Annotated in this window: 401 protein-coding genes, 1 pseudogene and 1 riboswitch (2 of these 403 running past the window's edge); of the genes and pseudogenes, 166 read left to right on the top strand and 236 right to left on the bottom strand. The window is 44.9% G+C overall.

Annotated elements, in window-relative coordinates:
• The 4 genes in view from QMY49_RS22750 to betI are tightly spaced (at most 42 nt apart) and all read right to left on the bottom strand, a layout consistent with a single transcriptional unit that may run on beyond the window.
• A protein-coding gene (locus QMY49_RS22750; protein WP_047513754.1) for a choline ABC transporter substrate-binding protein crosses the window boundary here: on the bottom strand, positions 1-302 show its beginning. Its footprint begins 637 nt before the window's first position; 302 of the gene's 939 nt are visible here — the first part of the coding sequence; its start codon is at positions 300-302; its stop codon lies beyond the left edge, outside the window.
• Between the two features lie 42 nt (positions 303-344).
• Positions 345-2054 (bottom strand): choline dehydrogenase, encoded by a 1710-nt coding sequence (gene betA / locus QMY49_RS22745; RefSeq protein ID WP_283314515.1) that lies wholly within the window; start codon positions 2052-2054, stop codon positions 345-347.
• 19 nt (positions 2055-2073) lie between these two features.
• Positions 2074-3534 (bottom strand): betaine-aldehyde dehydrogenase, encoded by a 1461-nt coding sequence (gene betB, locus QMY49_RS22740; RefSeq protein WP_283314514.1) that lies wholly within the window; start codon positions 3532-3534, stop codon positions 2074-2076.
• 16 nt (positions 3535-3550) lie between these two features.
• Positions 3551-4150, bottom strand: coding sequence for a transcriptional regulator BetI (gene betI / locus QMY49_RS22735; RefSeq protein ID WP_005530538.1), 600 nt, complete (start codon positions 4148-4150; stop codon positions 3551-3553).
• A 706-nt stretch (positions 4151-4856) separates the two neighbouring features.
• On the opposite strand from betI, the gene QMY49_RS22730 reads away from it, so the two are divergent.
• Positions 4857-6083, top strand: a complete 1227-nt coding sequence (locus tag QMY49_RS22730; protein WP_283314508.1) for an aldose 1-epimerase family protein — start codon at positions 4857-4859, stop codon at positions 6081-6083.
• 68 nt (positions 6084-6151) lie between these two features.
• On the opposite strand, the gene QMY49_RS22725 is transcribed toward QMY49_RS22730, so the two are convergent.
• Positions 6152-7225: a sensor domain-containing diguanylate cyclase gene (locus QMY49_RS22725; RefSeq protein WP_283314507.1), complete on the bottom strand. Its 1074-nt coding sequence runs from the start codon at positions 7223-7225 to the stop codon at positions 6152-6154.
• A 206-nt stretch (positions 7226-7431) separates the two neighbouring features.
• Here QMY49_RS22725 and QMY49_RS22720 point away from each other — a divergent pair, with 206 nt between their 5' ends.
• Both QMY49_RS22720 and QMY49_RS22715 read left to right on the top strand, forming a co-directional pair.
• Entirely contained in the window at positions 7432-7752 is a 321-nt protein-coding gene (locus QMY49_RS22720) for a hypothetical protein (protein ID WP_005452298.1), read from the top strand.
• A 236-nt stretch (positions 7753-7988) separates the two neighbouring features.
• A complete protein-coding gene (locus QMY49_RS22715) occupies positions 7989-8150 on the top strand; it encodes a hypothetical protein (protein ID WP_170922471.1) in 162 nt (53 codons plus the stop codon).
• Between the two features lie 517 nt (positions 8151-8667).
• Here the strand turns inward: QMY49_RS22715 and QMY49_RS22710 are convergent.
• The 22 genes from QMY49_RS22710 to QMY49_RS22605 all read right to left on the bottom strand — a co-directional run bounded on the left by QMY49_RS22710 (position 8668) and on the right by QMY49_RS22605 (position 29104).
• A complete protein-coding gene (locus QMY49_RS22710; RefSeq protein ID WP_005452300.1) occupies positions 8668-9930 on the bottom strand; it encodes a metal-dependent hydrolase family protein in 1263 nt (420 codons plus the stop codon).
• Positions 9931-10148: 218 nt separating this feature from the next.
• Positions 10149-10616 carry a GAF domain-containing protein gene (locus QMY49_RS22705; protein ID WP_005452302.1) on the bottom strand — a complete coding sequence of 156 codons (468 nt, stop codon included), beginning with the start codon at positions 10614-10616 and terminating at the stop codon, positions 10149-10151.
• A gap of 24 nt (positions 10617-10640) precedes the next feature.
• Entirely contained in the window at positions 10641-12404 is a 1764-nt protein-coding gene (locus QMY49_RS22700; RefSeq protein WP_050907111.1) for a bifunctional lysophospholipid acyltransferase family protein/GNAT family N-acetyltransferase, read from the bottom strand.
• A gap of 1 nt (position 12405) precedes the next feature.
• A complete protein-coding gene (locus QMY49_RS22695; protein ID WP_283314503.1) occupies positions 12406-12858 on the bottom strand; it encodes a hypothetical protein in 453 nt (150 codons plus the stop codon).
• A gap of 29 nt (positions 12859-12887) precedes the next feature.
• Complete coding sequence (locus tag QMY49_RS22690; RefSeq protein WP_005452306.1) at positions 12888-13328, bottom strand: YHS domain-containing (seleno)protein; 441 nt, start codon at positions 13326-13328, stop codon at positions 12888-12890.
• A 263-nt stretch (positions 13329-13591) separates the two neighbouring features.
• On the bottom strand, positions 13592-14722 hold the full coding sequence (locus QMY49_RS22685) for an ATP-grasp domain-containing protein (RefSeq protein ID WP_050924362.1): 1131 nt from the start codon (positions 14720-14722) through the stop codon (positions 13592-13594).
• Complete coding sequence (locus QMY49_RS22680; protein ID WP_050923349.1) at positions 14700-15305, bottom strand: DedA family protein; 606 nt, start codon at positions 15303-15305, stop codon at positions 14700-14702. The genes QMY49_RS22685 and QMY49_RS22680 overlap by 23 nt, the downstream gene beginning before the upstream one ends.
• A gap of 539 nt (positions 15306-15844) precedes the next feature.
• Positions 15845-17239 (bottom strand): hypothetical protein, encoded by a 1395-nt coding sequence (locus tag QMY49_RS22675; RefSeq protein ID WP_202987171.1) that lies wholly within the window; start codon positions 17237-17239, stop codon positions 15845-15847.
• Positions 17240-17357: 118 nt separating this feature from the next.
• Positions 17358-18038: an OmpA family protein gene (locus tag QMY49_RS22670; RefSeq protein WP_005452313.1), complete on the bottom strand. Its 681-nt coding sequence runs from the start codon at positions 18036-18038 to the stop codon at positions 17358-17360.
• 8 nt (positions 18039-18046) lie between these two features.
• Positions 18047-19594, bottom strand: coding sequence for a TadE/TadG family type IV pilus assembly protein (locus QMY49_RS22665; protein WP_020480879.1), 1548 nt, complete (start codon positions 19592-19594; stop codon positions 18047-18049).
• Positions 19595-19598: 4 nt separating this feature from the next.
• The gene (gene tadF / locus QMY49_RS22660; protein WP_009700149.1) at positions 19599-20159 is read right to left on the bottom strand and encodes a tight adherence pilus pseudopilin TadF; all 561 of its coding nucleotides are present in this window, start codon (positions 20157-20159) and stop codon (positions 19599-19601) included.
• A complete protein-coding gene (locus QMY49_RS22655) occupies positions 20146-20628 on the bottom strand; it encodes a TadE/TadG family type IV pilus assembly protein (protein WP_009697305.1) in 483 nt (160 codons plus the stop codon). The genes tadF and QMY49_RS22655 overlap by 14 nt, the downstream gene beginning before the upstream one ends.
• Before the next feature lie 2 nt (positions 20629-20630).
• On the bottom strand, positions 20631-21353 hold the full coding sequence (locus QMY49_RS22650; protein WP_283314498.1) for a tetratricopeptide repeat protein: 723 nt from the start codon (positions 21351-21353) through the stop codon (positions 20631-20633).
• A gap of 11 nt (positions 21354-21364) precedes the next feature.
• On the bottom strand, positions 21365-22207 hold the full coding sequence (locus QMY49_RS22645) for a type II secretion system F family protein (protein ID WP_005452324.1): 843 nt from the start codon (positions 22205-22207) through the stop codon (positions 21365-21367).
• Entirely contained in the window at positions 22204-23106 is a 903-nt protein-coding gene (locus QMY49_RS22640; RefSeq protein ID WP_005452326.1) for a type II secretion system F family protein, read from the bottom strand. The genes QMY49_RS22645 and QMY49_RS22640 overlap by 4 nt, the downstream gene beginning before the upstream one ends.
• A gap of 1 nt (position 23107) precedes the next feature.
• Positions 23108-24379 (bottom strand): TadA family conjugal transfer-associated ATPase, encoded by a 1272-nt coding sequence (locus QMY49_RS22635; protein WP_005452328.1) that lies wholly within the window; start codon positions 24377-24379, stop codon positions 23108-23110.
• Positions 24376-25617 carry a CpaE/TadZ family protein gene (locus QMY49_RS22630; RefSeq protein WP_009697303.1) on the bottom strand — a complete coding sequence of 414 codons (1242 nt, stop codon included), beginning with the start codon at positions 25615-25617 and terminating at the stop codon, positions 24376-24378. Before QMY49_RS22630 ends, QMY49_RS22635 begins: the two co-directional genes overlap by 4 nt.
• A gap of 2 nt (positions 25618-25619) precedes the next feature.
• Positions 25620-26096 carry a hypothetical protein gene (locus QMY49_RS22625; protein ID WP_005452331.1) on the bottom strand — a complete coding sequence of 159 codons (477 nt, stop codon included), beginning with the start codon at positions 26094-26096 and terminating at the stop codon, positions 25620-25622.
• The gene (locus QMY49_RS22620) at positions 26093-27463 is read right to left on the bottom strand and encodes a type II and III secretion system protein family protein (RefSeq protein ID WP_005452333.1); all 1371 of its coding nucleotides are present in this window, start codon (positions 27461-27463) and stop codon (positions 26093-26095) included. The genes QMY49_RS22625 and QMY49_RS22620 overlap by 4 nt, the downstream gene beginning before the upstream one ends.
• Positions 27463-28287, bottom strand: a complete 825-nt coding sequence (gene cpaB, locus QMY49_RS22615; RefSeq protein WP_009697301.1) for a Flp pilus assembly protein CpaB — start codon at positions 28285-28287, stop codon at positions 27463-27465. Before cpaB ends, QMY49_RS22620 begins: the two co-directional genes overlap by 1 nt.
• 21 nt (positions 28288-28308) lie before the next feature.
• Positions 28309-28746, bottom strand: a complete 438-nt coding sequence (locus QMY49_RS22610) for an A24 family peptidase (RefSeq protein WP_005452337.1) — start codon at positions 28744-28746, stop codon at positions 28309-28311.
• A 151-nt stretch (positions 28747-28897) separates the two neighbouring features.
• Positions 28898-29104 (bottom strand): Flp family type IVb pilin, encoded by a 207-nt coding sequence (locus QMY49_RS22605; RefSeq protein ID WP_005452340.1) that lies wholly within the window; start codon positions 29102-29104, stop codon positions 28898-28900.
• Positions 29105-29582: 478 nt separating this feature from the next.
• Here QMY49_RS22605 and QMY49_RS22600 point away from each other — a divergent pair, with 478 nt between their 5' ends.
• Complete coding sequence (locus tag QMY49_RS22600) at positions 29583-30473, top strand: LysR family transcriptional regulator (RefSeq protein WP_005452341.1); 891 nt, start codon at positions 29583-29585, stop codon at positions 30471-30473.
• A 196-nt stretch (positions 30474-30669) separates the two neighbouring features.
• On the opposite strand, the gene QMY49_RS22595 is transcribed toward QMY49_RS22600, so the two are convergent.
• The 11 genes from QMY49_RS22595 to QMY49_RS22545 all read right to left on the bottom strand — a co-directional run bounded on the left by QMY49_RS22595 (position 30670) and on the right by QMY49_RS22545 (position 50053).
• Entirely contained in the window at positions 30670-31719 is a 1050-nt protein-coding gene (locus tag QMY49_RS22595) for an alpha/beta hydrolase (protein WP_005452346.1), read from the bottom strand.
• Between the two features lie 853 nt (positions 31720-32572).
• On the bottom strand, positions 32573-33112 hold the full coding sequence (locus QMY49_RS22590; protein ID WP_283314491.1) for a HEPN domain-containing protein: 540 nt from the start codon (positions 33110-33112) through the stop codon (positions 32573-32575).
• Between the two features lie 157 nt (positions 33113-33269).
• Complete coding sequence (locus QMY49_RS22585; protein WP_283314488.1) at positions 33270-34817, bottom strand: VWA domain-containing protein; 1548 nt, start codon at positions 34815-34817, stop codon at positions 33270-33272.
• Entirely contained in the window at positions 34810-36321 is a 1512-nt protein-coding gene (locus QMY49_RS22580) for an AAA family ATPase (RefSeq protein ID WP_283314487.1), read from the bottom strand. The genes QMY49_RS22585 and QMY49_RS22580 overlap by 8 nt, the downstream gene beginning before the upstream one ends.
• Before the next feature lie 47 nt (positions 36322-36368).
• Positions 36369-39647, bottom strand: coding sequence for a DEAD/DEAH box helicase (locus tag QMY49_RS22575; RefSeq protein ID WP_283314484.1), 3279 nt, complete (start codon positions 39645-39647; stop codon positions 36369-36371).
• 200 nt (positions 39648-39847) lie between these two features.
• A complete protein-coding gene (locus tag QMY49_RS22570; RefSeq protein WP_269992090.1) occupies positions 39848-40738 on the bottom strand; it encodes a hypothetical protein in 891 nt (296 codons plus the stop codon).
• Positions 40738-42204 carry a DUF3696 domain-containing protein gene (locus QMY49_RS22565; RefSeq protein WP_269992092.1) on the bottom strand — a complete coding sequence of 489 codons (1467 nt, stop codon included), beginning with the start codon at positions 42202-42204 and terminating at the stop codon, positions 40738-40740. Before QMY49_RS22565 ends, QMY49_RS22570 begins: the two co-directional genes overlap by 1 nt.
• Positions 42205-42255: 51 nt before the next feature.
• On the bottom strand, positions 42256-43350 hold the full coding sequence (locus QMY49_RS22560) for a restriction endonuclease subunit S (protein WP_269992094.1): 1095 nt from the start codon (positions 43348-43350) through the stop codon (positions 42256-42258).
• Positions 43347-44924: a type I restriction-modification system subunit M gene (locus QMY49_RS22555; protein WP_269992095.1), complete on the bottom strand. Its 1578-nt coding sequence runs from the start codon at positions 44922-44924 to the stop codon at positions 43347-43349. The genes QMY49_RS22560 and QMY49_RS22555 overlap by 4 nt, the downstream gene beginning before the upstream one ends.
• A 132-nt stretch (positions 44925-45056) precedes the next feature.
• Positions 45057-48506, bottom strand: coding sequence for a DEAD/DEAH box helicase family protein (locus QMY49_RS22550; protein WP_283314477.1), 3450 nt, complete (start codon positions 48504-48506; stop codon positions 45057-45059).
• A 62-nt stretch (positions 48507-48568) separates the two neighbouring features.
• Positions 48569-50053 carry a sigma-54 interaction domain-containing protein gene (locus tag QMY49_RS22545; RefSeq protein ID WP_269992099.1) on the bottom strand — a complete coding sequence of 495 codons (1485 nt, stop codon included), beginning with the start codon at positions 50051-50053 and terminating at the stop codon, positions 48569-48571.
• Positions 50054-50242: 189 nt separating this feature from the next.
• On the opposite strand from QMY49_RS22545, the gene QMY49_RS22540 reads away from it, so the two are divergent.
• Positions 50243-50428, top strand: a complete 186-nt coding sequence (locus QMY49_RS22540) for a TniQ family protein (protein WP_241670043.1) — start codon at positions 50243-50245, stop codon at positions 50426-50428.
• A 39-nt stretch (positions 50429-50467) separates the two neighbouring features.
• Positions 50468-51130, top strand: a complete 663-nt coding sequence (locus tag QMY49_RS22535) for a TniQ family protein (RefSeq protein WP_269992121.1) — start codon at positions 50468-50470, stop codon at positions 51128-51130.
• A gap of 118 nt (positions 51131-51248) precedes the next feature.
• Here the strand turns inward: QMY49_RS22535 and QMY49_RS22530 are convergent, their stop codons facing one another.
• The 5 genes from QMY49_RS22530 to QMY49_RS22510 all read right to left on the bottom strand — a co-directional run bounded on the left by QMY49_RS22530 (position 51249) and on the right by QMY49_RS22510 (position 57096).
• A complete protein-coding gene (locus tag QMY49_RS22530; protein ID WP_222324595.1) occupies positions 51249-52292 on the bottom strand; it encodes a GMP reductase in 1044 nt (347 codons plus the stop codon).
• Between the two features lie 463 nt (positions 52293-52755).
• Positions 52756-54291 carry an NAD(P)H-hydrate dehydratase gene (locus tag QMY49_RS22525; RefSeq protein ID WP_222324593.1) on the bottom strand — a complete coding sequence of 512 codons (1536 nt, stop codon included), beginning with the start codon at positions 54289-54291 and terminating at the stop codon, positions 52756-52758.
• Between the two features lie 90 nt (positions 54292-54381).
• Positions 54382-54822 carry a PAS domain-containing protein gene (locus QMY49_RS22520; protein ID WP_005452351.1) on the bottom strand — a complete coding sequence of 147 codons (441 nt, stop codon included), beginning with the start codon at positions 54820-54822 and terminating at the stop codon, positions 54382-54384.
• A complete protein-coding gene (locus QMY49_RS22515; RefSeq protein ID WP_009697299.1) occupies positions 54822-55826 on the bottom strand; it encodes a response regulator in 1005 nt (334 codons plus the stop codon). Before QMY49_RS22515 ends, QMY49_RS22520 begins: the two co-directional genes overlap by 1 nt.
• 361 nt (positions 55827-56187) lie before the next feature.
• The gene (locus QMY49_RS22510; RefSeq protein ID WP_005452353.1) at positions 56188-57096 is read right to left on the bottom strand and encodes an aldo/keto reductase; all 909 of its coding nucleotides are present in this window, start codon (positions 57094-57096) and stop codon (positions 56188-56190) included.
• A 96-nt stretch (positions 57097-57192) separates the two neighbouring features.
• Here QMY49_RS22510 and QMY49_RS22505 point away from each other — a divergent pair, with 96 nt between their 5' ends.
• Positions 57193-57612 (top strand): helix-turn-helix domain-containing protein, encoded by a 420-nt coding sequence (locus tag QMY49_RS22505; RefSeq protein ID WP_005452354.1) that lies wholly within the window; start codon positions 57193-57195, stop codon positions 57610-57612.
• A gap of 11 nt (positions 57613-57623) precedes the next feature.
• On the opposite strand, the gene QMY49_RS22500 is transcribed toward QMY49_RS22505, so the two are convergent.
• Complete coding sequence (locus tag QMY49_RS22500) at positions 57624-58184, bottom strand: hypothetical protein (protein ID WP_009697297.1); 561 nt, start codon at positions 58182-58184, stop codon at positions 57624-57626.
• A gap of 657 nt (positions 58185-58841) precedes the next feature.
• Between QMY49_RS22500 and clcA the strand changes: the two genes are divergently transcribed.
• Positions 58842-60248, top strand: a complete 1407-nt coding sequence (gene clcA / locus QMY49_RS22495; RefSeq protein WP_009697296.1) for a H(+)/Cl(-) exchange transporter ClcA — start codon at positions 58842-58844, stop codon at positions 60246-60248.
• A 242-nt stretch (positions 60249-60490) separates the two neighbouring features.
• A complete protein-coding gene (locus QMY49_RS22490; RefSeq protein WP_086028182.1) occupies positions 60491-61456 on the top strand; it encodes a TDT family transporter in 966 nt (321 codons plus the stop codon).
• A gap of 49 nt (positions 61457-61505) precedes the next feature.
• Here QMY49_RS22490 and QMY49_RS22485 read toward each other — a convergent pair whose 3' ends face one another.
• A complete protein-coding gene (locus QMY49_RS22485; RefSeq protein WP_283314464.1) occupies positions 61506-62747 on the bottom strand; it encodes an NRAMP family divalent metal transporter in 1242 nt (413 codons plus the stop codon).
• Positions 62748-63022: 275 nt separating this feature from the next.
• The gene (gene folE, locus QMY49_RS22480) at positions 63023-63676 is read right to left on the bottom strand and encodes a GTP cyclohydrolase I FolE (RefSeq protein ID WP_005452362.1); all 654 of its coding nucleotides are present in this window, start codon (positions 63674-63676) and stop codon (positions 63023-63025) included.
• Between the two features lie 480 nt (positions 63677-64156).
• On the opposite strand from folE, the gene moeA reads away from it, so the two are divergent.
• From moeA to QMY49_RS22445, 7 genes are all read left to right on the top strand, one after another.
• A complete protein-coding gene (moeA, locus tag QMY49_RS22475) occupies positions 64157-65392 on the top strand; it encodes a molybdopterin molybdotransferase MoeA (protein ID WP_005452364.1) in 1236 nt (411 codons plus the stop codon).
• Between the two features lie 9 nt (positions 65393-65401).
• Positions 65402-66151: a molybdopterin-synthase adenylyltransferase MoeB gene (gene moeB, locus QMY49_RS22470; protein ID WP_283314460.1), complete on the top strand. Its 750-nt coding sequence runs from the start codon at positions 65402-65404 to the stop codon at positions 66149-66151.
• 173 nt (positions 66152-66324) lie between these two features.
• Complete coding sequence (locus QMY49_RS22465) at positions 66325-68430, top strand: LruC domain-containing protein (protein ID WP_283314458.1); 2106 nt, start codon at positions 66325-66327, stop codon at positions 68428-68430.
• A 12-nt stretch (positions 68431-68442) separates the two neighbouring features.
• Entirely contained in the window at positions 68443-68889 is a 447-nt protein-coding gene (locus QMY49_RS22460; RefSeq protein ID WP_283314457.1) for a hypothetical protein, read from the top strand.
• Between the two features lie 123 nt (positions 68890-69012).
• Complete coding sequence (locus tag QMY49_RS22455) at positions 69013-69312, top strand: hypothetical protein (RefSeq protein ID WP_017818646.1); 300 nt, start codon at positions 69013-69015, stop codon at positions 69310-69312.
• A gap of 54 nt (positions 69313-69366) precedes the next feature.
• The gene (locus tag QMY49_RS22450) at positions 69367-70197 is read left to right on the top strand and encodes a sulfurtransferase (RefSeq protein WP_005452368.1); all 831 of its coding nucleotides are present in this window, start codon (positions 69367-69369) and stop codon (positions 70195-70197) included.
• Between the two features lie 21 nt (positions 70198-70218).
• Positions 70219-72510, top strand: a complete 2292-nt coding sequence (locus QMY49_RS22445; RefSeq protein ID WP_005452370.1) for a bifunctional diguanylate cyclase/phosphodiesterase — start codon at positions 70219-70221, stop codon at positions 72508-72510.
• A 41-nt stretch (positions 72511-72551) separates the two neighbouring features.
• Here the strand turns inward: QMY49_RS22445 and QMY49_RS22440 are convergent, their stop codons facing one another.
• Positions 72552-73847 (bottom strand): glycoside hydrolase family 18 protein, encoded by a 1296-nt coding sequence (locus tag QMY49_RS22440; protein ID WP_283314452.1) that lies wholly within the window; start codon positions 73845-73847, stop codon positions 72552-72554.
• Positions 73848-73973: 126 nt separating this feature from the next.
• Positions 73974-74975 carry a sugar-binding transcriptional regulator gene (locus tag QMY49_RS22435; protein WP_005452372.1) on the bottom strand — a complete coding sequence of 334 codons (1002 nt, stop codon included), beginning with the start codon at positions 74973-74975 and terminating at the stop codon, positions 73974-73976.
• 465 nt (positions 74976-75440) lie between these two features.
• Here QMY49_RS22435 and tal (QMY49_RS22430) point away from each other — a divergent pair, with 465 nt between their 5' ends.
• Positions 75441-76391 (top strand): transaldolase, encoded by a 951-nt coding sequence (gene tal / locus QMY49_RS22430; protein WP_005425862.1) that lies wholly within the window; start codon positions 75441-75443, stop codon positions 76389-76391.
• Positions 76392-76516: 125 nt separating this feature from the next.
• Positions 76517-78523: a transketolase gene (gene tkt, locus QMY49_RS22425; RefSeq protein WP_069217659.1), complete on the top strand. Its 2007-nt coding sequence runs from the start codon at positions 76517-76519 to the stop codon at positions 78521-78523.
• Positions 78524-78639: 116 nt separating this feature from the next.
• On the opposite strand, the gene QMY49_RS22420 is transcribed toward tkt (QMY49_RS22425), so the two are convergent.
• The 3 genes from QMY49_RS22420 to aroG all read right to left on the bottom strand — a co-directional run bounded on the left by QMY49_RS22420 (position 78640) and on the right by aroG (position 82817).
• Positions 78640-80202 carry a methyl-accepting chemotaxis protein gene (locus QMY49_RS22420; protein WP_009696364.1) on the bottom strand — a complete coding sequence of 521 codons (1563 nt, stop codon included), beginning with the start codon at positions 80200-80202 and terminating at the stop codon, positions 78640-78642.
• A gap of 221 nt (positions 80203-80423) precedes the next feature.
• On the bottom strand, positions 80424-81596 hold the full coding sequence (locus QMY49_RS22415) for an MFS transporter (protein ID WP_283314446.1): 1173 nt from the start codon (positions 81594-81596) through the stop codon (positions 80424-80426).
• Between the two features lie 168 nt (positions 81597-81764).
• Positions 81765-82817 (bottom strand): 3-deoxy-7-phosphoheptulonate synthase AroG, encoded by a 1053-nt coding sequence (gene aroG / locus QMY49_RS22410; RefSeq protein WP_283314443.1) that lies wholly within the window; start codon positions 82815-82817, stop codon positions 81765-81767.
• A gap of 476 nt (positions 82818-83293) precedes the next feature.
• On the opposite strand from aroG, the gene QMY49_RS22405 reads away from it, so the two are divergent.
• The gene (locus tag QMY49_RS22405; protein ID WP_005452383.1) at positions 83294-84277 is read left to right on the top strand and encodes an OmpA family protein; all 984 of its coding nucleotides are present in this window, start codon (positions 83294-83296) and stop codon (positions 84275-84277) included.
• A 522-nt stretch (positions 84278-84799) separates the two neighbouring features.
• On the opposite strand, the gene cyoE is transcribed toward QMY49_RS22405, so the two are convergent.
• Genes cyoE through QMY49_RS22385 form a run of 4 tightly spaced genes read right to left on the bottom strand, consistent with a single transcriptional unit; the run spans position 84800 to position 88039 of the window.
• Entirely contained in the window at positions 84800-85708 is a 909-nt protein-coding gene (cyoE, locus tag QMY49_RS22400; protein ID WP_069217661.1) for a heme o synthase, read from the bottom strand.
• On the bottom strand, positions 85701-86720 hold the full coding sequence (locus QMY49_RS22395) for a COX15/CtaA family protein (RefSeq protein WP_283314436.1): 1020 nt from the start codon (positions 86718-86720) through the stop codon (positions 85701-85703). Before QMY49_RS22395 ends, cyoE begins: the two co-directional genes overlap by 8 nt.
• Positions 86721-86732: 12 nt before the next feature.
• Positions 86733-87275, bottom strand: coding sequence for a hypothetical protein (locus QMY49_RS22390; protein ID WP_029788565.1), 543 nt, complete (start codon positions 87273-87275; stop codon positions 86733-86735).
• Complete coding sequence (locus QMY49_RS22385; RefSeq protein ID WP_045486720.1) at positions 87272-88039, bottom strand: SURF1 family protein; 768 nt, start codon at positions 88037-88039, stop codon at positions 87272-87274. Before QMY49_RS22385 ends, QMY49_RS22390 begins: the two co-directional genes overlap by 4 nt.
• On the opposite strand from QMY49_RS22385, the gene QMY49_RS22380 reads away from it, so the two are divergent.
• Positions 88038-88274 carry a DUF2909 family protein gene (locus QMY49_RS22380; RefSeq protein ID WP_283314434.1) on the top strand — a complete coding sequence of 79 codons (237 nt, stop codon included), beginning with the start codon at positions 88038-88040 and terminating at the stop codon, positions 88272-88274. The two genes, QMY49_RS22385 and QMY49_RS22380, sit on opposite strands and share 2 nt — an antisense overlap.
• A 2-nt stretch (positions 88275-88276) precedes the next feature.
• On the opposite strand, the gene QMY49_RS22375 is transcribed toward QMY49_RS22380, so the two are convergent.
• Genes QMY49_RS22375 through coxB form a run of 4 tightly spaced genes read right to left on the bottom strand, consistent with a single transcriptional unit; the run spans position 88277 to position 92600 of the window.
• Positions 88277-89161 (bottom strand): cytochrome c oxidase subunit 3, encoded by an 885-nt coding sequence (locus QMY49_RS22375; protein ID WP_005452393.1) that lies wholly within the window; start codon positions 89159-89161, stop codon positions 88277-88279.
• An 11-nt stretch (positions 89162-89172) separates the two neighbouring features.
• Positions 89173-89778: a cytochrome c oxidase assembly protein gene (locus tag QMY49_RS22370; protein ID WP_017190764.1), complete on the bottom strand. Its 606-nt coding sequence runs from the start codon at positions 89776-89778 to the stop codon at positions 89173-89175.
• Between the two features lie 21 nt (positions 89779-89799).
• Complete coding sequence (gene ctaD / locus QMY49_RS22365) at positions 89800-91440, bottom strand: cytochrome c oxidase subunit I (RefSeq protein WP_005452395.1); 1641 nt, start codon at positions 91438-91440, stop codon at positions 89800-89802.
• Positions 91437-92600, bottom strand: a complete 1164-nt coding sequence (coxB, locus tag QMY49_RS22360) for a cytochrome c oxidase subunit II (RefSeq protein WP_017818637.1) — start codon at positions 92598-92600, stop codon at positions 91437-91439. The genes ctaD and coxB overlap by 4 nt, the downstream gene beginning before the upstream one ends.
• Positions 92601-92930: 330 nt before the next feature.
• Here coxB and QMY49_RS22355 point away from each other — a divergent pair, with 330 nt between their 5' ends.
• Positions 92931-94625 carry a phospho-sugar mutase gene (locus QMY49_RS22355; RefSeq protein WP_283314431.1) on the top strand — a complete coding sequence of 565 codons (1695 nt, stop codon included), beginning with the start codon at positions 92931-92933 and terminating at the stop codon, positions 94623-94625.
• Positions 94626-94712: 87 nt separating this feature from the next.
• On the opposite strand, the gene QMY49_RS22350 is transcribed toward QMY49_RS22355, so the two are convergent.
• Both QMY49_RS22350 and QMY49_RS22345 read right to left on the bottom strand, forming a co-directional pair.
• Positions 94713-95132, bottom strand: coding sequence for a GNAT family N-acetyltransferase (locus tag QMY49_RS22350; RefSeq protein ID WP_005452398.1), 420 nt, complete (start codon positions 95130-95132; stop codon positions 94713-94715).
• A gap of 89 nt (positions 95133-95221) precedes the next feature.
• Positions 95222-95854, bottom strand: a complete 633-nt coding sequence (locus QMY49_RS22345; RefSeq protein WP_005452399.1) for a LysE family translocator — start codon at positions 95852-95854, stop codon at positions 95222-95224.
• Positions 95855-96104: 250 nt separating this feature from the next.
• Here QMY49_RS22345 and QMY49_RS22340 point away from each other — a divergent pair, with 250 nt between their 5' ends.
• From QMY49_RS22340 to QMY49_RS22330, 3 genes are all read left to right on the top strand, one after another.
• The gene (locus QMY49_RS22340; RefSeq protein WP_283314426.1) at positions 96105-96932 is read left to right on the top strand and encodes an AraC family transcriptional regulator; all 828 of its coding nucleotides are present in this window, start codon (positions 96105-96107) and stop codon (positions 96930-96932) included.
• A gap of 71 nt (positions 96933-97003) precedes the next feature.
• Positions 97004-97747, top strand: coding sequence for an AzlC family ABC transporter permease (locus QMY49_RS22335; protein WP_283314424.1), 744 nt, complete (start codon positions 97004-97006; stop codon positions 97745-97747).
• Positions 97744-98055, top strand: a complete 312-nt coding sequence (locus QMY49_RS22330) for an AzlD domain-containing protein (RefSeq protein ID WP_009696378.1) — start codon at positions 97744-97746, stop codon at positions 98053-98055. Before QMY49_RS22335 ends, QMY49_RS22330 begins: the two co-directional genes overlap by 4 nt.
• 8 nt (positions 98056-98063) lie before the next feature.
• Here QMY49_RS22330 and QMY49_RS22325 read toward each other — a convergent pair whose 3' ends face one another.
• The gene (locus QMY49_RS22325) at positions 98064-98678 is read right to left on the bottom strand and encodes a fumarylacetoacetate hydrolase family protein (RefSeq protein WP_005452403.1); all 615 of its coding nucleotides are present in this window, start codon (positions 98676-98678) and stop codon (positions 98064-98066) included.
• Between the two features lie 204 nt (positions 98679-98882).
• On the bottom strand, positions 98883-99974 hold the full coding sequence (locus QMY49_RS22320) for a porin (protein WP_283314418.1): 1092 nt from the start codon (positions 99972-99974) through the stop codon (positions 98883-98885).
• A gap of 562 nt (positions 99975-100536) precedes the next feature.
• On the opposite strand from QMY49_RS22320, the gene QMY49_RS22315 reads away from it, so the two are divergent.
• The 3 genes from QMY49_RS22315 to QMY49_RS22305 all read left to right on the top strand — a co-directional run bounded on the left by QMY49_RS22315 (position 100537) and on the right by QMY49_RS22305 (position 103457).
• Positions 100537-101505 carry a porin gene (locus QMY49_RS22315; RefSeq protein ID WP_283314415.1) on the top strand — a complete coding sequence of 323 codons (969 nt, stop codon included), beginning with the start codon at positions 100537-100539 and terminating at the stop codon, positions 101503-101505.
• Positions 101506-101940: 435 nt separating this feature from the next.
• The gene (locus tag QMY49_RS22310; RefSeq protein WP_005452406.1) at positions 101941-102780 is read left to right on the top strand and encodes a DMT family transporter; all 840 of its coding nucleotides are present in this window, start codon (positions 101941-101943) and stop codon (positions 102778-102780) included.
• 62 nt (positions 102781-102842) lie between these two features.
• Positions 102843-103457 carry a glutaredoxin domain-containing protein gene (locus tag QMY49_RS22305; protein WP_005452412.1) on the top strand — a complete coding sequence of 205 codons (615 nt, stop codon included), beginning with the start codon at positions 102843-102845 and terminating at the stop codon, positions 103455-103457.
• A 67-nt stretch (positions 103458-103524) separates the two neighbouring features.
• On the opposite strand, the gene QMY49_RS22300 is transcribed toward QMY49_RS22305, so the two are convergent.
• The 3 genes from QMY49_RS22300 to QMY49_RS22290 form a co-directional block, all read right to left on the bottom strand.
• Positions 103525-103659: a hypothetical protein gene (locus QMY49_RS22300; RefSeq protein WP_005452414.1), complete on the bottom strand. Its 135-nt coding sequence runs from the start codon at positions 103657-103659 to the stop codon at positions 103525-103527.
• A gap of 134 nt (positions 103660-103793) precedes the next feature.
• Complete coding sequence (locus tag QMY49_RS22295; RefSeq protein WP_005452418.1) at positions 103794-104141, bottom strand: hypothetical protein; 348 nt, start codon at positions 104139-104141, stop codon at positions 103794-103796.
• Positions 104142-104261: 120 nt separating this feature from the next.
• Entirely contained in the window at positions 104262-105452 is a 1191-nt protein-coding gene (locus tag QMY49_RS22290) for a multidrug effflux MFS transporter (RefSeq protein ID WP_283314410.1), read from the bottom strand.
• A gap of 111 nt (positions 105453-105563) precedes the next feature.
• Between QMY49_RS22290 and QMY49_RS22285 the strand changes: the two genes are divergently transcribed.
• Both QMY49_RS22285 and QMY49_RS22280 read left to right on the top strand, forming a co-directional pair.
• Positions 105564-106451 carry a LysR family transcriptional regulator gene (locus tag QMY49_RS22285; protein WP_017190772.1) on the top strand — a complete coding sequence of 296 codons (888 nt, stop codon included), beginning with the start codon at positions 105564-105566 and terminating at the stop codon, positions 106449-106451.
• Positions 106452-106708: 257 nt separating this feature from the next.
• Positions 106709-108529 (top strand): putative bifunctional diguanylate cyclase/phosphodiesterase, encoded by a 1821-nt coding sequence (locus tag QMY49_RS22280; protein WP_005452427.1) that lies wholly within the window; start codon positions 106709-106711, stop codon positions 108527-108529.
• Positions 108530-108564: 35 nt separating this feature from the next.
• Here the strand turns inward: QMY49_RS22280 and shyA are convergent, their stop codons facing one another.
• Both shyA and QMY49_RS22270 read right to left on the bottom strand, forming a co-directional pair.
• Positions 108565-109851 (bottom strand): peptidoglycan DD-endopeptidase ShyA, encoded by a 1287-nt coding sequence (shyA, locus tag QMY49_RS22275; RefSeq protein WP_005452428.1) that lies wholly within the window; start codon positions 109849-109851, stop codon positions 108565-108567.
• Between the two features lie 123 nt (positions 109852-109974).
• The gene (locus QMY49_RS22270) at positions 109975-110604 is read right to left on the bottom strand and encodes a hypothetical protein (protein ID WP_005452429.1); all 630 of its coding nucleotides are present in this window, start codon (positions 110602-110604) and stop codon (positions 109975-109977) included.
• A gap of 149 nt (positions 110605-110753) precedes the next feature.
• Between QMY49_RS22270 and QMY49_RS22265 the strand changes: the two genes are divergently transcribed.
• The 4 genes from QMY49_RS22265 to QMY49_RS22250 all read left to right on the top strand — a co-directional run bounded on the left by QMY49_RS22265 (position 110754) and on the right by QMY49_RS22250 (position 116098).
• Entirely contained in the window at positions 110754-111155 is a 402-nt protein-coding gene (locus QMY49_RS22265) for a GFA family protein (RefSeq protein WP_005452431.1), read from the top strand.
• A gap of 157 nt (positions 111156-111312) precedes the next feature.
• Positions 111313-111984 carry a YoaK family protein gene (locus tag QMY49_RS22260; RefSeq protein WP_283314404.1) on the top strand — a complete coding sequence of 224 codons (672 nt, stop codon included), beginning with the start codon at positions 111313-111315 and terminating at the stop codon, positions 111982-111984.
• Between the two features lie 409 nt (positions 111985-112393).
• Positions 112394-113758, top strand: coding sequence for a YjiH family protein (locus QMY49_RS22255; RefSeq protein ID WP_005452434.1), 1365 nt, complete (start codon positions 112394-112396; stop codon positions 113756-113758).
• A 468-nt stretch (positions 113759-114226) separates the two neighbouring features.
• Positions 114227-116098, top strand: a complete 1872-nt coding sequence (locus QMY49_RS22250) for a methyl-accepting chemotaxis protein (protein ID WP_009696385.1) — start codon at positions 114227-114229, stop codon at positions 116096-116098.
• Positions 116099-116157: 59 nt separating this feature from the next.
• On the opposite strand, the gene QMY49_RS22245 is transcribed toward QMY49_RS22250, so the two are convergent.
• The 3 genes from QMY49_RS22245 to QMY49_RS22235 all read right to left on the bottom strand — a co-directional run bounded on the left by QMY49_RS22245 (position 116158) and on the right by QMY49_RS22235 (position 118923).
• Positions 116158-116460, bottom strand: a complete 303-nt coding sequence (locus QMY49_RS22245; protein WP_283314400.1) for a VPA0510 family protein — start codon at positions 116458-116460, stop codon at positions 116158-116160.
• A gap of 243 nt (positions 116461-116703) precedes the next feature.
• Entirely contained in the window at positions 116704-117861 is a 1158-nt protein-coding gene (locus QMY49_RS22240; RefSeq protein WP_283314397.1) for an amino acid permease, read from the bottom strand.
• 750 nt (positions 117862-118611) lie between these two features.
• Positions 118612-118923: a hypothetical protein gene (locus tag QMY49_RS22235; RefSeq protein WP_005452442.1), complete on the bottom strand. Its 312-nt coding sequence runs from the start codon at positions 118921-118923 to the stop codon at positions 118612-118614.
• A gap of 140 nt (positions 118924-119063) precedes the next feature.
• On the opposite strand from QMY49_RS22235, the gene QMY49_RS22230 reads away from it, so the two are divergent.
• A complete protein-coding gene (locus QMY49_RS22230) occupies positions 119064-119399 on the top strand; it encodes a helix-turn-helix domain-containing protein (protein ID WP_017818627.1) in 336 nt (111 codons plus the stop codon).
• An 88-nt stretch (positions 119400-119487) separates the two neighbouring features.
• Positions 119488-120219: a hypothetical protein gene (locus QMY49_RS22225; RefSeq protein ID WP_283314394.1), complete on the top strand. Its 732-nt coding sequence runs from the start codon at positions 119488-119490 to the stop codon at positions 120217-120219.
• An 86-nt stretch (positions 120220-120305) separates the two neighbouring features.
• Here QMY49_RS22225 and QMY49_RS22220 read toward each other — a convergent pair whose 3' ends face one another.
• From QMY49_RS22220 to QMY49_RS22190, 7 genes are all read right to left on the bottom strand, one after another.
• Positions 120306-121052, bottom strand: a complete 747-nt coding sequence (locus tag QMY49_RS22220) for a phosphatase (protein WP_029788583.1) — start codon at positions 121050-121052, stop codon at positions 120306-120308.
• 26 nt (positions 121053-121078) lie between these two features.
• A complete protein-coding gene (locus QMY49_RS22215; RefSeq protein ID WP_005452446.1) occupies positions 121079-121813 on the bottom strand; it encodes a nucleoside/nucleotide kinase family protein in 735 nt (244 codons plus the stop codon).
• A gap of 9 nt (positions 121814-121822) precedes the next feature.
• Complete coding sequence (locus QMY49_RS22210; protein ID WP_029788584.1) at positions 121823-122341, bottom strand: MltR family transcriptional regulator; 519 nt, start codon at positions 122339-122341, stop codon at positions 121823-121825.
• 59 nt (positions 122342-122400) lie between these two features.
• A complete protein-coding gene (locus tag QMY49_RS22205; RefSeq protein WP_025627829.1) occupies positions 122401-123672 on the bottom strand; it encodes a zinc-binding dehydrogenase in 1272 nt (423 codons plus the stop codon).
• A 47-nt stretch (positions 123673-123719) separates the two neighbouring features.
• Positions 123720-125132, bottom strand: coding sequence for a PTS mannitol transporter subunit IIBC (locus QMY49_RS22200; RefSeq protein WP_005452449.1), 1413 nt, complete (start codon positions 125130-125132; stop codon positions 123720-123722).
• A 13-nt stretch (positions 125133-125145) separates the two neighbouring features.
• Complete coding sequence (locus tag QMY49_RS22195; protein WP_005425097.1) at positions 125146-125589, bottom strand: PTS sugar transporter subunit IIA; 444 nt, start codon at positions 125587-125589, stop codon at positions 125146-125148.
• Between the two features lie 478 nt (positions 125590-126067).
• Positions 126068-126787, bottom strand: coding sequence for a GntR family transcriptional regulator (locus QMY49_RS22190; protein WP_283314388.1), 720 nt, complete (start codon positions 126785-126787; stop codon positions 126068-126070).
• A gap of 313 nt (positions 126788-127100) precedes the next feature.
• Between QMY49_RS22190 and mngA the strand changes: the two genes are divergently transcribed.
• From mngA to manA (QMY49_RS22175), 3 genes are all read left to right on the top strand, one after another.
• The gene (mngA, locus tag QMY49_RS22185) at positions 127101-129035 is read left to right on the top strand and encodes a PTS 2-O-a-mannosyl-D-glycerate transporter subunit IIABC (RefSeq protein WP_009696394.1); all 1935 of its coding nucleotides are present in this window, start codon (positions 127101-127103) and stop codon (positions 129033-129035) included.
• A 421-nt stretch (positions 129036-129456) separates the two neighbouring features.
• Positions 129457-132096 (top strand): mannosylglycerate hydrolase, encoded by a 2640-nt coding sequence (gene mngB, locus QMY49_RS22180; protein WP_283314386.1) that lies wholly within the window; start codon positions 129457-129459, stop codon positions 132094-132096.
• A 115-nt stretch (positions 132097-132211) separates the two neighbouring features.
• Complete coding sequence (gene manA, locus QMY49_RS22175; RefSeq protein WP_283314385.1) at positions 132212-133405, top strand: mannose-6-phosphate isomerase, class I; 1194 nt, start codon at positions 132212-132214, stop codon at positions 133403-133405.
• 246 nt (positions 133406-133651) lie between these two features.
• Here the strand turns inward: manA (QMY49_RS22175) and QMY49_RS22170 are convergent, their stop codons facing one another.
• A complete protein-coding gene (locus QMY49_RS22170; protein ID WP_283314383.1) occupies positions 133652-135424 on the bottom strand; it encodes an SgrR family transcriptional regulator in 1773 nt (590 codons plus the stop codon).
• A gap of 227 nt (positions 135425-135651) precedes the next feature.
• Here QMY49_RS22170 and QMY49_RS22165 point away from each other — a divergent pair, with 227 nt between their 5' ends.
• Together QMY49_RS22165 and QMY49_RS22160 are read left to right on the top strand one after the other, a co-directional pair.
• On the top strand, positions 135652-135792 hold the full coding sequence (locus QMY49_RS22165) for a hypothetical protein (protein ID WP_009696400.1): 141 nt from the start codon (positions 135652-135654) through the stop codon (positions 135790-135792).
• 237 nt (positions 135793-136029) lie between these two features.
• Positions 136030-136569: a redoxin domain-containing protein gene (locus tag QMY49_RS22160; RefSeq protein ID WP_009701413.1), complete on the top strand. Its 540-nt coding sequence runs from the start codon at positions 136030-136032 to the stop codon at positions 136567-136569.
• 105 nt (positions 136570-136674) lie between these two features.
• Here the strand turns inward: QMY49_RS22160 and QMY49_RS22155 are convergent, their stop codons facing one another.
• Both QMY49_RS22155 and QMY49_RS22150 read right to left on the bottom strand, forming a co-directional pair.
• Positions 136675-137043 (bottom strand): winged helix-turn-helix transcriptional regulator, encoded by a 369-nt coding sequence (locus QMY49_RS22155; RefSeq protein WP_017190783.1) that lies wholly within the window; start codon positions 137041-137043, stop codon positions 136675-136677.
• A 154-nt stretch (positions 137044-137197) separates the two neighbouring features.
• A complete protein-coding gene (locus QMY49_RS22150; RefSeq protein ID WP_045486677.1) occupies positions 137198-137782 on the bottom strand; it encodes an NAD(P)H-dependent oxidoreductase in 585 nt (194 codons plus the stop codon).
• Positions 137783-138051: 269 nt separating this feature from the next.
• Between QMY49_RS22150 and QMY49_RS22145 the strand changes: the two genes are divergently transcribed.
• From QMY49_RS22145 to QMY49_RS22135, 3 genes are all read left to right on the top strand, one after another.
• Positions 138052-138393, top strand: coding sequence for an ArsR/SmtB family transcription factor (locus QMY49_RS22145; RefSeq protein WP_283314375.1), 342 nt, complete (start codon positions 138052-138054; stop codon positions 138391-138393).
• Between the two features lie 85 nt (positions 138394-138478).
• The gene (gene arsB / locus QMY49_RS22140) at positions 138479-139534 is read left to right on the top strand and encodes an ACR3 family arsenite efflux transporter (protein ID WP_005425129.1); all 1056 of its coding nucleotides are present in this window, start codon (positions 138479-138481) and stop codon (positions 139532-139534) included.
• Positions 139535-139685: 151 nt separating this feature from the next.
• Positions 139686-139898, top strand: a complete 213-nt coding sequence (locus QMY49_RS22135; protein ID WP_005452486.1) for a hypothetical protein — start codon at positions 139686-139688, stop codon at positions 139896-139898.
• A gap of 20 nt (positions 139899-139918) precedes the next feature.
• On the opposite strand, the gene QMY49_RS22130 is transcribed toward QMY49_RS22135, so the two are convergent.
• On the bottom strand, positions 139919-140701 hold the full coding sequence (locus tag QMY49_RS22130; protein WP_005452488.1) for a helix-turn-helix transcriptional regulator: 783 nt from the start codon (positions 140699-140701) through the stop codon (positions 139919-139921).
• Between the two features lie 31 nt (positions 140702-140732).
• Positions 140733-141266, bottom strand: coding sequence for a YbhB/YbcL family Raf kinase inhibitor-like protein (locus QMY49_RS22125; RefSeq protein WP_005452491.1), 534 nt, complete (start codon positions 141264-141266; stop codon positions 140733-140735).
• A gap of 192 nt (positions 141267-141458) precedes the next feature.
• Here QMY49_RS22125 and QMY49_RS22120 point away from each other — a divergent pair, with 192 nt between their 5' ends.
• From QMY49_RS22120 to QMY49_RS22110, 3 genes are all read left to right on the top strand, one after another.
• Positions 141459-142250, top strand: coding sequence for a PhzF family phenazine biosynthesis protein (locus QMY49_RS22120; RefSeq protein WP_283314371.1), 792 nt, complete (start codon positions 141459-141461; stop codon positions 142248-142250).
• Between the two features lie 197 nt (positions 142251-142447).
• Entirely contained in the window at positions 142448-143065 is a 618-nt protein-coding gene (locus QMY49_RS22115; RefSeq protein WP_005452493.1) for an NAD(P)H-dependent oxidoreductase, read from the top strand.
• Positions 143062-145020, top strand: coding sequence for a monovalent cation:proton antiporter-2 (CPA2) family protein (locus QMY49_RS22110; protein WP_005452494.1), 1959 nt, complete (start codon positions 143062-143064; stop codon positions 145018-145020). Before QMY49_RS22115 ends, QMY49_RS22110 begins: the two co-directional genes overlap by 4 nt.
• Positions 145021-145071: 51 nt before the next feature.
• On the opposite strand, the gene QMY49_RS22105 is transcribed toward QMY49_RS22110, so the two are convergent.
• The gene (locus tag QMY49_RS22105; protein ID WP_005452495.1) at positions 145072-145365 is read right to left on the bottom strand and encodes a hypothetical protein; all 294 of its coding nucleotides are present in this window, start codon (positions 145363-145365) and stop codon (positions 145072-145074) included.
• A gap of 152 nt (positions 145366-145517) precedes the next feature.
• Positions 145518-146384, bottom strand: a complete 867-nt coding sequence (locus QMY49_RS22100) for a LysR family transcriptional regulator (RefSeq protein ID WP_283314366.1) — start codon at positions 146382-146384, stop codon at positions 145518-145520.
• 117 nt (positions 146385-146501) lie between these two features.
• On the opposite strand from QMY49_RS22100, the gene QMY49_RS22095 reads away from it, so the two are divergent.
• A complete protein-coding gene (locus QMY49_RS22095) occupies positions 146502-146873 on the top strand; it encodes a YybH family protein (RefSeq protein WP_009696409.1) in 372 nt (123 codons plus the stop codon).
• A 149-nt stretch (positions 146874-147022) separates the two neighbouring features.
• On the top strand, positions 147023-147259 hold the full coding sequence (locus tag QMY49_RS22090) for a hypothetical protein (RefSeq protein ID WP_005452502.1): 237 nt from the start codon (positions 147023-147025) through the stop codon (positions 147257-147259).
• A 184-nt stretch (positions 147260-147443) separates the two neighbouring features.
• Here the strand turns inward: QMY49_RS22090 and QMY49_RS22085 are convergent, their stop codons facing one another.
• Complete coding sequence (locus QMY49_RS22085) at positions 147444-148538, bottom strand: permease (RefSeq protein ID WP_005452504.1); 1095 nt, start codon at positions 148536-148538, stop codon at positions 147444-147446.
• Between the two features lie 251 nt (positions 148539-148789).
• Between QMY49_RS22085 and QMY49_RS22080 the strand changes: the two genes are divergently transcribed.
• Together QMY49_RS22080 and sigZ are read left to right on the top strand one after the other, a co-directional pair.
• Entirely contained in the window at positions 148790-149083 is a 294-nt protein-coding gene (locus QMY49_RS22080) for an ArsR/SmtB family transcription factor (protein ID WP_005433559.1), read from the top strand.
• Positions 149070-149630 (top strand): RNA polymerase sigma factor SigZ, encoded by a 561-nt coding sequence (gene sigZ / locus QMY49_RS22075; RefSeq protein ID WP_009703482.1) that lies wholly within the window; start codon positions 149070-149072, stop codon positions 149628-149630. Before QMY49_RS22080 ends, sigZ begins: the two co-directional genes overlap by 14 nt.
• A 7-nt stretch (positions 149631-149637) precedes the next feature.
• Here the strand turns inward: sigZ and QMY49_RS22070 are convergent, their stop codons facing one another.
• A complete protein-coding gene (locus tag QMY49_RS22070; protein ID WP_283314352.1) occupies positions 149638-150531 on the bottom strand; it encodes a LysR family transcriptional regulator in 894 nt (297 codons plus the stop codon).
• A gap of 85 nt (positions 150532-150616) precedes the next feature.
• On the opposite strand from QMY49_RS22070, the gene QMY49_RS22065 reads away from it, so the two are divergent.
• Entirely contained in the window at positions 150617-151732 is a 1116-nt protein-coding gene (locus tag QMY49_RS22065; protein WP_283314350.1) for a linear amide C-N hydrolase, read from the top strand.
• 104 nt (positions 151733-151836) lie between these two features.
• Here the strand turns inward: QMY49_RS22065 and QMY49_RS22060 are convergent, their stop codons facing one another.
• Together QMY49_RS22060 and QMY49_RS22055 are read right to left on the bottom strand one after the other, a co-directional pair.
• On the bottom strand, positions 151837-152016 hold the full coding sequence (locus QMY49_RS22060; protein WP_005452512.1) for a hypothetical protein: 180 nt from the start codon (positions 152014-152016) through the stop codon (positions 151837-151839).
• 9 nt (positions 152017-152025) lie between these two features.
• A complete protein-coding gene (locus QMY49_RS22055; protein ID WP_283314347.1) occupies positions 152026-152805 on the bottom strand; it encodes an SDR family NAD(P)-dependent oxidoreductase in 780 nt (259 codons plus the stop codon).
• 325 nt (positions 152806-153130) lie between these two features.
• Between QMY49_RS22055 and QMY49_RS22050 the strand changes: the two genes are divergently transcribed.
• Positions 153131-154120 carry a zinc-binding dehydrogenase gene (locus QMY49_RS22050; protein WP_283314345.1) on the top strand — a complete coding sequence of 330 codons (990 nt, stop codon included), beginning with the start codon at positions 153131-153133 and terminating at the stop codon, positions 154118-154120.
• 70 nt (positions 154121-154190) lie between these two features.
• Here QMY49_RS22050 and QMY49_RS22045 read toward each other — a convergent pair whose 3' ends face one another.
• The gene (locus QMY49_RS22045; RefSeq protein ID WP_038899171.1) at positions 154191-155540 is read right to left on the bottom strand and encodes an alpha-amylase family protein; all 1350 of its coding nucleotides are present in this window, start codon (positions 155538-155540) and stop codon (positions 154191-154193) included.
• Between the two features lie 591 nt (positions 155541-156131).
• Between QMY49_RS22045 and QMY49_RS22040 the strand changes: the two genes are divergently transcribed.
• Entirely contained in the window at positions 156132-157178 is a 1047-nt protein-coding gene (locus QMY49_RS22040) for a hypothetical protein (RefSeq protein WP_283314343.1), read from the top strand.
• Between the two features lie 82 nt (positions 157179-157260).
• Here the strand turns inward: QMY49_RS22040 and QMY49_RS22035 are convergent, their stop codons facing one another.
• Both QMY49_RS22035 and ppiC read right to left on the bottom strand, forming a co-directional pair.
• Positions 157261-158175 carry a BRCT domain-containing protein gene (locus tag QMY49_RS22035; protein WP_017818602.1) on the bottom strand — a complete coding sequence of 305 codons (915 nt, stop codon included), beginning with the start codon at positions 158173-158175 and terminating at the stop codon, positions 157261-157263.
• 158 nt (positions 158176-158333) lie between these two features.
• Positions 158334-158627 (bottom strand): peptidylprolyl isomerase PpiC, encoded by a 294-nt coding sequence (ppiC, locus tag QMY49_RS22030; protein ID WP_079722410.1) that lies wholly within the window; start codon positions 158625-158627, stop codon positions 158334-158336.
• 253 nt (positions 158628-158880) lie between these two features.
• On the opposite strand from ppiC, the gene QMY49_RS22025 reads away from it, so the two are divergent.
• Positions 158881-159795: a chemotaxis protein gene (locus tag QMY49_RS22025; protein WP_005452523.1), complete on the top strand. Its 915-nt coding sequence runs from the start codon at positions 158881-158883 to the stop codon at positions 159793-159795.
• 18 nt (positions 159796-159813) lie between these two features.
• Here QMY49_RS22025 and QMY49_RS22020 read toward each other — a convergent pair whose 3' ends face one another.
• The 4 genes from QMY49_RS22020 to hutW all read right to left on the bottom strand — a co-directional run bounded on the left by QMY49_RS22020 (position 159814) and on the right by hutW (position 163010).
• Positions 159814-160350: an ATP:cob(I)alamin adenosyltransferase gene (locus QMY49_RS22020; RefSeq protein ID WP_283314337.1), complete on the bottom strand. Its 537-nt coding sequence runs from the start codon at positions 160348-160350 to the stop codon at positions 159814-159816.
• A 103-nt stretch (positions 160351-160453) separates the two neighbouring features.
• Positions 160454-160984, bottom strand: coding sequence for a heme utilization protein HutZ (hutZ, locus tag QMY49_RS22015; RefSeq protein ID WP_283314335.1), 531 nt, complete (start codon positions 160982-160984; stop codon positions 160454-160456).
• Between the two features lie 134 nt (positions 160985-161118).
• Positions 161119-161622: a heme utilization cystosolic carrier protein HutX gene (hutX, locus tag QMY49_RS22010; protein ID WP_283314333.1), complete on the bottom strand. Its 504-nt coding sequence runs from the start codon at positions 161620-161622 to the stop codon at positions 161119-161121.
• Between the two features lie 17 nt (positions 161623-161639).
• The gene (gene hutW / locus QMY49_RS22005; RefSeq protein WP_053053297.1) at positions 161640-163010 is read right to left on the bottom strand and encodes a heme anaerobic degradation radical SAM methyltransferase ChuW/HutW; all 1371 of its coding nucleotides are present in this window, start codon (positions 163008-163010) and stop codon (positions 161640-161642) included.
• 166 nt (positions 163011-163176) lie between these two features.
• Between hutW and QMY49_RS22000 the strand changes: the two genes are divergently transcribed.
• The 10 genes from QMY49_RS22000 (at position 163177) to QMY49_RS21955 (ending at position 173411) form a co-directional block, all read left to right on the top strand.
• Complete coding sequence (locus QMY49_RS22000; RefSeq protein ID WP_005452531.1) at positions 163177-163929, top strand: energy transducer TonB; 753 nt, start codon at positions 163177-163179, stop codon at positions 163927-163929.
• Positions 163929-164627: a MotA/TolQ/ExbB proton channel family protein gene (locus QMY49_RS21995; protein WP_005452532.1), complete on the top strand. Its 699-nt coding sequence runs from the start codon at positions 163929-163931 to the stop codon at positions 164625-164627. The genes QMY49_RS22000 and QMY49_RS21995 overlap by 1 nt, the downstream gene beginning before the upstream one ends.
• Positions 164624-165037, top strand: coding sequence for an ExbD/TolR family protein (locus tag QMY49_RS21990; protein WP_017190797.1), 414 nt, complete (start codon positions 164624-164626; stop codon positions 165035-165037). The genes QMY49_RS21995 and QMY49_RS21990 overlap by 4 nt, the downstream gene beginning before the upstream one ends.
• 26 nt (positions 165038-165063) lie before the next feature.
• Positions 165064-165933: a heme/hemin ABC transporter substrate-binding protein gene (locus QMY49_RS21985; protein WP_017818598.1), complete on the top strand. Its 870-nt coding sequence runs from the start codon at positions 165064-165066 to the stop codon at positions 165931-165933.
• Between the two features lie 9 nt (positions 165934-165942).
• A complete protein-coding gene (locus tag QMY49_RS21980; RefSeq protein WP_009696421.1) occupies positions 165943-166980 on the top strand; it encodes a FecCD family ABC transporter permease in 1038 nt (345 codons plus the stop codon).
• Complete coding sequence (locus tag QMY49_RS21975; protein ID WP_047513911.1) at positions 166980-167762, top strand: heme ABC transporter ATP-binding protein; 783 nt, start codon at positions 166980-166982, stop codon at positions 167760-167762. Before QMY49_RS21980 ends, QMY49_RS21975 begins: the two co-directional genes overlap by 1 nt.
• Positions 167763-168168: 406 nt before the next feature.
• Positions 168169-169800 carry a methyl-accepting chemotaxis protein gene (locus tag QMY49_RS21970; RefSeq protein WP_005452538.1) on the top strand — a complete coding sequence of 544 codons (1632 nt, stop codon included), beginning with the start codon at positions 168169-168171 and terminating at the stop codon, positions 169798-169800.
• Between the two features lie 633 nt (positions 169801-170433).
• Entirely contained in the window at positions 170434-171384 is a 951-nt protein-coding gene (locus tag QMY49_RS21965; protein ID WP_009697273.1) for an HlyD family secretion protein, read from the top strand.
• 3 nt (positions 171385-171387) lie between these two features.
• Entirely contained in the window at positions 171388-172314 is a 927-nt protein-coding gene (locus QMY49_RS21960; RefSeq protein WP_283314322.1) for an ABC transporter ATP-binding protein, read from the top strand.
• Positions 172314-173411: an ABC transporter permease gene (locus tag QMY49_RS21955; protein ID WP_033001387.1), complete on the top strand. Its 1098-nt coding sequence runs from the start codon at positions 172314-172316 to the stop codon at positions 173409-173411. The genes QMY49_RS21960 and QMY49_RS21955 overlap by 1 nt, the downstream gene beginning before the upstream one ends.
• Before the next feature lie 371 nt (positions 173412-173782).
• Here QMY49_RS21955 and QMY49_RS21950 read toward each other — a convergent pair whose 3' ends face one another.
• The 8 genes from QMY49_RS21950 to QMY49_RS21915 form a co-directional block, all read right to left on the bottom strand.
• Entirely contained in the window at positions 173783-174145 is a 363-nt protein-coding gene (locus QMY49_RS21950) for a RidA family protein (protein ID WP_005452545.1), read from the bottom strand.
• A gap of 14 nt (positions 174146-174159) precedes the next feature.
• Complete coding sequence (locus tag QMY49_RS21945) at positions 174160-175206, bottom strand: lactonase family protein (RefSeq protein WP_283314319.1); 1047 nt, start codon at positions 175204-175206, stop codon at positions 174160-174162.
• Between the two features lie 80 nt (positions 175207-175286).
• On the bottom strand, positions 175287-177740 hold the full coding sequence (locus QMY49_RS21940; RefSeq protein ID WP_283314316.1) for a beta-N-acetylhexosaminidase: 2454 nt from the start codon (positions 177738-177740) through the stop codon (positions 175287-175289).
• Positions 177741-178096: 356 nt separating this feature from the next.
• A complete protein-coding gene (locus tag QMY49_RS21935; protein WP_086370626.1) occupies positions 178097-178726 on the bottom strand; it encodes a bifunctional 4-hydroxy-2-oxoglutarate aldolase/2-dehydro-3-deoxy-phosphogluconate aldolase in 630 nt (209 codons plus the stop codon).
• Positions 178727-178742: 16 nt separating this feature from the next.
• Positions 178743-179687: a sugar kinase gene (locus tag QMY49_RS21930; RefSeq protein ID WP_283314313.1), complete on the bottom strand. Its 945-nt coding sequence runs from the start codon at positions 179685-179687 to the stop codon at positions 178743-178745.
• Between the two features lie 103 nt (positions 179688-179790).
• A complete protein-coding gene (locus QMY49_RS21925; protein WP_283314310.1) occupies positions 179791-181314 on the bottom strand; it encodes a sodium:solute symporter family protein in 1524 nt (507 codons plus the stop codon).
• Positions 181315-181537: 223 nt separating this feature from the next.
• The gene (locus QMY49_RS21920) at positions 181538-181930 is read right to left on the bottom strand and encodes a RidA family protein (protein ID WP_005425100.1); all 393 of its coding nucleotides are present in this window, start codon (positions 181928-181930) and stop codon (positions 181538-181540) included.
• A 51-nt stretch (positions 181931-181981) separates the two neighbouring features.
• A complete protein-coding gene (locus QMY49_RS21915; RefSeq protein ID WP_283314302.1) occupies positions 181982-183427 on the bottom strand; it encodes an N-acyl-D-amino-acid deacylase family protein in 1446 nt (481 codons plus the stop codon).
• 179 nt (positions 183428-183606) lie between these two features.
• On the opposite strand from QMY49_RS21915, the gene QMY49_RS21910 reads away from it, so the two are divergent.
• Both QMY49_RS21910 and QMY49_RS21905 read left to right on the top strand, forming a co-directional pair.
• Positions 183607-184878 carry an amino acid deaminase gene (locus tag QMY49_RS21910; RefSeq protein WP_283314300.1) on the top strand — a complete coding sequence of 424 codons (1272 nt, stop codon included), beginning with the start codon at positions 183607-183609 and terminating at the stop codon, positions 184876-184878.
• Between the two features lie 89 nt (positions 184879-184967).
• Positions 184968-185831 carry a MurR/RpiR family transcriptional regulator gene (locus tag QMY49_RS21905; RefSeq protein WP_005425077.1) on the top strand — a complete coding sequence of 288 codons (864 nt, stop codon included), beginning with the start codon at positions 184968-184970 and terminating at the stop codon, positions 185829-185831.
• A gap of 155 nt (positions 185832-185986) precedes the next feature.
• Here the strand turns inward: QMY49_RS21905 and QMY49_RS21900 are convergent, their stop codons facing one another.
• The 3 genes from QMY49_RS21900 to fdhF all read right to left on the bottom strand — a co-directional run bounded on the left by QMY49_RS21900 (position 185987) and on the right by fdhF (position 191866).
• Complete coding sequence (locus tag QMY49_RS21900) at positions 185987-186358, bottom strand: hypothetical protein (RefSeq protein ID WP_005452561.1); 372 nt, start codon at positions 186356-186358, stop codon at positions 185987-185989.
• 250 nt (positions 186359-186608) lie between these two features.
• Positions 186609-187535: an endonuclease/exonuclease/phosphatase family protein gene (locus QMY49_RS21895; protein ID WP_283314297.1), complete on the bottom strand. Its 927-nt coding sequence runs from the start codon at positions 187533-187535 to the stop codon at positions 186609-186611.
• Positions 187536-187627: 92 nt separating this feature from the next.
• The gene (gene fdhF / locus QMY49_RS21890) at positions 187628-191866 is read right to left on the bottom strand and encodes a formate dehydrogenase subunit alpha (RefSeq protein ID WP_283314295.1); all 4239 of its coding nucleotides are present in this window, start codon (positions 191864-191866) and stop codon (positions 187628-187630) included.
• 314 nt (positions 191867-192180) lie between these two features.
• Here fdhF and QMY49_RS21885 point away from each other — a divergent pair, with 314 nt between their 5' ends.
• From QMY49_RS21885 to copI, 5 genes are all read left to right on the top strand, one after another.
• Positions 192181-192594 carry a hypothetical protein gene (locus tag QMY49_RS21885; RefSeq protein WP_283314294.1) on the top strand — a complete coding sequence of 138 codons (414 nt, stop codon included), beginning with the start codon at positions 192181-192183 and terminating at the stop codon, positions 192592-192594.
• Between the two features lie 137 nt (positions 192595-192731).
• Positions 192732-194144: a TolC family protein gene (locus QMY49_RS21880; RefSeq protein WP_017189501.1), complete on the top strand. Its 1413-nt coding sequence runs from the start codon at positions 192732-192734 to the stop codon at positions 194142-194144.
• 101 nt (positions 194145-194245) lie between these two features.
• Positions 194246-195970, top strand: a complete 1725-nt coding sequence (locus QMY49_RS21875) for an efflux RND transporter periplasmic adaptor subunit (protein WP_283314290.1) — start codon at positions 194246-194248, stop codon at positions 195968-195970.
• Complete coding sequence (locus QMY49_RS21870) at positions 195967-199176, top strand: efflux RND transporter permease subunit (protein WP_283314287.1); 3210 nt, start codon at positions 195967-195969, stop codon at positions 199174-199176. The genes QMY49_RS21875 and QMY49_RS21870 overlap by 4 nt, the downstream gene beginning before the upstream one ends.
• Before the next feature lie 76 nt (positions 199177-199252).
• The gene (gene copI, locus QMY49_RS21865; RefSeq protein ID WP_050940038.1) at positions 199253-199789 is read left to right on the top strand and encodes a copper-resistant cuproprotein CopI; all 537 of its coding nucleotides are present in this window, start codon (positions 199253-199255) and stop codon (positions 199787-199789) included.
• A gap of 62 nt (positions 199790-199851) precedes the next feature.
• Here copI and QMY49_RS21860 read toward each other — a convergent pair whose 3' ends face one another.
• Complete coding sequence (locus QMY49_RS21860) at positions 199852-201183, bottom strand: ferredoxin reductase family protein (protein ID WP_283314282.1); 1332 nt, start codon at positions 201181-201183, stop codon at positions 199852-199854.
• 212 nt (positions 201184-201395) lie between these two features.
• On the opposite strand from QMY49_RS21860, the gene blaCARB reads away from it, so the two are divergent.
• Positions 201396-202247 (top strand): CARB/PSE/RTG family carbenicillin-hydrolyzing class A beta-lactamase, encoded by an 852-nt coding sequence (gene blaCARB, locus QMY49_RS21855; RefSeq protein WP_005452579.1) that lies wholly within the window; start codon positions 201396-201398, stop codon positions 202245-202247.
• A gap of 58 nt (positions 202248-202305) precedes the next feature.
• Here the strand turns inward: blaCARB and QMY49_RS21850 are convergent, their stop codons facing one another.
• Both QMY49_RS21850 and QMY49_RS21845 read right to left on the bottom strand, forming a co-directional pair.
• Positions 202306-202878, bottom strand: coding sequence for a GNAT family N-acetyltransferase (locus QMY49_RS21850; RefSeq protein ID WP_283314278.1), 573 nt, complete (start codon positions 202876-202878; stop codon positions 202306-202308).
• Positions 202879-202885: 7 nt separating this feature from the next.
• Positions 202886-204049: a MerR family transcriptional regulator gene (locus QMY49_RS21845; protein ID WP_283314276.1), complete on the bottom strand. Its 1164-nt coding sequence runs from the start codon at positions 204047-204049 to the stop codon at positions 202886-202888.
• A 194-nt stretch (positions 204050-204243) separates the two neighbouring features.
• On the opposite strand from QMY49_RS21845, the gene QMY49_RS21840 reads away from it, so the two are divergent.
• Complete coding sequence (locus tag QMY49_RS21840; protein WP_050934743.1) at positions 204244-204897, top strand: DsbA family oxidoreductase; 654 nt, start codon at positions 204244-204246, stop codon at positions 204895-204897.
• Positions 204898-205369: 472 nt separating this feature from the next.
• Here the strand turns inward: QMY49_RS21840 and QMY49_RS21835 are convergent, their stop codons facing one another.
• The 4 genes from QMY49_RS21835 to QMY49_RS21820 all read right to left on the bottom strand — a co-directional run bounded on the left by QMY49_RS21835 (position 205370) and on the right by QMY49_RS21820 (position 208670).
• The gene (locus QMY49_RS21835) at positions 205370-205768 is read right to left on the bottom strand and encodes an NUDIX hydrolase (RefSeq protein WP_026000263.1); all 399 of its coding nucleotides are present in this window, start codon (positions 205766-205768) and stop codon (positions 205370-205372) included.
• A 28-nt stretch (positions 205769-205796) separates the two neighbouring features.
• Positions 205797-206312 carry a GNAT family N-acetyltransferase gene (locus tag QMY49_RS21830; protein ID WP_005452596.1) on the bottom strand — a complete coding sequence of 172 codons (516 nt, stop codon included), beginning with the start codon at positions 206310-206312 and terminating at the stop codon, positions 205797-205799.
• A 188-nt stretch (positions 206313-206500) separates the two neighbouring features.
• Positions 206501-207907 carry a cytochrome-c peroxidase gene (locus tag QMY49_RS21825; protein ID WP_283314271.1) on the bottom strand — a complete coding sequence of 469 codons (1407 nt, stop codon included), beginning with the start codon at positions 207905-207907 and terminating at the stop codon, positions 206501-206503.
• 610 nt (positions 207908-208517) lie between these two features.
• On the bottom strand, positions 208518-208670 hold the full coding sequence (locus QMY49_RS21820; protein ID WP_005452601.1) for a hypothetical protein: 153 nt from the start codon (positions 208668-208670) through the stop codon (positions 208518-208520).
• Positions 208671-208941: 271 nt separating this feature from the next.
• Here QMY49_RS21820 and speG point away from each other — a divergent pair, with 271 nt between their 5' ends.
• The gene (gene speG / locus QMY49_RS21815; RefSeq protein WP_005452602.1) at positions 208942-209472 is read left to right on the top strand and encodes a spermidine N1-acetyltransferase; all 531 of its coding nucleotides are present in this window, start codon (positions 208942-208944) and stop codon (positions 209470-209472) included.
• Positions 209473-209522: 50 nt separating this feature from the next.
• Here speG and QMY49_RS21810 read toward each other — a convergent pair whose 3' ends face one another.
• The 5 genes from QMY49_RS21810 to QMY49_RS21790 all read right to left on the bottom strand — a co-directional run bounded on the left by QMY49_RS21810 (position 209523) and on the right by QMY49_RS21790 (position 216495).
• Entirely contained in the window at positions 209523-210641 is a 1119-nt protein-coding gene (locus QMY49_RS21810; protein ID WP_005452605.1) for an OmpP1/FadL family transporter, read from the bottom strand.
• A gap of 326 nt (positions 210642-210967) precedes the next feature.
• The gene (locus QMY49_RS21805) at positions 210968-213124 is read right to left on the bottom strand and encodes a prolyl oligopeptidase family serine peptidase (protein WP_283314268.1); all 2157 of its coding nucleotides are present in this window, start codon (positions 213122-213124) and stop codon (positions 210968-210970) included.
• 162 nt (positions 213125-213286) lie between these two features.
• The gene (locus tag QMY49_RS21800; RefSeq protein WP_283314265.1) at positions 213287-214858 is read right to left on the bottom strand and encodes an ABC-F family ATP-binding cassette domain-containing protein; all 1572 of its coding nucleotides are present in this window, start codon (positions 214856-214858) and stop codon (positions 213287-213289) included.
• Positions 214859-215194: 336 nt separating this feature from the next.
• A complete protein-coding gene (gene tsaA / locus QMY49_RS21795) occupies positions 215195-215596 on the bottom strand; it encodes a tRNA (N6-threonylcarbamoyladenosine(37)-N6)-methyltransferase TrmO (protein ID WP_009697079.1) in 402 nt (133 codons plus the stop codon).
• Between the two features lie 8 nt (positions 215597-215604).
• Entirely contained in the window at positions 215605-216495 is an 891-nt protein-coding gene (locus QMY49_RS21790; protein ID WP_283314262.1) for a DMT family transporter, read from the bottom strand.
• Positions 216496-216609: 114 nt separating this feature from the next.
• Here QMY49_RS21790 and QMY49_RS21785 point away from each other — a divergent pair, with 114 nt between their 5' ends.
• Complete coding sequence (locus tag QMY49_RS21785; protein WP_005452622.1) at positions 216610-217203, top strand: TetR/AcrR family transcriptional regulator; 594 nt, start codon at positions 216610-216612, stop codon at positions 217201-217203.
• A 59-nt stretch (positions 217204-217262) separates the two neighbouring features.
• On the top strand, positions 217263-217514 hold the full coding sequence (locus QMY49_RS21780; RefSeq protein ID WP_005452623.1) for a DUF6482 family protein: 252 nt from the start codon (positions 217263-217265) through the stop codon (positions 217512-217514).
• A 16-nt stretch (positions 217515-217530) separates the two neighbouring features.
• On the opposite strand, the gene QMY49_RS21775 is transcribed toward QMY49_RS21780, so the two are convergent.
• The 3 genes from QMY49_RS21775 to QMY49_RS21765 are packed head-to-tail and all read right to left on the bottom strand — an operon-like array spanning position 217531 to position 220316.
• Positions 217531-218727 (bottom strand): multidrug effflux MFS transporter, encoded by a 1197-nt coding sequence (locus QMY49_RS21775; RefSeq protein WP_009697076.1) that lies wholly within the window; start codon positions 218725-218727, stop codon positions 217531-217533.
• A 4-nt stretch (positions 218728-218731) separates the two neighbouring features.
• The gene (locus tag QMY49_RS21770) at positions 218732-219439 is read right to left on the bottom strand and encodes a glutathione S-transferase N-terminal domain-containing protein (protein ID WP_188014580.1); all 708 of its coding nucleotides are present in this window, start codon (positions 219437-219439) and stop codon (positions 218732-218734) included.
• 13 nt (positions 219440-219452) lie between these two features.
• Positions 219453-220316 (bottom strand): MBL fold metallo-hydrolase, encoded by an 864-nt coding sequence (locus QMY49_RS21765; RefSeq protein WP_005452630.1) that lies wholly within the window; start codon positions 220314-220316, stop codon positions 219453-219455.
• 106 nt (positions 220317-220422) lie between these two features.
• Here QMY49_RS21765 and QMY49_RS21760 point away from each other — a divergent pair, with 106 nt between their 5' ends.
• Together QMY49_RS21760 and QMY49_RS21755 are read left to right on the top strand one after the other, a co-directional pair.
• Positions 220423-221325 (top strand): LysR family transcriptional regulator, encoded by a 903-nt coding sequence (locus QMY49_RS21760; protein ID WP_081098020.1) that lies wholly within the window; start codon positions 220423-220425, stop codon positions 221323-221325.
• Positions 221326-221423: 98 nt separating this feature from the next.
• The gene (locus tag QMY49_RS21755) at positions 221424-221849 is read left to right on the top strand and encodes a universal stress protein (protein ID WP_005439056.1); all 426 of its coding nucleotides are present in this window, start codon (positions 221424-221426) and stop codon (positions 221847-221849) included.
• A gap of 65 nt (positions 221850-221914) precedes the next feature.
• Here QMY49_RS21755 and QMY49_RS21750 read toward each other — a convergent pair whose 3' ends face one another.
• From QMY49_RS21750 to QMY49_RS21740, 3 genes are all read right to left on the bottom strand, one after another.
• Complete coding sequence (locus tag QMY49_RS21750) at positions 221915-222133, bottom strand: hypothetical protein (RefSeq protein ID WP_009703435.1); 219 nt, start codon at positions 222131-222133, stop codon at positions 221915-221917.
• Between the two features lie 119 nt (positions 222134-222252).
• The gene (locus QMY49_RS21745) at positions 222253-223005 is read right to left on the bottom strand and encodes a DeoR/GlpR family DNA-binding transcription regulator (RefSeq protein ID WP_005452636.1); all 753 of its coding nucleotides are present in this window, start codon (positions 223003-223005) and stop codon (positions 222253-222255) included.
• Positions 222998-223750 (bottom strand): glycerophosphoryl diester phosphodiesterase, encoded by a 753-nt coding sequence (locus QMY49_RS21740; protein ID WP_009697071.1) that lies wholly within the window; start codon positions 223748-223750, stop codon positions 222998-223000. Before QMY49_RS21740 ends, QMY49_RS21745 begins: the two co-directional genes overlap by 8 nt.
• Positions 223751-223980: 230 nt before the next feature.
• Here QMY49_RS21740 and ugpB point away from each other — a divergent pair, with 230 nt between their 5' ends.
• The 8 genes from ugpB (at position 223981) to QMY49_RS21700 (ending at position 230261) form a co-directional block, all read left to right on the top strand.
• On the top strand, positions 223981-225288 hold the full coding sequence (ugpB, locus tag QMY49_RS21735; protein ID WP_085319561.1) for a sn-glycerol-3-phosphate ABC transporter substrate-binding protein UgpB: 1308 nt from the start codon (positions 223981-223983) through the stop codon (positions 225286-225288).
• Between the two features lie 127 nt (positions 225289-225415).
• The gene (gene ugpA, locus QMY49_RS21730) at positions 225416-226297 is read left to right on the top strand and encodes a sn-glycerol-3-phosphate ABC transporter permease UgpA (RefSeq protein ID WP_009697069.1); all 882 of its coding nucleotides are present in this window, start codon (positions 225416-225418) and stop codon (positions 226295-226297) included.
• Positions 226297-227145 (top strand): sn-glycerol-3-phosphate ABC transporter permease UgpE, encoded by an 849-nt coding sequence (gene ugpE, locus QMY49_RS21725; protein ID WP_009697068.1) that lies wholly within the window; start codon positions 226297-226299, stop codon positions 227143-227145. Before ugpA ends, ugpE begins: the two co-directional genes overlap by 1 nt.
• Positions 227146-228303 carry a sn-glycerol-3-phosphate import ATP-binding protein UgpC gene (locus QMY49_RS21720; RefSeq protein ID WP_283314246.1) on the top strand — a complete coding sequence of 386 codons (1158 nt, stop codon included), beginning with the start codon at positions 227146-227148 and terminating at the stop codon, positions 228301-228303. It abuts the gene before it with no gap.
• Entirely contained in the window at positions 228296-229105 is an 810-nt protein-coding gene (locus QMY49_RS21715) for an HAD-IIB family hydrolase (protein ID WP_283314244.1), read from the top strand. Before QMY49_RS21720 ends, QMY49_RS21715 begins: the two co-directional genes overlap by 8 nt.
• Positions 229106-229580: 475 nt before the next feature.
• A complete protein-coding gene (locus tag QMY49_RS21710; RefSeq protein WP_283314241.1) occupies positions 229581-229916 on the top strand; it encodes a hypothetical protein in 336 nt (111 codons plus the stop codon).
• 88 nt (positions 229917-230004) lie between these two features.
• Complete coding sequence (locus QMY49_RS21705) at positions 230005-230133, top strand: hypothetical protein (RefSeq protein WP_005426337.1); 129 nt, start codon at positions 230005-230007, stop codon at positions 230131-230133.
• Positions 230133-230261, top strand: a complete 129-nt coding sequence (locus QMY49_RS21700; RefSeq protein ID WP_005452653.1) for a hypothetical protein — start codon at positions 230133-230135, stop codon at positions 230259-230261. Before QMY49_RS21705 ends, QMY49_RS21700 begins: the two co-directional genes overlap by 1 nt.
• Positions 230262-230337: 76 nt before the next feature.
• On the opposite strand, the gene QMY49_RS21695 is transcribed toward QMY49_RS21700, so the two are convergent.
• From QMY49_RS21695 to QMY49_RS21665, 7 genes are all read right to left on the bottom strand, one after another.
• Positions 230338-230754, bottom strand: coding sequence for a MarR family winged helix-turn-helix transcriptional regulator (locus QMY49_RS21695; RefSeq protein WP_009697065.1), 417 nt, complete (start codon positions 230752-230754; stop codon positions 230338-230340).
• Complete coding sequence (dmeF, locus tag QMY49_RS21690; protein WP_005452657.1) at positions 230754-231668, bottom strand: CDF family Co(II)/Ni(II) efflux transporter DmeF; 915 nt, start codon at positions 231666-231668, stop codon at positions 230754-230756. Before dmeF ends, QMY49_RS21695 begins: the two co-directional genes overlap by 1 nt.
• A gap of 224 nt (positions 231669-231892) precedes the next feature.
• A complete protein-coding gene (locus QMY49_RS21685) occupies positions 231893-232456 on the bottom strand; it encodes an HD domain-containing protein (protein WP_283314236.1) in 564 nt (187 codons plus the stop codon).
• Between the two features lie 146 nt (positions 232457-232602).
• Positions 232603-233604 carry a CobW family GTP-binding protein gene (locus QMY49_RS21680; protein ID WP_283314234.1) on the bottom strand — a complete coding sequence of 334 codons (1002 nt, stop codon included), beginning with the start codon at positions 233602-233604 and terminating at the stop codon, positions 232603-232605.
• Entirely contained in the window at positions 233594-234154 is a 561-nt protein-coding gene (locus QMY49_RS21675) for an LbetaH domain-containing protein (protein ID WP_283314232.1), read from the bottom strand. The genes QMY49_RS21680 and QMY49_RS21675 overlap by 11 nt, the downstream gene beginning before the upstream one ends.
• 148 nt (positions 234155-234302) lie before the next feature.
• Positions 234303-235637 carry a dihydroorotase gene (locus tag QMY49_RS21670; protein ID WP_283314230.1) on the bottom strand — a complete coding sequence of 445 codons (1335 nt, stop codon included), beginning with the start codon at positions 235635-235637 and terminating at the stop codon, positions 234303-234305.
• Positions 235638-235738: 101 nt separating this feature from the next.
• The gene (locus QMY49_RS21665; protein WP_005452672.1) at positions 235739-236197 is read right to left on the bottom strand and encodes a Fur family transcriptional regulator; all 459 of its coding nucleotides are present in this window, start codon (positions 236195-236197) and stop codon (positions 235739-235741) included.
• A 178-nt stretch (positions 236198-236375) separates the two neighbouring features.
• Here QMY49_RS21665 and QMY49_RS21660 point away from each other — a divergent pair, with 178 nt between their 5' ends.
• On the top strand, positions 236376-237224 hold the full coding sequence (locus QMY49_RS21660) for a patatin-like phospholipase family protein (RefSeq protein WP_283314226.1): 849 nt from the start codon (positions 236376-236378) through the stop codon (positions 237222-237224).
• Positions 237225-237435: 211 nt separating this feature from the next.
• Here the strand turns inward: QMY49_RS21660 and QMY49_RS21655 are convergent, their stop codons facing one another.
• Entirely contained in the window at positions 237436-238284 is an 849-nt protein-coding gene (locus tag QMY49_RS21655; protein WP_005452677.1) for a pirin family protein, read from the bottom strand.
• Between the two features lie 323 nt (positions 238285-238607).
• Between QMY49_RS21655 and cspE the strand changes: the two genes are divergently transcribed.
• The 4 genes from cspE to QMY49_RS21635 all read left to right on the top strand — a co-directional run bounded on the left by cspE (position 238608) and on the right by QMY49_RS21635 (position 241125).
• On the top strand, positions 238608-238820 hold the full coding sequence (gene cspE, locus QMY49_RS21650) for a transcription antiterminator/RNA stability regulator CspE (protein ID WP_005452678.1): 213 nt from the start codon (positions 238608-238610) through the stop codon (positions 238818-238820).
• A 344-nt stretch (positions 238821-239164) separates the two neighbouring features.
• The gene (locus QMY49_RS21645) at positions 239165-239374 is read left to right on the top strand and encodes a hypothetical protein (RefSeq protein WP_005452681.1); all 210 of its coding nucleotides are present in this window, start codon (positions 239165-239167) and stop codon (positions 239372-239374) included.
• A 62-nt stretch (positions 239375-239436) separates the two neighbouring features.
• Entirely contained in the window at positions 239437-239577 is a 141-nt protein-coding gene (locus QMY49_RS21640) for a hypothetical protein (RefSeq protein WP_005452683.1), read from the top strand.
• A 343-nt stretch (positions 239578-239920) separates the two neighbouring features.
• Positions 239921-240020, top strand: a riboswitch (purine riboswitch).
• A gap of 100 nt (positions 240021-240120) precedes the next feature.
• Complete coding sequence (locus tag QMY49_RS21635; RefSeq protein WP_009697057.1) at positions 240121-241125, top strand: adenosine deaminase; 1005 nt, start codon at positions 240121-240123, stop codon at positions 241123-241125.
• Positions 241126-241206: 81 nt separating this feature from the next.
• Here QMY49_RS21635 and QMY49_RS21630 read toward each other — a convergent pair whose 3' ends face one another.
• Together QMY49_RS21630 and QMY49_RS21625 are read right to left on the bottom strand one after the other, a co-directional pair.
• A complete protein-coding gene (locus QMY49_RS21630; protein ID WP_283316775.1) occupies positions 241207-242844 on the bottom strand; it encodes a sensor domain-containing diguanylate cyclase in 1638 nt (545 codons plus the stop codon).
• 154 nt (positions 242845-242998) lie between these two features.
• A complete protein-coding gene (locus tag QMY49_RS21625; protein ID WP_053050489.1) occupies positions 242999-243922 on the bottom strand; it encodes a LysR family transcriptional regulator in 924 nt (307 codons plus the stop codon).
• A 168-nt stretch (positions 243923-244090) separates the two neighbouring features.
• Here QMY49_RS21625 and QMY49_RS21620 point away from each other — a divergent pair, with 168 nt between their 5' ends.
• The 3 genes from QMY49_RS21620 (at position 244091) to QMY49_RS21610 (ending at position 246188) form a co-directional block, all read left to right on the top strand.
• Positions 244091-244585 (top strand): hypothetical protein, encoded by a 495-nt coding sequence (locus QMY49_RS21620; RefSeq protein WP_017189544.1) that lies wholly within the window; start codon positions 244091-244093, stop codon positions 244583-244585.
• 3 nt (positions 244586-244588) lie between these two features.
• Positions 244589-245578: an efflux RND transporter periplasmic adaptor subunit gene (locus tag QMY49_RS21615; RefSeq protein ID WP_283314216.1), complete on the top strand. Its 990-nt coding sequence runs from the start codon at positions 244589-244591 to the stop codon at positions 245576-245578.
• 136 nt (positions 245579-245714) lie between these two features.
• Positions 245715-246188 carry a peroxiredoxin gene (locus tag QMY49_RS21610; protein WP_005531886.1) on the top strand — a complete coding sequence of 158 codons (474 nt, stop codon included), beginning with the start codon at positions 245715-245717 and terminating at the stop codon, positions 246186-246188.
• Between the two features lie 70 nt (positions 246189-246258).
• Here the strand turns inward: QMY49_RS21610 and QMY49_RS21605 are convergent, their stop codons facing one another.
• The 4 genes from QMY49_RS21605 to QMY49_RS21590 form a co-directional block, all read right to left on the bottom strand.
• Positions 246259-246963 carry a class I SAM-dependent DNA methyltransferase gene (locus QMY49_RS21605; protein WP_005452694.1) on the bottom strand — a complete coding sequence of 235 codons (705 nt, stop codon included), beginning with the start codon at positions 246961-246963 and terminating at the stop codon, positions 246259-246261.
• 198 nt (positions 246964-247161) lie between these two features.
• A complete protein-coding gene (locus tag QMY49_RS21600; protein WP_005452696.1) occupies positions 247162-247569 on the bottom strand; it encodes an SPOR domain-containing protein in 408 nt (135 codons plus the stop codon).
• A 154-nt stretch (positions 247570-247723) separates the two neighbouring features.
• On the bottom strand, positions 247724-249661 hold the full coding sequence (locus QMY49_RS21595) for a tetratricopeptide repeat-containing diguanylate cyclase (protein WP_038897827.1): 1938 nt from the start codon (positions 249659-249661) through the stop codon (positions 247724-247726).
• A 287-nt stretch (positions 249662-249948) separates the two neighbouring features.
• Entirely contained in the window at positions 249949-251118 is a 1170-nt protein-coding gene (locus QMY49_RS21590) for a D-alanyl-D-alanine carboxypeptidase family protein (RefSeq protein ID WP_017818550.1), read from the bottom strand.
• Positions 251119-251575: 457 nt separating this feature from the next.
• Here QMY49_RS21590 and QMY49_RS21585 point away from each other — a divergent pair, with 457 nt between their 5' ends.
• Positions 251576-253183, top strand: a complete 1608-nt coding sequence (locus QMY49_RS21585; protein ID WP_005452704.1) for a BCCT family transporter — start codon at positions 251576-251578, stop codon at positions 253181-253183.
• 129 nt (positions 253184-253312) lie between these two features.
• Here QMY49_RS21585 and QMY49_RS21580 read toward each other — a convergent pair whose 3' ends face one another.
• Positions 253313-254275 (bottom strand): NAD(P)H-dependent oxidoreductase, encoded by a 963-nt coding sequence (locus QMY49_RS21580; protein ID WP_283314205.1) that lies wholly within the window; start codon positions 254273-254275, stop codon positions 253313-253315.
• 131 nt (positions 254276-254406) lie between these two features.
• Here QMY49_RS21580 and QMY49_RS21575 point away from each other — a divergent pair, with 131 nt between their 5' ends.
• Positions 254407-255306 (top strand): LysR family transcriptional regulator, encoded by a 900-nt coding sequence (locus QMY49_RS21575; protein ID WP_005452707.1) that lies wholly within the window; start codon positions 254407-254409, stop codon positions 255304-255306.
• Between the two features lie 55 nt (positions 255307-255361).
• Here QMY49_RS21575 and yghU read toward each other — a convergent pair whose 3' ends face one another.
• Together yghU and QMY49_RS21565 are read right to left on the bottom strand one after the other, a co-directional pair.
• The gene (gene yghU / locus QMY49_RS21570; RefSeq protein ID WP_009697048.1) at positions 255362-256222 is read right to left on the bottom strand and encodes a glutathione-dependent disulfide-bond oxidoreductase; all 861 of its coding nucleotides are present in this window, start codon (positions 256220-256222) and stop codon (positions 255362-255364) included.
• A 215-nt stretch (positions 256223-256437) separates the two neighbouring features.
• Complete coding sequence (locus QMY49_RS21565) at positions 256438-257004, bottom strand: TetR/AcrR family transcriptional regulator (protein WP_005452711.1); 567 nt, start codon at positions 257002-257004, stop codon at positions 256438-256440.
• Between the two features lie 99 nt (positions 257005-257103).
• On the opposite strand from QMY49_RS21565, the gene QMY49_RS21560 reads away from it, so the two are divergent.
• On the top strand, positions 257104-257637 hold the full coding sequence (locus QMY49_RS21560; RefSeq protein ID WP_283314197.1) for a dihydrofolate reductase family protein: 534 nt from the start codon (positions 257104-257106) through the stop codon (positions 257635-257637).
• Positions 257638-257793: 156 nt separating this feature from the next.
• On the opposite strand, the gene QMY49_RS21555 is transcribed toward QMY49_RS21560, so the two are convergent.
• Positions 257794-260013 carry a PDDEXK family nuclease gene (locus tag QMY49_RS21555; RefSeq protein ID WP_283314194.1) on the bottom strand — a complete coding sequence of 740 codons (2220 nt, stop codon included), beginning with the start codon at positions 260011-260013 and terminating at the stop codon, positions 257794-257796.
• 381 nt (positions 260014-260394) lie between these two features.
• Here QMY49_RS21555 and QMY49_RS21550 point away from each other — a divergent pair, with 381 nt between their 5' ends.
• A complete protein-coding gene (locus QMY49_RS21550; protein ID WP_283316738.1) occupies positions 260395-260943 on the top strand; it encodes a sugar O-acetyltransferase in 549 nt (182 codons plus the stop codon).
• A gap of 156 nt (positions 260944-261099) precedes the next feature.
• Here QMY49_RS21550 and QMY49_RS21545 read toward each other — a convergent pair whose 3' ends face one another.
• Complete coding sequence (locus QMY49_RS21545) at positions 261100-261537, bottom strand: OST-HTH/LOTUS domain-containing protein (protein ID WP_283316736.1); 438 nt, start codon at positions 261535-261537, stop codon at positions 261100-261102.
• Positions 261538-261558: 21 nt separating this feature from the next.
• Positions 261559-262149, bottom strand: a complete 591-nt coding sequence (locus QMY49_RS21540) for a chromosome partitioning protein ParA (RefSeq protein ID WP_283316734.1) — start codon at positions 262147-262149, stop codon at positions 261559-261561.
• Between the two features lie 545 nt (positions 262150-262694).
• On the opposite strand from QMY49_RS21540, the gene QMY49_RS21535 reads away from it, so the two are divergent.
• Positions 262695-263249 carry a carboxypeptidase-like regulatory domain-containing protein gene (locus QMY49_RS21535; RefSeq protein WP_283316732.1) on the top strand — a complete coding sequence of 185 codons (555 nt, stop codon included), beginning with the start codon at positions 262695-262697 and terminating at the stop codon, positions 263247-263249.
• Between the two features lie 485 nt (positions 263250-263734).
• Entirely contained in the window at positions 263735-264289 is a 555-nt protein-coding gene (locus tag QMY49_RS21530; protein WP_017189556.1) for a DUF6795 domain-containing protein, read from the top strand.
• A 339-nt stretch (positions 264290-264628) separates the two neighbouring features.
• On the opposite strand, the gene QMY49_RS21525 is transcribed toward QMY49_RS21530, so the two are convergent.
• On the bottom strand, positions 264629-265348 hold the full coding sequence (locus QMY49_RS21525; RefSeq protein ID WP_009697041.1) for a beta-ketoacyl-ACP reductase: 720 nt from the start codon (positions 265346-265348) through the stop codon (positions 264629-264631).
• A gap of 430 nt (positions 265349-265778) precedes the next feature.
• Between QMY49_RS21525 and QMY49_RS21520 the strand changes: the two genes are divergently transcribed.
• Positions 265779-267263 (top strand): DUF1800 family protein, encoded by a 1485-nt coding sequence (locus tag QMY49_RS21520; protein WP_050907469.1) that lies wholly within the window; start codon positions 265779-265781, stop codon positions 267261-267263.
• 5 nt (positions 267264-267268) lie between these two features.
• Positions 267269-268615: a DUF1501 domain-containing protein gene (locus QMY49_RS21515; protein WP_283316727.1), complete on the top strand. Its 1347-nt coding sequence runs from the start codon at positions 267269-267271 to the stop codon at positions 268613-268615.
• A gap of 111 nt (positions 268616-268726) precedes the next feature.
• Here QMY49_RS21515 and QMY49_RS21510 read toward each other — a convergent pair whose 3' ends face one another.
• The 3 genes from QMY49_RS21510 to QMY49_RS21500 are packed head-to-tail and all read right to left on the bottom strand — an operon-like array spanning position 268727 to position 271601.
• Positions 268727-269533: a metal ABC transporter permease gene (locus tag QMY49_RS21510; protein ID WP_283316724.1), complete on the bottom strand. Its 807-nt coding sequence runs from the start codon at positions 269531-269533 to the stop codon at positions 268727-268729.
• Between the two features lie 3 nt (positions 269534-269536).
• A complete protein-coding gene (locus QMY49_RS21505) occupies positions 269537-270463 on the bottom strand; it encodes a metal ABC transporter solute-binding protein, Zn/Mn family (RefSeq protein WP_283316720.1) in 927 nt (308 codons plus the stop codon).
• Positions 270453-271601 carry a hypothetical protein gene (locus tag QMY49_RS21500; protein WP_283316718.1) on the bottom strand — a complete coding sequence of 383 codons (1149 nt, stop codon included), beginning with the start codon at positions 271599-271601 and terminating at the stop codon, positions 270453-270455. The genes QMY49_RS21505 and QMY49_RS21500 overlap by 11 nt, the downstream gene beginning before the upstream one ends.
• A gap of 303 nt (positions 271602-271904) precedes the next feature.
• Here QMY49_RS21500 and QMY49_RS21495 point away from each other — a divergent pair, with 303 nt between their 5' ends.
• A complete protein-coding gene (locus QMY49_RS21495; RefSeq protein ID WP_005452759.1) occupies positions 271905-272558 on the top strand; it encodes a cupin domain-containing protein in 654 nt (217 codons plus the stop codon).
• A gap of 81 nt (positions 272559-272639) precedes the next feature.
• On the opposite strand, the gene QMY49_RS21490 is transcribed toward QMY49_RS21495, so the two are convergent.
• Positions 272640-272879: an HP1242/YdcH family protein gene (locus tag QMY49_RS21490; protein ID WP_005452761.1), complete on the bottom strand. Its 240-nt coding sequence runs from the start codon at positions 272877-272879 to the stop codon at positions 272640-272642.
• 233 nt (positions 272880-273112) lie between these two features.
• On the opposite strand from QMY49_RS21490, the gene QMY49_RS21485 reads away from it, so the two are divergent.
• Positions 273113-273916 carry an SDR family NAD(P)-dependent oxidoreductase gene (locus QMY49_RS21485; RefSeq protein WP_017818536.1) on the top strand — a complete coding sequence of 268 codons (804 nt, stop codon included), beginning with the start codon at positions 273113-273115 and terminating at the stop codon, positions 273914-273916.
• Positions 273917-274179: 263 nt separating this feature from the next.
• Positions 274180-275052: a B12-binding domain-containing radical SAM protein gene (locus tag QMY49_RS21480; RefSeq protein WP_283316713.1), complete on the top strand. Its 873-nt coding sequence runs from the start codon at positions 274180-274182 to the stop codon at positions 275050-275052.
• Between the two features lie 113 nt (positions 275053-275165).
• On the opposite strand, the gene QMY49_RS21475 is transcribed toward QMY49_RS21480, so the two are convergent.
• From QMY49_RS21475 to QMY49_RS21465, 3 genes are all read right to left on the bottom strand, one after another.
• The gene (locus QMY49_RS21475; protein WP_283316711.1) at positions 275166-276470 is read right to left on the bottom strand and encodes a dicarboxylate/amino acid:cation symporter; all 1305 of its coding nucleotides are present in this window, start codon (positions 276468-276470) and stop codon (positions 275166-275168) included.
• Between the two features lie 83 nt (positions 276471-276553).
• A complete protein-coding gene (locus QMY49_RS21470; RefSeq protein WP_017818533.1) occupies positions 276554-277804 on the bottom strand; it encodes an NAD(P)/FAD-dependent oxidoreductase in 1251 nt (416 codons plus the stop codon).
• A 231-nt stretch (positions 277805-278035) separates the two neighbouring features.
• A complete protein-coding gene (locus QMY49_RS21465) occupies positions 278036-281659 on the bottom strand; it encodes an Ig-like domain-containing protein (RefSeq protein WP_283316709.1) in 3624 nt (1207 codons plus the stop codon).
• Between the two features lie 611 nt (positions 281660-282270).
• Between QMY49_RS21465 and azu the strand changes: the two genes are divergently transcribed.
• On the top strand, positions 282271-282723 hold the full coding sequence (azu, locus tag QMY49_RS21460; RefSeq protein ID WP_005452777.1) for an azurin: 453 nt from the start codon (positions 282271-282273) through the stop codon (positions 282721-282723).
• 111 nt (positions 282724-282834) lie between these two features.
• Here the strand turns inward: azu and QMY49_RS21455 are convergent, their stop codons facing one another.
• From QMY49_RS21455 to pstS, 12 genes are all read right to left on the bottom strand, one after another.
• Positions 282835-284901 carry an EAL domain-containing protein gene (locus QMY49_RS21455; protein ID WP_061066661.1) on the bottom strand — a complete coding sequence of 689 codons (2067 nt, stop codon included), beginning with the start codon at positions 284899-284901 and terminating at the stop codon, positions 282835-282837.
• 338 nt (positions 284902-285239) lie between these two features.
• A complete protein-coding gene (locus QMY49_RS21450; protein ID WP_017189567.1) occupies positions 285240-287330 on the bottom strand; it encodes an EAL domain-containing protein in 2091 nt (696 codons plus the stop codon).
• A gap of 324 nt (positions 287331-287654) precedes the next feature.
• Positions 287655-288503 carry a mechanosensitive ion channel family protein gene (locus tag QMY49_RS21445; protein WP_283316704.1) on the bottom strand — a complete coding sequence of 283 codons (849 nt, stop codon included), beginning with the start codon at positions 288501-288503 and terminating at the stop codon, positions 287655-287657.
• 102 nt (positions 288504-288605) lie between these two features.
• Complete coding sequence (locus tag QMY49_RS21440) at positions 288606-289511, bottom strand: OmpA family protein (RefSeq protein ID WP_283316701.1); 906 nt, start codon at positions 289509-289511, stop codon at positions 288606-288608.
• A 9-nt stretch (positions 289512-289520) separates the two neighbouring features.
• Complete coding sequence (locus QMY49_RS21435) at positions 289521-293036, bottom strand: porin family protein (protein ID WP_283316699.1); 3516 nt, start codon at positions 293034-293036, stop codon at positions 289521-289523.
• A gap of 68 nt (positions 293037-293104) precedes the next feature.
• Positions 293105-304186, bottom strand: a complete 11082-nt coding sequence (locus QMY49_RS21430) for a hypothetical protein (RefSeq protein WP_283316697.1) — start codon at positions 304184-304186, stop codon at positions 293105-293107.
• A gap of 371 nt (positions 304187-304557) precedes the next feature.
• Entirely contained in the window at positions 304558-305049 is a 492-nt protein-coding gene (locus QMY49_RS21425) for a DM13 domain-containing protein (RefSeq protein ID WP_005452792.1), read from the bottom strand.
• Positions 305050-305474: 425 nt separating this feature from the next.
• Positions 305475-306200: an SDR family NAD(P)-dependent oxidoreductase gene (locus QMY49_RS21420; protein WP_017189572.1), complete on the bottom strand. Its 726-nt coding sequence runs from the start codon at positions 306198-306200 to the stop codon at positions 305475-305477.
• 139 nt (positions 306201-306339) lie between these two features.
• Positions 306340-307197, bottom strand: a complete 858-nt coding sequence (pstB, locus tag QMY49_RS21415; protein WP_026000267.1) for a phosphate ABC transporter ATP-binding protein PstB — start codon at positions 307195-307197, stop codon at positions 306340-306342.
• Positions 307194-308030 (bottom strand): phosphate ABC transporter permease PstA, encoded by an 837-nt coding sequence (pstA, locus tag QMY49_RS21410; protein WP_283316692.1) that lies wholly within the window; start codon positions 308028-308030, stop codon positions 307194-307196. Before pstA (QMY49_RS21410) ends, pstB (QMY49_RS21415) begins: the two co-directional genes overlap by 4 nt.
• Complete coding sequence (pstC, locus tag QMY49_RS21405; RefSeq protein ID WP_009697019.1) at positions 308027-308956, bottom strand: phosphate ABC transporter permease subunit PstC; 930 nt, start codon at positions 308954-308956, stop codon at positions 308027-308029. The genes pstA (QMY49_RS21410) and pstC (QMY49_RS21405) overlap by 4 nt, the downstream gene beginning before the upstream one ends.
• A 54-nt stretch (positions 308957-309010) precedes the next feature.
• Positions 309011-310045 (bottom strand): phosphate ABC transporter substrate-binding protein PstS, encoded by a 1035-nt coding sequence (gene pstS / locus QMY49_RS21400; RefSeq protein ID WP_283316772.1) that lies wholly within the window; start codon positions 310043-310045, stop codon positions 309011-309013.
• A gap of 378 nt (positions 310046-310423) precedes the next feature.
• Here pstS and QMY49_RS21395 point away from each other — a divergent pair, with 378 nt between their 5' ends.
• Both QMY49_RS21395 and QMY49_RS21390 read left to right on the top strand, forming a co-directional pair.
• Positions 310424-311818, top strand: coding sequence for a sensor histidine kinase (locus QMY49_RS21395; RefSeq protein WP_047514082.1), 1395 nt, complete (start codon positions 310424-310426; stop codon positions 311816-311818).
• Complete coding sequence (locus tag QMY49_RS21390; RefSeq protein WP_005452815.1) at positions 311815-312444, top strand: response regulator; 630 nt, start codon at positions 311815-311817, stop codon at positions 312442-312444. Before QMY49_RS21395 ends, QMY49_RS21390 begins: the two co-directional genes overlap by 4 nt.
• A 117-nt stretch (positions 312445-312561) precedes the next feature.
• Here the strand turns inward: QMY49_RS21390 and QMY49_RS21385 are convergent, their stop codons facing one another.
• The 8 genes from QMY49_RS21385 to QMY49_RS21350 form a co-directional block, all read right to left on the bottom strand.
• Positions 312562-313119: a sugar O-acetyltransferase gene (locus QMY49_RS21385; RefSeq protein WP_005452817.1), complete on the bottom strand. Its 558-nt coding sequence runs from the start codon at positions 313117-313119 to the stop codon at positions 312562-312564.
• A gap of 121 nt (positions 313120-313240) precedes the next feature.
• Positions 313241-314581: an HlyD family type I secretion periplasmic adaptor subunit gene (locus QMY49_RS21380; protein ID WP_283316685.1), complete on the bottom strand. Its 1341-nt coding sequence runs from the start codon at positions 314579-314581 to the stop codon at positions 313241-313243.
• Entirely contained in the window at positions 314556-316274 is a 1719-nt protein-coding gene (locus QMY49_RS21375) for a type I secretion system permease/ATPase (protein ID WP_005452821.1), read from the bottom strand. The genes QMY49_RS21380 and QMY49_RS21375 overlap by 26 nt, the downstream gene beginning before the upstream one ends.
• Positions 316275-316333: 59 nt before the next feature.
• Positions 316334-316915 (bottom strand): calcium-binding protein, encoded by a 582-nt coding sequence (locus QMY49_RS21370; RefSeq protein ID WP_005452823.1) that lies wholly within the window; start codon positions 316913-316915, stop codon positions 316334-316336.
• A 206-nt stretch (positions 316916-317121) separates the two neighbouring features.
• On the bottom strand, positions 317122-317778 hold the full coding sequence (locus QMY49_RS21365; RefSeq protein WP_017189577.1) for a LuxR C-terminal-related transcriptional regulator: 657 nt from the start codon (positions 317776-317778) through the stop codon (positions 317122-317124).
• Between the two features lie 230 nt (positions 317779-318008).
• Complete coding sequence (locus QMY49_RS21360; protein ID WP_283316678.1) at positions 318009-318677, bottom strand: LuxR C-terminal-related transcriptional regulator; 669 nt, start codon at positions 318675-318677, stop codon at positions 318009-318011.
• 177 nt (positions 318678-318854) lie between these two features.
• Positions 318855-319055: a restriction endonuclease subunit S domain-containing protein gene (locus tag QMY49_RS21355; RefSeq protein WP_005452830.1), complete on the bottom strand. Its 201-nt coding sequence runs from the start codon at positions 319053-319055 to the stop codon at positions 318855-318857.
• Positions 319056-319113: 58 nt separating this feature from the next.
• Positions 319114-321030, bottom strand: a complete 1917-nt coding sequence (locus tag QMY49_RS21350; protein ID WP_005452832.1) for a methyl-accepting chemotaxis protein — start codon at positions 321028-321030, stop codon at positions 319114-319116.
• 317 nt (positions 321031-321347) lie between these two features.
• Between QMY49_RS21350 and QMY49_RS21345 the strand changes: the two genes are divergently transcribed.
• From QMY49_RS21345 to QMY49_RS21320, 6 genes are read left to right on the top strand one after another with little or no spacing between them, the layout of a single operon-like run.
• Positions 321348-322304: an AAA family ATPase gene (locus tag QMY49_RS21345; RefSeq protein ID WP_005452840.1), complete on the top strand. Its 957-nt coding sequence runs from the start codon at positions 321348-321350 to the stop codon at positions 322302-322304.
• A 14-nt stretch (positions 322305-322318) separates the two neighbouring features.
• Positions 322319-323245: a DUF58 domain-containing protein gene (locus QMY49_RS21340; RefSeq protein WP_005452842.1), complete on the top strand. Its 927-nt coding sequence runs from the start codon at positions 322319-322321 to the stop codon at positions 323243-323245.
• Positions 323246-323285: 40 nt separating this feature from the next.
• On the top strand, positions 323286-323762 hold the full coding sequence (locus tag QMY49_RS21335; RefSeq protein WP_005452844.1) for a DUF4381 domain-containing protein: 477 nt from the start codon (positions 323286-323288) through the stop codon (positions 323760-323762).
• Complete coding sequence (locus QMY49_RS21330; protein ID WP_017818514.1) at positions 323755-324759, top strand: vWA domain-containing protein; 1005 nt, start codon at positions 323755-323757, stop codon at positions 324757-324759. The genes QMY49_RS21335 and QMY49_RS21330 overlap by 8 nt, the downstream gene beginning before the upstream one ends.
• Positions 324752-326668: a vWA domain-containing protein gene (locus QMY49_RS21325; protein WP_283316672.1), complete on the top strand. Its 1917-nt coding sequence runs from the start codon at positions 324752-324754 to the stop codon at positions 326666-326668. Before QMY49_RS21330 ends, QMY49_RS21325 begins: the two co-directional genes overlap by 8 nt.
• 4 nt (positions 326669-326672) lie before the next feature.
• Positions 326673-328319: a BatD family protein gene (locus QMY49_RS21320; protein ID WP_283316669.1), complete on the top strand. Its 1647-nt coding sequence runs from the start codon at positions 326673-326675 to the stop codon at positions 328317-328319.
• A gap of 67 nt (positions 328320-328386) precedes the next feature.
• Here QMY49_RS21320 and QMY49_RS21315 read toward each other — a convergent pair whose 3' ends face one another.
• From QMY49_RS21315 to QMY49_RS21295, 5 genes are all read right to left on the bottom strand, one after another.
• Complete coding sequence (locus QMY49_RS21315) at positions 328387-330453, bottom strand: sensor domain-containing diguanylate cyclase (protein WP_017189583.1); 2067 nt, start codon at positions 330451-330453, stop codon at positions 328387-328389.
• A gap of 373 nt (positions 330454-330826) precedes the next feature.
• A complete protein-coding gene (pstB, locus tag QMY49_RS21310; RefSeq protein WP_005452851.1) occupies positions 330827-331576 on the bottom strand; it encodes a phosphate ABC transporter ATP-binding protein PstB in 750 nt (249 codons plus the stop codon).
• A gap of 60 nt (positions 331577-331636) precedes the next feature.
• Positions 331637-332500: a phosphate ABC transporter permease PstA gene (pstA, locus tag QMY49_RS21305; protein ID WP_009697868.1), complete on the bottom strand. Its 864-nt coding sequence runs from the start codon at positions 332498-332500 to the stop codon at positions 331637-331639.
• A 22-nt stretch (positions 332501-332522) separates the two neighbouring features.
• Positions 332523-333455 carry a phosphate ABC transporter permease subunit PstC gene (pstC, locus tag QMY49_RS21300; RefSeq protein ID WP_005452855.1) on the bottom strand — a complete coding sequence of 311 codons (933 nt, stop codon included), beginning with the start codon at positions 333453-333455 and terminating at the stop codon, positions 332523-332525.
• Positions 333456-333553: 98 nt separating this feature from the next.
• Complete coding sequence (locus tag QMY49_RS21295) at positions 333554-334375, bottom strand: phosphate ABC transporter substrate-binding protein (RefSeq protein ID WP_005452857.1); 822 nt, start codon at positions 334373-334375, stop codon at positions 333554-333556.
• 333 nt (positions 334376-334708) lie between these two features.
• Between QMY49_RS21295 and QMY49_RS21290 the strand changes: the two genes are divergently transcribed.
• Complete coding sequence (locus QMY49_RS21290; RefSeq protein ID WP_009697869.1) at positions 334709-336352, top strand: methyl-accepting chemotaxis protein; 1644 nt, start codon at positions 334709-334711, stop codon at positions 336350-336352.
• A 106-nt stretch (positions 336353-336458) separates the two neighbouring features.
• On the opposite strand, the gene QMY49_RS21285 is transcribed toward QMY49_RS21290, so the two are convergent.
• The 7 genes from QMY49_RS21285 to QMY49_RS21255 all read right to left on the bottom strand — a co-directional run bounded on the left by QMY49_RS21285 (position 336459) and on the right by QMY49_RS21255 (position 347341).
• A complete protein-coding gene (locus QMY49_RS21285; protein ID WP_005452860.1) occupies positions 336459-337034 on the bottom strand; it encodes an Lcl C-terminal domain-containing protein in 576 nt (191 codons plus the stop codon).
• Position 337035: 1 nt separating this feature from the next.
• Positions 337036-338487 (bottom strand): Lcl domain-containing protein, encoded by a 1452-nt coding sequence (locus QMY49_RS21280; RefSeq protein ID WP_045486422.1) that lies wholly within the window; start codon positions 338485-338487, stop codon positions 337036-337038.
• Positions 338488-338521: 34 nt separating this feature from the next.
• Positions 338522-340774, bottom strand: coding sequence for a proprotein convertase P-domain-containing protein (locus QMY49_RS21275; protein ID WP_222326643.1), 2253 nt, complete (start codon positions 340772-340774; stop codon positions 338522-338524).
• A 9-nt stretch (positions 340775-340783) separates the two neighbouring features.
• Complete coding sequence (locus tag QMY49_RS21270) at positions 340784-342925, bottom strand: TonB-dependent hemoglobin/transferrin/lactoferrin family receptor (RefSeq protein ID WP_283316662.1); 2142 nt, start codon at positions 342923-342925, stop codon at positions 340784-340786.
• Entirely contained in the window at positions 342926-344938 is a 2013-nt protein-coding gene (locus QMY49_RS21265) for a prolyl oligopeptidase family serine peptidase (RefSeq protein ID WP_283316661.1), read from the bottom strand.
• A gap of 375 nt (positions 344939-345313) precedes the next feature.
• Entirely contained in the window at positions 345314-345505 is a 192-nt protein-coding gene (locus tag QMY49_RS21260) for a hypothetical protein (protein WP_005452866.1), read from the bottom strand.
• Between the two features lie 492 nt (positions 345506-345997).
• Entirely contained in the window at positions 345998-347341 is a 1344-nt protein-coding gene (locus QMY49_RS21255; protein ID WP_283316658.1) for a DEAD/DEAH box helicase, read from the bottom strand.
• Between the two features lie 423 nt (positions 347342-347764).
• Here QMY49_RS21255 and QMY49_RS21250 point away from each other — a divergent pair, with 423 nt between their 5' ends.
• Positions 347765-348013, top strand: a complete 249-nt coding sequence (locus QMY49_RS21250) for an Lpp/OprI family alanine-zipper lipoprotein (RefSeq protein ID WP_005441096.1) — start codon at positions 347765-347767, stop codon at positions 348011-348013.
• 26 nt (positions 348014-348039) lie between these two features.
• Here QMY49_RS21250 and QMY49_RS21245 read toward each other — a convergent pair whose 3' ends face one another.
• From QMY49_RS21245 to QMY49_RS21230, 4 genes are read right to left on the bottom strand one after another with little or no spacing between them, the layout of a single operon-like run.
• Positions 348040-348966: a L,D-transpeptidase family protein gene (locus QMY49_RS21245; protein WP_009697873.1), complete on the bottom strand. Its 927-nt coding sequence runs from the start codon at positions 348964-348966 to the stop codon at positions 348040-348042.
• Between the two features lie 6 nt (positions 348967-348972).
• On the bottom strand, positions 348973-350388 hold the full coding sequence (gene phrB, locus QMY49_RS21240; RefSeq protein ID WP_050938341.1) for a deoxyribodipyrimidine photo-lyase: 1416 nt from the start codon (positions 350386-350388) through the stop codon (positions 348973-348975).
• Positions 350389-350411: 23 nt separating this feature from the next.
• Positions 350412-351215 (bottom strand): MerR family transcriptional regulator, encoded by an 804-nt coding sequence (locus tag QMY49_RS21235; protein WP_283316654.1) that lies wholly within the window; start codon positions 351213-351215, stop codon positions 350412-350414.
• Positions 351205-352155 carry a YbgA family protein gene (locus QMY49_RS21230; protein WP_283316652.1) on the bottom strand — a complete coding sequence of 317 codons (951 nt, stop codon included), beginning with the start codon at positions 352153-352155 and terminating at the stop codon, positions 351205-351207. Before QMY49_RS21230 ends, QMY49_RS21235 begins: the two co-directional genes overlap by 11 nt.
• A gap of 397 nt (positions 352156-352552) precedes the next feature.
• Here QMY49_RS21230 and deoD point away from each other — a divergent pair, with 397 nt between their 5' ends.
• The 4 genes from deoD (at position 352553) to QMY49_RS21210 (ending at position 358022) form a co-directional block, all read left to right on the top strand.
• Entirely contained in the window at positions 352553-353263 is a 711-nt protein-coding gene (gene deoD / locus QMY49_RS21225; RefSeq protein ID WP_005375140.1) for a purine-nucleoside phosphorylase, read from the top strand.
• Positions 353264-353331: 68 nt separating this feature from the next.
• A complete protein-coding gene (locus QMY49_RS21220) occupies positions 353332-354801 on the top strand; it encodes a hypothetical protein (RefSeq protein ID WP_005452883.1) in 1470 nt (489 codons plus the stop codon).
• Between the two features lie 169 nt (positions 354802-354970).
• Positions 354971-356455, top strand: coding sequence for a hypothetical protein (locus tag QMY49_RS21215; RefSeq protein ID WP_114092098.1), 1485 nt, complete (start codon positions 354971-354973; stop codon positions 356453-356455).
• Positions 356439-358022: a GGDEF domain-containing protein gene (locus tag QMY49_RS21210; protein WP_033008588.1), complete on the top strand. Its 1584-nt coding sequence runs from the start codon at positions 356439-356441 to the stop codon at positions 358020-358022. The genes QMY49_RS21215 and QMY49_RS21210 overlap by 17 nt, the downstream gene beginning before the upstream one ends.
• A 49-nt stretch (positions 358023-358071) precedes the next feature.
• Here QMY49_RS21210 and QMY49_RS21205 read toward each other — a convergent pair whose 3' ends face one another.
• Positions 358072-358962, bottom strand: a complete 891-nt coding sequence (locus tag QMY49_RS21205) for a DMT family transporter (RefSeq protein WP_009697878.1) — start codon at positions 358960-358962, stop codon at positions 358072-358074.
• Between the two features lie 146 nt (positions 358963-359108).
• On the opposite strand from QMY49_RS21205, the gene QMY49_RS21200 reads away from it, so the two are divergent.
• From QMY49_RS21200 to QMY49_RS21180, 5 genes are all read left to right on the top strand, one after another.
• Positions 359109-359495, top strand: a complete 387-nt coding sequence (locus QMY49_RS21200; RefSeq protein WP_005452887.1) for a DUF3302 domain-containing protein — start codon at positions 359109-359111, stop codon at positions 359493-359495.
• Positions 359495-360625: an HlyD family secretion protein gene (locus tag QMY49_RS21195; RefSeq protein WP_005452888.1), complete on the top strand. Its 1131-nt coding sequence runs from the start codon at positions 359495-359497 to the stop codon at positions 360623-360625. Before QMY49_RS21200 ends, QMY49_RS21195 begins: the two co-directional genes overlap by 1 nt.
• Before the next feature lie 309 nt (positions 360626-360934).
• Positions 360935-361483, top strand: coding sequence for an ECF-type riboflavin transporter substrate-binding protein (locus QMY49_RS21190; RefSeq protein WP_005452889.1), 549 nt, complete (start codon positions 360935-360937; stop codon positions 361481-361483).
• Between the two features lie 6 nt (positions 361484-361489).
• Positions 361490-363247 carry an ABC transporter ATP-binding protein gene (locus tag QMY49_RS21185; RefSeq protein ID WP_017189592.1) on the top strand — a complete coding sequence of 586 codons (1758 nt, stop codon included), beginning with the start codon at positions 361490-361492 and terminating at the stop codon, positions 363245-363247.
• Positions 363244-364083 carry an energy-coupling factor transporter transmembrane component T family protein gene (locus QMY49_RS21180; protein WP_005452891.1) on the top strand — a complete coding sequence of 280 codons (840 nt, stop codon included), beginning with the start codon at positions 363244-363246 and terminating at the stop codon, positions 364081-364083. The genes QMY49_RS21185 and QMY49_RS21180 overlap by 4 nt, the downstream gene beginning before the upstream one ends.
• A gap of 87 nt (positions 364084-364170) precedes the next feature.
• On the opposite strand, the gene QMY49_RS21175 is transcribed toward QMY49_RS21180, so the two are convergent.
• Positions 364171-365352 carry an MFS transporter gene (locus tag QMY49_RS21175; RefSeq protein WP_009697882.1) on the bottom strand — a complete coding sequence of 394 codons (1182 nt, stop codon included), beginning with the start codon at positions 365350-365352 and terminating at the stop codon, positions 364171-364173.
• Between the two features lie 347 nt (positions 365353-365699).
• Here QMY49_RS21175 and QMY49_RS21170 point away from each other — a divergent pair, with 347 nt between their 5' ends.
• Positions 365700-366443: a metalloregulator ArsR/SmtB family transcription factor gene (locus QMY49_RS21170; protein WP_009697883.1), complete on the top strand. Its 744-nt coding sequence runs from the start codon at positions 365700-365702 to the stop codon at positions 366441-366443.
• A 51-nt stretch (positions 366444-366494) separates the two neighbouring features.
• On the opposite strand, the gene napH is transcribed toward QMY49_RS21170, so the two are convergent.
• Positions 366495-367349: a quinol dehydrogenase ferredoxin subunit NapH gene (gene napH / locus QMY49_RS21165; RefSeq protein ID WP_017818501.1), complete on the bottom strand. Its 855-nt coding sequence runs from the start codon at positions 367347-367349 to the stop codon at positions 366495-366497.
• A complete protein-coding gene (gene napG, locus QMY49_RS21160; protein WP_005452896.1) occupies positions 367349-368119 on the bottom strand; it encodes a ferredoxin-type protein NapG in 771 nt (256 codons plus the stop codon). The genes napH and napG overlap by 1 nt, the downstream gene beginning before the upstream one ends.
• 682 nt (positions 368120-368801) lie before the next feature.
• Here napG and QMY49_RS21155 point away from each other — a divergent pair.
• The gene (locus tag QMY49_RS21155; RefSeq protein WP_188014551.1) at positions 368802-369302 is read left to right on the top strand and encodes a GNAT family N-acetyltransferase; all 501 of its coding nucleotides are present in this window, start codon (positions 368802-368804) and stop codon (positions 369300-369302) included.
• Between the two features lie 91 nt (positions 369303-369393).
• Here QMY49_RS21155 and QMY49_RS21150 read toward each other — a convergent pair whose 3' ends face one another.
• Positions 369394-370383 (bottom strand): phosphotransferase, encoded by a 990-nt coding sequence (locus QMY49_RS21150; RefSeq protein WP_009697885.1) that lies wholly within the window; start codon positions 370381-370383, stop codon positions 369394-369396.
• Entirely contained in the window at positions 370383-370658 is a 276-nt protein-coding gene (locus QMY49_RS21145) for a GNAT family N-acetyltransferase (protein ID WP_101959848.1), read from the bottom strand. Before QMY49_RS21145 ends, QMY49_RS21150 begins: the two co-directional genes overlap by 1 nt.
• Positions 370659-370800: 142 nt before the next feature.
• Here QMY49_RS21145 and QMY49_RS21140 point away from each other — a divergent pair, with 142 nt between their 5' ends.
• Complete coding sequence (locus QMY49_RS21140) at positions 370801-371547, top strand: flagellar brake protein (RefSeq protein ID WP_017189597.1); 747 nt, start codon at positions 370801-370803, stop codon at positions 371545-371547.
• A gap of 63 nt (positions 371548-371610) precedes the next feature.
• Here QMY49_RS21140 and QMY49_RS21135 read toward each other — a convergent pair whose 3' ends face one another.
• The 3 genes from QMY49_RS21135 to QMY49_RS21125 form a co-directional block, all read right to left on the bottom strand.
• The gene (locus QMY49_RS21135) at positions 371611-373239 is read right to left on the bottom strand and encodes a methyl-accepting chemotaxis protein (protein ID WP_252045373.1); all 1629 of its coding nucleotides are present in this window, start codon (positions 373237-373239) and stop codon (positions 371611-371613) included.
• Between the two features lie 207 nt (positions 373240-373446).
• Positions 373447-375075 (bottom strand): methyl-accepting chemotaxis protein, encoded by a 1629-nt coding sequence (locus tag QMY49_RS21130; RefSeq protein ID WP_005452908.1) that lies wholly within the window; start codon positions 375073-375075, stop codon positions 373447-373449.
• Between the two features lie 227 nt (positions 375076-375302).
• Positions 375303-377663: a Lon protease family protein gene (locus tag QMY49_RS21125; protein ID WP_017189598.1), complete on the bottom strand. Its 2361-nt coding sequence runs from the start codon at positions 377661-377663 to the stop codon at positions 375303-375305.
• 197 nt (positions 377664-377860) lie between these two features.
• Here QMY49_RS21125 and QMY49_RS21120 point away from each other — a divergent pair, with 197 nt between their 5' ends.
• Both QMY49_RS21120 and QMY49_RS21115 read left to right on the top strand, forming a co-directional pair.
• Positions 377861-378358: a hypothetical protein gene (locus tag QMY49_RS21120; RefSeq protein WP_005452911.1), complete on the top strand. Its 498-nt coding sequence runs from the start codon at positions 377861-377863 to the stop codon at positions 378356-378358.
• A gap of 101 nt (positions 378359-378459) precedes the next feature.
• A complete protein-coding gene (locus tag QMY49_RS21115) occupies positions 378460-380091 on the top strand; it encodes an ABC transporter ATP-binding protein (RefSeq protein ID WP_005452912.1) in 1632 nt (543 codons plus the stop codon).
• A gap of 281 nt (positions 380092-380372) precedes the next feature.
• Here the strand turns inward: QMY49_RS21115 and QMY49_RS21110 are convergent, their stop codons facing one another.
• Complete coding sequence (locus tag QMY49_RS21110) at positions 380373-382412, bottom strand: prolyl oligopeptidase family serine peptidase (protein ID WP_053049500.1); 2040 nt, start codon at positions 382410-382412, stop codon at positions 380373-380375.
• Between the two features lie 137 nt (positions 382413-382549).
• Positions 382550-383449 carry a LysR family transcriptional regulator gene (locus QMY49_RS21105; protein WP_283316630.1) on the bottom strand — a complete coding sequence of 300 codons (900 nt, stop codon included), beginning with the start codon at positions 383447-383449 and terminating at the stop codon, positions 382550-382552.
• A gap of 156 nt (positions 383450-383605) precedes the next feature.
• Here QMY49_RS21105 and QMY49_RS21100 point away from each other — a divergent pair, with 156 nt between their 5' ends.
• Both QMY49_RS21100 and lldD read left to right on the top strand, forming a co-directional pair.
• On the top strand, positions 383606-385297 hold the full coding sequence (locus QMY49_RS21100) for an L-lactate permease (protein ID WP_005452915.1): 1692 nt from the start codon (positions 383606-383608) through the stop codon (positions 385295-385297).
• 291 nt (positions 385298-385588) lie between these two features.
• Entirely contained in the window at positions 385589-386728 is a 1140-nt protein-coding gene (gene lldD / locus QMY49_RS21095) for an FMN-dependent L-lactate dehydrogenase LldD (protein ID WP_005452916.1), read from the top strand.
• 66 nt (positions 386729-386794) lie between these two features.
• On the opposite strand, the gene QMY49_RS21090 is transcribed toward lldD, so the two are convergent.
• Positions 386795-387142, bottom strand: coding sequence for a helix-turn-helix domain-containing protein (locus QMY49_RS21090; RefSeq protein WP_005452917.1), 348 nt, complete (start codon positions 387140-387142; stop codon positions 386795-386797).
• A 349-nt stretch (positions 387143-387491) separates the two neighbouring features.
• Here QMY49_RS21090 and QMY49_RS21085 point away from each other — a divergent pair, with 349 nt between their 5' ends.
• From QMY49_RS21085 to fusA, 5 genes are all read left to right on the top strand, one after another.
• Positions 387492-388595, top strand: coding sequence for a mechanosensitive ion channel family protein (locus QMY49_RS21085; protein WP_029788240.1), 1104 nt, complete (start codon positions 387492-387494; stop codon positions 388593-388595).
• A 170-nt stretch (positions 388596-388765) separates the two neighbouring features.
• Positions 388766-389650 carry a LysR family transcriptional regulator gene (locus QMY49_RS21080; RefSeq protein WP_050933742.1) on the top strand — a complete coding sequence of 295 codons (885 nt, stop codon included), beginning with the start codon at positions 388766-388768 and terminating at the stop codon, positions 389648-389650.
• A 179-nt stretch (positions 389651-389829) separates the two neighbouring features.
• Entirely contained in the window at positions 389830-390834 is a 1005-nt protein-coding gene (gene dgcN / locus QMY49_RS21075; RefSeq protein WP_283316622.1) for an N-acetyltransferase DgcN, read from the top strand.
• A 14-nt stretch (positions 390835-390848) separates the two neighbouring features.
• Positions 390849-391835 carry an N-acetyl-D-Glu racemase DgcA gene (dgcA, locus tag QMY49_RS21070; protein ID WP_283316619.1) on the top strand — a complete coding sequence of 329 codons (987 nt, stop codon included), beginning with the start codon at positions 390849-390851 and terminating at the stop codon, positions 391833-391835.
• 309 nt (positions 391836-392144) lie between these two features.
• A complete protein-coding gene (gene fusA, locus QMY49_RS21065) occupies positions 392145-394169 on the top strand; it encodes an elongation factor G (protein WP_009703549.1) in 2025 nt (674 codons plus the stop codon).
• A gap of 71 nt (positions 394170-394240) precedes the next feature.
• On the opposite strand, the gene QMY49_RS21060 is transcribed toward fusA, so the two are convergent.
• The 4 genes from QMY49_RS21060 to QMY49_RS21045 form a co-directional block, all read right to left on the bottom strand.
• Complete coding sequence (locus tag QMY49_RS21060) at positions 394241-394435, bottom strand: hypothetical protein (protein ID WP_005452934.1); 195 nt, start codon at positions 394433-394435, stop codon at positions 394241-394243.
• A gap of 101 nt (positions 394436-394536) precedes the next feature.
• A complete protein-coding gene (gene nqrM / locus QMY49_RS21055; RefSeq protein WP_005452936.1) occupies positions 394537-394743 on the bottom strand; it encodes a (Na+)-NQR maturation NqrM in 207 nt (68 codons plus the stop codon).
• Entirely contained in the window at positions 394743-395240 is a 498-nt protein-coding gene (locus tag QMY49_RS21050; RefSeq protein ID WP_069217782.1) for a NifB/NifX family molybdenum-iron cluster-binding protein, read from the bottom strand. The genes nqrM and QMY49_RS21050 overlap by 1 nt, the downstream gene beginning before the upstream one ends.
• Positions 395237-395527: a DUF134 domain-containing protein gene (locus QMY49_RS21045; RefSeq protein WP_005452940.1), complete on the bottom strand. Its 291-nt coding sequence runs from the start codon at positions 395525-395527 to the stop codon at positions 395237-395239. Before QMY49_RS21045 ends, QMY49_RS21050 begins: the two co-directional genes overlap by 4 nt.
• 341 nt (positions 395528-395868) lie before the next feature.
• Here QMY49_RS21045 and QMY49_RS21040 point away from each other — a divergent pair, with 341 nt between their 5' ends.
• The 3 genes from QMY49_RS21040 (at position 395869) to QMY49_RS21030 (ending at position 399083) form a co-directional block, all read left to right on the top strand.
• A complete protein-coding gene (locus QMY49_RS21040; RefSeq protein WP_005452943.1) occupies positions 395869-396861 on the top strand; it encodes an ABC transporter substrate-binding protein in 993 nt (330 codons plus the stop codon).
• 88 nt (positions 396862-396949) lie between these two features.
• Positions 396950-397849, top strand: a complete 900-nt coding sequence (locus QMY49_RS21035) for an ABC transporter permease (protein WP_005429511.1) — start codon at positions 396950-396952, stop codon at positions 397847-397849.
• The gene (locus QMY49_RS21030; RefSeq protein WP_009699542.1) at positions 397842-399083 is read left to right on the top strand and encodes a quaternary amine ABC transporter ATP-binding protein; all 1242 of its coding nucleotides are present in this window, start codon (positions 397842-397844) and stop codon (positions 399081-399083) included. The genes QMY49_RS21035 and QMY49_RS21030 overlap by 8 nt, the downstream gene beginning before the upstream one ends.
• A gap of 69 nt (positions 399084-399152) precedes the next feature.
• Here QMY49_RS21030 and QMY49_RS21025 read toward each other — a convergent pair whose 3' ends face one another.
• Positions 399153-399368: a hypothetical protein gene (locus tag QMY49_RS21025; protein WP_005452947.1), complete on the bottom strand. Its 216-nt coding sequence runs from the start codon at positions 399366-399368 to the stop codon at positions 399153-399155.
• 198 nt (positions 399369-399566) lie between these two features.
• Here QMY49_RS21025 and QMY49_RS21020 point away from each other — a divergent pair, with 198 nt between their 5' ends.
• On the top strand, positions 399567-400076 hold the full coding sequence (locus QMY49_RS21020) for a copper resistance protein NlpE (protein ID WP_005452949.1): 510 nt from the start codon (positions 399567-399569) through the stop codon (positions 400074-400076).
• A 193-nt stretch (positions 400077-400269) separates the two neighbouring features.
• Positions 400270-401082, top strand: coding sequence for a 5'-methylthioadenosine/S-adenosylhomocysteine nucleosidase (locus QMY49_RS21015; RefSeq protein WP_061065939.1), 813 nt, complete (start codon positions 400270-400272; stop codon positions 401080-401082).
• A gap of 68 nt (positions 401083-401150) precedes the next feature.
• Here QMY49_RS21015 and QMY49_RS21010 read toward each other — a convergent pair whose 3' ends face one another.
• Together QMY49_RS21010 and QMY49_RS21005 are read right to left on the bottom strand one after the other, a co-directional pair.
• Positions 401151-401537, bottom strand: coding sequence for a universal stress protein (locus QMY49_RS21010; RefSeq protein WP_050904137.1), 387 nt, complete (start codon positions 401535-401537; stop codon positions 401151-401153).
• A gap of 76 nt (positions 401538-401613) precedes the next feature.
• The gene (locus tag QMY49_RS21005) at positions 401614-402498 is read right to left on the bottom strand and encodes a LysR substrate-binding domain-containing protein (RefSeq protein ID WP_005452955.1); all 885 of its coding nucleotides are present in this window, start codon (positions 402496-402498) and stop codon (positions 401614-401616) included.
• Between the two features lie 94 nt (positions 402499-402592).
• On the opposite strand from QMY49_RS21005, the gene QMY49_RS21000 reads away from it, so the two are divergent.
• The gene (locus QMY49_RS21000; RefSeq protein ID WP_009697902.1) at positions 402593-403498 is read left to right on the top strand and encodes a DMT family transporter; all 906 of its coding nucleotides are present in this window, start codon (positions 402593-402595) and stop codon (positions 403496-403498) included.
• Positions 403499-403619: 121 nt separating this feature from the next.
• Here the strand turns inward: QMY49_RS21000 and QMY49_RS20995 are convergent, their stop codons facing one another.
• Positions 403620-404279: an alpha/beta hydrolase gene (locus QMY49_RS20995; protein ID WP_009697903.1), complete on the bottom strand. Its 660-nt coding sequence runs from the start codon at positions 404277-404279 to the stop codon at positions 403620-403622.
• A 295-nt stretch (positions 404280-404574) separates the two neighbouring features.
• Between QMY49_RS20995 and QMY49_RS20990 the strand changes: the two genes are divergently transcribed.
• The gene (locus QMY49_RS20990; RefSeq protein WP_033007722.1) at positions 404575-405666 is read left to right on the top strand and encodes a transporter substrate-binding domain-containing protein; all 1092 of its coding nucleotides are present in this window, start codon (positions 404575-404577) and stop codon (positions 405664-405666) included.
• Positions 405667-405747: 81 nt separating this feature from the next.
• Here QMY49_RS20990 and QMY49_RS20985 read toward each other — a convergent pair whose 3' ends face one another.
• The 3 genes from QMY49_RS20985 to QMY49_RS20975 all read right to left on the bottom strand — a co-directional run bounded on the left by QMY49_RS20985 (position 405748) and on the right by QMY49_RS20975 (position 407212).
• Complete coding sequence (locus QMY49_RS20985) at positions 405748-406266, bottom strand: glycine zipper 2TM domain-containing protein (protein ID WP_283316602.1); 519 nt, start codon at positions 406264-406266, stop codon at positions 405748-405750.
• A 220-nt stretch (positions 406267-406486) separates the two neighbouring features.
• Positions 406487-406834 (bottom strand): GlpM family protein, encoded by a 348-nt coding sequence (locus QMY49_RS20980; RefSeq protein WP_017818484.1) that lies wholly within the window; start codon positions 406832-406834, stop codon positions 406487-406489.
• Positions 406835-406852: 18 nt separating this feature from the next.
• Positions 406853-407212 (bottom strand): hypothetical protein, encoded by a 360-nt coding sequence (locus QMY49_RS20975; RefSeq protein WP_005452972.1) that lies wholly within the window; start codon positions 407210-407212, stop codon positions 406853-406855.
• Between the two features lie 227 nt (positions 407213-407439).
• Between QMY49_RS20975 and QMY49_RS27290 the strand changes: the two genes are divergently transcribed.
• Positions 407440-407622, top strand: a complete 183-nt coding sequence (locus tag QMY49_RS27290) for a hypothetical protein (RefSeq protein WP_005452974.1) — start codon at positions 407440-407442, stop codon at positions 407620-407622.
• Positions 407623-407687: 65 nt separating this feature from the next.
• Here the strand turns inward: QMY49_RS27290 and pncB are convergent, their stop codons facing one another.
• Positions 407688-408998: a nicotinate phosphoribosyltransferase gene (gene pncB / locus QMY49_RS20970; RefSeq protein ID WP_005452976.1), complete on the bottom strand. Its 1311-nt coding sequence runs from the start codon at positions 408996-408998 to the stop codon at positions 407688-407690.
• Positions 408999-409388: 390 nt separating this feature from the next.
• Between pncB and QMY49_RS20965 the strand changes: the two genes are divergently transcribed.
• On the top strand, positions 409389-410114 hold the full coding sequence (locus QMY49_RS20965) for an NUDIX domain-containing protein (protein WP_283316596.1): 726 nt from the start codon (positions 409389-409391) through the stop codon (positions 410112-410114).
• Positions 410115-410145: 31 nt separating this feature from the next.
• The gene (locus QMY49_RS20960) at positions 410146-410799 is read left to right on the top strand and encodes a nicotinamidase (RefSeq protein ID WP_283316595.1); all 654 of its coding nucleotides are present in this window, start codon (positions 410146-410148) and stop codon (positions 410797-410799) included.
• A gap of 96 nt (positions 410800-410895) precedes the next feature.
• On the opposite strand, the gene sodC is transcribed toward QMY49_RS20960, so the two are convergent.
• The 3 genes from sodC to katE1 all read right to left on the bottom strand — a co-directional run bounded on the left by sodC (position 410896) and on the right by katE1 (position 413515).
• A complete protein-coding gene (gene sodC, locus QMY49_RS20955) occupies positions 410896-411408 on the bottom strand; it encodes a superoxide dismutase [Cu-Zn] SodC (RefSeq protein ID WP_283316593.1) in 513 nt (170 codons plus the stop codon).
• A gap of 27 nt (positions 411409-411435) precedes the next feature.
• The gene (locus tag QMY49_RS20950) at positions 411436-411900 is read right to left on the bottom strand and encodes an ankyrin repeat domain-containing protein (RefSeq protein WP_005436364.1); all 465 of its coding nucleotides are present in this window, start codon (positions 411898-411900) and stop codon (positions 411436-411438) included.
• Between the two features lie 100 nt (positions 411901-412000).
• Positions 412001-413515, bottom strand: coding sequence for a catalase KatE1 (gene katE1 / locus QMY49_RS20945; protein WP_283316591.1), 1515 nt, complete (start codon positions 413513-413515; stop codon positions 412001-412003).
• 259 nt (positions 413516-413774) lie between these two features.
• Between katE1 and QMY49_RS20940 the strand changes: the two genes are divergently transcribed.
• From QMY49_RS20940 to QMY49_RS20930, 3 genes are all read left to right on the top strand, one after another.
• Positions 413775-414131: a VOC family protein gene (locus QMY49_RS20940; protein WP_172581126.1), complete on the top strand. Its 357-nt coding sequence runs from the start codon at positions 413775-413777 to the stop codon at positions 414129-414131.
• 188 nt (positions 414132-414319) lie between these two features.
• The gene (locus QMY49_RS20935) at positions 414320-415123 is read left to right on the top strand and encodes an alpha/beta hydrolase (protein ID WP_283316590.1); all 804 of its coding nucleotides are present in this window, start codon (positions 414320-414322) and stop codon (positions 415121-415123) included.
• Between the two features lie 134 nt (positions 415124-415257).
• Positions 415258-416151 (top strand): DMT family transporter, encoded by an 894-nt coding sequence (locus tag QMY49_RS20930; protein WP_050902581.1) that lies wholly within the window; start codon positions 415258-415260, stop codon positions 416149-416151.
• Between the two features lie 101 nt (positions 416152-416252).
• Here the strand turns inward: QMY49_RS20930 and manA (QMY49_RS20925) are convergent, their stop codons facing one another.
• From manA (QMY49_RS20925) to malX, 3 genes are all read right to left on the bottom strand, one after another.
• Positions 416253-417440, bottom strand: coding sequence for a mannose-6-phosphate isomerase, class I (gene manA, locus QMY49_RS20925; protein WP_283316587.1), 1188 nt, complete (start codon positions 417438-417440; stop codon positions 416253-416255).
• A gap of 21 nt (positions 417441-417461) precedes the next feature.
• Positions 417462-418640 (bottom strand): MalY/PatB family protein, encoded by a 1179-nt coding sequence (locus tag QMY49_RS20920; protein ID WP_283316586.1) that lies wholly within the window; start codon positions 418638-418640, stop codon positions 417462-417464.
• Between the two features lie 92 nt (positions 418641-418732).
• A complete protein-coding gene (gene malX / locus QMY49_RS20915; RefSeq protein WP_005436347.1) occupies positions 418733-420304 on the bottom strand; it encodes a maltose/glucose-specific PTS transporter subunit IIBC in 1572 nt (523 codons plus the stop codon).
• A 237-nt stretch (positions 420305-420541) separates the two neighbouring features.
• Between malX and malI the strand changes: the two genes are divergently transcribed.
• Positions 420542-421564: a Mal regulon transcriptional regulator MalI gene (gene malI, locus QMY49_RS20910; RefSeq protein ID WP_017818475.1), complete on the top strand. Its 1023-nt coding sequence runs from the start codon at positions 420542-420544 to the stop codon at positions 421562-421564.
• On the opposite strand, the gene QMY49_RS20905 is transcribed toward malI, so the two are convergent.
• On the bottom strand, positions 421561-422301 hold the full coding sequence (locus tag QMY49_RS20905; RefSeq protein WP_017189618.1) for a DeoR/GlpR family DNA-binding transcription regulator: 741 nt from the start codon (positions 422299-422301) through the stop codon (positions 421561-421563). The genes malI and QMY49_RS20905 overlap by 4 nt on opposite strands.
• A 91-nt stretch (positions 422302-422392) precedes the next feature.
• Positions 422393-422782: a VOC family protein gene (locus tag QMY49_RS20900; protein ID WP_017189619.1), complete on the bottom strand. Its 390-nt coding sequence runs from the start codon at positions 422780-422782 to the stop codon at positions 422393-422395.
• A 157-nt stretch (positions 422783-422939) separates the two neighbouring features.
• On the opposite strand from QMY49_RS20900, the gene QMY49_RS20895 reads away from it, so the two are divergent.
• Positions 422940-423416, top strand: a complete 477-nt coding sequence (locus tag QMY49_RS20895; RefSeq protein ID WP_038899326.1) for a peptide-methionine (S)-S-oxide reductase — start codon at positions 422940-422942, stop codon at positions 423414-423416.
• Positions 423417-423568: 152 nt separating this feature from the next.
• Here the strand turns inward: QMY49_RS20895 and QMY49_RS20890 are convergent, their stop codons facing one another.
• From QMY49_RS20890 to QMY49_RS20845, 10 genes and pseudogenes are all read right to left on the bottom strand, one after another.
• Entirely contained in the window at positions 423569-424981 is a 1413-nt protein-coding gene (locus QMY49_RS20890; RefSeq protein WP_005453010.1) for an alginate export family protein, read from the bottom strand.
• Between the two features lie 101 nt (positions 424982-425082).
• On the bottom strand, positions 425083-426669 hold the full coding sequence (locus QMY49_RS20885) for a PTS transporter subunit EIIC (RefSeq protein WP_005453012.1): 1587 nt from the start codon (positions 426667-426669) through the stop codon (positions 425083-425085).
• Between the two features lie 3 nt (positions 426670-426672).
• Positions 426673-428079 carry a Sapep family Mn(2+)-dependent dipeptidase gene (locus QMY49_RS20880; RefSeq protein ID WP_283316579.1) on the bottom strand — a complete coding sequence of 469 codons (1407 nt, stop codon included), beginning with the start codon at positions 428077-428079 and terminating at the stop codon, positions 426673-426675.
• 59 nt (positions 428080-428138) lie between these two features.
• The gene (gene rpiA, locus QMY49_RS20875; RefSeq protein WP_009697920.1) at positions 428139-428834 is read right to left on the bottom strand and encodes a ribose-5-phosphate isomerase RpiA; all 696 of its coding nucleotides are present in this window, start codon (positions 428832-428834) and stop codon (positions 428139-428141) included.
• Positions 428834-430831 carry a transketolase gene (gene tkt / locus QMY49_RS20870; protein WP_283316576.1) on the bottom strand — a complete coding sequence of 666 codons (1998 nt, stop codon included), beginning with the start codon at positions 430829-430831 and terminating at the stop codon, positions 428834-428836. The genes rpiA and tkt (QMY49_RS20870) overlap by 1 nt, the downstream gene beginning before the upstream one ends.
• 12 nt (positions 430832-430843) lie before the next feature.
• On the bottom strand, positions 430844-431797 hold the full coding sequence (gene tal, locus QMY49_RS20865) for a transaldolase (protein ID WP_049534852.1): 954 nt from the start codon (positions 431795-431797) through the stop codon (positions 430844-430846).
• A gap of 4 nt (positions 431798-431801) precedes the next feature.
• Positions 431802-432536 carry an HAD family hydrolase gene (locus tag QMY49_RS20860; RefSeq protein WP_017189624.1) on the bottom strand — a complete coding sequence of 245 codons (735 nt, stop codon included), beginning with the start codon at positions 432534-432536 and terminating at the stop codon, positions 431802-431804.
• Positions 432537-432559: 23 nt separating this feature from the next.
• A complete protein-coding gene (locus tag QMY49_RS20855; protein ID WP_283316571.1) occupies positions 432560-433717 on the bottom strand; it encodes an iron-containing alcohol dehydrogenase in 1158 nt (385 codons plus the stop codon).
• A 71-nt stretch (positions 433718-433788) separates the two neighbouring features.
• Positions 433789-434499 (bottom strand): ribulose-phosphate 3-epimerase, encoded by a 711-nt coding sequence (locus QMY49_RS20850; protein WP_005453033.1) that lies wholly within the window; start codon positions 434497-434499, stop codon positions 433789-433791.
• A 9-nt stretch (positions 434500-434508) separates the two neighbouring features.
• Positions 434509-435353 (bottom strand): annotated as a pseudogene (locus tag QMY49_RS20845) (Cof-type HAD-IIB family hydrolase).
• A 211-nt stretch (positions 435354-435564) separates the two neighbouring features.
• Between QMY49_RS20845 and ulaR the strand changes: the two are divergent.
• The 8 genes from ulaR to QMY49_RS20805 all read left to right on the top strand — a co-directional run bounded on the left by ulaR (position 435565) and on the right by QMY49_RS20805 (position 451831).
• Complete coding sequence (gene ulaR / locus QMY49_RS20840; RefSeq protein ID WP_005453036.1) at positions 435565-436341, top strand: HTH-type transcriptional regulator UlaR; 777 nt, start codon at positions 435565-435567, stop codon at positions 436339-436341.
• 291 nt (positions 436342-436632) lie between these two features.
• The gene (locus tag QMY49_RS20835; protein ID WP_005436338.1) at positions 436633-437073 is read left to right on the top strand and encodes a PTS sugar transporter subunit IIA; all 441 of its coding nucleotides are present in this window, start codon (positions 436633-436635) and stop codon (positions 437071-437073) included.
• A gap of 11 nt (positions 437074-437084) precedes the next feature.
• Positions 437085-438485, top strand: coding sequence for a PTS fructose transporter subunit IIBC (locus QMY49_RS20830; protein ID WP_005453038.1), 1401 nt, complete (start codon positions 437085-437087; stop codon positions 438483-438485).
• Positions 438486-438606: 121 nt separating this feature from the next.
• On the top strand, positions 438607-441438 hold the full coding sequence (locus tag QMY49_RS20825; RefSeq protein WP_283316561.1) for a GH92 family glycosyl hydrolase: 2832 nt from the start codon (positions 438607-438609) through the stop codon (positions 441436-441438).
• Positions 441439-441558: 120 nt separating this feature from the next.
• Positions 441559-443979 carry a GH92 family glycosyl hydrolase gene (locus QMY49_RS20820; RefSeq protein WP_025534386.1) on the top strand — a complete coding sequence of 807 codons (2421 nt, stop codon included), beginning with the start codon at positions 441559-441561 and terminating at the stop codon, positions 443977-443979.
• Positions 443980-444026: 47 nt separating this feature from the next.
• The gene (locus tag QMY49_RS20815; RefSeq protein ID WP_283316557.1) at positions 444027-446732 is read left to right on the top strand and encodes a GH92 family glycosyl hydrolase; all 2706 of its coding nucleotides are present in this window, start codon (positions 444027-444029) and stop codon (positions 446730-446732) included.
• A 72-nt stretch (positions 446733-446804) separates the two neighbouring features.
• Positions 446805-449261, top strand: a complete 2457-nt coding sequence (locus tag QMY49_RS20810; RefSeq protein WP_283316554.1) for a GH92 family glycosyl hydrolase — start codon at positions 446805-446807, stop codon at positions 449259-449261.
• An 89-nt stretch (positions 449262-449350) separates the two neighbouring features.
• Positions 449351-451831, top strand: a complete 2481-nt coding sequence (locus QMY49_RS20805; RefSeq protein ID WP_283316553.1) for a GH92 family glycosyl hydrolase — start codon at positions 449351-449353, stop codon at positions 451829-451831.
• A gap of 64 nt (positions 451832-451895) precedes the next feature.
• Here QMY49_RS20805 and QMY49_RS20800 read toward each other — a convergent pair whose 3' ends face one another.
• Both QMY49_RS20800 and QMY49_RS20795 read right to left on the bottom strand, forming a co-directional pair.
• Complete coding sequence (locus QMY49_RS20800) at positions 451896-452261, bottom strand: VOC family protein (RefSeq protein WP_253649930.1); 366 nt, start codon at positions 452259-452261, stop codon at positions 451896-451898.
• An 81-nt stretch (positions 452262-452342) separates the two neighbouring features.
• The gene (locus QMY49_RS20795; protein WP_283316551.1) at positions 452343-453209 is read right to left on the bottom strand and encodes a LysR family transcriptional regulator; all 867 of its coding nucleotides are present in this window, start codon (positions 453207-453209) and stop codon (positions 452343-452345) included.
• Between the two features lie 103 nt (positions 453210-453312).
• On the opposite strand from QMY49_RS20795, the gene QMY49_RS20790 reads away from it, so the two are divergent.
• Complete coding sequence (locus tag QMY49_RS20790; protein ID WP_283316547.1) at positions 453313-453924, top strand: LysE family translocator; 612 nt, start codon at positions 453313-453315, stop codon at positions 453922-453924.
• 108 nt (positions 453925-454032) lie between these two features.
• Positions 454033-454383, top strand: coding sequence for a rhodanese-like domain-containing protein (locus QMY49_RS20785; protein WP_283316546.1), 351 nt, complete (start codon positions 454033-454035; stop codon positions 454381-454383).
• A 79-nt stretch (positions 454384-454462) separates the two neighbouring features.
• Here QMY49_RS20785 and QMY49_RS20780 read toward each other — a convergent pair whose 3' ends face one another.
• Positions 454463-455545 (bottom strand): AarF/UbiB family protein, encoded by a 1083-nt coding sequence (locus QMY49_RS20780; RefSeq protein ID WP_283316544.1) that lies wholly within the window; start codon positions 455543-455545, stop codon positions 454463-454465.
• A 128-nt stretch (positions 455546-455673) separates the two neighbouring features.
• The gene (locus QMY49_RS20775; protein ID WP_069217764.1) at positions 455674-456543 is read right to left on the bottom strand and encodes an SDR family oxidoreductase; all 870 of its coding nucleotides are present in this window, start codon (positions 456541-456543) and stop codon (positions 455674-455676) included.
• A 187-nt stretch (positions 456544-456730) separates the two neighbouring features.
• Here QMY49_RS20775 and QMY49_RS20770 point away from each other — a divergent pair, with 187 nt between their 5' ends.
• Complete coding sequence (locus tag QMY49_RS20770) at positions 456731-457276, top strand: TetR/AcrR family transcriptional regulator (protein ID WP_017818455.1); 546 nt, start codon at positions 456731-456733, stop codon at positions 457274-457276.
• Positions 457277-457368: 92 nt separating this feature from the next.
• On the opposite strand, the gene QMY49_RS20765 is transcribed toward QMY49_RS20770, so the two are convergent.
• Positions 457369-458319, bottom strand: coding sequence for a LysR family transcriptional regulator (locus tag QMY49_RS20765; RefSeq protein WP_017189639.1), 951 nt, complete (start codon positions 458317-458319; stop codon positions 457369-457371).
• A gap of 188 nt (positions 458320-458507) precedes the next feature.
• On the opposite strand from QMY49_RS20765, the gene QMY49_RS20760 reads away from it, so the two are divergent.
• The 3 genes from QMY49_RS20760 to QMY49_RS20750 form a co-directional block, all read left to right on the top strand.
• Positions 458508-459323, top strand: coding sequence for an enoyl-CoA hydratase/isomerase family protein (locus QMY49_RS20760; protein ID WP_283316540.1), 816 nt, complete (start codon positions 458508-458510; stop codon positions 459321-459323).
• Between the two features lie 216 nt (positions 459324-459539).
• The gene (locus QMY49_RS20755; RefSeq protein ID WP_283316539.1) at positions 459540-459971 is read left to right on the top strand and encodes a DUF2000 domain-containing protein; all 432 of its coding nucleotides are present in this window, start codon (positions 459540-459542) and stop codon (positions 459969-459971) included.
• 336 nt (positions 459972-460307) lie between these two features.
• Positions 460308-461373, top strand: the 5' portion of a protein-coding gene (locus QMY49_RS20750) for an ABC-F family ATP-binding cassette domain-containing protein (protein WP_283316538.1). 671 nt of this gene lie beyond the right edge of the window; only the first 1066 of its 1737 coding nucleotides appear in the window; it begins with the start codon at positions 460308-460310; the stop codon falls past the right edge of the window.

The following is a 461373-nucleotide window of genomic DNA, read 5'->3' as shown; positions in this document are numbered from 1 at the left end:
GTTTCCACTGTGCCAGCTTCACGATATTTGGCGATATCACCTTCCATGGTTGGCATCCAGTTACCTAGGAATACGTCAATGTCGCCGTTTGCCATTGAAGAGTACGTCACAGGTACAGACAGAAGGTCGGTCTTGGTTTTGTAGCCCAAGCCTTTAAGCAGTTCAGAGGTAACAGCTGTGGTTGCAGTGATGTCTGTCCAGCCTACATCGGCAAATCGAACAGTTTCACATTGGTTAGCGTAAGCACCTGTCGCTACTGCACTCAGCGCGATAGATGAAAAGATTTTTGTCATCGTAGACATGTTTAAATTCCTTGTAATGATTACTGACTTTTCTTTGAGTTATTAAGTGATAGAAGAGATCGAGCTTAAGTCTCTTTTCGGCGGACGCATTCTTTGCGTCTCTTGCCAGTTCGGAGCAATCCAAACCGGAGTGTTATTCGATTGTTCGAGTACGTTCCCCAAGATCATGTCCGCAGCACGCTCTGCGACCATGATGGTTGGTGCGTTTAAGTTGCCATTCGGAATGGTTGGGAAGATGGATGAATCCACCACACGCAAGCCTTCAATGCCGCGCACTTGGCAGGCTTCATTCAGAACTGCCATTGGGTCATCGTCTGCGCCCATTTTGCAGCTACACGATGGGTGGTAAGCACTTTCCACATTTTGCTTGACCCATTCATCAATCGCTTCATCGCTGGTGATGTTAAGACCGGGCTGGATCTCTTCCCCACGGAACGCATCCATTGCAGGTTGATTGAGGATTTCACGCGTTAGACGAATACAGTCTCGCCAATCCTGCTTATCTTGTTCCGTCGAGATGTAGTTGAACTCGATTTTTGGCTTGTCATTTGGGTTAGCAGAAACCACTTCGACACTGCCGCGACTCTCAGGCTTGTTTGGACCAACATGCACTTGGAAGCCGTGACCATCAAATGCCGCGCGTCCGTCATAACGCATTGCTGCTGGTAGGAAGTGATATTGAATGTTTGGCGATTTCAATCCTTCACGAGAGCGGATGAACGCACACGATTCAAAGTGGTTGGTTGCGCCCAGACCTTTGCGCGTCAGAATCCACTCCGTACCAATCAAACCTTTGCTGATCAAACCTAACTTGCTGTTGAGAGTAATCGGCTGTTTACAGTGATACTGGAAGTACACTTCAAGGTGGTCTTGCAAGTTCTTACCCACGCCTTCTAGAGCGTGTTTCACTTCAATACCCGCTTTTTCAAGCACAGTCTTAGGACCAATACCCGAAAGTTGCAGCAGTTGTACCGAGCCGATGGAACCTGCGCTCGACACAACCTCTTTGTTGGCAAGGCACTGTTTGATTTTGCCAGATTGCTCGAACTCAATGCCGACCGCTTTCTTACCTTCAAGCAAAATGCGATGAGCGGTCACGCCTTTCATCAAGGTGAAATTACTGCGCTTTTTTGCACGGCTTAAGTAAGCGTTAGAGGTAGAAGCGCGCACACCTTTGTCTACCGTCATGTGCATCGGACCGAAGCCCTCTTGCTGATAGCCGTTGTAGTCTTGCGTTTCTGGGTAGCCTGCATCTTTACCCGCTTCGATAAACGCTTGGTAAAGTGGATTCAGCTTCATATCGTTGCCGTTGCATGTCCCTACCGGACCGCTATCGCCACGGTATTCGTCTGCGCCACCTGTCCATGTTTCCGCTTTACGGAAGTACGGCAGACAAGCTTGGTAGTTCCAGCCTTTCGCGCCTTCTGCTTCCCATTCGTCAAAGTCACAAGCATGACCACGAACATAAACCATGCCGTTGATCGAAGAGCTACCGCCCAAAACTTTGCCGCGTGGACAATGCAGTTGGCGTCCGTCTAGTCCATCTTCCGCAACAGTTTCGAACTGCCATGCGTACTTTTCGGTGTTCATTGGGTAAGACAGCGCCGTTGGCATTTGAATGAAGATGCTCTTGTCTGAGCCACCCGCTTCCAGCAGTAAGACTTGGTGCTGACCGCTTTCACTCAAGCGATCCGCCAAAACACAACCTGCCGAGCCAGCACCAACGATGATGTAATCGTAGCGTTGTTGCATTACAAATCCTCCTGACTGATTAGGCGTAAGGGCTGTCGAAATCACCCAAATGCACTAACACGCTCTTGGTTTGGGTGTAATGCTTAAGGGTTTCCACGCCGTTTTCACGTCCAATGCCAGACAGTTTGTAACCGCCAACGGGCATTTCAGCGGGAGAGTCGCCCCAGGTGTTAATCCAACAAATACCGGCTTGGATTTGGTGAATGACGCGGTGTGCACGAGAGAGGTTTTGTGTGAACACGCCAGCTGCAAGTCCGTAATCGGTGTTGTTGGCACGAGCAATCACTTCGTCTTCATCACTGAACTTAAGCACTGACATTACGGGACCAAAGATCTCTTGCTGCACGTGCGGCATGTCGTCTTCGCAATCAGTGAAAACCGTTGGCACAACAAAATTGCCACTCGCCAAGCCGTTTTCTGTGACTTTGTAGCCGCCGGTTAATAGCGTTGCTTTGCTTGCTTTCGCTTGTTCAATTGCGGAAAGGACTTTTGATTCGTGCTCTTTGGAAATTAGCGCGCCAATTTGGGTTTGCTCATCAAGCGGATCGCCAACCACCAGCAGTTCAGTACGCTTCTTAAGTTGAGCGACAAACTCATCATAAATACCTTCATGAACGAACACGCGAGTACCGTGCGTACACACCTCACCTTGGGTGTAGAAGTTCGCGACCATTGCAGCAGAAACCGCGTCGTCTAGCTTGGCATCATCAAAAATGATCATTGGTGATTTACCGCCAAGCTCCATTGTGACTTGCTTCAGCGTCGCGGCGCTGTCACCCATCACGACTTTGCCCGTACCCGATTCACCCGTGAAAGAGACTTTAGCGATGTCTGGATGTGCGGTGAGCATTTGCCCTACTCGGTAATCACCTTGAATAACGTTGAACACGCCATCTGGCAACCCTGCTTCGCTGTAGATTTCTGCCAGTTTGAGTGCGGTTAACGGAGTTTCTTCTGATGGCTTAAAGATCATCGCATTACCCGCAGCGAGCGCAGGGGCAGACTTCCACATCGCGATTTGAATTGGGTAGTTCCATGCACCAATACCCGCACAAACGCCAAGAGGCTCGCGGCGAGTGTAGAAAAACTGTGATTCATTCAGCGGTTGCTGTTCACCATGCATGCTAGGCGCAAGACCTGCGTAGTACTCGATCACATCTGCGCCCGTTGCAATGTCTACGCAATTCGCTTCTTGAATCGGTTTGCCCGTATCCGCGACTTCTAATGCCGCCAGTTCGTCGTTTCTTTCACGAAGTAGCGCCACCGCTTTAAGCAAAATGCGGCTTCGTTCTGTCGCCGTCATGGCAGACCAAATCGCAAAACCACGTTTGGCAGATTCAATTGCTGCTTGCATGTCTTGCTGGTTAGCCTGCTTCACATTTGCAAGCGGTTCACCATTGGCTGGATTGTATGTGGTGAAGTGTTCTTCTGAGCATCCTAGGTGCATGGCACCATCGATGTAGTGTGCTTTCATATCCATTTGAAGGTTTGACTCTTTATTTTAGTTTTGAGTAGAACGTGAGCTGTTTATCGAGATAGTCGTTGATGATGACGCGCGCTTTCTCGGCATCGATGCCTTGCGGGTTGAGCGTTCCGCGCAGCCAAATGCCATCAATCAGTGACGCAATACCATGCGCTACTAGCTCTGCTTGGTCGTTATCCAGCAAAGCTTTTAATTCTTTTTTTAGGTGAGAAAGGAGACGTCGTTCATTCACTCGTTGCAGACGTTTGAGCTGTGCGTCATGCATAGAGTACGACCAGAATGCCAACCAAGTTTTTGCCACTTGGTTCTCGGCTTGGAAACCCACAAAGTTGCCGTCGATGATGGCATTAATACGTTGATGATGCGCATCAGCTGGCAGCTGGCTTAAGTTCTCTTTGATGGTGGCAGAAAGCTGGCGCAGGATCTCACGCATGGTCTCTTCTAACAGACCGTGCTTTCCACCGAAATAGTGATTAATGATCCCCGTTGATACCCCTGCTTCTTTGCTGATCAACGAGATACTCGCGGCGTGTAAACCAACTCTGTCGATAACCGACATCGTCGCTTTGACCAGCTGCGGTTTTCTGATTTCAGGCATCCCAACCTTGGGCATTTTGCATCCTTGTTATTTTTAATTGAACGGTTAGTTAAATATAAAATGCCTCAAATTTAGTTCGAACTCAAACTAATTATCTAGAAAAAACGACAGGGGCACCTGAATTATTTCGACAACAATCATTATTAAAACTTGAGAAAAGATAGAGTTTATGAAGATTTAACACGTAAAAACAGAAACACAAAAACCACTAAAATCAATAGTTAGAGCATTTATAGCGCAAGTTATAGATGCAAAGACTCATGAAAACCCCGTTCTTATCAAAAGTACAAACAAAGACAAATACAATGAGCTCAAATATTTTATACACATTTTATTTTTAAGTTTATTAATTGACCAAGGAATGGCATACCACTTCACCACCGCGAATCTACAGCAACAAAATGTAAACGTTTCGTGTCAATTAAAATCGCCCAGTACAGCAAGGAAAACAACGAACCGGAATAGCTAGGTGTCTCCGAGTCGTTTGACGCCCCTATTTAGTTAACTAAGAGCGAGCTTCAGCAAAACGACTTTCATTTTCGCGCCCGATATTTCTGCTGAATTTGATTCAGCAATCAAAAAGATCATTAAAAAACCCTCTAATGAGCATATTGATCACAACTCATATCAGCCTACTTTGCTCAAAAATAGCGCAATTTATATAATAATGCTGAATCGATTCAGCAATACTTAGATTTGAAAAATAAATAAGGAATAAAGGATGAAAAATTCGTACATCGCTTGTACCGCTATGCTACTCGGACTCACTACCCTACCTGTTTCTTCAGCAGAATTTGTTCTAACTAATTCTGCTTTAAATCAAGACGTTGGAGATTGGAAAATGACTAGTCGCTCCCTCGGCTTTAATCCAGACTTGCCCTTCAGCATTGAAAAAAAACGTTTGCACGGTGGAAAACAATTTGGTGTTGATGTTCTCGTCATAGACAACGGCATTTTGGAAGTTACCCTTATCCCAACTCGTGGGATGGGCATCTTTGATGTCAAAATGGATGGAGAGCGAATTCTTGGCTGGGACTCACCTGTCAAAGAGATCGTAAACCCAGCATTCATCGAGCTGGAAAGTCGCAATGGTCTTGGCTGGCTCGATGGGTTCAATGAAATGCTTGTACGTTGTGGGTATGAATGGACAGGTCACCCGGGCGTTGATGATAACGGTCAGCTTCTAAGCCTGCATGGTCGAGTCCAAAATACACCCGCTTCTACAGTAAAAGTGATCATTGATGATAATCCCCCACACAGAATTAGGGTGCAAGGTACCGTTTCAGAACGCACTTTCAAAAAAGCAGAACTGGTGACTCATACAGAGTTATCAATACTGCCAAGTAGCAACTCATTCTCTCTACACGATAAGTTAACCAACATGTCTGACTACGATGACGAGTACCAGATTATTTACCACTCTAACTTTGGTAGACCTATTCTTGAAAAAGGGGCGAAGTTTTCCGCAGCAGTCAAGGAAGTCTCTCCATTCAACAACTACGCAAAGGCGGGCTTAGATAGTTGGCAAACCTATCAAGGACCAACAAAAGGCTATGATGAAATGGTATTTAACTTGAAGCCAATAGGTGACGATTCCGGACAAAGTTTAGCGGTGCTTCACAACAAAAAAAGCGATAAAGGTGTGGCGCTCAGTTATAACGTAGAGCAACTGCCTGTACTGACACTATGGAAAAATACCGATACATACAAACAGGGTTATGTGACTGGCATTGAGCCCGGAACCAGTTACGCCTACAACACGAAGTACCAACGCCCATTAGGCTTAGTTCCAACCATACGAGCAGGTGAAAGCAAATACTTTGATCTAACCTACTCAGTACTTAGAAACCAAAATGAAGTCAAACAAGCACTCACCGAAGTCGCTAAAATCCAACAGGGTCAAAAAGTGGAACTGATCAGCAAGCCACTCGTAAACCTAGATAATTAACAATGCTTCAGCAATAAAAGGAGCCGCGATGTGCGGCTCTTAATCTAATGTATGCTTTAGGAAGTCGACTATCGAGAACTAGTAGCAATCAGCGCTTCCATCTCAGAAACGTGCTTGCTTAGCGGTTCACCTTTCGCGCCACAAACACGATTTCGTCCTAAAGTTTTGGCTTGGTACAAAGCCTTGTCTGCTCGACGATAGGTTTGCTCAACCGAACGATTGATTACCGTAATGCCACCACTGACCGTGATGCCCAATACACTTTTCGACTGAATGATTTCTTTCAGACGGTAAATCGCTTCAAACGCGTTTCGAGTATTGGTCTCAGGCATAATGATGGCAAACTCTTCTCCCCCAACACGTGCAACAATATCAGTTTCACGACACTCCGACTTCATCAATCTAGCGAGGTCTTTGAGTACGGCATCGCCCACATCATGACCGTGCTGGTCGTTGATTTGTTTGAAATGGTCAATATCTATGATGGCTAAGGTGGCATTAGAAAACCCATATCGACCGGCGATGTTTGCGTAGCGAGCTAATTCTTCGTCAAAACGACGACGGTTCCAGCACGCCGTTAAAGGATCTTTTTCTGCTAAGCTCTTTAATTTGCTCTCTAGTCGAGCACGATGACTAACATCTCGAAAACTCACGACATAACGATCTCGCGTACCTACCCCCACTTTATAATGTGTGATGTGCACATCTAACGTTAAGTGGTCTCCAAAACGATTGGTCACTTTGATCTCGTCTTTCCAATTCGCTTTAGCGCCCAACTTAGTAAGTGCTTCATTTAATGAACGAAAGCCAAACTGCTTTAGATTTTCACCATTTAATTGTTCACTTGTGTACCCCGTCAGCCTCAAGAAACTTTTGTTGACGTAGTCTACTCGCAAATATTGATCAAGAATCACCACACCAATGACTGAGTGAGCAGCAATACTGGCAATCTTTTCATCAATTCGTTCGCTCTCAAGATAATAATTACGAATAACCATCAATAACCCGATGGCAAAAAGCATCAGTGCCTGCCAACTGTAATCATACGTAAGTGTGTAAATACCCCAGCCGGTTATCGTCAACAGATAAACAATGGGCAGCAACTTCCGTTTATTGTCGTTAGTAAATTGTCTCGCATTCATGACGTATGCTCCGAATAATTCAATGAGCAGAGGTTATTCAATTCGGAGAATAGAAATTTACCAATTCGCGCCACTGGTTTATCGCTAACCTCGCTCTGACAAAACAGACAAAGTGATTGATTGTTCGCAAATGTCGCTTAATGGCAATTTTTGTTATCCATTTCTCCCTACCTTATTCGTCAACTTATTTGAATTAGGAAACAGAAATGAAAGCACGCAATGCCCTTTTAATCTTATTGACGAGCACAATTGGCTTTAACGCTTACGCGATTACAGACGCCAGCAAGATCGGTGCGAATGCAGGAGCAATGAGTTATTGCTACGACCACGTCGCCTCTGGCAAAGACAAATCGAAATACCGTTTGTTGAAGCTGAAAACACTGGAAGAGTATCAAGACCTAGACAGCGGTGACCGAGCAAGAGCCTTAGTAATGAAGAAAGCCGCCGAAGATGGCGAATACCTTGGTGACCCGTTAGATAAATCTCGCTGTAACAGCTTAAGAAAAATGTTGTTCGTAAAATATTAGTCGATCAAGTGTCCGACAAAGCCATCACTGTTTAGTGGTGGCTTTTTTGTATCTGTAATCCACTCATCATAAATTCACCTTGGTTATTTATAACCATTCCAAGCAATACTCATTTTCTATCTTTACGTGCGAGGTGGCGCCAAATGGTAAGTCCCTAATCTCACTTATTCCTACTATGTCGCTACAGGGTATGCATTGAGCGACAGGAGTCCCCCACTTAAAAATGAGAGACCAACATGACTTACGCAGAGTTCAAACAAACTGATTTACACACGTGCCTTACTGTTGCTGGCGAATTGATGGTAACGATTGGTAAAGTTACTTTTAAAGCCGTAAAAATTTTTAGCAAAGCCTTTGGCTGGTTGGTAATCAAAACCTATCGTTATGTGATGAAGTAAGCCCTACAAGCCCTTTCACCAAAACCTTTTTAGTCCGAACCGCGCCTTATTTAAGGCGCGGTTTTTTGTTTGCCTTGTTTGTATTTCATCAGCCCTTTTATGCTTTACCCAAGTAGCCTTGAGACGCTTGGGACATCTCCTTCTCTTTCCCCTATCTTTTTTCTTTACGCACGCCATCTAATAACCAGCCAGTAACGATTTCACTCTAAGAGATGAAATCTCTGCCTTTGTCTTCTCCTATACCCGCTTAATTTAAGGTGTTCTCCCTTCGACAATCCCGTGGTAGAACATAACTAAACTCAATGCTAGAAGAACATTAAGTTGCTCTCGATAGCCAATACGGATGAGTTTAAAATGGGCACGATGGTTTAACACGAGTAGATGTTGGCAGTAAGAACCAAATGGATGAAGCCAACAATAGATTAGCCGAGAAGGTTTTTGAAAAGTGACATACACTCTAATCCCAAGACGCAAAAAAGGCGCTCGATGAGCGCCTTTGATTAACAGGATAATGTTTTTACAATGTGTTCTTATAAACCACGCCATCTTTCATGATGACTTTCTTAGTTTCGTCTTTCATTACACAATCAACTCCCTCAAGTGGATTTCCGTCGACGATAAGTAAATCTGCATACGCACCTTCCACAATTTGACCTAATTTGCCTTCTTGATAAGGGTGTTTGTAAGTCGACAATTCAAACAAACGGCCACAGTTTGAAGTTGCCATGCGCAGTGCAGTGATGGTGTCGAACGTTTTTTCAATCGCACCAAGCTCTTGCATCTGACTTTCATGAACGTTTGCTTTACCGACACAGTCAGTACCAAACGCTAGGTTTTGAATATCGTATTTCTTGATAAGCTCAGCAGACTTAAACATTGCCTTACCAACGCGTTCTGTCTTGCGGTAAGTCTCTTCGTTTGGCAGCGGGATCTTACGCTCCGCAATCAGTGATGACGTGAAGTATGACGGAACAAGCCAAATGCCTTTCTCTTTTACAATTTGAGCGATTTCATCGTCCATAATAGTAGCGTGCTCAAAGGACATTACCCCTGCTTCTGCTGCACGTTTCATCGCTGGTGCTGTGTGAATATGAGCCGCGACATAGGTACCATAGTCGCTTGCCGCTTCCACCGCTGCTTTCATTTCATCTAACGTGTATTGCAACGTATCCAGCGGGTCGAAGGTAGAGGATGCACCGCCACCTGCCATCACCTTGATTTGGGAAGCACCCATGAACAGTTGCTCACGAACAGCTTTTAATACTTCAGCACGACCATCCGCGACTTTAAACGCGCCCGTCTTCATCAGTGGCGAGTCTTCATGGCCGCTCGCTAGACGTTCTTGCGCTTGGTTTTGGCGGTAGTCTGAGTGACCACAAGTTTGCGAAATCGCCGCCATACAAGGCAAAATTCGAGGACCTTTGGCGTAACCTTTATCGATGCTGTTTTTCAAGCCCAGTGTGTTGCCAGCAACATCGCGAATGGTCGTAAAGCCACGCATCAACATCTCTTCAGAAATTCTCGCAGAACGAATCGCAATCTCTTCTCTCGTCATACCATCTAACTCATTAAAGCCTGCTGAAAGCGTGATGTGTACGTGCGCATCAATCAAGCCTGGCATCACCGTTTTGCCTTCTGCATCGATGATTTGCTCAGCATTCGAGTCATCCACTTTCCCGATTTGTGTGATTAAGTTGTTTTCAATCAGAAGGTCCACGTTCTTCAGAAGTTGCTCATCCACACCGTTAAACACGTTTGCATTTTTAATTACGATACTCATGGTTTCTATCTCCGAGTCAGTTGTCTCAATACAGGTGCATCATATCGAGCGGTTGAGAAATAGAATTGCCATTTCACGACAAGTGCACATTCTTGGTCTAAGCAGTGAATCAACAACAACCAGAAAAAATGCTGGAGTAGAAGTGTTAGATGCTAAGGAAGGAGACAAACAAAGAAACTCTGACCAAGAATTGTCAGAGTTTCTTTAGTTCACAGTAATCAGTGAGTGGCTTGGAGATGCTGCTCTACGTTGAGTTGAAGTTGATGGATTTGATCAATCGCACTAGGCGTACCTTTCGCGAAATCGAAAGGCTCATTATTCAGTGCGCACACCGTCCCAATAACTTCACCTTTAAAGGTGATTGGCACACCGTAATACACACCGAGACCAAATTTCACTAAGTCTTCATTGCCCTTCCACTCTTCATCCATACTTGCATCCGCCACCAGCAACGGCTGTGCAGTATCAACGACGCGTTCGCAGTACAGCTCATGACAGCCTTGTTGATTACTTTTAGGACCAGCATCACCAACGTGGTAAATAGGTTGCTCATTCGCCGCAAACACCACCATTTGATCCGGCTTAGATTCCATAATCAATAAGGAATGCAGTTGAAACTGATGGGCGATATTTTCGAGTTGAGCTGTCAGCTCATCACGATAATTGGCTAATTTGATAAAAGGCATCGTATTTCTTACTCCTATAGATAGCTATTCACTTAAATCCATTTTCTTATGGGCTAACTGATACTTCACGGCATTGTCGTAACCCATGTATTTACCAAGCTTTTTCTCCGGCACCGAAGTCAGATCCACGACAATCAAGCCATCTAGCGTAAAGTTAAACGCTGGGTCGACATTAAAGCAGACTAACTTGCCATTCATGCTCAGGTACTGTTTGAGAAGCACCGGAATTCCCATACCACGTTCAAGACGACTGAGCACTTTGGATAACAAAGGCAACTGAGAGAGTGAGCTCAACATATCCGGTCGCCAAAATTCTTGATCGTTTCTCTCTAAAGGCGTTGTTGGCGAAACCAATTTGGCTTTGTCATTATCGTAATAATGAACCGACATAACGGAGGCGATGAGCTGCCTTGCCACTGGGCTATAATCGTTGCTGATGCTTACGGGACCAAAGAGATGGGTGTACTTTGGGTTGCGCTGAACAAAAGACGCAATGCCCTTCCACAATAAAAGTAATGAATGCATGTTGCGTTGGTATTGCTTCGCAACCACCGAGCGCCCCAGCTCAATCGAGCAACCTAGAGTTTTGATAAACGCCTCATCATATTTGAACAAACTGGTTGAATAGAGGGCATGAATTCCGCCTTGTTCAATCAGCTCATCAACCAGACCTAAACGATAAGCACCCACAAGTTCTCGGTTGGTTTTATGCCAAACAAAGAGCTGATGGTAGTTGGGATCAAAGAGGTCGACATCACAGCTCAAGCCGCTGCCTTCTCCAACATCTCTAAAGCTTTCTTCTCGTACGCGCCCAATCTCACGCATCATTTGCGGCATTTTTGGTGTAGGCGCACAGTACACTTCAAAATCAGCCTGCTCTAATAATTTAAACTCAGACAGATCCAGAAGTTCATTTTCTAAAGTCTCTGTAAGAATAGGCGCAATTATTGGTTCTGCATGAAGAGTTTGTTGAGTGAGCTCCTTGCGACTGTCCATACTTCCCATTAAATAGGTGTTCAAACGGAAGTACTGGGTAATATCTTCATCATTTTCAAACCCTTGTATCTCGCGATAAGGGATTGGATTGCCGATTGAAACAGAAATGATCTCACCCGACTTATTGAGAAGTTCTCGTCCCAGCAGTGCCGTTCTAAGAAGCGGATGAATTCTCCCAGCTTGATAAAATAATTTGCTGTTCATACCACTAATAAACAAAGGCACTGTCGTCGCTTGAGCATGCTTAACAAATTTTGCTACTGAGTGGCTCCATGTTTTATCAGTGATTTTATTTTCACTGGCTTGCCAAGAAGAGACTTCTCCAGCAGGGAAGATAATCAACACCCCACCTTCTTTGAGATGTTGGTTCGCCGCTTTAATTGCTCGTCGATTGGTTTGCTTTGCCTTTTCACCACCAAACACATCAACACCAATAAACAATTCATCCAGCTCAGGAATTCGCTTTAACAGTTCGTTAGCAAGCACTTTGACATCCTTGCGCACTTGGGAAATCAAGGAAGCTAAAATGATCCCTTCAATTCCACCAAACGGATGGTTAGCAACAACCAAAACCGAGCCATCACTGGGAATATTCTCTAAGCTGCCATGTTGAACTCGATATTGAGTACCAATTCGAGCAAGCGCTTCATGCATAAATGAATGACTATCTTCAGGCAACGGTTCTTGCTTGTACAAGGAATCTAACTTGGAAAGCCCAGTAGCCCACTCGACAACAGACTCACCTATTCCAAATGGCGTTTTTCTTGATAACCGGAAAGGACTTTCAACCATATTAGGCTCCTTTCATTAGCAAGGTGTTTGTAAAAGAGCCCTGAGCTCTAATATCGCGAATGGTTAAGAAAATAGCGGATAGCCAAACAAGGCAAGCCATACCAAATAGCAATCCACCATCATTACCTATCACTTCGCCCGTAGCGCTAAATTCAGGCATGACAACACCTAGCGGCGTAAACAAGTGGAATAAAATGGCTCCTGTCATAATCCCAACGGCCATTGTTGAACCAACACCATGGAAACGAGTAAACAGTAAAATGGCTGCAATTAACTCAGCAATCCCAATTAAATACCCGCCATAAACACCAAACCAATGAATCCCTGACCATTCTCCTAACGTGCCAAAAATATGATCGGTATCATATGAACCAGTAAACTTAAAAAATAATGATTGAATAAAAACGAAAGCAATAAAAATCGAAGGTATATGTTTCTTTGGAATAAATGTCATGAGATGAACCTTATTATTTCTGAGTCTTATTACTGCTGAATCAATGTTGGCCAGTTTTTATCGGCTGCAGCAATATGTCCTGCGCGGTCATCATCCCACCACTGCTTCACTTCTGCGTCGTAATTTAGATACAGCTTGCCATCAACAATTGCCCATTGTTTAGGATCTGCAGGGGCAAAATCATTTTTAGCGGATACCGCCCATGCACAATAGCCACCATACTGTGGCGCATAAGCTTCTGGATTTTCTATAAATTTATTTAAATTATCTTGAGAAGAAAAATACCAGTCTGCCCCTTTGTATTCAGTTTTCCAGTTACTGTTTCCTTTCACAGGCTGACCTTCTGTAAAATAGGAGACCGTGTCATAACCGCTTAATGCCTTATTACTAAAAAATCCGGTATAAATTTCATCTTCCGCAAAAGAAGAGAAGCTGATTAATACCATCAGTAATGCGAATAATTTTCTCATCATTAAATTCCTTATTCGGAAATACGTTCTATCGAGGTATTGCCCTCACTAAGAAGGCATATTCACTGCGTGATTTATTTGGTACTAATAAAAAGACAGGACAAATGAGATAAAAATTACAAAGAATTAAAAATTAAATAAGAAAAGTACTGAATAACTGTTTTACGGCGTGAAGTTGAATAACAGATGTCCCCATTCATCACCCGTTGTTGGGGTATCCATACCCAAATAACCTCAAGATACTTGGGTATAGATCAATGCTTTTAGTCTGTCATCGGGTACAGCTGCGTCAGGACTTTCTCTTCTCGCCATGCTTGAATGAGAGCACCCAGTGTCGGCGTTTGATGCCCTCGCAGCTTCTGCTTTGATCCGATTTGATACAGTAATCGGTACTGCTTTAGCAATGTGGCGAAGATATGAGTTAGTGGTGTATCGCTATCCCAGATATGTGCCGCTTCACTGCTCGCACCATTAATCTCTAAGATATCAAAATGTTCACCATTCATTAGAGCATGAATATCTTTAAACTTGATATCCAATCGCCCGTAGTGGAATCCATTAAAATCCCCTAGCACTTGATCGAGCTTCTTTTCCAGCTCTTGCGTAATGAATCGGTTACCATCGCGAAAAATGGCACCACGTGAATGGCTTCCTGCAAAGGCTAGTTGAAATTCTTCACCTTTCGCGACGATCACTTCTAATTGCTCACTGTGCCTTGGTAAATAAAGGTGCTGTAATTTACCAGCCCTTGGACACTTCTCGATAAGCTGCTTAAGCGTAGACTGCCCATCACCAATCACTCGAGGGGAATATTTTAATGTCAGTGAGATGATTTTCCCTCGGGTTTCGCCTGGCTGCCTGACGTAAAATACCCCAGCTTCAGCGCTGTACTCTGATTTCTTCTGTAACAGGAAACGTCCATCAACGGGAAACGTTTTAATGTAGCTTCTTAGCTGTTCATCCGAACGCAATAACTTCACGCCAGCACCACGGCAACCAAGATCAGGTTTCGCCACCAATGGATACTCTAAACTCGATCGTTTTAGCTGCTGTGTTGCGTCTTCTAAAGCAGTTTCAAGCTGTTCATGCGTCTTAGTTAATGTGATAAAAGGCAATATCCACTGCTTAGTTTTGTCTCCTGAAGAAGCGAAAATGTCATGCTTGGACTCCCCCACCATACCGCTTAACTTGATTGAAGGGTTTGCAATCAAAGGTAATGCCCAATCTCGGTGGATAGCGCTGAGGACCGCGCTTTGAATCACCACGGGTGTATAAAAAAACCAAGCTGGTAAAAACTCAAACGGAGAGACTACTCGCTTTGGTTCTTGAAGAATGGGCATACCGGCATTAACCATTCCGTTTGGGATCATTTCAACGTGGGCGAGTTGCACCATATGTGTTCCTTAACAATGTTTTTGAAATCAGTTTGTTGAGCAGCAACATCACGACCAATCCAATCGGAATCAACAAAGTGTTTATTTGATGTTGTTGAAGCCATTGCATGCTGCCTAGTTGGAAGAAAGAGCCAAAAATCAACGCAGTCCATAAACTCGTCGCGCTTAACACGGCGATGAGAAACTTCATTTTGGGCACATCTAAAAATCCGCTAAGCGTAAATCCTACGGTTCTTAATCCGGGAATAAACCGAACAATGAATAACGTAATGAAAGCTTTATGATGAAGTGTGCGTCGCACGCGCCTAGCACGTTGATATCGAAGCAAGCGATAGCGGAAAAAACGTACCTTTTGTGCCAATTTCCCCAGCCAATAAAGCCCTATGTCTCCTGTGGCGATACCTGTAAAAATCGCCAATAACGCAAGAGGTGTTGGCATCACTTGCTCTACCGCTAAAGTAGCGGCAGTAACGATAGCCAAATCTTCAAGTAAGTATGACAACAATACGACTCCGAGAAATAGCATCGACAAAGGCACATTGCCTTGATACAGCCAAGCTTCTAACGTTGCCACTTCACTCATATTCTCTGTCCCATTGCTATTCACTCGTCATTCAAGGCCTCTACGAGATGATTTTTCGATCCATATTGATGAACAGAAATAACTAGAGGCTATGGTTAAAGACAGGATCATCAGTAACAAAATTTCACTGCAATACAGAGAAAGTCGATAACGCCCAACGTTGTTGCGTCAGTCGAATTCAGGAAGTTTCCAGTAATAGGAACAAAAAGAGCCGCGAAATGCGGCTCTTAAATGTGCTTGTTTATACCCAAGTAACCTCGAGATGCTAGGTTCAGCGAGACTGACTTGGTTTGTAGGCGCGGCGGCGATTTAAAGGTTTAGTGGGTCTAAATCAAGAATCGACAACAAAGTATACAAGCCAAGGCAGCTCGCCCTTTGGGAGCGTGTCATTGACCCGATTGCTGCGTCAAACAACTTGGAAAGAGCTAGCTATTACACCGCGTTGTTTTCCTTGCTCTCGAATCAATGACAACGCTCTGAATCCTGCATCTTGAAGTCACTTGGGTATACTAATAAGATTTAAAGGGGGGAACGATGTCTTAGTTCATGTTCACCATACAAATGAACTTATTTGTATCAAATGCTTGATCCAATTCTTCATGCTTCTCCGATGAATACACTTTGCCATCTTTCGTCCAGTAATCTCCCGGAGATAGATAGGTATAGAGGCGCAAGTATTCATAAGCGGCTTTGTTTGGCAAACGAGACGATAGACGCTCACAATATTTCTGTGCGTCAGCCTGACTTAAGAAGATGTCATGAGACTTTTTGTTACCTCTGAATCTTGGCAATAGATAAGTAAAGGCTTCATCTTTGTACAGTACCTTATTGGTGTAACGCTGAAGATCGGGCTCTTCTGCAGACTCCAGCTCAGCGACGACTTTAGGTGGTAACAAACTCTCAGAGAATCTTACTGTATCTTTAGGTTGAGCCTTTTCACTGTTCGCATCAGTCTTGTCTTCTACCGCTAAACGTGTAGGAACCGCCTTCGGAGCACTGGCTTTGCTCGCAAACGGGAAGAAGTAGTCGCCACCATTTTTAAGATTTAGCTTAAGCGACTGAGTTTTATGATTGTTCACGGCTCGCACACTATAGATACCCACATAGTTGCCCGTTACATCCACTCGCTCGCCAGAGCCGACTTCCTGGTCATTGATGTAAAAAACCGTTTGTGGTGAGTTTGAACGGAACACAAAGCGCACGTTATCGAGATCAAGTGCTTGTCTCAGTTCAACCTCTGTATTCGCACTGTAATTGTGCTTGTAACTTGCGTCCGCAGTGAAAGAAAGGTCGCCGTTTAATTTTTGGTTTGCATCCACGACTTTAAAGCTCGTGAGTTTGATTCGAGATAAACCACCTTTGCTTAATACAAAAGCGTTCTTGATAGAAGGGAGATTTCGGTTTACGCACGTTGATAAACTTTCCGCAACGTTACACTGCAATTGACCAGAATAAGTATCGTTTATCACACGTTTTGATTCATTCAAATGACGCGCTTTTATCTTTTCGTACAGAGCAAGGAGTGCGTCATTCTTCACCCGCTCAATTTGACTTGCCTCTTGTTGGTCTTGTGACAATTGCTGCTTAGTTTCGACCAACAACTTCCCTGCGGTTTCAATTTCCTTTTTCATTGAATTCACTTTGGCAGACATATTGCGCAAAGTCAGAATTAAGGATTCGTCATATACACCATCAACCAACTTGTCTTTCAAGCGATTAGAGTCAGATTTGATCATCTCGACATTGGTCGCCAATTTGATCTTGGTGGACTCTATTTCAGCATTCAATTTATTGTAGTGCGAGATGTTTTCATCAATTCTCAGCGCACTGTACTGCTGGTCGTAAGCAGTATTAATGCTGTTTAATGTATCTTGCTCGTTAAAGTTAATGAGCTCTGAGGCAGCGGTCATACCACTCCACGCTACCCCCACCATAATGGCTATTATTGTTTTAGATTTACCCACTGCCACTCCAAATTGACCCACCACGACACCATTGTTGTTAATGCTTCACCTTGCGTTTTAGGCAAGGTGAACGCTCTACGATTAAAACCTATTCCGTTGGCTTTACTTCGTCTGGTTTTATTTGATCTGGTTTTGCCTGATCATTCTTAGAAGCCCATATTTCTGAGCGTCTGTTTTGTGCTCGCCCCTCAGCGGTTGAATTCGACGCAATCGGCTGAGTTTCACCAAATGAACGAACGACAATACGGCTTTTATCCACGCCTTGCGCAATCAAACCGTTAGACGTTGTCAACGCACGTTGCAAGCCTAACGATTGGTTATAGCCTTCAGAGCCCTTGCTGTCGGTATGACCATCTACCGCAATAGCACTATCGCTATTTTTAAGCGAACCTGCGAGTTGATTCAGAGCTTTGCTGCCCATTGGTGTTAAGTTGGATTTATCAAAACCAAAATGCAGACGCGCAACCAAGCCATCACCTTGATGATTGTTATTTTGATTGCTAATCCATGTCGTACAGCCTGTTTGATCCAACCCTAACTTTGATTTACCTGCCAATGCCTGTTTGAGCTCACCATTGTTAGACTTCTGCTCTATTTGTAAAAAGCCCTGTCGATGTTGAGCAATTCCGACAACGTCATCCACTTTGATACTATGTTGGTACTCGCTGAAGGTATTGTCGCAATAAACGCTAATCCCCTCTTCTGCCTTAACTATCAGGCTAAACGGCAACGTCGAGATAGCGAATGCACCAATGACTAACTTTTTCATATTTTCCTCTAGTACAACTTAGTTATTCCGCTTGTTTTTGAGCCTTTGCGGATGAGTTCTTCTATCTTTTCAATCAATTCATCTAAGTTAGATACATCAATGATGTCTTCACTTGGATTAACAACACAGTCTTGAAAACCACTTTGTTGAGATGCACGGAAATCGATACCAATAACACCGATGTATAAGCCCGGAATCTCTGCTCTGGCTTTGTCACACATACCGTTGTCTACTAGCCCCTTCAGAATGCCGTTGTTAGGGCTTTCCTGCCCGTCACTCAAAATCAGCAACATCTTGATTTTCTTGTTGTAAGCTTGCTGCTCTTCTTCATCGGTACTGTTTGGGTCTCCATCATGAAGAACCTGAGACCCTCTTAATATGCCTTGAAACGCTGCGGTACCACCGTCTGCCCACATCGACTTAATCGAGTCCAAATCTGAAAGTTTGTTCGATAATTGAATGTTATAAAACTGCGATGAATTTGAAGAACCATGAGCATTAAACAGTCGGGTGCCGCTCACACCATAGAAATTAGGCTTTAATCCTGATTTATCAGTAAACATGGTCGATACCGAAGTCGGTAAATCAACATAGTTGTAGACATCAGCTACGGCGTAGCGATCTGCTTCGAGAACATCACGAATACGTTTGGCATAATTCTGATTCTCTGACCGAGGACTTTGGCAGTACGACTGCCGATAAGCACAATTGTACACTTCGCTTGCCGAATACGTGCGCCAGTAGTCCCAATCGATATCGTTGTAACTATAAGGTGACAAATAAGCCTTGTACCCGTTCTTGTAACTTAGTTGGCTTGTCGCATTGGCTCTATTGCCTGCCACAATTTCTCTGGTGCGAACGTTAAACGGCACAAAACCAACTCGGTTAAGCAGTTTGTCCCCGGTGGTGTCTTCTCCAGGCTCATCACAAACGTCTTTCCACTCTCCGTCGACGAAGTCTTGACGGATTTTTTTACAAAGAATCTTGTTTGATATCTGATCGATCGCGGTTTTCAAATCGTCAATTTTTTTGCTCCGACTTGAGCCCCACTTATCATTCATCGAGCCAGAAAAGTCCGAGACGAAAACGATATCAATGTTGTTATCCCCAAGATAAGCAGGGTACTTTCTTGCCAGCGATCGTCCAGCTAATTCCTGCTGCTTATCAAACGATGGGATAAAGCTGCTTGCAAACCAAGAGTCATGCGTTGTTCTGGCGTTCACTGTGTATTGGATATACTCAAGAGCACCAGTATCCTTGTCTTCCGCTTGATAAAAACGTTGAGCAGAAAGGTTGGTTGACTTGATGTCTCTCACATAGTTTTCGACATACTTCGTTGCCAGCGCACGGGCTGCACCCGGTTGGTCTTCAATCGTTACGGCCATTGCCGCAGCTTCCGCAGAATCCCTTAATCGGCTCGACTCCTGTACATAACGGGTGCCCTCAACAGCCCAAAAAGTGACGCCCATAATAGGCACGAGCAACAAGCCCATCCATACAGCAGCGACGCCCTTTTGTTGTTGGAGACTTCGATGCTGATATTGCTGCATTCTCATTTCACTATCTCCCTGGCATTATTGAAGAAGAGCCAACTTTCACGGTTGTGCCGGTACCGCCATTAAAGAACGGCTTGAACCAAGAGCTTTGCTCCTCACAAAGGCTGACGCGGTACAATGGATACACCACGCCCTTTTCCACCGGAGCCAAATCTGCGTGTGCGAGTATTGAATCCGTTTTGCAATTTAGTCTGTTGTATTTACTGCTGGTAAATACCGCCACATTCACTTTATTGGTCAATGACTCGATTTTGATAGCCACATCGTTTGGGGGCGTGCCGAGCATTCGACTCGCGACTTTGGATAAGTCTTCTAAATCGGCATTGGTTACCGCTAGATTTTTTCCACCTAACACGTCGCCCTCAAAGTAACGCGAACGCTCTTTGATTACGTTCACCAACGCAAAGCTAGAACGATCAAGCTTGGCTCGCAAAAGCAACTGATAGCTCAAATCCGCGGCAAAAAGGTAAACACCCCATAACGCAGTAAGAATAAACACAAGCTCAACCATAAATGAGCCTTTTTGGCGTTTTGGAGAACATACACCTTGTTTACGGAGCGTCATCTTTCCACCCCTCATGCTCTAAGTTCAGTACCATTGTGCTTGAGATATCTCGATCTGCTGCACCGGCAAGTTTTATGATCGGAGAGTAACGATAAGTGACCGTTATCTCCGCTAAGTTGTAGTTGAAGTTCAAGCCCTCATCCGAATATCCTCTATTCGCAATGAAGTCATCATAGGTTTTGTAGTAACGACCTTTGATAGAAAATCGCGAGCTATCGATTAAGAAATGCCACAAGTTACCATCAGCTTCGATCAGAGATTTAAACTTGTCCTCGTACTGCTGATTTATGCCTTTGCCCTCGTAAATCTTGGTGTTTCGTATAGTTTCTCGAAGAGAATATTCCGTCATGTTCACAACATAGATTTGGTAACTCGACTCAAAGATGGCAAAAGTGGCAAAGAACAAAACGAGCGCGCCCATTACGAACTCGATCGCCGTTACCCCTTTTTGTTTAGAAAGCAATTTCATCATTAACTCCTATATTGAGTTAATTCGACGGCGATACTGTGGAGCTCTTGATCCGAAAAATCACCTTTGAGTAGTTTCTTCGCCGCATCCATCTGCTGCGCTTTCATAAGGGCAATCGCTAGGTTCGCCTTCACTACTTTATTTTCCGGGTTATCTTTTAGTACTGGCATCAGTGTTTCGATGGCTTGCTCGTATTCACCATTTGCCATATGAATCATCGCGATGTTGTTCTTGATCGCGACATCATCATAACCACGCAAACGTGCATTGTTCAGCTCTTGGTAGGCATCTTCGTATTTACCTAACTTGGCGTACGACACACCCAGTAATACATGGATTTGTCCCGATTCATTACCCGTTTTAATGGAAGATAAATACGCTTCTACCGCGCTATCAGTGTCATTTTTTGCATCAAACACTTGCCCTTCTAACTGGTACAAGTCAGGGCTCTCTACCCCCTCTTTTTGCAAATGCTGAACATAAAAGTTTGCCGACTCGATATCCCCTTTATGGAAATACGCCCATGCCAGCTTTTCTTTCACTTCTGGATCTTGCGAACCCTGCTCTAACTGAGATTTGTAGTAAGAGATTAAGCCATCGTAGTTTTTCACTTTTTCCATGCTCGCGACGTCATCTTGTAGCTGACTCTGTTGCGAAGGTGTCGATTGACAACCTGCCAACACGCCCAGCGCTAACAAAGCGAGAGAAATGCGTTTTCCAATCACTGGTTACTCTCCTAAATATTTAATGTCATTTGCATGATTCCCGGTGCGAGAATCAGAATAACGATCGGGAACATGATGAAGAGGATCAGCGGGACACTCATCTTAGCGGAGAGTTTGCCTACCTTTTCCTCAACGGTCAGGATTTGCACTTTTCGCATGTCTTCAGCGAGATCGCTCAACACCTGAGCCACTGATGTACCGTATTGCAAGTTTTGAATGATAGTCAGCACGAAGCTTCGTATTGGCGGCGTTGGAATACGATCACTGAGGTCATTTAGCGCTTTTTCTAGCCCGTGGATTTTTGCCGAATCTGAGGTGCGTTTAATTTGATAACAAAGGTCAGAGTCAAACTCAGCCAACTCTTTGCCCAGATAAACCAATGCCGCCTCAATCGTCATACCGGTTTGCACGCAAACTGACATCATGTCCAGCAAGTACGGTAACTGAGATGATGTCTTAAAGATCAACATTTTGCGTCGCATTTGAAGCAAAGTATCCGGCAAGACAATCACAGCAATAAGCGTAAAAATAATGATGATTAGCTGATTATTTGCTGTCATATCCGACAACAACACCAATCCTGTAACAACCACGAGCACCGCTAATTTGGCAGGGAAGTAGAACTTCGCCCACTCTGTGTTGTAATAGCCGGCCTCGATGAGTTTTTGTTCCAGCTCATGTCGATGCTCTTTACCGAAACGAACAAAAAAGCGGTTAACACGGGAAGGCGCACGTACAGCATCACCGCCAATATAAAGGGCGACTTTTTTGCGTCGTTGTTCTGTACGAAGCGAATCGAAAATCAAGAAAAGCAACGAAACAAACAGTACTATAAGGGCAATCAATAGCATCATGCGCGTACTCCTCTGACTAACAACCAAACAATGAACAAGCCAAATAACTCACTGCCAAGTACATAAAACAACACGATACGACCAGAAGGGTCATACAAGACGAAATTGACGTTGTCAGGGTTTACATAGTTAAGAATGATCATGAAAATCAACGGAATTGCCGCAACAATCTTGGCAGAAATTCGCGCTTCAGACGTCATGGCCATCTTCTTTTTCTCTAGGGTTCTTGCGTCCACCAAAACTCGAATAAGTCTTGCTAGTACGCCTTTCAGCTGACCACCTCGCGCAATATTTGCTCTAAGGGTTACAGTGAAAAACAGAAACTCTGGGTAAGGGTAGTTTTTACACGAACGTTGAAGTACCACTTCCGGTGACTCACCCAACTTAAGTCGGTCCCCCATCAGTTTAAACTCGCGCCCAATCGAGTTATCCATCACCTCGCCAACATAACTGATGGCTTGCATTAAGCTGTCACCCGCGGTTACCGCACTCATCAGAATGTTTAGCGCATCAGGGAAAGTGTTTTCAAAATCACGTCGCCTTCTTGTCACTAGGTAGCGGTAACCCATAATGGTAAACACCAAAGACAAGCCTACGATCAACCCGGTATTCGTCATCAACAACAGCTTAACCACGACGTACCAAGAGGCGATGAGACTCGCCGTGATATACAAAGCGATATACAGCGATGAACGTGGTCCAAGTACTTTTAGTGTTGGAGAAATAGACTCTTTGAACTTTTGCCAACTTTGTTTTCGTACCAGTGATTTTACGTTGATAGCATTGAAGTTTTCCGCTTCAGCTTCTTCAATGTTGAAAAACTGATCGACCTTTTTGACCTTTGAGTCTCTGACCAAAAGCAGTACGAACGCAAAGAGGATAAGTGAGAGCCAAAGCATGTTATATCCCCTTAAACGATGCCATCAGCTCGTCATACAGCCCGAAGAATTGGGCTTTCTTTACAAGCTCAGATCGTTGCATGATGCCGCTGGTTACGAAGTCACCTTTAACGGTTTCTCCAAAATGTGCATCGTCATAACGGAAACGGTAGATCTCTTCCATCACCACACTATCGCCTTCCAAACCGACGATTTCAGAGATACTGGTGATCTTACGAGACCCATCGCGCAGTCGGTTAACTTGGACAATCATTTGCACAGCGCTGACGATGGTTCTTCGAATTGCATCAAGCGGCTGGTTTAAGTTCGCCATCATGACCATCGATTCTACACGCGCAATCGCATCTCTCGGTGTGTTGGCGTGCAGTGTAGACATAGAACCATCGTGTCCCGTGTTCATGGCCTGCAACATTTCAAACGCTTCAGAGCCACGACACTCACCAAGAATGATTCGGTCTGGACGCATACGAAGTGCGTTAATCACCAAATCACGCTGCGTCACCGCCCCAGTCTGCTCAACGCTCGAAGTTCGCGTTTCCAATCGAACCAAGTTAGGTTGTTGCAAGCGTAATTCCGCCGCATCCTCTATGGTGACAATACGCTCATCTTCAGCGATGTATTGAGACAATGCGTTAAGCAGCGTCGTCTTACCTGAGCCCGTACCGCCAGAAATCAGCACATTCATTCGACAACGAGACGCAATCATCAGCACTCTCGCCATGTCAGGAGACATAGAACCAAAACCAATCAAATCTTCAAAGCCGATGTTCTGCTCTCTGAATTTACGTATTGAAATCGAGGTCCCATCCAACGCAATGGGTGGGATAACGATATTCACACGGCTGCCATCTTCAAGTCTGGCATCAACCGTTGGAGACAGTTCATCAACACGTCGTCCAACACGCGAAGCAATGCGTTTAGCAATTGCTAACAACTGCTCTTCGTTGACAAAAGACACCTCTGACTTTTGGACTTTACCGTGTCTTTCAAAAAAGATGTTGTTAGGTCCATTTACCATGATGTCGGAGATAGACTGATCTTCAACCAAAGGCTGCAATGGACCTAAGCCAAACAGTTCATCAATTAAGCTTTTCACCAAGCCTGACTTCATCATCGAAGTGATCGGACGTTGGTAGCTGTTTGCAAGAAGATCAACAGCGGCTTGGATTTGAGCCTCTAAGTCTCGGCGGCTCATTTTCTGAACCGCTTCAGCATCTAGTGCTTCAAATATTTGCCCGCGAAACGCGAGGTATAAGTCTTTATTCGAACTCATTTAGCACGCACCCTCTTCAACCAAGATCCCATGCCTTTTTGATCAACAGGTTGACCATTAATCAGCTTGACCAGTAGTTCCATAGAACGGTTAATATGACGATCGTGCTTATGACCTCGTTTGCCATCAATAATGATGTGCGACAACGACTTGCAGTACCCCACTTCGAGATCAACATCCGCACCTAAGTATTTGGTAAGGTCAGGACGTTGTAATACATACGCGTTTTCCGGACGGTGATAATTCACCAATGTAATCACACGAGTTCGGGACGATAATGTGAGCTGTAAATTGGAAATTTTCTCAAACAGTCGTTTGGCACTTCTTACAGAAGATACCGACGCATCCAAAACCAGCACAACTACATCAAAGTTTTCTACCAAGAGTTGAGGTTCAACTTTGAAGTCCACACCGCCCGAGAAGTCTTCAATAATGAAGTTCGTGTTTCGAGCTAAAAGATCACAGAGCGTCTGGTTATAGTTGAGAATATCGCTTTGACTCATGTCGCCATCGATAGCCAACAGACGCAGATTTTTTCGTGCGTTAAACAGGTAGCTAAGTGCTCCCTCTTCATCCATTTCATGCAAGGGAGCAGTAAACTCATCGATACCGCGCGGTTTAAAATCTTTCAATCCCAATAAAACATCGATGTTGGTATCTGCGTATTGGTGATCAACCAAAATGGTATCGGAACCTTGAGTGGATAGTAACGAACTCAATTCAGTAGTAATGAATGATGCACCAACACCACCTTTTGAACCCACCACTGCTACACGCTTCGCCTTACGCTTCTGGCTAACACCAGAAAACGTCTTCAAGTTCTTACTAACATGGTTTAAGAAGTCTGCGAACTCTTGTTTGTTCACCGGCCAAAAGACGTAGTAAAAGCCCATGTCTTTGAGGGAACGAAGCGTCGAAATTGCATCTTCTTTACCAATGACCACGACACCTTTGTGTGTTGGCAGTTTGCTAGCGAAAGACTTAGCATCTTCAACGACGTTGTTCGATTCGTTCAGTTCAAGGATAACAATATGACTGCTATGTTGTTCCGTCAGCTTGGTTAAGCCTGCGTTAGCTCTTACACATTCTGGGTCATTCCAACCTTCGAATCGAAACACTTCTTGAACAAGGTTTAAACACTCTTGTGATTGATAAAACAACGTACATCCAGCAACACCTGTCGTCGAAGACTGTGCCGGTTTTGCTTTCGTTGTTAATGCTTTAGTTAAATCAAACATTATTATTCTCCTACTAATCTAGACTTGTAGGACACTTGTTTAAGACGCATCGATTCAACAAAACAGTCTGGTTCACCTAACTGAACTTGAATCTGTGCAGGCGAGCATTGCTGGGTTTGCAAACGCGTTAACGTCACTTGGATATTCAGATCACTTGGTAAAGCTGGCGTATAACGATATTCCACTCTTTGCGGGGCAATAATGTGTGACGGATACTGCTCAAATGTCTTCTTTAACATCGTTTTACTGCGCGCGGATTTGTAATCGATCACGTAAGTGGCTTCTTTATCCATCGATTCGATTTTTTGAATCAGTTGCTTAATCTGCTTTTCTGTTTCTGCACGATTCTTTACTGCAAACTCAAAGCTATGATGCTCTTTATACACCACGGCTTCAGCGCCATTTCCGCCAAAATATCGCTCTGTTGCGCAACCAAAGAGTGACAATGTCAATAAAGCAATAAGTATTAGCTTCTTCATTGAATAAACCCTCCTTCAGATAGCAGACGAATCGTCGCATCCGATGACGTGTTAGAATTACCGTCAGAATCAATATTCAACCAACGCGCTAACGTTGAGGTTTTCTTGATGTGTGGCAGCTGAATATCTTTCGGTTTGATTGGTTCCACGAGGTTTACTGTTGCCACGATGATCAACTCAGTTCGCTTTCTTTCTGTCGTTGCTTTACGAAATGCAGCACCAAGTACAGGAATGTCTCCAATGAAAGGAATCTTTTGCATTTTCTCTAAATCAGCACTGCTCATTAACCCGCCAAGGATGAAGCTGTCTCCGTCTGCCAGTTCAACGGTTGTCATTGCACGTCGTGACGACAACTGTGGCACTTTAATGCCTGCAGCTTCGACGTAGCTTTCTACTTCGCTCACTTCTGGCGCTAGCTGCATTCGGATTTTGTCTTGACTAAGTACTTTCGCTGTAAGGTCGAGCTTAATACCAAACTCTTTAAACGAAATATTCACGTTGTTGTTGTTCGACACAATAACGGGCACTTCGCCACCGACAAGGAAGCTCGCCGATTCACCGGAAAGTACCGTCAGGTTTGGCTCCGCCAAGACTTCTGCAACCTGATCGTCACCCAATGCAGTGATCAAGGTACTTAGGTTTGCCGCATCAAATTGGTCAAATACGAACTCACCCGCTTTAGAACCAATAGAACTCCAGTCGACCCCAACTGTTTTACTAAAAGATTCATTAACTTGAGCGACTGAGATTTTGACGTTTACCTGTTGTGTCGTTGCAACCTTAATGCGTTCAATGATTCCTTTCCAAGTCATATTGCGAGCGAAAACCATGCTCTCTGGCTCTTCATAATCTGAATAGTCAGATTTGAACTCCAGCTTTTCGACTTTCTCCCACTTCTCGGTTTTTTCTCGTCCGAGTAAGGTTGCCACCATGCGATAAATGTCATCACGAGTTTCTTCAGAATCAACAACACCACTCACTGCGACTTGCTCGCCCACCGATTGAACCTTGACTTTGGCATCAGGAAAATGGAACTTGAGTTGACGTCTAACCTCGCTTAGATCCAAATCAACGATGATGCGGTCAGAAAGCAACACATCATCGTCTGTTCCATAGACAATCAAGCGAGACTGACCAATGCCATTGGCAAAAACCACTAGCGTATTGTCATTAATGATTTTGTAGTCGGCGATATCAGGGTTACTGATAAACACCTTTCCAATCGGCATCTTTAATTGAATGTGCTGACCGTCATTAAGTGTGATAGATCGGTCAGCAGCAAAAGTGTTTGTTATAGAAAGCAAGCCAATCAAAAGAGAGGTAAAGGAGACGCACAGTACTTGCTTAATTCGATGGTGTATCATCATTACAAAGCCTCTCTAGGATCATTAACGTTACCGCGTAACTCTTCAATTCCGGTATAATTGTCGATAACATTGCGTACTTCCGCGTATTCCGGCTGCGTATAGGTTTGGCTTCGATAAATTTCGATATGCATAGTTCGTTGAGCCAACGCTAGCTTTGCCAACTCATCTGGCTTCACTTCGATAACCACCGTCGTCATACCGTCTTCTTTATTTGGTGTTCGAGCGGTAATGTTGCTGTTTTCACCCTCGCCATCACCAATATTGAGTACTTTGACATGTTTTAGGAACATGGACGCTTTTACACCTCGAAAGCGCTTCGGCTTATCCATATTTTCAGCAAGATTAGCGTTTGGAGAGCTCACGGTAAGAATGTCGATATATGAGCCAGGACGAATGTAATCTTTGATTAAGTTCTGATCACTCACTTTCAGTGGATACAAGGTCATGCCTTCCGTTACCAGTAGATCGATATACCCTGGTTGACCGGGAGAAACTTGGTACTCTGGTAACACAACATCGCCTGGATTTAGGCTTCGGTTTAATAAAACGGATGGTGAAAAACTGATTTGTGCGTCTTCTCTGACGCCAAGCGTTAGTGCTTCACTAAGTGGGAGCTGTTGTTTGATAACTCCTTGTGCACTAATCGCATGTCCTTTTTCATAAGCTTCGGTGGTCATCCATACAGCAACATGCTGTTCATCTTTGTTATCGACCACTTCAGCGACAGCTTCGGGTTGAGGTTGACTCTTGAACAAGTCGACAACGCCAAGCGCGCCTACGATCAAGGCAACAATAGCAACAAGTAAAACCAGTCGAGATCTCATAATGTGCCCATTCTTGGAGGTTTAAATATGTGGCGTATTTTGAGTTAAAATTATTAAATAAAATCCAACACTAATTGCTATCCCATACGGAATGCCTTCTTGGCTACTCGACGTGTTGCTTATTAATTTTCTAGTAATTAAATAAATAATCGCTAAAAAACCACCAGCAAACGCCGTCATAATATAGGCCCATGGTAGGTCATTGAGAGGGATTGTCAGTGACAACACTGCGGCATATTTAATATCACCAGCTCCAATCCAAATCAGAGCATAAAGTATTAACCCTATCCCTAGCACCAGCAAAAAGGTTGTAATCTGAAGATCTAATGGTGAAAGAAAACTCTGCAACAAGAGGAGTAAAAGCAAAGCGTTATTTTGTATTTTACGATGAAGAAAATCGGTAATAGATACATACAAACACGCGATTGCCAATACTAATAAATACAATTCATGACTCAAAATTAAGACTCTTGCCTGAATTTATCGAGATTAGCTTCAAATAACATTTATTAGATATTCTAAATTAACTGAGCCAGACCAATGAAAACAGAGGTCTGGCACAAATATCTAGCGATATTATCTACATAAACCAGTAAGGTAATTACTTGGCTTATTTGCTCGCAGTATCGATAGCAGTCGCAACTTGAGCGAATGCACCTTCTAGCTTGCCGATGAAACCGTCTGAGCCTACTGCTGTAGTTACTAATACAGCCATTGCAACAGCAATTAGACCGTATTCGATTGCAGTTACACCGCGCTCGTCGTTTTTAAATTGTGACAAAAACAGGCTTGTTTTTACGTACAGTTTAGTAATCATGTTTAGTTCCTATGAAGTTGATTTACAAAAGCTTTGCCATTCTATTGAATACCAAAAGGTATGGAAAAATAGCCCCTATCGATAGAATCGATAGATTTGGCAAAGACCGGCACATCAAGTTATGCTGAAAAAATCATAAAGAACCAACAAGCACTTAAATTACAATAGCTTACAGACATATATCGAGTATTCTTTACAATACTCGCTATAAGGTAATTAATTCACACGGTGAGACATAGATCATCAATAGAGTCATTACTTTATTATTTTCAAAAATTATTTTTATCAAAAAGATAGATAAATGTGATGATTGTTTATGCAATGTAGGAATATACTTACGTTGAATTTAGCACCAATAATTAATTTTGCTTTATAAAACGAGTTGAAATACGAGTTTCATCACGCTATTGTGTTGCAAATATACAAATTACAAATCAAAAACCTATAATTTGCTTGCTTTTAAAAGGTTGGTCGAATCATGAAACTACAATTCGAAAATATTGTTTCGTTCGTAGCTGTAGTTGAGGAAGGTTCATTTAGCTCCGCTGCTCGTAAGCTTGGAAAATCCCAATCTACTGTTAGCACTGCTGTTCAGAATCTTGAGTCAGACTTAGGCTTCAATTTATTTAATAGGCAAAATTCAAAAGTCTGGTTGACTGAGAAAGGGAAGCGTCTATTTCATTTATCCGCACCCGTTGTATCAAGGTACCGAGAATTGATTACAACAGCGATACAAATGAATATTTCAGAACAAATTGTTTACCGTGTCGGGATCGATCCATTGGTATTCAATAAAGATGTAAAAAAAACACTGTTGGATTTCTCGGAAGCCTTTCCAAATGTCGATTTGGTAGTAGTCACCAAGCCAAGTTTTATTTTGGGAAATTACATCAACGAGGGAAAAATAGATCTTGCCTTGGGGAACCCATACCACAAAACAAACAACGACTTTAACATTGACGAATTGTTTCACGTTAACTGTTGGTGGGTTGCACATGAAGATTTAGCCTCAGTGACCAGTAACCCTTCTCAGCGTGTTCTTCTTATGGATGGATGCGAAGAGTTGCTCAACTTATCGAACATTGCCTCATATAACTTGTGGAGATTGGACGATTTAGGCACGATTCTCGATTTATGCAAAGCTCAAAGAGGCATGGCATTTTTGCCAGAATTTCTTATTGAGAAGAACATGAAAGAGAATAAGCTAAAGATCATTACCGACCACCCCGACTTTTTTGGCAAGAGAGTTGTCGCTTCCCTTTTCTGGCCGGTGCATTCTGACTTTGGTTTGTTTAACCAATGGATCAAAGGTGAACTGCAGACTTGCGTAAGCAAAAAACAGACTTTTATTGCTGACTTAGCGCAGTAGTAAAAGCGACCGTATTGTACAAACTGCTGTTCTAAAAACAGGATAAAAAAGAGCCGCTCATCGCGGCTCTTAATCTTTTTAATCTCTTAAAAACAAAGAGTTAATTTTTGCTAAAGACTATCTTCTCTTACTCTTATTCGTTGATGATCATCTACAAAGGTGATGTCCCCTCGCCTCTATAAAAGCATCAAGTAAGTTATAGCAACGTTGTTGAGAAGAACTTATCAAGCTTAATGACAGCTTGATCAACATACTTGGTTTGATCATATAAGTCGAAATGTTGCGCACCTTCAATCTTAAACAATTCAGCGTCAATACCAGCATCTTTGCCACGTTTTACTGCAACTTCGCTGAAGTATGCTGATAGCGCCTCTGTACCAACAATGGCTAAGAAAGGTGTATCTCCCAGTAATGCCATGTTTTCTGATGGATTATAGGCATAGCGCGTATCTAGTGACATTGCAGCGCGCATAGGTGAGTAGTTTTCCGCGCCACCGCCACGTGCAGGGTTACGATAGTAATCTGCAGCACGCACCCAAAACTCATTCATCGATTTGGCTTTTTCTGCCGATGGGATTCCATCAACAAGCACAACCTCGCCGGTTTCGTAATACTTCTGGCGCGCATCACTAGCCATTTGAATTTGTTGGCGATATTGTTCAACAGGATCACCGGTAAGTTGGTCCATATATTGTGTTGCACCACCCATGCCGTAGTCAGTAAAGTCAACAAAACCGCTAACTGTCGCGACTGAATCTAAGCGGGTATCCTGCATCGCAACTTGCAAGCTGTAACCAGCACCTGAACAGATCCCCAGTTCACCGATACGCTGAGAGTCAACACCTGGGAAATGACTCAAAAATGTAATGGCATTTTTGATATCTTCAACTTTCATTGGCGCATTTTCCATACCACGTGGATAGCCGCCACTTTCACCATAAGTACGATGGTCAAAAGCTAAGGTAATGTAACCTTTCTTTGCCATTTTTTCGGCATAAATACCTGCCGTTTGCTCTTTCACACCGCTAGCTGGCGTAATGACCACTAATGCTGGATAGTTTTTGCTCTTATCATAATTTGGCGGTAGAAACACATTGCCAGCAATACGAACATTTTCACTAAGGAAAGCAACTTTATTCTTACCATCATGATAGTCAGCCCCTAAGAAGGTTTCTGCTGCTACAGATGTTGTACCTAAAACAGCACTAGCAACTAATGAAAGGGCAATTAACTTTGTAGTTTTCATATCTTACTCCATTGATTTCTGAGGTTTACAACGTTCCCCGTTGCAACAGAGGTATGTTATGAAAAAGCACTGATGTTGATATATAGCAATTAAATCAAATCACTGTTGCTACTCAACAACAATATAAAGATATATACAGAAGTAGTCACCATAAGCCCCTAAGTAAGGTGTGACTTGATAAGTTAGAGAGATAACTTAAAGCATGGCGAGAAAGTTTGGTTAGGTGCTAACCGCCGCCCTCACCCCTCATCTTAATGAAGTCAATAAATGCGTCGAGGTGCAACAGCGAGCAAACTATAAGTTTCACCACTAACCAAATTTTGATGAAAAGAACTCAATTAAAATAGTCAGTTAACTCGGAAGAGAATACGATGCCATCGAGCTGGTTTTGTTCGCATAAAGACTTGAGATGATCGGTACAGTATAAATTTGCCACACCTTCCACTCTCGTGGGGTTACCAGCTTTGACCACTTCCCCCCGAAAACGTGTCGTTATGCTCTTCTCTAGTTTCTTTATCAACATCAACTTGGACAGCATGATCTTCAAACCACCAGTTCTGTTACTTCTTTGTTTAACAACACAATTTACGCAAAAAAAAGAGCCGCTATTAGCTAGCAGCTCTTAACTATTAGAAATTTCTGTTGAAACAACCATTAAATGAAAATAATGAATCATTTAAAATCATACACTTAAATAAAAACAACCATATCTTGATATCGCGTAAAACAACCATAAATTGATATTTTTGTGAAACGAGTATTTCAGCGAAACTACAACAGTAAGAAAGTTACTTCCAGCTAGCTAGTAAGACTCATCAAAAGAACCACCTTAAGATTAGAAAAGATCTAATCATTACAGTTCCGATAACCTTGCATCAGTCACGTTCACCAACTCTCTAAAGAATCGGATACACTTGTTCAGTTCTTCACGCTTAACGATGTGAGCTTCAGTTATATCAGTTTGAGCGCGGTGAACTGCCTCTCCTCGTTTTTTTAACCATTTATTGAGTTGTACTCTAGCTTCGTCAGCGGTTTGAAAATTGTTCCAAACCCAAGCTTCAGTAACATCAATACCGAAAAATTCTTCAAATAATACTTTCGTTTTTCTAGAGCCAGGATTATGAAAAGACTTAAGTTGCTCCTCTAAACGATTCTCTATAATTTGCCCTAGTTGAGAGCCCATAACTACCCCATATTTGGCATCAACAAGTTCTTTTGCTATGTCTTCTACATAGGTTTCCCATGCCGTGAGAGTCATTATCAGAGTTGCTCTCTTAAGTACCTCTGGAGGTTGGGACTTGGAGTTACATCCGTTTAACTGATCGTAACACTCTAATAATTGCTCTGCGTCTGAGATCGCGTACTCAAAATTGGCTTTCGCTTCTGACATCATTTTTCCTAGTTATCATGATGATATGAATAAGGTTGAATTTACCATATTTAGACTTAAATCATGATAACTAGGCTCAATAAAGTTGAGTTACTTCAATAAGCTAATGACTCTTGATTACTAATCACACTGAGTGCATGTTCACACCTCCAACAAGCGGCTAACGTTTTAAATCAATCCACTCTGAGGTGTAGTGCATTGGGTCACAAATTTTGCTCATTGATGTGTAGTGAGAATTACCGATTTGTATACCGTGTACCTGTAGGCCCTGCTTCTCTCTTCGGTTGCTAATTTTCCGACTTAACCCCGAAGTCACTGGGAACTCACCATCACTCACTAACAAAACATCGGCTTTATGCCAATCTTCTGAATCACACTTTTCCAGCGCTTTGTTGAGAGGTCCCTCAGCATCAGTGCCGCCACCAAAAGACATCGTAAGGAAGTTAAGCAAGTCATTAAACCCTGAAGCATCTAACGTTAGATCAAGTTCACTGACTTCTTTCTGACTTCCAAACAGATAAACGTAGCAACGCCGTTTTTCTTTATAGGCTACTTTCAAACATTCCAAAACGGTTGCTTTGGCAATGTTTTCTGGTAATCCCTTCATTGAGCCTGATGTATCCAAGCAAATCACCATCGGACCTCGTTTTTTATTGCGTCTATTGCCCTGTTTTTCTCTAATGGACTCTTGCTCAATTACCTCTTCTGTTTCCAAAACCTCAGTTCCTTCTACTGAGTAAGAAAGTAAAGCATGCTCCGCTCGCTTGGCGTGCCATAGTTTTTTAAGCACAGGGTTAGTTAACAGTGAGGCTTCTTGGGGCAACATTCTAGAGATCGAATCTGAGCGAGCAATGCCTTTAGTTTCCATAGGAACAAGAGGTGTCGTTACATACTTCTCATGCCTAGAAGCGACACTCATTTTGATTACGATGTCTTCGAGTACTGAGCCTTCTACTTGCTCATCGCGTCCTAAGTCTCGAATCAAATTTTGTAACTTTGGGAGCTTTTTAACTAACTTATTTAATCGCGTCATATCTAGCCAACCATGGCTTTGAAAAACGCCTTTTGATAAGTCAAAGCCTAAACCAGTAATCAACCCAAGTTCAGTAAATACCTCTTCTAATTGAGCCCATACAGTTAGCCTCTCTTGCCATATAACAGGCAAGATGCCACCAACATCCCGTTCAGAGATCAGTTGCTGCCAGATCTCCTCCGAGGCTGTTTCGGCAATTCTTGTTTGCTGCGCATTAGTGAGAGAAATAGGTTTAGTTTGTTTGCGCTTGTTCTTTCTCTTCTCTAAAGCTTGCTTGATTTGATTTAACGCTTCATCTTCTAGCTGCTTAATCAGGTCACTTATCATAGGCAATGCCTTAGATTGAAGCTGGTCTATTGCCGTGAGAATGTCAGATAGCAAGGCATCAGTGACCTCTTCATTCTGTGTGCAATATTGGCTTAATCCAGACTCTTCTACCTCTTTGCAAATCGCATTGGTGAGTGGCTGTGGTGTTAAGGGAAATAGACTTGCTGGACTTTCTCCTTGTAGAAGTTCATTTCTGGAGTTAACTAATGATTCGCACCGCGCTACTAACTCACCATTAGTATTTGTAATAACAGCCGGAAGATATTTCTCCGGCACATTATCGAGGCACGTTAATGGGCTATCCAAGTTCAATAACGGAGAGGTAATTTGATACTTTTCTCTAATCACACAGCTCTCCTTCCACTGGATCATCAGAAGACACTAGCTCTGCAATCTCTATGGTTGGGTCTTTCTCCAACGGCAGACGACTAAACCCATCAATAAGTTTATTCGCTCTATTTGATAGCTTTTCAGCTTGTTTTAGTGACTCATTGAGTGAGTCGACGATTTCTGGTAACAAATTGCAATCTAACCAAAGGTGGTTATTGAAGTATTGTTCAACAATATGCAATTCTTGCTTCACAGTACCAATATATTGATCGATGTTACTTACTATTTCTCGAACGCTTGATATTCGGCTCTCGATATGAGCCTTGGAAAACCTCACACTACCAATTAATGGATCGTTCTCTACTTTTTCCATCCATGGTTCACTCCTGTAATTTCTATTCGTCGTCTTATCTCCGTTATAGTCCTTATAAAGTAAATTGCCATTTCTATCCTTCGCTTGACGTTCACTAGACTTCTTAATTGTTTCATTACCATCACAATCGATATAGAGTAGTTTTCCTTGAGCGTCTTTTTTATGCGGGCTGTTTTCTTCTGCTAACCGACTCTCCCATACACTCATAAGTTGTAATAGGCGTGATGGTGGTGTTTTCCCATCAACAGTCACCAATCGTTTATAAAGCTCTTGCAGGCCTTCAAATTGCTCTGGTTGTTCCCATAAACAATGTGGAAGAATCCAAGTGTCGTAAATACTGGTTTCATTAAAGCCTGAAGTGAAAGCTGACACTTTCATTAATTTCACCAGCTTACGCCAACGGCGATCAGATACGTAAATCTCTTGTGACATTAAGTAATTACGAAATTCTTTACACGCTTCTATCGTTGCTAAAGTCAACTCAACTTTCTCAGCTAGGCGCTGTACCTCATTTAGATCTTCTACCTTCAAACGTACATTGAGTTCTGGGTCGAACCCCTCTAATGCCCCACAAAGTAATGCGTCAAACGACTCCGTAGACACAGGCGACACATAAGAACGCAGAATGAATCTATCGTATAAAGCGCTGAGCTCTTCGCCTTCCGGTAACTCGTTACTTGCTGCTACAACAGAGATTAAAGGAACATTGACTCTTCGATTGCCGTTATCAAACTGGCGTTCGTTCAGCAAAGTTAGAAGACTGTTTAAGATTGCACTGTTTGCTTTAAAGATTTCATCGATAAACGCCACAGATGCTTCAGGCAGGTACCCACTAGTAAGCCGGTTATAACGATCCTCTTCCAACGCTTTGATCGAAAGCGGCCCAAACAGCTCTTCTGGAACAGAAAAACGTGTCACTAATCGTTCAAAGTAATTAGCCTCAACAAAGACACTTTTCAGTCGCTTTGCCAATTCACTTTTAGCCGTTCCTGGAGGTCCAACGAGTAAGACATGCTCACCGGAAAGTGCGGCTAGCATCATTAGTCGAACTTGATGCTCCCTTTCTAATAATCCATCACTCATCTGAGCCATTAGCGTTTGTAGTTTGTCTTTTCTGTTCATCGTTGTTGTACATACTGTCGTTGTCACAATAAATTCCTTCTATTTAAATCTTTCGCGTAGACTTGGGAGCGGATTTACTCCGAGCACCACACGCGTAAGTCAGCTAATGTTGTTTTCTTTATGAAAAGTTCTGTTGTTCCAAGTAATTTGAGCATTTCTTCTGTAATTTGCTCTTTACTCACACCCGGTTGCACCACTGCGACCTGAAACTCGATAGGAGTGGTACGCGAGCGATTCTTTATGCTCTCCAACTGAGCCATATTGCCTTTCAAAAAACGGCTTTGACCTCGCCCTTTCCAAGCTCCCTCACGCTTTTGAATATGTTTGTATAAATAAGGAAGACCAACATGCTTCCAACGCACAGAACGTTGAGCTTGCCCGCAGACTTCATAAAGATCACTTAGTCGTCTTCCTGGTTCACTACCATGAGAGTATTTGCAGTGGTATAGGCTTAGAATTATCTTGTCTGGTAGAGATTTAATCGCCACTAAATCAGCAGCTTCTCCATGGTCATCATCATTGATGATGATGTCGTACTCTGAGTCGATAAGCTGCCAAGTTTGGTGCTGTACTGTATCAATATTTAAGTTCGTACCCATTGACTCTTTCGTTATGTCTACAGTCCATTCGACGGAATGCAAAGAGTCAGGAGAATAACTACCTATATTGTCCTTCACCTCAACCCAGTAACAGTTATAAGAAAATGAACCATCAGCGTAATAGACGAATATCGGATCGTGGTACATCTCCTCTATGAGCGTTCTAGGTTCAGAGTTTCCTACTTGAATGGAGATCGGCTCACCTTCTAACAATTGATAGTCATAGCCTTTAGTCAGTTCTTGGTCGATCAGCAATTTGTATTTTGATGTAGTTTGAAAGGACTCAAAAACCAGAATGGGCTCTTTGGTTTGTTCATCCCTTGTCACTTTTAAATCGACTTCATACAAGTAGAATGAAGATGGACCAAAGTAGATTTTGACGCCTTCTTCATTACGGACTTGAAGTTGCTCACCCCATTGAATTGATATCGGCATATAAGGATGAGGGTTGTCTATTTTCTGAGGTCTCAAGAAGTCACGTGTAATGTTTGTATCATCATTACCACCCTCTACTACTTTATCCCACGCTGCTTTTGCCCAGAGTAACCAATCGGCGATTGAACCCGCTTTGGGAGACCAAACTTTACCTTTACGCTCAGAACAGCCCCACAATACTTTGTTGCCATCCTCGTACCCCATGGCCGCAATATTGCTAAGAGTTGACGCAGATTTTTCAACTGCGCTTAGCCCCTCGGTAACGTTTGGTCCAAAAAATTGCGTAAAGCTGATCGCTCCATTTTGAGCAGAACCAAGATTATTCACCAGTGGATATTCGATGTTATTGAGAACATTAAAAATCTGTTTTCCTGACATAACATAAGTCGACTCACCACATAATTTTTCAGCCAAGATTTCTACTTTAAACCCCTTATAATCATTTGAATAAATGAGTAAAGCGTTACGTTCATTATCCCAATGAGCTATCAGTATTTTGTAGTTGATGTCTTTAACATCTTTAAAGTGACCCCATTTCACAGACGTGCTGGCTACAGCCAACAACACCAAAATATTTTCCTCGGCTGAAATTGAATGCCACATTTCATCATGACTGAATTTTATATCCGTGAACTTCTCAGGGGTCCATTTATCACAATCTGTGTTGAATAACATAGCTGAACAAGATGGTCGCAAGTTCCAGAGCGAAAGTTGTTCGTGTAAGTCCCCATGCCCTTTGAGAGAGTCAACAACCTCTTGCAATCGCACTTCCCGTTCAATTTGGTTCTCAGACAAGCGTCTTAATACTTCATCCCAATCGGCACCAAGTGCGTATAACTTCTGCAATGCACCTTCAACACCAGGGTCAGCTATATTCACAACAACGCTTGCAGAACCGAGTGTTTCTTTGTGAGATACACGAGTAAACCGCCCGATGAACTGTAACGTTATCGCCAAACTTTTATGATGGTCATGAATAGCGGCAATTTTTAAGTTTGGTAAATCGTATCCTTCACCTAGCATATCGACGCATACTACCACTTTAGCTTCTCGTGCTCGCAGATAGGCAAGGCGCTTATTTTGTTCCGTTTTAGAAAGGTCAGAATGAACCAATACTGGTTTAAGCTCTGGCGCTAATTTCTGATATAGATTAAAGACCTCTTTCGCTCTTTCTTTAGTTTTCACCCTAGCCATCATTAAGTGATCAAGCCCTGAATCCATATCATGCTGTAGCAACTTGATTGCTTTATCTGCGATAGCGAGATCCATGGAGTCTTGAAAGTATTCTTCTACTGGTTCGAGCTGTACGTTAGTAAAATAGCCTGCATTTTGAGCTTCACCCATGGTGTAGTTGTAGATGATTTTGGCACCCAAACTTTGAGTATCATTACGGAAAGGCGTAGCGGTAAACTGAACAACTCTTTTTCCAACAAATTGCTCTTTTATTCCATTCCACGTATTAGCTGAAATATGATGAGCTTCGTCGACAAACAGATGGCTACAAGCGTTGCAGATTGTTTCGAGTACACCTGAATTGGAAAAACGTGATTTCAGTATCTGAGGTGTTGCAACGAGCACATTAGCACTGTCGAGCAGCTTCTGCGCCTCTTCTACAGTCTTAATGCCCTTTTTGATCTTCACTACAGCAGGGTGAAGAATTTGTTCGGGGACAACACCAAGCTCAGCTAAGCAACCAAGAGTTTTAAACTTGTCGCCGACTTGATCGCGTAACGAATTTGAAGGGACCAACACCAGAACTTTGTCGCAGCGGTGGTAGATCGTTGTCGCCAACATAGTCTCTGTTTTGCCGGTTCCAGTCGGCAGGACAACTGTACTAGGCTCAATATTCGCTGACCTTGAAAATTCAGCAGAGATTGCGTGAAGAGCGCCGATCTGTGGTGTTCGCAATCCTAAGGCCCCCGACTCTGCGTCCTCAGCCTTAAACATGAACTGATTCTGCCAAGATTTAGCAATTTGCGAAGGTTTCAAATCGTTCAATGTCGTCAACGGATTCTTTAGCCACCGAAGTTCAGATTCAACGACCAGCGCCTTAAAACTCGAAGGTTTTAGTGTGTATAAAACGGGGTAACCTTCAAGGTGTGAAGTACAAACGCGCTTACTTTTTACAATATAAAACTGAGAAAAATCACCTCTAATTTGCGACGTACAGACAACGATATCAGCGTTATCTGTAGTAGCTATTGATGCAGAGAGTCTAAACGAGTGACGTCCGAACCTCTCGACTCTATTTCCAGATACTTGGATATCCGGAAAAGAAAATGATGGAATTGTTAAAGTAGTAGAATTAGCGTCTGTCATATTCGATGGCACCTCGATTCGTAAATGTTGATACAACAATGCAATCAACAAGCATGCCAAACGCTAACATCATGATTTAATTGAATCTTTGCAAACTATCACAATTTTATATGGTAATAATATTTACCATATGTAAACAAATTAACAGCCAAATAATCCTGCCACGTGTATCGTATCAAGTTGCAAACTCCAATTGCTAATCAAGGATGAGAAGACCACACACCTCTAACAAGTTCAAAATCTTCATATTGAAGAGAGGCGTTATAAGAGCTAGCTTTTGCTTGTAGCAAATCAATTGGCATCGGTGTAATCTCAGTCAACTCTTGAGTCTGATCTACATCGCCCGGCTCTGAGAATCCTCTGTCGTAAATCAGCCCCCCTTTCGCTGTAAATAAACCTCGAGAGTGCAAAAATCCCGAATCTTTATCATCGGCGCAATACCAATACAGCTTAATGTTTTCAGGCATAGCTTCCTTAAACTCAACGAGAGCTTGTTCTGTTAGCTCCCAAGCAGGTTTTCTATCTTCTTCCGAAAAGACGTGAAACTCTACATCATCTTTCTCACATAGCTTCATCAATTCCAATAGTGTCTTGCGGCTACCAGCTTTAGTTGCGCAAATATATGGATCGTAGATTGTTACCTTTTCTGCACCAAAGAGAAGACCGGCGGCTGCACTTGCTAAAGACTTGGCTTCACGCGTGTAAAGAGATATATACGCAAAGTCTGCTTCCTCCAAATCTAAAAGTGATGGAACAAATACAGGCCGATCATTGAAGGAGTCTTCAACCAACCGATGGAATAACTTAGCATCGTGGCTATTTCTAGCAGCTTCAACCCAACCTTCTCCGTCAAACGACCTTCCAAATGAAACTAGCTTGCTTGATTGTAAAGCTCTGAGCTTTTCAGTTGCTCTGTCTAGTCTGGTTCCATCAAGTTCAGCATTAAGCTGCTGAGAGACCTCTCTAAACCAGGCTTTGGGAAAACGCGATAACACCGCTCCTTTCTCGTAGCCCATTCTTGCTTCCAGTATCACAAGATCCATTAAAGAATTAATTTGACTAGGCGCTACCGCAAACTCCAAATGCAACATCAGAACAGCTCCTCCCTTCTTTCTTCAAAGAAGCCATTTGGCCACGGTGCATCAAACTCACCCTCGTCAGTTGTTTTGATTGGAATTAAACGAGTTTTACCCTCGGATTGCTCGCAGAAAACTATCTGTACATCACTTTTCTTACAACCAAACGGTTCGTATTCGATCTCTTCATCTGCGGTTTGGCGGCGACGCTTTAACAACCTCAATAGCAAATGTTCGCTGTGAGTTTCAACCAAGAACATACGGTCAGAATTTTTCTTAGTTGCCTCTAGCATCATGTCTCCTAAAGCTAACTGCCATTTCGGGTGAATATGCAGTTCGGGTTGCTCGCACGATACGATAAGATCTTGTTCAAGTGAGGTAGCAACTACGAATGGGAAGACTTGCGATACGCCAACACCAACGCTTGACGGCACTAAAGGGATGTCAGTATGAGAGTCTTTAAGGATGACTGACTTTTCACTCAAACTAGCTTCACCGTAAGCTGGAGACTCAAAGCAGTAATTAGTGCCAAAGAACTGGCTACTAATAAACTTTTCATTAGTTTTGTTTTTTACCCTTTCACTCGAAAAGGCGAAAGTCTCCCAGCCAGCTGTGCCGTCATACCAACGCTGAGTATTCGTATTCTTGTTCAAGACGGTTGCTCGCGCTGGCACAATACGTAGCGGCCCAATGTGAAGCAAGTCTTCAAGTTTTTTCACTAATAGTTTTAGTGGTGCAAACGCTGCTTGAGAGAGTGAAGCTTCAGCAAACAACTGGGCAGCTAACGGATGACTTTCGAAAACATCAGACCACTCGAACGGAGGTTCTGATAGGTCAAGCCTCTTGTAGATGTTAGGCAACGCATCTTGGCTATTGATGGAAACATCTTCCCACTGACCAGAATCGAAGAGATTTTCGACTTCAAATGATTCATCTACTTCCCAATGTGGCAATGGTTGATAGTGATTAATTTGGCAATCTGGTCGACCTGATTGAGCTGTTGTTTTGAAATACTCAATGCCGTGGCTTTTACATAAATACCGGCTAATGAACGCACGGTTTTTTGTATGATCCCATCTAATATCTAACTCGAAAGATAAAACGTCAGTATCTGATTCTGGCGTAAAGAATAATGTACTCTCTAGTAACCAACGCTCGGACTCCGATAAATAATCATCCCAAATATCCGCAGCACCATCTCTAAAGTCTAGTGTTGCACCTAGGGTGATAACGCCATTTAAATCCTTACCATGTACGATATTGTGAAAACCGCCAAAGTAGAGTGACTCCCCAGCGATTGAACTGTATTGCGCATCGAAATTACGTTTGGTCACTACTTCATACAGATACAACAATGCATGTAATACTGTGCTTTTGCCTGTGCTGTTCGCGCCAAAGAACAACGTGATGGGCGCTAATGGAATCGTGGCTTTGTTTTTAATGCCTTTGAACCCACCAACTGTAAGTGATGTTATTTTCATTTTACCTAACCTTTGATTAAAAAAAGAGGCATCCGAAGATACCTCTGAAATTTATAGTTGGCCTGAGAAGGCTTTTTGGGAAAGTGACATAAACTGATCGTAGAAATATTCATTACTCATCGTTGCTTGAGTAGTGGATAAAAAATTGCAGATATTCACGAACTTGTTTTGTAACTCTATCGGTGGGACAAGAGTAAACTCCTCCAAAAATAGATTTCTGTTCAATGTTGGAACCCCTGCACCTTGTGAGTATCTATCCAATCTAAAAAACCTTAGAAACCATTCTATATACTTCGGACTATTATCGAAAAAATCGGTCACATACAAAGCTGTATTTAAAGGCCAAAAGTCATCTTCTGTATACACTACTTTACCTATAGTACCGCTGCGACCAGTTATAACCCCTGGCCCTTTTACTTTTGATACATTATGGAAACCATTAACACCGTTTGCTGCGTAAATGGGTATATTACCGCTATTACGGCTGTTGGTTGGTAGGTCATATCCTCTTTTTAAAGGACTGACCATCTTAATTTGCTTTCGTTGCCAACCTCTAGTATCTGTTTCGACATTCCAATGTGTGGGATCACCAAACATATCCAAAAACACGCTGCGTAAAAACTCGTCAGCAAGTTCAATGGCTTGCTTGCGTTTCTGGCGAATTGTATCGGCCTTATCCAAAATGGCAGCAATGCGTTTTTGTTCGTCTAGTGGTGGAAGTGGGATTTCTAAAGCCTCAAAGTTTGACTTGTTCACAATCGCAACAGTTGTCGCAGGAGCCATTGACTCCAATATAGGTTTCAATCGCTGTAAAGCATAATAGCCGTATTTGAAGTGCACTTTGGATGAATCAAAACTTACACTGTTTATCTGCTGATTCGTTGCTAATTCCTGAGTAGCTATCGCCAACTTTCCTAGAGACCCAATACAGCAAACCAAAACTGAATTTTCTGGTACCAATTTAGTTTTGGTTGCTCCCTCTTCAGTTAACGTTTGGTTTGCTGTTTTAACAAATTGATTTTCACCAAGTTCAGCAGGCGTAATAAACGGAATATCACCGCCAAAGTAAGACTCAACCTTTTTCGAAGGAGTTTTTCCTGTTGTTACTTTAGCAACACTTTTTATTGCCACCATCGGCCAACTCATAGCATCGACTCCAACTCATTTAAGTCAGCCAAAATCTCATTCTCTAACGCTTTGAGTTTGCCTAGAATCACTTTTGGTTCTTCATAGCTTTCTTTCTCATACACCACTTCTTTATAGCGGTTGATTGATAGATCATATTTGTTCGACTTGATGTCATCTTTCGCTACCAAGAAGGCTTTTTGTGTTTTGTCTGACCACTGCGCAGTTGACTGACCTTCAGCTACCGCCGCTTGATAGGCTTTGTACTGCTTAACCAAATCTGGCAGATCGTTGTCTTTGATTGGCGTACGCTTATCATCGAGCGATTTACCATCAGCTTGCACATCATAGAACCAAACGTTATTTGTACTGCCACCTTTGGTGAAAATCAAGATAGCTGTTGAAACGCCCGCGTATGGCTTAAATACACCACTTGGTAGTGAGATCACCGCTTCCAACTGGTTATCTTCCACTAGGTGTTTACGTAGAGTTTGGTGCGCTTTAGAGCTACCAAATAACACCCCATCAGGGACGATGGTGGCAGTGCGGCCACCGACTTTCAGCATACGTTGGATCAGTGCCACAAACAGCAGTTCAGTCTTTTTGGTTTTAACCACTTTTAGAATCGCTGGGTCGACATCTTCTTCATCTAAGCTGCCTTTAAACGGCGGGTTCGCTAGAATGATATCAAAACCGTTTTTCGCCTCATCAGGATAACGCTCTATGAAGCTTTGGCTTAGGGTGTCTTGGTAATGAATGTCGGGCTGTTTAACACCATGCATCACCAAGTTCATTGCTGCTACGCGAAGCATGGTAGAGTCAAAATCAAAGCCGTGGAACATGTCGTAATCAATATGAGCACGGTTTTCTAGCAAATCTCCTGCGTATAAGTGATTAAACACAGGGTTGCCATACACATCTAAAACTGGCTTACCTTCAGTGTTAAAGGCTTGCTCTTTCTCTACACCTTCAGGTGACGAATACTTCTCTAGCAGGTATTCGTAGGTCGAAGACAAGAAGCCACCGGTACCACAGGCTGGGTCACAAACTCGGTGCGTCTCTTCTACATCAAGCATTTCTATCATCGCGCGAATAATATGACGCGGCGTGCGGAATTGGCCGTTGATCCCTGCGGTGGTCAGTTTAGACAGCAAGTATTCGTACAAGTCACCTTTTACATCTTTGTTTTCTAGTGGCAGTTCACTCACCAATTCGACCGCTTTCACCAATAGCGATTGTTTTTGGATCATTAGCTGCGCATCTTTCATAAAGTCTGCAAACAGCGTGTCATCAGACGTGAGTTCTTTGAAATACGGAAAGAGTTCGTCTTTAACGAGTGGGTATAACTTTTCTGCGCCAAGATGACGGAAGTTTTCCCAACGTATATGCTGTTTATCGTCTGCAAAACGGCGATTAAATGGCCTGCCCGTTCGTGCGCTGCGTTTTTCGTCGTTACGCTCGTTCATGTCTAGCATGCGGGCGTACATTAAATAGGTAATTTGCTCAACTACGGTTAGCGGGTTGGTGATCCCACCCGTCCAAAACTCTTCCCATAGTTTGTCAATTTGGCTCTTTAATGCGCCTGATGTAATCATTATCTGTTCTCTATATTTTTTTATGGTAATTGTCGCTGCAGCTTTATTGATTAGCCCCTCATCTAGTGATGAATGAACAGCGTCAATCGTAATTAGTTGTAGTGTACTTAGCCAGTTGCCATCGCTAAAGGGTTAATTCGCCACTTTCTCGACACTTGCTTGTTTCTCACCCAAATGTACACTAAAGCGGCGAACAAACTGTTCCACCACATCCGCTTGAGCAGGGATTGGGAATACGCCATCTAGGCCAGCATCATCAATTTGATTGAATGGTGCATCGTACAACTGCTCAATATCAACGCTACCGTAGCGGCAAAGGTGATTTTTGAGCATGCCGATAAAGCGTTGCTGTCTAGAATTAAGGTGTGTATGTACTTGCTGCACAAAGGCCGTAAACTCTCCTTCAATTGCTTTCGCATCCATCCCAACAATGGTACGCAGAATCTGGTCGAGCCCTGCGGTTGATTCCGGAAAGAACTCTTTCAAAATCGAAAGATCGACACTTGGGTTTTGTGTATGCACAAGCGCATTGAGCGTCTCTAAATCCGCTTCTGTTACTGATTGTCCAGCACGTATTTTCTGCAACACTTCATTTGATTCAAACAATGGTGACAGTGTTCTTTCGACCTCTTGTTTATAGATCTGGTAGTCCACCGTCACAATATCGGTTTTCACCTCATCAGTGCGATATTCAGCCGCATCCTCTTTCACGTCCAATACAGGTGTTGGCTTAGGTGGAGGAGTCGCGCCTTTATCACGCAGATGAATTACCGTTCGCAGCTCGCTTCGACAAGCTTCTAATTCATGGTGATCAGCATCATTCCAGAAGTTCGGCTGCTGCACTTGCTTAATAGTACTAGCCTTACTGCGCACTTCGTTAAGGTGCATAGAAAGTGTGGTGACCTTGTCCATAATCGGCATCGCAACAATATCGACCTTGGAAGGTTGTTTGAGTTTGATAAGCTCAAGCTCTAAGAACTGGAGATCGAGGCGCAAAGCTTCGCTCTCGCCAGTAATCGGTTTCCACTGCATTAGCGGAGCCATCGTAGAGCGCAGTAGCTCCTTGGTATCCGGAGCCATTTGGTGCAAGGTTTTCTCATCACTTAGTTGCGCTTTAATTTGCCAGTTTTCACGCACTTCGATGGTTTTATCGTTAAGCGATTCGATATCGGCTTTAATCTGTGGGATCACCGAATCGAAGATATCCATTTCTGCACGTTTAATTGCCTCATCAGCCAAGTTTAGCCGCGCTTCAAATACCTTTTGCGCAAGAGACTTACCTTTTGCACCATCATCTTCTTCTGGGTTCATTTTGAAATATTCAAAGTTGTTCCAGTGATCGAAGATCAAGAAATGTTTTTTATGTTCGCCTTGGCCAAACAAGTTCTCACACAAACGGGTACCACGACCTACCATTTGCCAAAACTTCACTTTCGATTTAATCGGTTTAGCAAACACAAGGTTGATACATTCCGGCACATCAATACCGGTATCGAGCATATCGACAGACACCGCAATGGTGATCTCTTCTTTGTTGCCTTCAGCACTTTTGAAGTTGTCGATCAGTTCATCTGCGCGTTCGTATTTCGAGTGAATCACTCGGCAGAAGTTACCACCCAAATCGGGGTACATTTCCGCAAACAGATCGGCGATAAGTTCGGCGTGTTTGATGCTACGAGCAAAGATAATCGATTTACCAGGCAATTGATTGTCAGCATCTTTAAGACCACGTTCCATTAAATTACGGATGATCTGGCGGTTGGTGTCTTTGTTAAAGATCGCTTTATCGATTAGCTTTGAATCAAAATCGAGCTCATTCGGGTCGATTCCTTGATCTTCAAGCTCAGCTATCTGCTCATCAGTGAGCTCATTACCTTTAATGCCATCACGCAAGAACTTGGTGGTATGAGAAACGACTTTAAAAGGCACGAGGTTTTCTTCTTCAATCGCTTGCTCTAATGGGTAGTTGGCCGTTGGCATTTTGTAGTCACAACCAAACAGCTGGCTGGTCGAGCGGGAAATCATCTCAACTGGCGTTGCCGTCAAGCCCACTTGCAGCGCATCAAAATACTTAAACAGCTCACCATACTTGTTGTAGATAGAACGATGCGATTCGTCGGCAATAATAAGGTCGAAGTGACCAACATCGAATTCTTCGAAGGTTTGCATCATGCCTGGGTAAGTTGCGATCACGATACGCGCTTTACTCGCAAGTTCTTTTTTGCTTTTGCCCTTTACGAATAACGGCTCTTGAGTGAACTCATTAAATGCGTTTGCCGCTTGCTTACGTAGCTCTTTACGGTCACATAAGAACAACACTCGCTTTGCCCAACCTGCATCAAGTAGACGCTTCGCTAGCGCAATGGAAACACGCGTTTTTCCCGTACCTGTGGCTTGCACGATCAGCGCTTTACGGTGCTTATCGCTAAATCGTTCACAGACACGAGTGATCGACTCCATTTGATAGAGTCGACCTGCGACTTCGGTATCAATCGGAGTGCTGTTAAGATCTCTTTTCAGCGCACGCTGCTGGATAAGGTATTGCAGACTGTCTTTAGAGTAGTAACCAAAAAGTTTGCGAGGTACGTAGCCCTGAGCGTCATCCCACAACCAGATATCATAACCATTGGTATAGAAAATAACTGGACGTTGACCCGTTTGTTTTTCTAACGCATCAGCATAGATTTTGGCTTGCTCTTGTCCTGCTCGCGCATCCACTCGGGTTTTCTTCGCTTCAATAACCGCTAGCGGCTTGCCATTATCATCCCAAAGCACGTAGTCACAACGGCCTTTGCCTGATTGAGTCGGTTGACCTTTTACTTCGTACTCTTTTGATACTTGTTCTGTGCTCACCTCTGCCAGTGCAACATCCCACCCTTCACTTCTCAGCTCCGAATCGATTAGACGTTTACGAGTTTCCGCTTCGTTAAAGTCAAAGCTGTTCTTCAACTTGAGAGTGTTGCGCTTTAGCTTCTCAGCTTTGGTTTGATCAACTTCCAACTTGAGCTTACTAGCAGCCTGCTGGGCCAACAACTGGGCTTCTTTCGCCTCTTCAAGCTCTTTTAACGCCTGTGTAAGCTGCTCACTGTTCTGGGCGAGCTTTTGTTGTAGCTGTTTGTTTTTTCGCTTGAAATCTGCTTTAGACTCACCCTCTAGCGGAGCATTGTCAGGTTGAGAATATCGTGGACATTCTTCTTGGGAACCATCCCCATAGGCAATGAAAAGCCAACAACCAATCAGGTAGGATTCTTTGAGTAACCAGAGTGCGTCATGCTGATTGACATATCCGTCATGGGCAGCTTTGTTTCCGCCTTTGCGCACAGCATGAAATTTATCGAGAATATCTTTATGGATGATGGCAGTAAACGAAGCACTCGTCAGCTTGTCGTGAACAGACGCATTTGGCAATACTGGCAAGCGTAGCTCTCGGTATAGGTAGCCCACGATTTTTTCGACATAGCAACGAAGCTTAACCATCGAGCTTTGAGGATCTGTCACTGCATAAGCTTCGGCAAATGCACCCAATTCAGCCAATTCTGGCCAGTCTTTTCTTAGATGTTCAAAGTTCACTGACGTTTTCACTTTTATTGTACTCCTGACCTCAATGAGCAATGGGTATGCCAACCCTGTTTTAGCCAACTTGCTTATTCTTCGATACCTAATTTTGTCATCCAACCGCTTAACGTTTGATGGCTCTTTAGACCTAGAGCTTCAGCTGCTTTGGATTTATTATTGCGACTATACTCTAAAGCTGATTCAACCGCATCTTTCTTAATAGTATCAATGTATTGCTGTATATCCCCTGGTACGGAAAATTCACCCTGAGAAGATTGGTTTTTGCCTGCACTTAATACTGACGATTGAAGATCTTCAGTAGAAATGGTGGCCGATTCTGACCATAACACAGCGCGATTCAGTGTATTCCAAAGCTCCCTGATATTTCCGGGCCATCGATAGGATTTTGCAAAATTTATTGCATCGTCGGAAATTTTCTTACTTTCGAAGAGTGGGTGTTTTTCTGCCTGTTGATTGATATCGTTCATGAGTGTTGAGATGAGTTCTGGAATATCTTCCGATCTCGCTCTAAGGGGTGGCATTTCAATAACCCCTACTGCGAGTCGGTAGAATAAGTCTTCCCGAAAGGCTCCTTGCGATGTCATCTGAAACAGATCTTGGTGCGTAGCTGCAATAATGCGAACATCAACAACCTTAGATTTAACGTCACCGACTCTCGTAATTTCTTTTTGTTGCAACACTCTAAGTAATTTAACTTGGACATTGAGTGGCAGCTCGCCCACTTCATCTAGGAATAAGGTGCCACCATTAGCCTGTTCAAATAGCCCTGAATGGTCTTTATCTGCTCCTGTAAACGCCCCTTTTACGTGACCAAAGAGAATTGAGTCCACCAAGTTCTCTGGTAATGCACCGCAGTTAACGGCTCTAAATGGCATTTCAGCGCGAGAGCTTGCATTGTGAATGGCTGTTGCCATGACTTCTTTGCCTGATCCACTTTCACCCAGTACGAGTGCAGGTAAATCAGATAATGCAAGTCTGTGAGCTTTTTTCACTAAAAGCTGCATGATTTTCGACTTTGCAGTTATAGCTTCAAAGGCCGAGCTTAATTGAGGGAGATCGGATGTCAGTGACTGTATAGCATTAGTGGAGGTTCTGGCATACTCCGTCGCGAAATCAACGGGGATATCCACTTCAATTAACTCGCCCTTGGGCGATGTTTGAAGTAACTGGCATTTCCCAATGCTCTTGCCGAGTAAGACAGAAACTACTGTCATTGCCGGCGTTCCAGATGTGAGGTTCAAATAAATGTGTTCCGAGCCAGCAGAAATCTTACTCAGCTGTTTTTGCATCACTTTGGTTATAGCGGAATAATCTATCGGCGACGCCAATCGAACACGTTGGATAGTCACTAAGGTCTTAGAACGACCAACACAAGCAAGCTTTCTCTCCAACCATTCTTTATAGTCGTGCCATTCATCATCCCATGTACTGGCAAGGATAATAATGCTGTCTAGAGTTTTACCTTTCAAAGCAATCGTTGCAATTGAAGCTGGGTTATCTAGCTTCATTTGATCAAGATCTGTTCTACCAAGCCAACTGAGTAAGGTTGCCATTTTGACTTCCGTAACTATTTTTACTTATGGGAATAGAGTTTACCGCATTAAGCGTTGAGTTGATATTCAATTACACTCAACGCTATATCAATAGAAGCAAAATCAGAAAGTTGTGGCTGGCCTCTCAATCCCAAGTAAAACCCTGTTAACCGGACTTTTAGCTCCTAGACTAGATTCAGGAGGAGCTCTATGTTTTTGCAAAGAACCAAACCTTACGGTGATGAAAGCTTGGAAAGCTTCTTTATCCGAGTTGCAAACAAAAATGGATATAGTGATGTCCATCGCTTCCTAGAAGCCACAAAGCGCTTCCTACAAGACATTGACCATAACGGCTATCAAACCTTTCCAACCGATATCGCAAAGGTTAACCCCTGAACGGCCAAAGATAGCTCTGGTGCCCGAACTGCCTCACTCCTGAAACTCGCTCAATTAACGTTTAACGAACCTACCGAGTTACTTGGATTAGCAATTAACAGAACAAACTTAAAACATTCTCCATCCACCAGTGCTGTGATACGAAGTTCTGAAGTTTTTCCGCGTAGTTTACTTCGAACTAAATCCATCCCCTGCTGCCCATTGTGTTTACAACAAAATGGCTACGCCTCCTACCTTTGGCATTTTGAGGGTTACGACCACTGCCATATCCATGATGTACCTTTGCTCAACAGTTGTCGCTGTGGCGCTGAGTACGACTATCAAGTGTCTGGTTTAAGTGGAATGTGCGGGGACTGCAAAAAAACTATCAGTACGAAAAGTTCAGAGAATAGCCATAAAGCAATATCCACTGTTTCAAGTTGGCTCGCCGGCAATGAGTCTAAAGATCTACCTGACGTCCCCAAAAGCTATCGTTGGGGTTTGATTCATTGGTGGGTCCACATCAGCAAAAATGAATTCGATCACGTTTCGTTCAGCCAATTTTTCTCAAACTGGCCTAGCTCGTTTCATTCTATGATCGATAATGAAATCGAATTCAACCTAGAGCACGCAATTGTTGGAAAGAAGGAATTACGGGTTAAGGACCTTTTGGGGCGCATCTTTTTTAGTTCTATATATAGCCTCTTCACGATTTTGTCGTAAGCTTTCACAAGTTTAGATCATGAAGAGGCAATATCAAATTATGGCTGTACCAAAAATCAATATATGGTTGTAAATATCAATTTATGGATGTTTCAACAATTTCCGATATTCAGTCGACTTACTCTTTACCGAATACGTTGTTTTCTTGCTCTTGCACGCGGATGAACGTAGTTCGCTTGGTTAGCTCTTTAAGCTTTGCTGCACCTACGTAAGTACATGTTGAGCGAACACCACCAAGGATGTCTTGGATAGTGCCGTGAACACTGCCACGGTATGGCAATAATACGGTTTTACCTTCAGCTGCGCGGTAGCCAGCAACACCACCAGAGTGCTTGTCCATCGCGCTCTTCGACGACATACCGTAGAACTTCATGTACTTCTCGCCGTCTTTCTCAATGACTTCGCCGCCTGACTCTTCGTGGCCAGCAAGCATACCACCTAGCATGACGAAATCAGCACCGCCACCGAATGCCTTCGCTACATCACCCGCACATGAACAGCCACCATCACCGATGATCATACCGCCAAGACCGTGAGCTGCGTCGCCACATTCGATGATTGCAGAAAGTTGTGGGTAACCAACACCGGTTTTGACGCGAGTTGTACATACAGAACCAGGACCGATACCTACTTTCACGATGTCTGCACCAGCAAGAATCAACTCTTCACACATGTCACCAGTTACGACGTTACCAGCAGAAATAACCTTGTCTGGGAATTCAGCACGAACACGTTGTACGTACTCCACCAAATGCTCTGAGTAGCCGTTCGCGATGTCGATACAGATGAAGATGAACTCATCAGAAATCGCCATGATGTCTTTAGTTTTTTGGAAGTCTGCATCAGACGTGCCCGTTGACACCATCACGTTGTTTAGCGTTGTTTTGTCTGCTGTTTTCGCAAACTCTGCCCAGTCTTCAACTGTGTAGTGTTTGTGAACAGCGGTCATTACACCATGCTCTGCTAGCGCTTTAGCCATTGCAAAGCTACCAACCGAATCCATGTTAGCCGCAATTACTGGTACGCCAGACCATTGACGACCACTATGCTTGAATGTAAAATCGCGGGTTAAATTTACTTGAGAACGGCTCTTAAGGGTAGAACGTTTCGGGCGAAACAGTACATCTTTAAAACCTAACTTAAGTTCTTGTTCGATACGCATTGTGTAATTCCTTGATTCATAAGTATATGTGTCATCTCAGAGTGCGTAGTGAAATCGTTGGCAGACGAGTTCACTGTTCTTCGGACACAAAAAAACCGGAGCGTTGGCAGACGCTCCGGTTTTCAGCATTATAGGCTGTGATTTATTTCCTACAAGTCTGATATTTGATTTTTTTTTGTGATACCATCTTGGAAATCGCATATCAAAAACACCTCCCCTCTTCCCAAAATCGCAACTTAATTAACAATATCAAACAGTTAAAACGCTCGATTATTTTATCCTTTGCGCAAACCTTTGCGTCATTTTCATCGTAGGTTACCGTTTAACTTCTCATAAACGCTCAAAATAACGCCAAACGAACCCAGTTAGTGCGATTCTTCAAAAAAATATTTCTTCAAATTTTTCATGCCCAACATCACTTTTTTGTCTCTTCTTGAAAGCGAATGAGCTAAAAAAGCTCTGTTCAGTTCTTTGGTGTGTTGATGGCACATCGAAGAGATTCGATAACGTCACTCGCCAACAAGCCAACTTCACCACTTTGCTGGACATTAATATCGGCTGCATGACTATGAAGTATCACGCCTAAACGAGCCGCCACAGCAATAGGAAGTCCTTTTGCAAGTAACGCAGCAATCACACCAGACAAGACGTCTCCCATTCCCCCACTCGCCATCCCAGGGTTACCCGCGAGACAAACATACATTCTGACACCGTCATAGATAAGAGTTCCCGCGCCTTTGAGTACAACAACTCCACCGTAGCGTTCATGAAGCTGCCTCGCCGCTGCAAAACGGTCCTGCTCTACCTCTTTTGTTGAAACAAGGAGCAAGCGTGCAGCTTCTCCGGGGTGCGGTGTCATAACGCGTTGCTCGTCTCGTAAAAACACGACATCATTTCTCTGATTGAGCATAGCAAGGATGTTTAGTCCGTCAGCGTCCACCACTTTGAGTTTGTTTTTCTGAGATAAGAATTGATATGCCTGATGTGCCCATTCATCTTGCCCAAAACCAGGACCAAAGACGAGAACATCAGCCCAACGACTACGCTTAACCAGCTCGTTATCGGTGTCTTTGAGCTCATCAAGTGTAATGCCTCGACTCATTATTTCTGGAGCTCCCACTTGTAACGGTAGTAGCGAGCTTGGATAGGTAATCGCTGCAGTTAAACCCGCCCCTGTTCTCGCTGCGGCAGAAGCACATAATCGAATCGCGCCTGCCATACCTTGATTACCTCCTACACAGAGGAGTTTCCCGTTATCGCCTTTATGGGCAGTGGCTTTCCTTTCCGGTAGCAGTCTACCGATAATCTGATGATCAATACCTAACGCGCTTTCTTCTTCAATCGACTCGAACTCGACGTTCACACCTAAGCCGGAAAAATGTAGGTCTCCAACGTAATCTCTTGCTTGCCCCGTGCACAAACCTTGCTTTACACCAATAAATGTCACGGTATGGTCTGCACGAATAGCCTCTCCCAAAACGGCGCCAGTATCAGCACTTAGACCCGATGGCACATCAATAGCGATTACAGGACAATGGACTTGATTGATTTGCTCTATATAGCGACGAGAGTCGGCTCTGACTTCTCCCATTAAACCTATCCCTAACATGCCATCGATAATCACATCAGCTTCTAACAATGCACTATGCCAATCATCCCAAGCACTGTTCTCTCCATCGCTAGCTTGCCAATCTTCGAACGCTCTCAGAGCATCACCTTTCAAGGTTAAAGGGTCACCCAACTGAAACACGCGTACATTCAGCTGTGCCTGCTTTGCTAGAGTGGCAAACACATAACCATCACCACCATTATTGCCTTTACCGCACACCACCAACACATTTCGTGCTCTGGGATAAAGATGAAGAAAACGCTCATACACAGCCATTCCAGCGCGTTGCATAAGGCTATACATTGATACCCCCGCCAATTGAGCTGCCATTACTTCTCCATTTCTGACTTGTTCAGCGGTGTAGAGCTTGAGAGCGAGATTAAAGTCCATATGATTATTCTGCGCATTTGAAGACACGATTTAAGTATACAAAAAAGCCGAGGCGAACCTCGGCTTTTAATATCGTTATTTAATCAACCTTTAGTTGTGTTGCTGAGACATCAACGCTTCAGCCGTCGCATCTTGAATAGACAAGAACAAGGAATTGATTTTTCCTGTAGGTGTACGCATTGGGTTCAGCGTTACGTTCTGGTACATAAACTCTGCTTGTTGTGTCACAGGACGCACGTTACGACAGCGGAACAAATACGGACGCTGACGCCAAGTAATAAAGCTTCGGCAGCCCAAATCATAAACTGGCTTGGTTTTTAGCTTGAACCACTCTTGTGGGATCTCTGGGAAAATATCAAAAATGGAGCGACCAATTGCCTCGTGAGATTGCAAGCCACTGTGATGGGTCATAAACCCATTCCATACTTGTACGTTGTAATCTTTATCGATCACAACCAAACCCATGTCGACATTCTGAACCATGTCGACCATCCAATGGAATTGTTCAAATTCTGCAGGTAGATTCAGCATTAGAAGTCCTCCATTAGGTATGACAATTTGTTGTCTAGCAAAGGCAGCGACTCGTCAACGAACATAAACAGAAGATCACAACGAATTGATGTACCTTCAATGTTGTAGCTCACTTCAAATGTCATGGTTCGACTAAATGCCCCCGTGGTTGATTCAATAATTGAATCGATGGAGATGTGCTGCCCGAGCAATACAGGAGAACTCTGGAAGAATCGCACCTCAGATTGCTCACCTAAACCATTCAAGAATGCGCCTACCAAGATATTAGAGATATCCATCAGCAGTTCGAGCTCTTCTAACTCTTCGCTGTCTGCTGGCACCTTCATTAGCTTCTTCAAGTCAGAGACACTTGAGTCACTTAGGATAACCAGTGCTTCGCCCGCAATGCCTTCTCCACAAAACCCCTGACAAACACCTGAGACGTTGTCATGAGATGCTAAATCTCTCAATGCCATATGAAGCTCACTGACTTCGAAGATATTTACGTTTGGAAGTGGAAGTTGAACAAAAACATCAAAGTGACGCGCCAACGCATCTGCCGCTCGACCAATCGACACGTTAGCCACTTCCATGTAAATATCACGACGACGCAGAATAGGCAGCTCAATCGTTGTAGGAGTGATGACCTGTGGACGATCATTAGGCTCAATCAGCTCTTTTAACGTCGCTTTAAGCTCGTCTTTACCAATTGGCTTTTGAATAAACGCTTTCGCACCGAGTGCAAATACACGCTCTTTTGCTTTGGGTTGAATATCACCAGACACAACCACAACTGGGGTTTGAATGCCTAAGCGTTTCATGTTTTCCAATGTTTCAAAACCATCCATCTCTGGCATGGTCAAATCAAGAAACATCAGTTTAAATTCTTTCTGCGCTAGTTCTTCTAGCGCGTTTTTACCATGAATGGCAAATGTCACGTCTGCATTTAATGTTGCCGGCAGTGATCTTGCCATCTGTTTGCGTGCTAACGCAGAGTCATCACAGATGAGTACAGGAAAAGACATTCTACCACCTTTATATATTCAACAATCTGCGCAGGAGTCTAACAGATTGTTGCAGCACAAAGTACGAGAAAACTGACGAGGAGTTTTTATTATTTCTTGTTTACCGAACTAGCATACGCAATATGAATAGATGAGTGAACCAGTGAACCAATAAAAAACGCAATTCCCTATACATTTAGTGATGTTGCGCAAGTGTGATTAAAACTTCGACAAAGCCTGATACGCAAAGGGTTGCTCTTAGCAATTAGAATGAAAAAGATAATCTAGAAGGCAAAAAGGCACCCAATATATCCTATAACCTCGAAATGCGTGGTTACTTGGATATCAAGAGTGCCTAAGAAGATAAAACTTTTCGGTCTTTCTATGGCACACCGTGACCTTTTGAAGCGACCCAAACTCGGTACCACTGCTCACGCGTCAATTCAATATTCAGTGCATTAACCGCCGAGTGAACTCGCTCAATTTTACCCGAACCAATAATAGGCATTGGCTTCGATGGTAAACGACGAACCCAAGCGTAAATCACTTCATCAATACTGTTCGCACCGACTTCTTCACGAATCATTTCTAACTCGTTGCGAACACGAACCGCTTGCTCCGTATCACCCGTAAAGATTGAACCACCACCTAGACACGACCATGCCATCGGGCGTACTCGTAAAGTTTGCATCTGGTCTAACGTACCATCGTGTGCAACTTCAAAGTTAAGGGGGTTGATTTCCACTTGGTTAGTCACAAGTGGCTTGCTTAAGCGCGATTGCAAAAGTTCAAATTGACGAGGTGTGAAGTTAGAAACACCAAAGTGCTTCACCTTACCGACTTTATGAAGCTCCGAAAACGCTTCTGCCACTTCATCTGCATCCATCAAAACGTCAGGACGATGAATCAAGAGCACGTCAATCTCATCAACATTTAAACGCTCAAGTGAGTTGTTGACGGATTGGTAGATATGCGCCGCGCTAGTATCATAATGATTGATCTTACGCTCAGGTGTTTTATCACCACACAAGTTAATGTCGCATTTGGTCACGATCTGGATTTGCTCACGAACACTTTTATCCAACGCCAATGCTTCACCAAACAGCGCTTCACATTCGTAGTTACCGTAGATGTCAGCATGGTCGACAGTCGTAATACCTAACTCAATATGTTGCTTTAGGAATGACAAACGTTCTTGCGCTGTCATGCCCCAATCTACTGCACGCCAATATCCTTGAACCAGCTCAGAAAACTCTGGACCGTTTGGTGCAGTCACTACTTTTGCAACCATGGGTTTCTCTCCTTTTCTTAATCTGCTTTCATCCTAGTCTTGTTTTACCGTTCGCTCAACGGGTAAACTTTCGCAATTCGAACTGGAGTACGAAATATGTCTTTTGCCCAACGACTCGCCACCCTTATAGGCGAAGAAAGCGTCAGCGGCTTCGCTCGACGCGTCGATGTATCTGAAGCTTTGATCAGGAAATATCTCAAAGGAAGTGAGCCAAGTTTAACCAAAGCGAACCAAATAGCGATGCGAGCAAACTGCTCACTAGAATGGCTAGCGACGGGTTGTGGTTACTTATATCGCCAAGCCGAAGTAGTGGATATGGAGGCTTACAAACTCGCCTATCAACATGTCATGAATGGTGTAATTTCTGGGGAAGAAGAAGCGCAGCACCGCAAATTGGTTGCGGGTTATCAGTATCTACGCGCGCATAAAAAGTCGGATGGATTTTTGGATGAATCTGCGATGGCGACATTTTTGGCTCTCCATCACGAAAATAAAACTGAGGCTTCAGACGTCTAAAGCATAACACTTTAGAAACGGATCACCTTTAGTTCAATCATCTCGCCATCGCTGTTTAACATGACGTTTAATCTTGGCGTTGGCGTGCCAAACTCTTGTGCTAACACCCAATCAATACTTCGTGGCGCTTGCTGTGGATAGCGATTAATAAAGACAATCAGATCTTTATCTACCTCTTCAGGCGTGGCGTGCCTCATCGCTTCAGAAATATCATATTGTTGCCCATCAATCTCCACCTTCTGCATCACCAGCCCATCTTTCCTCAAATTTAAAATCAGTTCGCTCAAACTCTGGGGTTGGTACTCGGTAAGAAAAGACAAATAGACCTCACGATCTTCTATTGTTGACTCTCCGTAGAGATGCTGATGGTAGTAGTGAAAATCATCCAAACAAAACGCTTCGGTACTATCTTGTGTCTCACATCGATACCAAGCTCCACCTGTCGTTATCGCTTGTTGGATTTGTTCAACAGGAGCACTCGATAATATCGCCTGCCACCATAGATCTTGAGCCGATGTAGTTTGAGAAAATAACCCGGAGAAAATGAGCAAACAAAGAGAAAAGCGCGACATGGTATTACTTGACGATTGAATTTGATGTTATCGAAAACGCTATCTTTGCCCCTATACCTAAGATAAGCAAGTACTCAGCTCGAATTTCAGACACAAAAAAGCGGACCTTCTAGCCCGCATCAATCTTTGTATAAAGCCTAAACCGCGTAATCCATCACGCCGAGAACCATTACGAGAAAACAGAATGCCATACCAAGCTGGAATTATCAACACTTCGTACGGTTATTTAAAATAAGTAAAGGGGAAGATTATAGGCATTAAAAAGGCGCACCTATGCGTGCGCCTCTGCCTCGTGACTCAATCGTGAGTATGCGAATCGGGAAGTCTATTGATGCATCCCGAACAAATAACGAGGAATTTCTGTAGGGTTTGAATCCATCCAAATTGTGTGTAAAACCTCACATCCCTCCTTCTGAAGCAGTCATGTTGCTTTACACTTAAAGCATGGTTCATTTTGCTCAGAAAACAAGTTTTACCGATAAAAAAATAGTGCCATATATGGGATCAATAGCACAAAGTTTATCAATATTTAGACAATCGACACTTGAACCGCTCAATAGTGGAAAGCTAAATTGCATCTTTATTGATTAGGTCTAGACTCTCCTGAGCGTATAATTTCTTCCGTCCCTTCCAATCTGTAGTCAGGAGAATCTGTTAATGACCAAACGCGAGAGAATTGTGAAATCTGTGTTAGCGCACGTACCTAAAGATGCGATTAACCAGTTTGTCTCTCGAGGGTCAACGCCAACTTCATTTTCCGTCCTCTTTATGGCGGCCATCGTTGGTACGCTAGCAGGTCTTGTCGGCACTTACTTTGAGATTGCTGTTCACTTTGTTTCTGAAACCCGTACTGAGTGGTTAAAAAGCGAAATCGGTAGCGTGCTGCCTTTGTGGCTGGCCGCAATCTTAATCAGTGGTGCATTAGCATTCATCGGTTACTACCTTGTGCACCGTTTCGCACCAGAAGCCTCTGGCTCCGGCATTCCTGAGATAGAAGGTGCAATGGACAATATTCGCCCGGTACGTTGGTGGCGTGTCATCCCGGTGAAGTTCTTTGGCGGCATGGGCGCACTTGGCTCAGGTATGGTTTTAGGTCGTGAAGGTCCAACTGTACAAATGGGTGGCGCGGTTGGTCGCATGGTTACCGATATCTTTCGTATTAAAGACGATGATACTCGCCACTCTCTATTAGCATCCGGTGCTGCCGGTGGTTTAGCCGCGGCGTTTAATGCACCGTTAGCAGGCATCATGTTTGTTGTTGAGGAAATGCGTCCTCAATTTCGCTACTCTTTAATTTCTATTCGAGCAGTGATCATTTCGGCGATCATGGCAAACATTGTGTTTCGCGCGATTAACGGTCAAGAAGCGGTAATCACCATGCCGCAATACCAATCACCGGAATTACAATCATTATGGTTGTTCTTGCTACTCGGTTCTTTGTTTGGCGTATTTGGTGTGATTTTCAATAAGCTGATCACCATCGCGCAAGACAGCTTTGTTGCCCTACATAAAAACGACCGTAAACGTTACTTGATCACAGGTACTATTTTGGGCGGTGTGTTTGGCTTGCTACTGCTTTATGTTCCTCAGCTAACCGGCGGCGGTATTGGCTTGATTCCAGACATTACCAACGGCAACTACTCAATTTCTATTTTAGTTATGCTGTTCGTTGGTCGTGTGATCACTACCCTACTTTGTTTTGGTTCTGGTGCACCTGGTGGTATCTTCGCTCCAATGCTGGCTTTGGGCACATTGTTTGGCTATGCATTTGGAGCAAGTGCAGACATGCTGTTACCTTCATTGACTATCGAACCAGGTGTCTTCGCAATTGCAGGCATGGGGGCTCTATTTGCCGCAACAGTACGTGCGCCAATCACAGGTATCTTACTGGTTATCGAGATGACCAATAACTACTACCTGATCCTACCACTTATTATTACCAGCTTAGGCGCAGTAATAGTGGCGCAATTACTTGGTGGACAACCAATTTACAGCCAGTTGTTACATCGTACGCTTAAGAATGACAAGCTACGTCAACAAGACCTGCCTGAAAACCAAGCTTAACCTAATATACCCAAGGGACTTCAACGTACTTGGGTATACCGGCTCCAAATTATCTTTCGCCATTAAGATTCTTTTGGAGCCAGTAATTCTACTTTTTTGCAAGTCTCTACATAAATCTCCTACCAAACTCACAAAATTCCCATTCTCTGGAATTTACCTATCATAATGAAAGGTAAGAAGACGTTAAACTTGTTAGTATTTGCGCCTCAAATTAGAGCAATTAACCCATTTCTGGAGTCGTTTTGAACTGGAAAAGACTTGTGCAGTTTTATAGTGTTCCACCGTCACAAGCGGCGTTAGCACTAGGCATGATAGGGCTTGGACAAGCTTGGGCTTTGTACATTCCACAGATTGGAGAACCAATAAGACCATTCCTTGCTGCACTCGGAGCTCTTCTTCTTACCCCGGTTCTACTTAAATACGCCACCAGCCCTCGACTGTTTATGGCGGACATCAAGCACCCACTGAGCGGTAGTTTAATGGCGCCAATGAGCATGGCGTTACTCATGCTGTGTGACTATCTTGCCGTGGTAACGCCAATCATTGCCTACCCGCTGTGGTTTATGGCGGTGTTACTGCACTTCACGATGATGGTGCTGTTCTTTGCTTTTCAGATCATTAACTTCAAGATGTCGAACATAGTGCCAAGCTGGTTTCTTTACCCTGTGGGCTTGATCAGCTCTTCTCTTGCTGGCTCTCAGTTTGGACACAATGTGTTTTCTGAAACTTTGGCGATGATGTGTATCGGCATTTACTTCTTCATGTTGCCTTTGGTGTTGTATCGCTTGGTATTCTTTGGCTCTCTGCCGCGTCGAGCACGACCAACACTCGCGATCATGGCTGCGCCTGTGAATCTTTCTCTGGCTGCGTACCTAGTCAACTTTGCGCAACCAGATCCGATCCTGACGGGCGCACTGGCAGGCATCGCCATTACGATGACCTTGTTAATTTATCTGTGTTATTTCCGTTTGATGCGTTTGAAATTTCAACCATCTATCGCAGCGGTCACCTTTCCTTCCGTGATCAGTGCGATTGCAATGCATCGTCTCACCACATTCTTCGCGGAATCTCACCCGCATTGGCATTGGTTACACGATTTTGGATTTCTAGAACTAAGCATCGCAACCGTGCTCGTGGTTTGGGTGTCTGCTGGTTATGTCAAAATGTACTGGCCAGAGCTTGTTAGGACACCATCGAAACAAACATAAAAAACGGCCTCATTGTGAGGCCGTTTTCTTTTGTCTTCAACGAGCAACGTTACCCGATGAACTTCGACACAAAATTGCTGATGTTGGTCATACTTGATGCCGCCATTACCACCACAATCGCAATACCCGTAAAGGTTAAATAGACCGGATGCTTGTAGTCACCCACAATATCTTTTCTGCGTGTCGCTACCAACATCATGCCTAGTACAATTGGCAAAATAATGCTGTTAACCAAACCTGCAAGCATAAGAAGTAGAATCGGCATGTTCATGGTCACTGTGCCAAGTGATGTGATAATGATAAAGCCAACGCACCACACTTTTTCGTTACGAGCCACGATTGGGAATAGAGTTTTGATCAGGGAGATGGCCATGTACGAGTTCCCCACAACCGAGGTAATCGACGCGACAAATAATACCAAGCCAAAAATGAAGTAACCCACTTCGCCAGCACCTTGACGGAAGGCATCAGCAGCCGGGTTTGCAGAATCCAACGTTGCGCCTGTCGCAATCACACCAAACACGGCTAAGAACAGCAGAATACGAATCACCACTGCAATAGAAATGCCCGCCCAAGCCGCGGTTTTAATCGCCGGAACCTTGTCTTTGCCTTGTAAGCCGATATCAACCAAGCGTTGTGCGCCCGTATAGTAACCACCGACGGCACCACCCACAATGGTCAGTGTTGGGAGCAGTAAGCTACCAATATCTGTCGGCATCACCGCTGCGTTCATGGTTTCACCCATTGGTGGCAAACTGGTCATTGCAACGTAAGCAATCAGAATGATCATAAACAGACCAAGATAGCGCGCCATCTGATCCATACGTTTAGATGCATTGTGCACCACAAACAGCAGGCATCCCACAATCCCGGTAAACAAAGCCCCCCAGGTAGTATCAACCCCTGTTAGCACATTGATGCCAAGTGCAGCTCCACTCACGTTGCCAAAGTTGAACGCTACCGCACCAAGAGCAAGGAGAATACCCACCACGTAGCCCATGCCCGGAGCTACTTTATTGGCAATGTCTTGAATACGCATGCCAGATACACCCACAATGCGCCATAAGTTCATCACGATACCGAAAGTAATGAACATGGATGCAAAGACTGGAAACGCCATGTCGATTTTGTAGATATTGGTGAAGACTGCTGTCTGAGTTAAAAAGCCAGGACCAACAGAGGTAGTCGCCATTAGGAATGCGACACTAAGAATAGCTTTCTTTTGCCAGCTATTTTCCGAGGCTTGTGCAGAAGTCGGAATAGAAGAGTGAACGGTAGTTTGTGTGGTCATGCCAAGTCTCAATATTGTTGCCTTTCTATTATTAGAAAAAAGAAAGACAACTGACCGAGATCAGCTGAACTTGAAGAATCAGATAAGCAAATCAAATAAGAGAGAAAACCCTCGCAACCGTTTGCTGGGCGCGGATATTAAGGGCAACTCAAATAACTGTCAACACGAAGTTCGATAAATGATTTTTGTCGTCTCAAATCCATCTTATCTATGACTTTCAGATAGATAAAAAAAAGGATGGCATTTACCATCCTCTTAGAAACTTGCTTGATTACTTAGCGTAAACCGTGGAGAAACTCGGCACGTGTCGCTGGGTTGCTTTTGAAAATACCACCCAATGCTGTTGTCGTCGTTTCGCTGGTTGCATCCATAACACCACGAGATTTCACGCAGTAGTGCGTTGCATCAATAGTCACCGCCACATCATCTGAACCTAGCAACGTTTGAAGTGCTACAAGAATTTGCTGTGTCATACGCTCTTGAACTTGAGGGCGCTGTGCAAAGAAGCGGACAATACGGTTGATCTTAGACAGACCAATGATTTTGCCACGTGGGATGTAAGCAACGGCAGCTTTGCCATCGATCGTAACAAGGTGGTGCTCACAAGTACTGGTCACTGTGATGTCTTTCACGCGAACCATCTCACTTACATTCATCTTGTTTTCAATCACAGTGATTTTCGGGAAATTGGCGTAATCCAGACCGGAGAAGATTTCGTCCACGTACATCTTAGCGATACGATGCGGCGTTTCCTCTAGACTATCGTCAGTTAGGTCAAGTTGAAGCAAACTTAAGATCTCACGCATGTGGTGTTCGATCTTCTCTTTCTTCTCTTCACGGCTTACGTTGTTTGGGCACATTGGCGTTTCCAAACCACGTTGCTCTAGCGCTTCTTTTACTAACTTCGCTGACTCGCTAAGACCTGACATTCCACTTCCTCTTTTGTTACTTCAGCCGATTGTACAAATCCAACCAAAATTGCATTCATACTTTTCGCTTTGAGTTGCTCAGTTCGTGTCTTTACACCAAGTCACATCAAATGAAGGTACTGAGCTGATTTTCTTGAGCTCCGCAGGTTTTTTACCCCTTTCGGATGGCTGACAAGGATACTCGGATTTTTGAATAATTACACCCATATTTTATAGGTGGACATTCTTAGGGTCTGTTGATCTTTCGAGCTGATTTTTGCAGCGAATTGTTGGGCATTTATACTAGGCAGAGACTTTGATGTGTAGTTAGTCTTCATGAGAAGTCGATAACGAAGTAGAAATGACCAACAAACGCTGCCCAAAGGGTTCGTCTAGGCGCCCCATCCGAACAAAATTTAACCATGAAAGATTAACAGACCCTACTCAGTCCCCTTTTTATGGTAAAGTTGCCACAAAACAAAAGAACACAGGATTTTCTCAATGGGCTGCTGCGACGCACCTGGCTTGATGCCAATTGAAGAAGCGATGGATAAAATGCTATCGCGAATCAAACCTATCCAAACCACTCTTTCTCTTCCACTTGCTGATGCTCTTGGCTTTGTACTGGCAGAAGACATCTTGTCTCCTATCCATGTGCCACCATTCGATAACTCAGCAATGGACGGTTACGCAATTCGCATTCAAGATCTTGAGTCGTCTTCGGTACTGCCTTTGGCGGGCAAATCATTCGCAGGGCAACCTTTTGAAGGTGAATGGCCTCAAGGTACCTGTGTTCGCATTATGACTGGCGCAAAAATCCCTGAGGGTTGTGACGCCGTTATCATGCAAGAGAACACCGAAGTAACGGATGCAGGTGTTCAGTTCAACCAAACGGACGTGAAGCCACAAAACAACATCCGCCCAACAGGTGACGACATCAAGCAAGGCGACATTGTACTTGCGCAAGGTGCTCGTTTAACGCCGCGTGATATTCCAATGATTGCGTCTCTTGGCGTCAGCCATGTGACCGTCGTTCGTAAACCAAAAGTGGCGTTTTTCTCTACTGGTGATGAGCTAAAACCACTGGGTGAATCACTAGAAGAAGGTCAAATCTACGACAGCAACCGTTACGGCATCAAACCGTTGATTGAAAACTTTGGTTGTGAAGCCGTCGATTTAGGCATCATCCCCGACTGCCCAGAAACACTCAAAGCGACCTTTGAAAAAGCACAAACGTTGGCTGATGTCGTTGTTACCTCTGGTGGCGTCAGCGTTGGCGAAGCGGATTACACAAAAGACATTCTTGAAGAACTTGGTGAGATCGGTTTCTGGAAGCTGGCAATCAAGCCAGGTAAGCCTTTCGCCTTTGGTAAGCTAAGTACTGCTTGGTTCTGTGGTCTGCCGGGCAACCCTGTTTCTGCGGTGCTAACCATGTACGTGCTTGTTCAACCGATGTTGGCAAAACTCGCAGGACATACAGAGTGGAAGGCTCCGGAGTCTATTCCAGCGACAACCAAAACAGCATTTAAGAAAGCACCGGGGCGTACCGATTACCAACGTGGCATCTATACCTTAGAAGATGGCAAGTTTGTGGTTGAAACAACAGGTAACCAAAGCTCTGGTGCATTCCGATCAATGAGCCTAGCGAACTGTTTTGTTGTATTGGAGCGTGAGCGCGGCCGCGTCGAAGTAGGCGAAACGGTTCAGATTCAACTATTCAACTCAACCCTTTACTAGGAAGTCGTTGTGGATATTCTTTCCGATCAGGAAATGTTGCGTTACAACCGCCAAATCATTCTTCGTCAATTTGACTTTGATGGGCAAGAAGCACTTAAGCAAGCATCGGTATTGATGCTTGGTGCTGGCGGTTTAGGCTGCGCCTCAAGCCAATACTTAGCGACTGCCGGTGTAGGTAAAATCACATTGATTGATGATGATATCGTTGAGCTATCTAACCTACAGCGTCAAGTGCTGCACCACGATGCAGATATTGGTCGTAAGAAGGTCGCGTCAGCGGCTGAGGCACTAAGGGAGCTAAACCCACATATTGCCGTGGACACCATTGCAAAACGCCTTGGTGATACTGAGCTCAAAGAACTCATCGAACAACACACTATCGTTGTAGATGCATCAGATAACGTAGATACACGCAACCAACTCAACCGCTTGTGTTTTGAAACAAAAACACCATTGGTTTCGGGTGCCGCAATTCGCATGGAAGGGCAAGTAAGCGTGTTCACTTACGATGATCCTACTCAACCATGTTACCAGTGCTTAAGCGCCCTCTTCGGCAGTGGCACGTTAAGCTGTGTTGAAGCCGGTGTAATGGCACCTGTCGTCGGTATTGTCGGTGCAGTCCAAGCAATGGAAGCCATCAAGGTGATTGCTAACTACGGGCAGCCAAAGAAAGGAAAAATTCTTATTTTGGATGCGCTAAACATGTCTTGGCGAGAAATGAATCTGATGAAAATGCCAACCTGTCCGGTTTGTAGTTAGCTCTCTACTCAATCATTCCCAAAAAGCCCAACTCAATGTTGGGCTTTTTTTCATTTTGACAATCAGAATTAAAACCTGCCTATCTAATAATCATAATTCATTAAAAATCATAACCTTAAAATATGGCACATTCCTTTCATTGCATATATCACGAACCAATGAGAGGGCGAATTATGAAAAGGACATCACTGTTACTTGGGACTTTAATGGCAAGTGCGTATGCTCAAGCCACGCCGTTCGACACCTGCCCAAGCAAAGCATACCTATTTCAATCAACCCCAGTTCAAATCTATGGCGTCAATTTGGTTACAGGTTCTACTACTCTTTTAGAGGACGACACGGGTTTAGCTTCGGGTATTAACGGCGTGGGCTTTGACTTCACTGACCGTTACATTTATGGCTACGACACTACGAACAAAAAGATAGTTCGATTAGGGAAAGACTTTCAAGCAGAAACACTGAACGTTTCCGGTCTACCTACCGATCACACCTTCTTTGTGGGTGACGTCTACAATCACGTTTACTATTTGTACCGTAAAGGGAAAGGTCTATTCTCCATTGACCTCTCCCCACTAGACTCGGATCCAAACGCAACATTAAACATCGTAAAGATTAGCTCGACGGCGACTGTCAACCTTACCGACTTTGCGTTCCATCCCGGTGACGGTTCTCTTTATGGTATCGACAACAACTCTGGTGTCCTATACCAGTTCAATCCATCAAATGGCAATGCAACTGCAATCGGTGATACTGGCGAGACAGGCACATTCGGCGCTGGTTATTTCGATGTAAACGGCAACTATTATGTATCACGTAACCAAGACGGTAAGATCTATCGTATCAACTTGTCTTCAGAAAACGCCGCTAACATTTCAGCAGGGATTGTTCCGGCAGTTGAGTTTGTCTCAAACGGACCAAGCTCAAGTCAGAATGATGGTGCACGTTGTGCAAATGCACCTGTTATTGATGAAGACGATCCTATCGATTTTGGTGATGCACCCGATAGTTACAGTACAACTCTAGCTTCTAACGGACCTCGTCACGAAGTCGACGACGTCACTTGGCTCGGTTCTGTCGCCCCAGATGGTGACGCTGACGGTCAAGCAAATGATAACTCCGTGGGCACAGCAGATGAGGATGGTGTTGGTTTTGTATCCGCGCTTGATCCTGGCTTAAGCTCCATTGTGAATGTCACCGCCTCCACTTCTGGTTATCTGTCTGCGTGGTTTGACTGGAACCGCGATGGTGACTTTGATGATGAAGGCGAACAGGTCTTTACCGATGAACTGCTTTCAGCCGGAAATAATCCACTGCCATTCGTTGTTTCTACTGCGGCAACAGAAGGTTCGAGTTGGAGTCGATTCCGCTTCAGCCAACAAACTGGGTTGAATTACGACGGTGGTTCGACATCTGGTGAGGTCGAAGATTACCCTATTGCGATCACGGGAAACGGGTATTCTGTTGAATACTTCCCAAGTGCAGAAAGCTTCGCCACCGTTGCTTATGAAGATAACTGGCCTTACACTGCAGACTACGACATGAATGACGTTGTCGTGACCTTCCAAATCACGGAAACCAGCTTAGATGGTCATGTAGAGAACATCCAAATCACTGGTGACTTGGCTGCGTACGGTGCAGACTACAAAAATGGGTTCGCCATCCGCTTACCGGGCATCTCGAGAAGCGCGATTGAAAATGGTCTCACAACACTCTCTTTTAATGGCATTGAGCAGGCGTCCAACGGGCTAGAAAGCATTTCTGACGAAGCAATATTCATCATTAATGAAGACTTGAGCCAACATGCCTCGAGCGGTTGTAACTTCTTTAGAACAGAAGCTGGGTGCGACGACAGCGTGTCTCTCACCTTTACTCTAAACGTCTACTTTACTGAAGGCTCTGACCGTTCATCCATACAAGCGATGCCTTACGACCCGTTCATCTTCGCGACTCCAGGAACTTACCATGGTGACGGCATTACTTTCCAACCAGGACGTAAGTGGGAAGTTCACTTAGCCGACCAAGCGCCAACAGAGCAATTTGATGACCAAAACCTCTTCGGTGTTGGTGTGGACGCAAGTAACCCTTCACAAGGTGTGTACTTTAAAACTGCGAACAACCTACCTTGGGCACTATTAATCGTTGAGGATTGGGATTGGCCACTCGAACGTATCGATATGGTTGAGGCTTATCCTCAGTTCAAAACATGGGCTGAATCTGCTGGCGAGTTAGGTACAGATTGGCATACCGCTCCAACACCAAACAAGTGCTACATTCCATAGGGAGAGAACATTATGAGAACTTTAATTACAATCATCATGGGATTAGCTTTAACAGCATGTGGCGGCGGCGGTAGTGGTGAAGGCGGTACGAGTGCGCCCCCTCCACCGACACAGACTGCAGTGCCAGATGAAGATCCTACAATGCAAGATCTTGAAGTGCCCGATGGCTTTAACTACAACCCTGTAGTACAAGGCTCATTAAATGTGGATATCAGCGGTTTCTCTTCACAGCGTGCACACCTAAGCGTTTACAAAGATTTCAAAGAGAGTGGTTCTGGGAAATATGACGCAAAATACCCGAGCAAAGTGGTCTCTGTACCTCTGAATAACGGAACCGCAAACTTTGACTTCAACGTGTCAGACAGCCAAGGGAATCTTCTAGTAGAAATCTGGTTTTATGATGGCTCGGACCCAATACAGAAAGTGATTTCTTCAGGTGATAGCAGTTGGATTCTTTAGCCAAAACAAACCGAAAACGTGAAGACAGAAAACAACTCACACTTAAAAATCGCATCGTTCTTTTGAACATGCGATTTTTTTGTTGTAAAACAGTAAGATTATTAATGCGGCGGGAAAAATACGTTGGACAACCCCAAAACCTACATCTTGGCTTTTGTTAGTGCCATTGCTCTGTTGTGTTTGGCTCTATGGCTAACGTCCTCAGAAGAAAAACAGTTAATTACAGCGGAAGTAATATCGAACACCTTAACGCAATCACTGGACGGTCAAAGACGTTACTTAACAGTAGAATCAGACGTTTTGGGGCTCAAACGAGTCGCAGTACCCACAAATGTTCAGTGTTCAGAAGGTGCCATCGTCACATTTAGCCAAGCGACTGATTCTCTCTTCGAGCAACCGCTCACGTTTATAAACTGCGAATGAGCTTAAGCTGTTCACGCCAAAACATTCCATACTACTGTGAGGAAACTAAAGACGATGCAAGCACTGATCACAACAGATGAACTCAAAGAGCTCATCAGCCAACCCAATGTCAAACTCCTAGACGCCAGCATTGCTTTTCAAATCCCATCAGAAGGCAAAAAGATCAAAGATAAATGGATACCTAACACTTTGCGCTTTGATTACGACAATGACTTTTGCCTACCTAACTCCAACCTGCCTCACATGATGCCAACAGAGCAAGGCTTTAATAGCAGCGCTCAACGACTTGGGTTAAATAACGAAGATGTGATTGTGGTGTATGACAATTCCGGCACTCTTGCCGCACCAAGAGCTTGGTGGATGTTCAGAGCGATGGGTCATCACAACGTATGCATTCTAAATGGGGGGCTTCCGGCTTGGGTTGAAGCAGGATTACCTATTGTCGATACCTTGTCTCAACCAACAGAGATTGGCAACTTCACAGGTAAACTAAACCCAGATGCATTCTTAAGCGCGCATACCGTGTTAACCCATTCTAATAACTGTAGTGCAAATATTGTCGATGCTAGAGCTAAAGCCCGCTTCCTAGGTGAAGTTCCTGAGCCAAGAGAAGGGTTACGCAGTGGACACATTCCTAATTCAGTTTGCTTGCCGTTTCAAGAACTCTTAACGGACGGTCACATTAAGCCAAATTCCGAGTTGCAACAGATATTTAGCCGATTAACATTAGACAGTGATAGTTCAATCATTTTTAGCTGTGGTTCCGGTGTGACCGCGTGCATTTTGTTGCTCGCTGCCTATCAAATTGGTCTGCAGAATTTATCAGTCTATGACGGCTCTTGGACTGAGTGGGGTGCCGATGAAACCCTACCAATCGAGCATTAATATCAGGAGCAGTAATACGATATGATCGGCTTAAAGAAGAACATTTGGACGCTATATCTGACACTTTTTACCATCAGTGTCGGTTTGTTCTCTCTGTTTGGTCATTATCATTATCAATCCATACTCGATAAATACAAAGACAAGCAGCTCTTGCAATTAGAGCTGTTTGCTTCATCTGTACAGTCACTATTTAAAGGACAAGAAACCTTACTGGAAGTTGTCGGTCACCAATTGATTGAACAGAACGACTTTACTCGAACCGCCTCATTGCAAATGCGACCTCTTCTGGATGAGCTGATGGATATCCACCCAGCGATCGCCGCATTTGGTCTTACAAACCCACAAGGCGATTATTTAGCGATAAGCTCGAATCTGGACCTACAAAAACTGCGTAACTTGAAGCAAGATCCTCAAACAAGAGGAACGTTTGAAGCCGCACTACAGTCTGATCACATGGTGGTTGGTAGAACTTACTTTATGCCTGCGCTCGACTCTCTTGTTATCCCCATTCGAAAAGCTATTCGAGATAAAAATGGTAAGGTTCTCGCGGTGATGACGGCGGGTTTCAACATGAACTCCTCTTTGGTTTTTCGAAGCGACGTTCACGCAAATGAACACAATCGAGTGTCATTAAATCGTGAAGATGGTTATCTAACCTTTACTTCGGCTGAACAAGCAAACCTCAACAGTTACAGCCATCCTGCTGACGGGCATACCAAGGCTATCGTTTTCGAACAGATCGAAAACAAGTATGGATGGAGCCGAGATACAGTCAGAACACTTGCAAGCGCAGTAAACATTGTTGCTGATGACCCAAGAATTAATCAACTGGTCACATTGAAATACCTACCAGATTATAAACTTTGGGCATCGTCTTCGACGGATCTTCGGTATATCCAGAGCGGTTTTTTCGATCAGTTCGCACTATACTCGCTCGTGTTCCTATTTATTCAAGGTGGGTTCTATGCGCTGGTTCGTTCCATTGCGAATAATGAATTAGGTACCCGACGAAAGCTCTTATATCAAGCACATCATGACCACCTCACGCTACTCCCAAATCGAGAATATCTGCGTGCACATATTGGACACTGGGTGAATGGCTCAGCCACGCCATTTAGCCTGATGTTTATCGACATCGATAACTTTAAATCCGTGAATGACACCCATGGTCACGAATTTGGGGATGAGGTATTAAAGCTGATCGCACAACGCTTAAAGACCTTTGGTTGTGATGGTCGTCTGATCGTTCGAGAAGCAAGTGACGAGTTTATACTGCTTGTTAACCAAACCGACGAAGGTACGGTGAGAGCGTTGGCAAAAGAGCTGATCAATTACCTATCCGAACCCTACTTAGTTCAAGAAAACCAATTTCTGTTGAGTTGCAGCGTCGGTATTGCTCTTTACCCTTCTCACGGTCAAAACTTAGATGCCTTGCTTCGTTCTGCAGATATCGCTATGTATCAAGCAAAAAAAGAGCGCAATGCATACAGTATTTTTGACCAACAAATGCAGGCAAAACACCTTCACAAGATGAAGATGGAACAACGTTTAAGGCTAGCGATAGAACGACAAAATCTATTCTTAGTTTATCAACCGCAATTGAACGTTAATGGCAAAATTTATGGTGTTGAAGCCTTGGTGCGTTGGCAAGATGAAGAGCTTGGGTTCGTCCCACCCAATGAGTTTATCCCAGTAGCGGAAAGTTCAGGTCTGATGGTGAGATTGGGGGAGTTGATTATCGAGAAAAGCTTGATCGACATGGCTCGCCTTACGGAAATGGCAGCGCAGCCAATTCAGATGTCGATTAATATCTCGGTAAAACAGTTTATTCAAATAAACTTCATTGACGACTTAGTGGCGTTAATAGACAAATACAAAGTCGATCAACACCGCATCACGCTTGAAATCACTGAGAACTTATTCATTGAAGACCTCGATAAGTTCGCACCTATTTGTGAGCGCTTGCATGCGCTCGGTTTTAAAATCTCTCTCGACGATTTCGGTACCGGGTACTCTTCCCTCTCGATGCTAAGAGCACTTCCGATTGATGAAGTCAAAATTGACAAGAGCTTTATTGATAATATCGAAGATGATGAAAAAGCACTTAACATGGTGCAAAACATCATTGCGATTGGTAAGAACTTTGGCATGAAAGTTCTCGCGGAAGGCGTAGAGACTCGTCAGCAACGTGATCAGTTAGCCGCGTGTGGCTGTGACTTGATTCAAGGATATTTCTACTCTAAGCCATTACCTTTCAAACAATTAATCGAATTCTCTGAGCAAAACCAAAATGAAAAAGCCGTCGCAGAATAACGACGGCTTTAAGAACAAACAATAATGTGACGTTTTACAGATTAATTCTGCATTTCCTTATACATCACTTCAACAAGCTCGCCTTTCGGATCACCTGATAGCTCCCACGTAAAGATGCCACCAAGATTCGTTTGCTTTGCCCAATCCGCTTTGGCTTTGATAGAGCGTTGGTCTTCGAATGAAATGAACACTTTTTTCTCAGGGTTCCATAAATAAGGGGCTTGAGATTGTTCATCGTACTTATATTCGTAACCTTGTTTTGCGCTGTAGTTCTTCATAAGGTCCCAAAACATGAAGTAGCCATTCTCACCAGTACCAAACTGCGCGCCTTTCTCTGACAATAAATCTTGAGTTGGTAAACCACCGGAGAAATCTTTGGTTCCTTGCCAACCGCGACCATAAAACGCGGCACCAATCACCAACTTCTCACTAGGAATACCCAGCTCAATCATTTGATTAATGAACACGTCAGCGCCCATGCCCCACCAACTGCGGTCAGTGGCATGCAAGTTTGTTGTGTGCCCTGTTTGTTGTCCCCAACCACCAAGGAAGTCATACGTCATGGCAAACATATTGGTTAAGTAGGGCTGCGCCGCTTTCCAATCAATGCCCGCGGCTTTTGGACCAACACCCACTGCTGTTGAAAGCTCGTACTCGCGCTTGGTCTTTTTCGCTAACGCGTCTAAATCACCACGCATAGTCTTAACTAGGTAAGTGAAGGCGTCACGCTCTTGTGCTTTTTGCTCATCCGTCAGCTTGGTATCTGGGTTCCAAGGAGACGTAGTCAAGCCGCCACCTCCTGGATACTCCCAATCCAAGTCAACACCATCAAAGAAATCGTATTGAGCAACCAGCTCGACTGCTGTTTTAGAGAACTGATCCATCGCTTGCTGGTTTTTTGCCATCGCGTGGAAAGGTTCAGACATGGTCCAACCGCCAAAAGAAGGGAGAATTTTCAGATCAGGGTAATGCTTCTTAAGTTCGGCTAATTGAGCGAAGTGCCCTTTATATGGAACGCCGACAGAGACCGGACCAAAGTCTTTTTCAAGTGCCGCCTCGGTATCAACCAGAATCGCGGTATACGGCTCTTTACCTTCACACTGTTTTGCGACCAGTTTTTGTACGGTTTCTGAGGCACCAGTGTGAGGGCCACACATGCTCAAAAACGCGTAGATAATATGAGTCAGGTTATCAGCCGGAATATCTTTAACCGTATAAGGGTTGTCTGCGTTTGCATACTGCCAGTCAGCAAAATAGCCTGCGACGACTTTTTGCTCGGCGTGCGCTATGCCCGTTAACCCCGTAAACAAAGCAGCTGCGAGAAGTGTCTTTTTCATCGTTTCCTCCAGAGTAATTAACTACAAATTACTCCTGAGGATTATTTTTAACTTGGAAACGAAATCAGGTTGCGAGTCATTTATAAATCCTCATCACCTGATTACATAGTTTGCATATTATTTGTGCTAAACCTCTGATGCACTGTTGCCGTGCATCTGCTCATCCAAGTTAAGAACCGTCAGTGCGTTACTTACGCTGGTTGCAATCACATCAATGGCTCCGGTTCTTAACGCTCCAAGTAGCGCCAATGGCTTACTGTTTTCAGCTGCAATCGCAATCACTTCTGCAATAGGTCTAAATTCTTCAATACCCAAGCCTATGACGCGGTCACTCATCACCGTATTTGCTACGTTGCCGTGAATGTCAAAGAAGTCATAACCGGCAAAGTCCCCTACGACACCTTGCATCAAGCGAGATTGAACCACTTCATCTGGTGTGAACCAACCAAGGTCAACCATGTAGCTGTTTTCACTCATGTCACCGATACCAACAAGAGCTACATCCGCTTTGCGCGCCAAGTCCAAAGTTTGCTTAACCGTGGCATTTTGCATAAAGGCGACCTTCTGCTCGCGGTTTTCAGCATAGGCAGGCGCGTATAGGGTTTCCGATGTGCCGCCGTATTTCTTGGCAAATTGTCGGCATATATGGTCGGCGTTGAACATACCGCCACGAGGGTGAATCCCGCCGATACCGCACACAAACTTACAATCGCGCGGCGTAATAACACCAATGTGGTGAGCCACAGAAGATACGTTACGCCCTTGCCCTACCGTCACCACCATGCCGTTCTTAAGAGTACTCGTCAGGTAATTAGAGACTAAACCAGAAACTTGCAGGCGTTGTGCTTCTTCATTAGGTTGGTCCAAAGCAACCAGCGCTCGCTTCACACCAAAGCGCTCGATGAGGCGCTGCTCTATCTTGGCACTGAACACAGGGTGATATTTTACGGTAATCTCAACAATGCCTTCGTCACGAGCCTGTTTCAGCATTCGCCCAACTTTGGCACGTGATATGGAAAATTTTTTCGATATCTCTTCTTGTGTCGCACCATCTTGATAATAAGCAACGGAGATCTCCGTCAACAAGTCTGTACTTTCAATAGAAATATCTTGGTTAGAACTGCTCATGATTTTTCTCGCCCTTTTAGAGGATCGACATTGTATGCATTAGTGAGCATCTGCTCATTGACTTAGCATATATTACCTACCAATTTTACTGCGACATTTGCTCACTGCAATGACATTTTCTCACTATGTCATTTTATTAATCTTACTGCTGCTCAAGCCTTGAACAATAAGGGCAAACGTTTATTTGGGTCACGCTCTGAACACACAGCAAAAAAACGTTGATGAACTTCACTTAAAGTCGGTTTCGACGATTGACTTTCAGCATGGATAGGATAAATATGGATTCATCATTTACTCAGCTACCGATCAAATGTTCAAAGCAAATGTTCGGTACCGAAATTTTCCGTAGTTGGCTGAGCAGATGTCTCGTTAATTATGATGAGACGATTAGCCGACACGCTTGCAAATGCACAAGCTGTGGTACTCAAAACCACACTTAAGCCCATTTATATAGGATGATCGATTATGAGCAACAAGTTAGAGCAACTTCGTAAACTAACAACTGTAGTAGCGGACACTGGTGAAATTGACGCAATCAAAAAGTACCAGCCTGAAGATGCAACAACGAACCCATCTCTTATCCTAAAAGCGGCTCAAATCGAAGAGTACGCACCTCTAATCGACGCTTCTATCGAATACGCAAAAGCACAAAGCAACGACAAAGCACAACAAGTACAAGACACTTGTGACATGCTTGCAGTAAACATCGGTAAAGAGATCCTAAAAACTATTCCTGGTCGTATCTCTACAGAAGTAGATGCTCGTCTTTCTTACGACACAGAAGGCAGTGTTGCTAAAGCGCGTCAACTTGTAAAAATGTACAACGACGCAGGCATCACTAACGACCGTATCCTAATCAAACTGGCTTCTACTTGGGAAGGTATTCGCGCTGCAGAGATCCTTGAAAAAGAAGGCATCAACTGTAACCTAACGCTTCTATTCTCTTTCGCACAAGCTCGTGCATGTGCTGAAGCAGGTGTATTCCTAATCTCGCCATTCGTTGGTCGCATCATGGACTGGTACAAAGCGAAAGAAGGTCGTGACTTCGAAGCTTCAGAAGATCCAGGTGTAATCTCAGTAACAGACATCTACAACTACTACAAAGACTACGGTTACAACACAGTTGTTATGGGCGCAAGCTTCCGTAACATCGGCGAGATCCTAGAACTTGCTGGCTGTGACCGTCTAACTATCGCTCCTGCTCTTCTTGCTGAGCTAGAAGCTGCTGAAGGCGAAGTTGTAGAGAAACTGGTTGATTCTAAAGGTTCTAAAGAGCGTCCAGCTCCAATGTCTCACGCTGAGTTCCTATGGGAGCACAACCTAGACGCAATGGCTGTTGAGAAAGTAGCTGAAGGTATCCGTAACTTCGCGGTTGACCAAGGCAAACTAGAAGACATGATCGCAGCTAAGCTTTAATTGCTTACCAAAAGCGAGTAGCCAGCCTACTCGCTTTTAGCATCAGCGCTTTATTCAAAAAATTCTATTTGAACTTGTTCCGACGAGTTCCCTCTATTTAAATCAAATATCGAGAAGTAACTACTATGGATCGCTCTCTTCTAACACGAAAGTATCTAGCTAATGCAATCCGTGCACTAAGCATGGACGGTGTTCAACAAGCTAACTCTGGCCACCCAGGCGCACCTATGGGTATGGCTGACATCGCTGAAGTTCTTTGGCGCTCTCACCTAAACCACAACCCATCAAACCCAGAGTGGGCTGACCGTGACCGTTTCGTACTGTCTAACGGTCACGGCTCTATGCTTATCTATTCTCTACTGCACCTTGCAGGCTACGAGCTATCTATCGACGATCTTAAGAACTTCCGTCAGCTTCACTCTAAGACTCCTGGTCACCCAGAGTACGGCTACGCACCTGGTATCGAGACTACAACGGGTCCTCTAGGTCAAGGCATCACTAACGCTGTTGGTATGGCAATGGCTGAGAAAGCACTAGCGGCTCAGTTCAACAAAGAAGGCCACGACATCGTTGACCACTTCACTTACGTGTTTATGGGCGACGGCTGTCTGATGGAAGGTATCTCGCACGAGGCTTGTTCTCTTGCTGGTACGCTAGGTCTTGGCAAACTGATCGCATTCTGGGATGACAACGGCATCTCTATCGACGGTCACGTTGAAGGTTGGTTCTCTGACGACACGCCTAAGCGTTTTGAATCTTACGGCTGGCACGTAATCCCTGCTGTAGATGGTCACGACTCTGAAGCGATCAACGCAGCAATCGAAGCGGCAAAAGCAGATCCACGCCCTACACTTATCTGTACTAAAACTATCATCGGTTTTGGTTCACCAAACAAATCTGGTTCACACGACTGTCACGGTGCACCACTAGGTGCTGAAGAAATTGCAGCGACACGTAAAGAACTAGGTTGGGAGCACGGTCCTTTTGAAATTCCGCAGGAAGTCTACGCAGAATGGTCAGCGAAAGAAGCAGGCGCAGCTAAGGAAGCAGCGTGGGACGAGAAATTTGCAGCTTATGAAGCAGCGTACCCTGAGCTGGCAGCTGAATTCAAACGCCGCGTAAACGGTGATCTACCGGCTGAATGGGAAGCAAAAGCAAACCAAATCATTGCAGACCTTCAAGCAAACCCTGCGAACATCGCATCACGTAAAGCATCTCAAAACGCACTAGAAGCGTTTGGTCAAATGCTTCCAGAATTCATGGGCGGCTCTGCTGACCTAGCACCTTCTAACCTAACTATGTGGTCTGGTTCTAAGTCTCTAGAAGCGAACGACTTCTCTGGTAACTACATCCACTACGGTGTACGTGAATTCGGTATGACAGCGATCATGAACGGTATCGCACTACACGGCGGTTTTGTTCCTTACGGTGCAACATTCCTAATGTTCATGGAATACGCTCGTAACGCTATGCGTATGGCTGCTCTGATGAAAGTTCAGAACATCCAAGTTTACACGCACGACTCTATCGGTCTTGGCGAAGATGGTCCAACTCACCAACCAGTTGAGCAAATCGCGTCTCTACGTCTGACTCCAAACATGAGCACATGGCGTCCATGTGACCAAGTTGAGTCTGCAGTAGCATGGAAACTGGCGATTGAACGTAAAGATGCACCATCTGCACTTATCTTCTCTCGTCAAAACCTAGCACAACAAGAGCGTACGGCTGAGCAAGTAGCGGACATCGCGAAAGGTGCTTACATCCTGAAAGACAGTGATGGCAAGCCTGAGCTAATCCTAATTGCAACTGGTTCTGAAGTTGAACTAGCAGTGAAAGCGGCTGAGCAACTAACCGCTGAAGGTAAGAAAGTGCGCGTTGTTTCAATGCCATCAACAGATGCATTCGACAAGCAAGACGCAGCTTACCGTGAATCAGTACTGCCATCAGACGTAACTGCACGTATCGCTGTAGAAGCTGGCATTGCAGACTTCTGGTACAAGTACGTTGGTTTCGACGGTCGTATCATCGGTATGACAACATTCGGTGAATCTGCACCGGCTGACCAACTGTTCGAAATGTTTGGTTTCACTGTAGAAAACGTAGTGAACACAGCAAAAGAACTGCTAGCTTAATCGCTTAGTATTATCAGTTTTCTCTATTGCGAATTTGAAAACTGAAAAGCCCCGCTTCGGCGGGGCTTTATTTTATCTAATCATTTTTCAACAACGATTCAGCTAACTGGTTGGAATCACTTCTCTTCAAACTGAATAGCTAGTCGATAGAAATCTTGGACTTGCTCTTTCAACTGCTTACTGTTTTGCTCTACAGAATGTGTTGCCGCTAAGTTCTGCTCTGCTGTCGAAGCAATAGAATGAATGTGCTGATTTACGTCGCTAGAAAGCTGCAACTGCTTATTAGCAGAGTCCGCGACATTCACCATCAAACCACTCATGGTTTGCATCATCTGCTCGACTTCAGATAATCGCAATGCACTTTGCTCTGCGACATTTGAACAAGTGTCCGTTTGTTCTTTGTTGGCAATAATGTCTTTCTGCCAACCTTGAATCGTTGTAAGCATGGTTTCAATGGATGCTTTAATTTGCTCAGTCGCATTCGAAGTACGCCCTGAGAGCGCTCTTACTTCATCAGCAACAACAGCAAAACCACGACCTTGTTCACCCGCTCGCGCAGCTTCAATTGCAGCATTAAGTGCTAGCAGATTAGTTTGGTCGGCAATCCCGCCAATCTCTTCCATTAATTGGCTTACCTTTTGCGCTTGATCGCTCAATTGATAAGTCGTTTCTGTCGCTTTCTCAGCTTGTAAGCTAAGTTGCGCTAAGTTGGTATGAGTTTGGTCGATGGTCTCTTTCGCCATCAGACATGACTGCAACGTATCGTCTATCAGTAGATGCGCGTCGTTAGTGCTGGATGAAACTGAATTTGCAGACGCTTCCATCGACTCTGTCGCATCGCGAACTTGCCGAATGTCTATATTCTGCTGAGTTAGCGCTGATGAAACTTCTGCCGTCGTGCTGCTAAGCTCTTCCGCGCAACTTTGTAAAGGCAGAGCTGAGTCCGTCATACGTCCTAACACGGTGCGAATACGGGCAGAGAGCATCTTGATATGGAAATCTGCAATCGAGAATGGTTTATTTCCGGAATACACCAGACGACTTACACTGTCGTACTGCGCTTGTAACCTTTTAAATTGCAGAGGCGTATCAACAAGTTCCTGGCGGAAGAGAACAGCTAAAACACCTGCCGGTAACAATGTCGTTAACCAAGCAAGAGGACCTTCAAGTGACAGAGCCAAGCTCGTTACTGGTGCTACTAACGCACCAAGAAGAATTGCATAGCGTAAGGTGTCATTTAACTTCAACGCCCACGCTCGACCGGATTTCTCTGCTTTTAGAAGCCCTTGGTACGCTTTAGAAGCGATATCCACCCACTCTCGCTTGGGCTTAACACGAACCGATTGATAACCCACAACTTGATGGCCTTCATAAATTGGGGTTACGTAAGCATCGACCCAATAGTAACCACCCGACTTCGTACTGTTTTTTACAATTCCGCGCCACGCTTTACCTTGTTTTAGGCGAGCCCACATATCACCAAAAGCGGCTTTGGGCATATCTCCGTGGCGAACGATATTGTGGTTTTGTCCGAGCAGTTCATCGTGACTGTATTCAGCAATTCTGCAAAACGCATCATTGCAATAAGTGATAACACCTTTGAGATCGGTGGTGGAGACCAGTTCGTCAGAATCTCCTACGAGGTTTTCTTGAGCTTTATTGGAAGTTGAGGCTGACATAGATGAGACTTCTATAGTTTTTATTAAATTGCGACAGGATATATACACGATTGTTATATTTATTACAAAATGCTAGAGAAAAAATCTTACCAATGCGACATTTAAAGCCCAAAAAACTCACTTAGATAACAATAATTAATCAATAATGTTACGGGTTGTGAGCTGATAGACAAAAAAGACCCAGCCTTAATAGCTGGGTCTTATAAAATTTTGAACTCAGTTTATGCAATTTGAGATTCAGAATTATTATTCGTTTTAACAATAAAGATTGCCATCACCAATAAGACAAAAGGTAAGACGTACAAATTCAAATTTTGCCACCCTACTGTCGACTCCAACCAACCAGACAAAAGTGCAGTAATGGTGACGCAACTAAATACGAAGAACTCGTTGAACGCCTGCGCTTTGCTTTTATTTTTCACTTCATAGCTCTGACTAAACAAACTGGTTGCGGCAATGAACATAAAATTCCATCCAACACCAAGTAAGATCAACGCCGTACTGAAGTGCCAAATAGATAACCCATGCATGTTAATTGCTATGCACGCGATGAACAGCACACCACCAGCTAAAATCATTTTCTTTGCACCGAATAGTTCAATTAACCGACCAGTAAAAAAAGCAGGCACAAACATGCCCAATACATGCCATTCAATAACCCCAGCAGCTCTTGTGAAATCAAACCCACAGCCAATCATGGCTAACGGTGTCGCTGTCATTAGTATATTCATCACGGCATAGGCAACCATCGCTGCTAACACCGCAATCATAAAGTTAGGACGATAAATAATGTCCTTGAGAGAGTCTGGTTTTGCATAGCAATTTTGCGTATTCGCCGCTGGAAATCGTATCGTCTGTAGTAAAACTAATGACGTTATATATAAAACAATGAGTACAGCAAAAGCACTAATATAAAGTCCATCTGTCGACCACTTTTGCGAATAGATAGCGAGGTTTGGTCCCAAAACGGCAGCTAGCACCCCACCCGCCATAGAAATAGAGATCGCTCGATGCCTTGCTGATTCATCACACACTTCTATCGCAGCAAATCGATATAAAGTACCAAAACCAATCCCTACCCCTAGCAAAAAGGTGGAAGCACAAAACAAAGTAAAGTTTTGCAGAGATAGCGCATAGGTTGCCAACGACGCTCCAGCTATACCTATGATGTTACCTAAGCTAAAACCCAGACGGCGTCCCAGCTTTCCCATAATTAAGGACGCCGGGATCGTCGCAGACATTAATCCGAGAAACTGCAACGCTACTGGCAAAGTGATCATGCTTGAAGAAGGCGCAATTTGTTTACCGATAAGCGCAATGACAGAAATCAGAAGTATGTTCCCCGTCATCAATAAGGCTTGGCAAAGTGATAATAGCCAGACGTTTCTATTCATCTCATTCCTTGAGTGTTTTTTAATCTACCCAGACACCTTAACGGATTTAGGGCTAAAACACATGGGTTATGTGCGACAGGTTAAGCCATGAAATAGCTAACTACTCTCTACTTAAACTAAAAAAGCCAGCGAGAAGCTGGCTTTTTGTGAGTGTTATTCTCTCAGTTTTTATTTGGCACGACGCGCTTTTACTGCGTCGGATAGCTGACGTAGAACTGTTTCTGTATCTTCCCAGCCGATACATGCATCAGTAATCGATTGACCGTAAGTTGAAACTTTACCATCAACCAAGTCTTGACGACCTTCAACAAGATGCGACTCAATCATCACACCGAAAATAGCATCTTCACCGCCAGAAATTTGCTCTGACACATCATCAGAAACTAACATTTGGCGTTTAAATTGCTTAGAGCTGTTCGCGTGGCTGAAGTCGATCATCACTTTCTTAGGTAGACCGGCAGCATCCAGCTCATCCTTAATTTGGTCTACATGATATGCGCTATAGTTTGGCTCCTTACCACCACGCAGAATAATGTGGCAATCAGGGTTACCTGCCGTTTCAACGATAGCTGAATGACCGTACTTAGTGACTGACAAGAAATGGTGAGATGCGCTTGCCGAACGGATTGCATCACTTGCGATCTTGATGTTGCCATCTGTACCGTTTTTAAAGCCAACAGGGCAAGACAGACCAGACGCAAGCTCACGGTGAACCTGAGACTCTGTTGTACGAGCACCAATCGCCCCCCAACTGATCAGGTCGGCAACGTATTGCGGCGTGATCATATCTAGAAACTCGCTTGCCGTTGGAAGCCCCATATCAGTTAGATCAAGCAGAAGCTTACGTCCAATGCGAAGGCCGTCGTTAAGTTTGTAAGTATCGTTTAGGTATGGGTCATTAATCAGACCTTTCCAACCTACCGTAGTACGTGGTTTTTCAAAGTAAACGCGCATCACAACTTCTAGTTGCTCACCGAGTTCATCACGAAGTACTTTCAGTTTTTTACCGTACTCTACCGCCGCCTCTGGGTCATGAATAGAACATGGACCAACAATCACTAGTAGGCGATCGTCTTTACCTTCAAGAATATTGTGGATGGCGTTACGACATTCAAAAGTAGTTGTGGAAGCAGTTTCGGTCGCCGGAAATTTTTCAAGCACTGCAACAGGTGGCAATAGCTCTTTTACTTTATTAATTCTTACATCATCAGTTTGAAACATTACTTCTACTTCCTAATTACTATCCAAGTCCCACTATTTTGCTCAAACTTTACTCACTGCAACATTGTTCACAAAGCAAGCAATAGTAAGGGCTGTGGGCTCATTTAATCGTGTCAATGCAAGTAACTTATCGACTTCGCCGACCGCTTGCAATCACTTTTTCTAAAAAAATGCAAATTAACTACTAATGTTCAAAACAAAACACAGCGTAAATTTTTATGTACACGGAAAGTTCAAAATTATCATATATTTTCCTGTAACTTTGAAAATCTTGTCTACAATGTAAGAAATATCAGAAGTTTGTGAGGTATTTGGCGACGAAAAGTGTAGCAAGATCTAAGATATTGTTGCTTGATGTTAATTTAAATGAATATTAAACTTATTTCCTATTAAACTAATTTCTTATAACTACCTAGTTTTACTCAAGTTGTAAAAACAAAGTAGAAACTAATATGCAATCAATACAAGGAAACATTATGAACAAAGTAGCAATTGCAGTAGCAGCAGTGGTAGCTGGTGGTTTAATTAACTCTGCTCAAGCTGAAATGTATATCGGGGGCAAAGTGGGCATGACTACGCTAGATGATGCTTGCTATTTAAACAGCCCTTGTGATGATGATGCTTTCGGTGCCGGAATGCACATCGGTTACGACTTTACCGATATCATTGGCCTTGAGTACGGTGTTGATTACTTAGGTGACTACGAAGCTAATTTCAAGTCAGGGGCTAATACAGTAAATACGATCGACGGTGATCTTTGGGCATTAACGCTTGCGCCTAAATTCAACTGGCATCTAAACGATACGTGGAATCTATTCGCGAAAATCGGTGGTGCTTACATGATTTCGGGTGACGAAAAAGATTTCGTTCCTACAGGCTCGCTTGGTGCTGAATACACTATCGATAGAAACTGGAGTGTTCGTGCTGAATACCAACGTTACCAAGATATCTCTGATGATGTCCTAGATGATATGGATGCAAACTTCTTTGGTATCGGTGTTAACTACAAGTTCGCAGCAGCACCTGTTGTTGCAGCAGTAGTAACAGAAGAAGTGGTTGCAGAGCCAGAACCAGTAATGATGACGAAGACGCACAAAGAAGAGTACGGTACAGGTACGTTTGAATTCGACAGTGCGAAGCTAACTGATTCAGTATCTGAGCGTCTAGACAACTTCGTAAACTTCTTGAACGAGTACCCACAAGCTCAAGTTGAAATCACTGGTTACACAGATAGCTCTGGTCCAGCAGCTTACAACCAAAAACTGTCTGAGCGTCGTGCTCAATCTGTTGCGGATTACCTAATCGCAGCAGGCATCGATGCAGACCGCTTCACAGTTACTGGTATGGGTGAAGAAAACCCAGTTGCAGACAACAGCACTCACGAAGGTCGCGAGAAGAACCGTCGTGTTGAAGTTGTTGTACCTGAGTTCCAATACGAAGAATTGGTACAACCAGAATAAGAGTTCCCGCTCTAATCTAGTCTAAGGGGTGCTTCGGCATCCCTTTTTGTTTGCTTCAGCTTTACCCTTCACTCTTTATCAAACTCATTCAGTTTCTCTGTTCGCCCTTCTCCATCCTATCTGGTTCCGACTCTTATACTAAAGGCGACCTGATGGTACGCTCGATTAGATATTTGATTTCAAGTTTGGTGAAAAGTAGCAGTTTTCTCAAAGACTCATAGTTCATCGCTCTTGGTTCCAAAACCAATATACCCAAGTGATTCCACGACGCCGAATTCAGAGCGTTGTCATCGCTCCCTTGATTACCGAAAGTAAGTAAGGAAAACAAGGTCGTGTCATAGCCAGTTCTTTCCATGTTGTTTGACACAGTAATCGGGTCAATCAAACGCTCCCGAAGGACGAGTTGACTGGGGTGTAAACATTATTGGGAACGACAGCAGCAGACCCTAGTATTGCGCCGTACAAACAAAAACTGCACCGGAGTTCGGTGCAGTTGTGAGCTTGCCCTTGTGTGGCTCTAGATCATAAAAACACACCAATATAGTGATCCACCAATAACGCAACAAACAGCGCCAATAAGTGATAGATGGAGAATTTAAACGTTTCCATTGCGCTATTTGATTCCGGTGAAAACTTTAACTTCCACGCGTGATACATAAAGCCAGCATTGAGGAGCAATGAAGAGAATAAATATACAGAGCCGACCATCCCCACCAGCACAGGCAAAATACAGACAAGCGTGAGTAGAATCGTATACAAAAGAATTGATGTCTTGGTGTACTCAATGCCATGAGTGACTGGAAGCATTGGGATATCCACTTTGCGATAGTCTTCGACACGGTGAATTGCGAGCGCCCAGAAATGTGGCGGCGTCCAAATAAAAATAATCATTACCAATAGCCAAGCATGCGCGTGTAACTCTCCAGTTACCGCCGTCCAACCGAGTAGTGGCGGCATTGCGCCTGCAATCCCTGCAATCACAATATTCTGCGGGGTTGCTCGCTTAAGATACATGGTATAAACCACCGCATAACCTAACAAGCTTAAGAAGGTCATCCATGCCGTCAGTGGGTTGACCAATGCATGAAGCAACACAAACCCAATTCCCCCCAGAGCAGTAGCAAAAATCGCAACAGACAAAGGGTTAGTATCACCTGAAGGCAAAGGTCGCTTGTGCGTGCGAGCCATTCGCGCATCAATACGACGATCAATCAGATGATTAAACGCTGCAGCAGAGCCTGCCATTAGGCCGATACCAGTAAGACCAATGGCAGCTTGTAACCAAGGAAAGTCAGCAACCGGAGCTAAGCTCATCCCAACAATAGCCGTAATTAACATAAGAGCGACGACTTTTGGCTTTGTTAGTTTTAAATAGGTTGACCCAATCTTTCTCTTACCACTTTCTAGAGGTAGCGCGATCTCTTTACTCATAGCGAACTCCTTTCGCTTGATGACCCCAACGAGCTTTACCCTGCCATAGGTAGAACTGACTAACGCAAATAAGTGTAAGCATAATGGCAGCGCCGAGGTTGTGTGCCACCGCAACATAAATAGGGAGCTGGAACACAACGTTACTCACGCCCAATAAGATCTGACACACCAAGGTGAATCCAATCCAGATACCGAGGCGTTGGGAATGATGTGAATCTTGTTTTAATAGTAAGATGCAGTAAATCAACACCACGCATGCGGTAATAATGGCACCAATACGGTGGCTAACATGAATAGTCATTCTGGCAGGGTAATCTAGGACACCGAACTCATAGTTATCAAAACCTGTCTGCCAAAACGAAAATGCCTCTTTCCAAGACAAATAGCTTGTCCAGTTACCTTCACATATTGGCAAAGTGGTACACATTAATGCGGCATAATTTGATGATGTCCATCCGCCAAGCAACACTTGCAACAACACCACACCAAAAGCCATCAAAGAGAACGTTCTCACGCTCTTGGAAGAAGGAGAAAAGTAGAGGCTGTTTTTAGATTGTAATTGGCAGTAGAACAGCGCTTGAAGTGCAAGCAGCGTAAAGCCGCCAAGTAGATGAAGCATAACTATCACTGGCATCAGCTTTAACGTTACCGTCCACATTCCTAATGCCGCTTGGCACAAAACAAGAACGCAAAGCAAAACCGGAATTGTCGGATCAACTCGCTCTGCTCTCACCGCCATGATTGCCATCATCAGAATGACTAAGCCTAAAGTTCCAGCGAAGTAACGATGAATCATCTCTAACCACGCTTTTCCTTGCTCCACTGCTCGCTCCGGAAACAGAGCATTTGCCTTAGTAACTTCAGCTTCAGTTTGGGGTACAAATAACTGACCATAGCAACCAGGCCAATCTGGACATCCCAACCCCGCATCAGCCAAGCGTGTATATGCTCCCAACATAATGACTACAAGAGTAAGACACAGGCTGAACTTAACCAAACGACTTAACGTCATATTGCACTCTCCCTAGCCTACGCGTGATAACTTCAATAGCTTTCGTAAGTCCGCCAATACATCTTTACTTAACCGCACCAAATCCTCGTTGGCTTCTGGCGTATAGGACATAACTAGCTGCCCGAGAGGGTCGACGATCAACATCTGCCCTGCTTTCACTCTCGATGACAACGAATCATTCATTTGCATCACCACAATGCTCTTGCTCTGGGCAACATTATTGGTCTCTTCCGAAGTCCAGATAACTGGCACCACACGCTCCTGATATTTACCTAATGCAATGTGGCTTTGTTGCATCAAATGTATTTGTTGTTGGCACTGTTCTTTACACTCCGGAGGCAACACATACGCTAATTGCCAACCTTTTTCGTCTAATGGTGATGGCTGACCTAATTGTTCGAGCGTGATATATGGCTCAACCAATTCACCTCGATTGGTTACCCCCGTTTCGTACCAACCTTGACTCAATACAACCTTGGCAATAATCGCGGGGAGCGCAAATAGACAAATCAGAGACACCAATACAATTCGTCCTTTCGTGACTGCATTTGTCATTTCTCACCTCCTTGTGAGCGTGGTTGTCGAATCCAACGAATAAAAATCAGGATTGTGATAAACAAAAATACGCCAGACATAGCAAACCATTGAAAAGAATAACCAAAGTGCTTTGCACTGGTTAACGGTAAGGGATTCCAAGGAAATGGGTACGACCATTGCGTTAGATTGTCAGGTTGAATGACCGTAGGCATTAACTCAATATTAAGCAGTTGGCTAAGTTGATTAATGTTGAGGTTTTGCACTCTTATCGTATCGCCCATTTCAGCCATTAGGTCTGAACTTAGTGGATTAGTAGATTTACGATACAAACGCCCTGTGATGTCATATGGCGTTGTCAGATATTCAACCTTCGGAAGTACGGCTCTGGATCTTTTCCCCTTCACAAATCCAAGTTCAAGCAGCGTCAGAGTCGCAGGATCATGAGACATCGATACGATTTGAAACGCTAGGTAACCCACTTCCCCCTGATAGGTCTGGTTATCTAATAAAATAATTGGGAGTGGTTCAGGCGTCACATTTGCTTTTACTTTAATCCCTATAACACTTTCTTCTCGCCAATCGTTCTTTTCCAGTACTTCAGATATGTCCTGATAAGAGGTATTTTCCCTTGCTAAAATCGCTTGTTCCAAAAGCTGCTTTTCATTACCACGTTCCAATTGCCAAAAGCCCAGTTTGACCAATAGAGAAAACACAGCCACAGTTAAAAATACAGCAACCCAAACCCATTTCGATAATATCGACGACGAAACCGGAGGTGCCATGTCCACCGTATTTCTGTTTAAGTTAACGCTTGTCCTTTTGCTGCTTTTCATCATCTTTAACCTCGCAAAAGCGCTTATCGAAATGGTTCGCGAAGACCCAGAGGATTCATCGAAGAAAGACAAACCAATGAGCCACTATCTCGGTCGTCGTGTCATGTTTTCTGCGTTAGTCGTGATTCTCCTTCTCGTAGCGTTAGGGGCAGGATGGATAGCCCCAAATCCTCGTCCTTACTAGCTTTACAGCACATAAACGAAAACAAATAAGCATAGCCAAACCACGTCAACGAAGTGCCAATACCAACTGCCAGCTTGGAATGCGAAATGGTCTTTCGGAGAAAAGTGGTCCTTGGCGATGCGGAATAACAGCACAATGAGGAAAATGGTACCGAGACAAACGTGCAAACCGTGAAAGCCCGTGAGCATAAAGAAGGTATTACCGTAAATACCGGACTGCAACGTCAGCCCAATATCTTGATAAGCGTGTGCATATTCAACGGCTTGGTAATAGAGGAAGAAGCCCGCCAAGACGATGGTGATTTCCAACCAGACAATCAGTGCAGTTCGTTTATCTTGCTCTAAACTGATGTGTGCCATATGTAATGTAATCGATGACAATAGCAGTAAGATGGTGTTGGTTAATGGGATACCCTGCCAAGGCATTGCTTGAGTCGTATCACCACCCGGCGTGGTGGTGAGTGGCCAGATTGCTTCGAAACTCGGCCACAATACCTCATGTGTCATTAAGTTATTATCTGCACCACCTAACCAAGGCACGGAAATCATTCTTGCGTAGAAAAGAGCACCAAAAAAAGCACCAAAGAACATCACTTCCGAAAAGATGAACCAGCTCATCCCTTGTCGAAATGAACGCGTGATTTGCGCACTGTACTTTCCAGTAAGAGATTCTGTGATGACGTTGCTGAACCACCCTGCCAGCATATAGAGCAAAAACAACATACCAATGGCGAGAATGATGCCGCCTAACGTACCAACCGCGCCATCACTTTGAGTACCTTGAACGGTCATTCCGGCACCGACAGCAACGAGGAACAGCGCAAAAGCTCCTACGATTGGCCAACTGCTTTGTGCGGGAACATAATAGGTCTCAGGCTTGTTACTCATAAGTTCTCTCCTTACAGACGCGCTTTGGTTTGCGGCGTTAAGGTCTGTTTCTCGCTCCCTGAGAGGCTAGCTGTTGAAGACTCGCCCGATTGAGGAGGAAATTTGTAGAGTGTGTAAGACAAGGTCAACGTATGAATTGAATCCGGCACATCCGGCTCAATGTAGAAAATCAAAGGCATACTCGCTTGCTGCTTACCTTCCAATGGCTGTTGATTAAAGCAAAAACACTCGATTTTATTGAAGTAAGCTGCACCAGTACCCGGCGATACGGATGGCACAGCTTGCCCTACCAAATCTTCACCGCTCTGATTAAAAGCAAGATATTCGGTTTGAATCACTTCACCAGGGTGAACATCCATAAAAACGACTTTTGGTTTGAACTCCCAAGGCATGTCCGGGCTAACGTGCGCCATAAATTCCACACGAATCGTTCTGGTAATATCCGCTTGCATACCCGTCGGTTGAATTGCGGCCACATCACTGGTTTTACCATTAATGCCCAATGCATCGCACATGATGTCGTAGAGTGGCACAAGAGCAAAACCGAAGCCGAACATCAGCGCTGTCGCTAGCAGCAACTTGATAGTGAGTCTCTTATTGGATGAATTACTTGGCATCTCACTCACCTCACTCTTCGGTTAATCGACTTTTGGCGGAGTTGTGAATGTATGATGTGGGGCTGGGCTAGGTACCGTCCACTCTAAACCCTCTGCACGTTCCCAAGGTTTTGCCGTTGCTTTTTCACCACCACGAATACATTTGATAACTAGCCACAGAAAGATCAATTGAGACAGACCGAAGGCAAAGCCACCTATCGATACGATTTGGTTAACGTCGGCAAACTGGATAGCGTAATCAGGAATGCGTCTTGGCATCCCTGCTAAGCCCAAGAAATGCATTGGGAAGAACAACACATTGACCGAAATGATTGAACACCAGAAGTGCCATAGACTCAGCTTGTGGTCATACATATTGCCTGTCCACTTCGGTAGCCAGTAATACGCCGCGGCCATAATCGAGAACACCGCACCGGATACCAAGACATAATGGAAATGCGCAACAACAAAGTAAGTGTCATGGTATTGGAAATCCGCAGGTACAATCGCCAACATCAAGCCTGAGAAGCCACCTATTGTAAATAAGACAATAAAAGCAATGGCAAACAACATCGGTGTCTCAAACGTCATTGCGCCCCGCCACATAGTCGCCACCCAGTTAAACACTTTCACGCCAGTTGGCACTGCAATCAACATGGTGCAGTACATAAAGAAGAGTTCGGCGAATACTGGCATCCCCGTCGTAAACATATGGTGTGCCCACACTAGGAATGACAGTAATGCAATACTGCAGGTTGCGTAAACCATCGAATGATAGCCGAACAGTTTCTTGCCACTGAAAGCCGGAATGATTGCCGAGATAATCCCGAACGAAGGCAGGATCATGATGTATACCTCAGGGTGACCAAAGAACCAGAAGATGTGTTGGAACATCACAGGGTCACCGCCACCAGCGGCATCAAAGAAACTTGTACCAAAGTATTTGTCGGTCAGAACCATGGTGACCGCACCGGCTAATACGGGCATAACCGCGATCAACAAGAACGCCGTGATTAACCAAGTCCAAACAAACATTGGTAGCTTGAACCAAGTCATGCCTGGTGCACGCATGTTTACGATAGTCACGATAACGTTGATGGCACCCATAATGGAACTGATACCCATGATATGGACTGAGAAAACAAACAACGCCGTACTATCAGGACCATAAGTTGTGGAAAGCGGCGCATAAAAAGTCCAACCGAAATCAGGGCCACCACCCGGTAAGAACAAAGAGCCGATCAAAATGAGGAACGCAAAAGGTAAGATCCAAAAGCTCAAGTTGTTCATCCGTGGTAAAGCCATATCTGGAGCGCCAATCATCATTGGAATCATCCAGTTGGCTAAACCAGTAAACGCTGGCATGACGGCACCAAACACCATCACTAGTCCATGTACGGTCGTCATTTGGTTAAAGAACTGAGGGTCCACCAATTGCAGACCCGGTTGGAATAGCTCAGCACGGATGATCATCGCCATCGCACCGCCAGTGAGGAACATAGCAAAGCTAAACCATAAATAAAGCGTACCGATGTCTTTATGGCTGGTGGAATAAAGCCAACGCGCTAGCCCTTTTGGTGCGTGATGATGATCGTGGTCGTCTTCAATCGCAATGGTCGTGTTTGCAGTAGTTTGTGCTTCAGCAGGAGCAGACTTCACCGCTTTTTCAATTGGCTTACTCATATTTCCTCCTTGGCACTGTCTTGTGCCTTAAAGGCGTTAACATCGGATGCTTGAACGGTATCGCCGGTATCATTTCCCCAAGCATTACGTTGATAGGTAATTACAGCGGCAATTTCTTGATCGCTTAGTTGGTTAGCAAAAGCTTGCATGGCGGTGCCAGCTCGACCGTTCACCAATACATCGATGTGAGCAACAACCGGACCTTTGGCTATCTCGCTGCCTTTGATTGCCGGGAACGCGCCCGGAATGCCTTCGCCGTTCGCTTGATGACACACAGCACAGCGCGCGGTGTAAACCGACTCGCCTTGTCCCATCAAATCTTCCATTGAAAGGTCTTGCGTCAATGCTTCTTGGGCAGCCGCCTTTTGTAAGGCAATTTCTTGTTTCTTGTCTGCCATCCACTGGTCGAAATCATCTTCCGCCATCGCATGAACAACAACTGGCATGAAACCATGCGCTCGACCACAAAGCTCCGCGCACTGACCACGATACACACCCGGTTCATCAATCTTGGTCCAAGCCTCATTAATGAAACCAGGGATCGTATCTTTCTTAACAGCGAAATCAGGTACCCACCAAGAGTGAATGACGTCATCAGAAGTCATTAAGAAGCGAACTTTACGGTTGATAGGCAAAACCAGCGGGTTATCCACTTCAAGCAAATAGTGCGCCCCTTTCGCTTCGATGCCATCAATTTCTTTCTGGCTGGTAGCAAGTAGGCTGAAAAATTCGACATCCTCGCCGAAATAACTGTAGTGCCACTTCCATTGAGAGCCGGTGATCTTCACAGTAAGGTCAGATTGGCTGGTGTCTTCCATCGCCACCAGCGTTTTGGTCGCAGGAATCGCCATAGCGATAAGAATAATGACCGGAATAACGGTCCAGATGATCTCCACTTTAGTGCTTTCGTGGAAATTAGCGGCAACTGCCCCTTTTGACTTGCGATGTTTGAAGATGGAATAGAACATCACACCGAATACAACAAAAGCGATAGCGCAACAAATGTAGAAGATCAGCATATGTAATTCATACACTTGCTCACTAATCCCCGTAACACCTCGCGTCATGTTGTAATCACTCTGCTCTGACCAACTGGACGAAGAAAACGTGATAAAAATCACATTCGTTAATAAGGCTAGAGTAGTTGCTAATCTTTTCAAAAGATCTCTCCTCTGCTCAGCCGCTGCGCTTGCGCGAGCTTCCTTGCTTCCCGATGCAAATATCGAACAAATTTACGAAAAATCACAAAAACTACGATTTCAGCACTCTTTGTTATATTTATGTTAAAAGGCTAGTTATAGTTCAATAGTTCTTCAAGAAATTAACTGTGAATAAATTCCGTACAGACTGAAAAATAAATTCGGTTTATCGATTGCTCTCTTTGAAATGTAATTGAGAACCATTTACATTAATTAAAAGAAAACATTGGGACGCTTTTAAGCAAAGAAGTGTCTAAACAAGTAGGCTCCCCCTACTAAGGAAAGACGAATATGACAGCACAAATTACTCAATGGCTAGCACGAGACCCAGATCCAAAAACTCGTGAAGAGCTTCAACACCTAGTCGATACAAATAACGAACAAGAACTGACAGATCGACTTGGTTCACGCTTAGCATTTGGTACCGCAGGTCTGCGCGGTAAAGTCGGTGCGGGTCCAAATCGCATGAACCGTTTAGTGATTCAAGAGACAGCAACAGGTCTCGGTCACTATCTGATTGAACAAGTGAAAGACGCATCGTCTCGTGGTGTTGTTATTGGCTACGATGGTCGCCCAGATTCTAAACAGTTCGCACACGATACAGCTTCTGTACTTACTGCTTTGGGCATCAAGGTTTACCTAACCTATAAAGTAGCAGCAACGCCAATTGTTGCTTTTGGTGTTCGTGAATTAAATGCAGCCGCTGCTGTGGTTGTTACCGCAAGCCACAACCCACCAGAATACAATGGCTTTAAAGTGTACTGGGAAAATGGCGCACAGATTATTCCACCGCACGATTCTGGTATTGCTGCGAAAATCGATGAAGCAACAACAAAACCGCTTCCTCTGATGTCACTGGACGATGCAAAACAAAAAGGTTTGTTAGTTTGGCTTGAAGACGAGTACTACCAAACTTATCGCAAAACAATGAACGACAATGCCCTGCTAACACCGGACAGCAACACAGATATCTCGATTGTTTACACGGCAATGCACGGTGTCGGTGCGGACATGGCAGAAACGTTGCTCGCAGACGCTGGCTTTAAAAAAGTCGCAAGCGTTCCAGAACAGCGTGAACCGGACGGTACGTTCCCTACCGTAAACTTCCCGAATCCTGAAGAAGCAGGCGCAATGGACATGGTGATGGCACTGGGTAAATCTGTCGATGCGGACATTGCTTGCGCGAACGATCCTGATGCAGACCGTTTTGCTGTGGCTGTAAAACGCCCAGATGGCGAATATCAGATGCTAACAGGTGACCAAGTGGGTTCATTGTTTGGTGACTACTTACTGCAAGGTCAACCAAATGCGCTTGTTGGGAATACCATTGTGTCTTCTCGTCTATTGAGCAGTATTGCGAAAGCACACGGCGCAGAATACTACCAAACGTTAACTGGCTTTAAATGGCTAACTAACGTAGCAATGACACAAGAAACTGAAGCGAACCCATTCCTATTCGCTTACGAAGAAGCACTAGGCTACACAGTAGGTAATAAGGTATGGGATAAAGATGGTTTGTCAGCACTGGTCGCTTTCTCTCAATTGACAGGTAAATTGAAAGCACAAGGCAAAACGCTGTGGGATAAGTTAGAAGAACTATACCGCCAACACGGTTTCTACTTCAACGCGCAGCGCAGCATTGCACTTGACCCTAAATCACCACCAATCGGTGACAAACTTCGCGCAAACCCACCGAAAGAGATTGCGGGTAAACGTATCGAAGTGATTGAAGATCTGAAGTCATCACTTCGCTTTGTGACCGATGGTCCAACAGAAGCGATTAACTTGCCAGCAAGTGACGTACTGGTTTACCACTTAGAAGACAAATCACGTGTGATTGTTCGCCCTTCTGGTACTGAGCCGAAGTTGAAGTGTTACTACGAAGTGATCAGCGAGTTCCCGGCAGAGATGGATTACGCGCAAGCTAACCAAGCAGCGGAAGCGAAAATGAACGCACTTATCGAAGCGCATCAACAAAGCTTGTAATTCGAGTTTGAAACATCGATTCTTTGACAGCTACAAATAGCAAAAGAGGCGCATCGAGCGCCTCTTTTTTATGCAATTCAAACCAACTCAAGCAATCTGTTTTTGCAGGAAATGTTTATCAATGCCTGCTGCTGGGTAGCCTGAATATTGCCCGACTTTTTCAAAACCCAATTTCAAGTAAAAATCGAGCGCTTGAAAGCTATAGGTATCGAGATACAAATGCGTGACTCCACGCGGTTTCACTTGCTCTTCCAGTAGAGCGATCAGCTTGCTTCCTAATCCCGAAGTGCGTGCCTCTGCATCAACCCATAGGTATTCAACAAACACGGTGTTATTAAACATTTCTCCCGTGAGTCCGCCAACAACCTTACCCTCGTCATTACGAGCAAAACAGCCAATGGCGTCTACGTCCCCATCCGGTAGATGCATGTTGTTATAAGCTCGGATGCCATCACGGATAAAATCGAGATCGTTTTGTTCTGGATTGAGTTTAAATTCAAGTTTCATACTGCCACTCCTTGGAAAATCAGTGTGATACTAAAACAAAAAGCCAGCGAGTGCTGGCTTTTGTTCAAAAATCTGATTGTTCCTATACATTACATCGCGAAGCTACTGAGCATCCACACCGCAAGGATAACGAACACCAAGCCCATTAGCTTACCTTGGTACATGCGGAATTTATCGTTTTCCAGCAACCCTTTGCCTAATGTCCCCGCCAATGCAACTAACAAAATATTGAATAGCAAGCCTAATACGTTTAGCAGCAAACCAAGCGCGAGCATTTGCTCACCCGACGATGCGGTAATGTTGCTAGAGACAAACTGAGGCAAAAACATCACGAAAAACACCAAGGCTTTCGGGTTCAGCAGGTTACTCATCAAAGCGCGTTGATAGTAAGTCGATGCCATCTTGTTTTTCTGGTCAAGCTCTGGTGCAGCAGAAACGTCCGCTCGTAAACAGTCCCACCCCATTTTGAGCAAGTACGCGCCCCCCAGTAGATGAAGCACTTTTAACGCGATTGGGCTCATGGCAATCAAGGTCGACACACCCATAGCTGCCAATAAGGTTAAGATCACGCCGGATGTCGCGTTGCCTAAGCTTGCAAACAGACCAACTTTTTTGCCATAACTCATGCTAGAGCTGGCAATCAACAACATGTCAGGTCCAGGCAACAAAAGAAGTGCAATAACAGCGGTGAGATAAACAGGGAGTACAGATAAATCGATCATGGTGGAACCGGCTTTCTAAAACAGGCGGCGGATCTTATACCAATGAATAGATAACAACCAGACCAAATATCTTTCTACGAAGCAATATTCAGAAAATACAAAAGGTTTAATGCTCAATTTAAAAACAATTAACCTTTTTGATGTTTATTTTTAATACCAATAGCAATTTTGTACAAAAATAAGCAGGATGGATCCGGTAGACTCCAAATGATGTGGTGCTACTGTTTACGCTTGAGCTATTTGGACCGAGATGAAAGAAAAGAATAAGGAAATCGCGACTTTTAAGATTGCTCAAGAATTGGGCGGGTTAGAGCTGCTCGATGCAAAATACGAAAAACAAAACTTCTCTCGCCATAGCCATGAAGGCTACACCATTGGGGTGATTGAAAAAGGCGCACAGCAATTCTTTCGTACCGGTGGCAACCACATTGCACCGCAAGACAGTATCATTCTTGTAAACGCTGATGAGGTGCATAATGGTCACTCAGCGTCAGAAGGTGGCTGGGAATACAAAGCCATGTATCCCGTACCTGAGCAGTTTCAAACGCTTGGGGAAGAACTTGGCGCACCCAATGTCGCTCAGCCCTACTTCCCGCAGCCCGTCGTTTACGATCCAGAGCTCGCGAATCAACTGCGATTAGTGTTCGATACTCTCGAGAAATCCGATAACCGCTTATTAAGAGAGACACTTGTCTACGGCACACTGATCAAACTTGCAAGCAAGCACAGTACACATCGAGCTCCCCTTAAAGATACGACAAAAGCGCAAAGGCAAGTGCACCTGGTCAAAGAATTTCTTGAAGACTTTCCTCAAACCGATGTCTCTTTAGAAGAACTTGCGAAGTTAGCAGGGTTGAGCCCCTTCCACCTGTTGCGTGAGTTTCAAAAGCAGTTTAGCTTTCCGCCGCACGCGTTTCAGATTCAACAAAGGCTAAGAATGGCGAAAAAGCTGCTCAAGCTAGGACAAAAGATTTCCGATGTTGCTCAAGAATGTGGTTTTCACGACCAAAGCCACTTGCATCGTCATTTTAAAAAAGCCATGGGGGTAACGCCCGGGCAGTACATCAAGCACTGTTAGCAATTTTGTACAAGGCAGCATGCTTAGGTCAGCCTACCTTAACAGCATGTTTTTCTATTCAAGTTGAAGTTATGGATACTACTTTGCCAACTCATCAAGACTCAAAATTCTCACTCTTTTTACAAGGTACCATCGCAATGATGCCATTAAGCATCGCCGTACTGCCTTGGGGATTACTTGCGGGCTCATTTGCCATCGATACTGGCTTACACCCGCTGGAAGGTCAGGCGCTTTCCGCCATTCTGTTTGCTGGCTCCGCACAACTTGTTGCCATGGGCATGATTAAAGCTGGTGCAGGCTTAACCACCATGTTGCTGACGACCTTTTTCATTACCTCTCGCCATTTTCTTTATAGTGTTTCGATGCGCAGTAAAATTTCGCCATTGCCCTTAAAGTGGCGTCTTTCACTTGGCTTCTTACTCACTGATGAACTGTTTGCCATCGTCGGGCACCAATCCGATAAGCAATTTGATCGATGGTACGCCCTTGGCGCTGGATTAAGCTTCTACTTATTTTGGAACTTCGCAACACTTGCTGGCATTGTCGCTGGCAGTTTGATACCTGAATTGAATGAGCTCGGATTGGAGTTTGCCGTTGCTGCCACCTTTATCGCGATTGTGGTGCCAACGATAAAAAGCATTCCCGTGCTATGCAGTGTATTGGTAGCATTAGTTAGCTCAGTGACGCTGAATTATTACCAAGTGGAAGGAAGCTTGATGTTCGCGAGTATTCTCGCCATGTTAACGGGCTATTTGGTTGAACAGTTTGCGACGAAAGCCCCAAACATTGAGAATACACCGGAGGAACGCCAATGATCTTTTTGTCTATCTTAGCCATGACAGCCTTGGTATTCACTAGCCGTTATCTATTTCTCGAACCAAAATTGCCGCTTAAATTGGGGGTAAGAACTCAAAAGATATTAAGCTACGCAAGCCCTGCAGTGCTCACCGCGATCTGGGCTCCTATCGTGTTTATGCCAGAAGGTGAACTGAGCGTCACATGGCAAAACCCATTTCTATTGGCTGCCCTATTAGCTGCTGCGATTGCATACCTCACAAAGAATGTATTGCTCACCACCATCGTAAGTATGGTCGCGTTTTTACTGCTTCGAATTTGGCTATAAGCTCGCGACTAAACAGCCAACCATTCAATCTCTAATAAGGTGATGTCTCCACACTTCAAACGTCCAAGGAAGACATCGCCTTGATGCACTTCACCCACGCCCTTTGGTGTCCCTGTCATCACGACATCGCCATCTTCTAGCGTTGTGTAGCTCTTCAACTCATCGAGAATGTTCATCGGTGGGTAAAGCATTTGCTTAACATGCCCTTTTTGAACATGAACACAGTTAATCAAAAGCTCTAAGTTGAGATCGTCAATATCGACACCTTGAAGAGAACGGAAACGGCTGAATACCGCTGAGCCATCAAACGCTTTGGCACGTTCCCAAGGTAATCCTTTTTCTTTGAGGTTAGATTGTAAACCGCGTTTGGTCAGATCTAAGCCGAGCCCAACCGCGCAGTATTGACCGTTTTTGATCACAAAGCAGATTTCGGCTTCGTAATGCAAAGGCTCTTGATGGAATGAGGTGAGTTTGGTTGAAACGGAAGTCGCCGGTTTATTGAACACTACCATTTGCTCTGGTACGGCATTATCTAGCTCTTGAATATGCTCAACGTAATTACGCCCGACGCACAGAACTTTGCCGACTTTGATTTTCTTCTCTTCAACCTGAACGACGCTCATTGCTCTTCCCTGCAAAACAAAAAACGCATAATAATCCAACACGTTACGTTGTTGACACTAGTTCTCGTTTCGAGGTGTTAAAAACAAGACATTCAGCCCGTTTTGAGTGAATCATCACTAAATTGAACTTCGACAAGGTAAGAACCACAGACAAAAAAAAGCCAGCACGAAGCTGGCTTCCATAGTAACTAGGACAGGTTACTATTATAGGTAGTAACGACCACCGATAGCCCATTTGTCGTCGGTTTTACGATCGTTCGCATCGTTTAGGTCGAACTGGTAACCAGCGTAGCCAACAAACTTAGGAGTGAAGTTGTATTCAGCTTGTACCGCCATCTCTTCACGAGCTGTTTCAGTTGAGCTAGCTTTAGTTGCTTTACCTTCAACCATTTCGTAGTTGATGCTTAGGTTTAGGCTGCTTGGAAGTGCGTAAGCTAGTAGCGCTTCGTACGCATCGCTCTCAACTAGACGTTGTGAACCGTTAAAGTTCATGTATTCATTTGAACCGTATACTGCAGCAACGTATAGACCTTGACCGTAAGAACCGTAAGATGCAGATACTAGGTGTGATTCAGCCGTTTCTTTCTTTGGTGCAGCGGCAGATGCAGTGATGTCACCAGTGTTGTAGGTGTAGCCTACTTTTGCCCCTAGCACTGAGTAAGTAAGAGCAAGTTGTACGCGGTCACCGTAGTTGTTACCAGCGTACTGAGTTTCGTAAATTGGGTTGCCACTACCGTCATCAACAATTACTTCATCTACGCTTGATTGATCGTTGCTACCTTGCCAACCTAGACCAAAACCAATAGAGCCCGCTTCACCTAGTTCGATAGCGTTACGGTAAGAAAGCATCTTGTCCGCACGACCTGTACCTAGGTTACCGTGATCGTCGTAGATAAAGTCGTTCGCAAACGCGATTGGCATATCAGCAACGCCAGCTACATCGTAGTATGGTGCCCACTGAGTACCACCAACTGCGCGACCATAAACATCGTGAGTAATACCGATGTAACCAAGACGAGTAGAAAACGTATTTTCACCACCATCTAGGTAGTTAAGAGCCCATTCACCGCGAGCGTCAGCAGTAAAGCCGTTGCCTAGATCCTGAGTTGCTGTGAAGTTGATACGTGGAGAGTTAGTACCTACATCAGTGTCACCTTGCTCTGAACCGTTCACGTTAATAGATACGTGACCGCCAACAGAGAACGTTGTGCCATCGTTGTTGTAAAGCTCCACTGCTACTGCTTGTGTACCGAATGTTGCTGCTGCGATCGCTGCTGCTAGGAATTTTTTGTTCATTATAAAATCCATGTATTTATTCATTAGTTTATAAGTCAGTTTTATACAAAAGTAGATTGGGGCATCTTCTCCACCAATGTGCGTCACTTTTGATTAACAACTGCCAATCAATGTATTTCAGAAGTTCCCCAGAGCAGAGTGAAAAGATGTAATAAAAAAGAAAAATCGCAAACGTTTACCTTTTTCTTTATACAAATTCTGAAAAATACACCCAAATTGGAAACAAATGCTTACATGTAACAACAAAAAATCCAGCTAAATCATTGTTAAAACAAACAATGAAAATTCAAACATGAAATCTTGAATTACAATTCGAGAAGAAAAAAATGATTAGGATCTTTTTTAAAAATATGTCGTTCGGTAGTCATTAGAAAAACATAAAAAAACATAAAACCCCTTTTTCTCTTATTTTCATAAATAAGAAGGCATTCATACATTTGAAATAAATATGCAAACAAATCATAACTTAATAGAAATCTATCTTTAATTTTCTCGGTTTACCTTAGCGTCATCAATACATCGAGCAAGAAAGCTCATCGATTACAACTAGGGTAATAAGAAAATGAAAAAGGCAGCACTAACTACTGCAGTGTTAACAGCATTGGTATCAGCACCATCTTTTGCGGCGACAGTGTACAAAGATGGCGGCACTGAATTGAAGGTTGGCGGTCGCGTCGAGTTTCGTGGTGACTTTATTGGTTCAGGCGGTGCTGAAGTAGACGGTTCTATGGAAGATAAGTCACGTGCGCGTCTAAACCTAAAAGGTAAGGCTGACATCGGTAACGGTCTGTCTGCATTTGGTGTTTACGAAGCGGAACAAAAAACCGGTAAGAGCGAATTTAAAAACCGCTACATGTACGCTGGAGTAAGTGCAGATGCAGGTAGCTTCTCTGTAGGTCGTCAAGACATGGCTGCCGTTATCATCTCAGACATGACGGATATCACCGAGTTTTCTGGCGTTCAGCAAGTCATTGACTCATCTTCGGATAAGCAAGATAGCGTTTTCGCTTACCGTGGTGAATTCGATGCTCTACAAGTTCAAGCCACTTACCAAGCTAACTCCGAGGATAGCCAAGATAAATACGGCATTTCTGGTCTTTACTCTCTACCAATCGGTCTTGACCTAGGTCTTGCATACTCAGGCGGTGATGTAGACAAAGACAATTCAGAAGACCAAATCCTTGGTGGTATCGCTTACTCACTGGATAACCTCTACCTTGCAGGTACGTACTCACAAGGTGCACTGACAGATTCTGAAGACTTTACCGCTTATGAGCTAGTTGCAAGCTACAATATTGCAAGTAAGTTTACCGTCGCTGGTCTTTACACTTTCCAAGAAAACGATCCAAATGGCGCTGTAAAGTACGATGCAGTTGAAGGTTTTGAGCTTGTGGGATACTACAAACTGAATAGCAACTTCCGCACTTACCTTTCTTACTACATGAACCAACTTGATGAAGCGAAAGACGCGGAAGGTAAAGTAACCGAAGGCGAAGATACACTTCGTCTTGGCGTACGCTACGACTTCTAACTGCGGCTTCTGCCCAAGCCAGCATCGCAACAAGTTTTTGACCGGCACTCCGTGTCGGTCATTTTCTATTTATTGAGATAAGACCGACAGCTTTTCTACTTAAACCTAACTGCCCTCTTTTAATGCATTTACTCCCGAAGTTAGTGCAATTCCTCTAGTAGCCGTTAGACGCGCCCTTCTCACCCTTTAAAAATCAACACGTTAAAAGTTGGCACACTAGCTGCAATATTAAAAACGAGCAAATGCATGGCAGCGTTTGTGCTTCTCGTTCTTTGTACCTACTTCGGTAGGCACGTCCTTTGAATTGGTAATGTCGCCTCCCTCTGGGAGGCATTTTTTTATTGGCTACCCCAACATTAGAACGTATGATCCTATCTATTGTTTAAAACCGGAAATATCCAATTGAATCATCATCCTGTCCAAGGAGCATCTTGGATGCTTACCGCAGGCTTGGCTTTTGCCATCGTTAATAGCTTTGCTCAAATCGCAAGTATTCACTTTGGTGTGTCATCCACGACATTTGCACTCTTCCAATACGCTATCGCCTTTTTCGCTATCTTGCCGTATCTGCGAACATTAGGAATTCGTCAGTCTCTACGTACTAACCACTTTGGGTGGCATGCATTGCGCATCTTCTTGGCGGTTATCGGTATCCAGCTTTGGTTATGGGCTCTCGCTTATCCGGTTCCTATCTGGCAAGGCATCGCTTTGCTTATGACTTCACCGTTGTTTGCAACGGTAGGTTCAGGTTTAATTCTGAAGGAAAAAGTAGGTGTTGCTCGTTGGATCGCAACGCTTACTGGCTTTATTGGCGCAATGATCATTCTTGAGCCTTGGTCAGACTCTTTTACCTGGGCAACGTTACTGCCTGTCGGCGCGGCTTTTTTCTGGGCATCTTATTCTTTAATGGTGAAAAAGCTGTCGGTGAACGATCCACCATCAACCATGGTGGTTTACTTACTGCTCTTGATCACGCCCTTTAATATTTTGCTGGCGGCACCTACATTTGCAATGCCTGAAGGCTGGAACATTTGGGGAATCTTAATCGCCGCAGGCATACTTACGGCACTAGCCCAGTGGGCAGTAGTCAAAGCTTACGCTGTCGCTGATGCATCGTTTGTACAACCATTCGACCACGCGAAACTGCCCTTAAATGTCTTTGCAGGCTGGTTAGTATTCAACTGGGTGCCACCAGGTCGACTATGGCTTGGTGCTGCAATCATTATCGGCTCCATTGCTTTCATTACTCATTGGGAAGCGAAAAAAAGAAAGTAATTTGAAAGAAATTTCTCGGTTTTGAGTTCTATATTTTCAGGAAAGGAAATGAGGAGCATCTTATGACACAGCCAATCAAAATTACATTGTATCGTTGGGCCGGCAGTTGGGGACCATTCAAAGTCAATATCCCATGCGGGGAATGTACATTAACCAAAGATATTCTTGCTGACACATTTGAAAATGAATTAGCAGATGTGCCAGTCGAGCTAGAAGTGAAAGATTGGTTGTCTCATTGGTGGGAGCCATTAAAACTTGGAGCATGGCATGCCCCTATCCTAGTCGTTGAAGGCAAAGTCGTCAGCCAAGGGGAAGCGCTAAACCGAGGCGTGCTTGTTCAATCTGTCATTGCTGAATGGACCAAGCGAGATCAGCTTAAAGGCAACATCGTTTACGGTAAGGCGACATGCCCTTACTGTGTTAAAGCGAAAAAGTTGCTTGATGAAGCTGGCGTTGACTACAAATATCACGATGTAGTGAAAGACAGCGCAGCCCTATATCGTATGATCCCTGAAGTGAAAGCCATCATTGGTGAAAAAACACCAGTGACCGTGCCACAAATATGGTTAGACGGTAAGTACATTGGAGGCGCGGATAATCTGGAAAAGTGGTTGGCTGAGAAAGGATTAGATAGCGTGCCAGATAACGTTGTCGAGATCCCAAGTCAAACGGCTTAAATATATCGATTGAGATACCCAGAGCCAGAATGCAAAAAGCCCCAATATGACATCGGGGCTTTTCTTATTAATTCGCTAGTTTTTTCATTACGCGAGCAAACATAGAAGGCTTTTTCTTCTTCGCTTTACCGTAAAGCGCTTTGTGCATCGCGTCTTTAGCCATCATTTGACCAAAGTAAACACCACCAAGTTCGTAACCCATGACCTTCTCCTAAGAAGCAATTAACTGGTTTATGTTGTAATTTTACACCACAAAAACCATAAAACAAGATATGGGTCACATTTATTTTGTAATTTAATTACAAAAATTTTTATCCTAGCGAATAAGAAACGTAATTAACGTTTAGGTTGCTGGTATGTTTTACCTGCTGCTTTGTAGGTGTCTTTCGGTTTAATTTCAAAGAAAGTCTCGAAGAACCAAGCCGCAAACTTGATCAGGTGGTCACCTTCATTCATTACATGCTCAACGAACTCTTTCTCTTCACCAGACTCATCTGCTTGAACCGTAATGTGGTAAATGCGTTTTTCACCTTCTACTTCAGCAAGACCGAATTGACCTGTTAGCGATTCAGCAGCCTGAGCGACTTCTTCTTCCTCAGATGCTTTTAATAGCTCTAGCGCTTGAGGTAGGTTTTCTTGTTGACCGATTTCTTTCAGTAGAGCTTCAAATTCGTTTTGTTGCATGATTTCACCTAACAATGAACGGGTGTTGTCGATATGCCACTATTAACCAAGTGTAGATAACGACACAATAATTGGTTGCGCATTTTAGAGAGGACAACATGCGCTTGCAACCACATTCAACTAAGAACGCTCTGGTTGGACTAAACCACCAGAAGGGGTACGGAACTGTCCAACCACCAGCACCAAGCAAGAAATCACTGCAATCGAAATATAAAAGACGCCGAGTTGATGTTGAGTTGTTACCCAAGTTTCTACCAAATAGCCGCCAAATAACCCAGCTAAACACATCTGAATAGAACCCGACAATGCAGATACCGCACCTGCCTGTTGTTTATGAGGCGATAGCAGTAAACTGATCGAAACAGGGAAAGACATGCCTTGCGCGAAGCTCAAACACGTAAAGGCAATGAGCAAAGATGTCGCTGTAAACGGCAATATAAGAAGCATCACTCCTGAAAAGGCAACAATGACAAAACTCATCAAAAGGATCTGTTGCTCTTTGTATCGAGCATTGATGATGTTGAGAACTAAACTCCCCATCAATAAACCTGCCGAAGGCACAATCATCAAGGTACCGTAATCGGCAGCAGTGAGACCAAGCTCTTGTTGCATTAAGAACGGATAGAGAGACAGTGTCACCAAAGCTGATAAGTAACTCAACCAGTTGTAGCTTGCGCTGCCTATTACTTGTTTGTTGGTCAACAACTCAAAGTAATTGCGCATCACACGTTTTGGCTCAAAGCGGCGTTTGGGGTATGGCAGCGTTTCATGCAACACAATAAAGCCAAGGGTAAAGATCGCCGTAAGATAAATAAGAACGAAGACAAAAACCGCATGCCAACTAATGTGATAAGCAATCCATCCACCAAACAAAGGCGCAACAATCGGCATCACAGAAGCAGTCACCGAGATGTATGACAACGCCTTGGTGAGCTGCGCTCCATCATAGCTATCTCGCAACACAGAGCGCCCAAGAACAGAGGCACTCCCAGCCCCAAGACCTTGTAGTAGACGTCCGGTCTCAAGTGCAAAAATGTGGTCCGCAAAGGCAATACAGATGATGGTTCCGACGAGATACACACTTTGTCCCAAGATAAATACAGGACGGCGACCAATTGCGTCGGATAAAGGGCCATAAATTAGCTGTGAGACACCAAATCCGACAAGAAACAGCGTAACCAAGTTTTGAATCGTATGCTGAGGAAGATTCAAATCGTGACCAATCAAAGGCAAAGAGGGAAGATAGATACTGACGCCTACTTGACCAGTCGCGATGACCATCATCGCCAACAATAATGGTGTTTTACGCAATATACCCTCCTTACATCATGACAGTTTCACGACAGACAGTGTATATTTGATACTCAAAGATGATAATAAACCAAAATGGAAAGGGATTATTTCCCCTGAGGATGGAATAAGATGGATTGGATTCAGAGCGTTAATAGCTATATTCGCGTAGTCGAGGAAGGTAGCTTTAACGCAGCAGCGAGAAAACTCAACACCACCAGCTCCGCCATCAGTAAACGTATCCAATGGTTAGAGGACAAGATTGGTGTTCAATTATTAAAGCGAACCACTCGCTCGATCAGCCAAACTGAAGCAGGCGCTTTGTTTTATGAACGAGCCAAAGTCCAACTCGACTCTTGGCAATCCGTTTTAGATGAAACCCGCTCTGTTAACCAATCACCAGCAGGACTACTTAAAATTGGTGCGACTTTGGCGGTAGGCTCTAAATTTTTAGTACATTATCTTGATGATTTTCTTGAAAAATACCCTGATATTAAACTTCAGTTGATCACCACGCTACCAGGTCAGATACCAGAACTTAGCCTAGATTTGTTTATCAGCCGTGAGTTGGAGCAACTCAATTCCCTCAGCTTTAAAGCCAGCCCATTGTTCGAGCACAAAGCTCAGTTTTATGCTGCGCCGAGTTATCTAGAGAAACACGGTACACCAAAAACAATCGAAGAATTGTCGCAGCATAACGTTTTAATCTGGGGTGAGAAACCAGTACGAGAAATCAAGACCAATCGTGGAAAACGTGTCAGCCTATCGGGAAATTTCGCCACGACGAACCCAGAAGCCCTCTTCCATGGTGCTAAACGAGGCATGGGAATCTTGCTGTCTAATAACGTGATGATCAAAGAAGACCTAAAATCCGGCGCTTTAGTACCCATTCTTCCGGAAGTGACCGCTGATGAAGCGACTGTATATGCCTACTACCCAAAGCTGGACTATCAACACACCCGAACTCAACTGTTTCTCGACTATCTAAAAACGCGCTTAGAAGAAGAGAAACGTGCCTAAACTTTTGACTCTCTGGTGCTTCAAGTACTAGAGAGTAACTAGCCTTCTCCAAAGCGACTACCACTTTGATGAGAGTTAGCTCCCCTAGCACCTCACCCTATGGTTGAAAATCACCAATAAAACGTATCTTGAGTTTGAAAAATCACCTGAAGTAAACAATAGTTAACGTGATGCATATCGATTAAATGAGAAAAGATCGTGTAATAAAGCCAACACAAACACGATATGGGTAAACACAACGTCGGGTGAAATGTTCAATGGATCATGAACAAAAAAGTATCCAGTTACTTGATGAAATTCTAAAGCTCAATGGTAGCGCACTACTCGACAGAGTAACGCTTGAGCTCCATCAGCAATTTCAAAGCTACTGTACTTGCGTAGTTGAGATAGCACACCTACAACATTGTGCGGTGACACTTTCCAACTCTAGTGGCGGAACCATCGCAGACAGCATGTGTTACGGATTAGAAGGCACTCCTTGTGAGCAAGTCGCACAAGACATTGGCGAACTCATCTTCTATCAAGATGAAGTTTACAAGCTATTTCCTGAAGACCAAATGTTTCAGGACGCTGGCATTCAAGCGTATATCGGACTTCCTTTAAAAACACATACAGGTGAAGTGTTAGGCATCTTAGTGTCAACATTTACTCACTCCATCAGTGAAGCTGAAGCCGAAGAAATCATCTTCCATCACCGTTTTTATGCAAACATCATCATCCATAGTTTGCGAGAAAAGTGGATCAGTGAACGCTCAGACAAACTTCTCAACCAACTCAGTTACGAAGTCTCTCATGACAATCTAACAGGGCTGCTCAATCGCAGTTGTTTAGCTGATACGTTGGAGACCTTAACTCAGCAGGCAACTCGCCCTTTTAGTCTTGCGTATCTAGATATCGACAACTTTAAATCCATCAATGACATCAACGGTAACTACATCGGTGACCAAATCATTAAGTTCACTGCAAATGCGATTCAACAAAGCTTAACCTCGCCCAACAATGCGTTTCGAGTCGCAGGTGACGAGTTTGCTTTTATTACCTATGACGAAGATCCTGTTAGCGTCTGCCAAGAAATCCTCGATAAAATCGAAGCAGGCTATTCAGACAAATCCAATCGTATTTCTTTCACTGTCAGTATCGGGATCGCGAGAGCGCCTGTGCATATGCTGAATAGTGATGACTTAATACTGAATGCGAGCCTTGCGCTAAAAGACTGTAAAAAACGCCGAGATACCCGTATTCAACATTACGACACCCACTTAAGTGCACTTTACCATCGCCAGACACAACTGATTGAAGCACTGCGTGAGCAGCTTCGTTTAAGCATTGATGAAAATGAAGAGCTTTATGTCGTAGTCCAGCCAATTGTTGACATCACCAGTGACCGTTGGGACTACTTTGAAATCCTCGCGCGTTGGAACAGCAGCGTTTATGGCAACGTCTCGCCAGTGGAATTTATTGAAGCCGCCGAACAATCAGGGTTAATCATTGAGCTAGGCGAGCGCATCGTGGAACTCGCCTGCCGCGCAAAACAAAACTTAGAACGACAACTGGGTTACACCGTCAAGCTTTCAATTAACTGTTCAGCTCATGAACTTATTGATTCTAATCGCTACATGAACTTCCTTACTCGGATTCTAGAAAAATACCATCACCAAGCTACAGACTTTGTTATCGAGCTTACAGAGACAGTCTTGCTGTCACAAAGTGGTCGAGAACAGATGGTATTGAATTCGTTACGCTATCTAGGCTTTAAGGTCGCATTAGATGATTTCGGCACAGGCTACTCAAGCTTAAACTACATTCACAACTACCCTATCGATAGCATCAAAATCGACGCGACATTTGTACGCAACATGCTCTCAAATACGACATCAGAACAAGTCGTTTTGTTGATCGCTCAACTGGCTCAGTTGCTTGAGGTTGATCTTATTGCTGAGGGGGTTGAGGATGACAGAGCCTTGCAAAAGCTCATTGAAATGGGTTGCCACCATATTCAAGGTTATTTTTATTCGAGACCACACAATGTTGACGAGCTAATTGGCATCATCAACGAAAAGCAGATGAAAAGCGCTTAAAAAAAGACCAAACAATGTTTGGTCTTTTTTGTGATTTATAAAACGGCTTGTTCTTTGTCTTTAAGCAGTTTGTCCATCTCGTCTCGAGTAGCAATAAAGCTCGCCATTTCCTTTTTAGGCACAGAGCTTGCCATCGGGATCTTCGCTCGCATTGCATTAACAGGACGACCGTATTCGATCAATTCGTAGTGAAGGTGCGGACCTGTTACACGTCCCGTTTTACCCGATAAGCCAATACGTTGACCACGAGAAACTTTCTGACCTTTCTTCACTAGGATCTTACTTAGGTGCAGATAGCGCGTCTTGTACTTACTGCCGTGCTCGATCACTACGTAGTTACCCGCATATGGGTGTTTACGTGTCATGATAACCGTGCCATCCCCCGTTGCTTCTACTGGTGTACCGATAGGCACAGCCCAGTCAGTACCGTTATGAGGTGCAACTCGACCCGTTACAGGATGAAGACGTTTCGGGTTAAAGCCTGAGCTGATACGCCAGCCTCGACTAACAGGGTAACGTTGGAAGGCACGCTGTAGGCTCTCACCTTTCGCATTATAGAATTGACCGTCGGTATGAAGATAAGCAGTCACTTCACGACCACGGTTGTAGATCTTAATTGCTTCGATTTCGTTCTTGCCAGTCGGCACGCCATCAATACTTTGAGAACGACGAACCACTTCGAATCGGTCACCTGCGCGTAAGTCTTTACCGAAGTTAACCTGCTCTTTTAGTAGGTTCACCACTTGGCTGATTTCCGCTGAGCTCAAGCCCAAACGATTTGCTGATGACGAGAAACTACCATGAATCACGCCAACTAAAGGTTCTTGATGCCAAACACCTGGGATTGAGATGTCCGAGAAATCGTAGCTGCCATCAGCATTACGACGATAAACGACTTTGTCGGCGATAGAAAATTGAAGCTCCATCTTTTCCAATTCACCCGTCGACTCATCACGCCAAAAACGCAATGTGTTGCCGGGTTTTAAAGTATCAAGAGCAAGGAAGTTCAAATCCGTCTCCATCACTTTCATCAACGAACTGTAGCCGAAGCCCAGTTGGCTAAAAATGGAGCTCAGGTTGTCACCTGCTTGGATTTGGTATTCAAAATTTGGGGGAGAGACAACTTCTGCTGTTGTCGCCTCAAGAATATTTTCTACAACTCGCGATTCAGGCAAGTTAAGGGCGATGGTTTTAGTAAGGGAAGACTCTTTGAGAGAGTTGGAAACACCAATCGCAACTAATACTGGCAAGGAGTACAACAGTAGCGCTTTACGACTTGTCAGATTCGGCAACCGTCTTGTTGTAATTTCATTTGTAGACACGGGAATTACTATCTCCTTTATAACAAGGCTCATAGCTTATGCATTCCCGCATAAGAAATCACTATGAAATTACGAGATCTAGCGCAGAAAACACTTATTTTTTACAGAAGACAAAAAAATTCATTACTGTTGCATATGTAAGTTATTACCTACACGTTTAAGAGTGGTTGTAATCAATTGATTTGGTTGTTCTGCCATCGCTTGATCTTCTCCATGTTGAAGATATGAAAGCGAAATTTGTGTATCGCTGTTCCATTTCAATGAAGACATCTTGATTCGATCACCAATGAAAACGCTGTTAAGCAATACAACACGGCTTGGTACAGCATCAAACTTAAATAAACCGATGTAGTAAAACGCCCCAGAACCTTGTGTTGTCACGATCACAGGAGCCACAATCCAAGGGGTCTCACTTACGTTACGCTGCGCAATAAACTCGGTAGGTACCAGTACCTCGCCTTTTGTTGCACCAGCATCATACTGACCTTTTAAAAAACCATGCTCTTTATCCCACTCATCAAGAAAAGTCACCGCACCCTGCTCTGGAACTTGAACAGTCCACGGATTTCGTGACTGAATACCCAGCACTTCCGCTACGATTGAATTAGATTGTGCCTGCGCTTGAGGAAACTTTGCCATGATCTCATCATCAGAAAGGCTAAACCGGTAAATGCCCGCAATAATAACCACAGCTAACAGTACGATTGGGATCAGGAGAATGAGGGGAATAGGTAGGATTCTCTTACGAGTCATGAAGACTTCCTTGTGTTCTTGTTCTCTGAATTATGTTCGGAGTATATACCATTTATAGAGCGAAGACCGCTCTGCCTATCCGTTCATTTTGACTCAAGTGTTTCAAAATTAAACTAAACTGTTTGGTGGGCAACCAATAGGTAATAACGATGACAAAAATCACCCACACATGCGAGTGTGCCTGTGGCTTAGTCCAACTGCGTTGCACGGCGGAGCCCATTCGCACTTCTATTTGCCACTGTTTCGAATGTCAAAAGCGCACGGGGAGTGTGTTTGGTGTTCAAGCTCGGTTTCACAAAGACCAAGTAATATTAGATGGCGATACCACCAGTTATACTCGTATCGCCGATTCAGGAAATCAAGTGCATTACGAATTTTGCCCGGCATGCGGTACAACAATGCGCTTACTGCTTTCAGACGTCCCAGACTACGTGGTGATCCCAATGGGATTGTTTAACAATAAAGAGTTTCCACAACCCACTATTTCCATTTATGAGCAAAGAAAACAGGGATGGGTCAGCTTTGATTGCACCATGGAACACGTTAGATAAATATTTGTTATGCAGAATTTGAACTCTCTCAACATTTGAGTTTGCTCAACAATAGTTGAGACTTTATTGAGAATGATCAACCAAGTAATCGCGTAAGTACTTTCGTTCCGCGCCACGAGCGCTATAATCTGCTCCTAACATTTGGTGAGGCTTTATTGTGATTTCCAGACTTCCTCGTTGGGTGGAATATGGCGCTTTTCTGCTTGCTCTTCTCGCAGGCTGCGTCAATGCCGTGGGTCTTCTCGGCTTTCAACATCAAGCGATAACGCATCTTTCCGGAACCGTAACTCAGCTAGGGAACAGCTTACTAACAGGTGTAGATACAACCATTCACCTGCTCCTTATTGTATTTAGCTTTTTGATTGGCTCTGCATTTAGTGGATTCTTTATCGAAAGCAGCGCGCTCAAGCTTGGTCGTCGCTATGGTGTAGCTCTTTGCATAGAGGGTAGCCTGCTGTTGCTCAGCTTGGGCTTTCTGGTACAAGGTAATGTTTATGGTCAATACCTTGCCTCTGCCGCTTGTGGCTTACAAAATGCGATGATCACAACATTCAGCGGAGCTGTCGTCCGAACCACTCACATGACCGGTATTATTACTGACCTCGGTATTATGATTGGAGAGAGCTTGCGAGGACGTCAGTTTGACCGACGTAAAGCCAAGCTGTTTATCTTTATCTTCCTTGGCTTCTTATTAGGCGGTACATCTGGTGCAGGTTTATTTAACGTTTACGAGCTGTACGCATTAGCCTTCCCGGCTCTGTTAGCTTTTATAATTGCCATTGCATATTGGAGTTACCTCTACTTGCAGAGCCGCAACCAAACCGTCTAGTTTTTAATGACGGTTTAAGCATTCGACTTAAACCGTCTTATCTCTCTTGTCACTCGGTTAGCCTATAAACCCTATCTACTGGCAGAAAACGCTGTCATTGGCTTGAGATCCCAATCACATTTGCTAGGCTTTTTATTGCTCTAGTCACACTGTACCCCTTAACACTCTGCACTGAGCAGCTTACGTGCTACAATTTTCTAACACGCGCAACAAATTCATATACAAGATTCTAGGTTTAGTACTTTTAGCCGAAAAAACGGCTGAATAACTAGATGTATTTAATGAATAGTATTGCAATGGATGCAGTTTGCGGGTAATCTCCGCACACTGTGATTAAATACGGATGTTTAGTGAATATTTATGTCATGGAATATGGCGAGTATTGACTAGTAGTAACACGAGACAAATAATGCATAACAACACTAATGCTGCTGAAGCGCCTAAGGGCAACTTTTGGATGTTCTTCATCCCATCCCTAATCGGTCTTCTACTTTTCATGGCACCAATCTCTTACGATGGTGGTCTGACAATCCCTGTCGCGGTAATGGCAAAAGTCATTCCTGCAGTTCTTGGCGATACTTTAATTGCTATCGTAACCGCTATTGTTGCTTTCATGGCGCTAGCTTCTGTTCTTTGCAAAATTTTCAAGCCAGCAGCAATCCTACGTAACGGTTTCTTGAACGGTCTATTTAATCCGTCTCCACTTTGGTTGTTGGTTCGCCTAATTGGTGGTGCAGCGGTGCTGATGACGTTCTTCCAAGTGGGTCCAAAAGCAATTTGGGAAGAAAACACAGGCGGTCTTGTTCTTACTGGTCTGCTGCCAACGCTATTCGCGGTATTTATTTTTGCAGGTCTATTGCTACCTTTATTACTTAACTTTGGTCTATTAGAACTGTTCGGTGCCCTACTAAGTAAAGTAATGCGCCCAGTCTTCAACTTGCCAGGTCGTAGCGCGATCGACTGTATGGCTTCTTGGTTGGGTGATGGTAGTGTGGGTATCCTACTAACCAGTAAACAATACGAAAACAACTTCTACACTCAACGTGAAGCTGCGGTTGTAGGTACGACTTTCTCAGCAGTATCGATTACCTTTAGTTTGGTTGTCCTTGCTCAGGTTCAACTAGAGCACCTATTCCTGCCTTTCTACGGCGCAATCTGTCTAGCTGGCGTTATTGCAGCAATTATCATCCCTCGCCTACCACCATTGAGCCTAAAGAAAGACCGTTACATGGATGGCAGCGAACCGAAAAAAGATGCGGACGCAGTACCTGCTGGTCACACGACTTTTTCTTGGGGTATGGATCTTGCGCTAAAACGCGCTGGTCAAGTGACTTCTGTACAGTCGGTATTTAAAGAAGGCGTACATAACGCAATCGACATGGTGTTTGGCGTACTTCCTGTGGTTATGGGTCTTGGTACCGTGGCATTAATCATTGCAGAATACACGTCTGTATTTGAGATCCTAGGTCAACCATTTATCCCTTACCTAGAGTTGCTACAAATCCCTGAGGCAGCAGCAGCGTCTCAAACTATCGTTGTTGGTTTTGCAGATATGTTTATCCCAGCAATCCTAGCGGCATCTATCGATAACGAAATGACTCGCTTTGTAATTGCAGCAATGTCAGTAACTCAGCTTATCTACATGTCTGAAGTGGGCGCTCTGCTTCTAGGTAGTAAGATTCCAGTGAACATCGTAGAACTGTTCGTAATCTTCATTCTACGCACGCTGATTACGCTACCTGTCATTGCAGGTGTAGCTCATCTTATTTTCTAAATTTGATGCAATTGATAAAGGCTCCGCTCTGTCGGGGCCTTTTTTGTATTTGTAACATCAGTTTGTTTTCTTAGCTCAGATTCACCATATTCTTTGGTTCTACCCTCGCTTTCTTTACGTCTCATTTTTGATACATAACTTATAAATATCATTTCAAATTCATCTATTTAAATTAGTTAGACACACAAGATAAGACTTGTTTCTATAAGGCTCAGTGATACCATTCTTATGTTTTTAACAGTTTAATGACGAAGTCCAACAATTCAGATCAAAGTCACAACTTTTAAATTCATCTAGGCTTTTTATCCCGTTTCGACAATAAAAGCCGTAAATAGCCTTCAGGTTTCTGATAAATCTGTCGATAAACAAAATAACAAACACAATTCTGTGTTCACATCTGCCGAAATCACCCAGGGAAGAAGAGGTGAAAGCAGAGTAAACCAGCCGGGAGACTCGAGAGGGAAAAGTATGAAATTCAGACATAAGGTTGTAACTGCCTCTTCTATTTTACTGCTTGTTACTGTGGCATTGCTGTCGACACAACAGGTTATGACTATCCGTTCACAGATCGAAGAAAACATTGATACGAGTGTGAACGAAATTCTCTCCAGTGTGGGGAACACTGTAGAGTCCGAAATGAACGCGAAAAAAGATCTTGCTCAATCGATGACCGAGATCTTGGAAATTAATCCAAGCGATCACGATTACGTAAAAGATGTACTAGAAAAGCCAATGCCAAAATCAAGCTTCTTGGCAATCGGGTACGCATACGACCACGATGGTTCCTTAATCGAAAACGATGACGGCTGGGAAGCTGGTGCCGACTATGATCCTCGTGTTCGCCCTTGGTTTGTCTCTGCAAAAGCACAGGGCAAACTTATCGTCACTGACCCTTATGTTGATGTCTCTTCTAAGAAGGTCATTATTTCTATCGGTACGCCAGTTCGCGAAGCTGGTCGATTCCTAGCAGCGATGTTCTACGATATGGAGCTGACCACCCTTTCTGACTTGGTAAACCAAGTCAATCTATTTGATGCCGGCTACCTCTTCCTCGTTACTGCAGACGGCACGACGATTGCTCACCCAGAAGCGAAATACAATGGTGAGAAGCTATCGAGCTACTTGCCACAAGTCGAGATCAAACCTGGCGCTCAACACATTGAGATTAACGGCAACAAATACATGGCGAGCCTGTCGCACATTGCGGGTGAGAATTGGTATGTAGGCGCGCTTGTCGACGAAAGCATTGCATATTCTGCAGTGGGTAAGCTGCGTAATAGTGCAATCATCTACTCATTGATTGCCGTGATTGCCTCTATCATCGCACTGACTATCCTCATCCGTACCTTGATGCGCCCTCTTGATGAGCTAAACACAGCAATCCAAGCCGTCGCATCAGGCAAAGGCGATTTAACGCAGCGTTTGGACACCAATACCGATCAAGAATTCTCTGAACTAGCAAAAGGTTTCAATACCTTTATGGAGAACTTGCAGCACCAGATCATCGAATCGAAGAGTATCTCTGATCAGATCCTCAGCGGAACGCAAATTACTGCTGAAGGTGCACGTGACTCTGCGTCTGCGATTCAGACTCAACTTCAAGAGCTAGAGCAACTTGCAACAGCTATGCACGAAATGTCAGTAACGGCAACCGAAGTAGCTAACAACGCGCAAGGCGCAGCAAGTGCAGCGAAAGAAGCGGATGAAGCGACCATGCAAGGCTCCTCTATCGTAAATGAGTCGACAGAAACGATTAACCTACTTTCTGACAGCATCGATCAAGCGGTTGAAGAAGTTCAAGGTTTAGAGTCTGCGACAGCTAACATTGAGACTATTCTTAAAGTTATCAACGATATTGCAGACCAAACGAACCTACTTGCACTGAATGCGGCAATCGAAGCGGCGCGTGCAGGTGAATCTGGTCGTGGCTTCGCAGTGGTAGCCGATGAAGTACGTACTCTTGCACAACGTACTCAAGAGTCTACGACCGAAATTCGCAGCATGATTGAGCAATTGCAATCAGGCGCATCTTCTGTTGCTAGCGCAATGCACCAAAGCAAAGGCAGCGCAGTAGAAGCGGTAGAAAAAGCAGGACACGCAAATGACGCTCTACAACGCATCCGCGATGCGATTCAACGTATCTCGGACATGAACTTGCAGATTGCTTCGGCAGCTGAAGAGCAAAGCTTGGTAGCAGAAGAGATCAACAACAACACGGTCAACATCAAAGATCTATCGACTCAAGTTGCTGACTCTGCAAACCGCACCAACGATGCAATGCAAGCGCAGAATGAAGACGTTCGTAAACAAGACGAAATCCTTAACCGCTTTACGGTGTAACACTTCTCTTACTTACAAATGCAAAACAGCGAGCACAGTGCTCGCTGTTTTTTTATCGATTACAACACCACATGAACATAACGATCTTTTGAACGCTTGTAATAGTGCTCATCCACCTTCAGGTAGGTAAAGTTCCCGATCTGGATATACGTACTGCGCGGTGGAATACGCTTGTAGTGATAATAATAATGTTTTGGTCGTTTGTGCTTCACCACGACGACCTTTTTATGCTTGTGTTTATGTTTATGGTTATGATGACCGTGTTTATTATGATGATGCTTTGGATGCGCGGAAACATCAGCGCTGAACACTCCTAACGAAAGCATCATTCCAATCATGGTAAGAGAAAGTCGCTTCGACACTCAATTCCCCTTTTCTTAATAACTTGGGCGTTATGATAAAAAGAGAGGCAATCGCTCTTGTCAGGCGCTAGCGAGACAATTTCATCCCATGGTCAAATATCATCACGATTTATCAAGCCAAGGCCAATCCGATAAGAGCTACAGATGTATCACTCGCCAAAAGGCATAAAAAAGCCGTTTACCCCACGAGGCAAACGGCTTTTTAAAATTTGAGTCGCTTAAGCGTCAATCAATCAGTGGATACTACACCGCTTGTGCAAACAACAGGAAACAACCAAATAGGAAGATCACGCTCATGCCCATCACACCGCCACCTGCTTCGTACACATTGTCATCATCCACAGGCACACGACGTACTTTCATCGTCATTGATAGTGGGACAAAAACTGCTAAGAACACGAGGATAATACCTGCGTAGCTTAGGATTGCGAGAAAGTGTTCTGGAGCAAACACGGCACCAAGCAGCGGTAGGATGAACGTTGTTACAAATACCACAGGCTTGCTAGCTTTAAGAAGGTCCGCATTTTGGTCATACAACGCCATTGCTACACCCAAGAAAGACGTTAGAAGCGCCAGACCAGTGAACATCGATAGAATGAATTCTAGACCCGAGTATTGTTGACCAAGCACAGAGATCAACTCAGATACGTTAGAGAATTGAATAAGCTCGTGTGGAGGTAGGTTACCCACGACTGCAAACAACCAAAGTAGGTAGCACACAAGAGGAATCGTAGAGCCAACAATGATCATGTTGCGCAGTTGATTCTTACTTGCTTCTTTGTTGTAGGTCACTAAAGAAGGAATCACCACCATAAAGCCGAAGCTGGTGAATAGAACTGAGCTCTGTTTGATCAATGCCATTTTGTCTGCATTTACCACTTCACTTAGACCTTCAAACGACACATTTGGCGCAAGAGAGAATAGCGTTAGAATGAGCGCGACAATCATACCGATGAACAAGCCACGGTTTAGCTTATCCACCACACCAGTACCCGCTGATACGATAAGACCAACCAGCACAGTAAAGCCAACTTGGCTAGAAATCGTAGAAAGTGGCAGTCCCATTGACGTGGTGACTTTTTGTACCAAGTCACCCGCACCAATAATGTAAGCCATTAGCAGACAAACAAGTAGTGCATACAAAAGACCATTAGTAACAAGCTGACCACCTTTACCAAGGGTTTCGCGAGCGATTGCATTCATGCTGACACCACCACCTACTTTGCAGCTTGCTTCTAATAGAAGAAGTGCAGCGTAAGTTGTACCTGCCCAAATGAACAGCATAAGGAGAGTGCCCCAAAGAAGGCCAAATTGAGCAAGCACCATTGGTATGGCAAGCATACCAGCGCCAAGAGCAGTACCTGCTACGATCAGGGAACTGCCGACAAGTTTTAGGTTCACGGTTAATACCTCTAAATTTAATCCGTTTTATTGTGACTTATCGTACTTTGGTTCGAAGTACGATCTACGGAAACGCCCTACCTTACAGCCCCATAACTCAGCGCGAAGCCGGAATTCAGGATGCAAAAAGCCTAGACTCAAGACGGATCTATCCTGTCTGAGCATATAAAGGGTGTAGGGAATCATTTCCGGGCAGAGTTCGATTAACGGAACGTCTCACTTTGGGTTCGAAGCAAAATCAGCGCATCCTTTTTCGTCAATCCCATTCTCTGCTGAATGGATTTGGTTCGAAAGGATTGTAAGGCATAAATAGGACGATTGAAAAGCAAAAGCTCCATCTTATAGCCATATATTTTAACAACTATCATTTGATGCAACAGATATGTTGTAAAACCGCCGTTTATTTAGCCTTTTGTCGTTATAAAGAATCGAAAGTGAGCGATGGCACTCAATTTTTGAGGTGTACATGAAAATGTACACTTTGTTGGAAGGTGTTAGAAACCCGGAACATAGCCTAGATTCAGCAATATCGTTATTATTCGCTCCGTACCGACATGTTTCGGTTCACATACCTCTAAACACTGATTTACGGTTCGAAAATATAGGTAAATGAGTGTTCCGAATGCTGGGTTTGGTTCCCCAGCATTTGTATCCTTTCGTTAATTATTCCAAGTGCTTTTATTTCACACAAACGCCGTTGTGGGATTTCGCTCGTCCGTATTTTGTTAAACGAACCAAACCTTCAACGCATTACATCTCCTTGTCTAGCGCATCAATAATGTATGTCAGCACAGCAATCCCCAAATCAGCAACCGAACGTTCCATCAAACTCAAGTGTTCATATGATTGAACTAACTCCTGTTGTTCAATATCACTGCGATGTAAAAACAACTCTTTATAGTTCATCAATCGCTTTTGGGATTCTCGCGTTAGCCAAGTAACATCTAATCTTGTATCCCGGCTACGATTGCGAATTTCATCAAGAAGTTGATCTAAAATGCGTTGCATTTTGCGAATATTAACTTCGCCAGAAATTGATTTATAAAACTGATATTTTTCCATTTTCTGAAACTGACTGAATTCACGTTATTTTTTTGTGGAACGTCATTCTTATCACTATATCCATTCGGGTAAATATGGGGTGGTTAAACTGGTCCGGTTATTGCGTGCTTCAGGACAAAACTGTCCACTAAGGAGGAGCGATGCAAGTAGACCCGTTGATTGAAGTTCTGATTAGGCGACGCAAAATGAAAGGCGTGTCACGCGAACAAATGGCAAAAATTGCCGGAATGAGTGAAAAGACGTATCAGCGAATAGAGCGAGGCGAATCTGATTTAAAACTCTCACAATACCGTTCAATTTTGCGTGCATTAAACCTGACCGATTTAGACATCGCATTGGATGCAAGAGGTGTTGATAACATTTCTGCAGAAGACGTTGCGTCTGCGGCAAGATTACTTCCCCCGGAAGCACAATCTATGCTGACCAAGCTTATCTTCTTAGTGCTAGAGCAAAAAACTAAGACATCCCAAAAGTAGTGCTCTAGACGCATGAATCAAACACAGTTATGGTGAGCTAAACTTAAAGATTAGCGCTTCGATACTCCAAATTATGGGGGAATGTACTATGAGAAGCATCTGGGTAATCGCCACCACCATACTCTGCTTGGTTGGGTCAACAAACCTTTCTGCACAGTCACAGGTGAAACCAGCAGTAAAACCGATAACTCAACCGGGTAACAAACACGATTTACGCCCAGTAAACCGCCCTTACCGTCCCATTAAGCCACCGCACCATTACCGTCCGCCTTACTACCGACCACCCTACTATCATCGACCTCATTATGTCGTAAGACCACCTCGTTATCATTCGTCGTTTATCTATGTAAGACCGGGATATTGGTATCCACCTTATCGTGGACGTTACTATTATTATCACAGTGATTTAGTAGACATTGCGACCTTTGCTGTCTTCGCTGGTATTACTTATGCCATTGTTCAAGATTCCTATTACCGTCGTGATGGTGTCCGCTATGTGTACGTTCGTTATCCACCAAGTGGTAACTACACCATATTGCGCGATGACCGTGTGATAACGTCATCGACGACCAATGATGCTCCGTCTTCAAGGCAGATCGTTTCGCCATCATTAAGCTCAAACACAGCAAGAGTGAGTCCAATACCACCAGCGCCAAAGCCTGAGCCAAGCCCCTATAAACTTGGTGAAATCGTAGACTCGCTGCCTCACACTAAAGAAACTGTCGTCGTTAACGGGCAAAGTTATTTCAAATATAAAAATACTTGGTTTGCACCACTCAGAGCCGAGCGCAAATTTGTTGTGGTAGAGCCACCGTTGTAGTGCTTTTTGTTTCATCCTAAACAAACAAAACCCGCACGCTGCGGGTTTATATCTCTTAGCCGATAACCATTTGGATCAATCGCTTCTCAATACAGCGCTTCGAACTCTGGAATTTTCGCCTTGCCCCTCAGCAGTAAGAAGTTCAAGAACCGGCTCGTTGATGTAGTGAGTATTTTCTCTTCTTCAACACCATGTTTTTCCAACAAAGCAATGGCCAACTCTAACTTGGAAATCTCTTCACTGAAGTGAGCATCCGATCCTGTGGTGAAGTAAACGCCAATTTCTTTACCTAGCTCCACAATACGGTCACAGCGACTATCACTGCCCTTACGGCTTTTACCTGTCAAAGACGTATTGTTTACTTCTACCGCGACATTGTGTTCTTTTGCACAACGCAGAACCTGCTCCATATCGAATGGGTAATTCGGGTTACCTAAGTGACCGAGAACATCCACTCTGCCACTTTTGATTGCATTAATCAGAGCGGCGGTATGCTCAACTTCCGTTGTGGGCTTAAACACGGGTTCATGAAAGCTCGCTATCACCCAATCAAGATGTTGATCAGAAGAAGGCGGTAAATCGATCTCCCCCTTCACATTCAGCGTGTTGGCTTCGACGCCACGAAGAATACCAACCTCATGTAAAAAGCGGGGCAAAATTCTTTGATTATTGAAATGCCAGTAGTGGGGGGCACCTGGCATCTCAGGAGCATGATCGGTGGTACAAAGAAGTTTTAGCCCCTTATTCTTGGCAGCCAACGCATTCTCTAAAATTGTGCTATAAGCGTGTCCACTGGCAATAGTATGGGTGTGGCTATCAATCACGATATCCATGGTAACCTCCTGAGATTGTGGACGAACTATCGAATTTCGAACGAGCCGTTTTGATTAAGGAACAAAGATAAGTCAGCAGGAACCGAATGATTCAGAACTTTATCAACGTTGACCGCATCAGAACGTAAATAAAACTCCAATGCCGCTTCTGGGTCTGTACCACCGCGGATTTTACGATTGACCAAACGATCTTGTAGAAACTCCGCTTGGGTATCAATAAACACCGTAAAATCTGCCAAACGATGCAGTTCTTTCCATACTGGTTCATCAAGCAGCAGCCAGTTACCTTCAACAACGACAATATTGCGATTAACTTGAATGGCATCATCAACTGGGTCATGTAAGTTGCGGTCGTAGTAAGGCCACTTACTGTCTTTCACTTTCAGTTGTTTCAGCTTGTCGATAAGCTCCGTGAGATTGAACGTCTCGTAAGAGCCTTTAATGCTGCGCAGTGGAACACGTTCACCATTACGCTCAATGGTGTTGCTGTCGAGGATTTCATTCGGGTAGTGAAAACCATCAAAAGGCAGAACCTGAAGTGGCTCTTGGTTTTCATCTTGTTCTGATAAATATTCCCAAAAGGCGGCTAGCGTAGACTTTCCACTACCCGGAGGGGCGCACAAGAACACAACAATACGCTCCTGCTTCTCGTGATAAAGGCGGGTAAACTTTTCGATAAGAGGTTGATGGATTCGCTTTACGTCGGCTTCAGGAAAGGTAGCTTCGGTCTCAAAACCACTGACGTTTAAATTCACTTTCATGGTGAACCCTTATTGATTTATCTCCCCTTCGATTCTTTCTATCAACATTTCACACGACAGCTTTAATACTGTTTTGATGAGGGCTTCGTATCTCATTTGTGAAAAGGACTCAAACGAAGAGAACTTAAGCTGATTGATCGACTCAAGATAAAAGCTGTCTTGCTGGGAAGAGAGTACTGATTGGTTTTTAATGAAGTCGTAAATCACGTCATCGGCAAACTCGACCTTTTCCGACTGAGTGACCGCGAACTCCAACACCTGATCGTACAACCCAATGTCAGCGTAAGTTTCCAGTGAGATCTTGCCCATTGCAAACATCAACTTAGACACCACATCGGTTGTTGCTAACGGACCATCTTCTTTCAATAAAGGATCCACAGCATACTCCTTCACGAGGTCGTCTTGAACGAACACTTTCGGAAGCAGTGCTTTTAACTTGAGGTTAATTATTTTGTTAGAAACCTGAAGAAACGCAGTGGCATTTTCGCACTCGTCCAGCTTCTCCAGTAATTCATCTTCACGTGACAACGTCTTATGACCTCTCCATTATGTGGCAGCACAGAGGCTACCACACAAATTCGTTGCAACTAAACCGTTAAGCTCACGTCATAAAACTCAAGTAACGCTTTTTCTGCATGAGCATTCCACACATAGTTGTTTGCGTTCAAAATTGCGTCTAATTCGACGAAGAACGGGTCTTGGTCTGCCAACGATAAAAAGTCATCAATCGCGGTCAACGGCAGGTCAATATGCGGGTAAATCAACTTTTTACCACCCGGAATATCCAACTGATTCAAAATCGTATGTGGCGCAGCTTGCAGACCACCAACGTGTGTGATCATGAACGATGGATTGATCTTACCTTGTGAAGACAAGTCGATAGACTCCACCATGTCGCCAGTTGAGCCACCAGACGTGCCCACAATATGCGTTGACTCGTAATGCACATTGTAGAAGTTAAACGGTACTTTAAATTTCTTATCGGTAGGTCCTGCGAAGAAGTTCAAGCAGCCGTCGTTACCCAACAGCTCGTCGGCTTGCTCTAATACTTGCGATACTGCTGCGTATACCATCACGTCATCGTAGCCTTTGCCGTCGTTAAGCGCTTTCAAATAAGTGACAGGATCATCAACTTGGGCTGTATTCACGTAATGCAGCTCAACGCCTTGCTCTTTTGCTTTCTCAACCGGAATTAAGCACTCTGCTCGGTCTAAACGTGCGGCGTCGATGTCCGTCACCACGATCAATTTTGGCTTCACTGGCCCGTTAATCGCGTAATCAATAGCGCCAATGCCCATTGGACCAGCACAAGCTAACAGCGCTAACGCCCCCCCCTCTTTGATGCCCATATCGTGCTCGTACACGTATTGTTTAGTGTGGTAACTAGCATGGTAAGCACCGATGATGCATGACATTGGCTCAGCCAAAGACGCATCTGCAAAGTAGTCACCGTGGTAAGGCAAAACGCAACCTAAGTCGATAGCGATTTTAGGAATGATGGAATACGTTGCGTTGCCGCCAAAAGTCTCATAGCTGTAGCCTGCCGAGTAACCAGTAGGCAAACCCATTGCAGGTTGCAGAACAAAGTAATCGCCTGCTCTGTATTCGTCTTTTAGGTTCTCACCGACTTCAACAATCACACCGGCGTACTCATGGCCCGTCATCACCGGCACTTCATCAATGTTCTCAGGTACGCGTTTGTGTTTGCTGCCTAGCAATGCCGCTTTGTAAGTGGAAAGGCAGATGCTGTTTGAAATGTTTTTAACCAGAAGTTCATCGGCTGAAATGTTTGGCAAATCAAAAGTTCTTAGTTGAACGTCTTTCTCGCCACAGATAACTGCTGCCGTTGTTTGTACCATGATTTCTCTCCTACATGGGGCGGAATGTTCCACCCCATACTGCATTGTTAGGCTGGTTGCTCAGTCGCGACCGTTTGTTGCTTAATCTTATCCATCAGCTCGTCAAGCGCTGGGTCATTAAGGAAGTTCTTAATTGTCACGACAGGCAAGCCTGTTGCGTTTACTGCGCGGCTTTCTAAACTTTCGTGTGTCACGACAATGTCGGCCTCACTTGGCACTTTTTCGATGGCAAAGTTCTTCACTTCAATATCAATCCCGGCTTGTACTAACTTGCGCTTGAAGGTTGAAGCCCCCATCGCGCTTGAGCCCATACCAGCGTCACAAGCAAATGCGACAAATGAAATTGGTTTGTTTACTTGTTGCGTTGCAGGTTTAATTGCACCTTCCGCTTTCATGTCTTTCATCTCAGAGACAGACTGTTCAAACTCGTCTTCTTTGTTTTCTGCTTTGCTCATCTTCAGAATCGCACTTGCGACAAGGAAGGAAACTATTGTTGCTGTTGTGACACCTGCGATGGTCGCTAGGAAACTGCCTTTTGGAGTAAGAGCTAAGTAAGAGAAGATTGAGCCTGGACTTGGACCTGCTACCAAACCTGCATCCAGTAGGTTGAAGGTTGCGATACCAGTCGCCGCACCTGCAATCATTGCCACAATCATAATTGGCTTCATTAGCACGTACGGGAAGTACAGCTCGTGAATACCACCGAAGAAGTGAATAATGATGGCACTTGGCGCAGAACGTTTAGACAGACCTTGACCAAACTTCGCGTAAGCCAACAGCATACCAAGACCCGGACCTGGGTTAGATGCCACCATAAAGAAGATAGATTTACCTGTTTCAGCTGCCGCCTGCAGACCTAGTGGGTAGTAAATACCTTGGTCGATGGCATTGTTAAGGAACAGCACTTTCGCTGGTTCATTGATGATCGCAAGCAAAGGAAGGAATCCCGTTGCAACCAAGGCTTCAATGCCCGATTTCACGAATAAGTTAGCCGCCGTTACTGCAGGACCAACAATCTCATAGGCGAATAGACATAAAATCATGCCCACAATACCCAATGAGAAATTGTTCACCACCATCTCAAAGCCCGAAGGGATGCGGTGTTGGATTCGTTTATCCATTTGCACCACAACCCAAGCACTCAGCGGACCCATAATCATTGCGCCGACGAACATTGGAATGTCAGCACCAACAATAACGCCCATGGTACCGATGGCACCGGCCACCGCTCCGCGTTTGTCACCAACAATCTGACCGCCCGTATATCCAATTAACAGCGGCAATAAGTAAGTGATCATTGGACCAACAAGTTCACCAAATGCTTCGTTTGGCATCCAACCCGTTGGAATAAAGAGTGCAGTAATAAAGCCCCAAGCGATAAAGGCTCCGATATTTGGCAGCACCATGGCGGTCAAATGACCCCCAAAGGCTTGCACATTGGCTCGCATGTTTGGTTTCACGTTATATTCCTTTTTAGTATGCTTTTATTATGTCTAGCACTTGCTCCTTAGATGAGGCTTGTGCCAGCTTTGCAATGTTCTCTTCGTCCACAAACATCTCGCTTAACGCTTGAATCACCTCAATGTGGGTATCAGAGTCTTTTGCAGCTAGGGTAATAAGAATGTTGGCAGGACCAAGGTCCGAACCAAAATCAACTGGTGAAGGGAAGATATGAATGCCCAAGCCCGTTTTTAGCACACCGGTTTCTGGACGAGCATGTGGCATTGCCAGTCCTGGGCACAACACATAGTAAGGACCATTTTCTTCGGTCGATTGGATGATGGCATCCGCGTATTGCTGAGAAACGTAACCTTTGTCTTCTAGGTATTGCGTTGTCTTTTTAACTGCGTCTTGCCATTGGTAAGCGCGGTCATTAATAACATCTACTAGTTCGTGGTCGATTAATTCATACAGCATTTTTAAACCCTATCAACAGTTCGGTTTCGATGGGTTAATTATCAATAAGAGTAGCTAAACCACGCAACCACGCTCCTTTTGTGCAACAAATCACAATTAAATAGCTGTCAATTTGTTTTAATCAACGTAGTTCAAAAATAGACAAAGAAAGTTAGCAACAAATTTTCTTTCAGCAACATGTCAATAGGCATAGTTTGAACCCACACACCAATCCAAACATTTCTAAAATTTCCTAATAATATACCTTGATCACATTACAACTCTTGACTCACTATTTATCGTGATTAAATTCAAACTTCATTTTCCACTGATTCGGTGCTAACACGTTTCGAACAGGGACAATCATCACACTTGTTTGCGAAAAGAAATCGAAACGTTGCTTAGTTTCAGCAAATAACGAATAGCAAGTAGATAGTGAATAGCAGATACAGAAAACCCGCCGAGTGGCGGGTTTGAGAAGAAATGAGTTGTATCGCACTTACGACTTATGACGTTTCGCCACCAGCGTAAACTTATAGTCGGTCGATTTAAAATAGTTGCGGCTGTATTCAAACACCACATCACCTTGTAAGAAACCACGTGTGCGCTTCTCGATGATCGGTTGTGCTGGGTCGATGTCTAACAAGTCTGCAATGTCTTGCGGCGGCAATACCGGGATGATTTCTTGTTCGCTGCGATCAATCACCATGCCCTTCTCTTTCTCGATAAAGTGATACTTAGAGCCTTGCATCACTTGGTAGGTGAGATCAGGGAACATCTCTGTTGGTAGCCAGGTTTCTTCTACTGTAATTGGGTTGTCATCAAGATAACGAACACGCTTCACGTAAAAGACTTTGTCGTCCTCATTAATGTTTAGAGCTTCAGCCATAGTTAATGATGCTTTGGTGATCTCGAACGCAACCACGTCACTGTGCGTCACCGCATTTAAATGCGCCCACTTCTCTGCAAAGCTGGTCTGCTGGTAAATATCGTAGTTAATCTTGTTCTCTTTCACATAGGTACCACTACCCTGCACGCTTTCCAGTTCACCATTTTCAATCAGCAATTTTAACGCTTGGCGAACCGTGACTCGGCTACAAGAGAATTCCTCGCGTAACTGGGCTTCGGTAGGAAGAGCGGTTCCTACTTCGTATTCGCCATCGCTGATCTTTTCACGAATCGCATCCGCAATCTGGCGATACATTGGCAGTCTTGCCATGTTTACCTCTATAAAAACAATACAAATGATCGTTCAAGTGAGCTTGTTTGAGACAACTCAAGAGCCGAACACACCAGAGTGAACTATCATTGCAAGAAAGACTTGGTTTATAGACTCTATAATACGAATTCAGGTCAACATGACAAGCACTTGTTCGCATATCGACATACAAAAACAAGCCAAAACAATACAACGATAATACATATTTTAATTCAACTGCGATCCTGATCACGGATCATTTGTATTTAAAAGGTATTATTCACATCATTGTTGAATGCACAACAATGTCGAATGTGACAATGGGACAAAAGTTATGAAATTAACCTCTCTTACAAACCCATCGCTGATAAACCTACAAACGACGTTTGAAAGTCGTGACGCAGCGATTCGTGCACTTGCCGACCAGCTAAACCAGGAAGGCAAACTGCATAACAAGGAAGAATACCTACAAGCAGTGTTTGCTCGCGAAGAGCAAGGTCCGACGGCGCTAGGCGAAGGCTTAGCAGTACCGCACGGTAAGACAGATGCAGTAAAAGAGGCGGCATTTGCCGTAGCCACACTAAAGCAAGACTTAAAGTGGCAAGGTCTGGATGAAGACGAAGACGTAAACCTGATCTTCTTAATCGCAATTCCAAATGCGGAAGCAGGTTCAACACACATGCACCTGTTGACCGAACTGACCACAACCCTAGTGGATGACGATGTTCGTGAGGCAGTGCTAAATGCTACAAATGTAGAACAAATTTTCGCTTTGCTTGATGGCCAAGCAGAGCAAGAAGAAAAACAAGACCAATTAGATACAAATGCACCTACCATCGTTTGTGTGACGGCTTGCCCTGCGGGTATTGCCCACACCTACATGGCAGCAGAATACCTAGAGAAGACAGGTAAGAAGCTGGGTTACAACGTGCATGTTGAAAAGCAAGGTGCGAACGGTATTGAAGATCGTCTGACTGCCGAACAGCTAAACAGTGCAACGGCAGTCGTTTTCGCGGCAGAAGTGGCGATCAAAGAACTTGAACGTTTTGAAGGCATTCCTCGTGTAGAAGTGCCAGTTGCCGAGCCAATCAAACACTCTGAGCGCATTCTTAACGAAGCGATTGAAGCAGGTAAGGCAGGTCGAAGCGCAGGCGCTGCGGTTGCAACCAATGACAAACCGAAGAAGCTACCGCTTAAGACTGAACTGAAACAAGCACTGCTATCAGGTATCTCTTACGCCGTTCCTCTTATCGTCGCTGGCGGTACCGTACTTGCTGTTGCCGTGCTATTGGCACAAATGTTCAACCTACAAGATTTGTATGCAGAAGAAGGCTCTTGGCTGTGGATGTACCGCAAGCTAGGTGGTGGTCTACTGGGTACATTGATGGTTCCTGTACTGGCGGCATACACCGCTTACTCATTGGCAGATAAACCAGCACTTGGTCCAGGTTTTGCCGCAGGTATCGCTGCGAACCTTATCGGCTCTGGCTTCCTTGGTGGTGTTGTCGGTGGCTTGATTGCCGGTTACGTCATGCGTTGGGTAAAAGAAAACGTACGTCTAAACCCTGCGTTCAACGGCTTCCTAACCTTCTACCTATACCCGGTTATCGGTACTTTGGTTGCTGGCTCATTGATGCTGTTCGTTATCGGTAAACCTGTTGCTTGGCTAAACCAAGGTTTGACAGACTGGCTAAACGGCATGTCTGGCACCAACGCCCTACTTCTAGGCGCAGTAATTGGTTTATTCGTATCGTTTGACCTTGGTGGTCCAGTTAACAAAGCCGCTTACGCATTCTGTCTGGGTGCAATGGCGAACGGTGTTTACGGCCCATACGCTATCTTCGGTTCGGTGAAAATGGTCTCTGCGTTCACAGTAACGGCTTCAACCATGCTTGCACCTCGCCTGTTCAAAGATTTCGAAATCGAGACGGGTAAATCAACTTGGTTGCTTGGTCTAGCGGGCATCACTGAAGGTGCGATTCCAATGGCTATCGAAGACCCAATCCGCGTTATTGGCTCATTCCTACTTGGCTCTGTAGTAACAGGCGCAATGGTGGGTGCTGCTGGCGTAGGTCTATCGACTCCGGGTGCAGGTATCTTCTCAATCTTCCTACTACACGATGCAGGTCTGGGCGCATTCACTGCTGCGGCAATCTGGTTTGGCGCTGCGCTGATTGGTGCAACTATCTCGACCATCACTCTCATCATGTGGCGAGCACACGCAGTAAAAAAGGGCAAATTTGTCACTGAGGCTGCTGCTCAACATTAACCCGAATTATTTATACCCAAGTAACTTCAAGCTGCTTGGTTCAGCGAAAATGACTTGGTTTGTAGACGCGGCGGCGATTTGAAGGTCTAGTGGGTCTAAATCAAAAATCGGCAACAAAGTATACATGCCAAGGCAACTCGCCCTTTGGGAGCGTGTCATTGACTCGATTTCTGCTTCAAACAATTTGGAAATAGAGAGCTATTACACTGCATTGTTTTCCTTGAACTCGAATCAATGACAACGCTCTGAATCCTGCAGTTTGAAATCACTTGGGTATATAGATTCGCTCAACACAAACTTTGGGCGTGGGATTTCTGCGCCCTAAATATTCGTCGGCAAGCATAAACGCCGCAAAAACGAATAGAAAACAATCAAATTTAAAACAAATTAACGGCAATTATTGCCTAAGACGGTAAAAGTTATGACTACATCTCGCGTTCATATTACTCCTCACATGCACTGGGATCGTGAATGGTACTTCACTACAGAAGAGTCTCGCATTCTGCTAGTGAACAACATGGAAGAAATCATGACTCGTCTGGAAAACGATCCAGACTACAAATACTACGTTCTAGACGGTCAAACCGCAGTTCTGGAAGATTACTTCGCAATCAAGCCAGAAAATAAAGAGCGCGTACGTGAGCTGGTACAAGCTGGCAAACTGATTGTTGGTCCTTGGTACTCTCAAACGGATACGATGCAAGTATCTGGCGAATCTATCGTACGTAACATGCTTTACGGATTGCGTGACTGTCTAGCGCTAGGTGAGCCAATGAAGATTGGTTACCTGCCAGATTCATTCTCTATGAGCGCTCAGCTACCAGCTATCTACAACGGTTTCGGTATCAATCGCGCGATGTTCTGGCGTGGTTGTTCAGAGCGTCACGGTACAGATAAAACCGAATTCTTGTGGCAATCAAACGATGGCAGCGAAGTCTCTGCGCAAGTACTGCCACTGGGCTACGCGATTGGTAAATACCTACCGCAAGACGAAGAAGGTCTGCGCGCACGTCTAGATAAGTACTTCCCAGTGCTAGAAAAACCGTCGGTAACCAAAGACATCTTACTACCAAACGGTCACGACCAAATGCCTATCCAAAAAGACATCTTCGAGGTGATGGATAAGCTACGTGAAATCTACCCAGACAAAGAATTCAAAATGAGCCGCTTTGAAGAAGTGTTCGAGCGTATTGAAGCCGAGCGCGATCAGCTTGATACCATCAAAGGCGAGTTCAACGACGGTAAATACATGCGTGTTCACCGTACTATTTCTTCAACGCGTATGGACATCAAACTGATCCACGCAGAAGTAGAAAACAAGATCGTCAATATCCTTGAGCCATTAGCGTCTATCGCATGGACACTAGGTTTTGAATACCACCACGGTCTAATCGAGAAGATGTGGAAAGAGAGCATGAAGAACCACGCTCACGACTCGATTGGCTGCTGCTGTTCAGACAAAGTACACGCAGAGATCTTGAACCGTTACATCCTTGCGGACGACATGGCGACCAACCTGATCAACTTCTACAAACGTAAGATTGTTGACCACATGCCTGCACGCGAAGGTTGCGACAAGCTAGCACTATTCAACCTATCGCCATACGCTCGTGAAGAAGTGGTAAACACCACCATCACTATCCGTGCAGAACAATTCAACCTGTTTGATGAAAACGGCACGCCAGTGGAGTACTTCATCCAAGATCAACGCGTAATCGACCCGGGTAAGATTGACCGTCAAATCGTTCACTACGGTAACTACGACCCGTTCATCGAATACGACATTCAAATCAAGCACACTGTGCCAGCAATGGGCTTCACTACCCTACACATTCAAGCGAATGAGAAAGGCACGCAAAAAGTGGCGGAGCAGAAGGAGTTCCTTCTTGAGAACGAATTCTACCGCATCAATGTAAACGCAAACGGCACTCTGAACATTTTCGACAAAGAGACAGAGCACCTTTTCGAACAAGCGCTGCGCATTGAAGACGGCTCTGACGATGGTGACGAATACGACTACTCACCTTCTCGTAAAGAGTGGCTGCTGTACTCAGACGAATTCGACGCTGAAGTGAATGTGAAGCACGAAGGCTTCCAATCTGTCGCAACCATCAAACTGCGTATGAACTTGCCAGAGAACCTACAACAACGTGAAGAGCGTACAGGTCAAAACGGTTACCTAGACGTGAACTGCCAAGTGGTTCTAAAACAAGGTACACGCCGTATTGAAGTTCGCATGGAGCTAGACAACCAAGCAGACGACCACCGCGTTCGCGTATTAGTACCAACACCGTTTGTGTCTGAAACCGTAGTAGCAGACAACCAGTTCGGTTTGATCACTCGTCCAACGAACGATCCAGAAATGGCGAACTGGGAAGCAGACGGCTGGAAAGAAGCACCAGTGCCGGTTTACCAGCTAATGAACTTTGCTGCGGTTGAGAACGCACAAGGTGGTATGGCGCTAATGAGCAACGGTCTGCGTGAGTTTGAAGTGATTTCAAGCCAAGGCAATGAAGAGCGTGACACATTCGCCCTAACCCTTCTGCGTGGTATTGGCGTATTGGGTAAAGAAGAGTTGTTGCTTCGTCCGGGTCGTCCATCTGGTATCAAGATCCCGACGCCAGATTCACAAGTACGCGGCAAGATCGTTTGTGAGTTCGCATTGTTTGGTTTCGCGGGCAACCACATCGAAGCAAACGTAATGGCAGCGGCGCGTGACAACGTGACCCCGATCCAGTGCTACAACAAGATCCCTTACAACGCGATGAAGCTGAACGTAGGCGAACAAAACCTACCACTAACACACAGCTTGCTAAACAAATCGCTAGAAGGCGCAGTACTGAGCGTACTGAAGAAGGCGGAAGACGATGATGCACTCATCCTGCGCGTCTACAACCCATCAGAGAGCGAAGTGATTAACGACACAGTGACGTTTGCTTCAGAAGTAACGTCATGGAAAGAAACACAGCTAGACGAGAAAGTGCTACCAAATGAGGTAGACGCAGCATCGTTCGGCACGCTGAAACCGTGTCAGGTTAAGTCTTTCCAAGTGAAGTTCTAATCCGGTTATCAGGATAAGGTCATCAACTAGATAACCCGTCCAAATCGACTCAGGCTTGCTCTAATTGTGGAGCAAGCCTCTCCTCTTCTTTCGTTCCAATCAAGAGAATATCGCCATGCAACATGCTCTATTCAAACTGGACAATGTGATTCAAAACTACGCTTGGGGTAGCCACACGTCGATTCATGATTTATTCGGCATCGACAATCCAGCGAACGAGCCACAAGCAGAAATCTGGATGGGTGCTCATCCAAACGGTTGTTCAAAGCTTGCTGACACCAAACAACTGCTGTCAGAAGTCATCAACCAAAACAAAACGCAATCGCTGGGTGATTACACCGCAGCACGTTTTGGTGAACTGCCGTTCCTATTCAAAGTACTGGCAGCTGAAACGCCGCTGTCTATCCAAGTACACCCTAGTAAGTACAAAGCGGAAATTGGCTTTGCTCGTGAAAACGAACAAGGCATTCCACTTAATGCTGCAAGCCGTAACTACAAAGATCCAAACCATAAACCGGAGTTGGTTTATGCGCTGACATTTTACAAAGCGATGAACGGATTCCGCCCAATTGAGCAGATCTTATCTCTGTTTGAACAAGCGAACATCACTGCTCTAGAGACTGAAATCAACGCACTGAAAGCGACACCAAACAGTGAAGGTCTTAAAGTGTTCTTCTCTGCAATTATGTCGTTAGAAGGCGAACGCAAACAACAAGCTTTGAATGAGCTTTACGCAAGCCTGGAGCGCCCTGCGAAAACCGCCATGGCACGAGAAGCTTACGGTTATATTCAAGACTTCCGCCAGCATTACGCGGACGATATTGGTCTGTTTTCGCCATTGATGTTAAACACGATTGAGCTGGCTCCGGGCGAAGCAATGTTCCTGCATGCAGAAACGCCACACGCCTACGTTCAAGGGACAGGTTTGGAGATCATGGCTAACTCAGACAACGTCCTGCGTGCTGGCTTAACTCCGAAGTACATCGACGTTCCTGAGCTTATCGACAACACCATCTTCAACGCGATTGACCCAGAACAAATCAAGCTCGCGCCCGTACATAAACAAGGCAAGCTTAGTTACCCAATTCCGGTGGATGATTTCGGTTTTGAAGTGATGGCAGTTGAAGGCACTGCAACGACTCAATTCGTGCGTAGCGCAGAGATTTTGTTTTGTATTGAAGGGGAAATCTCGGTTTCTAGCCAAGACGATCACATCACTTTGAAAGCGGGTGAATCGGTATTCGTCTGCAGCAACTCAGTGAAATACGTTTGCCAAGGTCAGGGTACCTTAGCTCGCGCCTTTAACTGATTGGCAAAATAAACTGACAGCTTATTGGATAGCAGCTTTCTGTTATCCAGTAAGCACGCTCCTAACCTAGGTTTGCGCTGATTTTGTCAGTGGTCAGCAATAACCACCTTGTCACGCTCCACTTCGATGACGCTTTTCGAAGACGAGCAGACCGTTACCGTTAATATTCATGGTCCACTCCATCACCAAGACTTTTGACCATACCCACCAGTGTCGAGCGAAGCACATTGGTGGGATTTTTTTACTTTAATCTGCCGACCACACCGAGCGAATATCCGGCCAGCCCCAGTTGGTTAGGGCAACGTCTTCTAGAACACCTTGAAAGCGTAAAGTTTGCGTATGATGGAACATAGGCGCTATCCAATACTCACTGACCAATGTTGAGGCGATCGGCTCTAACGCTTTGAGATAATCCTCTAACGCCGTATAGCCACGTACATTCTCTAGTTGCTCATTCAACCATTCGGCATTCTCTTCTCCCAAGGTGTGATGTAATACGACGTTGCTGAAAAAGTTAGTAAACGCCGAAGCGTGGCGATTGTCATCCAAGTTGATATTGGTGATCACTAACGTCTCATCAAGGGTACCATTTCGAGCTTTTTCACTTAACTCTCGGTAGGTGTACATGACGATATCAACCTTACTTCCCGTTCCCTCTAAACGACTCGCGATTGCACGCGCGCATCGACGCAATGCCGTATAGTTATAGCCGGCAATGGTGATGTTTTTTGGTAGTTTGCTCTCTTCACCAAACGGACGTAATACAGGCTTCCAGTTTGGTAGTAAGTTGTAAGCAGGCACGCTTCCAAACACAATATTTTCTTTGCGCATGACCTCCGTAAGTCGCTCCGGTTGGATTAACTCTGCAATATAGCGACGTTGACTCTGAGAAAGCGGATGCCTAGCATGCTGATTAAACAGAGCGAACAAACATCCATCCTCTGTACGACTATGTTGGCTTGCAGGTGCAGACTCTGCATCTTGGGTCGACATATAATGCCCACACATGCTCTCAGAAAGCTCATCTCTGACTTTTTCCACCTGCTTTTGAGGGGGATTTGCGGCTAAGGATGGGTTTTCCATCTTCTCGTCATTGACGATCCAGATCGTCACCATGTCGGTCAGTACTCGACATGCGTAATAACCATCGAACGCCTGCAGCTTTAACCGATGAGCACTGTGCTCAATCACAGAGAACGGACCACTACCAACGACCAAGTTGTTGTTGGCAACGTTGACTTGGCTAACGGGTTGAATGCCATATTTCACACCAGAGATTAGCCCTGCAAACCCCAAGTCTGGTTTACTAAGGGTAAAGACCACTTTTAGAGGATTTGGCGCAGTAATGTTTGCCACATGGGCAAGTTCTTTTTCATACAGTTCGAGTGAACTGAGTTTGGCAAAAAGACTAACGACTGTATCGGCATTTATCGGTGTGCCATTGTGGAATGTTAGCCCCGGACGGAGATAAAACGTCCACTCATAGCTTTTCTCATCATATCGCCAATGGTGTGCCAGCTCAGGCTTCACCATACCGTAGTAGTCACTCGATACCAAGCAGCAATAAATTTGGCGCAAGAAAAAGCGTTCACTGCTGCGGTGCAATTGGTGCGGGACAATACGTTCAAACATGCGTTTATAAGTGAGCTGAATATTGAGTCGACCTTCTTGAACGGATGCACCTGATGTGGTCTTGAGTAGTCGACCAAATGCCGCCTCGTCTTCATCAAGGATCGCTAGCGCTTTTTCATATTTCCCTCGTTTGATCCGCTCCAGTGCGAGGCTTTCCTTTAGTGCACTCAGCTCAATATTTAACAGAAGCGTCGAACGTTGATTTCGCCCTGCTTTTGGTTGCCAACTCAACCATTCTTGCTCCTGCATTTGAGACAGCAAGCTGCGTGCATGGCGAGGAGAAGTAAACAGCAAGTCAGCAACTTCCTGCAATGTGGTTTTGACTTCACCACCAATGCCAAGTGGAGTAAGCCGTTGGTAATAACGAAACAAGTTGAGATCAGACACCGAGCGCCCTCAATAAGTGGGTATAAGTTTATTTTACTCAACTTCATCCGTAGAAAATAAGAAAACTTCCTATCACTTTGTTCCTCTTTTTGCTCCCCTGATAATAAAAATTGGTGATTTAGCGCACTTCCCGCACCTAATTAGGAATAAACACCAGAAATCTACTCTCTTTTTCAGCTCCTCTTTTCTTTGCATACTGAATTCATCAGCAACAAGGAGGAAATGTCATGCGATGTAGAAGCACAACTCAATCGACTGAAACGTTGCCTACCATGGCAGCTTATTTCCAAAAGCGCGTAGCGCAATCAGAAAACAAACTTGAAGTTTTAGCTCTGACTTACATGATCGAATTGTTTAATTGGTCATAACGGAAAGAACAACACCAAGCAGAACTTAGCTCCTGATACCACACCCCCACTTCGTTGTATCTTTAAGTTCTGCTTTTTCTTTTCCCATCTTTTATTCTTGCCATTTCCGACTAGGTTACTAAAAGTTAACTAGTTGAAATGCTTCGAAACAGGGTCTACATTGAAGCTTAAATCTCCAACCCAATAGCTGCTATTGAGAAAGGAGGTTCATGGATAATGACCGATTCAGGAGTCAATATGGCAACTTCAGTAAAACTTAAAGCGGGCGACAATTTCCCTTCTCTTCAAGCAACTTTGCTAGATGGTTCAAGCGTAACATTAGGTCAGCCGCAAGGTGATGCGACTTGGCAAGCTGTATTCGTTTATCGTGGTAAGCACTGTCCTCTGTGTACCAAATACCTCAACGAGTTAGAGGGATACAAACAAGCTTTCGCGGAAGCGGGCGTTGATATTCTTGCAGTTTCAGGCGATTCAAAAGAGCAGCTAGAAGGACACCTAGAGAAACTCGAAATCAGCTTCCCTATTGCTTACGGGCTCACCGAAGAGCAAATGAAAACGTTGGGTCTGTACATTTCCATACCGCGTTCAGAACAAGAGACCGACCACAATTTCGCAGAACCCGGTTTGTTTGTGGTGAATGAACACGGCAACTTGCATGTCGTCGATATCTCAAACAACCCGTTTGTTCGACCAGAACTTGGGGCGTTATCACGTGGTTTAGCTTGGATCCGTAATCCAGATAATAACTACCCTATCCGAGGTACGTTAGATTACTAAACGCCTCTCGCTAGACAACAATCAGACATAAAAAATGCCAGCAATACGCTGGCATTTTTATTGGCTTAAACGGTGAATTCGTAGTGCTAAACCACTATTCGGCTATTACTTTCGTAACTCAATTTGGTGTGTTTCAGACCAAATTCGCAAATCATCAAGGATCTTAAGTGCCGTACGCCCAAATTCGGTCAGCTCGTAACTGACTGCTATTGGGCGGTCACTGATAACTTGGCGTACTACCATGCCTTCGGCTTCCAACTCTTTTAAACGTTGGTCAATCATCTTCTTACTGGCGCCGCCAAGCATTCGTGCTAAATCATTGAAACGAACTGGACCATCTTTCAAGTGATAAATCAGAGAACCTTTCCATTTGCCACCAATTAAGCGCATCCCTTTTTCAATAGCACACGGCTCTGAGCACACATTCGCCACAGACTTGCGACCTTTGTTATCCACACTGATTCTACTTTCCACGATTCACCTCAAGATACGCACCTAATCTAGGTAACGAAAAGTACGTTAGTTACATTTCGTGCTTTAGAGTAATAAAAACATTCCCTCGCCGCAAACAAATAAAAATGGACCGCATACAGCAGTCCACCTTAATTCATCGATTACTCTAGGATAATTAGAAGTTTTCGTTTATATGCGCTTCGAAACGAGCAAAATCATTTTCAATGTCGCCATTCTTCATTACGTCATAGCAAGCAAAAGTCGGTAGTGCACCCATACCAAAGAAGCGGAAGTTAGCGTGCATATGAAGCATTAAATCGTCCACACTTTTACCTTGGAATAAGTATTCATTCTCATCATCAAACGACTCTTTTGGTGCATTGAATGTCAGTGACAGCATGTATTTGCTGTTTGTTTGAGTACCACCCGTACCGTAGTTTTTCTTTGGGTCCTCTGCACTACGTCCATCGAAAGCACATAGCGCGCCCCCCATGCCAGCAGTAAACACGTCATCCATGTATTTTTTGAATGACCAAGGCACAGACATCCAGTTTATTGGGCTTTGGATGATCACTTGATCAGCCCATTCAAAGTGCGCGAGTTGCTCCTCTACGTTGATTTCATCTTGCATTGTCACAACGCGAACCTCATGGTCTTTTGCTTGTAGAAGCGTCTGTGCTTTGTCGACAAGAGAAGCGTTTAGACGACCTTCAGAGTATGGAGATGGCTCGTGTGCATTGATGATCAGTACATTGCTCATGGGATTACCTTTAAATAAGTTCACAAGATGACGCGATAACCGTGGTGCGCCTCATGTGGTTTATTATGGTAACCTAGAGCCACAATGCAATTAGTTAACTTTTAGTAACCTACTAAAATTTTTCATATAACTCTGTTTTTGAAGGAAATATTTCTTAAACTTTTTCTTTATCGTGATTTCCCGATTAAATTTCCATTGAATTGTTGCATCTTACATAGAGCAGGCGTACACTTTATCGCAATTCGACGATTAACTATTAAGGCTTGTCAATGAGTGATAAATGCAACACAACTTGCGGCGTAGCTTTTGAGACCACACAGCATCAACTTGAGAAGGAACAAGCGTTAGCGGCTCAAGCTAAGGCGCTGTCACATCCCGCTCGTTTGCGCATCCTTCATATTCTGCATACGCTTGATACCATGGGCGGTTGCCTAAACAGTGATTTGGTCTCTGAGCTTGGTCTTGCACAATCTACCGTTTCAGAGCATTTACGTATTCTTAAGCAGGCTGGCTTTATCAGTGCAGAGCCAAATCCTCCTAAGGTTTGCTACCGCATTCAGCGCGACGCGTTTGATCAATTCAATCTAGATTTTTCCAAACTATTTAACTAATTGTCTTTGTGTGCTGGTACGGCGCACAAAGATAAACTATACCTTTAACTATCGCCTTTCGACGATAAACGAATAAGAGAACACTATGACTACTCAAGTTTTAAATAGTGCCAGCGACAAAATGAGCTTCTTGGACCGTTACCTAACGGTTTGGATTTTTGTCGCAATGGCAATCGGTGTAGGTATTGGCGCTGCATTCCCTCAAGTTGCAGAATGGAACGAGTCAATGTCTGTTGGCAGTACAAACGTACCGTTAGCGATTGGTTTGATTTTGATGATGTACCCACCACTCGCAAAAGTGAACTACAACCTACTAGGCACGGTGACTAAAGACAAAAAAGCCATAACGCTGTCCTTGGTCATGAACTGGATTGTCGGCCCTATTTTGATGTTCATCCTTGCATTGACTTTCCTAGGTGATCATCCGGGGTACATGGTCGGCATTATTCTTATCGGTCTTGCTCGCTGTATCGCGATGGTATTGGTGTGGAACGACATTGGCGGTGGTAACAAAGAATACGGTGCAGCTTTGGTTGCGTTGAACAGTGCATTCCAAATCGTGACTTACAGTGTGATGGCATGGCTATTCATTACTGTCTTGCCACCTGTCTTTGGTTACGAAGGTTTCGTGGTTGATATCTCAATGATGGACATCGCTGAAAGCGTGCTAATTTACCTTGGTATTCCATTTTTAGCAGGCTTCCTAAGCCGTAAATGGCTGGTCGCAGCAAAAGGTGAACAATGGTACAACGAGGTATTTATTCCGCGCATTTCACCAATTACTTTGATTGCCCTTCTGGCGACGATCGTGCTGATGTTCAGCTTGAAAGGCGAAATGATTCTAGAACTGCCAATGGACGTATTCCGAGTGGCCATTCCGCTCGCAATCTACTTCGTATTGATGTTCTTCGTGAGTTTCTTCGTTGGTAAGAAAATGGGTATCGATTACGACAAGAACGCATCAATTGCCTTCACCGCAACGGGTAACAACTTCGAACTTGCTATTGCAGTTTCCATTGCAGTATTCGGTCTGAACTCAGATCAAGCGTTTGCAGGTGTAATTGGTCCGCTTATCGAGGTACCCGTATTGATTGCTCTGGTGAACGTTGCGCTTAAAATGAAGCAGAAATACTATAAATAACAACTCGTAATCATCGCTCAAAAACGCCTTTCATAAATGTGAAAGGCGTTTTTTGTTTGTGTTAATAGGCATAACGCGCTCAACAAATTCTAATATGCTAACTTGAGGGTTAAACAATGTTCTAAATTGAAGATTCAAAAGGAGTTTGGGTATGAATTTAGAATATAAAAAACTGAAGTGGCATGCTGTTCTCAAGCTTTCCCAAGAAACGATTAAATACTTGAATGAAGAAAACAGCAGCAAGCTGAATGACACCGATAAAGTCAGGGCGAACGTTCACGCAGCACAGTTACTTCAGCAACTCTTAACAGAACTCGCTACAACCGATTTAACCCCGCTCCCACCGCAACAAGGGTTCAAGTGACCTGAATGTTGTCGTCGGATTTAGTTCACAACAACCGTTTTGATGTAATCGCTTGGAGTAAGTCCAAACTTCCCTTTGAAGCGTTGGCTAAAGCGTCCTTCGGATTGGTAACCACACAATTGTGCCAACATGGCAACGTTGTAGTGACCGTTTTGCATTAAATACAGAGCATGATTTAAGCGTACTTCCGCGAGAACTTCTCGGTATTGCGTTCCCTCTTGCTTGAGCTTTCTGATCATGGTTGCTCGGCTCATTGCAAAACGCTCAGCGACCCCTTCTAGTGAGTGCTCTTCACCAGGTGAATGTGATAAGTAACGGCTTAATTTTTGACTGAACGTAGTATTGGCGCTGGCAAACAAGTGGTGCAAAACACCTCGTTCCGCGAGTTGTTGATACAACCCCATCACCCAGAAGGTCTGGGTTTCTTGACTCATCGACTGCTGGTCAAATGAAAACAGGGCGTTTAACGTATCTTCCAATGCTTTATCCGCCAACAGTGTCGGTTGTTCGCCTTCTCCACCAATGCTCATACTAAGTTCAAGCATGGTCTCTGTTGGCAAACAGTGGAAACTGAACATTCGCGAAAGGAACTTTCCTTTCTGTGGCAAGTTCTCAAAGCTCAGCGATGCACAGGCTTCACACAACAGTAATTCAGAATGAGAGAGGTCCAGTGCCGACTCTTTCCAAAATAAACGCTTACTGCCCGTGATGATCTGCACAATACTAGGGGAATGAATCCTCACATTACGCAGTTTTTGTAACTGCTCTGCACGAAACAACGTGACTTGATATTGGTGGCTCATCGATTCCCCTCGCCCTAATTTCTGCTGCACTTTAGCGGGTGTAAGTCGCCGTCAGCTTAGCTTTGTCTAACGCCATGCTATTCAGTGTGAAACCAACCACAGCTGCTGGTGTATTTTCATCTAAATTCAGTTTATCTGTTGGCAGTGCCCAAACCGTAAATTGGTAGCGGTGCATGCCGTCAGCTTCTGGAGGACATGCGCCACCGAAACCAACCGTTCCATAATCGATGCGAGATTCTTTACCACCCAATTTAGCAATATTAACATCACGAGGTAACTCACTGACCGACGCCGGGATATTGAATGCAATCCAATGCCAAAAGCCACTACCTGTTGGCGCATCTGGGTCGTACGCCGTGATAGCAAAGCTCTTTGTACCAGCCGGTGCATCTTTCCACATCAATTGTGGTGAATGGTTTCCACCATCACATCCCCAACTGTTGTATTCAAAAGTCTTCGCCATTGGGTGACCTTCTTGAATATCTTTACTCGACAGCTCAAACGCTTGAGCCGAACCAATGGTAAGTAAACTGAGTGCCAATACAGATTTAGTCATTGCTTTCATGATAATGTTCCTATTTCTTAAGTTCGGAATTAGTGTATTCCCGAATAGAGATAGCAACCTTTCAATAAGTATCACACTAAATCAGTTTAAGCCATTTTTTGACACTTTAAGTTAAATCACCACTTAAATGCTTCTCGACACCGAGGACAGACTGATCTGGTTAGCTCATTACCAATGAACAAGGAAGAACGGATGGAATTAGATATTTATATCGTCGACGCATTTACTGACACTCAGTTTAAAGGTAACTCTGCTGCAGTCGTCCCATTAAAAGAATCGTTAACCCCAGACCTCATGCAGAGCATTGCTACTGAAAATAACCTGTCTGAAACTGCTTTTCTCAAGTCTGTCGGTGAAAACCAATATGAGATTCGCTGGTTCTCGCCAATGACAGAAATCGATTTCTGCGGTCACGCCACTCTCGCCGCTTCACTGGTGTTGTTTGAGAAATTAGGCGTACAGGAAAAAATCGAGTTTCATACGTTAGAAGTGGGAACACTCAGCGTAGAAAAAAACGCATTGGGTAAGATCGAAATGACCTTCCCTTTACGAATCCCTCAACCTATTTCCGATATTCCACAAGCACTGATTGAAGGCTTAAGCTGCGAAGTAGAGCGCGTGTTATTGAGCCCACAAGCGTACTTTGTAGTGCTCGAAAACCAAGACGAAATACTCGAGGTTCAATATCAATCCGAACAGCTTAAAACACTTGCTCCTTATGATGTTGTCGTCACAGCAAAAGGAGAAGAGCATGATTTCGTTTCACGCTACTTTTGGCCAGCTAACGGCGGTGATGAAGATCCAGTAACTGGATCAATTCATGCCGGTTTGGCACCTTTGTGGGCAGAAGAACTAGGAAAAACCTCTCTCGTGGCGTATCAAGCGTCTACACGCGGAGGCATTCTTCATTGTGAGGTTAAAGCAGAGCAGGTAAAAGTCTCGGGCGATGGTGTGCTTTACATGCAGGGAAAAATCTTTGTGTAATCGCTCTACTGCATATAGAAAAAGTATCACTTTCGCGAATTAAGATTATCTTCATTTCGTTGAAAGTGATTTTAAACTTTTCGTTGTTCTATCCCTAAAGTAGATAGGATAAGGTTTATGAGTTACAGTTTGTTACAGCAATTAAAAGTCTTTCATTCTTATAGCAAAAATAGTTTAGACGCTTAGCAAGGATCCTCATGATAAATAAAAAAGTCCTCATTCTCTTTGCGCATCCTTCCCAGCATCGCTCTGAAGTGAATGCTCCTCTTTTTAAAGCAGCTAATACCGTTGAAGGCGTGACCTGTGTCGATCTCTACGCAGAATACCCGCACTTCAATATCAACATTGACCGCGAACAGCAGCGATTGCGTGACCACGATGTGGTGATCTTTCAATTCCCATTGTACTGGTACTCCACACCAGCCATTTTAAAAGAGTGGCAAGATCTCGTGTTGGAATATGGCTTTGCTTATGGCTCTGAAGGCACAGAGCTTCATGGCAAAACCCTACTTTGCGTGTTATCTGCTGGCGGTAAAGAGGAAGCGTACAAAGCTGAAGGTTATAACCATTTCACCATTCGAGAGCTGCTTGCTCCAATCGAGCAAATGTCAGCACTCACGGGGATGAATTACATCGCACCACTCGCGCTATTTGGTTCTCGTACTGCACAAGAAGAAAACCGAATCGATCAGCATGTTGAACGTTACAAAACACTGCTCAATGCGTTAGTTAGCGACACGCTAGACATTGAAGCCGCCGCTTCGCTTATCAAGCTTAACAGCGCACTACCACAACTAATTAAGGAAGCGTCATGACAGGGATATTCTTACAAGCCTTTGTTTACCTTATTGCCGCCGTCATAGCCGTTCCTTTAGCAAAACGTTTAGGCTTAGGCTCGGTGCTTGGGTATCTCATAGCCGGTGTGGTTATTGGTCCAATCATTGGTTTAGTTGGTGAAGAAACAACGACAATTCAACACTTTGCTGAATTTGGCGTAGTGATGATGCTGTTCCTGGTTGGTTTGGAGCTTGAACCCAAAATGCTCTGGGCGATGCGTAATCGCTTAATGGGCTTAGGCGGACTCCAAGTTGGTGGTACAGCAGCACTGATCATGGCGATTGCGCTTTACTTTGGTCAGCCATGGACGATTGCATTAGCGATCGGTCTGATTTTTGCGCTTTCATCCACGGCGATTGTTTTGCAAACCTTTAGCGAAAAAGGGTTAACTAAAACCGAAGGGGGTCAAAACGCATTCTCGGTACTGCTTTTCCAAGATATTGCCGTTATTCCAATGTTGGCGTTCATTCCACTATTGGCACTCCCTGAACTTGTGGAGCAGGCACAGTCTGCAGCGCAATCTGCGGCGGAGCATCACGAAGAGCTCAGCTTAGTTGCTGGACTTCCTGGCTGGGCGTACGGCATGGTCATTACGGCTTCCATCGCTATCGTAGTCGTTGGTGGGCATTTTTTAAGTCGTCCACTATTCCGCTACGTCGCAAGCTCTGGATTACGTGAAATCTTTACTGCTACAGCATTGATGCTAGTGATCGGTATCGCTGCGTTAATGAGCTTAGTCGGTCTCTCCCCTGCTCTAGGTACTTTCCTAGCAGGCGTAGTATTGGCGAACAGTGAATTCCGCCACGAGTTAGAATCAAACATAGAGCCATTCAAAGGGCTCTTGCTTGGTCTGTTTTTCATTACCGTCGGTGCTGGCATCGACTTCTCTGTGCTGTTCAGCGACTTTGGTTTGATCATCGGCTTGACGCTTGGCGTAATGGTCCTGAAAGCGGCGATTCTCTTTATCCTTGCTTTTATCTTCCGTATCAAAGGCAGCAACCGTTGGTTGTTTACCTTGAGCTTGGCGCAAGCGGGTGAATTTGGCTTCGTATTGCTGAGCTTCTCAGTTCAAAACCACGTCATTCCGTTCGAACTTTCGCAAACACTGGCATTAGTCGTTGCGATCTCTATGTTCCTAACACCCGGCTTATTTATCCTATTCGACAAGGTTATTCTTCCTCGCTTCGAGAGTGAATCGAATGAGCGTGAAAGTGACACCATTGAAGAACAAGGCACAGTCATCATTGCGGGCATCGGTCGTTTTGGTCAGATCATCAATCGCTTGTTGGTTTCTAACGGCGTTCAAACGGTCGTATTAGACCACCAAGCAAGCCAAGTAGATAACATGCGCCAAATCGGCACACGCGCTTACTTTGGTGATGCTATGCGCCCAGATATGTTGCACACAGCAGGCATTGAGCACGCAGCAGCACTTGTGGTTGCCATAGATAACCAAGAAGCGAGTGTTGAATTGGTCAAATACGTTAAGCACACCTATCCGAAAGTGAAAGTGATCGCGCGCGCTTTCGACCGTGGTCACGGTTATCTGCTTCGACAGGCGGGTGCTGACATCATTGAATCCGAAACATACCACTCCGCTTTAGAAATGGGCGGTCATGTGATGAAGTCTTTAGGGATTCATCCGTTCTTCGTTGAGCAACAAAAAGCGACTTACAAACGAGTAGAAGATCGTAAGTCCGACATGCTTTATGAAGCGTGGGCAGATGATTCGGAAGGTGAACGTTACGACAATAACTTCCGTCAGCTATTTATTCATCTAGAAGAAAAAATGGCAGAGGAAATGCAGAAGGATCGTCACGATAAGCTTTCGCGTTCCGAACGTGGTTGGACTCCACCACCAAAAGGGTACGCGGACGACTTCAACGAAGAAAATGTTCAAGAACTTCACCTTCCGAAAGAAGACGCTCAATAAACGCGAAAACCTCCCACTGGGAGGTTTTTTATTGCCCCAAAAACAACCGCGTTACATAAGATCACTCATTAAGATCTCGTACTCTTCATTCGCTTCATCCACTAAATGGGAAAGCTCTAACGCATCGGTCTTAGCAAGATTAAACTGCCATGGGACCGTATCTTCTTTACCACAAATACGAGTTTGAGCACCGCTGCTTTCAAAAGAAAGATCATCAAACTCGGTAGTATGGTGCTCTTGAAGTTCGACAATTTCGACTTCCAGTTTGCCGACGGGATTGACTTCAACATGGGCGTGTAAATCTGGGCTATTCGATAAACAATACTCTCGATGAACTGCAATCATGGCTGCCTCCTTGGTCTGCCAACTGACAACTCATCAAACAGTGTAGACGAGGGATTTTAAACGTGGGGTGAAATAATGATGAAGATTGATCCCGAATAAAAATGCAGCGGATTAATGCTCCTTACATTCTCAATTTTGATGGAGTCAAACTCTTAGCTTCTGCATGTAATCACTTGCTCAATACGTTCTTCAATTGCTTGAATCGCTAATGTCACAGACATCGGCACATGAGCATGATAAGGATGTAATACGTAAATTGGATTCACTTTTGAGGCTTGTGCATTAGGTACTGGTTCAAGGAGTGGATTCGAGTCCAGAATAAAATCAGGAACAACCCCAAAGCCCAATCCCATCTCTAAAAGACTCACCACATCAAACACGCTGTTCGCTCGATGCTTCACTGGGTATTGAACTTGGTGGTCTTGTTTCTCCAAAAAGAACGTATGAACAATGGGTTCGACCTGCCAATGTTGCGCGATATAAGAAGCATCTTCAATATCAGATTGCGTCCCTCTCGCGCGGCACAATACGTCACAAAACTGCCCGACTTTCCGCTGTTTAATGTTTGAATCACCAGACGCTCCAACTCGGATCGCAAGGTCAATATTCTGCTGAATGATATCGACATGTTTATCATCACTGATCAAATTTAAATGCACATCGGGGTAATCGGCAAAAGCAGCCGTTAAGGCAGGTAATACGATCGAGCGCATTAATGCGCTGGGAGCCGTCACGGTGATCACTCCCACTGGGATTTGCTTCAACTCTGCTGCTTCTAGCCATGCCTCTTCCGCTTGCTTCGTCATTTGCGCGCACTGCTGATAAAAGCGCTCACCAGAGGGTGTCAACGTTTGCTTTCTGGTCGTGCGTTTAAGTAAACACGTATCCAACTCCCCCTCAAGTTGTTTGAGTGCAGAGCTCAGTACAGATTTAGAAAGTTCTAACTTCTCTGCGGCTTTGGAGATCGACCCACACTCTACAATATGAACGAATAGAGACATCAAACGCAGCTTATTCATCACTTTTCCTCATTGTTCTATTTAGCAGAACATTCTGTTCTTATTCGTTTGTTTTTCTAATTCAATTCTACCTCTATGATTGCCACATAAACAAACACCAAACACAGGAATTTCAGGATGACTCAATCAGTTTTAGAACGCGCTCAAGCAGGCATTTCAGCATGGCAAATCGCTTTTAATAATCAGGACGCTGCAGGATGCGCAGCACAATACGCCGAAGATGCAATCATGGTTGCCAAACCTTTTGGTACATTTGAAGGTCGTGAAGCAATTCAAGCATTCTGGCAAAACATCATGGACCAAGGTTTTAACAGCGTGGACTACACCAACACGAAATGGGAACAAGATAGCGAACAAGGTTACATTCTGACGTCCGATTGGACGATGAACAAAGCGTTTGGTGTGGTGCACAAAGAACTATGGGAGATCCAAGCTGACGGTCTTTCTCGTCTGACCTATGACGAGTTCGAAGTACTTGGCGAACGATAAAAGTTATTGATAGTTATCGCAAATATTTATTCAGTTACATTGACAATAAAATAACCAATCAATATCATTTCAGCCGGAAAAATGTGAACGAACATCACAATAATTATAATTATCCGTCTATTAATAAACAATTGGTTGAATATTTAATCATGTCAAAACTCTTTTTTGCGTCACTTTTGATGCTTTTATCATTTCAGTCTGCGGCGTTTACGCCCAAAGAAGTGTGCTTCGATCAAGATTCGGAGTTTATTGGATGGCTTACCGACGAAGAGTGTGCCGCTTTAAATGGCAACAGTCCTGATGACTTTACTCAAAACTCGGAGTATTCACATCCTACGCGAGAGCCAATCGCAGAATCAGAAGAACCCGTAGTCATTGTCTTATAGTAATTAAGCCTCGACTATGAACATTCTTCCGAAAACAAAGAGCCCATTTCGCTGTATTTAAATGGGCTCTTTTTTGTTTCCTTATCCCTGACAGGCGCATCCGGTAAACATAAAAAATCCCCAAGTCTGAATGACTTGGGGATTTTTGTTTTTAAGTAATCGTGCTTATCCCGTCTAACTTTTATTAAGCAAAGATAAAGCTGTATAAGTAACCCGCGCCCATTGCCATACTTAGGATGACAAATAGGAAAGCTGCAATCATTTGGTTCTTAAAGATAGATTTCAACAAAATCACTTCTGTAAGACTTGCGCCAGCGCTACCAATGATCAATGCCATAACTGAGCCCAATGCCATACCTTTTTGTACTAACGCCGCACTTAGTGGAATCACTGCCTCTGCACGGATGTACAATGGAATACCAATGATTGCTGCTACCGGAATCGCGTACCACTTCGCTTCACCTGCGTATTCTGCAATCAGATCCGTTGGGATGAAACCATAAATGAATGAACCAATCGCAATCCCCATCATTAGGTAAGGGAACACTTGTTTAAAGTCTTTCCAAGTTGAGTGCCAAATACGAACCCAACGGCTTGGTTGCTTCTCTTCGACAATCGTCGCTGTTGCAGTACCGTCTGATGAACAGCAAGATACTTCCACTTTAGGTTCAGCTTTTGGCGCATCACCACAACAAGATGTTTTCGCCACAACTGGAGCTGGTTCACCACAAGCGCTGGTACCACAGCTAGATGCTGGTTTCGCTTCTTCTTTTTTCTTGCTTGAGTCACCGCAAGAAGTACCGCATGAAGAAGAACCTACTGCTTCGTATGCTTCTGGTTTTACGTAGCGCTCAAACCCTAGTTTTTCAAGTACATAACCTGCTACTACTGATACTGTCATCGCAATAGCAAAGTAGAATACTGCCACTTTCCAACCAAAGGTCACCACAAACAAGCCAATGATCACTGGGTTAAGCAGTGGACTTGCAAATAGGAACACCATCATTGGTCCAAAACCCGCCCTTGCACGCAACAATCCTTTTAGGAAAGGAATCGTTGAACATGAACAGAAAGGCGTAATCGAGCCTAGCAACGCTGCAATAAAGTAGCCCTTACCCTTTTTAGAGCTCAGGATAGACTGAATTTTTTCTGGTGTTAGAAAGTCTTGCAACACACCCACGATATAGCTAATTGCTAGGAATAGAATGATTAGTTCGGTTGCAAGAAACGCAAACATATCAAGCGCTTCTTTGGCCATTGTCATGATTTCTGGATTCATATTTTATCTCCTACTGATGTCACATCAGTAACTGTAAATTTCCTAATGAAGCTGAATTCTTCATTTCTATTTTTCTCGAATTATAGAATTAAAAATCGATGCGTCAACCATTATATTTCGATAAATATCGAAATGTAAATTTAACCCTTACTAATCAATAAATTAGATATTGAAATTTTCTTGTTTGCTATTCATCTACACTTTCACTATCATCGAAATGTATTTATCGTCAGTCATTCCAAGAGGTCAGTATGGAACTCGAAGCTGTAGCAAAAGCGCTCAAAGAGCTAGGACACCCTACCCGTCTATGTATCTATAAAGAGGTGGTTAAAGCGGGCTATGAAGGTATCGCAGTTGGTGGCGTACAAGATAAACTTGGCATTCCAGCTTCTACTCTTTCTCATCACATCTCGAGCCTTGCCTCAGCTGGATTAATCAGTCAGCGTCGTGAAGGTCGTACTTTGTATTGTGTTGCTGAGTATGAATGTTTAGATACGGTTATTGGCTTCCTGCGTGACGAGTGTTGTATCAATGAAAACTGCTAACCTTGAATCGATTTGGAGCGAATACGAACACGCTATTCACGCCTTCTTGCGCTCTAAAGTCAGTAATGAAGATGATGTAGACGACCTCAAACAAGAAATCTTGCTTAAGACTTATCAGAATCTTGGGGATATTCGTGATGTATCGAGCATCAAGTCATGGCTATTCCAAATCGCTAATAACGCCATCATCGATTTCTACCGCAAACGTGCACGAAACCAGCGTGATAATGACCTCATCGCTGAAGATCTGTGGTTTGAAGAACAAGCAGCGAGTCTTAAACAAGAGTTGTCAAAGTGCATTGCACCGTTTGTGCAGGCGCTACCAGAAGAGCAATCGCAACTGCTCTCTTCTATTGAGCTTGAAGGTATGAGCCAAAAGAAGCTCGCAGAACAGCAAGGCATCAGCTACTCGACTCTCAAATCACGTGTTCAAAAAGGACGGGTAGAATTGAAAAAGCTGTTTGAGGAATGTTGTAGCTTCTCATTCGATAAACAAGGTCGCATGACAGATTGCAACCAAAACGGTTCTTCTTGCGATAAATGCTAAGCAGTTTTTAAACCTGCTCATCAAACCATTCGGTCACCAACGCCACCAGCTTTTGATGCACAGGGCTTAACGTATTGCCTCGCTTTAATAATACATAACCTGCACGACCTTCGTTCGCCATAAAGTCTATGTTTAAAGGGACAAATTCGCTCTTTTCATCATGAGCTTGCACTAAATGATGAGGAAGCAAGGCAAAGCCATCATTTTTCAATAGTCGCATCAACACATCAATGTTGCTGATTCGGGAGATATTTGGTGACATCACCTGTTGATTGCCAAGTGCACTGGTACTGAAATTCTCTGCAATGTATTGGTGATGTGATGCGAGGTCCTGCAGAGTCACAACGGGGTTCTGCGCTATCGAGCTTTTCCGATGCGCATAGAAGGTAAACCTCGGATAGCCCAAGTTTATAAAAGACATCCCTTCAGTTGGGAACGCTTTACCACTGTTAAGTACCACCGCAAAATCCGCGTGTTTCGCCATAAGCATGTCTAGCGCTTCATCTCGGCTGCGATGTAACCAATGAATCGCCGTATTTTTGTATTGCTTGCGCAGAGACAGGTCGATGTCTGCGATGGCATCACACGGCACCGACATATCGTGACAAATCGTTATTTCCGGAACATCCCCTTGAGAGTAGCTATCACAAGAAAGTTCTAAAGACTGCATTTGGTAAAGGATGTGCTTGGCTTGAGTAACTAACGTCGCCCCTACTTCCGTCAAGACTGGTGTTCTTCCTTTGCGTTCAAACAAGATCACATCCCAATCAATTTCGAGATCGCTGACTTGGTGATGCAGCGTCGCCCTGTCTTTCCCGATTACCCTTGCGGCTTGGCTAAACGATCCATGCTCCGCGACAGCAACAAATGCAGTAAGTTGGTCAAAACTGGCTCTGGGCATTAGAAGATCCTCAAATAATAAACCCGTTTATCTTAGCTCAACCGACATTCTTTTGTTGCAAAGTTTGCAACATAACTGAGATTACATGGTGAATATTCCACGTAATAATGACCTCGTATTGAAACGTTACGAGGGCAATTCAATGAAAGGTTTTAGCAAAAAAGTACTTCTAGCAGCATCAGTCGCAATGGCAGTCGGCAGCATCTCTACCGCAGCAAATGCGTGTTCACGTTTGGTTTGGGAGACTCAAGACCACGGTGTATTTGTCTCTCGTACCATGGATTGGATGGAAGCCAATCAGCCAACTATTGACGTTCGCCACGCAGGTCAAACCTACCGTGGATACGATAAAGGCGATGCGCTTACGTGGACATCGAAATACGCTTCTATCGGTGTGAGTATCTACGGCGTGGGCATTATTGACGGCTTTAACGAGAAAGGATTTGCGGCGAATGCATTGTTCTTGGATGAAGAGAACTCTGGCGCGCCACAAGCGGGAAAACAACAAGTTGAAAACTCGCGCTTTGTCGCTTACCTGATCGATAGTTTTGCATCCGTTGATGAAGCATTGAAGCACCTAGATTCGATCCAAATACAACAGTTCAGTCACAATGGCATTGAAATGAAGGGACATTACTCACTAGAAGATGCAAGTGGCGATTCTGCCGTATTGGAATACATTAATGGTGCTTGGCAAGTGCATCATGGCAAACAATATAACGTGATGACTAACAGCCCAGAGTACGCGCAACACTTGAAAAACTGGCAAGAAGCGCAACCAAAAGCGAAGAGTGATGTGAATGGTGAGTTCCCAATTCCGGGTAACATCAACTCTGCTCAGCGCTTTATCTGGAACAGCTATATGAAGGATCAGCTTAAAGAGCCAAGTAGCTACACCAATGGCATTGCGAAACTCGACAGTGTGACCTACAAAATCCCATTGGATGCAGCAAACCGCCCTGTGAATGGTGAAATGCGCGGCTACGCGACCATCTATGGTTTGGTGTACAACTTAGACCAAAAAGTGATGAACGTACGCTATCAGTATGATGACAGCTACACACAGTACTCAGTGGACTTTAATAAGTTGAATGACGGTCATAACTACACGATCAAAGCCGACTTACCGGATCTGTTTGGTGACATTTCATCTCGCTTAGAAAAAGGCGACGGTGTAATGGGTCAGCACTTAGTGAAATAGCTCTGATTATGTAAAAAAACAGAACTTGAAAGGTGTGTGGACAAAAGCACCATTCAAAAAAGCGCCGACATGCTCGGCGCTTTTCCTTTCTATTCGTTTTGTACTCAATGACGCTGCTCTCGATAATGCCCAGGGGAGACTCCCCTCCAAGTGCTATACGCTCGAATGAATGAGTCGGCAGGTAACTTGGCGTATGCCAGCACCAATTGCGGGTCGATATCCATATCGTTAAGCAGCACTTTCCAACTCTGAGGTACGCTGAACTGACTCGCTCGCTTGATCATATCTGATTCCTAAGCACTTTTTTCCATAGTTTGACGCGATATTTTTAGCACCAATTTTCTTGGTAGAAAAGGGACGATCCACTCAAGGATGAACTTCAAACCGCCTTCGTTGAACGCCACCAACTTGCCTTGTTCCATAGCGCTATAGCCACACTCAGCAACAGAACGAGGAGACTTAGCATTTTTGAAGACTTCCACTCCTTGTAGATCCCCTGCGGCAACAAAACCCGTCGCTACCGCACCCGGACACAAAGCTGTGGCAGTTACGTTGGTGTCTCTAAGCTCTTCTGCTATCGCTTGGGTAAACGAAGTAACATAAGCCTTAGTTGCGTAGTACACCGCTTGCAATGGACCTGGCATAAACGACGCCGTTGATGACACATTTAAAATCTTACCGCGATTGCGTGCCACCATGCCTTGCAGGTACAAGTGAGTCAGATTGGTTAACGTCACCATATTAAGTTGCATCATGGCTTGGTCCGCCACGAGATCACGTTCATGGAATTTTCCGTGACCACCAAAGCCAGCGTTGTTAATGAGAATATCAATTTGCAACCCTTGCGCTTCGGTTTGTTCAAACACACGTGAAGCAGATTCAGCTTCAGTCAAATCTTCTGCAATGAAAAAAACTTGTACCTTATGTTTGTCGCGAAGCTCTGCTGCCAGTGCCTCTAGCTTGTCTTTAGAGCGGGCTACAAGCACTAAGTCTCCACCCTTTTCGGCGTGTATACGCGCTAATTCTTCACCGATACCACCTGATGCGCCTGTAATTAATGCTGTATTTGCCATGTGCTTGTCCTCTAATGTTCTGACTGATTCGCTGTTGGTCACAGCGTAGTTGGTATGGACACAGTTTATGCAATCCAATCACGCCACACACTGGCAAAAGGTGCCATCTTGCTCGCCAATCGTGCCACTCATTAAGAGACCTCTGATTACAGAAATTTATTACATTCAAAACAAATGATAATTTTTAGCTCACTTATGTGATGGCTAACATGTCGAAATGACTTCAAGGTGCGTGGGAATACGCATCGAACAGCATGGAAATTTCCAACTATCCTAACTTTGTTGGGCTGCATAAATCTGGGTTCCAAACCCTCTGGGGAAACGAATGAAAGCAATCACCTATCAAAAAGATCAAGATACCTTTACTTATACTGACATCGATACGCCAGATATAAACAGCAGCTTCGATGTACTAGTGAAAGTTCATGCCGTTGGGCTCAATCCTGTCGATGCAAAAGTAAACCTTTGGCACGAGATGGTCGACGGGATAGATGATACATTCGTTGGTGGTCTCGATGTTTCGGGGGAAATCGTTGCCATTGGCGACAAGGTATCAGGTTGGCAGGTGGGCGATCGCGTACTCTACCATGGCAACATGCGTCGAATGAGCGGTGGCTTTGCCGAATACGCAATTCAGGACTCGCGCACGCTGGTTACGCATCCTGATGTTGATCCAGAAATCGCAGCCGCTTCTCCATGTGCAGGTTGGACGGCTTATCGAGCCCTTGTCGACAAGCTGAACATTTCTACCCGTAAGAGTATCTTTATTGCGGGCGGCTCTGGTGGCGTTGGTAGTTTTGCTATTCAGTTAGCTCGCTTCTTCGGCGTAGAAACCATCATAACCACAAGCTCTGCTGCAAACCATGATTTCGTACGTTCGTTGGGTGCAACACACGTAATTGACTACAAACAAGAGAATGTACGTGAGCAAGTTATGTCAATTACTGAAGACTTAGGAGTGGAAGTTTCTTTGGATTGCGTTGGTGGCGACAACGACATCTTATGCGCCTCTGTGCTTGGCTTTGAAGGTGAAATGGTTGAACTAGTAAGAACAACTCGCGCAACAGAATACCCGGGCGCTTTCTTGCAAGGACTCACTTTTCATCAGTTGAGTCTAGGCTCAGGGCATGTTCATGGTGAACAAGGCTTTGCTTCTATGGTTAACGCTGGGGTGGAATTCTCGCATATGTTAGAACGCGGAGAGGTTATGGTGCCAAAATTGGAAGTGGTAGAACTAAAAAACGTCGCTCAAGCTCTAGTCTTTATTCGTCAGCAACGAACGGTCGGAAAAATCGTCGCGAAGCTCATCGACTAAGCACTCAATCCCAAGCGACAAAAAGGAAAAGAAAGCGCAAACTCTAAAGCAGTTTGCGCTTCAAGGGGTATTATTTCTCTACAAGCAGCATCGCCGATTTTGCTGCCACTTTAATCTCTTCAGTACAAGGCATCTCTTCGCCTGTCATCATGTCTACCAAGGCTTTATTCAAGGTAAGTTGTAGTGATTGCGCTCGTGAAGATTTATTCAGCACTAAGATGCCCTTTTCACCACGTTGCAACACCAACATATCGTCGTTACCTTCAAGCACCGTCATCGGTTCACCATGCACTAGGTTATGGAACGCTACCATCTTCGCCATACGCGCATCTTGCCACGCATTTTGCCATCTTGGTCGACCATCTGCGCCCTTTATGCCACTGGTATCCAAATCTGTGTAAACAAGTGGTACACCTCCATCGCGGCCTAGGATATAGGCATACGCTAGCCACTCATTCTCTTCATCCATGACTAAATCCAAGAACACATCGTTATTTGGAATATCGTGAGTGATGGCAAAAGTAATGGCTCGACGGTTCGACAACGCTTGACCAAAACAGTACGGGTCGATCAAAGACTTAAAGCTGCCTTTCTTTGAGAACGCCTTAAAGATGGTTGAGAACAACGGAAAGTCATATGCACCCAATCGTGTCTCTTTCAAATACGGTTCCAAGAACAGCTCATACTCTTCTTCTGTTGCGCCACCATCGGTGATGATCTCACCAAAGATATGCACATCTCGCGTGATCTCTTCTGTCCAAACCAGCTTTAGGTGCTCTAGGGTCATATGCTTCGCAGCATCGATACGGAAACCTTTCACACCCATTGACTTAAGCGCCTTTAAATACGCTTTTTGCTGCTCAACAACGTGCTTGCATACACGCAAAGTTGGTAAGCCAGGATCGGTAGGACCACCAGTGATTCGACCGTTTTGCACTTGCCATTTGTCTTTCCAATCTTTGATCCCAAAGGCTTCAACAAAGTCATTTTCGTCAAATAGCGGCTCAGATAAATCGCCAAATAGAATCAGGTCTTGATACTTGCTCGCATTTTGTTGGTAGTCGTCCATCACGCCTTGACGTGGATACTGTAGATCCGGACGAAGGTGCGCTTCGTTCGCCATATGATTAAAAACGACATCGGCATAAACCAGTACGCCTACATGATTGAGTGCTTCAATCATGTTTTTGAAATCTACTGTGTTACCGAGTGCATTGTCGATAACCCGATAATCTTGAGGTTGGTAACGCTGCCACCAGCGTTCGTCTTGTGCGCTTTTCATCGGTGGAGAAACCAACACCGAGCCATAACCTAGCTCGCTGATTTCCGATGCGCGTTGGGCAATGTCAGCATACTTCCAATCAAAAGCGTGCAAGATAACATTTGCACCTGTTGATAGTGTTTCCTGTAAGCCACTCATGTTTCTCTCCTCGTCGCGTTCGCTCACCTATTGTTACTCAAATTCGTCGTGAGCGAATCCAATAGCCGAAATTATAAGAACTATTGACGCGTCGCCCTCACCCCTTTTGTGTTTCTGCTAGGGGGAAAAACAAGGCGTAGCTCATCCCTTGTTAAGGGTTAAACGTGTGTTTAAAAGCACTTTAACACCATAGAGATAACTAGACATGAAAACATGAACCACTAAGTATCTGTTTTATAAATACTTTATTGAACTCATCATAACCCATGCTTAATCGAACTAATACGCCTTTTCTCAATAAGAATGAGAGAAAAGAGCGCAACAAGACCATATGTAACAAATATTTAAGAAAGTGAAACTGCTGCTTACGTCACAGTTGGTGCGAATAATAAAACGCTCAAAGTGAAACCTATCCCTTTAATCACCCTTTAGATGGAAAAAGAATCCATCAAGTTCAACACTTTAGAACTACAAAACAATACATAGAGCAATGAAACTATGAAGCGCGTCGTCACCTAGCTATAGGGTGGTCACCTTTTAAAATTACATATGCAACAATTTGTGCTTATTTTTGAGTGCATGAGGAAAAACATGTCTTTTTGGGGAGTTACATTCGCGATCTGCATTCAACTGGTTACTGCAGGCATTTTTGGAATGGTCGTAGCGGCTTGGATTGCTTTTAAAGCAGAAACTTATGATAAAAACGATTACCAACATATGTTTTTCCTCGTTAATTTTATCTGCTTTATCCTAGCGCTATTTGCCTCTGTCGGGTTATTAATCTACGGTCTTATTTTTAGTGACTCATCTCATTACTATCAATATCTAGGGCTGCCTTGGTTTTTTGCTCTGACTGGTTTTTCGTACCACATATACTGCCACTTAAGGTACAACAAAGCATACCGCATGAAGGAAATGCAAATGTGGCGTGAGCACTGGTATGAAACGTTAGAAATAGAAACCGATGAGGATTTATCCAAGTTCAAACTTGACGATGTCATTCGATTTGGCGCTTGGAAAGCAAGCTCAGAAAAGCAAGCCTCTTGTCTCGATATTTTACCTGCAGGAGAAGAGGTCTATCAGCGGGTTCAACAAGCAAAAGCACTGGCGGCAACCAAAGTACCAGCAGACGACCAGACGGTGCTCAATAAGCTAAAAGAGTTTGAAGCCTCTGTTTCAACAGTGTATCGCCTCTCATACAAAGCAAGTCATGCGTTTGGATTCAAGAATGACGAATCTCACTCCTTTCAACGTAATGTCCGTAGAGGGAACAAAGATACCTACCCAGACCTTGAAGACGAAGTTTCGAAAGTACTGGATGCTCTAAATGAAATTGCCATCGTCACGATATCCAACAACTCGGGCGAGACAATGATCGATGCGCACATCTTTTTGCAATATGCATTAGAAGGGTTATTTGGTGAGCAGGAAATACTGACGAACTATGTACTATGGACTTATGTAGAGCACTTTTATCACGTTAACCCATTCCAATTAGCACTAGAGTTATCGCAAATGGGCGTGAAGGTCCTCAAGAAAGACGGTGAAATCTTTGTCTTTGTCGAAGAGCCAGAACAATCATCGCTACGGTTAGAGGACTTCAATTCAGGAACTCAGTATGCAATGAGTACTAGCTAAAGCAAAAGCCAAGCGATGCTTGGCTTTTAGTAAAAGTAGACCATGTCAGATATAGCACTAGCGTTATGAATGCAGTAAAAGCTTAATTTGAACAGCCTACTAACGCATTCCATAGTTCCTCGTTAATAATTTCCACGCTTACTCCTTCGTCTCGCAATGAGAGAGCGGATTCGATCTTTCTTCCGTAACTAGTAAAGCGCCAATCCCTACTAGCAATAGATCCTAATACGAGAATATCTATACTTTTTGAAACGGTCCCTTTTATTTCAGCACCAAGAGCATTAGCTCGCTGTTCTTGAACTTTACGAGTACCACTCAAGAATTTACCTGTAAAACAGACTCGCTTACCGTTGATACACAAACGACCATCTTGCGTAGTGGAAAAATCGGCAGTCATTCCATAAGCTAAGCCAGTATCAAGCATTGATTGACCAGAGACTGCTTTTATTAGATCTAACAGTTCTTTCCTTTCGTCTTCATCAACCAAGTCATCAGCTAAAATAGCATCTAATCTCTTTTTAATCGCATTAGCGGGCCAGATACTTGATAGAGTTTTATCTTTTTCAAGTAAACTCGAAAGGCGTTCAATTTCCATATCACAAATGGTGTCATCCGCGCTAATTCCACTTAAAAAGCCAAGAAGATGATTAACGGTACTCTCGTAGCCTCCATCCTCTAAATCTCCATAGTCGAGAATATCTTGAAGCATTTGTTGTATGTCTTTCAACTCTGAAGCTGATATCACGCCATCTTCTAAAATGTCTTCAATTTGCTCATGAATATCAACGAAGTCCCCATCTCTGAAGTTGAAAATGTCATTGTCTTTCCACGCTCTCAAATAGATTTCTTCAATAGGGTTTAAGTGCTTATCAGCATGAATTCCATCTAGAATCCCTTTTAGAGTCAAAATAGCTTTTGCTTTATTTCTTTTATAATTAAAGGCAATGCTTTGCGGTTGTGCGTGGTCATCCAAGTGCTTCAAGTCTTTTACAGTCATGCTCTTCACCAAAATAAACAACTAGATGCATACTTAATACATCATTGACAGTTCAACATTCAATATGAATGACGGTTAATTGTTAGAGAGGTAACAAAACGAGTCGTTTTAGGCACAAAAAAAGCACCTAACAAGGTGCTTTTTAAATGCGATTCAAACTAAGTACGGTAAAGAACCTTTACAACGTGCCAGCCGAATTTAGTTTTTACTAGGTGCGGAGTTAGAACCTCACCTGAAAAGCAAACTTTGTCGAACTGTGGCACCATTTGACCACGGCGAAACTCACCTAGGTCGCCACCACGTTTACCAGATGGACAAGTTGAGTATTTCTTTGCCAACGTCTGGAATTTAGCACCTTTCTTAAGTTGCTTAATGATGTCTTCAGCTTGTTCTTTGTGCTTTACCAGAATGTGTAAAGCGGCTGCTGTATTTGCCATGTGTTTGTCTCTCACTGTTCGGGTGGCGCAAGTTTACCGAAACGCTTCAATATCGCAATGATTTCTCAAATTCAGGCTCTATCTTCATCCATTAATGATCGGAACTCGCGGACAAGTTGATGAAAAGTTACCCATTATTGAACGTTATTTCTCTCTTTATTTGTTCTATTTCCTAAAAAGCTCATTTTTCCACGCTCTACGGTTGAAGCTGTCGCCTTATAAGATTAGATTAGTTACATAAATCAGTGATATTGATAAGGTTATTTTCATGGCAAAAGTCGCAAGTAAAGCGAACCAATCTCAGGGCATGTTGGTGTTTAAACTCACCCTGCAACAGAACTTCGCAATTGGCACACTTAAAGTCCGTGAAATTGTTCCTTACATGCCAACGACCAAGATTCCATATTCTCATCACCACGTGATTGGGACCGTCACGATTCGAGACTTAACGGTACCAGTGATTGATATGGCAGCAGCGATTGGATTCCGTCCGATTCAAGAAGAGGAATACAAAAACTGCTATCTGATCGTGACAGATTGCTTGCGCACGGTGGTTGCGTTCATGGTACGAAGTATCGAGAAAATCATCGAATGTGACTGGAAAGCAATTGAAACGCCACCAGAAAGTGCAGGTCACAACATCTTTGTTACTGGCATTACTCGCTATGAAGAGAAAATCGTCCAAATGTTAGATGTTGAGCTTCTGCTTTCGAAGATCTACCCTCAATATGAAAACACTAAGATTCCTATGCTGACAGACATTGAGCGTGAACGCCTGAAAGCCTTGAGTATCCTTTTAGTTGACGACTCTTCGATTGCACGCAAACAGTTAAGTGACGCGTTGGATCGCATCAATATCCCTTATCAAATTTGCAAAAATGGCTCTGATGCACTCGATTTAATGAAGCGAGAAGCAGAAGAAAACCGCCCTATTGATCTTCTAGTAAGTGATATCGAAATGCCAGGATTGGACGGTTATGAACTTGCATTTGAAGTTCAAAACGATTCCGCACTGAACAACTCTTACCGTATTCTTCACACCTCTCTCTCTAGCGAGATTTGTGTTGACCGAGCTCACCAAGTTGGCGCTCATGAAGCACTAGAGAAGTTCAATGCAGGAGAATTGATTGAAGCTATGCTGCGCGGCGCAAAAGAGCTAGAAGCAAAAGCGATGGCATCATAACGACTTTAGTTTGTCTCGTTATTTACTTGGCATCGTGTAGCTGCGAGACACAAACTCCGTTTCTTCCACTTGATAAATGTGATTGATATAGGAAGCCAAGCTATAAAGCACGTTAGCTTGCAGGTTTGAATAGCGGAACAAAATTGGGGCGGGTTGCTTCTTACCTGAATGCTCTACCGCAACCAATGCGCGAACGACCTTCTTGGCTTGGCAGCGACACAAATGTAATTGGCTGGAAGTTGGGTGACCACCAGGAAGTACAAACCCCTTAAAACCACCGTCAATGCGCGCTTTGATTGCGTCGTAGTCAGCTTTTAACTCATCAACTTCCGCTTCTGTGATTGCGAGCTTGCCGCGGATAGAGCCGTTCACATGGTACACGTTTGGCTGCATGCGAGTTAGGACGTCGCGACAAAAATCATCTAACTCCATCGATAGCACAAGCCCAATTCGACTGCACAACTCGTCTGCCGTAATTTCAAAATCGCAGACCGGACTGTCTTCATAAATGAATGGGTAACAAATCTCGCCAAGTTCCTTACTTACTGGTCTCATGCTCTTTCTCTGTACTTTTGGTCTAATAAAAAGGGAGTCATTATAACCTAACTCCCTTTAGGCATTCACACCCGTTTAGACGATCATAAGTTAGAAAGCCAGCTTACGCTTTTTCGACTCTCTTGTGACCTTCTTGAAGGTGAACAAAATCAACCAAATCATCACCAGACACTTGGTAAGCCTGACCAAAACCTTTTACGAATAGACCTTGCTCTGCTTTTAGGTTAAATAGAACAAAGTCTTCTAGTTGGCTTAGACCGTCGATGATTTCACCAAAACGATCTTTCATTTGACCAACAACTTGCTGCCACATTTCAGAGTCACGTTCTACAACTGTCGCAACCGCATCAAACGTTAGACGCTTGCGAGCAAACAACTGCTTAGATGAATCCTCATCTTCAATCATCATCAAAGATACATTTTGATTCTCAAGCAGATTGCGCGCGTGACGAGCAATCTGAGAAATAAGAACGAAGTAACCTTCCTGGTTTTGTACGTATGGAGCGTAACTTACGTTTGGACGACCTTCCGCATCAACTGTTGCTAGTTGAATCGTACGGCGCTCCTGACGAAATTCCTTAATTTCTGGTCCTAGACGACCTTGTAAACGCTCTTGTTTAACTTGCTGATCCATTTTGATACCTAACTTTACTTGTTTTGTGTTTCCGAATTTAAACTCGGTTATTCTTTGATAAACGACGCCACCCCACCTGTTGGCGGATGGAGCAAGCGTCGTATGCATTTAACATTATTAATTCTATGTTGGAACTACTGATTGAACTCAGCTTGCATTGCGCGAAATGCCGTTACTTGCTCTTCAATCAGTTCGCGCTTTTCATTACGACCGAGGTAGATCTTAAAGATGTTGCTACCGCACTCAGAGAAGAAACCAAAGTAGTGGCTTTCACGCCCCATAAACGGCTTACTTACTAACGCGATGTTTTTCACGTTATCCAGTTTAAGGTGACCGTGAAGCTCCCCTTCTTTGCCCATTAAGTTGTAGTAACCACGTGCCACTTTGCCTTTCGGGAACGGTGCTTTCACTTCAAAGATTGAGCCGAAAGAATGAACAATCGTCGTTACAGGACCAAAGCCTACAAGACCTTCTAAAATGCTTTGAGCTTGCTCTCCCGGAGCCACCGCTACCATTTCTTGAGGTAGTGCTGCAACCACATCAAATTCCGATACGCTAAGGCGCTCTGCCATCGCCGCAGGTAGCAGTTGCGGTTCTTGTTCTAGTAGGCTTTCAACCTGTTGCTTAATTGATTCCATTGGTTTTTCCATTTCTTTTAGATGTTAGATACTTTTGGTACGTTTTCGTTCATTTCCGACGTTAGTACCTGAATACATGCCTGTGCGAGAGAAACAGCCCAGAAGCTCCCTGCAAGGGTTAGCACTAAGCTACGCTCTTGAAGCTCGACCAAGCCCTTGTCGTGCCATACTTTGAACAACGGCATTAGGAAGTTAAAGGTGTCTTCACCCATGAAGTTTGGCAGTTTGTTCCCTTGAACAATGCCACGGTCGAAACCTGACTTTAGCGCAGCAAAGAGTGGCTCTAGCGGGCTTTGTTTCATCATCATCGCGATGGTGCTTTGCCCTTCATTGACGGCTTTGACATAAGTGTCTAGCGTGCGATGTTGCATCATGCCGTAACCACCGATGTTACCGCCGGCACCACAACCAACCGGAAGCACTTCTGCATACGTCTTCGCTAAGCTGTTGTATAAGCTGCGTTCACGGTTATCGATCGCCCAATGGTTTACACTGAGCTGCTTCATATGGTGTTTCGACATGAATTTCGCACCGAGCTCGTACATACCAGCTTTTTCAGGCGTGGTTGCCGGTGGCGGCATCTTACCCTTCTCAACTAGGTTCAACATTGGGGCTGTCCCACCAACAACCAGTTGATATAGGTCCAAACCGTGCGCACCAGTAGACATAAAGTCGTGCAAATCTTGTTCGAGCACTTCCTTTGTCTGATAAGGCAAGCCATATAGCAGATCTATAATGACGGGAATTTTGTCTTCTTTAGCGAGCTCAGCAACGCGGTTCAAGACATCTTCACGATCATCTAAACGCTTAGCACTACGACGTACTTTGGTATTGAAGCTTTGCACACCAAATGAAAAACGGTTGAAACCTCCGTCTAGCGCTCCCTGATACAGCTCGTCCGAGAATCGGTTAATACGTCCCTCTAGGGTAATTTCACAATCGGCGGCTAAAGGGAAATAGTCATGAATTGCCTGACCAAGAATACGAACCTGATCTGCAGATAAATCTGTAGGCGTGCCCCCACCGATATAAACCGCATGAAAAATGCCACTTTGTGTCCATGGCAGTGCTGCTTTTTCTTTCAGCTCTTTCATCAGCGCATCAAAGTACTCATCAACAAGCTTACGGCTCGCGGCGTTTTGGAAGAAGTTACAAAAAGTGCAGCGCACACGACAAAATGGCACATGAATGTATAGGCAACGCTTATTGTTCTTTTGCGTTGTTTCAGAAGTGATCCGTGACAGGATTTCACCTTGTTGTGGCGGTGGCACAGGCATACTGCTACCACCCGCGTGCGCAGAGTGTTTTTTCACAAACGCAAAACGCAGCGGATCGGGGCTGTCACTCCCGAGAATTGATTCGTCAAATTTATAAATGTCGACGCTCATATTTACTCACTTAAAGCCCACCACACAAAGGATTGAGGCTCATTTCAAAAAAACTGTAAAGATCATAATTTGCACGTAATGATAATGCAATTGATAATTGATCTTATTTCCTTTTCGAGCAATAATCTTCCCACTTGATAATGATTCCTACTACCGAGATTTACCCGTGAACGTAAAAAGATATGCCATTGCCGGTGGCGCCTCTTTAGTGGTGCACGCAGCGCTTCTTTTTGTCTCCCAAGAGACAAAAGTGTTTGCAATGCCAGCAGGCAATCCCACCAGCTCGGTAAGCTTGAATTTAGTCTCAGCGCCAAAACCGGTACAAGCGGCTCCTACGCCACAAGAAGTGGTGGAAGAGAAGCACCCGGAGCCAAAGAAACAACCTGAGCCTCCGAAGCCAAAACCAAAGCCTGAGCCGATTAAAAAGACGGTAGAAAAGCCGATCGTAAAAAAAGAAGCGGTGAAGAAAAAACCAGTCCAAAAGAAACCTGAACCGGTTAAAAAACCTCAACCACCAAAACCCGTTGCAAAGAAAGATCCGCAACCAAAAGAAAAAGTGGAAGAGAAAGTCGCAAAAGAACCTCAACCACAACAAGCGGCTCCTACTGATCAATCGAAAGGGGCGACATCACAGCCAGTGATGATTGACCAACCGACGTTTGTTTCTCAACCAGTACAACCTCGTTACCCACGTTCAGCGCAAAAGCGTGGTATTGAAGGGGTTGCGCTGTATGAAATTTGGCTTGACGAAAACGGCAACCAAATTAAACAAGTACTTATCGAATCATCTGGTGCAGAAATGCTCGATCTTTCTGCTCTACGTGCCATTAAACAATGGCAGTTTTCACCTCATATTTCTGGCGGGCACAAAGTCGCTCACCGAGTTCAAATCCCAGTTCGTTTTAAGTTGGATGGATAATGGAACAGCTACAACATTTACAAACCCAATTTGGTCTTATGACTTGGCCTTTAGTTATTTGCTCTGCACTTACAGTCATGATCATTGCGGAAAGACTCTTTCAAGTATTCATTAGCCTAGGAGTTGGTAAACGCGCGATTCGCCAAAAGCTGACCAAGCTTGACCCAACCAACAACAAAGACATCGAAGCACTGGCGGATGAGTTTTCGGGTAAACGACCTCTTTTATATCGTGGTGTTGCAATGCTGCTTGCGCATCACTCTTTTTCTAAATCACTGCGTGAAGATGCGGCGGGTATTTGGCTTCAAGAAAAACGTCATCAGTTGCACTCAGGTCTGCGTCTGTTGACCTTGATTGGCGTGATCAGCCCCCTGATTGGTCTATTAGGTACAGTTCTTGGTCTTATCGACATGTTTAAAGGTATTGCTTCTTCTACCGGTAACATTACGCCAAACGACTTGGCAGATGGCTTGGGTCTTGCGATGCGTACGACTGCAGCTGGTTTGATCATTGCGTTACCTGCTATTTCTGGCGCGCAACTGATTGGTCTTTGGGCAGATCGTGTTATCGCTAAGCTTGAACACACTCTGAACTATGTAAATCTGTGGCTCGAAGGCATTTCTCTACAGCATGTATCTCCGGAAAACAGCAAAGAAGTCGCGACTGTTGCAAATCATGTTGAAGCGAGAAGTTCATGATTAAGGCACCACAAGACAGCAACAGTCATGGCTTAACACCAGACTTAACGCCACTGCTCGACATCATTTTCATCGTAATGGTGTTTTTGATGCTCACTGCAGCAGTGAAGTTAGATTCCCTAGATGTGAACCTACCAAGCACCGATTCCCAAGCTGTGGCTGAGGTGGACAAACAATCAATCACGGTGAACATCCTTAAAGAAGAGCCACACTGGGCGATCAACGGTAAGGCGTACATCGATTGGGAAAACTTTACGATGGCTCTGTTAGAAGAGAGCAAATCAACCGACAAACCTATTGTGATTGGTGCGGAAAAAACCGCAGACATTCAGTCACTGGTTAAGCTTCTTGGCTTTTTACAAGAAAACGGAATTCAAGCGACTCAACTGCTCACTGAAGAGTCGCAATAGAAGAACATAAGATTGAGAACACACTAATGAATAAAACACTTTCGCCCGTTCGTACCGCATTGACTGCAGCCATTACTATGCTTGCTAGTGCGAGCCTATTTGCCAACGAAGCTCCATCAAATGAACGCGTGGTCAGTGCCGGCAGCGCTGTCACTGAACTGTTACTTGCTCTTGATGCAAAAGATAGCCTTGTTGCTGTCGACGTAACAAGCCAACTACCGGAAGGGATGGAGTTGCCAAAAGTTGGTTACCACCGTCGTCTTTCTGCTGAAGGTCTACTGGGATTAAGCCCGACTAAATTGATTGGATCAGATGAAATGGGACCAAACACCACGCTAGACCAATTGAAATCAGCAGGTGTTGATGTTGAAGTCGTCAACACAGAAGCAAACGTGGAAGGTTTGGTTAATCGTATCGACCAAATTGCGGCCATCATGCATCGCGAAGCTCAAGCCACAGCGCTAAAAACTGAAGTTGAAGCACAAGTGAAAGCACTGGAAGGCAACCAACCAGCAAAAGCTGACAAAAAGAAAGTGCTTTTCCTACTGATTCACGAAGGTCGCCCAGCAAACGTAGCGGGGTCAGAAACAACACCAGATGCAATCATTCAACTTGCAGGTGGAGAAAACCCAGCAGCAAGCAAACTCTCTTCATACAAGCCACTATCAACAGAAGCTATGGTCGAGATGCAACCAGACGTGATTCTTGTGAGTGGGCGTAGCTATCAAACAATGGGCGGTGCAGATGCCATTCTGAAAGCAATGCCTCTCCTTGCCGCGACTCCAGCAGGTATGAATAAAAACATCGTGACAATTGACGGTCATGCGCTTGTTGGTGGTTTAGGACTTAAGAGCCTTTCAGAGGCGAAGCGCCTAAACGAGCTGCTTTACCCGTAGAGAGATTCAATGCTGTTAAGACGAATTCCTTTATCTACTACCCTACTCGCGTTATCTGGCATTTTAGCTTTTATCGCAGTAGCGTCCATTACAGTAGGTCCAATGAATATTAGCTTCTCAGACAGTCTGAGAAGCTTAACAGGAGCAGGTTCAGACCTTGCTCCTCATATTCAGTTAGTCATCAACGAAATCCGCCTTCCACGCACCATTCTTTGTATGTTTATTGGTGCGATCCTCGCTATCTGTGGTGTTGTGATGCAGGGGTTATTCCGAAATCCTCTAGCCGAGCCAGGCATCATCGGTGTTTCCGCTGGCGCGGCGCTTGGTGGCGCATTTGCTATCGTCGTATTTGCCGATTTCAGTCAAAACTACCCGACACTAATGAACTTAGCTGCCTTGCCATTTTTCGCCTTCCTCGGCGGTGCAATTACCACGGTATTAGTTTACTGGTTAGGTACGAATAAGTTTGGTACGTCAGTCACCATCATGTTGCTTGCGGGGGTTGCAATCAGCGCACTCTCGGGCGCTGCGATTGGTTTTATGAACTTCATCGCCGATGATCAAATGCTGCGAGACTTAACTCTTTGGTCGATGGGATCGCTGGCTGGGGCAAACTGGTCAGGGATTGGTTTAGCTGCGGTGACTCTCATCATCTTGATGTTCTGGTTCCAGAGAAAAGCCATGTCATTAAATGCGTTGCTTTTGGGAGAATCAGAAGCCAAACACCTAGGTGTGCCAGTACAGAAGCTCAAACGCCAACTTATCCTGTTGTCTGCAGTTGGTGTGGGTATTACGGTGAGTATCTGTGGTGCAATTGGATTTATCGGTCTGGTGATTCCGCATTTAGGTCGTATGCTTGCCGGTCCAGACCATCGCACGCTGCTGCCTATTTCAGCGCTTATGGGCGCACTACTTCTTACCGCTGCTGATATGTTTGCACGAGTTGTTGTTGCACCCGCAGAGTTACCTGTAGGCATTGTAACCGCATTGATTGGTGCGCCATTCTTTATCTACTTACTGTTCCAACAAAAAGGGAAGATTCTGTAATGAATGACATCGTTCTGTCTGGCAGAAACATCTCCATGAGATATGGGAGCCGAGTGGTACTAGACGACATCAGTATTGATATTCGTGCAGGCGAGGTCACCGCATTATTAGGTCCTAATGGCGCGGGTAAGAGTACACTGCTGAAGTTATTGTGTGGCGAGATTCCGTCTCAGAATGATATCCAGTTCTTTGGTAAACAAAAAAACGACTGGGAGCCTTCAGAGAGCGCCAAACACGTGGCGATGTTGCCGCAGCACAGCACGCTGACCTTCCCGTTCTTAGCGAGAGAAGTGGTCGAACTAGGTGCGATTCCTCTGTCCATTTCTAATAAAGAGACCACGGAGCTTGCTCTGCAATACATGAAGCAAACCGATGTTTTGCATTTGGCTGATAACCTCTACCCTGCTCTCTCTGGTGGTGAGAAACAACGTTTGCATTTGGCTCGCGTGTTAACACAGCTTCATCTATCCGGTGATAAGAAGCTCTTAATGCTGGATGAGCCTACCTCTGCATTGGATTTAGCTCACCAGCACAATACATTAAAAATCGCTCGTCAAGCGGCAAAAGAGCACAACGCAGCGGTCGTAGTCGTATTACACGATCTTAATTTGGCATCCCAGTATGCAGATCGCCTTGTACTACTGCACGACGGTAAACTTGTCTGTGACGATACGCCATGGAACGCATTAACACCGGAACGCATAGAACAGGTTTACGGCTATCACTCCATTGTGACCAAACACCCTACGTTGGATTTCCCACAAGTTCACGCTGCGGCATAACCTCTATCGATTAACCAAACGATTCATGCCTAACAAAGCCCAATGTTCAATATTGGGCTTTTATTTTGCCTAAATAACACTCAAATTTTCGAGTCTAATCTGTTTTAATCATTCAATAATGTTTTGGATACACAAATAACTAAATTGAACAATAGGTAAATTCTGAATTGCCATTTAGTTATCAACAATAATACATATTGGGAATTAGAATAATTTATCATTTAATTAATAATCACCCTCATCAATATCGATTAATTATTAACTTATTTTCAAACGAAAGATGAACATTAAGTTTCCAACTTAATTCAGGTTGCGATAAAGTTTTTTGCGACATTCATCACACAATATATCTATTCTCCCCCTTAGACTCCGGACTTTTCAAGCCCCCCAAATTTGCAGTGAGTCTATGAAGCTTTCTAACTTAAGTATTAAAAGTAAAATTAGTGCGTTGATATTAATTATCTCCGCCGCCGTAATTGCACTCTCTTTCTTCTTTAACTCTCAAATTAAATTAATCGACGGAAAGATGTCGGAATTTTCTGACACCACAGTTCCGAGTATTTTGTTAGTTAAAAACATTGAAATCGAAGTCGGCATTTTAAGAAAAGATGAATTTTCTTTATTGACGAATGTAAACCATGCTGAGTTTAAAACATGGTTGAAAGGTCTAGATGAATCAGAAAGTAAAGTTGACAACTATATTAAAAAGTATGGTCAGTCGTTATGGGATCAACGTGACCGTGATGCCTTCAACCGTGTCAACGATGCATGGGAAAAATACCGTAGCTTCAATGAAAAATACTCCGCACTGCTTCTAACCAAGCAAGTTGATGAAGCCAACGCAATGCTGCTTGATGGCTTCCCTGCTTTCCAAGAGCTACAAAACGCTATCATCGCTCTTGTTGAGCTAAACCAAACCTTCATTAAAGAAGACATCGACAGCACGCATATCGTGGTAACCGATGCGATTACTTATGGCATCATTGCTATTGTAGCCTTGTTAGCTTTGGGTTTTTCTCTAGGGCTATTCCTTACCAAGCAAATTTGCTCGCCACTTAACTATGTTGTTGAAATGGCGTCTAAGATTGCCTCTGGTGATCTTACTTACCAACTGCCACGCAATAAGATTGGTAATGATGAACTTGGTATCCTTGCCGATGCATGTATCGATATGCAGGCGAAGCTTTTAAGTCTGGTTGACAGCATTTCTTCAACTACCGCACAAGTAAGTACAGCAACAGAAGAAGTGAGCGCGATTTCGGAACAAACTTCATCTGGTATGGACGAGCAGCAACAACAGCTTAATCTGATTGCAACCGCAATGAACGAGATGCAAGCAACAGTTAACGATGTCGCCAACAATACCGAAGCCGCATCTGAAACCGCGAATGGTGCGTCGAACGATGCGAAACAAGGTTTAGAAGTCGTTCAAGAGTGTATCTCGCAAATCAATGAAGCATCTGTTGCGATCCAATCTGTTGGCACCATGGTCAGCGAGCTTGAGCAAGACGCATCAAACATCAGCGTTGTCGTCGACGTGATTCAAGATATTGCTGAGCAGACCAACCTTCTGGCTCTCAATGCAGCGATCGAGGCAGCACGCGCTGGCGAACAAGGTCGAGGCTTCGCGGTTGTTGCAGACGAGGTACGTACACTAGCAAGTCGCACGCAATCATCCACAGAAGAGATCGTCTCCATCATTAGCAAGCTACAAAACTGCTCTAAAACCGCAGTGTCTGCGACAAACAACAGCAATGATTTGATTCAAGTGTGTGTTGAACAAGCACAAAACGCAGGTGCAACCATTGGTCAAATCGAGCAAAGCGTGGACAACATTGCAGAGAAAAGCATTCAAATTGCAAGCGCATGTAGCGAGCAGAGCTCAGTCACTGAAGAATTGCATCGTAACGTAGAACACATCAATCAGTTCTCTAGTGAAGTGGCCACGGGCTCTCGCCAAACCGCGGTTGCTTGTCGTGACTTAAGTGAGCTGGCTGTTGGTCTACAAGAAATCGTAAGTCAATTTAAAACGGCTTAGCCAATCATTAAAGGCTTCTAGCCTTTTACTCACATATCCAAAGCCCAATGTTCATTCATTGGGCTCTGTTTCTTTTATCGCTTCAGAGAAAACCCGATCGCCGTCTCGATTCTCCAATTTATCCCACCGAAACCCACTAGCATCAGGGTAACCCACTATGATTATTCTTTGTGGCGTATAAAGTGTAAAAACTATTTCTATACCCAAGTAACCTCGAGATGCTAGGTTCGGCGAGAATGACTTGGTTTGTAGACGCGGCGGCGATTTAAAGATCTAGTCATTCTAAATCAAGAATCGGCAACAAAGTATACAAGCCAAGGCTCTTATATTTGTATAGAGTGCCCTTTGGGAGCGTGTCTTTGACTCGCTTTTTTAGTCAAACAAATGGCTGCGTCAAACAACTTGGAAAGAGCTAGCTATTACACTGCATTGTTTTCCTTACTCTCGAATCAATGACAACGCTCTGAATCCTGCATCTTGAAGTCACTTGGGCATAATAATTAATCAATTGATGAATATTGAGGGAATTATCGCCCTAGCCGACTAAAACTTGTCCACGTTACACTGAATACAGTCCCACATTCTTCTGCAACCTGACCTACGATCAGGCTCAACTTCTTGAGGAAGCATCGCATGATGAAGCGAATCATTCTTGGCACCTTTGTTATTACCCTTTTGACCGCTTGCTCAAAAGACGATGGTCAGCAAGCTCTTGGCACATTGGAACGTGACCGCGTCACCTTTACAGCCACCTCAAGCGAAATCATTCGTGCTCTACCAATTAAAGAAGGCAGCCAAGTAACTGAAGGTGAGGTGCTAGTTCAACTCGATACTAAGAACCAAGAAGCGATATTAGCCCGCGCCGTAGCTGAGCAAGCTAAAGCAGATGCTTACCTATTAAAGCTGACCAATGGCGAACGTCCTGAAGATATTGCTGCAGCCCAAGCAAGAGTTGCAAGAGCAGAAGCGCAATTAACCGAAGCTCAAAAGAACTACCAACGTAAAGCAGAATTGGTACGTAAGAAGCTCATCAGCCAATCGGAAAAAGACACCGCATTGGCAGCAAGAGATTCTGCGCGTGCCGAGTTAGATTCGTCACAAGAAGAGTTCAGCAAACTTACCGCAGGCTCACGTCCAGAAGACATTGAACAAGCCAAAGCCGAACTGATGGCAGCAAAAGCAGATGTGGCTCTTCAACAGCAAAAACTAGCAGAGCTAACCATTACCGCTACCCGTGATGGTTTGCTCGACAATCTACCTTTTAACTTAGGCGAGCGCGTTCCAGTCAATGGCATCGTTGCCGTGATTCAAGCAAGCCGTGTCCCTTATGCACGTGTTTATGTCCCTGCGACTTATCGAGTTAACTTTATTCCCGGTAAAGCCGTACAAGTCCATGTGGATGGCGTCGAAAAACCTTTAGAAGGAACCGTGCGCTGGGTTGCTACTGAACCATCATTTACCCCCTACTTCGCCCTAACAGAGGAAGAGCGTTCGCGCTTGATGTACCTTGCAGAAGTCGATTTACAAGACTCTGCTGAATCTCTACCTTCAGGCATTCCTGCACAAGTGGATTTAGTGGAGTAAACGATGACTGAATACGCAATTCAAGCAGAGAATGTGGTAAAGAAGTTCGGTGACTTTACTGCCATCAATAACATCACGCTCAATGTGCCCAAAGGCAGTATTTATGGCTTTCTGGGTCCAAATGGTTGCGGTAAATCTACCACCATTCGTGTGTTAACGGGTCTACTCAGCCCAAGTGAAGGCAATGTTGATGTTTTAGGGTTAGAGATCCCAAGACAATCTGAGCTATTGCGACTCAAAATTGGTTACATGACGCAAAAATTCTCCCTCTACGATGATCTTTCCGTTCAAGAAAACCTCGAGTTTATTGGGCAGATCTTTGGCATGGATACTAAAGCACTTAAAGCTCGCATCGAAGAGCAATTAGCGACATATGGACTTGATCAATTACGTAAGCAACGCGTTGGTGGCATGAGTGGCGGACAAAAGCAGCGACTTTCTCTTGCGGCAGCGACCATGCACAAACCTGAATTGTTGTTTCTCGATGAGCCAACCTCCGCCGTAGACCCGGAGAACCGTCGTGACTTCTGGGAGCAATTATTTGATCTCTCCGATCAAGGCACCACAATTTTGGTCACCACTCACTATATGGACGAGGCAGAACGCTGCCATCGACTTGCTATTATGGAGGCTGGAGAAATCCGTGCTGATGGTGAGCCGGAGCAACTCATGGCGCAAATGGGTGTGAATATTGTCGAGGTCAAAGCGGATAACTTGCGTGAACTGAAAGAGAAAGTCATAAAACGTGAAGAAGTCCGTTCTGCTGCCCAGTTAGGTATCCGCTTACGCATCCTAATTCATCAACATATCGAAAAACCGATTAATTGGTTAATACAAACCTTCCCAGAGCTTGAAGGCTGCGAGATGAACATCGCGCGTCCTAGCTTAGAAGATGTATTCGTTAGTGTAACGGGGGAAGGTCGCCAATGATGAAGTCCATTGCTCGAATGAAGGCGGTGATGATCAAAGAGATTCGACAGCTTTCCCGTGACCGAATCACCTTTGGCATGGTGGTCATGATTCCTCTGATCCAATTATTGTTATTTGGATTCGCCATCAATACCGATATTCGCAATATTCCCGTCGGCGTTGTTGACCAAAGCGGTAGCACCGCAGGTCGCGTTATTACTGAATCGGTAAAAGTGACTCAAGTTGTCGATGTGGTCGAAACCTTTGCCACCGCTTCAGAGGCGGAACAAGCGATACAAGACGGTCTCGTGCGCGCGGCACTCATTCTGCCAAGCGATTTAACTCAGCGTATGGTGCAAGGTCGAGAGCTGGGACAGTGGATTGTAGACGGCTCTGATACCATGATCAGTTCAGCCATTCTCTCGCTGCAGACCATGCCATTGACTGATTTCGACTTTGAGATCCGCCCTGCTCCCACCAAAACTTTTGAAGTCGCGTTGTATTACAACCCGAGTCGGCGCTCGGCAGTAAACATCGTACCCGGTTTACTTGGGGTCATACTTACAATGACGATGATCTTGTTTACCAGTGCTGCCATTGTGAGAGAACGAGAACGAGGCAACTTGGAATTACTCATCACCACGCCAATTCATTCTATTGAGCTCATGGTCGCGAAAATTATTCCGTACATCTTTGTCGGTTTAATTCAGGTATTTATTATTCTTGGCTTGGGGCATTGGATCTTTGGCGTGCCGATAAATGGAGCCATTAGCCAGATATTATTTGGCACCTTGTTGTTTATAGCCGCCAGTTTAACGCTCGGTTTGGTGATATCCACCATCGCCACAACACAACTTCAAGCCATGCAGATGACGGTATTTATTCTCCTCCCGTCTATCCTTCTGTCTGGTTTTATGTTCCCTTATGAAGGCATGCCAATCGCAGCTCAATGGATATCAGAGGCTCTGCCCGCGACCCACTTTATGCGCATCATTCGTGGTGTGGTGCTTCGTGGTGCCGATCTAATGGAGTTATGGCGAGACACAATATGGTTACTTGGTTTTACCGTGGTGGGCTTAGTCGTCGCCTCTTTGCGCTTTAAGAAATCACTCGATTAGACCAGAAACAAAAATGCCACTCCGTTCAATACGAGTGGCACTTTATCCCCAAGTAACCTCGAGATGCTGGGTTCGGCGAGAATGACTTGGTTTGTAGACGCGGCGGCGATTTAAAGATCTAGTCATTCTAAATCAAGAATCGGCAACAAAGTATACAAGCCAAGACCCTTACTATTTGCAAAGAGTGCCCTTTGGGAGCGTGTCATTGACTCGCTTTTTTAGTCAAACAAATGGCTGCGTCAAACAGCTTGGAAAGAGCTCGCTATTACACTGCGTTGTTTTCCTTACTCTCGAATCAATGACAACGCTCTGAATCCTGCATCTTGAAGTCACTTAGGTATATTATCTCGATAAAAGCTAACGATGAGCCGTTACTGGTACTTCTCACCCGCAGCTGCAACGAACGCCATTTCGACTAAGAGTTCAGGATTCGCCAATTCAACTTTAACGCAAGCACGGCTCGGTGCGCAGCCCTCAGGGAACCACGCATCCCACACTTCGTTAAGGGCATCGAAGTTAGCAAAATCTGTCACGTAAATCGTCACAGATAGAATGCGTGACTTATCGCTGTCAACACTTGCTAGCATTTGCTCAGCTTGGTCGAAAATCTGTTGTACTTGCCCTTTCATATCCGCAGTTGTATCTGCTTCTGCCACCTCAACAAAGTTGGCAATACCGTTGAATACCGTTACATCAGACCAACGTTTGCATGGATTAATACGATGAATTGTCATGTTATTTCTCTTAATTACGGCTTCTCAACCAAACACACAGGCGCACCGATGTCGCATGAGTATCCGGTTGGAGTGATAACGCCAGTTTCCGGATTCCTATGGAAGCTAGCGACATTATGTGAATGTTGATTGGCAACGAGCATCCACTGCCCGTCACGGGATAAAACAAAATCTCTTGGGAACGCGCCACCACAATCGAACGCGGCAATTTGAACCGGAATATCACTCGTTACATCAAATGTACTGATCAGATTTTGCGCACGGCATGAGACATAGACAAAGCGCTCATCCGCAGAGAGACGAATAGCAGACGCCGCTTCTTTGTTCTCTTCATCGGCTAGCAGCTTCACTTGCTGAGCCAGATTCCATTGCCCCCTTTGCTTGTGAAGTACCGCTAGCGTTTCGGACAGTTCGCAAACAACGTACGCGACAGACTCATCACTATCGAAGACCAAATGACGAGGGCCAGAACCAGGAGGCATCGCGATGCTTTGAGAAAGTGAAAACTTAACTGTCTCACCATCTTTTTTATAGTCATAGAAATGAACACTGTCTGTGCCTAAATCGACCACAGCAAGTTGCTCGGAGTGGTTGAGAAACGTTGCTTGATGCGCATGAGGCGAGGCTTGACGATCAGCATTGGGACCACTGCCTCCCACATATAATTCTGCGATGGATTTCAGAGGCTTACCTTGTTCATAAAGTTGGTAAACACTTACATTACCGGAACCGTAGTTTGCCACAGCAAGCAGCGAGGCTTTGATATCAATATGGCAAGGATAGTCGCCTTCAATTGGTAATGCATAGCTGTCTGTTTTTTCAGCAAAAATCAGTTCTGCACCTTCTAAGCGTTCTACTTCATTAAAGGTATATAACCCCTCTCCTTTGAGCGCAAGGTAAGAAGGGTTACGAACCGTTTTCACCGCTTCAGGAACAAGTTCATTGGTGAGCGTTAATGCGCCAGTAGCAATATCGAGAGAAACACACGCGATGCCCTGACTTTGGCTTGGTGAATCGGTATAGGTGCCTACATAAAAATGTAAGTGACCATTTACTGTCATGAGAAAACCTTTGGGAGATATAAAAGTGCTTAAACGATAAGATGCCGCCTGCGTTACCAGACGGCAATCCCTTTTAGTTATCAATCGGTTAAAGTGTGAAGCAACCGCTCAGTTGGTACGACAATAGCGACAATGGTTTCATCAAAGATAATCGCATTTTCATTGATGATTTGTTGATACGCTTTAGCGTCAGATTGACTAATACCACGGCCCTGCTTGGCGAGCTCAATCAAGGTTAAACTTAAGTCGGCAACTTTGATGGCAGACTCTGCAACTGGCACCGTTTCTACTGACGCCACGTTGGTCGCGAAAATAGGTTTGGCTTGCTGCGCCGCTAACTTAACGCTTTGATAATGCATCGCTAACGCATCCAACGCGGTTTTATCACCTTGAGCATAAACTGCGACCAAATCTTTCATCTCGTACACTGCTAGGCTTTCTACTGGCAATGCATCCGCAAAGCGGTTTAGTCGCTCATACTGGTTGTACAAATCACCCTCGTTTGGCGTAGAGATCCACTTCTCCCAATGACGAGCGTAGTATTGAGCCGGCTCGATGTACTTCGCTAACGTTTGTAGCGGTGCTTCGTCCGCACCATTAGCAAGACGTTTCAACATCATATTGGCATCGGCATGATGGCGCAGACCAAGCGAAATCTCAGACCATGTATCCATCACCTTCATGCGCTTGTACATGCTGCGCTCATCGGTCAGGTCTTGGCTCGACCATAGGCGCTCAGCGATCGCGTAGCTTCTGGGCCATAAACGTTGCTCGATGGTCATTGAATCGAGGTTCTCACCCCAAATGGTAATTTCTCCACCTAAGATTAGCTGCTGTTCTTTCTCGGTCAACTCAGCCGGATAGCCACCGTTAGGCTCAGGAATGACACTCCCTGCCATGTCACTGCTCGCGACCAACTCTCCAGTCGCAGGCCAACGAACATTGCCTATCAATTGGTAACTGGTGTCTTTCAACTTGCCATCCGCAAAGTCATAGTTGAATTCGGTGTAAGACATAAAGTTATCGAAGTGCCCTTTAAACTTCACACCTGGCACGTACTCGATGATGAACACCTCTTCGCGAGACTTACCGTTGTAATCGGTAAATGCACGATAACTGCCATCTTTCGCTTCTATAATGGTTAGATTGCCAGTGCGCGGACCACCTTTGTTGCGTGGTTTCACCCAGTCATAAGTCGCGAATTTCTCACCTTGATGAAGTTGATCATCAACGGTGATTCCTTTCGGCATTGGGTCATTGCGATAGTGGTAACTGGTTGGCTGCGGCTGGTCTAGGTAGTAGCCTGTTGAGAGAATACCTTGGTAGCCCTCTTTTGCTGCTCGACCGATACTGTCGTGCCCTTGCCAGCTTTGGATCACAATCGAGGTTGGAAGGTCTTTGTGCCAGATTTCATCCCAGCCAGTCATCTTCTTACCGCGCTGTTCCAGCATCTGTTCAACCTTGGTGTTCAGATACGATTGAAGACCACGCTCACCATCCAGATTGTTGTCTTTGATGAATTGCTGAATCTTCGGGTTATCTTTCCACTGTTGGTAATTTGGTTCATCACCACCGATATGGAAATACTCATCTGGGAAGAGCTCAACCACTTCGTCAAACACACTCGCCAGCATCTTATAGAGTTCGGGATTGGTCGGGTCCATTAACGGCTCAAACACCCCCCAGCCACGTTGATGCGGATAAGATTGCTCACCCATACCAGACATTAATTCAGGGTAAGCGTGCGCTACTGCCGAAGCATGTCCCGGCAGAGAGATTTCAGGGATAACTCGAATGCCAAGGTTACGCGCGTAATTCACTACATAGCGGATTTCATCTTTGGTGTAGTAATCACCATCTGCGGTGTCTTGCCATAGCTTTTGGTAATTATCGAGCTGGATACGAATCGCTTGGTCATCCCAAATATGCCAATGGAAAACGTTCATTTTTGCTGATGCCATCGCATTGAGTTGACGAAGAATCACGTCGAGTTCAATGAAGTGACGAGAAGTGTCGTAAGAAACACCACGCCAAGGAAAGCGCGGCTCATCTTGAATCGACACCGCTGGCACAAAGTAGCCAGTCGCGTCCGTAGTCACCAACTGCAAAAAGGTTTCTAAACCATGGAAAGCACCGTAGGGGCGTTCGGAGCGAATGATGATCTGACCATTACGCGATTCAAGTTGATACGATTCATCACTGTTAATGTCTTGCACCTCTGACTTGGGCGCATTACGAATATCAATCACCAAGGTCGCGTCTTTTTCCGACTCAGCATGCCAGTTCAACATCGGTAAGCCGGTTTGGCGATATAGACGGTCCATGGTGCGCTTTGCGTTGAACTGCACGCGCGATGAGTCGTAGCCTTTGATGTAAATGCTGAAAGATTTATCCAGTGTGATTTTACCCTGCCCCAACTCTACATTTTGTGGGTAAGGCATTAGGTTAAGATCGGTGTTGGGAGTCATCGCCATCGCTGCCGTTGGAATTGTGATTAAGCCTGAAATGAGTAGTGCTAATGTACCTTTGTTCATCCGCGCCATCCTATCGTTACTAGGGTCTGTTGATCTTTCGCGGTTAAATTTTGTTCGAGATAAAATCGTTTTAGGCGCGACAAGGAGTGTGTAGCCTAGTCATTCTAAGCAAATACTCCTTAACAAAGCATAAAACGATTTTAGCCGAACCCTCTGGGCAGCGTTTGTTGGTCATTTCTACTGCGTTATCGACTTCTCATGTAGGCTAGCTACATAGCAAAGTCTCTGCCTTGTATAAATATCCAACAATTCGCTGCAAAAATCAGCTCGGAAGTTCAACAGACCCTATAATTGTTCAACCCAAGTCACGCTATTTAATGGGGTCTGGTGACTTGGGTAAAAGAGCTCTGTTTGAGTTACGCGACCAGCTCTACTGCTTCACGAACCAGCTTGCCAATTTCTTCCCACTGTTCGTTTTCAATTAAGCTCGGTGCCACCATCCAAGTACCACCGCAACAAACCACACGGTCGATAGCTAGGTAATCATTGACGTTGCTCTTACCGATACCGCCTGTCGGCATCAGACTCACATCAATGTATGGAGCCAGTAGTGACTTCACCATCGCGATACCACCGCTCGCTTCTGCCGGGAAGAATTTGAGGAAGTTCAAACCCAGCTCAAGTGCTTGTTCAACCTGACTTGGGTTGTTCACACCCGGTACGATTGGCATGTTGATTTCTTGGCAGCGACGCACGGTATTTGGGTTCAAACCCGGCGCGACAATAAACTCTGCACCCGCGTCTTTCGCTTGGGTAATTTGCTCTGGCGTCAGTACCGTGCCAGCACCGATGCACATTTGTGGATAAGCATCGCGCATGGCTTTAATCGCATCGGCAGCGGCTTCTGTTCGAAACGTCACTTCTGCGACTGGCAGACCGTTTTCTACCAACACTTTCGCCAGTGGGATCGCGTGCTCAACCTTATTGATTTGAATAACAGGAATAACTTTGAATTGCTGAAGTTGCTTAATCATTGCTTGGGACATAATACGTTCTCGGAAATTATCGAATTAGATGAGTCATGGCGTCGTTTGGAATAATCGCGCCAGGATATTGAATAACGGTTGCTGCTAGTGCGTGACCGAGTTGGGCAGATTGCTCACAACTTTGTCCGGTCAATCGTCCTGCAAGGTAACCAGCAGCAAAAGAATCGCCAGCGGCGCAGGTGTCGATCACTTTGACAACCTTCTCTGCGGCTACGTAAGCGGTTTGCTTGTCATCACCATGCGACCAAACCAATTTGCAAGGCTCACAGCCACGTTTAATCACGATTTCTTGGCAACCAAAGCGAAGGCAGCGCTGCTCGGCACTTTCCTCTTCGCCCCACACTAAGACATCATCGTCTTCTGTGATAAGCGCAATGTCGACTAATGGCAGAATTTGGCTGTACCAATGTTTCGCCTCTTTCGCAGACCAAAGTTGAGGACGGAAGTTATTATCGAAGATAACCTTGCCTCCACCCTGTGAGAACTGACTTAACGCCTTTTTAAGCCTTAGTTTGCTATCTTCATTTAGAATCGCAATGCTGATGCCACTTAGGTAGAGATAATCCAGCTCTCGGTTCGCAATCGCGGCTTCTAATTGGTTGAGTGAAGAGGTTGAGAAGTAGCTTTTGACGGCTGTGCTGTCACGCCAATAAAGAAAGCTGCGTTCGCCCTCTTGGTCGGTCTGCACCATGTACAAACCCGGTAGTTGAGCTGGGAAGATCTCGACAAGGTCAGTAGTAATGCCTTCTTGTTGCCAGTTTTCCAGAAGTTCTTGAGAAAGTACGTCCTCCCCAAGACCAGTCGCGTAGGACACTTGGACAGGTTGCTGAGCCGTTAGTCGAGAGAGGTAAAGTGCGGTATTGAGCGTGTCGCCACCAAAGCCTTTGCGAATTGGGGCGCCGCTCAGTTCAATCATGCATTCGCCAAAGAAAGCAATTTTAGTCTGGGATGAATCGGTCATCGTTCACCTACTTTGGATAGATTTAGAATGGTGGCTCGGGGGAGCCACCAGTTTGTCAGGAGCTTATGAGCGAGTTTCTGGTCGAGCCGGAAACTCTCTGCTGTTAAGCGTTTTGATTTGCCGCCTTTGCGCGATTTTGTAGAGAAGCGTCTTCTTCCAGAACACCTTTGTCAGACAGTTCCATTTCCATCAGAGCACGCTCATCATCGAGGATTGCTCGTGCCATTTCTGGTGACACTTGGTTAGCTGGAGTCACTAGGCTCACTGCCACACCAGCAGTTAGGGCAAACAAGCAAGATGGAATGACTGGGTTGCCCCAGAAAGCGGTCAGGTCAGGGCTCAGCATTACTGCAAATGAAGCAATAGACGCACCTGCCAATGTTGCCAATGCACCTTGCCAGTTGTAACGCTTCCAGAAGCGACCCAACATACCGCACACGAACATGCCAGACATAACCGTCGAGATCATCTTAGTGATGTAGCCGATGATGTCGTTCGAAGTTAGCGCGAACAGCAATGCACAACCGATCACCACAACCAAAGCCAAGCGAGAGTAATTCAACATGGATTCTTTGTTTGGCACGCGACCGGTGAACATAACGTACACATCACGCAGTAAGATAGACACGCCCGCAATCGCATCGGAACTTGCACTCGACATGGTTGCCGATAGACCTGCAATCAGAACAATAAGACCAACACCCACTGGCAATACCGTTGCCGCGATGTATGGGAAAGCAAAGTTCGCGTTGTTCAGTTCAGGATCAATCGCATGCGCCGCCATACCAATGACTGCTGGAATAATAGAGAAGAACAAGTACAGCACACCAGAAGCCACGAACGAACGGCGGATGGTTGATACATCTTTGCCTGAGTAAATGCGTTGGCGGAATGAAGGCGTTGCAAGTACACCCACACCAATCACAACAGCAAGAGAAACCGCAGGGATTAAACCAAGCTTATCAATCGCAAGGAAGCTAACCGCTTCTGGGTCCATGGCTGAGTACAGGTTATCCAAGCCGCCAATGTGCTGCACTGACAGTACCGCCATTAAGATGAAGCCAACGAATAAGATGATAGCTTGAATGGTGTCCGTCCAAACCACCGCAGTGTAGCCGCCAATAACCACGTAAATAGTAAACGCTGCTGCGATGATCATCTTCGCAGTGCTCAGCTCAATATCGGCAATCCATGCTAGGTACATACCACCACCAAGGATGTGTGCGCCCAACCAGCCAATAGAAGCGATAAAGATAAGCAGACCAACCACGTTCTTCACGATGCGGTTTGCACCTACGTAGTATGCGAGCTCTTCACTCATGGTCATAAAGTTGAGTTTACGAACTGGCGCGAACCACAGTGCCAATAACAAGATACCAATTGCGCCGCCAATGCCGTAAAGCGCACCAGCCCAACCGTTTGAGTAACCAAAGCCAACCGCGCCCATACTTGAGCCCGTGCCAACCATGGTTGCTACCGTGGTACCTAATACGAGGAACAGAGGTAAACCTCGACCACCGAGTAGAAAGTCTTCACCTGATTTTTGATTGCGGGAGACAAACCATCCCAACCAAATTAAAAATAAGACATACGCACCGAAGCCGGTAAGAAAAAGTGTACTGTTCATTGAACACCTCTCATATCAAAATCCATCTTTCAGATTGATATAATTCCAGCAGCAAGTATTAGATTTTATTCCAGAAATTATCTAATTTTATTTTTATAGCTTTTGCTAAATATATTAGGCACTACTGCTTTATGAAATTATATTTATGTAGGGAGTGAGAGTGCCAAAAAGATAATAACAGGAAAGTAATTATATTTGGCACTCATTAAGTAAAATGTGAACTTTATCGGCGATCTTCGCGGTAGCAAGTCACATCGACTTCAACTTTCACGTCCACCACGAGATCACATACCATGCAAATACGTGCAGGTGGGTGATCACCAAAGAACTCTCTGAACACTTTATTGAACGATTGGAAGTAACGCGAATCCGTTAGTACCACTTTTACGTGCACCACGTCAGCTAGCGTGTAGCCTGCTTCTTCCATAATATCGACACAGTTTTGAATCGCTAGGCGAGACTGGTCAACGATACCACCTTCTACCACTTCGCCGTCAGTCATTGGTGTTTGACCCGATACGTATAAGAAGCCGCCCGCTTCTGTTGCACGTGCAAATGGTAAATGTTGACCGCCAGTACCTACGCCGCCTTCTACACCATAACGTTTAATTGACATAATATTCTCCAGTGATAATGCTTAATCTATAAAATTAATTAATTTAATAAGTTATTGATGGGTATTATTTCTATAAATAAATACGCCATTTCTATTTTCGGTGACTTTATCTTTTAAATAAGATAGCTCGCCATTTACAAATACAGATTCAATACCTTGCGCGACGGAAATTGGATTTTCGAACGTTGCAGTATCTTTAATTGTATTTGGGTTAAATAAAACCAAGTCCGCGTAAGCGCCTGTTTTTATTTCCCCACGATCTTTCAGTTGGTAGCGTGTTGCTGACATCCCCGTCATCTTGTGAATCGCTTCTGCCAATGGGAAAAGCTGTTCTTCACGGCAGTAATGCCCCAAGACTTTCGGGAATGTGCCCCACAAACGTGGATGTGGATGCGGGTCATTTGGTAATCCATCCGAGCCCACCATGGTCAACTTATACTTAAGGACACGTTTGACGTCGTTTTCATCCATGCAGTGATAAACCGCACCCGCAGGTTGCAACGCTTTTGCTGCTTCCATAAGAGGCAGTTGCATCTCGTCAGCAATGTCTTTCAGCATCTTGCCAGCGTGTTCAGGTTTACTTTCAGACCAAGTGATGAAGATGTCGATTTCATCCGTCACCTGTTTTAAATCCAGCGTTGAAGAACTGGCAGAATATGGGTAGCAATCGCAAGACACGTCTTGATGCTCAGAAACCTTATCCATCAAATCCAGCACTTCTACCGTGCGCCCCCAGTTGCCTGCACCTGCACATTTCAGATGAGAAATCACCACTGGCACTTTGGCGTACTGCCCAGTTTCAAACGCTTCTTCCATTGCGCTGATGATTTCTTCAAACTCGGTACGCATGTGTGTGGTGTAGATACCACCGTGATGACCGAGAATTTCCGCTAGGCGCATGACTTCATCCGCATTCGCTTGCTTGGCACTCGCATAAGCAAGACCCGAGCTCAAACCCAACGCACCCTCTTCCATCGCTTGTGCCAGTGTTTGGCGCATTTGCTCGATTTCTTCATCGGTAGCCGTGCGCAGTAAGTCGTCCATCACGTTGTTACGTAAAGTTGTGTGACCGACTAACGCTGCAACGTTGACCGCAGGGTTCGCCGTTTGTACCGCCTTCGCATACTCCCCAAAGGTTGGATATTTGAAGTCTTCCTGTTTGCCCAATAGGTTCATTGGGTCTGGAGGAGTATCACTGAGTACCGCAGGACTCGCGCTAATTCCGCAATTGCCTACGATTACCGTCGTCACACCTTGGCTGATCTTTGGCAAGCAGTCAGGGTAACGAATCACATTGGTGTCATCGTGCGTGTGCACATCAATAAATCCCGGAGCCAACGCAAGACCCTGACCGTTGATAACCTTCTTTGCAGAAAGCTCGTCTAGCTGCCCTACTTGCTCAATACGATCTTGACGAATCGCAACATCAGCAATGAATGGTGCTGCACCCGTACCGTCAAATACCTCTACGCTTTTGATAATGGTATCGAACAACATACTTCACTCTCTTCGTCCGTCGTTAACATGATTCCATCTTAATAATTCTTGAAATTTAAACAGTGAAGAAACACACAAAAAACTCAGATTTGTTTGATACTTTCTAACATATTATTTATGGTAGTTAGCAACAAACACTTAATATCAATCACTTAGACCATGTTAGAAGTAGGTACGCCATGAAAGACAATCGCCAAAAGTGTGATAAAAACTATCATAATGAGTGTGTTACCACGCCAGGTTACGGAGAAAAGGCTCAACCTGTTGCGTGCAATTCCGATGGGTTACACAGTTTGATCCATGAAGAGATCACCTTGCCCGCTGCGGTGATCAAATCTTCTTCATTGAAGAACAACCTCGATTGGATGCAGCGTTTTGCCAATCAGCACAAAGTGAAGTTGTCACCGCACGGTAAAACCACCATGACTCCCGCTTTCTTTCAGCAGCAATTAGAAAACGGCGCTTGGGGCATTACCGTCGCAACGCCAGCTCAGGCAGAGATTGCGGCGCTAGGCGGAGCGAAAAACATCATCATGGCGAACCAACTAGTCGGGCGCGCTAACATGACCATCATCGCCAACTTGATTGAAACCCATGGAATCAACTTCTATTGCTGTGTGGATTCAAACCGAAACGTCAAAGCGCTAGAGCGTGCCTTCGCAGAATATCAGTTGCCGCTTAATGTACTGATTGAGTTTGGTGTCGAAGGCGGTCGCTGCGGATGCCGAAACCAACAAGATGTGGTTGAGCTCGCCACACTCATCCACCAGCAACCTCACCTTACGCTCAAAGGTATCGAGGTTTACGAAGGTGTCATTCATGGTGACAATGCTGAGCAGGACATCCGTGACTTCCTCAACACCACATTAGAAATCGCCGCCCAACTACAAAACGACAAGTTGATTGAGTCCAAGCCTCTGGTCACAGGCGCAGGCTCTGCTTGGTATGACGTAGTTTCTGAATGCTTTGCCAACCTAGAGGATTTTGATGCCATCATTCGCCCAGGTTGCTACGCAATTCATGACACCGGCATTTACCTAGACGCACAAAACAAAGTCATGCAGCGCGCTGAAAACAACCAAGGTGCGGCATGTGATTTAGGTGGTGATCTGGAATCAGCACTAGAGCTTTGGGCTTATGTCATTTCTCGCCCCGAGCCAACCAAGCTAGTTGCCGGCTTCGGTAAACGTGACGTGGCGTTTGATGCTGGATTTCCAATCCCTGAGCGCGCATACCGCGAAGGTGAGTCAATCTCTATTGAAAGTGCGGTAACGACCGCTGTGATGGATCAGCACGCGTTCATCGAAGTAGACGCAAACAGCGACCTGCAAGTGGGTGATATGATTGCCTTCTCAACCTCTCATCCATGTCTAACGTTTGATAAGTGGCGTGCCGTGGCGATTTGTGATGATGAGTATCAAGTCACTCATTGGGTGAAAACCCGTTTCTGATGATGAGCTTAGTGAGGCTTTTCGTTATACTTCATGCCAAACCAGTGGAGGCGGCACAATCGTCTCCATGTAAAAGATAGGAACACAGCTTGAGTTTAGAAGTCGATATTATCTCTCAAATCACTGAACGTTTCAGTGCGCTGCGCGATGCCGAAAAGAAGGTCGCAAAGTTGATCATGGACGACATTCAAACTGCCGCCAATGCCAGCATTACTGAACTGGCAGAAAGCGCAGAAGTGAGTGAAGCCACCATCACCCGTTTTGCTAAAGCTGTTGGCTGCAAAAACGTGCGTGATATGAAGATCAAATTGGCACAAACCTTAACGGTTGGACAACGATTCATCCTTGAGCCACCTGATCAAAGTGGCTACCAAGGCATTTATGAGTCGATCAAGCAATCCCTTGATGTAAACCGCAGTTTGATTGTTGAAGAAGATATCGACACTGCTGTGAACTGGCTGCACAACGCAAGACAAGTGATCTGTATTGGTATGGGTGGTGGCTCAACCATTGCAGCACAGGAGATGCAGCATCGTTTATTCCGTCTGGGCTACCCTGTTGTGGCGTACAACGATGGCTTGTTATCCCGCATGATTGCGGCAACTGCAGACGCGAACGATGTGTTGGTGATGATCTCAGCCACCGGCTATACCCCTGCCATCATAGAAACCGCGCAATTAGCCAAGCAGTACGGCGTGAAAGTCATTGTGATTACTCCGAAAGACACACCTTTGACTGAGCAAGCCGATTTGGTTCTGCCAATTGAGCACCAAGAGACGGACTTCATCTACAAGCCATCCGCTTCTCGTTACGCGATGTTGGCTTTGGTTGATGTGCTTTCGATGGCGTTAGCCGTTAATCATAAGCGACGCTCGCGCGATAAACTTCGCCGACTAAAAGTTGCCCTCGACTCTTATCGCGGCGGTTTGGAAAGACAGCCTCTTGGTGATTAAACCGAGGTAACTCATATCGATGACAGTCGAATCCGGAAACGACAAAGCCCGATATTCAACATCGGGCTTTTGTTTATTCGCTACTTGGTAAAGGGACGATTGAAAGATATCAACTACTCACCATGCTATATACAAGTGACTTCAAGATGCAGCATTCAGTAGTATTCGCCCCAAGAGCAATCATGCAAGTCAGAGATTATGTAGCTTCTTAGTGAGTTGATTTTAAAATTGAAGACTACTTGCTTGCAGACATTTCGGCTGCGGTCGCTGTAAGTGATATAACCTTCACTGTAAGCCCGCTTACCGTTGGTCGAGGTAATGTCGGCATTGAGTTCTAGATGAGCTTTGTGCTCTTCTACACGCGCCATCATCTCATGTACATCCAGCCACTCTTCTCGGTTCGCCATTTGGATCAGCATCGATTCCGCCTGCGTTTCTAACTTTTGCGGATAAACGTAAAAGCGGTTATAGGCAAAGTAAGCGCTCATTAAAATAAGTATTAACACTGCTGAGGTAGTTCTTGTCATGCAAGTTGCCTCTTATCGTTATGAATTTCTTGTTATACCCGCTTCACTTTTGCGTACTGATTGCATAAGAACGGCTTGGGTATACTTTCAGTATAGAAAGCGGATGAAGTTTAGGTTAAAGAATTCACACAAATAACAAGCGACGGCCAGAATCCGTCAATTCCATGACAAGCCGTAGCACAATCTAACCTCATTCTAAATAATTAGAAACTTTGGTTCTTTGATCATCTTGCCATTAAAAAGTACCAGTTCATTGTCCTATTAGAGTCGTAACTAACCTATGATCTGACCCCTTTGGCTGGCTCGACGATAAACGTGAGCAAATTTTTCTGTCAGCCTTTTCTGATTTAAGCCAAAGGTGATCGATGCCTATCATTGCCATCGAAGGGACAGATATGCCTTTGAGTGACGCAGGCCAACTGGCGACAGGTTGGGAATGAAAACGCGAAAACAACTCATTGAACCTAGGACTTACTGCAGATAGGTTAAAGTCCCCAATCACAATCATTTCCGGTGTTGGGTACAAATCAGTAAGAGTTTCTATGGTTCGAATCAGTGCATTTCTGCGTTGCCACAACAGCTCAGTTCTTGGCGAAGGAGGATGTGCTGTCATCAAAGTAATAGGCTCATCTACTTGCCATACAGCGCGAATGACTTCTTGCCCATCAGGGGTGTGATAAATCGAGACTGACTCCAAAGGATAACGACTTAGAATCATCTGGTTAGAAGGGTAACCAACGCCACGTTGCCCTCCGTAATAAAAAGGATAAATGTCATCGAGAAGATGCAACTTATTCCCTACTTGTGGCGAGAGCTCTTGCATCACCACCAAATCCACGGGATGTTTTAGCAAGTAGTTAATAAACTGATTGATGTCTGGGTTTTCGTAGAACAGATTGAACTGGATGATTGTCAGTGGGTGCTCACAGGCTTCGCTGCGGTTGATGTGTGCAGGTAAGAGAAATGGAACAAAAGCACCGCTGATCACGATTGAGGTGAGCGCCTTCGCCCAGCGACGAAAGACTAAAAGCGCGATAGCGAGACTGAAATAGACGAATAAAATGAGGGCGGGAATCGAGGTCAGATTCTCCGCCCACCAGATATCATGATATTGCCTTGCCACCAGCCAAATTGATGCAGGTAGAAACAACATGATCCATTTAATGACTCTCAGCACACACACTGCTCGTTTAGCGATTACATATCATAAGCTTATATGTAGTTTGCTAACTCGCCAGTGCGTCGCTGACCAATACGTAGCGTATCAGCTTAAATAGTATGAACTGCTTCCGTTGCAGGCTCTGTATGTAGAACCTTTTCGCTTACTTCCACCTTAACCGCGGCAACCTTGAATTCAGGGATCTTCGCATGCGGATCAGTCGCTGTTGTCGTTAGGCGGTTCACCGGGGATTCAACAAAGTGGAATGGAATGAACACCACACCTTTTTGAATGCGCTTAGTCACAAAGGCATCAATCTCAATGCTGCCGCGACGTGTAGACACCTTCAAACGCTGACCATTACTGATGCCGAGCGCTTCTGCGTCTTCCACGCTCACCATCGCACGTGGACCAGCAAGATTATCCAACCCTTTGGTTTTGCGCGTCATAGTGCCGGTGTGGAACTGCTCAAGCACACGACCAGTCGTTAACACAAGCGGATACTCCTCATCTGGCAGCTCAGCCGCATAACGGAACGGTACGCCCACCATTTGACCTTTACCACGAGTAAACTGGGTTTGGTGCATGATGCGAGTACCTGCTGGGTTGTTCTTGTTGCTCGGCCACTGCACTCCGTTTGGCGTTATCGCCTCCCAACGAAGACCTGCGTATTGAGGCGTCACTCGTGCAATCTCGTTAGTGATATCAGACACGCAGTGGTAGTCCCAATCACTGCCCATTGCATTGGCGATTTCTTGAATAATCCACCAATCTTCTTTCGCTTCACCCGGTGCCGTTACAACCGGATTCACACGCTGAACACGACGTTCCGTATTGGTGAAGTGCCCCGCTTTCTCTGCAAACGAGCAAGAAGGCAGAACCACATCCGCGTATTGAGCGGTTTCCGTTAGGAAGATGTCTTGAACCACCAAGAAATCGAGCGCTTCTAAGCCTTCAATCACATGCGCTTGGTTCGGGTCACTCAATACTGGGTTCTCACCCATGATGTACATACCACGAACGTCACGATGGCAAGCCGCATCAATGATTTCTGTCAGGGTTAGACCTTGCTCAGAAGGCAGATTTGGCGCGTTCCATTCAATCGCAAACTTCTGACGCACAATTGGGTTGTATACCTTTTGGTAACCCGGGAAACTGTTTGGCAAAGCACCCATATCACACGCGCCTTGCACGTTTGATTGACCACGTAGCGGGTTGATGCCACCACCTTCAATACCGATGTTGCCACATAGTAATTGCAGGTTAGCGATAGAACGCACGTTGTCATGACCTGTCGTGTGCTGAGTAATACCCATCGAGTAGTACACAGCGGTACGATCTGCCGTGCCAATCATACGCGCCATTGCTTGAATGTCTTCGGCTTTAACACCTGTAACCAACTCCACTTTATCGAGGTTGTAAGCTGGCGACATCACCTCTTGCAGTAAGGTATCAAAGCCGTCAACACGTTCTTCGATGTACTCTTGATCGTACCAACCGTTCTTGATGATCTGTTGCATAACGCCGTTCAGGAGCATCACATCAGTACCCGGACGGTGCGCCATGTACAACTCAGCATGCTCTGCCATATCGACACGTTTCGGGTCAGCTACAATCAAACGAGCGCCGTGATGACGAATTGCTTGTTTGATATGTGAAGCGATAATCGGGTGCGCCGATGTGGTATCCGAACCAATAATAAAGATCACATCAGAGTGCTTAATGCTTGGAATGTCATTGGTCATTGCACCACTACCGAGTGATGCCTCAAGACCGGTTACACTCGATGCGTGACACAAACGCGCACAGTGGTCGACGTTATTGGTGCCCAATTCACGGCGGACAAATTTTTGGAACGCGTAGTTGTCTTCGTTGGTGGTTTTCGCTGAAGAGAAACCCGCCAATGCGTTGCTGCCAAAATCTTGCTTGATGCCAGAGAACTTGCTCGCAACCAGCTGAATCGCCTCTTCCCAACTTGCAGGCTGCAACCAACCGTCTTTACGAATCAATGGCGTGGTAAGACGCTCTTCACTGCCAATGAAGTCAAAACCAAAGCGCCCTTTCACACACAGCATGCCTTGGTTCACCGGCGAGTCACCGCCTTTCACGTAACGAATCGTATTGGTTGCTTCGTCCACGAACATAGTCAACTTACAACCCACACCACAGTATGTACAAATGGTGTCGACCGCTTTCAGATCTTCAGTACGACCTTGCGAACGGTCACGACTATCGACCATCGCCCCCGTTGGACACGCTTGAACACACGCGCCACATTGCACGCAGTTCGAATCGCCCATCAGAGTTAAACCATTCTTGTTACTTCCAAAGTGTGGACGATCGTCTGGACGTAATGCTGGACGACCTTGTTTATCGCACACAAAGTTCAGTACACCGTGCACGGCTTTGTCTCGACACGCTTGGATGCACTGACCGCAGCTAATACAGCGGTTAGCATCAAACTCAATAAACTCAGAACTGCGGTCAACTTCGTACTTATGACGCAAGTCTTTAGCACGAAGATCTAACCAATCTTGATGCGATTTAATCTGCAAAGAGAAGTCAAAGCTTTGCTCAGCTTCATATTCGGTGGAGTAATCACGCAACGCACAATCGGTATTTGCCTGACAACCACATTCTAGACAGCGCGCAGCTTCCTTCATCGCTTCTTCGTTATCAAAGCCCAACTCCACTTCAGCGAAGCTTTGCTCGCGTTGTGCTGGAGTTAGTTCAGGCATGATAGAACGAGCGACTTTTTGGATGTTCTCGAAGTGAAGCGGATCGACTTGAGAAAGTTTCTTCTCTTTTCGTGAGTTGAACGCCGCCTTTGGCATGTCTGCCATATCGCCATTCAAAAACAGATCAATGGCTTTTGCCGCAACGCGACCATCACCCACGGCTTCAACTGCCGTTGCTGGACCACGGCGGAAATCACCAATACTGAAGATGTTACCCGTGCCTGTGTGCATGGTCTTTTCATCTGCATCGGAGGTGTTCCAACGCGTAAGTGGAATCGACAAATCTTCGCCTTCGAGGAAGCTCAGATCTGGCTTTTGCGATACTGCCGCAATCACGGTGTCGAACTCTTCGGTAAAGAACTCGCCGGTTGGTTTAGGGCTTCGACGACCAGACGCATCCGGATCACCCAACGCCATGCGCTCTAGACGAATCGCACTCACGCGTCCGGTTTCATCGGCAAGGTTTTCTGCAGGGTTGGTTAAGAAGTGGAATTTCACCCCTTCGTGTTCCGCTTCGACAATCTCGTAGTCTTCTGCCGGCATTTCGTCACGTGTACGACGATAAATCAATGTGGTGTCTGCACCAGCACGACGCGCAGTACGAGCACAGTCAATTGCCGTATTACCACCACCAATCACCGCGACTTTCTGACCCGTGACGTAGTTTTGCTCAGTAACGTAATCTTTCAGGTAATCAACGCCCAGGTAACAACCTTCAAGGTCGCTGCCTGTGTAATGCATTTCAACCGCTTGAGACGCACCGACAGCCAAACACACTGCATCGTATTCTTCGCTCAATTGAGAAAGCGTGAAATCCACACCCAGTTTTTGGTTGGTGCGAACCTGCATGCCATTGCGGCACATCAGTTCGATTTCTTTATCGAGAATGTCTTTTGGTAGGCGATATTCAGGAATACCATAACGCAACCAACCGCCCGCTTTTGGCATGGATTCAAAGACAGTGACGTCGTAGCCTTCATTCGATAAGTAGTAGCCAGCCGTTAGACCACCAGGACCACTGCCGACGACGGCAATGTTCAAACCTTTGCTTGATTTCTTTTCTGGTACATAGGCTTCATGCGCAGACAAATCCGCATCCGCGGCATGACGTTTAAGCTGACGAATTGCAATAGGCTCATCGACTAACGAGCGGCGGCATTCGCTCTCACAGAATGCCGGACACACACGACCAATCGATAACGGCATAGGAAGCGTACGCTTAATCACTTCAATCGCTTTTTGATGATCGTTCTGTGCGATGTGATAAAGGTAGGATTGGATGTCTACACCCGCTGGACACGCGGTTTTACATGGCGCTTCACAATCGGCGTAATGGTCCGTCATGATGCGGTTAAGTGCTTTTCTGCGGTGCTCGCTTAACTGCTCTGATTGCGTAACCACATTGAGACCACGGTAAACTTCGAGTTCACACGCGCGTTTAGTGCCGCCACTTTCGACTTCAACCACACACAAGTCGCACGGCACTTTTTCATTACTTTTGTTCATTCCGCACAGCGATGGGATCTCGACCCCACACACTTTTGCTGCTTCTAAAAGGGTTAAACCCTCTTCTACAATTCTATATTTTCCATCGATGACAATTTCTATCATGCAACCCCCGCAGCAAAGCAAATCCAAATCTGCACAAGTAAAACCATGCATTCTATAAGGATAATCATTTGTAAGACAAGTTAGTGTGATGTAAAACTTATAAACCACATTTTTTACGTGTCATAAAAAGAATGAGCTTCTTGCGCGAAGTCCTAGGAATCAGTGTTCAACAAACGTTTTACTCGTCAGATAATGCGAAAAATGGTTGGCTGAACTATTTTGATAAGAAGAGTAATAAAACATTGACCTTACCCTAAGGTTAACCTTTAGAATCGAGTGGTTTTCATCATTTCATCAAATACACGGGAAAAGGTATGCGCCTAAAATCGCTGCATACAACTTGGTTAACTCTCTTCACAACGCTGATGCTATTAGTATCAAGCGTGGCGAATAGTGCCCCTTTGATGAACATCCAAATGATGTCAAATGGCGTGATGAATCATGGACAATCTATGATGATGGACGACAGTGAACATTGTGGCATGCCCGGAATGATGGACGTATCCATCACCGAAGACGGTGAAGTGAGAGAAAGCCGAATGAACTGCGGTGGAGGCTCCGGCATGGTTCACACCTGCTGCACGGCGGCTTGTTCTCTGGTTTTCCTCCCCCTACCTGTCCCTGTCAATCGCGCATTGCCGATCATTTATCGTGCGGCAATTACTCCTGAAGTCACCTCCCCTGTTGTACACGTCAGCCGTGACCTGTACCGACCTCCAATAATTTAAATCTGTATTGCATTCGACCCTGCGTAGCTATCGCAGGTGGTTTTAATGTGCCAATACGACGCAGATAAATCTGGATTACTGTTTCTGCTTTAAGCCAAACCCTTCTTCGTCGTTTCGGCAAACACTGGATTTAGATTATGGATTTTAGACCATACCGCCTTGCTGCACCTATGTGTGCCTTGGCTTTGGTTTCTGCTCCAACTTTGGTGAATGCGGCGATGCCAAATACAAAAGTGCCGAGCAAAGAAACCAAAGCAGCAAACCTTACTGCGCCAGAGATGCGCACATCATCAAAAAAACTCGCGCAACTGATCAATGTTGCCCTGAGCAATGATGGCAACCGCCAACAATATTCAGCACAATCCGCTGCGATGCGTGAAACGGGTGTTGCAAGTTCTACCTTGATGGATCCAAAACTCAAAGTGGGTTTTGGTGGTTTACCTGTCGACAGCTTTAAGTTCGATGACGACCCAATGACCAACATCTCTGTTGGTTTAATGCAGCAATTCGAACGTGGCTCCACGCTCGATCTGCAACAGAAAAAAGCCAATCAACAAGCCGATGGGCTTGGGCTTCAAGTTCATACTCGCGAACTTGAGGTTGCCAACAGCATGACTCAACTATGGTTAGAGCTTGGATATCAGCAAAAAGCTGAGCAAATCTTGCTTGAGAACCGCAAGTTGATGAAGGAGATGGAAAGCTTTATTCAAACCAACTATTCGATTGGTAAGAGTGAAGCGCAAGACCTACTCAACGCTCAATTACAAGTGAGCAAGCTGGATGAAAAACTGCAAGCCAATGCGCAAATGCAGCGACGTCTTGTTTCTCAGCTTTCGGAATGGCTAGGCTCGGACTGGTTAGCGACGGAACAGGCTCTGTACGCTACCAATCAACTCAACTGGGATACACTGAATAGCAAACTTGCTTCCAGCAAAGATTCCACCAAGCACTACCAACAACTTAGTCAGCACCCAATGGTTAAAATGGCCGATGTGAGTATTTCTGCCAATAAAACTCAGGTAGAGATTGCTGAACAAGCTTATAACCCGCAGTTTGGTGTGGAGGTTATGTACGCTTATCGTCAAGCCAATAACATGAAGGGTGAGCCAGCATCAGACTTGGTCAGCGCTTATCTAACCATGGACATTCCACTGTTCACGGGTGATCGCCAAGATCGCAATCTCGCTGCAGCACAATACCAAGTTGGTGCAGCACAATCACAAAAAGACACCTTATTAACGCAGATGAATGCCAAGGTGAACACTTTGCTGGTTGATCGCGGCAACTTAACCCAACGCTTAGAACGTTATCAATCCACCTTATTGCCCCAAGCGAAAGCGCGCATTCAAGCCGTTGAGCGGGGCTACCAAAACAACACAGCACAGTTTAACGATGTGATTTCAGCCACGACAGACGAATTGGCTCTGCAATTAGAGCAACAACGTCTGCTCACCGATCTCAACATCGCAAACAGCAATTTAGCCACCCTACTCGGTGGTTTCGATTATCAAGTGGCTTCTCCAGAAGCTCGCTCTATCTCGACATATTAATTTGTGATTCCCAAAAACGTTGGGGCTACAGGTATGTGACCGATATAGAGCAGTCAACAACGCTGTAGCGTCATGCGCAAACGGGAAAATAAGGTATAAGAATGAAAACATTACAAGTTGCAACCATCGCGCTGATTGTTGGTGGTGCTTTAGGGTTTGGTGCTAATCATTTTCTTGCGGGCTCAGCTCACGACATGAGTGCGATGGGTGAAACTTCCGCAGCAAGTTCTAATGATCCACTCTATTGGGTTGCTCCAATGGATCCCAACTACAAACGTGATAAACCGGGTAAATCTCCAATGGGCATGGATTTGATTCCGGTTTACGCAGAAGACCTCTCCGGTGAACAAGAGGCGCCCGGTACGGTGACTATCGATCCTTCAGTAGAAAATAACCTCGGGGTCAAAACCGCAAATGTGGCACTACAACAGTTATCACCACGCATCGAAACGGTTGGTTATATCGCCTTCGATGAAAGTCTGTTATGGCAAACCAACGTTCGTGTTGCGGGTTGGGTAGAAAAACTCTACATCAATGCCGTGGGTGAGAAAGTGAAAAAAGGCGATGTGCTTTTCACTCTCTACTCTCCGGAACTAGTTAAGGCACAGGAAGAACTGCTGAATGCTTACCGTACTAGTCGTAAAGGACTAGTGAAAGGGGCGACCGAGCGCTTAGTAACGCTTGGTGTTGACCGTGCACAAATCAAATCCATTACCCGTCGTGGTAAAGCATCCCAAACCATTGAAATTAAAGCACCTGCTGATGGTGTTATCGCGAGCTTAAACGTGCGAGAAGGTGGCTATTTGTCTCCGGCTCAAGCGGTGATCAGTGCTGGTCCTTTGGACAATGTTTGGGTTGATGCGGAAGTCTTTGAGCGTCAAGCACATTGGATGAAAGCCGGCTCTCAAGCCACGATGACCCTTGACGCCATTCCGGGTACTGAATGGCAAGGTGTCGTGGATTACGTGTACCCAATCCTCGACCCTAAAACACGTACGTTACGCGTACGTCTCAAGTTCCTTAACCCAAATGGCGATCTAAAGCCTAACATGTTTGCCAATATCGCGTTGCAGCCTGTCACTGACGATGCGGTATTAACCATTCCTAAGTCATCCGTTATTCGCTCCGGCGGTATGACTCGCGTTGTTCTGGCTGAAGGTAATGGCAAATACCGTTCTGCTCGAATTGAAGTCGGTCGTGAAGCTGGCGAACAAATCGAAGTATTACAAGGACTTAAACAAGACGACAAGATCGTAACGTCATCTCACTTCATGCTTGACTCTGAATCAAGCCAGTCAGCAGATCTGTCTCGCATCAACGGCATAGAAGCAGCGGCAGAAACGGCATGGGCAAAGGGCGAAATCACAGATGTAATGAGAGATCACCGCATGCTGACCATTAACCACCAGCCGGTACCAGAATGGGATTGGCCAGGCATGGTGATGAACTTTACTTTTGCTGATGGCGTCGAGATGGGTGACTTGAAAAAAGGTCAGGCTATCGAATTTGAAATGCAGAAAACAGAATCTGGTCAGTACCAAATCGTTGACTATAAGGCAGACAACAGCGTCATTGCAGCTGAAGTTTGGCTAACTGGTGACATCACGATGCTGATGGCTGATTTTGGCATGATTACCTTAAACCACCTACCCGTAGCAGAATGGAATTGGGATGCGGGCGAAATGAACTTCTCTGTCGGTGAAGAGGTGGATTTATCAGGTTTTGAAGAAGGAGAAAAAGTTCGGTTTCTAGTTGAAAAACAAGGATCTGATTACATTCTTAAACAGCTAACGCCAGCAACAGAGGCAGTTGAGGAATCACTATGATCAGTGCAATTATTCGTTGGTCATTGAGCAACCGTTTCTTAGTGTTGATCGCGACCTTAGCTCTTGTATTAGGCGGACTTTACAGTGTAAAGAATACGCCTGTTGATGCCATTCCGGATCTTTCTGATGTGCAAGTGATCATCAAGACAAGCTATCCAGGTCAGGCTCCTCAAGTCGTCGAGGATCAAGTCACTTACCCACTCACAACCGCCATGCTTGCCGTGCCGGGTGCTGAGACGGTTCGTGGCTACTCCTTCTTTGGTGACTCTTACGTTTATATCATTTTCAACGATGATACCGACATGTACTGGGCACGTTCTCGCGTTTTGGAGTACTTAAGCCAAGTAGCACCAAAGCTCCCACCGAACGCAAAACCAACCTTAGGTCCTGATGCGACAGGCGTAGGCTGGGTTTACAGCTACGTATTACAAGACAAAACCAGCAAGCATGATTTGGCTGATCTTCGCAGCCTGCAAGACTGGTTCTTGAAGTACGAGTTGCAAACCGTTGATGGCGTTTCTGAAGTCGCTACCGTGGGCGGTATGGTGAAGCAATACCAAGTACAGATTGATCCTGCCAAGCTGCGTGCTTACAACCTCACTTTGCAACAAGTGAACATGGCAATCCAAAACGGCAACCAAGAAACCGGCGCGTCCGTTATCGAAGTTGCGGAAGCCGAACACATGGTTCGTACCACGGGTTACTTAACCAGCATTGAAGACATCAAATCACTGCCTCTAAAAGTCACCGAGAAAGGCACTCCGTTACTATTAGGAGACATCGCAGACATTAACCTTGGTCCACAAATGCGCCGTGGTATCTCTGAGTTGAATGGCGAAGGTGAAGCTGTGGGTGGGGTTATCGTGATGCGCTTTGGTGAAAACGCCAGTGAAGTGATTGCGAAAGTCAAAGACAAACTTGCAGACCTGCAACGCAGCCTACCAGAAGGCGTAGAAATTGTGGCAACCTACGACCGCTCTACCCTTATCGATTCAGCGGTAGAAAACCTATGGAAGAAGCTTGCAGAAGAGTTCATCGTCGTTGCGATTGTGTGTGCGTTGTTCCTATTCCACATTCGTTCTTCATTGGTTATCGCTCTGAGTCTACCTGTCGGTATTCTTAGTGCGTTTATCGTGATGCATTGGCAAGGCATCAACGCCAACATCATGTCCTTGGGTGGTATTGCGATAGCCATTGGTGCCATGGTGGATGGCGCAATCGTGATGATTGAAAACGTTCATAAGCACATTGAACGAACGCCACTGACCGACAAGAACCGCTGGCAAGTAATTGGCAAAGCCGCAGAGGAGGTCGGCGCACCGCTGTTCTTCTCGTTGCTGATCATTACACTTAGCTTCGTACCGGTGTTCGCCTTAGAAGGTCAGGAAGGCAAGATGTTCTCGCCGCTTGCGTTCACTAAGACTTACGCCATGGCAGCGGCAGCAGGTTTGGCAATCACACTCGTCCCTGTTCTTATGGGCTACTTCATTCGCGGTAAGGTGTTACCGGAACACAAAAACCCGGTTAACCGCAGCTTGGTCGCGTTGTACCGCCCGCTGTTGAACACCAGCTTAAAATACCCTAAGACCATGATTGTTATTGCATTAGGTCTAATGGCGTCGGCTTACTACCCAACCAGTAAACTGGGTAGCGAGTTCATCCCACCGCTGGATGAAGGCGACTTGATGTACATGCCAACGACCTACCCAGGTATCTCGATTGGTAAAGCGCGCGAGCTTCTACAACAAACCAACAAGCTGATCAAAACCGTTCCAGAAGTGAAAACCGTATGGGGCAAGATTGGTCGTGCTGAGACTGCAACCGATCCAGCGCCACTCACCATGATCGAAACCGTGATTCAGTTGAAGCCACGCGCTCAATGGCGTGAAGGCGTAACAACCGAGTCGCTACGCAAAGAGTTCGATAGTCTGGTTCAGTTCCCTGGTCTTACTAACGCTTGGGTTATGCCGATCAAAACGCGTATCGACATGCTGGCAACGGGCATCAAAACCCCTATCGGTATTAAGATCGCCGGACCCGATCTGAAAGTGATCGAGAAAATCGGTTCTCAGTTGGAGCCAATTCTTAATGGTGTACAAGGCACGGCATCGGTTTATGCAGAGCGTGTAGCAGGAGGCCGCTATGTCACGATCGACATTAAACGTCGTGCGGCAGCGCGTTACGGTTTAAGCATCAAAGATGTTCAGCAGGTGATCTCGACCGCGGTGGGCGGCATGAATGTGGGTGAAACCATCGAAGGCTTGGAGCGTTACCCAATCAATGTTCGTTACCCACAAGACTACCGTGACTCAGTGGTCAAACTGCAAAACTTACCGTTAGTGACACCAAATGGCGCTCGTATTGCACTGGCTGACGTAGCAGACATTCGTTACGAAGACGGTCCTCCAATGATCAAGACGGAAAACGCACGTCCAAACGGCTGGGTGTTTGTCGACATCGATGGTCGTGACCTTGGTTCTTACGTCGTGGAAGCGCAACAGGTCGTGGCAGATCAACTGGAGCTTCCTGCGGGCTACTCGCTGGCTTGGTCTGGTCAATACGAATACATGGAGCGTGCGAAAGATCGCTTGAGTGTCGTGGTACCAATCACCATCGCCATCATTATGCTGCTGCTTTACTTCAGTTTCCGTCGTGTCGGCGAAGTGATGATCATCATGCTTACCTTACCACTCGCTATGGTCGGTGGTTTGTGGCTCATGCATATCCTCAACTACAACTTCTCGATTGCCGTCGGGGTCGGCTTTATTGCCCTAGCAGGTGTCGCAGTTGAGATTGGGGTCATCATGCTCGTCTACCTCAACCAAGCGTGGCACTACAAAAAACTCGATGCGGAAGAGAGCCAACAAAAGCTTGAGGCGAAAGACCTAACCGATGCCATTCGCGAAGGTGCAGGCTTACGTGTTCGCCCAGTAATGATGACGGTACTAACGGTCATTATTGGTCTGATTCCGATCATGTACGGCGAAGGTACAGGGTCAGAAGTGATGCAACGTATCGCCGCACCAATGATTGGTGGTATGGCATCGGCACTGCTACTGACGCTCTTGGTACTTCCAGCCATCTTCAAGCTGTGGAAACAACGCGAGTTGCGCCCAAGTAACTCAACTCCTAGTCAAGCAAGTACGCAAGCTGGTAATCAAATCGAAAACACCGACAACAAAGCTCACACTGGCAACAAGGCGTAATCCCTACCTTCCCCTCAAACAATCCGTTTGAGGGGAAGTAACCAAGTTATTAATGAATTAAAACAAGGATATAAAAATGAAAAAGACACTAATCACTCTTGCTCTAACCCTAACTACAACGGCTGCCTTTGCCCAAATGGATCATGGCAATATGAAGCATGAAAATATGGACCACGGCAGCATGGAAATGGACCACAGTAAAATGGACCATTCAAACATGATGGATATGCCGGGCATGTCGGCAGTTGGTATGCCAGCAAAAGGCGCAAAACCAGATAAAGTGGTACACGTTATCTTAGGTGATGACATGACAATCAAGTTCAAGAAGGACGTTAAGATTGAGCCAAACGATGTGGTGCAGTTTGTAGTCATGAATACGGGTAAAATCGACCACGAGTTCACTATCGGTTCTGCCAAAGAGCAGCTAGAGCATCGTGAAATGATGAAGACAATGACTGGTGGGCACATGCACGACTCAGGCAATTCTGTGACGGTAGAACCGGGCAAAGCGAAGCAGTTATTGTGGCATTTCCACGGTGACAACAACGTTGAGTTCGCGTGCAACATTCCGGGTCATGCGGAAGCTGGCATGGTTAAAAATATCGAGCTGTAGTATCAAATCAAATATACAAAAGGAGCTGTTCATTCAGCTCCTTTCTCATTCAATAACGATTTTTATCTCATTACAAACAGCTCTTCGTGATAGCTTCTTTCAATATTAAATTGACACGCCTCGAGCTCTTTTTTCAATGTTTTTGAGAACGCTTCAGGTCCACAGAAGTACATTTCATACTGATTTAAATGACCACATTGCACGATGATACGCTCAGCATTTAAACGTGGTGCTTTCAGTGTGTCTATCACATGCAAGTTGACGTTGGCTTGGTGAGCAAGGTGCCATAGCTCATCAACTAAATGGCTATCCACACCACGTGTACAATAAAACAAGTGCACGTTATTGTTACTCGCTTTCGTTTTTAATGCTTCCAAAGCAGCAAAGAAAGAAGCAATACCTACGCCGCCAGCGACCCAAATTTGCGGTTTATCTAAATCAAATGCTAAACGACCGTAAGGACCTTCTATCGTGACTGCGTCCCCATTTCGCACTCGTTCATAAAGCCCAGTGGTAAAGTCGCCCAGCTCCTTGATTAAGAAACGCAGTTCGTTACTTTCACTACCGGATACAATGGTAAATGGATGCGCATCTTCGTCACCAAAGCGTAAGTAGGCAAATTGCCCCACATTGTGCCCTTGCCAAGACGCTTCTGGTTTTAAAACTAACTCCATCACCTCTGCTTGTGGGAAGTAACGTGTAGAAGTCACCATAGCGGAGTGTTTATTCCGACGTCCAACCAAGCCAAACAAACTGTAAAGTGCGGCGATCGAACCAACGACTGCAAAGGCGACCGTAACGTAGTAAACAGGCTCACCCCAGTACGCGCGTTTTAACAACAGCACGGAATGAATAGCAATCAATAGATAAGCAGCCGACATCAAACGGTGAGAGAGTTTGAACGGTTTGTATTTTATCGCACTCCACAAAGAAACCACCAACAACACCAACAGTAAGTAGAACCCCCACTCACCAAGGCTCTGCCCAAATTCACGTAAGCCACTAACCCAAGCTTCAATGCCAAACAAATTACCAGCAGGTCCTGCTCCTGAGTGTTTTACTGGTCTCGCCAATACTCCCGACATAACCAACCATTTCGGCACTTGATACCAAAGCCAGTGCACAATACCCAATGCAACACCGCTAATACCTAACCATTTATGCACTCGATACGCTTTGTCCATGCCATGTAGCCAGTTTTCAACCACGGGCAGACGCATCGCCAACACCATGGTGACCGACATCAACATCAAAGACAAAATGCCTGAATATTGGATCATGGCAGATCGCCGTTCAAAGACATTGCTGGAAGAGAAAAGCTGCGGCTCCATCGCAAACCATAAAACGGACATCACGGCGATCATTGCCCAGATGATATTGCGGATTGTTTTCATGATTGGTTACTCGGTTAATCGACAACTTTACTTTAGTCCTTCACATGTAAAACAACGTCAATAAGCGTAAAAACGGGTAAAGCTTGGCATATGCAAAGATTCCTACAGAAAAAAGACATGAATCTAACAGTTATTAGAGTATTCACTCGTTATAGTTCCGGGTAATGTCACCAGAGTAAGAACTGGTATTAATAACACTAAGAAAATCAACGATGAAAAAGCTATTTCTGCTGCTCGGATTGTTAGCCTGTTCAAGTGCAACTTACGCCGCCAAAATCAATGAAGACCTCGCTGCAATAGAAGAACATATCTCAGGTCGCATCGGTGTTTCGGTTTGGGATACACAAACCGATGAGCATTGGGATTATCGTGGCGATGAGCGCTTTCCCATGATGAGCACCTTCAAAACACTCGCATGTGCGACCATGCTCAATGACATGGATAATGAAAAGCTCGATAAGAACGCGACCGCTAAAGTAGAAGAACGCAACATGGTGGTGTGGTCTCCGGTAATGGACCGCATGGCTGGTCAAACGACTCGCATTGAGCATGCTTGTGAAGCCGCGATGCTGATGAGTGACAACACCGCAGCCAACATTGTTTTGCGCAGTGTGGGTGGACCTCGTGGTGTGACAATGTTCTTGCGTACCATTGGAGACAAAGCAACCCGACTTGACCGTTTTGAGCCGAGATTGAATGAAGCGAAACCGGGCGACAAGCAAGACACGACGACACCTAACGCCATGGTAAACACCCTGCACACCCTACTAGAAGGCGACGCGCTATCGTATGAATCTCGCATTCAATTAAAGATCTGGATGCAAGACAACAAGGTATCTGACTCTCTAATGCGTTCTGTGTTGCCTAAAGGCTGGTCAATTGCAGATCGTTCTGGCGCAGGCGGTTTTGGCTCACGTGGTATCACCGCGATGATCTGGAAAGAAAATCACAAGCCTGTTTACATCAGTATCTATATCACAGGCACCGATCTGTCACTGCAAGCTCGTGACCAAGTGATTGCTCAGATTAGCCAACTGGTGTTGGACGAATACAAAAATATTTAACACTAACTTTATGATTAACAACGGAGCTCTCAGGCTCCGTTTTTTCTAGTGCACAATCCTACCAATACGCAGGACTATCCAAACCTTGCACGCAAGAAGATGTGCCTTGAGTTGGTATCAACTCACCTGTAAATGATTGTGCCAACCAACCATGTGGAAAGCTCAAGGCATGTGGCGCTTTGAACTGCTCCTCGGAGACTTGTTGGAACCCAACGCGCGAATAGAAGTTAGGATCGCCGTAGGTAAATACCAACTCAATGCCTTGCTGTTTTAAGTGTTCCAGACCAAAGTTGATCAAGGCTTGTCCTACGCCTTTTCCTTGACATTCTGTCAGAGTTGCCATTGGTGATAATAGATAACCTACTTCACCACTCTCAAAGCGTAGTGGCGTAAACAACACACCTGCAATTAAGCGTTCACCTTGTTTAGCCACAAAGCCTTTTAGCTCCTGTTCTGGGGTTATTTTCAGTAAGTCACCGACGAGCGAGCCGATGGTTTTGCCTTCTACTTCGCCTTCAGAATCAGAAAAGGTTTGAGTAAATAAAGCGATCATCTCGCTGCTCATTACTCTCTCATAAGGAGAAAGTGTGTAGTTTGTTTTTTGTGTGTTTTGATTTGTTGTTTCGTTCATTTTTCTATCAATCTTTTTGTAAGATATACATCTGATACGCCACTTCGTTACCGCGGCGTTTAACGATATCTAATTCAACTTGTATGTCTTTTAATGCTTGTGATTCCGGCATCTCAGCTTTCAAACTTTGCACACGCTCATCTAAAGGAACGTAGTAGTTATCCCATGCCTGTTGGCTAATTGGGAACGTCTCTAGCGCATGGTATCCCGCTGCATTTGCTTGCTTAATTCGCTTCTCGACACTGCCCACATCTGGGTACTCTTTCTTCCAGAACGCCACCGTATCTTCACTTGGAGTCTCGATGTTCCAAACCAAATCGCTCAGCACTAAAATACCACCTTCTTTAAGCAATGGACGCCATGCTTTGAATGCGTTCTCCACGCCCATGATGTATGCACTGCCTTCTGCCCAAATGACATCGGCCGAGCCTTCTGCAAACGGGAGCTCTGTCATGCTGGCACACACTGTTGTGATCTTGTCCCTTAAACCGAGAGTTTGAGCTTTGCCTTTCAGGCGCTGCAACGATGGTTCGTCATTATCAACAGCAGTAACATGTGCGTGTTGAGCCAGCGTGCGAGTCGCGATACCTTGTCCACAGCCGATTTCCAGAATTTCATCAGGTTGCGTAGGTAGCATACTCAATGCCTTCAAGGTGTCTTGCTCTGCTCCCGGCCCCCAAAATTCCAAGGCTTCATATACGCGGAAGAAGTCCGCCATGTAATCTTCATGAGTGTTCATATCTTTTGATAACCAACGTAAGTGAAGGGCTTCTTTCTCGCTAAAACCTTGCGTCATAAGCCATTTCAAGTGCGCATCCGGTGCAACTTCATCCAACGATTCATGCCAATCGGTTAACGGTGTTTCGCCCAGCAGCGCCGCCAAAAGCTGACGTGATTTCTGCTTTTGCTCAATCTCTTCATCGAGGAGCCTGAGCCTTTCTAGCATCAATTGGCGATCTACTTTAGCTTCCAGACAGGCTTTACACTCCTTGAGCGTCAGTCCGCCGCTTTGCAATTGCTGGATCAAACGCAAGCGTTGTAGATCCGCATCGCTATACGCGCGGTAGCCGTTGCTTAACCGTTGCCCTTTGATGAGCTCAATCTTCTCGTAATAGAGCAATGTGGTGCGAGACAAACCCAGCATCTCTGCCAGTTCCGATATCCGATACATGTAATTTTCCTCAGCGCTGATGAAAGCATCTTAAACTGTAGAGTTATAGACAGGTCAACATGAATTGTAGAAAAAGATACTCTGAAAGATAAAATGCGATGAGAAAAGCATCAGGTTACTAAAAGGTAACTGGTTGAATTCACACTCTTGGTCTCCATATCCATTTTATAACTCGAAAAAGTAAGGTCTGCTTTATGGAATCAGTAATCAAAATCGATGTAGTTTCAGATGTGGTTTGCCCTTGGTGCATCATCGGCTACAAACGCTTACAACAAGCAATTCAAGAGCTAGGATTGGAAGACAAAATTGAGTTGGAATGGCAACCGTTCGAATTGAACCCAAACATGCCAGCAGAAGGAGAAAACCTACGCCAGCACCTAGCGAATAAATACGGCACAACACCGGAAGACAGTGTTCGTGCACGTGATAACCTGACTAATCTAGGTAAAGAAGTGGGGTTCGACTTTGATTACTTTGATGACATGAAGATGGTCAATACGCGAGATGCACACGTACTGCTGCAATGGGCGGAGCAATTTGGTAAGCAAACTGAATTGAAGTTAGCCCTGTTTACTGCGTTCTTTGGTCAACGCAAAGATGTCTCTGACCGAAGCACACTGGCAGCGATTCTGACTGACATTGGTTTAGATGCAAATATGGGCATCGCCACCCTAGACGATGCAAGTAATGCTGACTCTATCGAGTATCAAGAAAGCCAATGGCATCAACTTGGCGTAAGCTCAGTGCCAACGGTAGTCTTCAATATGGAAAGTGCCGTGACAGGCGCACAACCAGTGGAAGTGTATAAACAAATCCTAACAGAGTATGCGGAGAAGTTAGGACAGTAAGGTTGAAGATTAGCGAGATAGGCATATCGTTCACTTCGATACGCCTATCTATGTATTTACTTACAGCTTGGTATCAAGGTCTGATACATGGTTTTAAAACCTCGCAAAGACACGTCTACCTTTTCAACTTTTGGTGCATCGCCTTGCAACTCAACCTTCAGCGAGTTCGCTTGGTAAAAATCATTAAGTTGCTCGACTGGCACTGTAGCCCATAAAGCAACAAATTAAGCAGCAACCAAAGAACCAGAGGTGGCAACTGCTTAAGGCAATTGCTCATTTTGAATTGCATCAGTATCGACAAGCAAAATCATTATTGGAATCTTTACTTGGAGGCAAGTTTGACAGCTCTGCCAAACAATGGCTGATTCAAATCGATTATCTGAATAACGATTAGAACAAAGCTCGAAAGACAACGCCCGTAATGCTCTCACATTACGGGCGTGTTACTTTCTATCAGTGACTCAAGGATGCGCTATTTAACCAGTCCTTGTTCCACCAACTGAGGGAATACGTTATTGCGAAAAATCGTACTTATCGCGACGTCATCGACGCTCGAAGAATCTACCCATTGGCACTCTTCGATTTCATTACTGGCAACCACCTCGCCCGAGTAATCGCTAACGAAGAACACATCCATGACCAAAGTAATGCCGTCTTTATCGTGCGCTGGTGCTTCAAATCGCCCAAACAATACCAAGTTCTCTTCCGTTACCTTAATCCCCACTTCTTCATGTAGCTCGCGACATAATGCTTGCTCTGAAGTTTCGCCACTATCAAGTTTGCCACCTGGCGCGTAGAAGGTGTCTTTGCCTTTTGAACGTAACACCAGAAGTGCGCCGTTTTTAATGATGATACCTGCTGACTTATGCATATTGTGCATCTTGCTTTCCTTCTAAGCGTTAGAGAAACTTCTCAATCAGAACTTCATTGATATACTGACCGTTAATCTTGGCGTGCTTCTTTGCCGTACCAACTACTTCAAAACCATGTTTTAGATACGTGGCAAGTGCGTTAGGGTTGTCTTCTCTCACATACGCAAACAGCTTTTCATAACCTTTCGATTTCGCATCAGCAAAGGTAGCGGTAAACAGAGCCGAAGCCACACCTTGGCGACGATATTTTGCATCAACGAAGGTACCGATAATACCAACGTGCGCAAACGCCTTGGTATAACTCGCGAAAGGCTCTACGTTTTGGAAACCCAGCACAGTGCCCTCTTCTTCACTCTCATCGATTGGGTTCAATGCCACATTAAATACGCCCATTTCAGGAAAGCTCTCAATAAAGCTTTCTTCCTCTTCTGTCGTAAAGGTGGTATCAAGAATCGTATATAAGCCCTCTTCGATAATTGGGTTCAACACTTCGGTAATGCCTTGAGCGTGTTGTTTTTGTGCGTTCTTAACTATCACTTTCATAATATTTTTCGTTCTTTTTATATGGATGAAATTAAGGCGTCATTATCATCTAGAAGGGTCGACAAACCAATCACTAAAGTGCTGATTTGGTTGAGTTCGGAGCATAAAAAAGACCACCTCAGTTCAAGGTGGTCTTAAGTGTGGGAGCTATCTTTTATCAAAGATTCGCTTTGGCATATTACTTAAGCTTAACTCAATGGGCAGCCTTCATAGTCACCCGTCAAGGTTTTGAGGAAGGCTTTGATAGCGTCAACTTCTTGTTCTGACATCTCCACACCGACTTGATACTTACCCATGTCGTAGATGGCTTTGTTTAACGTATCCGCATGACCATCATGGAAGTATGGCGGCGTCAGTTCAATGTTGCGTAATGTTGGCACTTTGAACTTATGCTTATCTTCTTTATTGCCAGTGAAGTTGTAGCGGCCAAGATCTGCATCGGTCATTTCTGTGCCACGGTCTGCGAAGTAATCGGCTTTCATACCCATGGTTTCAAACGTTTCACCACCCATGGCTTCACCTGCGTGACAGGTTTGGCAGTCGTATTTCTTGAACAACATCAAACCATATTTCTCATGTGAGTCCAGTGCATCCGTATTACCCATCAAATACTGGTCGAAACGGCTGTTTGGTGTGGTAAGCGTTTTCTCAAACTCGGCAATCGCGTCCGTAATGTTGTTGCCATTGATGTCACCTGAATAAACCTTTTTGAACATCGCGACCATTTCTGGGTCTTGGCTTAACTTGTCGACAATTTCATCCCAATCCACAGAGCCCATTTCAATTGGGTTAAATGGAGGACCACCAGCCTGATCTTGCAGATCTGCAGCACGACCATCCCAGAATTGCAGTTTGTTGTACACGGCGTTAAAAACAGTTGGCGCGTTAATGCCGCCGACTTGACCATGAATACCGACAGAGGTTACTAGTCGGTCCACGCCGCCTGTATCAAGGCTATGGCATGATGCACATGAGACACTATTGTCTCCTGACAATCGCGTGTCATGATAAAGCACCTTACCCAACTCAGCTTTATCTGCATCAGTTTCAAACGTGGTGTAAATTGGCTGTAGGACTTTGCCTTTACGCTCTTCAGATACAGGCGATTGCGCATGACGCTCTGATCGTTTTTCGCGAATCCACTTTAACAGCGTGTGCTTTTCATCTTTTGACATGCTTGCTGACCAGTGCATGGTCAGGTAAATCGCTGGCGGCATGGAATCGTCGTAAAGCACTTTCTCAAGTCGAGCAAGCGCAACCTCAGACACCGGGTCACTTTGCTTCACGTCATCAAACAAATTGGTCATATCAAAGTGGCGCATCGCGACTTTGACGTCCGCTTCCATTATCTGTTTCGCGACTGGCATTTCTGAGTAGAAAGGCATTTCGCTATTTGGTGTATGGCAGTAACCGCAGCCTTTGTCTGCCAGTACTTTCATTGCTTGGTAATCCAACGTAGATTGATCTAACGAGCTAAATTGCGTCAGATTCTGTTGAGCTACCTTTTTATCGTCTTGGTTCACCATGTAAACGGTACCGAAGTAAGCCACCAAACCAACTCCCACGATCCCTAGTGCTATTTTCTTTTTATTCATAACTGTTCCCCTAAATCAGTTAAGGCGAAAGTTATTGAAATGCCCAAATATTTAAAAATGGGAAAAAGGAATTGATATTAATCGAATATTTAGATGAGCAACTAATTTAACATCTAAAGTTTATAAAAACAGACACTTGTGGAGATAAGTAAAAAATACAACATAAAAACAACAACTTAAAACCAAAGCTTTTATTGATATGAGTCAAAAATGGTATATATACCCAAGTGACTTCAAGATGCAGGATTCAGAGCGCTGTCATTGATTCGAGAGTAAGGAAAACAACGCAGTGTAATAGCTAGCTCTTTCCAAGTTGTTTGACGCAGCAATCGGGTCAATGACACGCTCCCAAAGGGCGAGCTGCCTTGGCTTGTATACTTTGTTGCCGATTCTTGATTTAGAATGACTAGATCTTTAAATCGCCGCCGCGTCTACAAACCAAGTCATTCTCGCTGAACCTAGCATCTCGAGGTTACTTGGGTATAACCACAATGAATCAAAATTGAATAAAAATAAATCAGAGGGAAATAAAGTAGGAATTTAGGAAGGAATTGTAGGCACAAAAAAAGGCAGCTCGTGAGCTACCTTTTTCGCAAGTCAGCAAATTAAATTATGCTTTCTTAAGATCTTTAGCTGGGTAAGTTAGCGTTTTTTCGCCAGCTTTAACGTGCGCGTAAAAACCGCCGCTGCTTAGACCTGTAACAACCATTTCGCCTAGCTCGATACCTTTAGTAGCTACTACTACGTCACCGATTGAAAACATATTTAATACCTTGTGTATGTAGATTATGACCTTAAGTCGTTGGCGGTATTTAATCTGAAATCGCACCCTTAAACTAATCAGGTTTTTTGTCGTTATGATTAACTTTTATTATTACCAAAGTCCTTATATTTAAAGGGATTGTAAGGGTATGACGAAGATCGCTTTTACCGTCTTAAACTCAGAGAAGTAAAGGGGAGATTTCCCCCTAATGAGCTAAGATGGAGGAATCATAATTACCTTTGATTATGCTTTTGCTCTCTGGAGATAAACGATGAAAAATGGTCTCACTATTCGTGCTTTAGAACGTTCAGACCTGCGCTTTATTCACGACCTCAACAACAACCGCAATATTATGACGTATTGGTTTGAAGAGCCGTACGAATCCCATGATGAATTAGAGGAACTTTACCGCAAGCACATTCACGATGATGCTGAGCGCCGCTTTGTCGTAGAAGATGAACATGGTGTATTAATTGGTCTGGTAGAGTTAATAGAGATTAATTACATTCACCGTAGTGCAGAATTTCAAATCATCATCGCACCAGACCATCAAGGACGTGGCTACGCGGAAGAGGTGATCAATCGAGCTTTGGATTATTCGTTCTCAATTCTTAACCTGCACAAAATCTATCTTTTGGTTGCTTTAGACAACGAAAAAGCCGTTCACCTATATCAAAAGTGCGGCTTTATTGAAGAGGGGCATTTGGTGCAAGAATTCTTTATCAACGGCAGCTACCGTGACGTAAAACGCATGTACATTCTACAAGAACAATACCGCGAAAAACTCGAGAACAATCAATAACAATAAAACAACGGTAAGCGAACACCTGATTACCGTTGTTTTAAACTGATTTATTGGTTTTTCCAGTTGTAACCGACACTTAGGAAATACAACGCTGGGTCATCAAAGTTCGCAACGGGAATGCCCGCCAATTTGATTTCAGATGAATCAATTAGCATTGCTTCAAATGCTACAGATACCGAGCTTGCTTCATCAATCTTGTAATCAAAACCAGTACCTAAACGATAAGATTTACCAGCAGGAATCGTAAGGTCACCGTTTGACTGATCTGCGTACATACTCGTATCAAACGCAAAACCCGCATTCCATGTCACCTTACTGTTGATCTTGTATTGGGATCCAATCGCGACTTGATAAGTATCTTGTGTTTCCACTCCCATCAAGGTGTCGTACGCGCTCCAATCTTGCCAGTTCAAGTTACCCATAAGGGCAAGTTTGTCGTTTAGCTCATGATAAGCACTAAATACTACCTGTTGAGGTAACACTGCGCTGGTTGTCAGGTCTTTATCTGCGAAGTCGAATTCTGCTTCACTAGAATAAGATAAACCTAAACGTGTCCCCGAGTTCAGCTCATAAAGCGCGCCAACACGGCCATTCACTTGGACATCGGTATCTTCAATACCACCGGCTAGCGAAGTTCCGTCCACTTTTACATCCATATCAAGAATCCCGTAGTGAATGCCAAGCGCAGCACCCACAGACCACTGTTCGTTGATACGGTAAGAAGCAGAAGGCTGAACCGTTACGGCTTGAGTGATGGCATTAGGAATATCGATACGGTTAAAAAGCTGGTCATATTCCAATCCCAGACCATAATTCCCATACATACCAATGCCTAAAGTCCACTTGTCGTTTACCTGTTGGCTATAGAAGGCTGAGCCAAGAGGCACGTAACCTATGATATTACCGGCATCTCCACCATCGATGGTGTCTAGCGTTGCATCGCCATACAAGCTAATCAGATGACCAGAGAAAGATTGACCCGCTACATTGGATAAACCTGCGGGGTTAGCCGCCATTACTGAGGCATCATGCGCTCGCGCTGCCATACCAGCAGAAGCTAAACCAATATCTGTGGTAGAAGTCTCGTACAAGTACAAGCCTCCAGCCTGAGCTGCTGCACATGAAAGGAGGGACCCCACAGCAACGAATTTGGTAAGATTTTTCATATTATATTTATTCCACTTAAGCTAACGATACCCAAGTGACTTCAAGGTAGTGCGCTCCCGAAGGATGAGGTTACTTGGGTGTACATACGTCATCCAATCCCCTTCAAAGAACAGGTAAGTAAACAAACTTTGGATAAGTAAGGACGGACTATTCAACGTTGTATAAAACTAAGTGGAAGCATAATAGGAAGTTCTATCACCTATGGTTATATGTGTTATAACCTTATTTTTATTTGGCTGAGAGAAACAAAAAAACGCAGCCCGAAGACTGCGTTTTAATCCCAATGTGAATGAGCTTAAGCCCTTTGTTTATTTCGCCCTTTCACTTACAGCTTTTCAACACCCATATTGAACAACGTAAAGCTGTAAACATCGGCGGTTTTCTCGATAACCTTACTAGTCGGTGTGCCTGCACCGTGACCTGCATTGGTTTCGATTCGAATCAAAGTTGGGTTTGTACCCGCTTGTTTCGACTGTAGCTCAGCCGCAAATTTGTAAGAGTGCGCAGGCACCACTCGGTCATCGTGGTCACCCGTTGTCACCATGGTTGCCGGGTATTTAACGCCGGCTTTTACGTTATGAACTGGCGAGTATCCTTTGAGGTAATCAAACATCTCTTTACTTTGCTCTGCTGTACCGTAGTCATAAGCCCAGCCAGCTCCTGCTGTAAAGGTGTGGTAGCGAAGCATATCCAATACACCCACTGCTGGTAGTGCCACTTTGAACAGCTCTGGGCGTTGCGTCATCACCGCACCAACAAGTAAGCCGCCGTTCGAGCCACCGTTAATCGCGAGCTTTTCTGACGAGGTGTAGTCTTTATCGATAAGGAACTCCGCTCCGGCAATAAAGTCATCAAACGAGTTTTGCTTCTCTAACTTGGTGCCGGCATTGTGCCACTCTTTGCCGTACTCGCCACCGCCACGAATGTTCGCGACAGCGTAGATACCACCCATTTCCAACCATGCCGCTCGGCTTGGGCTGAAGTAAGGTGTTAGGCTGATATTGAAACCACCATAACCATACAAGATCGTTGGCGCACTGCCGTCCATCGGAGTGCCTTTCTTGTAGGTGATGATCATTGGAATCTTAGTACCGTCTTTCGATTTGTAGAACACCTGACGAGATTCAAATTGTGCCGGATCGAATGGCGCGTTCGATTTGTGGTAAACCTCGCTATCACCGTCTTTGATGTCTAAACGATAGGTCGTGCTTGGTGTCTTGTAATTGGTGAAAGAGTAGTAGACTTCAGCGTCTTCTTTCTTACCCCAAAAGCCGTAAGCACTGCCGATGTCTGGCAGCTTGATTTCACGAATGAACTTGCCGTCCATGTCGTATTGTTTGACCATAGAAAGGGCATCAACAATGTAGCTTGCGAATAGATAACCGCCCGCGGTTGATGGGCTAAGCACGTTGTCAGTTTCAGGGATTAAATCTTTCCAATTCTTCGGCTCAGGGTTGCTCGCATCCACCGTCACCACTCGTTTATTTGGTGCATCTAAGTTGGTGACCAAATACAGCTTGGTGCCTTTGCTATCAATCACCCAAGTATCAGAATTGGTGTCATCCAAAATGGTTTGCAGCGGACTGTCCGGCTTGGTCAAATCTTTGAAGAACAGCTTATTGCCAGACGTTGAAGTACTTGCCGAAATAAACAGGTAACGTTGGTCGTCCGAAGTGTAACCACGAACGTATCGGTGCTTCTCTTCCTCTGTACCGCCGAAGATAAGCTTGTCCTCACTCTGCTTAGTGCCTAGCTCGTGATAGTAAAGCTTGTGTTGGTCGGTTTTTGCCGAAAGCTCGCTGCCTTCTGGCTTGTCGTAACTTGAGTAGTAGAAACCTTTGTTCCCCAGCCAGTTTACGCCGCTGAACTTAATATCCACTAGCGTCTCACCGACAGGCTTTTTGGTTTCGGCATCAAGCACAATCACTTTGCGCCAGTCGCTACCGCCTTCTGAAATGCTGTAAGCGACTAAAGAACCATCTTTGGTGAAGCTCACGTTCGCCAACGAGGTCGTGCCATCTTCGCTAAAGGTATTTGGATCGAGAAAAACCTCAGGCTTGCCATCATCAAGTTGGCGGTAAAGCACGTCTTGGTTTTGCAAACCGTCGTTCTTGTAGAAATAGGTGTATTTGCCTTCTTTGAATGGACGCCCTAACTTCTCGTAATCCATCAACTGAGTTAAGCGTTCTTCAATCTGGTGACGGTAAGGAATTTGCGCCAAGTAATCGAACGTGACTTGGTTCTGCGCTTTGACCCAATCAGCCGTTTCTTTACTGCGGTCGTCCTCTAACCAGCGATATGGGTCACTGACTTTGGTACCAAAATACTCATCCACTACATCGACTTTCTTTGTCGTTGGGTACTTCACCGCCATTTTGTGTACGTGTTCAACCAACTCCTTTGTTGAGTCTTCGGCATAAGCACTCGGCAATATGCCCGTCATCGCAAACGCGGTCACCAGTGCTAACGTTTTCTTTTTCATAGACATCCTTTTCTGTTTTTGTTTTGTGTAATGCACCAAGCATCTTACCTATATTAGAGAAATGATTCTAATCGTCTGAATAAAGCTGTGAATCCACGGAGACAAAGTGACTCACTTTGCCTCCGTGAGATAAACAAACCTCGGTTTATAGACCGACTTGCATTAACTCAGTTCAATGCTTCGAGACACACCCGACTCCGCGGCAAAATCTTGGTCATGACTGATAAGAACAAAGCCTCCTCGATAAGCGCTTAGCGCCTGAGCGAGCATAATTTTCGAATCCAAATCGAGGTGATTATCTGGCTCATCCAAGAGCAACAAAGGCTGAGTTGGTTGATGGCTAACAATCAGCATCGCAAGCTTCATTTTCTCGCCGCCACTCAATACGCTGCCCAAACGAAAGACACTGTCTCGGCGAAAGCCAATGCCTGCTAGTAATGTTCTGGCATCGCTTTCTTTCATCCCCTCACAATGTTGCATTAGGTTTTCCAACATGGAGAGTTCAGGCTGTATCGCACCAAAGTGCTGGTCGAGATAATAAAGCGGCGTATTGATTTGTAGCTCACCACTTTGCAGTGAGAACTCCCCCAAGAGGGTTTTCAGTAAGGTCGATTTACCGCATCCGTTTTTGCCCAATAAATGCAATTTATCATCCGCATGAACTTGCGCAGTGATGGGTTGAGCCGACCCAAATGGCAACATGCCTTCTAAAAGCGACACAACTTTTCGTGAACGGTTTTGACTGTCTGCCAAATACAGTTTTTGCCCTTTGATTTGCTCTTTACGCACTCGCAAACTTTGCTCTTTCTCTTGCAGATGCGCTTGGCGAAGTTGCTCGTTTTTATTACGACTGGCAGCTCGGGCTGTAGCTTTGTTTTTCATTGCATCCAGTAAGATTTTCGGCTGACTGCCATCCTTTCTTAGCTTATTACCTTGAGCCGCTCGTTGCTCTGCTTTCTCCCGATTGCGCTGAGCTTGTTCTTCTAATTGCTTTTTTTGTTTATCGACACTGGCTAACTGGCGTTCCACCGCTTGTAGTTCGGTGCGCTTTTGCTCGGCATACACGTCGTAATTACCGCCAAACACTTGCAAGCCTAGTCCGGACAGTTCCCAGATTTCCTCCATCTCGCGAAGTAATTCTCTGCCATGACTGATGAGCAGAATCGCTCCTGAGAAATTGCGCATCGAATGAATCAACCACTGCTTGGCATGTGTATCAAGATGGTTCGACGGTTCATCAAGGATCAGTAATTCCACTTCGCTTTCGAACAATTGCCACAGTTGCAAACGCGCTAACTGCCCGCCGCTTAATTGTGCGCAAGGAAAGTCTGGCTGTGGCGGTAAGCCCATCTCTGTAAGCTGCTTAGCAAGTTGGATAGGCAAACCCCATTGTTCACCCACCACCTCAAAAAGATGCTCTGAGCAATCGCCCATTTCGATCTGCTTGAGCGCGCTGAGCACTTTGTCCTTTGCTAAAAACTGGGCAATAGAAAGGTCACCACCTAACAAGTGCGATTGTTGCTGACGATATACTGCAAATGACGTTGGTAAGGTGACCGTACCGCTGGTCGGGGTTTGCTCACCGCTGAGTATCGATGCAAACACCGATTTTCCGACACCGTTACGTCCGACTAACCCAACACGACGTTTGGTCATTGAACATGAGATTTGCTGAAACAGTGTTTCGCCGTTACCAAATTGATGACTTATATTGTAAGCCTTTAAAACTGGCATAATTTGCCTCCTGTATAACAGGGACAACAGCCGTAGCTTGAGATAAATCTAGAGATGAGATCGATGCAAATACACGCGCCCGTAGAAGCGCTTCAAACAGAAAAATGGTAACTGCAAAGAAATATCGGAAAGTGAGCTACGCCTACTAACCCTGTAAATCCAAAAAATAAAATGAGAGTTGGATGACAGGTTTAGTTGTTCATGTTGGCGTAATCTCCTAAAGAAGTGATGGGCAAAGTCTAAAGGTTTTCTTGTATAAAAAGCAAGCAACTTCTGTCACAAGCCGCTTTCAAACCGAAAGCTCGTTTGGATGCCCTAGCTTACAAGGGCAAAAACCTAGGACTGTGCTTCAAAGTAAATTGCAGGTTTGATATCAACCAAAGGCGTGCCATCCAAGCAGTCCAAACCACGCACTTTAATTACTCCCTCGTCGATAGACTCAATCGGTATTACCGCCGCGCCAATAGGGTTTGGTCTGTGCGGAGAACGTAAAGCAAAGGTGCCCTTCTTCCCTTGCATCATTTCAGGTTGGCGGTTCGCACCAGAAAGCCAATACAGAACCAGTATTTTCTGCTCAACCTCAAGTCCTACAAGCCCTTGGTGATACTGAGATTTAAGTTGAATTTCACACACAGGTCCATCTTGTGGCTGAATGTTATTTGGGCACTGAGAAACCTCAGTATATGGCGTACGAATTTGCCCAATAAACTCAAGTTGTGGGGTTTGAATTGTGTTCATATCAACCTCTATTTTTGTTCTGACTTCATCGCTGAAAAAGCGTAAATGGTAATAGTGACCAAGATGATTGAACCACCAATAATGCTTGCCATTGCAGGAATTTCATCAAAGAAGAGTAATGCCCAAAGTGGTGCTAGCACGGTTTCAATCATCAGAATCATGCCAACTTCAGGTGCAGTGATGTAACGAGTCGCAACTTGTGAAAGCACACGCCCAAACGGCGCAGTAAACAGCCCCATCAAGCCCATAATCAGCCAAGTGTTCGCGCTGTAAGTTGAAGGCGTTACCCAAAACAGCATTGCCATCGCTAAGAACAGCCCACCAAAACCAACGCTTGCCATGCGGCTTACGTGCTGATGCTTACGCAATTGCACCTGGTTGAGCGACAAACACACCACAGCAAACACTGCTAAGCCATCGCCAATCCAGTTACCCGATTTAAAAGAACCAGAGACCACAATCGCAATACCTACCATCACAGCAACAATCGCAATCCACGTCGAACGCTGGGTCACTTCACCCAAAAACCACCAGCTAAACAACGCAGCCAAAGCTGGTGCTGCACTCAGAATCACAAAGGTATTGGCAACCGTGGTGAGCTTAATGCTCATCACCAAACCAGCAGCACTGCCGAGCATCAATAAGCCAGACAACAAGACATGCCAGCCGCTCTCTTTCACCGCTCGAACCAGACCGCGCTCATCGCGAAGCTGGATAAATATTGGCATCGAAATCGCGGTAAACAAGCCAAATAGAAATGCGGTATCCACCCCACTCACGCCCGAGAAACGAATAAAAATTGGGTCTAGGCTCATCAGCAGTGCACCAACCAAGGTAATCATCACCCCGGCAAAGCGAGCCCCTTTGGCGTTTAGATTGTTCATAAATGCCGTTGTCATCGTCTTTCTCCTCAAGAAATAAATCATACTTGCTAGTATGATTTTCTAATTTCAGAGTTGTGTCAACAAAAATCATACCGTATAGTATGATTATCAAATCAAGAGAATCTGAGCATGAGCAAGATCGAGCAAAACCGAGAGAAGAAACGCCGAGCTATTTTGGAAGCCGCGAAAGAGAACTTTTTGTCCGAGGGATATGTATTAGCGAACATGGATAAAATCTCTGCCCAAGCAGGTATGACAAAGCAAACCGTGTATCGTTACTTCCCATCTAAAGCAGCGCTATTTGAAGCAACATTGCGCCAGATAGGTGAAAACATGGATGGCGGTTTCGTTACTCACCTACAAAAGGATGATCTGCGAGGAGCGCTGAACTCATTTGGTGAACACTTTGTTTCTTTCCACCTTTCTGATGAGCACTTGGCGACCTTCCGCTTGTTGATTGCAGAAAGCGCCAAAGCGCCTGAGATCACGACGATCTTCCGCGAAGTCGGTCCGGACGATACCGATGCCAAGCTCACTCAGTTCTTCCGAGATCGTTTCGATATTAAGGAACCAGGAACACAAATTCGCCTCTGGACAGGTATGCTACTGTCGATCCGCTCTAGCGTTCTAATGGGAATGGAAAAGCCAACGCAAGCTGAGATTAAGGAGCACGTGCAAGAAGTGACTGAGTTTTTGTTGGCAGCGATCGAGCATCAGAAGTGAACTAAAATCCATTACTCACCGTAATAGCCAAAGAGTGAAAACACCAATGGGAAACGGCTATGAATCTTTTGATTGAATCGGTTGAGGGTGGTATCTACCTCGCTTACAACGTAGAAAACCAAACAAGATCGTTGATCTTGAACGAGCACAAGAGCCCACTCACGTTCGCCAGCCTCTGTGAGGCAAGAGACCACTTTCGAGGAGAAGGATACTCCTCAGCAAAACTGGTCCACCTCAACGCATCCGATGAGATGTGTGGAGAAAGAATACGCTGTGACATGCCATTAGAGATTGAATTGAGCTGGTATTAACACCAGCTCTTAGCTATCAGACCTGAGCTTTACCTACAGCGATTTGGCGCTTCCTCACCATCAAGACCATGGTTGCCAACAGTGACATCATATACACTATTGCCAGCGCAGTTGTGCCATCCACATTCAACGCGCTCGCTATAGCGACGAGGACTGCACCTCCCATCATTCTCAAAAAGCCATCAATGGAAGAAGCTAAACCAGCACAATACTGAAATGGTTCCAACGCCATCGAAGTCGCTGCGCCAGCCAACAAGCTAAATCCGCCGCTCGCCATTCCTGCCATCAGGAAAAATCCACCAACTTCACCTTCGGGCATTAATACCAAGCCTATTCCTGCCATTGCAACCATGATCGTGCCGGTTAATACCGTATCAATACGTCCCAATTTGTTCATCACTTTAGGTGCAATCACACTAAATAGAATTTGAGAACCGCCAATCAAGCCAAACATCATAGAGAACTCGACTTGGCTTAAACCTCCTTGCTGCATTGCCACTACTGGAGCGACAGAGACATAAGTTAAAAGCCCGCCAAAACTCAACAGGTTAGCCAATGCAAACACCTGGAAGTTCTTATTACTTAGAATGTCTTTGATATTGCAACGCAATGCCACCGTGTTCTCGATATCAACCGACACCTTAACTGGCTTTGGGCTGTCAAATCCGACGGTCGCTAACACCATAAGTAACAGTGCTAACCCTGCCATCATATAGAAGCCACCAGCCCATCCCCAAGCCATGGCTAAACCACTACCAATCAATGGCGCGATGGTTGGAATCGCACTAGTAACACCGCCGATGTAACTCAACAGCCTTCCTGCATCATTTCCTTGGTAATTGTCTCGTACCCACGCCATAGCGGTGATCATGGTAAAGGAAGCCCCAATGCCCTGCATTCCTCTCGCGATATATAGTACTTCCATATTCGGTGACAATGACGCAAGAATACTGCCCATCGCGTAAACCAACGTACCAAGCACAGCCGAAAACCGACGACCAAATCGGTCTGAGATTGGCCCAGCTAATAACTGGCTCACCCCCAGAGCAAGAATATAGATAGAGATGGTTTGGCGCATATCACCATCGCTAGCACCAAACACATCCATCATCTGAGGAATGGACGGCAAATACACGTCAATAGCAAGAGGTCCAAGTGGTACTAAAGCGAAAACAACAATCAGTGGCAAAAGCCTATTACCTGCCTTCTCCATGCCCCTACCTCACCGTGCGATCAGCATAAACTGGAGCAAAGAGTGCCACTTGAGTTCGCTGTGAAATGATCTCTAAATAATCGCGCATTATCTGAGGTATCGAAAGCTCACCGATCATGGTTAGATTTCTCAGCTCCGAAAACAGCGCGATGTCATCAATCGTCAGATCTCGTGTTGTGTTTACAACAGACATCATATCAACCTCAGGCACCATCTTGAGCAGTGCGCCCTCAAGTTGAGGTAAGTAATCTTCGGTCGTGCTCAGCAACTCAGCTAAAGAAGCACCTAAATACTCTTCTCTAGAGTGAACAAATAATGCCATTGCCGACTCCGTGCTGAGTTCAGGGAGCCCAAGCAATGGCATGCGCGGATAACACAGCTTGGCAGTATATGGCTTCAAATCATCCAACATATCCTGAACGATGGTCGATAGTGTATAGCGACTAAAATAAGGCTCGACGTTAAGGGAACTAGGAAGTTGGTCCAAAAAAGCAAAAATATCGAGACTCTCCGTCATAAGCTCTGTTTGCTTTTCCGCAGCAGAAGTGAGCTGCAAAATAGGAACGGTAAACTTTTCTAGTTTCGCAGCGACCGATGGTTCGAGCTCTCCCAATGGGAATGTTTTGACCTTAACATCCAGATTCTTCAACCCAATTAATGCTTTAACTCGCGTACAGTAAGGACAGCTATCAAACGTATGTAATGTCATCATTTTCCTACCCCTCCTAGTTTCCATGCCAGATGGAATAAGCCATACGCTCTACATGAGCAGGAAGGTTTTGTTCATAGCCTACCCAATGTTCGAACTCTGGTAGCTTCACTGACTGCTTGAGTTCTTCTGGAGTCTTACCAGCTTGCAAACCACTCCAAACCGCATCAAACAACGCTTTGTTAAATTGATAATCTTCTTCAAATGCTTCGGCTGATGAGACAGGCATGTGACCACTAATGACAGTGTCAAATGCTAATTCATTCCGCGCACGTTCAAAGGTATTCAAAATGCTTACGTAGTTATGCGTATTCAAACGGTGTGGTTCATTAACCATACCCGGCAAATGCCAATCAACGGCGAGTAGGACTTTGTCTTTCGGCATATGAATGATGCTCATGCAATCCCCGTCATTAGGACCGTAGTAATGCAAATCGACTTGTTTGCCACCTAAACTCACGCTCATGGTGTCATCATATGTTTGATCTGGTTGAACAACGCGGTTCTCTAAGTCTCGACTTAAAAGCTCAGTACACTTTTCTTGAGAGATGAACTCTGCTCCCTGCTCTTTAAAGATCTGACCACCGCGAGAGTGGTCAAAATGGTCGTGTGAATAAATCACTTTTTTGACTGGTTGCTTGGTTAGCTTGCTAATTTCTTGCATCATTTGCTTGGATCGCGCTTCACCGGACGGGTCCGTCACAATCACCCCTTCAGGCGTTACAACGACTAAGCTGTTATAGAAATACTGCGAGTATTGATAAACACCATCTTTCAACTCAATCATCACTGGTTTGGTTGGGTCAAATTGCACCGCTTCAGCCGCTACCGTTGAGCTCATCAAAAGCCCGCCAATCATAGCTTGGTAAATCATCTTCATAGGACACCTTTTGTCTTACTTGTCTTTGGTGTTGCTAAAGATAATTTGTATACTTTAATGAAACAATTGAGTAAAAAGTAACTTCATAACATACAAAAAGTATCGAATGGACAAATACAAAAACATGCAACTGCTCTGCACCGTGGTAGAGAAAGGCAGTTTCGCAAAAGCAGCAAAAGCATTAGGTGTCACTCCAGCGATTGTCGGGCGACATATTGCAGCCATGGAAAGCGAGTTAGGGTTTGTACTTCTTAATCGCACAACTCGGAGCATGCAACTGACCCCAGGAGGCAGAGCCTATTACGAGGGGTCACGTGCGATTCTTGAAAACATAGAGCAGTTAGAAGACTCTTTAACTAGCGCCCACCAACTGAATCCAACCGGATTAATCAGACTTTCAGCCCCAGATGCAATGGGACCTTTTCTGATGAAAGCGATTAAGGCATTTCGCCAAACCTATCAGCACATCCGCTTTGATTTGGTGTTGTCCAATAGTCACGTAAACCTGATTGAAGAAGAGATTGACCTAACTATCCGTCTCTCATATGACTTACAGGATTCTTCCTATATTGCAACGAAACTAGGCAGTTCTAGCTTTGGATTGTACGCAGCACCAAGCTATATTCTTGAACACGGGCAGCCAAATCACTACAAAGAGTTAGAGCAGCATGATTGCTTACACATGGGGCGCTCGCGTTACGGTGATAACTGGGTGCTGCAGGTAGAAGGTAAGAGCATCACCTATCGCCAACCATGGGCGGCAGTCATTTCCGATACCCATACTCTAATCGCCGCCATGGTAGATGGCATGGGAATCTCTATGATGCCGAGTTTGTTTGTATACAAAGAACTAAAACAAAATACTCTTGTTGAAATCAAAGGTGTTGCTGAATTCCCGCTGGTCAATATTTACGGAATGTATCCTACACGTAAGCATGTGCCCTACCGTTTATCTTTGTTCTTAAATCACTTAAAAGCATGGTTTCCAAAACATTTGCAACAAGCATAATTTGCCAAAACTTTGAGCGATTTCGGGATCTTATCAACACATTTTTTGTTAAAGGCGTACTATGCTATTGGTAGTGTATTCCACAAGAGGGCGTGGTTATGAAATACAAACATATCCTAGTCGCACTGGAACTGTCTGATGAGAGTACTGTGTTGATTGACCGAGCGGTATCTATGGCGAGTTATCTCGGTGCCGAGATTTCTTTTATTCATATCGATGGTACTCATGGCGAAATTTATCGTGAGCTTGTCGATATTAAAGCAAACCCAGACCAAAGACCGTTGAATGAACATTCAATGGAGTGCTTGAAGTCCTTTAGCGATTACATGGAGCAACCATTGAAGCACTTCTTCGTAGGCACTGGTGATTTAGCGGACAAACTGGAAGTGACTATCAAAGAACAAGAAGTTGATCTGCTGATTTGTGGTCACCATCAAGACTTCTGGAGCAAGATCATTTCTTACTCAAGACATCTGATCAACAAGTCTCCGGTTGATATTCTAGTTGTACCAATTCACGAATAGCGTGAATGAACCATCCCAAAAGCCGCCAACGATGGGCGGCTTTTTTGTGTTTCTTGTTGGCTCAATTAAGGCTCTATTTCACCAATCGAATACAGCACCAACTCTTGTGGGTTATTCCCTTCCCCTAACGAGTGAATGTCTTCCCCTTCTTGTTTGAGCTCGTTAATCAGTTTGAGCGCTTTATCTTGCTTCACACCAATAATGGTCGGCATTTCAGAGGCAGAGACACCAAAACGCGTTGCAATAAGCAAGTTTTTCACTTTGGTTTTATCCGATTCAAACATGACATGACCTCTTTAATTTCCATTATCTAAGCATAGCGAATCGCGATGAGAAAGCACCATGCCAACTTGAATAGATAACGGATTTTCCTAAGGGCTAGACAAACAAGGAAAGTAAAAGCTTAGTTACTGAAAACGCGATCAAAATAACTGAGTGGTGCCACCTTGGTATTGGCCCTTCGTTGCCACTTACTGCTGTTCGCCACCAGCCACTTTTGTTCTGAATTGGCCAAAATCGCTTGGCTCACTCTGGCTTCTCGCAACTCATGTTCCATCGCAAAAGCATGAGTATCACCTTTAGTGCTACCAAGATTGATCTGCGCGGAATGAAGTTCGGCGATTTCGGTTACACCTGCGCAACCGATAATGCCAATATCTGCGGAAAACTGAGCGAAAAAGTGCTCCGCCGCACCATCTACTACATCGCGGTCATTGGTACGAATACGCCCACCCGGAATCCAAGTTTCAATGTTCTCAAAATGAGAAAGAATGTGCGCCGCTTCGAAGTTATTCGTCACCACGCGAAGCTCACTGTGATGGACTAAACGCTCTGCAATCAATGCGATGGTAGTACCGATACCCAAAAACAAAGTCGCGCCGTTCGGGATGGCTTTGACCACTTCATCTGCAATGATCTGCTTTTCTTGTTGATTGGTGACTTGGCGAGAAGCATAGCTGCGATTACTCAAGGTAGCAGGCAATCCGACACCACCATGATGGCGTCGGGTCAGTCCTAATTGGCAAAGCTGATTAATGTCACGTCGAATGGTTTGCGTCGTGACTTCGAAGCGCTGAGCAAGTTCTTCTATCGCACAATATTCTTGCTGATGAACCAGTTCAATGATGCTTTGCTGACGGACGTTGAGGTTATTCATTCAATGCTGCTTCTCGTCTGACTGCAGTCGCTTCAACTTTATAACTCTGTGGTGTGTCTGTGATCATCATGTCCACACCCCACAGCCAATGCGCTTCAACTAATTGAGGGAAGTTCGGTGTATAACAAAATAGTTGGTAGCCAAACTGCTTGATTTGCTTAGCCTGCGATTCGGTCAGGAAACGGTAATCACAATGCACGCTGTAAGCATCAATGTGTTGCAGCACGATAGCAAAATCATCAGGAATCTCTTGCCACAACTGTCCTCTTCTTACTTCTGGCAGATAGTTTCTCATCGTCACCAAAGCTTCCGTATTAAAGCTAGAGAACAGAATCATGTCCGTATCCACATCCAAGCGCTCAATTACCTGTGCCACCTTTTCACACAACAAATCAATTTCATCGCCTGAGTAGATCTTCAATTCAATATTGAGCTTCACGCCAGCCTTTGCGGTGAGTTCAAGCGTCTCTTCTAAGCTCGGGATATGCTCGCCAGCGAAGTCATCACCGAACCATAAGCCAGCATCAAGTAACCTTAGCTCGTGCCAAGTCAGCTCTTTCACTTTACCGCGACCATTTGTGCAGCGGTTTACGGTTTTGTCATGGATAACCACAGGGATGTTGTCTGCGCAGAGTTGAACGTCAATTTCAATCCATTCACAGCCAAACTCAATAGCGCGTTGCATTGCCGATAAGGTGTTTTCTGGAGCCAAACTGGATAAGCCACGGTGTGCCGTTATTGTCATTTTTTATTCCGTCTTTTTCATTTGTTTTCAAATGAACTATCTCAGCCCTCAATGACGGTTTAATTACAAAATCGTGACGAAAATAATGCTCAAATAAGTTCATTTTTCTGTAACTAGAACGTCATTTGGCTCATTTAATGTTCATTTGAATTTTTTGAAGCGGATTCATTATCAAAATGAAAACCTGCAAGGGAACAACCTGTTCAAATCATCTATGAAAAGGAATCATTATGGCTATTAAACACCTCGCCGGACTTGCAATTGCAGCGGCATTCATCAGCACGCAAGCACAAGCAAAAACAGAGGTTGAGTGGTGGCACGCAATGGGTGGCGCACTAGGTAAAAAGGTCAACGAAATTGCCGCAGACTTTAACGCAAGCCAATCAGAATACGAGATCAAGCCAGTTTACAAAGGCAGCTACGCAGAAACCATGACCAGTGCAATCGCCGCATTCAGAGCGAAAGAGCAACCAGCTATCGTGCAAGTGTTCGAAGTGGGTACGGCGACAATGATGGGGGCAAATAAAGCGATTTATCCCGTTTATCAATTGATGAAAGACACCAAAGAGTCGTTTAATCCAGATGATTATCTTGCGGCAGTAACGGGTTACTACACCACCAATGAAGGCAACATGCTTTCACTGCCATTCAACAGCTCCACTCCTGTGCTTTATTACAACAAAGACATGTTTAAGAAGGCAGGCGTAGCAAATCCACCTAAGACGTGGAAAGAGATGGAAGAAGTGTCTCGTAAACTACTGGCGTCTGGTGCGAAATGTGGTTTCAGCACAACCTGGCAATCATGGACTCAAATCGAAAACTTTGGTGCGCGTAACAACGTTCCTGTTGCCAATAACAACAACGGCTTTGCTGGCTTAGACACAAAATTCAAGTTCAATGACTCAGCGTTCGTACACCATATCGAACAGATGGGTAAATGGTCGAAAGAAGGCATCTTTAAGTACGGTGGTCGTCAGTCTGATGGCATGCCACTGTTTTACACCCAAGAGTGTGCAATGACCATGGGCTCTTCCGCAGGTCTGGCGGGCATCAAAGAGAACATGAAAGGCGTTGATATCGGCGTAGCACAATTGCCATACGATTCAGAGCTAGTATCTAAGCCACAAAACACCATTATCGGAGGAGCCTCTCTTTGGGTGCTTCGTGGTCACTCAAGCGAAGAATACAAAGGCGTGGCGAAGTTTTTCTCTTACCTTTCAAGCCCAGAAGTTCAAGCAGATTGGCACCAATTCACTGGTTACTTACCAATCACTAAAGCGGCTTATGAGCTAACGAAAGAGCAAGGCTTCTACACTAAGAACCCAGGCACCGACACAGCCGTTCTGCAAATGACATCGACAAAGCCAACGGAAAACTCGAAAGGCATTCGCTTTGGTAACTTCCTGCAAACTCGCGACATCATCAACGAAGAGCTGGAAGCGGTTTGGGCAGGAAAAGCAACAGCACAAGCAGCACTAAATAATGCGGTTCGTCGTGGTGACGAGCAGCTACGTCGCTTTGAGCGCACACAGAAATAACGAACCTTAATAACGAACAATGATGCACCGAGTCTTATTCAAGTAGGTACTCAGAGATGCACTCTCCCCGCCCATCAAGGGTGGGGAATTCGTTTACACACCTTGCCTGTTTTATTTTGGTATTTGTATGTCCTCACCTGTTGTTTTTAAACACAAATGGCTTCCGGTTGCGCTGATTGCGCCTCAGTTGGTGATCACCTTGGTGTTCTTCATCTGGCCGGCAGGACAAGCCATTTTCCAATCTTCACAACTTGAAGATGCTTTCGGTATGAGCCGTGAATTTGTGGGTTTAGAGAACTTTGAAACGCTCTTCCATGATCCACTTTACCTAGATTCGTTAATGACCACGCTGCAATTTAGCATCAGCGTTGCGGTGCTTGCTCTGGTCAGTGCGCTGATCCTTTCCGCTTTTGCCGAGCAAATCATCCGTGGCGCGACCATGTATCGCACTTTCTTGATTTGGCCTTATGCGGTGGCTCCGGTTGTCGCAGGTTCACTATGGCTATTTCTATTCGATCCAACCATCGGTGTGATGACCGAACTGTTGAATCTGTTTGGCGTAGACTGGAATCCAACGCTCAATGGCACCCATGCTATGTGGATGGTGATCATCACCTCGACATGGAAGCAAATCAGCTACAACTTTCTGTTCTTCCTTGCGGCGCTTCAATCAGTACCCAAGTCTCTGCACGAAGCCGCGGCCATTGACGGCAGTGGTCCAATCAAACGCTTTATCAGCATTAGCTTCCCGCTGATTTCACCAACCAGTTTCTTTTTGTTGGTCGTGAACTTCGTTTACGCGTTCTTCGATACCTTCGCCATCATCCATGCGATGACACAAGGCGGTCCGAGTAACAGCACTTCCACCTTGGTTTATAAAGTCTATAACGATGGTTTTATTGGTCTGGACTTAGGCTCATCAGCAGCGCAATCCGTCATCCTGATGATCTTGGTGGCCTCCCTAACCGTGATTCAATTTAAGTATGTTGAGAAGAAGGTGGCGTACTAATGGTAGAAAGAAGACCGTTTTTTAATCTGTTTTGTCATGTCATTTTAATTCTTGGCATTATTTCGATTGCGCTTCCCGTTTGGATTGCGATCGTAGCAACCACACATGAGAACAGCGCGTTCGCTACCGGTACACCATTGTGGTTTGGCGATTTGGGCTTTAGCGTTTTCACTGACTTGTTGAGTAACGACACCCAATATAACAACAATACTTTGCCAATTGGCAACATGCTGCTGAACTCCTTCATCATGGCGATGTGCATTACCATCGGCAAGTTGAGCATTTCCATCCTGTCCGCGTATGCAGTGGTGTTCTTCCGTTTTCCGGGACGAATGCTGGCGTTCTGGATGATCTTCTTCACGCTGATGTTACCAGTAGAAGTGCGCATCATGCCGACATTTGAGGTGATTACGAACCTCAATATGCTGAACTCATTTTACGGCTTAACCATTCCATTGATCGCCAGTGCAACGGCTACTTTCTTGTTCCGTCAGTTCTTCTTAACGGTGCCAAATGAGTTGGTGGAAGCAGCACGAATTGATGGCGCAGGACCAATCAAGTTCTTCTTCGATATCTTGTTGCCTCTATCGCGCACCAACATCGCCGCACTATTCGTCATCACCTTCATTTACGGCTGGAACCAATATTTGTGGCCGCTTTTGATCACCACAGACGTGCAGTACTACACCATCGTGATGGGCATTAAACAGATGCTTGGAGTGGTTGATGGCGTGATCGAATGGAACAAAATTATGGCCACCACCATTATCGCCATGTTGCCACCCGTGATTGTGGTAATTGCAATGCAAAAAGCCTTTGTTAAAGGTCTGGTAGATTCGGAGAAATAAATGTCCACGTTAACTCTTTCTAATATCGCTAAATGTTATCCGAACGGCTATCAGGCGATCCAAAAACTTAATCTCAATATCTGCGACGGCGAAATGGTCGTGCTGGTTGGCCCGAGTGGCTGCGGTAAATCCACCTTACTTCGTATGGTTGCAGGGCTAGAGGAAATCAGCTCAGGAGAGCTTAAGATCGACACCACATCCGTCAACGATCTCGAACCTGGCGAGCGAGACATTGCCATGGTATTCCAGAACTACGCCTTGTACCCACACATGACGGTGTACAACAACATGGCTTACGGTCTGCGCAACCGCAGAACACCGAAAGCGGAAATCGAACGATTGGTTCACGAAGCGGCAAAGATGCTGGAGTTGGATCACCTACTCGACCGCAAACCAGGGCAGCTTTCTGGAGGACAACGTCAACGTGTGGCGATGGGGCGCGCAATTGTACGTGAACCAAAGGTGTTTCTGTTCGACGAGCCACTGTCCAATCTAGACGCCAAACTGCGCGTTCAAATGCGTTTAGAAATCAAGAAGCTTCAGCGTCGCCTCGGGACGACATCGGTTTACGTTACCCACGACCAAGTTGAAGCAATGACGCTGGCGGACAAACTTGTTGTTTTGAACAAAGGTAATGTCGAACAAGTTGGCACACCGCTAGAGATATACGACAACCCTGCATCTTTGTTCGTCGCGACCTTTATTGGTTCACCATCCATGAACATCTTAGATGGCAATGTTAGCGTTGACGGCATCACTATCGGTGACGCGCTGCTTCCTGTCTCCACAACAAACTTGGCTCTTGGCGAAATAAAGCTAGGACTTCGTCCAGAGCATTTACAAATCAGCCAAGATAACCCATGGTTGCAAGTAGAAGTCGAATTGATTGAATCGCTCGGTGCCGATCTGTTGCTTTACTGCCACACAGAAGGTGGTGACTCACAAAAGCTTGTTGTTCGTGTAGAGGGACATACGCCAATTCAAATTGGCGACAAGCTTGGTCTAGACATAAAGCCAAAACATGTTCATCTATTTGATGCCAACACAGAAAAGCGTATCGAGAGTACACTGGCTTCCGCGGTATCACTACAAGGCGTCAGTGACGAAACTCAAGCAATCAACTCTAGAGTAAACAAGCAAGGAGTGGTGAATGCCTAACCCGTTATCAGAGCTCAAGTTAGAGAGTCTGAAACAGATCGAATGGCTGCTAACCGACGTGGATGACACATTGACTTGGCAAGGCAAGCTGCCACCTGAAACACTCATTGCGTTAGCCGAGCTAGAGCGTGTCGGCGTAAAAGTGGTGGCAGTAACAGGCGCATGTGCCGGTTGGTGTGACCAAATGGCAAAGATGTGGTCACTGCATGGTGTGATTGGTGAAAATGGCGCGTTTTGGATGAGAAAAGACGCGGCAGGATTCCACACCACCTTTGCTCGCCCAGCCGAAGCAATGCGCAAAGAACAACGCGCATTACAAGAAAGTATTTCCGGCATTTTGGCAGACTATCCCAATGTCGAGTTCAGCCAAGATCAGAGTTTTCGCTACTGTGACGTTGCGGTGAACATAGCGCAAGATAGAACGCCTGTTTCCCCTTCCACGACAATGGAAATTCTTAACCACATTATGAATTTGAATGTGGAGTCTAATCCCGTCAATGCAACATTGAGTTCGATTCACATCAATGCTTGGGTCGGTAGTCACAACAAGCGTACAAGTGGTGAAGCGTACATTAGGCAGTTCAATAACGGCGAATTACCGAGCTTAGAGCGCATCACGTATGTGGGAGATTCACTCAATGATGAAGGCATGTTTGAGTGGTTGCCAATGACCTTTGGCGTGAATAACATTCGCCCTTTATTGGCGAAACTGAACCATCAACCTAACTATGTCACACAAGAGAACGGCGGCTACGGGTTTGCTCAATTGGCAAGCTTGATCGTTCAAGCAAAAAGCCTGTAATTCAACAGCATGTCCATTCGCCCTTCCGCTTTTCTTAAGTCGGTGAATGGACATTATTTTTGTCTCTGATAAATAAAATCTCTATTTATCATTCGCAATTATCGTTTTGTTATCTACCAAAAACGTTCAAAAAACTCTCGTTACTAATTTGCTCTCAATCCCTTGCTATATATGGCGTTTTTTCATTTCGTACTACTTACCATGCTCAGAACGAAGCAATCCGCAACAAAAATTGATTGTTGTCCTAACTAATTATTTTTGTTTGTCGCATTCAAAAGCAGCCCATATTATCCGCAGCACAAGGGATGACATTCCTTACGCTCTTTAACAATCAAATGCCGTACTTCTTCATCTGACAACTTTCCTACTGATGTAAAAATTCCCTTTTGATTCCCATTTTCAAATTTTTACAACCACTGCGCAGAGCATTTAAAGCTGTGTTCTGCATTACAGTCTATTCATGTAGGAAATCATCGTGGATAAATATCAAGCTGCATACGCTAAGCGTCTAGAAAAACTGAAGGGCAATCGTTCGCCAAAAACTATTGCACGTATTTCGGCGTGGGATGCATTTTTTAACAAAGAATACGAGATGCAAGATCTAGAGTCTCAAATGGCAGACTCTGCTCGTCGTCACTATGAGCAATCTGACGTTAAAAATGAAATCAGCTTTGGTTCATTCAAACGCGCATTCTATAAAGAATCGATCGTGATTTATGACCTAACCGATGGCGCTTCAATTCAGAAAGTGTTCACACCGTTACTTGTGCTAACAACAGCATGGGTACTGTTCGTGTGTTTTACCCAGTAATTGAATAACCGAATTAAATAAGCAATAGATAAACTATTGGCAGAGTGTTTATTACCTTTGTTCAATACAAACAGTTGAGAGTTTAAGGATGAAAGGAAGAAACATTGCGGCATTTGCCATTGTGGTGGCAGCATTTGCGTTTGGTTATGGCTTTAAATCCTATCAAGAAGCGAATGGTGTCATTTACCCAACCTTCAAGAAGGAGTTTAATCTCTGATGCCTAAGATTACCCTTCTGCTACTCGCAACGACTGTCGGTATTGGCGTTACCGGTGCTGCATTCTGTGTTGGCATTACGTATGCGTTCACACAACTGCCAATCGAACAAATTCTATCGAGCTTATAAAAAAGTAGAGCATTTCGGTGCTCTACTTTTTTGCTGTTTGAGACTCAATATTTGAGTTGAGAAACGAAAAGCGCAATCAGAACTCTTTATTCATCTTCTGTAAGCAAGCAAACAAGATCGCTTGATGCTCAGGTTCGATATTGCGCGTTAAGTCTTGAACCAAATCTAAATGCAGCTGATTGTGATGACGGTGAATCTCTTCACCCGCTGGCGTAAGCTTTACTACGATAGCGCGACGATCTTCTGGATGCGGACAGCGCTCAATAAGCTCCGCTTTCACCAGTTTCTCAATTTGAACCGTTAACGTGCCTGTCGTAATCCCAAGCTTTTCCGCCAGTTCTTTCATACGCAACGCACCATGCCCACCCAGTACTTCAATCGTGTGGATTTGAGCCAGTGAGTAACCCGTGCCTTTTACTACAGATTGCTCCCAAGAAGACATTTTGTCATAGAACTCGGTAAGCGTTTGATTCAGCTTTTCTAATTCGCGCATCACTCAGTCGTTTGAACTTCCAAAGTTAGGTGGTGAATCTTATCAAATTTACTCAATAATTGCTTAAATTCATCCAGCGTTTTGTTGCTATGATTTTTAAGCGCGATTGCCGCAGAGTAATGGTGACCACTCACCTTCCAGATGTGTAAATCAACAATCTCGGCATAAGGAGTAAGTGTTTCAGTAATCTCATCTCGGTATGACTTGTTGATGCTCTCATCCAACAAGACTGGTGCGGTTTGTTTCATTAAACCCAAGGTCCACTTACCAATCACAACGGCACCAACAATCCCCATCATGGCATCTAACCAAACCCAGCCGTAAAACTTACCGACAATCAACGCGACAATCGCAAGTAGAGAGGTCAGCGTATCCGCTAACACGTGGAAGTACGCAGCAGTTAGGTTGTGGTCGTGATGATGTTCGTGCTCATGATCGTGAGAATGGTGATCATGATGGTCATGCCCATGATGATGGTGATCTTGCAGAAGCAGCATGCTCGCAAGGTTCACCACTAAACCAATCACCGCCACCATAATAGCTTCGTTAAACTGAATGCTTTCTGGGTTGAAGAGACGATGAATCGACTCGACCATCATCATCAATGCCACAATCCCCAACGCAATGGCACTGGTAAAACCGCCGAGCACACTCACCTTACCCGTACCAAATGAGAAGCGGTCATTATGGGCATTTTGTTTCGCGTAGCGGTAAGCAAACAAGGTGATACAAAATGCCGCTGCGTGTGTACCCATATGCCAACCATCTGCGAGCAATGCCATTGAACCAAACATGGTCCCGGCAGCAATCTCCACCACCATGGTGGTCACGGTTAGGATCAATACGTAGAGCGTGCGTTTTTCACCCTTTTGGTTGTGAGAAACGAAATCATGTGAATGTTGCGATACAGCCATTGCGACACTTACCTTCCAATTTTAGTTTGATTATCAAATTATTTGATTTTAATTTAGTTTGACCATCAAACAATGTCAACCTAGGAAGGGAATTTGATCAAAGGGAAGTTTTAAAAAGAGTCTTACTCAGTATAAAAAACACAAACGAGCTAAAGCACTTAGGTTCACCAGAGAAGCCTAAGTGCTTTTGCTGAAAGTGATGTTTTTTAAGTTGAGAAAGAGAACTAGCGTTCAGCTAATCGACGGGTATCTTCATCGATGATCGCTCGAAGCGCTTTGGTCAGATCATCAAAGTCCGTCTGCTTTTTGCCGTATTCCAGATTAAAGGCGTAATTGAAATCGGTAGGGTTATCGCCTTGAGTGTGCTGCAGAATGGTTTCCAATTTATCCAACGCTTTGGTGAGTCGAGCTTCTGCGGTAGTAGCACTGTCGTATTCCAACCATAGCTCCAGCAGATCCTTTTGCAGAGAAGCGTCTAACGGAGCGATGAGTTGCTTCAAATCCGCCAGTTCTAGTGCGCTTTTATCCAGCCCATCGTGTTGCGCCAACGCCGAAATGTCACCGCTGACCGCTTCTGCCAAGTCATGAACAACACAGAGTTTTAGCACTTTCAAGCTATCCAAATGTGGATAATGTTCTGCTACCAGCATGGCAAGTAAGCATAATCGCCACGTGTGCTCAGCAGTACTTTCATGGCGACCAGAAGACGTCCATGCGGTGCGTAAAGTGTTTTTGAGCTGCTCAGCCTCGCGCAAAAAAGTAAGAATGCCAGGTAGCTTGTCGATCATATCAGTGCTCATGTTTCAATGTTTTCAAGAAGAGTAACGGATCGGGCTGAATCGGAAAAGCACAAACGACAGGGAGAAAACAGGAAGTGATTAGAAACATAGAAGAAGACTCAGACACTCATATTGAGAATGCCTGAGCCTATAGATCACGCCAATTCGCAAGAAAGCAGTTTGGCTTCAAAGTGCTCATCAATGCTGTCTGCAATCAGTTCAATTCGGCTTTCAGCACAGTCATCCAACTCCACTTCCTGTAGCCCATCTGGCGTTAGGTTGTAGCCATAAATGCCATCACCAGTAATAAACACCGCTTTCATGCGCTCCACTTCCAGCTCAACCAACAGAGGAATCAGCTTGCGGCGATCGAACACTTTCTCAGGTGAAAAGCGCCAACCGACACTCTGGAAACCTTCGCCTGAATTGGTCGCTTTGAGCATACCACTCTCAGGCATTGGTATGTCTGAAGCCAAAGGCTTGTCACTCGCATGATGGTGGTGATGCGGGGGATGTTCATGAATGGTGGTCTCACCTTCAAATTCGGCAAACGGAATCACACCATGCTGAGCAAAAACCACTTTGGTATTTGGGCGCCCAACTTGCGCCACGTAAGCTTCTAGCTTCTGGGTATCTCCCTCTTGATACAAATCGAGCTTGTTACCCACCACTGTATCGGCAATCGCAATTTGTTGGTTGAACGTGTCATGCTGTGTATAGCGCTCATCCGCAAGCTTACGCGCGTCGACCAAAGTGATGTTCTTTTGTAGCGAAAGCACTTGGCGATAATGATCTGTCGACAACACTTGCAGCACTTCTTTCGGGTGGCCAAGCCCAGTAGGCTCAATCAGCAGACGGTCTGGCTTTGCTTCATTAAGCAGTTGGTTTAAGGCGATTTGCATTGGCAACCCCGCCGCGCAGCACATGCAGCCGCCGGGTACTTCGCGAATAAACACTTGTTGCTCTTCGCTTTGTTGCCCCTGAACCAAGCTACCATCAACGCCGATTTCACCAAACTCATTCACTAATACCGCCCAGCGCTCGTTCTCTGGCTTATTCGCCATTAAATTCAAAATCGCTGAGGTCTTTCCTACACCAAGAAACCCCGTAATGATGTTGGTAGGAACACCAAGTATGGGTTGGCTCTCAGAGCTCATTGGCAATTCTCCTGTAACCTTGCACCAGTTCGTGGTTTGCTGAAACCACAGACTCTGAAAACGCCGAGTACTCAGGTGGCACTTTCGAGATGCTATTCAAATCAAAGTCAGCACCAATATTCGTCATTGGCGGAACATGGAAATTCTCTGGCAAGTCTAGACCATCTACCACACAGTTATGGCGAATAACACAACCCTTCCCAATCACAGCATTAAACACCACCGAGTTAAAACCAATGAACACATCATCGCTAACTTTACACGGACCATGAATAATTGATCGGTGTGCAATGGAAGAGCGCTCACCAATGGTCACGGCAGCGCCTGCCTTTGAGTGAATGACCACGCCATCTTGAATGTTGGTATCACGCTTGATGACAATGGCTTCCATATCGCCTTGCTCGTTCACCTCATCAGCACGAATCACCGCGTAAGGACCAATAAAAACGTTATCTTCAATGATCACTTTGCCACAGATGATTGCCGTCGGATCGATGAAGGCTGTTTCCGACACTTCGGGCATGTGACCTGTGGGATTTCTTCTTAACATATTGAATTCTCTTTATTTGGTGCCAAAAAGACACTCAAGTTACGACAACTATACTTCTACAAATAAAGCCCGATGAAAGCGGATAAATGTAAGCTTTCGAAAATAAACTGAGCTTTCAAATAATCTAAGTTTTTGAAAAACGTGAGTCTTAGCGATCAAATACCAATCGCATAGCATGTGCTGCCTGCTCATTGACTTGTTGGTCGACATACACCAACCCACCGTTGACCCAAGTTTTCTTGATTTGTGAGGAGAACTGATGGCCAGCAAAAGGCGACCAACCACAGTGGTACAAGCTATTGTCATTGGTGACTAAGGTCGGCATTTTTGTATCCACCAGCACCAAATCAGCGAAATACCCTTCACGGATAAAGCCACGTTGCTCAATACCGTAGCGGATGGCTGGGTTATGTGCCGTCTTTTGAACCACTTGCTCCATCGTCATATGTCCGCGAGCGACTTGATCAAATAAAGACAACAGTGCGTGCTGTACCAAAGGTAACCCCGCTGGCGCTTGTTCGTAAGGCACCTGTTTTTCTTCCCTCGTGTGGGGGGCGTGGTCTGTCGCGATAATGTCAATTTGACCTGTATTAAGTGCTTTTAGAATAGCCTCACGGTCATTTGGGTATTTCACCGCTGGGTTACATTTGATTTGGTTACCACGCTCTGCGTAATCTTCATTGCTAAACCACAGGTGATGAACGCAAGCTTCAGCAGTAATGTTTTTGTTCTCGATTGGACCTGCATCAAACAGTGCTAACTCTTTTGCCGTTGTGATATGCAGAACATGCAACTGACTGTTGTACTTCTTAGCTAGTTCTACCGCATAAGAAGAGGACGCATAACACGCTTCGTCATCACGCAGTATCGGATGATCTTCAATGGTGAATTCCGACTTCTCTTTGAGTAGTCGCTGTTTGTTTTGCGCAATCACAGGTCCACTTTCACAGTGCGTTACGATGAGCACCGGTGAATCACGGAAAATTTCCTCCAAGGCTTGAGGCGCTTCCACCAACAAATCCCCCGTCGAAGCCCCCATAAACACTTTCACGCCACAATGTCTCTTTGGATCAAGCTGTTTGATTTGCTCAAGGTTGTCTTCGGTCGCACCAAGGTAGAAAGAGTAGTTCGCGAGGGAGCTCTGCTCGGCAATGGAGAATTTGCTTTCTAACGCTTCGATGGTCGTCGTGGCAGGGTTTACGTTCGGCATTTCCATATAGCTTGTGATACCACCTGCAACCGCTGCACGGGATTCTGTTGCAATCGAACCTTTGTGCGTTAAACCCGGCTCACGAAAGTGTACTTGGTCGTCTATCATACCGGGGATTAGATAACACCCTTTAGCATCAATCACCGTGTCTTCCGGTTTGGAGGCGATATCGGTCGAGATAGCTTCAATTCGCTGATCGACAATTCGTAAATCGGTCTCGGTAATGGTTCCTTCGTTGACGACAAGGGCGTTTTTAATCAGTGTTGCAGGCATAGCGGTTCAGAACTCCTTGCTGATGATGCTAATAATGGGAAAGGATAAACGTCGTAAAGTGGCAGTGATGAAGACGACAATAAGTGGACACTCAAAGACACTTACTGGGATTTCGCACAGTCATCACAAACACAATTGATCTCTAGTTGAGGGCTGACAACGGTGAAGCCTTCTTCTTTTGCATGGGATTGCAGACCGTGAATCAAGCTTGGGTCGATGGCTTGCTCGCTAATTTTGTTGCATTTGGAGCAGATGAGAAATTGAGGAACGCCATGTTCGTGCTCGCAGAGGATATGGGAGCAGACGATGTATTTATTAGAAACTTTAAGCTTGTGAGCCAAGTGCTCACCTTCAAGAAAATCCAAGATTCGATACACCGACATTGCCTGAATATTTTGTTCAAAATGGGCTTTGCAATAATCCACCAACTCATAAGCTGACAAGGCTCTATCGGCATGAACCAACGCTTTCAACACCAGTTTTCTCTTGGAAGTTAGTTGCTTTCCTTGAGCTTTAAAGCTCACCTCAACATGCTTAATAATGGCGTCAATATCGCTCATTTTCACCTCACACAAGACACACGCTACCTTATAATAATTTTGATTATTGTTATGTTATAACATAAAAAATAGATTCATCAAGGTAAGGTCAAAGTGAACGCGACTTGGGTATACGCATTAGATCCGTTACTCTAATTAGTTCGTATCCAAATCAGAATAATCGAAACGGATGGCTAGGATGGAACATGTTGGTTCTCGAGCGTTGATTGTAGAAGGCGGCGCGATGCGTGGGGTGTTCTCCTGCGGCATACTCGATCACTTTATGGCACAAGATTTCTCCCCTTTTGACAGCTTTTGGGGTGTCTCGGCGGGCGCAAGTAACTTAGCGGCTTACCTTGCTAAAATGCCGGGCAGAAACCTCAAAATCTATCTCGACTACAGTTTACGAAAAGAATTTATCTCCCCCACTCAACTCGTACGCGGTGGCGATATGATGGATTTAGATTGGATGTGGGAGGTCACGCTTAAAGAGTTGGGCATTGATCGAGCCGTACTTTCTGCCGATCCTCGACCATTCTTTTTAGGTGTCACACGACAAGACAACGGACAACCAGAATACCTAACACCTTCCGTAGAAATGTTGGCGGAAACCATGAAAGCCAGCAGCGCCTTACCAATCATGTACCGCAATGGTGTGCCATTAGATGGCGTAAGGTATGTGGATGGTGGTGTAGCGGATGCAATCCCTATTGCCGAAGCCATCAAACGCGGTGCAACCAAAATCATGGTGCTACGAAGCCGCCCTGCCAGCTATCGCAAATCCAAGCCTAAGTTTGAAAAGCTAACTTCACGTTTACTGAAAGATCATCCAGCGTTAATCGAGCCAATGCTCACGCGCCATATTCGTTACAACCAGAGTCTGGAGCTGATAGAGAACCCGCCAGTTGGCGTTGAGATCATCCAAATCTGTCCACCAGAAGGCTTTAAGTTAAAGCGTTTAAGCCGCTCGCCAGAACCTTTACGTCAAGCTTATGAGCTGGGTGTGGAATGTGGTCCACAAGCCATTGAACGCTGGGAGCAAAGCTAAACAGAGCACAAAAAAGCTCACTGCCCTCGTGAAAGACAAAAAAAGCCACACCCAATTGGTGTGGCTGATGCAAATTCGATGGCAGTGGATATCGTCTTTGCTTGCGTATGAGCCCAATAAACGGACTCCAAATCACTTAGTGTTTTTCTCTCGAACTGTAACTCCAAGAGTTGGCGTCAAGACTTGGTGCCAAGCAACGGTATTGGGTGCCTTAATAAGTTTCAAATACACCAGAATTGTAGTCTTGAATCGCTTGTTCAATTTCGTCGATGCTGTTCATGACAAATGGACCATAATGCACAACAGGTTCATTAATCGGTTCGCCAATAAAGAGCAGTACTCCGCTAGCGTCATTGGCTTGCAGCTCTACCCACTCACCTTGCGAAAGCAGTGCCATCTCACCTTGCATGACCACGCGCTCGCCCACCTTAATACTTCCTTTATAAGCATAGGTCATCATATTGTGATGTTTCGGTGTCATTAATGTCATTGTCGCACCTGGATGCGATTGCCAATCAGCAACCGTCACTGGTACACCCGTTTTACTTAGCGGTCCTTTGACAACCTCATCGCCGATGCTTAACTCGCCAGAAATAACACGAACCAAACCATGGGACTCTGCGCGATGCTCGGTAATAGTTTCCGGTTGGAAGTCGTGATATTGCGCCGGAGACATCTTGTCTCGTGCAGGTTGGTTAATCCAAATTTGGAAACCGTGCAGCTCGCCGTCTTCCATGATTGGCATTTCACTGTGAATCACACCACGACCAGCAGCCATCCATTGCGCACCGCCAGAACGAAGCTCACCAATGTTGTCCATATGGTCACGATGTTGGAAATGACCGGTGAGCATATAAGTTAGTGTTTCAATGCCCCGATGTGGATGTGGAGGGAAACCACCCACATAATCTGCACGTTGGTCTGATTTAAGCTCATCGACCATCAAGAATGGTGAAAAGCTCGTGTTATTGAATCCGGCTACGCGACGAATTTTAACCCCATCACCATCTGCGGTTGCATGCGATGGAATGATCTGACGAATCTCTCTCACTGTGCTCATAATATTGCCTCCCTTATTGGTATGGACTTATTGTAGGAAGGGGGATGCCAAATCATGAGGGGATGAAATTGTTCTACTCCATCAGTTTTTTCGAACGAAAAGAATTTGAAAAATAAATGTAGCTATTTTTTAAACACCCTGTATAGTGGCGGCTGGCTCTAGAAAAGAGCTGTTAATGCTACATTTAGTTTAAGTTCCCTCTCAGTAACACCCTGAATCCTTGATTCAGACTCCTGCGTAAAACTTCCTCTTGATTGCACATTCAATAGCTTAAAAAAGATCCATCACAATTCGTATATTATTGTTTAATTTCAGAGGTTTTTATGTCTGGTAAAGTAACTGGTTCAGTAAAATGGTTTAACGAAACTAAAGGCTTTGGTTTCCTAACTCAAGACAACGGCGGTCAAGATGTATTCGTACACTTCAACGCAATCGTTGCTGACGGTTTCAAAACTTTGACTGAAGGTCAGAAAGTAAGCTTCAATGTAGAAGAAGGTAAAAAAGGTCCTCAAGCGACTGAAGTTACTCCTCTATAAGATAGCTTTTCTTGGTGCAGCATTTCCTCGCTGCACCAAACTCTCTCCCCCTTCAAAAAATTCCTCAAACTTAATATTTAGCAATTAAATTTTGCTTGGTTTTCTGCTGCCTAAAATATACCCAAGTAACCTCGAGATGCTAAGTTCAGCGAGAATGACTTGGTTTGTAGACGCGGCGGATACGATATCCATCGTTGGAACACTAGATCTATCGAACCCGATAGCCATCGTTGGTATTTCACTTACTTAAAATTAGGAAAAATTATGTCTAGAAGAACAGGTCGTCAAAGACACTGGTACCAATTATTGAATAAAGAAAAGATCACCAAAAAACAGGAGAATAAATGATAGAGATTGAATTCCGTTTAAAACAACCCGACATCTCTTGGAACGCCAAAATTCATCAACTCAATAGTGATATTTTAAGGCGCCATATATTGCCAAAACTCCAATCTGCTTGTTATCTCATTGATTTTAAATACTGTGAGAAAACCTACTCCGGAGACATTCTGTGTGACTCAGGTTCAAAGCTAGGAAGTTTTATTATTAAATAAATCAATTTTCGTGCATTAATGAATAATGCGGATATTTAGGAAGAATTTCCAAAGGAAAAATCATGGCAAAGAAAAGCAAGAAGCAAATTGAGCAAGAAAAGAAAGAGTCCGAACAAAACGCCGCAGCGATTAAACAACAAACGCGCCGCCGAATTGAGGACATCATGGAGCAAAGAGAATTTGATAAAATGTTCGAACTATAAATACATTCCATTTCCTTTTCTCTACTCTTCTCAATCTAAAATATCGACGTGCAAGGTATCGCCACCCCTCTTCTCAGTTCACAATGAGCAACGCACATTAAACTCGATATGACTCCCAATGTTTCTCGCATGGTGTGGTTCAGTATTAGCCACTGAATATTCGACGCTCAGCAAGGTGTGTGCTGACAACGAAGCCATCATGCGATGAATCACAGCCTCGATACAGATCTCCATCGCTCAATTAAACCAACACTTTTTTGCCTTTCCGTTCTCCGTTCTCCGTTCTCCGTTCTCCACAAATAACAATTTCATCAACGACTCTAGCCAAGCTTCAATTTTTGCGTATAATCGCAACCGTTTGCTTCGTATAACCCCAATGATATGGTTTGGGGGTCTCTACCAGCTCCCGCAAAGTGCTGATTACGAAGAGTCGAGATCACTGTGGATCTTACTCTTTGTAATGGCGTTCGATTTTTCTCAATCTATACCTATCCTTAGAGTAATTGCATCCACAACAACCATAAGAAAAAGTGGGAGTTTATTATGAACGCATTTATTCAAGGTCTTCCAAAGGTAGAGTTACACTTACATATCGAAGGTTCGCTAGAGCCAGAACTGTTGTTTGAGCTTGCACAGCGCAACAACATCGACATCCCATACGAATCACCACAGGCACTGCGCAAAGCGTACGAATTCGAAGATTTACAGTCTTTCCTAGATATCTATTATCAAGGTGCTAACGCGCTGCGTACAGAACAAGATTTCTATGATTTGACTTGGGCATACTTAGAGCGCTGCAAAGCCGACAACGTCATCCATACTGAGATCTTCTTTGACCCGCAAACCCACACCGACCGTGGCATTGAGTTTGAAACGGTCATTAACGGTATTCACCGAGCAATGCAAGATGGTAACGAGCAGTTAGGTATTACGTCTCAAATTATCGCATGCTTTTTGCGTCACCTATCGGAAGAAAGCGCCATTGAAACGCTGCAATCAATCATCAAACATCAAGACAAAATCATCGGTGTAGGTTTGGACTCTTCAGAACTCGGTCACCCGCCAGAGAAATTCAAACGCGCTTTCCAACAAGCAAAAGCAGCAGGCTTATTGACGGTAGCACACGCGGGTGAAGAGGGTCCGGCGCAAAACATCATTGATTCTGTTGAGATGCTTAGCGTTAGTCGTGTGGACCATGGCGTTCGCTGTGTTGAAGATGCTTCATTGGTAGACGCACTTATCGAAAGCAAAATGCCACTAACGGTTTGTCCATTGTCGAATATTAAGCTGTGTGTGTTTGATCAAATGGAGCAGCACAACATAGTCGATTTGCTGCGTAAGGGGGTCGCGGTGACGATTAACTCGGATGACCCGGCGTACTTTGGCGGCTACATGACGGATAACTTTAAAGCGGTCAGCGATGCTCATCCAATGACGAAATCAGAACTGGCTCAGTTTACGGTTAATGCAATCAACGCCAGTTTCATTGATGAAGCGCTTAAAGCGAAATACCGTACTCAAGTCGCGAACTACTTGGCAAGCCACTAAATATTAGTGCTAGGTGACTAGGGTTTGCTGACTTTTCTAACAGATTTTCGCCGAGAAAGAACAACAAACCCTAGCTCTTTGTCACGACGCTACGCTTAAACTGGTTTTGACACAATTTCTTCCTGAATTCTTGGCGAGATAAAGCGCCTTATCAGCGCAGGCAACCAGTTCATCGAAGTTTTGCCCAACTTCTAACGTTGCAACACCCGCGCTAAATGTCATGCACGTCACGGGCGAAAAGTTCTCCTGTTTCATTTTCTCTTGTAAGTTGAGAGCGATTTGCTCGCCTTGCTCAATCGATGTATCTCTCAGTAGAATGACAAACTCTTCCCCGCCCCATCTTGCAATAAGATCTTGTTTTCTCAAATTGTTACTCAGGAAATCGGCTATATGCATTAGCACTTGGTCACCCACATCGTGCCCAAAGGTGTCATTCACCACTTTAAAATAGTCAAGATCAATAAGAATCAGAGAAGTAGAGTGAAAAGGTATCGTCTTATTGGTCAATTCTTGATGTACTTGGTTAATTAAAGCTCGTCGATTGAATAAGTTCGTCAATGGGTCATACATGGCTAACCAAGTTAACTTCTGATTATTTTCGTTGAGTAATTTCACAGACATCGCGAGGTCGTGATTGGCATCGTTCAGCTCGTTAGTTCTGCTCGCCACCACATCTTCCAAGTTTCGATTATGCTGTTGAATCTCTTCTATGGTGTTTTTAAATGCGTTAGACAATTGCCCAATTTCATCCAAAGAGTTTTGCCCAGCAAATTCGGTGTAGTGACTGCTGACCGAATTTTTAACGTCCTGCGTTAACTCCACAATCGGTAACGTCACAGAGTTGGTCAGATAGATGATAATCGGTAGAAAAACGATGATCACCACCGATAAGGTAATGGTGACATCTTCTACTAGTGCTTTGATATCAAGGAATATGTCTGACTCTTCCGTTGTGACAAACAACGTCCAACCCGGCAGACTATCAATGGCAGAAAAGGTAACGATCTTGGATTCACCCACATTCTCATCATAATAATGTCCGTAGCCGATATCGTGCTGTCGTGTTTGCAAGGCAATATTCCCAAAGCCTTCAAAACCGATACTGTCAGAATCAAAGATATTTGCCGCTAAAATAAGCGTGTTATTTGGGTGGGAGACCACATTTCCGTAATTGTCGGCAATCCATGCATAACTACTGTTTCCAAGTTTGACTTTGGACAGTCTCTTACTCAAATAGTCAATAGAGATGGATACTCCAACAATACCACTCCACTCATTTTGTGAATTAAAAACAGGGACACCCAATGCAATCAACGGCTCTCCTGTCACCAAACCAATGTGCGGCTTAGTGACATGGTATTTTGCCTGTTGCCAGTTAACATCCTCAGTTATGTCTGCCAGCGTCACTTTGGTTCTACGACCTTGGTAATCGACCAAGTTCCATTCATTGTCGACGAACAAAGTATTGACCACCGCATGTTTCGACATGCTTTGCAGCCATTTCAGTTCTTCAATAATGAATGGAACATCACCATGCTGAACCCTTTGATGCCCACTGATGGTTTGAAGTGAGGCGACGTTTCTTTGTAGCTCTTGGCTAATCACATCAGAATGGAGGTTTGAAACTTGAATCGAGTTTTTTAAGGCAACACTAAACACACGTTGCTGCTCTTTAAAATAAAGGGCACCAAACAAAATCAAAACAAAGCAAATCGTCATCAAGGTATAGATGACAATGAACTTAGTTCGAATGCTCGTGAAAAAAAACCGACTTCCCTGCACAAAAGCCCCAGTGATATTGAGGAATATATTTACAGTCTAGTGTCTCATTAAAGAACCATCCATACGGTATAGTGAAAATATTCACTTTAATCTAATGATTTTCGGTAAATTTCTCAGCGGCTAATAAACACTGCTCTCTCAACCACTGATGACTAGGATCATTTGTGCGAGAAGAATGCCAATACATGGCGACATCAATTGGATCTTTCATGAAGTCTGCTTTTAGCTCTTTGAGCTGATAGAGGTCGCAATACTGCTTCAGCAAGGTTTGTGGCATCAGAGCGAGATAATCACAACGCTGCACAACCGGCAATACTTCAATAATGCTACTCGCCTGCCATGCCACATCACGTTGACCTAAGAGTTTTTCATCCTTGATTCCTCGACCAATTAGGTAACCATTTTGTTGATTGAACTGAGACAAAGTGACGTGCTTTTCATTGAGGTACTCTTCGACACTGATCCTGTTGCCCGTTAAGCGAGGATGATCTTTGCGACACACCACGGTCAACTTATCAGACATCAATACTTTAGAACGTAAATGTGGGTGCAGATTAGTGTGAGCCTCTATCACCAAGTCACACTGCTGGGTTCTCAGTAGGTTCGTCAAATCCATGGTGTATAACGGTTCAATGCGTGTGCTGGCTTTTGGCGCTCTCTCACTGATCAAAGCGGAAAGTTCAGGAAGAAGAGTAAAACCGAACACACTAAGGGAAGAGATCACAAAACGCTTATCGCACTCAGCAGGATCAAACCGAGTATGTTCTGGCAGCATATATGCGATGCTCTCTACTGCACTCGCTAATGTCGGGTAGATATCAACTGCAAACGCCGTTGGTGCAACGCCATGGCTTTCACGAATGAATAACGCATCCTTAAACACCTCACGAAGCCTGACTACCGCTTGGCTGACCGCAGATTGACTCACACCCAGACGTTGCGCCGCTTTGGTGTAACTCTTCTCTTCCACAATCGCCACAAAGGTCGGGATAAGACTGTAATCTGAGTGCTTCATAGATTATGTGTTCTCTAATATTTCCATGCTGACATGAGCTTAACTTATATCATATATCACTCAACTTATGGCGTTTTTTCATACAATTCCGCGCATGTGATTACAAAAGACAAAACAATAATCACGCGCTCAACGTTTTACCCTCACACATTGACAAAAGGTATAACTATGAACGTCATAAAAGCCATAGGTCGTGTCATTTTTGCGATTTTTATGGTGCTATTAAAGTTCTCACTTTTCATGGCTCTAATGCTCGGTGGAGCTTACTTGCTTGCGCCTATGGGTACGATCAATTCGAAAGATATTGATATGAGCTTGTTTACCAATACCCCTAACGACACCATGATGGTGATCTTCAACTCCGAGTACTTCAGCGGTTATCTATTTTCCGTCACCATAGCGCTTGCCCTTTTTGTCATCTATTTGCTATGGCAGATCCACGAAGTTGCGGTACATCGAGCTCAAGAGAAGAAAAGTTCTCATATCCAATTGGTATTTGCGCTTTCTCTATGCGGGTTGTTCATCCATAAAGCGTGGTGGGTGCTGGCGTTAATCATTGCGTTCGCCAACTGGGAACACATCGGCAGCTCACTGAGCAACATCATTCGCAATAGTCGATTGGCTTCACAGCAACAAACCACGACCAAAACAGCAGGGGAATAATCCATGAAAGAGGTAATGATTCCGTACATTCTGATCATGTGGATTTTGGTTTCGACAGGCGCGATAAAATGGACGTTCAAAAGCGCATTTTGGATTATCTCTGGTGGTGCATTTATTCTGGTGGTATTAGGGATACTCTCACGCCTTTGGGCTCCGGTTGATTTGACCTACTCATCCACCGTAAAAGCACCTCATTCGGTTCTTTCTCCCCTATTTAGAGAACAGATTGACCACATCTATGTCGACCACAACCAAGAAGTGAAGAAAGGCGATGTGATTTATACCCTTGTCGATACCACCTCTTTGGCAGACGTAGAAAAAATTAAAGCAGGGATTGTTCAGCAAGAAGAAAATGTGGCGCAGTTGAAGCGCGACATCATTCGCGGCAAAACATCACCAGAGATCTTTAAAGGTCGAGACATCGAATACTACGAGTCTCAACTGCGTGTTGCAGAAGCCTCGTTAAAATCCCTGCATGCCGACCTACAAAAGACCCAATTTGAGCAAGAGCGTAAGACAGTTCGAGCGCCTTATGATGGGCAAGTTGCGGTAGTGAATGTCGCGGATGGAAGCCGTGTCGGCAATATGCACATCTACGATACGTCACGTAAGTTCTTAGAAATGCGTATACCTGACCAAACCTACCGCTATGTTGAAAAAGGACAGTTTGCCGAATTTTACGTCGATGCTTACCCAGGCGAAGTATTCCGCGCTCGTGTACACAGCATTACGGCAGGCACCGGGGAATCCTCTGTCTCACCATTGCAAGGACCACAAAGCGTCCGTCAGCATGTCGGCGCAAATACCAGTAGCCATGGTCGTACCGTGATTCTGGAGATCTTCGAACCGGAAGGCAAAACCATCCCGATCGGAGCCACTGGTTCAGCATGGATTGCAGCGAATAAGCCACACAGTTTGTTGGGTTTCATTGATGTTATCGGCGCAGCAACCGTCCGACTTCATTCTTACAAGTCTTATCTAAACGCAATGTAAAAAATAAACAAACCGTCCACTGAGGCGGTTTGTTTTTATGATGCCAATTAAGACCTTACATTTCTTCCGTGGTTAGCCCGTGGTTTTAGCGCTAGACTGAGTGAGCTAAATAAAGCTACCCAAAAGGAAGAAAATCATGATTCAACAAGGTCAAGCACTGCCAGCGGCAACGCTAAGCGAACTGACTGCCGATGGTATGGTTAACCACCAAGTGACAGAACTGTTTGCGGATAAGAAAGTGGTTCTGTTTGCGGTTCCTGGAGCATTTACGCCAACGTGTTCAGAAGCGCACTTGCCAGGTTATGTCGTATTGGCTGACCAACTTAAAGCGAAAGGTGTGGACCTGATTGCTTGTGTTTCTGTTAACGATGCATTCGTGATGCAAGCTTGGGGTGAAGCGCAAAACGCGTCTGAGTTATTAATGCTTGGCGATGGCGACGCAAGCTTTACCAAAGCACTGGGCCTAGAAATGGACACCGGCGGTTTTGGCGGCGTTCGTTCACAGCGTTACGCAATGATCATCGACAACGGTGTGGTCACCACATTAAACGTTGAAGAGCCAAAGACATTTGAAGCAAGCAAAGCGGAAACCATTCTCGCAGCACTTTAAGCTCAACGCTAAGATCACAAAACGGAAGCCTCTTCGCTTCCGTTTTTTCTATCTTAACTCACTGATTTTACTAGCTCAGCGCCACACACTTAATGAAGATGAAGTTAGGGAATGTCGCCAAGCGTTGGTAATGTTCTTCTGAGATTTCACGAATCTTCTCATTCACCTTACCTTCTGAGATCGCCAACATCGCCATGCCAGCCCCACTGATCGCATCGGTAATGTCTTGCAAAGAGCGACGATAGAATGCCACAGGAACTGGCTCACCAACGGTGTTCCACATATCTTCTACAAGCTCTTTGTCGTAATAGTTGCCTGAAGCAGAACACTCAAAATCCGCAAATGGATGATGAGTCGAAAATACGAACTGACCACCTGCTGTTAACACACGTTGGATATCATTAAACAAAGGGCGAAGATCTTCGATGTAATGAACCATGAGCGGACAAATAACAAGATCATATTGCGCATCTCGCTCTTCTGGTAAGCCTAACGCCAAGTTTTGCGCATAAGCTGTAACTGAATCACCCAACTTACCCTTAACGATATCAATCATCTCTTGCGCAGCATCAATACAAGTCACAGAGCTTGCGCCTCGCGCCAATAGAAGCTGTGCGTAAATACCCGAACCGCAGCCTAAATCCAGCACCCTTTTACCTGTAACATCGCCGATAAGTTCAAAGGTATTTGGACGCTCAAAGTGCGCGTTGTACAGGTTATCTTGTGCTGCCACATCGTATTGCTTTGCGTAGGTGGTGTACATTTCTTGCTTCATGGTGACTCCAACAGAAAAAGTGGGATGCGAAGACTAAAAAATACCCGATAACAAGTAAAGTCAAAAGCGCGTTAGAAGCGTGATCTTGCGTGTACATTGGAGAAGATCGATGACTGATGGTTCAATTGAGCCTTTCCAACCGATTGCAAAGGCTCGATGTGTAACAACAAAGTGTTTATTGGAATGACAAGAACAGCACTAGCGCATACGTACTACACTGGTTTCTTGCTTGCGTTGCATTTCAGCAAACGTCATGACGAAAGGAGAAGATTGCTTAACTCGACTTGGTAAAGAAGAGAGTGCACTGTAGGCATCTTGCTTGGTCTTGAAGTCACCCACCGTCACTGTGTACCAACGAGTGCCGCGGCTGTTTTTCCAGTTCACCCATACCGGATGTTTCGGGTCAATGTAACGAATGTACTCTTTGACATCTTTTTCTTTCTTCAATGCCAACACTTGCATGGTGTAATGGTTTGGGTTGAGGTAGCCGTAAGCATCTTGTGATGACATTACCCCCACACATTGCCCCGTTTCTACAGGTTGATGCTGAGGCATAACACAGCCAGTAAGTGACATAGCCAAGGTCAAAGATAGAATCTTGCGCACGCGTAACTCCGTTTTTGTTCTGAATGGTTCTCTTTAAGAGTGCTCTACGCTGAGTAGGCGACCGCAACGACAGAAAAATGAAGCACAAAACAAAAACGGCAGATTGAACGCTTCAATCTGCCGATTCGTTTACAAGCAATGTTGCCAATCTTCTTTATCGTCCGTCAGGAAATACCACCTGATTCTTACCGTTTTGCTTCGCTTCATAGAGGCTTTTATCTGCGCGGCGGAAATATTCGTCGTTGTACGTGAAGGTATCAATCTGCCCACCATGACTTACCCCAACTGAGGTAGTGATGTGCAAACTTCCCTCTTCGGTTTCGAACAACGCGTCATCAATGTGCTGACGAATTTCTTCAAGACGTTTCGCTAGGTCATCGGTTGCTCTTAATAGCATCAAGAACTCTTCACCGCCCCAACGAATCAACAACTCTTGGGCATGAACATGAAGCCTCAATCGTTCTGCAAAACCTTCCAAAACGCGGTCGCCTGCCTCATGTCCGTGAATATCGTTAACGTCTTTGAAGTTATCAATATCAAACAACACAACGCGATACTCTGTTTTTGCATCTAACTGTGCAGGGTGATCAATCTGATCATAGTAAAAGCGTCTGTTATGTAATTGAGTCAGTGGGTCAAGCAAAGAAAGCTGATGAAGCTCTTGGTTTTTGCGCTGCGTCGCTAAGACTTTAGACACCGTAAGCGCCAGTACGACAGCACAAACCGCTATCCAGATAATCGCAATCTGAAAGCGCAGCTTCTCTTGATCCAGCTCCGATTCCGCCAAACGTTTTTCTACTTCCAATACGTCTCTTTCACGCTGGATGTGCTCTGTCGCAAACGCCTGTTCTAAATCATACACTTTGCCAAGTAACTGCTTCTTACTGTTAGCAGAAAAATGCTTAAAGGAATTCAGAGCATTCTCATACTCGCCAAGTTGTTCGAATATCTTTGCCTTCTGTTCTTCAACTCGAATCAGCCAACGTTGATGCTCTATCGAACGAAACGCAGCCGCACTCAATGCCGCACTTTGCATCGCCTTATCTAAGTCTCCGAGCGCCAATTGAGACTTCGACATAATCAAATAACACTGTCCATATTCAATTGGAAAGTCAGCAGCAGAAGGCAACATAACACACTGCTGCGTAGTTTCGAGCGCCTTAGTAAACTGCTTTTCCAACAACAGCATGTCAGCTTTGCCTTTCAGCTGAATTAGATGATGGCGAAGGTTCGTTGAGGTTGCCTTGTAGAACTCTTGAGATTTCTCATAAGCAGCACGAGCAAGCTCAACGTTACCCTGTCGGTTATAAACATGCGCTTCGTTGAGATACAGAATCTGTAGCCCTCGCGCTTTATGCCCTTGAGCGTGACGCTTTAGATAAATCTGCTGCGCTTTTTGGATGAACTCTAACGCCCTATCCCAGCTTTCAATATGCAGATAAAGCAGCCCTAGGTTGTTATAGATTGTCCCTTTGTAGGCCTCTTGCCCCACTTTATTGGCGATATCTATTGCATCAAGGAAATAGCGCTGGGCATCGACTAATTGATTGGTCGCATTATTCAGCGCCCCCGCGATATTGTAGAACCGTGGCAATAGAGAGTTAATTTGTTCTTTTTTGGCGATATCAATGGCAAGTTTGATCTCAGTCAATCCAACATCATTACGCCCATGCAAGGTGTGCTGCATGGCACTGTCTGCCAAAAGTACTGCATCAAGCCAAGGTTGTTCAGTTTCACGAGCGATGGTCTGGAGCTGCCCACGATACTCTGCCGCCAGTTGTGGCTCATCGTTCGCACGAGCAACACGATATTGCTGATACAAGGCGTAGGATTTTTCAAGCTCAGTCGAAAAGGTGTTGCCGATTGCAGCCAGTGCTTGTTGTGCGCGTTCCGGATCACTGTACGCCAATGCACTGACATCCAGCAATGCCTCACCTTGAGCTGATTTAGCAAGCAAAACCTGAGGATCTTGGCTGATGATTTGTTGAATATTTTCACTTGGCGAATCCTTACGCCAGTAATCGTGTAAAGCAAAAGCGACCACTACCCAAAGCAGTGCCGCTAGCAAAGTGACAACATAGCTTTTTCTCACGAAGTATTACGTTCCATCTCGATTGTATTAAGAATTTTCTTTTTAGAAGCATCTGATTTATAAGCGAACAATAACATCAATCCGATACATTCCCAAGTGCGCATAAGAATCGATTTTTATATAAATGTCACGGTCATATAAATGTTGCTCTAATGGCAAGATTTCCTGTCATCCTTGTATTGGCGTTGTGGGAAACCATTGGGAGAAAAAACTGAGCTTTAAATAAACAAAAAGCCGCAACTTAAAACTAAGATGCGGCTTCAAATAAAATCAGAGAAAAAAGAAGGTTAGAACCAGCTTGCAACCAAACGCTTGAACCAATCCACTAGGCGCTTAAAGATACCGCCTTCTTCTACTGGCTCAAGTGCGACGAGATCCGCTTCTTTCACTACATCACCATCCACTTTATATAGGACTTTACCAACAATTTGATCTTGTTGAATCGGAGCCATTAGGTCGCCGTTGTATTCCACTTCTGCTTCCAACTTGTTCACGTCACCTTTCGGTAGCGTTAGGTAAATATCGCGTTCAACGCCAACTTTAAGTTCGTCTTGGTTACCCATCCAAACACGTGCTGTTGCGACTTCTTTACCCGCTTGCGTTGGCACAACAGTATCGAAGAAACGGAAACCGTAACTCAGAAGCTGTTTGCTCTCTGATTCACGTACACTCGGGCTTTTTGCTCCCATAACGACCGCGACCAAACGCATGTCGCCATTGGTAGCAGACGTTGCAAGGCTGTAACCGGCACCGCTGGTGTAACCCGTCTTCATACCGTCAACGCTCATACTACGGTCACGCAGCAAACCATTACGGTTGTATTGAGTAATGCCGTTGTAGGTAAACGACGTTTCACTGTACAGCGGGTAGATATCAGGAAGATCACGGATGATGGCACGACCTAGCGTTGCGATGTCACGCGGGGTCGAGTACAAACCGTCACTGTCTAGACCATGTGGGTTGGTAAAGGCAGAGTTCGATAAACCAAGCTGGTTCGCCCAGCTATTCATCAAACCAACAAAGCCTGCTTCACTTCCGGCGACGTGCTCAGCAATCGCGACACTGGCGTCGTTACCTGATTGCACAATCAAACCGCGGTAAAGATCGGAAAGCGAAACCGAGGTACCAACTTCGATAAACATTTTTGAAGAATCAGGGAAGTTCTTCGCCCACGCATTGCGGCTGATCACCACTTCATCGTCTAGGCTAATGTTGCCTGACTTCACTTCTTGCCCCGCGACATAAGCGGTCATCAACTTAGTCAAACTCGCCGGGTTTAGGCGTTTGTCGGCATCACGTTCCACCAGCACAGTGCCAGTGTGGTAATCCATTAAAACATAGCCTCGAGAGCTTAACTCTGGGGCATTAGGAACAACGGTAGGAGCAGCAAAACTAAACGCAGAAACAGCGGTCAAGGTGGTCGCTAACGTAGCATTGATTAAAGTGTTTTTTCTCATAGCAGCATTCTGTGGCTTACAAATTAAGTCGAGTATATGGAAACGCTGTTCAGTTACAGCAGCTCTGTTACGATTGGTTACGTTTACTCGATATTTGTCGAAAAGAATGCGAAGTCGGTTGGAGTTTGTGTTTATAAGTTAGCCAAACATGTCTATCGAGAATCACGCGAATTTGTGACCACTCACGTGCTTTGCCCCTCCCTTTTGAACAAACCTTCCTCTACAACAAAAAGCAAATATTTACACATCAAAACATTACACCTCATTGCATTTTCAACCAAAAATCACATTAAAACGTAGTTAATGCCTTTAAATAAACCATCAATTTGCATTGTTTTACACAAAACATTATGATTGCGTCGCATTTTTTAATTTGAACTCAAAACAATTGGAGGGCGGTTTTAGTGTTTTTCTTACTCAAGAAGGGCACATTTAATAAAGCGTACATGTTGTATTTATGGATAATGCACTAAAAAAATATAGTATCGACACTACCGACTATCAGGTTGGTCAAGATAACGTTCAAAAATGGGGATTTGATATCCACAATCCAGTATTTGGGATTAGTGCTGGTCTTGTTCTTCTCTGTCTTGCTTCTCTATTAATCGTTGATCCTTCAACAGCCCGTGATGCCTTAAATGGCGTAAAGAACAGCATCATTTCTGACTTCGATGTGTTCTTCATGTGGTCAACAAACTTTTTCATCGTATTTGCTATCGCAGTCTTACTGTCACCACTAGGTAAAATCCGCATTGGTGGTAAAGATGCACAAGCAGAACACTCAACCGTTTCTTGGTTATCAATGCTCTTTGCCGCAGGTATGGGTATCGGTCTTCTGTTTTGGAGTGTCTCTGAGCCAACGGCTTATTTCACTGACTGGTATGGCACGCCCCTGAATGTTGAGCCTTACACAGAGGAAGCGAAATCCCTGGCTATGGGTGCAACCATGTTCCACTGGGGTATTCACGGTTGGGCAATTTACGCCATCGTGGCACTTTCGCTAGCTTTCTTCGCCTTCAACAAAGGCTTACCACTTTCATTACGCTCTGCGTTCTACCCGCTATTTGGTGATAGAGCTTGGGGCTGGTTAGGTCACGTCATTGATATTCTTGCGGTACTTTCAACCCTGTTTGGTCTTGCGACTTCGCTTGGTCTGGGTGCACAGCAAGCAACGAGCGGCATCAACCATGTATTTGGTCTGGATGGCGGCATTGGCATGCAAATGATCGTTATCGCATTCGTAACCTTTATTGCCGTACTTTCTGTTGTTCGAGGCATCGACGGTGGCGTTAAGCTACTGAGTAACATCAACATGGCGGTGGCATTCGCTCTACTGGCTTTTGTGCTATTCATCAGCTTTGATGTAGCAACAACGTCGATCTGGGATACCACAGTCGCATACGCAAAAGACATCTTCGCACTGAGTAACCCTCACGGTCGAGATGATACCGAATGGATGCATGGTTGGACGGTCTTCTACTGGGCGTGGTGGGTATCTTGGTCACCATTCGTCGGTATGTTTATCGCTCGAGTTTCGAAAGGTCGTACGGTTCGTGAATTCCTATTCGCTGTTATCGTTATTCCAACCACAGTAACACTGATTTGGATGGCAGTATTCGGCGGTATCGCACTTGATCAAGTGGTCAACAAAGTCGGCGAGCTGGGTGCGAATGGTCTTACAGATATCTCACTAACCCTTTTCCACGTTTACGATGCAATGCCGTTTAGCTCGGTCATCTCGGTATTATCTATTGTTCTGATTTTAGTGTTCTTTATCACTTCTTCAGACTCTGGTTCACTGGTTATCGATAGCATCACTGCTGGTGGTAAAATTGATGCGCCGGTACCACAACGCATTTTCTGGGCATGTATCGAAGGCTCTATCGCTGCGGTAATGCTGTGGATTGGTGGTAAAGAGGCCTTGCAAGCGCTTCAATCCGGGGTGGTGGCAACAGGTTTACCTTTCACTTTTGTTCTATTGCTGATGTGTGTCAGCTTGATCAAAGGCTTGAGATCGGAATTACCTGCCTATCAGAACACCGCGCGGGAACAATCTGTTGCTTAATTTAAGCTGCACATAATCTAGAGAAAACGAGCGTCAATATGGCGCTCGTTTTTTAGATATTAAACAAATAAAAAAAGCCCTAAGCATCTGGGCTTAGGGCGAAAGCAATGAATTGCTAGCTAAGGGCCGTTACCTCACCACTGGAACAACGCTGTATTCATGAATGATGACTCGTCCACTCTCATCAATCGACACTTGCCATGTCTCATTAACGTTTAAGTTGACTGCTTCACCTTTCATCATCGAATCATCATAACTGTCTGCTGTTAATCGAATACGCAGTTCCACTTGAAAACGATCACCATTAGGTTTCACTTCGATCTGCTGAACGTCGTGGTCACAGTTTGGTTTAAAAGTCGCACGGGCAATCGCATACCAATCACGAAAGCCATCATGACCTAAAAATTCACCTTCTGGCATCGACCATTTCACGTCTTGCGCTAGCTTGTCTGTGAAGAACTCCGTCCCTTCTTCTAAAACATCAAATTTGGCGAACCACTCAGCAACAAATGTCTGCATACGGCTCTCTGGTGAAGCGGTGATTTCTTCAATCTGTGCAGCTAAGCGGCTCGCATGATCTTTTGCACGTGCTTGCACTTCTTCCAACTTGTTATACACATTTGGAATGTACACCATACGATGGGTATAAACTGGCTTACGATAGTTCATACCCGCCAAATAAGCCGTTTGTTGGAATGGGTAAACAAACTGCTCGATAGTAAAGTGGTTGTAACCAAGTGGATCGTAAGACTCTGCAGGTCCACCAATCGTAAATGACAGAATGAAGTCTTTGCCTTTTAGCTTGTCGCCTTCAGGACCGTAAGCGAAGTTAAAACTGAATACATCATCTACCCACTTTTTCAACAACGCCGGTGCTGAGTACCAGTAAAATGGGAATTGCAACACAACCACATCAGCACTCATAAGCGCAGTTTGCTCTGCCTCAACATCAATTTGGTAGTTCGGATACAGAGTGTCTAAACGACGAACTTCAATATCACTAAGCCCTGCTTTTAGCTCGTCTAGGATAACTGTGTTGGTGTATGACTCATCTAGGTTTGGGTGACCTGAAATTACCAGTACTTTGCTCATCGTGATTCCTCTGTTTCGAAGCGTTAACCGATGGAGAGAGAATACGCTGGATTAACCTTTAGTTTTAGATGCTCTTTACTTAAATTATTATTAGGTAGAAACTAACAATAAACGCAACACTAGGATGAAACATGAACGGCACCACCTACAATCAATTAATGATGTTCCATACTATTGCACAAGAAGGCAGCATCACCGCCGCAGCACGTAAGTTAGAAATCGCACCACCATCGGTGAGTCAGGCATTAAAAATGCTGGAAGAACAACTCGGCTTGCCATTATTTACCCGCACCACTCGTCGCATTGAGCTGACAGAAGCAGGGCAACGCTTATACGATCGAACACTGACTACCATGTCTGATCTTAACCTCGCAGTCGAGAGTGTAAGTGATTTGAGCCGAGTGCCATCGGGCAAAGTTCGTATCACGGTGCCACGCTTTGTTTATCAATCTTTGCTCAAACCCATCTACATTGAGTTTTGCCAACGTTATCCCGATATCCAGTTGGAAATTTCTGTTTCCGATAAAACTGTCGATATCATTCGTGAAGGGTTCGATATGGGTATCCGCTTTGGCGATAAAGTGGAAGAAGGAATGATTGCACGTCAGCTCACTCACCCAGTGAAAGAAGCGTTATTTGCATCACCAAGCTATGTCGCGCAGTTCGGCTTACCCAATACGCCAGAAGACTTAAAAAAGCATAAGTTGATTCAATACCGCTTTATTTCTTCTAATCAAATCGCACCGCTGAAGTTAAACAACAAAGGGGAAGCCATCACCGTCGACATGCCAAGCGCGCTGATCGTCAACGACACCGATCTCATGGTTGACGCCGCAATCAACGGGTTAGGCATTGGTCGTATTGTGACGCCTATCGTACAAGAGGGCTTTCGCACTGGAGAGTTGGTGCCTGTGCTTGAAGAATATTGGCAGCCCTATTCTGGCTTATATGTTTACTTTCACAAGAACACCCAAAAAGCCAAGCGGGTTCGAGTGCTTATCGACTTCTTAATCGAGAAAACACACCACTAGGGATCAAAAAAAGGAATGCACAGGCATTCCTTTTTCGTTTAGTACGATGAAGCGATTACGCAGACTTTTTCGCTAGTGCGGAATCAATGTCTGCAGCGCTGTGACGCTCAGGTACTTGTTCCCACTCTTCACCCCATGAACGGTTAACAATACGACCACGTTGTACGGCTTCGCGTTCATCAATCGCTTTCGCCCAACGCACAACATTCTTGTAGCTCGCCACATCTAGGAACTCTGCCGCATCATACGCACGACCCAGAACAAGGTTGCCGTACCATGGCCATGTTGCGATATCGGCAATGCTGTACTCGTCACCACCTAGGAATTCGTTGTTCGCAAGGCGCTTATCCAGCACGTCTAGTTGACGCTTGGCTTCCATAGTGAAGCGGTTAATTGGGTACTCGAACTTCTCTGGTGCATACGCGTAGAAATGACCAAAACCCCCGCCTAGGTATGGCGCAGAACCTTGCAACCAGAACAACCAGTTCATTACCTCAGCGCGCTTCGCGCCTTCTGTTGGTAGGAAGTGACCAAACTTCTCTGCTAGGTAAAACAAGATGTTGCCAGACTCAAAAACATTCACCGGTTCGGCACCTGAACGGTCAACCAAAGCCGGAATCTTCGAGTTCGGGTTTACTGACACAAAGCCTGAACCAAATTGGTCACCATCGCCGATCTTGATCAGGTATGCGTCGTATTCAGCTGCTGTTACGCCTGCTGCCAAAAGCTCCTCAAACATGATCGTCACTTTCTGACCATTTGGCGTACCCATTGAGTAAAGCTGAAATGGGTGCTCACCAACTGGAAGCTCTTGCTCATGACGCGCGCCAGAATCCGGACGGTTAATGCTCGCCCACTGACCGCCATTTTCATTATCGTTTGTCCAAACTTTTGGTGGAATGTATTCGTTAGCCATTGTTATCCCTTATTGTGTTTGAATGCATCTTCAAACTGACGGCTCTAGCACGCCAGCAAGCATTATTGAAAGTATCCCTTCGCCTTTCGCTTCGGGCATAACCAAGATATTAGGTCTAATTAACCAAATAAAAGTCCTGTAATCTCTTTTAGTTAGAACCTTTGGTTATGGGAATTTCTTTCAGGGTATATACCCAAACAGCGCGTTAATGTGAGCTAGGTTCGAGATACCAACAATGATGAGCAGATCAGACTTAACGGTCCATCCAACATATCAGTCTTAATCAAGCTCGCATCATGGCAACAGCTAATCGACAGCGCAAAACCGTGTAAGTAATCCGCCAGCAGATCCAAACTGTCTTTCTCTACTTGCTGGGATAAACCCAAGGGTTGAACAATCAATTGATAGCGCTCAGTAAACACTTGAGCCGGTCCGTGGGATGTCATGCTCAACATGGTTTGCAACAGCCCGTTATACTCACGCAACAGCTCAATATAACTAACGCACAGGTGTTTGAGTTCGCTTTGCCAATCTTCATTTGCTTGCGGTTGATAAATGTCTTCCACCAACGATGTTGTTAACGCTTCAAGCAAAGCATTTTTGTTTTTGAAGTAGTAATAGATCGCCATAGGATCCACATTCAATTGGGTCGCTAGCAGGCGAATACTTGGTACCTTTCCTTCCTTTTTCATCAATAACTTAGCCGACTCCAAAATGCTTTCTGCACTCAGTTGTGACTGCTTTGCGGTCGGTCTTCCACGTTTCTTTTCGTTGACAGACATTTGATCTTCTCGATAAACTCAGTATTATTCTACATTGTAGAATTAATTTTAACCCATACTTTAGCTTGGCTCAAGCATCACTACTTTGATGAGGTACTCATGGCAAATATCGTATTTATTGCAACCAGTCTGGACGGTTACATCGCAGATAAACAAGGCAAACTCGACTGGCTACAATCCGTACCAAATCCCGACAATATTGATACTGGCTTCTTCCCATTAATGGAACGTATTGACGGCTTAGTCATGGGGCGTAATACCTTAGATGTTGTGCTGAGTTTTGATTGTGATTGGCCGTACAGTAAACCCGTGTTCGTACTCAGCAATACCATGACAGAAGTCCCACAGGGCTACGAAGACAAAGTCTTTTTAGTAAAAGGCGAGCTAAAAGATGTGCTTACTGACCTGAATGCAAAAGGCTTTAACGAACTATACATCGACGGCGGTGTGACGATTCAGAACTTTTTGAAAGAAGATCTTATCGATGAAATGGTGATCACGCGCTTCCCTATTCTACTTGGCGGCGGCGCACCTTTGTTTGGTGATTTGCAACAGCCTCTCCATTTTAAAGTGACCAAGAGCGAAGTGGTGCTAGACACCTTGGTTCAAACGACCTACGTGCGTGAAAGGTAATCTACCTAGGTAATTTAAACAAAAGAAAAACGCCCTTCCTAGAGATAAGAAGGGCGTTTTTTATTCGTATTGTTCTAGCTTGGTGAGGGCCGTTTTGGGACAGAAGTGAGTTACAGGTGAACCGTAAATTGATAGCCTTGAAATTATCTGGGTTTCTCAGGACTTACCACAATTAAAATGACCTGCACTTTCCCAGACTCTAGAATGCTCTATAACTTCTAGAAATTCTTTACCACTAAACCCATTTTCGTACAATGAGTGCGCTTCGGAAACAAAGTTCGCCTGTTCACCTGACGCTAGTGATGACGAGAGTTTTTGTTCTTGGTTACATAAGAAGTGAGCATTGTCGGCTAATGCAATAAGAAGCTCTTCTATTGTTACCTTCATAAAACCTGAAAAATACTCATGGTCACATTCAATGGATGTATCGGCAATCAACCCAACTACGTTGGGAGTATCGGTAGTTAACTTTAAAGTTTTCCTAAGCTGATCATCTACTTGAATCTCCCTTATTATTGCATCAACTTTCTTCCTCACTTGCATACCTGCTTTGCGTAAGGTTTTATCTCGATGATAAAAGATTTCAGACTTGGTCGTTCTGCAATACGTAGATTTAACTTCGATAACAATCACGATATTATCTATTACACAAATTAAATCTATTTCCCCAGCTTCTGCTCCCCCACAGCTTTTAGCGGTAAAGTTTTTTAACACAGAGAACCCTCTGAGCTTGAATTCATCACCCAGCTGGTTTTCGATTCTTGTTGTCTCATCCTTCAATGAGCTACGTTGATTTGCAAATCGACGTAGATTATTTACAGCATTAACTGAACTTATTTGAGCTGACATTAGCCAAGGGAGTTGAACACAATAACTACCGATTTTGAAGACAGGTTTTTCGGTTAGTTGTTGAAGTTCACAGGTCGGTGAGGCTTTCAAAAGCGCACTGCTTTTTTCCAAATCAAGGCACCAGAAATCTAAAATTGCTTTAGCTGCATTGATATTACCATTAGGGAAATCATCCGATACCGTCCATCCGACAATATTATTGACCTTATCTTTCCAAAGCGACCATGTGATGGGGAATCGATTTTGTCCTGTCGCTAGTCCTTGTATGGTCACTAATCCAATGGCTTTCCTCCAATCACCTACTTCTGCATACTCTCGATCAAATGCTTCGATATACTCCTTTAAATAAAAAGATATCATTAGCTCTTGAGCTAATAGTGCCTGGAGCAGATTGACGTTGAATCCTGAACTAATGGTCACGGATGATGCAAATCCATACACCTTCTGAAGTTCGAGTGAACTTGCTATTGCTTTGACGTAAGCGAGTTGGTTACTTTCATGGTTCTCACTTGTTCCAATTTGTTTGGAAGCCATACCAGAACTTATGAACTCATTTACTGCTAAGTTAAACCAATAACCCCTAAGCATTTTTTGTCGATTTCCATTCCGCTCCCATGTATCGTCTAAACCATTATCTAGATGCGTCAGTGTTAAACGTTCATTTTTGACCGAAAAAAGAAGTGAATCATCAAAACAGAATGGATAAACACTCTGAGATATAAACTCATCGAGCTCCACTTGAGCTTGCACTAATTGGCTGAAAATTTCTAAAAAAGCCTCTGCTCTAGAATTATCTTCATTTGAAGGAAAGATTAGAGGAGCATGATATTTCTTTAAAGACTGTGAAATCTTGATATCGTTTAAGGTAAAACTCTCATTTGATACATGTCTCAGCTTCCATTGCATTAACTCTGTTAACGCTCTTAACTGTGAATCTGCACTTATGAGCCCACCGTCAAACGAAACAGCCTGTTCCTTTAAGTGTTTAAATGAGTAAGCAGCAGATAATGACATCAACTCAAACAAAGTTAAAGACTGTAACGGTTCGCTGAATTCCTTTACTAAATTTAGCCTGTCTTTATGTGCTGATTGGAATGCTTCGCATGTAGTGATGAGTTCTACTAGTTCATGTGGGTTTTGACTGGCTAGTGTTCTAATCTCGTTCCACTTTGCATGCTCTTTCTTTAAAACCAATTGAGAACGACGAATTGCAGTGCGAATAGTCACTGGAGACTCTACGTAAATCTTAGTCATTAAGTTGAAATTTTTGGCGATATCCTGTGCGAAGTAGCGTGTTAACGCAAGTATGAAAATATCAGTTTTATATGTTGATAGTGGAATGTCAAAAACAAGCTTTGAGTTCCAAAAAGATTCATCTCGGTTTGGCTGGGGTTTCGTTTTCCTTTTCTTTGAAAGATTTCTATAAAGATATGTCTCGATCACAAGCTTGTATGGACAATAACTATGCTCTCTCTCCTTTAAATCTAAGAAAAGTTTATCAAAGTAATTAAATTCACAATCTAACATCAAGGATTCCATTCACTATATAGTGTTATGCCATTTCACTAACCTAAACCATTGCACAATAAAGAGGAATCGGTATGCCCCGTGATTCCCTAGACACACTTATGGTATAGGCAGAAATAGGGAAATACTACCAGTCCTCGTTGTTATCTGAGCTAGCTCAAACACGTTTTGGGGCACTTCTGTGTTACAAAGTGCCAACTGTGAAGGTTCTGGACAGAAACGTTTTAGGTTAATCGGATTATGGTACTTGGTTCCACAACAAAGAAGATATTCCATTTTCGCAAATCACTATCGACTAGATTTCATTTCTATTGAAACCTTTGTTCCGCTAAATTATCCCACACCTAAGCAAAAACCATCGGTTGTATACACAGGAAGATTATGACTGAATTTGAAAAGATGATGGCTGGTGAAGATTATGATGGCGGCGATCAAGCAATAAATGACATTCGTGACAACACATCAAAGCTCTTACTTGAACTCAACCAAACCATTGTTGAGTCTCATCGCCAGAAAGTTCTAGCGCAGTTGTTGGGTGGAATATCTACCTCTAGCATTATTCGCTCTCCATTTCATTGTGAAATAGGCAAAACCATTTCTATTGGCAAGAGTAGCTTTATCAATATGAATGTCACAATGTTGGATGGGGCAAAGATCACCATTGGAGATAACGTATTAATCGGGCCGAATACTCAGTTCTACACTGCAAGTCATTCTTTAAATCACTTAAAGCGCCGTAAGTGGGCAACTATATGCAAACCAATAAGTATCAAAGATGATGTGTGGATTGGTGGTAATGTTGTGATTAACCAAGGGGTAACTATCGGTGCTCGCTCCGTAATTGCAGCGGGATCAGTTGTGAACACTGATGTTCCTCCAGATTGCTTATATGGTGGTACACCTGCCAAACTAATCCGTCGCCTCGATTGATCTGAACAAGGTAATTCAACTAAAACCAAGGTGAAGTCCTTGGTTTTTTCTTTTGTGCTCTCGAATTCAGATCATCTATTAGTAGGATAACGTGACACTAGCACGGAAAGGGGCAATAATGAGTCACCACATCTATTGAATCTACCTGAAAACCCATTACTTCTGTTTGCTCGCCTTTGTTATCAACTGAAACTCCATACCAGAACGTTTTGTGTTGGGGGTTTTGTAGCGTGTCGGATACTTGTCAAAAAAATCAGACAGCTTCTTTAATCCGTAGTTTCTAGGATCGAAATCTGGCTTCAATCTCTTCAAATACTTACCAATTTCACCAAGTTTAGCCCATCCTGACTCGTCTCTATAGTTTTGCCATGCCTGATGCATCAATCGCCAAAGTTCACGTTCAGCGTCTTGACTAGAGTTAGGTTGTGCTCCCCCCAGTTCAACATCAGCATTCAAGTTTTCAATAGCAACAAAATCATCACAAGCGTTTTTAAATGAAGTCGGTGTCATTGCTTTTCCAACACCAATGACATGGTTCTCCGACTCTCTCAATCTCGTGGCAAGACTTGTAAAGTCACTATCACTGGAGATCAAAGCAAAAGAACACTTGTTAGTTTATTCACAGTACTTTTCCTCAGCTGGAAGCGATGTACTGACTGCACCATCTTGCAAATGATTGTAAGCAAGATAAGCCATGGTTCTCGCTTTAGTGTTGTATGTTAGTGCTGTGATTGTTTTTGACGTATCGATTGAATCATCCACTGGAATACCGACAAAATCTTTGCATGCGATGACTTTATCGTATTCGTCACCTATCGCCATGGCTTTGTCAATATTAGCCTCAGTCTTTTCACTCCAATCGTAATATAGGTTTTTCTGAGTTTGACGTGCATCTTGCTTCAATGCATTACGCACTGGCTCTGACACTTCTAACGCATTGATGAATGCCTCAATATCGTCGCGTATTCCGTCCTTGTTTTCATCACGACCAGTCAGGGAGTCGCTTCTGTCTAATGTGTAATCAAATTTTCGATACAGCAGAGCAAATTGGTCATCAATTGTAGGCTGAGCTTTAAGTTCTTCAGCAAGCTCCTGTGTTTTTTTAAAACTCTGATATTGGCTATTGTGATTTGGCGCTGAAGGCGTGGTGTTTTGCTGGTTACAGCCAGAGAGAACAAGCAGAGCGAGTAGCGATAATTTTTTCATATGCATAATCCATGTTTTTTATGGATATTACATCTGTGCTTTACGGATAGACCAGTTGCGTTTTGTTATACCGAGTAAACAACTGGCAACTTAATTCTCCAAATATTTATGCCTTTATCTTGAAACCAAAACGCCCTTAACCTAAGCGAAGGACATTTTTTTAATTTTTCAAGCTTAACTAAACTCATTGTTAGGCATAAAAATTGAGGATGCTAACCACAAATAACTTCTGTCCAGAGGCTGTCGCATAACGCATCTAAGGAAATTTCAGTCTAATATACTATTGAAAAAATGAAGGTTCCTGTTAACGGAAAATATAATAGAAAGCCGCTCCAATGAACTGACGTCTCATTTTTGACAACAAATTCAAATTGATCACTATCTTGCCTTAGACAATATTGCCAGTTCTGTTTTCAGCATATAGCATGCCAGAGACAAACCATATGCATATCAATAGTTTGGATATGCTTAGAGGTTTACTATCGTTAACACACCTCAGTTTTCTGTTAGTTTTTACACTTTCAGCTTTTGGCTCGGAGAACAAAATGTTTAGAAAGAAAACGGTTCAGCTGTTCCCTCCAGTGACTGGAAAACTTACCAACAATGGCTCTCCTTTACCTGGTGTTAAAGTAAAAAGAAGCTATGAATTTATCGATGTTACCGATGGTGAAATACATGACTACACGACAACTGACAGTGAGGGACGCTTTAGTTTTCCTGAGTTAACCATGCAATCACGCCATGCCGACAATCCCTTTGCTACCAATGTTATCTGGCAAGGTATTCGTATTGAAAGTGATGATCCAAGCAATGCTGAAGATGATGAAGTCTACCTATGGGATGCGAACTCTCGAGGGGTTACACATAATGCTTACTTTGTAGAGATGTTATCTGCTCTAAATTGCGATCTATCGAATAGTGAAGAAGTGATTTATGTGTATAACTCAAAATACTCCAGTGGCGTAATTGTATACCCTATAGTCAGCATTTGTAGATGGCCTAAACGATCTGAAATTGAAAAAAGAAAAGCCGTAGACATTGAAGAGTTTGATGAGCTTAAAAATTTGGATAAGTACGGAAATATTAATGGATTAATTTAGGGGATAAAAATGACAATACTTCCTCCAAGATTAACCTCTGAGCCAACTAATTTTTTCCATTCTATTATTGAATAAAAAACGAAGAATTGCGCTCTTACTTCACATACAAAAACATTTCTAAACTCATTGTTGGACATAATCATTTGAGGACATTAACAACAAATAACTTCTGTCCAGAGGCTGTCGCATAACGCATCTAAGGAGGTTTCAGTCTAATAAACGATTGAAAAAATGAAGGTTCCTGTTAACGGTAAATATAATAGCAAGCCGCTCCAATGAACTGACGTCTCATTTTTGACAACAAATCCAAATTGATCACTATCTTGCCTTAGACAATATTGCCAGTTCTGTTTTCGGCATATAGCATGCCAGAGACAAACCATATGCATATCAATAGTTTGGCAATGCTTAGAGGTTTACTATCGTTAACACACCTCAGTTTTCTGTTAGTTTTTACACTTTCAGATTTTGGCTTGGAGAACAAAATGTTTAGAAAGAAAACGGTTCAGCTGTTCCCTCCAGTGACTGGAAAACTTACCAACAATGGTTCCCCCTTACCTGGTGTTAAATTAAAAAGAAGCTATGAATTTATCGATGTTACCGATGATGAAATACATGATTACACGACAACTGACAATGAGGGACGCTTTAGTTTTCCAGAGTTAACCATGCAATCACGCCATGCCGACAATCCCTTTACTACCAATGTTATTTGGCAAGGTATTCGTATTGATAGTGATGATCCAAGTAATGCTGAAGATGATGAAGTCTACCTTTGGAGTGCAAACTCTCGAGGGGTTACACATAATGCTTACTTTGTAGAGATGTTATCTGCTCTAAATTGCGATCTATCGAATAGTGAAGAAGTGATTTATGTGTATAATTCAAATTACCCCAGTGGCGTAATTGAATACCCTATAAGTAGTATTTGCAGATGGCCTAAGCGAGCTGAGATTGAAAAAAGAAAAGCCGCAGACATTGAAGAGTTTGGTGAGCTTAAAAATTTGGATAAGTACGGAAATATTAATGGATTAATTTAGGGAATAAAAGTGGTAATACTTCCTCCAAGGTTAACCTCTGATCCAACTAATTTTTCCATTCTATTATTGAATAAGAAACGAAGAATTGCGCTCTTACTTCACATACAAAAACATTTCTAAACTCAAAATAGGGAAGTTAGAAAAGTCTTGGCTATAACTTCAATAAAATGCTCAATCGTTTATATGGAGGCGCCAATGAGGCTGTTAAGCGTTTTTATGATTAACAGCTTCAACCTGTTTTTATGGAAAACGGGGTCCAATAACTAACTTGACTCTATCCAACAAAAACGCCCTTCACTCAGATGAAGGGCGTTTGTTATTTGAGGTTTAGTTCGTTGGTTAAAGCACTAAACCACCGTCAATCTTGAGCACTTGTCCTGTAATGTAAGCGCTCTTGTCAGAGGTGAGGAAGGACACACCATTAGCGATGTCTTGTACTGACCCCATTCGACCTAATGGGGTTTTGCCTTCCATCATTTCAATGACTTTTTCTGGTAGGTTTTTGGTCATGTCGGTGGCGATAAAACCTGGCGCGACACAATTGACGCGGATCTGTGCCCCCTTTCTCGATAGCTCTTTCGCCCAGCCTTTGCTCATTGAAATAACGCCGCCTTTACTTGCGCCATAGTTGCTCTGACCGATATTGCCATCCGTTCCCACGATAGAAGAAATGCTTACAATACTGCCCTCCCCCTGCTCTAGCATAACAGGGGCAACACGTTGAGTTAGTAAGAATACGGCTTTTAAGTTCACGTCGATAACGCTGTCCCAATCTTGCTCTAGCATGTCTGGCAGCAATGCATCACGAGTAATGCCGGCGTTATTAACCAGCGCATCAATTCTGCCATGCTGTTTTACGATACTATCTACCACTTCGCTAACGGTTGCGGCATCGCACAAATTGACTTGATAACTGCTTAACTGCGCTGACTGGCTCCATTCCACAGGCGATATATCCAGCCCGACTACGTGGAATCCATCCTCCAGTAATTGCTCACAAATAGCTTGGCCAATACCACGAGCCGCACCAGTGACTACTGCTACTTTTTCCGGTTTCATCTTGGTCTTCCTTAAATGTTGAGATTACAAATTCGCTGTTATCCCTAGCGTTTGTTGTTTTTATGCTTAGTCGCGTTACAGCTGCGCTTCTCGTACGCAGGGTCTTTCATAAACTATAGAAACAGTCTGGGAGTCGGATGTGAACTAATCAAGACATCTTGATTATAGTTTGCCAAATAATGCGTTTCCGTCACTGTTCTATCGATGTTGCTGTGTAACAAATGCGCTTTTTGTTGAATAAGCAGCCTTTCACTTAAAGCTCACCCATTTAATTCTTAGATTATGCAGCAAAGTCACAATAAACCTGTGGGTATTACATTCTTGTTATCAAAAATCTGGATTACGATTTTAAAGATACAGCGTGCTTTTAAACATGGATGCGAGAAAGACGCCTCACCTGACAAAGATAACAATACCTACGGGAGATAAAATGAATCAGGCTTACATAGATGCAGCAAGAACGCTGCAACAGTGCACGTTTGGACCATCCCAACGTGACATTAATGACCTCGTTCAATCAGGAAGCATTGAAAACTGGGTCGCTCAACAAACACTTATCCCTTCTTCATCTTGGCTTACTCACTTTGAACAAGATGAGTTGAATGTTCCCGACTTAGGACAGGGCTTGTATTACGCCAGCAGTTGGACGCGCATGACGGTGGAAGGCAACGATATTCTGCGTCAACGCATCGGTTATACCCTTTCTCAACTGTTTGTCGTGAGCGTAAAAGACCCAGCATTTAGTGCAGCGTCTAAGCGTCGTTACATGTGTAATTACTTCGATGGGCTGCTCGATAACGCTTTTGCGAACTTCCGTGATGTGATTCGCTTTGTATCGAAATCGCCAATCATGGGCGAATACCTAACCTTCGTAAACAACGTTTCTAATGAGCTCACTGCACCAGATGAAAACTACGCGCGAGAGCTGTTGCAGTTATTCACTCTTGGTCCTGTCAAGCTGCGCAATAACGGTGAAGTCCGTTTGGATGCCGAAGGTAACGAAATGGCATCTTACACCCAAGAAGATATTGAACAACTGGCTCGTGTTTTTACCGGCTGGAAGTTCATTGATATCCGCGGTAATGACAAATACAGCCAACCGATGTTGCCACGCGGCGAACACGACATGGGCGAAAAGCGTATTCTTGGTAAAACCTTCCCCGCCGGTGTAGGTGCAGAGGATGAACTGGAAGCAGTGATTGAGCATTTGATGAAGCAGAACACACTCTACACTTTTGTAACCAAGTTCTTCATCAATAAGCTTGTGACCAGTAACCCGAGAGCGGGCTACATTCGCCGTGTCCGCCGGGCATTTAAACGCTCTGATGGCGACATGCAAACTCTAGTAGTTGCGATTTTAACTGACAAAGACGCCCTGCGTTCTGGTAACTCAGTGGGCAAATTGCGTGACCCGCTATCTGTCTTTACTCATGCGATGCGCACTCTGCAAGTGAAGCGTCGTGACGGTGTGATGATGTGGCCAAAACAATTCAATTGGTATAGTCGAACGTTGCCTTTATCTGCCCCATCTGTGTTTTATTACTATCAACCTGATGACGCGCCAAATCATCCTGATTTTAATGGTTTGGTGGCACCCGAGTTTAATGTGTATCAATGGCATGACATTTACCAATACGGGATTCAGTTCCGTGAGTTGATTGCTCGCTTCGAACAGGAAAACAAAGATTGGTACATGGATGAAACCTTGTTCACCCGTTACCTTGCGTTTGATGATGAAGGGGTTGTTGATTACCTCAACGAGCATTTGTTCGCTTTTCAAATGAGTGAGCAAGCGCGCCAATGCTATCTCGATTACCTCGCTCAGTGTCCGGGACGCAAACCGGAATGGCGCAAAGAGATTAAGAATCTCGTCATGAACGCACTGCTTTCACCAGAATTCATCACACAGGGGTAAACATCATGAACTTAACTCGACGTCGATTTTTACAAGCAAGTTCCGCTGGTGTGGGTATTTCTGCGCTGAACCTAGCGGCATTTCCTGCCTTTGCTGACTCGTTTAGTCAATGCCAAAACGGATATCGCGCCGTTGTCGGCATTGACCTTGCAGGCGGTAATGATGGCTACAACATGCTTATTCCAACGGCAGCCAATGCCAACGCTCAATATCGCGCCCTACGTGGCAATTTGGCTTTGGATGAAACTACGTGTATTTACCTAGATGCCGTGAACGACACCGCAAAGCTGGCGCTCAACCCTGCCATGGCGGCGCTCAAACCTTACTGGGACAGCGCGAACCTTGTACCTGTGATTAACCTAGGACCACTGACTCAACGCGTAAACAACGTGATATATGGCGAAAGTACGCGACCAGCGCATCTGTTCAGCCACTCGCATCAATCCACCATGGTTCAGTCTCATGCGACCAAGTCTTTATCGAAAGAAGGCTTTGGTGCAAAGACATCCACCGAGCTAGGTACCATGCTGCGCAATCTAAACGAACTATCGCCAATGTTTGATATTGGCGGTACACAGGTGTGGACAAATTGTATTGAAGCACAATCCAACTCGGTGGGTTCTCAACCTCCAAGCGATATTTTTAATGATCAACGTTCACGCGACTTGTTCGATCAACTGCAAAGTACCGGCAGTTACAACAATATTTTTCAATCGCATTACGCAGGTGTCGCGGTAGATTCCACCAGAATGTATGAACAGTTTAGTTCGATTCTGAATTCCGAGATCACCGATGCTTTCCCTGAGACACGAATCGGTAAGCAATTGAAAGCGGTGTTCAAGCTGATTCTGCATAAAGATCAATTCCAACATCCTGCTCAGTACTTCAGTTGTAAGTTGGGAGGATTTGATACTCACTCAGCACAAATCAGCCGTCAAACTGGTTTGTTGCAAGAGTTGGCAGAAGCAATGGCAGCGTTCCAATTAGCATTACAAAACAATGGGTTGTTTGAGCAAGTGACGACATTTACTCACTCTGAGTTTGGTCGAACTCTGATTCCAAACGGCACCGATGGCACGGATCACGGCTGGGCAAGTCACACCTTAGTCATGGGCGGTGGTGTAGCAGGAAAAGCAATTGTGGGTGAGTACCCGGATTTATCTGAACATAGTCCGTATTTGCTTTCTCGTGGGCGTGTTATTCCCACTATTTCTTCAGATCAATTGCATGCAAGTTTGATGGCGTGGTTGGGCTTATCGGAAACCGGAATCAATCAATTATTCCCTGCGTTGGATAACACTTTGACAGATTCGATTCAGCCTCAAATTCTCCCTATTTTCAAATCTTGCTAAAATAGAAACAGATAGAGTGGCTAATTGGTCTATAAACGAAGACTGATCAAGCGTTACTAATAAGAAAAAGCAGTGCTAAACAAAAGGCTCCGTGAATGCGGAGCCTTTTTATCATTGCGCGATATGCTCTTGACCTTTGCAAGCAGATTGCGATTTGAGCAACCAAGGTTGCAGCAAAAGATTGAACAACATACCTGCGATAAACAAGGTGATGACAATACTCGCCCCGCTTGGTAAATCGTAACGAGCCGAAACAGCAATGCCCGATAGTATTCCGACAATACCAATGCTGATACTCGCAATAAAGAACCGAATCCCTTTCAATGCTGCGGCGCACAAAGCCGGAATCACCAACAACGCAAATTCTAAGTAAATCCCCGTGAGCTTGACCGTAATCGGCATCAAGATAGCAAAGATAAGATAGAAGCCACTGCCCAGCATAAACTCAGGCTTGAACCATACCAACAGCAGCATCGCCGCGGTTATCAAAGCCAAAGGCCAAACGTCCGCCCACGTTGCCCACAACAACTGACCATTAAGGATGCCTTGAATGAAGTCACCGCCATGTGGGTCTTTGCTCACGAGCAAAATCGCCAGCGATGCGGATACTACAAACAGGCTGCCGATCATCGGCTCTAAATGCTGTTGGTATCGCTTCTCCATTACGGCGATCAGACCGCAAAGCAATAACGACATCACCCAAGGACCAACCATCTCACCAAAGAAGGAGCCTGAAAACAGTGCGTATTGGTTCAACCAATAATGGCTGAGCGCAGTTCCCAAAGCGGCAACTTGTGCCACCGCCAAATCAATAAAGATGATCTGTCGATTGAGAACTTGTTGCCCAAGAACCACATTGCCAGCCAGAGCAATTAAGCCGCACAACACCGCTGGCAATAACCATGCATACTCAGCCATGGTTTAGATCTTCACCGGAATGGGCTGCACGAGCACGTCCAATAAATCGTCGATAACTTGATCGTACATTTCATCCAAGCTTTCACCTTTAGAAACCGTCAGTGGCAGTTGAATCACAGGTTTGTTTGTATGCTGCTGTAACCAATTTGCTGGACGCTGGTCTTGGTGAGATGAGTAAACAATCGCATCAAAACTATTGGCATCTAACTTGGTGAGTGATTGCAGGTGAGATGTGGTTGGCGAGATACCCGGTTTTGGTTCTAAGTCAGCAATTTGCTCCATGCCAAGCCAATCGTACAAATAACGATAAGTCGCATGATATCCCACCACTTGCTTCCCTTTTAATGGCGCGGCTTTTTCATTCCATTCATTGAGTTTTTTACGCCAATGCGCACGAAACTTCATGCCATTAAACTGGTACGTTTGCGCATTATCTGGATCGATGTTTTTCAAACGCTCGGTGATCGCATGCGAGAGTGGAATCATATCGTTGGCTGCAAACTGCACGTGCGGATTGCCATGGGCGTGAATGTCCCCCATGCTACGGTCGACGTAGTCATGAGTATCTAACATTCGAATGAAATCCGTTGCGTAAATCATACTCGGTGCGCCGTTTTGTACCGCAGCATTGCTACTGCGTACTTGCAACATGGGTAGCCACCCTACTTCCAACTCGGCGCCGGAACACATTGCCATATCAGCTTGGCGCATCTTAGCAATTAGAGAAGGGCGAGCTTGGACGTAATGCGGATCTTGCTTTGCTGTGGTCGCAGAATAGATGGTGGCTTCTGGTGCGTGGCTTTCGAACAAGGCTTTCCATTCTGGCTCACAAACGAAGATGTTGAGAGCCAAAGCAGGCGAAGAGATGATGGCAGCCCCCGCCGCCATCATCGCTAAACTGCATTGAGTCAGTGTCAGCTTAGAACGCATGTGCACCATGCGCTCCAAATGTCATAACGTATTGCAGAGTAAATACGTTATCTGTTTCGCTGTCTTGGTTATCGATACGAGTGTATTGCGCACGGATAGTACCAAAGTGAGAAGAATCCCACGCGATCATCGCATCCATCTCTTTATCACTCAGTGCAGAGAAGTGCATATGGTCGCCGTGAGCATGACCATCGTAGCTTTCTGCTTCACCGTAACGTAGACCTGCTGACCAGCTTGGGTTAAATCGGTAAACACCTGATACGTAGTATGCGCTTAGGTTATCTGGCGACTCCGCATCATCTTTAAACTTGCTGTCTACCACGCCGTCCAACAACATGTATTCCGCTGATAGTGTCAAGTTGCTGTATTTGTAATTACCATCTGGAGCCCATTTCCATACGAAATCTGCACCGTAAAGGTTTGCACCAGTAACTGCTGCACTATGATTATGGTCGTGACCATGCTCCTCTTCGTGACCATGACCGTGGTCGTGATCTTCGAACTCTTTCACTTTCCCGTTTTCGTTACGCAGGTAGCTTAAACCAAACTGCCAGCTAGACGACTCTGAGAAATCATTACCTAGTTTCAGCGTAGAAGTATAAACGCCTACTTTGGAGCCTTCTTCAACAGAAGACATCTTGCTACCACTTAATGCTTCAACGCCAAATTTCACGTACAGATCCGTTGGCAACACAATGTTTGCGCGTACACCATCATCGTAGTAGTGCGAGCCTAGGAATGTGCGGTAAGCAATCGGACGCTCCACAAAGCTGTCAGTGTGCATGTGTTGATTGTTCAGGTAACCAAAATCAGACAGGAATCGACCAGCACGAACATTGAGACCGTATGGAAGTGCCAGTGTCTCGACAAAAGCTTCTTCAAGCATCAATTCTGTTTCATTGCCATGGCTTTCTAACACTGCTGTTAGCGCACCATGGAATTTGTCATCAATGTTTGCAGACATGTTCAACTCAGTGTGACCAAGACCAAAACCTTCTTCACGCTCTGAGTTATGACGTTGGCCATCTTGATAGTAACCGTCTAGCACTACGCCAATCTGAGGGTTCGAAAGCGCATCGGCAAAAACTGGGGAAACAAACAAGCTACCAACCGCTAAAGAGACCAATTTCTTATTCACTACGTTTTTCCTTATTTTGTTATGTTATAACACCATTCAATATTTCGCGGATGTTATAACATAACAAAGAGTAAAAAAAGCGAAGCATGTAACAATTTGTAAAATTAACTTATGTGTAAATTATCAATAATAATCATAAGGTTAACCGGCAAGACCTCCGTATCACTCGAAAAATCCATACCTAACCTTGTGAAAACTCCTGGTTGGCAAACACGCGAAAGCGACTAGAATCGCTTTATTACCCAGATGACGCCAAGATGCTTGGATATACGTACTGGATATAAACAAATACTGGAAGCAACTATGTTAAACATGGATTTTTCACAACGCTTGGTGATTAAAACCGCAGAACAGGAATGGATCGCTAGCCCTGCTGTTGGCGTGTGGCGTAAACCGTTAGAGCGTGAAGCTAAAGAGTCAGGACATACCACCAGCATAGTGAAGTACGAGCCAAACTCAGCGTTTGCTACCCACCCTCATCCGTATGGGGAAGAAATCTTAGTGCTTGAGGGGGTGTTTTCCGATGAACATGGCGACTACCCTGCCGGAACTTATATACGCAACCCTCCGGGCAGCCAACACGCGCCTTTTAGTCGTGAAGGCTGTGTAATCTTGGTAAAACTCAACCAGTTTGATCCAAGCGATATTGAAACGGTACGAATTCATACTCATCAAGCAGATTGGCTACCGGGCATTGGCGGATTGCAGGTGATGCCATTGCACGATTTCGAACACGAACATGTGGCGCTGGTAAAGTGGCCAAAAGGCGAAAGATTCCAGCCACACCGTCACTTTGGTGGCGAAGAGATCTTTGTATTATCGGGCGAGTTTAGAGACGAATTTGGTGAGTATCCAACTCACACATGGTTGCGCAGTCCGCACATGAGTGAGCACTTTCCTTTTGTGGAACAAGAAACGGTGATCTGGGTGAAGACTGGGCATCTACCCGTTAAATAGCGTGCTTAAGCTAACAACCCATCTTGCAGATACGAAAACGGCTCGAAGATTCGAGCCGCCATTGATGAAGCACTTGAAGGATTATGCGCTCATTATTTTTGAGTAAAGCCAGTCTTTTAGTTCTGCACGGTTGTGTTTTAAAGTGTTCATTTCATGGTCGTCGATTGGGTTTCCTCGCAATTCGAGTTCACGGATTTCTTTGTCGAGCGTGTTGTAGTTTTTAGCGTTTTCAGCAAACGCGGAGTCGTTAGCTGTCAGTTGAGTGATGGTATCCAAATGTTCTGGGAATTCATGAGTTAATGAGTGATTTTCACCTAACATAGAGACCTCTTTGGCTGAGTATATTTTAAGTTAAACAAGCTGCTCAAATCTTAAGCAACGCTTAAAATAACCATAGCATTTCAAAGGGGGTGAATTCGTCGATTCGCCCACAAAAACACCAATAGATTGATTTTCAATTTTTCCTATAAAGTGTTTCCCCAACGCCCTCAATAGTCTAATGCGGAAGATGCCACTATGATTGTTTCATATCGAATTCATAAGGAATCTCAGCTATGCAAAAAATCATCCTGATCACAGGCTCTACAGACGGCATTGGTTTAGAAACAGCGAAAATGTTAGTGGCTGACGGGCATCATGTGATCGTGCACGGTCGTAACCAAGAAAAAGTCCAAAACGTAGAACAGAGCTTGATTGAGATAAACGCAGGTAAAGTCGAAAGTATTGTTGCGGATTTGTCTTCTCCACGCGCCGTGAAACAGATGGTTGCAGAAATAGCAGAGCGCTTTGGCAAGCTGGACGTCATCATCAATAACGCTGGCGTATACGCAACACCAAACGCAAGAACTCAAGATAACCTAGATGTGCGTTTTGCAGTCAACACCATTGCGCCTTACCTACTGACAAAAGAGTTACTTCCGTTGCTTGGCAATACAGGGCGTGTGGTGAACTTGTCTTCTGCTGCGCAAGCTCCTGTTAGCATTGAGGCATTAATGGGTGACAAACCGTTGTCAGACGGTGAAGCTTATGCACAAAGCAAACTGGCACTTACCATGTGGTCACGCGTGATGGGATTACAGTTGAGAAACGTCGGTCCTATGGTTGTATCAGTCAATCCAAAGTCTCTACTTGGTAGCAAGATGGTAAAAGACGCTTACGGCATTGCTGGCGGCGATATTCGCTTGGGTGCTGACATTTTAATTCGTGCCGCACTATCGGATGAGTTTGCACAAGCACATGGCGCTTACTTCGATAACGACATTGAAGCTTTTGCGGCACCTCATCGTGACGCCTTAAACGAGCCAAAGTCACAGCAAGTGGTTGATGCCATTGAAACTGTGATTGCGAAGCTTGTCTAACTCAAGCCAAAATAAATATTGCTATTTTTGTTCAAGCACCTAGCTTCGGCTGGGTGTTTTTTATCTGCATTCCAACAAAATCCCTGCCCCTAATTATCAATAAAATCTAAAAACTCATTCGATAAAAACACCAATTATCAACAATTACCAATATTGTTAATCTTCGGTCATCGGGAATAAGGCGACATTATATTGCGCTTATCCCCACTGTCTTTAGCGAGCGATGGCACTGAATCATCCCGCCTTTAACTGGAGATCCATTTATGAACTATGAGGGCAAAGTTTACCGACCATGGCCGGAATACCGCAGCATTCTTATCCAAACTACACTGGGCTGTAGCATCAATACGTGCACGTTTTGTAGCATGTTTGATGATAAGCGCTTTAAAGTGCGTCCCATTGAGGATGTGTTTAAAGATATTGAGGAAGCGCACCTTATCTACCCACACGTAGAGTCGATCTTTCTAATCGACGGTAACGTCATGGCAGCACGTACGGATTACTTGCTCAAGATCTTCGACAAACTGCGCTCCACGTTCCCTGAGTGCAAAAAGACTTCACTTTACAGTGGCATGAACGATTTCCGCCGTAAAACCATTGCAGAGCTAAAAGAGCTCAAAGATGCTGGACTTGATATGGCGTATTCCGGTCTTGAATCGGGTGATCGAATTGTTCTAGAGCGCATCAAAAAGCGCATGTCACCAGAACAAGCCATTGAAGGTATGGCAATGGCGAAAGAAGCTGGCATCGAAGTATTGCTCTCTTTCATCTTTGGACTTGGTGGGCGTGAGCGTTCAAAAGAGCACATCATCGCCACAACCGATATTTTGAACCAAATGAATCCTGAGCAAATTGCCCCAATGGCACTTGCGATTCAACCGGGAACGGTGATGGAGCAGGAAGTGAAGAATGGTGAGTTCATTATGCCGACACAACTGCAGGTGTTGGAAGAGGAAAAATACCTGCTTGAAAACCTGAACATTGATACTTTTTACTGGGGCGACCATGGCAACAACATCGTTCCTCAAAAAGGCTGGCTGTTGGATTCTCGCGACGATTTTCTAAGAAACATCAATCACGCGATTGCGTCTAACCCAATGGCAAAAGACAACGTCATCCAAACCTTTTCGTGGTAATGATGACGGGTTCAGATATAACACCAAATCCCTAATAGGAACTAAGGAGTGACGCACAATGTCACTCCTTTTTTCAAGCTCGATATTAAAGAAGAACCGACTTGGTGTTAGGGTTAGCTCACCGAAGCCGCTGTATGTTGGTCAAAAACATCACCAGCTTGTTTCTTTTGCCAACGGTCAATGACAAGCGTCGCAATCAAATCCCCTTCCACATTGACGGCGGTGCGGAACGTATCCAACGGCCTTTCTATCACTAATAAAATGGCTATCGCTTCCAATGGAATACCCGCAGCTAGTAGTACTAACTGCATACCCGACATGGAGCCCGAAGGCATGCCTGGTGCACCAACGGAAGAGACCATGGCCATGATAAAGATCATCACCAACCCTGTGGTACTCAAATCCACCCCGAACAACTGTGCTAGGAAAATTGCAGCGACACCCTCAAATAACGCGGTGCCGTCCATATTCATTACAGAGCCGAGCGGCAGCACCATACTGCTGACTTCGGGTGCGACATCTAAATTATCTTCCGCACTTTGTTTTGCCAAAGGCAGCGCCGCCGCACTTGATGACGTTGCGAACGCCATGGCTAATGGGGCTGAAATCGCTTTAAACAGTGCAACGGGAGAAATCCCGGTCATTACCTTAGCAATCGTCGGTAATACCACTAGCCCGTGCACCATCGTGAGCACAAACACCAGTAACGCAAACAACGCGAGTTGCTGAATCAGATTCCCACTTGAGGTCAGCGTAATATCAAACACGATCGCAAAAATAGCAATCGGAGACAGCTTAACGATGCCTCGAATCATGGTGTTAACACTTTTGTTCAGCCCCGAGATCACCGCTAGCAACGGATGACCCGATGGAATAGAAAGCAAAATCGCAACGCCTGCCATAAAGGAGAAAACCACGATCGCCAGCAAGTTACCATTCGCCAGTGCAGCAAATGGATTCACCATCGCCATCTTGACAAGGTTGGTGAGTATGGCGGCACCACCAGCACCTTGCTCGTCAATCAAATGAACATCACTACCCACAGAAACGCTTTGATTAAGTGGCTCCCATGCAGGCAAAGCTAACGACGCACCAAGCCCTAAACTAATGGCAATTAAGGTGGTGAAACTGTAGAAAAGCAGTGTTCGCCCCCCCAGAGCTTTAAGACGAACGGTTGAACCAATATTGGTGATGCCTTCGACAAGAGAAAACAGCACCATCAAACCCACTACCATTTTCAGTAAGCCGAGATAGACCGCTTTGCCCAACATTAAAATTTGGTAGTAATCACCCGACAGTAAAAGCGATTTTTCGACCAGCCCATGGTCCATAAGAAGAAGGATGGCTTGAGCCCCACTCCACGCAAGTAGGGCAGAAACAAGAAGTTGAACGGGCAAAGAGAGTTGCAAATGACGCATAAAAAACACCTAGCGCCACAAATCCTGATGATTTGGGCGCTCGATAAAAATGAAAAAATGGAATCGAAGAGTCACGGCTTGGATTAAGACCAAGAGCCTTTGTAATATGGGTTCAATAAACCTTTTACGCGTTTAAGCACTACCAAAGCCGACACGCGGAACCAACCGAAAATAACGCGCTGATGCAGCCTAAAGATCGTGTCGTACAAGCGGCGAACGTAGCGTCCACGCAATACGACTTTGTCATTCATCAATGCGCCAACCGCGTAGTCATGCCCAAGCGCGACGACCATCCCACCGTCTTTGAACACAAACGGCTTTAACTCTTTGCCTTTTACTAAGCGTTTAAATTGCTTCGCCAAATGTGTGGCAGCTTGATTGGCAGCTTGCGCTCGTGGCGGCACAATGCTTCCATCTTCTTGTGGGCATTCAGCACTATCACCAATAACAAACACGCTATCATCGAGAGTAGTTTGCAGTGTTGGCAGCACTTTAAGTTGGTTAATGCGGTTACTTTCTAGACCATCGAGATTCGCTATCCAATCCGGACATCGAATCCCTGCTGCCCAAATTTGTAGATCGGCAAGAATGACTTCATTTTCCGTCACGATACGGTCTGCTTCTGCACGTTGAACTTTGGTGTTTAAGCGAACATTAACGCCTTGCTTTTGTAGTTTCTTCAGTACCTTGGCAGACATGCACTCAGCACTTGCAGGTAACACACGATCCGCCGCTTCAATGAGCGTAATGGAAAGTTGAGTACCATTTTGGTAACGGTTTAATTGCTTGCTGACTTTCGCCCATTCAGCCGCTAACTCAACACCAGTTGCGCCGGCACCCACGATAGAAACACGATGTGAACCACCATTTGCTAGCATTTGCTTCATCTGTTCCCACGCTTTTTCTGCTTGAGAAGCGGAATCTAAGAATAAGCAATGATCGCTCACGCCCGGAATTTTGAAATCGTTACTGATCGCACCAACGGCAATCACGAGGTAATCGTAATCCAGTGTTAACTGCTGCGATAGCCCGGTCTGCTCTGGTGAAAACTCAGTACTCACAGTGATGGTTTTGTTCGCACGGTCTAAGCCTGACATGCGCGCTTGAACATATTGGTAACCGTGGCAAGCAGCATGAAGACGAAACGCAACCGAATCGAGCTCGTTATCAAACGTGCCCGCCGCAATCTCATGCAGTCTTGGTTTCCATAAGTGATGAGAAGATGGCTCAACCAAAGTAACGGTATGGTCAGATTTGCCTGCAAAACTGCTCGCTAAACGTGTGACCATTTCTAGACCCGCAGCACCACCACCGACAACAACAAAATTCGACATACTCCCCTCCCGGAAACCACCCATCGAAAGATAAAAATCAAAAACGCAGCAAATACGTTTGGAATGGCGGGCATTATATTGGGTTGAAAATAAATGATAATAAGCGGAAAAAGAAAATGACTATTACGAATTAGTAATAATAAAAATTAAGCATCTGAGCCAAATGCTAAAAACAAAAAAGCCACCACTTTTCGGTGATGGCTTTTCTTCATTGATGTTGCTTTGTCTTAATTAGCGAGGATCAAGACCTAGCTTTTGTAGTACCAGTTTGAAGTTCTCGCGGCGCTCTTTCACATTGTGAACATCACCTGTCGAACACGTCAGGTCCGGACAACCACGGTTAACGATGCCTGAAACGTCATCGATAAATTGAGAACCTTGCAGACCACTATCTACATACTTCTTCAGCTCATTGTGGTAGTTCCAATCAGCGTACTGACCGCCTTCATCGTTGTATGCCTGAACTGACGTTACCCAGTAGAACAGACCTGCGATCCACTTGATCTCTTTGTTCTCTTCCGAGCTACAAATCAGACCTGGGTTAGAACAGAAGTCTAGCTCAGCATAAAGTGGGTTCGCCGGTGGCGCTTCTACCGTTACGCCATCAATTGTCTTACCAATGGTTGATGGATCAACGTGCGAACGACCTAGGTAGTGGTTAAGCGTACCAAAGTTCTGACGACCTGTGGTTTGGATTACACCACGACCCCACCAGCCACAGCCTTCAACGCTTTCTTGGCTGCTGCCGTCCCAAATGAACTTACCTGCTTTCTGACCAACGTAAGTCTTACACTCGTCGCGTTCCCAAACTTGCTTAGACGTATCTACGTTTTCTGGAACATCGTTACAGTGACCGTTGTTTGTCCAACGACCTGCTGCACCGTTCACCAATAGACCGCGCTCTTCAAGTACTGCATCAGGTGCTGCAAAGACTGGAGCTGGTGCGCCATACCATTTAGCATGAGTCAACGCACTGACTTCCATCTTGTCATCACGAGGACAAGAGTACGCATGATCTAAACCTGAAACTGGATTTACACCGTAATCTGCGTATTTCTGACCCAGTTGACCACAACTTGCTGTCATTGGGTAATCCGCAGGCGCGCCGTATTTCACTTCAGACCAGTTGTTTTCATCACACGCGTTGTAGCGAATGGTCTCTTGCATACTTTGTGCAAGGAACGCAGCAATCGCGACTTTCGCGTATTTGATGTTGGTTGCATCATCAACTTCATCGTTCATCAACCAGAACTTGTTGCCCGCCACACCAATGTTGTGCATTGCGTTCAAGCCATCTAGGAAGTCGTTCCACTTGTAAACCGTTGACGGAACCCACTGAGACTGTGGCGTTTCGTATAGGAAGGCTTCGTTATCCATCACGCTTTCAGCATTTGCTAACTCTTGGTTTAGCGCTTCAATGCGAGTCAATGAACCTTTCTCTAACTCTTCACCTACGTAATACAGTGGCACTTTCGCCGTTTGGTAAAGCTCAATTTTGCTGGTTAGGGCTTGAGAGTCTTGATCAAACATCAATGCAAATACGTTGCTGTACGCGGCTTTACGGATTTGCTGATCGGTTTGAGTATTGCCCATGAAGTAATTTGCGGTTTGCTCTGTTGGCATGTTCGCTAACATTGCAGGCGCATCAACGTAATCTGTCACCTGTTTTACGTATTCAAGTGCGTGATGCCACTGCTCGCTGGTTAGTGCCGTGGTTGCATTCGATTTAGTAAACACCACAAAGTCAGCTTTGTTCGCAGCATCTGCTTTGTAAAGCTCGAAACTATCAAGTAGATCGGCAGTGAAAACGGACGCTTCATCCCATACAGACTGACGACCAGAGTGGGTATCGTAAGCAAACTCGCCAATGCTTAATGACCAACCAAATGTCGCTTGTGGTGCAAGGGTGGTGAAGATCAAGTTGTACGCATGCGCCCAGCCTTTCACGTCATCGCTCAGTGCGTTGATCGCATCAATATCAATACGGCTACCCTTGATATCAATGGCATTCGTCAGTGCTTGTTTAACCGCAACGGCACCAAACGATGCACCTTTGTCTTGCGTAGCGAGATCCAGAACATCCGATCGAATCACGACAGATGCAGTACCCGCGTTCTCTGCTTGTTCGATAGCCGACACAAACGAACGTGTCAGTTGCTCTAGGTTTGTGAGCGCATCACTGCTGCTTGCTGCAATAGTCAGTGTGCTTGGTGCTTGAGTGGATGGGCTCGCCACTACGAATGTGTTTGGCCAACCTGCCACTTCTAGACGCACTGGGTCCATTGGGTTACGTAATGATAGCGCTGGCGCTGTACCCGGCTCAGTACCATCACAGTTTAGATGTAATGACCATGAGCTATCGCTGCCAGGAACAGATTGAGTCCAGTACACCGCTGAGTAAGCAATGTTCTTATGAACCATAATGTCGCCGCCTGTTGCGTGATCACCACGAGTCCAGTCTGGGTACACATTAAAATCAGCACACAGTCCACCTGTTGGCGGAGGCGTCGGTGTTTCTACTTTTTCAACTGTGATGTTTACACGTGCTGTCGCCGTTAGATTCTCAGCATCTGTTGCGATCGCTTCTAGCTTAACTGCACCGACTTCTGACGCCGTCCAGTTACAAGAGAACTGGTTTGTAGTTGATGCGTTGAAATCACAGATTTGCTTGTTGTTTGCTTTCACGATAACGCGAGACAAATCGTCATCAGCATCCGTTGCACGAACAGAAATGGATACCGCTTCACCTTTTTCAAACTTAGAACCGTTCGAAGGCGAAGAGAAGCTCACTTCTGGCTTAACAAAGCTTGGGGCTGCTTCAACTGCAACTGCGATGCTGCGTTGCTCGACCATTTGGTTGTTCTGATCGAGAACCACCACTTTAAGTGTCGCATTACCCACTTCATTTGGCGTCCAAGATTGAGAATACGTCGTTTGACCTGCTGTGATGTTACGTTGACCTAACTTGCGGTCATTCGCCCAAAACTCCAGTTTAGAGATCAATTCACCATCAACACGGGCTTTAATCGTCGTTGCCTGACCCACCATCAATGCTTGACCCTGTGTAGGCGCGACGAATGTTAGCTCATGGACTTCAGGTACCACTGGTGGCTCAACTGGCTTCTCTTTTACCGAAATGCTGACCGCTTGTTGTTGGGTTAAACCAGAGGTGTCTTCTACTACAGCTTTGATCGTGTGAGTGCCTGCGCCAACAGAAGTCCAAGTTGCTTGGAATGGGGCTTGCGTTACACGAGCAACTTGTTTGTTGTCGACAAAGAAAGTCACAGCTTTAACGCTGGTGTTGGTTGCCGTAACGTTCGCTAGCATGGCAACCGCTTGACCTTCTTCAAACTCAGCACCGTTCACTGGCGAAGCTAATTGAAGAGAAATTTCTGGTTCACCTACTTCACCTTCGTCATCAGCGATCAGACGAATGGTATTTTGAAGAAGAGTCAGATCCAATACACCACTCACACCCAGAGTTAGCTCAATACGCTCACCTGCCGGAAGTTGTGATTTCACCCAGCTACCACTATCAAAAGCCAACGCGAGCGTGTTCTTGAAGACGTTGCCTTGTGCGTCGCTGGTGAACTTCATGCCCGGGTAGCTGATGCCAGTCGCAGACCAAGAGGGTGTCGACATTGATAGGTTTGAATCAAACGTCACTTTCGCATCACGAAGTTCAACTGGCTTTGAACCGTCGTTCGTTAGGATCACTTTGTAAGTGTTCCACCACTGGCTTTCTGAGCCGACGATAGTTGCGTCTGTGATCACTCCTGCGTGTGCAGCAGGCAACCCCATACCGATCGCCAGTGCTAAAACACTTGGCATGATCGCTAGCGTATTCTTTCTCATAATTAAGGACTTATACAAACAACAATAAAAAGGAAAGGCATTATAGAGGGGGACTTTTTTCGCGTCGCAGCGGACAGGTGTAACTAAATGTAACTCAACTTACAGGTGTAAAAGTGCCAAAAATAAAGCGTCTTTTCGCGTCAATTTGACGACATTTCGTACGCAATCGGTAAGCAAACAAAAAACTGGGACTCTAGTTCAAAATTCAGAAAGTGTGCACTGGATAAAACAAATCTATTTTCTGGTGACAATCGAGATAAGAATTTGTCTTCACTTTGCTTTTATGCATCTGAAAATCAATAAGTTACAGAATAAAAACACTTGAAACACTTAGTTACATGTTAGCGAAAAAAACGCCAAAATCAGGGCGTTCTGAAGACACAAATAGGCATCTGAGGTGGTTATAAAGATCGTCTTCACACTTCTTAAATGAAGCGTTCAAAATAAGGCATATGAATGATCATCCAGTGAAAACGATAAGTATAACTTTGCAACAAAACGTCAATATCCGGATTGAAGCACGGTTTCAATTGGAATATTCGATGATAATGAGATGCATTGGATCGGTTTGAATCCAAGTCAGCCCAAAAATAAAATATGGAGAGTGTTATATGTCTTTACGTTTAGTAGCAGCAACCTTTGCACTAGTTGGATTAAGCTTTGGCGCGCAAGCAAGCGCAGAGTGTGAAGTGTCCATCGATGCTAACGATATGATGCAGTTTTCGACCAAAACACTGAGCGTGCCAGCGACGTGTAAAGAAGTGAAACTGACGCTGAACCACACTGGTAAAATGCCTGCGCAATCAATGGGTCATAACGTGGTGATTACTGATACGGCAAACCTTCAAGCAGTGGGTACAGAAGGCATGTCTGCTGGTCTAGAAAACAACTACGTGAAACCAAACGATGACCGTGTTTATGCCTTCACTAAAGTGGTTGGCGGTGGTGAAAGCACTTCTATCACGTTCAGCACTGAGAAGATGACTCCGGGAGGCGATTACTCGTTCTTCTGTTCTTTCCCTGGTCACTGGGCAATCATGCAGGGTAAATTCGAGTTCAAATAATCACGCCTTCATCTAAGTATTCTAGTTTGAGATTCTTAGAGCGACATAAATTGAACCTAAAAGAAAAGGGAAGCTGAGCGCTTCCCTTTTTTGTATCTGATCACCTCGGCCTTAAAATGCAAAGTGATCGTAATCCAGACTCTCTTCTCGCTGACTGTATTCAAGCTTTACAACATCGTCGAAGGGCATTGGTTGATAGAAATAGAAGCCTTGGATCAGATCGATACCGAGCTCTGCCATAAACTCCAGTTCGCTTTCTGTCTCTATGCCTTCTGCCACCGTAACAGCACCAGTAATTTTTACGAGTTTCGCCGTTAACCTAAACAGCTCACGACCATTTTTGTTGTTGAGATTAAGCACCAACGAACGATCTATTTTCACTTTATCAAAATCGTATTTCGACAAGTAACCAATTGACGAATAACCAGAACCAAAATCGTCCAAGGCAATCCTCACCCCCGCTTCTCGCAGTGTGCTCAACACACGGTGTGTACGATGCTCATCTTGAATCAACATATCTTCAGTAATTTCAAACTCAACTTGCGAGCAAGACAACGCGCTTTCATTAATCATCGTCAATACTTTTTCGGTGAAGTCTGGCACCAAGCAAGTTTCTGGAGATAAATTAATCGAGACCTTAAAGTTTGGTCGATTCGCCAAAGGCGCCACTTCACGCAGTGTGGTCTCAACCACCCATAAATCCAACTCACTCATTAAGCCGACTTTGGCAAAGTCCTCAAGAAACGTTGGAGGCGTGATCTCGCCCGTTTCTGAGCGGTGACGAATCAGTACTTCAAGCGACCGAATCTCCCCTTTGCGAGCATTAACCTGCGGTTGGTAGAACAACACGAACTCGCCATGCTTTTTCAGATCACTGATACGTTTTTGTGCCGCGAACTTATTGGTAATTTCAGGGAAAAATGCCCCAGCGACTTTGCCATTGTCTAATCCCTCGTAATTGAAAAAATCATCAGAGACTGACTTTGCAAACAACGTATTCGCATTCCCAATCTTGTCCATTTGCTTGAAGAATGGATAGTAAATCAGCACACCGACTAAGATGATGATCAGTTGTAATACCACGCCAGTCCATGTGTAACCAGTCCCGATGTAACCACTGGCGAGCGGCGGAGTCATCCAGCTAACGATCTCGGTAATCGGTGCCACCAACCCCATTGCTGTTGCAATATACGCGATGACTAACCCCACAACCGGTGCGATTAAAAATGGCACAATCATGACTGGGTTGAACATGATGGGTAAGCCATAAATAATGGGCTCGTTAATATTAAACAAGCTCAACACCAGTGCTGTTGCCGCCAAGGCTTTATAACTGCGATTTTTAGTCAGAAACAGCATACACAGCACCAACGAAATGGTGTTCCCTGCACCACCCATTCCTGCATAAAAATCAAAGAAGTTTGTGGTTAAAATTGGCAGTGGTGTGCCCAGCGCTTCGTGGTTTTCTATCGCGACACGAGTTACCTCATAAAGCTCTGACTTGTAAGGGGCAAAAATGATGTGACCATTGATGCCAATCGACCAAAATAGGTTACGCACAAACTCATAAATGATCCCATCAAGCAACGAGTTTGGGTCTAATTTCGGCAGTAACAGATCTGCAATATCAGCGGCACAGAATGCCTGTCCAAGTGCATAGCCCAACACAGTGTAACCAACCACCAAGACTACGGTCGCCATGATGAGGTTGTATGATTGATCCACCACATTTGGTAAATCAGAACGCATAAACCATCTGCGGTTTTGCATGAAGCGTACAGACCAAGCGACGACTGTCGGAACCAGAATCGCTAATGGGTAGTTACTCGGAACAACAGTACCATCTTGCAATAAGCCCCATTCGTTACAGACGATAAAGTAAATCATCAACGAAGGCGTTATCACGTTTACTCGCGAGACTTTTAGCAAAGAGGAAAGGAACTGCGAGAAGTACACTAGAAGCAAAATGGGAAATAGCTTCCAAATAATGGCGCTTGCTGCCCCAACAGTCATACCAAGTTGTTCATAGCCTGCGATCATCAGTAGATTGCTTAACAATGTACTGAATGCAGAAATCAATGAAACAGGCAGCAACATCACTAAGACGTTACACAAACCATTAATGTATAAGTTGGAAGAAATTACAGTAAAAAGCCGATTAATGTATCGATTGTTCATTTGGCTCAGTTAATCCATCAAAGTACGACTCAAAGAGCCGCTCAAGAAATTCGCCGCAATTAAATCCATTTAATTTGTTTCGCAATGAGGGAGAGTTTCGACAAACACGTCGAGGACGGTATCATTCGAGTAACAAAGCGTTGATCGTTCAACGTTGCGAATAGTCACTCAACAAGGGTAGCCACAGCCAACTTGTTGTAATCGACCAAACAGAAAGAGCACCTTTTAAGCCCCTCGGTACTCTCTCGTTTGATAGAAACGCGTTGCTTCTAAGGTCAACGTCGTTCGTTAATTCGCCTGCTATTTAAGCAAGGAGGCGCACATTAGCGCCAGCAAGTCTATATTTCCACTCGACTTTGTAATTGTGACGATAGAAATGGTTTTTCTTGCTGTTCACCAAGAATGTCTAATAAAGGCGATGGACGAGCAAAGAAATAACCTTGCACTTTGTCCACGCCGCAGCGTTTAACAAAGTCATATTCCGCTTGCGTCTCCACCCCTTCTGCCACGACTTCACAATGGGTGATGTGACCTAGTTTCGCAACCAACTTGTAGAGATCTTTGCCCTTTTGATTGTTTGCATCCAACAAAAGTGAACGGTCTAGTTTGATCTTGTCGAATGGGTATTTCAGCAGGTGTGGAAACGATGCATAGCCTGTACCAAAATCATCCATTGCAATACGAATACCCTGTGCCTGAAGCGCTTCCATTGTTTTGATCAAAAAAACCTTATTGCTGAGAATCGCTTCTTCTGTGATTTCAATTTCCAACCACTCAGGAGAAATACCGTAATGGGCTAAACGCGAAAGCAAATGCGGCACAAACTCTTCTTGTTCTATCGTCGCCACCGCGATGTTGATGGCAATACGACGATCTTTCGATAAGTGCATTTTCTGCATGTCTGCCAAGACTTTCTCTATCACCAACTTATCCAGCAATGGCATCGAGTTGAGCATCTGAAAATCACTCACAAACGTCGGCGGGCATAACGTGCCATCTTTATCGATGTAACGAAGTAGCGCTTCATAAGAAAACTCACTGACGTTTTTGGTCGACTGGAGCTTTTGATAGAACATCACTAACTCACCTTCACGCAAAATCGTGGTTAAGCGTTTCTGCGCCGTCGACTTACTGATACTGGAGTTGTTCGACGCCTTTACGTTACTTAGCAGTGATTTAAATATCGAGCTTTCGATACCGGTATAAGCCGTATTCGCACGAAACTGTGCTGAGTATTTTCCTGCGTACGCCAAATAGAACGGTCGATAGATGAAGATGCCCAATACAATGATGAAGGCTTGAAGAATCGAACCTTCTATTTGATTCCCCATCGCCATATAGCCACTGAACAAGGGTGGTGTCATCCAGTTCACAATATTCTCTACCGGCGGTACCAACCCCGATGAAATGCACAAAAAGGTGATGACAAAGCTCACTAACGGCACGAGCACAAAAGGAATGATCAAAATCGGGTTGAAGATGATTGGCAAACCAAACAACAAAACCTCGTTGATGTTAAAGATCACCAGAGGCATCGCTGCCAGAGCAAGCATCAAATGATTGCGCTCTTTAGCAAACATCAGCACACAGAAAAGCAAACTGATCGAGTTGCCAGATCCGCCCATCGACATAAATGCGTCGTAAAAGCCTTGGCTAATCACATTCAGTGACGCCTCTCCGGCCTGCCACGCCATTACATTGGCTTCGGTTGCGGCAAAGATCTGCTGCTTAATCGCAAACAACAGGTTGTGTCCATTGATGCCAATCGAGCCAAGTAAACCCAGCACAGTTTGATAGATCAAACCACCTTTGAATGTCAGCGGGTCTACGCCGAGCTCACGAACCATGCCCCCTGACAACGCCATAAAGATCGCCGTGAAATGGGACATCACCAACGCGATGAGCACAAATAAGAAAAAGTGCACCACGTGCTTAAGCAGTCGTGATGAAAAGTCGAGGGCTTGGGGTTCTAACAGACGTATCTTGAAAATGCTGCAGTAAACGTACGTCATTGTCGCGCTCAATAACGCCAACAATGGGTTGTTCGGTAACATGTAAGTCTGTGAAAGACTGCCATTCTCTATTGAGATCAAGTAGAACATGATCAACGAATAGATGATGAACACGGCACTCGAAACGTTGGTTTTATGGGAAAGGTAGTAACCCGCCACCACGCAGAATGCACTTGGATATAAGTTGATCAGGATATCTGATACATGAAACAGCAGTTGGGAAAAATCCGCTAAGCCAGTAAAACGGAATACGTGTCCAAAAAAAACTGCCAACGCATTAGACAGAATCAAAGGTAACAGCAGCAATGCGATTGACGCCAAATCCGTTAAATAGGATTTTGACGCTGACTGCCACTGCCCCATCAATGCGAATAGACGTTGAGAAGGCGAAAATTTGATTTTAAAGCCAGTTTGCATGAAGCATCTTAATAGTAATGTTATGAAGAGATTCAGCGGTTTAATAAACAGCCATGCGTGCAACCTTTACCGTTAAGTCGTAGAGCCCGTGGGGAGCCAACCATTACGGTACGGACTATCTGAGTAGTCTTAATTGATGTTTTTATTGTGTATTTTTAGCAACAAGCGGAAGTTGTCTGAGGACAGATTGCGGGCGTAATTTAACGATTATATGCGCCTCGATCCATTAAGATATTTTGTCGTAACGACAAATGAGCAATAAAAATAACCCTCACCTTTGATTGATGAGGGTTAACATTGAGGTGATGATTATTGAGCGAGAACTCAGTGTTCCGAATTCATCGGGAATCGTTGCTCATACAGCTCCATAAAGTCTTTGCGAATCAGGTGTTCTAAGTGGTTGGCTTTGTCCGTTGGACAGAAAATCATGATATGCACGATTTGCTCACCATTGATGTTGCTTGAGATATGGATATGCGGCTCTGCACCCGGAAGATCGACACCGGCGTGTTTTTCAATCATCGCGTTGTAGCGATACGCGACATCAGCAAAGTAACTGCAATGTTCGTCAATCTTATCGGTCAGTAATGGCAAAAGTGGATATAGGTTGACGAAGTCTTTCACCACAACAGAAAAGTCATGGTAAACGTAACGCTTCATAAAGTTGAGGTTCTTCACTGGGTAGGTGAAAAACATGCTGTTAGGCAACGTCGCGGTTTTTCCTGTGAAGTGGTATTGCCCATGATGCAGGTCGATTTCTTGAATCACTGTCGCCATCATGTTGTGCTCAATCACTTCGCCACATAGCTTACCGACTTCAATCCAGTCACCAATGCGAAATGAACGCGAACTGGCTCGTTGAATCGAACCGGTAAAACAAAGAATAATCTCTTTAGATGCGACAACAATCGCCACTGCAATCGCGGTAACACTTAGGGCAAACTCGCTGATTTCTGATTGCCATAAGATGAACAACAGGAGCAGCGTAAGCGCGAACGTACCGTTTTTGGTTCTCGACATCCAACTGCGTTGTTCTTCGGTAATGAAGGCATCGTCGCCACGAATTCGAGACAGAATCAAACGACGCAGAACAATGATGAACAGCAGGATTAATGCGGAAAATAAAATTTTGTGAGTGAGAAGAAAATCGACGACTAACTGCACTTTCTCCATTACCCGACTCCCTGTTTGGTTTGGATAGGTTGACCTTTGTATGCTAACTACCGCTATGAAAACAGGTAGGTAGCTAGCTTGCGAGAGGACAACCTTACCAAATTATTCCGTCGGTTGCCCCAGTTCGCTCTCTTTAAATACGATAAACGCACGGCGGTTTAAAGCATTGGCTTCTGGAGATTCTTCGTTGATCACAGGTTGAAGCTCACCAAAGGCTTTTACCTCCCACACAAACTGCGATGGATCGAGTTTCGTCTTGAGATACGCCACTACGGTTTGCGCTCTTCGCTCCGCCAGTTGTTCATTATAAGAGAGCGAGCCCACTTGGTCGGTATGACCAGCCACCATAATGCTACCTTCTAAACCTTGCAGTTTGGCGATGAAGTCATCTAATTGTGAAAGGTCTTCCGGTTTTAATTCCGACTTATCGAAATCAAAGTGTGGTGTCATCGCCATGTAGATCTTGCGTTCTGGTTTTGGCGGCTCACAGAAAGGCATCTCTTCGTATTTCTTCGCCTCTTCAAACATAACGTAAGCACGACGGTTTTCGGCGCGAGCTTGATCCGATTTACCCAACGCTAGCGGCTGCGACTCACCAAAGTGCTTCACTTCCCAATCGTATTGCTCTGGGTTGAGTTGTTGCTGAAGATACGCTTCTACCGATTCAGCACGGCGCATAGACAGCTTCTCATTGTACTCATCAGAGCCTTTAAAGTCGGTATGACCAACAATCGTGATGCGCCCACTCAAGCCTTGAATATCATGGATGAACGCATCTAGACTTGCCGCATCGGCTTCACGAATGGTGGACTTATCGAAATCGAAATGTTCGGCAACCGCGATATGAATTTCGCGCTGCGGCGCCAAACATTCACTGATCAGAAATTTGGAGACATTCACGTCCGCAAACTTTTCTCGGTTCTCTTGGCTTACATGCGCATCCGCCGAACAACCTGCCAATATTGCCCCTGCGATCATGCCACTTAACAAACGAATCGTCGTTTTCATATCGCCCTCTTATAGCTTACCAACTAGGTTAATGAACACGCCTGATGCGTCGTAATCGTCATCATTCGCTAGGTTGCCATCAAAGCCCGAGAAGTTGTAACCCACGCCGACTTTGAAGTTATCACTCAAATGTTTGTTAACGGAAACCAATGCGCCCTGCTCTAGCTCATCGTAGGTGCTGTCCGTCTTCCAATGGTACTCGCCGGTAACATCCCAATCTTTCATGACACGATAAGATGCACTCAAGCCGTACAATGAAATTTTGCTATCGACAGGAATGTCTTCGCCTGACTGACGAGTGAAGATTTCATGTTTGTCCTTATAAGCGTATTTCGCGCCTAAATCCCAGTTTGCATCCAACGAATAGATACCTTCAATTTCGATGATATGGCTCTCTTCATCTTTGTAATCTACATCGCGGTTGAGCTGGTCGAAATCCACCAAATAGGTGTAGCGAGATAACAAGTTCAAACGGTCGTTGTAGATTGGGCGATACGCCAGTCCTGCCGTCGACTCAATAAAGCGAGCCAATACTTTATCGCTCGACTTACTCTCAGAGCGCGAGTAGTTGAACTTGCCAAATAAGGTGTACTCTTCCGTCAGGTGATGCGTGTAACGGTTAGTCGTCACCCATTGGTCGATACGTTTCTTATCTGGGTCTGCGGAATCATCGGTCTTGTCGACACGGTACTCCACTTTGTTCTTGAACAGCACGTCATCGATATCAATCGAAGTGCTAACACTCACCGCTTGGCGCTCAGTAGTGATCTTCTGTTCGTCTTCGATTTCGCCTTTTTGGTAGCCGATGCCCATGTCGATGTCGTCGTTCATGTCGTAACCAAAGCCAAACGAGTCAATACGACCTTTGCCGTTGTTTTCATCAACAAATTGGTTTTCTTGGTAGAAATCAACCGTAGAAGTTAGGTCTGCACGCTGACCAACAATCACATTGTTTTTGCCTTCGTATGTGTCATCTACATAGGTTAAATACGTACTGTAATCTTCGGTTACGTCATACGTCACACTCGCTTCTGCGGCATCGCCACGATCGCCAGTGGTGTATTCAGCACCTACCACAAAGTCTTCTAGAATCCGGGTTTCACCACCCAGAGTGACGCTGTCGTTCTCGTCGTATTCATCCGTTTGACCTACGGTTTTCTGACCTTTGATATAAACGTTGTTATCGCTATCCCAGATGTAGTCAGCACGCAGACCCGCTAAGGTGCCTTTGCCTTTTTCATCTTGGTTGTTTAGCTCTTCAACTTGTTTACCCGCCGCCGAGATCTTGATGTGTTTGGTGACCTTAACTTGAGTTTCCAATTCCGCTTGTTGGGTATCGGTGCGTAAATCACCGTCTGATTCACGTTCTTCAACCGAGGTAAAGCGCGTCTTTACTGCAACTCGGTCAGTGGCTTGGAAACGAATTTCGGTACCGTATGACTCTTGCTCTAAGTCGTCATCTTGGCTGGCAAAACTGTAGCCTGCATCTTTGGATTTGTACCAAGCTTTGACGTCGTTACCCACTGCAGAAAAGACGTTCGGAGCGAGATCGTATAGGTTCATCACCCCTTTCACTTGGTAGATATCACCTTCGCGATCTTCTGCGTTATTGCCAATTGGGGTGAAAGTTAAACCTCCGTCTAAAGAGACGTAGTTAGAATCAGTTTGTCGACCTTTACTGTGCCCGAATTCGGCTTTTAAATAGGTGCCTTCTGAAGCACGCAAGGTTAAGTCTGTGCCGTATGCTTCGTAATCTTGATTGTCTTTTTCTTCGGTTTGGTAGTTTGCCCCGACGCCGATGTAATCGTTCACCCAACCTTTCACGCGACCACCAGCAGTCATAGAATCTATCGCATCAGTGCCTTGAGGCACGTACTCATAATCCACCGCAAGATAGTTGTCGTAGCCAGAAGAAGGCTGGTCGTTGATAACCGAACCAAAGTTATCAGAAATGATGTTGTTTAGTGGTCTGGTTAGAATGATGCGACCTTGATACGGGTCGATTTCATAGTCTCGTCCCGATTGTAGTGGCATTTCCTGAACCGTAATGCTGCTGTCAGGGTCAACAACTTTCACCATCACCTTGTCGCTGCCCGGAACCACTTCACCATGACGTAAGAAGTACAACGAACCACCAGTGCCTAAGAATTCATCGTGAGCAAAGAGCGAGTCCGATTCAGCCGCAAAACCAACGATGTTCAGGCGATCTTCACCAAACTTAGTGGTAGAGCGAGTACGATAATCACCTTTGAAACCATATAAGCTACGGTTGTAATCGTTGTTGTCTGTACCCGTAATTCCGGTGTTGTAGTTACCCCACAACACATTGGATTTATCGTATTCGACGTTGAGATAAACCTTACCTTTGGTATTGACCACTTTGTAGATGTTCGAACTGTCACCGTAGTTGCCGTAATACATCTCATCGTCGTCTTCTAGAATGTCGAATACACTGGATGAATCAGAGGCAAACGGGTGCTTAAACATGTCTCGAACGTCACTCTCTTTGGTATCAAAGTGAGTAGTAATTCTGAGTTTGTCACCAAACTTACCCTGTCCAAAGTACGCTAAGCGTCCTTGGTTGTAGATGTCATCTTGGTATTGGTCGTCGACGGCCAATGCCGCTGAGTTACCGGTGACCTTGTTTTTACCAATGTAGAAGTCAGCAAGACCCGCTTGTACCCAATACTCATCTGGAATACGTACATAAAGCTGATAACGGCGCTCTTCACCATTGTCGAACACCACGCGAGTTGGGAATAAATAAGCGTCTGCTGGTAGGTATTGCTCTGCGTATAGCTTACCTTCTTCCACATCGAACTCATCTTCGCCAATCACAACTTTGTCGACACCTTTTAACCCTGTACCCATGAATCTTGCCAGACCCGCAGAAGTTGGAATGTTGTGACGCATTAATTGGGCTTTACCAAGTTTGCGGCTTTGATCCTCTTCGCCGTCATTCTTGTCAATATCAACTTCAGAATCAGGCTCAACAAGGTCAATCACACCTATTGTAGTCACGTCCATATTGCCGTCTTTATCGAAGGCTTTTAGGCGGAACAACAGCTGTGTGTTCGATTCAAATTGGTAGTCTTGCGTGGTAGCGCCGTCCCAAACAATGTTGAAGTCATTAGCAAATTGCTGTCCTTCTACCACGGCTAATGGGTTCACTAAACCGCGGTCTCCACCCCGAAACACCTCAAGTTGGTAATGATCGACGTAGTAGCTAAAGTTGGTCGTAATAGCGAAGCTCATTTCTTGTAATGGCTTGCCATCTTTCACTTCCACATCACTGCTGATGCTCAGGTCGAGCACTGGGTCAAAACGCATAATGTCGCGGCTTACCCAAATCGCACCTTGATCTAAGTAGATGCGCGAGTTATCTGTTTGTTCGTGAGCTTTAACTTCAATACCCAGAGAGTCACTGTCAAGTTTTTCCAATTGGCTGGTGTCTTTCGCGTAGGAAAGTATCGGCAAACCAGCCGCGATGCACATTGTCAGTTTTGATGGTCTCAATCTAATCATAATAATCCTGCTTAACCGTTTGAATTGTCGGCTGGGACGCACCCAGCCAGCGTCTGTTCTTCGAACGGTTAATCATCCCCACTGCTTTGAATACTGAAGTTAAATTTCGTCAGCTTGTTTGGTGTAATTCGGCGTACTTTCGGGTTCTCACTGATCACCTTCATGCCTGTTGGTAGCGAGTCTGTGTCAACTTTGACCAAGAACTGCTTACCTTTCTTATTCAACACCCACTGATCTGGAACGTGGTATCGACCATATTGGTCTGTCTCGATAATGATGCCTTCGACGGTCAGTAATCGAACGCCTGGAATGCCATCTTCGTATAGCCCTTTGTTCTCTACGATGATTTCCCATAAATACGCATCACCATCTCGGTAGAGGTTTCTCACTACATCAATGTTCTCTGCTGACAGACCTTTTTTCTTATCTCCTTTGTGCTTGGTAATCGCATTACCTTGCTTGTCGAACTCGATATGCGTGCCGTTATCCGTGGTCACCTTGAATGGGAAGCCTTGGCGAGTTCGAGTCTTGAATTGGAATGCAACTTTGTTGCTGTGCTCAAGCGTTCGATTGCGTGACAAACCGTATAACTCATCCACTTCGTAGCCTTTGTCGATGCTCGACATCAGCACACCTTGACCTTGTTGCGTGACTTGAACGTCTTTAAGCTGCGTTTCAACACCATCTTGCGTAATGAAGGTTGAACCGGGAATGTAGTCACCTGCGGTTAAATCGACATCGATATAAATATCATCCGCTGTCGCATCTGCTTGGAAGCCGTCACCATTGTGATCCTCAAACACCTTGCCGATGATCGAAGCGGTGTCGAATACCTTATCTGGCATCACTTCCACCGTTGCACTGGCTAGATTAGATTTCACCACATAGCTTGTGGTCGCACTCTGAGCAGAGAAGCTCTCTGCTGGTGGCGCTTCTGCCCATGCAGTGTTGGTATAGACACCAAAGGTGGCACCGACACTGACCCGCATTAGGTAACGAATACGAACAGAATCAGCCGTTTTAGAATCGCCTTTGCCGTAAATATTCATGTCACCAACGTCAAAGATCAGCTGATTGGTTTTGGTCGGGTCCACTGAAATTTGAATATCATCTGAAGTGTCAAATACACCATCAGGACCGCTATTCACCATCTCAGTAGAATCTGGGATATAAGCAAAGCCACCTGGGTAACGGTCCACCAAACGCACACCCGTGAATGGGTTTTCTTTATCTTCGTTAGTGATGGTTACTTCGTACTCCACCACTTCACCTACACTCGCTTCTGACTTACTCGCAACCTTAGTTACGGTCAGCATGCCTTCGTTGTAAGCTTGTTTCTTCACTTTGATAGTGACATTGGCGGTCGCAACTTCGCCCGTCGGCGCGGTCGCAGTGAAAACGTTGGTGAAGTTGTCATCAATACCTTGATTGATCTCGCCTGCCACCACAATTTGATACTCGTTACCTTGGTAGGCTTTCATGGTGTGGTTTGAGTCAACGTTATTATCTGAGTCAACCGATACCACAGCACCAGATTTAAGCTCGGTGATGGTCGCCGTCCACGAGGTAAATAACGCATTTCCATTGCTGCCAATCAACTTATCGATTTCATCCAACAAGTTAACGTTGTCAGCATCAGCAGAACCACGGTTGGTTGCCGTCATGGTAAAGGTGATTTCATCGTCATCATTGGTGTATTCGGTTTTATCCGCAACCTTGGTGACGGCTAGGATGATCGGCTGTGGCTTAATCGTAACGAAATCGTCAGCAAGCACATCACTCTCTGTTTTATCGTACGCATACGCATGGTTGGTAATTTCCCCCATGGCATCCACATTCACGACACCTGTGATTTCGATTTCCAGTTTGTCGTTTGGAGCAAGCACTACACGACTATTGATATCCACGTTATCACCTTGGATTTTTGGCAACACGATGGTTCGATCATCACTGTATGAACTTGTCATTCTCCAACTGGTGAATGCAGCGGCTTCGGTGTCATGAATCGTATTCACCTTCAATTCAGAGAGCAGGTCTTTAAGTACAATCTCTTCGGTGAATGAGCCAGATTCGTTACTCAGCACGACATGGTAAGTTGCATTTTCGCCCGGACGGTAATATTCCTCGTCAACGGTTTTCTCAAGCTTGACGGACTCTGGCATCGATAGCAGCGTTGCACTCGCTTCTTGAGTATCACCGCGGAATGTGGCATTTGCGGTGTTTTCAATCTCACCCGTCGCATATTGATTAACAAGCCCTGTAATCACAAACTCAACTTCATCATTCGCAGCAATCGTCAGCATTGAGTCAATGTCTGCGTTCACTCCCGGAATGTTAGTGATGTCTGTTTCTGGATTGCTCTTATTCACATCAATACGCCAAGAGTCGAAGGCTTTAACGGTGGTGCCATCAAGGCGCACTACGTCAAGATCGCTGATGGCATCTTTCACCTCAATGTCTGTTGCTGGCACCGTACCTTCGTTCTTCACTTTGACACGGAAAGTCGCTTCTTTACCCGGAATGTAGTACTCACTGTCGGTGGTCTTCTCGATAGAAATACCCTGAGACTGCGGTTGAATCGTCGCGCTCGATTGCTGCGTGGTGCCATTCAAATCCGCAGTGGCAATGTTGGTAATGTCACTTGCTGCCAACGGATTCGTTTTCGCGGTAATCGTGAATTCAACGATGTCATGTGGCGCGATATCAATAACCGAACGAATGTCTCGATCATCTACTGGCATTGGCGTAATCGTCGTACGAGTGTCTTTGCTAGTGGTTTTAATTGTCCAACTGATAAACGCGCGATCACTGACACCATTCACGTTAGTCGTTCTGATACCCGACAGAATGTCATCGAGTTTGATGTCGTTATCAAAGCCATCGGTACCGTTGTATACGCGAACGTGGAATACCGCATCCTCACCCGGAATGTAGATAGGTGATTCCACCGTTTTCTCTATCCATACTTCCTCAGGTAAGGTTTCCAAAGTTGCCGTAGCATCAATCGTTGCACCGCCAAACTCTGCTGTGGCAGTGTTTACAACGTTTGCGACCGCACTGACATTGACCGTACCCGTAATGGCAAACTCCACCGTATCACCTGGCGCAATATCAATATTGGTAGAGATATCATCATTTGGTCCTGGGACCTTCTCGATATTGGTGCGAGGGTCGCCCTTCGTAGTCACGATTGTCCAGTCTTTGAATGCTGGTGCCATAGCGCCGCCCGATGTCTCCACTTCCAGAGCAGAAATGAAGTCTTCCACTTTGACATCTGACGCAAAGCCTGAACCGTTGTTGGTCACTTTGACGCGGAAAGTAGAGAACTCACCCGGCTGGTAGTAACGCTCATCAGTGGTTTTCTCCAGAACGATGTCACCCGGGCGAGGTTTCAGCGTCGCAGTCGCAGTAACGTCTTTGCTGTTATGGTTCAAGGTCGCTTGGTTAACGATATCTCCTGTAGCCTCAGCATTGACGAGACCAATCACGTACAGTGTGATGGTGTCATTTGGCGCAAGGTCGATGTTGTAGTCAATGTCCTTGTCCACGACCAGAGAGTTTGCATCCACCGTTGTTAATGAACTGCCCGAGACGTATTGCACTGCCCATTGCAAGAAGGCTTGATTGGTCGAGCCATCTACCGTCGTTACTGTCAATGCGCCAATCTCATCTTTCAGGTTGATGTCATTGGCGTAGCTATTATCTTGGTTAACGATCTTCAAGATGTAGCCAGCTGCTTGGTTCGGACTATAGAACTCAACCATCGGTTCTTTTGTGAAGGTTAAATCTGGGATTTTTGCTGTACTGGTCGCTTCAGCAGTCTTGGTCGTGCCGTTATAAGTCACTTCGACCTTGTTAGTGACATCCCCGACAACTTCCGGATCTAGCTCCCCTTCTACGGTCAGAGTCACAACGTCATTTGGACCAATATCCAAACTACCGTCCAAGAACTCCCCTGTCGCTGATGGGAACTTTGTATCACCAGTTTGCGAAGCTGCATTAAAGAAGATAGTGCCAGACTCAAACGCTTTCACCGTTGCACCAGTAATGTTGGTAGAGGTGATGTCGTTTACAAGGTCTTTAACTTGAACGTCATTCGCCCAGTTCGCGGTCGTGTTTTCAATTTTGATTGTATAAGTCAGTGTATCGCCAGATTCATACTGGTTCTTATCAACCGTTTTATCGACAGAAAGATCTGCCGTCGCAGCAACATAAGTTGCTTCAGCTGTTTGGGAGCCGCTTGAATCACTCACTTCCACCAGGTTAGTAATGTCGCCAACAAGGTCCGCTTTTACGACACCTTCAACATGCAATTGAACCGTATGGTCAGGGTGAATGTTGTAACGAACTTGATAGCCTTCGCCTTTATCACCTGTAATCTCCGAGCCAGCAATCTGTTGCGTCAGATTTGGGGTAGTGCCCACAACATTGATTGAGGTAGCAGACCAAGCATCAAACGCGCGCACTGGTAATGTAGAGCCCGCTTTATCGGCACGAATATTTTTCCAAAGATCAGCGATCAGGACATTCGTTGCGTAACCATCACCGGTATTTTTGACTTCGATGTCATAACCAATGGTGTCACCAGGGTGGTAGATAGCCGGCGTAGTCGACGTGACTTTCGTTACTGTCAAGCTGCCCGGTTCTGGGACAATCACCTTCTCTTTTAAGTTGTAAGTGAAAAAGGTCGACCCCGAGTTCAACTTACCTTGTAGTTGGTTGGTAAACTCACCAACTGCGTCATCACGAACATGCCCTACAACCTCAATTAAAATCTCAGTGTAAGTATCGTCAGCCGCTTTACCGCCCATTTGTACTGTGACATCAATGTCGCTATTCGCGGCAATGCTATTGAGGTTAGTAATATCCGTATATGACGGGTTGCCATCAGAAATCACACGAGCGCTGACTGTCCAATCTTTTAATGCTACCTGCTCTGAACCGTCAGCCACTTTTACCTTGTAACTGCTAATAGCATCTCGAATATCAATCTTCTCGTTATTCGATGTTTGGTTTCGAATACGCATTTGATAACGAACTTCTGAACCAGGCGTGTAGGTCGGTGTATCTGTAGATTTTTGCGCGATTAGGCTCGACGTGCCTGGGTCAAGAACAACGGGATTACTATCGTCACCATTCACCTTGGCGATGTTAGTGATAGTGCCTGTTGCGTCTGCAGCTACCGTACCATCAACTTCGAATACCACGGTATCTCCCGGCATCAAATCAAATGCCGCATTAAGTGGCACTGTACCTTGATAATCACCAGTGATAGAGAATCTATCCGCATCTGGAGCACTGATAATGGCAACACTGTAATCTTGGAATGCTGGCTTGCCATCGGATGTGTTAATTGTGTTCAGTTCATCCACGATTGTGACATCGTTAGCAATACTCTCCCCCGTATTGGTAACACTGACTTGGTATTGCACTTGACCATTCGGGTTGTAATGACACCCAGAGCCCGAGGTCGATGGGAAGGTACAAGTGCTGCTGTCAGCCGTCGTACTCAGTACCGACTTTTCAAAGCTCAATACAGGAGCCACTGGTGGAATCACATCTGTGGTATCGCTTTGATTGCCTGCTCGCCCGGTGTTGCCATCAATGTCTCCTAACGCGTCAGGACGAACTTTTCCTTTCACCGTAAACTCTATGACTTCTTCAGAAGCGATATCAACTAACAGGTCCAAGTTATCGGAAGCATCATAAGTTTCAATGTAGGTATCCTGCGTTCCCGAGGTACCTGTAGAGGTAAAGATATGAGAGATTGATGTCTCTGAGAATGCCGACTTCGTGGTTCCACCTACGACTTCAACACGAACGCCAGACACGATGTCTTGGATTACCGTCTGGTCACGCCAAACAGGCTCTGTATTAGTAACAGTGAACTTGTAAATCACCTCATCGTTAGGCTTGTAAGTATCGCCCGATGTGTAAGATTTACCTGCAATAGACACAATTTCTTTGCTCACGGCAAGGTTGCTGCCTTCCGGAGTAACCGTCGCTGCACTAAAGTTAGAGCCATTGTATTTCGGCTTCACTACGATTTGATCAAGTGCGTCTTGACGAATTTGCGACTCCATAACAAAGTCAATCCAACCACCTGGAGCAATAGACAGCTTGGCGATATCAATATCGACATCGGCACCGCCTACATACCCATCGATCAGCGTCGTTGCTTCTCCAGAAGTCGTTGCCTTCACAGTCCAACCATATTGATCGAATGCTGGTAGCGTCTGTGAGTCTGCTTCACCATCCGCATTCTGTGCAGTACGAACTTTGACTTTCGAGAAAAACTCTTCGAGAGATTTGTTGTACTCCAGACCTTTACCCTTGTTCTCGATACGCAAGTGGTAAACGATCTTCTCGCTACTCGTTGTGTGATTGTAAGTGGTTTTATGCGTAGCAAACGTTGTATCCGTATACGCTTTATGCGTTTTAGAGATATTTGCTGGTAGCATGTTCACTGGCTCTGATGGCAAGTTATGGCTGTTATCAACGACGGCTACGTTGAGAATTTGCCCTACGGCTTGCTCACTAATCTTCGCCTTAATGGTGTACTTAACAAACGTACCGCCGGTTACAAACTCATTTGCCGCGAGGTTGAAGTTAGTATTGATGTCCGTGTTGTTACTGACTTTACCCGCATCACTGATCGTACTCGCGTCCACACTCGGAGTAATCGTCCATGAGTCAAACGCACGACCTTTCACACCGCCAAAGTAATCCGTTTGAATTTTGCTGATTTCATCTTTGATTGGCATCTGATTGATGTGAACGTTGTTTAAGTTCTTCAATAAGATTTCGTATTCGATGTAACCACCAGGCGTGTATCCACCTGTCAATTCGGTGGTGCCATCTTGGTCATAGAGTTTTACGACGTGTTTAGAGAAATCGTATTTCTCGGCAGATGCCTTAGTCTCTGCACTCACGGTATCGCCGTCGACGGTCAATAGGTTTAGGATCTTACCCACCGCATTTTTATTGACGGTTGCAGTAACTACATACTCAATCTTTGTACCCGTCGGGATGGAGGCATGGGTATTGATGTCTTTGTTATCCGCAATACTGCTATCTAAATCGAGGATCGCTTTATCACTGCCACTCACAATACGTGGCGCTACCGTCCAACCAGAATCAAAGGCTTTTTCATTTTTACCATCGACGAGATCAACCGTGATACCCGACAATTCATCAATCACTGGGATGTTATAGGCGTTACCTTTACCATCGTTTTCAATGGTTAATCGGTAAACCAATGGCTTCCCTGGCTCATAACTGGATTGATCGACCGTTTTACTAAATGAAAGATGGTAGCCATTTGGAACAACTGTGATACCACCGATAGTAATCGTGCCTACGGCGTCCTCACGAACAACACCTTCCACTTCAAAAGTCACCAAATCACCACCAGCCACATCAATCGTTGTATCGATGTTCTGGTTATCTGCAACGGTGCCATCCAAAGTACCATCGGTGGTTCCTTTACCACCTTTGCTATCTTGCTTACTTACATCAACGGTATAGCCAGACGCATATGGCGTATCTTTGCTACCATCAAGTAGCTGAGTCTTAACACTATCAATATCTTCTTGAACTGGATGATCATTCACATAGCCCGTTTGAGAAGAAACGGTCACTTGATAGGTTAAAGTATCACCCGGCGAGTAGAAATTTGATTCTTTACCGTTAACCAGCAGCTTTCTGACCACGTCACCGCCATTGTAAGCGCGCTCCATTTCGTGGTGAGAAACGTGTGAATCTTCGTCGTTGCCGACATAACGATACACGTAGGCATCATTTTCAATCTTGTTGTTGAGAGTGGTTCCATCCAGTGAGCCAACAACGTTATCTTTGACGCGTGCTTTGATCTGAAAAGTTCGAATCTCTCCAGGGTCTAGGCTCATTGTCGCGCCTTTACCACCCGGTGGGTAGATAAAATCATCGTTAGTGGCAGGCTCGAAATCTGAACCAGTCTTAAACTGCCAGTATTCAAACGGGTTTTGGTCAGGAAAATCTTGGAACTGATTGTCTTTGTCGTTCGCTAGAACTGATTTGATATCATTCAGATAGTCATAGACTTTGAGTCCATGTTCTGTAGTTGAACCATTGTTTTTGACACGGATTTCATAAGTCACGTCTTCACCAGGAATAAAGCGAACTTTATCGGCTGTTTTAAGAATCGAAACGTTTAATGAATCCCCAGATACATGACCGATTTCAGCAGAAGAAGACTGATTCAAATTGGTCGAAGGATCGTAGGTTTCAGCCGTGTTAGAGATTTCACTCTCCTTGTAGTCGTTCTTAACGACACCAGTTACAACGAATGTTACAGAGCCATCAACTCCACTTACATTGGGGTCAATATCGACTCGGGCATCAAGATTTTCATCCGTTTGGTAACCACTTGGGTCCCCTGCATAGCTGCCTGTTTTATAAGGCGAATTGTTTGAGTCAGTTTCAGAGGTGTAACTCCAGGTAGAAAAGGCATTAAGAGCTTTGATATCATCAAATACACGAACTTCGTCTGCATAACCAAGCCCTCTGTTTCTTACCGTTATTTTGAAAGATACCTCTTTTCCTGGAATAAAATCATCATCTGGAGTTGTCTTCACAACAATGATTTTTGGATCATGTGGATACACGGTAACCGTATCAACCACGGAAGATTGAATGCCTGAATCTGGCGTTTTGACATCCGCAGTGTTGTTAAAGCGAGTAAAGAGGATTTCATCAGGCGTATCACGATCGATTTGAGCCACAATGGTGTATAGCACTTCCACGTTCGGTGGAATCTGCACTTTAGTATTTAAGTCCGTGTTGTCAGCGAACGTACCAACATCGGTATATGTAGCGTTTCCATCTAAGCGAGGGTCATCCGAAATAATCTCTGCACTAATTTGCCAAGACTTAAACACTGGTTTCGTCATGCCATCTGGCTCAAGGACGCCAGCTTTAATCGTCGACAATAGATCTTTTACTTCAACGTCAGTCGCGTAGCCATTCTCTTTCGCGTTCTTTAGACTGATTTGGTACGTCACTTCGTTGTCTAATTTTGAGTAAGCCGTCTGCTCACCATGGAAGCTTGAATCTGTGTTTGTTTTTACTCGCTTGTTTAACTGAATCACAAAGTCACGCGGGTCAGAGCCACGGTCGGCATAAACCGAGCCATCCACAGTCACTTGGTTAGAGATATGTCCATTTGCGAGCGGATTGGTTTCAGCAACAATGGTGTATTCAATGTAAGAGTGAGGCTGAAGCGTCGCAATTACATTTAGGTTATCCGGGTACTTCACCTCACCAGCAATGCCGGTGTCACTTGCGGTTGCAGAACTTCCGTCGTCTTTGAAAGCCTGTGCGGTAATGGTCCAGCCCGTATACGCGGCGATCTCACCACCATGAATATCTTGAGTTTTGACTGACTTAAGGTCATCCAAAACCTGAACTTGGTTAGCGAAACCATCACCATCATTGGTTACTGTGATGGTGTAAGTCAGAGCCTGACCGGAAGAGTAGAAACGACTGTCGACATCTTTGCTCGCACGTAAATTATCGTCCGGCGTTTGTACACCAGATCCTTCTTCCGTCACGTTATCATTGGCACAGCTTGCACTGTCATCCAAAATAAGACCGGTACTCGTATCACTCGTTTTTGCCGTTAGCTTGTATTTGATCGTTTTGCCCGGCGCGATATCCGGTGTCAGTGAAAGCGGGCTTGACGTCCAAGTACCATAACTAAACGAACCAGGGTCCGAACCAATGGAATCCTCACCTGAAATAACATCCACTTTCCACTTTTCAAAAGCTTGACCATCGCCCGCGCCGCCTGCTTGTTCAGTCACCACACAAGTCAGGTTATCTTGCACCAAAAGGTTATTGGCAAAATACTTGGAAGAGCCATTGGTAACCGTGATTTCGTATTCAATCTCACCACCTGGCACATACTCTGACGCCGAGGTCGTTTTGGTGATTGAAATGTCGGAATCTGCAACACTCAGTACTTTCTCTGCATTTACCGTGTCTGAAATACTTGAACTCTTAACTAGGGTGTCAGCTTGATCCGTCACTGACGCAGTGAAACCTTGCAGAGCGCCAATGGTAACAGGGGTTAACGTTGCTTTAACTTGGTAGGTAATCGACTCTCCTGGATAAATCGAAACGATATCATTGAAATCAACGTTCGTTTGCGTACTGCCCGCATAAGATGAATCTGACTTTCCACCAATGTTTGATACCGTGATGTCCCAAGTATCAAAAGGATTTCCGTCCACATCCGTATTGTTGTAGGAAGAAGTACGATCATTAGCTAGACCATTTGGGCTAACCAAATCTTTAATATTCTGTTTTACATGATAATTGTGAGCAATCGCTCCGCCGTTGTTGGTGACCTTGATTTGAAAATCAACTTCACCGTTAATTAGGTAAGGAGATGTCGACTGTAAAGTATGTGCCAGAGCGATATCTGGATCTGCCGGAGGCGTTGTAAGTTCACTACTATTAACAGTGCCAGCACGAGTCGTTGATGTCGCTTTGGTGACAATGTCGCCAACAAGGTCATCAACAACGGTCGCTTTGATGGTGTAGGTGACGTGACCACCAACAGAAAGCTCAGCGTCTTTAACCGACAAATCACCAGAAGTAGCAAAAGTACCCGTTTTGCTGCCGGACGAGGCTTTAGCACTGATATGAACATCACTGAAAGCTGCACCTGTTGAGCCATCTTGTTTTTGAGCCGTCAGCGTCTCGAACGCTTGCTCGATATCTAGGCCTTTAACGGTAACAGAGCCTCTGTTGGTCGCAATCAGCTTATAAGTTAGCTTACTCCCCACTTGGTATTGAGCCGGCTGAACGGAAGCTTCTAACGTGTAGTCGTAATCCGCAGGAGTAAACGTAATCGTTGATGTATTGGTAAACGTCGTTTCTGTGCCGGAAACGGTACCTTTTACCTCGGTGTTGCCTAAGACAATATCCTCAGCGGCGTCATCCGCAACGGTCGCTTCAATTTGGTAAGTAACCCGTCCAAAAGGGAGTAGGCTAGCCCCATTCACATCGAGGTTACTGTTACTTGCGGTGTAAGTGCCTGGGCTCGAACCTAATGTATGAGAATCAGAGATTGTTAAGCGGCTAAATGCTTTATTCGAACCAGACATGACTTCCCATATCTTATTCGTTACAGCAACATTACTAATAGTATTCGCTGTTGTATTTTTCACATCAATGGAATAACTGATTACTTCCCCATTTTCATAAGCAGTTCCTGATGTGGGACTAAACGATATTTCAATTTCCCCCGCGGCCATCGCTTGGGCGGAAACTAAAAACATCAAAAAGAATAAAGCGAGATAACGTTGAATCACTGACACAATACTTTTCCGACTCATACAAAATATTAATCATTTATTGATTTATGACAGGACAGCGCCCCGTCAAAATACAGGCGTCAAGATACTGGCGGCAGAAACGCTCCTTTTGTCACGTTTCTGTCAGTTATTATTCGACATGAGTTAAAATTGTTTGGGTATTAGCTCTGATTCATTTTTGCGACAGATTTGAGCTGTGCAGACGTAATAAATTCACCAAAGGTTTCACACCAAACAATGACTGACGTGTAGTTATCTAAGGGCAGATCTTGAGGAAGAGTGACCATAAAACGGTCAAATGTTTTCACCTCTCCCACCTTCACCATTTGTGACTTCAAGCGATTAAAATCCGCCTCGGTTTCAACAAACGTTGGTGAGAGATACAGCTTATAATCCGGTCCGGGAGCCAATTCTCCTTGAAAAGCAATCGTATCTTCAGTGACCCATAGATCCCCTTCTCCCCAATGAAGAAAGTCACTATCTGTTCGATTTCGCTCGAACATGCCACGGTAGAGAACACCTTCCGAAGAGTTAGACACAACCGAAACATCTGGTGAATCAGGTTGGATAAGAATAGGCAGTGCATAAATACCCGCAGCAAAACCCGCCACTGCAAACAAGATGTGGCTCACAAGCAATAAAATCCATTTCATCGTTATACCTAGCTTTAACTAACAAGACGTCAATATCAAAGTTAGTTCATAAATCCATTTAAAACAGAGCATTACTACAAACTCAGAAATTTCCTATATAGTTTTAAGGGCAATATCACAATTTCGGTGATAATTTCCCCAACCCATCGCCTTTTTAAAAAGTATGTCACTGTTTTTTAATATATGAGTCCTAACCCGAAGCATGAAAAATAGATATCGTCGCCACTGGTTTTAGAGTGTATCGAAGCAGAGGAATTATCATTCGGCATCTTTTGCGCAAAGAGTTTTTTAAATGCCTATTTCAAACGGTGAAAATGAATGTACTCAAAAAACAGGGAGGAGAATAAAGAGGAGAGTAAACGACTACCGATAAAATAATAAGAAGTACTCTACTGAAGAGCACTTCTGTACCCAAGAAAGTAAGCTTAATCAATCAAACTGTCTTGATAGATCATTTTCTTACTCATTCCACCATCGACAACCAAGTTGTGTCCATTAATAAAGTCATTCTCTGGATGAGTTAAGAACAAACACGCATTTACAATATCTTTTGCCTTACCTACTCGACCCGATGGATGCTGCTGATGGTCAAAGCTATCTAAATCTTCATACCCTTCAACTTGTATCCAACCAGGGCTTACAGCATTAACGGTAATGGGAGTATCAGACAGAGAAATCGCCATGGATTGAGTCATCGAAACTAAGCCTCCTTTAGATGCACCATACGCATCCCAACCAGCTTCATTTTGATTCCAACGTGTCGAGGCAATGTTGACAATTCTTCCAAAAGATTGAGCACGGTTTAATGCAATAAATCGACGTGAACACGCAAACGCCCCTTTGAGATTGACATCAATGACTCGAGAGAATTCTTCAAAAGTCAGTTGTTCAACGGGTTTGTTAAAGTTCGCGATTGCACCGTTGTTGATCAGAATATCAACCTTACCGTGTGCACGCTGGATCTCATCAAAAGCGAGCTCAATCTGCGTAGGCTGCCCTAGATCGACGTGATAAAACTCGACGCTCGGATTTTGGTTTACGGCAATATCAAACACAATGACCTTCGCTTGTTGGTCTAAATAAGCCTGCGCGAGATACTTACCAATACCTTGGCTGCCGCCTGTAATAACCACCACTTTGTTTTTGTACATACTGCGTTCTTAATTGTTTGAAATGACATTGTTTGAGATGACCTTAATTCTAGAGTGTCAGGGCATAAAAAAATAGGCACGATCCTCGCGAAACCGTGCCTAAGACGAGCTGACTAATCAGCGCTATTGTTGTTATTCGTTATCCAAAGTCCCCTGAGATATAACGTTTAGTACGGTCGTTGTCTGGGTGATGGAAAATGTTTTCAGTCTTACCAAATTCTTCGAGCTTTCCTAGATACATAAAACCCGTGTAATCGGAGATGCGCATTGCTTGCTGCATGTTGTGCGTTACGATAACGATGGTGTACTTCTCACGCAGCTCTGTTATCAGAGTTTCAATGGCGGCGGTGGCAATAGGATCCAGCGCGGAAGTCGGCTCATCCATTAAAATAACCTCTGGCTCTAGCGCAATCGTTCGAGCAATACATAAGCGCTGCTGCTGACCACCTGATAAACCATTCGCATCTGCATCTAGCTTATCTTTCACCTCTTCCCACAAGTGCGCACGCTTTAGTGCAGACTCGACACGCTCTCTAACTTCGGCTTTGCTAAATGCACCTTGTATCTTCAATCCAAATGCCATGTTTTCGTATATCGACATGGGAAATGGCGTTGGTTTTTGGAAAACCATGCCCACTTTGGAACGCAGTTCATTGACGTCCGTATTGCTAAAGATGCTCTCACCATCAAGTAAGATTTCGCCTTCAGCGTACTGATGCCCATACAAGTCATATATACGATTTAACGTACGAAGCAGTGTAGACTTACCGCAGCCCGATGGACCAATCAGTGCCGTCACTCGGTTTTTATAGATTGGCATTGATACGGATTTCAACGCTGCATCAGAGCCTTTGTTGTAGTAAAAATTTAAGTTTTGAATGTCCATACGATGAGTCAAACTTGCTGAGACATCGTTGGCGCTAACACTGTGTACCAAAGTATTCATAGTGGATTCATTCATGCTTGCTCTAACTGGATTTAATGTTGCCGTGTTCATGCTCTTCTCGCTTTTAATAATTGCGGCAACGACGTCGCCAGTACGTTAACAATCAAAATAAAACTGGTGATAATCAATGCGCCAGCCCATGCCAGCTCTTGCCAGGAGCTGTAAGGGCTCATAGCAAATTGGTATATCGTCACTGGTAAGTTTGCCATCGGTTTGCTCATGTCGGTCGTCATAAAGCTACTGTTTAACGCAGTAAACAAAAGCGGTGCCGTCTCCCCAGAAATACGAGCGATGGATAAAAGAATGGCAGTGATAATCCCCGGAGCTGCGGCGCGGTAACTAAGTTGGGTGATCACTCGCCATTTAGGCGCCCCTACACCGCTTCCCGCTTCTTTCAACTTTGGCGGGACCAAACGTAGCATCTCTTCCGTTGAAGCAACGATCACTGGTAGTGCGAGAACGGCTAATGCGATGGCACCTGCCCATCCAGAATAACCGCCTGTCGGTACCACAATCATGGCGTAGACAAACAACCCGACCAAGATAGAGGGAGCACTCATTAACATACCGTTAAGAAAGCGCAGCGATTCGGCCACTGTGTTTTCTTTATCGGCTTCTGCCAACCACGTGCCCGCAAGAACCCCAATCGGTGCAGCAATCAGAATGCCCAAGCCAGTCAGCATTAAGCTCCCCACAATGGCATTTTTTAAGCCACCTTCACTGCCCGGACCAGGCGTTAACTCGGTGAAGATAGCGAAGCTCAAGCCCTTTATTCCTTCACCAATCAAGGTGTATAAGATGCTCGCGAGAACGAAGACACCGAACGCTGCCGACAAAGTGCAAAATGTTAGAAAGCTAAAGTTCTTTAATTTTCTGCTATTCATGATGACTTCCTTAACAAACGACGAGCAAAACCCATCACAAAGAAAGTGATAAGAAACAACACCACTCCCAGACCAATTAACGATGCGATATGGATTGGATCTGTTGCCTCGTTAAATTGCTGAGCAATCGTCGAAGAAATGGAGCTTGCTGGCATAAAGAATGAAAATTCAATACGGCTCGCACCACCAATAACAAAGGCGACAGCCATGGTTTCACCGAGAGCGCGACCGAGACCTAAAATGCCAGCACTCACTGTTGCATTCTTAACTTTAGGGATAAGCACCTTGGTGATGACTTCAAATGGTGTCGCTCCCGTTCCATATGCTGCTTCACGGAGGACATCCGGAATGGATTTCAATGCGTCACGCGTTAAAGAAGTCATGATAGGCAGAATCATAAATGACAAGATGATCCCCGCCGCCAATAAGCCTATCCCAATCGGCGGACCATTAAACCAACCACCTACCAAAGGGATATCGACCAAATGCACACCGGCCCACATTTGGAAACCTTCAGAAAACCAAGGAACGAAGACAAACAGTCCCCACATGCCGTAGATGATACTTGGTACAGCAGCAAGCAGTTCAATGGCTTTACTTACTGGTTGACTCAACCATTTAGGAGCTAACTCAGCAAGGAATACAGCCGTACCTAACGCAATCGGTGCAGCAATAACAATAGCGATGAAAGAAGTAACCAGCGTGCCATAAATTGCTGAGGCAGCGCCAAATTGACCGTTAATGGGATCCCAAATATCTCTAAAAATGAAGCCTGGACCAAATTCCTTAAAGGCTGGCCAACCACCTTCAATAAGAGATAATAAAATACCAATTAAAGTTACAAAAATTAATAAAGCACTAGCAAAACTCAGCTTATTAAAAACCGAATCGCCGTTCACTTTACTTTTAATAGCTAAAGTAGTCATAATATTTTATATAGTAGCCTGATAAATATATTACTTATCAGGCTACTTGATTAATTATTGAATAATCGTGTGACCGTTAGATTTCAAACCCTCTTTCCAAGTCTCATTAACCATGTTAACGACTTTATTTGGCATTGGGATGTAATCCAACTCTTCTGCAAGTTGACCTTGCTTATAGCTCCATTCAAAGAATTTCACGATTTCTTTCGCTTTGTTCGCATCCGCCTGCTCTTTATGCATAAGAATAAACGTCGCTGCTGTCATTGGCCATGAGTTTGCACCCGGCTGATCGTTTAACAATAAGTGATAACCCGGAGCATTATCCCAATCAGCATTGGCAGCTGCAGATTGGAAAGTGTCCATGCCTGGGTTTAGAAACTTGCCATCTTTAGATTGCATTTGTGTATAGGCGAGATCATTTTGCTTAGCAAACGCATACTCTACATACCCAATGGCTCCTCGGGTACGGTTAACAAAGTTTGCTACACCGGCATTGCCATTCCCGCCAATGGTTGTTGCTTTTTTCGGCCATGTAATGTCTTTGCCAACACCAATAGACTTATGCCATTCGGGGCTTACACGGTCGAGGTAGTCCGTAAAATTGTAGGTGGTGCCAGAACCATCTGAACGGTGGACAACATAGATAGGTTGATTAGGTAGGTCGACACCTTTATTGAGTGCGACAATCGCAGGATCATTCCAGTTTTTGATGTTACCAAGAAAAATATCTGCGAGAACTTTACCTGTTAGTTTCACCTCTCCAGCATCAATACCAGGAATGTTCACCACAGGAACAATTGCCCCCATCACCATTGGAAACTGAATCATGCCCCCTTTGTTCAGCTCCTCGATAGTCAGTGGCGCGTCAGTCGCACCAAAGTCCACTGTGTTTGCTGTAATCTGGCGAATACCACCACCAGAACCAATAGCTTGGTAGTTAATCTGAACACCCGTTTCCTTCTGGTATTGCTCAGCCCATTTCGCATAAATTGGATGAGGGAATGTCGCACCAGCGCCGTTGATCGTTGTTTTAGCAGCAACGCCAAATGATGCTGCAACCAGAACTGAAGACACTAGAGCTGATTTCATAAATTTCACAATATATCTCCGATATAATTTAGTGAGAAATTTGGGCTAATTAAAAACCAATATTTAATTAGCCCTGTTAGTTTTAGTGTTCAAGTAAAACTAGGTATTGAAATAAATAAACAGTCAATCGGTACTAATCAATCGACGCGTTGAGATTAAAAATTTAATATGACAGTTTTATTAAAGAAATAAGTTAAACAGCTCAGTGTGAATAACAATTATCTCCCGCAAATAATTTATGATAAGAAAAATTCACAAACATCATATGAAATCTATATAGATAAGGACGTTTCTAAGGAAATATGTATGCAATGCAAAATAATAAGATTGCAAATTTTAAATATTGATGAAGGGTAAGGAGTCCTTTAGACTCAAATGATGGATATGTTACTCATCTTCAAAATTTACCTCTTCTATGGCTTAGCTTTCTTCGCCATCTTTTTTGCGATTCTGTTTCGAGATCTACGCAAAAGTCGCATTGCTATTGCTTCTGCTCTGCCCATTCTGGCTTTATTTGGTTTCATCCACGGCTTCCATGAATGGTCCGAACTTTACTTGGTGATGTATGAACACGAATTTACCCTGACTAAAGGCATAGAGACTTTCAAAGTATTTAAGCTCTTGTTCTCATTCATTGCTCTCGGGGCTTTCGCTTGGAAGATGCTAGATCTGACCAGCTGGAAGAAGGTCAAGTACATCAAATACGCCGCGATTGCGGTTCTGGCTCTATTTATCGTTAGCTTGGTTTACCGCTTCGGCAACAAAGAATACGCCATTTATGTCCATAACACCGCTAACCAAGTACGCTGGATTTTTGGTTTAGGCTCTGGAGTCATCTCTGGCCTAGCCATGATGAGCTACGCCAATATTCTTGAAAAAGAAGGTCATGGCGCTTCACTGCCTTTTAAGCTGACGGGGCTTTCTCTCGTTGCTTATGGCATTGCCGCAGGCGCGCTGACGGTCGATTTAGGACTTTGGGTGCTGATCGTTAGAATGGTGTGTGCGCTCTCTATCTTGTGCACTCTTTGGATTGCCCTCAGAGTATTTGACGATGAAAAGAACAAGCAGCTTGAAAGTCATATCCAACTCTCTCAACAAGACGCTAAATTAAAAGAACTTGGTGAACTGACCTCAGCGGTTGCACATGAGATTAAAACACCACTCTCCAGCGCAACCATGAGCTGCGATTTATTGGAAAAACAGCTGCCGGATAACGAAGCAACTCATCGACAACTGGCTAGAATTCGGCAGGGTCTTGAGCGCGCAGCAGAGATCAGCCACGAAGTACTTAACTACGCTCACCATAAGCCAATACGACGTGAGGTGGTTTCGCTCAAAGAGGTTGTGGAACATGCTTTGTCTCTCAATCAATACCGCCTAGAAGGCTTTATTGTCAGTACATCACTAGACGATAAATTGAGTGTGCGAGGCGATGCGGGCCAGTTAGAAGAAGTGGTAACAAACCTCATCGGCAACGCTATCGATGCAAGCCAAGAACATAAACAGATTTATATCGAAACTTATCAAGACAAACTCGTAGCAACACTCTCAATTTCGGATTGGGGAACAGGGATGCCACAAGACAAAATAGCCAAAGCAAAGACGCCGTTCTACACCACAAAACCTCGGGGAGAAGGTACGGGAATGGGACTGGCTATCAGTAATCAAATTATCTTACAACACGGTGGCGAGCTAAACTTGAGGAACTCGAAGAAGAGTGATCAGGTAACAGGCTTAACAGTTGAAATCCGCTTACCAAGGAACATTGAATGACATTAAAACTCTTACTTGCAGAAGACGATGTAGAATTAAGAGAGGTCCTCGTTGAGGCATTAACCTTGGAATCGTTTGAAGTCATCGCATGTGATAATGCAGAGGATGCGTTAGATATTGCTAGCGAGCAACATTTTGACTTAGCGCTATTCGACGTGGTGATGACTGGGATGACAGGTATTGAAGCTCTCTCCACTTTAAGACGTCAACATCCCAACATTGGTATTATCATCACAACGGCATTTGCTACTGTTGACGTTGCTGTCGACGCCATGAAAAAAGGGGCAGATGAGTTTCTCACTAAGCCTTTTAACCTCGCTGCACTATCGGTCACCTTAAAGCGCGTCCATGCTGAACGCTCACCAAAATCCCCTCTTGATGAACGAAAGCATGACCAAATCTTTAGTGCGTTATCCAACCCAATTCGCCGCTCGGTAATCAAGCAACTTAAAATCCATCGTAAAATGAAGTTTATGGATCTATGTCGAGTGGTGGGTATTGAGGATCACACCAAGTTTAATTTCCACTTAAAACAGTTGGTCAATAGTGGTTTGGTGATCAAGGAAGACGGTCGTATTTATTCACTGACCGAACAAGGTCAACAAGTACATTCCAGTATGCTTTAGACCTCGAGTGTCTATTTGAACACAGAATGAGAACCCCAAAAAAGCCGACTCTGAGTCGGCTTTTTGTTTATTTGTACTTTTTGTCTATTTGCGCTTTTTAGTTTATTTACTTCGCCTTTACTGCTCAATAGAACGAATTACTTTGCATGGGTTACCAGCGGCTACAACATTCGCTGGGACATCCTTTGTCACGACACTACCCGCCCCAATAACAGAATTCTCACCGATAGTGACACCAGGGCAAACAATCACACCGCCCCCCAGCCATACATTGTCACCAATCGTAATTGGCGTGCCAAATTCAACGCCTTCTTCCACGCGTCCTCTGACATCGAGAGGGTGACCCGCAGTGTAAATTTGCACGTTAGGAGCAAACAAAACATTGTCCCCAATGTGGACTTCCGCGACATCTAACACCACGCAATTGAAGTTGGCATAGAAGTTTTTACCCACTTTAATGTTTGAGCCGTAGTCGCACCGAAATGGCGGTTCAAGGTACGCCCCTTCAGAATCAGGGATCAATTCATCAATCGCATTTCGCCATTCATCCGTATCAGGAATGCTGTTGTTAATCTTTTGCAGAACCTTTCGGCATTCAATTCGCGCTTGGTAGAGCTCTTGGTCCCAAGCATCGTATGGCTCGCCTGCCAGCATTTTTTCTTTTTCTGTTCTCATCGTTCATCTCACCAAAATAAAAGCGCATCAAAGCACATCACAACGTCGCAAAATGTGACTGGCGTAGTGGATTATTTATTTGTGTAAACACTGTGATGAGATTTCAAACAGAAGCTATCCATCAGTCTTCTCGGAATGCGCGATTCATACTCTCCGTTAATGGTTTAACCAAATAACTTAGGGGTGTTCTCGGTTCAGACAGAATCAACACTTCTGCATTCATACCAGATGTCAGCCTATGCTTCGCAACATCGTCTTGAGACAGCGCAATACGAGCGAGATAAAAGTCATCTTGATTCTGCTCAGATAATTTATCAGCAGAGACGGTTAATACTGTGCCATCTAGTGGTGCAAGTGTTCTTGCATTTAAAGCCGTTAAACGCACTTGAGCATGTTGCCCTGGACTGATCAAATCAATATCTTGAGGGCTTACTCGAGCTTCCACCAACAACTTATCGTCTTGAGGAACCAATTCCAATAAGGTTTCACCAGAGCCGATAACACCTTGCTCGGTAAATACTTGCATGTTGACCACTCTGCCAGAGATTGGCGCAACAATGGCAGTACGCGCAACGACGTCTTTCGCCGAACGGTACTCCTCACGAATTGAAACGATCTCTTTCTTAGTGTTACGCAACTCTTCTACGATTTCATTGAGCCGTTCAAGTTTTAGCTCTTCAACTTTAGCTTGGTTCTCATCCAAACGCTTGCTGACGGTGAGAGACTGGCGATCAAGCTGACTTAAGGTGCTTCGTACTTCTGCAGCAAGGCGCTTTAGCTGTAATAAAGCTGACTTACCTGAAAACCCTTTCTGTACCAAAGCTTGATTGCTCGCAATTTCCTCTTCGATAAATTTGAGGCGCTCCCTCTCAATTACTTTGGTTTCCTTAAGGTTATCCAATTCCAAACTCGCGCCGGAAACACTCTGCGCAATGATGTTTAACTTGCTGTTAAAAAAGCGTTTTCTTGCCTCAAAAATCTTGTTTTGAACAGACTTTGCTTCGGCAACAATCTCACTGTTCACGAACATTGTTAGATCTTGCGACCAAACAATCTCTGGAAGCTCATCCAACTCTGCATTGAGACGATTTTCTTTTGCGATAGTGTGGATGTACTGACCGCCAACAGAGTCCAGCTTAGCGTTAGCTTGACGCTGCGAGAGCTGAATAAGTAATTGCCCTTTTTCAACCAAGTCGCCTTCTTGAACGTAGAGCTTTTCAATAATGCCCCCCTCTAGATGTTGGATCTCTTGTCGTTTGCTCAATACAGAAAGATCACCATAAGCGATAGCTGCACTCTCAAGCTTAGACGTCGCCGCCCAATAACCAAGCCCACCTAAAAATAGCGATAATGTAAGTACGCCAAGCAAAATGGGACCTTTTAAACGAAGCTCCGAAGATGGCACAAAGCGCACCACCTTTTCAGCAGCTAATTCGTTAACGGTTGGCAGTTGATTGCTCATTTCGCACCCTCGGTATATCTGTTCTCTCTTCACCCATTAAACGCTTAAGAACTTCATCTCTCGCTCCATACAGCTTCACGCGCCCCTCAGCCAAGTAGAGCAATCGGTCCATTTGCCTTAACGTGCTTGGGTTATGGGCAATCACAATCACGGTAGAACCTTGGGATTTAAGGTGAGCAATCAAGCGTTGGTACGCCGCTTCCCCCTCTCCGTCTAAGTTTGCGTTTGCTTCATCAAATACAACGACCGAAGGATCACCATAAACGGCTCTGGCTAAAGCAATTCGTTGGCGTTCTCCACCCGATAAACCTCGTCCGTTTTCACCGACCATGAAATCATAGCCTTTGTTTTTCTTTAGTATGAGCTCATGACAACCAGCTAGCTGAGCGGCTTGAATCACTTTAGCGGGGTCTTCGTCTTTGAAACGCGCAATATTTTCCCGAATAGTCCCAGGAAACAATTCCACTTCTTGTGCTAAGTAACCGAAATGTGCTCCCCGATCTTCAGAAGCCCATGTAGAGACTTCCATGCCATCTAACGTCACTTTGCCCGCAAGAGGCTTGATATTACCAAGGAGCAATCTAGCAAAGGTCGATTTACCAGTGCCTGAAGGACCAATTACGCCAACAGACACACCGGGAGGGATAGACAGCGTAATGGCAGACAAAACTGGCTCCGTTGCACCAGGGTGGCGGTAGGCTAAGCCTGTCAATTCGAAGTGCCCCTTAGGTCGAGGCAAAGGCATATCAGACTCATCGTGTTTGACAATCTTGTCTATTTCAAACAGACGGCTGTAAGCGTTTTTTGCCGACATTGCACTGCGCCAAGTGCCGATCGCTTGCTCCATCGGTGATAGTGCTCGACTCATTAAAATTGAGCTCGCAATCATCGCGCCTGCAGTGATCTCATGCTGGATTACCAACCATGCGCCACCACCTAACAAACAAATTTGTAATGAGCCTCGAACAAACTTGGAGAAATTAGCAAGGTAGATCGATTTACCCGCCACACGCTGCTCCAACTGGTTGGATTCATTCACTCTAGAATACCAACGCTCTAAAAAGGCGTTCATCATGCCCATCGCAATGATTGAGTTTGAGTTTTGAGTCGCGACTTCTGCTTGATTGATATGGGAAATCGAACGAACTTCACTCTCTTGTAAGGTTTTGCGTGTCACAAGCTCATTAATTAACCCCAAACTAAACAGCACAATAGAGCCACCTAGGGCTATGTGACCCAACATAGGGTGCAGCAGATAAACGAATAAAATGAAAACGGGGGTCCAAGGAGCATCAAGTAAAGGGTATGGCGCTTGGCTACTTAAAAAGCTTTTGATGTTTTGAATGTCTCTCAGCACTTGAGAGGTGTAGCTTTTACCCGTGTGGGCTTGGTATTGAATACTGCGTTTAAGCATAAATACCGACAGTTTTGAATCTATCCAATAACCGAAGGATTTACTCATTTGAGCGCGAGCAATATCGATAAACGACATGGTTAGTAGCGCTGCAAGTACGATAACCGTTAATAAGAAAAGCGTATCAATGGAATAGGAAGAGATTACACGATTGTACACCTGCAACATGTACAAAGGGATTGAAAGTACTAATAAATTTATAAATAAACTAAAGCCAATCAGCAAACCTGTGAGCGTGCACAGTTTCTGTTTAACTTCTTTGAAAACCGTATTTTGCACGATTACATCCACATATGTTGATACGTGGGCGCTAGTAATCTAGCGCCCAATAGAATGACTTAGATAATGAATAAGTCGCTTCCGTATGACTCGATATCTTCTTGCGTGACGCCAATTAGTTTCACAGTTAAGTCTGCACCGTCCGTGAACACTGCGCTGCCGTTCGCATCGTAAGTAAACGTCAGGTCTTCATATGATGTTACTGAATCACTGACGATATGAAGTGAATCTTCACCAATAGTGAAATCAACGACCTTCGCCTCACCATGACCACCAAACTTATCTGTGAAGATAAACTTATCTGCGCCAGTACCACCGATCAGCACATTGTCACCTGAACCAGATAGAAGCGTATCGTCACCGACACCACCGTTAAGCTTGTTGTCACCTAATAGCCCTAGCAATTTGTCATTACCTGTACCTCCGCCCAAGTAATCATTGCCTTCACCAGCCTTCAAAATATCATCTCCGGCACCGCCAATAAGACGATCGTCTCCCGCGCCACCTACGACGTAGTCATTGCCGCCGCCCGCAACAAAGGAGTCATTGCCACCAAATCCAACAAAGATGTCGTTGCCGCCATCAAAGTCAGTTTTATGGTTGTCACCTGAATCACCGTTGTGCGTATGATTTATACTCATTATTGTTCCCTCTTGGCTTTATTTTTGAATAGACCTTTTCACGTCTGGACTACGACTCAATTTCAGACATAAAAAGTCTAATAAATAACCTCAAAGGAGCGAGTTTGAATATGGGATGAGATTTAAAGCTGACTCAATTATCAAAAAAATATTAACTCATACTTTCTTCAATATTCTTTATCCAATACAAAGAGTTACTAGTAGTACTAAAGATTTCTTTTTGCCCAACTTGTTGCTTGGGTTCGATTCTTTACTTCAATTTTTCTAAAAATGTTATAAAGATGAGATTTAATTGTATGTTCACTGATAAATAAAGAATCGGCAATTTCCATATTTGAGCCACCTTCTTTCAAAATCTGTAGCACTTGTATTTCTCGTCGGGTTAACTCCACTTCTATAGCTGGCTCAATAATTCGATTCACTTCCTTATCTTTGTAATAAGTAAGTAACTGTTCTAACAGTCGACGTGATAACCAGTTTTCGCCTTTTATAATTGCCTCTAAGCCCTGACATAACTTGTTCATAGAATCATTGGGACCAAAAATCCCTTTCACGAAAGGCCACGCAGCCAACTCTTCTATTTGAAGCTCATGCCCAAGGTTAAGCATTATTGTTCCTAGTACTTTTTCATTATTTTTTAAATAATCTAAAGTTTCAGAAGGAGTATCTATAGAAAAGTCAACAAGTAGAAAATACTTCTCTGGAATAAGTTCGTGGTAACTAGGATTCTTGTTATCAATAATCGTAATCTTGGTTTCGGTATTCTTAGAAAGCATCTCCTTGAAGTTTTCACTCTGTAAACTTTGCTGAGTGATCATTAGGATTTCAGGCTTATCCTTATTGTTTTCCATAATGTTTCTCATACTTTCACTAACGTATCATTCTAAATTTAATAATTATTAATCAGCACTTGGTCTCATATCTAAGTGCTAGTCGCTAGAGTATGTTTATTTCCTACTTTTTTGAATTGCAATTTCGTTAAAATCATAAACAAAAAAAGTGTTTCTCATAAAAGAAACACTTTTTACATATCAAATATCTATATAAGATCTGACTCGCAAACTAAGGCTAGAAAGGGGAATCCCTATAAGTTTTATACGGCAATCGATAAACCTGAAATGTTTTCTTTAGCCCAAATTAATGCTTGCACTCTGTTTTTTACATCAATCTTCTTGAAAATATTGTGGAGGTGAGTCTTAACAGTATTTTCGCTCACAAATAGTTGCTCTGCGATCTGTTGATTCGAAGCCCCCATAGAAAGGAAGGTGATGATTTGTTGCTCTCTTTTGGTCAAAATTGCGGACACGCTCTTATTAACTGGTCTGCTATGTCTGCGCAGATGGGTGATGTATTGCTGAGAAAACTTACGGCTAAACCACATGTCACCCTGTAATACTTTGCCAATTCCAGCCTGTAATGTGCTGATATCGTCCGATGTGTAGAAGATACCCGTGAGTGTCTGCCATACAAATAGCTCTTCCGTTGAAATCGATTTGTCACAATTTAACAGAACTTCAATGGCATCTTTTAGCTCTGCTTTTTTAAACTCCATGTAACGAGAGAAGACTTCATCAGTCATAACACTATAATCGAGTAATATAGCGGAGACTGCTTCCAATGGAATTGTGTGCTTGGTGAGCTTTTCAGGGGCTATCAGAAAGACATTAATACCGAGTTTGGTTTCAAGAACATCTCTCAACAATGAAGACTGCAAGCTATCCTCAGTAATTAAAATTACGTTCCTTATATCTTTGTGCTCCATCTCGTTTGCAGTCCTTAATCATTTTGATTGAAATAAGCAATAGATTTAGGTACAGCGGGAGTATTGTCAAGTATGAAAAAAAGTAGTAACAAGGATTAATCTGTTGATTAATAAATAGATTAATAGGGTGAGTTAAATGGCGGGTATTAAAAAAGGGAGTATAAAACTCCCTCTTTATTAGTGAACTGGCACTGAATTTTTCTGATTGAACTTACCAAAGTATTGCTCAAGAACCTCTGGTGTCAGCTTTCCTTCAGCTTCTAGCTTCTTCAGTTCCGCTACGATTTCTTGTTGTTCTTCAAGAGATGGTAGCTTCACTTCAGGCTCGTCACCGGCTTCTTGTGAGATCAGTTCTAGTTCTTTTTCGAAATCATTCATAGTACTTACCTAAATATCGAGTCGTTAAACTTGTAAACTAGGTCTATTCTATCCAACTCTAGAGCTTGAAGCTACCAACCATCTTATCCAAGCGAGATGACAGTTCTTGTAGATCTCGACTTGCGCCAGCCAACTCTTCTGCCGTCGCAGTGGTCATTTCATTGATAGCGTTAATTTCTTCAATGTTCTGGTTGATGGTATGTACAACGGTTGATTGCTCTTCTGTTGCCGTCGCGACTTGCGTATTTCGATCTGAAATATCGGCGATACGCTCAGAGATATTCATCAGAACATCCACGGCTTCATCTGTTGATGCCACACCTTCAAACGTTACCGCTTTACCCGCTTCCATTGCTGTCACAGCATCTTGAGCATCACTTTGAAGTTGGTTAATCATCTTCTGGATCTCTTCAGTAGAATCAGCAGTACGTGACGCAAGATTACGCACTTCATCCGCTACCACAGCAAAGCCTCGACCTTGCTCACCCGCACGCGCAGCTTCGATCGCAGCGTTAAGTGCAAGTAAGTTGGTTTGCTCAGAGATATCACGAATCACATCCAAAATTGAGCCAATGTCTTTGGTCGTTGTCGCAAGTTGAGTGACCACCATGCTTGTGGTTTCCACATCACCAGCAAGGCGACTGATCACTTCTTTTGCTTGCGTTACGACTTGACGGCCTGTTTGGGTGTTATCAGACGCTTGGTTTGCCGTATCTGCCGCTGTTGCCGCATTAGATGCGATCTCACTGATCGTCGCACCCATTTGGTTGATCGCTGTTACTACCTGAATAGTTTGGTCGCGTTGCTCTTGGCTATTATCGTGCGTAGATGTTGCCTTACTTGAAACACTGTCTGCTGCTTGGCTTAGCGCACCACTGGTTAGCGATACTTCTTTCATGGTAGCGTGGATCTTCTCAATAAAGCCGTTAAAGCCTTTTGATAGCTGAGCGATTTCGTCGTTACCTTTGATTTCAATACGCTGAGCAAGATCACCCTCACCTTCACCGAGGTCAGTGAAGCGGTCAGCGATTTGACGAATTGGGTTAGTAATGCTGTTGGCAAGTAGAACACCCATCGCAATGAAGATCAGCGCCACGATTGCTGTTGTGAACAACATTTTCTCTGCGGTTGCATCCAGATCAGCAAACACTTCATTCACAGGAACCACACCAACAACAAACCAGTCCATTGACGGCACGTATAGGCTCGACACAAACATGTCTTGCCCTTCGAACTCAGTCGTAACTAGATTAAAGTGACCTTTATTTAGCAATTGAGATGCTGCGCCGCCGAACAATTGATTAATAGATGTTTTGTTCTTACCTTGTTGGCGATGGATTTGGATGTCACCTTTACTATTTGTTAGGAACACATAACCCGTTTTCTCAATTTTAAATCCATTAAGTAGCGATACCATGTCATCCATCGACTTAGACAGACCAGACATCGAAATACCGTTTACGTCTTGGTAGTTGGCAAACATTTTCACGTCGCCATTCGCTTCTTGGAATACGCTAACTGACGTATCTTGACCAGAAGAAGTAAACCCAAAGAACCATGCGTCTTGTGAGTGGTTAAGTTGACGCAGGAAACCATTTTGGTTCCAGTAGTAAGCCGTTTGTCGGTTCGCAACGGAAGCGTCGTTCAACTGATATTGGGATTTAACATTGTTAAGCTGTTGAACAAGTTGTGCTTCTACTGATGGGTTACGGTCTGTCGTTGATAGGGCTTCAACGACAAATTCATTAGTAGCAAGTTGTTTTGCCGCTTGTTGCATCTGTACAACTTCGCGGTCAATTTCAGTATTAATTTGCTGCAACATAGCAGGCAGCTCAATGTCGATTAAGCGGTGACTTAGCACCTCACGTGCATGGCGCTGAGCCATCACACCGACAATAATTGTAGAAGCAAGAACGGCAAAAGTAATACCGATGACAACCTTCTGTTTGATACTCAGGGAGTTAAGTTTCAACATATCTGGACCTTTAAAAGAATCACTTATTATCTGCATTCTGAACAGAGTAAAACTAGGTGCATATAAGCTTGGTATGCACGGCATGAAATCTATATCGACCTCCCCCTACAAAACTAGAGAAAATTCTCACAAAATTATGCAAATGTGATGTAACAGACTGTCGAGTAAGGTAATTCACGCTTTTCAATGGCTTGCAATCACTTTACTCGCCCCAATATTGAAAAGATAAATTACGCGGACGTACTGGAACTTTTCCCCTTGAGAAAGTGACCAATACTCAAAACAAGAATCATATGGATACCCAGAGAGTCCAAAAAATGCACAAAACAAACTTCGAAACTCTTCAAAGCTACTTAGAGTCTCAGATCATTGGTCAGCATGATCTCGTTAAACAGCTTCTTATTGCTCTACTTGCCGATGGGCACATCTTGGTTGAAGGTCCTCCAGGATTGGCTAAGACTCGTGCGGTTAAGTCTCTGTCGGATTGTGTAGAAGGTGATTTCCACCGAATTCAGTTCACACCTGACTTACTGCCAGCAGACTTGACGGGCACCGATATCTTCCGTCCAGAAACAGGCGAGTTTACCTTCCAGTCTGGTCCAATTTTCAACTCATTGATCCTTGCCGATGAGATCAACCGTGCGCCGGCTAAAGTGCAAGCTGCGATGCTTGAAGCAATGGCTGAGAAGCAAGTGACAGCGGGAAGAAACACCTATGCCCTACCAGAGCTATTTTTGGTGATGGCGACACAAAACCCGATTGAACAAGAAGGTACTTACCCACTTCCAGAAGCGCAGCTCGACCGCTTCTTGTTGCACCTTGATGTAGATTACCCAGATGCAGAGCATGAACTGGCGATCTTGCGCATCAACCGTGGGGAGGCAAAAGGTGAAGCAACGGTTGAGCGTCCAAGCTTAAGTCAAGAAGACATCTTCACTGCGCGTAAAGAAGTACTCAATATCCATATGGCAGATGCGATTGAGCAATACATCGTTCGTCTTGTTATGGCAACTCGACAGCCAAGTGACTACGACTCAGAATTAGCGAAATGGTTGTCTATGGGGGTGAGCCCACGCGCGACAATCGCCCTTGACCGTTGTGCTCGCGCTCATGCATGGCTAGCAGGTCGTGACTTCGTCTCACCAGAAGATGTTCAAGCCATGGCCTACCCTGTGCTACGCCACCGTCTTCTACTTAGCTACCACGCTCAAGCAGAAGGCATTACAGCGAACCAGGTTATCGACAAACTTCTTAGCCTTGTAGGTAGCGCATAACGTAGGTAGGTGACATGTCTGCATCATATACATTGCCACCTCATGCGAATGGGGTGACATTGACCCTAGAAGAGCTGCTTCAATATCGCACTCAATCGGTTCGTTGGTTGCCACCAGCCCAGAGTATTTGGTCACAAATGAGCGGTAATCATACCAGCCGTCAAAAAGGTCGTGGTATGGACTTTATGGAAGTGCGCCAATACCAAGCGGGTGATGATATCCGCAGCATCGATTGGCGAGTTACTGCTCGAACGGGAAAAGCACACACCAAGTTGTTTGCTGAAGACAAGGAACAAGCGGTGATTTTGTACATCGACTTGAGTCCTAGTATGCACTTCGGATCGCAATACGTGTTGAAATCGGTTCAACTGGCGCACTTCGCTAGCGTCTTGATTTGGCTAACATTAGCCAAGAAAGACCGCATTGGTGCGGTGATTGATGATGGTTCCCAGTGCATTGAGTTCCGCCCTTCCTCTTTACAAAAGCAAGGGCTGAGAATTCTTGACGCGATAGTGAATACTCACAATCAATTACTTACAAATCAACAAGCTGCCAGCACACGCACGTTGCCATACATGAGTGCAATTGAAACGCTGCACAACCTCACTCCGAAAGGCAGTGAACTGATTCTGCTGAGTGATTTTGCTCAAGTTGAAGAGAAAGAGTTGGTTCAACTACGTCGGTTAAAACAACACAACAGTGTTCGTGCAGTGCAGTTTTATGATCCTCTAGAGCGAGGCGAAACTGACTTTAGAGGACAAGCAAAAGCGTCTGATGGACACCGTAGTCAATGGTTTAACTTCGGCTCAAAGGGACAACGTAAGGAATTAGAGTCTCACTTTGTCAAACATCAGCAAGCAATCAAACAACAATGTCATTCCATGGCAATTCCGTTTAATAGCCTATCGAGCGGGTTACCGCTGGTTCAGCAATTAAGCTAATAACAGCAACAACATACAAATCATTCAAGCAGTAGTAATAATGACAACGAATAACCAAAGCCTAAACCTTGAACCTTTGATCCTACCTAATGCACCTGATTGGTTCCCACTCGCTTGGGGATGGTGGGCTGTTTTGGGCGGTGTAATTCTTTCCATCTTAATTGTCGCATTGTACTTAAGGTGGCGTTCAAAGCGTCTTGTTGCAAAGAAGACCGCATTGAAACTGTTAACCAACCCAATAACACCACATACGCCTTCTTCTGCATTAGAGGTTCTTCGTCAAGCAGCTTTGAGTTACTTCCCTCGTGAAGACATCGCGCCATTAACAGGCTCTGCTTGGTACGAGTTTCTTGATAGTTACACCAAAGAAACTCGATTCGTCGACAAACAACAACAGTGGCAAGCGGCGCTGTATCAAAAATCTGGTCAAGAGCAACATCAGGATTTGATTGATGATTGCACTTTCTGGATTTCGACCGCATTGCCACCAAAGAAAAAGGCAAAAACTCGTGACTGAGGCAACTCTCGTTTCGAGCCTTTCTCAGTGGATGAACATTGAGTTTGTCTGGTGGTGGGCACTGCTATTACTGCCCCTACCTTGGCTAATTTTTAAGTTCTTCCCTGAAGAGACTCAGCAAGCTGAAATTAAACTGGCGTATTTGCCAGATAATCAGCACAACAGTAAACCAAAGCAACTGGTACAAAAAGCCCTGTCTGTTGGAGTATGGGCTCTATTGGTCATCGCCTGTGCTCGCCCCGTTTGGTATGGCGATCCGGTCGACTTCCAACCCAAGTACCGCGATATGATGTTAGTGGTCGACTTATCTGGCTCAATGCAGAAAGAAGACATGAACTACAATGGCGAATACATCGACCGCCTAACCGCAGTCAAAAAAGTCTTATCCGACTTCGTAGCAAAGCGCCAAGGTGATCGTTTAGGTGTGGTTTTATTCGGTGACCACGCTTATCTGCAAACGCCTTTGACCGCAGATCGCAAAACCGTGATGCAACAAATCAACCAAACCGTAATTGGTTTGGTGGGCAATAGCACCGCGATTGGTGATGGTATCGGTCTAGGAACAAAAACCTTTGTCGATAGTGATGCGCCACAACGTGTCATGATCTTGCTTAGTGACGGGAGCAACACATCGGGAGTTCTCGATCCTATCGAAGCGGCTAAGATTGCCAAAAAATACAATGCCACTATTTACACCGTTGGCGTAGGCGCTGGCGAAATGATGGTGAAAGACTTCTTCATGACGCGCAAAGTAAATACGGCTTCAGATCTTGATGAGCAGACACTTACAAAGATCGCAGAAATGACAGGTGGTCAGTACTTCCGAGCGCGTGATGCTAAAGAACTTGAAAAGATCTACGACACCATTAACCAACTAGAACCAGTCTCTAGTGAAACCCAAACCTGGCGTCCTCAGTCGGAATGGTTCCCTTATCCACTAGGCGCAGCACTTGCACTTTCCGTGTTCTTGTTTGTAGTAAGGAGAAAACATGGCTGAGTTTACTTTCTTACACCCATATTGGTTGCTAGGCTTGCTCGTCGTTCCTGTCGCGCTTGCCCTTAATAGTCAGTACAGAACGAAAAAGTCATCATTAATTGCTCCTCATTTAGCAAAGATGCTTGGTCATTCAGTCAAAACCAAACATTACTTTGCAGTATGGGGAGTGGCTTGGGCAGTAGCATGTATCGCCTTGGCAGGTCCTAGTTGGCAAACCAACACTCGCCCAAGCTTTGAGTTGAGCCAAAATCGAGTGCTAGTTCTGGACATGTCACGCTCTATGTACGCAACGGACGTGAAGCCAAATCGACTGTCACAAACGCGCTATAAGGCACTGGATTTACTGCCGAAATGGAAAGAAGGCTCCACAGGTTTGGTCGCCTACGCTGGTGACGCTTATACACTTAGTCCACTCACGACAGACTCCAGCACACTTGCAGGTATTATCGAAAACTTGTCTCCTGAGTTAATGCCCTACCAAGGCTCTAACTTACCATCAGCAATTGAAACAGCAGTGAACCAGTTCACTCAAGCAGGCGTGAGTCAAGGTGATATCGTTCTATTAGCGGACGACTTAGATGACACCGAGCTTTCTCGCTCATTGGCATTGCTTAACGGCAAAAACATCCGTGTGTCAGTACTCGCTATCGGCACAGCAACAGGTGCGCCTATTGCCTTGCCTGACGGTTCATTAATGAAGAACCGACAAGGTAATACTGTGGTAGCCAAAACAAACCTAAAAAACTTGCAAAAGCTAGCAAAGGAAACCGGCGGACTGTTTGTGCCAATTCAGCACAATAACCGTGATGTTGAGAACATCGCAGCCTTTACCAACAACGCTAGCCACAGCCTAGGTGCGAAACAAAGTGACGATGTCAAAACCGATTCTCGCTTGAATGGTGGTTTCTGGTTGCTACCTTTGTTGCTTTTTCCTGCCGCTCTGCTCTTTCGACGCGGCATGATTTGGGTACTCATCGCAACAGTATTGCCAATGACTTGGATGCCGAAAGCAGAAGCTAATACCTTCCTAAACCAAAATCAGAAAGGTGAGCAACTCTACCAGCAAGGTGAGTTTGAGAAAGCGCAAAATACCTTTACCGATCCAAATTGGAAAGGCGCGGCAAGTTATCAAGCGGGCGACTATGAAAGCGCTATTGAAGCATTCTCAAATAACCCAAGTTTGAATGGGCGTTATAACCTTGCGAACGCACTTGCCCAAAACGGGCAATTGGAAGATGCAGAAAAACTCTACGAACAGTTAATCAAAGAAAAACCTGACTTTGATGCTGCGAAAAAGAACCTGTCGGTTGTAGAGGAGAAACTGAAACAGCAACAGCAACAGCAACAGCAACAGCAACAGCAACAGCAACAGCAACAGCAACAGCAACAGCAACAGCAACAGCAACAGCAACAGCAACAGCAACAGCAACAGCAACAGCAACAGCAACAGCAACAGCAACAGCAACAGCAACAGCAACAGCAACAGCAACAGCAACAGCAACAGCAACAGCAACAGCAACAGCAACAGCAACAGCAACAGCAACAGCAACAGCAACAGCAACAGCAACAGCAACAGCAACAGCAACAGCAACAGCAACAAAAGTCTCAAAATGAGGCTAAGAAAGAGCAAGGACAACAGTCACAAAATCAGCAAGAATCTGAAAATAAAAAAGAAAAGCAGAAAGCCGAGCAGCAACGCGCTAAACAAGGAAAAGAGAAACTGGATGAGCAGAAAGGTCAGCCAATGCAGGCTCAAGCTCAACCAGAGAAAACACATCAGGATGACCCTGAGTTCCGACGCTTAGAAGCGGTGGAAAGTGCTCGTGACCCAAGCTTCCTGATTCGTGCTCAAATGCAGTTGCAAGCTCAACAAAAACAACCTCCACAACAATCAAATAAGGAGTGGTAAGTCCATGATGAAAAAAGGCGCAAAACTGGTCTTTGTTCTAATGGCCAGCCTACTAACTAGCTTTTCGGTTTTTGCTCAAAGCCTTCAAGCCAGCGTAAATAAGACTCAGGTGGCTAAAAACGAAGTGATCAACCTTAGGATCATGGCAGACACAGAGCTAGGCTCAGATGCGATTAACTTTGATGCTCTGAAAGATGATTTCTTTTTGGGTCAGCCGCGTTATGGTCGCTCGAGTAATAACATCAATGGTCATAAAACCGTTCGCACTGAATGGAGTATTTCAATTGCTCCAATGAAAGAAGGTGTCGTGACCATCCCTAGCTTCTCTGCTGATGGAATGACAACAGAGCCTATCAAACTGCGCGTCACCAAAGATCAAACAGAACCAGACATGGATGAACTGTTTAGTTTCAACATGGACGTGGATAACCATACGCTTTATCCCCAGCAGTCTACGACGGTGCGAATGCAGTTAGTCATAAAGGCAGATCCTCGTCGCCTTGATACCCCTCAAATCCTCCCACCAAGTATTGAAGGGATGAAAATCGAGCCAGCAAGCGATGCCAAACAAGGTCGTCGCGTTATAGATGGACTTGAAGTTACGGTGTTAGAACAGTCATTCCACATTACTGCGGATCAACCAGGCACGTACACGCTTAACGGCCCTAAGCTGACTGGTTCATATATCTATGGGGACAGCTTAACTGGCTCAACCAAGATCATGCCAATCAACACAAAAACAGAGCAAATGACAATTACCGTCAAGCCAATTCCAAAAGACTTCAAAGGAAACTGGCTGCCTGCAAGTGCGTTAGAAATGACACAGAGCTGGCAAGATGATCAGGGTAATCCTCTGTCTGTGAATAAGATAAACACTGTGAAGCAAGGTTCTTCTATCACTCGTACGATTCGCATTCGAGCACATGGTACTCAAGCGGAATACTTGCCACGTATTGGTATTATTTACCCAAGTACATTACGTGTTTACCCTGAACAACCACAGTTTGAAACCTCGCGCGATGGCACAGTGACGATGACCGTCAAACAAGTGCTAATCCCTACCGAGGCAGGCAGCCTGACACTTCCGGGGTATTCTGTAAATTGGTGGGATAGCAATCGAGATCAAGAGAGAAAAGCAGAGATCACCCAGCTCAAATTGAATGTCGAAAAAAGTGATAGTGGTTTAATTACCTTGCCAGAAAGTGCGTTACCAACGCAACCTGCAGCTACTTCGGCACCCACTGCGCCAAGTGGTGTAGGTTCAATTTGGCAAACACTCACTTTCGTATTCGGCGTATTGTGGCTTGTCACTTCTGCTATCGCGTTTGGACTATGGAAAACACGCGCAACTCAACAAACAGAAAAGGCAGTAAGCGCGCGTCATGGTTCGCCAATTCAAGATTTAGAGCGCACCATCAAACAAGGTGACAGCGTGATGATTGAAAGAGCAGTTAATGACTACCTAAACACCCATCATAGCAACAGCGAATCTGACGCAGTAAGAGCGGTGAAAGAGGAGTTAGCCGTTATGAACCAATCTCGCTTTAGTGCGACACAACAAGCGTGGAAAGCAGAAACTCTACTCGTCAAACTTAAACAACTGGCGAAAGAGAAGCACACTAAATCTAGCCACCAGCTAGAAAAGTTGTAATCTCCTTCATCCTACTAACGCAAAATGGCAGCTCAATCAGAGCTGCCATTTTTGTATTTTGGTGATCTTAAGCAACGATTTGATCCGGCGTGTCGAACATACGAACACAATTTCGACCGCTATTTTTCGCCTGATAAAGCGCTTTATCTGAAAGTTGATAAAGGTGATCAAAATTAAAATCTTTTCCTTGAGTTTGATAACAGGAATAACCGACAGAAACCGTAAGCAATTCACCTTCTGGGTTGTGACAATGCTTGATTCCTTCATCCTCGATACAACGTCGAATACACTCCGCACGTAGCCTAACCTCTTCTTGGTCAGACCCGATCATCAGAAGGACAAACTCCTCACCACCAATGCGACAAAATACTTCGTCTTCATCTTTGGTATGATGCTCAAGAATATTGCCAATTCGCATTAAGGCAATATCCCCTTCTAAGTGCCCATAATGGTTGTTAAACAAACCAAAATGGTCAATATCGATCAGAATAAGACCGAAAGGCATCACCTCATTATGTTCGATATAACAGTACTTTTGCATCACATGCTCTAACATGCGGCGGTTGCCCAAACGTGTTAGCGGATCAAGTTTGGACAAAACCTCCAATTGTCGATTCGCTTCTTCCAGCTCTTTTGTTCGATTCTTGACTTCAAGCTCTAGGTTCTCATTGAGCTCTCTAATCGCTTCCTGCGCTTGCGTTCTTTGCAGCACTTCAGCAAGGCTTGAAGCAAACATTCGAATCACTTCACGTAGCTGAGATGTCAACGGTGCACGGGTAAGGAGGTTATCCACGGCGATAAAAGCGATAGGACCGCTGCTATTCGATGTCAGCACTGTCATGGCAGCCCAACCGAACCCTACAATGTTACAGTCATGGTAAATAGGTACCGATTCTTCGAAGGCGACCTCATTTGGCATCGAGCGGGCTAAATTGATCAAAGAGAAGTCTTGCGTCTCACCAAAAAAGTAAGATTCATCAACCACATTCCCTTGAATGTCGGTTCCCCACGTTCCTTGCATATAAGAACAATTTTCATCGGTTAAGAACACGGCCATACGGTCAATGCCAAGGTTCTTAATTGCAAACGTCACCGCAGATTTACAGACATCACTCACGGTCGTACAACGTGATAATTCAACCATACTGGAGTGCAGCATACGCACATTTTGCTCTTGGCGTTTTCGGATAAAAATTTGAGAGAAAAGCGAACCAAAAGACTCCAGCATTTGCTTTTGGTAAGCGGTAATCGGTTTACGGTGAATAAAGTTGTCCAACGCAAACCAGCCAAATGGCTCATTCCCATCGCGTAAAATCAACATCGCGTTCCATCCCTGCCCGACAACTTTGCCTGCGGTATATATAGGGGCATCTTCAACGATGACCAGATTGCGCTCTATGCTCGACAAAGCGGCGATGTACTCTTCACTCAATTGGTGAAGATCATACTGAGTGTGGAACTCGTCAATAGTAGTACCCGACTCATCTGTACCGTACGTGCCACTGAAACTGCGCTTTTTCATATCAAGCAGCATCAAGGTTGAGCGATCAAAGCCTAGACGCTCACGCAGTGCCTCTACTGCTTTTAAATACAGATCTTTCAAAGAGTCTGGGTTGGAAATTTCTAAAGCGACTTGTTGTACGAGCTTCATATTTTCGATGAACCGTTCACGTTGGCTGAGTTCATCAACATATTGAGCTTCTCGTACATCGCGGTGCTTCATCTCAAGCGACGCGTGTTTTTCAGCTCGAATGCACTGCCAACGAGCTGCAGCGAGCTGCATAGCGTCGTAGCTTTCTTCGTAAATATTGTGAGCCGATCGGGCTTGAACGTTTTGTACTAGTAGATAGGTGCGCTTAATCGGTGTGTTATCGAGCATCATGATGTAGCTGTCGCCACCCAGATCTTGAATGTGTTCCCAATTGCAGGTGTTGATCGCAAGGGGAATAATACTTTCTGAGGTATCAAACTGGCTTGCCCAATCCCAAAAAGCTTCTGGATACTGACGAATTGGAAATAAGTCACCACGGGAAAAAAGAATGGTCCCGGCTGGATTAGTCAGCGGATCGTCGAAAATCGCTATCGCGCTGGGGGAAAAGTGCTGTTCTAGATGCTCGAAGATGGCTTCCGCCAAGAGCCTATGATCTCTCGTCGAAGAGACTGTTCTTGTAAAACTTTTTAAACTCACCTGACCAACCTAATCTACTTTTTTATTTTCGATAAAAAACTACTTAGGTGTAGATATGCAATCAATGGAATCCAAGTTGAGCTGTTAAGTCTTTCGCAAAAAATATTAACTTAATTTCACATTCGAGAACCTTTCAACATTTTTAGACAGGTGTTTCATCAGAATTACATACTGCAAAAAAAATGAGCAAAAATGAATCAACATGAGCATTGCTAATAATGATAGGCAGTCACACCCAAAATAAAAAAAGCCCCTCACTAGGAGGGGCAAGAGTACCATCGCTTATAGTTATTAACGTATATGCTTGTAAATACTGTAATTAACCAAAGTCACCGTTTACATAACCTTGGGTGCGGTCGTCTTTTGGATCGCTAAAGATAACTTGTGTATCGTCATGCTCAACCAATTCGCCCATTAGGAAGAACGCAGTACGATCTGAGATACGACGCGCCTGCTGCATTGAGTGCGTTACGATCACGATGGTGTAGTTCTTCTTCAACTCTTCCATCAATTCTTCGATTTTGTGGGTCGCAATCGGGTCAAGTGCTGATGTTGGCTCATCCATTAGAATCACATCAGGCTCCATCGCGATTGTACGTGCAATACATAGACGCTGCTGCTGACCGCCAGATAGACCAAACGCGTGAGACTTAAGACGGTCTTTTACTTCATCCCAAAGTGCTGCACCACGCAGGGATCGTTCCACAACTTCATCGATGTGCTTTTTGTCTTTGATGCCTTGAGCTCGCAGACCGTACGCCACGTTTTCATAAATACTCATTGGGAATGGGTTTGGCTTCTGGAATACCATACCAACCTTAATACGAAGGTCAGCAACATCGATATTGCCGTAAATATCTTCACCGTCCATTGCCAACTTACCCGTGATCTTAACGCCTTCAATCAGGTCATTCATGCGGTTCAAGCAACGTAGCAATGTTGATTTACCACAACCTGAAGGACCGATAAGCGCCGTCACTTGGCGTACTGGGATTGGTAAGTTGATTGATTTCAGTGCTTGGTTGTCACCGTAAAACAGATCTAGGTTTTCAATATCAAACTTGTTCATTTTCTTAATCTCTTAAATCTTGAATTCGTGTCTTTTAACGTGCGTTCTTAATTCGTTTTGTTAGTAAGTTGCGGTGTTAAAACGTCGTGCGATAAGTTTTGTAAACATGTTGATCAGTAGAACAACAACAATCAGAACTGTCGCGGTACCGTAAGCCTGATTCCATTCTTCAATGGTAAACAGTTCGGTAGTCAGTTTGTATAGATGAACGGTTAACGTACGACCTGAATCCAATAGAGAATCCGGAATACGTGCAACCATACCTGCTGTCAGGAATACTGGAGCAGATTCACCAATGACACGACCAATACTTAGAATGACCGAGGTTAAGATACCTGGCATTGCGCTTGGAAGAATTAAACGCCAGATAGTGTAAATCTTAGAAGCACCCAGACCGTAAGAACCTTCACGGTATGTTTGCGGTACTGCCATCAACGCTTCTTCCGTAGTACGGATGATCACTGGCAGGATAAGGATACTTAGCGTTAGGGCACCTGATAGAATCGAGAAGCCAAGACCAAGAATTGCCACAAAGAAAGTCATACCGAATAGACCGAAGATGATCGACGGGATACCCGCCAATGACTCAGTACAGAATCGGATAATCTTCACTAAACGACTGCCTACTTTCGCGTATTCGGTCAAGTAGATTGCTGTCATGATACCGAGTGGAGCGGCCACTGCGATAGATGCGATAACCATGTAAATTGTCGCCACAATCATTGGGAAGATGCCCTGCTCTTCACCTGTACGCGTATAGTTATCAGTAATGAAGTTCCAATCTACGTGTTGTAGACCGTTTGATAGGATGTACCAGATAATCCAGAACAAAAAACCTACCGTCAGTGCTGCCGAGATCCAGACAAATGCGCTAAAGACATTATCTTTGAACTGGCGTGCTTTTTTAAGTTTTGCGCGATCCATAATAGTCACCTTTAACGAGCGATTACTTCGCTTTTTCTCGGTTTAGGTAAAGTAGTACAGCGTTCAACGACATGATGAAAACAAGAAGTACCACACCTGTAGCGTAAAGTGCGTTTGCGTGAACACCACTTGCGTAAGACATTTCAATAGCGATGTTTGCCGTTAGCGTACGAGCCGAATCCAAGATGCCTTCTGGCATAGCTGGCGCGTTACCCATAACCATAATGATCGCCATGGTCTCACCCAACGCACGACCGATACCCAGAATCACACCTGTCATGATGCCTGAGCGAGCCGCTGGAACGAGCAATTTAAAGATGGTGTAGATTTTAGATGCGCCTAGCGCCAAAGAACCTTCTTTGTAAGTACGAGGAACCGCGCGGATAGACGTTTCAGAAACCGTAATTACCGTTGGTAGAATCATCACACCAAGAACGATGATACCTGCAAGGATAGTGTTACCCGCTGGCACATCAAAAACGTTTTGAATCAGTGGAACGATAATAACTAGACCAAAGAAACCGTAAACGACGGAAGGGATACCTGCGAGCAGTTCTACTGCCGGGCGAATAATGTCCGCCAAGCGCTTTGGTGCGATTTCCGCGATAAAGATAGCAGTCAAAACACCAATTGGAACACCCACTAAAACCGCGCCAGCTGTCGATACGATAGAAGCGACGATCATAGTGGCAACACCGTATAATGCAGGTGGTAACCAGTTTTGACCTAGGACAATGCCCGAGACGCCCGCTTCTTGGAATGCTGGGATACTCTCTCGAACGATGAAGTATGCGATAACTGCTAATGATACGATGCCGATAACAGCACTCGTTAGGAACAAGCCGTGGAAGATGCGTTCTCTCCAATCGACGCGGCGTTTTTCGCGTAAACCTGGCTTGCTGATCGCTTTAGCGTCAGTAGTCATAAGCTTTTCACTATTTGTTGCGATGGTCATAAAAATCTCACGGTTCTTGGCAATGCCGTTGAACACAATGGATAGAAAAGGCTCAGCCCGAAATGTTGGGCTGAGCAAACTTTAGAGTCCCGATAGGATTAGTTAACTGAGATGTAACCTTTTTGGTCAACTAGCGCTTGCGCTTCGTCAGTTAGCATCCAGTCTAGGAATTTTTGAGTTTCAGCAGATGGCTTGCCATCTTTGTAAAGGACAAGGAAAGGACGAGCAACTTTGTAAGAACCGTTCTTCACATTGTCTACCGATGCTTCGATACCATCGATTGGAAGCGCGTTTACAGAGCCATCAACAGTACCAAGAGAAATGTAGCCGATTGCGTATGGGTTAGAAGCAACCATAGTCTTCAGTGCACCGTTACCGTTAGCAACTTGAGCGCGTTGAGAGATTGCAGATACTTTCTTACCAGAAATTTTCATTTTTAGAGACATGATGTCTTCGAATGCGCCACGAGTACCAGAAGCCGTATCACGAGTGATTGCTACGATTGGCTTATCTGCACCGCCAACATCTTTCCAGTTTGTCACTTCGCCTTTGTAGATAGCAGTAACTTGCTCAGCCGTTAGACCTGATAGTTTGTTTTGTGGGTTTACAACAACTGCGATACCGTCTAGAGCAACTGTCTCTTCTTTTAGAGCAGGCTCTTTCTCAGAGTCTTTTAGGTTACGAGAAGACATACCTAAGTCTGCAGAACCGTTTTTCGCTGCTTTAACACCAGCAGATGAACCAGGACCTTGAACTTCGATAAATACGTTCGGGTTTGTCTTCATGTATGTTTCAGAGAAAACTTCCATCAGTGGAGTTACGCTGCTAGAACCCACTGCAGAGATAGTTTCTTTAGCAGAAACAGGAGTCACTGCCATTGCGCCTAGAAGTGCGATTGCACCGATTACTGTCTTTTTCATCACAATTTCCTTTAAGTGGCCTTATTGCCGTTGTGTTTCACTTGAACGGTGCTCACTTTAGAATCCAAATATGACAGTTGTGTTTCACTTAGTTGAAGCCTCTATGACACGTTGTCATTTCTGCTTAATAAATCAGCAATCAAACTTTATTTACTTTCGAGCTCAAAATACTTTGACTGCTTTTTGTAATAGCAAAATGCCAACTACATCGCTTTTAATATATTTCATAACAAATAAACATTGTTAAATGATTGATATATCGAGACTAATGATTAGAATCGTTACGCTTTACTTACAAAAATGATAATAGTTACAATCTTTAGAGGGTCAATCATGCGTCAATTACTTAGTGCGCTGTCTATTAAGCTACAGGTTTTCGTGCCCGTACTTTTCACTGTCATACTTCTCATCGTAGGTTTGAGCGTAGGCATAGGAAAATTAGAGCAAGCGTTCGATAAAGTTACGGTTTCAACAAATAACCTTATCGTGCACAAAGAAGAACTGAGCTCAATCGTAGACAACACTTATGCCATGCGCATTAAGGCTATCTACAGTCTTTTCAGGGCTGAAGATGTCAAAACACTTAACCAAGAATTACAACGACGTCAGGCGACAAACCAAGAATTTTTAAACTCAATCGATCAAATTGAAGGGATTCATGCAGAGGTAAATGCCATGCGTGAGGCGATGAACCACTATGTGGATTTCACTCGAGTCACCATGACACCTCTGTTAAATACCAAGCATTCATCGGACTACACAACATCGGATTTTGACCGAGAATACGAAACCGCAATGGGCAAATACCGCCTCGCTGGTGAGGCAATGATCAATGCCATTGACAGCTTGTCTAAAAAGCTCAATCAAATCGTAACGGATGAAGTAGAAGAAAACGGAGTATTGCACTCTAATACGCTAACCTACAGCACCATCTCGCTGGTCATCATCCTTTCTATTGCTTCATTAATCAGTTGGCTGCTGGCAAGCTATATTGTTGCGCCTATTCGTAATCTGCAACAAACCATGAGAGAGGTAGCAAAAGGCAACTTGCTTGTAGAAGCAGAAGAAGTAGGTAAAAACGAAGTATCCGAATTGGCAAGCGACGTTAACCAAACGATCCATCAGCTTCGTGGCACCGTCGATTCTCTAGTACGAATCAGTGAAGATGTCGCTTCGGCCTCTACTGAGCTTGCGACAGTCATGACACAAAGCAGCGCAAACTCTGATCAAGAAAAACAAGAAGTAGAACAAGTCGCTTCTGCAATTAATCAACTTGAATCTACCGCTGCGGAAGTGTCAACTAACGCACAGCAAGCGGATAGCGCGTCTAATGAAGCGACGAAATTAACTTCACAAAGTTTGAGCATGTTTGAGGAAAGCACGCGTGCAAGTACTAAGATGGCAGATCAACTCAACGAAGCTGCCCACGTAGTGACATCACTAAAAGACCAGTCGGAACAGATTGGTAAAGTGATTGAGGTAATTGAAAGTATCTCTGAACAAACCAACCTGTTGGCACTCAATGCCGCTATTGAAGCAGCACGCGCAGGTGAAAGTGGTCGTGGATTTGCCGTAGTTGCAGATGAAGTACGTATGCTTGCAGCAAGAACTCAAGAATCGACCAAAGAGATCCAAACCATCATTGAAGAGCTACAACAACAGTCTGGTCAGGCAAACGAAAGCATGCATTCAAGCTTAGCCATGCTAGAAGACAACCAGGCGCTTGCTGCAGAAGTAAGCCGATCTCTGAGCGACATCAACAGCGCGATTTCTGACTTGAACGCGATCAATACTCAAGTCGCAACCGCTTCAGAAGAACAGAAACAAGTCACCTCTGACATCAACAACAACTTAAGCACTATTTATGAGTTGGTCAGCCAGAACGTAACGGGTATCACCCAATCAGCCGCTGCAGCGCAAGAGTTGTCTGGTTTGGCAGAAAATCAGAAACACCAGCTTAAGCAGTTCCAAATCTAAGCGTTCGACTCAACGCATAATTTACACACGAGAAAACAAAAAGCTCCGCAATCGCGGAGCTTTTTATAAACAACAAAACTATAAGTCTTTGTTGATATAATGATTATTACTCATCCGTCACTAACAATACAGTAGCTTTGAAGGCTGAATTTAACGGCTTTCGATTAAAAATCTCACCATTAGTCGTGTCAAAAGTTGCAACATGCTCACCGTCGCCATTAGGTGTGTTACTCCACACATAAATCCCTAGAACATCATCTCCACCTTTCAAACTATAGCCGCTAACAAACCCTGTACCATTCATAGCTGGACTGTGGCAAGCTCGCTCAGTTAGAGATACCAGCTCTTTGATATTTGCTAGTCGCCAGTTTTTTTTGCCAGCAAAATTGTGAAGAGGATGGTTGCCGTCCTTATTACGAATTTGTTTTGCTGTGGAGAGAGCTAATTGCCATGACATTGTAGATCGCGTCCCCTGACATTCTTGATTTCCTACATTCCATGTCATACCGACTGGACAGCGCATCCATGTTAGACCTGTTTTCAGATCAGTTACGGTACCGTTCTCAGAATATGTATAACGCGTGTTAGGTGCCGTTTTAGAAAAGTCAGTAGAACACTCTTGTGCAGCCATTCCAGTTTGAGAAACCAAAGCAAGAGATAGTACAGTTATTAGTTTCTTCATCTTATTGCCCCTTAACTGCGACTAGACGGATTGGGAATTGGTAAGAATCATCAGCACCTACACTTGTGTTGCTTGAGCGAATCTCGACGTATGAAATAGTTCCTCTTTCTACGCCCCGAGAGACAATCGCAGGGAAATAAACCTCACCATCAATGAGCTGTGATGATGCATTCGTAAACTTAAAGTCGCTATGCCAAAACGCACCATATTCTAAATAAGGACTACCTATGGTTTGCTGTGGGAAGTATTTAACATTAAAACCATAGACGTTGTATGGCGCATATTCGTCGTTCGGAGCAAACAGTGTTTGTTCACCAAAGTCTAGTAAGTCATAAGTCTCACGGTAAGTCGGCAAACGCCAACTAGCAATTCCACATAACGACTGCTTGTTCGTGTACTCAACGTATTGGCTTGTTGTACAAACTTCATCACCCGCGTCTTTACAACTTGCAAGATCGACATCTTTGCTAAATGGTTTAAATGTTTCAGACTCAAACGCAAATAGGCGGTCTTTAAATTGAATTGAGTTAGAATCCCCACTCTTGTTTTCCCAAACTAGACCAGTACGCTCATCCAAGGTACAAGACCACTCTGATGCATCATCAGCCAAAGCTGTACCTTTCGCATCAAGCTTGACAAATTTAAGTCCTGATCCTGTTGTTGTTTGCTTGTCGGTTTTATCGAAGCCATAAGAAGCATCCTGACCTGGGTAATCTAGCGGTTCTTTCGCAACACCAGAAGTTCCTTCAGCGAAAAACAACACGACACCGGTGTCGTTACGACCTATAGTCTGATCAGCAAGTTCACTAATTTCTTTAGCCAACGATGCGATTTGAGCATCAGATAGCGACTCTGAGACAAGCGCTTTACTTTGGTAGCTAAGATTCTGAGAAAGGAGAGCGACACCTTGCTTCATTTGCTCCGGCTTCATACTTTTTAGTACGGCAGCCGTATTTTGTTCGAGTGTGCTTAGCTCGCTTGCCGTTGCACTTGACATCACGGAACCAGACAAAGAAACGCCCGCACCAGCCAATTGCGTTTTTACAATTTCTTCCGACTGAGCAAGCGTTTTACCATCTACAACTAAGCCCGAAATTAGGCTTGTGACACCATTAAGCGTGTTGCCTGTCGCTAGGTTTTGACCTGGAGCACTTACTCGAAGTGTTTGATTTGAGCCCTGATCAACTTCAGCAAGAATCGTGCTAGTCAAAATGTTTTTGTCGCTTGATGTCAGGGTGAACTTACCAGCATTATCACTTTTTGTACTAGGTTCAGATGAATCACAAACGTAGTTTTGGTTTAAGTCGATACACACAGGGGTATCCAGCAATGTGCCTTGGGCTGCAATCGTACCCGCTAGGTTGTATGTCGGAGCGGCTGTGTCACCACCAGAACCGCCGCCACAGCCAGCAAGGGCGAGCGATATAGCAATGAAAGAATATTGAAACTTCATAAATATTATCTTCTTTTGATTAATAATTTGTGGTTTAACGAGAGCGAACCACTCTCACCATTGAAAGCAGTAACAGACCAAACAATGCGAAAGGTGAACCACTACCACCCGAGCCACCATTACTGTTTTCATTAGTGGTATCAGCACGACACTGATACTGAGCAAAGTGACTCACACCCCACTCTTTCAACACCCCAGAGTTTCCAGACACACGATCCGAAACCTCGAGACGCCAAGTACCCCAACTCGGTTCGCCAACGAGTTCTTTTAACTCATCATCGTACTGAGCTGTAAAGTAACCTTTAAATCCATTTGAATTACTTGTTTGATGACTAAGCAGCACGGCAGTCTTGCCCTGAGGCGATACCAACGTCACTTGTAGATCTTGAAGAGACTCATGTTCAATATTTAGGTAAACAGCAAACGAATCATCAATCTTTAGAGACCTATCAGATAAAGTTTGCGAAAAGAGCCTGTCACCTTGTTCTGGTAACGCTGAATTCAGAGCTTGAGGTTTGATGTCTAATTTAGGTACGCCGTTAACCAGCTTGATACTTTCTGTCCATTGGTGAGTTTTTAGATCTTCACCAAATCGATAATCGAGCGCGATAGAAGAGTCAAATTGAGTCCCACAAGTAACCCCCTGCGGTAAAGCAACCTGCATAGATGTAGAATCCGAAAGCGTCTGATCAATATCGAACACCGACTTACCATCGAGTTGCCATTGACCTTTAATCGTCGCGATTCGACCGTTCTGAGCAATGCTAACTCCGACATCTTTACCAACTTGGATGTAACGCGCGTCATAACGCGCACGAAATGGTGCTTTCAACAAATTGTGTTTGTTAAAGCTATCCGTCAAAAATTGCGCATACTCTTTATCTGGAAACAGTGTTTTTGCCGCAAAAACTGTAGATTCTGCAAGGTCATGCATTTTCACGCCACGTCCTATACCATACATGCCCTCCAACACGATGCTATCGAACTCACGAAAGACCTTATCTGTACCGTCTCCATATCGCATAACCGAGGTTTTTAACGCTTGGAAAAGTGGCGTAGACCAAAGCTCATCACCATTCTCTCCTCCTACGCTTATATGAGCTGGGTACTCTGCACCTTCAAAATATCGAGCACGCTGGTTCCATAAGCTTCTTGTCCCTCGACGAACGCCGAACATCCCGTCCCAATTAAAGACAGTATCAATCTCAAATTCTTGCCCACGGCGGGTGGCATCTTGATATTGTGTTCGATAGCTAGCGCTTCCTGCCCAATAATCGGCAAAGCCTTCGGCTATCGCACCGGTATGGCCGTATGCCCAGTCAGGAACGATTTGATAGTGAACACCATGCCCGAATTCATGTAGCACAACGTCAGCATCAACAGCATCAGGAGACACACCACCGACGCCAAGCATCAGAGCGCGTGGACCGTAGTAATAAGTAGAGTTATCTTTTGCTAGACCTCGACCATCAAAACGCAAAGGAGCATTAAAGAGCTCATAATTAATACTCCTTAGGTACTGAATCGAGTTATCAAGGTGGTAAAACGCCATTAACTGTGGAAACGCATTATCTCCAAACTTCGTTTGCTGCATTTGTTCAATGCTGTCAAAAGACTGGAGACCTTCGGCAGGTAAAAAATTCGTTGTATCGCGCTCAGGCTCTGCACCAGGGGCTGTCACTGCTAACAACGCCGTGGCGTCAACTTGTTTTACCCGACTGTTCGATAGATAAAACTTACCACCAGACTGGAGAACTTGGACCGATTTGGTGACATACTCGATTGGTCTTGGATAATCCGATAGAGAAGACCACGCAGACTCTGGCGCAGGCTGTTGCTGCATAGTACGCAAATCAGGATTGAACAGTGATACATCCACATCCACCATATGACCGGTGCTAAGTGCTGGCGGTTCTTGCGCTTCTAGCTGTCGAGGTGTTTCCATCTCAGCTGCAACCGTCGGTTTGCCATTGCGGATGATGGTGTCCTCGAGGCTCTTAAATACTCGAACCACATGGTGCTCTTTGTCCGTTGTTACCACTACTGTTCTTTGAGCTTGGTATTCTCCTTTAACCCAAACATCAAAGTTGTAATGCTCACCGAGCCGAGATTGCGTTTTGTAACGGAACTTAAATTCACCTGCATTCGCGTAATTACTATCTAAATAAGTCTTCGCTTCAGCTTCATTATTCACTACAGAGTTCGTTATGGGGTAGTCCCACTCTGCGGCCTGTACCGAAAAGGTACAGGCAACAACAAGTGAAAGCGCTAATGGTTTTAGCTTCATGATTTCGTCCTAGAATTCGTATTTCACGTTAAGTGTGACGTAGCGTCCTGGTTTAGTTGAGTAACGTTTGCTTTCCTCAGCGATACCAGCAACGTCTTGGTAGCGGATGTATTCTTTGTCGAGAAGGTTGACGATGTTTGCGCTCAAGCGCAGGTCTTTTGTCACTCGGTAGGTAGCACCGATATCAAAAGTATTCCATGCGCTCGTCTGAGCACACTCTGTAGCTAGACCGAGTGAGGTCTGACATTTCGGCACTCGATCCATGGCCGCGGCCCAATTCCAAGCGACATAAGCCCCTAACTTTTGACTCATGTAATCAAGCTGAACATTACCTTCAAAGGGAGTGATACTTCGAACGTAGTCACCATCAGCATCTTTACCATCGACATATCCAAACTTGGTGTTGATATTCCAGTTTCTGGTAAATGCATAACCCGCAGAAACCTCAGCACCGTAAGTCTCTACCCCATCAAGGTTTTGGTACTGCTTGATGAAATTACCCGAGTTGGAGTCAAACCCTGTTGTTACAACATCGATGAAGTTGTCATACTTGTTGTAGAAAGCAGCCACAAACAAATGCACGTGACCGTTATCGAACTTATTACCAATTTCAAAAGAATCAGAGGTTTCAGCTTTGAGGTCTAGATTAGGTGCAATAACAAAAGGAGTTAGTGGTACAAAATCATGATTTACGAAGCCATACGCTTTATCGTATTCAGGAGCGCGATAACCGTGGTTGTACGAGACATAAACGATGTCGTTAGCAAACACTTCACGAGAAACCGACAAGCTTGGCGAAACTTCCGAACTATCAATGTCTTTAAGAGCAAAACCACCAATCTCACCTTTTCCATCTGGTGTTAGTCGGTGCGCATCGAATCGCAATCCGCCCGTAATGGTCCACTTATCTAACTCCACCATATCTCGGACATATAGACCAAAATTATAAGATCGAGCTGGGGCGAAAGGTTGCTTTATAGAAGGTGTAACGCCATTCCAATCAATCTTAGAATCACTGTCTTTGCGCTCGTAATAATCTGTCGATAGCTCGACACCATAAGCAAGCTGGTGCTCAGTGTTTATCGCGTTAATTGTGTGTGTGAAATCTCCTCGGAATCCCATCGTTTCATCAATAAACTTCTTGTGTTCAAGCTCACGACGTCTAACAGTCAAACCATTGTGGTCTGTCTGTCGCATCAAACGATTTGTATCTTCAACCACTTCGGTATGGCGCCAGTAAACTTTGGCATCGAGTTCTTCAAACCAAGTAGGTTCAAGAGGCGTCATTTCCACACCAACGTAAGCACTGTATTCTTCGGAAGCTTCATCCTCATCAAATGTTTCGATATCCCAGCGCCCGTCAGGTTGAATCGATGGGGAACCTTCTAAACGCTTTTGGTTCTGGGTGTAAAGTTCTGCTCGTGCTTTCAACATCAATTCATCGCTGTAGAAATGATTGATCGTGTATGCACCGCTATAACCATCAAGATCTCGGTTATACATGTCTTCATCAAAGTTTCGAGTTTCTTGTCCTTGCCAGTAAGCTACATTGAAGAGACTTTCCGTATTGCCAGAACGAAATGCTAAGTTACTTGTCGCTTTGTACTTCTTGCTGATATCGGTAAACGTTCCAGATGCATCCACATAAAAGTCTTTATTCTTTAGGAACTCACCCGGTTGTTTCGATTTCAGGATAACAGCACCACCAATGGCTCCAGAGCCATGAATAGATGAGCTCGCTCCTTTGATGATCTCCAACGAACCAAAATTTGATAAATCAAAAGTATCTCGTCCTACCGCATCGTTAATATCATTTGCGCCAAATCCGTCCGCAGAGCGAATACCGTCACGCATGATCATAATTCGGTTACCCGTCATACCTCGGATAGTAATGTTTTGAGGACGACCAGCTCCTCCAGTCACACTTACTCCAGGTTCGTTACGTAGTGCATCATAAAGTTCGGTTTCTCCCCGCGACTCAATTTCGTCGCCAGTAACAACCACAACACTGCCCGCGACTTTCGATAATGGTTGTTCAATTTTATTAGCAGTTACAACTACCTCTTCCATAGAGAAAACGTTAGATTCGGCGTGCACTTGACTGGCAGCAAGTACCGATAGTACTGCCGCTGACACTGGGGTAAGCTTCATTTACTGCTCCGCTTCAGATTTTTTGATTAGTGATAATAAAAATGCATATTCCTTTGCTTGTTGCTCCCTAGCCTGCCTTGGGTCCATGCGGTGGCCTGAGTTAAAGTCCGTTTGCAACAAATAAGGTCCTGTCGATTCACTAGTCGACGAAATTTTGGCGAGATATTTAGCACCTTCCCAGTAAGGCACACGTTGGTCGTTCAGTCCGACTTGAACCAACATGGGTGGGTAAGCGTCTTTATAGATATTGAGGATAGGGTCGTAAGCTTGCATGATAGTGCGTTGCTCAGGGATGGTCGGATTCCCCCACTCACCATATTGTTGAGCCGTTAATGGCAATGATTGGTCAGACATGCTTGCTACAACATCAACGAATGGTACTTTTAGCACAGCACCAGCAAACAAATCAGGTTTTTGGTTGATTGCGCCAGCAACCAAAGTGCCGCCAGCGCTTGAACCGAGTGCATAAACATCACGTTTACCACCTTTGAAGCGTTTTAGTGCTTGAGCGACAGCAGTAAAGTCATTGATAGAATTAGCTTTAAGAAGACCACGCCCCTGTTCATGCCACTCGCTGCCAAAGTAGCCACCACCACGGACATGCGCAATTGCATAAATAACGCCTTGGTCAAGCAAGCTTACCGTTTGAGGCATAAAGTATGGTTTCATCGTAAAGCCGTAAGCGCCATAACCATAAAGGACGACAGGAGCGTTATCAGAAAACGTATCTTTTCGGTAAGCAAGCGACACGGGTACTTCTATACCGTGGTTTTCAACCATAATACGCTTGGATACGTAGTTTTCGCTTGAGAAGTTGTTGTAAGTATCCTGAGATAAGTCAGATTTCACCAGCGTTTCGACATCGAACTCTTCCCAGAGTGGAGGCGTTATCATTGACATACTGCGAATGCGGAGCTTGTTTGACTGGTAATCTCCGAGTGTACTCAGCCAAGCCACTCGCCCTTCAGTTTCCAAAGGAAGTGATTTTTTAGCCTGACCATCGTATGAGTACACAGTCATCGTCGTAGCATTTTCCCTCTTAGCTAATGCCACAAGTCCCGCATCATAAAGATAAAACTGCTCAATACCGCCTTCTGCACTCACAAAAGGGTGCCACTTAGATGCAGGCGATTGCAGTTTAGTATCAGAGACTTTCATCTCAAACAGCTCAAAGCTGCCGTTAAGATTACTGTTAATGAATATGGTGCCCTTAGCGACATCCGCATAATACTCAACACCAAGTTCAGGCTTACGTAACGAAGCCGTTAATTTTCCTGAATCCAAATCCAGCAATTTTTGCTCTGTCGTAGAATCATTATTGCTTTGTACTAGCGCATAACGAGCATCAGCAGACGGATAAAATGACATTAACCAGTCATTTTTATTCTCTTGCCAAATAACTTTGCTTTCACGCGTCTGAGTATCGATTTGAATAATTCGGTATGGGCGTTGTGTTTTCGCTTCTTTCGCTACGGCATAAGCAAACTTTCCATTGCCTGATAACAACACATTGTCATCAACATTCTCGGTCAGTTCTGTCGTCTGGTTGTTGGAGACATTCACGAGTACAGCACGATATTGTTCGCTGCCATCAACATCCTCAGTGAACAGTAGCAAAGAACCTTGCATGCGCCACTGACCGATTTGGTAGTATTGGTGTTGATTCTGTCGAGATGAAAAATCGTAAACAACTTTTTCTTTCGCAGTTTTGCTTGGACGAGACAGTAGAATGTAATTGCCTTCACGACGAGTCAGGTTCCATTCTTGCCCATTACTGATACTCCAAGGCTTGTCACCTTTCTCTGCCGTCATCAAATCCCATTTATCTAATAGATTTTGAGTAATATCACTGTAACCTTTTTGATAGCCCTCTGTTGCTTGGTTTTGCTTCTTGAGGTAAGCAATGACTCGTTGATCTTGACGTGAGTCATCTCTCAGCCAATTAAAATCATCAGCAGCAAAGCTAGGTAAAGAGGTAACGAAAAGCCCCAAAAAAACATGACTAAATTTCATATAAAAGGCACAGATATTTATAGAATTAATGATATCGGCGTATTCTGCCCTTAAATGAAAATGAGATCAATTATCATTACGGAATTTGTTTGGTATTTTTATCTAATTACAAAACGCAAACGTTTAAATGTTAGGCAAATGCACTAAGTGGAATAGTATTTACTGGAGAAGTAATCTGTAAGAAAGAGACAAACTTTACGGTAGCGTCTCCTAAATACAGAGGCAATACCGCAAAGCTTTCAAATACCAGGTCACAGGAAAGCAAGACTCAATTAGAAAAGATGTGTCGTTACAACCCAAATTAGAGCGAGGAAGCCAACAAAATAAAGTGAGGAAACAACAATGGATTTTATCAACTCTCCCATCTGTGATTTCTCAGTAATCATGAGTTCCTCCACGATACATAACCAAAGCACAGCTTATTACTGCCATACAGAGAAACGAAAACATCTCAACGAACAAAGTTGTTTGTTCCCACCCTAGTTCTCGACATTGTTGCTCGGTAAGGGTCATGTCTATTTCTTCTAACCATTGATCTTTTTGTTGCTGAATATCTTGCTGCTGCATATCGTATTCTCCTCTTCACACTCCGCTCATGCTAAGCAAAAAATCCGTTCAGAAAAATCAAAGTGTCTTTAACCCACGTTTAGAATAAATAAACATAAAGCTTATACCCAAGTAACCTCGAGATGCTTGGTTCAGCGAGGATGACTTGGTTTGTAGGCGCGGCGGCGATTTAAAGGTTTAGTGGGTCTAAATCAAAAATCGACAACAAAGTATACAAGCCGAGGTCCTTACTATTTACAAAGAGTGCCCTTCGGGAGCGTGTCATTGACTCGCTTTTTTAGTCAAACAAATGGCTACGTCAAACAACTTGGAAAGAGCTGGCTATTACGCTGCGTCGTTTTCCTTGAAGTCAAATCAATAACAACGCTCTGAACTCTGCATCTTGAAGTCACTTGGGTATATCTGTATCGTTTGTTTGAAAGAATAAGGCATAAAAAAACCGAGCTCTTAAGCTCGGTTTTCGTCTATCAGTTTTGTCACTTTCGCTAAAGATTAATCTTCAGAATTTGGTGCTGCTGGCTTCTTTTTAGGGATAAACACGTTATCACCCACTGCCACGTTTTGATAGAAACCTTTGTCGCGCTGAGCTGGTTTCTTCGGCGTTTTCTTAGCTTGAGGACGTGCTTTCTTAGGAGCCACTTTCTTATTGCGGAAATCTGGCTTACGTGGCTTCAGACCTTTGAATTTACCTTTTAGATCTTCAAACACAGAGAAGCTCAAATCTTGCTGTAAGTATGTTTCTACACGCTTGAAGCTATCCCAATCTTTAGGGCCGACCAATGAAACTGCATCACCTTTGTTACCCGCACGACCAGTACGACCAACACGGTGAACGTATTCTTCTGTATGCTTCGGCATATCGAAGTTAATTACATGTGTCACAGTCGCGATATCAAGACCACGAGAAGCAACGTCCGTTGTCACCAGAATCTTAAATACCGCACGCTCAAACTGGCTCATGATGGTATTACGTTGAGTCTGGTTCAAGTTACCGCTTAGTGCGATAGCTTTCAGTTTCTTCTCGTTCAACTTCGCTGTTAGACGCTCAGTATCATCGCGAGTCGCAGTAAAGATGATCACCTGACGGTATTCAGCTTCTTCTAGAACTCGTTCAAGAATCGCTTCTTTGTGCTCTAAGTGATCACATAGGTAGAATTTCTGAGTAATGTCTTTGTGTTCTTCGTTCGAAACACCAATTGCAATACGTTTTGGCGCATTCAGCATTTCTGCCGCGATGTCATTCACTTCTGCGTGATCAAGTGTTGCAGAGAACATCAAAGTTTGACGACGACGGTGTTTTGCCGCTTTATGAATGCGACGCAACTCTGGAGCAAAGCCCAGATCCAACATACGGTCAGCTTCATCTAGAACCAATGTTTCCAGACCATCAAGGAACAAAGAACGGTGCTCCAGATGATCAGCCAAACGACCTGGAGTGGCAACGATAAACTTAGGGTAGCGACGCAGTGCTTTAACCTGATCGTTAAAGTTTTCACCACCAAGAATCAATGCAGCATCGTAGGACAAACCACCAAGCATTGAGCGAAGCTCACCATATACTTGTTTTGCTAGCTCACGCGTTGGCGCAAGAATCACAGCTCGTGGGTCTTTTGCAGAAAACGACTTATTCTTTAGTGACTTATGTAGCATTGGCAATACAAACGCCAAAGTCTTACCCGAACCCGTTTTCGAAGATGCCAATAGATCCTTGCCTGCAATCGCAACAGGAATCGCCTGCTGCTGAATGTCAGTCGCTTTTTTGAAATCGTAGTGTTTTAGGTTCTTCAACAATCGGTTGTCTAGGCCTAGATCTTTAAATTGCAAAGTATTCTCCAATAAATAGTCAGCGTCTTGAGCGCTTTTTCAGTGTCGTTTCCGCTCTAACGCAGCAAAAAATAAAAGCTCGATATAATACCGCAAATCATAGGAGTATAGATAGAGATCACACAAACTAATTCCAATAGAAAAAATAAAGTTTCCGCTTAGAAACTTTCATTTGTGTCAATATCGTCTAAATTATTGATATCAGGTAGTAGCAAAAGAGCTGCTGTACTACCTGATACTGGCGTTAGCAAGTGAGTAATCACTTACATTTGTAAGAAGAAAGTTAGCGTCCGTATCAGGTACTCTATGAAATCCTTGGATTTTTTTGACTTTTGCTACATCATGTTCTGATAGAATGTATTCACATTTGACCCTATGACTATATGACACAGAATTTATAGCGTAGGAATTTCACTATATGCAAGGAGTTCTAATATGAACAAAACGTTGATCGCAGCTGCAGCAACTTCAGTACTTCTACTAGCAGGTTGTGCTTCTTCTGACGAAGCAGCAACAGCTACTAAACTAGACGAACTAAGCAACCAAGTTAGCCAACTAAGCCAAGACGTACAGTCTCTACAATCTGACGTTCAAAAGTCTAACGACGCGGCTATGGCAGCTCAAGAAGAAGCTGCACGTGCTAACGAGCGTATCGACAACATCGCTCAGTCTTACACTAAGTAAGATTTGATTCCGCGCTTTAACGCTCGTTAAGGCGCGGTTATTTCAACTGGAACACCATTCTGCGCAGCAATCGCTGCTTTCGCTTTAGCATTCGTCATACCAAACTCATCAAGCCACCAGTCCAATTCTTTTGGAATGACTAAGTGATCCTTCTCGCCATTGCTGCGAGTTAACGGCTCGTGGGCTTCAACAAACACACTACGATCTGGTTCTAATGCGACTTTAACCGGTTGATTGATGATTTTTACTTTTTCGCCACGACGTACTTTATCAAATAACCATTCGATGTCTCTTGGGTCCATACGAATACAACCCGCACTCACACGCATACCAATACCAAAATCTTTATTGGTGCCGTGGATCAAGTATTCACCATGCCCATATGCCAAACGAAGTGCAAACATACCTAGTGGGTTATCTGGTCCAGCAGGAACGACAGCAGGTAGGTCAATCCCCTTTGCTTTGTACTCTGCACGAATAGAGGCAGGTGGCGTCCAAGTCGGATTAGGACGCTTTTGACTGATGCTTGTAGTCATTTCTGGAGTGTCTCGACCAATTCGACCTATACCTACAGGAAAAACATGAACCACGTTTTCGTTTTCTGGGAAATAGTAAAGTCGCAATTCGGCAAGGTTAATGACAATACCTTTATGAGGGACATCAGGAAGAATAAGCTGAGTAGGGATCGTTAAAACGTGACCATCTTGAGGGAGAAACGGGTCAACCCCTTTGTTTGCAGCCATTAGCGCAAGCATGCCAACATCATATCGCTTCGCAATATTCGCCATAGTTTCGCCTTGTTCAACCACATGGTTTTCCATGCGACCTATAACGCGAGCTCCGTCCTCTGGTAGTTGGTACATTTTAGCGAATGACAAACTACTCACTAAAGACAACGATACAGACAACAGGGTTCTTTTAGCGATACTCATTGGACGCTTCTTGCTAGGCATCTCTCTCTATTCCTTGGCATTTTTGAAGAGCCGTAAGGTTATCTCTCTTTCCACCTTGTGATCAACCATCGGCTTGTGATAATCCAGTAAATTAAAGCCACTCCATAGCCAAGGGTTATGAATGAATTTGTTTGGTACTTGTTTTATTTCCGGCACCCAATGGCGAACAAAGGTTCCGTCAGAGTCAAATTTCTCGCCTTGGCTGATCGGATTGAATATGCGGAAGTAAGGCTGCCCGTCGCACCCTGTTGATGCCGACCATTGCCACCCACCATTGTTGGCGGCAAAGTCTCCATCCACCAGCTTACTCATAAAATAAGCTTCACCCCACCGCCAATCGATATGAAGATCTTTGGTTAAGAAGCTTGCCACTATCATACGTAGTCGATTGTGCATCCAACCTGTTGTATTAAGTTGGCGCATTGCCGCATCCACGATAGGGTACCCAGTATTTCCTGCTTTCCAGCGCTCGAAGGCTTGCTCATCGTACGACCACTGAATCTTGTCTTCCCAAGCAATGAAGCCTCTGCCCTTGACCAACTTTGGCTCGAATACCAATAAGTGTTGATAAAATTCTCGCCAAATGATTTCGCTCAGCCACGTCGCTTTACCATCTGATAGGTCAACCATAGGGCTTTCAGCATACAACCTAGCGATGCACTGCCTTGGTGACAGAGCGCCGATAGCCAAATACGGAGACAATTGACTCGTACCATCAACAGAAGGGATATCCCTTTCAGCTTGGTAGGCATCACTACGGTCTCGAGCAAATTCTCGCAAATGCTGAACAATATCACTGGTTGCTGCGAACCATCGCTTGCTAGATTCTCTAGGATAAGAGAATGCGACACCATCATGGTAGCGATCTGGCTGAATCGGCTGGATGGTAGACGGTGACAGCTCGGCTTGCGGCTCAGGTTTCGATACAACTGGCATTTGAAACTTTGCCAACCAAGCACGTTTAAACGGGGTGAATACTTTAAAGTACTCCCCCTGTTTATTTAAAACGGTAGTCGGAGCATGAACGCACTTATCGTGAAAAGTATCAAAGGCAATGCCTCGAATTGAAAGTGCGTGAGAAACCTCTCTATCTAGTGCTTGTTCATTAACCTCGTAATGGATGTTCGCCATGACACGTTGAGCGCTTAAAGAAGTAGCCCAATCATTTATGACCTCTGTTACATCGGCAAACTCGGGCACCTCTTTGTATAAAAATGGGATGTTGAGTTTGGCGAGCTCTTCATTAAGGTGAGATAAACGTCGAGCAATCAAATCAGCTTGCATCGGTGCCATATGGTGCTCTCGCCACTGCTCAGGGGTCGAAACAAAACAAGCAACAACCGGAAGCCCAGTATCCAATGCAGCCTTAAGTGCTGTGTGGTCTAACGTTCTTAGATCACGTCGAAACCATACAAGAATCATGTCGCCTCCTTACGAGGATGGATTTATTGCGGGAAATGCAGTTTTTCGATGACTTCAGATAGCTGCACTTGCTTCGGAGCTTGCTCTAATAACGTCGCCAAAGCTTCAACTTGCTTGATAGGCAGCGCTTTATTCGAGAAGAAATGCACGTATTGGTAACGTGACATCACATCATGCTCAACTAAACCCGAGATGTCTTCGACTTTATCAATCAGAGTAATGTGATACCCCTGTTCACACAGCTTTGCCGCCTGAATCCAGCTCTCTGAGTCACGAACTTGTTCAAAACTCAAAAGCAAACATTTTCCCTTGGAAGATGCCTTATTTTCCGAATCGACAACCAAGGCTAATCGAGTAATCAAGCAAGTTTGGAACAAACCAAGCTGTAAAGAACGTAGCGAGACTTTCACCAAATCTAACGCTTCAAACACAGGATTGACCAGCTGTTCAATGACAATGTTGAGTGGGTACTCTTTTAGCACATTCGATAACAGCGTTTCTGTTTTGCCACGATTGAGTTCAGATAACGCTTTGAGCATTGACTCCACTTCTTCTAGTCGTTGGATATCGGTCACTAAATCCACATCTGATTCATGACCTAGCAAGCCTTTGACTTTGCCAATCGCAACGCCTTTTGCAAGCCAACCTTGAATTTCACGAATAGTATCTAAATCCTGCTGTCGATACAGGCGGTGACCCTTCTCTGTTCTTTGTGGTTGGATCAAGTTATAGCGTCTTTGCCAAGCGCGCAGAGTAACGGGTTTTACTCCCGTTAACTCTGATACATCTCGAATTGCGTATAGTTTTTCTTCTTGGCTACAATCCATAACGAAGTCTCATCTCCTGTGGATACGGTTCTAAGTATTTTTGTTTCTGTAAGTACGCGTCGGGGTACGTATTGAGATAGTGCTTAATTAACGTTAACGGGGCAAGTAATGGTAACAAGCCCGTACGATAATCACTGATCACCGTCGCCAGCTCCGCTTTTTCATTAGCGGTTAAAGAGCGTTTAAAATAGCCTTGCAAATGCATCAGGACGTTCGTGTTGTTTTTTCGACTGGCGCGATTCTGTAACGCTTTCATCAGACCTAGACGATATTCGTTGTAAAACTGTTCCATTTCGTAACTTGATACATCTGCAACCAAGCGTCCCAGCGAACGATAAGACTCTGGATGGTGCGCCATTAAAGTCAGCTTATAGCGAGAGTGAAAATCAATAATTTTGCCGCGTGTGGGCTCGCCGCCCATCGACTCATAAAAGTCATTCAAACAGTAAACACGCGTAATGAAATTTTCTTTTAAAACCGGATCGTTTAGACGACCGTCTTCTTCTACAGGCAACCACGGCATTTTTTCCATTAATGTTCTGGTGTACAAACCGATACCTTCTTTCGCCGCACTATTTTTGCTGTATACCTTCACTCGCTCCATGCCACACGTTGGTGACTTCGCACAGACGATGTAACCACACAGCTCTTCATCCTCTAATTCGTTCACTTTATTTTCTGAGTACGCAAGCATGTTGTCAGTGTGGTCGTTTTCTGGATTTTTCGTTTCTACCAGCGCGATTCGCTCCTCATTGCTTACCAAACGAATGGTAGGGCGTGGAACAGACATACCAACACCGACTTCTGGACATACGGGAACAAAGCTAAAGTAGCCGTCGAGCTCTTTCGTTACGAAGTTACTGATTTTATGTCCCGAATCGAAACGAACTCGTTCGCCTAGTACACAAGAACTGATACCAACTTTGATTGAAGATTCCATAACGAAGCATCCTATACAAAATGTTTTGTTGTATAACTTATAGCAAGTCAAATAACATTGTACAAGAAAATAAATTGTACAATTTAATCGTTTTACTCACTCTCTTCGAATATCGATCAGAAACTTTTAAGAAAAAATTTTGTGCTGAAAGACGAGATTTTGTGCGCGCAATCGACAAACTGCTCAAAAGCAAATCGATTGCCTTTTTGCTTTCAACAGATTTAGTTATCAACAGATTATTTAAACAATAAAACCGACCATTTTGTGACTCAACTCTCATGCCCCCTTACCCTGTCCCGATATTATTGCCTCAACGAAAACGAACAAGTTCAACAGAATTGGTAATAGCATTCTATAATTGATGCGTTTTACCTGAACAAAACTTTGGAGAGCACTTATGGCAACCCCACACATCAACGCACAACCAGGTGATTTCGCTGAAACAGTACTAATGCCAGGCGACCCGTTGCGTGCAAAATACATCGCAGAAACTTTCCTAGAAGATGTGAAACAAGTTTGTGACGTTCGCAACATGTTCGGCTTTACTGGCACATACAAAGGTAAGAAAGTGTCTGTTATGGGTCACGGTATGGGTATCCCATCTTGCTGTATCTACGTACACGAGCTAATCGCTGAATACGGCGTGAAAAACGTTATCCGCGTAGGTAGCTGTGGTGCAGTACGTGACGACGTGAAACTAATGGACGTTGTTATCGGTATGGGTGCTTCTACAGACTCTAAAGTTAACCGTATCCGTTTCAACAACCACGATTTCGCAGCAATCGCTGATTACGGTCTTCTAGAAGAAGCGGTTAACCAAGCGCGTGCTCAAGAAGTACCAGTTAAAGTAGGTAACGTATTCTCTGCAGACCTATTCTACACACCAGAAGCTGACATCTTTGAGAAGATGGAAAAACTAGGCATCCTAGGTGTAGATATGGAAGCGGCAGGTATCTACGGCGTAGCTGCAGACCTAGGCGCGAAAGCTCTAACTATCCTGACAGTTTCTGATCACATCATCCGTGGTGAAAAACTAAGCTCTGAAGAGCGTCAAAAGTCGTTCAACGACATGATGAAAGTTGCTCTAGAAACTGCAATCAACATCTAAGAAATACTTAAGTAGTAATTTGCAGCCGGAGCCTGACCGGCTGCCTGAATTATCCCGAGGGGGCGATTGTGTCTAACGGCGAACTGCCAAAGGACGCAGATGGGTTACAACTCAACTTTTGTAAAACATTGGCGTGTGACAACTTTGGATTGAGTGATGCAAAGCGTTACGTCTTGCAGCATGCTAACCCTAAACGTCCGGCGATGGTGTGCCGTGAATGTGGAGCTTTCCCCCCCTTACTTAACAACCGCGATGTGGTCAACGAACTTCATCGTTTGAGACACGTCCACAGTGATGGACTACCTGCTTGTCGCAATGATGACTGCGACAACTTCGGACTTTCTGTCCACACTCATAAACACCTCTATCACGCTTTTGGTTACAGTGGCGATCGCCAACGTTACCGCTGTAAAGTGTGTCAAAGTACTTTTGTCGATAAATGGTCTGGTGCCAACAAAAAGCTTCAATTTCAAGAAAACTTAATGGGCTTGCTGTTCACGGGATATTCCGTCCGAGAAATCTGCCGTAAACTGAGCATCAATCCAAAAACCTTTTACGATCATGTTGATCACATTGCTAGTCGTTGCCGCCGTAAGCTTGCAACCATTGATGCACGCTGGGTAAACCACGCGCAGCATTATGAGCTCGCTTCTAGCTACGTTGCATTGCAACCCCATAGTAATAATGGCGTGTATTGGATTGCTTCTGGTGAGGCACATTCGGGCTACATTCTTTGTCAGCATGTGAACTATTCATCTGATGATGAGCCAGTGGCGTCCTTGGATCACAATCCATACGATGAAGTCTCTCGCTTTGTATCACAAGAATACACCGCTGAAGCAAGTGAACCACCACCAGAGCCATCAAAAAAGCTGCGTGAGCGCATCGATCAGAAATACCAAACGATTTTGGCCCGTGGTAACGTCGAAGATCCAATGGGAAATCTCTCTGTTTTCCACTATCCGTCTAAAGGTGCCTTAATTCGTCCACCTTATACCTCTTACGCACACTATCTTCATGTATTGGATATGTGTTGCCCAGAAAAACGCGTATCGATCTACATGCCACAAGATCCCCTGCTCCGCTCAGCGGCGTTGAGCGTCTGTTTGTCTCGTATTCAAGAGAAAAACGTCGATCTTATGTACGTAGAAGAAGACGCAATTTGGGATATGAATGCCCCGTTTGGTAAGGTAGATATCGCTTATATGAGTTGGTGGCGAGATCGCTGGGCGATTTCTAGTCAATACGAATGTAACAAAGGTATTTGTTATCTAGCTGGTGATAAAAATGAACCTGAGGCTTGGTTCAATGTAGCAACAACTCGCCACATCCAATTCTATCAAAACCGTTTCCAACTGCTGTTTGAGAGCTTCATCAACGAGCCACGTCGCAAATTAAGACCTGCTGGTATATTGCCTCTTTTAGATATATTCAGAGCTTGGCATAATTTGTGCTATCAGGATAAGCAAGGACTCACTGCCGCTCAGAGACTGAAAGTCACCGACGCACCACTAACGATCAAACAATTGTTGTCATGACTATTTAACAGTTTACTCATTTAGAAGTGGTAAGTAAGCGCTGAACACGGTATACATTACAGTATCCGATCCCTTATTGGTGTGGCGATTTTCCACACCGAAATGATAAACGCATCTAACCACTTGTTTTTAGGTGTAAATTCCAGTTCTATAGTCATGGATGTGAACGTTGGATAAAAGCCAAATTCAGCTCGAAACTGAGCTAACTGCGCTTGAAGGTCAGATAAAAACTGATCCTGAGCGCGCATTTCGAATTGCAGAACAATGCCGGATACGCGCAGAACAAATTCTGTTTGTTGACGGTGAGATTCGTGCGCTTATTGTTATGTCCCATGCCTGCTGGTGTAGCATGGATTATCGACACGGCTTAAAGCTGGTTAAAGACGCCTATAACCTTCAAATTCAACTCGACACTGACGACCACTTACCTAAAATACTTCACTTATTTGCCCTACAATACTGGGGACAAGCTAAGTACTACTCTGCTCAGCAATACTGGATTAATGCCCTAGAGCAGTCTGCGCTAGTCGACGATATCGAGATTCAAATCGAAGCTTTGATTGGTCTTGGTAATGTTTGGCGAATCACCAATGAACACAAACTTGCCGCCTCAACCCATGAGCTCGCGGTAAAAGTGGCAAACAACGTTCGCATAGCTTGGCTAGAAGGGAAAGCCAGAATCCTGCTTGCTTGGGATTACTACTTGCTGAATAACTTTGTCGAAATGCTAACAGTGCTCGACGGTGCGACCGAAGTACTTCGAGATCACGAAGACAGCACTTGGCACGCAGAAATCTGGGATTTCAAAGGTCTCGCTCTACTGGGTTTAGAACGTTTAGACGCAGCGGAAGAAGCTACTCAAAAAGCCCACCAGCTCGCAATTGAACAAGATCTTACGTGGATGAAAGCGCATTCTTTCATCAGCCGAGCAAGACTCGAATTACTACGTAAAAATACCGAAAGTGCATCTGAGCTACTGCAATCAGCAGAACAATCCGCCCTCGCGTTTGATAACGGCGAATTGCTCAGTCAAATTTGTTTCCAACAATCGCGCGTAGCGGAAGAGCAAGGTGACTATCAAGGTGCTTTCCAAGCGTTCCAGAAATACCGCAAACACGCACTCAAAATGCTGAAAGAGCAAACGCATCGAGTGAGCATGGACAAAGCACGAGGCTCAAAACGCCAGTTAGAACAGCGAGCACGAAAGCTCATCAATCGTATCCGTGCTCAACATGAATATGACCCAGAAAAGCAGTTCTCAAATGTAGTATCAGAAACTTACTGGTGGGAACAACTGGTTCTGTTTAAGACCGAATTAAAACGCTCTAATCATGCGATCATCATGATCCGCCACGCTGAGCCCGCATTTCTCGATATTTGTACCGAACTGGTTCACTCATTGACCACTTCCAGTGATTTAATTTCCCGCCTAAGCAGCGATCGCTTAGCCATGCTTATCGCAGAAAAAGACCAAGCGGCAGAAGATCTGTATCAAACCGTGTGTTCGATGTTAGACATCTATCCTTGGAAGCGTCGTGGTCTTGATGGTCCAAAACCGACACTTTATCTACAGGACATCCTAACCTTCCCGTTCACCTTAGAGCAGTTGGAAGAAAGCCATATTGAGGTATTGAAGAATGGAACAACTGCTTAGTAAGGTCACTGATGCGGGAATGGATCCCTCTTCTGTCGCCGGTGAAGAGGCATTGATTCTGTGGGAGCACATTCGCCTTCATATCGCCTCGACCAACAAAGAAAAAGCGCATTGCTACATCATTAGTGCTGAATATCGTAGCAAGATTAAACAGTTAACCGAGAGTATTGAAGAGCTACGTCTCGCGCTTGATCTACTAAAACTCCCAGAGGATGTAGAAGATATCCTATCGGTAAAAGCGAGTCTAAGTGATCGCTTGGTAGAAAAAGGAGACTATAACGCAGCACTGACCGAATACATCGCCTCAACCAACATCGCCGTTGAGTACGGCTATATCGATGAATATGTTCTCGCCATCATTGGTATGGGCAATCTTTGTGATGCGTATGGGGATCATAATCGTGCCCTACGTTATTACCAGAAAATCGACGCGATTGACCATGCAATCGGTAGCCGTTCACTAAGACTGCGTTACAAACTCTACATGCTAGCGTGCTACATCAGCCTGCAACGCATCGGCGCAGCAACCGAGCTACTAAGTGAATGCGAAGAACTGAGTATCCTAGTAAGTGATAAGAACTTAACTGGGCAAATTCATTTATATCGCGCGAAGTTATATCGTCTCCAAAAGGAATATGAACAGGCCTTACTTGCGATTTCGCAAATCCAGTATGCGACAGGCAAGCAACATACTTACTGGCTCTCAACCATGGTAAAAATTGAAACGGCTTACTGCTTAAATGAGGTCGGTCATCAATCTTTAGCGAACTTGCTGCTGGCATCAACGGGCAAACGCATTAATGAGCACTCCTCACCACTTATTGCGAACCGATTCTACAATGCAATGAGCCAAGTATGCGCGTCGCAAGGCTTGTTCAAAGAAGCGTTAAACTACGAGAAGAAAGCTTTTCGAGTTGAGTCTGACTTAGTCAAACATATTCCGATTAGTGAGTTGGGACCAGCACAGTTGCGCCGCCTCACTCGCTTTGAGCTGCAACTAAAACTCATTCTGTCTGAGATTGAAAACAAAGAACTCAAAGAGACCACCAAGCAACACAAAAATACCGTAGCTCAGCTTCAACAAGATGTATTCACCGATCCGCTGACTTCTTTACATAACCGACGTTGGTTGGAAGTGAAACTAAAAGATCTGCTGCTGCACGACACGCCATTTGCACTTATGGTGATCGACATTGACCACTTCAAATCGATTAATGACGAACTCAGCCACCTTGTTGGTGACAAGGCGATCGTCAATGTGTCGAAAGAACTCTCAGGTTACTTCAAGTTCCGCGGTTCATCGTGTGTGCGCTTCGGTGGAGAAGAGTTCTTGGTCATTTTAGAGAACACCGAAGTGAACAAAGCAGAAATGCACGCAGAAAACTACCGAGAACGTATTTACCAATTTGGGTGGCATGAGATTCTTGGTGAACGCGGTCTGACCGTGTCGATAGGCATTACTTTACATCGGGAGGGAGAGAACACGCAACGTACCTTCTATCGCGCCGACAAAGCCCTATATCGCGCCAAAGCCAATGGTCGAAACCAAGTCTGCACTGAACTATAAAAAACGCCCCAGCAACAACTGGGGCGTTTTTATAAGCCGAATGACAAGCTTAAAGAAAAAACAAAGAAATACCGCCAAGTGCGACTAATGTACCAAGCATACTCTTCACGCCGACCTTTTCTCCTCGCAGAGCATAAATCACCAAAATAAACAGTGGGCTGGTTGCAATTAACGTCTGAGCAATGGCGGGGTTAGCGTATTTCAACGCGATTTGTTGTAACCATAATGCCAGAAATGTCCCCACGAAAATTGCCAACAACAGCCAAACTAGCGCTTTGTTGCCCATTGCTTTTAGGTGCTGTTTAATGCTGCTAAACGGCGCCGGTTCGACAATTTTCACCACCAAACACACTGCCAACACGCCAATACTAAGACGAATGAGAGCACCGAGCAGCGGTGGAAGATCGCCCGCAACCAACGCATAGTGAGAGATCACCACACCTGAGGCTTGGCACACACTCGCGAGTAACCCAAATCCGATACCGCTCCAGTTTGTTGCCGCTCCCGAGGTTGATGGTTGAAATACCACAAACGTAACCGCAACCGTGGTCACTACCACGCCCAGCCAACTTTGTAGTGTGAGTTCAGACCCAAGAAAAACCATGGCAAGCACGCCGGATAAAGGCGGTGCAAGGGATTCTAAGAGTAATGTTTTGTTCGGGCCAATGCGCTTTAATGCAGCAAAATAGGCACTGTCACCAACAGCAATACCAATCACACCAGAAATTGCCAACACCGCGAGATGTAACGGCTCAATGTACGCAGGTATACCTTGAGGTAGAAAAGGAATAACAACCACCATCATCATTGAGGCGATCACACCTTTTACTATGTTCAACTGCATTGCTGAAAATCGGTGGCTGAATTGGCTGTAAATCCAAGTCGCAACCGCCCAAACGATGGCTGCACTTATCGCGGCAAGTTCACCAGAATAATGCACTACTCACTCCTTAGTATTCCATGCCGTATCTCTCAATAACTGTGTATCAAATTATAAATTACTTGATCCACCTATTGTTCTATCAAATACTTAAACAGTTAATTTACGTAAGTTTTTCTATTTAGCAACAAGCACAGGGAAGTAAGATGTTTCTAGACTATTTTGCACTTGGGTTACTCATTTTCGTTGCTCTGGTTATCTTCTACGGGATCATTGTCATTCACGATATTCCTTATGAAATAGCGAAGGAACGTGAACACCCTCATCAAGACGCCATTCACTATGCAGGCTGGGTCAGTCTTTTCACACTTCATGCTCTTTGGCCATTTCTGTGGATCTGGGCAACCTTATGGCGCAAAGAACGCGGATGGGGTTTCAAACAACTCGAGCAAGAAACGCATGATATCCATCATCGTCTCGAAGAGCTAATTGACGAAGTCAATGAATTGAAAAAAGAAGTCTCAACGCTCAAAGATCAAAAACCTGCACAAAGTGTTCCTGCACAAAAAGAACAAGGTAAGGAGGAGCAATAATGGATTTACTACTGGTTCTGACTTACGCCGCATTATGTATCGCCATTTTCAAAATCTTTAACATTCCACTTAACAAATGGACAGTGCCAACCGCTGTGCTTGGCGGCGTTGTATTGGTCGGCACACTAATCTTGTTGATGAACTATAACCACCCGTTCACACAAATTGGTAATCAAGTATTCTCTACCACACCAGTGGTGTCAGGCGTTCGTGGGCGCGTCATTGAAGTGCCTGTACAACCAAACCAACCTCTACAAAAAGGCGACGTTCTTTTCCGTATCGACCCGATTCCATTCCAAGCAGAAGTCGATAAGTTACGTGCAAAAGTGAAAGAGGCAAGCCAAGGTGCACTTGGGCTTGAGTCTGGCGTGCAAGAAGCGGAAGCAGCGGTTATCAAAGCGCTTGCCGAGCGTGACAAAGCACAGCGAGAATTTGACCGTTATCAACGCGGTTTTGATCGCGGAGCATTCACTGAGCAGCAATTGGATACTCGACGCCAAGCATACAAAGCCGCACAAGCCGCATTGGAAGTCGCACAATCTAAGCAACAACAAGCGCAAATCGCGCTGGATTCTGAAGTGGGTGGTGAAAACACCCAAGTCGCTTCATTGCTTGCAGAACTTCGCCAAGCAGAGTTCAACTTAGAACAGACCGTCGTTACAGCTCCTACTGATGGCTATGTTACCCAGCTCGCACTGCGTCCTGGTGTTATGGCAGTACCATTGCCTCTTGCTCCAGTGATGACCTTTGTTCATACCGAAGATAAACTCTATACCGCTGCGTTTCGCCAAAACTCACTACAGCGTTTAGAACCGGGATTTGAAGCGGAATTTATGTTCCGCGCGCTACCGGGCAAAGTCTTTAAAGGTGAGGTTGTTGATGTATTGCCAGCCATCGGCGAAAGCCAATTCCAAGCTCGTGGCTCCCTGCTTGGTACAGAGGCATTGCGTACCAGCGGTCGTGTATTCGTGACGCTGAAAATTACCGATGACCTTGCTGAATATCACCTGCCTATGGGTACGGCGGTAGAGGTTGCCGTTTATTCTGACAGCTTCACTCATGTCTCCATCATGCGTAAGGTTCTCATTCGAATGAAGAGCTGGCAAAACTACCTATACTTAGACCATTAATTTATCGATAAAAATCGCATTAAAAAGTGTAATCAGGGGCTGACAGTTAGCCCCTGATTTCATTCTAGCCATCCAGACAGATAGCATTCCCACTTTTATCAATATTCTGTATAATGCGCGCCTTATTTTTGATGCTTGCTGAAAAACTAAGCCAGTCAATAGAGTGCGTGAATCCAATCACACATTTCTTGAAGAAAAACAGAGCAAACAATAAGCAGCTTGGTTGTTTCTTAACTTTGTTACACAATCAGCGCTATACAAAAAGCAAGTGAACGTTCTTTAAAATCGACAATTGAACTGAGGTTATCTATGAATCTTTCCGCTAAAACCGTTGTGGTTATTGCAATCGGTGCTGCATTGTACGGCATCGGTGGTCTGCCAATGTTCGGTATTCCAGTATTTGCAAACACGACGCTAAAACCAGCAATGGCGGTATTAGCATTGTTCTCAGTACTATTCGGTCCTCTTGTGGGCTTCTTGGTTGGCTTTATTGGCCACTGGGTCACTGACCTGTTCGCAGGTTGGGGGGTATGGCTTACTTGGGTACTTGGTTCAGGTATTGTCGGTTTAATTATCGGTCTTTTCCCTTCTCTGACGCGTAACCGCTTGGAGAAAGGTGATTTCAATATGAAAGACTTTGTGTTATTCGTGGTACTTGCTCTATTGGGTAACGTATTTGGTTACGGTTGCTCAGCCTTCCTAGACACCATCTTGTACGCAGAACCGTTCACTAAGGTATTTACTCAGCTATCTATCATTGCAGCTGGTAACACCATTCTTATTGCTATTGTGGGCTTCTTCATTCTTAAGTCTGTCGCAAAACGTAACAAGCAAAGCCGCAACTTAACAGAGGCTTAATGTCGAATGACAATCGAATTTTCTAACTTCTCTTTTAGATATGAGTCGCTGGACAAACCGACGCTAAAAAATATCAATCTAAGGATAGAGAAAGGAGAGAAAATCGTCATTATCGGTCCAAGTGGTAGTGGTAAATCTACCCTTGGCCAATGTCTTAACGGACTAATCCCACACGCAATCAAAGGGGAGAACAGTGGCAAACTGACCATCAATGGTCAAGACACAACCCCTTTTGACATGCACCAATACACCGAGCAAGTTGGCACCGTTTTACAAGATACAGATAGCCAATTTGTTGGGTTAAGCATCGGCGAAGACATCGCGTTTGCACTAGAAAACCAGCTCACTTCTAACATCGACATGTACCCGTTAGTCAAAGCAACGGCGAAAATGGTCGACCTAGAACAAATGCTAAACCGCTCCCCTCATGATCTATCTGGTGGTCAGAAGCAGCGTGTTTCTTTGGCTGGTATTTTGGTGGACGATGTCGATATCCTACTGTTTGACGAGCCTCTAGCGGCACTCGACCCGAAAACCGGTAAAAAGACCATTGAAATCATCGATGACTTGCACCGTGAAACAGGGAAAACCATCATCATTATCGAGCATCGTCTTGAGGATGTGCTGCACCGTTCTGTCGATCGCGTTATTTTGATGGAAAGTGGTGAGATCATTGCCGATACAACACCTGATGCAATTTTGGCGTCCCCATTGCTGGAAGAATATGGCATTCGTGAACCTCTGTATCTTTCTGCATTGAAAGAAGCGGGCTGCGCGATTGAAGGTGACGCGAAACCATCAAGCCTAGATACGTTGCCACTGGCTCAGTACCAAGCAGCTGTCGACTCTTGGTTTAACACTTCACAAGAGACTTCAATAGCCGCCCCACTCGACTCACTGCTAGAGGTGCGTAACTTAACCTATTCTTATGACGGCGAGAAAAATGCCCTCGAAAACGTCAGCTTTGATGTTAAACGTGGCGAGTTCGTTTCTGTTTTGGGAAAAAATGGTTCTGGTAAATCGACGATAACAAAGTTGGTGATGGGCGTTATCGAAGCTGATCAAGGCTCGATGTCGCTAAATGGTCAAGACCTTAGTGAACTCTCCATCTTCGAACGCAGCCAAAAGGTTGGCGTAGTCATGCAAAACCCAAATCATATGATTTCACATCACATGATTTTTGATGAAGTGGCATTTGGTCTGCGCAACCGTGGTGTTGAAGAAAAACAAGTCGAAGCGAAAGTACTCGAAGTCTTAGAGTTATGCGGTCTCAGTAAATACCGTCATTGGCCAATTGAAGCTCTTAGCTACGGTCAGAAAAAACGCGTAACCATTGCTTCTATTTTGGTGCTAGAACCTGAGCTATTGATTCTTGATGAGCCTACAGCTGGTCAAGATTACCGCAACTACACATCGATGCTGAGCTTTATCGAGAAACTCAACAGAGAACTCGGCATCACCGTGATGATAATCTCTCATGACATGCATTTAGTCTTGGAGTACACCACTCGTTCCATCGTGATTGCCGACAGCAAACTCATTGCTGACGCGCCGATGACGGCAGTTTTCAGCGACCCTGCACTGTTAGATCAAGCAAACTTAACGACCACCAGTTTGTATGAACTCGCAACTAAGTTGAATATTGAGAATACGAACGGCTTTATGCAGCACTTTATCGATGTAGAGAAAGCGAGGCGAGCAAACAAAACCGAAGCTGAGATTACCGTTCAAGCACGAGAAAACGTTGAGAAAGTAGTGGCATGAAAGACAACAAAATGAAGTTTGGTATCAACTATATTGATACACAGTCGCCACTGCACAAGCTGAACGGCATCACTAAGTTCTTGATGTTTATCGCTTGGGTGACAGTAGTGCTGACGACATTCGATTTACGCATCATCGCATTATTGATCATTGTCGGTCTTGCCCTGCTCAAAATGACTAAGGTGCCATTCCACGTATACAAGCCATTGTTAATTGGTACAGGTAGTGTATTGCTTATCAACGCATTGTTTATGTTTGCATTAGCCCCACAACAAGGCACTGAGTACATGGGGTCAACGACCGTTTTATTCTCATTGCCAGGTAACTACTCCCTGACTCAGGAAACCTTGTTTTACCTTGTAACGGTAACGCTGAAATACTTCAGTATGTTCCCTATCGCTTTGGTGTTTGTGTTTACGACACATCCTACTGAGTTTGCGGCAAGTTTGAACCGTTTGGGAGTGCCTTACAAAATCGCTTATGCCGTCAGTTTGACCTTACGATACTTACCTGAGGTGAAGAAAGACTTTGTAAATATCATGCATGCACAACAAGCTCGTGGCGTAGAACTTAGTAAGAAAGCACCGTTGTTTACTCGAATGAAGAATGTCGCCAAGATTCTGGGGCCGTTGATTTTCTCTAGCCTAGATCGCGCAGACCAAATCTCCAATGCAATGACATTACGTGGTTTTGGTCGTCACTCATCTCGCACTTGGTATAGCTTAAAACCGCTAACTAAAGCAGACATGCTGTGTATGGCGGGCATCGCTGTTATTGTTGCGGCAGCAATCGCTAAACGAGTATTAGACGCTCAACTGTTCTGGTATCCGCTGTAATACCGCAACACTAACAATAAAAAATGGGATGCCGCAGCATCCCATTTTTGTATCTAACATCTCATTTATTGAGAAGTGAGCACTAACTCAGTTCCATCTCAACACGCGTGTTTCATTACCCTCTTGCGGCTTGGCTGGGATGTTCAACGAAAGCAACAGGCTCACCGCCGCCATGCCTGCGCCTATATAAAATACGCTTGATGGCGATACCAACCAAATCACCCCGAAAGTAACTGGGATGACGACAGCTGCAATGTGGTTAATCGTAAACGCCACGCCGGCAGTTGAAGCCATATCGGCAGGATCGGCAATCTTTTGAAAATACGTTTTGATCGCCAATGCTAACGCGAAGAACAGATGATCAATAACGTAAAGCGCAGCTGCCCATTCCGCTGTTTGAACCAAACCATAGCCAACAAAAACAAAAATCAAACCAACGTATTCGAACATCAAAGCCTTACGCTCACCAACAGCGCCGATAAAACGTCCAATACGTTTAGCAAACAAAAAGTTAAAGACGTAGTTAATAAGGAAAAGTAACGTAATGTCCGCAGCCGAATAACCGAACTTCTCTACCATCAAAAAGCCAGCAAATACGGTGAAAATTTGGCGACGCGCCCCGCTCATAAAAGTCAGAGCGTAATACAACCAGTAACGCTTACGTAAAACCAGCTTCTTATTTTGTGGTACTTCGGTTTTAAACTCAGGGAAAGCAAACGCCATCACGATAATCAAGACAAAACCAATCCCCCCAGCAAGTAGGTAAACGGTTTTGAAATCGAACTTAAGTTGCTCTAACAGCACCCAAATCGCACCGTAAGTAAAGAGTGAAGCCAACGCACCAACCGAGATGAATTTACCCAGCATCTCTGGCGCCTCTTCTTTAGAGAGCCACTGCAGCGACAAAGATTGCTTTAACGTTTCAAAGTAGTGGAAGCCCGTCGACATCAACAGGGTAGTAAAAAGAAGTCCAAATAAAGATGGGAAGTAACCTGTTATTGCCGTCCCTAACGTCAGCATTGCCAACGACACCAACATAAAGCGCTGCTCACGAATAAACAGCAATACAAACACGACGGTAAAGGCTAGAAAGCCAGGGATTTCTCGCACGCTCTGTAGTAACCCGATATCTGCGCCATCAAAGTTAGCTTTTTCAATGACAAAGTTATTTAACAGCGCCATCCAAGTCGAGAAGGCGATAGGAACGATAATAGAAATCAGCAGAAGAAAGTTTTGTGGTGTTCTCCAGCTTTTCGGTGACGTGCTCATGATGTGTCCTTAGAATATGAAGCCGCCATCATACCGCCAAATGTAACAAATTCGCAATATCATTATTATTTCCTCGTTTGCTTGGCTTTCTTTTTTATTTCATCATGTTAGCTTAAGAAGCAGATTCATCTCCTCGTTTATCAAACGATTTTATGTGACTATTTTTAAAGTATATTTTACAAAATTATTCCGTATTTCTAGACACCAACATTGAACCGCAACATCGTGATGATGAGATAGGTGATGAGATAAAGGAAAGATACGTGCTTCTTGTTACACACCGGCAGGGTTATACTGTGCCAATCAACGTTCATTTTGACGTAAGTCTCTGCAATTCCTAATTTGATATGATGAAAAAACAAGTTTTGTTCCTTTGCACAGGTAACTCCGCGCGCTCGCAACTTGCCGAGGCAATTTTCAATCACATGGCGGGGGAGTTGTTTCATGCGGACAGCGCAGGTCTTCATCCTAGTGAGGTCGATGAAAGAGTATTTGAGGTATTACAAAGCCACGGAATGAGTGGCGAAGGTTTACGCTCAAAAGATTACGCAGAAGTCGAAGACAATCACTACGATTTCGTTATCACGCTGTGCGATAACGCAAAAGACGAATGTGTCATCTTCGAACAAGATATCGACCAGCTACACTGGAATCTTACCGACCCAAAACCGCTTGATGGTATTCAACCATTCCAGAATACGGCAAAAGAGTTGGTCGAACGTATTAGCTTGTTTTTGTTGTTAAATAGCGAAGAAAACACCAGTCATGTGGACCCAAGCAGTTTCTTCAAACTGATGAGCGATCCCTTGCGTCTGAAAATTTTGATGTTGCTGGAAGATGAGCAAGATCTGACAGTGACTGATCTTAAAAATGCACTAAATGAGAGCCAACCAAAGGTATCTCGCCACTTGGCATTACTGCGTGATACCACGTTTTTAAAAGACACACGCCATGGGCTTTGGATTCATTATCGTCTCTCACCATCGCTACCAGTGTGGATTAAGCATCTGTTGCAAACGGTGCGTGTCGGTAATCCTGGTATCATCAATATTGAAAAAACACGTCTGAAATCACTCCAGAATCCAGAGTGATTTCACTTCTTTTAGTGGTCCACCTTTCCTAGCGTCAGCTTAACTGGACCACTAATCAATGTTCTTCACCTTGAGTCGGTTTTGGAATTCAAACACTTTTTCAGGGCACACATCTAAGCATCGACCGCAGCTCATACAAGTTTGATCCATGACTCGTCGGTCACCCTCTTTGAGGGGTTGGCGCAGAATATCTGGTTCAGGACATACATAAAAACAGTCCATGCATTTGGTACAATCTTCTCGACGAACAGCCGTCACTCGCAACAAACTCTTACTACCAATTACGCCATACGTTGCTCCCAGAGGGCACAAGTGACCACACCAACCATGCTCAACCAAGAGTAAATCCAGCACAAACACAAGTAGTATCAATACCCATCCAGCACCCATGCCAAAGACTAAGCCTCGATGAAGGGCGGCGACGGGGTCCAACCATGTCCAAAGTACAGAACCTGATATCGCACTGCCAAGCATTAGAGCAGGGATCAACCAATAACGGATATTCGGCGACCAACGGTAGCTCGCTTTAAGGTTAAGCTTTCTGCGCAACCACGCCGCAAAGTCTGTGACAATGTTCAAAGGGCACACCCAAGCACAAAACGCTCTCGGGGCAAGAATCGCGTAAAAAACTAAGACAATCACAACCCCTAGCAGAGCATTAAACTCTGGGATATGACCTGTCGCCAGCGATTGGAGAACAATCAGAGGATCGCTTAACGGCACTGTATTAAGCAACATACTCGAAGATAAGTTACCTTGCAGAATACCCCATGTGGGACCGGCCATAAACAGAGCAATGATCGTCAATTGGCACAATCGGCGAACAATAAGAAAACGATGCGCTTGCCACCAGCCAAGCTTCTCGACAGCTTCTTTGCCAGCATCTTGCGCTAAATTCTTGGCCATCACTGACCTCCTTTAAGCGACTCTAGAGCACCACTAGGCACAGGTGTTTCTTCAGGCAATACGTTTTCGAGCGGCTTGTCGATTTCTTGCCAGCCAAAATTGTAGTGACTACCAACTTTTCCCTTGGCTAAATCTGTTGGAACAACTTTAATCGCCGCAACATCTAGCACACATGCTTGCTCACACTTACCACAACCAGTGCACACATCAGAATTAACCGTTGGAATCAATTTAGCGTGATAACCCGTTCGATCATTTCGGATGTTTTCTAGCGTTATCGCTTCATCAATCAGCGGGCATACGCGGTAGCAAACATCACAGCGCAAACCTTGCCAGTTGAGGCAGGTTTCATGGTCAATAAGCACAGCCGTTCCCATTCTTGCATCGTCAATGTCCGTTAAATCATGGTCTAAAGCCCCGCTTGGGCAAGCGACGACGCAAGGGATGTCTTCGCACATTTCGCATGGAATATCACGCGCAGTGAAGTAAGGAGAACCTGTTGCGACAGGAGACAGTAAACTAGCAAGCTTTAACGTGTCGTAAGGGCATGCTTGAACGCACAACCCGCAACGGATGCAAGCCGACTCAAATTCACCTTCAGGTAACGCGCCAGGAGGTCGAATCGGTACGCCTTTAGTTTCTCGCGCTTGGCTTTGCATTGACTGCAAGCCAAGAACACAAGCCGCAGCACCAACACCAGCCGCAGTGCGTGCGGTGTCACGCAGGAATCGTCGCCGACTTTGCGAGACTTTTGATTGAGAGGATTTCATTATTATATTCCTCAACTACGCTCTAATTGCTCTTAAATAAGTTAAGCATAAATAGCGTTAAAAAGGCGGCCTCCCCATACCCCATAAGAGGTAACTCCAACCTGTCTTGATTAAAATCAACTCGTTGCAGATACCCAGTTCACATTTTGGTGAAATGGCTTTATTTCGATCAATATACCCAAGCAACTTCAAGATGCTGGACTCAGAGCGTTGTCATTGATTCGAGGTCAAGGAAAACAACTTGGAACGGCGAGCTCTTTCCAAGTTGTTTGAAGCAGAGATCGAGTCAATGACCCCTCCCTAAGGGCACTCTTTGCAAATAGTAAGGACCTTGGCTTATATACTTTGTTGTTGATTCTTGATTTAGACCCACTAGACCTTTAAATCGCCGCCGCATCTACAAACCAAGTCATTCTCGCGGAACCAAGCATCTCAAGGTTACTTGGGTATGCAACTTCACCATTATTCCCCATAAAGGTGAAGTTCTTTAGTATAAAAATTCAACACAAAATCACTCTCATTGGTGTTTTCAATGATAATTCACTATAAAAAGTTGAAATAAGCACTCGATAACCCACTAAATTAAAAGCGATTTAGCCTATAAAGTTCAAAAAATGCTATTCAAAACAGAATTCTCTCGTTAGATTGAAGTTAATTCCAAAAAACTACAAAGGAGAGAAGCATGGAAATTATCGTTCGTCCAACCACTGTTGAAGACGCTGCTGCGCTAGTCGAAATTTATTCACAACCAAAAGCACAACGTGAAACCCTGCAACTCCCTAAGCCATCTGTCGCTATGTGGGTCGAACGGTTATCGAAGATACCAGCAGGTGTGTATAGCTATGTCGCAGAGATCGATGGCAAAGTAGTCGGAAATATAGGCTTTCATCACTCACAGCGTCCAAGAACATCACATACCGCATCATTTGGTATTGGTGTTCATGATAAGTACCACGGTTTAGGGGTTGGCAGCGCATTGATCAGGACGGTCACCGAGTTGGCGGATAATTGGTTGAATGTAAGACGCATACATATTGAAGTAAACTCAGACAATGAGGCAGCCATTGGCTTGTACAAAAAACATGGCTTCGAGATAGAAGGCGAGTTTGTCGATGCATCTTTTCGTGATGGTGAGTTTATAAATACTTACAGTATGGCTCGCATCAAAAAACCGAAAAACTAACCAACACTAACGATAAACCTCCCAAAGCACCAATACCCAAGTAACCTAAAGGTGCTTGGGTATAACGCAGCCATTTCCTGGGAGTTTTTATTTACTGGTGAGAACCTAAATCGAGCTCATCGAGGGCGCGTTTGGTGAGTGATTCCGTATAGGGATTAATTTTCCAGTGCTCTGGACTCCATCCTTTCACAAATCGTTGAAAATCAGCCCAAGCAAGTGCGAACAATGGTCGCCATTCTTGCTCGACGACGTTGTTATCAAGGTCGGGCTGGTAGTGATTCAGCGCATTCGTTAACGCAGAAAAATAGTTATCTAACACCCAAGACTCCATCTCAGTACACTGACTCGGCTCGATTGCACTGCTCATAAACAACGCAACATCTTTCATCGCACAGCCATGCCCCACGTACTGGAAGTCTACCGCTGCCGCCGCTGAGCCTTGTTCGTTAAAGCAAAAGTTTGCCAGCTTGGCATCACCATGCACTAAAGTTTGAAACCGAGCCTGACGCAACGTTTGGTCAATGCTCTCCGCGCGTTGCTTGAGCCTATTATCTTGTAACGCAACCAATTCATCCGGTCGCGTTTGCAAATGCCAGTAGGTTCCGGTTTGCCAAAGTTCATCATGGCGAACCCCAATATGGCGCGCATGAAAGTTGGCTAACCACGTCAAGCAAGCTTTTAACTGACCTTTGGTCGCGTCTTTGACGACGTTTGGATAACCCGCCAGAGCCAGATCTTCCATCACAATCAACCACTCTGTTTCATTCTGAAAGCACTTCAATCCTTGTGGAATTCGACAACGTTCATCAACAGGTTGGCTGAAGTGCTGATACCAACTCACTTCAACTTGATAAGAATGCAGTTTACGTTGATGCGAGCGGTCTGTATTCCACCCTCTCGGATGTTGTGACGGTCTTGGTAATTTGACGTGTTTTACGATAACGGAACGGTCTGGAAAAGTCAGTCGAACTAACTCCCCATAACCGCCCCATAAAGATTGAATCACATCGATGTGCTCTAGAGTGCCAAGCGCTAGCTCGTCACCGATGTTCTGATAAAGCGGATTATTCATTGGCTCCATTATGCGAGTAAATGTGCCCATTCAGGGTGCGTTGCCATGTATTTAATCACGTATGGGCAAACGGGTACAATGCGATAACCTTGCGCTTCGATCTCTGGTAAAACAGCTTCCATCATCACTTTGCCATACCCCTTCCCTCTTACTTCTTCAGGAATAAGCGTTGAAATGATATGCATATCTTGCTCATCGAGCTTATAAACCACTTTCGCTTTGAGGTTTTCCTCCAAATCGACCCAAAAAATTTGGCTTGTTGTGTCTTGTGTCACTTTCTGCATTATCCGTGCCCCACTTTTCACTTGTGCTTTATTGAAACTCGCTATGCGACTGCATAGAATGATATCCACGCAATAGTCTAGTAATTTAGTATTACCATAACATAGCGCGAAACGTCTTCTCACATTAGGTACGACAATAATAATGAGAAATATGATGACGAGTGCAAGGGACAATCGTTCGTCTCAGCCAAGCAAAAATGCACCTGAACGTCAGGCAACAACATTAAACAGCACTGATGCAATGGCAATGGTGGAGCACGGTAGTGAAGTGACATTGAATGTTACGACGCCCGTGGGGACTAAGTTCATCACCACCAGCACCTTTATGGGCTGTCATTCCAACAATACCGCGCTAATTGAGATCCCAAATATCTCCGATGACGATTTAAAGTTTTATTTTCAAGAGGGATTTTGGATTAACGTGAAAGCTTATTCACACCGTGGTGAAGGCGCTGTTATTCCTTTTCGAGCACAACTTCAACATCGCCTTGGAGACCCATATCCACTCTTAGTTTTAGGCTTGCCAAATACCATGCAGGTCTACCAATTGAGAAAAGAAGTGCGATATGAAGTGAACTTACGCTCTCGACTCCAGTTTGAACAATTCCGTGCAGAGTGCGAAATTCGAGATCTATCAAAAAGCGGTTGTCGCTTTGTGACTTCACCGATGAGCCGAACACTTCAAGTTGGTGATCTTGTCACGTTGGATATCGCGATGCCCGGGAATGGGCGTATGCTCGCACCACTCAAAGGGCGAATCTGCAACTTACAGAAATCCACACATTATGCGCGATATGGCATGGAGTTTGATGACTTCGGCAAAGCAAATGCAAAGAACCTATTGAGCCATCTTAAATTTGATGGCACGAAACTGAAGCTGAAGGGATAACCCTCCTCAGCACCCAAAACAAAAAGGCACCGATAGTCGGTGCCTTTTGCTTTTCTGCTCAAATTACAATTTGAAGAAGCTTAATTGCTCTTTTTGCTTTTCCGCCAATTTAGACAGCTCGCTGCTTGCACTTGCACTTTGGCTAATACCAGCAACGTTCTGGTTGACCAGTTCAGACATATTGACCACATTACGGTTGATGTCTTGAGTCACCTGAGATTGTTGTTCTGCCGCCGTTGCAACTTGTGTATTTGAGTCGTTGATGTCTGCAACAGACTCTGTAATTCCCACCAACGCTTGGTTCGCTTGATGAGCCAACTCGTTGTTGCGAGACAACATATCTAAGCTCACTTGCATGCTGTCATTCGCCAAACCCGATTGCGCTTGCAGTTCTTCAATGATGGATTGGATCTCTTGTGTTGATTTCTGAGTGCGAGCAGCCAGCATACGAACCTCATCCGCTACGACCGCAAAACCACGTCCGGATTCACCTGCACGAGCGGCTTCAATCGCAGCATTCAGCGCTAACAAATTCGTTTGTTCTGATACACCGCGAATCACCTCAACCACGTTGCTGATTTGCTCAGACTGAGTTTGAAGACGCTGAACCACCTGAGCTGCATCGTTCAGTGCTTCTGACATCTGTTCACTAGCGTGTGCACTCTCTTTGAAAATGGACAAGCCCGACTTCGCCAAGCCATCAGCTTCACGTGCCGTGGAGTCTGCTGCTGTTGCATTACTGCTTACATTGTCTGCGGTACTTGCCAATTCATTGACTGCCGACGCGACTTGTTCAATCTCGATCAACTCTTGTTGCGCGTTAGCTTCTGCTTGAGTCATCACAGCAGCCAGTTCGGTTGACGCCGAAGCAACCTCTTCACTGATACGCATCAATTGATCTACGGTGCTACGCAATTGTTCTGCGGTTAGGTTTACATCTTGGCTTAGTTTCGCCATTTCGTTTTCACCATCCGCTTCCGCACGCACGTTCAGATTACCCTGGGCAAGCTGACGCATCACACCTTGTAGATTGATGATTGGTGTCACTATCTTGCCAGACAGTAACCATGCACCGATAAGCGTTAGGGCAAACACTGACAGAATCGTGAACGTCGCATTGTCTTGCACACGTAGGTTTTGACGTTCACTTTCTGCCATGCTTTCTGCAGCAACTTCATTAACACGCTTAGACAACGCATTCATTACTGTAACCATGTCGTTACCTGCACGGCGGTATTGAGTGATCATCTCCTCACGCTGATCTGCGCTGAGTAAACCTTGATCGTATTTTGTCACAGCATCAATCACTCGATGTGCTTGCTCGATATATGCGCTTACTTTCTCACGCACATCGTTAGTTTGCGAATGGTAAGCTGGGTTCGCACCAATTTGACTTACCTTATTGTCTATCTCTTTTGCGATGTTGTTGAGCTCATTGATGTAATTTGTACGACGCTCAGGGATGTACATGGCGTAAATGCCGTTAATTCGAAGGGGATAAACCAAGTTGTCGATTTCTGACAATAGGTCTTTGTACAGAATGACAGACTCGCTATTCTCCGTACTGCGTTTTAACTCTACTTGCAGCTCATTACGTGTGAACCACAGAGCAATAACCACTGCTAACGCCGTTGCCAAAACTGGCAAAAGTACCTGCATTCTGACTGACAGGTTTTTTAATAATTTCTGCATTTCCGAACCAATAAAAAAAATAAAAGACGTGAGGGCACGTCAAGTTTTGTAAAATGGGCGGGAATGTTATAGATATCAGTAACTTTCAGCCAACAAATTATGTTTATCGTATTGATAAGCAAGCTCAATAAAATGCTGGAATTATGGATAAAAAAATCCCCAAGCCTTCGCTTAGGGATTCTCGTAATATCAATTGGCGCGGATTGCTTATAGTTTAAAGAAGCTCAATTGCTCTTTCTGTTTCTCGGCAAGGTGAGAAAGCTCTGTACTTGCGCTCGCGCTTTGGCTGATGCCTGCTACGTTTTGGTTTACCAGTTCAGACATGTTAACCACGTTACGGTTGATGTCTTGAGTTACTTGAGATTGCTCTTCTGCGGCAGTCGCCACTTGCGTGTTTGAATCGTTAATGTTTGCAACAGACTCTGTAATGCCAATCAACGCATCGTTCGCTTGTTGCGTCAGCTCGTTATTACGGTTAAGCATTTCTAGGCTCACCTGCATGCTGTCGTTTGCAAGACCAGACTGCGCTTGAAGCTCTTCAATAATTGATGAGATTTCTTGCGTTGAGTCTTGAGTGCGCGCTGCCAGCATACGAACTTCGTCTGCTACGACAGCAAAACCACGACCAGATTCACCAGCACGTGCAGCTTCGATCGCTGCGTTCAGTGCGAGAAGGTTAGTTTGCTCAGATACGCCACGAATCACTTCAATCACATCGTTGATTTGAACAGACTGCTCTTTTAGGCGCAATACCACTTGTGCTGCATCGTTCAGTGCTTGAGACATCTGCTCGCTTGCTTGAGCGCTCTCTTGGAAGATCGACAAGCCAGACTGTGCTAGACCATCAGCTTCACGCGCAGTCGCATCTGCAGATGTCGCGTTATCACTCACATTGTTTGCTGTGCTTGCTAGCTCGTTAACCGCTGATGCAACTTGCTCGATTTCAGCCAATTCTTGTTGTGCATTCGCTTCAGCTTGCGTCATTACCGCTGCAAGTTCTGTTGAAGCAGACGCCACTTCTTCACTGATGCGCATCAATTGATCAACCGTATCGTGAAGCTGTTTCGCTGTTTGGTTTACGTCTTTGCTTAGCTGAGAAATTTCGTTGTCGCCATCAATGTCTGCACGCACTGACAGGTCACCACCTGCTAGCTTACGCATCACTTCTTGCAGTTTTTGGATTGGCGTAACAATCATGCCAGATAGGAACCAAGCACCCAGCAAAGAGAACGCAAATACCGCAATCACAGAGATCATTGCGTTGTTTTGTACGCGAGTATGCTCACGAGCGCTTGCTGCAGTTGCTTCAGTCGCAATCTCATTCACACGTTGTGATAGTGCGTTGATGGTTGCCACCATTTCGTTACCAACACGGCGGTAACCTGAGATGAAGTTTGTGTATTCGCTATCAGAAACCAGACCACGATCATGACGGTTGAAGAACTCTACAGCACGTGTTGAGTAATCAATGTATGCATCGATGCTTTGACGTACTTTTTGCGCTTCTTTACTGAACGTGCCGCGCTCATCAACAAGATCAAGATCGATATCAATCGCTTTCGCGCCTGACTTTAGATCAGCAAGGAATGCATCACGACGAGAAGCATCATAGATCGCGTAAACCGCGCTTATGCGCAATGGGTAAACTTGATCATCGATTTTCGCTAATGTGTCTTTATAGAACACAAGAGAATCGGAGTTAGAAGCAACCAATTCTTGCTCTGCTTCTAGGTTGTTTTGAGTGATCCACAATGTAATAAACAGAGTGATCGCGGTGAATAAAACTGGAACCAAAACTTGCGTACGTACCGACAAGTTTTTCAGTGATAGCTGCATGAGTAACCTCAGGTATTTGAGTGTTGGCTTCCTTGCGATGGGATTATTCCCAGACGAATAAACAAGGAGGCAAATACTAGAGGTAGATCACACTTTTGTCCAGAACGAAAAGCCATCAATTTCATAACTTTATCGACAATATCCCGTCAAGTGCGACGGGATATTGTCGTTATGACAAGTTATGAAAATTTGTACGCTTTTCTATCAATTTTTATGTTAATAAGCGCCTATTTTCTCAACGCATTGAGCTTAGCTTGTGCCAAACCAAAAATAGTATCGATTGGGTATGTGCCTTCATCTGTTGCTTCGCCCGCCGCTTTGCCAGTGAACAGCTCAACAGCCTCAGTAACATGGTCGATTGCCCAGATATGGAAGTCCCCTTTCTCTACCGCTTTAACAATGTCAGAACGAAGCATCAGGTTATGTACGTTTGAGCGCGGAATAATCACCCCTTGTCCATCGTGACGACCTTTAATTTCGCACACATCGTAGAAACCTTCGATCTTCTCATTTACCCCACCGATAGGCTGTGCTTCACCAAATTGGTTCATCGAACCTGTGATAGCAATGTCCTGACGGTTTGGCTGCTTCGAGAATGCCGATACTACCGCACAGAACTCCGCCATACTCGCACTGTCACCGTCAACACCACCATATGATTGCTCGAAAGTAATCGTGGTTGTCAGTGGAACACGTGCCGTCTTACCAAATACAGACGATAGATAAGCCGACAGAATCATCACACCTTTCGAGTGAATGCTGCCGCCAAGATCAACGCTTCGCTCGATATCAATCACGTCGCCATCACCGTAACAAGTGGTCGCTGTAATTCGGTTAGGTGCACCGAACATGTGATCGCTGGTGCTCAGCACTGACAATGCATTTACCTGCCCTACCGCAGAACCTTCGGTATGGATCAAAGTCGTGCCGTTGACAAAGGTTTCCATCACGCTGTCTTGCAAACGACTCACTCGCATTTCCTGATTACTCAGCGCCTCTTCTACGTGCCCGATACGAATCATATTGGAGTTCGCTTGGCGAGCCACGTAGTTAGACTCACGTAATAGGTTTGCAATGTTGGCAGAGTGCAGTGAAATCTTCGTCTGGTCACCAGACAAACGAGAGCTGTATTCAATGATGCGTGCGATGGCTTTCTTATCGCAATGCAGCATATTATTGTCGTTCACCACGCTTGAAATAAAGCGTGCATATTGTAGTTCCGAGTCCGGTGTACGCTTCATCTCATCTTCGAAATCAGCTGTAACACGGAATAGTTCACCAAATTCTGGATCGTAGTGCTGTAGCAATTGGTAAGTGCGGTAATCACCAAACAAGATGATCTTGATATCCAATGGAATCGGTTCAGGATCGAGCGAAACCGCCCCCGTCAACGTCACCTCTTTCTCTAGCGAAGTGAAGCTCAATTGGCGAGAACGCAATGCGCGCTTCAACCCATCCCACACATAAGGTTGCTCCAGCACCTTTTGTGCATCCATCAGCAGCACACCACCGTTCGCTTTGTGTAAGCTACCAGCTCGAATCAAAGAAAAGTCCGTGAACACGGTACCTTTGAACGTCGCCGTTTCAATTGAGCCAAACAGTGAGTGATAGTTTGGGTTTTCTTCCACCACAATAGGGAAATCACAATCTTTACGACTCACCAACACGTTTACTTTGTAGCGGCGTGGAAGCTTCTTATCTAAAGATGCTGTTGCAATCTCACCTTGCTCTCCACTCTGCTCCAAGAAGATCTCTGCATTTTCAACAATGTCTTTTTGCAGATCGGTCAGGTACGTTTTGATTTCTGGGTACTCTGCATAATCCAATTTCAATTGCTTAATGAAATGGGTGATCACATCCAGAGTCACGTCATCGTTGAGTTTTTTGATCTTCTCACTGAACGTGTCTTCCCACTCGGTCAACTCGCGAACCATGTTGCGCAGGCTGATTTCCAATTCATCAATGCTGCTGCCGAAATACTCTTGTTCTTTCTTACTTAGCTCATCGAAAGATTCTTCGGTGTGCAGATCTTCACCGTTCATCGCCACAAATTGGTAATCGCCTTGCGCCGTAATCGTTAGACTAATGCCCTTCTCTTTGGCTTCTTTACTGATACTGTCTAACTCTGATTGCTGCTTATTCGCCAATTGGTTTTTTAGGCGATCGGCACGGCTGTAGTACATCTCGTTATCGAAGGCGAGTGGCAATGCGTTAAGCAATTTGCCCATCAGCTTTTCAATATCCACTTTCAGCTTATTACCAATGCCACAAGGCAGCTTAAGCACTTTCGGTATACGCGTATCTTCAAAGTTTGCAACGTAACACCAATCAAATAGTGCCGCAGCATCATGTTGATGACGGTTTAAATAGCGCAGGATCATCGTGCGCTTACCTAGACCATTCTGACCTATGGCGTAGATGTTGTACCCTTTCTCCTTGATTGACATAGCAAACTCAACCGCTTTTTGTGCGCGCTCTTGTCCAACAATTTCGTCAATCGGAGGTAATTCCTTGGTCGACTTACATGGCATATTCTCTAACTCAGCTACAGAATACAGCTGTTTAGCTTCCAATCTTTGTACTGCCATACTTGCCTCCTTTTCTTATTGTCTTTACCTCAGTGTAGAGATTATTTGTTTAAATTTAAGTGATTTATCTTCCACCCCGGTTCGTTTGCACATTTTACGAGCAGCTGTTCTAAGTTTAGAATGCTAATAAGTCGCACTTGCAATTGATAATTAATTTCATTTAATATCTATCCAAATCGAATTTTGTGGAGACGAAGATGAATATTGAGCAATGCTGGATGCGCTACTTGAAAGCAGAGCAATTGATGGAGCAGGGTCACTGGCCTGAAGCCCATCGTCTGTACGAAGATGTGCTCAACCATTTGCCAAATCACATTCACTCCGCTCTTGAAAATGAACAAACTAAGCCATGCCAGTTCGTATGTTTAGTGAGTGGTTTACGCGATGCCAGCGTGGCGCAATCTGAAATCCTAAACAAACTAGGAATGCAGCAAGAAGCGTTCTCGGCTCTTAATCAATCTTATGCGCTACTCCAGTTTTTACAGCTAGAAAGCCACGATTTAATTGGTCGAGTGAGCCAGATGCTCAGCAAACACAGTGAAGATTTGTTGGCTCATATGGCAGCGTTTTGCTCTGCTCAGAGAAATGCAGAGTGGATGATAGAACTCGATCATGTCACTCGTGCTCATGAGCAGTTCTTGTATTTACAAACCATGAGTTCTGCAGAAACCGGAGCGACTCAGCTATATAATTGATCGTTCAAGATAATTGATCATTTGAGCGATAAGGCATAGGAATTTGCCACGGCAAGGCGACAGCATAAAAGTAATAACAACTCGATACACAAGGAAACGTGATGTCCACACAAACCATTCTTTCGGTGAGTAACCTATCTGTCAGTTTTACGACAAACGATGGTATCGTCGATGCAGTAAAGAAGGTGAGCTTTGATCTCAAAGCTGGTGAAACACTGTCTATCGTAGGCGAATCCGGCTCAGGAAAATCAGTATCAACCAATGCGTTGATGAAACTGCTGCCAGACAATGCCATTTTGCACTCAGATTCTTCTATCTTCTTCGAAGGCGAGTCCATACTAGATAAAACCGAACGTCAGATGCAGAGCATCCGCGGCGATCGTATTGGCATGATCTTCCAAGAGCCGATGACTTCACTCAACCCTTACATGCGCGTTGGTATTCAAGTGGCAGAAGCCATTATGTGTCATCGTCCTGTAAGTAAAAAACAAGCCAAAGCAAAAGTACTTGAACTGTTCGATTTGGTGCATCTACCAAATCCTCAACAAGCTTATGATAAGTACCCGCACGAATTTTCAGGTGGTCAGTTGCAGCGCATCATGATTGCCATGGCATTGATCAACGAACCAGATATCCTGATTGCTGATGAGCCAACCACTGCGCTCGATGTCACCGTCCAAGCAGAAGTGCTTTATCTGATTAAAGAGATTCAAGCTAAAATGGGCATGGCGATCCTATTTATCACTCATGACTTAGGCGTTGTGAAGCACTTTGCAGACCGAGTATTAGTCATGTGTAAAGGTGAAGTCGTCGAAGAGGGCATCACTGAAGCGCTCTTCTCAGACCCGCAACATGATTACACTAAGATGTTGATTAATTCGATTCCAAAAGGCAGCAAAGACCCAATTGAAGAAGATGCGACTGAACTGCTAAAAGCCGATGACATCCGCGTTAAGTTTCTTGTTAAACCTCACTTCATTGCGAGTAAAAATGAATACTTTGAAGCCGTGAAAGGCATCTCCTTAGCGTTAAAACAAGGAGAGACCCTAGGTATCGTTGGCGAGTCTGGCTCCGGCAAATCAACCCTTGGTCGTGCATTGATTGGCTTACTGCCGTCAACGGGTAAAATTCAGTTCAAAGGGCAAGACCTAGCGCTTCTGACGGACAAAGAACGCTTTGCGCTGAAGAAAGACGTGCAAATGGTTTTCCAAGACCCATACGGTTCGCTTTCGCCTCGTATGACCGTTGGCGAAATCATTACTGAAGGACTAACCGTTCATCAACCTCAAATGAACAAAGCGGAACGAATGCAAAAGGCGCGTGATGTGCTGCGTGAAGTGCGTCTAGATCCAGCATCTATTAACCGTTACCCACACGAGTTTTCTGGCGGTCAGCGTCAACGTATTGCGATTGCGCGCGCGTTGATTCTTGAGCCTTCTTTCATTTTGCTTGATGAGCCAACCTCAGCTCTCGACCGCTCTGTTCAGTTAACCGTCATTGATTTGCTAAAAGATCTGCAGAAAAAGCACAATATTGGTTACCTCTTTATCAGCCATGACCTTTCTGTCGTTAAAGCACTCTCTGATCGTGTATTGGTCATGCAAAAGGGTGAGGTAATGGAGCAAGGGACTGCGGAAGAGATCTTCCATAACCCGAAAAGTGATTACACTAGAAAGCTGATTGATGCCTCATTTGATCTTGAAAACAATGAAAATCAACATGATGCTGCTTAGATTAATCACAGTTTCATATTCATACACTAGGATTAAAGTATGGTGAAATTTTCGCCATAACTACGAAAATGGTATAGCTGCCATTCGGTTTGGCCGCCGAGACTGGTTGGTTCAAAGTTAGGCTTAGTCACCCTAACTATCAAATTGAGTTCCCCCAACCATGAAAAATGCCGCGAATGATTTCGCGGCATTTTTTATTGTGTTTCAGATGGTATCTCCCACCTGACTGGCTGCTAGCCTCTGACGCCAAGAAAAACAACTTAGCGTCAGGTCGTTAGCCTTTAAATATCGAGTGCAGTAATGCCCATGTTATGTAACGCAAACGCGTAAACATCCGTGGTCAGGTCGATTTGTTTACTCAAAGGCATACCCGCGCCATGTCCTGCGTTAACATCAATACGAATCAATACTGGATTGTCTCCCTGATGCTTGTCTTGCAACTCTGCGATGAATTTGTATGAGTGTGCAGGTACCACACGGTCATCGTGGTCTGCGGTCGTGACAAGCGTCGCAGGGTACGACACACCCTCTTTCACGTTGTGTACGGGTGAATAACCGAGTAGATACTTGAACATAGCCTCAGTTTGCTCTGACGTGCCGTAGTCGTACTTCCAGCCTTCACCAGACGTAAAGGTGTGGTAGCGAAGCATATCCAATACACCAACCGCAGGAATCGCGACTTTAAACAGCTCTGGACGTTGAGTCATACACGCACCAACTAACAAGCCGCCATTTGAGCCCCCACGAATCGCAAGACGCTCTGAACTGGTGTAGTTCTTCTCAATCAAATATTCCGCTGCGGCAATAAAGTCATCAAACACATTTTGCTTTTGTTGTTGAGTACCTGCATTGTGCCAAGCTTTGCCATACTCACCGCCACCACGCATGTTTGCCACCGCGTAGATGCCGCCCAGTTCTAGCCAGTTCGCAACATTTCCCGAGAACATCGGCGTCAAACTGATATTAAAACCACCGTAGCCATACAGCATGGTTGGTGCGCTACCATCGAGTTTGGTGCCTTTTTTGTAAGAGATGATCATCGGTACTTGCGTGCCATCTTTCGAGGTATAGAACACTTGTTGAGATTCGTATTCTTGACGGTCAAACGGCGCTTTTGATTCTTGGTAAAGCGCTGAACCACCACTTTCTACATCAAAAGAGAAGATGGTTGGAGGGGTCACGTAGTTAGTAAAAGTATAATAAAGCGTCTTGTCTTCTGCTTTGCCTTGTAAGCCATATACGGTGCCTTGATCGGGTAGAGTGACTTCGCGTACCAACTCCCCCTGATAAGTAAACTGCTGAACCTTGGAGAGAACATCAACCATGTAAGTGGCAAACAAATAACCACCACCTTTGCTGATATCCAGTGGTTGTTCCTGCTCGGCTATGATCTCTGTCCATTGTTGAGATTGAGTGTTGTAGCCAACCACCTTGCCGTTTGGCGCATCCAAATTGGTGTAAAAGATCAATGTGTCATCTTGGTTATCGATAAGATAAGTGTCACCTTCGACAGTATCTTGAAGCGTACTCACTGCTTGCTCTTCTGAAGTAAGATCGACATAAAACAGTCTGTTTCCTGATGTCGATTCTGCACCAGTGATAATCAAGAAACGATCATCTTTGGTTGTCACTCCTCCTACATAACGGTGCTTTTGTGACTCCAATGCACCAAAGATCACTTTGTCTTCAGATTGTGATGTGCCTAGCTCATGGTAGTAAAGCTTGTGCTGCTCAGTGCGCGCTGAAAGCTCACTGCCTTTTGGTTTGTCATAACTTGCATAATAAAAGCCTTTGTTGCCAAGCCAAGAAATCGTAGTGAACTTAGCATCTACGATTTCAGGCTCAAGTTGCTCTTTCGTTTCGACGTCAATGACAAAGATCTTACGCCAATCACTACCACCCTCAGAAATTGAATAGGCGACAAGAGTGTCGTCATTAGAGAACTTCACTTCCCCAAGCGATGTCGTTCCTTCCTCTGAAAACGTGTTTGGATCGAGAAAGATTTCCGCTTCTTCATCCTCTTTACGGCGGTATAAAACGCTCTGGTTCTGCAAACCGTCATTTTTATAGAAGTAGGTATAGTCGCCATGAACAAAAGGTTGAGAATACTTTTCATAGTTCTGACTGTTCGCCACTAGTTCACGAATTTGTTGACGGAAAGGAATCTGACCTAAGTAATCGAAGGTGATTGAGTTTTGTCCTGAAACCCACTCTGCGGTTTCTTGGCTCAAATCGTCTTCCAGCCAACGATATGGGTCTGCGATGTCGTGACCAAAATAAGTGTCGACGACAGAATCTTTACGAGTTTTTGGGTAATGCATAACGTCCGTGTTACTCCATTTGAAGTTAAGTGTTTAGTTTTATTATTTTATTGAGATTTATTCTCAATACCTACCTTAGGGTTCAGGTACAGAATTTCAACCAATAGATTGAAACATTTCTTATATTTATGAACCGACTAAAAGTAATGTGAGATAGTGAGATATCGCTCTCGAATGTGTTCTATTAAAAGCTTCACTTTGTTAGGCGGTTGACGAGTAAAAGGGTAAACCGCGTAGATACCTAGCTTTTTACCAACCAATTCTGGGAAGATATCCACCAACTCCCCACTACGAATGTCATGATAAACCAAGCAACGCGGTACGTAGGCAATGCCGTGCCCACCCAAAGCTGCTTTTCGTAATGCGGTAGCGTTATCTGTCGAGAAACATCCAGAGACTCTAACGATGTAATCGCCATCTTTGCCTTTGAACTGCCAATCCGTTGCCCCCGTGGTTTGATAGGCGTATTGCAAGCAGTTGTGTGTCGTTAAATCGATCGGTTCGATCGGTTTACCATGTTTAGCAATGTAAGAAGGAGAAGCACATACTACCCATTGAGAGTCCAGAATATGCCTCGCAATCAGACTGGAATCTTCCAAGTAGCCGGTACGAATTACCAAGTCAAAACCACCAGCAACCAAGTCGACAAAGCGGTTATCAAGCGACATATCCACTGTTAAACCAGGATGCATATTACAAAACTCTGCAACCGCGTCCGCTAGAATCAAATCACCGGAGATAGTCGGCACCGACATTTTAATATGACCACTGACATTCTCACCAAAGCCTGAAACTGCATCCATAGCCTCCTGAGTGGCTTGCTTCACATTTTTAGCACTATGTAACAAAACCTTTCCCGCTTCGGTCAGGGTCAATTTACGCGTTGTTCGATATAATAGCTGAGCGCCAATTTCTTCTTCCAATCGAGCAATTCTTTTACTAACTACCGAATTTGTAAGGTTATTTTCTTCAGCCACCCTACTAAAGCTGCCCATTTCTACTACCTGAGAGAATAGGATTAGGTCGTCTGCACGCATCGATTATGTCACTTTTGGAATAAATTAATTTCATTATTTCCCTATATCTATAAAAAATAAAGGGGTAAATTCACGCCAAATTAACAAAACCATTACAACAAAAATCATCTCTACAGCATAAAGCCGTTCGAGAAGTCAGCGTACGAGGATGTACCAATGAGTGAAACCCTACTTGCCCTTGTGGCGTTTTCGCCAATTGTTGTCGCCGCCATATTATTGGTTGGTCTCAACTGGCCTGCTAAAAAAGCTATGCCTGTTGCGTTCGGTCTAACCGTCGCTATCGCCCTAATGTTTTGGGATATGTCAGCTACTCGCGTACTGGCCTCTGTATTCCAAGGGTTAGGAATTACTGTCTCTGTTCTATGGATCGTGTTCGGTGCCATCTTCTTGCTCAACACTTTAAAACATACCGGAGCGATCACGACTATCCGCAATGGATTTACTGATATTTCGGCAGACCGTCGAGTGCAAGCCATCATCATCGCTTGGTGTTTTGGTTCATTCATTGAGGGTGCATCGGGCTTCGGTACACCTGCAGCAATCGCAGCACCACTATTGGTTGCGATTGGTTTCCCTGCTCTTGCAGCGGTATTGATGGGCATGATGATCCAATCAACACCAGTATCATTTGGCGCGGTTGGTACACCAATCATCGTGGGTGTGAATAAAGGTCTAGATACACACAACATTGGTGAAGCACTTGTCGCACACGGTTCAACGTGGGATGCCTACCTGCAACAAATCACCGCAAGTGTGGCAATGATTCACGCGACCGTTGGCACGCTAATTCCTGTACTAATGGCAATGATGCTGACTCGCTTCTTCGGTAAAAACAAGAGCTGGAGCGAAGGTCTAGACATTCTGCCATTTGCACTATTTGCTGGTGTTGCTTTCACCGTTCCTTACGCACTTACAGGCGTGTTCTTGGGTGCAGAGTTCCCATCACTCATTGGTGGTCTGGTGGGTCTAGCCATTGTGGTTACCGCGGCGAAGAAAGGCTTCCTTGTTCCAAAAACAAAATGGGATTTCGAAAGCGAAGATAAATGGCCAGCAGAATGGCTCGGCTCTCTAAAGATCAATCTGGATGACAACCCAGGCAAACCAATGAGTCTGACCAAAGCATGGGCTCCATACGTACTACTAGCGATTATCCTCGTAGCAAGCCGTGTGAGCCCTGAGTTCAAAGGTCTACTTAAGAGCGTAAGCCTTTCGTTTGGTAATATTCTTGGCGAGACAGGCATCAGCACAGCGATTCAACCTCTATACCTTCCTGGTGGCATCCTAGTCTTCGTAGCATTGCTTGCGGTTCTTCTACAAGGTGGTGGTGCGAAATCATTGGGTAAAGCGTTTGGCGAATCGAGTAAGACGTTAATTGGTGCAGGTTTTGTTCTTGTGTTCACCATTCCTATGGTTCGCATCTTCATTAACTCAGGTGTCAACGGTGCAGATCTCGCAAGTATGCCAGTAACCACGGCAAACTTCGCAGCAGACCTAGTTGGCTCAGCATTCCCGGCGTTGAGTGCTACCGTTGGTGCCCTTGGTGCATTCATCGCCGGCTCTAACACAGTGTCGAACATGATGTTCAGCCAATTCCAGTTCGAAGTAGCACAGACACTGACCATCTCAAGTGCCATTGTCGTGGCTCTACAAGCGGTAGGCGCAGCTGCGGGTAACATGATTGCTATCCACAACGTGGTTGCTGCATCCGCAACCGTTGGCCTGTTAGGACGCGAAGGTGCAACGCTACGTAAGACGGTAATTCCAACGTTCTACTACCTCGTGGTAACTGGCATCATCGGTCTGATTCTAATTTACGGTTTCCAAATCACCGACGCTTTAATGAATTAATAATAAATGCAGGGCTTCCCCCGCCCTGCTTTTTCTCTGGTACATCGGTCTGCACTACTACCCCGACACTTTTGGTGTGGCTTGCTGCATCAATCCCCCGACCGGTGTACCAGTCTTTTTCAGTGCAGATAATTGATTGTTCAGTGTATGGAATCCACCACAGCTCAATCACTTATCTATACTCTATTCTGACGTCGACTGCCGAAAGGATGGCAGTCAGTGGAACACTGACAGAGCAGGTGCTCATTGACTCAGGACGCAATCTTAGAATAACAGCCAGGACACACTATTATGATTATCTCTGCTTCTACAGATTACCGCGCTGCTGCGAAAGCCAAGCTGCCTCCATTTCTTTTCCATTACATTGATGGTGGTTCATACGACGAGCGCACGCTGAAACGCAACACCGATGATTTAGGTGATGTTGCGTTGCGACAACGTGTTCTGCGTGACATGAGCGATCTAAGCCTAGAGACTGAGATCTTCGGTGAGAAACTTGCTATGCCAATCGCACTTGCTCCTGTTGGTCTTACTGGTATGTACGCAAGACGTGGCGAAGTACAAGCCGCGAAAGCCGCAGAAAAGAAAGGCATTCCTTTCACCATGTCAACGGTATCCGTTTGTCCTATTGAAGAAGTCGCACCTGCGATCGAACGCCCAATGTGGTTCCAACTGTATGTTCTAAAAGACCGAGGCTTTATGAAGAACGTACTTGAGCGCGCGAAAGCGGCAGGAGTAACGACACTGGTTTTCACCGTAGATATGCCAGTTCCAGGTGCTCGTTACCGTGACATGCACTCTGGTATGAGTGGTCCAAATGCGGCGATGCGCCGAGTATTCCAAGCCATGCGCCATCCAAGCTGGGCACTGGATGTCGGTGTATTAGGTAAACCTCACGATTTAGGGAACATTTCTACTTACCGTGGCGAACCAACGAAGCTGGAAGATTACATTGGCTGGCTCGGTGCAAACTTTGATCCTTCGATTTCTTGGAAAGATCTAGAGTGGATTCGTGACTTTTGGGACGGACCAATGGTCATCAAAGGCATCCTAGACGAAGAAGATGCAAAAGACGCAGTTCGCTTCGGTGCAGACGGTATCGTTGTATCCAACCACGGAGGGCGTCAACTTGACGGTGTCCTTTCGACAGCGAAAGCTCTGCCTAGCATCGCAGATGCAGTAAAAGGCGACCTGAAGATTTTCGTCGACTCCGGTATCCGCACTGGTCTGGATGTCGTTCGTATGTTGGCGCTTGGTGCTGACTGTACGTTGCTTGGTCGCTCTTTTGTTTACGCTCTAGCGGCACAAGGCGGTGCGGGTGTTGAAAACTTGCTTGATTTGTATGACAAAGAGATGCGCGTAGCGATGACACTCACTGGCGCAAAAACTATCGCCGATCTGTCGCGTGATTCTTTGGTGAAGATTCCATAGACCTTGCCGACTCTCCCCCTAACAAAAAAGCGAGCTCAATGAGCTCGCTTTTTTTAGAAATTTGAATTAGCGGACGTGATGTTCGTATTCAATCACCACTTGGTTGCCTTCAATAAAAACGTTACGAATGTCGCCGTCTACGGTCACTCTGTTTTGTAAGTAAACCGAACCAGAACCCGATACATCGCGTTCGGTCATTGATGGGATAACTTGTCCGGGACGAACATGCAATTGCTCACATAACTGCTTAACAAAGCCCAAAGTTAACGGTGCGTTACCGCGTAACAACGAAGAGAATTCATGTAGACTTAAACCTAGACGTTTTGCCATCTCCATTTGGGTAAGGTGCATTTTTGCTTTTTGCGACATCCAAATGTCGTAGAGCGCATTTCGGTCTAGCTCTGTAAATTCCATGGTTCATCTCCGCATTTCAAAGTGACCTTAAAGTCTCATATTTAAATGTGATAAATGTTAGCGATGAGTCAAAGAACCTACAATTGATGGTTCGTATGGTAGTGCTTATCTTTCAATCTACGAGTTCTATCACATCTCATAGGTTGATTTACTCATACTTTACATTTCGTCATACCTATCATCATCTTGAATTAATATAAAAGTCATTAATGGCAATGTAAACAGCAAAACATCCCTGTTACAACACAACGAGACTTTGTCACTTTCGTTCCGCCTCATCATTTTTCTAGGGCGAATTGGTAAATTCTGCTACCTTTCCCCCATTGTTCTATAAAAAGAAACTTTACTTATGCCACAGTGGTTTACAGAACTTCAAACTTACGTCATGGCTAACCACCAAGATTGGAGCAGCAGCGTTTTATTTATCACGATAGCCAGCTTCTTTGCTTGGATTGCTTGGCGTGTCTTGCATTCGCGCCTCGCGATTCTTGTAGAGAAAACCCCCTTCCATTGGGATGACCTTTTATTAGAAGCGTTAAAAACCCCCGTCAGCACACTCATTTGGTGTTGGCCCGCTACGGTATCAATCGGCATTGTTTTGCAAAGTGAGTTAGGCAACGAGTTCAACTGGCTTAGCACACTCAAACTCATCCTAGTGATCAGCATATTAGTTTGGATAGTGATGCGTCTTATCACTAATGTTGAGGACTATGTGCTGGAACAGAAAACTCGTGATGAAACCACGGTGCAAGCGATCGCCAAAGTCGCGCGCCTGTTCTTCATCGTGATTGGTGTGCTTACCGTCATGCAAGCATTCGGGCTTAGCCTTTCTGGTTTGCTAACCTTTGGTGGCGTCGGTGGTTTGATTGTCGGTTTAGCAGCAAAAGACTTACTGTCCAACTTCTTTGGCGGCTTAATGATTTACTTCGATCGCCCATTTAAAGTTGGCGATTGGATTCGCTCGCCAGATCGTAAAATCGAAGGCACTGTTGAACGTATTGGATGGCGCATGACCAGTATCCGTACTTTCGATAAAAGACCGCTCTATGTACCAAACTCAGTGTTCAGCAATATCGTCGTAGAAAACCCATCGCGAATGCTAAACCGACGCATCTTTGAAACGATAGGATTACGTTATGATGATGCAGAAAAAGTACCCGTCATCATCGATGCAGTACGTGAAATGCTACAAAACCACAAAGATATTGATACGCGCCAAACTCTGATTGTGAACTTTGATTCGTTTGGAGCTTCCTCACTAAACTTCTTCATTTACACCTTCACTAAAACGGTGAACTGGGTGCGTTACCATGAAGTGAAGCAAGATGTGTTACTGCAAGTAATGGCGATCATTAAAGAACACGAAGCGGACATCGCATTCCCAACTCAAACGCTCAAACTCGATCCAATTCAAATGGCGAAAGCACAAGCTCAAGAAGAGCAAGGCTACTAGCGATGCAGACTGCCGTCATCTAACGATGGCTTATCGAATAAGGACCAAGCCCCGGACGTTATGCTGGGGCTTTCTTTTTATCTATAGGACAAGTTCGAGCAACTATTGTTAAAAAGCGTAGGAATTGGATAAGCTAGCTTCAAGCTCAAACGAATGAACAGGACAGCGCAGTGAATTTAAGACAATTGGAAGTCTTTTACGCCATCATGCAAACCGGAACCGTTTCTGGTGCCGCGCGCTTATTGCATGTATCGCAACCCAATGTCACTCGGGTACTTGCCCACACGGAACAACAACTTAGCTTTGCCCTGTTTGAGCGCGTCAAAGGCCGCTTAGTACCGACCCAAGAAGCCAAAGCCCTATTACCAGAAGCCGAGAAAGTCTACCAACAGCTTGGGCAATTTCGTTCCCTCACCAGTAAAGTGAAACAAGGCACTCAGCACTTGAGAGTCGGAGCACCTCCTGTCTTAGCTTCCCAACTGCTTGCTCCAACGGTTGCTGCACTGTCGAAGCAACAAGGCATCTCATTTGAACTATTAACGGCAAACCGTGATGAGCTGTGTTCAGGCTTACTTAAGCACGAATTGGATGTGGCGATTGCCTTCGGTGAAGAAGCGCCACCCGCAATTTTGAGTGAGGTGTTACTCAAGCAACAACTTGTTCTGATTGCGCCAAAAGAAGCGCTCAGTTCAACTGAGGACTCGGTATCGTTTGATGATTTGATTCAGCACGAATTGCCAATCATCGGCTTGGACAGTCGAGACCCACTCGGTTTGTTGCTTCATCAAACACTCTCGGCACGCGACGAACATTATCACCACGCTATCACAGTACGCAGTTACGCCGCTGCTGCTGAACTGGTCAAACACCATGCCGGCTTTGCGATTGTCGACCCATGGACAGCAAAACAGTATCAAGATGATGAATCGGTAAGCGTGCGCTCACTTTCTCCTGCGCTGTCATTTTCAATCTCTATCATGTTTGCGGAACATACACCGCAATCCATTTCGACCAAGCTTTTTATTGATTCACTTAAGCGACATGTGAATCAGTAAGTTAGCACTCACCTTACCCTATAACCTCAAGTTATAGACGCACAACAAATAGGCATTCGGCTTCCCTCTTCAAACTGGCTACATTGTTTGAAAACGCCATTACTTGAACGTATTGGTTAAAAACGTCTTGTTTGAAAACGTACTGTTTAAAAACATACAGAATGACAGAGGGAACCATCATGCAAATTGCTCAACCTTACTTACTTTTTCTTGGTGACGTCACCGATCCATTAGCCGCAAAAACTGCGCGCGGTATCCATCAATGGCGCCCAGAGATTTGCTTAGGGCAGCTTCGTCTTACGTCAGAAACCGTTTCATTAGGTTTAACCGATATGACGCTGCAACAGGCTCAGCAGCAAGGCGCAAAAACGCTCGTCATCGGCACAGCAAACCCTGGTGGTGTTATTCCTGAATCATGGCAAGCGACGTTACTAGAAGCGGCGGAAATGGGGTTTGAAATCGCCTCAGGTATGCACCAACGTCTTTCTGAATTCGCTCCTTTAGATGACTTACAACAACGTGGCTTAACCAAGTTACACGATGTACGCCATTACGATGCCTCGCTCAAAGTGGGTAATGGTAAAGCGCGCTCGGGGAAACGCTTACTAACGGTTGGCACCGACTGCTCGGTTGGCAAGATGTTCTCTGCCCTCGCGATTGAGAAAGCTTTACAGCAATCTGGTTGTAACGCTGAGTTCAAAGCCACAGGTCAAACGGGCATCTTAGTCGCGGGCAGTGGTATTTCGATTGATGCTGTTGTCGCGGACTTTATCTCTGGTGCGGTGGAAGCCATCAGCCCTGAGTTCACAGACCATGAATGGGACATCATTGAAGGACAAGGCTCGTTGTTCAATCCTTCTTTTGCGGGCGTGAGTTTAGGCTTGCTTCACGGCGCACAAGCGGACGCTTTGGTATTGTGTCACGAGATCGGTCGCCCACACATTCGCAACCTTCCCCATGCGAAATTGCCAACGATTGAACAAACCATCGAGGCAAATTTACAAGCGGCACGTTTAACAAACCCTGACACACAACTTGTTGGAATCTGCTTGAATACCTCTGCAATCAGTGAAGATGATGCCGCACAGCTTTGCCAAGAATGGACGGAGAAATACCAAGTGTCCGTAACCGATCCTGTGCGTTTTGGCGTAGAGAAAATTGCTCAACACATTATTGCGATTTAAGGATTGTAGATGCGATGAAAATCCATGTAGAGCCCGTCACCATTGCGATGGCGACGCCTTTTCGTATATCCCGTGGCAGCCGAACCGAATGTCACGTGGTGCGCGTAACCGTAGAACAAAGTGGCATCAGTGCCCAAGGTGAATGTACGCCTTACCCTCGTTACGGCGAGTCGGTGGAATCGGTAATCAAAGCCATTTCTCAAGCCGCTCATGAACTGCAAAGTTTGTTTGCCAAAGGTGACGCGAACATAGTCTCCCTCAGAGAAAAACTACAAACTCTTCTCCCTGCCGGTGCGGCACGTAATGCGCTCGACTGCGCGATGTGGAACTTACAAGCCAAACTCGCAGGCAAGCAACATGCCCAAGATCTATTTGAATTGCCGGCATCGATTGTCACTGCGATGACCGTGTCGATTAACACGCCAGAGGCAATGGCAAACCAGACCCGTAGTTACATCGAACAAGGCGCAAAACTACTTAAAGTGAAGCTCGATGGCGAACAAGTGATTGAACGCGTTCGCACAGTTCGTGAAGCGGCAGGCGATGCGATGATCGTGCTGGATGCGAACGAAGCATGGCAAGAACTGGACTTAGACGCCACCTTTGCCGCGCTAGCGCCACTGAATATTGCGATGATTGAGCAGCCTTTACCCTCGAATGACGATGACAAGCTAAAAGACATTTCGCACCCAATTCCACTTTGTGCCGATGAAAGTAGCCATACACGCCAACAATTGCATGAATTGGTAGGCAAATACGAAATGGTCAACATCAAACTCGACAAGACGGGTGGTCTTACCGAAGCCTTATTGCTTGCAGAAGAAGCGAAACACCTTGGTTTTACCTTGATGTCCGGTTGCATGTTAGGCACTTCATTGGCGATGCGTGCAGCGCTACCCATCGCGGTCCAATCGAAAGTGGTTGATTTAGATGGTCCGATTTTACTGGGTCAGGATATTGAACCCGCTTTGGTATATCGAGAAGGAGAAATCGTTCTGTAAAGAAGCGATGATAACCCCATCACCGATTTCATGACCTAGATTAAAAAACAATCACCACCAGCATGAAATAAGTCACATAAATTACGAGGTTATTACGGCATGCTAACACGGTAGTAACCTCTAATGCGCTTTTTCAGCAAGGTGGTGGTTGTATGTATAGAGTCATCCGAAAAATGACATGGAAGACGAACAGGCGGTAAACCCGCCCTACTCCAATGCAGTTCGTACCTGATATCAGGTTTGCTTTGGAACCGTTGATTTGCCGATAACGGCTCACTCGGTTTCGCACGTCATTTGCAAGGAGGCTCTATGCCTATCAATAAGATCCGCAACGTCGCCTTTGTCGGTCAAACGGGTACCGGCAAAACCACACTGATAGAAAAACTGCTCTACACCTGCCAAGCCACTAGCCATTTAGGGTGTGTGGAAAAAGGCGATACGGTGACCGATTTCGACCAGCAATCCATCCAATATCAACACAGTATCGAAGCCACGCCAGTCGCCCTCAGTTGGAACAAGCACCGCCTCAATATCATCGACACTCCCGGACAAAGTGAATTACTCGGACGCACACTCAGCGTGTTCCCTGCCGTTGAAACTTCCGCGTTGATCATCGACCCACAAATGCCCATCAACCAAACTTCTGACCGCTTGTTCGCCTTTGCTAAAGAGCAGCAAAAGTGCCAGATGATCATCATCAACAAGCTCGACAATCACGGCAACCAACTTGAAGCCGTGATGGAAAATATCATCGAACACTTTGGTGATAATTGCTTACCAATCAACTTACCTTCAGCCGATGCTCAATCGGTGGTGGATTGCTATTTCGAACCAGAGATCGAACGCGACACTTTGCTCGCTAAAGTCGAAGAAGCGCATGAAACCTTAATAGACCAAGTGATTGAAGTCGATGAAGAGCTGATGGAACTGTATCTCGAACAAGGCTCAGAACTGACAGCAGAACAGCTGCATGATCCGTTTGAAGAAGCATTGAGAACCGGACACGTAATTCCAATCTGCTTTGTGTCGTCCGAAACAGGCGCGGGGGTAGAACTGCTGCTGAGAACTCTTGCGGAAATCATGCCGATGCCAAATGAAGGCAACCCACCGCTGTTGGAGAAAAACGGCAAGAAGGTCAAAGTAAACTGTGAAGCACTTGAGCACAGCGTGGCGCATGTGTACAAGATCAGCGTCGATCCTTACATGGGTAAACTCGCCTATTTGCGTGTTTACCAAGGTGAAATCAACGCAGGTAGCCAACTCTACATTGGGGAAAGCAACAAAGCGTTCAAAGTTGGTCATCTTTACCAGTTGCAAGGCAAAGACAGAACGGAGATCCCAAGGGCGCTTGCCGGCGATTTCTGTGTGCTCGCCAAAGTGGATGAGTTGGAATTTGATTCCATTGTTCATGACTCTCATGAAGAAGATGGCGTACAACTCAAAACCCTCAACTTCCCAGATTCGATGTACTCACTGTGCCTCAAGCCCGTTAAGCGTGGCGACGAGCAAAAGCTTGGGGATGTGCTGAATAAAATCGCCAGCGAAGATCCTTCTCTTCGAATCGAACATCGTGCACGCACCAATGAAACCATCATCAGCGGTCAGGGTGAATTCCACCTCAAAGTAGCGCTTGAGAAAATGTCTGCAGTCTACAAACTGGAAGTGGAAACCAGCCAGCCAAGCGTCGAATACTTTGAGACCATAACCAAACCAGCAGAAGGCCACTATCGTCATAAGAAACAAAGCGGCGGCGCGGGTCAATTTGGTGAGGTGCAATTAAAAGTACGCCCACTCGAACGCGGTGCGGGCTTCAAGTTCATTAATAAAGTGGTTGGCGGCGCGATTCCTACTGCACTCATCCCTGCAGTGGAAAAAGGCATTGTTCAGGCATTGGAAGAAGGGGCGATTTCTGGCAACCCAATCAAAGATGTCGAAGTGACCGTTTACGATGGTAAATACCACTCGGTTGACTCGAAAGAAATCGCGTTTGTCATCGCAGGTAAGAAAGCCTTCTTAGATGCGATCAACAATGCAGACCCGATAGTGCTCGAACCGATTGTACAAATGGAGCTTCATATTCCAACTGCGAATGTGGGTGATGTATCCGGCGACTTATCCGGTAATCGCGGACTAATTGAAGGAACAGAGCCTATCGACGCAAACTTCACCATGTTAAGAGCCAAGTCTCCAGTCAACGAACTGCAAGATTATGCTCGTCGTCTGCGCTCAATTACTGGCGGTGAAGGTAGCTTTAACATGACGCTCAGCCACTACGAACCTGCTCCTCCAGCAGTGCAAAAACAAGTGTGTAATGAAGCAACACAACAAAATTAACCTCTCTTATTTATCCCCTAAAAAAGCAAACGCCCTCGAAACTTGAGGGCGTTGTTGTATTCTCTTGGTCTTTATTTGTCTAACGACATACCAATCTGATTCAGCTTGGTTTGGAACTGCTCTACACTGTCGGCTTTATAGGTAGGAGAACCGTTAAAATAGCGTGGCTTCTCTGGCAACATCGCATTCTTGAGTTCTTGTTCCTGATCGACATTGTCATGGTACACCGTTACACGGTTTGGGATATCCTGCTTCATAAATGCCATTTTGGTTCTCCTTTATTAAGACGAATCTTAAGCGTAGAACTGAACAAAAAATGCGCAAAAACTCATCATTAAAAATTTGATCTTCTAGACAATATTAGGATCTATTGACCTTTCGAACTTGGCTCTTGGATCTGATAGAGGCGGCGTTCATTCTCTGCGCAAGTAGTCTCACAGTTACACACTTTGTCAACGCCGACGTTATTCAAGCCACCGCAACTGCCTTGAATGCGTTTATTGTGAAAGATCACGCCCAGTGACATCAACAAAATGATGGCTAAGAACCCAAGAAAAGTGAACAACCAAACCATTACTTCACCTCTTTCACGTAAGAAGAAACCAATGCTTTAAGTTTAGTTGGGCGCAACGTCATGAGTGTGTTTTTTGATTGAGATTGAGGATTGATCAATAGCGAAGGCGCTTTTTTGCTACCACAGCCACCGCAACCACCTTTTTTGACGTGATTGGTCGAAGGGCGACCTTGCGTCGCAACCGTTAATGGCGATCGAGGCACACCCATTACATCATCCAGTGAGCTGCGAGTCGATAGCTTAAAGACTTGTTTACCACTGCTCAAAAGCTTATCAAGCGCACGTTCCCCAATGTTGCGAACCAACACTGCATCCACATGATATTCTTGCAAAGATTGAATAAGTTGAGATTTTGCTTTACAGCCAGCTTGTGGCATAGAAGCAATATTAGCTAGGTTTTTCAACAGCCCTTCCGTATCGGAATAAATCGCAATGTATGGGGCTTTAACAAAATGATTGGCGACGCGTTCGCCGTCATTCGGAATAGCGTAAATCATGAGTTTGACTCCTGGTCAGGAAAAACAAGTGCATGACCCTCAACTAGGCTTTTCGCGACTTTAAAACGCGCGCTTTTAACCGTATTACCAAAGGTCTGGCGAGAGACTCCCATTTGGTCGGCAGCTTGCTGCTGGCTCAATCCTTCCAGATCGGCTAATCGCAATGCCTCTAGTTCTTCTGGCAATATGTTGACTTTCTCCAGCTCATAAAACGGTACGCCATTGGGCTTAAAACAATGGTGTGCTGCACGTCCACATATGCGTCTTTCTATTTTTGGTCTCGCCATCACATCCTCTCTACAAAACGCCTTAACCTTACGCTCGTTTATGGCATATGCCAATTATAGTTTTTAGCATATGCCAATATCTTAGTTTGCAAAAATCGTATTCATAGCGAAATATTCGTTAGACATCTAATAATAATGCAACAGCGCATACAAACCACCATACGATTCATTGACATGAGTCGATAAAAAACCCTTCATTTCTGTGGCTATTTTCATCAAAAATTCACCAACACTTTCACGCTCATTAACAAACAAAGCTATAATTCACCTAACACATTAGTTTGAACACTAATGATTAATTAGTTACCCTAAGTGAGCAATTTAGAGAAAGGAAACTCAATATGACGTACAAAACTCCCTTACTACTAGCGATTGGTGCGCTAGCAGCGACCAACGCAAACGCAAGTGAGTGTGGAACGGTTACCATTGCAGATATGAACTGGAACTCTGCAACACTGATTGCCAACGTGGACCGTTTTATTCTTGAGCACGGCTACGGCTGTGATGCCGAACTCATCCCTGGCGACACCATGCCAACTGGCACCTCAATGATCGAAAAAGGACAGCCCGATGTGGCACCAGAGCTTTGGAGTAACAGCCTTAAAGATGCACTAGATAAAGGTGTTGAAGAAAAGCGCCTACGCTATGCTGGTAAAGCACTCGTCGATGGCGGTGAAGAAGGTTTCTGGATCCCTGCCTACCTTGTTAAACAATACCCTGAAATGAAAACCATCGAAGGTGTGAAAAAACACGCGAAGCTGTTCTCTCATCCAGAAGACAAAGCAAAATCGGCATTTTACAGCTGCCCAGCTGGTTGGAACTGTCAAATCAGCGCCGGTAACCTTTTCAAAGCGATGGACCTTGCCGGATCAGGCTTTGATATTATCGACCCAGGGTCAAGTGCAGGTCTGTCTGGCTCAATAGCAAAAGCCTACGAACGTGAAGAAGCCTGGTTTGGTTACTACTGGGCACCAACTGCAGTTCTCGGTAAGTACGATATGGTGAAAGTGGATTTCGGTAGCGGCGTTGATGAGAAAGAATTTGTCAGCTGTACGACACAAGCTGATTGCGAAAATCCAAAACCAACCATGTACCCACCTTCACCGGTTCACACCATTACGACTGAAGAGTTTGCTTCACGCTCTCCGGCTGCATACAACTACTTCACTAAACGTGGTTTCACCAATGCAGACATGAACCAATTGCTGGCTTGGATGGAAGACAACCAAGCGGACGGTGAAGAAACCATGTTCCATTTCCTAGAAAACTACCCACAGATCTGGACCGCATGGGTTCCTCAAGACGTAGCTAAAAAAGTGCAAGGTGCACTGTAAGACTTAGACGTTTCGTAAATGGTATAGGAATACCAAAATTGTTGTATGCCGAGGCTCACTTGGGTCTCGGCAAGAAAAGGAAGTAAACATGTCTGACTCGAATTGGCTTAGCGAATTCCCAGAAATGGATCGCTCAGATCTCAGAGCTATCCGCAAAACCCTAGATGGTGCCTACCGCGATTTCTCTCGCGAATACGGCGACCTTATTGAATCATTCTTCGATCCTCTTCTCTCATTTCTCGTTTGGTTCGAAAAACTCCTCATTTCTACACCATGGATGATCATCCTTGGTGTATGTACCGCGTTGGTTTATGCCGCAAGCCGATCGTGGAAACTGGCTGTCGCGTGTTTCGTGTCATTAATCCTGATTGGGTACTTTGGCATGTGGGAAGACACGATGCGGACGCTCAGCATCATCACGGTGTGTACCATGCTCGCCATTGCGCTCGGTATTCCTATCGGTATTGCCATGGCACGCTCCAATCGCGTGCAATCCGTCGTGACACCACTGCTCGACGTGATGCAAACCATGCCCGCGTTCGTCTATCTGATTCCGGTCGTTATGCTCCTTGGTATCGGTAAGATCCCAGGTTTGATTGCTGTTGTGATCTACGCGATTCCACCAGTCATTCGTTTAACCAACTTAGGCATTCGACTCGTAGATAAGGAAGTTCTTGAAGCCGCCACCGCCTTTGGTGCAAGTAACAAGCAACGCTTAGTCGGCGTACAATTACCTTTGGCAATGCCAACCATTATGGCCGGTATCAACCAAACCATCATGATGGCACTTTCTATGGTTGTTATCGCTTCTATGATTGGCGTTAAAGGCTTAGGTCAGCCAGTATTAAAATCAATCACCAACCAGTATTTCACCCTTGGTCTGCTTAACGGCCTAGCAATTGTGGCACTGGCGATTTTGTTTGACCGAGCATCGCAAGCTTACGCAAAGCGAACCCAAGCACACTTAGGAGATCTGAAACATGACTAAGCCACTTATTGAAATTAGCGGGCTGTATAAGATCTTCGGACCAAAGCCAAAAACAGTGATTGAGCGAGTAAAACAAGGCCAGAGCAAAGACCAAATTCTGGCTGATACGGGTCATACCGTTGGTTTAAAAGACATCAATCTGCAAATTAACAAAGGCGAGATCTTCGTTATCATGGGGCTATCTGGCTCTGGTAAGTCGACCATGATTCGCCACTTCAACCGTTTAATTGACCCAACCATGGGGCAAATCTTAGTTGAAGGCGTCGACGTAATGCAGCTGTCATCAAAAGAGCTGGAAGAGTTTCGCCGCCATAAAATGTCGATGGTATTTCAACGCTTCGGTCTTTTGCCCCATCGTACTGTGGTTGACAACGTAGCTTACGGCTTGGAAATCCAAGGCATCAAAAAAGAAGCGCGTCTTGCGAAAGCCAATGAATGGTTGGAGACAGTTGGTCTGAAAGGTTACGAGAACCAATACCCTGCGCAGCTTTCTGGTGGTCAGCAACAACGTGTAGGCTTGGCTCGTGCACTGGCGACTGACGCTGAGATCCTATTGATGGATGAAGCGTTCTCGGCACTCGATCCTCTGATCCGTAGCGAAATGCAAGATCAGCTGATTGAACTGCAAGAGAAGCTACATAAGACCATTATCTTTATCACTCACGATTTGGATGAAGCGCTTCGCTTGGGTGACCGTATCGCTATTTTGAAAGATGGCGAATTAGTACAACAAGGTTCTCCAGACGAGATTCTGCTCCACCCTGCCGATGAATATGTAGAGGCCTTCGTGAAGGACGTAAACCGAGCACGCGCTCTGACGGTTGAAACCGTGATGCAGCCACCAGCTTATCGCATTGCAGCGACAACCATTGAAGAAGCCCTTGTTGAGATGAAACGCGTGAAACAAGACTACGCGTACCACGTGACCGATGATGGCTATCAAGGAGTGGTTACCAAAGAGAGCTTGCTAGATGCTGCGAAAACCGATGCAGCACAAGAGCTGGCAGAAGAGATCTACGAAGAAGTGCCTGTTGTCTCTCCTGATTCCGTAATTGAAGAAGTACTTCCAGACACCATGTCTTGTGACTACTCACTGCCGGTTGTGGATGACGAAGGTAATCTGCAAGGTGAACTAGAACGTAGCGCCGTGGCTGAAATCTTTACTGATAATACTGAAGAGGAGTCTCCGTCAAAGGAGGTCAAAACACCACCCGCAATGGATAAAGCATCCTAATACGCAAAAGGCTCATCAGATGATGAGCCTTTTTTATCTGGTGGCGGTTTAAAAATTGCGCTACGAAAGTCAAAACATAAACACAAGGAACACAACCAACAGAAAAATACCAAAATAGCTGATGCGTATTCGCATCGCTTTCGACATTGGTTTGTGCGGACGCTTGCCTAAAGTGATAATCGACAGCCCGATATAACCGGTGCAATAACTCAATCTCCACAGGAAAATTTCGATAATAATAGAACGAACAATTGCTCGAAGAACGACTGTAACCAATTCTTCCATTTTCTTCTCCTATCCCTTTTATTTGCAAATCACTGACGTTAAAGATTTTTTCTTACAGAGGTCGTTCAATGGTTTGCTTTGTTCTGACGCAGGTTTAGGAAACAAGTCTATTATTATCACGGTATACCTAAGTGACCTTAGCATACATGCAACGAGATTACTTTGGTATATCAACTTGTTGATTTAGAGAGGAATAAAATGAAAAAGACACTATTAGCACTCACTGGTGCGGTCGTTATTCTAGCAGGCTGTCAGGATGAGAAACCAGCAGAGACAACTGCGGTTGACATTCCTCAGGCCTCAGAAGTTGAAAGCACCGTTGATGCAACACCGATTGAAGAAGAGCAAATGATCACGACAGATACCTTTGTAGATTCTGGTCACAATGCGCAAAATTCGCTGGATTGGAACGGCATTTACAAAGGCAAACTTCCTTGTGCAGATTGCGCGGGTATCGATACAACGCTAACCCTTAACGAAGACGGCACTTATACATTAGTAGAGCTGTATGAAGGCAAAGAAAGCGACCCAATCAAATCAGAAGGTAAGTTCACTTGGAATGAATCAGGCAACACCATTACATTGGTTGATGAGTCTGGTCCAAACCAGTACTTCGTTGGTGAAAACATGCTAATGAAGTTGGATATGAACGGCGAAAAAGCGACTGGCGAACTGGCTTCATTTTACAACCTGAGCAAGATGCCTTAATACGGTATAACCATTTAATCTAGTCCTGATAAAGACCAAATCCGAGCCTCCCCCGCTCGGATTTTTTCATTCTTGTTATTTAGAACGACAATCAAGAATTTTCATTTATTTAGAAAAATAACAATTCAACCAATTGACGCAAACGATTGCCATTGATAGATTTCGCCATCTTTCTCATTTGTAAGTATGTCGTATGCAAATCTTTAAACGTTTCGCTGCACTTGTTCCTGCAGTACTTTCTTTCTCTGTTTTCGCTCAAACTCAACCAATCCTTGTGCAAGGAGCGATGGATATTGAAACCAGCACCCTAGTTGAAGCATTGGATGATGCCAAACAAACCACCGTTGGTTCTTGGACCTTCTGGCAAGGTGATATAGATGGCTATCCAGTCGTGGTTTCTCGTACCGAAGTTGGCTTGGCGAACGCTGCAGCCTCTACCACTATTGCGATTGAACACTTCAATCCAAAGTACATTATCAACCAAGGTACATCTGGTGGTCACGATCCTAAGTTATACCGCGGTGACATTGTGGTTGGCGAAGCGAGTTTCAACATGGGCGCTTACAAGTCTGAGTTTGCTAAAAAAGGCAAAGGCATCGACCCAACGAAGTGGCAGAACTTCGACGTAACCATGCGTCTACGTGAAAACGGCGAGTTTGTTGAACACAAACAATTCAAAGCAGATCCGGCACTGGTTGAAACCGCTCTTTCTTTGTCTGAAGAATACAAAAAAGGCAAAGTCGTGAGAGGCTTGATTGGCTCAGCGGACGAATGGAACCGCGAAGTGGATCGTATCAACTGGTTCCATGAAACATACGGTACGTCTGTTGAAGAAATGGAGACTTCCTCTGCGGCATTGGTTGCTCAAGCTTACCAAGTGCCTTTCGTTGGTATCCGTATACTTTCGAACACAGATCAACACAAGCAAGACTTCGATCCGCAAACCGCGGTCGATTGTCAGCTATACACGATTGATGTGATTAAAGCGCTGATCAAAAAGCAATAGTCGCTTTTAGAATCATAAAGGGAGGCTTAGCAAAGCCTCCCTTTTACTTTGTAATCTTGAGTGAGGGCTCAGTCCAAATATACGACGAGCAAGTCTGCCTCAATAGCATTGGCGAGCTTGGGAATAGAAGAGAACAAGCGGCTCATAAACTTATGATGGTGACCACACACCACCAAATCGATGTCATTTTCCTTCGCTATACCAGCCAACTTAATATGTAGATCCCCCACCACCACCATGGTCTCGCTAATTGGATAATCACTCTGCTTAGCTAAAGCATCAAGTTCTTGCATTAGCTTTTGCTCGTCCTTCGATTCCAGCGCGACCCTATCGTGATCAACAAAAACAAAAGACACCTTACTGTTTGCATCTCTTGCCATCGCAATAGCTTTGTCGATCACTACTCGACTCGAATCTGATAAATCAACTGCCACCAAAATGTGCGCGTAGCTCATGATACTCTCCCAACTGACCTGCCTAAATTAAGTCTAGCATCACAAGGAATACCACGAAGCAATCACACAATCTGCGCTATAAGCACTGCTGTTTAAGCCAGTTAGTCAACTTGATGATTTCAGGCTGGCGAGCACGATTCTTCTTATGTACAAAGTAAAAGCTATCCCCAGTTTCTAAGCCGTGAGAGGGGATATAAACCAAGTCTTGAGCCTTATCCCGTTCATTCAACATAAAGTCATTGGCAAACGTAATACCTTGGTCATAGCGAGCAGCTTCGATAGCCAGCAGCATGTGACTGAAGTGCTGCATATCAATATCTTTTGGCAACTCAAACCCACCGGCTTTGCACCACTCTGACCAATCTTTACCGCGCTCACGATAGATAGAATCAGTCGAAAGAATCGGATAGTGCCAGAGTGCATTCGGCATTGGTTGGTCTTGAATTTCTTTCCAGATATTGAGGCTACATACCGGATACAAAGTCTCATCATATAAACGCACAGCCATGTAATTACGCTTAGGCTTCTGCACTGTGATAAAACAGTCACCAACGCTGTCGGTTTGTTCTGGATCTCCTGCAACCATGTTGAGCGTAAGATCAATTTCCGGATGCTGACGCTTGAAGTCCGCCAATCGTGGGATTAACCATTTCACCGCCAGCGAGCTGTAAATTGCCAAGCGTAGACTTCCCTTTTCGCCTTCACGCACTTTTTGACTCGCCATCGCAATGGCACTAATAGCAGGACTGATATCTTCAAGATAACGAAAGCCAGTATCCGAGAGCGATAACTTACGCCCCTGACGAATAAACAGGGCTTCACCAAGGTAGTCTTCTAATATACGAATCTGATGACTCACCGCACTTTGCGTCACGTTGAGCTCCTCTGCTGCAAGGGAAAAGCTCAAATTACGAGCAACGGATTCGAAACAGTGAACCGCTCTAAGAGGTGGCAATTTCATTATCTAAAAATCTCATACTTAAACTAATAAATATCATTTCACTTCATCCTATGACATCACCTACTCTTTGGCAAAGAATGAGGAGAGGAATAACGTGAAAGTCACATCTGTCGGCGCAGCCATGCTGCTATTAATTGTTGGTAACCTAATTGCGGTGCTCTCAGACGCTTTGATCAAAAGCGTCGGTAATGAGGTGCCGGTTTTTCAGTTTGTGTTTTACCGACAATTGTCAGCTGTGATGATGTTATTACCCGTGTACCTACTCACTAAACAAGCCCCATTAATGGAAGGCTTTAAATGGCATGCGGTTCGTGCGCACGTTTGGTTAACTGGTGCGATTTTTATGGTGTTTGCCATCTCATCAATGCCACTCGCGACCGCGAATGCGATCTTCTATGCCGCACCTTTAATCATGTTGCCACTGGCAGCCATCTTCTTTGGAGAGAAGCTTTCTGCACAATCTATTGCGGCAGCAGTGATGGGATTTGCAGGTGTACTTGTGATTATTCGTCCTGATCAGATTGATTGGGCGGCGCTATCGGCATTGGTAGTCGCAGTCACTTTGGCGATCAACAACCTGCTAATTCGGAAGTTACCGAAGAACCAATCCGTACCACACACACTTTTGATGACGAATCTAGCCGGTATGCCTGTATCACTCTTGTTGGTGTTTATCGAGGGCGAAGCTTGGGATTGGAGCTCATTCCCTGTAGCGGCAGGTTCAAGCTTATTCATCATGATTTATGCAGCAACCTGCGTGTTGGCTTATCGCTCTATCGATAGCAACAAAATTGCTAGCGCAGAATACAGCGGCTTGATTGGTGCCGTGATCGTTGGTTTGATTTGGTTCGGTGAAGTGCCAGATATTTTTATGGCAATTGGTACAGTAATGATTGTCGTGCCTCTGATTTGGCTATCCAAACGAGAACGCCGCAAACAAAAGCAAGCGCAAGCCGCCAAACTCGCAGAAGAGCAACATCATCGAGCCCCTGCAGCGTAAGTATTTAAAAAGCCGAGCGTTCATCGCTCGGCTTTTGTATTTTAGTATCCGATATTCGTGCTCGCTTCTGAAACTTGGTCTATGTACAGACATCAACACAACACCCGAATTGTCGTTGCCCTTAATTACTTGTAGAAGAGGTGATCTTACCTAGCCCGTACAGCGTGATTTCTCGCTCATTCATATTGTAGATATTGTCAGCCGATGCTGCGTTTATAGTGAAGTAGTAAAAGCCTTCTGGGTCGGGTAATCCCATTTTTCTGTAGTAATCAATGTATGGCTGATGATATTCGTGACCAACAGGAAAGTCTGTGGCAACGTCATCCCCAGCTCCCCAAGAATGCACTCCGATCGTCGCCCCACTTTCTATCGTTCTATTCACGCCAGCTACAAACAAATCTGTACCACCAGAGGCTATTTCTCCATCAGCAGCAATGTAAGAATCTAAATGGCTTGCACGTACTTGGTAAGCGAGCTCTAGGTTTGCATCATCATCAGCAGAGCCATCAATACTAATAAACTTAAGTAGTTTAATCTCTGGGTGCTTTTTCATCATACGTTCAAATGCAGCAGGCGACCCTTTACAAACGACCCCTTGTAATTCTGCCACATCCCCCTTAACTGCAAAGGACAGACTAGGTTCATCTGGAAACAGTTGATCTCCACATTGTGATACAAACAAATTAGGTGCATTAGCTGGAGTAGAAGAATGGCTTTGTCCCTCGATACCACAGCCTGTCAACGCAATCAAAATAATCATCGTCAATGTTTGTTTCTTCATCACTACTCCAATAAAACATCATTCAATAAAGAGACAAATTTTAAACAAAAAAACAGCCTCTTCTATCGATGCTTACATACGCTTACAGACTCTCCCAACGCTCGTCTCGCTGTTAACGTCATCGAACTTGAAATTCAATGAAGCGTTGCCTGCTATAGTTAAAACAGTAAATAACAAAATTAAGGCAGCATTGAATTCATCATTACCTCTCGGAAACTCTCAACACTCGGGCTTTTTTGTGCAAGAAATCGCTCTTGATTCAATTCAGCGCTGCCACTTTTTTGAGGATCTGCGCATGCAAATTGGTTTGAAAACGACACTTCAATTCCTTGTAATTACAACATGTTTGCTTCTTTCTTTACTGACTAGTTCCTCTAACGCTTCTCCGCTTAAGGTCGGGACTTACCCATGTCCTCCTTTTGTTATTGGTTCTGTTGACAGTGATTTGAACGGTCTCAGCATTGAATTATGGGAGCAAATTGCCAAAGAAATGAGCGTCGAGTTTCGTTTTGAAAACCAACCTTTAGACGATCTACTCAACGCGATAGAAACAGAACAAATAGATATAGGTGTTTCATGTATTTCTATCACTCCAGAACGCGAACTGTTCGCTGATTTTTCTCATTCTTTCTACGAAACCCATCTCGCGATTGCGGTAAAAAACCAAGGCTATCTGCATACCTTGCAATCTATCTTTTTGAACCCAGCTTTGTGGCTCATCGTTGGTGCCATCATATTGGTAGCTGGCTTAGTCGGAGCATTTTTCTATGCGTTAGAAGAAGGGAAAAACGAAAAGTTATATTCAATGAAAAACAGAAGCGGTCGCTGGGTTGAAAGCTTTATTCTTGGCTTGCTGTTTATTACCCGAGGACCGTTTAACTACTTTGAATTTAAAAGCTTAACTGGGCGAATTGTGACGGTATTCATTGGTGTTTTCAGCATGCTTTTTATCGCCAGTATTACTGCAGTTTTGGCTAGCAAACTCACCCTTAGCCAAGGTTATTCCCAAATCAAAGGGATCAATGATCTTGCCAATGTTGAAGTCGGTACCAAAACGGCTACCACCTCTTCCTTGTTACTCACTAGCTTTGGCATTCGCCACAAAGACTATGCAGACATGACGGCGCTTTTAACTGCCTTAGACAAAGGTGAAGTCGAGGCGATTGTCGCGGATGATGTTGTGCTCAAATACATGATTGGCAGTAGCAGACTATCTGGGCAATTTGAGGATTTAGAAGTGTTGCCGTACCAACTAGAAAAACAGAACTACGGCTTCATCATCACAGAGAACAACCGTTATGAGGAAGAGATTAACCGCGCGCTGTTACAAATCCGTGAATCACGAAAGTGGCGTAAAACGTTGGTCGACTATTTCGCAGACAAGTAGTATTCACCACTATCTTCTAAAACGAAAAAAGCCCTTAAGTTCAATGAACAAATGGGCTTATGTATTCAATCTAGTTGGCGATTATTGCGGTAGAACCACTTTACCACCTTGAATTGGGAAAGTTTTGCCTGCAGGTTTGCTCTTCATGCGCACAGTCGTTGGTGCACCTGCAACTTCATAAGTGACATCGTAACCTACTACTTTTTCTGAAGTGGTGTATTCAGTGTGGCATTGTTTCTCTGTTGAAGTCACAACATCGCCCTTCTGCACATTGTCTTGAATTTCACGCCCTGCCATTGCACCGGCAATTGTTCCTGCCGCCGTTGCAATCACTTTACCTGAACCACCACCGATTTGGTTACCTAATGCAGCACCCGCCGCCGCACCGCCAACCGTGCCAAGGATCTTGTTGTTGTCTTTAGGTGCAACTTGGTGCGTCACTACAACATCTTTACACACTTGATGTGGGTTCTTCACGGTTTCAGTTACCGCTTCAACAAGCGTAATGTTTGCTTCAGTTGGTGCAGGTGGCGTTTTGTCTTTACAGCCTGCCAGTACAGCAACCACTGCCGTCGCGATTGCGATAGATTTCATATTCATGGATTACTTCCCAGTACAGTTATCTTTGATTGGCGGTATAGTAAATCGTGAACTGGAATTCACATCAGGTAAAAACAAGCCCGAGGTCATTAGCAGGTTAAAAAACGGCGTTTTATAAACGGAATGTCAGGAGGTAATCTTGAAAAGGTCAATCGGAGCCAGATCACATCAATGCTGACTATGAATCGCCCAGCAACTACTAAGTCAGATTGAGCAAACTTTAAGCAACCACCATCCATCGAGTCCAAAAGACGAGCAAAATCGATGCGAACATGACCCAAACCAGCGTCGCGGCTGTCAGTGTACCCACCAAGCTCAAGCGGTAGCTAAAGTAAAAGACAGACATCAGATACGCCGCATAAGGTATTAGAGAGTAGATACCGAACAGTGCGGTTTGGCGCAGTGCCTCCATATCTCGCTCGCTGCCCACAATAAAGTGCGCAATCAATGCGAAGGTCGGAAACAAAGGCACCAAACCTGCAATATAGAAGCTTTTTGATTTAGAGAGCATGGCAATGACGAGTACTGCCACCGCACCGAGTAACGATTTGAGAAAAAGACTGGTCATCAATATCTATCAAACCGTCTAAGCTAAACTCAAAAACAGCTCATCATCTGTCAGATATTTATGACGATGGCTTAGACTGCGTAAGTGCATAAACATAAAGTCAGGAAAACCTGGAGCAATGACGTTGTTTGGCTCCCAGAAGATGCCACCCACGAAAACGTAGCGGCCTTGCTTTTCATCATCATGCAAAGGGTTATTGATTGGTGTCGACAATTCAGCGCGGCATCCTTCAACTACACAGACGATTTGCCCTTTAAAAATGCCAATTACACGTTTAACAAGGTTCGCTTTTATTCCGCACTTCCATGCTTGGCGCGTTGCCCACTCATAACCGTGTTTGTTAATCGCTTTTTTTTGTAAATGCACAACCAAATTCATCGCTCATTCCCGAGTTGACCTTTGTTTGTACTATAACCAAATCGCCTTCTCGGTTTGCCGATTTTAATTTGTCGAAACCATAGAAGATAAAAATCAAGAAACGGGAGCTTTACAACAATTCGCCTTTTCCTTAACGAATTTTAGGATTTTTCTGACAATATAAAACAACTTCTGTTGCATAGAATGGCGTCATATTTATAAAAATAACGACAACAATAAGGTGACGTATGGCTTTTGATGACTATTGGAAGAAGGTTCGTGAAAAGCACTTAAAGAGTGCCAACTTAGAAGGGCTTATTGTTAAAAGAATACGAGCGAATACAGGCAGTAAGAGGCTCCCATATCGAACGAAGTGTGGCGCACTGTGTGAAATCAAGTACAACGAAGTGTGCGACAGTCAAAAAGAGTGATGATTCTGCACCACCCTTTTCTCAGTATTTCAACTTTACCGCCGATAAACACCGTTCTTACCGGACTACGCGTCAATAAGGTAGTTATCGCCTTCGTTTTCTAGGCGATCGATCAGTACGCGACACTCATCGAGATCAAGCGGCTGCTCAAAACGACGCTTCAAATTCATCAAAAAGAAGATGTCTTCGCACATCGCTTTCTCTGGCTCATCGCTGATTTTCGCAACAGGTGAGCCATTGCATGACACCATTTTAATAACGATAGACAAAGGTTTATACGCAACACCTTGTGCGTTCACGTAATCACCCATATCGTTCGCAAGCGACGTACCAATGCCAAAACTCACTTGAACACGACCTTGGAAGTGCTCACAAATATCTAGCGCTTGATCGAAGTTCAAACCATCGGTAAACACCAAGGTTTTCGTCATTGGATCGATGCCAAGCGATTGATAATGCATAATCATCTTTTCGCCCCATGTGTAAGGGCAGCCACTATCATGACGCACTCCCACATAAGCATTACTGAGTTCTTCATCAAAGTCTTTTAAGAACGCATCAATACCAATGGTGTCCGTTAATGCAATGCCTAACGCGCCATTAAACATCTTTTGCCAACGCTGCAGTGCTACCTTTTGTGAATCACGGACATTCACGAGCGCTTGGTGCCCCATAAACCATTCGTGTGCCACTGTACCGATTGGCGTGAGATCGAGCTCTTTCGCCAAATGGTAGTTACTGGTTCCAGTTAGACTGTCAGGCAACTCTTCGCTCAGATACTGCAACATTGATCGCTGAGCTTGGAACGAGAAACGACGACGAGTCGACATATCAGCAAACTTAAAGTTGGTGATATTACGACGTTTCAACTCTGCTTTAAGGAGACGAACCTTCTCTTCTAAAACCGATTGGAACTGCTCGACTGGGATCTCTGCCCAACGTGCACGGCTACGCACTTCGGACACAATACTCATGATGATGGTTTCGTAAAGAATGGTTTCTTTCCAAAGACCATTGATGGTAATGCGTAATTGGCTTGTGCCATCAGCCATGGTTTTCGTATTGAAAGAAACATCGCGTTGAGGGTTAAAACGAAACGCATGCAGTGCATCAACAAACTCAGGACTTAGATAAGGCGCAACACCTTTCATGTACTCAATTTCTTCTGCAGAGAAGGTAATATCTTGCAGTTTAAGTACTTCAGCTTTCACCTCTGGCAGCAATTCAGATAGGTCTTCTTCACTGCGCACGATGAATTTATAAGACACCATCGCATCGGGATAAAGCGCTGCAACAGCACTCATCATGTTCACTTTGTATACGTCAAAATCTAACGCACTTTGGATGATGCGAGACGAAAATAAATTGGTGGTCATTCGGAGCCCTTCTACACGCCCTTTTTCGTTTATACCCAAATTCCCTCAGCACGGTGCAAACCGCATCTTATTGTTTTCCCGACAAAGTTGGGGGAAAGTTCTCAACAAGGCAAACTTGGGTATATAACTTGTTGTTACTAACTTAATTGCGTAAACAATAAACACCCACTTAGGGTTTGTCAACTTTTGTTACTAACCACTCATTTTTATAAGGTTTTTACGCACAAAATTCGGACAGTTATTGTGGATAACCTGAGCAGATAAGCACACCTTTGCTTAAAGAGGAACGCTAGACAACAATGAACACGTTTCTAACAATCGGTTACTTACCCATTGATTGACTACTTGTTATGCGCTAGATTACTTACAAATTATTCTCAGGACCAAATCATGATCGTAACCGTCGACATTATTCCATTCAGACTATCTGGCTGCGCCGATAAGGGGTTGGAAGTGTTGCTGATCAAGCGTTCGAACCCGGAACGTCCGTACCACGGTGTATGGGCCCTACCCGGCGGGTTTGTGTTTGATAAAGACATGACCCACGAAGGTGGACGCCCGGCGGACGAGAACTTTGAAGCAGCACGACGCCGTATCTGCCGCGAAAAAATCCATACCTACCCTCGTCACTTTAGTGAAGCCTTTGTCGATGGCGACCCAAAACGCGATCCTGAAGATTGGAGTCTGAACATCACTCACTACGCCTTGGTTGACCGTAACAACAAAGAGCAAATTGACAACGCTGGCGTTCCAGAATGTCATCTAAAGTGGTTCCCACTACAAGCAATCCTTGATGGCGAAGAGACCCTCGCTTTTGATCACCAAAAGATGATTGAAAAGGCATGGCAGAAGTTGCGCGCCTCTATCGAATACACCTCGGTCCTATTGTTCGCACTTGATAAAGAGTTTCTGGTTGCCGACATCATTGCCGCCTATCAAGAGTTCGGTATCGACATCAGTCGCATGACGATCAAACGACGCTTGATTGATTCAGGTGTACTCAAGCCAACCAACAAAGTCGCTTCCACTAACAAAGGTAAAGGCGGCAAACCAGCGATGGTCTACACCCTAGCAAGCAACGAAGTAACCTTTTTCCAAAACTGTTTGCGTGGCTAACGCAAGCATAAAGACAGACAAGGAGTCTGCCATGACAGTTCGAGTTAATTACCAAACCACAGCAGTGATCGACGTGGATCCTGAGAAAGGTTTCACCGAACTTTGCCCTGACGAACTGCCAGTCACTGGCGCATTAGAAATCGTTCCAGAACTACTAAAGAACCACGCGAAAGGTCGCTTAAAGCTCGTCAGCCGTGATTTGCATCCACCAAAAGCGGCGTGGGACGCAGAAACGCCAGCGAATATGCTTGAACCAGTAGGCTTACCTAACGTGGATATTAAGTGGAATCGCCATTGTGTGCTTGGCACTACGGGCGTTGAACTGTTGGACGGCCTACCTCCTGTTCTGGAGTACGATTTCCAAGTGAACAAAGGCATGGACCCAGACGCGCATCCTTACGGTATCTTTTTCCACGACGTGGCTGATACCAAAACTACAGGTGCGAATGAGTTCCTTAAATTCAACCACATCGATACGGTTGTTGTTGGTGGCTTAGCGCTTGATTTTTGTGTGAAGAAGTCCGTGACTCAAGCTCTCGATTTAGGTTTCAAAGTGATTGTGAACCTAGCATCTAGCCGCGCAGTATTGCCAGATACTATCGATGCAGTGATTGCGGAGATGGAAGAGAAAGGTGCAGTATTTGTTAGCAGTGCAGATGACATCATCGTCGAGAACTTCGCGTAATTTAAGTCGGTTTAAACTAAGCCCATCAGCTTTTGCTCAAAAAAATCGGTCCAGCTTATCTGGACCGTTTTTTGTTTGTGGCGTCTAAGAAGGGGATTACTTAATCACACCACACACAATGCGAGCACCGCCGCCGCCAAGTTTCGCCGGATGATCAGAGTGATTATCACCACCAGCATGAACCATCAAAGCACGACCTTTTACGTCATCAAGTTTCACTCGTGGTGCCAATACTGGCTGATCCGCCATTCCATGAGCATTCACGTAAAGCGCGGGTAAATCGCCAAGGTGATTGTCGTCCGTCCAAGGGAAACCATGCTTGCCTGTTTTTTCTGGGTCATAATGCCCTCCGGCAGCACCGCCAAGTATCGTTTTACCTTCTTTGGTAATGCTATCGCACGAGCCGTTAGTGTGTAGATGGAAGCCATGTGTACCAGCAGGTAAACCCTGTAGTTTCGGCGTAAAAACGGTACCGTAATCACTGTCGCTGATCATCACGCTCCCGGTTGATTGACCAGAGCCAAGGTCAATCATTTCTACGCTTACTGTCTCGGCAAAAGTTGGGGAAGAGAGAAGCGTTAGTGCAGCAAGCCATGTTGTTTTATTCATACTGTGGGTCCTATTTATTGTTATTTATCAGTGTTGAAGCGATTTCAACACATTGGATTGACCATAGATCTCGGCAAATTCTTTCAAATTTAGCCCAGCTTTATTGCGCAGCTCTGGTGAACAATCCGCTTGATAGAGGTCTTTAGCTATACCTATTTCACGTTTGATGAGTGCCCCCATTAATGCAGTGTTACCACGCTTATCTTGTAGGCAGGCGTTGGCTCCGGAGTCGAGCAGCAAGCGAACGGTTTCTCTATGTCCTTGATACGCTGCCACCATCAATGCGGTATAACTTTGAGTGTTACGTTGGTCGATTGGGAAGCCTTGAGAAACAAATGTATCGACCACTTCGTTATTGCCAATTCGCGCTGCGTCAAAGAACAGTTCAACCAGAGATTGGTATTCCTCTTCCAGCTTGTCTTCGGCGGCCAATAAGCTCAGCGAAAAGCTCAAAGAGAACAGAACGGCACTGAGCAAAAACACGGTTTTCATTTACTCACCCTCATTAACAAAATTGGAGAATGACCCACGGGAGCCCTGATTTTCGGGCAGAAAAGAGCAGATAAATCTCCCGCAGGTCAAAACTTATTGCTTACATCATCGCTTTGTTTTTCACTTGCTTGAGATTGGTATCTGTCGCCTCAGCCAGACGCGTACCGTACTCTTTGTCTGCACGGTAGAAATAGCTCACCATGGTTTCCTTAACGTCTTTATCCATCACCTTGTTCAGGTCACCCGCTAAGTTGGCAATCAAATCACTCTGGTCTTGCTTGTTCATGCTGCGGAACAACACACCCGCTTGGTAGAAGTTACGAGGATTGCTGATCGCTTTTTGTTGAACAGTGCCAACCAACTTGGTTTCAACTGCTTTAAACTGCGTGTCTTCTGCCAGCGCCAGTTTGCGGCTTGGTTCGTAGTTCACATCACCATTGCCTTGCTTCGCGTTGTTGCCCAATCCATCTTGGTTATGGTTATTCACTGATGCTAAAGGACGGTTTACTGGCAGCTGGAACAAGTTCACACCCAAACGGTACAACTGTGTATCTGCATAAGCGAACAAACGACCTTGTAGCAAACGGTCTTCTGATGGTTCGATACCAGGAATCAGATTCGAAGGCGCAAATGCCGACTGTTCAGTGTCTAAAAAGAAATTTTCTGGTAGGCGATTCAACGTCATAGTGCCGACTTTTTGATCCGGTACATTCAGCCATACTTTGGTTGCATCCAACCCGTTGTAATCCAGTTTGTTCAGAGCTTCTGGTGACAGCACTTTCACGTAGAGATCCCACTTAGGATAGTTACCACGCCCAATTTCTTTGTACAGATCATTGGTTAAATGGTTGAAGTCCTTACCCTGCATCGCAGTTACTTCATCAGGACGAAGGCTTTCAATACCTTGTTGGCTCTTCCATTGGAACTTCACGTAGTTCACATCGCCTTGCTTATTGATCCACTTGTAAGCGTGCACACCAAAGCCATCCATCGTGCGATAGCTTGCTGGCGTGCCTAAGTTGCTATAAACCCAAGTCAGCATGTTGGTCGCACTCGGCTCATGACTGAAGAAATCAAAGAATCGGTTTGGATCCTGAACGTTGTTAACTGGAGACGGTTTGAGAGAGTGCACCATATCCGGGAACTTAATCGAATCACGGATGAAGAACACAGGCAGGTTGTTCCCTACCAGATCCCAGTTACCCTGTTCAGTATAAAATTTAGTGGCGAAACCACGAGGATCGCGAAGTGTCTCTGGTGATCCTTTTGAGTGAATAACGGTCGAAAAACGTACGAAAACAGGAGTTGCCTTTCCTTTGTTAGTAAAAGGAGCGGAAACCGTTAAGTCACTAAAATCACCCGATGCAACAAACTCACCGTGAGCACCTGTACCACGAGCATGCACAACACGCTCAGGAATTCGCTCTCTAGCAAAACGCTGCAATTTTTGGATCAGGTGAACGTCTTGCAGTAATACGCTGCCATTTTCACCTGCTGTGATTGAATTCTGGTTGTCACCAACTGGTGCACCATTGTCTCTTGTCAGGGTTTGCGCCTGTAGAGATGTGCTGGCTAAGCCAACTGTAATTAATAAAAAGCTTTTTGACATCTGCATGGTTGCTCTCCAATGCGTGCTAACCATTTGACCAGTCGAGTGGTCAATGGATACTCAAAAGCTCTTTTCTGCCCACCGAGAATATATCTTCAACAATTACATTTGTTTAATGGGAAATAACGATAGATTTAATAGGGAGAACCAATGAAATTTTTGAGGTTTTATCGGTTTGATTAATAAAACCTAGACTCGGGCTGAGAAACTCGACGGAAGAGTTAATACACTGACAGAAAAGCACAGCGATGAAAAGGACACCAGAATGCACCAAGATGAAAAGTTAAATTACGTTGAGTTTGGCACGCGAGACATCAATGCGACTAAACAGTTTTTCGAGCAAGCCTTTGGATGGGGCTTCGTTGATTATGGTCCAGAGTACAGCGCCTTTTCAGATCAAGGTTTAGACGGTGGCTTTTTTGCAGCAGAGCAAGTGAGCCAAACAACAAATGGGGCGGCACTACTGGTGTTCTATAGTTCAGATATTCACGCTACGTTAGCTAAAGTCGAACAGTTCGGGGGGCAAGTAATTCGTCCGATCTTCGAATTTCCCGGCGGTTGTCGTTTCCATTTCACCGAGCCGGGTGGCAATGAATTCGCGGTCTGGTCTGAAAACCATTAATTAATGACAGGTAAAACAATAATTAATGACAAGTAAAACAGCAACGTACCATTACATTCGATAATTGACTCGAAGAGTTACAAACCAGCTCGCCTCGCCTTCTCATTTATTGATAACGCGGGGCTTTTAGAGCGGTTAAATCTTATACAGTTGTTTTTGTTCTTTAAATACAAAAGCAAAGGTAAAACATGGAAGTTTTGAAGCGTTGGTTCATCGCCCTTTCAATAGGGGTTGTATTATCGGCATGTGGCGGGGGAGATGGCTCCTCTGTTGACAGCAGCTCCGCATATGTTCCTGCGGAAAAAATACAAGACAATATTTTTTCCAATATCACTGGCGTTAGTTATCCCTACGACATCTACTTGCCAGAAAACTATGAAGAGCGCACGACATCTTTACCCGTCATCTACGTTTCCGACGGTAATGGGACAGGTCAGGGGTTTGGTAACCTCATCGCCAATGCCGAACTCGATGTCATCCTAATCGCCATTCATGAAGGTCCTCCTGGACGCAGAAACATTGATTATTTGCCACCAGGCGTCTATGACTTCTACCTTTTCTTAACCCAAGAACTCATCCCAATTGTTGAAGCCGAATACGATATTGATCCAAATGAACGTACACTGGCTGGACATTCATTTGGAGGCGCAAAAACTGCCTATATCATGCTAACGGAAGACATTGGCGTCGAGTTCTTCAAAAATTTCATCATCTCTGACGGGTCATTTTGGCGCATTGATGACACCATCTATTCTTTGGAGGAGCAACGTTACGAGGCTTCACCATGGTTAGAAGCCACCGCTATATTGAGCTCAACAAACATCGGAAATCATCCATCGGTTGATGCTTTCTATAAACATATCCAATCGAAGGGCTACATGGGCTTTAATTTGCCACCGCTCATCGAGTACAAAAAATTAGATCACGGGAAGATGTGGTACCACACCTACAGAGACAGTCTACCAATCTTGTTTCCAAAAGAAGAAATTTAAGACCATCAAAATAAGTCAGTGGTAGCCAGATTCGGAACTGACATTGCATTTCTGGTTGATCTCATCCTTGGTTTAATCCACTGTTAGCGCAACAATTAATCAATGGGGCGCTAGACCTCGACCAAGGATGTATCATGACTGCAGCCAGTTTTTTTCGCTTACTTTGTCTCGCTGCTATTTGGGGTGGCTCGTTTCTGTTTATGCGAGTCGCCGCTAATACGTTCGGACCGGCTTACTTAATCGAGTTTCGTGTTGCATTTGCGGCAATAGCATTGCTCTTAATAGCTTTCTATCTCAAAAAGAAACTTGCCTTCACAAAACACATTAAGCACTTTTTCATTATTGGCTTATTTAACAGCGCCGTGCCCTTTCTGCTTTTTGCTTACGCTGCTCAAACGCTGAATGCGTCGACCTTAGCCATTCTCAACTCAACCGCACCGATATGGGGCGCGTTAATTGGTTTTGTTTGGTATCGCAGTCCTTTAACGGCAAAAGCCATTCTAGGTATGATGATTGGTATTGGTGGTGTGGCTGTACTTGTCGGCTTAGATTCTTCAACCATCGGCAGAGAGGCTATCTTCCCCATCGGGGCAAGCCTAATGGCTTCTTTCAGCTATGGGATTGCAACCAACTACACTAAAAATGCTCCGCAAGTTCCAGCTTTCGACAATGCACACGGCAGTATGTGGGCAGCGGTTATTTGGGTTCTACCGTTATTACCTTTCCTACCAATGCGCGCTGAACCAAGCAGTTTTGAATGGAGCTCCGTCATCGCTCTTGGCGTTGTGTGTACCGGTCTCGCTTATTTACTCTACTTCCGCTTAGTTTCGGATATTGGTCCTGCTTCTGCCTTGACCGTCACTTTCCTTGTCCCCGTTTTTGGTATTTTATGGGGTTACTTGATTCTGGGTGAACCTGTCGGTTTTAATACCATCATAGGGACAATTTTGGTGCTAGGCGGAACCATGTTGGTGACAGGTTTCTCTCCTGCTGCAATGCTGGCAAAGCGAAAACAAAGAGTGGCATAACGACCGTTGTAGTGCGCAGTCACCATATTTATGCCCAAGTAACATCAAACCATTTGAGACCGCGGGAATAGCGGTCTCAGTGTATGAGATAGACAAAGCACTCAGTTATACGCTCTTGCTAGCAAGCCACTGCCTTGATATTGGTAAAACTTACAATCGTTAGTGATAAATGCAGATTCTCCGGCTTTAAGGGTCAGACTTGTCTCTAGTGTCATGATCTCAACTCTGCCTTCAACACAAAAAACAATCTCTGCACCACGCACAAACTGTTGTTTGCATTCGCCATCGGAAGAGAGAATATCAAATCCAAAATCATCTACCGGAATTGGATAGCTCAATTTGCCCTCTTTATGAATTGGCGGCAGCTTAATCAGTTCCGGTTGCGTGGTGTGAAATGCCGTATTTGCGATAAGCTCATCCACATCAATGTACTTGGACGTTAACCCAGCTCTAAGCACGTTGTCAGAATTCGCCATGATTTCCAACGCTGTACCTTGCACATACGCATGAGGCGTTTCGGCATGGAGAAACATCGCTTCACCAGGTGCAAGTTCTATCGTGTTCAACATCAACGGAGACAGCAATCCAATGTCTTTCGGGTAATGCTTTTGAAACTCAGCCACATAACTGAGCACTTCTCTTTCCAATGCCGTCTTCGGACCACGCTCTAACGCTGCGTCCAGTTCTGCCAAGGCTTGAATTTTATGAGCTTCGCTCAAGGTCATGATCGCCGTGAAGAAGCCTTTCAACCCGTCTTGATTTGGGTGCTCGGCTAACGCGGCTACCTCGCCGTCTAAACTGCGAATACCAAATTGGCGGAACAGCGTCAGTATTTGTTCTATCGGACGAAAGCCATTCATCGCCTTATAAAAAGTCAGTGCGTAGACCAACTCTGGCTTGTGATTGGCGTCTTTATAGTTGCGATTAGGAGCATTAAGCGGAATGCCTTGTTCATTCTCTCTTGCAAAACCAAGTTCAGCTTTACGCTTGTTAGGATGAACTTGAATCGAGAGCGGAGAATCCGCCGCAAGCACTTTGAATAGATACGGAAGTTCACCGAAACGCATCATGGTGTAATCACCAAACATGCTTGCTTTGTCTCTCGCAATCACATCAGATAATAACTCACCGGTTGCTGCGAGGCGCGAGCAACCATTAGGGTGCGCTCCCATCCAAATTTCAGCTTGAGGTTGATGTTTCGCATTTTCGATGCCAAATAGTTTAGAAATTGACTCTTTGCTTCCCCAAGCGTAGTTTTGAATCACGTTATCTAACTTGAACAGTGACATCTCACTCTCTCCCGCGGTGTTTTAACACTGCAATTTGATCGCTTGAATCAAGGCTGAAACGCCCTGCTCAACTTTGCTTCTTGGGCAACCCAGATTGAGTCTGAGATAGCCTTTCCCAGAATCGCCATAAACATCTCCAGACATGATGGCAATATTGAATTGCTCAATTAACGCCTGATTAAGCAGCGTCATATCTAGATTCAAAACAGATAAGTCAATCCATGCTAAATAGGTCGCGTCTGGGACAAGGTAACTCACTTCAGGAAAGGCGCTTCCAAGTGCTTCTTTCACGTATTGATGGTTAGCCAATACATACTCGTTGAGCGCCTTTAACCAAGGTTCTCCGTGACGATAAGCCGCCATCGTACCAAGCACGCCCATAATAGAAGGCGATGAAAGACCATCCACCTCTTTGAGTTTATGCAGATAACGTTCGCGAGTTGGTGAATCCGCGATCAACGCATACGCGCCATTCAAGGCTGGAATATTGAATGATTTAGACGCCGATGTGACGACAGCCCAATCTTGTGAACAACCAAACCCCACGTAAGGGACGTGACGCTTAAAGCACACATCCATGTGGATTTCATCGGAAATCACTTTGACTTGGTGTTGGTTGCAAAGCTCCGCCATCTTTTCCAACTCGCTTTGGCGCCACACTCGCCCTGTTGGGTTATGAGGGCTGCACAACAACAGCACAGTGTTGTTCTGGTCAGCGAGTTTGGTTTCCAGATCTTGCCAGTCAATTTCAAATCGACCTTGCTGTTTGATGAGCGGACTGCGAACGCACATACGGTCTTGCCCTTCAATCATTTTGTCGAACGCATCATAAGCTGGCGTATGGAACACCACACCCTGCCCCGGCTGACTCCATTGCTCAATCAACTTTGACACAATGTAGATAACCGAAGGTCCGTACACCACTTGCTGAGTATCGATTTCGCAGTCAAAGCGAGTCTGATACCAGTAGCGAATCGCGGACTTAAAATCCTCGTGATTCCAGCGGCTATAACCTAATACCGGATGCTCTAAACGTTGTTTAAGCACATTCATTACAGGCTCTGGCGCAGCAAAATCCATATCTGAAATGGTAAACGGGAGTAGACCCGCTTTACCAAATCTATCCTGAACGTAGTCCCACTGCGTGCAGTAAGTGCCAGTGCGATCAATCGGTGTATCAAAGTCGAAATTCTGAGTCATACGAATATTCCAATATTAAGGTCCCTCGTCACAATCTCATTGGGGGGGAGGATGGAGATTGTGCCGAGGGGGAGCATCTATCAAGGCAATGATTAGCTAGCAGACATGATGGCTTGCATTTCATTCTTCACTAGGTGAACTTGCGTGCCAATCACGACTTGCAGGTTGTGCTCATCAAGCTTCACTACACCCAGCGCACCGTTGGCTTTCAACTTTGCGTCGTCGACCAAACTCATATCGTTAACAGACAAGCGAAGACGAGTGATGCAGTTATCCAAAGCTGTGATGTTCTCTTTACCACCAAGAGCTGCCAATACTGCAGCACCTTTGCCAGATTCGTTGATGAATGCCGCTTCAAGTTCTTTGTCCACTTCCGCCGTATCGACTTCACGACCTGGTGTTTTTAGGTTGAACTTAGTGATCGCAAACTTAAATACTGAGTAATAAACCACGAACCAAACACCCGCCACCAGCGGTACTAAGTACCATTTCGTTGCCGTGCCTTGCAGGATACCGAACACCAAGAAGTCAATCAGGTTGCCGTCTGTGTTACCGATGGTGACATCAAGCAAGCCCATCACCATAAAGCCCAGACCAGTCAGAATCGCATGGACAAAGTAAAGCACTGGCGCAACAAATAGGAACAAGAATTCAAGCGGCTCAGTGATACCGCCTACCACACAAGCTACGACGCCAGAGATAAGCAGTGCTTTAATTTTTGAGCGGTTCTCAGGGCGAGCACAGTGGTACATCGCAAGAGCTGCACCCGGTAAACCGCCTAGGAAAGTTGGCATTTTACCTTGAGACAAGAATGCCGTGACTTCCGGTGTAAATGCCGTTGTGTCAGGACAAGACAATTCAGAGTAGAAGATGTTTAATGCGCCAGACACGGTTTGACCACAGACGTCCATAGTACCGCCTGCTTCAGTGAATCGAATCAGCGCAACCAAGATATGGTGAAGACCGATTGGCAGCAATAAACGTTCGCCTGTACCAAACAGCATTGGACCGAAATCACCCGCGCCTTCAATCACATGACCGATACCATTAATGCCTGCAGCAAAGTAAGGCCATACGAATGGGATAAATACACCGACAACGCCCAGTACCAATGCAGAAATGATTGGAACAAAACGAGCACCACCAAAGAACGCTAGCGCATCTGGCATTTTGAAGGTGTAAAAACGCTGGTGAAGTTTCGCAACAATCACACCAACGATTACCGCGCCAAGGATACCAGTATCAATCGATTCAATGCCGATGATGCTTTTCACACCGTAGGCGGCACGTTCCGCTTCACTGTCTAGTACACCAGCGACGGTTAGGAAGAAGTTGATCGCAAGGTTGAACGCAGCATAGCCAACGAAACCCGCGAAACCTGCCACGCCTTTCTCTTCACGCGCTAACCCAAGCGGGATAGCTACTGCGAACATTACAGGTAAGTAAATGAATGCGACAAGACCGATTTTGGTCATCCACATAAACAGGTATTGCAAAGGGGTGTTGTCTAAAAATGGGATGGCTTCTTTGATAGCAGCGCTAGAAAACGAGCTGCCGACACCAAGAAGAATACCTGAGAATGCCAGCAGCGCGACTGGCAACATGAAGGTCTTGCCGAGGCTTTGCAAGAACTCCCACATGGTCGATTTATTGCTTTTAGACATAGTTTGTCTCCGGAATTTGAGAACTTGTAGGGCTCATACACATCACATTATGTGCGCATGAAGTGTTGTTTTTATGTGCTCAATATACGCCGCTAAAAATTTTGATAAAACGTTTTACCAAAAATTCTGTGATCGAGTTAGATATCTTTTTCCACAAACTGTCTAGGGCTTTTAAATTCAACCTAATAGGGTTAAAGTTTGTTGATAAAACGTTTTTCTAATCCATAAAGTGAATCTATGTCGTCAAAAAAAGTGACCATTACAGAAGTCGCTAAACATGCTGGCGTGTCAGTTACCACCGTCTCTATGGTGTTGGGGAATAAAGGGCGGATCTCTCCAGACACAATAGAAAAGGTCAACGCTGCGGTAGAAGAGCTCGGCTATATCCGTAACCGTGCCGCTGCCAACTTACGTTCCAACTCCAGTGAAATCATTGGACTGATCCTCAAAGACATCAGCGATCCCTATTACGCGGAAGTCGCGGCAGGATTGAGTGAGGAAATCGAGCAGCAAGGTTACATGCTGTTTCTGGCTCAGAGTGGGGATAGTCAAGAAAAGTTTGAGAAGTGTGTATTAACCATGGCACGCCAAGGTGTCGGTGGTATCGCATTTTGCCCGATTGGTGAAAGCCAGCAGTTCAACGTCGAAAACCTTAAGCAACACAATCTGCCAATGGTGTGCATTTCACGCGCTTCGGTGGATAAGCAAATCGACTATGTAGGACCAGACAACATGTACGCCGCCAAGTTGGCGACGGAGCATCTGGTTAAGCAAGGGCATCGCAGAATCGCTTATGTCGGTGGCGCGAGCAGTTCTTTGTGCCGTGCTGAGCGTATTGGTGGGTATTGTTCAACCCTGATGCAGTTTGGTTTGCCTTTCAAACCTGAGTGGGTGGTCGAGTGTGAGAAAAGCCAAGCGTCTGCCGCTCAAGCTGTGCAGCAGTTGTTGTTGGAACATCCACAGATTACTGCGGTTCTTTGTCACCATTCCTCGACGGCACTAGGCGCGGTTTATGGCATACATCGAGCGGGACGTTCTATCGGTAAAGATCAGTTTATCGGCGAGCAAGTATCGGTGATTGGTTTTGATGACGTTGAAGAAGCAGAGTTAATTGAACCACCGCTCACCTTCGTTAATTCCAATGCACGAGAGATGGGAAGACAAGCAGCAAAACGATTGATCAATCAATTGAAGCAAGAAGACAGCGAGCCTTACAGCTTGATCCTACCTCCCAAACTCATTGTTCGTGAGTCGGCTTAACCCAACACCACTTCCACACCTTGCTTTCTCAACTGTTCGAGGTCGCTTTTCGGAGCGGCTTTGTCGGTTAACAACACAGAGATTTCACTCGTTTTACCAATCGAAGATGGGTAGATTTGCCCAAACTTGCTTGAGTCCGTCAGCACGATATTACGGCGCTTTTTCGCAATGATGGTTTCAGCTATTTCTGCACGCATCATGTCTCGGCTAGTAAAGCCTGTGTCTTGATGGAAACCGTCAATACCCAAGAAAGCCGTGCTGAAATGAATGTTCTCAATACACAGCTTAGTCAGCGGTCCAACCAAGCTCTCGCCTTGATGCTGATACACACCACCAAGCAAGATGATGTTAGCTGAGGTGTTACGGATGAGGTGGGCGATGTACGCTGATGGAGTAATGAGGGTGACGTCACCACGTTCAGCCAATGTGCGAGCCAAGAGCGCATTAGCACTGCCGCCTTCGATCAATACAGTTTCGTTTGGTGATACCAAGTCTGCCGCTTTGTTGGCTAACGCTTGTTTGATGTCGAAACGCACTTCGAGTCGCGTATCAATATCGTCACTTTGTAGCGCCGTCGCAGCGCCGTGTACGCGCTTTAAGTAGCCTTGTTGCTCAAGGAAGTTCAAATCCTGTCTGATGGTCACGCCCGACACGCCAATGATGTCAGAAAGCTCCGTCACTTGAACGCGTTTGCGGTCATTAACCAATTGCAGGATTTCATTTTGTCTTGAGTTCACAGGCTCGCTCCTTATTGATGAGCTTGCAGTATACGCCCGAACACTTTCATATGAAAGTAGCCTGTGAACGATAGAAATAAGCTAAGTCGCGTTACACCGTAAGCTCAAGACGGTTGCCGTCCGGATCTAAGATGCAGCTTTCGTAGTAACCGTCACCTGTTTGTCTCGGACCATCGATCCATTGGTAGCCATCATCCACTAAGGTTTTGGTCAATTGATCCACTGCCTGTTCTGATCCTAAGGCGAAGGCAAAGTGTGCCAACCCTGTTACCTGCATCGCATGAGATTTTTCACAAGCGGTCACACCTTCCATCGACATTAACTCCAGTCGTGCACCACTTTCAAACGAAAGAAAGTAAGATGAAAACTGTTTAGTTGGGTTGTGGTATTTGTCGTTAGACACCGCGTTAAAGTATTTCTCATAGAAGGCTTTAAGCTCTTCCAAACGTTCAGTCCAAATCGCGATATGTTCAATTTTCATTAGGATTCCCCTAGCTCTTAACTGCGCTCAATCTAACGAGGAAACGCAGCACAAAAAAGAGAGCAAATCACTTCTGAGTTGTTCCTGTTTTATGGTTGGAGTTGTGTTTGAGCGAAAGTGATGCCCATAATGACGCAAAGTTTTTCAGGACAGAATGATGGAAGAAATTTACTTTGCAGGCGGCTGCCTTTGGGGCGTTCAAGAATTTATGCGCCACCTTCCGGGCGTAATCAGCACCGAAGCAGGACGAGCAAATGGCACGACGGACAACACTCAAACCGAATACGATGGCTACGCGGAATGCGTGAAAACCCAGTTCGACCCTGAACAAGTGTCGGTTGAAACTTTAATGGGCTATCTGTTTGAGATCATCGACCCGCACAGTGTTAACAAGCAAGGTGAAGACGTAGGTGAGAAGTACCGTACCGGTGTTTATAGTCAAAACGAACAACACCTAGCGATTGCCAAAGCATTTATCGCTGCAAGACCAGATGCCGATAAGATCGCCGTAGAGGTGCTGCCACTCACGAACTACGTGCCAAGTGATGATGAGCATCAAGACCGACTCACACGCTTTCCAAACGACTACTGCCATATCCCGTTAGATTTGCTGCATAAGTACAAGCAAAACTAATGGTATCCACTGAGCACTTCCCAATTTTCCAATAAAAAAGCCCAGCATGTCGACTGGGCAAAATTGCTGCTTAAAAAACATGACGTGCCTTAATCAAGGCAAATAGGACAGATAAAAGCAGTATGCTTGGATATTTATCGTCTATCGCAATACTAGAAGTTGTAGATCACTGCGATTTCGGCACGAGTAATGTTATCGCTTTGAGGACCGACAACATCACGCGTATAGTCACTATCCAACGCATAGTACAGGTTCAACTCCGTTTTTAGGTTGCCCGTAATGTAGTTGTGGAACTGCAGATAAAATTGAGTGTAAGCGTATTTTTCATCAGAGTTTTCACCGAACAAAATATCCTGATTTAAGGTATAAATCGCATCGTCTGTATCGGCGCGCCACGTTGACATAAAGCCAGTGATAATGCTCTGTTTTGGCATGTACTCAATAACTGAATAACCGCCAACCTGCATCGCGTTACCGTAAGCCCCGTCATGAGCAAAACCTAGAGGATCCCCCGTCCATAGTGGGTTGAACGTGTTCACTTTATCGCTATCCTTGCTTGTTCCCGATGCATAATGAAGGTTTAAACCTGCACGTACATTCCAATCTGCACTCCAGTTGTAGTTCAGATCCGCATAAGCCATATACGCTGAAATATCTTTGCCAGCATGGTCACCAAACTGATAAACACCATCAACCATGTACCCGAAACCTTCACGAACAAAATCATGTGCGTGCAAGCCCAGCACTTGAATATCTACATCCCCATCCGGAGCATTAACGAATGAACTGTTGGTCACGTCATTGCTCATGAAATAAGCCTGCATTGCGCCATAGTCCGTGCGCCAATTCGCAAAGATACCTGTGGAGGTTTTTCCGTTGGTTTTGTCATCCCAGTTCCCACTCCAACTGCCATCTTTGCGCAATGGGAAGACTTCTTCACCGTAATAAACATCAAAGTTGATGCCATTCACTCTGTATTTGGCACTCGCCGCATTCCAACTCGATTGCACGGGTGTTGGTTCTCGGTTCATCATTTGCCATTCATTGAGGTAGATCTCTTGGCGTCCTAAACGTGTGCTCAAATACTGTTCACCATCATCGAGCAGCTTGAACTCTGTGAATAGTTGGTGGAAGTCAGTACCAGCATCATCTACCGGACCAGGGTTATCTAAGTTGGTGTAGTTGGTGCGGATTTCACCGTAGATTCGAGCCCAATCTTGGTATGTCACATCAGTAGCAAACTGCATTCGGCTACGGAACTCATTTTTCTTACGTACATCAGAGTCATACATATGATTCCAACGATTATCAAAAGCCGCTTTAATGTTACCGCTAAATGAAACTTTCCACTCTCCATCATCAGTAATATCAAGGCGTTTTAACTTCTCTGAAAAGCTCTTTTCGCTCTCCGCAAGATTGTCTACGTAGCTCCAATCTTCATTTGCACGATCACCCCAAAACACGATTGGGTTTCTTTCAGACCATGTAGGGGCTTCGGTTGCGTGTAGCGCACCAGAAATACTCACTGCAAGCAAGGTTAGGGACACTTTTGTTATATTTTTCATAATTATATTTCCATATTTTGGGTACAGAAATCCCTACCCGTGGTGCTCGCACCACAGGAGGGTTCACTTGTTATTGGTTTTTTATTTGTAGGGGGGAATGATTAAGAGTCGACGCCCAGCGCTTCTTTAATACCTGACGCAATGGTAATAACGTTCGCACCGTAGATGACCTGAATTCCTTTTGGCATTCTCACCACGCCAATTGCATTCAGTTGTTTTTTCCAGACATCATCTGCTGCCGCTAACGTTTCATCATGTAGGGAAACCCTTAAGCGTGTGGCGCAGTTTGAAACGTTATCGATGTTCTCAGCACCACCCAGCGCTTTAATAATTTCGACTGGAAGACCTGCAGAGTTCTGCTCTTTTTTCTTCTTGAAGTCTGCTTTTGAGTAAAGAGCGATATCTGCATCATCGTCCTCTTCACGACCTGGTGTTTTAGAGTTGAACTTCAGAATCACGTACTTAAATGTGTAGAAGTAAACAACGAAGTACAGTGGAATAATCCATAGCAACGCCCAAGCATGTACCTTCTCTGGCTGTAGTAGGTTTGGCACCATAAACAACAGTTGGTTACCATGAATAGAGACGCCAAACATCTCAGTAATGACGTAAGCCAAACCATTTAATGGCACGTGCACAGCAAAGAACAAGAATGGTTGAACAAACAAGAAAGTGTATTCAAGTGGCTCTGTGATCCCGATAACTGCTGCAGTAAATACGGCAGGGATCATAATCGCAGCGACTTTCTTTTTGTTTTGTGGTTTCGCGGTGACATACATCGCATAAGCCGCACCTGTAAGACCACCAATCTGAATTGGAATACGACCACTAGTAAAGTTATGTGTGATGTAACCAGTTGCCTCAGGGGAGCTCATTTGACCATTCATGATATTACGTACACCTTCGTACACAACGCCATCAATTTCCATTACCCCACCCACACGAGTGTATTCAATTGGGAAGGCGATGAGATGGTGGAGACCAAATGGTAGTAACCCCTTATCAAACACGCCGAATAGGAAAGAGCCAAAGATACCCGAGCTAGTAATAAGCGTCGTGATAGATTGCAGCCCACCCGCGATCGGTGGCCAAGCATGATAAGCGACAAAGCTGATCGGCATAATCGCAAGATAAGCAAAGATTACGACAGCACGTGGACCAGAGAAGAAGCTCAACATTGCTGGCATTTCAAATTTGTAGAAACGGTTGTGCAGTGCCGCTGTGATACAGCCCACAATGATCCCGCTAAAGATCCCCATGTTGTATGAGAATACGCCTAGGTTTTCACCCCATAGTGAATTGAAATTTTGTGCGGCAACTTTGTCGTAACCCATGTTGTTAACAAGGTAATCAACACTGGTCGTTTCCGGTGTCCAGCCGTTAAAAGCGGCAATGGAACCAATCGCGACGTTGAAACACATAAACATGGTAAAGCCTGTAAATGCTGCCCAACCTTTTTCAGATTTTGACAAGGCAAAGGCTAAACCAATCGCAAAGAATGGTGGTAGGTTTCGCATTACCATCAAACCAAGATCGAGCATCAGTTTGAAGAACGCAAAAATGACAGAGTCTTGAGCTGACATTTGGTTTACAACGCCAGCGCCTATCCCTATAAAAATACCTGCAATGACCAGTACAATGATGGAAACCATCATACCGCCGGCAAGTGCTTGAACCTTATCTCTCATAATTTACTCCTGAAGTGATATGAGAACTTTCACGTATATCGTTATTGCTTTTATTAGTGACTCTAGGTTGAGCTGTTCATTTGGCTCGTGCACAAAGGTCACTTCTTCAGGGAAAGTTGGTCCAAAAGCTACTCCATGCTCCAATGCACGCGCGTACGAAGCCGCGCCTTTACTAAAGCAATTTGCATCCGTTCCAGTAACATCGGAATAAGCTTTCCCCATCGCTTGGATAAGGGCACTTTCGGGAGAGAGGTAGGATAGAGGTAAGTACTGATGTTCGACAAAGTTCACACCAGCTTGTTGGGATAAAGCCAGTAATTGGGAACGAACTCTCTCGATACTCAGTCCTTTAGGAAACCGAAAATCAAAATCCAAATTGTAGCCATGCGAATCCATGTTGATGGCAGAAACACAACACGTTGTGTATCCCATCTCATCATCGTTATGGTATAGACCTAACTTATGCCCGACGTAGTCATTTGCAAAGTGGGAATCAAGCAAGTGGACCAAGCTGGCAGAGTTTGGATCTAATCCTTCCACATGACGCATAATGTTGACGAACTTGTCCATGCAGTTATCAACTTTATGCGGGTTGCGGGATTTCTCCCACGGCGTTGAAATCTCAACGCGGTAATGTGACTGACAGTCAATCACATCAGCAAAAGCAGCAAACTGATGCGCTACTTTTTCAGCACTAGAGCCTGCCAATTCAAGCACCAAAAAGTGACAAGTGGATGTTCTATCTCGTTCACTCTCGATGCGTCTAATTTGGCATGCGCTATCACTGCTTCTGGCAGAAAATTGCTTCTCCAATGACGCATGCAAAATACCCTTTTCACCGTTGACGATTGGGAAGTCGCCATCTGGAGAAAAGCCATATTCTGGCTGCGGATTGTGTTGAAAGTAATGCTCTACACATTCCCAAGTTGTCTCTTCTGCACCACCAATAATGACTCTTATTTTCTTATTGAGAGGGACAGTAAGTTGTTTAAACAACTTGAGGATGTACAAGCTAGCAATCAGTGGACCTTTGTTGTCTGTTACGCCTCGTCCAAAAACCATGTTATCAATTTTAGTCATACGGTATGGCGGCGTTCGCCATAGCATCTCATCCCCTGCTGGCACCACATCAACATGGTGCAGCAGAGCGATTTCTTGATCACCTTGCCCAAAGCTTATATCCAAAGCATAACCTTGGTGATCACGCACTTCTAAACCTTCTCTTTCAGCAAATTTGATTAAGTAATCAAACGCTTGTCTAATTTGATAACCAAACGGAGCATTCTCTGTTTGTGTCGTCAAATCACGTACTGATGGAATAGCAACTAGCTCAGATAAATCGTTAAGTAACTCATCAATATGCTGTTCAAGATACTCGATTGCTTCTGTCGAAAACTTGCTTTCCATCATGTTTAATCCCTTAAATCCCTAGCCAAGAAGAGGTTATTAATAAACTTGTTATCAGGCTCTCAATTTACCGATAACCAACGAACGCCTTGTGTATTTGAAAACGCCATATAGTGCGCACGGCATTGAGAAAATATGCCATTCTCAACCACACCTGAAAGGGAGTTCAGTCGCTGTTCTAATTCGGTTGGCTCACTCATATCTAGACCAGAAACATCCAAAATAATATTGCCATTATCAGTAACGCAATCAGGGCGTTGCAAAGGACGGCCACCAAGGGATTTTAAGGCGAGAATAACTGGCATTTTCGCCGCTGGGAGGACTTCAATTGGCAGAGGGAATCTCCCCAACGTCTCCACTAAACGTCCTTCATCTGAGATGGTGATAAAGCACTTAGTCATAGAGGCAATGACTTTTTCACGCCCTAAAGCCGCGCCCCCACCTTTGATTGTGATGCCGTTTGTTAACCCTTCATCAATGCCATCAACGTAATAATCCACGTACAAGCAGTCTGCGAGAGGGATTTCTTTCAAACCTGAACTCTGGATGGCTTTAGAAGAGCGTTCTGAACTTGATACACAGTGAGCAAACGCCACGCCACTAGCTGCCAATAATTGGACAAATACTTCTGCTGTTGCACCTGTACCAATTCCAATAACCGTATCTGGAGTGACATTTTGTAGAATGTGGTCCAAGGCTGCTTTCGCAGCCTTAACTCTGACACATTCATCCACCGTATTTGTGATGAAAGTTTCCATTACGCGTTCTCCATCATACGCTTGGCAGTATCCACAACGTTTGCCACAGTAAAGCCGTACATTTCAAAGAGCTGATCAGCAGGAGCAGACTCACCAAAGCTCGTCATACCGATGATCTCTCCTTGTAAGCCCGCGTACTTAAACCAGTAATCTCGAATACCAGCTTCAATCGCGATACGATTGGTCACATTGGTTGGGAGAACGTGTTGCTGGTATTGTGCACTCTGCGCGTCAAACACGTCGGTTGCAGGCATCGAAACCACACGACAGCGAACATTGTTCAACTGCGCCTTTGCGTCCATAGCAAGAGCAACTTCAGACCCCGTGGCAATGAGAATAAGCTCAGGTTCACCGTCACAGTCGGACAAGATGTAACCACCTTTCGCGATGTTTTCTAATGTCTCCTCATCACGCTCAAATTGAACAAGATTCTGGCGCGAGAAAATCAGTGAAGTTGGACCATCCGTTCTCTCGACAGCGGCTTTCCAAGCGACTGCGGTCTCGACTTGGTCACAAGGACGCCATGTGCTCATGTTTGGCGTTAAACGCAGTGATGCGATTTGTTCCACAGGTTGATGCGTTGGACCATCTTCACCCAAACCAATTGAATCATGCGTGTAGACAAAGATGCTGCGTTGCTTCATCAATGCGGCCATACGCAATGCATTACGTGCGTATTCCATAAACATTAAGAATGTACCGCCATAAGGAATAAAACCGCCGTGGAGAGCAATGCCATTCATCATGGCTGACATGGCAAATTCACGAACTCCGTAACTAAGGTAATTACCTGAAGCATCCTGAGCGGTAATTGCTTTTGAACCAGACCAATTCGTTAGGTTTGATGGAGTTAGATCTGCCGAGCCACCTAGGAATTCAGGTAAGTGCGTGCCGAAGGCCTCAATCGCGTTTTGCGATGCTTTGCGAGTCGCGATAGTCGCAGGGTTGGCTTGCAAAGTTTTAATCACATCTTCACTGATTTGAGCCCAGTTTTCTGGTAGGTCACCCTTTACTCGACGATTAAACTCTGCTGCCAGCTCTGGGTATACCAATTCATATTCCACAAAGCGATTCGCCCATTGTGCTTCCGCATCTTTACCTGCAACTTTGGCATCCCACGCTTGATAAATTTCATGCGGGATTTCAAACGGGGCGTATTCCCAACCTAGGTTTTGACGTACTAGCGCTACCTCTTCTTCACCTAACGGTGCACCATGACAATCGTGGCTTGCTGATTTGTTTGGCGATCCAAAGCCAATAATAGTTTTACAGCAAATTAACGTTGGCTTACTGGTTTCTGCCTGAGCCTCTAGAATCGCTTGGCGAATTGATTGAGCGTTATGACCATCAACATCCGCAATGACGTGCCAACCATATGCTTCAAAACGTTTAGGCGTATCATCCGAAAACCATCCCTCAACCTCGCCATCAATTGAGATGCCATTGTCATCCCAAAACGCAATCAGCTTGCCTAAACCTAATGTGCCAGCTAACGAACAAGCTTCGTGGGAAATGCCTTCCATCATGCAGCCATCACCCATAAACACATAGGTGTGGTGGTCAACGATCTCATGACCAGGACGGTTAAACTGATCAGCTAATACCTTCTCAGCGAGTGCCATACCAACCCCATTGGTAATGCCTTGACCTAGCGGACCAGTCGTTGTTTCAATCCCCGGTGCATAACCATATTCTGGATGTCCCGCCGTCTTTGCATGCAACTGACGGAAAGATTGAATATCTGCCATCGTCAAATCATAGCCAGACAAATGCAATAAGCTGTAAATCAGCATAGAGCCATGACCGTTAGAAAGAATAAAACGGTCACGATCCGGCCAATTAGGGTTGGTGGGATTATGTTTTAGAAAATCACGCCACAGAACTTCCGCAATATCCGCCATGCCCATCGGTGCACCAGGATGACCAGAGCCAGCTTTTTGCACCGCATCCATACTCAATACACGAATCGTGTCTGCAAGTTTATTTCGAGAGATCATCTTCACTGCTCCTTACAGACGTGCTTCAATCATTGCTTCTAGTTTGCCTTGGTCTACGGCAAAGTTACGAATACCCTCAGACAACTTCTCTGTCGCCATTGGATCTTGGTTCATTTCCCAACGGAACTCAGCTTCAGTCATTGCCGTTGGCGCAGGGTTCACATTCGTGCGTTGAGCATAAAGCTTTGGTTCAACCTCACCCTCTTGCGCTGCAAGTTGATCTAAGATTGCAGGACCAATCGTTAGACGATCACAGCCAGCTAGAGCGAGCACTTCGTCAGCATTACGGAAGCTAGCGCCCATAACCACAGTGTTATAGCCATGATCTTTGTAGTAGTTGTAAATCTTAGAAACCGAGACAACACCCGGGTCTTCATGTGGAAGGTATTCTTTTTGAACAGTATTGTTTTTGTACCAATCTAAGATACGACCAACAAATGGAGAGATAAGGAATGCCCCCGCTTCTGCACACGCTTTTGCCTGAGCAAAGTTAAACAGCAGCGTTAGGTTACAGTTAATGCCTTCTTTTTCGAGTACTTCTGCTGCACGAATGCCTTCCCATGTTGACGCCAGCTTGATCAAAATGCGCGCTTTCTCAATGCCAGCTTCTTGGTACATGGCGATCAATTTTCGCGCTTTCACCAAACTGGATTCTTTATCAAATGATAAGCGAGCATCAACCTCAGTAGAGATACGCCCTGGTACGGTTTTTAAGATTTCCACGCCGATGTTGACCGCCAATTTATCGCTTGCATCGATGATCTGCTGTGCTCTATCTGCGCTTTGTTTTTTCGCCCATTCAATCGCATCCACAATCAAGTGATCGTATTGAGGCATCTCTGCCGCTTTAAGCACTAATGAAGGGTTTGTCGTCGCATCTTGAGGCTGGAATGCAGCAATCGCATCAATGTCACCAGTATCAGCAACAACCGTTGTGTATTTTTTCAATTGTTCTAATTTGTTCATAACTCTATCTCGATAAGTTGATAATCAATTGCGCTAGCGAAATTTGACTCATTGATGATAAAACAATGTCTGCATGCGAGACATCTAAGTGCTGAGTCAGGTAATTGGTTACCGCAACTGTTGAAATACCTGCCGCTCGAGCCGCTGTAACTCCTGGAGGAGAGTCCTCAAAGGCAATGGCTTGACTGGCAGAAACTCCGAGTTTTTCTAGGCTAGTGAGATAAACGTCCGGAGATGGCTTACGACGTTCAATCGAGATTTCTTCTGCTCCGGTGAAACAGTCAAAGTAATGTTCTAAATTCAGGCGCTTCAGAATCGGCATGTAATGCTCGTATTCAGAACTTGTTGCTAACGCCATCTTAAGCTCCATTTGCTTTGCTGTGTCTAGATAGCAGCGAACACCTTTTCGTTCTGTTTGAAGTGCAATCAGTCGATAAGCATGACTAAAGACTTGTTGTCTGATTTCATCATCAGATAACACTTGCTTTGAATGATATCGATAAAGGTCACAAAGAGAGGTTGCTGGTACTGAGCTCCCAACTAGACCAGCAACCTGGAGTGGCGAAACATCAATCCCGAATGGCTTCATTAGAGCTTCCCAGGCCCTAAACAAACAGGTTTCTGTATCGACGAGTAGACCATCGAAATCGAAGATTAACGCTTGAATATCACGACGTTTGATGTCCTCTCTATCCACATTCAACGCTGCAAATTTCATTGTTTTTACTTCGTTTTCCATGTTCTCAACCCCTTTTTGTTCTGCTATACCAAGCTGGCGTACAGAATCGTTTTCATCTCTTCGCCTGTTGTCAAAGGTAGGTTGAAGCAAAACGCTGGTTCTAATGCCTTTACGTCTTCCTCTGTGACTCCTACCTGCGTTAGGTTGTGCTCTAAACCAATTTGCCCTAAAAACGTGACTAAGTGCGTTGCTAGCGATTGCGCTTTTTCTTCAGTGCTTCCCACGGCACCAAATAGCTCAGCAACTTTTGCGTAACGTTCTGGTTGTTTACGCCATTGCAGTTGAACATAAGCGGGATAAACCACCGCTAGTGTCAAACCATGAGGTAAATTCGTTTTTCTACTACCTAAGATTTCCCCTAGAGGATGCGGTGCGCCTGCGCCACCATTAGCCAAGGAGATCCCAGCCAACGTATCAGCGCTTGCCAATCGACAACGACCTTCGATATCGGAGCCGTTCTTCACAACCGCAGGCAAGTTTTCTACCACCAGCTTCATGGCTTCTAGCGCCAAACTATCAACTAATGGTGAAGGCTTTGTGCCGGTGTACGACTCAAACGCATGTGAAAACGCATCAAAACCAGTCATCGCTGTCATACGAGGTGGTAAGGTCAGCATTAATTCAGGATCAATAATGGCTTCACATGGATAAAAATCAGGATGGAACAATGTCAGTTTTGAGTGGCTATCAAGATCAGTAATAACCGCTGCATGAGTAACCTGAGAGCCCGTTCCAGATGTTGTTGGTATCGCAATCAAAGGCACAGTTGATGCTGGCAGCGCCTTAATATCACCAAAAGGCGAATCATAATTTTTAAACCAGTGTGCCCAATCAATTGTGTCAACCTTCATGGTTGCTGCGATGATCTTCGCGGTATCGATCGATGAACCACCGCCAATAGCAAGTACAACGTCACAGTCAGCTTCGATACCAACTTGTCGTCCAAGCTCAACAACCGTCGTTGGCGGATTAGGTACAACGCCATCGAAGTGCGTTACATGAATATCTTGTTCTGCAAGCAAAGCAAAAATACGCTCATAAGCTGGTTTAACTGCTTCAAATATCGGTTCAGAGACAATCAAACAGCGTCGACCGTATTTGGCAATCATATGACCAATTTGGCTCACATTGCCCGGGCCAAAGCTCAGCTTAGTCGGTTGGTAGTGATTAAAATGTGTCATGGCAATTCCTTGGTTGGTGTCGAGCCGGAGCATTTCGAGGGGGAAGTTCAGCCCGACACCATTAACTCTAATTAAGCTAGTTCAGCGGCAACGGCTTCTTCAGCAGCATTCAGTGCAGCACGGAAATCTTTTACGCCAGCTGTAATGCCTTCTTTGTGACCGAAGATGTTGGTTGATGCCACCATCACATCAATGTCTTCTTTCAACAGCGGCTCTAGGTTGTGGTTACGGATACCACCGTCAACACACAATTCACAGTTAGGGTTACGCTCGTTAATTAGCTGACGCGCTTCGCGAATCATTTCAATCGCAGACTCACGCCATAACCATTCATCGTTGTTCACGCCATGAATAACAATGTGTAGTCGGTCTAGGTAGTAAATTGCTTCTTTAACGAAAGAGACAGGAGTAAAACAGCCAACGGTTAGACCAAACTTCATGTTGTAGTCACGGCAGTACTTCATCATGTACGCCAATGGCGCACCCAAGAAGTTCTCTGCTGGAAGAATCAGCATGTCTGCGCCAGCTTTAGCAATCTTTTCTACAAATAGACGATCACAATCTTTAAAGTAAGCGTGGACTTCGATTGGCTTATCCGTGTACTGACGAATACCTTCAACGATTTGATGACCACCCATAAGCTGCATGTTTTTCAAATCATGCATATCAGCAGCATCACAGTGAATGTAATCCGCACCCGCGTCAGACACTTCTTTTACGATATCTGCGATGTGGCCGTAATCTACGTGTGCAAGACCTGCTGCGATTTTTACTTTTTTCATTGTGTTTCCTTAATAGAAGTAAGAGTGTTGGCATGATGCTGACCTTCAGACACGATCAATCTGAGGTACTGCCCAATGCCGCAACCGTTGTTATCTGTGACAATTAAGTTCGCTAACCCACGAATGGCTGGACTAGCGTTTTCCATTGCTACGGGTTCTCCAACAACGCGTAACATTTCTGCATCGTTGTCTCCGTCACCAAAAGCAATGGTGTATTTCGGATTCAGGTTGAGTTGATTAAGTAGGTGAAGAGTTGCGGTGCCTTTGTTCGCTCCCTTCGCTGTGATATCAAGCTTGTTCGGAGTTGAAAGATCGGCTTGTACATGATGATGAATCAGCACATCACGTAATTCACAGAGAGCGACTTTGTCTTCGCTAGAGACCAAGACTTTATATACATCACCACATTCATTAAGTAGTGAACGAACACTCGGTACAATTTTCATGTTGTCCTCAACGCCCAGTGCCAACATCTGTTGCTGAAGACCTAGGAAGTGTTCAGATTGTTGAGTCGCAAAAATGCCGTTTTCGCAGTAAAGCGTGAAATAAAACTGACCAATATTGAGAGTGTCGAGTAATGCATTGAGTACATTTGAACCAATGACTTGGCTATCGTTGATGCTGCCTTGAACAGGGTCAAACTGGTAGGCTCCATTACAGCAAATCATCGGCAGTTCAATGCCAAGCTGCTTGGCAAAAGGAAGCATCAGGTTATGTGGACGACCACTTGCTAATGTGACTTTATAACCTTCACTAATCGCAAGTTTGATCGCTTCGATATTGTTACTACTGATCTGATTATGGTCATTTAACAGTGTGCCATCTAAATCGATAATGATTGCTTGATACTTCATCTTGGTCTCCAATGACTCTTTGTGACGCAAAATGACTATAAACGGTCAAATAACGTCACGCAAAGTCATTTTGACTTAAAATAATTCAAAACAGGCTAAAGATCACAAAAATCGGTCACAAACAATTCAAAAAACGTCATTTTGATTTTTTATTTGCTCAAAACGTCAAATTCGGTCAAAATTGGTCAAAACAAAAATCAAGGACTTAACTATGAATGAAGCTCAGCGTCATAGAAGGCTTTTGGAGTATCTAGAAAATCACACGTATATCAGCACGAGCGACTACGTTGAGATGCTTGATATTTCTCTATCAACAGCCCGACGCGACATAACAAAACTCGCAGAAGACGGGAAACTCACTAAGATCCGCAATGGTGCGGAAGTGATTAAATCAGAACAAGTAGCCACACAATCTCATGTTGCTTCTCATTTCATTCCTTCAGAAAAAGACATTGAGAATTTTGCAGCTAAATCTCGGATTGCCCAAGCCGCCGCTGAAATGTGTGATGAAGGTGATAGTGTGGTGGTAAGTGGCAGTAACACAACGTTATTGTTGGGTGACTATTTAGCTGGCAGCAACATTCAAGTGGTGACCAACTTTATGCCACTTGCTTACCAACTCATTCAGAAGAAACATTCTAGTTTGATCATTCTAGGTGGGCAGTATCTACCAGAGCGTCATATTACCATCTCACCAGATGCTGAAAATACTGACGACTATTCAAGTCGTTACGTTTTCTTCACAGGTACCGGTGTTTCGAAAGCTGGCGTGTACACTTCTGATCTCTTGGTTTACATGGCTGAGAAGAAACTATTGGAATACGGTGATCGTCTAGTAGCATTAGTCGATAGTAGCAAGATAGGCAAACACGGCGGAAAGCTTCTGGCTTCTGCCTCTCAACTTGATACCCTAATTACGGATCAAGGTGCCGATGAAACAACACTTAAAGCACTAGAAGAAGCTGGCGTTCAAGTAATTACGGTATAGCAACGTATTACCATAGACATAACAGCCGGAAGCAACAGTCATGTTCTTCCGGCTTTTTCAATTAATATTTGATTCCCTTCTCGTTTATTTTCAAGCTTCATTATTAATTTCAAAATAAATGGAATATAAGTCACAATACTAATTCCCTTCTAGCTCATTGATATTAATGACTTCTATCACACTTAGCTCTCAGTGATACAAAAATATAGTTATTGGATTTTTTTTACTATTTCAGAAAACCGTAACATTAATTAAATTTGCCTCATTACTTCAGTACCAATGAGTCAAAAAATGATTACAGAACTAACAAACGTCAATTTAATTAAAGGCAACCTTCAAGCAAATAATAAAAAAGAAGTCTTTGAAGAGCTAGCGCAAATGCTATTCGAAAATAATCGAATCAGCAGCAAAGAGGCTTTTTTAACCGACATCGAAGCACGTGAAGCATTAAGCGTGACTTCAATGGACGGCATCGCTTACCCACACGCAAAAAGCAAAGCGGTGACAGAGCCTGCAATCGCTGTTGGCGTAAAGCGCGAAGGCATCGAGTATGGCGACGAAGAGGGAGTCAAACCGACCGTATTCTTCATGATTGCCTCACCAGATAACGGTGCCGACCACCATATTTATGTTCTTCAAGAATTATTCGGTAAATTTAGCGAAGAGTTTATTGAAGATATTCATAACGCAAAAGACGAAAACCAAATACTAAATATTTTAATTAATTCATAAGGCGTGAAATTATGAGTACAATCACAGCTCAAGCTAGTAATAATAGCGATTTCAAAAAAATCCTAAGCACTATGAAAGGTCACCTTTTATTCGGTACTTCTCACATGCTTCCATTTATCGTTGCGGGTGGTGTACTACTAGCGCTAGCGGTAATGGCATCAGGTAAAGGTGCGGTTCCTGCGGACGGTTTATTGGCTGATATTTCTAATATCGGTATTAAAGGTCTGGTGCTGTTCCCAATTATTCTTGGTGGCTTCATCGGTTACTCAATTGCAGACAAACCAGCACTAGCTCCAGCGATGATCTCTTCTGGCATCATGGCTGACATGGGCGGCGGCTTCCTTGGTTGTATCGTAGCGGGTTTCATCGCAGGTGGTGTGGTATTCCAACTTAAGAAGATCCCTCTTTCTGCTAACATGACTGCGTTGGGCGCTTACTTCATCTACCCTCTACTAGGTACGCTTATCTCTGCAGGTATCGTTCTATGGGGTATCGGTGAGCCAATCAAGATCTTCATGGCGTCTATGAACGAATTCCTAGCTTCTATGGCTGGCGCTTCTAAAGTGGTTCTAGGTACGATTCTTGGTGGTATGACTGCATTCGATATGGGCGGTCCAATCAACAAAGTAGCAACGCTATTCGCTCAAACTCAAGTTGATACTCAACCATGGCTAATGGGTGGTGTTGGTATCGCAATCTGTACGCCTCCTCTAGGTATGGCACTAGCAACATTCCTATTCAAGAAGAAGTTCACTAAGCAAGAACAAGAAGCAGGTAAAGCAGCAGCAATCATGGGTTCTATCGGTATCTCTGAAGGTGCTATCCCATTCGCTGCAAACGACCCTGTACGCGTTCTTCCTTCAATCGTTGCTGGTGGTATCGTTGGCTGTGTGTTCGGCTTCCTAACAGACGTACTACTACACGCACCATGGGGCGGTCTAATCACAGCACCTGTATCAAGCAACATCCCAATGTACGTTGTGGGTATCGCACTAGGCTCACTAACAACAGCAGTTATCGTTGGCTTCTGGAAACCAGTTGCTGAAGAAGAAGCAGAAGACGAAATCGTTGAAGCAGCACCTGCACAAGCTCAAGCGGCTCCAGCAGCAGGCGAAGGCGAGTACGACATCGTAGCAGTAACATGTTGCCCATCTGGCGTAGCACACACATTCATGGCTGCGAAAGCACTAGAGAAAGCAGGTGCAGCAGCAGGTCTGAAAATCAAAGTAGAAACTCAAGGTCAAAACGGTATCCAGAACCGCATCACTGACCTAGATGTAGCAAACGCGAAGCTGGTTATTCTAGCTCACGATATCCAAGTAAAAGACGCTCACCGCTTTGCAAAAGCAAACGTTGTTGAGTGTTCAACGAAAGAAGCGATGCGTAACGCAGCGACTCTTGTGAAAGCTTAAACCTTAAGCTCCTCCCCCTAAGAGCCCTTTCCCCCAAAGGGCTCTATTTCAAGTTTTTAAGTTTTAGTAATACCCCTGATTTTTTTAATTATATAACCCTACAATTTACAAGGCTTTAAAAATGAAATTCAAACCTTCCCTACTCGCTTGCGCAGTTCTCAGTGGTCTAGTCGGTCTGACCGGCTGTAACGACGACACAACCAACATTTATGAAGGCGGTGACACCAACCCTGCACTGCCGGATATTCCTGACGGCGGCAAGCCAGTATGTCCTCCAGTTGGTGATGGCGACTGTGATGACAAGCCAAACCCAGAAACACCTGAAATCGACATGGGCGTTCACATCCCGGTAGATTTCGCCGGTATGGACGTAACACGCTACGTCAACCCATTCATCGGCACAGGTAACCTAGGCAACACCTACCCTGGTGCAACCACACCACACGGCATGGTGCAGCTTTCTCCAAACAACGGTTCTAACGGCTGGGAATACATTTCAGGCTACTACTACCACGACGCACGTACTTCCGGTTTCTCTCATACCCACCTTTCCGGAGCAGGTGCTGGCGACTTGAACGACATTCTCGTCATGCCAATCAACTCGCGTTCGGACTACATGATTGATGAAGGTTCGGCAACGCTCAACCTAGAAGCGTCTCGCTTCCAACATCGTGACGAGCAAGCGACGGCAGGCTACTACAAAGTCGATCTATTGGATTACGACATCAAAGCCGAGTTGACGGCGTCGGATCGCGTTGGTGTACACCGCTACACCTTCCCTCGTGATGAGAAGTCAGAAATCATCGTGAATACTGGCTTCAAAATTAACTGGGACTACACCTCAGATTCTTACTTGAAATGGGACAAAGACAATAACCGTCTAGAAGGTCACCGTTTCTCTGACGGCTGGGCACCAAGCCAAAAAGAATTCTTCGTGATGGAATTCGACCAACCAATCAAAAACGTTCGCTTTGCTTACTACGATAAAGAGCAAGGTCGTTACATGGACGTGCCAGAAGGCATTACGGAAATCGGTAACGAGACTCGCGGCAAGTACCAATACGCACGCGCTTACGTAGAGTTCGACACATCCAAAGACGGCTTAACGGTTGAAGCGAAATTGGCGCTATCAAACGTTGAGATTGGCGAGAACGGTAAATCAGGTGCTTCTCTTAACATGACAGAAGTTGCGGGCATGAACTTCGACCAAGTACGCGAAGCGGCAACGAAAAAATGGGAAGACGAACTCGGCAAGATCCAAGTCTCTGGCGACGAAGATTACAAACAGACCTTCTACACCGCGATGTACCACTCGTACCTAGGTCAAACTATTCACTCTGACTTAGATGGTCGCTACCGCCAAGTTCACCAAGGTCGTAACGCATACCCTGATGGCAACACACCTTGGGGCGATAAGATTGATACGCTGAAAGAGTCGATCCGCACTGCCGATGCCAACAAAGATGGCAAAGCAGACTTCACGCGTTACGACACTTTCTCTTTGTGGGATACCTACCGCGCAGTTCAACCGCTATCTTCGATTCTTGAGCCAGACCGCTTAGCTGACGTGGTGCTGTCTATGCTGTCTTATGCCGAAGAAGAATGGGTGGATGACAAAGGCAACGTGCGCAAAGGTCGCCTGCCTGAGTGGACATTCAAAGGCAACGAAACCGGCATGATGATGGGCATGCACTCAACGCCTGTGATTCATGATGTGTTGTCGAAAGGCTCACTAGAAAAACGCATGATCGATCTTGGCTTCACAGAAGCAGAGCGCAAAGACGTTAAAGAACGTTTAGTTGAAGCGATGATCACAGACGCGCGCGCCGCAACGAGCCAAGGCGTAGCATGGATCAAAGAGTACGAAGAACAAGGTTACGTGCCAGCGCAATTGCACGATACTCCACCAGATTCTTACGGCAGTCACTCACCGTTTAAAGACTCTTGGACAGCATCTTACTCGCTTGAGTACTCAATGAACGACTGGGCAATCGCGCAATCGATCAAAGAAGTGTTCGGTGAAGAAGATCCACGCTACACCGAGTTCGCTAACCGTTCTAAAAACTGGCAAGCGCAATTCGACTTCGGTGGTAAGCAATACCAAGGTTGGTTCAAAGCCCGTGACTACGATGGCGAGTTTATCGATGCGGGTTGGGTAGACCCAATCACTGGTCGTGCGGTGGGTAAAGACTGGCGTCCAGACATGTTCAACTGGTCATTCTCTGAATCGAACGGCTGGCAATACTCGTTCAGTGTTCAGCACGACATTCATGGCTTGATTGACCTGATGACACGCTTCGACAAGACACAAAACCCAGAAGCAGAACGCGGTGACTTGTTCGCAGCTCGCTTGGATGAGTACTGGTCAACCTACCCAGACCGCAACGCAGGCGACAACCAATTCCCAGTGTTCAACACAGGTAACGTTGGTCAGCACGTTCAAGGTAACGAACCAGATATCCACGTTCCTTACTTGTACAACTACGTGGGTCAACCTTGGAAAGGTCAGGCAGCCATCGCCGCAGCGACCAACATTTGCTACAAGAACACCGCCGACGGCATTTGTGGTAACGACGACTTCGGTACGCTCTCTGCGTGGTTCGTGTTCCGTGCACTTGGCTTCTACCCAGTGAATGCTTCTTCTGGCATCTACGAAATCGGTACTCCGCTGTTTGAAAGCGCGTCTATCGATGTCGGCAACAACCAGAAGTTCACGGTTACCGCGAAAAACGTTAGCCGCGAAAACATCTTCATTCAATCGGCTCGCTACAACGGCAAAGACTTCAACCGTACTTACTTGACTCATGACGAAATCATGTACGGCGGTGAGTTGGAGTTCGTGATGGGCGACAAACCAAATCAACGTTGGGGCTCTCTAGAGCAAGATCTTCCACCAGCACAAGGCATCGGTGAGTTCTTGCATGAAGACGAGATGCCAGCAGGTTCTCGTTAATCCCAATAGTGACAACTCAGCCGGGGGAGCGCATCTCCCGGCTATCCCTACAAGCAAATTTTATAAGCAGTCTCTTATAAACACTTTTTTATATACGAATAACGACAAAACGGTATGCACATGTTTAAACGTAATCTTATCTCTTTGGCTATCCTGGTTGGTCTGACGGGTGGCTTGGCTGGCTGTAACAGCGACAACGATTCTTCCTCTTCACTGCCGGGCGATCCAATTGTTGATCTTGCGGTGTTGAAATACGTCGATCCTATGATCGGCACAGCGGCTTCTGGTCATACATTCCCGGGCGCGACGGTACCGGCAGGTATGGTTCAACTGTCTCCCGATACTTTCATCGGCTCTAACACAGACCACGAATCAGGGCTTAACCCTTGGCACTCAGCTTCTGGCTACTGGGATTCATCCAACTACGAAACTGGCGAAGTGGTTAACACTGACGTTCCCCTGTACGGCTTCTCCCATACTCACCTTTCAGGTACAGGCGCAACGGACTTAGGCGACATCTTGGTTCTGCCATACGCAGACATGGCGAACACACAGCTGAACTCTTTCGACAAAGCCAATGAAGAAGCAAGCGCAGGCTACTACAAAACCAAGCTAAACCAAGGTCAAATCGAAGTAGAACTGAGCGCAACCAAACGCGTTGGCTTGCACAAATACACCTTTGCTGATGGCGCGGACCGCAACGTGAAGTTCGATTTGGGTCATACCCTAATGAACAACAACGGCAAGTCTTTGAAGAACAAAGTAGAGGTGGTGGACGAATACACCATTCGCGGTCGTAAAACATCAACAGGCTGGTTCCAAGGGCAAGATCACCAAGGTCAGGACATCTTCTTCTACGCGAAATTCAACCAACCAATCGCCAAAGCACTGCTAGGCGAACAAGACCTAGAACCAACGCGCGAAATGCGCAATGGCGCGGTTTACTCAGGCGATGATCTGACCGCTTACCTAAACTTTGGCACAGGCGAAGAGCCAATTGAAATCCGCGTGGGTATCTCTCCAGTTAACTGGCAAGGTGCACAGAAAAACTTAGAAGCGGAAGCGCCAAGTTTCGACCTAGCAAAAGTAAAAGAAGACGCGGAATACGCGTGGGCTGAGAAGCTAGCGAAAATCAAAGTAGAAGGCGGCACAGACGCAGAGAAAACCAACTTCTACACCGGCATGTACCACATGATGATCGCACCAATCGAGTTCTACGATGTGGATGGTCAATACGTGGATATGCTTGGCACAGTGCGCACACTGAAAGATGGCGACACGCCAAACTACTCGATTTACTCAACGTGGGATACGTTCCGCGCGGTTCACCCAATGTGGACCATCATCGACCCAGATCAAGCAACGCTATACGTGAAAGACTTGATTCGTAAATCCAACGACGAGTTTGGTTTACTGCCGAAATGGGAAGGTCACGGCTCAGAGACCGGCACCATGATCGGCTACCCATCGGCAGCGATTCTGGGCGATGCGGTGACCAAAGGCTTGATTGATGCAGAGCAGGCTTACACGGCGTCAGTGAAATCAGCTCGCTACACACCGCATGAGTACCCACAGATTCATGACGACATCCTAAGCTCACTTATGGCTGGTCAGTTGAACTACCACGAGAAAGAACAGTGTGTTCGTTACCCGAACTGGAACTCAGTGTCGTACTCGTTGGAATTCTCCTTCTACGATTGGACGATCGCAGAAATGGCAAAAGCTGCTGGCGATATGGACGCCTATGAAGAGTTCAAAGCTCGTTCTTACAACTCTTTGAAACACTGGGATGCAAAAGCAGGTAACGCAGACGGCACGGGCTTCTTTGTACCGACAGAACTGAAAGAAGGTGACCCATGTGCACTGAAATACGCTTCAACTGACTTCGACCCTTACAAATCTGACGCGTTCTACTACACAGAAGGTAACGCGTGGCAGTGGCAATGGGCGTTCATGCAAGACTTAGACAAGCTGACTGAAATCATGGGCGGCACGCAAGGTCTGAACGACAAGCTGAACAACCTATTTACTGCCGATCCAAATGGCGGTGAAGCGCACCAAGACATGACAGGCTACATCGGTCAGTACATTCACGGTAACGAGCCTTCGCACCACGTCATCTATTTGTACAACCGTACTGAAGAGTCTTACAAGGCGCAGGAATATCTAGACCAAGTTTACGACCAGTTCTACAAACCGACGCCAGACGGCATCATCGGTAACGAAGACGTAGGTCAAATGTCAGCGTGGTACTTGATGTCAGCACTGGGCTTCTACCAAATCTCGCCAACCGATCCAACCTACAGCATCGGTCGTCCAATCTTCGACAAAGCGACGGTAGACATTGGCTCTGGCACCTTCACGGTAACGGCTGAAAACAACGGTCCAGACAACATGTACATCAAAGAAGTAACCATCAACGGTAAGCCTCTGGATGTGTACAACACCTTCCAGCACAGCGAATTCAAAGCAGGCGGCGAACTGCACTTCGTGATGACGGCTGACAAATCTGAAGCAATGCAAGCCAACCTAGGCGAATAATGATTTTGAGGGGACCTTGTGTCCCCTTTTCTCGTGGAATAAAAACAATGAAACTAAAAAGAACCCTACTCTCTACCGCAGTGTTAACCGCCATGCTTGGTCTTGCTGGTTGTGGCAGCGACGCAGATCCAGAAACTCCGGTTATCTCTACCCCTACTTTGGAATTCGTTGATACCTTGATCGGCACTAAAGGTCTTGGCAACGTTAACCCTTCTCCAGTTATGCCAGAAGGTATGATTCAACCGTCCCCAGATAACTTCGATCCAAACGGTTGGAATGGCAAAGGCTCGCCTGTTGAATACGATCCTGTGCACAGCTTGCTTTCTGGCTTCTCAATGACTCACATTTCTGGCGCAGGTAAAGGCGACCTAAATGACTTCGCCTTCTTGCCATACACAGGCTTCAATACCGATGCCGTGACCATGGATAAAAGCTCGGAAGTGGCAGAAGTTGGTTACTACTCGGTTGACCTTGTAGAAACTGGCGTAAAAGCTGAACTGTCGGCAACCGACCGCGTGGCGTTCCAACGTTATACCTTCAAACCGGGTGAAGACCGCAAAGTGCGTATCGACCTGCAACACGAACTGTTGGAACAATACGGCAACCACTCTCGCAGCATCTACTACAAACGCGTTAACGACACCACAGTCGTAGGCGCGCGTACCTCAAACGAATGGGGTCAATGGCAAACCGTGTTCTTCGCAGCAGAATTCTCTGATCCAATCATTGAAGAGAACCTGTACACCAAGCTGGCTTCTGAAAGCAAACTGACTCCAACCGACGCTACCGAAGTCGGCTTGGAAGATTACCGTGGCTACGCTGAGCACAAACCAATGCCGGGCGAACCAGAACCTGACCCAGAACGCTTGGCAAAACGCGCAAACGATGTCCTGACGCACTTGAACTTTGGCAAGAGCGATGAGCCATTGGTGGTCAAAGTAGCGATTTCTGGCACTGGCGTTGACGGCGCACTGAAAAACCTAGAAGCAGACACCAACGGCTGGAACTTCGACAACGTCGTACAACAAAACCGTGTGGCTTGGGAAAACATCCTTGGCGAGTTTGAACTGGAAGGCGGCAACAAAGCTGACAAGACCATGTTCTATACCTCGCTCTACCGTACGTTTGTTGCCCCATTCCTATACCAAGACGTGGATGGCAAATACCGTGGCATGGATGGCAAAGTGCACCAAGCAGAAGATGGCTTAGTCAACTATTCAGTGTACTCAATGTGGGATACGTTCCGCGCCGCACACCCACTGAAAACCATCATCGATAAAGACCGCGCGATTGAACACGCACGCGATCTATTGAACAAATACCAAACGGGTGGCGTGTTGCCAAAATGGGAACTGCACTCGGATTACACCGGTGAAATGGTCGGTCATCCTGCGGTCTCGGTTATCGCCGATATCATGGTCAAACACCCAGAAGCCTTTACCACTGCTGAGTTTGATTTGGCACTGAAAGCCGCTGACGAAACCGTCAACTTCAACCTTGATAAAACTGAAAGCTGGGTGCCTTATCAAGATGCTTGGAACGGTGACAAACGCTTCACGGTCATGACGCGTCACAACGACTACCAAGAAGACGTCGGCTTTATTCCAGCTAACACCAAATGGGCGCCGGATTCTGGTGACAAACCGGGTTACGTAGAAGGCTTGAAAGTCGATAAGTACGACGAGCTTGTGAACGAATCGGTGTCTTACGGTCTTGAGAACGCTTACTACGACTGGTGTATCGCTCAGATCGCTAAACTTGCTGGCAACGACCAACAGTACGACCGCTACATGGCTCGCTCAGAGTCGTTCAAGAACTACTTCGATTACAACCCAGAGCAATACGGCAAACTGCAAGACACCAAAGGCAACGCATTGGGTGCGACGGGCTTTATGCGTCCGGCTTACATGAACAGCGGCAGCAAGGTTTGGGCGAACAACCTGAAAGCCGAATGTTTGGACGAGAACATGGCACTGTCTATCCCAGACGGTATGGACTACAACGCGTGTAAAGACCGCAAAGCGCTGAACGAAAGTGACGTGTTCTGGCCTTACCGTGCTGAGCACCGTGGCGAAGACTTTACCGAAGGCAACACGTGGCAATGGACATGGTTTGCACCGCACAACTTGAACGGTCTGGCTAACGTGATGGGCGGCGAGCACATCGACCGTACTGACTTCTCTCTTCCTGAAAACGTAACCGAACAAGGCAAAGCGGCATTCTTAGCCAACTTGAATGCGCTGTTTAATGCGGACTCCAACGCCGATACGAGCCAATCACACGACATGTCGGGTTACATCGGTCAGTTCGTGATGGGTAACGAGCCTGATCACCACGTGCCTTACCTATACAACTGGACGGCAGAACCTTGGAAGACACAAGAAATCGTCGACCAAGCGATGAACGAGTTCTACCACCCAACGCATGAAGGTCTGATTGGTAACGAAGACGTCGGTCAGATGTCGGCGTGGTATGTGATGTCTGCATTGGGCTTCTACCAAGTTACTCCGGGTGAAGCAAGCTACACCATCGGTCGTCCTCTGTTCGACAAAGCCGTGATTCCAGTCGCGGACGGTAAATTCACCATCACCTCAGAAAATAACAGCCAAGAGAGCATCTACGTGAAGTCGGTGACCATCAACGGCAAACAATTGAGTGACAACTTCAGCTTCGCGCACAGCGATTTGAAAGACGGTGGTGAGCTGCATTTCGTTATGACTTCAGACAAATCTGAAGCGATGAAAGCGCAGTAGCCGATACCCATCCAAATAACGAAAGGGGGCATCTAGCCCCCTAAAAAACTTCACTTCAGTGGAACCATAAAAATGAAACTAAAAAGAACCCTTATCTCTACCGCTATTCTCGCTGCCATGTTTGGTCTTGCTGGCTGTAACAGTGATGACGACAACAGCAACTCTGGTACACCATCCCTCGACACCACTCTGACCCAATACGTCAACCCATTGATTGGTACAGGCGCAGATGGTCACACCTTCCCAGGGGCGGTTGTGCCTTACGGTTTAGTGCAACTTTCTCCTGATACCGAAATGGAAGGCTGGGGCTCTGCCGCAGGTTACTTCGACCACGGCAAACTGACTGAAATCCCAGTGTATGGCTTCTCCCACACTCACCTTTCTGGCACAGGCATTACCGACCTTGGTGACATCTTAGTTCTGCCTTTTACCAAGAAAGAAAACGCCGTTTTCAATACCTTCGATAAAGACAACGAAACTGCAGAAGCGGGCTACTACGCGGTTGAACTGAACAAAGGCGAAATCAAAGCCGAGCTAACTGCCACGCAACGTGTTGGCTTCCACCGCTACACCTTCAAAGAAGGCACTACGCCACACATCAAGTTCGATTTAGACCACACCCTCAACAAAGGTCACTTCAACAACCGCACCATGAAGGGTGACTTAGAGTTTGTCGACGCTTACACCATACGCGGTTTACGTAGCTCGAACGGTTGGGCGAACAACCAGCACGTTTACTTCTACGCCACTTTCAACCAACCTATCGTCAAAGCCATTGCTCTAGTTGACGGCGCAGAAACCGAAATCGATGTAAACAACGACAACATCGACGCAGTGAAAACCATCGCTTACCTAGAATTCGCACCATCATCAACACCGCTAGAAATCCAAGTAGGCTTGTCACCAACAGGCACAGAAGGTGCGGAGAAAAACCTAGAAGCAGAAGCGAAAGACGTGTCATTTGATACTGCGCGCGCTCAAGCCAACGACGCATGGCACCAAGAGCTTAGCCGCATGATGGTATCTGGCGGCACGGAAGATCAGAAAGAGATCTTCTACACCGCGCTTTACCACGCCTCTATCGCGCCAATGATTTTCCAAGATGTCGACGGTCAATACCCTGCGATGCGTACTCGCATTCAAAAAGACGCGGGCGACACACCAAACTACTCTGTGTACTCCATGTGGGATACCTTCCGCGCTGCGCACCCACTGAAAACCATCATCGACCCAGAACGTGCCGAAGAATTTGCCAACGACCTGATTCGTAAATACGAAGACGGTGGCATTCTGCCGAAATGGGAACTGCACAGCCATTACACTGGCACAATGATCGGCTTCCCTGCGGTTTCTATCATTGCTGACGCGATGGCGAAAGGTTTAGACATCGACCCACAACTTGCCAAAGAAGCGGCTGAGTTTACGGTGCGTTACCACGAGGCGTCTGAATTCCCAGATTGGACGGAAGACAACAACATCGGCGCAGCAAACGTTGTGCAAGTGAAGGTGTACGAAGAAAACGGCTTTGTTCACCACGGCTACTGGAACAGCGCCTCTTACACGCTTGAGTTTGCTTATGGCGACTGGGCAATGGCAGAAATCGCGCGCATGGCTGGCGATGTAAAACTGCAAGAAGAGTTTATGGCTCGTGCCGACAACTGGCTTAACCATTGGGATGCAGAGACAGGCTTCTTACGTCCGAAAAACCACCCGCTAAGCTCATCACCAAACAAACCGCCTTTGGAGTTCAACCAACCAATTGATGAAGAGCGTTTGGATGAGTGTGAAATGGTTGAATGGCCTGAAGGCTCAGGCGTGATGAAAGAGAAATGCCCGCTGCTACCATTCGACCCTTACTACGTGGACGAGTTTGCCTACACCGAAGGGAATGCGTGGCAATGGAAGTTCCAACCAATGCACGATTTCAACCGCCTGAAACAAGAAATCTACCAAGCCGACTTGGCGCAAGGCAAAGACACCACGCCAGAGAAAGCGTTCCGTGAAGATTTGGACGAGCTATTTAATGCACGTTCTTCAAACACTGGTGAAGAACTGCCAGACCTAACGGGTTACATCGGTCAGTACATGCACGGTAACGAGCCATCGCACCACATTCCTTACCTATACGCGCTAACGGATGAGCCATGGAAAGCGCAAGAGTACCTAGACCGCATCATGTCAGAGATGTACACCAGCGAGCCAACTGGCTTGATTGGTAACGAAGACGTGGGTCAGATGAGCTCTTGGTACTTGATGTCGGCAATGGGCTTCTATCAAGTGACGCCTGCGGATCCGGTTTACACCATCGGTCGCCCTATGTTTGATGAAATCACCATTCCAGTGGAAGGCGGCGAGTTCACCGTCATCGCAGACAACAACAGCCCACACAACAAGTACGTGAAGTCTGTAACCATCAACGGCAAACCGCTGGATGCCAACTTCACCTTCAAGCACAGCGAAATCAAAGCGTGCGGCGAGCTTCACTTCATCATGACGGGTGACAAGCAAGAAGCGCTTCAAGCTCAGTAACGTTTTATGTAATTCGTGTTAAAAAAACAAGCAGATAGATTAACTCAGTGGCAGGAAGTGACACGCTTCCTGCCTAAGGAATCAAGATTATGAACTTTACGAAAACCGCTATCGCCACCGCTGTGATTGCAAGTGTTATTGGTTTGGCTGGCTGCAACGATGACGACGATAACACCTCACCAAGCGTCGATACTTCCAACCTAAAATACGTCGACCCATTCATTGGAACAGGCTTTAACGGACACACCTTCCCGGGTCCTGTTGTGCCAGAAGGCATGGTGCAACTTTCTCCAGATACCGAGCTGATCGGCTGGCACTCTTCATCAGGTTACCACTTCGATAAAAAGACTCTATTTGGCTTCTCCCACACTCACCTTTCTGGCACGGGCATGGGTGGTTTAGGTGACATTCTTTTCCTGCCGTTTACCGAAGATAAAGCTAAATACATCGAAGACAGCGACGACTACCGCGAAGCGATTTCAGTCAAGATGGACAAAACCTCAGAAGTGGCAGAAGCAGGTTACTACTCGGTGAAGATTGCAGAGAACGGCATCAAAGCTGAGCTTACAGCTTCTGAACGTGTCGGCTTCCACCGCTACACCTACCCACAAGGTCAACCACAACGTCTGAAGATAGACCTCAACTCCATCCTTAACAGTGATTGGGGTTCGACCTCTCTGCGCAACAAACTGACGGTGAGCGAAGACGGTCATACCATCACGGGCGAGCGCGATGCAGCACACTTCTCTGGTTGGGCGAAAAACCAAAAAGTCTTCTTCTATGCGACTTTCGATAAGAAGATCAAAGACGTCTACATCCTTGCCAATGGTAAGCCTGTTGACGGCCTAACGGCAGAGCACGTTTCTGAATTGATTTACGATGACCAAGGTAATCCAGTTAAGCGTGTCAAAGCGGACGTCACTGCCTACATCGAATTTGAAGATGAAGGCTCACAAGAGTTGAACGCGCAAGTGGCGTTATCTGCGGTTGACCCACAAGGCGCAGAAAACAACTATGATGCCGAAGGGAATGTCTCTTTCGATACTGCGCGCAACAACGCACGTGAGAAATGGGCAAAAGCACTCAACTTCTCAATTGAAGGGGGCACGGAAGATCAGAAAGAGATCTTCTACACCGCGCTTTACCACACCAAGATTGCGCCGATGGTACATCAAGACGTGGATGGTCGATTCCGTGGCATGGGCAAAGGCTCAATTCGTGAAGGCGAAGGGGAATACTCCATCGCTTACGGTCAAGCAACGGAAGAGCAGCCAAACTTCTCGGTTTACTCTCTATGGGATACCCAACGTGCATTACACCCACTAAAAACCATCACAGAGCCAACCCGCGCGGTGCAGTACGCGAAGAACCTAGTTCAGAAGTACACTGAAAGCGGCTTGCTGCCGAAATGGGAGCACTTAGGTGACGAGACAGGCACCATGGTCGGCTACCCAGCGGTAGCAGTGATTGCGGATGCAATGACCAAATTCCCAGAAGAGTTTACTCAGCAAGAGAAAGAGCTGGCGCTGAAAGCAGCGATCGACTCTTCGACTTACGACAACTACCCTGCACTTCAAGCCGATTGGGATCAGGGCGTATTGGATCGCACTTTAACCAAGCACATCGATTACATTGAGAAAAACGGCTTCACGCCAGCTATCCAACGTGTCGATGGTGAGCCAGTATTTGAAGACTACACCGTTGAGTCTGTTTCTTACGGTCTGGAAAACGCGTTCTACGATTGGGCTATCGCACAAATCGCCAAAGCAGCCGGTGATACTCAAGCGGAAGAGCAATACCTTGAACGCTCAAAAGGCTACAAGAAGTACTTCGATTACAACCCAACGGAATACGCAGAGCATGGCGTGACGGGCTTTATGCGCCCATTGATGATTGATGAAACCTTCATGACGCCATTCGACCCATACGGCACAGAACACGAGACAGGCAACTACACCGAAGGTAACGCGTGGCAGTGGACTTGGTTTGTACCGCATGACATCGCGGGCTTAAAAACCATCATGGGTGGCGATGCTGAGTTCCAGAAAAACCTAGAAGCAACCTTCACCGCAGAAAGCCAAGGCACTGAAACACCGGATATGTCTGGTTTGATTGGTCAAGTTGCGTTTGGTAACGAGCCTTCACACCACATTCCTTACCTATTCAACTGGACCGCAGAACCATGGAAGACGCAACAAGTCGTCGACCACATTCTTGATGACATGTATTTCGCTGCCCCAGAAGGCGTAGTTGGTAACGAAGACGTGGGCGCCATGTCCGCTTGGTATGTGATGTCTGCATTAGGCTTCTACCAAGTGAACGCAGCAGAACCTATTTACACTGTGGGTCGTCCGCTATTTGACAAAGCCGTGATTCCGGTGAAAGGCGGCACGTTCACTATCACCACTGAAAACAACGCCGATGATAACATGTACATCAAGTCTGTCACCATCAATGGTAAAGCGTTGGATAACGGTTTCTTCTTCGACCATTCCGAGTTCAAACCGGGGGGTGAGTTGCACTTCGTGATGACGGGCGATCAATCAGAAGCGATGAAAGCGCCTCAATAAACCTCTATCACTCTTCCCTCTTCAAAGGTCAGTTCGCAAGCGCTGACCTTTTTTCATAAACAAATCAATCGATGTTCTGACCAATACGCCACAACACGCCACTAGGATCGTGCAAACAGAACTCTCGCATCTTCCAAGGTTGATCAATCAGTTCCGTCATCTTGGCTCCGAATGATTCCAAATCTACACTTGAAACATGCTCATGCCAGTTGACAACATCTTCCACCAACAAATGCATCATGAAATTATTGCAATGTTTCGGCTCATAAAAATCTTGCAGCAAGAATGAGCAACTGCCCTTGAAGAAGTACGCCACACCACCAAAATCCGAAGGCATCTCAAAACCCAACGCCTGATAAAAACGCTTTGATAGCTCATAATCTTTCGCCGGAACAAAAGATTTAATTTCAACAATATTGAGGTTTTCCATTTCCTAAATTTCCATTATGTAGCACGTATTCAACCACTCTAGGTAACTCAGCGCGCCCTGACTAGGGTCTCTCTCTGTTTCTTAGGTGCAAGGCACACACTCCGCCATTTGGTTTTGCAGCCAATGGACAAATTTTTGTTCCAGTTCAGAACGTGCTTTGTCTTGAGTCAATAAGACATAGTCATGCCCTGACGGCACAAAACCAAATGGTGCAACGAGATTGCCGCGTTTGAGATCGTCCATCACCAAAGGATAAGAGCCCATCGCCGCTCCTAAGCCGTCGACTGCAGCTTGAATGCAGAAATAGAAATGTGCGAAAGACTGTTCTGCTTTGCCATTCATCGACGCTTCACCAGAGCGCTGCATCCATTCTTGCCATGCTTCAGGTCTAGTTTGGCTGTGTAATAGCTTCACAGAGTTCAAATCACTTTTCACTTGCTGCCAGTAGTCCGGAGAAAACACGGGACCCACCCACTCTTCCACTAACTTGGTTTTTGGATAGTGATACAAAGGCTCAAAGTCATCTCGACGAATTGCCATAACAAGCCCCGTCGAGCCAAGCGTTACAGGTCCTCCCGCAGTCGAAAGTCGAACGTCTGCGTCACAACCATCATTAAACGCGGAAAGCCTTGGCATCAACCAACGCATGGTTAACGTTGGCTCACAAGAGACTTCAAGGTATTGATGCTTTTCCTGCACCAGCTTGTTCACGCCAGTTTCCAACGCTTGGAATGCTTGCTCGGTATAGCTTTTCAGCATCTCACCCTCTTTAGTGAGCAGCATATTGCGCCCCTGTTTGTAGAACAGAGGTTGAGCCAGAAAGGTTTCCAACACTTTAATCTGCTTACTCACTGCGCCATGCGTAATATTGAGCTTGTTTGCTGCTTCACTAAAACTCGCAGACGATGCCGCGACATGGAAAACATGGAAGGATTTAAGATGCCTCATCTGTGATTTTTTCTCACACTTAGCAGAATTTGTTTCGATTATAGTCTCCGAACTCTCGACCTACAATTGCCCCATTCATAACAACGAAGAAATAGGAAACACCATGGAGCTTTTCAGCCTTGCCTTATTAGGTATACTCATTGTCATCAGTCCCGGCGCCGATTTTGTATTGGTTCTTAGAAACAGCCTCAACAATGGCAGACAAGCCGGAATTTGGAGCGCCGTGGGCATCAGTCTTGCGATTTCGGTGCACATTACCTATTCATTGCTTGGCATCAGTTACTTAATTTCACAGAACGAATGGTTGTTCAGCTTGATTCGCTACTTAGGTGCGGCTTATCTGATCTATCTCGGATTGAAAGGGATTTTTGGGGCTGATTCTCAGCAGAAGATAGAGGGGGAAACACAAGAAAGCATCTCCATTTGGCAGTTCTTTTTCCAAGGCTTTTTGTGCAACGTACTTAACCCAAAAACCATGTTGTTTTTCTTAAGTATCTTTAGCCAAGTCATCGACCCGAATACAGAATCGCAACACCTAGCTTTAGGTTACGGTGTCTACATGATTGCGCTGCACGGGATTTGGTTTTCTATGGTTGCCATCTTATTTACCTCACCTCGATTACAGAGTTTATTACTGCACGTGAAACACAGGTTGAACCAAGCTTGTGGTGCTGGATTATTGGTGTTTGGTGCCATGCTAGGGTTAAAGTCATAACACGCTGAATTACGACATTTCGACCAATGCCACATCGAAGTTTGATAATCACACGTATAATCCTCGTCAACACTGTTTAGGGCAATTGACCTTGAGGAAAGGAACTCAATGAAAAAACTACTTCCGATTGTATTCACTTGTTTGAGCTTAGCTTTCACCGCGCCACCAGTATTGGCTTCTGAACGTGCAGAGCAGGGTTGGCAATGGATTGAGCAAGGTGCAATGGTTGTCGATGTGCGCACACCACAAGAGTTTGCCGATGGTCACTTGGACAATGCGATTAACTTTCCGCTTTCTGAGTTGGATAAACACTTTGCTAATGTCGAGAAAGATACGCAAATCGTGCTTTACTGCCGCAGCGGTAATCGCTCAGGGCAAGCGTATCAGTACCTACAATCTCAAGGGTTTACCAACCTTCATAACGCGGGTGGCTTGGCTGAGATGCAACAAGCGAAGTAATGCCACTTAGCACCTGCCTAGACTATGGCATGAAAAAGCACACCTCTCGTGTGCTTTTTTGTTTTCTCGACACCGAAAACTAAAGTTGGTACTGCAGCACCAATTCGTGTTTCTCTTGGTAGGTTTGAATCAGTTCGGCTTTACTCTTAGCGGCATTTTGATAAAACAACGCACCTCCTTCAACCAACAAATCATAATGTTGCTGCAGCATATCTAAAACAAACTGCACACGTTTAATTGTGGTTGGCGTGCAACTCTTACCATCCAAATCATCTTCAATATCGAGCACATGCGAACGAAACATCTCAAGCGTAAAAAGATGTTCCAACTGAACGTCAGATTTTAGCGCTGTTTGTATCTTTTCCATCGACGTTTGCACTCGCTCTACGATTTCTGGCACGGCATAGTTTTGAACTAACCAGTCCCGCTTGTATTCAAGCATCTTAAAGCCTTGTTGTTTCACGTTTTTGAATAGCTGCATTGCCTCTTTTCGGGAATAATTTTGCTCCAATAACCAACCAGAGAAGAAGCGCGTTTCAAACCGCTCACAAGCATCAAACATAGGGTCATGCATACCATTGCTGTTGAACTCTCTTAACGGGTCAAACCGATACATATAACCAAAATCGAACAACTTTAGCTGACCTTGTTTATCCACCAGCAAGTTCCCTGAACACAAATCCCACTCAAACAATCCACTTCGCTCACAGACAAATAGAGTCGAGAATAACTGCCTTAGTAAGTCCTCAGTTAGGGCCTGAATTGGCGAACCTTCAATCCAATCTGAAACAATGATTCCTAAACGATAATCAGCATAAACAGTCTCAACAATGTGTTTAAAATCCTCAGTTAAATTCGGATTGTCTTTTTGAGTTTGAAAATCAAGACGGCGTTGAACTTCATTCAGAAAGGAGTACTGACCATCAGGGTTTTGCACTTTCGCCTGTGGGCGTTTTCTCTTGAGCGTATAGTCTCGTCCGCCGACACGAATATGAAATACCTGCGCCGTCAAACCACTTTCAAACGTTTCGACAACATACTCTGAGTCCGCTGTCGTAAACGCCAAGATTTCTGGTGGTAATGGACATTGATCAACATTGCCGACAATTAAGTTTTGATCACTTAAGTCAAATACTTGCTGCTGTAATTGGCGTTGGTTCATGAAGTGCTCCCTGCTAACGATTCAGATATTGTTTACTTTATCGACAATGAAGCACATGACCTCCCCCTTTCTGACCAAAGTCATGGTTGAGTACTTGGGTGGAGTCCTGTTTAAATCGATGAATTGATTCAGCTGTTGTCTTCTTCAGAGAGCTTGCGAAAGTAGTCTTCCAGTCGATGATGCCCATAAGTCGGCGCGATGTTATCTCCACCTAACATGGTCAGGAAGAACTCAGCAGGACCGCCCCACTTCTCTGGTAGGTGGCTGACTATTACGAGAGCAGCTCTGCGTAACAAATCCGGCAAATGCGTATTTTTCTCCGGCTTATTCTGAGATTTGAATGCAAGCTGAGCAATTTGGTTTACTGAAAACACATTCGGTCCGCCTACGTTAATCTCCGTTTCAGTGCTATCGATAGCCTCAACACAAAATCTCGCCAAATCTTTTCCGTGAATGGGGTTAAGCAAGTTTTCACCATCGCCAAAAGTAAACACTCGACCCGATTTCGCCATGTTGTACACCTCGGTAATATCAGAGAAAAAACCATTCGGACGAATCACACAAGGGGTTAATTTTGTTGATTGCAAAAGTCGACTCGCAAAGCGCTCTTTCGCCTCTAGCAGACGAACTTGAGGATATTTCTGAGCATTGAACGCAGAGATATAAATGAATTTACCAACACCTGCTCGCTCTGCTTCTTCGAGTAAGTTCAAGTTTGCTTGGTAGTCGACATCCAAATAACCTAATCCATCTTGCTGACGAGTAATGCCCAAGCATGAGATAACAACGTCCACACCCTCGCAAACTCCTTTTAGCTCATCGGGGTGAGTCACCTGAGCTTCTACTGCCTGCGACTCTTGTAAGCCCATCGCAAGGAGCTTGGTTTTGTTTCTCGCCAACGCTTTAAACTCGGCGTGCTGCGCCATGAGAAATTCAACAATATTCGATCCTAAATAACCCGTTGAACCGACAATTAAAATTCGAGGCTGCGTTTTCATATCGATGTTTCCTATTCTTGGTAGAGGAACAAGACAAAGAGTCCCTTCGTCTTTATTTGGACCAATTGGTCTTTTTAAGTTAGTACGATTCAAACACAAGGTAAAGATCTTTCTTGCCCACTTGGTCTAAAAAAAGAATCTTGTGATATACTGCCGTGATTACGCTAACCATCGAAAAGAGAAAAATATGCCTAAAATCGTCGATCACGATAAAAAACGAGAAGAAATAGCGCTAAAAGCAACAGGTATATTTCTTGAATTTGGCTACAAAAATCTTGGGATGAGACAGCTTTGTGAACAGCTTGGCATGAGTAAAAGTGCGGTCTATCACTACTACAAAAGTAAAGATGAGCTGTTCAAAGCCGCCACCGAGGCAATGGTTAACTTCGATGCAGAAATATTGGCAGGAAGACCGAGCTCAACAAGCGCTAACCCTGAACAACAAGCAGAGAACTTTGTATTAATTTTCCAACAGATGGCACCGCGTTTCTTCCAAGAGATGAAGTTAGTGTCTGATTATATTGATGTGATTGGGCAAGAAAACGTAGCTACCGATCCATGCATGTTACTAGCGAATCAAAAGTACATGACGATGCTAGAAAACTACGTTTCAGCACAACACAAAGAATCACTTTATACCCTAATGCTTGGACTGCTAAACCATCAGTTGATGTTAGGTAAAGCACTAGAAGAAGCGTTTATTATTGAGCAAGTTGAGCGCATTTTAGTTTAGATTCAAACTCGCCTTTAAAAGCAATGTGAATGAGGCTCCGTCGAGCCTCTTTTGTCTAGGTTAATATGGTGAAGCCTAGTCGCTTAATAGCTCTACTTCCCTCGCCCATACATCTTGTCGAAGTTTGGGATGTTCTTCTCCCAAATGGGCGTCTCTTCTCCCACAATAGATTTGAGTGTGTCGATAAATAACTTGGTTTTAATCGGTGCATCTCGGTGCGGATACACGGCATAAAAGGTACCGAAATCATCAATGTTCAAGTGCGTCATGATCGGCACTAACTTGCCTTGTTTGATTTCGTCTTGAACCATTTGTGCAGTCACCACAGCAAGCGTATTTCCTCCTGCAGCGCTTCTTGCCAACATTTCCACATCATTCACTTTATAAGCGACATTAAGCTGAAAATGCTGTTGTTTACCTTGCTCATCTTGATAGCCGAATTTATCGAATAACAAACCTGGGGCGGCGTAAATAGTGGCGGGTAAAGATTCCAACTTCTCCAGACTGTTCACCTCACCATGCTTTTCTAAAAACGCAGGGGCAGCAACAATCAAAAGGCGACTTCGCGCAATCTTACGGGTAATCAAGCTTGAGTTTTTAGGTCGCCCAATGCGGAAGCCAATATCAAAGCCCTCTTGCACCATATCCACCATGCGATCTTCTAAGCGCAATTCAAACTCCACATCTGGGTATTGTTGTTGAAACACCGAAATCGCATCTTGAACATATTGACGCCCGAACATGGTCGAGCTGGTAATGCGCAAGACACCACGAGGCTCCTCGTGATAATTCTGCGCCAAACGGTGAGTATCACTGAGAAGTGACCGAAGGGATTTGGCTTGGTTGACCATTTCATTCCCAGCAGCCGTTAACGATAAAGAGCGCGTGGTTCGGTTGAGCAATCGAACACCCAACTCCTCTTCCAAACGGCTGATCTGCTTTGAGATCACCGAACGATCCACATTCTTCTGTTCTGATACCTTAGTGAACGAACCAAGCTCGACCACTTCAAGTAGCAGCAATAAACGACTAGAGAAATCCATAACGTCATACCTAAAAACTATTGTTGCTTTTATGGCACCAATTATATGCCATTTAGCTTATTTTTCTCATCTTATAACAAATCTATAGTAGCTGCACACAACGGGAGAGAGACAAACCTCCTCAATACCAAACCAATAAATTCGCGTGACCGAGGTCTGCTGATCTTACTAACGCTGAGGAAACAGCTATGAAAACTCTATCAATCACACAACAAAATGGCATCGCTACTGTTGAAATCAACAACCCGCCAGTGAACGTACTGACTATCGATTTGATTAACGAAATCAACGAATTTGTCCTATCACTTAAAGATGACCGCGATACGAAAGTGGTGGTATTCAAATCACTTCATGAGTCTTTCTTCTTGGCGCATTTAGATTTGAACGTAATCAACGGCACACAAGGTGGTCAGGCAGCATCAATTGAATTCAACCACATGATTGCCAACATCAAAGTGATGAAACAAGTATCGGTTGCTGTGGTTGATGGTGTAGCTCGTGGCGGCGGTAATGAGTTTGTGATGGCGTGTGACTTGGCATACGGCACTGAAAACGCAGCATTTGCTCAGCCAGAGATTCACGTAAACATCCCAACGGGTGGTCAAGGTGCGGTGCAGTTCGCTCGCCGCATGGGCAAAAACAAAGCGCTTCAAGCACTGCTACTTGGTAACGACTTTACGGCACAACAAGCAGAGCAGTTAAACATCATTACTCAGTTTGTTCCTAAAGCAGAGTTAGATGGGTTCTTGGCGGCAACATTGGGCGTGATTAGCCAACTAGAAGTGCGTGACATCGTAATGTACAAAGAGATCATCGCAACCTCTATCAAAGATGAAGACGCAGGTGCAGAGCTAGAATTGCGTTACTTCTTAGAGCGCGCAAAAGAGCAAAAAACCGCAGCGATCATCGACGCGTTCCTAAAACACGGTGGTCAAACAGAGCGTGAAGCGAAAGACATCCAAGGCATCTTTGTTGATACTGCGGCTGAGCTAAACAAACAATAAAGCTTGGTTCATCATCGACCTAAGGCACCGACAGTCCGTTGGTGCCTTGTCTATTAGAAAACTCGGGAAATCTTATTGCATGAAAAACGATTAAATCATTCGTTTATTGCAAACTTGGCTTATCAACAGCAATGTTAGAAACAAAATTGCGCGTGCGAGGAAATACAATGGAGGCAGTTAAACAATAGTCAGATCAATAGAAAAACGAGGTCCTCCATGAATCAACTTCCCGACGAAAACCAAAAACGATTTGTTGCTGTAATCAGTAAAAAAGTTGAAGTGGGACGCGCCGTTAACGTATTAGGGCACTTAAGCGTAAGCCTTGCGAGTCAACTTTCTGATGGCGACGCAGTCTATACCGACTATCACGACCTCGACGGCAATGCTCATCCAAATATCTCGCACTATCCGTTTATCGTCTTGAGAGCGGATAACTCCAACAAAATCAGAAAGCTTCGCCAAGAAGCACTCGATAAAGGTATCCCCTTCTCCGATTTTACTCACACCATGGTAGAAGGAGGCTCTGAAGTACAACAGCAAACCACCAAAAACACATCAGAAGCAGAGCTAGAATATTTAGGCATTTGTTTGTTCGGCGAGACTGAAACTCTTCGAGAATTGACCAAGAAGTTCAGCTTATATCGCTAAAAGCCCGTGATACCTTGGTGATCCATCATTTTTTCATCAAGCTATCTGTACATTGCCACTTTTAGGGTTAGAATCTAGCGCATCTATCAACCAAAAGTGGCAACACTTACAACGAAATTAAGGAGGAATTTATGTCTTTGTGGTGTTCAATCAACCCACGTTTTTATGGCATGAAGGACCGCTCAAGAGTTTCAGATTTCGCGCTGCGATAATCTCGACTTGAGCGAATAATTACCTTTCGACGAAAACACGTCACCCGAGTACTTTCCCTCAAGCTCGAAGAATTATTGTCAGCTATGACAAAGGCGTCTTACGCCCAAAATTCTTGAGAACACTATGAGTACTTTTTTAACTGCACAATCATTAACCCTTTCTCACACAGCAACACCAATCTTCAAAGATCTAACGTTTACGATTCATCGTGGCGACAAAATTGGTCTTATCGGTCATAACGGCTGTGGTAAAAGCTCCCTACTCAAACTGCTTAGCGGTCAATTTGAACCAAGCCAAGGCACGGTTGCCAAAGCCAGTTCATGTTTGATGCGTTATGTTGAGCAGCATTTACCTGAGTCTTTAAGCACACATTCCGTATTGGACGCGTTAGCGGAATCCTTATCCGATGATGAGATTTGGCGCGCCGAACTCTTATTGGATGAACTCGGATTTTCAAACACAGAACGACACATGCCGATTGAGAATTGCAGCGGTGGTCAGCAAATGCGACTCCTGCTTGCTCGTGCGATTATCCATCAACCTGACTTACTGCTTCTGGATGAACCAAGCAACCACTTGGACTTGCCATCGCTCCTTTGGTTAGAGCAATTCTTATCAAACTGGAAAGGCTCATTCGTATTGGTATCTCACGATCAAACCTTACTCGATCGCGTCACCAACGCCACTTGGGTCATGCGAGATCGCTCTCTGCATCATTTCTCTTTGCCTTGTTCTCAAGCAAGACAAGCATTGAAAGAGAAAGATGAAACCGATCAACTTCGCCATGCCAGCGAGCAGAAAGAGATCGACCGAATCGAAAAAAGCGCCAAGCGTTTAGCCACTTGGGGCAAAGTCTACGACAACGAAGATCTTGCTCGAAAAGCCAAGACGATGTTTGCGCGCAAAGAACGTTTAGAGGAAGAACAAACCGAACTGACAGAAGGCACACCATGGGCGCTACAACTTCAAGGTGAGTCAATGCCAGCAAATCGACTGTTAGAGGTTTTGCCTTTCTCGGTAACGCCACCAGACAGTGATTATCACTTGTTTGATATGGCAGAAATGCGCGTCAAAAGTGGCGACCGGGTTGCCGTTCTAGGCAGTAATGGTTGCGGTAAATCGACTTTATTAAACCTGCTTTATCATCAGTATGAAGCCATCCAAACCGACCTAAGCAACCAACATGAGA

The sequence above is a fragment of the Vibrio harveyi genome (assembly GCF_030060435.1).
GTDB lineage: Bacteria > Pseudomonadota > Gammaproteobacteria > Enterobacterales > Vibrionaceae > Vibrio > Vibrio harveyi.
Note: the sequence above shows the minus strand (reverse complement) of the source record. Positions and strands in the feature narration are given on the sequence as shown.

Coding starts and splice junctions, on each gene's coding strand:
- betB (WP_283314514.1), bottom strand. CDS start 3,534: ATGGATATGAAAGCACACTACATCGATGGTGCCATGCACCTAGGATGC.
- QMY49_RS21360 (WP_283316678.1), bottom strand. CDS start 318,677: ATGGAGCACAAAGATATAAGGAACGTAATTTTAATTACTGAGGATAGC.
- QMY49_RS22725 (WP_283314507.1), bottom strand. CDS start 7,225: ATGAATGCGAGACAATTTACTAACGACAATAAACGGAAGTTGCTGCCC.
- QMY49_RS21755 (WP_005439056.1), top strand. CDS start 221,424: ATGAAATACAAACATATCCTAGTCGCACTGGAACTGTCTGATGAGAGT.
- QMY49_RS21780 (WP_005452623.1), top strand. CDS start 217,263: ATGAATCTTTTGATTGAATCGGTTGAGGGTGGTATCTACCTCGCTTAC.
- QMY49_RS21090 (WP_005452917.1), bottom strand. CDS start 387,142: ATGGAATTTACAGAGCTAGACCGAAATGCGCTCTACGACATTTGGATG.
- QMY49_RS21960 (WP_283314322.1), top strand. CDS start 171,388: ATGACTGAATACGCAATTCAAGCAGAGAATGTGGTAAAGAAGTTCGGT.
- QMY49_RS21530 (WP_017189556.1), top strand. CDS start 263,735: ATGTTTAGAAAGAAAACGGTTCAGCTGTTCCCTCCAGTGACTGGAAAA.
- QMY49_RS21835 (WP_026000263.1), bottom strand. CDS start 205,768: ATGCATAAGTCAGCAGGTATCATCATTAAAAACGGCGCACTTCTGGTG.
- manA (WP_283316587.1), bottom strand. CDS start 417,440: ATGTCACTGTTCAAGTTAGATAACGTGATTCAAAACTACGCTTGGGGA.
- QMY49_RS21515 (WP_283316727.1), top strand. CDS start 267,269: ATGAACTTAACTCGACGTCGATTTTTACAAGCAAGTTCCGCTGGTGTG.
- QMY49_RS21610 (WP_005531886.1), top strand. CDS start 245,715: ATGATTCAACAAGGTCAAGCACTGCCAGCGGCAACGCTAAGCGAACTG.
- QMY49_RS20940 (WP_172581126.1), top strand. CDS start 413,775: ATGCACCAAGATGAAAAGTTAAATTACGTTGAGTTTGGCACGCGAGAC.
- QMY49_RS21430 (WP_283316697.1), bottom strand. CDS start 304,186: ATGTCTGGTTCGAATAAAGCATTTAGCCGCTTAACAATCTCTGATTCT.
- QMY49_RS21950 (WP_005452545.1), bottom strand. CDS start 174,145: ATGACAATTCATCGTATTAATCCATGCAAACGTTGGTCTGATGTAACG.
- QMY49_RS22370 (WP_017190764.1), bottom strand. CDS start 89,778: ATGCCAAGTAATTCATCCAATAAGAGACTCACTATCAAGTTGCTGCTA.
- QMY49_RS22505 (WP_005452354.1), top strand. CDS start 57,193: ATGTCTTTTGCCCAACGACTCGCCACCCTTATAGGCGAAGAAAGCGTC.
- QMY49_RS21475 (WP_283316711.1), bottom strand. CDS start 276,470: ATGCGTCATTTGCAACTCTCTTTGCCCGTTCAACTTCTTGTTTCTGCC.
- fdhF (WP_283314295.1), bottom strand. CDS start 191,866: ATGATAGAAATTGTCATCGATGGAAAATATAGAATTGTAGAAGAGGGT.
- manA (WP_283314385.1), top strand. CDS start 132,212: ATGCAACATGCTCTATTCAAACTGGACAATGTGATTCAAAACTACGCT.
- QMY49_RS21665 (WP_005452672.1), bottom strand. CDS start 236,197: ATGAGCGATATTGACGCCATTATTAAGCATGTTGAGGTGAGCTTTAAA.
- QMY49_RS20920 (WP_283316586.1), bottom strand. CDS start 418,640: ATGACTCAGAATTTCGACTTTGATACACCGATTGATCGCACTGGCACT.
- QMY49_RS21105 (WP_283316630.1), bottom strand. CDS start 383,449: ATGCGTGCAGACGACCTAATCCTATTCTCTCAGGTAGTAGAAATGGGC.
- tkt (WP_283316576.1), bottom strand. CDS start 430,831: ATGATCTCTCGAAATAAACTTGCAGACACGATTCGTGTATTGAGTATG.
- QMY49_RS22720 (WP_005452298.1), top strand. CDS start 7,432: ATGAAAGCACGCAATGCCCTTTTAATCTTATTGACGAGCACAATTGGC.
- QMY49_RS21340 (WP_005452842.1), top strand. CDS start 322,319: ATGTCTGCATCATATACATTGCCACCTCATGCGAATGGGGTGACATTG.
- QMY49_RS20860 (WP_017189624.1), bottom strand. CDS start 432,536: ATGGAAAACGAAGTAAAAACAATGAAATTTGCAGCGTTGAATGTGGAT.
- dmeF (WP_005452657.1), bottom strand. CDS start 231,668: ATGGCTGTATCGCAACATTCACATGATTTCGTTTCTCACAACCAAAAG.
- QMY49_RS22645 (WP_005452324.1), bottom strand. CDS start 22,207: ATGATGCTATTGATTGCCCTTATAGTACTGTTTGTTTCGTTGCTTTTC.
- QMY49_RS22405 (WP_005452383.1), top strand. CDS start 83,294: ATGAACAAAGTAGCAATTGCAGTAGCAGCAGTGGTAGCTGGTGGTTTA.
- QMY49_RS21970 (WP_005452538.1), top strand. CDS start 168,169: ATGAAGCTTTCTAACTTAAGTATTAAAAGTAAAATTAGTGCGTTGATA.
- cpaB (WP_009697301.1), bottom strand. CDS start 28,287: ATGAGATCTCGACTGGTTTTACTTGTTGCTATTGTTGCCTTGATCGTA.
- QMY49_RS20980 (WP_017818484.1), bottom strand. CDS start 406,834: ATGACCAGTCTTTTTCTCAAATCGTTACTCGGTGCGGTGGCAGTACTC.
- QMY49_RS21445 (WP_283316704.1), bottom strand. CDS start 288,503: ATGGAGAAAGTGCAGTTAGTCGTCGATTTTCTTCTCACTCACAAAATT.
- QMY49_RS22520 (WP_005452351.1), bottom strand. CDS start 54,822: ATGCTGAATCTACCTGCAGAATTTGAACAATTCCATTGGATGGTCGAC.
- QMY49_RS21020 (WP_005452949.1), top strand. CDS start 399,567: ATGAAAAAGACACTATTAGCACTCACTGGTGCGGTCGTTATTCTAGCA.
- QMY49_RS22415 (WP_283314446.1), bottom strand. CDS start 81,596: ATGAATAGAAACGTCTGGCTATTATCACTTTGCCAAGCCTTATTGATG.
- QMY49_RS22230 (WP_017818627.1), top strand. CDS start 119,064: ATGCAAGTAGACCCGTTGATTGAAGTTCTGATTAGGCGACGCAAAATG.
- QMY49_RS22090 (WP_005452502.1), top strand. CDS start 147,023: ATGTCAAAACTCTTTTTTGCGTCACTTTTGATGCTTTTATCATTTCAG.
- QMY49_RS21490 (WP_005452761.1), bottom strand. CDS start 272,879: ATGTTAGGTGAAAATCACTCATTAACTCATGAATTCCCAGAACATTTG.
- QMY49_RS21760 (WP_081098020.1), top strand. CDS start 220,423: ATGGACAAATACAAAAACATGCAACTGCTCTGCACCGTGGTAGAGAAA.
- arsB (WP_005425129.1), top strand. CDS start 138,479: ATGACTACTCAAGTTTTAAATAGTGCCAGCGACAAAATGAGCTTCTTG.
- QMY49_RS22080 (WP_005433559.1), top strand. CDS start 148,790: ATGGAACTCGAAGCTGTAGCAAAAGCGCTCAAAGAGCTAGGACACCCT.
- QMY49_RS21590 (WP_017818550.1), bottom strand. CDS start 251,118: ATGAGAAAAAACACTTTAATCAATGCTACGTTAGCGACCACCTTGACC.
- QMY49_RS22450 (WP_005452368.1), top strand. CDS start 69,367: ATGCAAGCACTGATCACAACAGATGAACTCAAAGAGCTCATCAGCCAA.
- QMY49_RS21980 (WP_009696421.1), top strand. CDS start 165,943: ATGCTGTTAAGACGAATTCCTTTATCTACTACCCTACTCGCGTTATCT.
- QMY49_RS22640 (WP_005452326.1), bottom strand. CDS start 23,106: ATGCTTTGGCTCTCACTTATCCTCTTTGCGTTCGTACTGCTTTTGGTC.
- QMY49_RS20950 (WP_005436364.1), bottom strand. CDS start 411,900: ATGAAAACCGTGTTTTTGCTCAGTGCCGTTCTGTTCTCTTTGAGCTTT.
- QMY49_RS20765 (WP_017189639.1), bottom strand. CDS start 458,319: ATGGATTTCTCTAGTCGTTTATTGCTGCTACTTGAAGTGGTCGAGCTT.
- QMY49_RS21740 (WP_009697071.1), bottom strand. CDS start 223,750: ATGACAATAACGGCACACCGTGGCTTATCCAGTTTGGCTCCAGAAAAC.
- QMY49_RS21325 (WP_283316672.1), top strand. CDS start 324,752: ATGGCTGAGTTTACTTTCTTACACCCATATTGGTTGCTAGGCTTGCTC.
- QMY49_RS21840 (WP_050934743.1), top strand. CDS start 204,244: ATGGAATCAGTAATCAAAATCGATGTAGTTTCAGATGTGGTTTGCCCT.
- QMY49_RS22190 (WP_283314388.1), bottom strand. CDS start 126,787: ATGGCAAGACTGCCAATGTATCGCCAGATTGCGGATGCGATTCGTGAA.
- QMY49_RS20885 (WP_005453012.1), bottom strand. CDS start 426,669: ATGAGAGATAAGGTTCAAGCACTTGCCGGCGGTATGATGGTTTCCATC.
- mngB (WP_283314386.1), top strand. CDS start 129,457: ATGACTACATCTCGCGTTCATATTACTCCTCACATGCACTGGGATCGT.
- QMY49_RS21705 (WP_005426337.1), top strand. CDS start 230,005: ATGAAAGGAAGAAACATTGCGGCATTTGCCATTGTGGTGGCAGCATTT.
- QMY49_RS21495 (WP_005452759.1), top strand. CDS start 271,905: ATGTTAAACATGGATTTTTCACAACGCTTGGTGATTAAAACCGCAGAA.
- QMY49_RS20825 (WP_283316561.1), top strand. CDS start 438,607: ATGAAATTCAAACCTTCCCTACTCGCTTGCGCAGTTCTCAGTGGTCTA.
- QMY49_RS21575 (WP_005452707.1), top strand. CDS start 254,407: ATGAACGGCACCACCTACAATCAATTAATGATGTTCCATACTATTGCA.
- hutW (WP_053053297.1), bottom strand. CDS start 163,010: ATGAGCGTCGACATTTATAAATTTGACGAATCAATTCTCGGGAGTGAC.
- QMY49_RS20830 (WP_005453038.1), top strand. CDS start 437,085: ATGAGTACAATCACAGCTCAAGCTAGTAATAATAGCGATTTCAAAAAA.
- QMY49_RS22205 (WP_025627829.1), bottom strand. CDS start 123,672: ATGGTACAAACAACGGCAGCAGTTATCTGTGGCGAGAAAGACGTTCAA.
- QMY49_RS22145 (WP_283314375.1), top strand. CDS start 138,052: ATGAGTGATAAATGCAACACAACTTGCGGCGTAGCTTTTGAGACCACA.
- QMY49_RS21770 (WP_188014580.1), bottom strand. CDS start 219,439: ATGATGACATTACATACGTTTGATAGCTGTCCTTACTGTACGCGAGTT.
- QMY49_RS21505 (WP_283316720.1), bottom strand. CDS start 270,463: ATGCGTTCTAAGCTGACACTGACTCAATGCAGTTTAGCGATGATGGCG.
- QMY49_RS22440 (WP_283314452.1), bottom strand. CDS start 73,847: ATGAAAAAGACACTTCTCGCAGCTGCTTTGTTTACGGGGTTAACGGGC.
- QMY49_RS21945 (WP_283314319.1), bottom strand. CDS start 175,206: ATGACAGTAAATGGTCACTTACATTTTTATGTAGGCACCTATACCGAT.
- QMY49_RS21625 (WP_053050489.1), bottom strand. CDS start 243,922: ATGAAGCACTCAGATTACAGTCTTATCCCGACCTTTGTGGCGATTGTG.
- QMY49_RS20800 (WP_253649930.1), bottom strand. CDS start 452,261: ATGGAAAACCTCAATATTGTTGAAATTAAATCTTTTGTTCCGGCGAAA.
- QMY49_RS22310 (WP_005452406.1), top strand. CDS start 101,941: ATGCTTACCGCAGGCTTGGCTTTTGCCATCGTTAATAGCTTTGCTCAA.
- QMY49_RS20835 (WP_005436338.1), top strand. CDS start 436,633: ATGATTACAGAACTAACAAACGTCAATTTAATTAAAGGCAACCTTCAA.
- QMY49_RS22095 (WP_009696409.1), top strand. CDS start 146,502: ATGACTCAATCAGTTTTAGAACGCGCTCAAGCAGGCATTTCAGCATGG.
- QMY49_RS22575 (WP_283314484.1), bottom strand. CDS start 39,647: ATGACAGACGCTAATTCTACTACTTTAACAATTCCATCATTTTCTTTT.
- QMY49_RS22705 (WP_005452302.1), bottom strand. CDS start 10,616: ATGCCTTTTATCAAATTAGCCAATTATCGTGATGAGCTGACAGCTCAA.
- QMY49_RS21620 (WP_017189544.1), top strand. CDS start 244,091: ATGAACGTCATAAAAGCCATAGGTCGTGTCATTTTTGCGATTTTTATG.
- QMY49_RS22265 (WP_005452431.1), top strand. CDS start 110,754: ATGACAAAAATCACCCACACATGCGAGTGTGCCTGTGGCTTAGTCCAA.
- QMY49_RS21355 (WP_005452830.1), bottom strand. CDS start 319,055: ATGAATGATTTCGAAAAAGAACTAGAACTGATCTCACAAGAAGCCGGT.
- QMY49_RS20880 (WP_283316579.1), bottom strand. CDS start 428,079: ATGATGGAAAGCAAGTTTTCGACAGAAGCAATCGAGTATCTTGAACAG.
- QMY49_RS20775 (WP_069217764.1), bottom strand. CDS start 456,543: ATGAAAACGCAGCCTCGAATTTTAATTGTCGGTTCAACGGGTTATTTA.
- QMY49_RS21520 (WP_050907469.1), top strand. CDS start 265,779: ATGAATCAGGCTTACATAGATGCAGCAAGAACGCTGCAACAGTGCACG.
- QMY49_RS22320 (WP_283314418.1), bottom strand. CDS start 99,974: ATGAACAAAAAATTCCTAGCAGCAGCGATCGCAGCAGCAACATTCGGT.
- QMY49_RS22050 (WP_283314345.1), top strand. CDS start 153,131: ATGAAAGCAATCACCTATCAAAAAGATCAAGATACCTTTACTTATACT.
- QMY49_RS21685 (WP_283314236.1), bottom strand. CDS start 232,456: ATGATCGACAAGCTACCTGGCATTCTTACTTTTTTGCGCGAGGCTGAG.
- dgcA (WP_283316619.1), top strand. CDS start 390,849: ATGAAAATCCATGTAGAGCCCGTCACCATTGCGATGGCGACGCCTTTT.
- pstA (WP_283316692.1), bottom strand. CDS start 308,030: ATGAATAGCAGAAAATTAAAGAACTTTAGCTTTCTAACATTTTGCACT.
- QMY49_RS21350 (WP_005452832.1), bottom strand. CDS start 321,030: ATGTTGAAACTTAACTCCCTGAGTATCAAACAGAAGGTTGTCATCGGT.
- yghU (WP_009697048.1), bottom strand. CDS start 256,222: ATGGCTAACGAATACATTCCACCAAAAGTTTGGACAAACGATAATGAA.
- QMY49_RS20965 (WP_283316596.1), top strand. CDS start 409,389: ATGATCGTAACCGTCGACATTATTCCATTCAGACTATCTGGCTGCGCC.
- QMY49_RS21230 (WP_283316652.1), bottom strand. CDS start 352,155: ATGGAATCTTCAATCAAAGTTGGTATCAGTTCTTGTGTACTAGGCGAA.
- QMY49_RS22020 (WP_283314337.1), bottom strand. CDS start 160,350: ATGAGACCAGTAAGTAAGGAACTTGGCGAGATTTGTTACCCATTCATT.
- QMY49_RS22315 (WP_283314415.1), top strand. CDS start 100,537: ATGAAAAAGGCAGCACTAACTACTGCAGTGTTAACAGCATTGGTATCA.
- blaCARB (WP_005452579.1), top strand. CDS start 201,396: ATGAAAAAGCTATTTCTGCTGCTCGGATTGTTAGCCTGTTCAAGTGCA.
- azu (WP_005452777.1), top strand. CDS start 282,271: ATGTCTTTACGTTTAGTAGCAGCAACCTTTGCACTAGTTGGATTAAGC.
- QMY49_RS21940 (WP_283314316.1), bottom strand. CDS start 177,740: ATGAACAAAGGTACATTAGCACTACTCATTTCAGGCTTAATCACAATT.
- QMY49_RS21320 (WP_283316669.1), top strand. CDS start 326,673: ATGATGAAAAAAGGCGCAAAACTGGTCTTTGTTCTAATGGCCAGCCTA.
- QMY49_RS21995 (WP_005452532.1), top strand. CDS start 163,929: ATGGAACAGCTACAACATTTACAAACCCAATTTGGTCTTATGACTTGG.
- QMY49_RS21250 (WP_005441096.1), top strand. CDS start 347,765: ATGAACAAAACGTTGATCGCAGCTGCAGCAACTTCAGTACTTCTACTA.
- QMY49_RS21925 (WP_283314310.1), bottom strand. CDS start 181,314: ATGAACAGTACACTTTTTCTTACCGGCTTCGGTGCGTATGTCTTATTT.
- QMY49_RS22105 (WP_005452495.1), bottom strand. CDS start 145,365: ATGATTGCAGTTCATCGAGAGTATTGTTTATCGAATAGCCCAGATTTA.
- ctaD (WP_005452395.1), bottom strand. CDS start 91,440: ATGAGTAAGCCAATTGAAAAAGCGGTGAAGTCTGCTCCTGCTGAAGCA.
- QMY49_RS21210 (WP_033008588.1), top strand. CDS start 356,439: ATGGAACAACTGCTTAGTAAGGTCACTGATGCGGGAATGGATCCCTCT.
- QMY49_RS21050 (WP_069217782.1), bottom strand. CDS start 395,240: ATGATTTACGCTATTCCGAATGACGGCGAACGCGTCGCCAATCATTTT.
- moeA (WP_005452364.1), top strand. CDS start 64,157: ATGGGCTGCTGCGACGCACCTGGCTTGATGCCAATTGAAGAAGCGATG.
- QMY49_RS22695 (WP_283314503.1), bottom strand. CDS start 12,858: ATGACATTTATTCCAAAGAAACATATACCTTCGATTTTTATTGCTTTC.
- QMY49_RS21680 (WP_283314234.1), bottom strand. CDS start 233,604: ATGAGCTCTGAGAGCCAACCCATACTTGGTGTTCCTACCAACATCATT.
- QMY49_RS22340 (WP_283314426.1), top strand. CDS start 96,105: ATGAAAGAAAAGAATAAGGAAATCGCGACTTTTAAGATTGCTCAAGAA.
- QMY49_RS21025 (WP_005452947.1), bottom strand. CDS start 399,368: ATGGAAGAATTGGTTACAGTCGTTCTTCGAGCAATTGTTCGTTCTATT.
- QMY49_RS22280 (WP_005452427.1), top strand. CDS start 106,709: ATGGATCATGAACAAAAAAGTATCCAGTTACTTGATGAAATTCTAAAG.
- QMY49_RS22250 (WP_009696385.1), top strand. CDS start 114,227: ATGAAATTCAGACATAAGGTTGTAACTGCCTCTTCTATTTTACTGCTT.
- QMY49_RS21670 (WP_283314230.1), bottom strand. CDS start 235,637: ATGCCTGCAACACTGATTAAAAACGCCCTTGTCGTCAACGAAGGAACC.
- QMY49_RS22670 (WP_005452313.1), bottom strand. CDS start 18,038: ATGAAAAAGTTAGTCATTGGTGCATTCGCTATCTCGACGTTGCCGTTT.
- QMY49_RS21885 (WP_283314294.1), top strand. CDS start 192,181: ATGCGCCTAAAATCGCTGCATACAACTTGGTTAACTCTCTTCACAACG.
- QMY49_RS22255 (WP_005452434.1), top strand. CDS start 112,394: ATGCATAACAACACTAATGCTGCTGAAGCGCCTAAGGGCAACTTTTGG.
- QMY49_RS21605 (WP_005452694.1), bottom strand. CDS start 246,963: ATGAAGCAAGAAATGTACACCACCTACGCAAAGCAATACGATGTGGCA.
- QMY49_RS21550 (WP_283316738.1), top strand. CDS start 260,395: ATGACTGAATTTGAAAAGATGATGGCTGGTGAAGATTATGATGGCGGC.
- QMY49_RS21720 (WP_283314246.1), top strand. CDS start 227,146: ATGTCCACGTTAACTCTTTCTAATATCGCTAAATGTTATCCGAACGGC.
- sodC (WP_283316593.1), bottom strand. CDS start 411,408: ATGAATAAAACAACATGGCTTGCTGCACTAACGCTTCTCTCTTCCCCA.
- QMY49_RS21370 (WP_005452823.1), bottom strand. CDS start 316,915: ATGAGTATAAATCATACGCACAACGGTGATTCAGGTGACAACCATAAA.
- QMY49_RS21785 (WP_005452622.1), top strand. CDS start 216,610: ATGAGCAAGATCGAGCAAAACCGAGAGAAGAAACGCCGAGCTATTTTG.
- rpiA (WP_009697920.1), bottom strand. CDS start 428,834: ATGGAAACTTTCATCACAAATACGGTGGATGAATGTGTCAGAGTTAAG.
- QMY49_RS21930 (WP_283314313.1), bottom strand. CDS start 179,687: ATGACCGATTCATCCCAGACTAAAATTGCTTTCTTTGGCGAATGCATG.
- QMY49_RS22070 (WP_283314352.1), bottom strand. CDS start 150,531: ATGCCCAGAGCCAGTTTTGACCAACTTACTGCATTTGTTGCTGTCGCG.
- QMY49_RS21100 (WP_005452915.1), top strand. CDS start 383,606: ATGAGTGAAACCCTACTTGCCCTTGTGGCGTTTTCGCCAATTGTTGTC.
- pncB (WP_005452976.1), bottom strand. CDS start 408,998: ATGACCACCAATTTATTTTCGTCTCGCATCATCCAAAGTGCGTTAGAT.
- QMY49_RS22590 (WP_283314491.1), bottom strand. CDS start 33,112: ATGATGTCAGAAGCGAAAGCCAATTTTGAGTACGCGATCTCAGACGCA.
- QMY49_RS22345 (WP_005452399.1), bottom strand. CDS start 95,854: ATGATCGATTTATCTGTACTCCCTGTTTATCTCACCGCTGTTATTGCA.
- QMY49_RS20760 (WP_283316540.1), top strand. CDS start 458,508: ATGAAAACTCTATCAATCACACAACAAAATGGCATCGCTACTGTTGAA.
- QMY49_RS22700 (WP_050907111.1), bottom strand. CDS start 12,404: ATGGTTGAAAGTCCTTTCCGGTTATCAAGAAAAACGCCATTTGGAATA.
- QMY49_RS21085 (WP_029788240.1), top strand. CDS start 387,492: ATGCCACAGTGGTTTACAGAACTTCAAACTTACGTCATGGCTAACCAC.
- QMY49_RS20780 (WP_283316544.1), bottom strand. CDS start 455,545: ATGAACCAACGCCAATTACAGCAGCAAGTATTTGACTTAAGTGATCAA.
- QMY49_RS21615 (WP_283314216.1), top strand. CDS start 244,589: ATGAAAGAGGTAATGATTCCGTACATTCTGATCATGTGGATTTTGGTT.
- QMY49_RS21195 (WP_005452888.1), top strand. CDS start 359,495: ATGGATTTACTACTGGTTCTGACTTACGCCGCATTATGTATCGCCATT.
- QMY49_RS21480 (WP_283316713.1), top strand. CDS start 274,180: ATGAACTATGAGGGCAAAGTTTACCGACCATGGCCGGAATACCGCAGC.
- QMY49_RS21675 (WP_283314232.1), bottom strand. CDS start 234,154: ATGTTAAGAAGAAATCCCACAGGTCACATGCCCGAAGTGTCGGAAACA.
- katE1 (WP_283316591.1), bottom strand. CDS start 413,515: ATGCAGATGTCAAAAAGCTTTTTATTAATTACAGTTGGCTTAGCCAGC.
- QMY49_RS20790 (WP_283316547.1), top strand. CDS start 453,313: ATGGAGCTTTTCAGCCTTGCCTTATTAGGTATACTCATTGTCATCAGT.
- QMY49_RS21130 (WP_005452908.1), bottom strand. CDS start 375,075: ATGCAGCTATCACTGAAAAACTTGTCGGTACGTACGCAAGTTTTGGTT.
- QMY49_RS22435 (WP_005452372.1), bottom strand. CDS start 74,975: ATGAGCAGTTCTAACCAAGATATTTCTATTGAAAGTACAGACTTGTTG.
- QMY49_RS21975 (WP_047513911.1), top strand. CDS start 166,980: ATGAATGACATCGTTCTGTCTGGCAGAAACATCTCCATGAGATATGGG.
- QMY49_RS21860 (WP_283314282.1), bottom strand. CDS start 201,183: ATGAAAACAATCCGCAATATCATCTGGGCAATGATCGCCGTGATGTCC.
- QMY49_RS22285 (WP_017190772.1), top strand. CDS start 105,564: ATGGATTGGATTCAGAGCGTTAATAGCTATATTCGCGTAGTCGAGGAA.
- nqrM (WP_005452936.1), bottom strand. CDS start 394,743: ATGGTTTGGTTGTTCACTTTTCTTGGGTTCTTAGCCATCATTTTGTTG.
- QMY49_RS21845 (WP_283314276.1), bottom strand. CDS start 204,049: ATGTATCGGATATCGGAACTGGCAGAGATGCTGGGTTTGTCTCGCACC.
- QMY49_RS21555 (WP_283314194.1), bottom strand. CDS start 260,013: ATGTTAGATTGTGAATTTAATTACTTTGATAAACTTTTCTTAGATTTA.
- QMY49_RS21435 (WP_283316699.1), bottom strand. CDS start 293,036: ATGATTAGATTGAGACCATCAAAACTGACAATGTGCATCGCGGCTGGT.
- QMY49_RS22525 (WP_222324593.1), bottom strand. CDS start 54,291: ATGGACTTTAATCTCGCTCTCAAGCTCTACACCGCTGAACAAGTCAGA.
- QMY49_RS21395 (WP_047514082.1), top strand. CDS start 310,424: ATGGATATGTTACTCATCTTCAAAATTTACCTCTTCTATGGCTTAGCT.
- QMY49_RS21245 (WP_009697873.1), bottom strand. CDS start 348,966: ATGCCTAGCAAGAAGCGTCCAATGAGTATCGCTAAAAGAACCCTGTTG.
- QMY49_RS21700 (WP_005452653.1), top strand. CDS start 230,133: ATGCCTAAGATTACCCTTCTGCTACTCGCAACGACTGTCGGTATTGGC.
- betA (WP_283314515.1), bottom strand. CDS start 2,054: ATGCAACAACGCTACGATTACATCATCGTTGGTGCTGGCTCGGCAGGT.
- QMY49_RS20785 (WP_283316546.1), top strand. CDS start 454,033: ATGAAAAAACTACTTCCGATTGTATTCACTTGTTTGAGCTTAGCTTTC.
- QMY49_RS22570 (WP_269992090.1), bottom strand. CDS start 40,738: ATGTTGCATTTGGAGTTTGCGGTAGCGCCTAGTCAAATTAATTCTTTA.
- QMY49_RS22595 (WP_005452346.1), bottom strand. CDS start 31,719: ATGAAAACTACAAAGTTAATTGCCCTTTCATTAGTTGCTAGTGCTGTT.
- QMY49_RS22620 (WP_005452333.1), bottom strand. CDS start 27,463: ATGATGATACACCATCGAATTAAGCAAGTACTGTGCGTCTCCTTTACC.
- QMY49_RS21110 (WP_053049500.1), bottom strand. CDS start 382,412: ATGCATTACCCAAAAACTCGTAAAGATTCTGTCGTCGACACTTATTTT.
- QMY49_RS22485 (WP_283314464.1), bottom strand. CDS start 62,747: ATGACCACACAAACTACCGTTCACTCTTCTATTCCGACTTCTGCACAA.
- ugpE (WP_009697068.1), top strand. CDS start 226,297: ATGGTAGAAAGAAGACCGTTTTTTAATCTGTTTTGTCATGTCATTTTA.
- QMY49_RS21810 (WP_005452605.1), bottom strand. CDS start 210,641: ATGAAAAATCTTACCAAATTCGTTGCTGTGGGGTCCCTCCTTTCATGT.
- QMY49_RS21775 (WP_009697076.1), bottom strand. CDS start 218,727: ATGGAGAAGGCAGGTAATAGGCTTTTGCCACTGATTGTTGTTTTCGCT.
- ugpB (WP_085319561.1), top strand. CDS start 223,981: ATGGCTATTAAACACCTCGCCGGACTTGCAATTGCAGCGGCATTCATC.
- QMY49_RS22120 (WP_283314371.1), top strand. CDS start 141,459: ATGGAATTAGATATTTATATCGTCGACGCATTTACTGACACTCAGTTT.
- QMY49_RS21235 (WP_283316654.1), bottom strand. CDS start 351,215: ATGGATTGTAGCCAAGAAGAAAAACTATACGCAATTCGAGATGTATCA.
- QMY49_RS21585 (WP_005452704.1), top strand. CDS start 251,576: ATGGATAATGCACTAAAAAAATATAGTATCGACACTACCGACTATCAG.
- clcA (WP_009697296.1), top strand. CDS start 58,842: ATGACCAAACGCGAGAGAATTGTGAAATCTGTGTTAGCGCACGTACCT.
- QMY49_RS22160 (WP_009701413.1), top strand. CDS start 136,030: ATGGCAACTTCAGTAAAACTTAAAGCGGGCGACAATTTCCCTTCTCTT.
- QMY49_RS21830 (WP_005452596.1), bottom strand. CDS start 206,312: ATGAAAGTGATAGTTAAGAACGCACAAAAACAACACGCTCAAGGCATT.
- QMY49_RS21275 (WP_222326643.1), bottom strand. CDS start 340,774: ATGAAGCTAAAACCATTAGCGCTTTCACTTGTTGTTGCCTGTACCTTT.
- QMY49_RS22530 (WP_222324595.1), bottom strand. CDS start 52,292: ATGCGTATCGAACAAGAACTTAAGTTAGGTTTTAAAGATGTACTGTTT.
- QMY49_RS21145 (WP_101959848.1), bottom strand. CDS start 370,658: ATGCAGAAAGTGACACAAGACACAACAAGCCAAATTTTTTGGGTCGAT.
- QMY49_RS21260 (WP_005452866.1), bottom strand. CDS start 345,505: ATGCAGCAGCAAGATATTCAGCAACAAAAAGATCAATGGTTAGAAGAA.
- pstC (WP_009697019.1), bottom strand. CDS start 308,956: ATGACTACTTTAGCTATTAAAAGTAAAGTGAACGGCGATTCGGTTTTT.
- QMY49_RS21935 (WP_086370626.1), bottom strand. CDS start 178,726: ATGTCCCAAGCAATGATTAAGCAACTTCAGCAATTCAAAGTTATTCCT.
- QMY49_RS20995 (WP_009697903.1), bottom strand. CDS start 404,279: ATGAAGAAACAAACATTGACGATGATTATTTTGATTGCGTTGACAGGC.
- QMY49_RS22215 (WP_005452446.1), bottom strand. CDS start 121,813: ATGAAAGTGAATTTAAACGTCAGTGGTTTTGAGACCGAAGCTACCTTT.
- QMY49_RS21040 (WP_005452943.1), top strand. CDS start 395,869: ATGACGTACAAAACTCCCTTACTACTAGCGATTGGTGCGCTAGCAGCG.
- QMY49_RS22515 (WP_009697299.1), bottom strand. CDS start 55,826: ATGTCTTTTCCTGTACTCATCTGTGATGACTCTGCGTTAGCACGCAAA.
- QMY49_RS21695 (WP_009697065.1), bottom strand. CDS start 230,754: ATGCGCGAATTAGAAAAGCTGAATCAAACGCTTACCGAGTTCTATGAC.
- QMY49_RS21045 (WP_005452940.1), bottom strand. CDS start 395,527: ATGGCGAGACCAAAAATAGAAAGACGCATATGTGGACGTGCAGCACAC.
- QMY49_RS21290 (WP_009697869.1), top strand. CDS start 334,709: ATGCGTCAATTACTTAGTGCGCTGTCTATTAAGCTACAGGTTTTCGTG.
- QMY49_RS22540 (WP_241670043.1), top strand. CDS start 50,243: ATGTTTTTGCAAAGAACCAAACCTTACGGTGATGAAAGCTTGGAAAGC.
- QMY49_RS21560 (WP_283314197.1), top strand. CDS start 257,104: ATGGCAAATATCGTATTTATTGCAACCAGTCTGGACGGTTACATCGCA.
- dgcN (WP_283316622.1), top strand. CDS start 389,830: ATGCAAATTGCTCAACCTTACTTACTTTTTCTTGGTGACGTCACCGAT.
- QMY49_RS21800 (WP_283314265.1), bottom strand. CDS start 214,858: ATGCCAGTTTTAAAGGCTTACAATATAAGTCATCAATTTGGTAACGGC.
- QMY49_RS21345 (WP_005452840.1), top strand. CDS start 321,348: ATGCACAAAACAAACTTCGAAACTCTTCAAAGCTACTTAGAGTCTCAG.
- QMY49_RS21185 (WP_017189592.1), top strand. CDS start 361,490: ATGACAATCGAATTTTCTAACTTCTCTTTTAGATATGAGTCGCTGGAC.
- QMY49_RS20795 (WP_283316551.1), bottom strand. CDS start 453,209: ATGAGGCATCTTAAATCCTTCCATGTTTTCCATGTCGCGGCATCGTCT.
- QMY49_RS21385 (WP_005452817.1), bottom strand. CDS start 313,119: ATGAGAACAGAAAAAGAAAAAATGCTGGCAGGCGAGCCATACGATGCT.
- QMY49_RS22375 (WP_005452393.1), bottom strand. CDS start 89,161: ATGAGTAACAAGCCTGAGACCTATTATGTTCCCGCACAAAGCAGTTGG.
- ulaR (WP_005453036.1), top strand. CDS start 435,565: ATGAATGAAGCTCAGCGTCATAGAAGGCTTTTGGAGTATCTAGAAAAT.
- QMY49_RS22420 (WP_009696364.1), bottom strand. CDS start 80,202: ATGTCAGCCTCAACTTCCAATAAAGCTCAAGAAAACCTCGTAGGAGAT.
- QMY49_RS20850 (WP_005453033.1), bottom strand. CDS start 434,499: ATGAAAAAAGTAAAAATCGCAGCAGGTCTTGCACACGTAGATTACGGC.
- QMY49_RS21920 (WP_005425100.1), bottom strand. CDS start 181,930: ATGTCAATTAAACGTTATGGTGTAGAAGGCGGCGTAGGTACTGGCGGT.
- QMY49_RS22325 (WP_005452403.1), bottom strand. CDS start 98,678: ATGAGCGTCGTTCAGGTTGAAGAGAAGAAAATCAAAGTCGGCAAAGTT.
- QMY49_RS20930 (WP_050902581.1), top strand. CDS start 415,258: ATGACTGCAGCCAGTTTTTTTCGCTTACTTTGTCTCGCTGCTATTTGG.
- QMY49_RS22385 (WP_045486720.1), bottom strand. CDS start 88,039: ATGGCACCTCCGGTTTCGTCGTCGATATTATCGAAATGGGTTTGGGTT.
- QMY49_RS22390 (WP_029788565.1), bottom strand. CDS start 87,275: ATGACAAATGCAGTCACGAAAGGACGAATTGTATTGGTGTCTCTGATT.
- QMY49_RS22115 (WP_005452493.1), top strand. CDS start 142,448: ATGATAAATAAAAAAGTCCTCATTCTCTTTGCGCATCCTTCCCAGCAT.
- QMY49_RS21190 (WP_005452889.1), top strand. CDS start 360,935: ATGAATCTTTCCGCTAAAACCGTTGTGGTTATTGCAATCGGTGCTGCA.
- QMY49_RS21535 (WP_283316732.1), top strand. CDS start 262,695: ATGTTTAGAAAGAAAACGGTTCAGCTGTTCCCTCCAGTGACTGGAAAA.
- QMY49_RS22655 (WP_009697305.1), bottom strand. CDS start 20,628: ATGAAATTGCTTTCTAAACAAAAAGGGGTAACGGCGATCGAGTTCGTA.
- QMY49_RS21010 (WP_050904137.1), bottom strand. CDS start 401,537: ATGAGCTACGCGCACATTTTGGTGGCAGTTGATTTATCAGATTCGAGT.
- QMY49_RS22545 (WP_269992099.1), bottom strand. CDS start 50,053: ATGGCAACCTTACTCAGTTGGCTTGGTAGAACAGATCTTGATCAAATG.
- malX (WP_005436347.1), bottom strand. CDS start 420,304: ATGTCTAAAAGCAATAAATCGACCATGTGGGAGTTCTTGCAAAGCCTC.
- QMY49_RS21715 (WP_283314244.1), top strand. CDS start 228,296: ATGCCTAACCCGTTATCAGAGCTCAAGTTAGAGAGTCTGAAACAGATC.
- QMY49_RS22305 (WP_005452412.1), top strand. CDS start 102,843: ATGACACAGCCAATCAAAATTACATTGTATCGTTGGGCCGGCAGTTGG.
- malI (WP_017818475.1), top strand. CDS start 420,542: ATGTCGTCAAAAAAAGTGACCATTACAGAAGTCGCTAAACATGCTGGC.
- QMY49_RS22350 (WP_005452398.1), bottom strand. CDS start 95,132: ATGAAACTTGAATTTAAACTCAATCCAGAACAAAACGATCTCGATTTT.
- QMY49_RS22465 (WP_283314458.1), top strand. CDS start 66,325: ATGAAAAGGACATCACTGTTACTTGGGACTTTAATGGCAAGTGCGTAT.
- pstA (WP_009697868.1), bottom strand. CDS start 332,500: ATGGATCGCGCAAAACTTAAAAAAGCACGCCAGTTCAAAGATAATGTC.
- QMY49_RS21510 (WP_283316724.1), bottom strand. CDS start 269,533: ATGGCTGAGTATGCATGGTTATTGCCAGCGGTGTTGTGCGGCTTAATT.
- QMY49_RS21900 (WP_005452561.1), bottom strand. CDS start 186,358: ATGACAAGAACTACCTCAGCAGTGTTAATACTTATTTTAATGAGCGCT.
- pstS (WP_283316772.1), bottom strand. CDS start 310,045: ATGAAATCAGCTCTAGTGTCTTCAGTTCTGGTTGCAGCATCATTTGGC.
- QMY49_RS21265 (WP_283316661.1), bottom strand. CDS start 344,938: ATGAAATTTAGTCATGTTTTTTTGGGGCTTTTCGTTACCTCTTTACCT.
- QMY49_RS21365 (WP_017189577.1), bottom strand. CDS start 317,778: ATGAGAAACATTATGGAAAACAATAAGGATAAGCCTGAAATCCTAATG.
- QMY49_RS22225 (WP_283314394.1), top strand. CDS start 119,488: ATGAGAAGCATCTGGGTAATCGCCACCACCATACTCTGCTTGGTTGGG.
- speG (WP_005452602.1), top strand. CDS start 208,942: ATGAAAAATGGTCTCACTATTCGTGCTTTAGAACGTTCAGACCTGCGC.
- QMY49_RS21425 (WP_005452792.1), bottom strand. CDS start 305,049: ATGAAATGGATTTTATTGCTTGTGAGCCACATCTTGTTTGCAGTGGCG.
- QMY49_RS22380 (WP_283314434.1), top strand. CDS start 88,038: ATGTCCACCGTATTTCTGTTTAAGTTAACGCTTGTCCTTTTGCTGCTT.
- QMY49_RS21285 (WP_005452860.1), bottom strand. CDS start 337,034: ATGAAGAAACTAATAACTGTACTATCTCTTGCTTTGGTTTCTCAAACT.
- QMY49_RS22085 (WP_005452504.1), bottom strand. CDS start 148,538: ATGAATCCAGAAATCATGACAATGGCCAAAGAAGCGCTTGATATGTTT.
- tal (WP_005425862.1), top strand. CDS start 75,441: ATGAGCAACAAGTTAGAGCAACTTCGTAAACTAACAACTGTAGTAGCG.
- QMY49_RS20855 (WP_283316571.1), bottom strand. CDS start 433,717: ATGACACATTTTAATCACTACCAACCGACTAAGCTGAGCTTTGGCCCG.
- hutX (WP_283314333.1), bottom strand. CDS start 161,622: ATGGAATCAATTAAGCAACAGGTTGAAAGCCTACTAGAACAAGAACCG.
- QMY49_RS22690 (WP_005452306.1), bottom strand. CDS start 13,328: ATGAGAAAATTATTCGCATTACTGATGGTATTAATCAGCTTCTCTTCT.
- QMY49_RS22130 (WP_005452488.1), bottom strand. CDS start 140,701: ATGAGCCACCAATATCAAGTCACGTTGTTTCGTGCAGAGCAGTTACAA.
- tal (WP_049534852.1), bottom strand. CDS start 431,797: ATGAACAAATTAGAACAATTGAAAAAATACACAACGGTTGTTGCTGAT.
- QMY49_RS22605 (WP_005452340.1), bottom strand. CDS start 29,104: ATGATTACTAAACTGTACGTAAAAACAAGCCTGTTTTTGTCACAATTT.
- ugpA (WP_009697069.1), top strand. CDS start 225,416: ATGTCCTCACCTGTTGTTTTTAAACACAAATGGCTTCCGGTTGCGCTG.
- QMY49_RS20820 (WP_025534386.1), top strand. CDS start 441,559: ATGTTTAAACGTAATCTTATCTCTTTGGCTATCCTGGTTGGTCTGACG.
- QMY49_RS22195 (WP_005425097.1), bottom strand. CDS start 125,589: ATGCTGTATGAATTAATCGACCACGAACTAGTAGATGTTATTAATGAC.
- QMY49_RS22395 (WP_283314436.1), bottom strand. CDS start 86,720: ATGACGTTAAGTCGTTTGGTTAAGTTCAGCCTGTGTCTTACTCTTGTA.
- QMY49_RS22555 (WP_269992095.1), bottom strand. CDS start 44,924: ATGATTACATCAGGCGCATTAAAGAGCCAAATTGACAAACTATGGGAA.
- cyoE (WP_069217661.1), bottom strand. CDS start 85,708: ATGAGTAAAGAGATCGCGCTACCTCTAGAAAGTGGTAAGAGAAAGATT.
- QMY49_RS21015 (WP_061065939.1), top strand. CDS start 400,270: ATGCAAATCTTTAAACGTTTCGCTGCACTTGTTCCTGCAGTACTTTCT.
- QMY49_RS21870 (WP_283314287.1), top strand. CDS start 195,967: ATGATCAGTGCAATTATTCGTTGGTCATTGAGCAACCGTTTCTTAGTG.
- QMY49_RS22035 (WP_017818602.1), bottom strand. CDS start 158,175: ATGACTGTAAAAGACTTGAAGCACTTGGATGACCACGCACAACCGCAA.
- QMY49_RS21175 (WP_009697882.1), bottom strand. CDS start 365,352: ATGAGCACGTCACCGAAAAGCTGGAGAACACCACAAAACTTTCTTCTG.
- QMY49_RS21805 (WP_283314268.1), bottom strand. CDS start 213,124: ATGAAAAAGAAAACGTTAGCACTGGTGACCGCGTTTGCGATGACGGGC.
- tadF (WP_009700149.1), bottom strand. CDS start 20,159: ATGACGCTCCGTAAACAAGGTGTATGTTCTCCAAAACGCCAAAAAGGC.
- tsaA (WP_009697079.1), bottom strand. CDS start 215,596: ATGAACACAATTCAAACCCCACAACTTGAGTTTATTGGGCAAATTCGT.
- QMY49_RS21295 (WP_005452857.1), bottom strand. CDS start 334,375: ATGAAAAAGACAGTAATCGGTGCAATCGCACTTCTAGGCGCAATGGCA.
- QMY49_RS20815 (WP_283316557.1), top strand. CDS start 444,027: ATGAAACTAAAAAGAACCCTACTCTCTACCGCAGTGTTAACCGCCATG.
- QMY49_RS22025 (WP_005452523.1), top strand. CDS start 158,881: ATGGCAAAAGTCGCAAGTAAAGCGAACCAATCTCAGGGCATGTTGGTG.
- QMY49_RS22110 (WP_005452494.1), top strand. CDS start 143,062: ATGACAGGGATATTCTTACAAGCCTTTGTTTACCTTATTGCCGCCGTC.
- QMY49_RS21485 (WP_017818536.1), top strand. CDS start 273,113: ATGCAAAAAATCATCCTGATCACAGGCTCTACAGACGGCATTGGTTTA.
- QMY49_RS21120 (WP_005452911.1), top strand. CDS start 377,861: ATGAATATTGAGCAATGCTGGATGCGCTACTTGAAAGCAGAGCAATTG.
- QMY49_RS21270 (WP_283316662.1), bottom strand. CDS start 342,925: ATGAAGCTTACCCCAGTGTCAGCGGCAGTACTATCGGTACTTGCTGCC.
- QMY49_RS21645 (WP_005452681.1), top strand. CDS start 239,165: ATGATAGAGATTGAATTCCGTTTAAAACAACCCGACATCTCTTGGAAC.
- QMY49_RS21200 (WP_005452887.1), top strand. CDS start 359,109: ATGTTTCTAGACTATTTTGCACTTGGGTTACTCATTTTCGTTGCTCTG.
- hutZ (WP_283314335.1), bottom strand. CDS start 160,984: ATGGATCAGCAAGTTAAACAAGAGCGTTTACAAGGTCGTCTAGGACCA.
- QMY49_RS21035 (WP_005429511.1), top strand. CDS start 396,950: ATGTCTGACTCGAATTGGCTTAGCGAATTCCCAGAAATGGATCGCTCA.
- QMY49_RS21060 (WP_005452934.1), bottom strand. CDS start 394,435: ATGGCATTTATGAAGCAGGATATCCCAAACCGTGTAACGGTGTACCAT.
- tkt (WP_069217659.1), top strand. CDS start 76,517: ATGGATCGCTCTCTTCTAACACGAAAGTATCTAGCTAATGCAATCCGT.
- fusA (WP_009703549.1), top strand. CDS start 392,145: ATGCCTATCAATAAGATCCGCAACGTCGCCTTTGTCGGTCAAACGGGT.
- QMY49_RS20975 (WP_005452972.1), bottom strand. CDS start 407,212: ATGAATTTGGTTGTGCATTTACAAAAAAAAGCGATTAACAAACACGGT.
- QMY49_RS22235 (WP_005452442.1), bottom strand. CDS start 118,923: ATGGAAAAATATCAGTTTTATAAATCAATTTCTGGCGAAGTTAATATT.
- QMY49_RS21640 (WP_005452683.1), top strand. CDS start 239,437: ATGGCAAAGAAAAGCAAGAAGCAAATTGAGCAAGAAAAGAAAGAGTCC.
- QMY49_RS20895 (WP_038899326.1), top strand. CDS start 422,940: ATGGAAGAAATTTACTTTGCAGGCGGCTGCCTTTGGGGCGTTCAAGAA.
- QMY49_RS20960 (WP_283316595.1), top strand. CDS start 410,146: ATGACAGTTCGAGTTAATTACCAAACCACAGCAGTGATCGACGTGGAT.
- QMY49_RS21180 (WP_005452891.1), top strand. CDS start 363,244: ATGAAAGACAACAAAATGAAGTTTGGTATCAACTATATTGATACACAG.
- pstC (WP_005452855.1), bottom strand. CDS start 333,455: ATGACCATCGCAACAAATAGTGAAAAGCTTATGACTACTGACGCTAAA.
- QMY49_RS22565 (WP_269992092.1), bottom strand. CDS start 42,204: ATGAAAATAACATCACTTACAGTTGGTGGGTTCAAAGGCATTAAAAAC.
- QMY49_RS21765 (WP_005452630.1), bottom strand. CDS start 220,316: ATGAAGATGATTTACCAAGCTATGATTGGCGGGCTTTTGATGAGCTCA.
- cspE (WP_005452678.1), top strand. CDS start 238,608: ATGTCTGGTAAAGTAACTGGTTCAGTAAAATGGTTTAACGAAACTAAA.
- QMY49_RS21745 (WP_005452636.1), bottom strand. CDS start 223,005: ATGAATAACCTCAACGTCCGTCAGCAAAGCATCATTGAACTGGTTCAT.
- QMY49_RS20985 (WP_283316602.1), bottom strand. CDS start 406,266: ATGAATATGAAATCTATCGCAATCGCGACGGCAGTGGTTGCTGTACTG.
- deoD (WP_005375140.1), top strand. CDS start 352,553: ATGGCAACCCCACACATCAACGCACAACCAGGTGATTTCGCTGAAACA.
- QMY49_RS22270 (WP_005452429.1), bottom strand. CDS start 110,604: ATGACTCGTAAGAGAATCCTACCTATTCCCCTCATTCTCCTGATCCCA.
- QMY49_RS21135 (WP_252045373.1), bottom strand. CDS start 373,239: ATGCAGAAATTATTAAAAAACCTGTCAGTCAGAATGCAGGTACTTTTG.
- QMY49_RS21985 (WP_017818598.1), top strand. CDS start 165,064: ATGAATAAAACACTTTCGCCCGTTCGTACCGCATTGACTGCAGCCATT.
- QMY49_RS22730 (WP_283314508.1), top strand. CDS start 4,857: ATGAAAAATTCGTACATCGCTTGTACCGCTATGCTACTCGGACTCACT.
- QMY49_RS22635 (WP_005452328.1), bottom strand. CDS start 24,379: ATGAGTTCGAATAAAGACTTATACCTCGCGTTTCGCGGGCAAATATTT.
- QMY49_RS20990 (WP_033007722.1), top strand. CDS start 404,575: ATGCAAATTGGTTTGAAAACGACACTTCAATTCCTTGTAATTACAACA.
- QMY49_RS21990 (WP_017190797.1), top strand. CDS start 164,624: ATGATTAAGGCACCACAAGACAGCAACAGTCATGGCTTAACACCAGAC.
- QMY49_RS22355 (WP_283314431.1), top strand. CDS start 92,931: ATGACAGCACAAATTACTCAATGGCTAGCACGAGACCCAGATCCAAAA.
- napH (WP_017818501.1), bottom strand. CDS start 367,349: ATGGCCAAGAATTTAGCGCAAGATGCTGGCAAAGAAGCTGTCGAGAAG.
- QMY49_RS21125 (WP_017189598.1), bottom strand. CDS start 377,663: ATGGCAGTACAAAGATTGGAAGCTAAACAGCTGTATTCTGTAGCTGAG.
- copI (WP_050940038.1), top strand. CDS start 199,253: ATGAAAAAGACACTAATCACTCTTGCTCTAACCCTAACTACAACGGCT.
- QMY49_RS21660 (WP_283314226.1), top strand. CDS start 236,376: ATGGAACATGTTGGTTCTCGAGCGTTGATTGTAGAAGGCGGCGCGATG.
- QMY49_RS21820 (WP_005452601.1), bottom strand. CDS start 208,670: ATGTTTTCAATCGGTGACGTAGTAGTAGCTACTAAAGGTATCGAGCTA.
- QMY49_RS21455 (WP_061066661.1), bottom strand. CDS start 284,901: ATGAACAATCGATACATTAATCGGCTTTTTACTGTAATTTCTTCCAAC.
- QMY49_RS20935 (WP_283316590.1), top strand. CDS start 414,320: ATGGAAGTTTTGAAGCGTTGGTTCATCGCCCTTTCAATAGGGGTTGTA.
- QMY49_RS22135 (WP_005452486.1), top strand. CDS start 139,686: ATGAATTTAGAATATAAAAAACTGAAGTGGCATGCTGTTCTCAAGCTT.
- QMY49_RS22330 (WP_009696378.1), top strand. CDS start 97,744: ATGATCTTTTTGTCTATCTTAGCCATGACAGCCTTGGTATTCACTAGC.
- QMY49_RS22500 (WP_009697297.1), bottom strand. CDS start 58,184: ATGTCGCGCTTTTCTCTTTGTTTGCTCATTTTCTCCGGGTTATTTTCT.
- QMY49_RS21635 (WP_009697057.1), top strand. CDS start 240,121: ATGAACGCATTTATTCAAGGTCTTCCAAAGGTAGAGTTACACTTACAT.
- QMY49_RS22680 (WP_050923349.1), bottom strand. CDS start 15,305: ATGAGTGAAGTGGCAACGTTAGAAGCTTGGCTGTATCAAGGCAATGTG.
- mngA (WP_009696394.1), top strand. CDS start 127,101: ATGAAATTAACCTCTCTTACAAACCCATCGCTGATAAACCTACAAACG.
- phrB (WP_050938341.1), bottom strand. CDS start 350,388: ATGATTCTTGTATGGTTTCGACGTGATCTAAGAACGTTAGACCACACA.
- QMY49_RS21115 (WP_005452912.1), top strand. CDS start 378,460: ATGTCCACACAAACCATTCTTTCGGTGAGTAACCTATCTGTCAGTTTT.
- QMY49_RS22675 (WP_202987171.1), bottom strand. CDS start 17,239: ATGGTGGGGGTAGCGTGGAGTGGTATGACCGCTGCCTCAGAGCTCATT.
- lldD (WP_005452916.1), top strand. CDS start 385,589: ATGATTATCTCTGCTTCTACAGATTACCGCGCTGCTGCGAAAGCCAAG.
- QMY49_RS22665 (WP_020480879.1), bottom strand. CDS start 19,594: ATGAGAATGCAGCAATATCAGCATCGAAGTCTCCAACAACAAAAGGGC.
- QMY49_RS21470 (WP_017818533.1), bottom strand. CDS start 277,804: ATGTCGAATTTTGTTGTTGTCGGTGGTGGTGCTGCGGGTCTAGAAATG.
- QMY49_RS21655 (WP_005452677.1), bottom strand. CDS start 238,284: ATGAGCACAGTGAGAGAGATTCGTCAGATCATTCCATCGCATGCAACC.
- QMY49_RS21440 (WP_283316701.1), bottom strand. CDS start 289,511: ATGAAAACGACGATTCGTTTGTTAAGTGGCATGATCGCAGGGGCAATA.
- QMY49_RS20900 (WP_017189619.1), bottom strand. CDS start 422,782: ATGAAAATTGAACATATCGCGATTTGGACTGAACGTTTGGAAGAGCTT.
- QMY49_RS21170 (WP_009697883.1), top strand. CDS start 365,700: ATGATGAAAAAACAAGTTTTGTTCCTTTGCACAGGTAACTCCGCGCGC.
- aroG (WP_283314443.1), bottom strand. CDS start 82,817: ATGTTTCAAACTGATGATGTAAGAATTAATAAAGTAAAAGAGCTATTG.
- QMY49_RS21850 (WP_283314278.1), bottom strand. CDS start 202,878: ATGAACGAAACAACAAATCAAAACACACAAAAAACAAACTACACACTT.
- QMY49_RS21825 (WP_283314271.1), bottom strand. CDS start 207,907: ATGAATAAAAAGAAAATAGCACTAGGGATCGTGGGAGTTGGTTTGGTG.
- QMY49_RS22715 (WP_170922471.1), top strand. CDS start 7,989: ATGACTTACGCAGAGTTCAAACAAACTGATTTACACACGTGCCTTACT.
- QMY49_RS22560 (WP_269992094.1), bottom strand. CDS start 43,350: ATGAGTTGGCCGATGGTGGCAATAAAAAGTGTTGCTAAAGTAACAACA.
- QMY49_RS22055 (WP_283314347.1), bottom strand. CDS start 152,805: ATGGCAAATACAGCATTAATTACAGGCGCATCAGGTGGTATCGGTGAA.
- QMY49_RS21565 (WP_005452711.1), bottom strand. CDS start 257,004: ATGTCTGTCAACGAAAAGAAACGTGGAAGACCGACCGCAAAGCAGTCA.
- QMY49_RS21875 (WP_283314290.1), top strand. CDS start 194,246: ATGAAAACATTACAAGTTGCAACCATCGCGCTGATTGTTGGTGGTGCT.
- QMY49_RS27290 (WP_005452974.1), top strand. CDS start 407,440: ATGGCTTTTGATGACTATTGGAAGAAGGTTCGTGAAAAGCACTTAAAG.
- QMY49_RS21540 (WP_283316734.1), bottom strand. CDS start 262,149: ATGAAAAAATTATCGCTACTCGCTCTGCTTGTTCTCTCTGGCTGTAAC.
- QMY49_RS20890 (WP_005453010.1), bottom strand. CDS start 424,981: ATGAAAAATATAACAAAAGTGTCCCTAACCTTGCTTGCAGTGAGTATT.
- QMY49_RS21280 (WP_045486422.1), bottom strand. CDS start 338,487: ATGAAGTTTCAATATTCTTTCATTGCTATATCGCTCGCCCTTGCTGGC.
- QMY49_RS22600 (WP_005452341.1), top strand. CDS start 29,583: ATGAAACTACAATTCGAAAATATTGTTTCGTTCGTAGCTGTAGTTGAG.
- QMY49_RS22065 (WP_283314350.1), top strand. CDS start 150,617: ATGGTGAATATTCCACGTAATAATGACCTCGTATTGAAACGTTACGAG.
- pstB (WP_026000267.1), bottom strand. CDS start 307,197: ATGAACACGGCAACATTAAATCCAGTTAGAGCAAGCATGAATGAATCC.
- sigZ (WP_009703482.1), top strand. CDS start 149,070: ATGAAAACTGCTAACCTTGAATCGATTTGGAGCGAATACGAACACGCT.
- QMY49_RS21910 (WP_283314300.1), top strand. CDS start 183,607: ATGAAAGACAATCGCCAAAAGTGTGATAAAAACTATCATAATGAGTGT.
- QMY49_RS22335 (WP_283314424.1), top strand. CDS start 97,004: ATGGATACTACTTTGCCAACTCATCAAGACTCAAAATTCTCACTCTTT.
- QMY49_RS22510 (WP_005452353.1), bottom strand. CDS start 57,096: ATGGTTGCAAAAGTAGTGACTGCACCAAACGGTCCAGAGTTTTCTGAG.
- QMY49_RS21150 (WP_009697885.1), bottom strand. CDS start 370,383: ATGGAGCCAATGAATAATCCGCTTTATCAGAACATCGGTGACGAGCTA.
- napG (WP_005452896.1), bottom strand. CDS start 368,119: ATGAAATCCTCTCAATCAAAAGTCTCGCAAAGTCGGCGACGATTCCTG.
- QMY49_RS21965 (WP_009697273.1), top strand. CDS start 170,434: ATGATGAAGCGAATCATTCTTGGCACCTTTGTTATTACCCTTTTGACC.
- QMY49_RS21880 (WP_017189501.1), top strand. CDS start 192,732: ATGGATTTTAGACCATACCGCCTTGCTGCACCTATGTGTGCCTTGGCT.
- QMY49_RS22045 (WP_038899171.1), bottom strand. CDS start 155,540: ATGAGTGGCTTACAGGAAACACTATCAACAGGTGCAAATGTTATCTTG.
- QMY49_RS22300 (WP_005452414.1), bottom strand. CDS start 103,659: ATGGGTTACGAACTTGGTGGTGTTTACTTTGGTCAAATGATGGCTAAA.
- QMY49_RS21380 (WP_283316685.1), bottom strand. CDS start 314,581: ATGAGCAATCAACTGCCAACCGTTAACGAATTAGCTGCTGAAAAGGTG.
- QMY49_RS22165 (WP_009696400.1), top strand. CDS start 135,652: ATGCGATGTAGAAGCACAACTCAATCGACTGAAACGTTGCCTACCATG.
- QMY49_RS22060 (WP_005452512.1), bottom strand. CDS start 152,016: ATGATCAAGCGAGCGAGTCAGTTCAGCGTACCTCAGAGTTGGAAAGTG.
- QMY49_RS22220 (WP_029788583.1), bottom strand. CDS start 121,052: ATGGATATCGTGATTGATAGCCACACCCATACTATTGCCAGTGGACAC.
- QMY49_RS22150 (WP_045486677.1), bottom strand. CDS start 137,782: ATGAGCAATGTACTGATCATCAATGCACACGAGCCATCTCCATACTCT.
- QMY49_RS22710 (WP_005452300.1), bottom strand. CDS start 9,930: ATGAGTATCGTAATTAAAAATGCAAACGTGTTTAACGGTGTGGATGAG.
- QMY49_RS21005 (WP_005452955.1), bottom strand. CDS start 402,498: ATGAAATTGCCACCTCTTAGAGCGGTTCACTGTTTCGAATCCGTTGCT.
- QMY49_RS21030 (WP_009699542.1), top strand. CDS start 397,842: ATGACTAAGCCACTTATTGAAATTAGCGGGCTGTATAAGATCTTCGGA.
- QMY49_RS22630 (WP_009697303.1), bottom strand. CDS start 25,617: ATGTTTGATTTAACTAAAGCATTAACAACGAAAGCAAAACCGGCACAG.
- QMY49_RS21390 (WP_005452815.1), top strand. CDS start 311,815: ATGACATTAAAACTCTTACTTGCAGAAGACGATGTAGAATTAAGAGAG.
- QMY49_RS20805 (WP_283316553.1), top strand. CDS start 449,351: ATGAACTTTACGAAAACCGCTATCGCCACCGCTGTGATTGCAAGTGTT.
- QMY49_RS21955 (WP_033001387.1), top strand. CDS start 172,314: ATGAAGTCCATTGCTCGAATGAAGGCGGTGATGATCAAAGAGATTCGA.
- QMY49_RS22685 (WP_050924362.1), bottom strand. CDS start 14,722: ATGGTGCAACTCGCCCACGTTGAAATGATCCCAAACGGAATGGTTAAT.
- QMY49_RS20810 (WP_283316554.1), top strand. CDS start 446,805: ATGAAACTAAAAAGAACCCTTATCTCTACCGCTATTCTCGCTGCCATG.
- QMY49_RS21155 (WP_188014551.1), top strand. CDS start 368,802: ATGGAAATTATCGTTCGTCCAACCACTGTTGAAGACGCTGCTGCGCTA.
- QMY49_RS21750 (WP_009703435.1), bottom strand. CDS start 222,133: ATGTTTGAATCGGATAAAACCAAAGTGAAAAACTTGCTTATTGCAACG.
- QMY49_RS21630 (WP_283316775.1), bottom strand. CDS start 242,844: ATGACGATTTGCTTTGTTTTGATTTTGTTTGGTGCCCTTTATTTTAAA.
- betI (WP_005530538.1), bottom strand. CDS start 4,150: ATGCCCAAGGTTGGGATGCCTGAAATCAGAAAACCGCAGCTGGTCAAA.
- QMY49_RS22625 (WP_005452331.1), bottom strand. CDS start 26,096: ATGAAGAAGCTAATACTTATTGCTTTATTGACATTGTCACTCTTTGGT.
- QMY49_RS22460 (WP_283314457.1), top strand. CDS start 68,443: ATGAGAACTTTAATTACAATCATCATGGGATTAGCTTTAACAGCATGT.
- QMY49_RS20770 (WP_017818455.1), top strand. CDS start 456,731: ATGCCTAAAATCGTCGATCACGATAAAAAACGAGAAGAAATAGCGCTA.
- QMY49_RS21335 (WP_005452844.1), top strand. CDS start 323,286: ATGACAACGAATAACCAAAGCCTAAACCTTGAACCTTTGATCCTACCT.
- QMY49_RS21525 (WP_009697041.1), bottom strand. CDS start 265,348: ATGAAACCGGAAAAAGTAGCAGTAGTCACTGGTGCGGCTCGTGGTATT.
- QMY49_RS21580 (WP_283314205.1), bottom strand. CDS start 254,275: ATGAGCAAAGTACTGGTAATTTCAGGTCACCCAAACCTAGATGAGTCA.
- QMY49_RS21465 (WP_283316709.1), bottom strand. CDS start 281,659: ATGAGAAAGAATACGCTAGCGATCATGCCAAGTGTTTTAGCACTGGCG.
- QMY49_RS21790 (WP_283314262.1), bottom strand. CDS start 216,495: ATGACAACGGCATTTATGAACAATCTAAACGCCAAAGGGGCTCGCTTT.
- QMY49_RS22100 (WP_283314366.1), bottom strand. CDS start 146,384: ATGAATAAGCTGCGTTTGATGTCTCTATTCGTTCATATTGTAGAGTGT.
- QMY49_RS20755 (WP_283316539.1), top strand. CDS start 459,540: ATGAATCAACTTCCCGACGAAAACCAAAAACGATTTGTTGCTGTAATC.
- QMY49_RS21450 (WP_017189567.1), bottom strand. CDS start 287,330: ATGCAAACTGGCTTTAAAATCAAATTTTCGCCTTCTCAACGTCTATTC.
- QMY49_RS22040 (WP_283314343.1), top strand. CDS start 156,132: ATGTCTTTTTGGGGAGTTACATTCGCGATCTGCATTCAACTGGTTACT.
- folE (WP_005452362.1), bottom strand. CDS start 63,676: ATGTCAGGTCTTAGCGAGTCAGCGAAGTTAGTAAAAGAAGCGCTAGAG.
- pstB (WP_005452851.1), bottom strand. CDS start 331,576: ATGAACAAGTTTGATATTGAAAACCTAGATCTGTTTTACGGTGACAAC.
- QMY49_RS21420 (WP_017189572.1), bottom strand. CDS start 306,200: ATGTACAAAAACAAAGTGGTGGTTATTACAGGCGGCAGCCAAGGTATT.
- QMY49_RS22125 (WP_005452491.1), bottom strand. CDS start 141,266: ATGAAAGCAATGACTAAATCTGTATTGGCACTCAGTTTACTTACCATT.
- QMY49_RS21140 (WP_017189597.1), top strand. CDS start 370,801: ATGAGAAATATGATGACGAGTGCAAGGGACAATCGTTCGTCTCAGCCA.
- QMY49_RS22295 (WP_005452418.1), bottom strand. CDS start 104,141: ATGCAACAAAACGAATTTGAAGCTCTACTGAAAGAAATCGGTCAACAA.
- QMY49_RS21915 (WP_283314302.1), bottom strand. CDS start 183,427: ATGTTGTTCGATACCATTATCAAAAGCGTAGAGGTATTTGACGGTACG.
- QMY49_RS22445 (WP_005452370.1), top strand. CDS start 70,219: ATGATCGGCTTAAAGAAGAACATTTGGACGCTATATCTGACACTTTTT.